General features: G+C 64.0%; 400 protein-coding genes, 1 tRNA gene and 14 pseudogenes (2 of these 415 only partly in view). 163 read left to right on the top strand and 252 right to left on the bottom strand.

The features are described from left to right. On the bottom strand, window positions 1–74 hold the beginning of the coding sequence (locus ACVILL_RS30405; RefSeq protein ID WP_456732426.1) for a hypothetical protein. Its footprint begins 919 nt before the window's first position; the window shows 74 of its 993 coding nt (coding positions 1–74); its start codon is at window positions 72–74; the stop codon falls past the left edge of the window. Between the two features lie 257 nt (window positions 75–331). On the opposite strand from ACVILL_RS30405, the gene ACVILL_RS30400 reads away from it, so the two are divergent. Next, window positions 332–1,585 carry a class I SAM-dependent methyltransferase gene (locus ACVILL_RS30400; RefSeq protein WP_456732425.1) on the top strand — a complete coding sequence of 418 codons (1,254 nt, stop codon included), beginning with the start codon at window positions 332–334 and terminating at the stop codon, window positions 1,583–1,585. A gap of 20 nt (window positions 1,586–1,605) precedes the next feature. On the opposite strand, the gene ACVILL_RS30395 is transcribed toward ACVILL_RS30400, so the two are convergent. Then, window positions 1,606–1,926: a hypothetical protein gene (locus ACVILL_RS30395; protein WP_456732424.1), complete on the bottom strand. Its 321-nt coding sequence runs from the start codon at window positions 1,924–1,926 to the stop codon at window positions 1,606–1,608. Window positions 1,927–1,960: 34 nt separating this feature from the next. Between ACVILL_RS30395 and ACVILL_RS30390 the strand changes: the two genes are divergently transcribed. The 4 genes from ACVILL_RS30390 to ACVILL_RS30375 all read left to right on the top strand — a co-directional run bounded on the left by ACVILL_RS30390 (window position 1,961) and on the right by ACVILL_RS30375 (window position 6,010). Continuing rightward, window positions 1,961–2,083 (top strand): hypothetical protein, encoded by a 123-nt coding sequence (locus tag ACVILL_RS30390; RefSeq protein WP_456732423.1) that lies wholly within the window; start codon window positions 1,961–1,963, stop codon window positions 2,081–2,083. A 291-nt stretch (window positions 2,084–2,374) separates the two neighbouring features. After that, complete coding sequence (locus ACVILL_RS30385) at window positions 2,375–3,877, top strand: replicative DNA helicase (protein WP_456732422.1); 1,503 nt, start codon at window positions 2,375–2,377, stop codon at window positions 3,875–3,877. 48 nt (window positions 3,878–3,925) lie between these two features. Then, window positions 3,926–5,209, top strand: a complete 1,284-nt coding sequence (gene alr, locus ACVILL_RS30380; RefSeq protein ID WP_456732421.1) for an alanine racemase — start codon at window positions 3,926–3,928, stop codon at window positions 5,207–5,209. 30 nt (window positions 5,210–5,239) lie between these two features. Next, complete coding sequence (locus ACVILL_RS30375; RefSeq protein ID WP_456734402.1) at window positions 5,240–6,010, top strand: exodeoxyribonuclease III; 771 nt, start codon at window positions 5,240–5,242, stop codon at window positions 6,008–6,010. A 315-nt stretch (window positions 6,011–6,325) separates the two neighbouring features. Here the strand turns inward: ACVILL_RS30375 and ACVILL_RS30370 are convergent, their stop codons facing one another. Next, the gene (locus ACVILL_RS30370) at window positions 6,326–7,366 is read right to left on the bottom strand and encodes an IS110 family RNA-guided transposase (protein WP_456729119.1); all 1,041 of its coding nucleotides are present in this window, start codon (window positions 7,364–7,366) and stop codon (window positions 6,326–6,328) included. Between the two features lie 242 nt (window positions 7,367–7,608). Between ACVILL_RS30370 and ACVILL_RS30365 the strand changes: the two genes are divergently transcribed. From ACVILL_RS30365 to ACVILL_RS30325, 9 genes are all read left to right on the top strand, one after another. Next, window positions 7,609–8,334, top strand: coding sequence for a sulfite exporter TauE/SafE family protein (locus ACVILL_RS30365; RefSeq protein WP_456732420.1), 726 nt, complete (start codon window positions 7,609–7,611; stop codon window positions 8,332–8,334). 259 nt (window positions 8,335–8,593) lie between these two features. Beyond that, complete coding sequence (locus ACVILL_RS30360; protein ID WP_456732419.1) at window positions 8,594–9,055, top strand: hypothetical protein; 462 nt, start codon at window positions 8,594–8,596, stop codon at window positions 9,053–9,055. Window positions 9,056–9,214: 159 nt separating this feature from the next. After that, window positions 9,215–9,829, top strand: coding sequence for a hypothetical protein (locus ACVILL_RS30355; RefSeq protein WP_456732418.1), 615 nt, complete (start codon window positions 9,215–9,217; stop codon window positions 9,827–9,829). 97 nt (window positions 9,830–9,926) lie between these two features. Then, window positions 9,927–11,429 (top strand): DNA repair protein RadA, encoded by a 1,503-nt coding sequence (gene radA, locus ACVILL_RS30350; protein WP_456732417.1) that lies wholly within the window; start codon window positions 9,927–9,929, stop codon window positions 11,427–11,429. A gap of 171 nt (window positions 11,430–11,600) precedes the next feature. Continuing rightward, window positions 11,601–12,236 carry a CvpA family protein gene (locus ACVILL_RS30345; RefSeq protein ID WP_021079832.1) on the top strand — a complete coding sequence of 212 codons (636 nt, stop codon included), beginning with the start codon at window positions 11,601–11,603 and terminating at the stop codon, window positions 12,234–12,236. Window positions 12,237–12,333: 97 nt separating this feature from the next. Then, entirely contained in the window at window positions 12,334–13,833 is a 1,500-nt protein-coding gene (purF, locus tag ACVILL_RS30340; RefSeq protein WP_456734401.1) for an amidophosphoribosyltransferase, read from the top strand. Between the two features lie 216 nt (window positions 13,834–14,049). Beyond that, window positions 14,050–14,790: an SDR family NAD(P)-dependent oxidoreductase gene (locus tag ACVILL_RS30335; RefSeq protein ID WP_456732416.1), complete on the top strand. Its 741-nt coding sequence runs from the start codon at window positions 14,050–14,052 to the stop codon at window positions 14,788–14,790. 180 nt (window positions 14,791–14,970) lie between these two features. Then, window positions 14,971–16,107, top strand: a complete 1,137-nt coding sequence (locus ACVILL_RS30330; protein ID WP_456732415.1) for a hypothetical protein — start codon at window positions 14,971–14,973, stop codon at window positions 16,105–16,107. 150 nt (window positions 16,108–16,257) lie between these two features. Further along, entirely contained in the window at window positions 16,258–17,484 is a 1,227-nt protein-coding gene (locus ACVILL_RS30325; RefSeq protein WP_456732414.1) for an ABC transporter substrate-binding protein, read from the top strand. A 143-nt stretch (window positions 17,485–17,627) separates the two neighbouring features. Here the strand turns inward: ACVILL_RS30325 and ACVILL_RS30320 are convergent, their stop codons facing one another. From ACVILL_RS30320 to ACVILL_RS30305, 4 genes are all read right to left on the bottom strand, one after another. Then, window positions 17,628–18,194, bottom strand: a complete 567-nt coding sequence (locus ACVILL_RS30320; protein ID WP_456732413.1) for a DUF2147 domain-containing protein — start codon at window positions 18,192–18,194, stop codon at window positions 17,628–17,630. A gap of 51 nt (window positions 18,195–18,245) precedes the next feature. Continuing rightward, window positions 18,246–18,908 (bottom strand): DUF3313 domain-containing protein, encoded by a 663-nt coding sequence (locus ACVILL_RS30315; RefSeq protein WP_456732412.1) that lies wholly within the window; start codon window positions 18,906–18,908, stop codon window positions 18,246–18,248. A gap of 392 nt (window positions 18,909–19,300) precedes the next feature. Then, window positions 19,301–19,945: a TetR/AcrR family transcriptional regulator gene (locus ACVILL_RS30310; RefSeq protein ID WP_456732411.1), complete on the bottom strand. Its 645-nt coding sequence runs from the start codon at window positions 19,943–19,945 to the stop codon at window positions 19,301–19,303. Window positions 19,946–20,115: 170 nt separating this feature from the next. Then, entirely contained in the window at window positions 20,116–20,376 is a 261-nt protein-coding gene (locus ACVILL_RS30305) for a hypothetical protein (RefSeq protein ID WP_456732410.1), read from the bottom strand. A 191-nt stretch (window positions 20,377–20,567) separates the two neighbouring features. Between ACVILL_RS30305 and ACVILL_RS30300 the strand changes: the two genes are divergently transcribed. Next, window positions 20,568–20,960, top strand: coding sequence for a YybH family protein (locus ACVILL_RS30300; RefSeq protein WP_456732409.1), 393 nt, complete (start codon window positions 20,568–20,570; stop codon window positions 20,958–20,960). A gap of 129 nt (window positions 20,961–21,089) precedes the next feature. On the opposite strand, the gene ACVILL_RS30295 is transcribed toward ACVILL_RS30300, so the two are convergent. From ACVILL_RS30295 to ACVILL_RS30255, 9 genes are all read right to left on the bottom strand, one after another. Further along, window positions 21,090–22,343: an MFS transporter gene (locus ACVILL_RS30295; RefSeq protein ID WP_456732408.1), complete on the bottom strand. Its 1,254-nt coding sequence runs from the start codon at window positions 22,341–22,343 to the stop codon at window positions 21,090–21,092. Between the two features lie 40 nt (window positions 22,344–22,383). After that, window positions 22,384–23,766, bottom strand: a complete 1,383-nt coding sequence (der, locus tag ACVILL_RS30290; protein WP_456732407.1) for a ribosome biogenesis GTPase Der — start codon at window positions 23,764–23,766, stop codon at window positions 22,384–22,386. 154 nt (window positions 23,767–23,920) lie between these two features. Further along, window positions 23,921–24,478, bottom strand: a complete 558-nt coding sequence (locus ACVILL_RS30285) for a hypothetical protein (RefSeq protein ID WP_456732406.1) — start codon at window positions 24,476–24,478, stop codon at window positions 23,921–23,923. Between the two features lie 37 nt (window positions 24,479–24,515). Next, window positions 24,516–25,172 carry a tetratricopeptide repeat protein gene (locus ACVILL_RS30280; protein WP_456732405.1) on the bottom strand — a complete coding sequence of 219 codons (657 nt, stop codon included), beginning with the start codon at window positions 25,170–25,172 and terminating at the stop codon, window positions 24,516–24,518. 156 nt (window positions 25,173–25,328) lie between these two features. After that, on the bottom strand, window positions 25,329–26,924 hold the full coding sequence (locus ACVILL_RS30275) for a class I adenylate-forming enzyme family protein (RefSeq protein ID WP_456732404.1): 1,596 nt from the start codon (window positions 26,922–26,924) through the stop codon (window positions 25,329–25,331). A gap of 3 nt (window positions 26,925–26,927) precedes the next feature. Then, the gene (gene panB, locus ACVILL_RS30270; protein ID WP_456732403.1) at window positions 26,928–27,749 is read right to left on the bottom strand and encodes a 3-methyl-2-oxobutanoate hydroxymethyltransferase; all 822 of its coding nucleotides are present in this window, start codon (window positions 27,747–27,749) and stop codon (window positions 26,928–26,930) included. Between the two features lie 2 nt (window positions 27,750–27,751). Then, entirely contained in the window at window positions 27,752–28,336 is a 585-nt protein-coding gene (locus tag ACVILL_RS30265; RefSeq protein WP_456732402.1) for an NnrU family protein, read from the bottom strand. Window positions 28,337–28,415: 79 nt separating this feature from the next. Then, a complete protein-coding gene (locus ACVILL_RS30260; RefSeq protein ID WP_456732401.1) occupies window positions 28,416–29,048 on the bottom strand; it encodes a hypothetical protein in 633 nt (210 codons plus the stop codon). A 280-nt stretch (window positions 29,049–29,328) separates the two neighbouring features. Next, the gene (locus tag ACVILL_RS30255; RefSeq protein ID WP_456732400.1) at window positions 29,329–30,012 is read right to left on the bottom strand and encodes a TetR/AcrR family transcriptional regulator; all 684 of its coding nucleotides are present in this window, start codon (window positions 30,010–30,012) and stop codon (window positions 29,329–29,331) included. A gap of 80 nt (window positions 30,013–30,092) precedes the next feature. Between ACVILL_RS30255 and ACVILL_RS30250 the strand changes: the two genes are divergently transcribed. Beyond that, complete coding sequence (locus ACVILL_RS30250) at window positions 30,093–31,238, top strand: FAD-dependent oxidoreductase (RefSeq protein WP_456732399.1); 1,146 nt, start codon at window positions 30,093–30,095, stop codon at window positions 31,236–31,238. 175 nt (window positions 31,239–31,413) lie between these two features. On the opposite strand, the gene ACVILL_RS30245 is transcribed toward ACVILL_RS30250, so the two are convergent. Further along, window positions 31,414–33,033, bottom strand: coding sequence for a peptide chain release factor 3 (locus ACVILL_RS30245; protein WP_456732398.1), 1,620 nt, complete (start codon window positions 33,031–33,033; stop codon window positions 31,414–31,416). Between the two features lie 152 nt (window positions 33,034–33,185). Between ACVILL_RS30245 and sugE the strand changes: the two genes are divergently transcribed. After that, window positions 33,186–33,500: a quaternary ammonium compound efflux SMR transporter SugE gene (sugE, locus tag ACVILL_RS30240; protein WP_456732397.1), complete on the top strand. Its 315-nt coding sequence runs from the start codon at window positions 33,186–33,188 to the stop codon at window positions 33,498–33,500. On the opposite strand, the gene ACVILL_RS30235 is transcribed toward sugE, so the two are convergent. The 7 genes from ACVILL_RS30235 to ACVILL_RS30205 all read right to left on the bottom strand — a co-directional run bounded on the left by ACVILL_RS30235 (window position 33,501) and on the right by ACVILL_RS30205 (window position 39,957). Continuing rightward, window positions 33,501–34,505, bottom strand: coding sequence for an anion permease (locus tag ACVILL_RS30235; RefSeq protein WP_456732396.1), 1,005 nt, complete (start codon window positions 34,503–34,505; stop codon window positions 33,501–33,503). Between the two features lie 13 nt (window positions 34,506–34,518). After that, on the bottom strand, window positions 34,519–35,163 hold the full coding sequence (locus ACVILL_RS30230) for a DUF47 domain-containing protein (RefSeq protein WP_456732395.1): 645 nt from the start codon (window positions 35,161–35,163) through the stop codon (window positions 34,519–34,521). A 142-nt stretch (window positions 35,164–35,305) separates the two neighbouring features. After that, window positions 35,306–36,274, bottom strand: coding sequence for a branched-chain amino acid ABC transporter permease (locus ACVILL_RS30225; RefSeq protein ID WP_456732394.1), 969 nt, complete (start codon window positions 36,272–36,274; stop codon window positions 35,306–35,308). A gap of 1 nt (window position 36,275) precedes the next feature. Then, complete coding sequence (locus ACVILL_RS30220; protein ID WP_028335126.1) at window positions 36,276–37,139, bottom strand: branched-chain amino acid ABC transporter permease; 864 nt, start codon at window positions 37,137–37,139, stop codon at window positions 36,276–36,278. A 64-nt stretch (window positions 37,140–37,203) separates the two neighbouring features. After that, window positions 37,204–38,424 carry an ABC transporter substrate-binding protein gene (locus tag ACVILL_RS30215; protein ID WP_456732393.1) on the bottom strand — a complete coding sequence of 407 codons (1,221 nt, stop codon included), beginning with the start codon at window positions 38,422–38,424 and terminating at the stop codon, window positions 37,204–37,206. Between the two features lie 41 nt (window positions 38,425–38,465). Then, window positions 38,466–39,209: an ABC transporter ATP-binding protein gene (locus tag ACVILL_RS30210; RefSeq protein ID WP_456732392.1), complete on the bottom strand. Its 744-nt coding sequence runs from the start codon at window positions 39,207–39,209 to the stop codon at window positions 38,466–38,468. Next, window positions 39,202–39,957 (bottom strand): ABC transporter ATP-binding protein, encoded by a 756-nt coding sequence (locus tag ACVILL_RS30205; RefSeq protein WP_050419084.1) that lies wholly within the window; start codon window positions 39,955–39,957, stop codon window positions 39,202–39,204. Before ACVILL_RS30205 ends, ACVILL_RS30210 begins: the two co-directional genes overlap by 8 nt. 456 nt (window positions 39,958–40,413) lie before the next feature. Between ACVILL_RS30205 and ACVILL_RS30200 the strand changes: the two genes are divergently transcribed. Then, window positions 40,414–41,031 (top strand): hypothetical protein, encoded by a 618-nt coding sequence (locus tag ACVILL_RS30200; protein ID WP_456732391.1) that lies wholly within the window; start codon window positions 40,414–40,416, stop codon window positions 41,029–41,031. 15 nt (window positions 41,032–41,046) lie between these two features. On the opposite strand, the gene ACVILL_RS30195 is transcribed toward ACVILL_RS30200, so the two are convergent. From ACVILL_RS30195 to ACVILL_RS30185, 3 genes are all read right to left on the bottom strand, one after another. Next, on the bottom strand, window positions 41,047–41,415 hold the full coding sequence (locus ACVILL_RS30195) for an ArsC family reductase (protein ID WP_456732390.1): 369 nt from the start codon (window positions 41,413–41,415) through the stop codon (window positions 41,047–41,049). 99 nt (window positions 41,416–41,514) lie between these two features. Beyond that, the gene (locus ACVILL_RS30190) at window positions 41,515–42,024 is read right to left on the bottom strand and encodes a cytochrome P460 family protein (protein WP_456732389.1); all 510 of its coding nucleotides are present in this window, start codon (window positions 42,022–42,024) and stop codon (window positions 41,515–41,517) included. Window positions 42,025–42,120: 96 nt separating this feature from the next. After that, window positions 42,121–43,161, bottom strand: coding sequence for an alpha/beta fold hydrolase (locus tag ACVILL_RS30185; RefSeq protein ID WP_456732388.1), 1,041 nt, complete (start codon window positions 43,159–43,161; stop codon window positions 42,121–42,123). A gap of 163 nt (window positions 43,162–43,324) precedes the next feature. Between ACVILL_RS30185 and ACVILL_RS30180 the strand changes: the two genes are divergently transcribed. The 3 genes and pseudogenes from ACVILL_RS30180 (at window position 43,325) to ACVILL_RS30170 (ending at window position 48,309) form a co-directional block, all read left to right on the top strand. Next, window positions 43,325–44,878 (top strand): winged helix-turn-helix domain-containing tetratricopeptide repeat protein, encoded by a 1,554-nt coding sequence (locus ACVILL_RS30180; RefSeq protein WP_456732387.1) that lies wholly within the window; start codon window positions 43,325–43,327, stop codon window positions 44,876–44,878. A gap of 339 nt (window positions 44,879–45,217) precedes the next feature. After that, window positions 45,218–47,692, top strand: a complete 2,475-nt coding sequence (locus ACVILL_RS30175; RefSeq protein ID WP_456732386.1) for an arylsulfatase — start codon at window positions 45,218–45,220, stop codon at window positions 47,690–47,692. Between the two features lie 128 nt (window positions 47,693–47,820). Then, window positions 47,821–48,309 (top strand): annotated as a pseudogene (locus tag ACVILL_RS30170) (transposase). A 199-nt stretch (window positions 48,310–48,508) separates the two neighbouring features. On the opposite strand, the gene ACVILL_RS30165 reads toward ACVILL_RS30170, so the two are convergent. The 3 genes from ACVILL_RS30165 to ACVILL_RS30155 form a co-directional block, all read right to left on the bottom strand. Beyond that, the gene (locus ACVILL_RS30165; RefSeq protein WP_456732385.1) at window positions 48,509–49,837 is read right to left on the bottom strand and encodes a dicarboxylate/amino acid:cation symporter; all 1,329 of its coding nucleotides are present in this window, start codon (window positions 49,835–49,837) and stop codon (window positions 48,509–48,511) included. 237 nt (window positions 49,838–50,074) lie between these two features. Continuing rightward, on the bottom strand, window positions 50,075–50,785 hold the full coding sequence (locus ACVILL_RS30160) for a glutathione S-transferase family protein (protein ID WP_456732384.1): 711 nt from the start codon (window positions 50,783–50,785) through the stop codon (window positions 50,075–50,077). 156 nt (window positions 50,786–50,941) lie between these two features. Then, the gene (locus ACVILL_RS30155) at window positions 50,942–53,077 is read right to left on the bottom strand and encodes a phospholipase D-like domain-containing protein (protein ID WP_456732383.1); all 2,136 of its coding nucleotides are present in this window, start codon (window positions 53,075–53,077) and stop codon (window positions 50,942–50,944) included. Window positions 53,078–53,361: 284 nt separating this feature from the next. On the opposite strand from ACVILL_RS30155, the gene ACVILL_RS30150 reads away from it, so the two are divergent. Continuing rightward, entirely contained in the window at window positions 53,362–54,210 is an 849-nt protein-coding gene (locus tag ACVILL_RS30150) for an SDR family oxidoreductase (RefSeq protein WP_456732382.1), read from the top strand. A 61-nt stretch (window positions 54,211–54,271) separates the two neighbouring features. Here the strand turns inward: ACVILL_RS30150 and ACVILL_RS30145 are convergent, their stop codons facing one another. Continuing rightward, window positions 54,272–54,616 carry a Lin0512 family protein gene (locus ACVILL_RS30145; protein ID WP_106322899.1) on the bottom strand — a complete coding sequence of 115 codons (345 nt, stop codon included), beginning with the start codon at window positions 54,614–54,616 and terminating at the stop codon, window positions 54,272–54,274. 63 nt (window positions 54,617–54,679) lie between these two features. Continuing rightward, window positions 54,680–55,903 (bottom strand): MFS transporter, encoded by a 1,224-nt coding sequence (locus ACVILL_RS30140; RefSeq protein ID WP_456732381.1) that lies wholly within the window; start codon window positions 55,901–55,903, stop codon window positions 54,680–54,682. A 97-nt stretch (window positions 55,904–56,000) separates the two neighbouring features. Here ACVILL_RS30140 and ACVILL_RS30135 point away from each other — a divergent pair, with 97 nt between their 5' ends. Then, a complete protein-coding gene (locus ACVILL_RS30135; RefSeq protein WP_456732380.1) occupies window positions 56,001–56,942 on the top strand; it encodes a LysR family transcriptional regulator in 942 nt (313 codons plus the stop codon). Window positions 56,943–56,967: 25 nt separating this feature from the next. Here ACVILL_RS30135 and ACVILL_RS30130 read toward each other — a convergent pair whose 3' ends face one another. The 12 genes from ACVILL_RS30130 to ACVILL_RS30075 all read right to left on the bottom strand — a co-directional run bounded on the left by ACVILL_RS30130 (window position 56,968) and on the right by ACVILL_RS30075 (window position 68,103). Continuing rightward, window positions 56,968–57,672 carry a PA1136 family autoinducer-binding transcriptional regulator gene (locus tag ACVILL_RS30130; RefSeq protein ID WP_456732379.1) on the bottom strand — a complete coding sequence of 235 codons (705 nt, stop codon included), beginning with the start codon at window positions 57,670–57,672 and terminating at the stop codon, window positions 56,968–56,970. Between the two features lie 158 nt (window positions 57,673–57,830). Further along, a complete protein-coding gene (gene hchA / locus ACVILL_RS30125) occupies window positions 57,831–58,706 on the bottom strand; it encodes a glyoxalase III HchA (protein WP_456732378.1) in 876 nt (291 codons plus the stop codon). A gap of 99 nt (window positions 58,707–58,805) precedes the next feature. Continuing rightward, window positions 58,806–59,501 carry a GNAT family N-acetyltransferase gene (locus tag ACVILL_RS30120; RefSeq protein ID WP_456732377.1) on the bottom strand — a complete coding sequence of 232 codons (696 nt, stop codon included), beginning with the start codon at window positions 59,499–59,501 and terminating at the stop codon, window positions 58,806–58,808. A gap of 120 nt (window positions 59,502–59,621) precedes the next feature. Continuing rightward, window positions 59,622–60,266, bottom strand: a complete 645-nt coding sequence (locus ACVILL_RS30115) for an O-methyltransferase (protein WP_456732376.1) — start codon at window positions 60,264–60,266, stop codon at window positions 59,622–59,624. A 26-nt stretch (window positions 60,267–60,292) separates the two neighbouring features. Beyond that, window positions 60,293–60,913, bottom strand: a complete 621-nt coding sequence (locus ACVILL_RS30110; protein WP_456732375.1) for a PadR family transcriptional regulator — start codon at window positions 60,911–60,913, stop codon at window positions 60,293–60,295. Window positions 60,914–61,201: 288 nt separating this feature from the next. Further along, window positions 61,202–61,714 (bottom strand): Zn-ribbon domain-containing OB-fold protein, encoded by a 513-nt coding sequence (locus ACVILL_RS30105; RefSeq protein WP_456732374.1) that lies wholly within the window; start codon window positions 61,712–61,714, stop codon window positions 61,202–61,204. After that, complete coding sequence (locus ACVILL_RS30100) at window positions 61,711–62,907, bottom strand: thiolase C-terminal domain-containing protein (RefSeq protein WP_456732373.1); 1,197 nt, start codon at window positions 62,905–62,907, stop codon at window positions 61,711–61,713. The genes ACVILL_RS30105 and ACVILL_RS30100 overlap by 4 nt, the downstream gene beginning before the upstream one ends. Next, a complete protein-coding gene (locus ACVILL_RS30095; RefSeq protein WP_456732372.1) occupies window positions 62,904–64,187 on the bottom strand; it encodes a CaiB/BaiF CoA transferase family protein in 1,284 nt (427 codons plus the stop codon). The genes ACVILL_RS30100 and ACVILL_RS30095 overlap by 4 nt, the downstream gene beginning before the upstream one ends. 50 nt (window positions 64,188–64,237) lie before the next feature. Continuing rightward, the gene (locus ACVILL_RS30090; RefSeq protein WP_456732371.1) at window positions 64,238–65,461 is read right to left on the bottom strand and encodes an ABC transporter substrate-binding protein; all 1,224 of its coding nucleotides are present in this window, start codon (window positions 65,459–65,461) and stop codon (window positions 64,238–64,240) included. Between the two features lie 27 nt (window positions 65,462–65,488). Next, a complete protein-coding gene (locus tag ACVILL_RS30085) occupies window positions 65,489–66,448 on the bottom strand; it encodes a PDR/VanB family oxidoreductase (protein WP_456732370.1) in 960 nt (319 codons plus the stop codon). Beyond that, a complete protein-coding gene (locus ACVILL_RS30080) occupies window positions 66,445–67,764 on the bottom strand; it encodes a Rieske 2Fe-2S domain-containing protein (RefSeq protein WP_456732369.1) in 1,320 nt (439 codons plus the stop codon). The genes ACVILL_RS30085 and ACVILL_RS30080 overlap by 4 nt, the downstream gene beginning before the upstream one ends. Window positions 67,765–67,776: 12 nt before the next feature. Further along, window positions 67,777–68,103 (bottom strand): hypothetical protein, encoded by a 327-nt coding sequence (locus ACVILL_RS30075; RefSeq protein WP_456732368.1) that lies wholly within the window; start codon window positions 68,101–68,103, stop codon window positions 67,777–67,779. A gap of 208 nt (window positions 68,104–68,311) precedes the next feature. Between ACVILL_RS30075 and ACVILL_RS30070 the strand changes: the two genes are divergently transcribed. Continuing rightward, window positions 68,312–68,806 carry a MarR family winged helix-turn-helix transcriptional regulator gene (locus ACVILL_RS30070; protein WP_456732367.1) on the top strand — a complete coding sequence of 165 codons (495 nt, stop codon included), beginning with the start codon at window positions 68,312–68,314 and terminating at the stop codon, window positions 68,804–68,806. A 21-nt stretch (window positions 68,807–68,827) separates the two neighbouring features. Here ACVILL_RS30070 and ACVILL_RS30065 read toward each other — a convergent pair whose 3' ends face one another. Genes ACVILL_RS30065 through ACVILL_RS30050 form a run of 4 tightly spaced genes read right to left on the bottom strand, consistent with a single transcriptional unit; the run spans window position 68,828 to window position 74,009 of the window. Continuing rightward, entirely contained in the window at window positions 68,828–70,021 is a 1,194-nt protein-coding gene (locus ACVILL_RS30065; protein WP_456732366.1) for a CaiB/BaiF CoA transferase family protein, read from the bottom strand. Window positions 70,022–70,031: 10 nt separating this feature from the next. Continuing rightward, window positions 70,032–72,269: an acyl-CoA dehydrogenase family protein gene (locus ACVILL_RS30060; protein WP_456732365.1), complete on the bottom strand. Its 2,238-nt coding sequence runs from the start codon at window positions 72,267–72,269 to the stop codon at window positions 70,032–70,034. A 9-nt stretch (window positions 72,270–72,278) separates the two neighbouring features. After that, entirely contained in the window at window positions 72,279–73,088 is an 810-nt protein-coding gene (locus ACVILL_RS30055) for an enoyl-CoA hydratase/isomerase family protein (RefSeq protein WP_456732364.1), read from the bottom strand. Window positions 73,089–73,142: 54 nt separating this feature from the next. Continuing rightward, window positions 73,143–74,009: a FadR/GntR family transcriptional regulator gene (locus ACVILL_RS30050; RefSeq protein ID WP_456732363.1), complete on the bottom strand. Its 867-nt coding sequence runs from the start codon at window positions 74,007–74,009 to the stop codon at window positions 73,143–73,145. An 82-nt stretch (window positions 74,010–74,091) separates the two neighbouring features. On the opposite strand from ACVILL_RS30050, the gene ACVILL_RS30045 reads away from it, so the two are divergent. Beyond that, a complete protein-coding gene (locus ACVILL_RS30045) occupies window positions 74,092–75,231 on the top strand; it encodes an acyl-CoA dehydrogenase family protein (protein ID WP_456732362.1) in 1,140 nt (379 codons plus the stop codon). Window positions 75,232–75,285: 54 nt separating this feature from the next. Further along, a complete protein-coding gene (locus ACVILL_RS30040) occupies window positions 75,286–76,488 on the top strand; it encodes an ABC transporter substrate-binding protein (protein WP_456734400.1) in 1,203 nt (400 codons plus the stop codon). A gap of 295 nt (window positions 76,489–76,783) precedes the next feature. On the opposite strand, the pseudogene ACVILL_RS30035 reads toward ACVILL_RS30040, so the two are convergent. Beyond that, window positions 76,784–77,751, bottom strand: a pseudogene (locus ACVILL_RS30035) (GlxA family transcriptional regulator). A gap of 206 nt (window positions 77,752–77,957) precedes the next feature. Between ACVILL_RS30035 and ACVILL_RS30030 the strand changes: the two are divergent. Further along, window positions 77,958–78,599 carry an HD domain-containing protein gene (locus ACVILL_RS30030; RefSeq protein WP_456732361.1) on the top strand — a complete coding sequence of 214 codons (642 nt, stop codon included), beginning with the start codon at window positions 77,958–77,960 and terminating at the stop codon, window positions 78,597–78,599. Window positions 78,600–78,645: 46 nt separating this feature from the next. Here ACVILL_RS30030 and ACVILL_RS30025 read toward each other — a convergent pair whose 3' ends face one another. Next, window positions 78,646–81,984 carry a DEAD/DEAH box helicase gene (locus ACVILL_RS30025; RefSeq protein ID WP_456732360.1) on the bottom strand — a complete coding sequence of 1,113 codons (3,339 nt, stop codon included), beginning with the start codon at window positions 81,982–81,984 and terminating at the stop codon, window positions 78,646–78,648. A gap of 150 nt (window positions 81,985–82,134) precedes the next feature. Beyond that, entirely contained in the window at window positions 82,135–82,593 is a 459-nt protein-coding gene (locus tag ACVILL_RS30020; protein ID WP_456732359.1) for an SRPBCC family protein, read from the bottom strand. 77 nt (window positions 82,594–82,670) lie between these two features. Here ACVILL_RS30020 and ACVILL_RS30015 point away from each other — a divergent pair, with 77 nt between their 5' ends. Further along, entirely contained in the window at window positions 82,671–83,762 is a 1,092-nt protein-coding gene (locus ACVILL_RS30015; protein WP_456732358.1) for an adenylate/guanylate cyclase domain-containing protein, read from the top strand. 5 nt (window positions 83,763–83,767) lie between these two features. Here the strand turns inward: ACVILL_RS30015 and ACVILL_RS30010 are convergent, their stop codons facing one another. Beyond that, window positions 83,768–84,016, bottom strand: coding sequence for a hypothetical protein (locus ACVILL_RS30010; protein ID WP_456732357.1), 249 nt, complete (start codon window positions 84,014–84,016; stop codon window positions 83,768–83,770). Window positions 84,017–84,108: 92 nt separating this feature from the next. Between ACVILL_RS30010 and ACVILL_RS30005 the strand changes: the two genes are divergently transcribed. Together ACVILL_RS30005 and ACVILL_RS30000 are read left to right on the top strand one after the other, a co-directional pair. Then, window positions 84,109–85,329, top strand: a complete 1,221-nt coding sequence (locus tag ACVILL_RS30005) for a helix-turn-helix domain-containing protein (protein WP_456732356.1) — start codon at window positions 84,109–84,111, stop codon at window positions 85,327–85,329. A 30-nt stretch (window positions 85,330–85,359) separates the two neighbouring features. Continuing rightward, window positions 85,360–86,004: a Vgb family protein gene (locus ACVILL_RS30000; protein WP_456732355.1), complete on the top strand. Its 645-nt coding sequence runs from the start codon at window positions 85,360–85,362 to the stop codon at window positions 86,002–86,004. A gap of 42 nt (window positions 86,005–86,046) precedes the next feature. Here the strand turns inward: ACVILL_RS30000 and ACVILL_RS29995 are convergent, their stop codons facing one another. Both ACVILL_RS29995 and ACVILL_RS29990 read right to left on the bottom strand, forming a co-directional pair. After that, a complete protein-coding gene (locus ACVILL_RS29995) occupies window positions 86,047–87,264 on the bottom strand; it encodes an MFS transporter (protein ID WP_456732354.1) in 1,218 nt (405 codons plus the stop codon). A 121-nt stretch (window positions 87,265–87,385) separates the two neighbouring features. Then, on the bottom strand, window positions 87,386–88,552 hold the full coding sequence (locus ACVILL_RS29990; protein WP_456732353.1) for a substrate-binding protein: 1,167 nt from the start codon (window positions 88,550–88,552) through the stop codon (window positions 87,386–87,388). A gap of 231 nt (window positions 88,553–88,783) precedes the next feature. Here ACVILL_RS29990 and ACVILL_RS29985 point away from each other — a divergent pair, with 231 nt between their 5' ends. Next, complete coding sequence (locus ACVILL_RS29985; protein ID WP_456732352.1) at window positions 88,784–89,335, top strand: AAA family ATPase; 552 nt, start codon at window positions 88,784–88,786, stop codon at window positions 89,333–89,335. A gap of 8 nt (window positions 89,336–89,343) precedes the next feature. Here ACVILL_RS29985 and ACVILL_RS29980 read toward each other — a convergent pair whose 3' ends face one another. Both ACVILL_RS29980 and bamA read right to left on the bottom strand, forming a co-directional pair. Continuing rightward, on the bottom strand, window positions 89,344–89,895 hold the full coding sequence (locus ACVILL_RS29980; RefSeq protein ID WP_456732351.1) for a carboxymuconolactone decarboxylase family protein: 552 nt from the start codon (window positions 89,893–89,895) through the stop codon (window positions 89,344–89,346). A 142-nt stretch (window positions 89,896–90,037) separates the two neighbouring features. Next, the gene (gene bamA / locus ACVILL_RS29975; RefSeq protein ID WP_456732350.1) at window positions 90,038–92,548 is read right to left on the bottom strand and encodes an outer membrane protein assembly factor BamA; all 2,511 of its coding nucleotides are present in this window, start codon (window positions 92,546–92,548) and stop codon (window positions 90,038–90,040) included. 286 nt (window positions 92,549–92,834) lie between these two features. Here bamA and ACVILL_RS29970 point away from each other — a divergent pair, with 286 nt between their 5' ends. Both ACVILL_RS29970 and ACVILL_RS29965 read left to right on the top strand, forming a co-directional pair. Next, window positions 92,835–93,557 carry a response regulator gene (locus ACVILL_RS29970; protein WP_456734399.1) on the top strand — a complete coding sequence of 241 codons (723 nt, stop codon included), beginning with the start codon at window positions 92,835–92,837 and terminating at the stop codon, window positions 93,555–93,557. Beyond that, a complete protein-coding gene (locus ACVILL_RS29965) occupies window positions 93,554–94,900 on the top strand; it encodes an ATP-binding protein (RefSeq protein WP_456732349.1) in 1,347 nt (448 codons plus the stop codon). Before ACVILL_RS29970 ends, ACVILL_RS29965 begins: the two co-directional genes overlap by 4 nt. Here the strand turns inward: ACVILL_RS29965 and ACVILL_RS29960 are convergent. Together ACVILL_RS29960 and ACVILL_RS29955 are read right to left on the bottom strand one after the other, a co-directional pair. Further along, window positions 94,897–95,364, bottom strand: a complete 468-nt coding sequence (locus ACVILL_RS29960; protein ID WP_456732348.1) for an EF-hand domain-containing protein — start codon at window positions 95,362–95,364, stop codon at window positions 94,897–94,899. The two genes, ACVILL_RS29965 and ACVILL_RS29960, sit on opposite strands and share 4 nt — an antisense overlap. A 123-nt stretch (window positions 95,365–95,487) precedes the next feature. After that, entirely contained in the window at window positions 95,488–95,955 is a 468-nt protein-coding gene (locus tag ACVILL_RS29955; protein ID WP_456732347.1) for a MarR family winged helix-turn-helix transcriptional regulator, read from the bottom strand. A gap of 148 nt (window positions 95,956–96,103) precedes the next feature. Here ACVILL_RS29955 and ACVILL_RS29950 point away from each other — a divergent pair, with 148 nt between their 5' ends. Continuing rightward, the gene (locus tag ACVILL_RS29950) at window positions 96,104–96,505 is read left to right on the top strand and encodes an Ohr family peroxiredoxin (RefSeq protein ID WP_456732346.1); all 402 of its coding nucleotides are present in this window, start codon (window positions 96,104–96,106) and stop codon (window positions 96,503–96,505) included. Window positions 96,506–96,608: 103 nt separating this feature from the next. Continuing rightward, a complete protein-coding gene (locus ACVILL_RS29945; RefSeq protein ID WP_456734398.1) occupies window positions 96,609–97,013 on the top strand; it encodes a cupin domain-containing protein in 405 nt (134 codons plus the stop codon). 51 nt (window positions 97,014–97,064) lie between these two features. On the opposite strand, the gene ACVILL_RS29940 is transcribed toward ACVILL_RS29945, so the two are convergent. Beyond that, window positions 97,065–98,579, bottom strand: coding sequence for an MFS transporter (locus ACVILL_RS29940; protein WP_456732345.1), 1,515 nt, complete (start codon window positions 98,577–98,579; stop codon window positions 97,065–97,067). A 214-nt stretch (window positions 98,580–98,793) separates the two neighbouring features. On the opposite strand from ACVILL_RS29940, the gene ACVILL_RS29935 reads away from it, so the two are divergent. Further along, on the top strand, window positions 98,794–99,696 hold the full coding sequence (locus ACVILL_RS29935) for a LysR family transcriptional regulator (RefSeq protein WP_456732344.1): 903 nt from the start codon (window positions 98,794–98,796) through the stop codon (window positions 99,694–99,696). Window positions 99,697–99,716: 20 nt separating this feature from the next. Here the strand turns inward: ACVILL_RS29935 and ACVILL_RS29930 are convergent, their stop codons facing one another. After that, entirely contained in the window at window positions 99,717–100,628 is a 912-nt protein-coding gene (locus ACVILL_RS29930; protein WP_456732343.1) for a LysR family transcriptional regulator, read from the bottom strand. A 127-nt stretch (window positions 100,629–100,755) separates the two neighbouring features. Between ACVILL_RS29930 and ACVILL_RS29925 the strand changes: the two genes are divergently transcribed. Beyond that, window positions 100,756–102,192, top strand: coding sequence for an MFS transporter (locus tag ACVILL_RS29925; RefSeq protein WP_456732342.1), 1,437 nt, complete (start codon window positions 100,756–100,758; stop codon window positions 102,190–102,192). Window positions 102,193–102,212: 20 nt separating this feature from the next. Here the strand turns inward: ACVILL_RS29925 and ACVILL_RS29920 are convergent, their stop codons facing one another. Next, the gene (locus tag ACVILL_RS29920) at window positions 102,213–103,406 is read right to left on the bottom strand and encodes an MFS transporter (protein WP_456732341.1); all 1,194 of its coding nucleotides are present in this window, start codon (window positions 103,404–103,406) and stop codon (window positions 102,213–102,215) included. Then, window positions 103,403–104,170 carry a GNAT family N-acetyltransferase gene (locus ACVILL_RS29915; protein ID WP_456732340.1) on the bottom strand — a complete coding sequence of 256 codons (768 nt, stop codon included), beginning with the start codon at window positions 104,168–104,170 and terminating at the stop codon, window positions 103,403–103,405. The genes ACVILL_RS29920 and ACVILL_RS29915 overlap by 4 nt, the downstream gene beginning before the upstream one ends. A 123-nt stretch (window positions 104,171–104,293) precedes the next feature. Here ACVILL_RS29915 and ACVILL_RS29910 point away from each other — a divergent pair, with 123 nt between their 5' ends. After that, entirely contained in the window at window positions 104,294–105,181 is an 888-nt protein-coding gene (locus ACVILL_RS29910) for a LysR family transcriptional regulator (protein WP_456732339.1), read from the top strand. Between the two features lie 34 nt (window positions 105,182–105,215). On the opposite strand, the gene ACVILL_RS29905 is transcribed toward ACVILL_RS29910, so the two are convergent. After that, entirely contained in the window at window positions 105,216–106,004 is a 789-nt protein-coding gene (locus ACVILL_RS29905) for a DUF899 domain-containing protein (protein ID WP_456732338.1), read from the bottom strand. 207 nt (window positions 106,005–106,211) lie between these two features. On the opposite strand from ACVILL_RS29905, the gene ACVILL_RS29900 reads away from it, so the two are divergent. The 4 genes from ACVILL_RS29900 to ACVILL_RS29885 all read left to right on the top strand — a co-directional run bounded on the left by ACVILL_RS29900 (window position 106,212) and on the right by ACVILL_RS29885 (window position 109,072). After that, window positions 106,212–106,718, top strand: a complete 507-nt coding sequence (locus tag ACVILL_RS29900; RefSeq protein ID WP_456732337.1) for a MarR family winged helix-turn-helix transcriptional regulator — start codon at window positions 106,212–106,214, stop codon at window positions 106,716–106,718. Then, window positions 106,715–107,575: a DMT family transporter gene (locus ACVILL_RS29895; RefSeq protein ID WP_456732336.1), complete on the top strand. Its 861-nt coding sequence runs from the start codon at window positions 106,715–106,717 to the stop codon at window positions 107,573–107,575. The genes ACVILL_RS29900 and ACVILL_RS29895 overlap by 4 nt, the downstream gene beginning before the upstream one ends. Window positions 107,576–107,647: 72 nt before the next feature. After that, entirely contained in the window at window positions 107,648–108,520 is an 873-nt protein-coding gene (locus tag ACVILL_RS29890; protein ID WP_456732335.1) for a bifunctional helix-turn-helix transcriptional regulator/GNAT family N-acetyltransferase, read from the top strand. Window positions 108,521–108,574: 54 nt separating this feature from the next. Continuing rightward, window positions 108,575–109,072: a peptide deformylase gene (locus ACVILL_RS29885; protein ID WP_456732334.1), complete on the top strand. Its 498-nt coding sequence runs from the start codon at window positions 108,575–108,577 to the stop codon at window positions 109,070–109,072. Between the two features lie 7 nt (window positions 109,073–109,079). On the opposite strand, the gene ACVILL_RS29880 is transcribed toward ACVILL_RS29885, so the two are convergent. The 3 genes from ACVILL_RS29880 to ACVILL_RS29870 all read right to left on the bottom strand — a co-directional run bounded on the left by ACVILL_RS29880 (window position 109,080) and on the right by ACVILL_RS29870 (window position 111,811). Further along, window positions 109,080–110,342 carry a serine hydrolase domain-containing protein gene (locus tag ACVILL_RS29880; RefSeq protein WP_456732333.1) on the bottom strand — a complete coding sequence of 421 codons (1,263 nt, stop codon included), beginning with the start codon at window positions 110,340–110,342 and terminating at the stop codon, window positions 109,080–109,082. Window positions 110,343–110,468: 126 nt separating this feature from the next. Continuing rightward, entirely contained in the window at window positions 110,469–110,942 is a 474-nt protein-coding gene (locus tag ACVILL_RS29875) for a VOC family protein (RefSeq protein ID WP_456732332.1), read from the bottom strand. 212 nt (window positions 110,943–111,154) lie between these two features. Beyond that, window positions 111,155–111,811 (bottom strand): glutathione S-transferase, encoded by a 657-nt coding sequence (locus ACVILL_RS29870; RefSeq protein WP_456732331.1) that lies wholly within the window; start codon window positions 111,809–111,811, stop codon window positions 111,155–111,157. A 113-nt stretch (window positions 111,812–111,924) separates the two neighbouring features. Here ACVILL_RS29870 and ACVILL_RS29865 point away from each other — a divergent pair, with 113 nt between their 5' ends. Further along, entirely contained in the window at window positions 111,925–112,488 is a 564-nt protein-coding gene (locus tag ACVILL_RS29865) for a TetR/AcrR family transcriptional regulator (RefSeq protein ID WP_456732330.1), read from the top strand. Between the two features lie 48 nt (window positions 112,489–112,536). Here ACVILL_RS29865 and ACVILL_RS29860 read toward each other — a convergent pair whose 3' ends face one another. Then, window positions 112,537–113,433: a LysR family transcriptional regulator gene (locus tag ACVILL_RS29860; RefSeq protein WP_456732329.1), complete on the bottom strand. Its 897-nt coding sequence runs from the start codon at window positions 113,431–113,433 to the stop codon at window positions 112,537–112,539. Between the two features lie 275 nt (window positions 113,434–113,708). On the opposite strand from ACVILL_RS29860, the gene ACVILL_RS29855 reads away from it, so the two are divergent. From ACVILL_RS29855 to ACVILL_RS29830, 6 genes and pseudogenes are all read left to right on the top strand, one after another. Further along, entirely contained in the window at window positions 113,709–114,443 is a 735-nt protein-coding gene (locus ACVILL_RS29855; RefSeq protein WP_456734397.1) for an SDR family NAD(P)-dependent oxidoreductase, read from the top strand. Between the two features lie 39 nt (window positions 114,444–114,482). Beyond that, window positions 114,483–115,082: an NADPH-dependent F420 reductase gene (locus ACVILL_RS29850; protein ID WP_456732328.1), complete on the top strand. Its 600-nt coding sequence runs from the start codon at window positions 114,483–114,485 to the stop codon at window positions 115,080–115,082. Window positions 115,083–115,321: 239 nt separating this feature from the next. Then, complete coding sequence (locus tag ACVILL_RS29845; protein WP_456732327.1) at window positions 115,322–115,558, top strand: hypothetical protein; 237 nt, start codon at window positions 115,322–115,324, stop codon at window positions 115,556–115,558. 699 nt (window positions 115,559–116,257) lie between these two features. Beyond that, a complete protein-coding gene (locus tag ACVILL_RS29840) occupies window positions 116,258–116,761 on the top strand; it encodes an AAA family ATPase (protein WP_456732326.1) in 504 nt (167 codons plus the stop codon). A gap of 32 nt (window positions 116,762–116,793) precedes the next feature. Beyond that, a pseudogene (locus ACVILL_RS29835) lies at window positions 116,794–117,981 on the top strand (IS3 family transposase). Further along, the gene (locus tag ACVILL_RS29830; protein ID WP_456732325.1) at window positions 117,978–119,057 is read left to right on the top strand and encodes an AAA family ATPase; all 1,080 of its coding nucleotides are present in this window, start codon (window positions 117,978–117,980) and stop codon (window positions 119,055–119,057) included. The pseudogene ACVILL_RS29835 and the gene ACVILL_RS29830 overlap by 4 nt, the downstream one beginning before the upstream one ends. A gap of 120 nt (window positions 119,058–119,177) precedes the next feature. On the opposite strand, the pseudogene ACVILL_RS29825 reads toward ACVILL_RS29830, so the two are convergent. After that, a pseudogene (locus tag ACVILL_RS29825) lies at window positions 119,178–119,573 on the bottom strand (restriction endonuclease); the annotation flags it as partial. Here ACVILL_RS29825 and tnpA point away from each other — a divergent pair. Genes tnpA through tnpC form a run of 3 tightly spaced genes read left to right on the top strand, consistent with a single transcriptional unit; the run spans window position 119,545 to window position 121,990 of the window. Next, window positions 119,545–119,946, top strand: a complete 402-nt coding sequence (gene tnpA, locus ACVILL_RS29820) for an IS66-like element accessory protein TnpA (protein ID WP_166205105.1) — start codon at window positions 119,545–119,547, stop codon at window positions 119,944–119,946. The pseudogene ACVILL_RS29825 and the gene tnpA overlap by 29 nt on opposite strands. Further along, window positions 119,943–120,290 (top strand): IS66 family insertion sequence element accessory protein TnpB, encoded by a 348-nt coding sequence (tnpB, locus tag ACVILL_RS29815; RefSeq protein ID WP_165124204.1) that lies wholly within the window; start codon window positions 119,943–119,945, stop codon window positions 120,288–120,290. The genes tnpA and tnpB overlap by 4 nt, the downstream gene beginning before the upstream one ends. Window positions 120,291–120,337: 47 nt before the next feature. Next, window positions 120,338–121,990 carry an IS66 family transposase gene (tnpC, locus tag ACVILL_RS29810; RefSeq protein ID WP_456728131.1) on the top strand — a complete coding sequence of 551 codons (1,653 nt, stop codon included), beginning with the start codon at window positions 120,338–120,340 and terminating at the stop codon, window positions 121,988–121,990. 51 nt (window positions 121,991–122,041) lie between these two features. Here tnpC and ACVILL_RS29805 read toward each other — a convergent pair whose 3' ends face one another. The 17 genes from ACVILL_RS29805 to ACVILL_RS29725 form a co-directional block, all read right to left on the bottom strand. Beyond that, window positions 122,042–122,632, bottom strand: coding sequence for a hypothetical protein (locus ACVILL_RS29805; protein ID WP_456732324.1), 591 nt, complete (start codon window positions 122,630–122,632; stop codon window positions 122,042–122,044). A 115-nt stretch (window positions 122,633–122,747) separates the two neighbouring features. Continuing rightward, window positions 122,748–123,518 carry a DUF6602 domain-containing protein gene (locus ACVILL_RS29800; RefSeq protein WP_456732323.1) on the bottom strand — a complete coding sequence of 257 codons (771 nt, stop codon included), beginning with the start codon at window positions 123,516–123,518 and terminating at the stop codon, window positions 122,748–122,750. A 356-nt stretch (window positions 123,519–123,874) separates the two neighbouring features. After that, a complete protein-coding gene (locus ACVILL_RS29795) occupies window positions 123,875–124,564 on the bottom strand; it encodes a hypothetical protein (protein WP_456732322.1) in 690 nt (229 codons plus the stop codon). Window positions 124,565–124,696: 132 nt separating this feature from the next. Further along, window positions 124,697–125,164: a hypothetical protein gene (locus tag ACVILL_RS29790; protein ID WP_456732321.1), complete on the bottom strand. Its 468-nt coding sequence runs from the start codon at window positions 125,162–125,164 to the stop codon at window positions 124,697–124,699. A 2-nt stretch (window positions 125,165–125,166) separates the two neighbouring features. Then, a complete protein-coding gene (locus ACVILL_RS29785) occupies window positions 125,167–125,550 on the bottom strand; it encodes a hypothetical protein (protein WP_456732320.1) in 384 nt (127 codons plus the stop codon). Between the two features lie 33 nt (window positions 125,551–125,583). Then, the gene (locus ACVILL_RS29780) at window positions 125,584–125,868 is read right to left on the bottom strand and encodes a hypothetical protein (protein WP_456732319.1); all 285 of its coding nucleotides are present in this window, start codon (window positions 125,866–125,868) and stop codon (window positions 125,584–125,586) included. After that, complete coding sequence (locus ACVILL_RS29775; protein ID WP_456732318.1) at window positions 125,865–126,677, bottom strand: hypothetical protein; 813 nt, start codon at window positions 126,675–126,677, stop codon at window positions 125,865–125,867. Before ACVILL_RS29775 ends, ACVILL_RS29780 begins: the two co-directional genes overlap by 4 nt. Then, entirely contained in the window at window positions 126,655–126,957 is a 303-nt protein-coding gene (locus ACVILL_RS29770) for a hypothetical protein (protein WP_456732317.1), read from the bottom strand. The genes ACVILL_RS29775 and ACVILL_RS29770 overlap by 23 nt, the downstream gene beginning before the upstream one ends. A 59-nt stretch (window positions 126,958–127,016) precedes the next feature. Beyond that, the gene (locus ACVILL_RS29765) at window positions 127,017–127,622 is read right to left on the bottom strand and encodes a phage tail tip lysozyme (RefSeq protein WP_456734396.1); all 606 of its coding nucleotides are present in this window, start codon (window positions 127,620–127,622) and stop codon (window positions 127,017–127,019) included. A gap of 1,192 nt (window positions 127,623–128,814) precedes the next feature. Then, entirely contained in the window at window positions 128,815–129,870 is a 1,056-nt protein-coding gene (locus tag ACVILL_RS29760; RefSeq protein ID WP_456732316.1) for a hypothetical protein, read from the bottom strand. After that, the gene (locus tag ACVILL_RS29755) at window positions 129,867–130,202 is read right to left on the bottom strand and encodes a hypothetical protein (protein ID WP_456732315.1); all 336 of its coding nucleotides are present in this window, start codon (window positions 130,200–130,202) and stop codon (window positions 129,867–129,869) included. Before ACVILL_RS29755 ends, ACVILL_RS29760 begins: the two co-directional genes overlap by 4 nt. Window positions 130,203–130,343: 141 nt before the next feature. After that, a complete protein-coding gene (locus ACVILL_RS29750; RefSeq protein WP_456732314.1) occupies window positions 130,344–131,153 on the bottom strand; it encodes a hypothetical protein in 810 nt (269 codons plus the stop codon). A gap of 124 nt (window positions 131,154–131,277) precedes the next feature. After that, entirely contained in the window at window positions 131,278–132,021 is a 744-nt protein-coding gene (locus ACVILL_RS29745) for a hypothetical protein (RefSeq protein ID WP_456732313.1), read from the bottom strand. A gap of 18 nt (window positions 132,022–132,039) precedes the next feature. Beyond that, on the bottom strand, window positions 132,040–135,564 hold the full coding sequence (locus tag ACVILL_RS29740; protein WP_456732312.1) for a TM0106 family RecB-like putative nuclease: 3,525 nt from the start codon (window positions 135,562–135,564) through the stop codon (window positions 132,040–132,042). A 59-nt stretch (window positions 135,565–135,623) separates the two neighbouring features. Continuing rightward, a complete protein-coding gene (locus ACVILL_RS29735) occupies window positions 135,624–138,806 on the bottom strand; it encodes a type I restriction endonuclease subunit R (RefSeq protein ID WP_456732311.1) in 3,183 nt (1,060 codons plus the stop codon). Then, window positions 138,803–140,050 carry a restriction endonuclease subunit S gene (locus tag ACVILL_RS29730; protein ID WP_456732310.1) on the bottom strand — a complete coding sequence of 416 codons (1,248 nt, stop codon included), beginning with the start codon at window positions 140,048–140,050 and terminating at the stop codon, window positions 138,803–138,805. Before ACVILL_RS29730 ends, ACVILL_RS29735 begins: the two co-directional genes overlap by 4 nt. After that, entirely contained in the window at window positions 140,040–141,626 is a 1,587-nt protein-coding gene (locus tag ACVILL_RS29725; protein ID WP_456732309.1) for an N-6 DNA methylase, read from the bottom strand. The genes ACVILL_RS29730 and ACVILL_RS29725 overlap by 11 nt, the downstream gene beginning before the upstream one ends. A gap of 818 nt (window positions 141,627–142,444) precedes the next feature. Between ACVILL_RS29725 and ACVILL_RS29720 the strand changes: the two genes are divergently transcribed. Together ACVILL_RS29720 and ACVILL_RS29715 are read left to right on the top strand one after the other, a co-directional pair. Beyond that, window positions 142,445–147,439, top strand: coding sequence for a hypothetical protein (locus ACVILL_RS29720; RefSeq protein WP_456732308.1), 4,995 nt, complete (start codon window positions 142,445–142,447; stop codon window positions 147,437–147,439). A 49-nt stretch (window positions 147,440–147,488) separates the two neighbouring features. After that, entirely contained in the window at window positions 147,489–148,436 is a 948-nt protein-coding gene (locus ACVILL_RS29715) for a hypothetical protein (RefSeq protein WP_456732307.1), read from the top strand. Between the two features lie 20 nt (window positions 148,437–148,456). Here ACVILL_RS29715 and ACVILL_RS29710 read toward each other — a convergent pair whose 3' ends face one another. From ACVILL_RS29710 to ACVILL_RS29695, 4 genes are read right to left on the bottom strand one after another with little or no spacing between them, the layout of a single operon-like run. Further along, a complete protein-coding gene (locus tag ACVILL_RS29710; protein WP_456732306.1) occupies window positions 148,457–148,798 on the bottom strand; it encodes a hypothetical protein in 342 nt (113 codons plus the stop codon). Further along, window positions 148,795–149,613: a thermonuclease family protein gene (locus ACVILL_RS29705; RefSeq protein WP_456732305.1), complete on the bottom strand. Its 819-nt coding sequence runs from the start codon at window positions 149,611–149,613 to the stop codon at window positions 148,795–148,797. The genes ACVILL_RS29710 and ACVILL_RS29705 overlap by 4 nt, the downstream gene beginning before the upstream one ends. A gap of 7 nt (window positions 149,614–149,620) precedes the next feature. Next, window positions 149,621–149,830 (bottom strand): hypothetical protein, encoded by a 210-nt coding sequence (locus ACVILL_RS29700; protein ID WP_456732304.1) that lies wholly within the window; start codon window positions 149,828–149,830, stop codon window positions 149,621–149,623. Window positions 149,831–149,882: 52 nt separating this feature from the next. Next, a complete protein-coding gene (locus ACVILL_RS29695) occupies window positions 149,883–150,497 on the bottom strand; it encodes a recombinase family protein (protein ID WP_456732303.1) in 615 nt (204 codons plus the stop codon). A 315-nt stretch (window positions 150,498–150,812) separates the two neighbouring features. On the opposite strand from ACVILL_RS29695, the gene ACVILL_RS29690 reads away from it, so the two are divergent. Continuing rightward, a complete protein-coding gene (locus tag ACVILL_RS29690; protein ID WP_456732302.1) occupies window positions 150,813–151,034 on the top strand; it encodes a helix-turn-helix transcriptional regulator in 222 nt (73 codons plus the stop codon). 594 nt (window positions 151,035–151,628) lie between these two features. Here ACVILL_RS29690 and ACVILL_RS29685 read toward each other — a convergent pair. The 10 genes from ACVILL_RS29685 to ACVILL_RS29640 all read right to left on the bottom strand — a co-directional run bounded on the left by ACVILL_RS29685 (window position 151,629) and on the right by ACVILL_RS29640 (window position 158,632). Continuing rightward, window positions 151,629–152,141 carry a hypothetical protein gene (locus ACVILL_RS29685; protein WP_456732301.1) on the bottom strand — a complete coding sequence of 171 codons (513 nt, stop codon included), beginning with the start codon at window positions 152,139–152,141 and terminating at the stop codon, window positions 151,629–151,631. Then, window positions 152,138–154,849, bottom strand: coding sequence for a DUF3987 domain-containing protein (locus tag ACVILL_RS29680; protein ID WP_456732300.1), 2,712 nt, complete (start codon window positions 154,847–154,849; stop codon window positions 152,138–152,140). Before ACVILL_RS29680 ends, ACVILL_RS29685 begins: the two co-directional genes overlap by 4 nt. Further along, a complete protein-coding gene (locus ACVILL_RS29675; protein ID WP_456732299.1) occupies window positions 154,846–155,037 on the bottom strand; it encodes a hypothetical protein in 192 nt (63 codons plus the stop codon). Before ACVILL_RS29675 ends, ACVILL_RS29680 begins: the two co-directional genes overlap by 4 nt. Then, on the bottom strand, window positions 155,034–155,447 hold the full coding sequence (locus tag ACVILL_RS29670) for a hypothetical protein (RefSeq protein ID WP_456732298.1): 414 nt from the start codon (window positions 155,445–155,447) through the stop codon (window positions 155,034–155,036). The genes ACVILL_RS29675 and ACVILL_RS29670 overlap by 4 nt, the downstream gene beginning before the upstream one ends. Before the next feature lie 133 nt (window positions 155,448–155,580). Continuing rightward, complete coding sequence (locus ACVILL_RS29665; RefSeq protein ID WP_456732297.1) at window positions 155,581–155,799, bottom strand: hypothetical protein; 219 nt, start codon at window positions 155,797–155,799, stop codon at window positions 155,581–155,583. 602 nt (window positions 155,800–156,401) lie between these two features. Next, window positions 156,402–156,647 carry a hypothetical protein gene (locus tag ACVILL_RS29660; protein ID WP_456732296.1) on the bottom strand — a complete coding sequence of 82 codons (246 nt, stop codon included), beginning with the start codon at window positions 156,645–156,647 and terminating at the stop codon, window positions 156,402–156,404. A 223-nt stretch (window positions 156,648–156,870) separates the two neighbouring features. After that, a complete protein-coding gene (locus ACVILL_RS29655) occupies window positions 156,871–157,473 on the bottom strand; it encodes a hypothetical protein (RefSeq protein WP_456732295.1) in 603 nt (200 codons plus the stop codon). After that, window positions 157,470–158,075, bottom strand: a complete 606-nt coding sequence (locus ACVILL_RS29650) for a hypothetical protein (protein WP_456732294.1) — start codon at window positions 158,073–158,075, stop codon at window positions 157,470–157,472. Before ACVILL_RS29650 ends, ACVILL_RS29655 begins: the two co-directional genes overlap by 4 nt. Then, window positions 158,059–158,316 carry a hypothetical protein gene (locus ACVILL_RS29645; protein ID WP_456732293.1) on the bottom strand — a complete coding sequence of 86 codons (258 nt, stop codon included), beginning with the start codon at window positions 158,314–158,316 and terminating at the stop codon, window positions 158,059–158,061. Before ACVILL_RS29645 ends, ACVILL_RS29650 begins: the two co-directional genes overlap by 17 nt. Before the next feature lie 55 nt (window positions 158,317–158,371). Next, window positions 158,372–158,632 carry a hypothetical protein gene (locus ACVILL_RS29640; protein ID WP_456732292.1) on the bottom strand — a complete coding sequence of 87 codons (261 nt, stop codon included), beginning with the start codon at window positions 158,630–158,632 and terminating at the stop codon, window positions 158,372–158,374. A gap of 217 nt (window positions 158,633–158,849) precedes the next feature. On the opposite strand from ACVILL_RS29640, the gene ACVILL_RS29635 reads away from it, so the two are divergent. Then, window positions 158,850–159,332: a helix-turn-helix domain-containing protein gene (locus ACVILL_RS29635; RefSeq protein WP_456732291.1), complete on the top strand. Its 483-nt coding sequence runs from the start codon at window positions 158,850–158,852 to the stop codon at window positions 159,330–159,332. Between the two features lie 83 nt (window positions 159,333–159,415). Here the strand turns inward: ACVILL_RS29635 and ACVILL_RS29630 are convergent, their stop codons facing one another. The 4 genes from ACVILL_RS29630 to guaA all read right to left on the bottom strand — a co-directional run bounded on the left by ACVILL_RS29630 (window position 159,416) and on the right by guaA (window position 164,219). Then, on the bottom strand, window positions 159,416–160,234 hold the full coding sequence (locus ACVILL_RS29630) for a hypothetical protein (protein ID WP_456732290.1): 819 nt from the start codon (window positions 160,232–160,234) through the stop codon (window positions 159,416–159,418). A gap of 36 nt (window positions 160,235–160,270) precedes the next feature. Continuing rightward, complete coding sequence (locus ACVILL_RS29625) at window positions 160,271–160,846, bottom strand: GIY-YIG nuclease family protein (protein WP_456732289.1); 576 nt, start codon at window positions 160,844–160,846, stop codon at window positions 160,271–160,273. Between the two features lie 206 nt (window positions 160,847–161,052). Then, window positions 161,053–162,390 carry a tyrosine-type recombinase/integrase gene (locus tag ACVILL_RS29620; RefSeq protein ID WP_456732288.1) on the bottom strand — a complete coding sequence of 446 codons (1,338 nt, stop codon included), beginning with the start codon at window positions 162,388–162,390 and terminating at the stop codon, window positions 161,053–161,055. 218 nt (window positions 162,391–162,608) lie between these two features. After that, on the bottom strand, window positions 162,609–164,219 hold the full coding sequence (gene guaA / locus ACVILL_RS29615) for a glutamine-hydrolyzing GMP synthase (RefSeq protein ID WP_456732287.1): 1,611 nt from the start codon (window positions 164,217–164,219) through the stop codon (window positions 162,609–162,611). 137 nt (window positions 164,220–164,356) lie between these two features. Here guaA and ACVILL_RS29610 point away from each other — a divergent pair, with 137 nt between their 5' ends. Further along, complete coding sequence (locus ACVILL_RS29610; RefSeq protein WP_456732286.1) at window positions 164,357–164,728, top strand: nuclear transport factor 2 family protein; 372 nt, start codon at window positions 164,357–164,359, stop codon at window positions 164,726–164,728. Window positions 164,729–164,854: 126 nt separating this feature from the next. Then, on the top strand, window positions 164,855–165,187 hold the full coding sequence (locus ACVILL_RS29605; protein ID WP_456732285.1) for a DHCW motif cupin fold protein: 333 nt from the start codon (window positions 164,855–164,857) through the stop codon (window positions 165,185–165,187). A 166-nt stretch (window positions 165,188–165,353) separates the two neighbouring features. Here ACVILL_RS29605 and ACVILL_RS29600 read toward each other — a convergent pair whose 3' ends face one another. Continuing rightward, window positions 165,354–165,806: a winged helix-turn-helix transcriptional regulator gene (locus ACVILL_RS29600; protein WP_456732284.1), complete on the bottom strand. Its 453-nt coding sequence runs from the start codon at window positions 165,804–165,806 to the stop codon at window positions 165,354–165,356. Window positions 165,807–165,918: 112 nt separating this feature from the next. On the opposite strand from ACVILL_RS29600, the gene ACVILL_RS29595 reads away from it, so the two are divergent. After that, window positions 165,919–167,193 carry an MFS transporter gene (locus tag ACVILL_RS29595; protein WP_456732283.1) on the top strand — a complete coding sequence of 425 codons (1,275 nt, stop codon included), beginning with the start codon at window positions 165,919–165,921 and terminating at the stop codon, window positions 167,191–167,193. 109 nt (window positions 167,194–167,302) lie between these two features. On the opposite strand, the gene ACVILL_RS29590 is transcribed toward ACVILL_RS29595, so the two are convergent. Together ACVILL_RS29590 and ACVILL_RS29585 are read right to left on the bottom strand one after the other, a co-directional pair. Further along, the gene (locus ACVILL_RS29590) at window positions 167,303–168,601 is read right to left on the bottom strand and encodes an RsmB/NOP family class I SAM-dependent RNA methyltransferase (protein WP_456732282.1); all 1,299 of its coding nucleotides are present in this window, start codon (window positions 168,599–168,601) and stop codon (window positions 167,303–167,305) included. Window positions 168,602–168,623: 22 nt separating this feature from the next. After that, window positions 168,624–169,046, bottom strand: coding sequence for an MAPEG family protein (locus ACVILL_RS29585; protein ID WP_456732281.1), 423 nt, complete (start codon window positions 169,044–169,046; stop codon window positions 168,624–168,626). Window positions 169,047–169,218: 172 nt separating this feature from the next. Between ACVILL_RS29585 and ACVILL_RS29580 the strand changes: the two genes are divergently transcribed. Together ACVILL_RS29580 and ACVILL_RS29575 are read left to right on the top strand one after the other, a co-directional pair. Further along, window positions 169,219–169,650: a hypothetical protein gene (locus tag ACVILL_RS29580; RefSeq protein WP_456732280.1), complete on the top strand. Its 432-nt coding sequence runs from the start codon at window positions 169,219–169,221 to the stop codon at window positions 169,648–169,650. A gap of 128 nt (window positions 169,651–169,778) precedes the next feature. Then, window positions 169,779–170,618, top strand: coding sequence for a metallophosphoesterase family protein (locus ACVILL_RS29575; RefSeq protein WP_456732279.1), 840 nt, complete (start codon window positions 169,779–169,781; stop codon window positions 170,616–170,618). A 63-nt stretch (window positions 170,619–170,681) separates the two neighbouring features. Here ACVILL_RS29575 and ACVILL_RS29570 read toward each other — a convergent pair whose 3' ends face one another. The 6 genes and pseudogenes from ACVILL_RS29570 to ACVILL_RS29545 form a co-directional block, all read right to left on the bottom strand. Beyond that, window positions 170,682–171,032, bottom strand: coding sequence for a hypothetical protein (locus ACVILL_RS29570; protein ID WP_456732278.1), 351 nt, complete (start codon window positions 171,030–171,032; stop codon window positions 170,682–170,684). Then, window positions 171,029–172,052 (bottom strand): annotated as a pseudogene (locus tag ACVILL_RS29565) (NADP-dependent oxidoreductase). Before ACVILL_RS29565 ends, ACVILL_RS29570 begins: the two are co-directional and overlap by 4 nt. Before the next feature lie 212 nt (window positions 172,053–172,264). After that, complete coding sequence (locus ACVILL_RS29560) at window positions 172,265–173,128, bottom strand: heterodisulfide reductase-related iron-sulfur binding cluster (RefSeq protein ID WP_456732277.1); 864 nt, start codon at window positions 173,126–173,128, stop codon at window positions 172,265–172,267. After that, window positions 173,119–173,550 (bottom strand): 4Fe-4S dicluster domain-containing protein, encoded by a 432-nt coding sequence (locus tag ACVILL_RS29555; RefSeq protein WP_456732276.1) that lies wholly within the window; start codon window positions 173,548–173,550, stop codon window positions 173,119–173,121. The genes ACVILL_RS29560 and ACVILL_RS29555 overlap by 10 nt, the downstream gene beginning before the upstream one ends. Before the next feature lie 167 nt (window positions 173,551–173,717). Beyond that, window positions 173,718–175,208, bottom strand: coding sequence for an IMP dehydrogenase (gene guaB, locus ACVILL_RS29550; RefSeq protein ID WP_456732275.1), 1,491 nt, complete (start codon window positions 175,206–175,208; stop codon window positions 173,718–173,720). Window positions 175,209–175,397: 189 nt separating this feature from the next. Then, window positions 175,398–175,643 carry a hypothetical protein gene (locus ACVILL_RS29545; protein ID WP_456732274.1) on the bottom strand — a complete coding sequence of 82 codons (246 nt, stop codon included), beginning with the start codon at window positions 175,641–175,643 and terminating at the stop codon, window positions 175,398–175,400. A gap of 238 nt (window positions 175,644–175,881) precedes the next feature. Here ACVILL_RS29545 and ACVILL_RS29540 point away from each other — a divergent pair, with 238 nt between their 5' ends. Both ACVILL_RS29540 and ACVILL_RS29535 read left to right on the top strand, forming a co-directional pair. Next, window positions 175,882–177,369 (top strand): DHA2 family efflux MFS transporter permease subunit, encoded by a 1,488-nt coding sequence (locus ACVILL_RS29540; protein WP_456732273.1) that lies wholly within the window; start codon window positions 175,882–175,884, stop codon window positions 177,367–177,369. 627 nt (window positions 177,370–177,996) lie between these two features. Next, window positions 177,997–178,768 (top strand): annotated as a pseudogene (locus ACVILL_RS29535) (COG4705 family protein). Window positions 178,769–178,867: 99 nt separating this feature from the next. Here the strand turns inward: ACVILL_RS29535 and ACVILL_RS29530 are convergent. Beyond that, on the bottom strand, window positions 178,868–179,566 hold the full coding sequence (locus ACVILL_RS29530) for an RlmE family RNA methyltransferase (RefSeq protein WP_456732272.1): 699 nt from the start codon (window positions 179,564–179,566) through the stop codon (window positions 178,868–178,870). 149 nt (window positions 179,567–179,715) lie between these two features. Then, on the bottom strand, window positions 179,716–180,759 hold the full coding sequence (locus ACVILL_RS29525; protein WP_456732271.1) for a Ppx/GppA phosphatase family protein: 1,044 nt from the start codon (window positions 180,757–180,759) through the stop codon (window positions 179,716–179,718). Between the two features lie 208 nt (window positions 180,760–180,967). Here ACVILL_RS29525 and ACVILL_RS29520 point away from each other — a divergent pair, with 208 nt between their 5' ends. Then, window positions 180,968–183,340: a xanthine dehydrogenase family protein molybdopterin-binding subunit gene (locus tag ACVILL_RS29520; protein WP_456732270.1), complete on the top strand. Its 2,373-nt coding sequence runs from the start codon at window positions 180,968–180,970 to the stop codon at window positions 183,338–183,340. Between the two features lie 187 nt (window positions 183,341–183,527). On the opposite strand, the gene ACVILL_RS29515 is transcribed toward ACVILL_RS29520, so the two are convergent. Beyond that, a complete protein-coding gene (locus ACVILL_RS29515) occupies window positions 183,528–184,136 on the bottom strand; it encodes a DsbA family protein (protein ID WP_456732269.1) in 609 nt (202 codons plus the stop codon). After that, window positions 184,137–184,940, bottom strand: a complete 804-nt coding sequence (locus tag ACVILL_RS29510) for a hypothetical protein (RefSeq protein WP_456732268.1) — start codon at window positions 184,938–184,940, stop codon at window positions 184,137–184,139. 134 nt (window positions 184,941–185,074) lie between these two features. Here ACVILL_RS29510 and ACVILL_RS29505 point away from each other — a divergent pair, with 134 nt between their 5' ends. The 3 genes and pseudogenes from ACVILL_RS29505 (at window position 185,075) to ACVILL_RS29495 (ending at window position 188,602) form a co-directional block, all read left to right on the top strand. After that, window positions 185,075–185,572 (top strand): YaiI/YqxD family protein, encoded by a 498-nt coding sequence (locus ACVILL_RS29505; protein WP_456732267.1) that lies wholly within the window; start codon window positions 185,075–185,077, stop codon window positions 185,570–185,572. Between the two features lie 4 nt (window positions 185,573–185,576). Next, a pseudogene (locus tag ACVILL_RS29500) lies at window positions 185,577–187,395 on the top strand (ABC-F family ATP-binding cassette domain-containing protein). A gap of 127 nt (window positions 187,396–187,522) precedes the next feature. Next, window positions 187,523–188,602, top strand: coding sequence for a D-TA family PLP-dependent enzyme (locus tag ACVILL_RS29495; protein ID WP_456732266.1), 1,080 nt, complete (start codon window positions 187,523–187,525; stop codon window positions 188,600–188,602). Between the two features lie 48 nt (window positions 188,603–188,650). On the opposite strand, the gene ACVILL_RS29490 is transcribed toward ACVILL_RS29495, so the two are convergent. After that, window positions 188,651–189,553, bottom strand: a complete 903-nt coding sequence (locus ACVILL_RS29490; protein WP_456732265.1) for a LysR family transcriptional regulator — start codon at window positions 189,551–189,553, stop codon at window positions 188,651–188,653. 93 nt (window positions 189,554–189,646) lie between these two features. Here ACVILL_RS29490 and ACVILL_RS29485 point away from each other — a divergent pair, with 93 nt between their 5' ends. Then, the gene (locus tag ACVILL_RS29485; RefSeq protein WP_456732264.1) at window positions 189,647–190,864 is read left to right on the top strand and encodes an MFS transporter; all 1,218 of its coding nucleotides are present in this window, start codon (window positions 189,647–189,649) and stop codon (window positions 190,862–190,864) included. Between the two features lie 98 nt (window positions 190,865–190,962). Here ACVILL_RS29485 and ACVILL_RS29480 read toward each other — a convergent pair whose 3' ends face one another. The 9 genes from ACVILL_RS29480 to ACVILL_RS29440 all read right to left on the bottom strand — a co-directional run bounded on the left by ACVILL_RS29480 (window position 190,963) and on the right by ACVILL_RS29440 (window position 200,917). After that, entirely contained in the window at window positions 190,963–192,138 is a 1,176-nt protein-coding gene (locus tag ACVILL_RS29480; protein WP_456734395.1) for a TIGR03862 family flavoprotein, read from the bottom strand. A gap of 201 nt (window positions 192,139–192,339) precedes the next feature. Continuing rightward, window positions 192,340–193,257, bottom strand: coding sequence for an SDR family NAD(P)-dependent oxidoreductase (locus ACVILL_RS29475; RefSeq protein WP_456732263.1), 918 nt, complete (start codon window positions 193,255–193,257; stop codon window positions 192,340–192,342). Window positions 193,258–193,511: 254 nt separating this feature from the next. Further along, window positions 193,512–193,658 (bottom strand): hypothetical protein, encoded by a 147-nt coding sequence (locus ACVILL_RS29470; RefSeq protein ID WP_456732262.1) that lies wholly within the window; start codon window positions 193,656–193,658, stop codon window positions 193,512–193,514. Between the two features lie 140 nt (window positions 193,659–193,798). Further along, on the bottom strand, window positions 193,799–194,278 hold the full coding sequence (locus ACVILL_RS29465; RefSeq protein ID WP_029078684.1) for a MaoC family dehydratase: 480 nt from the start codon (window positions 194,276–194,278) through the stop codon (window positions 193,799–193,801). 12 nt (window positions 194,279–194,290) lie between these two features. Further along, window positions 194,291–196,015: an AMP-binding protein gene (locus ACVILL_RS29460; RefSeq protein WP_456732261.1), complete on the bottom strand. Its 1,725-nt coding sequence runs from the start codon at window positions 196,013–196,015 to the stop codon at window positions 194,291–194,293. Window positions 196,016–196,158: 143 nt separating this feature from the next. Continuing rightward, entirely contained in the window at window positions 196,159–197,046 is an 888-nt protein-coding gene (gene mmsB, locus ACVILL_RS29455) for a 3-hydroxyisobutyrate dehydrogenase (protein ID WP_456732260.1), read from the bottom strand. A 25-nt stretch (window positions 197,047–197,071) separates the two neighbouring features. Further along, window positions 197,072–198,154 carry an enoyl-CoA hydratase/isomerase family protein gene (locus tag ACVILL_RS29450; RefSeq protein WP_456732259.1) on the bottom strand — a complete coding sequence of 361 codons (1,083 nt, stop codon included), beginning with the start codon at window positions 198,152–198,154 and terminating at the stop codon, window positions 197,072–197,074. Then, window positions 198,151–199,296: an isobutyryl-CoA dehydrogenase gene (locus tag ACVILL_RS29445; RefSeq protein ID WP_456732258.1), complete on the bottom strand. Its 1,146-nt coding sequence runs from the start codon at window positions 199,294–199,296 to the stop codon at window positions 198,151–198,153. The genes ACVILL_RS29450 and ACVILL_RS29445 overlap by 4 nt, the downstream gene beginning before the upstream one ends. A 124-nt stretch (window positions 199,297–199,420) precedes the next feature. After that, window positions 199,421–200,917 carry a CoA-acylating methylmalonate-semialdehyde dehydrogenase gene (locus ACVILL_RS29440; RefSeq protein ID WP_456732257.1) on the bottom strand — a complete coding sequence of 499 codons (1,497 nt, stop codon included), beginning with the start codon at window positions 200,915–200,917 and terminating at the stop codon, window positions 199,421–199,423. Between the two features lie 119 nt (window positions 200,918–201,036). Here ACVILL_RS29440 and ACVILL_RS29435 point away from each other — a divergent pair, with 119 nt between their 5' ends. Next, complete coding sequence (locus ACVILL_RS29435) at window positions 201,037–201,951, top strand: LysR family transcriptional regulator (protein ID WP_456732256.1); 915 nt, start codon at window positions 201,037–201,039, stop codon at window positions 201,949–201,951. Between the two features lie 146 nt (window positions 201,952–202,097). Here the strand turns inward: ACVILL_RS29435 and ACVILL_RS29430 are convergent, their stop codons facing one another. Continuing rightward, window positions 202,098–202,706 carry a TetR/AcrR family transcriptional regulator gene (locus tag ACVILL_RS29430; protein WP_456732255.1) on the bottom strand — a complete coding sequence of 203 codons (609 nt, stop codon included), beginning with the start codon at window positions 202,704–202,706 and terminating at the stop codon, window positions 202,098–202,100. A 60-nt stretch (window positions 202,707–202,766) separates the two neighbouring features. Next, window positions 202,767–203,306 carry a PaaI family thioesterase gene (locus ACVILL_RS29425; protein ID WP_456732254.1) on the bottom strand — a complete coding sequence of 180 codons (540 nt, stop codon included), beginning with the start codon at window positions 203,304–203,306 and terminating at the stop codon, window positions 202,767–202,769. Between the two features lie 132 nt (window positions 203,307–203,438). Between ACVILL_RS29425 and ACVILL_RS29420 the strand changes: the two genes are divergently transcribed. Next, on the top strand, window positions 203,439–204,209 hold the full coding sequence (locus tag ACVILL_RS29420) for an enoyl-CoA hydratase (protein ID WP_456732253.1): 771 nt from the start codon (window positions 203,439–203,441) through the stop codon (window positions 204,207–204,209). Between the two features lie 291 nt (window positions 204,210–204,500). After that, window positions 204,501–206,780 (top strand): FdhF/YdeP family oxidoreductase, encoded by a 2,280-nt coding sequence (locus ACVILL_RS29415; RefSeq protein ID WP_456732252.1) that lies wholly within the window; start codon window positions 204,501–204,503, stop codon window positions 206,778–206,780. A gap of 473 nt (window positions 206,781–207,253) precedes the next feature. Here the strand turns inward: ACVILL_RS29415 and ACVILL_RS29410 are convergent, their stop codons facing one another. Beyond that, window positions 207,254–208,513 carry an MFS transporter gene (locus tag ACVILL_RS29410; protein ID WP_456732251.1) on the bottom strand — a complete coding sequence of 420 codons (1,260 nt, stop codon included), beginning with the start codon at window positions 208,511–208,513 and terminating at the stop codon, window positions 207,254–207,256. Between the two features lie 278 nt (window positions 208,514–208,791). On the opposite strand from ACVILL_RS29410, the gene ACVILL_RS29405 reads away from it, so the two are divergent. The 4 genes from ACVILL_RS29405 (at window position 208,792) to ACVILL_RS29390 (ending at window position 212,612) form a co-directional block, all read left to right on the top strand. Then, entirely contained in the window at window positions 208,792–208,959 is a 168-nt protein-coding gene (locus ACVILL_RS29405) for a hypothetical protein (protein ID WP_456732250.1), read from the top strand. A gap of 113 nt (window positions 208,960–209,072) precedes the next feature. Further along, window positions 209,073–209,585 carry a chromosome partitioning protein ParB gene (locus ACVILL_RS29400; RefSeq protein WP_456732249.1) on the top strand — a complete coding sequence of 171 codons (513 nt, stop codon included), beginning with the start codon at window positions 209,073–209,075 and terminating at the stop codon, window positions 209,583–209,585. A 271-nt stretch (window positions 209,586–209,856) separates the two neighbouring features. Beyond that, window positions 209,857–211,053, top strand: coding sequence for an acetyl-CoA C-acyltransferase (locus tag ACVILL_RS29395; protein ID WP_456732248.1), 1,197 nt, complete (start codon window positions 209,857–209,859; stop codon window positions 211,051–211,053). 254 nt (window positions 211,054–211,307) lie between these two features. Continuing rightward, a complete protein-coding gene (locus tag ACVILL_RS29390; protein ID WP_456732247.1) occupies window positions 211,308–212,612 on the top strand; it encodes an MFS transporter in 1,305 nt (434 codons plus the stop codon). Between the two features lie 29 nt (window positions 212,613–212,641). Here ACVILL_RS29390 and ACVILL_RS29385 read toward each other — a convergent pair whose 3' ends face one another. The 3 genes from ACVILL_RS29385 to ACVILL_RS29375 form a co-directional block, all read right to left on the bottom strand. Then, on the bottom strand, window positions 212,642–213,961 hold the full coding sequence (locus ACVILL_RS29385) for a carbohydrate porin (protein WP_456732246.1): 1,320 nt from the start codon (window positions 213,959–213,961) through the stop codon (window positions 212,642–212,644). Between the two features lie 54 nt (window positions 213,962–214,015). Next, entirely contained in the window at window positions 214,016–215,032 is a 1,017-nt protein-coding gene (locus tag ACVILL_RS29380) for a transporter (protein WP_456732245.1), read from the bottom strand. 128 nt (window positions 215,033–215,160) lie between these two features. Next, window positions 215,161–215,946, bottom strand: a complete 786-nt coding sequence (locus ACVILL_RS29375; RefSeq protein WP_353700324.1) for an acetoacetate decarboxylase — start codon at window positions 215,944–215,946, stop codon at window positions 215,161–215,163. A 320-nt stretch (window positions 215,947–216,266) separates the two neighbouring features. On the opposite strand from ACVILL_RS29375, the gene ACVILL_RS29370 reads away from it, so the two are divergent. Next, a complete protein-coding gene (locus ACVILL_RS29370) occupies window positions 216,267–217,430 on the top strand; it encodes a patatin-like phospholipase family protein (RefSeq protein ID WP_456732244.1) in 1,164 nt (387 codons plus the stop codon). A gap of 114 nt (window positions 217,431–217,544) precedes the next feature. On the opposite strand, the gene ACVILL_RS29365 is transcribed toward ACVILL_RS29370, so the two are convergent. Together ACVILL_RS29365 and ACVILL_RS29360 are read right to left on the bottom strand one after the other, a co-directional pair. Next, window positions 217,545–219,104 (bottom strand): acyl-CoA carboxylase subunit beta, encoded by a 1,560-nt coding sequence (locus tag ACVILL_RS29365; protein ID WP_456732243.1) that lies wholly within the window; start codon window positions 219,102–219,104, stop codon window positions 217,545–217,547. Beyond that, window positions 219,034–220,008 carry an IclR family transcriptional regulator gene (locus tag ACVILL_RS29360; RefSeq protein ID WP_456732242.1) on the bottom strand — a complete coding sequence of 325 codons (975 nt, stop codon included), beginning with the start codon at window positions 220,006–220,008 and terminating at the stop codon, window positions 219,034–219,036. The genes ACVILL_RS29365 and ACVILL_RS29360 overlap by 71 nt, the downstream gene beginning before the upstream one ends. Before the next feature lie 130 nt (window positions 220,009–220,138). Between ACVILL_RS29360 and ACVILL_RS29355 the strand changes: the two genes are divergently transcribed. The 4 genes from ACVILL_RS29355 (at window position 220,139) to glsA (ending at window position 225,766) form a co-directional block, all read left to right on the top strand. After that, on the top strand, window positions 220,139–220,360 hold the full coding sequence (locus ACVILL_RS29355; RefSeq protein ID WP_456732241.1) for an acetyl-CoA carboxylase biotin carboxyl carrier protein subunit: 222 nt from the start codon (window positions 220,139–220,141) through the stop codon (window positions 220,358–220,360). A 153-nt stretch (window positions 220,361–220,513) separates the two neighbouring features. Continuing rightward, window positions 220,514–221,677 (top strand): TAXI family TRAP transporter solute-binding subunit, encoded by a 1,164-nt coding sequence (locus ACVILL_RS29350; RefSeq protein WP_456732240.1) that lies wholly within the window; start codon window positions 220,514–220,516, stop codon window positions 221,675–221,677. Between the two features lie 143 nt (window positions 221,678–221,820). Next, the gene (locus ACVILL_RS29345; protein WP_456732239.1) at window positions 221,821–223,884 is read left to right on the top strand and encodes a TRAP transporter permease; all 2,064 of its coding nucleotides are present in this window, start codon (window positions 221,821–221,823) and stop codon (window positions 223,882–223,884) included. A gap of 22 nt (window positions 223,885–223,906) precedes the next feature. After that, entirely contained in the window at window positions 223,907–225,766 is a 1,860-nt protein-coding gene (gene glsA, locus ACVILL_RS29340) for a glutaminase A (RefSeq protein WP_456732238.1), read from the top strand. 260 nt (window positions 225,767–226,026) lie between these two features. Here glsA and ACVILL_RS29335 read toward each other — a convergent pair whose 3' ends face one another. From ACVILL_RS29335 to ACVILL_RS29265, 15 genes are all read right to left on the bottom strand, one after another. After that, entirely contained in the window at window positions 226,027–226,554 is a 528-nt protein-coding gene (locus ACVILL_RS29335) for a carboxymuconolactone decarboxylase family protein (RefSeq protein WP_456732237.1), read from the bottom strand. 475 nt (window positions 226,555–227,029) lie between these two features. Beyond that, the gene (locus tag ACVILL_RS29330; protein ID WP_456732236.1) at window positions 227,030–227,389 is read right to left on the bottom strand and encodes a Zn-ribbon domain-containing OB-fold protein; all 360 of its coding nucleotides are present in this window, start codon (window positions 227,387–227,389) and stop codon (window positions 227,030–227,032) included. Then, window positions 227,386–228,522 (bottom strand): thiolase family protein, encoded by a 1,137-nt coding sequence (locus ACVILL_RS29325; RefSeq protein ID WP_456732235.1) that lies wholly within the window; start codon window positions 228,520–228,522, stop codon window positions 227,386–227,388. The genes ACVILL_RS29330 and ACVILL_RS29325 overlap by 4 nt, the downstream gene beginning before the upstream one ends. Window positions 228,523–228,685: 163 nt before the next feature. After that, window positions 228,686–229,852: an acyl-CoA dehydrogenase family protein gene (locus ACVILL_RS29320; RefSeq protein ID WP_456732234.1), complete on the bottom strand. Its 1,167-nt coding sequence runs from the start codon at window positions 229,850–229,852 to the stop codon at window positions 228,686–228,688. A gap of 11 nt (window positions 229,853–229,863) precedes the next feature. Continuing rightward, entirely contained in the window at window positions 229,864–231,063 is a 1,200-nt protein-coding gene (locus tag ACVILL_RS29315; RefSeq protein ID WP_456732233.1) for a CaiB/BaiF CoA transferase family protein, read from the bottom strand. A gap of 131 nt (window positions 231,064–231,194) precedes the next feature. After that, on the bottom strand, window positions 231,195–231,395 hold the full coding sequence (locus ACVILL_RS29310; protein WP_456732232.1) for a hypothetical protein: 201 nt from the start codon (window positions 231,393–231,395) through the stop codon (window positions 231,195–231,197). A gap of 82 nt (window positions 231,396–231,477) precedes the next feature. Next, window positions 231,478–233,013 carry a class I adenylate-forming enzyme family protein gene (locus ACVILL_RS29305; RefSeq protein WP_456732231.1) on the bottom strand — a complete coding sequence of 512 codons (1,536 nt, stop codon included), beginning with the start codon at window positions 233,011–233,013 and terminating at the stop codon, window positions 231,478–231,480. A gap of 1 nt (window position 233,014) precedes the next feature. Next, window positions 233,015–234,184: an acetyl-CoA acetyltransferase gene (locus tag ACVILL_RS29300; protein WP_456732230.1), complete on the bottom strand. Its 1,170-nt coding sequence runs from the start codon at window positions 234,182–234,184 to the stop codon at window positions 233,015–233,017. Window positions 234,185–234,313: 129 nt separating this feature from the next. Continuing rightward, window positions 234,314–234,961, bottom strand: coding sequence for a bifunctional 4-hydroxy-2-oxoglutarate aldolase/2-dehydro-3-deoxy-phosphogluconate aldolase (gene eda, locus ACVILL_RS29295; RefSeq protein ID WP_456732229.1), 648 nt, complete (start codon window positions 234,959–234,961; stop codon window positions 234,314–234,316). Continuing rightward, complete coding sequence (locus tag ACVILL_RS29290; RefSeq protein WP_456732228.1) at window positions 234,958–235,914, bottom strand: sugar kinase; 957 nt, start codon at window positions 235,912–235,914, stop codon at window positions 234,958–234,960. The genes eda and ACVILL_RS29290 overlap by 4 nt, the downstream gene beginning before the upstream one ends. Window positions 235,915–235,938: 24 nt before the next feature. Further along, on the bottom strand, window positions 235,939–236,925 hold the full coding sequence (gene denD / locus ACVILL_RS29285; RefSeq protein WP_456732227.1) for a D-erythronate dehydrogenase: 987 nt from the start codon (window positions 236,923–236,925) through the stop codon (window positions 235,939–235,941). A gap of 44 nt (window positions 236,926–236,969) precedes the next feature. After that, on the bottom strand, window positions 236,970–237,878 hold the full coding sequence (locus ACVILL_RS29280; RefSeq protein WP_456732226.1) for a carbohydrate ABC transporter permease: 909 nt from the start codon (window positions 237,876–237,878) through the stop codon (window positions 236,970–236,972). Further along, window positions 237,871–238,830: a carbohydrate ABC transporter permease gene (locus tag ACVILL_RS29275; protein WP_456732225.1), complete on the bottom strand. Its 960-nt coding sequence runs from the start codon at window positions 238,828–238,830 to the stop codon at window positions 237,871–237,873. The genes ACVILL_RS29280 and ACVILL_RS29275 overlap by 8 nt, the downstream gene beginning before the upstream one ends. Window positions 238,831–238,938: 108 nt before the next feature. Beyond that, complete coding sequence (locus tag ACVILL_RS29270; RefSeq protein ID WP_456732224.1) at window positions 238,939–240,261, bottom strand: ABC transporter substrate-binding protein; 1,323 nt, start codon at window positions 240,259–240,261, stop codon at window positions 238,939–238,941. 116 nt (window positions 240,262–240,377) lie between these two features. Further along, window positions 240,378–241,445, bottom strand: a complete 1,068-nt coding sequence (locus tag ACVILL_RS29265; RefSeq protein WP_456732223.1) for an ABC transporter ATP-binding protein — start codon at window positions 241,443–241,445, stop codon at window positions 240,378–240,380. Window positions 241,446–241,651: 206 nt separating this feature from the next. Between ACVILL_RS29265 and gntR the strand changes: the two genes are divergently transcribed. The 4 genes from gntR to ACVILL_RS29245 all read left to right on the top strand — a co-directional run bounded on the left by gntR (window position 241,652) and on the right by ACVILL_RS29245 (window position 246,360). Continuing rightward, window positions 241,652–242,680, top strand: a complete 1,029-nt coding sequence (gene gntR / locus ACVILL_RS29260) for an HTH-type transcriptional regulator GntR (protein WP_456732222.1) — start codon at window positions 241,652–241,654, stop codon at window positions 242,678–242,680. A gap of 212 nt (window positions 242,681–242,892) precedes the next feature. Next, complete coding sequence (locus ACVILL_RS29255; RefSeq protein WP_456732221.1) at window positions 242,893–244,731, top strand: IlvD/Edd family dehydratase; 1,839 nt, start codon at window positions 242,893–242,895, stop codon at window positions 244,729–244,731. A 125-nt stretch (window positions 244,732–244,856) separates the two neighbouring features. Next, window positions 244,857–245,588 carry an SDR family oxidoreductase gene (locus ACVILL_RS29250; protein ID WP_456732220.1) on the top strand — a complete coding sequence of 244 codons (732 nt, stop codon included), beginning with the start codon at window positions 244,857–244,859 and terminating at the stop codon, window positions 245,586–245,588. A gap of 25 nt (window positions 245,589–245,613) precedes the next feature. After that, a complete protein-coding gene (locus ACVILL_RS29245) occupies window positions 245,614–246,360 on the top strand; it encodes an SDR family NAD(P)-dependent oxidoreductase (protein ID WP_456732219.1) in 747 nt (248 codons plus the stop codon). A 502-nt stretch (window positions 246,361–246,862) separates the two neighbouring features. On the opposite strand, the gene ACVILL_RS29240 is transcribed toward ACVILL_RS29245, so the two are convergent. Beyond that, window positions 246,863–247,732, bottom strand: coding sequence for a LysR substrate-binding domain-containing protein (locus tag ACVILL_RS29240; protein WP_456732218.1), 870 nt, complete (start codon window positions 247,730–247,732; stop codon window positions 246,863–246,865). A gap of 94 nt (window positions 247,733–247,826) precedes the next feature. On the opposite strand from ACVILL_RS29240, the gene ACVILL_RS29235 reads away from it, so the two are divergent. The 4 genes from ACVILL_RS29235 (at window position 247,827) to ACVILL_RS29220 (ending at window position 251,600) form a co-directional block, all read left to right on the top strand. Then, window positions 247,827–248,741 carry a DMT family transporter gene (locus ACVILL_RS29235; protein ID WP_456732217.1) on the top strand — a complete coding sequence of 305 codons (915 nt, stop codon included), beginning with the start codon at window positions 247,827–247,829 and terminating at the stop codon, window positions 248,739–248,741. Between the two features lie 87 nt (window positions 248,742–248,828). Beyond that, a complete protein-coding gene (locus ACVILL_RS29230; RefSeq protein ID WP_456732216.1) occupies window positions 248,829–249,509 on the top strand; it encodes a site-2 protease family protein in 681 nt (226 codons plus the stop codon). A gap of 102 nt (window positions 249,510–249,611) precedes the next feature. Then, on the top strand, window positions 249,612–250,019 hold the full coding sequence (locus tag ACVILL_RS29225; RefSeq protein WP_456734394.1) for a hypothetical protein: 408 nt from the start codon (window positions 249,612–249,614) through the stop codon (window positions 250,017–250,019). A gap of 345 nt (window positions 250,020–250,364) precedes the next feature. Next, complete coding sequence (locus tag ACVILL_RS29220; RefSeq protein WP_456732215.1) at window positions 250,365–251,600, top strand: ABC transporter substrate-binding protein; 1,236 nt, start codon at window positions 250,365–250,367, stop codon at window positions 251,598–251,600. Between the two features lie 80 nt (window positions 251,601–251,680). On the opposite strand, the gene ACVILL_RS29215 is transcribed toward ACVILL_RS29220, so the two are convergent. The 7 genes from ACVILL_RS29215 to ACVILL_RS29185 all read right to left on the bottom strand — a co-directional run bounded on the left by ACVILL_RS29215 (window position 251,681) and on the right by ACVILL_RS29185 (window position 258,370). After that, window positions 251,681–252,475 (bottom strand): cell envelope integrity protein TolA, encoded by a 795-nt coding sequence (locus ACVILL_RS29215; RefSeq protein ID WP_456732214.1) that lies wholly within the window; start codon window positions 252,473–252,475, stop codon window positions 251,681–251,683. A gap of 12 nt (window positions 252,476–252,487) precedes the next feature. After that, window positions 252,488–252,952: a TonB system transport protein ExbD gene (gene exbD, locus ACVILL_RS29210; RefSeq protein WP_456732213.1), complete on the bottom strand. Its 465-nt coding sequence runs from the start codon at window positions 252,950–252,952 to the stop codon at window positions 252,488–252,490. Between the two features lie 3 nt (window positions 252,953–252,955). Further along, window positions 252,956–254,020, bottom strand: coding sequence for a tonB-system energizer ExbB (exbB, locus tag ACVILL_RS29205; protein WP_456732212.1), 1,065 nt, complete (start codon window positions 254,018–254,020; stop codon window positions 252,956–252,958). A gap of 3 nt (window positions 254,021–254,023) precedes the next feature. Continuing rightward, a complete protein-coding gene (locus tag ACVILL_RS29200) occupies window positions 254,024–254,713 on the bottom strand; it encodes a Fe2+-dependent dioxygenase (protein ID WP_456732211.1) in 690 nt (229 codons plus the stop codon). Between the two features lie 20 nt (window positions 254,714–254,733). Continuing rightward, window positions 254,734–257,286, bottom strand: a complete 2,553-nt coding sequence (locus ACVILL_RS29195; protein WP_456732210.1) for a TonB-dependent receptor — start codon at window positions 257,284–257,286, stop codon at window positions 254,734–254,736. A gap of 258 nt (window positions 257,287–257,544) precedes the next feature. Next, a complete protein-coding gene (locus ACVILL_RS29190) occupies window positions 257,545–257,784 on the bottom strand; it encodes a hypothetical protein (protein WP_028344615.1) in 240 nt (79 codons plus the stop codon). 127 nt (window positions 257,785–257,911) lie between these two features. Then, complete coding sequence (locus tag ACVILL_RS29185) at window positions 257,912–258,370, bottom strand: MarR family winged helix-turn-helix transcriptional regulator (protein WP_456732209.1); 459 nt, start codon at window positions 258,368–258,370, stop codon at window positions 257,912–257,914. Window positions 258,371–258,551: 181 nt separating this feature from the next. Between ACVILL_RS29185 and ACVILL_RS29180 the strand changes: the two genes are divergently transcribed. Genes ACVILL_RS29180 through ACVILL_RS29170 form a run of 3 tightly spaced genes read left to right on the top strand, consistent with a single transcriptional unit; the run spans window position 258,552 to window position 263,482 of the window. After that, the gene (locus ACVILL_RS29180; RefSeq protein ID WP_456732208.1) at window positions 258,552–259,721 is read left to right on the top strand and encodes an efflux RND transporter periplasmic adaptor subunit; all 1,170 of its coding nucleotides are present in this window, start codon (window positions 258,552–258,554) and stop codon (window positions 259,719–259,721) included. Further along, window positions 259,718–262,864: an efflux RND transporter permease subunit gene (locus tag ACVILL_RS29175; RefSeq protein WP_456732207.1), complete on the top strand. Its 3,147-nt coding sequence runs from the start codon at window positions 259,718–259,720 to the stop codon at window positions 262,862–262,864. Before ACVILL_RS29180 ends, ACVILL_RS29175 begins: the two co-directional genes overlap by 4 nt. Window positions 262,865–262,921: 57 nt before the next feature. After that, complete coding sequence (locus ACVILL_RS29170) at window positions 262,922–263,482, top strand: invasion associated locus B family protein (RefSeq protein WP_456732206.1); 561 nt, start codon at window positions 262,922–262,924, stop codon at window positions 263,480–263,482. 12 nt (window positions 263,483–263,494) lie between these two features. On the opposite strand, the gene ACVILL_RS29165 is transcribed toward ACVILL_RS29170, so the two are convergent. From ACVILL_RS29165 to ACVILL_RS29150, 4 genes are all read right to left on the bottom strand, one after another. After that, window positions 263,495–263,902, bottom strand: a complete 408-nt coding sequence (locus ACVILL_RS29165) for a GNAT family N-acetyltransferase (protein ID WP_456732205.1) — start codon at window positions 263,900–263,902, stop codon at window positions 263,495–263,497. 174 nt (window positions 263,903–264,076) lie between these two features. Continuing rightward, a tRNA-Gln gene (locus tag ACVILL_RS29160) sits at window positions 264,077–264,150 on the bottom strand. Between the two features lie 71 nt (window positions 264,151–264,221). Further along, window positions 264,222–264,560, bottom strand: a complete 339-nt coding sequence (locus ACVILL_RS29155) for a hypothetical protein (protein WP_456732204.1) — start codon at window positions 264,558–264,560, stop codon at window positions 264,222–264,224. 190 nt (window positions 264,561–264,750) lie between these two features. Beyond that, window positions 264,751–267,243: a penicillin-binding protein 1A gene (locus ACVILL_RS29150; RefSeq protein WP_456732203.1), complete on the bottom strand. Its 2,493-nt coding sequence runs from the start codon at window positions 267,241–267,243 to the stop codon at window positions 264,751–264,753. A gap of 547 nt (window positions 267,244–267,790) precedes the next feature. Here ACVILL_RS29150 and ACVILL_RS29145 point away from each other — a divergent pair. Next, a complete protein-coding gene (locus ACVILL_RS29145) occupies window positions 267,791–268,141 on the top strand; it encodes a hypothetical protein (RefSeq protein ID WP_092112972.1) in 351 nt (116 codons plus the stop codon). 57 nt (window positions 268,142–268,198) lie between these two features. Here ACVILL_RS29145 and ggt read toward each other — a convergent pair whose 3' ends face one another. The 7 genes from ggt to ACVILL_RS29110 all read right to left on the bottom strand — a co-directional run bounded on the left by ggt (window position 268,199) and on the right by ACVILL_RS29110 (window position 276,816). Beyond that, on the bottom strand, window positions 268,199–269,935 hold the full coding sequence (gene ggt / locus ACVILL_RS29140; protein ID WP_456732202.1) for a gamma-glutamyltransferase: 1,737 nt from the start codon (window positions 269,933–269,935) through the stop codon (window positions 268,199–268,201). 97 nt (window positions 269,936–270,032) lie between these two features. Then, complete coding sequence (locus ACVILL_RS29135; RefSeq protein WP_456734393.1) at window positions 270,033–271,520, bottom strand: amino acid permease; 1,488 nt, start codon at window positions 271,518–271,520, stop codon at window positions 270,033–270,035. A gap of 146 nt (window positions 271,521–271,666) precedes the next feature. Then, the gene (locus tag ACVILL_RS29130; protein ID WP_456732201.1) at window positions 271,667–271,975 is read right to left on the bottom strand and encodes a BA14K family protein; all 309 of its coding nucleotides are present in this window, start codon (window positions 271,973–271,975) and stop codon (window positions 271,667–271,669) included. Between the two features lie 132 nt (window positions 271,976–272,107). Further along, window positions 272,108–272,605, bottom strand: a complete 498-nt coding sequence (locus ACVILL_RS29125; RefSeq protein WP_456734392.1) for a c-type cytochrome — start codon at window positions 272,603–272,605, stop codon at window positions 272,108–272,110. 34 nt (window positions 272,606–272,639) lie between these two features. After that, window positions 272,640–273,917, bottom strand: a complete 1,278-nt coding sequence (gene soxC, locus ACVILL_RS29120; RefSeq protein ID WP_456732200.1) for a sulfite dehydrogenase — start codon at window positions 273,915–273,917, stop codon at window positions 272,640–272,642. Window positions 273,918–274,069: 152 nt separating this feature from the next. Continuing rightward, on the bottom strand, window positions 274,070–275,026 hold the full coding sequence (locus tag ACVILL_RS29115) for a catechol 2,3-dioxygenase (RefSeq protein ID WP_456732199.1): 957 nt from the start codon (window positions 275,024–275,026) through the stop codon (window positions 274,070–274,072). A 134-nt stretch (window positions 275,027–275,160) separates the two neighbouring features. Further along, window positions 275,161–276,816 carry an EAL domain-containing protein gene (locus ACVILL_RS29110; RefSeq protein ID WP_456734391.1) on the bottom strand — a complete coding sequence of 552 codons (1,656 nt, stop codon included), beginning with the start codon at window positions 276,814–276,816 and terminating at the stop codon, window positions 275,161–275,163. Window positions 276,817–277,452: 636 nt separating this feature from the next. Between ACVILL_RS29110 and ACVILL_RS29105 the strand changes: the two genes are divergently transcribed. From ACVILL_RS29105 to ACVILL_RS29095, 3 genes and pseudogenes are all read left to right on the top strand, one after another. After that, window positions 277,453–279,201, top strand: coding sequence for an ATP-binding protein (locus ACVILL_RS29105; RefSeq protein WP_456732198.1), 1,749 nt, complete (start codon window positions 277,453–277,455; stop codon window positions 279,199–279,201). 98 nt (window positions 279,202–279,299) lie between these two features. After that, window positions 279,300–279,888, top strand: a pseudogene (locus tag ACVILL_RS29100) (peroxidase-related enzyme). Between the two features lie 10 nt (window positions 279,889–279,898). Continuing rightward, the gene (locus tag ACVILL_RS29095) at window positions 279,899–280,411 is read left to right on the top strand and encodes an MgtC/SapB family protein (protein ID WP_456732197.1); all 513 of its coding nucleotides are present in this window, start codon (window positions 279,899–279,901) and stop codon (window positions 280,409–280,411) included. On the opposite strand, the gene ACVILL_RS29090 is transcribed toward ACVILL_RS29095, so the two are convergent. Next, window positions 280,372–280,998, bottom strand: coding sequence for a ParB-like protein (locus ACVILL_RS29090; RefSeq protein WP_456732196.1), 627 nt, complete (start codon window positions 280,996–280,998; stop codon window positions 280,372–280,374). The genes ACVILL_RS29095 and ACVILL_RS29090 overlap by 40 nt on opposite strands. Before the next feature lie 378 nt (window positions 280,999–281,376). Between ACVILL_RS29090 and ACVILL_RS29085 the strand changes: the two genes are divergently transcribed. The 6 genes from ACVILL_RS29085 (at window position 281,377) to ACVILL_RS29060 (ending at window position 286,126) form a co-directional block, all read left to right on the top strand. Beyond that, window positions 281,377–281,718, top strand: a complete 342-nt coding sequence (locus ACVILL_RS29085) for a hypothetical protein (RefSeq protein WP_456734390.1) — start codon at window positions 281,377–281,379, stop codon at window positions 281,716–281,718. 181 nt (window positions 281,719–281,899) lie between these two features. Further along, the gene (locus ACVILL_RS29080; RefSeq protein WP_163152729.1) at window positions 281,900–282,199 is read left to right on the top strand and encodes an acyl carrier protein; all 300 of its coding nucleotides are present in this window, start codon (window positions 281,900–281,902) and stop codon (window positions 282,197–282,199) included. A 9-nt stretch (window positions 282,200–282,208) separates the two neighbouring features. Further along, a complete protein-coding gene (locus ACVILL_RS29075; protein ID WP_456732195.1) occupies window positions 282,209–282,685 on the top strand; it encodes a 3-hydroxyacyl-ACP dehydratase FabZ family protein in 477 nt (158 codons plus the stop codon). Then, window positions 282,678–283,862, top strand: a complete 1,185-nt coding sequence (locus tag ACVILL_RS29070) for a beta-ketoacyl-ACP synthase (RefSeq protein WP_456732194.1) — start codon at window positions 282,678–282,680, stop codon at window positions 283,860–283,862. The genes ACVILL_RS29075 and ACVILL_RS29070 overlap by 8 nt, the downstream gene beginning before the upstream one ends. A gap of 29 nt (window positions 283,863–283,891) precedes the next feature. Beyond that, a complete protein-coding gene (locus tag ACVILL_RS29065; RefSeq protein ID WP_456732193.1) occupies window positions 283,892–285,169 on the top strand; it encodes a beta-ketoacyl-ACP synthase in 1,278 nt (425 codons plus the stop codon). A gap of 21 nt (window positions 285,170–285,190) precedes the next feature. Beyond that, on the top strand, window positions 285,191–286,126 hold the full coding sequence (locus ACVILL_RS29060) for a lipid A biosynthesis lauroyl acyltransferase (RefSeq protein ID WP_456732192.1): 936 nt from the start codon (window positions 285,191–285,193) through the stop codon (window positions 286,124–286,126). Window positions 286,127–286,240: 114 nt separating this feature from the next. Here ACVILL_RS29060 and ACVILL_RS29055 read toward each other — a convergent pair whose 3' ends face one another. The 7 genes from ACVILL_RS29055 to ACVILL_RS29025 form a co-directional block, all read right to left on the bottom strand. Beyond that, complete coding sequence (locus tag ACVILL_RS29055; protein WP_456732191.1) at window positions 286,241–287,350, bottom strand: polyamine ABC transporter substrate-binding protein; 1,110 nt, start codon at window positions 287,348–287,350, stop codon at window positions 286,241–286,243. 6 nt (window positions 287,351–287,356) lie between these two features. After that, entirely contained in the window at window positions 287,357–288,526 is a 1,170-nt protein-coding gene (locus tag ACVILL_RS29050) for an aminotransferase (RefSeq protein ID WP_456732190.1), read from the bottom strand. Between the two features lie 8 nt (window positions 288,527–288,534). After that, window positions 288,535–288,813, bottom strand: a complete 279-nt coding sequence (locus ACVILL_RS29045) for a rhodanese-like domain-containing protein (RefSeq protein ID WP_229168750.1) — start codon at window positions 288,811–288,813, stop codon at window positions 288,535–288,537. 188 nt (window positions 288,814–289,001) lie between these two features. Beyond that, window positions 289,002–290,927, bottom strand: a complete 1,926-nt coding sequence (locus ACVILL_RS29040; RefSeq protein ID WP_456732189.1) for a potassium transporter Kup — start codon at window positions 290,925–290,927, stop codon at window positions 289,002–289,004. Between the two features lie 154 nt (window positions 290,928–291,081). Next, entirely contained in the window at window positions 291,082–293,004 is a 1,923-nt protein-coding gene (locus ACVILL_RS29035; RefSeq protein ID WP_456732188.1) for a potassium transporter Kup, read from the bottom strand. Window positions 293,005–293,116: 112 nt separating this feature from the next. Continuing rightward, a complete protein-coding gene (locus ACVILL_RS29030) occupies window positions 293,117–293,947 on the bottom strand; it encodes a flagellar motor protein MotB (protein ID WP_456732187.1) in 831 nt (276 codons plus the stop codon). Window positions 293,948–293,989: 42 nt separating this feature from the next. Further along, window positions 293,990–294,763, bottom strand: a complete 774-nt coding sequence (locus ACVILL_RS29025) for a motility protein A (protein WP_456732186.1) — start codon at window positions 294,761–294,763, stop codon at window positions 293,990–293,992. A gap of 274 nt (window positions 294,764–295,037) precedes the next feature. Between ACVILL_RS29025 and ACVILL_RS29020 the strand changes: the two genes are divergently transcribed. The 3 genes from ACVILL_RS29020 (at window position 295,038) to ACVILL_RS29010 (ending at window position 299,424) form a co-directional block, all read left to right on the top strand. Then, window positions 295,038–296,015 (top strand): NADPH:quinone oxidoreductase family protein, encoded by a 978-nt coding sequence (locus tag ACVILL_RS29020; RefSeq protein WP_456732185.1) that lies wholly within the window; start codon window positions 295,038–295,040, stop codon window positions 296,013–296,015. A gap of 1,073 nt (window positions 296,016–297,088) precedes the next feature. Next, on the top strand, window positions 297,089–299,047 hold the full coding sequence (locus tag ACVILL_RS29015) for a PAS domain S-box protein (RefSeq protein ID WP_456732184.1): 1,959 nt from the start codon (window positions 297,089–297,091) through the stop codon (window positions 299,045–299,047). A 188-nt stretch (window positions 299,048–299,235) separates the two neighbouring features. Further along, a complete protein-coding gene (locus ACVILL_RS29010) occupies window positions 299,236–299,424 on the top strand; it encodes a hypothetical protein (protein WP_456732183.1) in 189 nt (62 codons plus the stop codon). 6 nt (window positions 299,425–299,430) lie between these two features. Here ACVILL_RS29010 and ACVILL_RS29005 read toward each other — a convergent pair whose 3' ends face one another. Then, the gene (locus tag ACVILL_RS29005; protein ID WP_456732182.1) at window positions 299,431–299,802 is read right to left on the bottom strand and encodes an avidin/streptavidin family protein; all 372 of its coding nucleotides are present in this window, start codon (window positions 299,800–299,802) and stop codon (window positions 299,431–299,433) included. A gap of 321 nt (window positions 299,803–300,123) precedes the next feature. On the opposite strand from ACVILL_RS29005, the gene ACVILL_RS29000 reads away from it, so the two are divergent. Beyond that, on the top strand, window positions 300,124–300,357 hold the full coding sequence (locus ACVILL_RS29000) for a hypothetical protein (RefSeq protein ID WP_456732181.1): 234 nt from the start codon (window positions 300,124–300,126) through the stop codon (window positions 300,355–300,357). A 13-nt stretch (window positions 300,358–300,370) separates the two neighbouring features. Here ACVILL_RS29000 and ACVILL_RS28995 read toward each other — a convergent pair whose 3' ends face one another. From ACVILL_RS28995 to ACVILL_RS28985, 3 genes are all read right to left on the bottom strand, one after another. Then, window positions 300,371–301,642 carry an NAD(P)/FAD-dependent oxidoreductase gene (locus ACVILL_RS28995; RefSeq protein ID WP_456732180.1) on the bottom strand — a complete coding sequence of 424 codons (1,272 nt, stop codon included), beginning with the start codon at window positions 301,640–301,642 and terminating at the stop codon, window positions 300,371–300,373. After that, on the bottom strand, window positions 301,642–303,306 hold the full coding sequence (locus ACVILL_RS28990; RefSeq protein WP_456732179.1) for a thiamine pyrophosphate-binding protein: 1,665 nt from the start codon (window positions 303,304–303,306) through the stop codon (window positions 301,642–301,644). Before ACVILL_RS28990 ends, ACVILL_RS28995 begins: the two co-directional genes overlap by 1 nt. 862 nt (window positions 303,307–304,168) lie before the next feature. Further along, window positions 304,169–304,420: a hypothetical protein gene (locus ACVILL_RS28985; RefSeq protein WP_456734480.1), complete on the bottom strand. Its 252-nt coding sequence runs from the start codon at window positions 304,418–304,420 to the stop codon at window positions 304,169–304,171. A gap of 90 nt (window positions 304,421–304,510) precedes the next feature. Between ACVILL_RS28985 and ACVILL_RS28980 the strand changes: the two are divergent. Continuing rightward, window positions 304,511–304,714 (top strand): annotated as a pseudogene (locus ACVILL_RS28980) (PAS domain-containing protein); the annotation flags it as partial. Window positions 304,715–305,123: 409 nt separating this feature from the next. Continuing rightward, window positions 305,124–305,684, top strand: coding sequence for a methyl-accepting chemotaxis protein (locus ACVILL_RS28975; protein WP_456732178.1), 561 nt, complete (start codon window positions 305,124–305,126; stop codon window positions 305,682–305,684). 23 nt (window positions 305,685–305,707) lie between these two features. Here the strand turns inward: ACVILL_RS28975 and ACVILL_RS28970 are convergent, their stop codons facing one another. The 5 genes from ACVILL_RS28970 to ACVILL_RS28950 form a co-directional block, all read right to left on the bottom strand. Beyond that, the gene (locus tag ACVILL_RS28970; RefSeq protein WP_456732177.1) at window positions 305,708–306,853 is read right to left on the bottom strand and encodes an acyl-CoA dehydrogenase family protein; all 1,146 of its coding nucleotides are present in this window, start codon (window positions 306,851–306,853) and stop codon (window positions 305,708–305,710) included. 196 nt (window positions 306,854–307,049) lie between these two features. After that, window positions 307,050–307,877: an SDR family NAD(P)-dependent oxidoreductase gene (locus tag ACVILL_RS28965; RefSeq protein ID WP_456732176.1), complete on the bottom strand. Its 828-nt coding sequence runs from the start codon at window positions 307,875–307,877 to the stop codon at window positions 307,050–307,052. Window positions 307,878–307,886: 9 nt separating this feature from the next. Continuing rightward, on the bottom strand, window positions 307,887–308,294 hold the full coding sequence (locus ACVILL_RS28960; RefSeq protein ID WP_456732175.1) for a MaoC family dehydratase: 408 nt from the start codon (window positions 308,292–308,294) through the stop codon (window positions 307,887–307,889). Further along, window positions 308,291–308,722, bottom strand: coding sequence for a MaoC family dehydratase N-terminal domain-containing protein (locus tag ACVILL_RS28955; RefSeq protein ID WP_456732174.1), 432 nt, complete (start codon window positions 308,720–308,722; stop codon window positions 308,291–308,293). Before ACVILL_RS28955 ends, ACVILL_RS28960 begins: the two co-directional genes overlap by 4 nt. Before the next feature lie 7 nt (window positions 308,723–308,729). Then, window positions 308,730–309,914, bottom strand: a complete 1,185-nt coding sequence (locus ACVILL_RS28950) for a lipid-transfer protein (RefSeq protein ID WP_456732173.1) — start codon at window positions 309,912–309,914, stop codon at window positions 308,730–308,732. 95 nt (window positions 309,915–310,009) lie between these two features. Here ACVILL_RS28950 and ACVILL_RS28945 point away from each other — a divergent pair, with 95 nt between their 5' ends. The 5 genes from ACVILL_RS28945 (at window position 310,010) to ACVILL_RS28925 (ending at window position 314,734) form a co-directional block, all read left to right on the top strand. Continuing rightward, on the top strand, window positions 310,010–310,795 hold the full coding sequence (locus ACVILL_RS28945) for a TetR/AcrR family transcriptional regulator (protein WP_456732172.1): 786 nt from the start codon (window positions 310,010–310,012) through the stop codon (window positions 310,793–310,795). Beyond that, window positions 310,725–312,281: a long-chain-fatty-acid--CoA ligase gene (locus ACVILL_RS28940; protein ID WP_456732171.1), complete on the top strand. Its 1,557-nt coding sequence runs from the start codon at window positions 310,725–310,727 to the stop codon at window positions 312,279–312,281. The genes ACVILL_RS28945 and ACVILL_RS28940 overlap by 71 nt, the downstream gene beginning before the upstream one ends. A 205-nt stretch (window positions 312,282–312,486) precedes the next feature. Beyond that, window positions 312,487–313,083: a DUF2889 domain-containing protein gene (locus ACVILL_RS28935; RefSeq protein WP_456732170.1), complete on the top strand. Its 597-nt coding sequence runs from the start codon at window positions 312,487–312,489 to the stop codon at window positions 313,081–313,083. 57 nt (window positions 313,084–313,140) lie between these two features. Further along, window positions 313,141–313,689: a GrpB family protein gene (locus ACVILL_RS28930; protein WP_456732169.1), complete on the top strand. Its 549-nt coding sequence runs from the start codon at window positions 313,141–313,143 to the stop codon at window positions 313,687–313,689. Between the two features lie 127 nt (window positions 313,690–313,816). Then, window positions 313,817–314,734, top strand: coding sequence for a DMT family transporter (locus ACVILL_RS28925; RefSeq protein WP_456732168.1), 918 nt, complete (start codon window positions 313,817–313,819; stop codon window positions 314,732–314,734). Between the two features lie 28 nt (window positions 314,735–314,762). Here the strand turns inward: ACVILL_RS28925 and ACVILL_RS28920 are convergent, their stop codons facing one another. Together ACVILL_RS28920 and ACVILL_RS28915 are read right to left on the bottom strand one after the other, a co-directional pair. Then, window positions 314,763–315,233, bottom strand: coding sequence for a carboxymuconolactone decarboxylase family protein (locus tag ACVILL_RS28920; protein ID WP_456732167.1), 471 nt, complete (start codon window positions 315,231–315,233; stop codon window positions 314,763–314,765). After that, on the bottom strand, window positions 315,230–315,643 hold the full coding sequence (locus tag ACVILL_RS28915) for a cupin domain-containing protein (protein WP_456732166.1): 414 nt from the start codon (window positions 315,641–315,643) through the stop codon (window positions 315,230–315,232). The genes ACVILL_RS28920 and ACVILL_RS28915 overlap by 4 nt, the downstream gene beginning before the upstream one ends. 89 nt (window positions 315,644–315,732) lie before the next feature. Here ACVILL_RS28915 and pdxR point away from each other — a divergent pair, with 89 nt between their 5' ends. Further along, window positions 315,733–317,178 (top strand): MocR-like pyridoxine biosynthesis transcription factor PdxR, encoded by a 1,446-nt coding sequence (gene pdxR / locus ACVILL_RS28910; RefSeq protein WP_456732165.1) that lies wholly within the window; start codon window positions 315,733–315,735, stop codon window positions 317,176–317,178. Here the strand turns inward: pdxR and ACVILL_RS28905 are convergent. Continuing rightward, window positions 317,156–317,983, bottom strand: a complete 828-nt coding sequence (locus tag ACVILL_RS28905) for an SDR family NAD(P)-dependent oxidoreductase (protein WP_456732164.1) — start codon at window positions 317,981–317,983, stop codon at window positions 317,156–317,158. The two genes, pdxR and ACVILL_RS28905, sit on opposite strands and share 23 nt — an antisense overlap. Before the next feature lie 257 nt (window positions 317,984–318,240). Here ACVILL_RS28905 and ACVILL_RS28900 point away from each other — a divergent pair, with 257 nt between their 5' ends. Next, window positions 318,241–318,594, top strand: coding sequence for a hypothetical protein (locus ACVILL_RS28900; protein WP_456732163.1), 354 nt, complete (start codon window positions 318,241–318,243; stop codon window positions 318,592–318,594). Window positions 318,595–318,773: 179 nt separating this feature from the next. Next, the gene (locus tag ACVILL_RS28895; protein ID WP_456732162.1) at window positions 318,774–319,394 is read left to right on the top strand and encodes a TerC family protein; all 621 of its coding nucleotides are present in this window, start codon (window positions 318,774–318,776) and stop codon (window positions 319,392–319,394) included. 59 nt (window positions 319,395–319,453) lie between these two features. Here the strand turns inward: ACVILL_RS28895 and ACVILL_RS28890 are convergent, their stop codons facing one another. The 4 genes and pseudogenes from ACVILL_RS28890 to ACVILL_RS28875 form a co-directional block, all read right to left on the bottom strand. After that, the gene (locus ACVILL_RS28890; protein ID WP_456732161.1) at window positions 319,454–320,173 is read right to left on the bottom strand and encodes an RraA family protein; all 720 of its coding nucleotides are present in this window, start codon (window positions 320,171–320,173) and stop codon (window positions 319,454–319,456) included. Window positions 320,174–320,470: 297 nt separating this feature from the next. Continuing rightward, window positions 320,471–321,346, bottom strand: a complete 876-nt coding sequence (gene pssA / locus ACVILL_RS28885) for a CDP-diacylglycerol--serine O-phosphatidyltransferase (RefSeq protein WP_456732160.1) — start codon at window positions 321,344–321,346, stop codon at window positions 320,471–320,473. A gap of 77 nt (window positions 321,347–321,423) precedes the next feature. Beyond that, window positions 321,424–322,122 (bottom strand): phosphatidylserine decarboxylase, encoded by a 699-nt coding sequence (locus ACVILL_RS28880; RefSeq protein WP_456732159.1) that lies wholly within the window; start codon window positions 322,120–322,122, stop codon window positions 321,424–321,426. Window positions 322,123–322,173: 51 nt separating this feature from the next. Continuing rightward, window positions 322,174–324,143: pseudogene (locus tag ACVILL_RS28875) on the bottom strand (ABCB family ABC transporter ATP-binding protein/permease). 234 nt (window positions 324,144–324,377) lie between these two features. Here ACVILL_RS28875 and ACVILL_RS28870 point away from each other — a divergent pair. Continuing rightward, window positions 324,378–324,983 (top strand): LOG family protein, encoded by a 606-nt coding sequence (locus ACVILL_RS28870; RefSeq protein WP_456732158.1) that lies wholly within the window; start codon window positions 324,378–324,380, stop codon window positions 324,981–324,983. A gap of 154 nt (window positions 324,984–325,137) precedes the next feature. Here ACVILL_RS28870 and ACVILL_RS28865 read toward each other — a convergent pair whose 3' ends face one another. The 4 genes from ACVILL_RS28865 to cysS form a co-directional block, all read right to left on the bottom strand. Next, a complete protein-coding gene (locus ACVILL_RS28865; RefSeq protein ID WP_456732157.1) occupies window positions 325,138–325,515 on the bottom strand; it encodes a VOC family protein in 378 nt (125 codons plus the stop codon). Window positions 325,516–325,627: 112 nt separating this feature from the next. Beyond that, window positions 325,628–327,226 carry a citramalate synthase gene (gene cimA, locus ACVILL_RS28860; protein ID WP_456732156.1) on the bottom strand — a complete coding sequence of 533 codons (1,599 nt, stop codon included), beginning with the start codon at window positions 327,224–327,226 and terminating at the stop codon, window positions 325,628–325,630. After that, the gene (locus ACVILL_RS28855; RefSeq protein WP_456732155.1) at window positions 327,223–327,729 is read right to left on the bottom strand and encodes an N-acetyltransferase family protein; all 507 of its coding nucleotides are present in this window, start codon (window positions 327,727–327,729) and stop codon (window positions 327,223–327,225) included. Before ACVILL_RS28855 ends, cimA begins: the two co-directional genes overlap by 4 nt. Then, window positions 327,726–329,126, bottom strand: coding sequence for a cysteine--tRNA ligase (gene cysS, locus ACVILL_RS28850; RefSeq protein WP_456732154.1), 1,401 nt, complete (start codon window positions 329,124–329,126; stop codon window positions 327,726–327,728). Before cysS ends, ACVILL_RS28855 begins: the two co-directional genes overlap by 4 nt. Before the next feature lie 294 nt (window positions 329,127–329,420). Here cysS and ACVILL_RS28845 point away from each other — a divergent pair, with 294 nt between their 5' ends. Together ACVILL_RS28845 and ACVILL_RS28840 are read left to right on the top strand one after the other, a co-directional pair. Continuing rightward, complete coding sequence (locus tag ACVILL_RS28845; RefSeq protein ID WP_456732153.1) at window positions 329,421–329,744, top strand: hypothetical protein; 324 nt, start codon at window positions 329,421–329,423, stop codon at window positions 329,742–329,744. 143 nt (window positions 329,745–329,887) lie between these two features. Continuing rightward, window positions 329,888–331,045 carry a DUF2865 domain-containing protein gene (locus ACVILL_RS28840; RefSeq protein WP_456732152.1) on the top strand — a complete coding sequence of 386 codons (1,158 nt, stop codon included), beginning with the start codon at window positions 329,888–329,890 and terminating at the stop codon, window positions 331,043–331,045. Between the two features lie 3 nt (window positions 331,046–331,048). Here the strand turns inward: ACVILL_RS28840 and ACVILL_RS28835 are convergent, their stop codons facing one another. From ACVILL_RS28835 to ACVILL_RS28820, 4 genes are all read right to left on the bottom strand, one after another. Next, on the bottom strand, window positions 331,049–332,800 hold the full coding sequence (locus ACVILL_RS28835; protein WP_456732151.1) for an NAD+ synthase: 1,752 nt from the start codon (window positions 332,798–332,800) through the stop codon (window positions 331,049–331,051). 90 nt (window positions 332,801–332,890) lie between these two features. Then, the gene (locus ACVILL_RS28830) at window positions 332,891–334,039 is read right to left on the bottom strand and encodes an NAD(P)/FAD-dependent oxidoreductase (protein ID WP_456732150.1); all 1,149 of its coding nucleotides are present in this window, start codon (window positions 334,037–334,039) and stop codon (window positions 332,891–332,893) included. A 157-nt stretch (window positions 334,040–334,196) separates the two neighbouring features. Beyond that, entirely contained in the window at window positions 334,197–334,550 is a 354-nt protein-coding gene (locus ACVILL_RS28825; RefSeq protein ID WP_076860555.1) for a diacylglycerol kinase, read from the bottom strand. Window positions 334,551–334,580: 30 nt separating this feature from the next. Further along, entirely contained in the window at window positions 334,581–335,969 is a 1,389-nt protein-coding gene (locus ACVILL_RS28820; protein ID WP_456732149.1) for a class II 3-deoxy-7-phosphoheptulonate synthase, read from the bottom strand. Window positions 335,970–336,120: 151 nt separating this feature from the next. On the opposite strand from ACVILL_RS28820, the gene ACVILL_RS28815 reads away from it, so the two are divergent. Continuing rightward, a complete protein-coding gene (locus ACVILL_RS28815) occupies window positions 336,121–337,047 on the top strand; it encodes an alpha/beta hydrolase family protein (protein WP_456732148.1) in 927 nt (308 codons plus the stop codon). Between the two features lie 59 nt (window positions 337,048–337,106). Here ACVILL_RS28815 and ACVILL_RS28810 read toward each other — a convergent pair whose 3' ends face one another. The 6 genes and pseudogenes from ACVILL_RS28810 to ACVILL_RS28785 form a co-directional block, all read right to left on the bottom strand. Further along, window positions 337,107–337,460, bottom strand: coding sequence for a cupin domain-containing protein (locus tag ACVILL_RS28810; RefSeq protein ID WP_456732147.1), 354 nt, complete (start codon window positions 337,458–337,460; stop codon window positions 337,107–337,109). 76 nt (window positions 337,461–337,536) lie between these two features. After that, entirely contained in the window at window positions 337,537–337,731 is a 195-nt protein-coding gene (locus ACVILL_RS28805) for a DUF2934 domain-containing protein (protein WP_456732146.1), read from the bottom strand. A gap of 692 nt (window positions 337,732–338,423) precedes the next feature. After that, window positions 338,424–339,810, bottom strand: a pseudogene (gene gor, locus ACVILL_RS28800) (glutathione-disulfide reductase). 80 nt (window positions 339,811–339,890) lie between these two features. Then, on the bottom strand, window positions 339,891–340,427 hold the full coding sequence (locus ACVILL_RS28795) for a DUF2059 domain-containing protein (protein WP_456732145.1): 537 nt from the start codon (window positions 340,425–340,427) through the stop codon (window positions 339,891–339,893). A gap of 23 nt (window positions 340,428–340,450) precedes the next feature. Beyond that, entirely contained in the window at window positions 340,451–341,149 is a 699-nt protein-coding gene (gene rpiA / locus ACVILL_RS28790; protein ID WP_456732144.1) for a ribose-5-phosphate isomerase RpiA, read from the bottom strand. A 108-nt stretch (window positions 341,150–341,257) separates the two neighbouring features. Then, window positions 341,258–342,091 carry an SDR family NAD(P)-dependent oxidoreductase gene (locus ACVILL_RS28785; protein ID WP_456732143.1) on the bottom strand — a complete coding sequence of 278 codons (834 nt, stop codon included), beginning with the start codon at window positions 342,089–342,091 and terminating at the stop codon, window positions 341,258–341,260. A gap of 76 nt (window positions 342,092–342,167) precedes the next feature. On the opposite strand from ACVILL_RS28785, the pseudogene ACVILL_RS28780 reads away from it, so the two are divergent. The 6 genes and pseudogenes from ACVILL_RS28780 (at window position 342,168) to nhaD (ending at window position 348,625) form a co-directional block, all read left to right on the top strand. Then, window positions 342,168–342,849 (top strand): annotated as a pseudogene (locus ACVILL_RS28780) (HAD hydrolase-like protein). 160 nt (window positions 342,850–343,009) lie between these two features. Further along, the gene (locus ACVILL_RS28775) at window positions 343,010–343,495 is read left to right on the top strand and encodes a hypothetical protein (protein WP_456732142.1); all 486 of its coding nucleotides are present in this window, start codon (window positions 343,010–343,012) and stop codon (window positions 343,493–343,495) included. 305 nt (window positions 343,496–343,800) lie between these two features. Beyond that, window positions 343,801–344,835, top strand: a complete 1,035-nt coding sequence (gene moaA, locus ACVILL_RS28770; protein ID WP_456732141.1) for a GTP 3',8-cyclase MoaA — start codon at window positions 343,801–343,803, stop codon at window positions 344,833–344,835. A gap of 176 nt (window positions 344,836–345,011) precedes the next feature. Further along, window positions 345,012–345,593 (top strand): TRAP transporter small permease subunit, encoded by a 582-nt coding sequence (locus ACVILL_RS28765; protein ID WP_456732140.1) that lies wholly within the window; start codon window positions 345,012–345,014, stop codon window positions 345,591–345,593. A gap of 29 nt (window positions 345,594–345,622) precedes the next feature. After that, the gene (locus ACVILL_RS28760) at window positions 345,623–347,278 is read left to right on the top strand and encodes a TRAP transporter large permease (protein WP_456732139.1); all 1,656 of its coding nucleotides are present in this window, start codon (window positions 345,623–345,625) and stop codon (window positions 347,276–347,278) included. Between the two features lie 69 nt (window positions 347,279–347,347). Then, window positions 347,348–348,625: a sodium:proton antiporter NhaD gene (gene nhaD, locus ACVILL_RS28755; RefSeq protein ID WP_456734389.1), complete on the top strand. Its 1,278-nt coding sequence runs from the start codon at window positions 347,348–347,350 to the stop codon at window positions 348,623–348,625. A 150-nt stretch (window positions 348,626–348,775) separates the two neighbouring features. On the opposite strand, the gene ACVILL_RS28750 is transcribed toward nhaD, so the two are convergent. The 7 genes from ACVILL_RS28750 to ACVILL_RS28720 form a co-directional block, all read right to left on the bottom strand. Continuing rightward, window positions 348,776–350,107: a sensor histidine kinase gene (locus ACVILL_RS28750; protein WP_456732138.1), complete on the bottom strand. Its 1,332-nt coding sequence runs from the start codon at window positions 350,105–350,107 to the stop codon at window positions 348,776–348,778. A gap of 2 nt (window positions 350,108–350,109) precedes the next feature. Then, on the bottom strand, window positions 350,110–350,784 hold the full coding sequence (locus ACVILL_RS28745; RefSeq protein ID WP_456732137.1) for a response regulator transcription factor: 675 nt from the start codon (window positions 350,782–350,784) through the stop codon (window positions 350,110–350,112). Window positions 350,785–351,167: 383 nt separating this feature from the next. Further along, entirely contained in the window at window positions 351,168–352,256 is a 1,089-nt protein-coding gene (locus ACVILL_RS28740; protein WP_456734388.1) for a TRAP transporter substrate-binding protein, read from the bottom strand. Between the two features lie 297 nt (window positions 352,257–352,553). After that, the gene (locus tag ACVILL_RS28735; protein ID WP_106325594.1) at window positions 352,554–353,642 is read right to left on the bottom strand and encodes a TRAP transporter substrate-binding protein; all 1,089 of its coding nucleotides are present in this window, start codon (window positions 353,640–353,642) and stop codon (window positions 352,554–352,556) included. Window positions 353,643–353,950: 308 nt separating this feature from the next. Then, window positions 353,951–354,223, bottom strand: coding sequence for a hypothetical protein (locus ACVILL_RS28730; protein WP_456732136.1), 273 nt, complete (start codon window positions 354,221–354,223; stop codon window positions 353,951–353,953). A 128-nt stretch (window positions 354,224–354,351) separates the two neighbouring features. Beyond that, the gene (locus tag ACVILL_RS28725) at window positions 354,352–355,482 is read right to left on the bottom strand and encodes an Mrp/NBP35 family ATP-binding protein (RefSeq protein WP_456732135.1); all 1,131 of its coding nucleotides are present in this window, start codon (window positions 355,480–355,482) and stop codon (window positions 354,352–354,354) included. 108 nt (window positions 355,483–355,590) lie between these two features. Beyond that, on the bottom strand, window positions 355,591–356,025 hold the full coding sequence (locus tag ACVILL_RS28720) for a VOC family protein (RefSeq protein ID WP_456732134.1): 435 nt from the start codon (window positions 356,023–356,025) through the stop codon (window positions 355,591–355,593). Window positions 356,026–356,155: 130 nt separating this feature from the next. On the opposite strand from ACVILL_RS28720, the gene ACVILL_RS28715 reads away from it, so the two are divergent. The 4 genes from ACVILL_RS28715 to ACVILL_RS28700 all read left to right on the top strand — a co-directional run bounded on the left by ACVILL_RS28715 (window position 356,156) and on the right by ACVILL_RS28700 (window position 359,898). Continuing rightward, window positions 356,156–357,100: an NAD(P)-dependent oxidoreductase gene (locus tag ACVILL_RS28715; RefSeq protein ID WP_456734387.1), complete on the top strand. Its 945-nt coding sequence runs from the start codon at window positions 356,156–356,158 to the stop codon at window positions 357,098–357,100. A gap of 231 nt (window positions 357,101–357,331) precedes the next feature. Then, entirely contained in the window at window positions 357,332–358,936 is a 1,605-nt protein-coding gene (locus tag ACVILL_RS28710; RefSeq protein ID WP_456732133.1) for a sensor histidine kinase, read from the top strand. A 154-nt stretch (window positions 358,937–359,090) separates the two neighbouring features. Further along, on the top strand, window positions 359,091–359,294 hold the full coding sequence (locus ACVILL_RS28705) for a DUF1289 domain-containing protein (protein ID WP_456732132.1): 204 nt from the start codon (window positions 359,091–359,093) through the stop codon (window positions 359,292–359,294). 25 nt (window positions 359,295–359,319) lie between these two features. Next, window positions 359,320–359,898, top strand: a complete 579-nt coding sequence (locus tag ACVILL_RS28700) for a TIGR02281 family clan AA aspartic protease (protein WP_456732131.1) — start codon at window positions 359,320–359,322, stop codon at window positions 359,896–359,898. A 2-nt stretch (window positions 359,899–359,900) separates the two neighbouring features. Here the strand turns inward: ACVILL_RS28700 and catC are convergent, their stop codons facing one another. Both catC and ACVILL_RS28690 read right to left on the bottom strand, forming a co-directional pair. Further along, complete coding sequence (gene catC / locus ACVILL_RS28695; RefSeq protein WP_456732130.1) at window positions 359,901–360,191, bottom strand: muconolactone Delta-isomerase; 291 nt, start codon at window positions 360,189–360,191, stop codon at window positions 359,901–359,903. A gap of 97 nt (window positions 360,192–360,288) precedes the next feature. Beyond that, entirely contained in the window at window positions 360,289–361,866 is a 1,578-nt protein-coding gene (locus tag ACVILL_RS28690; protein ID WP_456732129.1) for a 4-hydroxyphenylacetate 3-hydroxylase N-terminal domain-containing protein, read from the bottom strand. Between the two features lie 261 nt (window positions 361,867–362,127). Between ACVILL_RS28690 and ACVILL_RS28685 the strand changes: the two genes are divergently transcribed. The 5 genes from ACVILL_RS28685 (at window position 362,128) to ACVILL_RS28665 (ending at window position 366,538) form a co-directional block, all read left to right on the top strand. Then, window positions 362,128–362,745: an FAD synthetase gene (locus tag ACVILL_RS28685; RefSeq protein WP_456732128.1), complete on the top strand. Its 618-nt coding sequence runs from the start codon at window positions 362,128–362,130 to the stop codon at window positions 362,743–362,745. Then, the gene (locus ACVILL_RS28680) at window positions 362,742–363,266 is read left to right on the top strand and encodes a flavin reductase family protein (protein ID WP_456732127.1); all 525 of its coding nucleotides are present in this window, start codon (window positions 362,742–362,744) and stop codon (window positions 363,264–363,266) included. Before ACVILL_RS28685 ends, ACVILL_RS28680 begins: the two co-directional genes overlap by 4 nt. 71 nt (window positions 363,267–363,337) lie before the next feature. Continuing rightward, window positions 363,338–364,207 carry an intradiol ring-cleavage dioxygenase gene (locus ACVILL_RS28675; protein WP_456732126.1) on the top strand — a complete coding sequence of 290 codons (870 nt, stop codon included), beginning with the start codon at window positions 363,338–363,340 and terminating at the stop codon, window positions 364,205–364,207. Window positions 364,208–364,276: 69 nt separating this feature from the next. Further along, complete coding sequence (locus ACVILL_RS28670) at window positions 364,277–365,455, top strand: muconate/chloromuconate family cycloisomerase (protein ID WP_456732125.1); 1,179 nt, start codon at window positions 364,277–364,279, stop codon at window positions 365,453–365,455. Window positions 365,456–365,641: 186 nt separating this feature from the next. Further along, window positions 365,642–366,538: a LysR family transcriptional regulator gene (locus ACVILL_RS28665; RefSeq protein ID WP_456732124.1), complete on the top strand. Its 897-nt coding sequence runs from the start codon at window positions 365,642–365,644 to the stop codon at window positions 366,536–366,538. A 9-nt stretch (window positions 366,539–366,547) separates the two neighbouring features. Here ACVILL_RS28665 and dusA read toward each other — a convergent pair whose 3' ends face one another. Further along, complete coding sequence (gene dusA, locus ACVILL_RS28660) at window positions 366,548–367,543, bottom strand: tRNA dihydrouridine(20/20a) synthase DusA (RefSeq protein WP_456732123.1); 996 nt, start codon at window positions 367,541–367,543, stop codon at window positions 366,548–366,550. A 152-nt stretch (window positions 367,544–367,695) separates the two neighbouring features. Here dusA and ACVILL_RS28655 point away from each other — a divergent pair. Continuing rightward, window positions 367,696–368,334 (top strand): annotated as a pseudogene (locus ACVILL_RS28655) (pyruvate kinase); the annotation flags it as partial. A 660-nt stretch (window positions 368,335–368,994) separates the two neighbouring features. On the opposite strand, the gene ACVILL_RS28650 reads toward ACVILL_RS28655, so the two are convergent. The 6 genes from ACVILL_RS28650 to ACVILL_RS28625 form a co-directional block, all read right to left on the bottom strand. Next, a complete protein-coding gene (locus tag ACVILL_RS28650) occupies window positions 368,995–369,240 on the bottom strand; it encodes a hypothetical protein (RefSeq protein WP_456732122.1) in 246 nt (81 codons plus the stop codon). Window positions 369,241–369,535: 295 nt separating this feature from the next. Further along, the gene (locus ACVILL_RS28645; protein ID WP_456732121.1) at window positions 369,536–370,639 is read right to left on the bottom strand and encodes an acyl-CoA dehydrogenase family protein; all 1,104 of its coding nucleotides are present in this window, start codon (window positions 370,637–370,639) and stop codon (window positions 369,536–369,538) included. A gap of 153 nt (window positions 370,640–370,792) precedes the next feature. Continuing rightward, entirely contained in the window at window positions 370,793–372,802 is a 2,010-nt protein-coding gene (locus ACVILL_RS28640) for a non-ribosomal peptide synthetase (protein ID WP_456732120.1), read from the bottom strand. Between the two features lie 30 nt (window positions 372,803–372,832). Then, window positions 372,833–373,834, bottom strand: a complete 1,002-nt coding sequence (locus tag ACVILL_RS28635) for a thioesterase domain-containing protein (protein WP_456732119.1) — start codon at window positions 373,832–373,834, stop codon at window positions 372,833–372,835. A 146-nt stretch (window positions 373,835–373,980) separates the two neighbouring features. After that, window positions 373,981–374,586, bottom strand: coding sequence for a 4'-phosphopantetheinyl transferase family protein (locus ACVILL_RS28630; RefSeq protein ID WP_456732118.1), 606 nt, complete (start codon window positions 374,584–374,586; stop codon window positions 373,981–373,983). Between the two features lie 781 nt (window positions 374,587–375,367). Further along, window positions 375,368–376,015 carry a LuxR C-terminal-related transcriptional regulator gene (locus ACVILL_RS28625; RefSeq protein WP_456732117.1) on the bottom strand — a complete coding sequence of 216 codons (648 nt, stop codon included), beginning with the start codon at window positions 376,013–376,015 and terminating at the stop codon, window positions 375,368–375,370. Window positions 376,016–376,496: 481 nt separating this feature from the next. Here ACVILL_RS28625 and ACVILL_RS28620 point away from each other — a divergent pair, with 481 nt between their 5' ends. The 4 genes from ACVILL_RS28620 (at window position 376,497) to ACVILL_RS28605 (ending at window position 383,641) form a co-directional block, all read left to right on the top strand. Then, window positions 376,497–377,420 (top strand): LuxR C-terminal-related transcriptional regulator, encoded by a 924-nt coding sequence (locus ACVILL_RS28620; protein WP_456732116.1) that lies wholly within the window; start codon window positions 376,497–376,499, stop codon window positions 377,418–377,420. Between the two features lie 639 nt (window positions 377,421–378,059). Beyond that, entirely contained in the window at window positions 378,060–379,070 is a 1,011-nt protein-coding gene (gene galE / locus ACVILL_RS28615; protein ID WP_456732115.1) for a UDP-glucose 4-epimerase GalE, read from the top strand. Between the two features lie 373 nt (window positions 379,071–379,443). Further along, window positions 379,444–382,047 (top strand): AMP-binding protein, encoded by a 2,604-nt coding sequence (locus tag ACVILL_RS28610; RefSeq protein ID WP_456732114.1) that lies wholly within the window; start codon window positions 379,444–379,446, stop codon window positions 382,045–382,047. A 421-nt stretch (window positions 382,048–382,468) separates the two neighbouring features. Further along, complete coding sequence (locus ACVILL_RS28605) at window positions 382,469–383,641, top strand: GNAT family N-acetyltransferase (protein WP_456732113.1); 1,173 nt, start codon at window positions 382,469–382,471, stop codon at window positions 383,639–383,641. Here the strand turns inward: ACVILL_RS28605 and ACVILL_RS28600 are convergent. The 3 genes from ACVILL_RS28600 to ACVILL_RS28590 all read right to left on the bottom strand — a co-directional run bounded on the left by ACVILL_RS28600 (window position 383,626) and on the right by ACVILL_RS28590 (window position 388,318). Further along, complete coding sequence (locus ACVILL_RS28600; RefSeq protein ID WP_456732112.1) at window positions 383,626–384,939, bottom strand: TubC N-terminal docking domain-related protein; 1,314 nt, start codon at window positions 384,937–384,939, stop codon at window positions 383,626–383,628. The genes ACVILL_RS28605 and ACVILL_RS28600 overlap by 16 nt on opposite strands. A gap of 26 nt (window positions 384,940–384,965) precedes the next feature. Next, entirely contained in the window at window positions 384,966–386,633 is a 1,668-nt protein-coding gene (gene asnB / locus ACVILL_RS28595; RefSeq protein ID WP_456734386.1) for an asparagine synthase B, read from the bottom strand. 236 nt (window positions 386,634–386,869) lie between these two features. Further along, window positions 386,870–388,318 (bottom strand): polysaccharide biosynthesis/export family protein, encoded by a 1,449-nt coding sequence (locus ACVILL_RS28590; protein ID WP_456732111.1) that lies wholly within the window; start codon window positions 388,316–388,318, stop codon window positions 386,870–386,872. Window positions 388,319–388,424: 106 nt separating this feature from the next. On the opposite strand from ACVILL_RS28590, the gene ACVILL_RS28585 reads away from it, so the two are divergent. The 4 genes from ACVILL_RS28585 to ACVILL_RS28570 all read left to right on the top strand — a co-directional run bounded on the left by ACVILL_RS28585 (window position 388,425) and on the right by ACVILL_RS28570 (window position 393,788). Further along, window positions 388,425–389,906, top strand: a complete 1,482-nt coding sequence (locus tag ACVILL_RS28585; protein WP_456732110.1) for an undecaprenyl-phosphate glucose phosphotransferase — start codon at window positions 388,425–388,427, stop codon at window positions 389,904–389,906. A 166-nt stretch (window positions 389,907–390,072) separates the two neighbouring features. Next, window positions 390,073–391,179 (top strand): Wzz/FepE/Etk N-terminal domain-containing protein, encoded by a 1,107-nt coding sequence (locus tag ACVILL_RS28580; RefSeq protein ID WP_456732109.1) that lies wholly within the window; start codon window positions 390,073–390,075, stop codon window positions 391,177–391,179. A gap of 118 nt (window positions 391,180–391,297) precedes the next feature. Further along, window positions 391,298–392,776, top strand: a complete 1,479-nt coding sequence (locus ACVILL_RS28575) for a lipopolysaccharide biosynthesis protein (RefSeq protein ID WP_456732108.1) — start codon at window positions 391,298–391,300, stop codon at window positions 392,774–392,776. Window positions 392,777–392,780: 4 nt separating this feature from the next. Further along, the gene (locus tag ACVILL_RS28570) at window positions 392,781–393,788 is read left to right on the top strand and encodes an FkbM family methyltransferase (RefSeq protein ID WP_456732107.1); all 1,008 of its coding nucleotides are present in this window, start codon (window positions 392,781–392,783) and stop codon (window positions 393,786–393,788) included. Between the two features lie 123 nt (window positions 393,789–393,911). On the opposite strand, the gene ACVILL_RS28565 is transcribed toward ACVILL_RS28570, so the two are convergent. Continuing rightward, window positions 393,912–394,922 (bottom strand): polysaccharide deacetylase family protein, encoded by a 1,011-nt coding sequence (locus tag ACVILL_RS28565; protein ID WP_456732106.1) that lies wholly within the window; start codon window positions 394,920–394,922, stop codon window positions 393,912–393,914. Between the two features lie 361 nt (window positions 394,923–395,283). Between ACVILL_RS28565 and ACVILL_RS28560 the strand changes: the two genes are divergently transcribed. The 4 genes from ACVILL_RS28560 to ACVILL_RS28545 all read left to right on the top strand — a co-directional run bounded on the left by ACVILL_RS28560 (window position 395,284) and on the right by ACVILL_RS28545 (window position 400,000). Then, window positions 395,284–396,531 carry a glycosyltransferase family 4 protein gene (locus ACVILL_RS28560; RefSeq protein WP_456734385.1) on the top strand — a complete coding sequence of 416 codons (1,248 nt, stop codon included), beginning with the start codon at window positions 395,284–395,286 and terminating at the stop codon, window positions 396,529–396,531. A gap of 9 nt (window positions 396,532–396,540) precedes the next feature. Further along, on the top strand, window positions 396,541–397,713 hold the full coding sequence (locus ACVILL_RS28555; protein ID WP_456732105.1) for a glycosyltransferase family 4 protein: 1,173 nt from the start codon (window positions 396,541–396,543) through the stop codon (window positions 397,711–397,713). 132 nt (window positions 397,714–397,845) lie between these two features. Beyond that, window positions 397,846–399,159, top strand: coding sequence for an O-antigen ligase family protein (locus tag ACVILL_RS28550; protein WP_456732104.1), 1,314 nt, complete (start codon window positions 397,846–397,848; stop codon window positions 399,157–399,159). A 46-nt stretch (window positions 399,160–399,205) separates the two neighbouring features. After that, complete coding sequence (locus ACVILL_RS28545) at window positions 399,206–400,000, top strand: hypothetical protein (RefSeq protein WP_456732103.1); 795 nt, start codon at window positions 399,206–399,208, stop codon at window positions 399,998–400,000. A 34-nt stretch (window positions 400,001–400,034) separates the two neighbouring features. Here the strand turns inward: ACVILL_RS28545 and ACVILL_RS28540 are convergent, their stop codons facing one another. Further along, window positions 400,035–400,772, bottom strand: coding sequence for a class I SAM-dependent methyltransferase (locus ACVILL_RS28540; RefSeq protein ID WP_456732102.1), 738 nt, complete (start codon window positions 400,770–400,772; stop codon window positions 400,035–400,037). A gap of 588 nt (window positions 400,773–401,360) precedes the next feature. On the opposite strand from ACVILL_RS28540, the gene ACVILL_RS28535 reads away from it, so the two are divergent. The 3 genes from ACVILL_RS28535 (at window position 401,361) to ACVILL_RS28525 (ending at window position 407,791) form a co-directional block, all read left to right on the top strand. Then, window positions 401,361–403,064 carry a hypothetical protein gene (locus tag ACVILL_RS28535; RefSeq protein ID WP_456732101.1) on the top strand — a complete coding sequence of 568 codons (1,704 nt, stop codon included), beginning with the start codon at window positions 401,361–401,363 and terminating at the stop codon, window positions 403,062–403,064. A gap of 577 nt (window positions 403,065–403,641) precedes the next feature. Then, on the top strand, window positions 403,642–406,377 hold the full coding sequence (locus tag ACVILL_RS28530) for a type I secretion system permease/ATPase (protein WP_456732100.1): 2,736 nt from the start codon (window positions 403,642–403,644) through the stop codon (window positions 406,375–406,377). Then, the gene (locus ACVILL_RS28525; RefSeq protein ID WP_456732099.1) at window positions 406,364–407,791 is read left to right on the top strand and encodes an HlyD family type I secretion periplasmic adaptor subunit; all 1,428 of its coding nucleotides are present in this window, start codon (window positions 406,364–406,366) and stop codon (window positions 407,789–407,791) included. The genes ACVILL_RS28530 and ACVILL_RS28525 overlap by 14 nt, the downstream gene beginning before the upstream one ends. Before the next feature lie 98 nt (window positions 407,792–407,889). Here ACVILL_RS28525 and ACVILL_RS28520 read toward each other — a convergent pair whose 3' ends face one another. The 3 genes from ACVILL_RS28520 to dinB form a co-directional block, all read right to left on the bottom strand. Then, window positions 407,890–410,625 (bottom strand): hypothetical protein, encoded by a 2,736-nt coding sequence (locus ACVILL_RS28520; protein ID WP_456732098.1) that lies wholly within the window; start codon window positions 410,623–410,625, stop codon window positions 407,890–407,892. Between the two features lie 433 nt (window positions 410,626–411,058). Next, window positions 411,059–411,268, bottom strand: a complete 210-nt coding sequence (locus ACVILL_RS28515) for a hypothetical protein (RefSeq protein WP_456732097.1) — start codon at window positions 411,266–411,268, stop codon at window positions 411,059–411,061. 114 nt (window positions 411,269–411,382) lie between these two features. Beyond that, the gene (gene dinB, locus ACVILL_RS28510; RefSeq protein WP_456732096.1) at window positions 411,383–412,630 is read right to left on the bottom strand and encodes a DNA polymerase IV; all 1,248 of its coding nucleotides are present in this window, start codon (window positions 412,628–412,630) and stop codon (window positions 411,383–411,385) included. A gap of 304 nt (window positions 412,631–412,934) precedes the next feature. Here dinB and ACVILL_RS28505 point away from each other — a divergent pair, with 304 nt between their 5' ends. From ACVILL_RS28505 to ACVILL_RS28460, 10 genes and pseudogenes are all read left to right on the top strand, one after another. Beyond that, entirely contained in the window at window positions 412,935–413,201 is a 267-nt protein-coding gene (locus ACVILL_RS28505) for a hypothetical protein (protein ID WP_456732095.1), read from the top strand. 250 nt (window positions 413,202–413,451) lie between these two features. After that, window positions 413,452–414,537 (top strand): hypothetical protein, encoded by a 1,086-nt coding sequence (locus tag ACVILL_RS28500; RefSeq protein WP_456732094.1) that lies wholly within the window; start codon window positions 413,452–413,454, stop codon window positions 414,535–414,537. 541 nt (window positions 414,538–415,078) lie between these two features. Beyond that, complete coding sequence (locus ACVILL_RS28495) at window positions 415,079–415,843, top strand: DUF5681 domain-containing protein (RefSeq protein ID WP_456732093.1); 765 nt, start codon at window positions 415,079–415,081, stop codon at window positions 415,841–415,843. Next, complete coding sequence (locus ACVILL_RS28490) at window positions 415,843–417,276, top strand: site-specific DNA-methyltransferase (protein ID WP_456732092.1); 1,434 nt, start codon at window positions 415,843–415,845, stop codon at window positions 417,274–417,276. The genes ACVILL_RS28495 and ACVILL_RS28490 overlap by 1 nt, the downstream gene beginning before the upstream one ends. Before the next feature lie 726 nt (window positions 417,277–418,002). Beyond that, complete coding sequence (locus ACVILL_RS28485) at window positions 418,003–418,866, top strand: YqaJ viral recombinase family protein (RefSeq protein WP_456732091.1); 864 nt, start codon at window positions 418,003–418,005, stop codon at window positions 418,864–418,866. After that, window positions 418,850–420,040 (top strand): ERF family protein, encoded by a 1,191-nt coding sequence (locus tag ACVILL_RS28480; RefSeq protein WP_456732090.1) that lies wholly within the window; start codon window positions 418,850–418,852, stop codon window positions 420,038–420,040. Before ACVILL_RS28485 ends, ACVILL_RS28480 begins: the two co-directional genes overlap by 17 nt. Further along, the gene (locus ACVILL_RS28475; RefSeq protein WP_456732089.1) at window positions 420,037–420,591 is read left to right on the top strand and encodes a hypothetical protein; all 555 of its coding nucleotides are present in this window, start codon (window positions 420,037–420,039) and stop codon (window positions 420,589–420,591) included. The genes ACVILL_RS28480 and ACVILL_RS28475 overlap by 4 nt, the downstream gene beginning before the upstream one ends. A 162-nt stretch (window positions 420,592–420,753) precedes the next feature. After that, window positions 420,754–421,074 (top strand): annotated as a pseudogene (locus ACVILL_RS28470) (DUF968 domain-containing protein); the annotation flags it as partial. 26 nt (window positions 421,075–421,100) lie between these two features. Beyond that, window positions 421,101–421,547 (top strand): hypothetical protein, encoded by a 447-nt coding sequence (locus ACVILL_RS28465; RefSeq protein WP_456732088.1) that lies wholly within the window; start codon window positions 421,101–421,103, stop codon window positions 421,545–421,547. Window positions 421,548–421,811: 264 nt separating this feature from the next. Beyond that, complete coding sequence (locus tag ACVILL_RS28460; protein WP_456732087.1) at window positions 421,812–422,045, top strand: ERF family protein; 234 nt, start codon at window positions 421,812–421,814, stop codon at window positions 422,043–422,045. 177 nt (window positions 422,046–422,222) lie between these two features. Here the strand turns inward: ACVILL_RS28460 and ACVILL_RS28455 are convergent, their stop codons facing one another. Then, window positions 422,223–422,468, bottom strand: coding sequence for a hypothetical protein (locus ACVILL_RS28455; protein WP_456732086.1), 246 nt, complete (start codon window positions 422,466–422,468; stop codon window positions 422,223–422,225). A gap of 453 nt (window positions 422,469–422,921) precedes the next feature. Between ACVILL_RS28455 and ACVILL_RS28450 the strand changes: the two genes are divergently transcribed. Further along, a complete protein-coding gene (locus ACVILL_RS28450; RefSeq protein WP_456732085.1) occupies window positions 422,922–425,147 on the top strand; it encodes a fused MFS/spermidine synthase in 2,226 nt (741 codons plus the stop codon). Window positions 425,148–425,201: 54 nt separating this feature from the next. On the opposite strand, the gene ACVILL_RS28445 is transcribed toward ACVILL_RS28450, so the two are convergent. The 15 genes from ACVILL_RS28445 to ACVILL_RS28375 all read right to left on the bottom strand — a co-directional run bounded on the left by ACVILL_RS28445 (window position 425,202) and on the right by ACVILL_RS28375 (window position 437,842). Next, the gene (locus ACVILL_RS28445; RefSeq protein ID WP_456732084.1) at window positions 425,202–425,720 is read right to left on the bottom strand and encodes a hypothetical protein; all 519 of its coding nucleotides are present in this window, start codon (window positions 425,718–425,720) and stop codon (window positions 425,202–425,204) included. A 138-nt stretch (window positions 425,721–425,858) separates the two neighbouring features. After that, on the bottom strand, window positions 425,859–426,395 hold the full coding sequence (locus ACVILL_RS28440; protein WP_456734384.1) for a tetratricopeptide repeat protein: 537 nt from the start codon (window positions 426,393–426,395) through the stop codon (window positions 425,859–425,861). Window positions 426,396–426,554: 159 nt separating this feature from the next. Continuing rightward, window positions 426,555–426,956, bottom strand: coding sequence for a hypothetical protein (locus ACVILL_RS28435; RefSeq protein WP_456732083.1), 402 nt, complete (start codon window positions 426,954–426,956; stop codon window positions 426,555–426,557). A gap of 12 nt (window positions 426,957–426,968) precedes the next feature. Next, complete coding sequence (locus ACVILL_RS28430) at window positions 426,969–428,597, bottom strand: type II and III secretion system protein family protein (RefSeq protein WP_456732082.1); 1,629 nt, start codon at window positions 428,595–428,597, stop codon at window positions 426,969–426,971. 467 nt (window positions 428,598–429,064) lie between these two features. After that, a complete protein-coding gene (locus ACVILL_RS28425) occupies window positions 429,065–429,481 on the bottom strand; it encodes a TadE/TadG family type IV pilus assembly protein (RefSeq protein ID WP_456732081.1) in 417 nt (138 codons plus the stop codon). Then, window positions 429,478–430,797 (bottom strand): pilus assembly protein TadG-related protein, encoded by a 1,320-nt coding sequence (locus ACVILL_RS28420; protein WP_456732080.1) that lies wholly within the window; start codon window positions 430,795–430,797, stop codon window positions 429,478–429,480. The genes ACVILL_RS28425 and ACVILL_RS28420 overlap by 4 nt, the downstream gene beginning before the upstream one ends. Window positions 430,798–430,806: 9 nt before the next feature. Further along, a complete protein-coding gene (locus ACVILL_RS28415) occupies window positions 430,807–431,286 on the bottom strand; it encodes a hypothetical protein (protein ID WP_456732079.1) in 480 nt (159 codons plus the stop codon). Window positions 431,287–431,307: 21 nt separating this feature from the next. Further along, entirely contained in the window at window positions 431,308–432,204 is an 897-nt protein-coding gene (locus ACVILL_RS28410; RefSeq protein WP_456732078.1) for a type II secretion system F family protein, read from the bottom strand. Next, a complete protein-coding gene (locus ACVILL_RS28405; protein WP_456732077.1) occupies window positions 432,201–433,043 on the bottom strand; it encodes a type II secretion system F family protein in 843 nt (280 codons plus the stop codon). The genes ACVILL_RS28410 and ACVILL_RS28405 overlap by 4 nt, the downstream gene beginning before the upstream one ends. 86 nt (window positions 433,044–433,129) lie before the next feature. Continuing rightward, window positions 433,130–434,572, bottom strand: a complete 1,443-nt coding sequence (locus tag ACVILL_RS28400; RefSeq protein WP_456732076.1) for a CpaF family protein — start codon at window positions 434,570–434,572, stop codon at window positions 433,130–433,132. Continuing rightward, complete coding sequence (locus tag ACVILL_RS28395) at window positions 434,569–435,765, bottom strand: AAA family ATPase (RefSeq protein WP_456732075.1); 1,197 nt, start codon at window positions 435,763–435,765, stop codon at window positions 434,569–434,571. The genes ACVILL_RS28400 and ACVILL_RS28395 overlap by 4 nt, the downstream gene beginning before the upstream one ends. After that, on the bottom strand, window positions 435,765–436,724 hold the full coding sequence (cpaB, locus tag ACVILL_RS28390; RefSeq protein WP_456732074.1) for a Flp pilus assembly protein CpaB: 960 nt from the start codon (window positions 436,722–436,724) through the stop codon (window positions 435,765–435,767). Before cpaB ends, ACVILL_RS28395 begins: the two co-directional genes overlap by 1 nt. A gap of 1 nt (window position 436,725) precedes the next feature. Then, window positions 436,726–437,232, bottom strand: coding sequence for an A24 family peptidase (locus tag ACVILL_RS28385; RefSeq protein ID WP_456732073.1), 507 nt, complete (start codon window positions 437,230–437,232; stop codon window positions 436,726–436,728). A 63-nt stretch (window positions 437,233–437,295) separates the two neighbouring features. After that, window positions 437,296–437,481, bottom strand: coding sequence for a hypothetical protein (locus ACVILL_RS28380; RefSeq protein WP_456732072.1), 186 nt, complete (start codon window positions 437,479–437,481; stop codon window positions 437,296–437,298). Between the two features lie 157 nt (window positions 437,482–437,638). Beyond that, window positions 437,639–437,842 (bottom strand): hypothetical protein, encoded by a 204-nt coding sequence (locus ACVILL_RS28375; protein WP_456732071.1) that lies wholly within the window; start codon window positions 437,840–437,842, stop codon window positions 437,639–437,641. A gap of 743 nt (window positions 437,843–438,585) precedes the next feature. On the opposite strand from ACVILL_RS28375, the gene ACVILL_RS28370 reads away from it, so the two are divergent. Continuing rightward, window positions 438,586–439,695, top strand: coding sequence for an acyltransferase family protein (locus ACVILL_RS28370; RefSeq protein WP_456732070.1), 1,110 nt, complete (start codon window positions 438,586–438,588; stop codon window positions 439,693–439,695). A gap of 142 nt (window positions 439,696–439,837) precedes the next feature. Here ACVILL_RS28370 and ACVILL_RS28365 read toward each other — a convergent pair whose 3' ends face one another. From ACVILL_RS28365 to ACVILL_RS28340, 6 genes are all read right to left on the bottom strand, one after another. After that, complete coding sequence (locus ACVILL_RS28365) at window positions 439,838–441,337, bottom strand: hypothetical protein (RefSeq protein ID WP_456732069.1); 1,500 nt, start codon at window positions 441,335–441,337, stop codon at window positions 439,838–439,840. 561 nt (window positions 441,338–441,898) lie between these two features. Beyond that, the gene (locus ACVILL_RS28360) at window positions 441,899–442,381 is read right to left on the bottom strand and encodes a pilus assembly protein N-terminal domain-containing protein (protein WP_456732068.1); all 483 of its coding nucleotides are present in this window, start codon (window positions 442,379–442,381) and stop codon (window positions 441,899–441,901) included. Between the two features lie 393 nt (window positions 442,382–442,774). Continuing rightward, window positions 442,775–444,145, bottom strand: a complete 1,371-nt coding sequence (locus tag ACVILL_RS28355) for an HlyD family type I secretion periplasmic adaptor subunit (protein WP_456732067.1) — start codon at window positions 444,143–444,145, stop codon at window positions 442,775–442,777. Between the two features lie 8 nt (window positions 444,146–444,153). Beyond that, window positions 444,154–445,866 carry a type I secretion system permease/ATPase gene (locus ACVILL_RS28350; RefSeq protein WP_456734383.1) on the bottom strand — a complete coding sequence of 571 codons (1,713 nt, stop codon included), beginning with the start codon at window positions 445,864–445,866 and terminating at the stop codon, window positions 444,154–444,156. 218 nt (window positions 445,867–446,084) lie between these two features. After that, window positions 446,085–456,272, bottom strand: coding sequence for an Ig-like domain-containing protein (locus ACVILL_RS28345; protein WP_456732066.1), 10,188 nt, complete (start codon window positions 456,270–456,272; stop codon window positions 446,085–446,087). 905 nt (window positions 456,273–457,177) lie between these two features. Continuing rightward, window positions 457,178–457,474 carry a hypothetical protein gene (locus tag ACVILL_RS28340; RefSeq protein WP_456732065.1) on the bottom strand — a complete coding sequence of 99 codons (297 nt, stop codon included), beginning with the start codon at window positions 457,472–457,474 and terminating at the stop codon, window positions 457,178–457,180. A gap of 835 nt (window positions 457,475–458,309) precedes the next feature. On the opposite strand from ACVILL_RS28340, the gene ACVILL_RS28335 reads away from it, so the two are divergent. Then, window positions 458,310–458,726, top strand: the 5' portion of a protein-coding gene (locus tag ACVILL_RS28335; RefSeq protein ID WP_456732064.1) for a LabA-like NYN domain-containing protein. 120 nt of this gene lie beyond the right edge of the window; only the first 417 of its 537 coding nucleotides appear in the window; it begins with the start codon at window positions 458,310–458,312; its stop codon lies off the right edge, out of view.

Here is a 458,726-nt window from a genome sequence, read left to right as displayed (position 1 = left end):
GCCTGTGCTGATACGGCCGACAGGCAGCCAATCAGAAGCGTCACCGTCGCCAGACTGAGGGCTCGGCTCAACATTCCTTAAGTCTCCAGATTCCGGAAAAATCGCCGCCTGCGCCTCATGGATCGGCCGCGGCGGTCACCTTTTATCCGATTATCGCGCGAATGGAAGCGCGCGCGTGACGCATCCACGCAATTGTCACATTTTGGAATATCGGCTTTGACCACAACGCAATAGCGCGATCCAATTCCCTGCCTATGTTTGATTTGGGGACACATTGGAGTGATCAGCTCCGGTGGTGTCGGGTGCAGCTTCCCGTTCCGTTGGTGTTTCGATGGACCGACTGTTGCGATACGTCTTGGGGCGGTTCATCCGCCGCGGCTCGATCACGTTCACGACCGCGAGCGGCGCTCAATTCACCTGCGGCGACGGCACCGGTATCCCGGTTGCCGCGCGCTTCATGACCAGGGCGGCCGAATTCCGCATCCTGATTGATCCCGAACTTTATCTCGGCGAAGCCTTCATGGACGGCACGTTCGTGGTGGAGCAAGGCACCATCGCCGACGTGCTGGCGGTCCTGATGGGCCAGGCCGCCATGTTGCCGAACTTTGCCAGGATCCAGGCCTGGCTCCGATTCCTCGGACGGCGCGCCCAGCAGATCAACGTGCGCGGGCGCTCGAAGAGCAACGTCGCCCGGCATTACGACCTCGATGGCCGCCTCTACTCCCTCTTCCTCGATGCGGACAAGCAGTACAGCTGCGCCTATTTCGAGACCCCGGACACGGCGCTGGACGACGCCCAGCTCGCCAAGAAGCGCCATCTCGCCGCCAAACTCCTGATCGAGCCCGGCCACCGCATCCTCGACATCGGATCCGGCTGGGGCGGGCTCGGGCTCTATCTCGCCGAGATGAGCGGCGCCGACGTCACCGGCGTCACGCTGTCGACCGAACAATTGCAGGTTTCCAACGCCCGGGCGGCGGAGCGGAGCCTGACGCAATCGGCACGTTTCCTGATGCAGGACTACCGCGACATCCCCGGCCCGTTCGACCGCATCGTCTCGGTCGGCATGTTCGAGCATGTCGGCGTCGCCTACTACGAAACCTTCTTCAAGCACTGCGCCGAGCTGCTCAGCGATGACGGCGTCATGGTGCTGCACTCGATCGGGCGTTCGACCGGTCCCGACGTCACCAGTCCCTGGATCCGGAAGTACATCTTCCCCGGCGGCTACATCCCGGCGCTTTCCGAGGTCATGCCGGCGATCGAGAAGGCCGGCCTCTTGATCTGCGACATGGAAATCCTGCGCCTGCACTATGCCGAGACGCTGAAGGCGTGGCGCGAGCGCTTCATGGCGCGGCGCGAGGAGGCTGTGCGGCTCTACGACGAGGCCTTTGCCCGGATGTGGGAGTTCTATCTGGGCGCCTCGGAGATGTCGTTCCGCGTGCAGAACATGATGAACTTCCAGGTGCAGCTCACCAAGCGCCAGGGCATCGTCCCGATGACCCGCGACTACATCGTCCGCGAAGAGGCCCGCCTGCGGCTGAAGGAAGCCGACGCGGCCAAACCGCGGCTGCAACTCGCCGGCGAATAGATCTGAAGGAGTGGGTACCGCTAATTGCGCAGGCTGAAGGCCGAGCCGCAATGGGCAAAGGTCGGCGCCGGACGGGCCAAATGGGCCGCGGCGGCAGAGATCAGCCTGATATCGCAGGGAACATTCCGGACCTCCGGACGCGCCGCCTGCTCCATGGCGTCGACAAGCGCCGTCAGCCAGCGGCGGTCGATGCCGCCTGCCCGGGCCGACTGAAGTCGCGTTGTCTGAAACTCTCGAGCCATCGACGCCGTATCTTCCCTGAGCGGAGACAACCCGGAATCCGCCGGGTCGTTCCCGCGAATCTGCCGCAAAAAAAGTGCGGCAGATGTGATCTGCTTCACAGAGGTCCGTTCCGGGCTGTCGTAGTGGTCCGGAATGAGCCGAGAACCGCACCAGACGATGTTGGACCCGCAGCGCGATATCGCGACCGACTACGCCCTGATCGCCACCGGCGTCGTGGCCGCCTTGATCGCGCTGGCTTTCCTCATCCTGGTCTGAGGACCAGACGCCAACAGCCGCCTCGCCTTTCCATGGGTCCGCTGGCCCCGGAAAAGGTTCAGCCTGCGTCCGACTTTTGCCAACGACATTGCTGATCGGCCGGGACTCGCCCGGATTCGGGCAAAACGCCGTCAAGCGGAATGCGGCCGGCCGTTACGGATTCGCACAGCGCGTTGTGTGAATCGTGCATAAGAAACATCCGTCCTTTCGCTTCGTGCCGGGCTGGCGCTTGATCGCCGCCCCGCACCCGAAAATCTCAGTAACGACGAAATCAGAAGAATAAGCTCGTCCATGGCCTTGATTGATTCGAACATCCACAAGCTCGCGCCCGACGCCGCCTCGCCGACCTATCGGAGTGCGCCGCACAACATCGAAGCGGAACAGAGCCTTCTGGGTGCGATCCTGGTCAACAACGACGCGTTCTATCGCGTCTCCGATTTTCTTGAGCCGAAGCATTTCTTCGAGCCGCTGCACCAGACGATCTACGAGACCGCAAGCTCCCTGATCCGGATGGGCAAGGTCGCGACCCCCGTGACCCTGAAGACGTTCCTGCCGGCGGATACCGACATCGGCGGCATGACGGTCAGCCAATACCTCGCCCGGCTTGCCGCCGAAGCGACCACCATCATCAACGCGCAGGACTACGGCCGTACCGTTTATGACCTGAGCCTTCGCCGCAATCTGATCCAGATCGGCGAGGACATCGTCAACGTCGCCTACGACGCACCGGTCGACTTCGCGCCCCGCGCACAGATCGAGGACGCCGAGCGGCAGCTCTACAGCCTCGCCGAAACCGGCCGCTACGATGGCGGCTTCCAGCGCTTCGCGCAGGCGTTGACGATTGCCGTCGACATGGCGGCGAAGGCGTTCCAGCGCGACGGCAAGCTGTCGGGCATCTCGACCGGCCTGCGCGATCTCGATGCCCGGATGGGCGGCTTGCAGCCGTCCGACCTCATCATCCTCGCCGGCCGCCCCGGCATGGGCAAGACCTCGCTTGCCACCAACATCGCCTACAACATCGCCAAGGCCTATGAAGGCGAGGTCCAGCCGGACGGCACCACAAAGGCGATCCACGGTGGCTCGGTCGGCTTCTTCTCCTGCGAAATGAGCGGCGAACAGCTCGCCACCCGTATTCTCGCCGAACGCACCGGCATCCCCTCGAGCTCGATCCGCCGCGGCGGCATCTCCGAGCTCGATTTCGAGAAGATCCGCGACTGCTCGATCGAGCTGCAATCGCTGCCGTTCTATGTCGACGAAACCGGCGGCCTCTCGATCTCGCAGCTGACCGCGCGGGCGCGGCGGCTGAAGCGCCAGAAGGGTCTCGACCTGATCGTGATCGACTACATCCAGCTGCTGCAGGGCTCGGGCAAGAAGGGTAACGACAACCGCGTGCAGGAAATCACCGAGATCACCACCAATCTGAAGGCGCTGGCGAAGGAACTGAACGTTCCGATCATCGCGCTGTCGCAGCTCTCGCGTCAGGTCGAAAACCGCGACGACAAGCGGCCGCAGCTTTCCGACTTGCGTGAATCCGGTTCGATCGAGCAGGACGCCGACGTCGTGATGTTCGTGTATCGCGAGGAATACTACCTCGCCAACAAGGAGCCGCGCCCCGGCACCCCCGAGCACGAGAAGTGGCAGATGGAAATGGGCCTCGCCCACGGCAAGGCCGAAGTCATCATCGGCAAGCAGCGCCACGGCCCGACCGGCACGGTCGACCTGCACTTCGAGGCCAGCGTGACGCGCTTCGGCGACCTCGCGCCCGATGGCCAGGTTCCGGATCGCGCCTATTGACGTTTGGCCGCGGTTGAACGGCGCAAGGCGCCCGCGTACAACTGCGCCATGAACATCATGACCGACGCGAAAGCGCAGCTGACGCCCGAAGCCAATCTGCTGGCGGCCCATCCGACCGCCAGCGGCATCCTCACCGTCGACCTCGACGCCATCATCGCCAACTGGCGCAAGCTGGAGAAGACCGCGGTACCGGCCGAATGCGCCGCCGTGGTCAAGGCCAACGCCTACGGGTGCGGCGCCGAGCAAGTCTCCCGCGCGCTCGCCAAGGCCGGCTGCAAGACTTTCTTCGTCGCGACCGTCGAGGAGGCCGCCGCGGTGCGCGCGGCCGCTCCGGAAGCAACGGTGTATTCGCTCGGCGGCTTCTTCCAGAACACCGGCGACGCCTACGCCAGGATCGACTGCAAGCCTGTGATCGGCGATCTCAACGAGCTTGCCGAATGGGACGTGTTCTGCCGCCGCTCCGGCTGGTCCGGCGGCGCCGCCATCCATATCGATACCGGCATGAACCGGCTCGGGCTCACGGTGAACGAGGCGCAAGGCATCATCCCGCGGATCAATGCCGGCGACCACGGCATCACGCTTGTGATGAGCCACCTGGCCTCCGCCGAACTGCTCAACAATCCCGCCAACGCCAAGCAGCTTGCGAGCTTCCGCGAGATCGCGAGCCTGTTCACCGGCGTGCCGGCCTCGCTGGCGAATTCCTCCGGCGTGTTCCTCGGCGCCCAGTTCCAGTTCGAGATGGTGCGGCCGGGCTGCGCGCTCTATGGCGTCAATCCGACGCCGGAGGCCGACAACCCGATGCAGCAGGTGGTCGACCTCAAGGCGCGCATCGTGCAGATCCGCAACATCGATCGCGGCGAGACCGTCGGCTATGGCGGCACCTGGACCGCGCGCCGGCCGACCCGGCTCGCAATCGTCTCCGCCGGCTATGCCGACGGCTATTTCCGCGCCGCCAGCGCCAATGACGGTACCCGCGGCGCCGAGGTCGTGGTGGCCGGCAAGCGCTGCCCGATCGCCGGCCGTGTCTCGATGGATCTGATCGCGGTCGATATCACCGACCTCGACAAGAATGCCGTGCGCCGCGGCCACATGGTGACGCTGATCGGCGAAGGCATCACGGTCGACGAGGTCGCGCATCATTTCGGCACCATCGGCTACGAGGTGCTGACCAGCCTCGGCCGCCGCTTCGTGCGCATCTACAAGGGCGGCGATGCGGTCGCAGCGACAAGCGACGCGGCCGCCGAGAACAGCGAGCCGGCCGCCGCGCAAGCGGCACCTCCGACGTTGCCGACGACAGCGCCTGCCGCGCCTCCGCCGCTGCCGTCCGCCTGATGACATGCCTCGTCGCGACTGCACGTGCGCATGAAGATCGCGACCTTCAACATCAACAACGTCAATCGCCGGCTGCCGAACCTGCTGCACTGGCTGCAATCGGCCAGGCCCGACGTCGTCAGCCTGCAGGAGCTCAAGGCGAGCGACGCCGAGTTTCCCGCGGCCGCGATCGAGAAGGCCGGCTACGGCGCGGTGTGGCAGGGACAGAAGACCTGGAACGGGGTCGCCATCCTGGCGCGCAAGGCCGAGCCGGTGCTGATCCGCACCGCCCTGCCCGGCGACGCCGGCGATCATGAGGCGCGCTACATCGAGGCCGCGGTGCGCGGCATCGTCGTGACCAGCCTCTATCTGCCGAACGGCAATCCGCAGCCCGGGCCGAAATTCGATTACAAGCTCGCCTGGTTCAAGCGGCTGCGGGCGCATGCCGGCAAGCTGCTCAAGCAGGACGTGCCCGTCGTGCTCGCCGGCGACTACAATGTCGCGCCGACGCCGTTCGACATCTATCCGACCCGCTCCTGGGACAAGGACGCGCTGATCCAACCGAAGAGCCGCGCCGCGTTCAAGGCGCTGGTGGACCAGGGCTGGTGCGATGCGATCCGCAGGCTGCATCCGGATGATCAGATGTTCACGTTCTGGGACTACAAGCGCCAGCGCTGGCCGCGCGATGCAGGCCTCCGGCTCGATCACCTCTTGCTCAGCCCGCAAGTGGCGCCGCGACTGTTGAAAGCCGGCGTCGACCGCAACATCCGCGGCGAGGAAGGCGCGAGCGATCATGCGCCGGCGTGGGTCGTGTTGAAGTGATGGGTGGCACCCTGCGCCCCCAACGGCGCTGTCGTCCCGGCGAAGGCCGGGACCCATATGTGGACGGCCCCCGTGGCACAAGAGGTTTCTGGAACTGGTCGGATCGCTGTCATCCATATGTCCGGCCTGTTTGATGCGGTCGGATTGACCGCTGGGCCAAGATGGTTTCCGCGACGCGAGTGCCAAACAACCTGGCGACCTTCTGAAGGCCAATGGGTCCCGCGGCTTGTCTCGCGTGCTGGATCGATCGATCATTCCATCTGCTCTTGCAGCTCCGGTTCGGCCGGCGAGTGCAGCGTCCGGCCGGCCAAACTCTTAGGTGACGATTGCCGGCGCGGCATTGATCCGTGCGGCGTCGTAGTTCTCGCCCGTGACCATCAGCTTCCAGGCGATGCGGGCAACCTTGTTGGCGAGCGCCACCGCCGCCAGCTTCGGCGGCTTACGCTTGAGCAGCGCAACGAGCCAGCGCGAGGGCTGGCCGCGTCCGAGCCTTGCTTGCCGGATCACCGCAGTGGCTCCTGCCACGAGCAGCCGACGCAGGGTCTCGTCGCCGGCGCGGGTGATCTTGCCGAGCCTGGTCTTGCCGGCGGTGGAATGGTCTTTGGGTGTCAGGCCGAGCCAGGCCGCGAACCACCGGCCGGAGCGGAACGCGTGCGGGTCGGGGGTCTTCATCACCAACGCCGTCGCAATGATCGGACCGACCGAGGGGATCTGGGCCAGACGGCGGCTCGTGGCGTTGGCCCGGTGCCAGGCCAAAAGCTTGGCCTCGATCGTCTTCAGTTCGCCCTGCAGCTGCGTGTAGTCGCGGCCCTGCATGGCGAACAGCTCACGCGCCAGCGCCGGAAGGCTCTCGTCCTGCGCAATCCGTGCCAGCAGCGGCTCGATCTTGTCCAGTCCCTTGGCGGCGACCAGGCCAAACTCCGCCGCATAGCCGCGGATCGCATTGCTGAGCTGGGTGCGGCGGGCGATTAGCCCGTCGCGGACGCCCGTCAGCATCAGCGCGGCCTGCTGCTCGGCGCTCTTCACCGGCACAAACCGCATCCGCGGCCGGCTCATCGCTTCGCACAGCCCGTCCGCGTCTCGCCCGTCATTCTTGTTGCGTTCCACATACGGCTTCACCAGCTGCGGCGCCATCAGCTTCACCTCATGGCCGAGCTTGCCAAGCTCCCGAGCCCAGTAATGGGCCGCACCGCACGCCTCCATCCCGACCACGGTCGGCGGCAGTTTGGCAAAGAACTCCAGCACCTGCTTGCGCGACAGCTTCTTGCGCAACACCGCCTGCTCCGCCGCATCAACCCCATGCAGCACAAAAATATGCTTCGACGTATCCATTCCAATGCGGATAATCTCTCTCACGGACGGCTCCCTTGTCTGAGATTTGCAACAACCTCATTCTGGCACACTGATGCCGTAGGGGGCCGTCCACCCCATCAACCACAGGGTAGCGTCGTTGAAACACGCTGTGGCCTCAGCATCGCGCAACAATTTGCATTCGTGCTAATGGGTCCCGGCCTTCGCCGGGACGACGCTGAAATTGTTGAGAGGCTTGCGCCGTCGGGCAAATCAGTGGCATGGGCGATCTCCATCGGAGCGCGCAGATGGGCTTTCTCTTCGTCCTCATCGTCGGCCTGGTCGCCGGCACCATATCGGGCATCGTCGGCACCGGCTCGTCGATCATGCTGATGCCGGTGCTGGTCTATCAGTACGGGCCGAAGCAGGCGGTGCCGATCATGGCGGTCGCCGCGGTGATGGCCAATCTGTCGCGCATCCTGGCGTGGTGGCGCGAGGTCGACTGGCGCGCCTGCGTCGCCTACTCGATCACGGGCATTCCGGCCGCGGCGCTCGGCGCGCGCACCCTGCTCGCGCTGCCCTCGCGCGCGGTCGACATTGCGATCGGCGTCTTCCTGATCGCAATGGTGCCGGTGCGGCACTGGCTGGCGCAGCACAGGCTCGAAGCCAATCTGTGGCATCTGATGATCGGCGGCGCGCTGATCGGCTATCTCACCGGCATCGTGGCCTCGACCGGCCCGCTCAGCGTGCCGCTATTCCTGTTCTACGGCCTCACCCGTGGCGCCTTCCTCGCCACCGAAGCGGCAAGCTCGCTCGGGCTCTATGTCAGCAAGTCGGTGACCTTCGAGCGCTTCGGCGCGCTGACGCCCGACATCGCACTGAAGGGCCTGATCGCCGGCGCCTCGCTGATGGCCGGCGCCTTCATCGCCAAGCGCTTCGTGCTGCAGCTGAAGCCGGAGTCATTCCGCCTGATCATGGACGGCATCATGCTGGCGGCGGGCACGGCGTTGCTGTGGTCGGCGATGGCGCAGTAAAATTCCGACATCGACTGCGTGAGACCATGCCTTGGGCAAACGGATTTCACCGTGACGAACACCAACATCCTCCCGATGATGTCGTAATTCTACGGGGCTTTGCGCATCGGGTGGCGTGTACCCCGAAAGAGTTTTGTTGAGCGCTCACCTTCCGTTGTTATCCGGATTGCCACCGTCCGGCCACTGCGTTTATGACAACTTCATTACTTGCACCTGATCGTTTGCGGAAAAGAACTTTGCTCCAGCAGGCATCACAGGGTTGATCGACGACCCGGATGCGAACCCCGAGAGTCAGGCGACACATGGTGCGCAGATGAAGCGCACACCTCAACGGTCGTTGTCATCGACACCTGATGCGTTCGGGTATCGCAAGTCGAAGCATTGGGAGTCGCGGGTCGTCAAATCCGCGACAGGCAGGAAAGGCAGGCGTGCGATGCGCAAGATGACGATGACGATTGCGGCGATCGTGACGCTCGCACTTGCCGGCGCTGCCCTGTGGCCGACGGCAGGGCCCGATATCGAACAGTTCGGAGACAGCGTTTACGAAACGATCTGGGTCTGGCGAATTCCGGCCTACGCGAGCAATCCATCCTGGCGCGTGCGCTGGAGCTGGAGCGATCCCCTGCGCGCGCAGGCACGATGCTGCCGGGCTTTGCCGACGGGTTCCGTGCTGCGCGAGACTCCGCCGCTGCTGCTGTCGGGGCGAGACATCCGCGTTTGAATCCGGCCGCCGATCGGGCGTCCGCGCATTTGATTCAAATTCGCGCTGTAGTTGAACTTACTTTTTATCCTTAACCAGAAACCCGATCTTTAATTTACATCTGCACGATGCGGTTTACCTTGTCTCCGCGGACACAGCGGATTCAGGGACAACAACAAAATGCGTCGGTTAAGCTTCACGCTGTCATTGGCCTTGTTTCTCGCAGCACGAAGTCTGGGCGCCGCCGCCGACGACACGAAATCGGGCCAATCGGGTTCGGCTGTCGCCGCCGACCGCGTCGCATGTTCCCTGCAACCGAAAGCTGAGGAACCGTTCGATCCGTCGTCGACCTCGGCGATACCTCACGCCGAAAAATTCATCGGGCGGGAACATTTCAAGGAGGACATCGCGTCCAGCGCTGCGGTTAAGATCTCCTGGCTGGGCGCGACATTCGCACAACGTTTCGCGAACAAAGTCGAGGACGATGCCGGCGGCGCGTCGCTGCAGACCTTCGTCCTTAGCGCGACCTCGAGCGACAAGGAGATCCTGGCCAGACTGGGTCCAAGCCAGGAGAGCCGACTGGCGGATGTCTGGTGCACGTTGAAGCAGCAGGCCAATGGCAATGGCGGCCCGCTGGAGATCAACGCCAAGCCGAACGTGTTCTACGTCCGTGATAGCGCGGGCGAGCTCGGCGCCGTCGATGTGCTCTGGGGCGGCGTCGGATGGGAGATCGGTGCCAGCCCGGTCGGCGACAAGCCGCGATGGCCGGCCGGAACGCGGGTCTTCTCCCGCTGATTCCGATCTGCCTGTCGCGCGTTCCGTCGTCGATGGATCGTGCTCGCCGGCCGAACCGTGCTATGCATCGTGCGCAATAGCGCGACTCACCTGCTCCATGGCCAAATCGACCCTCTCCTTCGTCTGCCAGAATTGCGGCGCTGCGTATAATCGCTGGCAGGGCAAATGCGACTCCTGCGGCGACTGGAACACGCTGGCCGAGGAAGACACCACGGGCTCGGTGCCGGTCTCGATCCGCTCCAAGCGCAAGGGCCGCACGTTTGCCCTGGAGTCGCTCTCCGGCAAGACCCAGGACGCGCCGCGGCTGTCGTCGGGCATGGCCGAGCTCGACCGCGTCACCGGCGGCGGCTTCGTCCGCGGCTCGGTGCTTCTGGTCGGCGGCGATCCCGGCATCGGCAAATCCACGCTGCTGACCCAGGCGACCTCCATGATGGCGCGCGCCGGCCACCGCGCGGTCTATATCTCTGGCGAAGAGGCGGTCGCCCAGGTGCGGCTGCGCGCCGAGCGGCTCGGGCTCGCCGACGCGCCGGTGCAGCTCGCGTCCGAGACCTCGGTCGAGGACATCGTCTCGACGCTGTCGGAAGGCGCGGTGCCGCGGCTGATCGTGATCGACTCGATCCAGACCATGTGGACCGACACGGTGGAATCCGCGCCCGGCACGGTGACCCAGGTCCGCGCCTCGGCGCAGGCGCTGATTCGTTTTGCCAAAAAGACCGGCGCGGCGATCATCCTGGTCGGTCATGTCACAAAGGACGGCCAGATCGCGGGTCCCCGCGTGGTCGAGCACATGGTCGATGCGGTGCTGTCGTTCGAGGGCGAAGGCTCGCAACAGTTCCGCATCCTGCGCTCGGTGAAGAACCGCTTTGGCGCGACCGACGAGATCGGCGTGTTCGAGATGACCGGGCTTGGCCTGCGCGAGGTCACCAACCCCTCGGAATTGTTCCTCTCGGAGCGCGAGCTCGGCAGTCCCGGCACGGCGGTGTTTGCCGGCATCGAGGGCACCCGCCCGGTGCTGGTCGAATTGCAGGCGCTGGTGGCGCCGACCTCGCTGGGCACGCCGCGCCGCGCCGTGGTCGGCTGGGACCCGAGCCGGCTGTCGATGGTGCTGGCGGTGCTGGAAGCGCATTGCGGGGTCAAATTGTCCGGACATGACGTCTATCTCAATGTCGCGGGCGGCCTGCGCATCCAGGAGCCGGCCGCGGACCTCGCCGCGGCCGCCGCGCTGGTGTCCTCGCTGGTGAATGCGCCGCTGCCGACGGATGCGGTGTATTTCGGCGAGATTTCGCTGTCGGGCGCGATCCGCCCGGTGGCGCAGACCCCGGCCCGGCTGAAAGAGGCCCTCAAGCTCGGCTTCGGCCGCGCCATCCTGCCCGAATCGGCCCGCGGCGAGAGCGGCGGCGATGCGGGGCTTGCCCTCAACAGCGTCGGCAATCTGACCACGCTGGTCGCCGAAATCGCGGCCCGCGGAACGCCCAGAGGTGGCCGCGGTACGCCAAGTGGCGACCGGGCTGCGCCACGGGGCGACGAAAGCAGCTCAGGGGGCACTGATGCGGCTGAGAAAAATGCCACACCGGCCCGATTCCGTCGCGAGACCAGCTAAAGCGGGCGTGACGTATCAGCCCCCCGCCGCTATACATCCGGCGCGCGGGAAAGGAGGCTGTCCGGCCTTGCCGGATGCCCCCGATGCGCCTCAGTTAGGACGGCACCGACACGCCGATTCGCGAGAGCCCTTAACAGCGTACCGAAACGCACCAGCGGACCTGACCAGCCGATGCCCATAACGATACTCGATCTCGTCCTGCTCGGCGTGATGCTGATCTCGGGCCTGCTTGCCATGGTGCGCGGCTTCATGCGCGAGATCCTGTCGATCGCGGCCTGGGGCGCCGCCGCGCTGGTCACGCTGTATGCTTTCTCGAAGCTGCTGCCGACCGCCAAGACCTACTTCAACAACGACACGGTCGCCGCCGTGGTCGTGGTCGCCGGCGTCTTCATCGGGACGCTGATCGTGGTCTCGATCATCACGGTGCGGATCTCCGACATGATCCTGGATTCCCGGATTGGCGCGCTCGACCGCACCCTCGGCTTCCTGTTCGGGCTCGCCCGCGGCCTCTTGATCGTGGTCGTGGCGTTCATGTTCTTCACCTGGCTGGTTCCGGACAAGCAGCGGCCCGACTGGGTGACCGGAGCGAAGTCCCGGGTGGTGCTGCAGGGAACCGGGGATTGGCTGATGTCGCTCTTGCCTGACGACCCCGAGAACACCATCTTAAAGAAGTTCAAGAAGAATAAGCCAGACGACGATTCTGCGGCCGATACCAACGATCAGGCGACGCCGGCGTCGGGCGATGGCTATAGCAAACCTGCGCGTGACAGCTTGAAAAAGCTGATCGAGAAACCCGCGGGCCGATAAACTATTTGGTTTGGGCCCCTTACGAGAGGCGATGAACGAGATGCAGACCCCTTCCGATCACGCCGACCAGATGGATCTCGACCTCGGCCCGATCGAAATGCAGGAACATCCTCGACAAGACCATCTCCGGGAAGACGATCTTCGCTACCATCCTGACCTGGATGGCGACTCGCTCCGCGAGGAATGCGGCGTGTTCGGCGTCTTCGGCCACTCCGAGGCCGCCGCGATCACCGCGCTCGGCCTGCACGCCCTGCAACACCGCGGCCAGGAGGCCGCCGGCATCGTCTCGTTCGACGGCGCCCGCTTCCACAGCGAACGCCGCCTCGGCCTGGTCGGCGACGCCTTCTCCCGCCGCGAGGTGATCGAGCGGCTGCCCGGCAACGCCGCGGTCGGCCATGTCCGCTACTCCACCACCGGCGGCACCATCCTGCGCAACGTGCAGCCGCTGTTCGCCGAGCTCAGCGCCGGCGGCTTTGCGGTCGGCCACAACGGCAACCTGACCAACGGCCTGACCTTGCGCCGCGAGCTGGTCAAGGGCGGCGCCATGATGCAGTCGACCACCGACACCGAGGTGATCCTGCATCTCGTCGCGCAGTCGAAGCGCACCCGCTTCATCGACCGTTTCATCGAGGCGCTGCGCACCATCGAGGGCGCCTATGCGCTGGTCGCGCTCACCAACAAGAAGCTGGTCGGCGCGCGCGACCCGCTCGGCATCCGGCCCCTGGTGCTCGGCGATCTCGACGGCCGTCCGATCCTGACCTCGGAGACCTGCGCGCTCGACATGATCGGTGCGAAGTATGTCCGCGACATCGAGCCCGGCGAGATCATCGTGTTCGACGAGAAGGGCGCACACAGCCACAAGCCGTTCCCGCCGAAGCCGGCCCGGCCCTGCATCTTCGAATACATCTATTTCGCGCGGCCGGATTCCATCGTCGGCGGCCGCTCGGTCTATGATGTGCGCAAGGCGTTCGGCGCCCAGCTCGCGCGAGAGAGCCATCCCGATGTCGACGTCGTGGTGCCGGTGCCGGATTCCGGCGTGCCCGCCGCGGTCGGTTACAGCCAGTATTCCGGCGTGCCGTTCGAGCTCGGCATTATCCGCAACCACTATGTCGGCCGCACCTTCATCCAGCCGACCCAGACCGTGCGCGAGCTCGGCGTGCGCATGAAGCATTCGGCCAACCGCGCCGCGATCGAAGGCAAGCGCATCATCCTGATCGATGACTCGCTGGTGCGCGGCACGACTTCGAAGAAGATCGTGCGCATGATGCGCGACGCCGGCGCCCGCGAGGTACATTTCCGCCTCGCCTCGCCGCCGATCCTCTATCCCGACTATTACGGCATCGACCTGCCGGACCGCGGCGGTCTCCTGGCGGCGACCCATTCGCTGGAGGAGATGCGCGACATCATCGGCGCCGACTCGCTCGCCTTCCTGTCGATCGACGGCATGTACCGCGCGATGGGCTATGAGGGGCGCGACCCGGCAAATCCGAGATTCGCCGACCATTGCTTTACCGGCGCCTATCCGACCCACCTCACCGACCAGAGCGAAACCGAGCCCGCGCCGCGCCAGCTCTCGCTGCTGGCGGAGGCCAGCTGACGCGAAGCGTCATCCCGGGGCGCGCGCAGCGCGAACCTCAGATGCGCAATTGCGCATCAGGGGATCTCGACGTTGTTTTGCTGTCATGCCTCAAATCTCCAGATTCCGGGTCTGGCCCTTCGGGCCATCCCGGAATGACAGCACTTTCGCTGATGGCCGGGCTTGTCCCGGCCCTTTCTGTCTGTAATACCCGCCGCGAGACACGGACGGACAGCCATGACAAAACCCCTCGCCTCCCGAATTGCCCTCGTGACCGGCGCCTCGCGCGGTATCGGCTATGCGACATCGGTCGCGCTGGCCAAAGCCGGCGCGCATGTCGTGGCGGTGGCGCGCACGCAAGGCGGGCTGGAAGAGCTCGACGACGAGATCCGCAAGGACGGCGGCAGCGCCACGCTGGTGCCGCTCCCGCTCACCGATTACGACGGCATCGCCCGGCTCGGGCTCGCGCTGCATGAGCGCCACGGCAAGCTCGACATCCTCGTCGGCAATGCCGGCACCGCGGGCCCGTCCTCGCCGCTCGGCCATATCGAGCTGAAACCGTGGAACGACGTGATGGCGATCAACGTCACCGCCAACTTCCAGCTGATCCGCTGCATGGATCCGCTGCTGCGCCAGTCCGACGCCGGCCGCGCCGTGTTCGTGACCTCGGGCGTGGCCCACAAGGCCAGCGCCTATCTCGGTCCCTATGCGGCCTCGAAGGCCGCGCTGGACGCGCTGGTGCGCTCCTGGGCCAACGAGACCGCCAATACAGCGCTGCGCGTCAATCTGTTCAGCCCCGGCCCGATCCGCACCCGGATGCGCGCGCAGGTGTTTCCCGGCGAAGATCCGATGACGCTGGATACGCCCGACATGGCCGCCGAATTCATCGTGCCGATGTGTTCGCCGGAGTGGACCGAGACCGGCAGACTCTACGACTACAAGGCGCGCACGCTGCGGACGTTTCAGCCGCCCGCGTAGGCCTTCTGCCGTCATTGCGAGAAGCGCAAGCGACGAAGCAATCCATGCCTCCGTGCGAGCGGAAAGATGGATTGCTTCGCTGCGCTCGCAATGACGACTGCCGGTTGACACTCCCCCCGCCCCGCGATTGACTGCCCTCCCCAGCGGGACCACCCGCCAAGAAAAATCTCGGGAGGCATCATGACGCCGACGTTCAATCGCGCGCGCTCCATTCTGTCCGGATTGTTTCTCTCCGCCGGCATCGCCTCATCAGCCCTTCTTGCGCCGATCGCGCCCGCCAAGGCCGGTGACGTCCCGACCTTCGCGGTCGATGCCTCCTGGCCGAAACAGCTGCCCAATAACTGGATCATCGGCCAGGTCGGCGGCATCACCGTCGACTGGCAGGGGCATATCTGGGTAATCCACCGGCCGCGCTCGCTGACCGACGGCGAGAAGGCAGCAAGCCTCACCCCGCCGCGCGCCAAATGCTGCGTGGCGGCGCCGCCGGTGCTGGAGTTCGACGCCGACGGCAATCTGCTGCGCGCCTGGGGCGGCCCCGGCGACGGCTATCAATGGGTCGGCCGCGAGCACGGCATCGAGGTCGACGAGCGCGGCTTCGTCTGGGTCGGCGGCAATGCCGACGACGACAGCGCGATCCTGAAGTTTTCGCTCGACGGCAAATATCTCGGCCAGATCGGCAAGATCGCAGCTCGCACCAACAGCAACGACACCACGCAGCTCGGCCGCCCCGCCGAGATGGCGATCGACAAGGATGCCAACGAGCTCTACATCGCCGACGGCTACGGCAACCGCCGCGTCATCGTGTTCGACGCGACGACGCTGGCCTACAAGCGGCACTGGGGCGGCCACGGCAAGACACCGAGCGATGACAAGCAACCACCCTACGATCCGAGCGCCGCGGTGCAGGAGCAGTTCGGTAACCCCGTGCATTGCATCAAGATCGCCAATGACGGGCTGGTCTATGTCTGCGACCGCAGCCAGGACCGCATCCAGGTGTTCCAGAAGGACGGCACCTTCGTCAGCGAATGGTTCTACGAGAAGAACACCCGCGGCGACGGCGCGGTGTTCGATCTCGCGCTATGGCCCGATCCGAAGCAGACCTATCTGCTCAACGCCGACGGCGCCAACAACGAGATCCGTGTGCTCAAGCGCGACGATGGCTCCGTGGTCGGCACCTTCGGCCATAGCGGCCGCAATGCCGGGCAATTCGCCCTGCTGCACGTCATGGCCGTCGACCAGAAGGGCAATGTCTACACCGGCGAAGTCGAGGGCAAGCGGATCCAGAAGTTCAAGCTGACCTCCGACGCGCTGAAGTAGAGACGACCAAAGGATGACGCTTCGACGCAGCTCATCCGGCTTTATGCGGATTGCCGCCCCCACCCGGACAGGGTAAGCGGGAACCCGAACGACCGGCACAAGGCTCCACAAGAGGGCCATCCGGAAAAATCACAGTGGAGGGAATGTCTGATGACGACGACGCTCGCACGGCGCCACGCCGTGCTTCTTGCTTGCGCTGCACTCGGTCTTGCAACCCCTGCCCTTGCGCAGGACAAGAACGTCAAGATCGGCGTGCTGAACGACATGTCGGGCCTCTATGCCGACATCGGCGGCCCCAATTCGGTGGCTGCGGCCAACATGGCGGTGGAGGATTCCGGCCTGCGCGCCAAGGGCTGGAAGATCGAGGTGGTCAGCGGCGATCACCAGAACAAGCCCGACGTCGGCGTCAACATCGCGCGCAACTGGATCGACAACGAGAAGGTCGACATCATCACCGACACGCCGAACTCCGGCGTCGCACTCGCGGTGAGCAACCTCGCCAAGGAGAAGAACTCGATCGTGCTCAATTCGGGGGCGGCGACCGCCGACCTCACCGGCAAGGCCTGCAACGCCAACACGATCTCCTACACGTTCGATACCTACATGCTCGCCAACGGCACCGGCAAGGCGCTGACGAAAGCCGGCGGCGACAGCTGGTTCTTCCTCACCGCCGACTACGCCTTCGGCCATGCGCTGGAGCGCGACACCTCGGCGGTCGTCACCGCCAACGGCGGCAAGGTGCTCGGCGGCGTCAAGCACCCGCTCAACACCGCCGACTTCTCCTCGTTCCTGCTGCAGGCGCAGGCCTCCAAGGCCAAGATCATCGGCCTCGCCAATGCCGGCGGCGACACCACCAACGCGATCAAGCAGGCGTCCGAATTCGGCATCACCGCGGGCGGACAGAAGCTCGCGGCGCTGCTGCTGTTCGTGAACGACGTGCACGCGCTGGGCCTGAAGATCGCGCAGGGCCTCACCTTCACCGAGTCGTTCTACTGGGACATGAACGACCAGACCCGCGCCTGGTCGAAGCGCTTCCAGAAGGTCTCGCCGAAAGGCTCGATGCCCTCGATGACGGTGGCCGGCGTCTATGCCGGCGTGCTGCATTATTTGAAGGCGTTGGACGCGATGGGAAGCAATCCCCACGACGGCGCCAAGGTCGTCGCCAAGATGAAGGAGATCCCGACCGACGATCCCTTGTTCGGCAAGGGTCCGCTGCGGATCGACGGCCGTCGCATCATCCCGGCCTATCTGTTCGAGGTGAAGAAGCCGGAGGAGTCGAAATATCCGTGGGACTATTACAAGCTGATCGCGACCATCTCGCCGGAAGACGCCGCCAAGCCGCTCGAGGCCAGCGATTGTCCGCTCGTGAAGAAGTAAGCGAGCACACCATTCCTTCGTCATTGCGAGCGAAGCGAAGCAATCCATAGCACCGCAAATGCGGCACGATGGATTGCTTCGTCGCTTCGCTCCTCGCAATGACGTCCACAGCGGGCCAACCCACTAACCCACCCTACGCTTCATCACTTCGCGGCGGCCTTCCGCGCCTGTGCGGGCAACGACGCCCATTCCCTGTCGGCGCGCGGGCCGCCGACGTCGCCGGTCAGACCGACGAGCTGTCCCGACTGCACGTCGAGCGTCTGCGTCCAGGTCTGGGTCTGGCACAAGAACTTCATCAGACATCCCTTGAGCTTCAGCCGGCCGGACGCGTCGCGCCACAGCGAGACCGAGTAGGACTTGCCGTCCTCGGCATTGTAGATGTCGCCGTCGAACCGGCCCTCCGGCGTCAGCTTCAATCCGAGGATCAGCTGGTGGCCGAGCAGCGCGCGCGTGCGCTTGTCGGGATCGGGATTGAAGCTGTCGCGAAACGGCTGGCCGTGCGGATCGAGTGGCTCCTTCATCCACACGATGAAGCCGCAGATGCGGTCGCGCGCGGTGCCGCAGCGCTCGAGGCGGATGCGCGCGCGTCCGTCCTCGGTCAGCCAGGTGCCGCTGGGATCGGCCGGCGCGATCGTGGCGGCGCGGCCGGTCGAGCTCATCAGCAAGGCGGCGACGAGGCCGCGCAGAAATATGCGAACCAGAAAGTTCATCGGTCAGGACCTTTCATTGTCGGGATGATTTGCGGACGCGCGAGGCGCGCCTCACTTCAGTTGCGCCACGAAGGCATCGGCACCCTTGTCGATGCCGGTGGTGGCGGCGGCGAGATCGCCGACGCTGGCCTTGATGTCGTAGGCGTTGGGATATTGCTTGCTGACGTAGGCGCCGAGCAGACGCGAGGTCGCGCTGTCGAACATCTCGACCGCGTAGATCACCGAGCCCGTCATCGTGCCCTCGCCGTCGCGCGCCGCCTGCACGCCGTTGTAGACAGCGCCGGCCAGGTCGAAGCGCGACAGCGTGCCGAGCACCGGCGTGTTGGCAACCGCGCCGGTCAGCGTCAGCCGCACGCGAAACGTGTTCGGCCCGCGCGCATTGACCAGCGTGAAGCGGCCGCGCAATTTGTCGGCGAAGCGGGTCTGCATGTAGGCGGCGAGCGTCTGCTTGTCCTTCTCGGACATCTCGCCGAACTGGTGATCAGCGCCGCGATAGATCACGACCGGGTCGAGCATCACCTTGTTGTAGCTCCGCCAGTCGACCGGCGGCGCATAGCGATACGGCACCCGCCCGGAGGAATCCGACGTGTCAGGCGTCATGTAGGCCGTTGATGCGACCTCCGAATAGGCCACCGGCGTGACGGCGGCACATCCTCCCGCGATGACGCAAAGCGCCATCGCTCCCAGACCGCGCGCGGCGATCGAGCTCTCCATTCCAATCTCCTCATCCGATCCTAAAGCGGAAGAGCAGCTCGGCCGCAGCCGCGTCCGGGGCTGAAGTGCGGCTGCGGCCGTCACTGACGACCTGGCTCGCCGTGAGCGCGCCGCCAGACCTTGCCTCAGTGCGAGGAACTATAAAACCGACCAGTTGGTTTGTAAAGTTGCAATCGCGGGAAACGGGTGAGAAAAATGCGGTGGTCGAAACCGCAGTGAAGTTGGTGAGGCCGCTTCGCGAATGGCGGTGGTGCGTTGTCACAAACCTGCGACATCTCCTGTGCTACCGCACAGCCTGCCGGGGGATTTCAGGGGCCCGGTGCCGATCCAACGCCGCCAAGCGATCCATATTCCGCTTGGGCGGCGTTGTGTTTTCGGGCAACGCCGGACGTTCAACGGCTCTTGCGAACCGAGACCTTCTTTGCAGCGCGTGTCGCGGTCGCCCTGGACAGCTTTGCCTCGATTGTGCCGTGCTCGATCGCAGTCCACTTGCTGTCGTCGAGCAAACGCTCGAACAGGCGATCGCGCTCGGCGTCGGTCAGCGACGACAGGCCGAACAACGAACTCAGCAGCAGTCCCCTCGCCGCTGTCCAGCGCAGCGGCAGCGCAAGATCGGGATCGCGCGCTTCGGCCTTCATGCGCGCGACCTTCTCGATGTCGACATCGCGCGGCATCGCCATCAATTCGGGATTCTCGTTCATCGCCGCCAACAGTGCGAAGGCCCCCGACCGCGGCGTGGAGATCGCCTCCCGCAGCGTCGCGATCTGCGCCGCCAGTTCCGGCTGGTCCGTGGTCTCGCGCGCCTTTGCGATGTAGCGGTTCGAGAAATCCTCGAAATACGCCATCTGCTGCTCGAGCAAGGCCCGCAGCACCGCTTCCTTGGTGCGGAACTGATGCATCACGCCACCCTTGCTGAGACCGCTCTCGCGCGCGATCGCATCCAGCGTCAGGCGTCCCGGTCCATCGCGCGTCAGGATGGTGGTCGCGGCGTCGAGGGCGGCGTTGCGGGAGCGTTCCGAACGGGAGGGATTATCCATGGTGTACTCAGCAGAGAGTCGCTTGAAATGGCAGTATCTCAGCGGCTTCGGTCAATCTCAAGCGCTGCATCGAAGTCCGCAGGCAGCGCGAACGACGTCCCCGAAATGCCGGTGCCGGCCATAAGGGAACGCATCAGTTTCAGCAATCGATCATCGCGCGATCCGATCGCTCACGCGCACAAGCGAACCTTCTGCAGCAAGCCATGAAGGAAACCGTGGGCCATCCGGCCGATCACCCTTTCGCCTCGACCGCGCGCGTGGGCGACAGACTGGGCGTCGGCATAACTGGCGGCGACGATCGTCCCGCGCCTGCCGCCAGCGAGTTTCAGGTCGGTCAGATAGACAAGGCTGCGCGACGTCAACAGCGCCGCCTGCGCGTCGTTGAAGCGGGCCAATTCATCGCAAACGTCAACCGCCTCGTCGTTCACCATGCGCCTCCTGCCGGAACGGCCCCGGGGCGAGGCACGCATCTGCATCCGGCATCAACCCTTATACAAACCAACCAGATGGTTTGTAAATAGTCAAAATGACGCAATCGGTCCGGCAAAGCGGCATGTCGGATCGGCGCCGTCGCATTCGTCCTCGACACATCGACTGGCCGGCAACTTGGAGCACGCGAGCGATGACACAGCCAAAACAGACCGCGGAAACCGACATCAGGGCGCTGATCGACGCCTGGGCGCATGCCGTCCGCAGCCGCGACTATCCCGGCATTGTCGCCCATCACGATCAGGACATCGTGATGTTCGACGTCCCGCCGCCATTGCAGTCGCGCGGACTGGATGAGTACCGCAAGACGTGGGATCTGTTCTTCAGGTACCACCGCCCCTCCTACGCCTTCGATATCGATGAGATCGCCATCACGGCCGGCGACGACGTCGCCTTCGCGGTCGCGGTGATGCGTTGCGGCCCGCCCGATGCCACGTTCCAGTTCAGGCTGACGGTGGGATTGCGCAAGGTCGATGGTGAATGGCGGATCACGCATGAGCACCATTCGGTGCCGGCGACGGATTAGAATCGTAGGGCGGGTTAGGCGAAGCCGTAACCCGCCATTGCCTCCGCAATAAGCAAGTCGGTGGGTTACGCGGAGTTTGTCATCGGGCCGCGCGTTGCGCGGACCCGTTGGCTAACCCACCCTACGAAGCTACGAAGCTTTTTGCGCCGTCGCGCGCGCAGCGATGGCGAGCGCGAGCAGCAGCAGTGCGGCGGCCAGATAGAACGGCGCGCCGGGCAGTCTGAGCGGCACATTGTCGCCGATGAAATACGCAAAGGTCAGCGTGAACAGGAACGGGCCGATCAGTTCCGACATGCTCTGCACGCTCGACGTCGCGCCCTGCAGCTGGCCCTGCTGGTCGGCGGCGACGAGCTGCGTGGTCAGCGCCTGCGTTGCGGCGCCCGAGATGCCCCACAACGCCAACACGGGAATGCCGATCCAGAACAGCTGGCCCGATGGCGCGGCGCCGAAGATCACGAAGCCTAAGGCGCCGCAAACGAGGCCGAGGAACAGCGCGTTGCGCTCGCCGAGCCGCTGCACGATCGGGCCGATCGCCGCGCCCTGCACGATCATGCCGCAGAGGCCGACAAGCGCGAGCGTCGCGCCGACGGTGCCGGTGTCCCAGCCGTAGCGATAGGTGGCGTAGAGCACGAACACCGACGGCAGCACCACATGCGCGAGCTGGCCGAAGAACGTCGCCAGCGACAGGCCGGCGAGCGTCGGGTTCGAGCGCAGGAAGTGCAGCGCGCCGATCGGATTGGCGCTCTTCCATTTGAACGGCGCGCGCCGTTCAACCGGCAGCGATTCCGGCAGGATGAACAGGCCATAGAGTCCGTTGACGAAGCTCAAGGCTGCCGCCGCCCAGAACGGCAGCCGCGGATCGATCTCGCCGAGCAGGCCGCCCAGCGCCGGTCCGAGGATGAAGCCCGCGCCGAAGGCGACGCCGATCTTGCCGAACATCGCGGCGCGCTGCTCCGGCGCGGTGACGTCGGCGATGTAGGCGAACACGGTCGAGATGCTCGACGAGGTGATGCCCGAGATCGCCCGCCCGATGAACAGCCAGATCAGGTTCGGCGCCAGCGCCATCAGCACATAGTCGGCGGCAAGGCCGAAATTCGACAGCAGCACCACCGGCCGGCGGCCGAAGCGATCGGACAATGCGCCCAGGATCGGCGAGCAGACGAACTGCATCAGCGCCCAGATCGAGCCGAACACGCCGAAGATGCGCGCCGCGTTCGCGGTGTCGTTGTTGACGAAGCCTTCGATCAGCTTGGGCAGGATCGGAATGATGATCCCGAGCGCGAGCATGTCGAGCAGCAAGGTGATGAAGATGAAGACCACCGCGCCGCTGCGCGCCGGCGCTGCGGCAGCGTTAGGATTCTCATTTTGACGCGTTTTCTTCACGCGAACCGGGATCCACTTCGCTCGAAAACGCGATGTCCGCTCACGACGGCCGCTTGCGCTTGTGGGCGAACGGATTGGCCTTCTCGCGCAGCGTGATCCGGATCGGCGTGCCCGGCAGATCGAAGGTCTCGCGCAGCGAGTTGATGAGGTAGCGCAGATAGGAACGCGGGATCGCGTCGGCGCGCGAGCAGAACAGCACGAAGCTCGGCGGGCGCGCCTTCACCTGCGTGATGTAGTTCAGCTTCAGCCGGCGGCCCGAGACCGCCGGCGGCGGGCTGGCCTGGATCGCCTGCTCGAACCAGCGATTGAGCGCCGAGGTCGGCAAGCGCCGGTTCCAGACCGCATAGGCCTCCTGGATCGCGGTCATCAGGCGGTCGATGCCCTCGCCCATCAGACCCGAGACGGCGACGATCGGCGCGCCCGTGACCTGCGGCAGCCAGTGATCGGCGTCGGTGCGCAGTTGGGAGATCTGGTTGGGCTTGCGCTCGACGAGGTCCCATTTGTTGACCGCGAGCACGATCGCGCGGCCCTCGCGCTCGATCAGGTCGGCGATGCGCAGGTCCTGCTCCTCGAACTTGCTCTGGGCATCCATCATCATGACGACGACCTCGGCGAAGCGCACCGCGCGCAGCGCGTCGGCGACCGAGAGCTTTTCCAGCTTCTCCTCGATCCGCGAGCGGCGGCGCAGGCCGGCGGTGTCGAACACCCGGAACTGGCGGCCCTGCCAGGTGATCTCGACCGCGATCGAATCGCGCGTGGTGCCGGCCTCCGGGCTGGTCAGCAGGCGCTCCTCGCCGAGCAGGTGGTTGATCAACGTCGACTTGCCGGCGTTGGGGCGGCCGACGATGGCAACGCGGATCGGGCGCTGCGCGGCCTCTTCCTCCGAGATGTCCTCGTCGTCCCCGACCTCGTCGTCTTCCTCCGCGGTCTCGGGCACCAGCGCGCTCAGCGCCTCGTGGAGGTCGCCCATGCCCTCGCCGTGCTCGGCCGAGATCTGGACGGGATCGCCAAGGCCCAGCGCGTAGGATTCCATCGCCCCTAACTCGCCATGCTTGCCCTCGGCCTTGTTGGCGACCAGCACCACCGGCTTGTTGGCCTTGCGGGCGAAATCGGCGAAGGCGCGGTCGGTCGGCGTCAGGCCGACGCGGGCGTCGATCACGAACATCAGGGCGTCTGCGAGCTCGATCGCGGTCTCGGTCTGCTCCTGCATCCGCGCCGTCAGCGAGCCCTTGGCGCCCTCGTCGAGCCCCGCGGTGTCGATGATGGTGAAGTCGAGATCGTAGAGCCGGGCCTGCCCCTCGCGGCGGTCACGCGTGACGCCGGGTTCGTCGTCGACCAGCGCGAGCTTCTGGCCGACCAGCCGGTTGAACAGCGTCGACTTCCCGACATTGGGCCGGCCGATAATGGCGATGGTGAAAGACATGGATCATCCAGGCGCCGCGTCTGCGGCGCGCGTCAATGAATAGAATCGGGAGCCTAACGCGCGATGAGATTGGGTTGAACCGTCATCGCGCTCTAGATTCTTGTTTTAGCATGATCTCTTCGGAAAACCGCTTCGCACTTTTCCGGATCATGCTTTAGCGGCTAAATCCACCGCTCGGTAGCGGTGCGGGGAACGCGCCGCCGGATTGTTGCGTGGTCTGGGTCTGCTGGGCCGGTGCCGCGGGCTGCTGCGCCTGCTGGTCGTCGGCGGGCGGCGCGGTGGTGCGGCGGCGGACGATCTTCTTCGGCTTCGGATCCGGCGGCACCGCGGCGGGCGCGCCTTCCTCGGTGGCGGCGTCGGGCGCAGCCGCCTGATCCGCTGCCGGCGCGGCCCGCTTGGCGTGCTTCTTGGCGCCCTTCGGCGGCTCTGGCGGTGGAGCCGGCTGGGCGGCGGCGGCCGCCGCGGCGTTCTGCTGGTCGAGCTGCTCCTGCTGCGAGCCCTTGTACAATTCCTTCGGCACGCCCTGCTCGAGGCCGGGCACGCCTTCGGGGAAGACCGGCTTGCGGTCGCCCTGCAGCTTCTTCTTGGTGTCGAGGAAGTCGAGCAGATCGCTCGGATCGAAATTGGCCATGCCGCCACCGCCGCACCCCGCCAGCGCGCTGCAAAGCGCTGTCAGAACTGCGGCTGCGATCAGGCGTTGCGAGCGGCGCATGGTCGATCTCTCACTCAAACTCGGGTTTCGCGCCAGATCAGCTCTTGGCGACCGGCGGCAACAAAGCCTGCAGCGCTTCGGCGCGCGAGCGCATGCTCGGCGGCGTCTCGCCGTCATTGGCAATCTGGTCGAGCCACTGCCGCGCGCCGGTGGCATCGTTTGCGCGCCAGGCCGACAGCGCCAGCAGCTCGCGCGCGGAGTGGCGGAACGTCGAATCCTTCGATGTCGCGGTCGCCTCGAGCCGTTGCAGCATGTTCGGATAGGTCGTGGTTTCCATCAGGATCTGCGCGGCGCGGATCCGCGCCACGTCCTGCTCGGCGCCGCCGACGCTGCGGTCGGCTGCGATCTCGTCATAGAGTTTCGCGGCGGCCGGCTGATCGCGGGTCGCGACCTCGGCGGCCATGCGCAGCCGCGCCAGGGTGCGGTAACCGGACGGCGCCTTGGTGATCAGGGCTGCAAAGGCAGCCTCAGCCTCGGCGTGCTTGTTCTGGTCCGCCAGTTCGACGGCGCGGTCGAACGCCGCACCGGCCTCGGCGGCCTTGTTGGCCTCGAGATATTGGTAGCCGCGCCAGCCACCGACGCCCGCGACCACCAGGATCGCCAGCGCAATGAAAAAGAGCGAGTACTTGTCCCACAGCTTCTTGAGCTGCTCGCGACGGACTTCCTCGTCGACTTCGTCAAATAATTCAGACACTTAAGGCTATCCCATCCCTCGGGACCGCTGCTATCGGTGGGGCCCAGCCCCTACCCGATCCCCACATCGCGGCGGCGTTACCCTAATGGTGTGGCGGAGGCAAGGCAAAGCGAGGCGGATCAAAGCGTTAACAGGGGACGTTTGGTACGCCCCGGCTCACGCCCCCGCCGTCAGGCTTTCCCGCAGCTGGCGCTTGATCACCTTGCCGTTGGCGTTGCGCGGCAGCGGCTCCGCGGTCAGCGCCACGGTCTCCGGCACCTTGTAGTCCGAGAGACGCTCGGCGCACCAGGCGCGCAAGCTCTCCGCATTGACCTCGGTGCGGGTCACGATCACGGCGTGCACGCGCTCGCCGAGCACCGGGCACGGTTTCGCGATGATCGCGCTCTCGACCACGGCCGGATGGCCGGCCAGCACCGACTCGACCTCGGCGGAATAGATCTTCAGGCCGCCGCGGTTGATCATGTCCTTCTGGCGATCGAACACGCGGACGAAATTGTCGGCGTCGACCGAGCCGAGATCGCCGGAATGCCAGAAGCCTGCGGTGAAGCTCTCCGCGGTCGCCTTCGGATTATTCCAGTAGCCCTTGATGACCGAGGCGCTGCGGATCCAGAGCTCGCCGATCTCGCCGCGCGGCACTTCGCGCCCATCGGCCCCCATGACAACGATCTCGGCGCCGGGACACGGCAGGCCGACGCTGTCGATATGGGCGGCGGTGAGTTCGCCCGGCATCAACGTCGAGGGCGACGTGGTCTCGGTTGCGCCGTAGCAGTTGGCGAGCTTGAGCCCGGGAATCTTGGCGTCGAGCTTCTCGATGGTCGCGACCGGCATCGGCGCGCCGCCGAAGCCGCCGATCCGCCAGCTCGACAGATCGTAGCTGTCGAAATCCGGCTGCATCAGGCAGAGATTGTACATCGCCGGCACCATCACCGTGTAGGTGACGCGCTCCCGCGCGGCGACCTTCAGATACTCGGACGCCTTGAACTCCGGCATGATGATCAGCGCGCCGGCGCAGCGGACCATGGTGGTGACGTTGGCGACCGCACCGGTGACATGGGCGAGCGGCACCGCGGCAATCGAGCGATCGGCCCTGGTCAGCTTCAGGCAGGAGGTGAACACGTCAGAGGAATGGATGATGTTGCAATGGGCGAGCATCGCGCCCTTCGGCCGGCCCGTGGTGCCCGAGGTGTAGAGGATCATCGCGGTGTCCTCTTCCCTCACCTCCGCCGGCGCCCGCGCCGGAGCATTGTCGCGCAGGCGGGCGAATTGCGACGCGCTGTCGTCGCTGACCGGGATGCGATGCGCAAGACCCGGAATATCGGCGGCGTCGGGGATGCGATCGGCGAGCGTGGTCTCGTGCACCAGACACCTGGCGCCGCAATCGTTCAGCACATAGGCGATCTCGGGCTTCTGCTGCCGCGTCGAGAGCAGCACCGTGACCAGCCCGGCATGGGCGGCGGCGAACATCGTCAGCACGAACTCGATGCGGTTGCCGAGCAGGATCGCGACGCGGTCACCGGGCACGAGGCCGAGCCGGGCGAAGCCCGCCGCGACCCTGGCGGACTGCTCGGCGACCTCGCGCCAGCTCAGGCGCGTCGCGCCGCAGACCAGCGCCTCGCCGTCGCCGTTTTGCGCGACGGCGTCCGCGATCATCGCCCACAGGCTGGCCGGCCGCTCCGGGAACGCTGGCACGACGCGGTCGCCGAACCTGGGCTCGAGCCGCATCGGCGGAAGTGCGTGCTGCGACCAGTCCATGCGTCAGCTCTTCTTCATGCCGTAGACATGTTCCGGCCCCGGGAAGGCGCGGCTCTTCACGTCGCGCGCATAGCCCGCGACCGCTTCCTCGATCATGGGTCCGAGATTGCCGTAGCGGCGCACGAATTTCGGCGCCCGCGGCGACAGGCCGAGCATGTCCTCCAGCACCAGCACCTGGCCGTCGCAGGCCGCGCTCGCGCCGATGCCGATGGTGGGCACAGCGATCGATTGCGTGATCTTGCGCGCCAGCGGCTCGGCAATCGCCTCGACCACGATCGAGAAGGCGCCCGCCTCCGCGATCGCCTTGGCGTCGTTCTCGATCGGCGCCCAGTTCTCTTCCTCGCGGCCCTGCGCGCGGAACGAGCCGAGCGTGTTGATCGACTGCGGCGTCAGGCCGATATGGCCCATCACGGGAATGCCGCGCTCGGACAGGAACGCCACCGTCTCCGCCATCCGCGCGCCGCCCTCGAGCTTGACCGCGCCGCACAGCGTTTCCTTCATGATCCGCACCGCGGACTGGAACGCCTGCTCCTTCGAGCCTTCATAGGAACCGAACGGCATGTCGACCACGACGAGCGCCGCCTGCGAGCCGCGCATCACGGCGCGGCCCTGCAGGATCATCATGTCGAGGGTGACCGGCACCGTGGTCTCGAAGCCGTGCATGACGTTGCCGAGGGAATCGCCGACCAGGATGGCGTCGCAGTGCTTGTCGACGAGCGCGGCGGTGTGTGCGTGGTACGACGTCAGCATCACGATCGGCTCGCCGTTCTTGCGGGCGCGCAGATCGGGCGCGGTCTTGCGCTTGATGGCGGATTGAACAGACATAGTCAGGCTCCCATGACAGGCACGCCGATCACGACCGGGTGGAACGCAAACGCCAGCGCCAGATATGCGATGACACCGACCGCGATCGCGATCAGGTCGTTGGTCGGGCCGCCCACCGGGATCGGCGGCGCACCGGCATCCGCGCGGCGCTTCAGCGAGATGCGGTCATAGACCGCCCACGCGAGAAACGAGCCGAACAGGATGATCGAGCCGAGGTCGCCATTGGCGAGCAGATGTGCCAACGCCCACAGCTTCACGCCCGCCAGCATCGGGTGCTTCAGCTTGGTGTAGATGCGGCCGCGGATATAGGAGGCGACGACGAGGATCACTGCGGGCAGCATCAGCGCCACCGCGATGTGCTTGAACACAGTCGGCGGCGCCCAGACGTCGATCCATCCGGTCGCGCGATAATGCGCAAAGCCCCAGACGATCAAACCGAGGCCGGCGAACGACACCAGCGAATAGACGCCCTTGTAGGCGCCCTCGCCCATCGCATTCACCAGGCCGGCGCGCAGCTCGCGCAGGCTGGTCAGCACGTGGATGCCGAGGAACAGCACGAGACCCAAGATCATGACGAGCAGTCCCACGATGTTCCTCCCTGATCGATTGATGCCTTCGCGTAACATCTTCGCCGGGCGGTATGCAATGCGTCACGCGGGTCGCGGATCACGGGTTGCCGGCAGGCTTGGACGTATCGTCGGCCGGCTTGGCCAGCTCGCGATTGTCGACATAGCGGATCATGATCGGGCGGCCGGCCAGCGCCCCGCCGAGCCCGCCGGTGAATTTCAGCGGCAGGCAGGAATCGAGCGAGGCATTGATCGCGTTGAGGTAGGTCGTGCGGGTGTCCGCCGGGATGCCCCGCGTTGAAAACGTCAGGCGCGGCGTGCCGATCATCTCGCCGGTCCGCTTGAAGCTGAACTTGACCGACATCTGCATGCCCTTGCGCGCGTCGTCCGGTGGCGGCGGCGCCCAGCAGGAGCGCAGCGCGGCGAAGAGATCGCCGATGGTATTGAGATCATGATCCGGCTTGCGGTACTTCTCGGCCTGCCCCTCCGGCGGCACGGTCAGGATCGTGAGCTGGAGATTTTCGCCGTACGGATAATCCATCTCGGGAAAGCACGGCCCGTTATTGAACACGCCGCAATAGGACGGGATGCAAGGCCCTTCGTCGAGCACGCTGCAGGGCGTGTGCGCGAACGGTGCTGGGTTGGTCTGTTGCCGCTGCTGCGCAGAGGCAGCGCTCGCGAGCGCAACGGCCAGCACGGCAAGAGCGAGACAGATGGCGACGCGTCGGAGCATGCAGACGGACCCGGATTGCGCTCCGGGGAACATGGTACCGCGGCCGGACCGCATCAAGCGGGCCAGCGTTCAATTCCTCGCGCGCGCTCAACCGTCACGCGCGGCACCGCAACCTCCGCTGTCGTCGCCCGGCTCGACCGGCGATCCAGCATTCCAGAGACGACGGTGATTGATCGGATAAGCCGCGGCATACTGGGTCCCCCGGTTGAGCCGGGGGACGACACTGCCTCTGAGGCACTATGCCCGCTTCTTCTCGTCCATGCGCTTGTTGTATTGAAACCTAGTCGCGGCTGGTTCGTACCCCTTTGATCCCGGCGAGGATGAGGTCGATGCCGGCGAGATAATCGACGCGGTCGTCGTGGTCCCGCATCGCGCCGGCAACGCTGCGTGCAAACGGATAGTCGTTTGCATCGAGCGCTGACCAGTCGGTCGCCACCGCATCCAGGAAGCTCGATCGGTCGAGGTCGTGCGTCCGCGCGAACTGCGCGTTGGCTGCGTTCTGTCCGCCGACGCCGAGGATGTAGTTCAGCAGGACCGAGACGATCGTCCACTGCGCATCGGCAGGTACGCCAAGCGCGCGAACCTGCTGGCCGATGCACTCCAGAACCCGCACGGTCGGCAACTGTCCGGCGGCACGGATCAGCGCGGTCCCGACCCACGGATGCGCCTCCATCGCGTCGAACATGCCTAGCGCAAGGGCGCGAATGGTAGCCTTCGGCGATCCGCCGACCACATGTGCATCCACCATGCGCGCAATAATCGAGTCGCAGGCGGCGACCAGCAGGTCGCTCTTGTTGGCGATATGCCAGTAGATCGCGCCAGGCCCGGTGGCGAGCCGTTCGGACAGGGCGCGGAACGTCAGCCCGTCCTCCCCGCTCTCGTCCAGGAGATCGATCGAAGCTTCGATGATGCGATCCCGCGACAGCGAGTCCTCTCGTCTTCTGCTGCGCGCATTCTTGACCATGCCGCATCTTGACATACCTGGAACGGCATTCCAAGCACATGGAACGACGTTCCATTACTTTCGGCGAGAAGGAAATCTGCATGAAATCTCCCATCACGATCGTCGGTGCCGGCCTCGGCGGGCTGACTCTTGCGCGCGTCCTCCACGTCCATGGCATCGCAGCGACCGTCTACGAAGCGGAAGCGTCCGCGGAGGCGCGAACGCAGGGCGGCATGCTCGATATCCACGATCATAACGGGCAAAGCGCGCTCAAGGCCGCAGGACTGTTCGACGAATTCCTCGCGCTCATCCACCCTGGCGGCCAGGAGATGCGCGCGCTCGACACCCAGGGCAACGTCCTGCTGCATCATCCCGACGACGGCACCGGCGGGCGCCCCGAGGTGCCACGCGGAGAGCTGCGTCGGATCCTGCTCGACTCGCTTCCGGCAGGCACGGTGCGCTGGGGGAGCAAGGTCACCGCGGCCGCTCCGCTCGGCGGCGGCTGCCACCTCTTAACCTTTGCCGACGGCACAACGGTGACGACCGATCTTCTCGTCGGGGCCGACGGCGCCTGGTCACGGATTCGTCCACTTCTATCGAGCGCGAAGCCGGCCTATGTCGGCACCACATTCATCGAAACCTATCTGTTCGACGCCGATACCAGTCACAAGCCGAGCGCCGAAGCGGTCGGCGGCGGCGCGATGTTCGCACTGGCGCCGGGTAAAGGCATCGCCGCACATCGCGAACCCGACGGAGTGCTGCACACCTATGTGGTGCTGAACAAGCCCGAGGATTGGGCGTCCCGCCTCGACTTCTCCACCCCCGCGACGGCGCTGGCCCGCGTCGCCGCGGAATTCGACGGCTGGGCTCCGGCGCTGACCGCGCTGATCACCGACGGCAAGACCGCCCCCGTGCTTCGTCCCATCCATGCGCTTCCGGTCGATCACCGGTGGGATCGCATGCCCGGTGTAACGCTGCTCGGCGATGCCGCGCACCTGATGGCACCATCGGGCGAAGGGGCCAATCTGGCATTGTATGACGGTGCCGAACTCGCAGCCGCGATCGCCGCCAAGCCGGACGACGTCGAGGCCGCGCTCGCTGCCTATGAGAAGGATCTGTTTCGCCGCAGCTCGGCCGAGGCGGCTGCGGCGGAGGAATTGCTTGAGGTGTGCTACGGCGACAACGCGCCGCAGAGCCTGATCGATTTTTTCGGCAGACACCTGCCCGTCGAGAACCACGCAGAGTAGCGGAGAAGCCGCGGCTGCCACCAAGCATTCGCTTTCGTCCCCCGGCTCGACCCGGGGGACCCAGTACGCCGCGGCCACTCCGCTTCTCACTGCTGCCTCCGGAATACTGGGCGGTTTCGCCCGGTCGAGCCGGGCGATGACGGCGGAGGGTGAGACGCGAGCGGCGAGGGTGGCACTACGCCTTCTTCTTCACGTCCTTGACGTTGGAGAAGGTGATGCCCTCGGCCCGTTCCCTTGTGTAGCCCAGATAGAACTCGTTCTTGGCCATGAACACGGGATCGCCGTCGACGTCGTCGGCGATGCCGGAATTGTTGGCGGCGATGAAGGTCTCGAGCTTCTTGCGGTCGTCGGACGAAATCCAGCGCGCCAGCGAGAATTCGGAGACCTCGAACTCGACCGGCAGTGAATATTCCGCATCGAGCCGCGCCTTCAGCACGTCGAGCTGCAGCGGACCGACCACGCCGACCAGCGCCGGCGCGCCGTCGCGCGGGCGGAACACCTGCACGACGCCCTCCTCCGACATCTGCTGCAAGGCTTCCTTCAGCTTCTTGGCCTTCATCGCATCGGTCAGGCGAACGCGGCGGACGATTTCAGGCGCGAAGCTCGGCACGCCGACGAAAGTCAGATCCTCACCCTCGGTCAGGGTGTCGCCGATCCGCAGCGTACCGTGGTTGGGAATGCCGACGACATCGCCGGCAAACGCCTCATCCGCCACCGAGCGGTCCTGCGCGAAGAAGAATTGCGGGCTCGACAGGCTCATGTTCTTGCCGGTGCGGACCAGCTTGGCCTTCATGCCGCGGCTGAGCTTGCCCGAGCACAGCCGGGCGAAGGCGATGCGGTCGCGGTGGTTCGGGTCCATGTTGGCCTGGATCTTGAACACGAACGCGCTCATGCGCGGCTCGGCCGCCTCGACCTTGCGTAGATCGGAATCCTGCGCGCGCGGCGCGGGCGCGAACTTGCCGAGGCCTTCCAACAAGTCGCCGACGCCGAAATTGCGCAGCGCGCTGCCGAAATAGACCGGCGTCAGATGGCCCTCGCGAAACGCCGCGAGCTCGAACGGCTTGCAGGCCTCCGAGGCCAGCGCGAGCTCGTCCTTGACCTCGGCGACGTCGAGATTGGGGTTGCGCTTGCCGAGATCGGCGATGTCGATCTGCTCGGTGGCGCCGGTCTTGGCGCCGCCGCCCTCGAGCAGCCGCACGCCGCCATTGACGACGTCATAGGTGCCGAGGAAATCGCGGCCGCGGCCGACCGGCCAGGTCATCGGCGTGGTGTCGAGCGCCAGCGTCTTCTCGATCTCATCCAGCAGCTCGAACGTGTCGCGGCTCTCGCGGTCCATCTTGTTGATGAAGGTGATGATCGGGATGTCGCGCAGCCGGCACACCTCGAACAGTTTTCGCGTGCGCGCCTCGATGCCCTTGGCGGCGTCGATCACCATGACAGCGGAATCGACCGCGGTCAGCGTGCGATAGGTATCTTCCGAAAAGTCCTCGTGGCCCGGCGTGTCCAGCAGGTTGAAGACGAGGTCGTTGAACTCGAAGGTCATCACCGAGGTGACCACCGAGATGCCGCGCTCGCGCTCGATCTTCATCCAGTCCGAGCGCGTGTTGCGCCGCTCGCCCTTGGCCTTGACCTGACCCGCGAGGTTGATGGCGCCGCCGAACAGCAGCAGCTTTTCCGTCAGCGTGGTCTTGCCGGCGTCCGGATGCGAGATGATCGCAAACGTGCGCCGTCGCGCCACTTCCTCTGAGAGCGGCGAGCGAGACGGCGATTCGGCGGAAACTGAAATGTCGGACATGGCGGGCATTTGGCAGGGAAAACGGGCGCAATCAAGGGCGTTTTGTCGCAATGCGGAACGGTCGCCCCACCCCCATATGGTCACGGGAGGGACGACCTTCTCTTCACCATACCACCTGCGGGGACGACCCTGCCTTATCCGGAGGGTTCGCGATGGCTTGGGCCATTCTGTTCACCGCAGGCCTGCTCGAGATCGGCTGGGCGATCGGGCTGAAATATACCGACGGGTTCTCGCGGCTGGTGCCGTCGGTGCTGACGCTGGCGGCAATGGCCGGCAGCGTGATCCTGCTCGGCATCGCCCTGAAGACGCTGCCGATTGGAACCGCCTACGCGGTCTGGACCGGCATCGGCGCGGTCGGCACCGCGGCGCTCGGCATCATCCTGCTCGGCGAACCCGCGACCGCGATGCGGCTTGCCAGCATCGGGTTGATCGTGTCCGGCATCGTCGGGCTGAAGCTCGTCGGTTAGTTACTTCAATATCTGCACAACCCAGTAGGTCGCGGCCGCGACCGCGGCGGACGCCGGGATCGTGATCACCCAGGCGTAGACGATCGAGCTCGCCACGCTCCAGCGCACGGCGGAGAGTCGCCGTGCGGCGCCGACGCCGACGATGGCGCCGGTGATGGTGTGGGTGGTCGACACGGGAACCCCGAGATAGGTCGCCATGAACAGCGTTACGGCGCCGCCGGTCTCGGCGCAAAAGCCCTGCATCGGCGTCAGCTTGGTGATCCGCAGCCCCATGGTGCGGACGATCCGCCAGCCCCCCATCAGGGTGCCCAGCGCCATCGCGCTCTGGCAGGCCAGCACGACCCAGAACGGGATCTCGAAGGTGTCGCCGAGATGGCCCTGCGAGTAGAGCAGCACGGCGATGATGCCCATGGTCTTCTGCGCGTCGTTGCCGCCGTGGCCGAGCGAATAGAGCGACGCCGAGGCGAATTGCAGGATCCGGAACGCGCGATCGACCGCGAACGGCGTCGAGCGCACCGAGAGCCAGGACACGATCGCAACCAGCACCAGCGCGAGCAGGAAGCCGACCAGCGGCGACAGCACGATCGCGAGCAGGGTCTTGCTGAGCCCGCTCCACACCGCCGCCGAAATCCCCGCCTTCGCCATGCCGCCGCCGACCAGGCCACCGATCAGCGCGTGCGAGCTCGACGAGGGAATCCCGAGCGCCCAGGTGATCACGTTCCAGACGATCGCGCCGACCAGCGCGGCGAAGATCACGGTCGCGTCCACCACCGACGGCTCGATGATCCCGGTGCCGATGGTGTTGGCGACGTGCAGGCCGAACACCGCGAAAGCGACGAAGTTGAAGAAGGCCGCCCAGAACACCGCATATTGCGGCCGCAGCACGCGGGTCGACACGATGGTCGCGATCGAGTTCGCGGCGTCGTGCAGGCCGTTCAGGAAGTCGAACAGCAGCGCGACCGCGATCAGGATGGTCAGGACCGGAAGACCCAGCGTGGCGTCCACGTGATGCCCCGCCTTACACTTGCTCGATGACGATGGAGTTGATCTCGTTGGCGACGTCGTCGAAACGGTCGGCCACCTTCTCGAGATGGTCGTAGATCTCTGCGCCGACGATGTAGTCCATCGTGTTGGCATCGCGGTGCTTGAGGAACAATTCCTTCAGCCCGATGTCCTGGAGATCGTCGACGCGGCCCTCGAGCTTGGTCAGTTCCTCGGTGATCTGGGTCAGCATCGAGACGTTGTGGCCGATCGATTGCAGCAAAGGCAACGCGCGGCCGACCAAATTTGCGCATTCGACGATCAAGGTGCCCATCTCGCGCATCGGCGGCTCGAACTCGCGCACCTCGAACAGCATCACCGCCTTGGCGGTCGCCTGCATCTGGTCGACCGCGTCGTCCATCGAGGTGATCAGGTTCTTGATGTCGCCACGGTCGAACGGGGTGATGAAGGTGCGGCGAACCGCGGTCAGCACCTCGCGGGTGACGCTATCGGCGTCGTTCTCGAACTGATTGACGCGCTGGCAGAAGACCGGGGTCTCCTCCCCGCCCTTCAGCATGTCCTGCAGCGCCAGTGCGCACTGCACGGAGGTCTGGGCGTGGCGGGCGAACAGGTCGAAAAACCGCTCTTCCTTGGGCAGAAAGGCGCGAAACCAGCGCAGCATGTCTCAGTTCCATCATTCCGGGGCAGCCCTTTTAGCGGCTGTCACAGAACTGTCATAGAGCATCTGGCCGGGAAAATACCTGACGCGACCGCCCGAATGGGCGGTCGTCCACCGCTAAGTCGGCTGAAATCGCGTACCCGCCCTACAGCGACCGCCGCAGCAGATGGGCCAGCTCGCCGACCAGGCCGCGCCGGAACAGCAGCACGCAGGCGACGAAGATCACGCCCTGGATCACCGTCACCCACTGGCCGAAACCGGCGAGATATTGCTGCATGGCGATGATCACGAATGCGCCGACCACCGGTCCGAAGATGGTGCCGAGGCCGCCGACCAGCGTCATCAGCACGATTTCACCGGACATCGACCAGTGCACGTCGGTCAGCGAGGCGTTCTGCGCCACGAACACCTTCAGCGAGCCGGCGAAGCCCGCCAGCGTGCCGGACAGGATGAAGGCGAGCAGCTTGTACTGGTCGGTCTTGTAGCCGAGCGACACCGCACGCGGCTCGTTCTCGCGGATCGACTTCAGCACCTCGCCGAATGGCGAGTTGATGGTCCGGTAGATCAGGAGGAAGCCGGCAAGGAAGCCGACCAGCACGACGTAATAGAGCACGATCGGCTTCGACAGGTCGAAGATCCCGAGCAGGTGGCCCTGCGGGATGCCCTGGATGCCGTCTTCACCATGGGTGAACGGCGCCTGCAAATAGAGGAAGTAGAGCAGCTGCGACAGCGCCAGCGTGATCATCGAGAAGTAGATGCCCTGCCGCTTGATCGAGATGTAGCCGGTGACGAGGCCGAGCAAGGCCGCGGCCGCGGTGCCGATCACGATGCCGAGCTCCGGCGTCAGTCCCCACACCTTCAGCGCATGCGCCGAGACGTAGCCGGCGGTGCCGAGGAACATCGCGTGGCCGAACGACAGCAGGCCGCCATAGCCGATCAGCAGGTTGAAGGCGCAGGCGAGCAGCGCAAAGCACAGCGCCTGCATGACGAAGAACGGATAGATCCCCGTGAACGGCACGATCGCCAGCAGCACCGCCATCACGGCGCATACGATCATCTCGTCGCGCATCGCGCGCGGCGTCACCGGAAGTGTATCGTCGGTCAATGCTGACATATCAGGCCGCCCGTCCCGTCAGTCCCGTTGGCTTCACCAGCAACACCACCACCATCAGGACAAACACCACGGTGTTGGAGGCCTCGGGATAAAAATACTTGGTCAGTCCCTCGATCACGCCGAGCGCGAAGCCGGTGATGATCGATCCCATGATCGAGCCCATGCCGCCGATCACGACCACCGCGAACACCACGATGATGAGATCGGCGCCCATCAGCGGACGGACCTGGTTGATCGGCGCCGACAGGACGCCGGCGAGCGCGGCCAGACCGACGCCGAGCCCGTAGGTCAGCGTGATCATGCGCGGCACGTTGATGCCGAAGGCTCGCACCAGCGTCGGGTTCTCAGTGGCGGCGCGCAGATAGGCGCCGAGCTGCGTCTTCTCGATCAGGAACCAGGTGGCAAGGCACACCACCAGCGAGAAGACGACCACCCAGCCGCGATAGATCGGCAGGAACATGAAGCCGAGATTGACGCCGCCCTTGAGCTGATCCGGGATCGAGTACGGCAGGCCGGAGGAGCCGAAATAGTTCTGGAACACGCCCTGCACGATCAGCGCGATGCCGAAGGTCAGCAGCAGTCCGTAGAGATGGTCGAGGCCGGTCAGCCATTGCAGCATGGTGCGCTCGAGGATCATGCCGAAGATGCCGACCACCACGGGCGCGATGATCAGCGCCCACCAGTAGTTGATGCCGCCCAGGTTGAGCAGGAAGTACGCCACGAAGGCGCCCATCATGTAGAGCGCGCCATGCGCGAAATTGATGATGTTGAGCATGCCGAAGATGACGGCGAGCCCCAGACTGAGCAGCGCGTAGAACGAGCCGTTGATCAGTCCCACCAGAAGCTGTGCGTAGAGAGCCTGCATCGAATGAGCTTTCACTGGATAGATGAAGCCCGCCGGCCACGCGCATGGCCGGCGGGCATGATCGTCACTTCTTCAGGAGCGCGCAGGTGCTCTTGTCGAGCGGCGTGAAGGCCTGGTTGCCCGGCACGGTGCCGACCAGCTTGTAGAAGTCCCACGGCCCCTTGGACTCCGAGGGCTTCTTCACCTCGAACAGATAGGCGTCGTGGGTGACGCGGCCGTTGGCCTCGATCTCGCCCTTGCCGAACAGCGGATCGTCGGTCGGGATCGTCTTCATCTTCGCGACCACCTTGGCGCCGTCATGCGGATTGCCGCCGAGCGCTTCCAGCGCCTTGAAGTAATGCATCAGCCCCGCATAGACGCCGGCCTGCACCATGGTCGGCGGAGCGCTGTTCTTCATCCGCGCCGAGAAGCGCTTCGAGAACGCACGGGTGTTGTCGTTGAGGTCCCAGTAGAAGGTCTCGGTGAAGTTGAGGCCCTGCGCGGTCTCCAGCCCGATCGCCTTGACGTCGGTGAGGAACAGCAGGAGCGCGGCGAGCTTCTGGCCGCCCTTGACGATGCCGAACTCGGCGGCCTGCTTGATCGAATTGGTGGTGTCGCCGCCGGCGTTGGCGAGACCGATGATCTTGGCTTTGGAGGCCTGCGCCTGCAGCAGGAAGGAAGAGAAGTCGGCGGTGTTGAGCGGATGCTTGACGCCGCCGACCACCTTGCCGCCGTTCGCGGTGACGACCGCGGTGGTATCCCGCTCGAGCGCCGCGCCGAACGCGTAGTCCGCGGTCAGGAAGAACCAGGTGTCCCCGCCCGCCTTCACCAGCGCCTGGCCGGTGGCGTGTGCGAGCATGTAGGTGTCGTAGGTCCAGTGCACGGTGTTCGGCGAGCACTGCGCGTTGGTGAGGTCCGAGGTCGCGGCGCCCGAATTGATATAGACGCCGTTCTTCTCCTTGACGACGTTGTTGACCGCGAGCGCGACACCGGAATTCGGCACGTCGACGACGGTGTCGACCTTGTCGACGTCGAACCACTGGCGGGCGATGGTGGTGCCGATATCGGGCTTGTTCTGGTGATCGCCGGAGATCAGGTCGATGGTCCAGCCCTTGGCCTTGAGGCCGGAATCCTCGATCGCCATCTGCGCCGCCAGCGTCGAGCCGGGGCCGGCGAGGTCGGCGTAGAGGCCGGACTGATCCGACAACACGCCGATCTTGACGACCTTGTCGTCGGCGGAGGCAATGCTCGCGACGCTGAGCGCCATCGCGGTGCCGAGCAGAAGCGCAGAAATCGTGTTTTTCATGGGGATTCCCTCAGGTCTCAAATTTTCTGGCTCGGACGACGTCAGACGCCGAGATAGGTATGCAGCTTGTCCATGTTGGCGGACAGTTCGGAATTCGCGAAGCCGTCGATCACCTTGCCGTGCTCGACGACGTAGTAGCGGTCGGCAACGGTCGAGGCGAAACGGAAATTCTGCTCGACCAGCAGGATCGTGAAGCCCTGCGACTTCAGGCGCGCAATGGTGTGCCCGATCTGCTGAATGATGACCGGCGCCAACCCTTCGGTCGGCTCGTCCAGCATCAGGAAGCGTGCGCCGGTGCGCAGGATGCGCGCGATCGCCAGCATCTGCTGCTCGCCGCCGGAGAGCTTGGTGCCCTGGCTGGCGAGACGCTCCTTCAGGTTCGGAAACAGCGTGAAGATCTGGTCGAGCGGCAGGCCGCCCGGGCGCACCACCGGCGGCAGCATCAGATTCTCGCGCACATCGAGGGTCGAGAAGATGCCGCGCTCCTCGGGGCAGAACGCGATGCCGAGCCGCGCGATGCGGTCGGAGGTGGCGCGGATGATCTCCTTGTCGTCGAAGCGGATCGAGCCGGAGCGCCTGCCGATCACGCCCATGATCGACTTCAGCGTGGTGGTCTTGCCGGCGCCGTTGCGGCCGAGCAGCGTCACGACCTCGCCCGCCTTCACGTTGAAATTGATGCCGTGAAGGATGTGGGACTCGCCGTACCAGGCCTGCAGATCCTTGACCGCCAGCACCTCGGCGCCGGCCGCAGCCACGGGCTTCTCCGCCAGTTTTGCCTCAGCCATGACCCGCTCCCAGATAGGCTTCCTTCACGCGCTCGTCCTTGGAGAGGTCAGCGTAGTTGCCCTCCGCCAGCACCTGCCCGCGCGTCAGCACGGTGATGATGTCGGAGAGGTTGGCCACGACCGAGAGGTTATGTTCGACCATCAGGATGGTGTATTTGGCGGAGATCCGCTTGATCAGCGCCGCGATCTTGTCGATGTCCTCGTGGCCCATGCCGGCCATCGGCTCGTCGAGCAACATCATCTCGGGGTCGAGCGCGAGCGTCGTTGCAATTTCAAGTGCGCGCTTGCGGCCATACGGCATCTCGACCGCCGGCGTGTTGGCGAATTCGCTCAGGCCGACGTCGTTCAAAAGCTCATGGGCGCGCGGATTGAAGCGGTCGAGCACGCTCTTGGAGCGCCAGAAATCGAACGACGAACCGTGCTGGCGCTGCAGCGCCACGCGCACGTTTTCGAGCGCGGTGAGATGCGGAAATACCGCTGAAATCTGGAACGAGCGGACCAGCCCGAGCCGCGCCACGTCGGCCGGCGGCATCGCGGTGATGTCCTGGCCCTTGTAGCGAATCTGCCCGCCCGTCGGCTTCAGGAACTTGGTCAGCAGATTGAAACAGGTCGTCTTGCCGGCGCCGTTCGGCCCGATCAACGCATGGATACTGCCGCGACGCACCTTCAGCGCGACGTCGCGAACGGCGAAGAAACCCGCGAATTCCTTGGTCAATCCGCTGGTTTCGAGGATGAACTCATCGGCCAAATAGATTCCCCCATAAGCCATCGCCGCGAAGCCCCTCGCCCGCGTGGCCAGCTTTTTTCGTGTCCGACAGGTTGTCCGTACGTCTTGGAAACCGTTCGGGGGCCTGTCGCCTCCGGGCCGGAATATGCCGTCATCTGCGGCGGTTACGCAAGGTGGAAAGCTGTGCAGTGCGGCATCGTTGCGACCGGTTCCGGTTGATCCTTAGTCGAATGGCCTTTGAGCGCGCTTTGCGCTTCGGAAAGTCGCCATTAAGGCTGTTTTGCTCCGGTCATTCCCTTTCATAGAATATTTCCGCCTCTCGCCGAAGCTCCGGCCATTGCATGATGAACGGCTAGCGCCTTGCATTTCCGGAACGCCAATTCCCCGGTCGTCATATCGATCCGGCGACGTGACTTTCTGAACACGTGGCTGCGGCTTTATGCCCGCGGCCAAACCATCCCGCACTTCGGCTAGCCGATGCCCTTCAAGAGTGCCGATCCATCGGTGGTCAGATCGATCACGCAGCGGGTGCTGCTGAACGCCTGGCTGCGCGCGCTGCGTATGCCGGACGCGCTTCCCTTGCTCCGCGACTTCCACACCGAGGGCTCGGCCGACGAGCGCGCCGACATGATGGCTTTTGACGTGGTCGGCAGCGGCGATGCCGCACGCTTCCTGATCACGCAGGAAGGCGCGCGGCTGACGACCGCCTATGGCAACGAGCATGTCGAACCGCGGCTGCGCACCAACCGCTATCTCGATGATGCGATCGGCCCGGAGCGCTACGCCGGGATCGTCCTGTCCTATCGCACGTGCCTCGTGCGCAAGCGCCCGACCTACACGGTTGCGACGGTTGCCGACGCCGACGGCAAGGACGTTTCTTATGAGCGGCTGCTGCTGCCGTTCGGGCGCGGCGACAACGTCGAACACATCATCGGCTCCTACAAGGCGATCAGCATCGAGGGCGGCTTCCGGCTGCACAATCTGATGGGCGTGAGGGCAAAGGCCGTCCCTGTCGTCACCGTGCGGGCCGTGATCGACCGCAGGTTCGTACCGGCGGATCACCGGGCGAGCCAGGATTCGGTCGAGCTGATCTAGCTCGCGCCGAACGCGTCAGCCCTTCTTGCGCGCCTTTGCCGGCACTTCCTTGGCATAGATATCCGGCTTGAATCCGACGACGCGCTTCGGCCCGAGATCGAGCATCGGACGCTTGATCATCGAGGGCTGCTCGGCCATCAGCGCCAGCGCCTTGCGCTCGTTCAGCCCTTCCTTGTCGGCATCGGGCAGCTTCTTGAAGGTGGTGCCGGCGCGGTTGAGCAATGTCTCCCAGCCGACCTCGTCGCTCCACTGCTTGAGCTTGTCCTTGGCGATCCCGGCCGTCTTGTAGTCATGGAAGTCATAGGCGACGCCGTGCTCGTCGAGCCAGGCGCGCGCCTTCTTCATGGTGTCGCAGTTCTTGATGCCGTAGATGGTGATGGTCAAGGCCGTTCCCCGCATGCGATTGCAGCGGGGAAACTAGCCCTGCTGCAAGCACAGCGCCAGATCGGAGCCATCAGGTCTCCACACCGATATTGCCGGCGTTCAACGTGCGTAGTGGGTGAAGACGAAATCGTGATCGCTGGCGTGGGCCTCGTGGCAGGCGAAACACGTCTCGTGCTGGGCGGCATCGACCGGCTTGCCGTCGATGAAGCGGCCAAATCCCCAGCCGCCGGTCGAAGCATACTTGCCGGAATCCTTGACCATGACCTGGACGGTTGTCGCCGGCCCCGTGATGAACGCGCCGTTGAGGCCCGCAACCGGTTTGCGCTTCCAGGCGAGCTTGACCAGCACGGTGCCGTCGGGGAATCGCGCGGCGCCGTCCTGATAGGCCTGCACGGCGGTCGCGTTGCCGAGCACGCTGCGGAGTTCGTCGAACCCGGTCTCCTCGCCGACCGCGATCAGCTTCCAATCGCGATAGCCGTCGGGGATTTTCACGCCGAAGATCGGCGATGCCAGTGCCGCGTCATCGCCATGCCCGACGGCGAACGGCAACGCCGCGCTGGCGCAGGCTGCCGCGATCGCGGCAGCTGCCCATTTCACAACCTGATTCATGATCCGAGGTTCGCTCTCGCTATTTGCGCATGATCTCCGCGCAAACGCTTCGCGTTTGTCGCAGGGAAAATCGCTTGGCACTTTTCCGGATCGTGCTCAGACCTTGTCGACGTCGACAATGGCCTGCACGAACGCCTGCGGCGCTTCCTGCGGCAGGTTGTGGCCGATGCCGCCCGGAAGCTGGCGATGCTCGTAATGCCCGGAAAACTTCTTGGCATAGGCCGCGGGCTCCGGATGCGGCGCGCCATTGGCGTCGCCCTCCATCGTGATGGTCGGGACCGCGATGGCGGGCGCCTGGGCCAGCGTCTTCTCGAACGCATCGTACTTCGCCTCGCCCTCGGCAACGCCGAGCCGCCAGCGGTAGTTATGGATCACGATATCAACATGATCGGGGTTCTCGAAGGCAACAGCGCTGCGGTCATAGGTGGCGTCGTCGAACTTCCACTGCGGCGAGGCGAGCTGCCAGATCAGCTTGTTGAAGTCGTGCCGGTTCTTGGCATAGCCCTCGCGGCCGCGCTCGGTCGCGAAATAGAACTGGTACCACCATTGCAGTTCGGCCTTCGGCGGCAGCGGCATCTTGCCGGCCGCCTGGCTGCCGATCAGATAGCCGCTCACCGAGACCATGGCCTTGCAACGCTCGGGCCAGAGCACCGCCATGATGTTGGCGGTGCGCGCGCCCCAATCGTAGCCGCCGAGCACCGCCTTCTCGATCTTCAGCGCGTCCATCAGCGCGATGATGTCGGCGGCGACCGCGACCGGCTGGCCGCTGCGCTTGGTGTCGCTGGAAAGGAAACGCGTGGTGCCGTAGCCGCGCAGATGCGGCACGATCACCCGGTAGCCGGCCTCCGCCAGCGCCGGCGCGACGTCGGCATAGCTGTGGATGTCGTAGGGCCAGCCGTGCAGCAGGATGACGGCGGGACCGGAAGCCGGACCCATCTCGACATAACCCGTATCGAGCACGCCGGCATTGATCTGCTTGACCGGACCGATCGTGGTGTGGGCGCCGACCTTGACCGTGGGCAGTGCCGGCTTGGATTGAGCCTGAGCCGATCCAATGAAGCCGAGCCTGGAAGCGGCGAGGATCCCGCCGGCGATGCCAAGGAAGCGGCGGCGTTGCTGATTGAAGGTCTCGGACATGGCGATCTCCTTACGTCTGGTGTCGAAATGAATATTGCAGAGACCGAACCCGTCCGCTTTGAGAGGACGTGGATTTATCCTTCAGACCGTCGTGATTTTGGCTCCGCCCGGCCTGTGCTAGGTTCCGCCGCGGACTCAGCCGCCGGCCGCCGGACTCTTCGATTTGACCTACTATTTCAACGACTTGACCCTCGATTCCGAGCGCCGGGAGCTGCGCCGTGGCGATGCCCTGGTGGCCGTCGAGCCGCAGGTCTTCGACCTCCTGGAATTCCTGATCCGCGCCCGCGACCGCGTGGTGAGCCGCGACGAGGTGCTGGCCGCCGTCTGGCACGGCCGGATCGTCTCGGAGGCGACCCTGAGCAGCCGGGTCAACGCCGCGCGGACCGCGATCGGCGACAATGGCGAGGAGCAGCGGTTGATCCGCACCCTGCCCCGAAAAGGCCTCCGCTTTGTCGGCGATGTCAGGGAGGACACCGCGCCCGCTCGTCCGGTTGCCGATAGCGCCACCCCGCCGCGGCCGAGCGAGGGCCCGTCGATCGCGGTATTGCCCTTCACCAATATGAGCGGCGATCCAGAGCAGGACTATTTCGCCGACGGGATCGCCGAGGACATCACCACTGCGCTCGCCCGGTGCAGCCGCCTCACCGTGATCGCGCGCAACTCCGCCTTCACCTACAAGGGCAAGGCGGTCGATATCCGCCAGGTCGGGCGCGATCTCGGCGTCGGCTACGTGCTCGAGGGCAGCGTCCGCCGCGGCGGCGACCGGCTGCGCATCACCGGACAGTTGATCGACGCCGTCTCCGGCGCACATCTGTGGGCCGACCGCTTCGATGGCGCGGCGACCGACGTGTTCGACCTGCAGGACCGCATCACCGAGAGCGTGGTCGGCGCGATCGAACCGACGATGCTGGTCGCCGAAGCCGAGCGGGTGCGGGCCGCGCCGCCCGACAAGCTCGACGCCTACGACCTGCTGCTGCGCGCCTACAGTCTGCGCTACGAGTTCACGCCCGAGAGCATGGAAGCCGCGCTCGGTTGCCTCGACCGGGCGCTGACGCTCGATCCGAATTACGCGCCCGCCCTTGCTGCGTCGTCCTATTGCCAAGCGATGCGCCATGTCCAGGGCTGGCTGAAGCCGAACGATGCCTACCGGGAGCGCGCGGTCGCGCAGGCCTGGCGCGCGGTGGAGCTTACGCCCGGTGATCCGCAGGTACTGTGGATGGCCGCGTTCGCGATCTGGAACATGGCCGACGAGATCGAGCCCGCGTGCGAATTGTTCGAGCGCTCGCTTTCGATCAATCCGAACTCGGCGATGGCGCTGGTGCTCGGCGGCTGGGTCGAGGCGATGCGCGGCAACCAGCAGGCCGGCCGCGCCATGATCGAGCGCGCGCAGCGGCTGAACCCGCGTGACCCACGCGGCTGGTTCGCCTCCGCGGCGCTCGCGATCTGCGCGGTGCTCGACCAGAACTTTGCCGAGGCGGTGACGTGGGCCGACAAGGCGCTGGCGCAGAACCGCCGCTTCGCAGTCGCCCTGCGCGTGTTGATCGTGGCGCTGGTCAAGACCGGCGAGACCGCGCGCGCGACCCAGATCGCGCGCGAACTGCTCAAGGTGGATCCGGCGTTCACGATCTCCGGCTTCCTGTCACGGATTCCATTTCCGGTGGATGCGATGTCTGCGGCCTATCGCGAAACGCTCAAGGCGGCCGGCGTCCCCGATTGAGGACGCCCTGACGTCGCGACGTCATTCACCCGCGGTACGCCACGCGGCCTGCCTGGCAGCATCGGCCTCATGGACCGTCCCTCGTCGGAGAGTTCCTAGCGCATGATTCGGCCCTTCGGTTCAGGATTTGAATCATGGCTCGGCAGTGAGGTTCAATGAGCCCATGCCGATGGGAGCGACTGGAATATTCCAGAACGCGGACCTATTGCGCTCACGTTGAGCTTTGTCGAGTTTGACCCGAAGCTGACATTCGTTGATCCAAATCAACACCAAGCTGCCGGCAGTTTATTTCAGTCAGGATGTGCGCCCCGCGCGTCGAGTCCGTCTGGAGGATCAATAATGAAATTGTCCGCACTGATGTTGTCGACTGCTACGTTGACCTTGCTCACAACGCTGCCCTCTATGGCGCAGCAGACGACCGGAGCAGCGGGTTCACCCAGCGCTACGATCACAATCGACGGCAAGCAGCTTCCCCCCGAACCTCCGAAGTTCGGCGGCGTGATCAACGAAACCGCCAAGGACTCAAAGCCCTACTGGCCACCGTCCGTCGTGCCGCCCAAGGGCGCGCCAAACGTGTTGCTGATCATGACTGACGACCAAGGTTATGGTGTGTCGGGTACGTTCGGTGGAGTCGTTCCGACCCCAGCGATGGATCGTGTCGCCAAGGCCGGCCTGCGCTATACGCAGTTTCACTCGACGGCGCTTTGCTCGCCGACGCGGGCGGCGCTGATCACCGGCCGTAACCACCATTCGGTCGGGTTTGGCGTGATCGGCGAAATGTCGACCGGCTATCCGGGCTATGATTCCGTCATCGGACCAGAGAGCGCGACAATCGGGACGATTCTGCGGGACAATGGCTTTGCGACCTCATGGTTCGGTAAGAACCACAACACGCCCACCTATACATACAGTTCGGCGGGGCCGTTCGATCAATGGCCGATCGGCATGGGATTTGAATATTTTTACGGGTTCATGGGCGGCGAGACGGACCAATGGACACCCTATCTGTTTCGTAACACGACCCAAGTATTTCCGTGGATAGGCAAGCAAAACTACAACCTCATCACCGATATGGCGGACGACGCCATCAATTACATGAACGGATTGAACGCTGCTGCTCCCGACAAGCCGTTCTTCGTCTATTACGTGCCCGGAGGAACGCATTCGCCGCATCAGCCGAAAAAGGAATGGATAGACAAGTTCAAGGGCAAGTTCGACATGGGTTGGGAGAAGCTGCGCGAGCAGATTTTCTCGAACCAGAAAAAGCTCGGCGTGATCCCGGCTAACACCCAGCTCACCCCATGGCCCGACACGTTGCCGAAGTGGGACTCGCTGTCATTGATCCAGAAAAAGCTGTATGCGCGCGAGGCAGAGGTATTTGCCGGCTACGCGGCCTATACCGACCATGAGATCGGCCGCGTCATCCAGGCCGTCCAGGACATGGGCAAGCTCGACAACACGCTGATCGTCTACATCAGTGGTGACAACGGTACCAGCGCCGAAGGCACTCTGGAAGGCACTCCGAACCAGATGACCGCCTACAATGGTGTGTTGAAACTGCCCGAAGCCGAGCTGATGCTGCACTACGAGAACTGGGGCTCCGACAAGACTTACCCGCATATGTCGGTGGCATGGTCGTGGGCCTTCGATACTCCGTTCAAATGGACCAAGCAGGTAGCATCGCACTTCGGCGGTACCCGGCAGGGCATGGCCATCTCATGGCCTGGACACATCAAGGATGTCGGCGGCATCCGCTCCCAGTTCCATCACATCATCGACATCGTGCCGACCATTCTCGAAGCCACGGGCATCCAGGCTCCGACGACGGTGAACGGAATTGCGCAAAAGCCCATCGAGGGCGTGAGCATGGCCTACACATTCGACCAGACCAACGCCAACGCGCCGTCGAAGCGCGACACCCAGTATTTCGAGATGTTCGCCAACCGCGGAATCTATCACGATGGCTGGTACGCATGCACGACACCACCCGTGCCGCCGTGGCTTCTGGGCACGGCCAAGCTGCCTGAGATCAGCGACTACAAATGGGAACTCTACAACATCGCTGACGATTATTCGCAAAACAACGACCTCGCCGGCCAGAATCCCGATAAGTTGAAGGAGATGCAGACGTTGTTCCTGGCGGAGGCAGCCAAATTTCAGGTCCTGCCTTTGGATAATTCAGTTCTGCCGCGCCTCATCACACCGCGGCCGAGCGCCACCGCAGGACGGACCGTCTTTACGTACACAGGGTTCAATTCCGGTATTCCGGTCGATAATGCGCCAAGCCTCTTGAATAAAGACTACAAGATCACTGCCGAGATCACGGTCCCACCGGGCGGGGCCGAGGGCATGATCGCAACACTGGGCGGCCGCTTCGCCGGGTATGGCCTCTACCTGCTGAAAGGCAAGCCCGTCTTTGTCTACAACATGCTGGATTTGAAACGATATCGCTGGGAAGCCGGCGTGGGAGCGCGCGACTGGCTGGGCTCTGCGCTCAAGGCGGGCAAGCACACGATCGTGTTCGATTTCAAATATGATGGGCCCGGCTTCGGCAAAGGCGGCACCGGTGTGCTCTCGGTAGACGGCAAAGAGATTTCTCGCCAGTCGATGCCGCACTCGATTGCGTTCCTGATGGCCATCGATGAGTCCTTCGACATCGGCTCCGATACCCGGACCGGCATAGATGACAGCTACAAGCTGCCATTCCAGTTCACAGGGAAGATCGACAAGCTGACCTTCAACCTCGGGGCAACGCAACTAACGAGCGATGAGCAGAAGGTTATGCGGCACGCGCTTGAAAAAGCCAGGGATTGAACGGGACCTTTTGCTGACAACAAGCGCGGGATTTGACACAAGGCGGACACAACTAGCCGCGAGCGGACGTCTGCCACAACCTGACCTATAAGTCTGCTTACGTCCTTCTACATTAGCTGCGCGAGGCAATGGCGGATGAGTTGAAGGGGCGCGTCACTGGTGGCGAGGGCAAGACGGCCGAAGTGGATGGCGGCAATTTTGGCGGATACGTAAAGCCAGCAAGCCAGAAAGAATATCGCCGCGAGCGCCGATATGCCCGCAATCAGAATGGGAAACGGAAGGTCGTCGTCGTCAGAGAGCGCGGCGGCAATTCTGTGCCAGCAGTGTTTGGCTCTGAAAGCCAAGCCGCCACCTTCATCCGTGCCCGCATTGCGAAGGGGACTGTCGTTCATGCCGACGAAGCCGCTTCTTGAGATAGATTACACGCACGTTTTAAAATGAAACGAATCAACCACCGAGAAGCTTACTACTTTGACGGTGCCTGCACCAATCAGGCAGGGGAGTATTTCAGCCGTTTGCGCCGCGCGGAGATCGGTATCCACCATCATGTTGCCGGCGCGTACTTACATCGCTACGCGCAGCCGCCTCATGGCGTGAGGACAACCGCCGCGTCTTGAATGGCGATCAAGTGAACCGGGGCGAAGGGACATTTGCACAATTTCGGAATATTAGAAGAATATCCCTGAGTTGCCCGACGTGTCAAGGCGGCCGGTCGGACAGCCGCCCGGTCGGACGCAGCCGCCGGCTCCTTTGCATGGGGTTGTTTTCGATTTTTTGCCAACGCCCCCTGCGACGGCCCCACGTCGTCATATTGCTTTACCCGGTCCCGCCCGGCTCCAGCGCCTCGCCGATCTGGAGCGGATGCGCCATAGTCTCGTGCAGCGCGTCCTTGTCGAGCTCGCCTTCGGAGAGGCTGATCACGACGCAGGCGACGCCGTTGCCGATCAGGTTGGTCAGCGCGCGGCACTCGCTCATGAACTTGTCGATGCCGACCAGGATCGCGATCGACTGGATCGGAATATCGGGCACGATCGACAGCGTCGCCGCCAGCGTGATGAAGCCCGCGCCGGTGACGCCGGAGGCGCCCTTCGAGGTGATCATGGCGATGCCGAGGATGCCGAGCTCCTGCCAGATCGTCAGATGCGTGTTGGTGGCCTGCGCCAGGAACAGCGTCGCCAGCGTCATGTAGATGTTGGTGCCGTCGAGATTGAAGCTGTAGCCGGTCGGCACCACCAGGCCGACCACCGAGCGCGAGGCGCCGAGATGCTCCATCTTCTGGATCATCTGCGGCAGCACCGTTTCCGACGACGAGGTGCCGAGCACGATCAGGAGTTCGTCCTTGATGTAGGCGATAAAGCGGATGATTGAGAAGCCCGCCAGCCGCGCGATCGCGCCGAGCACGATCAGCACGAACAGGATGCTGGTCAGATAGAAAGTCGCGATCAATGCGGCCAGATTGACCAGCGAGCCGAGACCATAGGCGCCGACGGTGAAGGCCATCGCGCCGAACGCGCCGAGCGGCGCGACGCGGACGATGATGCGGATGATGCCGAAGAACATCTTGGCGGCCATGTCGATCGCCGCGGCGATCGGCTCGCCGACCTTGCCCATCAGGGCGATGGCGAAGCCGGAGAGGATCGAGATCAGCAGCACCTGCAACAGGTCGCCGCGCGCGATCGCGCCGAGATAGCTGTCCGGGATGATCGCCATCAGATGGGCGACGATGCCCTGCTCTTTCGCCTGCGTCACGTAGTTGGAGACCGACTTCGGATCGATCGTGGACGGATCGATGTTGAAGCCACGGCCCGGCTGCAGCAGCTCACCGACCAAAAGGCCGACCGCGAGCGCCACGGTCGACACCGCCTCGAAATAGATCAGGGTCTTCAGGCCCACCCGGCCGACGCGCTTGAGATCGCCCATCGAGGAGATGCCGTGCACCACGGTGCAGAAGATCACCGGCGCGATCATCATCTTGATCAGCGCGATGAAGCCGTCGCCGAGCGGCTTCAACTGCTTTCCGAGGTTCGGATAGAAGTACCCGATCAGGACACCCGCCACGATCGCGATCAGCACCTGGACGTAGAGGATCTTGTACCAGGGCTGATGATGGGGATGGGCAACGGGCTTGATCGCGTCTGTGGTCATGAGATGTCCCGGGGGCTAGGAATTTACTCAACTGGTGGTGCCATCTTGGCCGAGCGGCGCGCAAGCGACAATGCCGATTCGCGCCGCCGCGAGCGCACACGAATCTGTCATAGACTATGGCCGGCGCGCATCCGGAGGCTGAGGATGGGGACTGAACGTGCTGTCCACCCTGCTCGAATGCGGCTTTGGCGCCTGCGCCGACAATCCGATCGTCTACGAGCTGTTGAAACGGATGAGCTAGGGCCGCTTCGGGATGTTCAACCCGCGTTCCACGGCCGGCCGCTTCAGGCCGCGCTCGAGCCAGGCCGCGACATGCGTGAACCGGTCGAACTCGACGAGCTCGCGCGCACCGTAGAAGCCGATCAGATTGCGCACCCAGCCGAGCATCGAGATGTCGGCGATGCTGTATTCATCGTCCATGAACCATTGGCGGCCGGCGAGATGCAGATGCGTCTCCATCACGCCGAGCAGGCGCGCGGACTCCGCGACGTAGCGCTGCAACGGCCGCTTGTCCTCATAATCCTTGCCGGCGAATTTGTGGAAGAAGCCGACCTGGCCGAACATCGGCCCGATGCCGCCGATCTGGAAATGCACCCACTGGATGGCCTGGTAGCGGCGCGCCGCATCCGCCGGCAACAGCTTGCCGGTCTTCTCGGCGAGATATTGCAGGATGGCGCCGGATTCGAACAGCGGCAGCGGCTTGCCGCCGGGACCGTTCGGATCGAGGATCGCCGGGATCTTGCCGTTCGGGTTCAGCGACAGGAACTCTGGCGTCTTCTGGTCGTCCTTGTTGAAGTCGACGAGATGGACCTCGTAGGGCAGCCCGATCTCCTCGAGCATGATCGAGACCTTCACGCCGTTCGGTGTCGGCAGCGAATAGAGCTGCAGGCGGTCCGGATGCTGCGCAGGCCAGCGTTTTGTGATCGGAAAGGCGGACAGATCGTGCATGGATGAACTCGTCGGAAGGCGGGCGATGGCGTCCGGACCAATCTAGGTGATCCGACACGCCGATTGAAGCCCGCCCCTTCGCAATACAGTTCAGCGTTCCGCACGCGACCAGCGCCGCTGGTCCGGCAGCTCAGTCCGACGGTTCATCCTGACGATTCATCTCGTCGCTTTCTTCGCGCGTTTCGTCTTCGCGCGCTTGGCGGGACGAGCCGTCACCCGCCGCTTCCCGGCCTTCGACGCCTTCGTCGTCTTCGCCTTGGCCGACTTGGCCCTTGCTGACTTGGCCCTTGCTGATTTGGCCTTTGCCGATTTGGATATCGACTTCCGGGTCTTCGTGGCCTTGCGCGCGGCCGCGGCCGCCCTCGGCTGGCCGGCCGTCGTCCCTCGCTTGGCCGAATCCCCTTTCCGGCCCGGCGCGCGTGCATGCGGACCGATCGCCGGCGCGACCCCGCCCACCGCAGCCTGAATGCCCGGGCGTGCACGCGTGCTGGTCTGATCGACCGGCGTCGGCAGCGCCTCGGACGCCGGTGACGCCGCCAGCCAGAACGACAGCTCGGCGGATTTGACCTGATTGTCGGCCGAGAAGTAGCCGTTCTGCCAACTGTCGTCGGTTGCGAGGAAATGCCAGGCCGTGTTCGGGCTGGTCTGCAGCCAGTAGCGCCAGGCGTAATGATCGTAGACGTCGAGGCAATGCGCGGCATAGGCCTCCGCGACCGCACGGTGGCCGCGGATGATCGCCATGTTCTCGTCGTTGTTGTAGGAGGCCTTGTAACCGAGATTGTGGCTGCCGGTGATCACGACGCAATCATCGGCGAACGGATCGACCACGACGATCTTGTCATGGATCACGGCGTGGCCCGCCTGGTTCAGTTCGGCTTCCCACTGCCCGAAGGCGTCGGACTTGGTCACGCCGCGGGTATGGATCACCCTGTAATCCTCGGGCAGCGGCGGATCGCCCTTCTGGCGCTTCGCCGGCTTGGTACCGGCGCCGCCGGTGATGCCGACGGCGAAATCGCCCGACGCCGCGAGTGCGGTGACCGCGCCGCGCACGAACAGCGACGGCTTTGCCTTCAACGCATCGGCAATCGCGCCGACGATGCTCGGCGAGCCCGGCTCGAACGCCAGAAACACGATCGCCTGCTTGGCGCCGGCGATCGCGTCGAACACCATCTGCATGTCGGGCGGCGTGGCCTCGTTTGGTCCGGGCTTGCTGGCACGGCGGTGCGGGGTGTTCGGCGAGAACCAGAGATCGACCGTGCCGCTGTTGTCTTCCAGCGTGATGGTCGACAGCTTGGTGCCGTCAGCGCTGCGCAGCGGCGTGCCCTGCTGCGCCTTGCCGTTGTTGCCCGGCGGCACGGTGTCCTGCTTCAGCCGCTGCCAATAGTCGGCATAGGCCTGAGCCATCGCCGGCGAGCGCGCGATGATCGTGTTGTTGGTCTGCGCGCACAGCGCATTCGACGTGCAATTGGTCGATCCGAGCAGGACCGCCTGCGGCGTCCCTTTGATCAGCACCTGGAACTTGTTGTGGCCGATGCTGTTGCTCGGCATGAAGCGGTCGATGACGCTCAACCCGGCTGCCTTGATCTGCTGGCGCTGTTCGGAATAGGTGTCGTTGGTCAGATTGCCGGCTTTCTTGGTGCCACCAGGCATGTTGGAGAGGATCAGGCTGCCGCGGCCGCGCAACGCCGCGAAGTGCTGGATCAGCTCGGGATCCTGAAACTCGTAGAGCGCGAGCAGCAGTTCACCGTTTGAGCTCAAGGCTTCATCGGGAAGCGTGGTCAGCGCCTTGATCATGTCTCCGGCAAGGTCGACGCGGAGCTGATCGCCGATCCTGACGATCCGCTGCTTCAACACATCGAGCGCCGAGCCCGCGGGCGATCCGTCGCTCAGCGTGTGAGCCGTCGCCTGGGTCGCGAGGATGCCGCGATTGAAATAGGCCGACAGCGTGCCGTAGTTCGGGCTGAGCTGCACCTGGTTCGAGACCAGCGGACCGAACGGCATCGGCGTCAGCTTGCCGGGTGTCCCTGTCATCGGCACGATCTTGTATTTGTAGGTGCCGCCGCGGGCAGCATAGACGTCCTTCCAGAAGAACTTCTGGACGGGATCGTCGGCGGTGGTCCGCCCCACGGTCGCCTGCTCGCCCTTGAACGTTGCCATCGCCGGGAGCACGGTTTCCGTGCCCGCCTTGACGTCGATCCGGTGCACGGCGAAGCCGAGACAACCCGTGAGCTTGCCGCCGAAGGTCCATGCGACCACGGCCATGTCATTGTTGGAGAACGCAACGGCTTTCATGACGCCTCCTCAAATCTGAAATGTGAAAACAAGCGCATCCAAAGCCCGCGGCAGATCTGCCGGGGCCGCAACAATCAATGTTCAAGTCAAATCGCGCAGCGATTACGCTACGGGACGCTCGCAAGCCGCACAATCGCAGCCGCCGCGCTCCACGAGATATTGAACGAGACTACTACCTCAAGCTGTGAACTGACTCACAGATCCCGCGAATGTCTTGCGCCCTTGCCGCTCGGCGACCGATGGGACAGATTGGCTCGAGATGCTCGAGCCGACACGGACGATCAATGACGCTAGGCCTCTCCGATGACGAACTCGCGACACATCCGACCGTGTTTGCGGCGGATGCGTTGGCTGGTCAGGTGGTCGTCGTGTCCGGCGGCGCCGGCGGCATCGGCCGCGCGATCGCCTGGCTGTTCGCTCGGCTCGGCGCCGACGTCGTCGTGGTCGGCCGCAATGCGGACAGGCTCGACGCGCTGGTCGAGCATCTCGGCCATCGCGGCCTGAAGGCATCCGCCCATGTCGCCGATATCAGGGATCCCGACGCGGTCAGCGCGATGTTCGACACGCTGTGGGCCGCGCATGGCCGCGTCGACCATCTCGTCAACAGCGCCGGCGGCCAGTTTCCGCAAGCCGCGATCGATGTCTCGATCAAGGGCTGGAACGCGGTCATCAACACCAACCTCAACGGCACCTGGTACATGATGCAGGCCGCGGCGCAGCGCTGGCGCGATCGCAAGCACCCCGGCAGCATCGTCAATATCGTCGTGGTCACGACCCACGGCCTTTACGGCATCGCGCACTCGATCGCGGCGCGCTCCGGCGTCATCGGACTGTCACGCGCGCTCGCGGTCGAATGGGCGCCGCTGAACATCCGCATCAACTGCATCGCGCCCGGCGCGATCGAGACCGAGGGCTGGAACGTCTACAGCGAGACGGCGCGCGCCGCCTATCCGCGCTCCAACCCGATGATGCGCCCGGGCACGCCGTGGGACATCGCGGAAGCGGCCGTCTACCTCGCCGCGCCCTCGGGCAAATTCATCACCGGCGAGATGCTGACCGTCGACGGCGGCGGCCAGCATTGGGGCGAGACCTGGACGACCGGCAAGCCGGACTATTTCAGGGGCGGCGATTGATTACCTCCGTCGACCTGGCGCAAGCTAGGACGACGCGGGGTAATGGCCCGGTCGACCATGATCACTTCCCGTCGTCGAAGCTGACGATGACGGCGGCGTTCGCGATCAGGATCGGGTCGTTGCCCAGATCGGACGGAATCTCGAGCCCGCCGGCGATCGCCTTCACGGTCTTGGTGCCATAGGGCAGTTCCTTGGCGACCGCTGCGGTATCGACCTCCTCGGGATTCGGCACGGCGATCGTGACGTCGACGAACATGTCGTTGGCGGTCTTGCCGAGCATGCGGAAGAAGCCGAGGCTGGAATGGCGGATCGCGTCCGAGACCGCGCGCTTGGCGGCCTTGGTGGCATCGCGGCCGTGGACGTCAACGCCCATGCCCATTTCGGTGATACAGCGCACGCGTGTCATGAAGGGTTCCTGTTGTCGTTGGCGTGAGAGACCCTCATTCCTTCGACCCCCGCGCACGCGGCGTCAAGCCGGGTCCCTCGCCTCGCTTACGCTGTTGTGATCGCCGCGCGCCAGCATCCACGCCGCGAGACCGGCAAGGATCGCCGCCGCAACCACCAGGACGCAGGCCGCGCCCCAGCCCCACGCCGAGACCACCGCACCGACCGCGATCGGCCCGGTCACCTGGCCGAAATTGCTGCCGGTCATCAACAGCCCCATCATGACCGGCACCATCGCCGCCGATCGCGCCGCTGCGGGTGCGGCCGCAAGCAATGTCGCCGGGATCAGGCCGCCGGTCGCTGAGAACAGCAAGCACAGCCAGAATGCGCCCCACCCGCCGAGCAGGGGCAGGAAGATACCCAGCGCGGAGGCGCCCATCACCAATGCCGCCACGGCGATCAGCAAGGTGCGGCTCACGCCGCGCGCGAGCAGATTGCCGGCGGCGAGATTGCCGACGACGTTGCCGGCCGCGGCCAATGCGCTGAGCCCGCCGGCGCTCTGGCTGGAGACGCCGAGCCGCTCGGTGAGCAGGATCGGCAGGAAGCTGAACAGCGCAAAGAACATCAGGCTGTAGAGCGCAAACAGCACCATAAGAAGCGCCGGGGTGCGGCGCCGGGCCAGTGCCATGGCCTCACGCATCAGCCCGGTCCGCGCCGGGCCGCTCCGTGATGCCACCTCGGGCACGAAGATGCCGGCGAGGACGAGCAGCAGCGCGGCAAAAGCCGCACTGGCCCACCAGATCGTGCGCCAGCCATCGAAGATCGAGCCCGCGACCAGCGCCAGCGCGATCCCGAACGGCATCACGCAGCTCCACACCGCCATCGTGACGTCGCGCGCGCTGACCTCGACGACACGGTCTAGCAATGCGGGTGCGGCGACCATCACCAGCAGGAAGCCGAGCCCTTCCAGCAGGCGCGACGCCAGCAGCACCGCAAGCTGCGGCGCCAGCGCACCAGAGGCCGCGCCGAGCGTGATGGCCGCAAGGCCGCACAGCAGCACCCTGCGCGTCCCGACCGCGGCGATCACGACACCCGCCGGGACGCTGCCGACGAGCCCGAGCACCGCAAAGATGCCGGCGACCGAGCCGACCGCCGCGAGGTCGATGCCGAGGCTTTGTTGCAGCATCGACGCGGTGATCGGCACCTTGCCGACCTGCAAGGCGGCACCGATACCGCAACCGATCACGACGGCGACCGTCGCCCAACGCTTCGCCTCGCTCTGCTGTACCACGGCCGTTTCGATCGTCATGCGTCCACCAGCCCCAGTTCAGGCCACCACAAATAGCGTTTCCCGGCCATCGACAGGAGTGATATGTTTTGCATCCAGTCGATCGATTTCATAGATCATGCTCGACAACCTCACGCTCGATCAGATCCGCGTCTTTGTCGCCATCGCCGAGAGCGGCAGCTTTCGCGCCGCCGCGACCAGGTTGGCGCGGGTGCAGTCCGCGGTCAGCCATGCCATCGCCAATCTCGAGGCCGAACTCGGCCTCATGCTGTTCGACCGCACCAGCCATCGCCCGGCGCTGACGGCCGAAGGCAAGGCGCTGCTCGGCAATGCGCGCGACCTCCTGCTCCGGGTCGACGCGATGCGGGCGCGGGCGCAGGGCCTTGGCGACGGCGTGGAATCGGAGCTTTCGCTCGTCGTCGATACGCTGTTTCCGATCGCCGCCGTTGGCGCGGCGCTGACGGAGATGCGGGCAGCCTACCCATCCGTCAGCGTACGGCTCGCGGTCGAACCGATGGGTGGGCCGATCGCCGCCCTGACCGAGCGGCGCAGCGCGCTCGCGGTGACCGTCGGCGAGGACTTTCGCGATCCGCGCCTCGCGCTCGATGCGATCTGCGCGGTGCAGATGGTCGCCGTCGCCTCCGCCAGGCATCCGCTCGCACGCCGCGGCCGCAAGACCGTGGCCGACCTTGCCGATCATTTGCAGATCGTGCTGTCGGATCCGACGCCGCTGTCGGAAGGCCGCAGCTTCGGCGTGCTCTCGCCGCAGATCTGCCGGGTCAGCAATCAGGACACCAAGCACGCCATGATCCTGGCCGGACTCGGCTGGGGCCGGCTGCCGCTCTGGCAGGTGGCGCGCGATCTGAAGGAGCGCCGCCTGGTGCGGGTTGAAACCGGCGCCCTCGGCCGCAATGCCGCGCTTGCGATGGAAGCCTATCTCGCCCACCGCCTCGACGAGCCGCTCGGCCCCGCCGCAAGCGCGTTTGCGCATGCGCTGACGCGGATCGCCGCGCACACGCGTGCGCCGAAGATCAGGGTGAAGCGTGCGAAGAAGAGCTGAGGCGCTGCCGGGGTAACTCCCTCTGTTAATCCTCGATCTCGCCGCTGCGGATCGCGAGCCGGATGGCCTGCGCCGTCGTCGCGACGCCGAGCCGGAGCCGCGCACGACGCAGATGGTTTTCGACCGTGCGTTCCGAGAGCCCGAGCGCCGCCGCGATGTCGGCCTGACGCCGTCCGGCGGCGATCCAGCGCAGCACCTCGCGTTCGCGCGGCGACAGGCTGGACGCACCGTTCGGCTCGCGTGCCTCGATCAGGCGCCGGGCGGTACGGAAGGCTGCGGCGCCGATCATGGTCAGCGCCGCGCGTGCCCGTGCCGACGCATCGATCCGCGTCCCGGCGAAACTCATCGCACCTTCGAGGCCGGTCCGCCCGAACACCGGGACCTGCAATCCATGGAAACCGGGTCCGCGCGGCGTACGCACCACGCTGTATTTCTCGCCGCGCGCCGACAGCACCTTGGTCCAAAAGAAGGGCTCGTCGACATTGAGAAAATTGCGCGTCACCGGGCAATGCCGGACATAGGTCTCCGCGTCGACGGTCACGCCCTTGCCGAACCAGTCGCCTTCGACCCAGTAGATGCTGTCAACCAAATCCTCGCGCGCCGGTGACGCCGAGAACATCACGAACCGGTCATATCCGAGGGGCACACTAGCAGACCGCACCGCCGCCTGGATCACGGGCAGGCTCTCGCTGCCCTCGATCGCAACCACGGCTTCGATGTAGCGATCCATGTCGATGCCATCGTATCCCGCGAAAACCCATCGCGCGGGCCCCCGCGCGTTGAGGACTTTCCCTCAAGCCAGCTGGACCTGCAAGCCGCGCAAAGTCACCCGGCCGCGGGCGGCGTGGCGGGATCGCTTCGCCACCTCGCGCCTTGGGCCCGATGGCTTCAGCGCCCGGCGAGCGTATCGAGCAAAGCCCTTGCGGCAGCCTTGCCGACATTGTTGGCGGCGAACGGACTGTCACCGGTGATCAGCTTGCGATCCTGATACGTCTTGCCGGTGATGTCCTTGTTCAGGATCTCGACCCCGAGCGCCTGCAAGCGTTCGCCGAAAGCCCAGGTCAGTGGGCCCGGCATATAGCCGATATCGGGCGTGGTCCGATCGATGGCGTCGGGAAAGGCGCAGATCTTGTAGCCCTTGAAGGGATAGTCGCCCTTGGCCTCGCCGATCGCGGACGCCAGCAGTGCCGCCGGCCCATGGCAAAGCGAGACGATGTGCTTGTCGTTGTCGAGCGCCCATTTCAGGGCGGCCCTCACGTCGGTGCTCTGGGGAAGGCCGATCAGCGCACCATGGCCGCCCGGAATGAAAACCGCGATATAATCGGAGTCCTTGCCGAGCTTGTTCTCGATCAAGTCGGAAAGCTTGAGCGGCTGCTTCAGCCTGCCGAGATATTTCTGGTAGATGCTCTTCACCGCGTCGTCTTGTTTCGGAAACGCCCAGAGCTCGAACTTGACCGGGTTGCCGGACACGGTCGCGATGTCGAACTCGAAGCCGGCCTTGTCGAGATGATACATCGGCAGCAAGGTCTCGACGGGATGGTTGCCGGTCGAGAACATCGTGCCATTCTGCAACAGCAGATAGCGCTCATCCGCGGCGATCATCAGAATTTTCCAGCGGCCACCCCTGTAGGCATTGGGGTAGTCCGCGCCGGACAGATCCGACTTGGCCGAGGTGAACTGCCCAAGCGAGTAAGGCGACGGAAAGAAGGCGTTGTTCTCCGCCGGATCGGCTACGGGACGCTTGTCCTGGGATTGCTCGGACATCGAGATATCCTCTCTCATCGTGTTGCGGTCCGGCAGAGGTAAGCACGGGCCGCGAAATCACGAATGAGGGATTTCCCTCAAATGGCCCGCCGGGCCGCCCTAGCCCTGCTTCTGAAACACCGTGATGTGCAGACGGCGGCGGATCTCCATGCCCTGGCGGCGATAGAGCGCGATCGCCGAGACGTTGCTGGTGAAGACATGCAGGAACGGAATCTCGCCCCGCGCCACGATCTGGCGGGCGACCGCCGACAGCAGCGCCTGCGCGTAGCCGCGGCCGCGATGGTCCGGATGCACGCAGACGGCGGTCATCTCGGTATAGTTGCCCGGCTTCATCCGCTCCCCGGTCATGGCGACCAATTCGCCTTTGACGCGAATGCCGAAAAAGTTACCGAGTTCATGCGTGCGCGCGCTGAACGGTCCGGGCTTGGTCAGTTCGGTCAGCGCCATCATCGCGGGAACGTCGGCGGCGCCGAGCGTGACGATCTCGACGCCGGGCGCAGAATAGTCCGCGGGCGTCCCGATCATCTGCTCGCCGGTCTCGGCCAGCAGCACCTTGAACGCCGGCGGCACAGCGACAGGATCCGGCGTGAACAGCACCGCGATGTCAGGTCCCGACAACAGCGCGCCGAGCGCCGCAAAGCTCTGCGGCGACATGTCGACCATGTCGGCGAACGGTGCGATTGCGAGCGGAAAGCGCCGGGCAACGGCGCCGCCTTCAGCCAGCTCGCGCTGTCTTGTGGTCAGCGCGCTCCAGATCGGACGATCAAGTGGATGAATGGGCGGGGCTTCGGACATGCGGCGCTTCGCTCCTGATTTTTTCGGAGCAGAGCAAGAAGCGCCGGCAAAATCCAGCTTGGCGTGATGCGTTGCGGCTCACGATCACGCCAGCCGGAATTCTTTGCGCCTGACCAGCCCCTACGCCACCTTCAGGCAGAGCTCGGTGCCGCCCTTGAGCGGCAGCGTGATCGACACGAAACCATTTTTGGGATCGCGCACAAACTCCAGGAAATCCGCCTCGGCGTTGTCGTTCATGACATAGCCGCCGACCCGAAGCTGCGGGGCGACGATCTCGATCACCTGGCGCGCCAGCGTCGGTCCCTTGTCGCCCGGCCAGCCGTCGATCAGGATGAAGTCCACGGGACCGCCGAGATCGCGCAGCGTCTTGCGCGCGTCGCCCTCGCGGATCTCGGCGTAATCGGCCAGGCCTGCGTCCGCGAGATTGCGCTTGGCGGTCGTGACCTTGGCCGGCACGATCTCCGAGCCGATCACGGTGCCGCCGCCATTGTCGCGCATCGCGGCGGCGAAATACAGCGTCGACATGCCGACCGATGTCGCGAACTCGGCGACGCGTTTGGCGCGCAGGCCGCGGCACAAAAGATAGATCAGTTCGCCCTGCTCCGGGTGGATCGAAAAGCCCTGCTCGGCATAATCGTGTGGATCGCGGCTGCCGCTCTGCATCGGATTGCCTCTCGCCGGCGCCCGGCGCGTGGCCCGCAGGCGCTCGATGACGGCAGTCACGCGCGCATCGGCAATCGCGCTGTGTGGTTCAGCATTGTACATGAAAGGTCTCCCTCGGCCCGATTGCGTCATTGCTGGAGGATTTCAGCGGCGGCGCGGTCCAGGATCTTCGCGATACGCCGCGCTTCGGCGGCGTCGCAGCCGCGCTTCTGGCGCAACGCGCTCTTCAGCGCGTGGCGGGCACGGTGCACGTCGTCCGAGGCTTCGCCATCGAGATCGCTGACGCCGGCGAAGGCTTCGCGCACCTCCTCCATGCGGCGGCCGATCCGCGACAGCGCTTCCAGAATGGTATCCGCGGTGGCGCGGTTCTCGGCGAGATATGCCTTGCCCTGCTCGGTGATGCTGTAGAGCTTACGCGCCGCATCCTGGGTGACGCTGGCATGGCCGATCTCTTCGAGGAAGGTCAGCGCCGGATAGATCACGCCCGGGCTCGGGCTGTAGAAGCCGTCCGACCGCTCCTCGATCTTCTTGATCAGCTCGTAACCGTGGGCCGGCTGCTCGCCGAGCAGCGCCAGGATCACGAGTTGCAGATCCTGCGACGACAGCCGCCGCGATCCCGGAAAGTCGCCGCCGCCACCCCGCCCGAAGAAGCCATGGCCACCGCGGCCAAAGCGATGGCCGCCCCTTCCGTGCCGGCCCATGGCGAAGAATCCAAACCGGAAGCCGTCGTCGTCCCGGTCGCGAAACATCGATCGTCTCATTTGTTCATCCCTTACTGAAAACATATCTTACGATATATCTACAGATGGAACGGCGGCAACCCACGATTTCGTGAGTGTCGTATTTATTGGATTCCTGCATTCGAATTACAGGGTTCCAGCATTGGGGTGTGCTTCGGCATGGGGTCCAGGTGCCGACCGGCGCGCTAACGCGTTGACGGACCATCACATCGATGGGGTCAAGGTTGTTGGCCGATTCACATCTAATGACGCCAAGCCATTATCGCACCAACACCAAGCGCGAGCAGCCTATCAACCTTACCTCGCAGAACACCAGCTCTGTTGGTGCCGTGCGGCCCCGGCGCCCTGCACTGGTGGCGAGTCTTGCAGGCGCCACTGCAGGAGCGAATAAGCTGGATCAGAATCAACGTGATGTTCGAATACTCCTTCGACTTCTGCTCCGATCACCACGGTTTGCATATGGTCGCCGAGCAGGTTACCAACCATGCGCACGTCACCAGCGTGCGGCAACGTAACGAGCACCGCGAGATAGGGTCCATGCCCATCAAGTGCAGCATGGGAGGGATGCCACACGCGCTCCCAGCTGAAGATCCGGCCGCGCGGCTCGACCTCGGTCCAAGCCGGATCGAATGCGCGACAGTGGTGGCAGAGCCATTCGGGTCCGAATTGCCATGAGTTGCAGCGGCTGCAGCGTTGCACCAGCAGCTTGCCACGACGCAGCCCGTCCCAATAAGGCGCAGACAGGCCGTCAGCTTCCGCGACCGGGATCGGCAAGCCTGCCGGGAGATAGCGCGCGGTTGGGTCGCTCATAAGGTGGCCTCCGAACCCAGAATGAGATTGCTCGCGGGAGAGACCATCGGACCTCCGATAACCAATGCGACGTCGCTACGCCGAGCCTGGCTCGTCGAAATGCCGCGCACCTGACGAACCGCTTCCAGGACGAGTTCAAAGCCGTGCATGTAGCACTCGGCGAGATTGCCGCCGCTGGTGTTGAGCGGTAGCCGCCCGGATGGCGCGATCAGGTTCTCGAAGGTCAGGAAGTCGTTGGCCTCCTCCGGCTTGAAGAAGCCGTGCTCTGCCAGCGCCATCACGACACCACCGGTGAAGTTCTCGTAGGCCTGGACCACGCCGACATCGGACGGTCCTACCCCGGCCATGCGGTAAAGATCGGGGGCCACGGTGTCGAAGCTTGCAGTGGCGTAGAGCGGCGCGTTGTGCGCCGTCGCCGCCGCCCGGTGCCCCGCACCGAACGCCGCGCCAAGCAGATAGGCGGGCCTCTGCCGGAAGTCATTGGCGCGCTCCGCCGATACCAGCACCAAGGCCGCCGCGCCGTCATTTTCCATGCAGCAATCGTAGAGATGGAAGGGCTCGACGATCCAGCGCGAGGCATCGTATTTCTCGGCGTCGAGCGGCTTGCCTTGCATCACCGCGCGCGGGTTGGCCTGGGCATGATGGTAGGAGGCGAGTGCAATCGCCCGCAAAGCTTCCTGCCGCACGCCATGTTCGTGCATGTAGCGCTGCACCCGCATGGCAAAGCGCTGCGGCGGCGCCAGCACGCCGTAAGGCATCAGGTAGGACCGCTCGCCGGAAACTGTACTGATCCCGGCCGCCTGTCCGAAGCGGCCATATTGGCCCTGCGCCAACGAGCGGAGCACCACGACACAATCGGCGAGGCCCGCGACGATCGAGGCCGCCGCATTCGCAACAGCCGCGCAACAACCGCCGCCGCCTCCGCCCCACTGCATGGTCGCAGCGCGCAATCGATGCGTGCCCAACGCCGCGGCCAGCCGTGAGGCCTCGCTGCGATCGTCGCTGTAGGAGGAGAACCCGTCGATCTCGCGAGGATCGAGCCCGGCATCCTCGCAAGCCGCCAGAATGGCTTTCAGCGCGAGCTTGAATTCCGGGTCGGGCGACGCGCCGTGGCGATAATACTCCGTTTCGCCGATCCCGATCACCGCCACACGGCCGCGCAGCGTTCGCTCGTCTCGCGCGCGCCCGTTCACGGCTTGGCATCCTGTCGCGAAGACCGGCTGCCGAAGGCTCCGCCCGCGGCAAGCCGCGCGATCTCGGCCACGTCGTAGCCGAGCAACTCCTGCAGCACATTTTCGGTGTGCTGCCCAACGGCCGGCGCCGCAACGGGATCGACGATCGGCGTCTTCGAATAGCGGATCGGCAGGTTCACGTTCGGCACCCAGCCGACCGTCTCGTGCGGAATCCGGGTAACGATCCCGCGCTCCCTTGCCTCCGGCGAGCGGATCGCCTCGCCGACCGTGCGCACCTGACCGCAGGGCACCCCGGCCGCGCGCATCCGCGACTGCCAGTGCGACCAGGGTTGCCGCGCAAAGGCATCGCCGAGGATCGCGAACAATTCCTCGCGCCGACGGATCCGATCAGGGCCTGTCGCATAGATCTCGGCCGCGGCAAGGTCTTCGCGCTCGAGAACCTGCGCCATCAGGCGCTGAAAGATCTTGTCGTTGCCGCAGTTGATATAGAACGAGCAATCGCTCGCCAGGAACACGCCCGACGGGCAGGTGTCCGGGCTGGTGTTGCCGCTTCGCTTTGGATCCGCATTGTTGAAGAGCGACTGCATGGTCGCGTAGCCCGTCATCAGGACGGCATTCTCGAACAACGATACCTCGATGACCTGGCCCTGCCCGCTGCGCTCGCGCGCCAGCAGGGCGCCGAGGATCGCATTGCTCGCCATCATCGCGGTGCTGATGTCCATTACCGGCGACAAGGCCCGCACCCCCTCCCGGTCGGCATAGCCATTCATCGAAACGAATCCGCTTTCGACCTGCGCGATCGGATCGAACCCAAGCCGGTCCGAGAACGCTCCGTCGCGGCCGTAGGCCGACACCGAGCAGTAGACGATCTCGGGCTTGATCTTGCGGCAGCTCTCGTAGTCGAGCCCCAGCCGCGCCATCACGCTCGCCGAGAAATTCTCGACCAGGACGTCCGCCGTCCCGATCAACTCACGCGCGACCTTCAGGCCCTCAGCGGATTTGAGATCGAGCGCGACGCTGCGCTTGTTGCGGTTGGTCCAGAGGAACGGCGCACCGTGCCTGAGATCTGGATGCACCGGGGGATAGCGGCGCAGATCGTCGCCACGGCCCGGTGCCTCGATCTTGATCACCTCGGCGCCCATGTCGGCCAGGATCATGGTCGCAAACGGTCCCGCGATGAAATGCGAGAAATCGATCACCCGGACCCCCTCGAGCGCCCTGGGCGCATCGGGAGGACGAGGCGTGTGCTCAGGGAAATCGGCTTCGAGCTGGTCCAGCATCGGGATATCCGTTGGTTTGAGAACTGTTGATCCGAGGACCGCGACCTTCGTCAGTTGCCCTTCGGTGGCTCGACGAGCGAGCAACCGCCCTGGTCGAGCGGCCGGAAGGCTTCCGGCCCTGTGAGCACGCCGACCTGCTCCAGCAGATCCCACTTGCTCTTGGATGCAGCCGGGCTCTTCACTTTCAGGATGTACATGTTGTGGATGGCACGGCCGTCGGCGCGCACCACGACCGGCCCGAACAAGGCGTCGTCGATCGGCGTCTCCTTCAGCTTCTGGATCACGGCCGGCGCGTCATTGGTCCCCGCCGCCAAGGCCGCATTCAGATAGGCCAGCACCGAGGAATAGACGCCGGCGTGGAATGCGGTCGGCGATTGCCCGTGCTGCCGCTCGCTGAACCTGGCCGACCAGGCGCGGCTGGCATCGTTGAGGTCCCAGTAGAACGGCTGGGTGATGATCAGCCCTTCGCCGACCGCAAGTCCGCTCGACTCGACATCATTGGTGGTGGTCAACAGCGCCGCGAAGGTGCGTCCGCTCTGCTTCAGCCCGAACTCGGCGGATTGCTTGATCAGGCTGACGGTGTCGCCGCCGGCAGTCGCGAACGCGATCACGTCGGCGCCGGATCCTTCGGCCTGCAGAATGAAGGAGGCATAGTCCGCATTGTTGATCGGGACGTTGACCGATCCGAGAACAGTCCCGCCACCGGCGCCGATCACCGCCGTCCCGTCGCGCACCATCGACTTGCCGAGCGCATTGTCGGTCGCGATGAAGTACCATTTCTTGCCGCCGTGACGCACGAGATAGGCGCCGATGGTGTGCGAGGCCGCCCAGGTGTCGAAGGTCCACTGAATCGTATTGGGCGAGCAGTATTTCCCGGTCAGGTCCGAAGACGCCGCACTCGATGCGATCAGCGCCGCTTTGCTGCCGCGCACGACCTCGTTGACGGCAAGCCCGACGGCCGAGTTCGGCACGTCGGCGACCGCATCGACCTTCTCCTGATCGATCCAGCGGCGCGCGATGGCAGCACCGACGTCGGCCTTGTTCTGGTGATCGGCCGAGACGATCTCGACTTTGAAATCCGGATGAAGCCGCATGAAGTCCTCGGCCGCCATTTTGGCGGCCGTCACCGAGCCTTCGCCGGCATTGTCGGAGTAAGGACCGGACGCGTCATTGAGCACGCCGATCTTCAAGCTGCGCGCAGCGTCCGCCGACGCGGGCGCACTGGCGCAAACAGCCAGCAGCGATATTCCCACAATGTGCGAAAGATACTTCATTGGTTCCACCCGCCTTATGTTGTTCTCTTAGAGATCGAGCACGAGCGTGCGTGACTTGGCGCCTGAGCAGCAGATCATGACGCTCTTGTTCGCCGCTTGGTCTTCTTCGCTCAGAAACTGGTCGCGATGATCGGGTACGCCCTCGAGCACACGTGTCTCACAGGTGCCGCAGACCCCTTCGGTGCAGGCGTAGTTCGCGGCAATGCCGGCATCCAGCAGCGCATCGAGGATGGTCTTGCCCGCCTCGACCGCGATCGTTCGATTGCTTCGCGCCAGCTTGACGTCGAAGCCCCCCTCGGTGGCCGGAGCTTCCCGCGCCTTGAAATATTCGACATGCACATGATCGGCCGGGCGGCCGGCCGACGCCGCCTCGAATGCCGCGAGCATGGGCACCGGACCGCAGCAGTAGAGGTGGGCGTGAGCCGGCGCGCTCGTGATGATCGCCCGGAGATCGAAAACACGTCCCGATCGCTCGTCGTCGAAATCGAGATGAACCCGCGAATGATCGGATCGAAACGCGCCGAGCTCGTCGAGAAATGCAGCGGCGGCGCGCGTCCTCGCGGCGTAGAACAGCTCCCAGCGGCGTCCGAGCGCTTCCAGGCGCCGGATCATCGACAGCAGCGGCGTGATGCCGATGCCGCCGGCGATCAGGACCGAGTGCTCGGCTTCTTCGTGAAGCGCGAAGTTGTTGCGCGGCCCGGCGATCGTGATGACGTCCCCGACCCTGACGGTGTCGTGGACGAAGCTGGAGCCGCCCCGGCTCTCTGCATCCTTGTTGACGGCGATGACATACCGGTGCCGTTCCCGCTGATCGTTCACCAGCGAGTAGCTGCGGGTCATGCCGTTCGGCAGATGCAGGTCGATATGGCTGCCGGCGGTGAACGGGGCCAATTCGCTGCCCGTCCGCGCGATCAGCTCGTAGGAATGGATCCGCTCGGCCTCGTGGCCGATGCGCTTGACCAGGACCTCCTGGCTAGCCGCGTTCACAGCTCATACCCGAAATCGGCACCGAGCTTCGCCCGCATGAACGGCCCGCCGACGTCGACCCAGGAATCCTCCGGCGGCAGCCGCAGCGACACCGCGCGCACCATGAACACGTCGGGGTCCGACACGCCCTTGGGCCTGATCGCATGATCGCGATAGGCGCCGAGCGCCTCCAGGATAAAGCGCCGTGTCATCGCGATGCCGGTATCGCTCGAGCAGAGCGTCTCCTTGGTGCGATCGAAGATCGGCGAGACGCCGCTCTGACACGCACCGTCCTGCACCCAGAGCCCCGGCAGGCCGGAGAACCAGGTGGTCCGCTGCGCCTCGTAGTCGAACTGGAAGCCGTTCTGCGGATTGTATTTGGTCCAGTAGCCGGCATAAGGGACCGTCACCGGATGCTGAACGAGCGCGTGTCGGCTGGCATGCCCACTCTCGCGGCCCTTGTATCCTTCGGCGAAGACCTGCCGCGTTTTCTCCAGCAGCGGTTCCGACGGGTGATAGGAGAACATGATGCAGAGCGTGTTCTCGTCATCGATCGGCACCCAGGCATGCCCGCTCAGATCGGGGAACGGAGACAGCGGAGGCACCAGCGTATAGAACGGCAGCATGAACTGGTTGACCCGCCAGTACAGCGTGTTGGCATCGTAGTTGCGCCGCGCTGCGATGCTCATGCCGAAATCCTGCTTGATGCATTCGAAGGTCGGACGCAGGTCGCGCTTCTGGATCCAGGCGCTCGTCGTACCCTGGGCGTCCAGCCGCCCGTGCAGCAGCGGCGCGTGTGCCGAGTCGATCTCGCCCTCGACGGCCTGCAGCCAGTTGCACTCCTGAACGCGAACCGAGATGTGCACCTGCTCGGCCGGCACCAGATTCCATTCGAGGTTCGGCAGCGGCGGAAGCTCGGCCTGGTCGGGACCCATATAGGTCCAGATCATCCCGTTGCGCTCCTTGCAGGGATAGGCCTTGATCCGCACCCGCTCCTTGAGGCGGCTGCGCACCGGCTCCGCCGGCATGTCCGTCACCGCGCCGGTGACGTCGAATTTCCAGCCGTGATAGACGCAGCGCAGCCCGCAATCCTCATTTCGTGCGAAGACCAGCGGCGCGCCGCGATGCGGGCACGCTTGATCGACCAATCCGACGCGGCCCTCGGTGTCGCGGAAGGCGACCAGATCCTCGCCAAGCAAACGGATGCGCTTCGGCAGCCCGTCCGTGGCGAGATCCGCCGACGGCAGGAACGGAATCCAGTACAGCCGAAACAGATCGCCGAGCGGCGTGCCCTTGCCGACCCTCACCAGGCGTTCATTGTCTTCGCGCGAGAGCATGGATTGCCTCCTTCAGTTGCGTGTGGCCGGGCCCGCCGCACCGCCGAGAAGCGCGGCGACACGGTCAGACAGTCCGAGATCTTGAGCGGTCCAAAGCGGATCGGATGCGGTGAGCGGCTTGCGCGGAACGGGAGGCTGCTTGCCCTCCTCCACCAGCTTGACGATCAATTCGATGCGCCGCCGCTCGAGCTCCCGCAATGCGTCCTCAACGACGGCGGCTTCCGCCGTGCATCCCGGAAGTTCCGGGTAGGCAACGCGGACTCGCCACTGCCCCGGCTTGGTCTCCACCGCCTCGGCCTCGAGCAGATAAGGGATCGACAGCAGCTCACGCAGGTCCAAGCTCAACCTCCCTGAACGACGTCTATGCATCGTCATTTGATACGTATACGTACTACATAGCCGGGAGGCTGGCAAGGGTCGAGCACACGATTGCATCGTGCGCGGAACAGGCTTGGACAGCGGTTCGCCACATGGGTTGAGGACGTCAGGCCAAGCTGCTAACGGCTAAGGCGAATTCGAAACATCGCAGCTGGGGTTCAACGACGGCATGGCAGCCGACAAGGGTACGAAAGCAAGCTCGGCCGCGGACGTTGCGCGCGACTGGCAACTCGAAGGCGGCGTCGGATTTCTGCTGCGGCTGCTGGAGGCCCGCTACGACGGTCTCTACCAGAGCATGACGCGCCAGAGCGACATCACGCCGCGACAGTTCGGCGTGCTGATGGCGCTGTACCAGTTGGGTCCCCTCACCCCGTCCGTGTTGGCTGAGCGGATCAGTTGCGACCGCAACACGCTGAGCGAGATGCTGAAACGGATGGTCGGGCGCCGGCTGGTCTCGAAGAAGGACAATCCGGACGATCGCCGCTCGCTCCGGGTGCAGATCACCGCCAAAGGAGAGGAAGCGCTGCTGGCCGTCATTCCGGCCGCCGCCGAGCTGCAAAACATCATGCTGGCTCCCCTGCGCAAGGAAGACCGCGCGTACTTCCTGAAATGCCTGCTGGCGATCGCGAAGGCGCCGCCGCCCGAGGGTCCGACCGATACCTGAGTTCGCCGGCGCGCGACCCGCCTAGGCCGGCGCCTTTCCGAACGTGCCCGCAGCGGCAAGCGCCGCGATTGCGTCCGGCGACAATCCCAGGATCCGCGACAGCACATCGTCCCGCTGCGCGCCGATCCCGGGAACGTGACTTCCGATCGGCGTATCGGCCCCCGACATCTGCCACGGCGCATTCACGCCGACGAAGTCGCCGGCGCCATCCGAGACGGTCCCGAACACGCCGCGCTGGCGCAGATGAGCATCCGTCAATGCGGCGCCCGGCGTCCGGTATTCGGCGCAGGGAACACCGGCGCGGTCGAGCGCCGCAATGCATTCAGCGACAGTGTGCCGCTCGGTCCATTGCTCGATCACCTGCATCATGGCGGTCCAATTGGCGCCGCGCGCCGGGATGGTCGTGAAGCGCGGATCGTTCGCCAGCACTTCCTGCCCAGTCACCTCGCACAGCGCGGCAAAATTGCGCGGCGTGACCGGGGCGATCAGGATATCGCCGTCACGCGTGCGGACCGGCCCATAGGTCGGCCGCGGCGCGCGGATCGGGAATTGTGCTTCCTGAAGCTCATAGACCAACAGGTTCAGCATGCAGTCCATCAAGGCGACATCGACGCGCTGCCCCGCCCCGGTGCGTTCACGCTGGACCATCGCGGTCTGGATCGCGGAATAGCCGAAGATGCCGCCAAGGATATCTGCAACAAAAATGGCTCCTGCCGCGGGACGCTCCCGGTCACCCGCATAGCGCATCAAAGACTGATCGAAGCCGCTCTCGGCGTGCACGATCATCGCGTAAGCGGCTCGCTCGGCGGCGGGGCCCGACTGTCCATAGCCCGAGATCGAGCAATAGATCAGGCGCGGATTGATCGCGCGAAGCGCCTCATAGCCAAGGCCGAGCCGATCCATGACACCGGGGCGGAAATTCTCGACGAGAATGTCCGCTTCCGCGACCATGCGATGCACGAGCTTGATGGCGTCCGCGTTCTTCAGGTCCAATGCCAGGCTGCGCTTGCCGGCATTGAGCTGGCCGAAATAGGTGCTGTGGCCGTCGCGCAGCGGCGTCCGCAACCGCATGTCATCGCCTTCGGGCGGCTCGATCTTGATGACCTCGGCGCCGACGTCGGCGAGCAACCGTGCGCAATACGGCCCCGCCACCATGATGGAAAAATCCAGCACGCGCACACCGGCGAGCGGCGCCCTGTCGCCATCCTTCTGCATTCGATCTCTCCTATCTCGGCAGCCCGAGCGCGCGTTGCGCGATCAGGTTGCGCTGAATCTCGTTGGTCCCGATGCTGATGACCCACATCAGCGAATGCCGCAGGTTTTGCTCGAAGCGGCCATTGTCGATCGCGCTGGGCATCTGCTCAGACAACGCGGCGCGCATCCCGAGGATGTCGAGCGCAGCCTCACCAAAGCGCTCCATCAGCTCGCCGGAGAACACCTTGCTGATCGCGCCATACTCCGGCGGCGTCACGCCATCGGCGGCAAGCTCGGTACAATGCATCATCAAGAGACGGCCGATCTCGATCTCCGATGCCAGGGTCGCCATTCTGTCGCGGACGATCGGATCGTCGGCGAGGGAGCGATCACCTTGCTTCGCCATCACATGCGAACGCAGCTGCTCGAAGGCGTGCGCGACCTTCAGGACGATCCCGCCACCGACCAGCCCGCGCTCGAAGGCCAGCGCGCCGGTCAGCACCTTCCAGCCGCCATTGACTTCGCCGACAATGTTTTCGGCCGGAATGCGGACGTTGTCGTAGAAGATATTGGCAAAGGTGCCGTCATACATCGTGCTGGATGGACGGATCGTGATGCCCGGCGCGTCCATCGGCACGATGAACATGCTGATGCCGGCATGCGGCGGCCTCGCATCCTTGTCGGTCCGTGCAGCGAGGAACATGTACTTGCCCCACCAGGTGGTGGTCCAGATCTTCTGGCCGTTGATCACCCAGTGATCGCCGTCCCTGACGGCACTGGTATGCAGCGCCGCGAGATCCGACCCTGCCTGCGGCTCGCTGTAACCCATGCCGTGCATGGCTTCGCCGCGCAGGATTTCCGGCAAGTATTCTTGCTGCTGCTCGGGTGTGCCGAACATCATCAACGCATTGGCCTGGATCGCCGCGCCGATCCGCGGCGCCTCGCCCCGCTCCATCGTCTCCATGAAAGCGACCTGTTCCAGCGGAGAGCGTGCCTGGCCGCCGAATTGCTCCGGCCATCCGAGGCCTATCCATCCGGTCTCCCCCATGCTTCGAGCAAAGCCGGCATCGAATTCGCGCTTGGCGAATGGCCTCTGGTCGAACGCGCGCTTCGTGTTTCCGATCCAGTTTTGCTCGAGCCACAGCCGGACCTGCTCACGAAATTCGTTACCAGCAGGCCCGAGGTCGTATTGCGGCAGCCCGGCGCCACCCGCATCGAGCAGCCGCGCGGCCAGTCTGCGCCTTGCATCCGAGGCGCCGCCGAGCGCGATCGTATCGAGATGCACGCGCTTGAAATGGATTGGCGCCTCGTGCTCGTCGGCATAGCCGATCGCACCGAACGTGTGCTGGGTCTCCAGTGAAACCTGCCGCAGCGCATGACCTGAAAATGCCGATGCGCATTCGGCGAAATGCCGCCAGTCCCCGTCGCCGCCATCATGCAGTCTTGCGGTATGATCGAGGATCAGCCTGACGCCTTCGAGCGCGATCAGGCTGTTGGCGAGCTTGTGCTGGATGGCCTGGAACTTGCCGATCGGGTGCCCGAACTGGTGCCGTTCCTTGGCGTAGTCCACCGCCAGCTCAAACGCACGCCGCGCCGCACCATAGGCGCGCGCGGTCAACGCCGCCTTGCCCTTGATGCGGAGATCCTCCAGATCGACCGTCCCAACGGGAAGGCGTATGAGCGGCGCGGTGCTCAGCCTGATCTCGTAGAGGCCCCACGCCCCCATCGCGCGGGTCGCGACACATTCGACACCGGGCCCGCGCAGATCGATCAGCGCAAGATGAGCCTGATCGAGCGCGACCAGGAGATGCGTAGCGCCTCCCGCAGCTTCGACAAAACGAAGCACGCCCGTTGCCTTGAGGTCCGCGACCTCAGCCGACCCCGTGCCGGCATCCGGATCCAGCGCACCGAACGAGAAGGCGACGGTCGCCTCCCCCGAATGCAGCCGCTCCAGCAGATCCACCGCGGCGTCGACCTGCGAGCCGGAGATCGCCAGGTTGGCGAGCGCCGCCGACCACATCGGCGCCGGACATCCGGCCCGGCCAAGCTCCGCCATGACGACGAGAATCTCGGCAAGGCCGCCTTCGCCGCCCTCCGCACCGAGCGCCGCCACGCCCTGCCCGACCAGCTTGCGCCAGATCGCCGACACCTCGGCCGGCGAGGAGGACGCCGTTACACCCAGCGGACGCCAATGCTCGTCAAGGAAACCGCGCAAGGAGTCGCGCAGCATTCCCAAGACATCGTCGTCCGACGCTTCGATCGCCGCCATCGGTCCGGCCTATCCCTGGCCGAACCTTGGCTTGCGCTTCTCCTTGAACGACATGGTCGCTTCCTTGTGGTCCGCGGTCTCGAACGTCACCTGCTCCAGCGCCATCGAGGCCTCCAGCAGCATGTTGACGCGCTCCTTGACGATCTGGTTGATCGACAGCTTGGTCCAGCGAATGGCCCAGGTCGGCCCGTTCGCGAGCTCGACCGCGATCGCACGGGCCTTGGCCAGCACTTCCGCGCGCGGCGCGACATGATTGACCAGCCCGATCCGCTCCGCCTCGTTGCCCTTCAGGAGCGTGCCGCGGATCAGGAACTCCTTGGCCTTGTTGATGCCGATCAAGAGCGGCCAGACCACCGTGCCGCCATCGCCCGCGACCAAGCCAACGCGCGAGACATGGGTGTCGCCGATCCGCGCATCTTCAGCCATCACGGTGATGTCGCAGAGCAGCGCGTGGGTCGCCGCGAGGCCGATGGCGTCACCATTGATCGCGGCGATGATCGGCTTGTCGAGCTCGAGCTGGCGGGTGACGCCCCGCCGGCTGATCATGGGATCGTGCACCTCGCCCTCTTCCAGCACGTCGCCGCCCGGCCGCTCCGACATCGCCTTGACGTCACCGCCGACGCTGAAGAAGTCGCCGGCGCCGGTCAGCACCACGGCATTGACGGCGTGGTCGTCGGCGAGATCGTCCCAGATCGTCCGCAGTTCGCGGATCAGCTTCTGATTGATGGCATTGCGGGCCCGCGGGCGATTCAAGGTCACAGTCGCGACTTTGTCCGCGACCTCGACCGTTAGACACTCATATTTGGCGTAACTGGACACGTTTGCCTCCATTGTTATTGCTGCTTGAGTTGTTGATTGACTGGCGGGTTGGTGCTAGCGGCGCATCCCGGGCTGCACGTCGGCCAATGCGACGTGCAATGACATGGCGCCCGGATCCTGCTCCAGCATGCGCTGCACGGACTCGAGGTGCGACCGCAGCAGCCGGCTTGCCAGCTCCACGTTTCGCTCGCTCAGCGCCGCCAGGAATTGCCGCCGCTTCTCCGCCAGCCGCGCCATCGCAACCCCGCTGGAGGCCACCTTGGCATAGACGAATCGCATGTGGATCTCGGTGACGGAGTCCACGATCATCGCGATCACCTTGTTGCCGGTCGACGCCGCCAGCAGCTTGTAGAACTCACGCGAGCATTCGACCCGGTCGAGCAACCGCCCCTCCTTGGTCGCAAGCTCCGTCCGCTCGATATTGGCTTCCAGCGCGTCGAGGTCGGCGCGGCGTGCATTCGCACAGGCGAGCTGCACCACGAGGTCCAGCACGTGGACCCGCGCCTCCGACAATTCCCGCACGGAGATCGTCCCGAGGCTCAGCATGTCGCGCATGACCTCGTTCATGCGGCGGGTGTCGCCCTGCTGGATGAAGGCGCCGCCCTTGACGCCCTTCTGCAATCGAAGCACGCCGGCCATCTCCAGGCTGCGCAGCGCTTCCCGCAATACATTGCGGCTGACGCCGAGCTGCTGCGCCAGCTCGCGCTCGGCCGGCAATTTGTCGCCGGGCTTCAGCACGCCGAGCGCGAGCTGCTCGCGAATCCGCTCGCAGATCTCCTCGAACGTCCGCCTGGTGTGGATCGGCTTGAATGTCGGCGCGGCGGCGGAGCCGGCCGCACGATGGTCGACGGCCCGCTCCCGCCGGTTCGGCGAGGCGGTGCGGGAGCGCTGCGGCGCGCGAGGGCTTGACTTGGTGCTCATGCGGTGAATTATTAAATGGATCACCCATTCAATGGAAGCCCTTTTTTTGGCTTCCAGCAAAGAAAGCCAAACGGGAGTCCGCATGAGTTTTTCCGAGGAGCAAGTCGCGTTCCGCGACAACGTGCGCCGGATGGTCGCCAGGCATGTGGCGCCGATCGCCGCCGAAATCGACGAGACCGACCGCTTCCCGACCGAGTTGGTCAAGCTGTTCGGCGAGATGGGGCTGATGCAGCTCTGGGTGCCAGAGCGCTATGGCGGACCGAACGGCAACCTGACCATGGCCTGCATCGCGCGCGAGGAGATCTCGAAGGTCTCGCCCGCCTGCGCATCGATCGCGGCGCTCAACACCATGTTCATCATGCCACTGCTGCATTTCGGCTCGGAAGAGCAGCGCAAGAAGTATCTGCCGATCATCGCCCAGGGCGGCGTGGTCACCGCGATCGCGATCTCGGAGCCGCAGGCCGGCTCCGACGTCGCCGCGCTCAACACCCGCGCCCGCAAGGACGGCGACAGCTATGTCCTGAACGGCCGCAAGCAATGGTGCAGCTACGGCGTCGTCGCCGACTACATCGTCGTAATGGCGCGCACCAGTGACGGCGCCGGCGCCGACGGCATCAGCGCCTTCATCGTCGAGCCGAAGAAGATGCCGGGCATCACGTTCGGCCGCCACGAGCGCAAGATGGGCTTTCGCGGCGCTCCCAACACGCCGATCTTCTTCGACAATGTCCGGGTTCCGGCCGAAAACCTCGTCGGCGAGGAGGGCAAGGGCTTTCGCGCGTCGATGCGCGCGCTCGATCTCAACCGCCCGACCATCGGCGCCCAGTCGGTCGGCCTTGCGCAAGGCGCGCTCGATGCCTGCATCGCCTATGCAAAGGAGCGCAAGCAGTTCAAGCAACCGATCGCCGAGTTCCAGGGCGTCCAGTTCATGCTCGCCGACATGGCGATGCAGATCGAGGCGGCCCGCGCGCTGGTCTATGAATGCGCCCGCGCCGGCGATGGCGGCGACTGGAAGCGTCTCAACGTGCTTGCCAGCATGGCGAAGTGCGTCGGCAGCGACATGGCCATGAAGGTCACGACCGACGCGGTCCAGATCTTCGGCGGCTACGGGTACACTATGGACTACCCGGTCGAACGCATGATGCGCGACGCCAAGCTGACCCAGATTTTCGAAGGCACCAACCAGATCCAGCGCGTGGTGATCGCCCGTGAGCTGCTGCGCTAGCCCAGACCCATTTCAACAAGAAACGAATTAAAGGGAGGAACGACCTTGAACCACATCATCGACCGGGCGTTGGCGGCCATCGCGCTGTCCGCCCTATTGGCGGCACCTGCCTACGCGCAGAAGGCCTACGGTCCCGGCGCGAGCGACACCGAGATCAAGCTCGGCCAGTCGACGCCGCTGAGCGGCCCGGCCTCCGCCTTCGGGGCGGGCGCCGGGCGCGCCGTGGTCGGCTATTTCGAGATGCTGAACGCGAAAGGCGGCATCAACGGCCGCAAGATCAACTTCACCCAGCTCGACAACGCCTACAGCGCACCGAAGGCCGTCGAGCAATCGCGCAAGCTGATCGAGGACGTCGGTGTCCTGGCCGAGGTCGGCACCATCGGCACCGCGCCCAACGTCGCAATCCAGAAATACCTCAACGCCAAGCAGGTGCCGCAACTCTTCATCACTGCCGGCGGACGCCGCTTCAACGATCCCAAGACGTTCCCTTGGACGATCCCGCTCTATCCGGACTTCGAGACCGAAGGCCGCGTCGTCGCCAGGTACATCCTGACCGCAAAGCCTGACGTCAAGATCGGCGTGCTCTACCAGAATGACGACTACGGCAAGGATTATCTCAAGGGTCTCCGCGCCGGTCTCGGTCCGAAGGCCGAGCTGATCGTCGCGCAGGCCTCCTACGAACTCGCCGACCCGACGATCGACTCGCAGATCGTCCAGCTGAAGGCCGCCGGCGTCGACACGTTGATCGAGCAGTCGTCGTCGAAGGCCGCGGCCCAGTCAATCCGCAAGGTCTACGAGCTCGGCTGGAAGCCGCTGCACGTGATTGGCGGCTCGACGGCGTCGGTCGAAACCATCCTGAAGCCGGCAGGCCTGGAAGCATCGAAGGGGCTGGTCACCACGCAGTTCCTCAAGCAGCCGGGTGATCCTGCTTGGGCGAATGATGAGGAAGTCAAGGCGTACAAGGATTTCCTCAAGACATACGCCCCGTCAGCCAATCCTGACGACTATTCCGTGCTCGTCGCCTATATGAACGTTCACGCGGTCGAGCTCGCCTTGCGCAAGTGTCGGGACCAGTTGACCCGCGAAAATCTGATCAAACAAGCCACCTCGATGGACGGCGAACGATTGCCGATGATGCTCCCGGGCGTGTCGATCAGCACCAGGCCGCAGGACTATACGCCCTTCAGAACCCTGCGGATTGCGACATTCGACGGATCAAGTTGGTCCTTGACCGGCGAGCCTCTGTCCGCCGATTAGACGGAGGCACTGAAAGAGCCTGACGGTCCCAACCACGTCGCTATTCCGCGGCCGCGCGCAACTGACTGCTGAAATAGCGCGCGCTGCCAGCCGCGGAGCACCAGCGAATCGGTATCGGACACACCATCTTCGGTGAAGCCGGGGCCCCGGCCACGACTCGCCCGGCTTCTCGGCATGACAGATGATGAAGAGCGTGAGCGCGTCCATGACAGCCTCGCGAGAAAGTTGCATGATGGGAAATGAATTCGGGCAGGTTGATGCTGTCCCCGATCAAGCCCCCGCTTCATGAACGGCGTCACACCTTGCGAAAACTCGACCGGTACTGCGCCGGCGACACGCCGAGCCGTTCGCTGAACACGATGCGCATCCGGTCCGCCGAGCCGAAGCCGCAGTCGAAGGCGACCGCCTTCAGCGGCCGGTCCGAGCCCTCGAGCAGCCGGCGCGCGGCGTCGACGCGGGCGCGCTCGACGAATTCGTGCGGCGTGATGCCGGTCTCCTGCGCGAAGGCGCGGCCGAAATTGCGCACGCTCATGCCGACGGCCTCGGCCAGCGACTGCAACGTGTGGCGCTCGCCGACATGCTGCATGACATGGGCCTGCGCGCGCGCAATCGGCGAATCCTCGTCGACCGGCGCGGTGAGATAGGGACTGAACTGCGACTGCCCGCCCTGCCGCTGCGCCACCACGACCAGCCGCTTGGCCACCGCGACCGCAACCTGCGGCCCATGACGCTCGGCCACCAGCGCGAGCCCGAGATCGATCCCCGCGGTCACGCCGGCCGAGGTCATCAGCTTGCCGTCGCGGATGTAGATCCGGTCAGGGATCACCTCGGCGCCGGGAAAGCGCGCCGCGAGCCGCTGCGCATTCTGCCAATGCGTCGTCACCTTGTGGCCGTCGAGCAGGCCGGCATGGCCCAGCGCAAACGCGCCGGTGCAGATCGAACCGTAGAGTTCTGCGCGCTCGGGCGCCGCGCGCAGCCACCGCGTGAGATCGGGATCAGGCTCGGCGTCGGGCAAAGCGGGCCACCACCGGCAACAAGCAGAATGTCGAACTTCTCTGTTGCCTCGCTGAAGCTGAGATCGGCCGATATCTTCATGCCGCTCGATGCGCGCAGCGGTTCGCGTCTGGCGCCGACCAGCACGGTCTCATAGCCATCACCCGCGGGCACGAAGCCGTTCGTTTCCGCGAACACGTCGACGGGGCCGGCGACATCGAGCGCCTGAACCCCTTCGTGAATCGCGATCGCGACCTTCTGAATCGCCATACCATCTCCCTGCCCGCTGGCGCGAAACGACGTCACCTTGGCCCGATCTGGCGGCGCGCGAGCGTTGCGGGAACGGGCCCGGACAGGCGAGAAAGTCACCACGGATCGCACCACCAGGCGATCCGAACACATCGCAGAGACCAGCGCTGCCGCGTGCTAGTTGGCACGCCACGGCATCGTCTTGCCACATCGAGGAGCGTCTTGAAATGACCGAGATCATCGCCGGCATCCGCGTACCGGACAGCGCCATGGCCCGCGCCGCGACCCAGTTGGTGCGCGATACCGAGGACGATTTGCTCTACAATCACAGCCGCCGTGTGTTCTTCTGGGGCGCGCTGACCGGCAACCGCCGCAAGCTGAAATTCGATCCCGAGCTGCTGTATATCGGCGCCATGTTCCACGACATGGGCCTGACCGCGGCCCATGCCAGTCCCGATCTGCGCTTCGAGGTCGACGGCGCCAACGCCGCGCGCGACTTCCTGAAGGGCTATGGCGTGCCGGAACGCGACATCGAGGACGTCTGGACCTCGATCGCCCTGCACACCACGCCCGGCGTCCCCGAGCATATGCGTCCGACCATTGCGCTGGTCACCGCCGGCGTCGAGATGGACGTGCTCGGCATCGCCTATGACGATTTCTCGCACGAGCATCGCGCCCACGTCTGCGCGCACCATCCGCGCGAGGCGAACTTCAAGGAAAACATCATCGATCATTTCGCCAGCGGCACCATTAAGAAGCCGCTAACCACCTTCGGCAACGTCAAGGCCGACGTGCTGGCGCTGAAGGACATGAACTACACTAGGTTGAACTTCTGCTCGATCATCCTCGGCTCGAAATGGCCGACCTGAGGTAACGCCCGTTCGACTTCCTGCACCGGGTCCGGAGGAAGTGCGCTCAATCGGAAAAAAGGGCCTGGACGTCCTCTTCCGTGAGTCCAACGCCAAGGCGTCCTTCGGAATCGAAAATGCTGTCGGCCAGCGCGCGCTTGCGGGCCTTCAGTTCGTCCATTTTCTCTTCAATCGTACCGGCAGTGACCAATCGATATACAAAAACAGCCTTGTCCTGACCGATGCGATGAGCACGATCGATGGCCTGTTCCTCAACCGCGGGATTCCACCAGGGATCGAAGATGATCACGGTGTCCGCGGCCGTCAGGTTGAGCCCGACACCACCGGCCTTCAGGCTGATCAGGAACAGGTCGGCGTCCCCGTCCTGAAACCCCTCGATGGCGCTCCTGCGGTCCTTCGTTTCTCCGGTCAGCACGCTGTACCTGATCGCGAGCGCGTCGCAGCGCTTGCGGATCAGTGCCAGCATGGAGGTAAACTGCGAGAATACGATGATCTTGCGCTTCTCGCTCAGGAGTTCCTCGACCATCTCCATCAGCCGATCGAGTTTTGCGGACGGACGCTTGATGCCGTCGTCCAGGTTCAAGAGTGCGGGATCGCAGCAGGCCTGACGCATCCTGAGAAGCGCTTCAAGCACGACGATATGGCTCTTGGCCAGCCCGCGCTCCCGGATCGCCTTGCGGACCTTCTCCGACATCGACAGACGGATGGCATCGTACAGTTCCCGCTGGCTGCCTTCGAGGACGATGCTTTCGGCGAATTCGCTCTTCGGCGGCAACTCGACGGCCACCTCCTGCTTGGTCCGCCGCAGCAGAAACGGCCGGATGCGTTGCGTCAGCACCCGCGCGCGTCCGACGTCGGCGCGCTTCTCGATCGGCGTCCGCCAGTTGCGCACGAACGCCGCCCGCTCGCCGAGATATCCCGGGTTGGCAAAGTTCATGATCGACCAGAGTTCGCCGAGATGATTTTCCATCGGCGTGCCGGTCAGGCAAAAGCGATGCCGCGCACGGATGTCCTGGAGCCGCCGCGTCGTCGCTGCGTTGGAGTTCTTGACAGTCTGAGCCTCGTCCAGCACCGCGATGTGCCATTCACGCGCAAGCAGCACCTCGTGATCGCGCACGATCAGCGGATAGGTTGTAAGAACGAGATCGTGATCGGCAATCGCTTCGAAGCTTTTCCTGCGGTCAGGGCCGTGCAGGACGAGAACCCTCAAGCCTGGCGTGAACTTGCGCGCCTCGTTCAACCAGTTGGTCATCAGGCTTGTGGGAGCGACGACGATCGCAGGATCCGTCAGATGACCGCGCGCCTTCTCTAGCGCCAGCAACGCCAAGACCTGAACGGTCTTGCCCAATCCCATGTCGTCGGCCAGCACGCCGCCCAAGCCGCTCTCCCTGAGCAGGTCGAGCCAAGCCACGCCCTGGGTCTGGTAGCCTCTCAAGGCCGCGTTGAAATCGGATGGCAGGACAGGATCGGGCAATCCGCGGGCGCCGAGCAATCCTGCCATGCGACGAAGATTTTCTGCGCCTCTGAAGACGAAGTGATCGGCTTCGAGACCGAGCAGAGGCACGATCTGTGCGCGAGAAAGCCGGAACTTTCCCGACGTATCGACGAACGTTTCGCCCAGAGTCAGGCTATGGAGCGCCAGTACGAGCGGAAGGAAGCGATCGGCCGCGATCGCCAGATAGCGGCCGTCAGCCAGTGGCAGGTAGACACTATCGCCATCGTCCGCGAGTTGTTTGACTGTCTCGAGCGCAAATCCGGGTTGCGATAACAGCGCCGCCAGAAGCGGGGCGAGATCGCGGCGTTCGCCATCGATCTCGATCCCGAGCGCAAGCTCGAACCAGTCGATACCGCTGCTCTCGAAGTCGGCATCGAACACCCCGGATGACGTCGCGAGCCGGTACGGGAAATCGTCGTCGATACGGATCTCGAGACCACCCGCCTGCAAGCCGGCCACATCAACATTGAGGAAGCCAAGCCAATCCATCGGCTGCGCGAAGGTCAGATCGTACGCATGTACGGCCTCGAGCAGCGGGAAGGCCGATCTCGCTTCGACCAGGCCGAGACTGATCAGTCGTGCAGTCATCTCCTTCTCTTTGGCCTTGCGTCGCGTGACGACGTAGAGGCATCCGTCCTCGAAGGACTCCACGCGATGGGCGCTTTCCGACCGTCCGATTTCGACCGGGCCGTAGCCGAAACTGAGGCGGGCGACCGGTACGCTGTCCGGCGTGCGGTCGCCGTAGTAATAGGCATGAGCCGCCTTGCGCCCCGACATCAAGCGAAGCACCGGCTTTGGATCCGTATTGACCTTGGTGGCGGCAGCCGGGGGCGCCGGCAACCAGCCGGGATCGAGGCTCGGCAACTTCTGGCCAAGGCGCTGCACGACTTGCGCGACATGGGTGTGCGGGATCGCAGGAGCGAGCAGGAGCCGACTTGCCAACCGCTCCGGCAGATTCAACCTGATCGGCCCGATCAATCCGGCGGCTTCGTCGACGTAGACCGGCGGCTCCGCATTCAGTGCCGTCGCGCCCTCAACGATCAGCAGCGGACCAATCCCGTCCCTGGTGACCTGACGCCATGTGACGCGACCGTCCCGAGCCTCGCCCCATCGCAGCGGCACTCCGCTGTGATCGCCCCAGAACGCCCGCCCCGTCGCAACAATCCGTTTCAGGACATCGGCCGAATAAGCGTGTCGGCCCGTCATGTAGCCGGCCCGAAACTCGCTGGACAGCTTTGCGAGGATGTCGATGTCGGAACCGAGATAATATTTCGGAGCACGATCAACGGAAAAATTGTCAAAGGACGGCTGCGACACCTTGCTGCCGAACTCGCCGGTCTTCAGGACTTTCACGGATGCCAGCGACACGTCCATGCAGGGAACGCCGACGCCCGATAACCCGGGCTGCAGGCAATAGAGCAATCGCTGCGTGACATCGGGCGGATAGTTTGCGTCCCGCACCGAGCGGCCGATTGTCTCGATCCATTCCGCGATCTGGTAGGGCAGCACCGCTTCAGGTCGTGCCTGGCCATTCCCCGCGGCGCCTCGCAGTTCCTGCGGTGCCACACCGGTTGACTGTGCGGGCGAACGCAAAGCCTCGAAAAGCGTCGCGGCAACATGCTTGCAATTCACGGCCATTGGACAGGTGCAGTCGCCGTCGAGGTCGACCAGTCGATCGCCGTCGAATTCCAGCTCGATATCGACCCGGTAGGACTTGCGTTCCGTGCCGCTCACGCGCGCCTGCACGCGCGTGAGATCCTCACTGATCTCCAACCCCGAGACACGGCCCTGAGCACGGTAAACGAGGGCCTTGTCCACGGCCGACCGGCTGAAGAAGCCGAGGACGTCCTTCTGTCTCACGCGCTCGGAAAGGTTCGGAACGTCAGGCATCAAGGATTGCGGTTTCAACGAGGACGGCAATCCTCCATTAACAGACCAAATATGTCGGCCAAACGGCATCGATCATAGCCTGTCCTGCTTCCACACCTTTGTCGTAGATTGCGACACACCGTGGCCGACGGACGCCCGAGTGATGAAGGCCTAAGTGGCGCGCGCCGGACCGTGGTCCGGTCCGGGATCGCGGCCGGCAGCCGCGAGCGAGAGCCGGCCCATATAGTGCGCCCAACCCTTGTCATGGCTGGCGCACTGCTCGGCATTCGGCAGACCGCTATGGGTCATGCGCAGCAGCGTGCCGCTGTCCTTGTCGATCAGGTCGATCTCGATCAGGCTCGATCCCGGCGGCACTTCCGCGCCGCCTTCCCAGCCGAAGCTGTAGGCAAGACGATGCACCGGCACGACCTCGCGGAACGCACCGCGCGCGGCGCGGCCGCGATCACTGCCGAGGCCCTTGAGCAGATAGAGCCCGCCGGGATGCAGCTCGGTCTCGGCCTCGAGCCCCATCCAGCTCACGATCTTCTGTGGATCGGTCAGGAACGCGAACACGGTTGCGGGTGGGGCTGCGATCTGGATCTCGCGTTGAACGATGAAGGCTTCAGTCATCGATCCATTCTCCATTGCCGGTGGGTCTTCAGGGATATTTCGTGACAAGGGTGGCGCATCACCCCCATGATGGGGTGATGCAATTGTCCACGACATTGAGCTGGCTGGTCGACGCCGCGGCCGAGAGCGCGAGCGCCAACCGGTTGCTGGCGGACCTCGGCAGCCACCTTATCACGGATCGCCTGCGGCTTGCCGGCGGCTCCCTGACGCTCGAAGTTCCGCACCCGCTGATTGCAAGACGTACCTGGCTGTGGCGAGCCGACAATGGCGAGGTCATCGAGGCGCTCGGATTCGCACCGGAACAGCCCTTTGCGATGCCCGACATGGTGGGCTCCGGCGATGCCGGCCGGCGCTGGCTCGCCACGCTGGCGCCCGGCCCGATCCACGAGGACACGATCGGAACGCGACCCGATGGCCCGACCCTCGCATGGATCGGGACCCGCCCCTTCACGCCTGCCGAGGCGGATCAACTGCGCGAGGCGGCGCGCTTCATGACCGCACCGCTCGCCGCGCTCGCGGCGCGCGCGACATTGACCGCGGCGCTGGAGGCCTATCTCGGCCGCCGCAGCGCGGCGCGCGTCCTGGCATCGCCGTTGCGGCGCAACACCGGAGAAACCATCCGGGCGGCGCTGCTGTTCGCCGACCTGCGCGGCTTCACTGCGCTCTCCGAAAGCCACCCGCCCGCCGAGGTGATCGCAGCGCTCGACGCCTGGTTCGACCGCATCGCCGGCGCCATCCACGCGTTCGGCGGCGAGGTGCTGAAATTCATCGGCGACGGACTGCTCGCGATCTTTCCGGTCACAACCAGCGCGCGGAGCGCATGCGAGGCGGCGTTGCGCGCGGTGGCGGCGGCGCGCGTCGGCATGGCGCATCTTGATATTGAGCGGCGCAAGCAGGGCCTGCCGCCGCTGCCGTTCGGCGCGGCGCTGCATCTCGGCGAGGTGCATTGGGGCAATATCGGCGCCGCCGACCGCCTCGACTTCACCGCGATCGGCGCCGCGGTCAATCTGGTCAGCCGGCTGGAAGGCCTTTGCAAGCCGCTGGAGCAGACCGTGCTGGTCTCGGGCGTGCTCGCCGCCGAGGTCGAGACGCCGCTGATCGCACTCGGCAGCCATGAGTTGCGCGGCATCGCACGGCCCTGCGCGGTCTTTACCCTGCCGGAGGAATGAGCCGGTCATCGGAACAGGCGCAACCACGGCGCCAGATGGAATGCGCTCATCAGTGCGTACATCGGGACCATCCCCTGCAATGAGAACGATCCCTGCATCTCACCGCAGATCATGTCGGCCGGCGCCGTCGCGGCAACCAGCGCCATCAGCGCGAAGGTCGGCGCCGCGGCGAGCGTCAGCCAGCGCGCCGCGACGGCACCGCGGCCGCCAAGCCGGCTCTTCAACCAATCCTCATGTGTCTCGATTCTGCTCATAGTTCGATCTCTCTGGAGCTGATCCATGTCGTCATGTGCTAGGCTAGGACCGGGCCTCGGAGGGCGAGAGTGACAAGTGTGTCGGGATTTGAATGGACTCGCTGATATCTGCTGCGGCGCGCGCGCTCGCGGCGGGTGATCCCCTCGGCGCACTGAAACGGGTGGCCCTGCGCGACGATGCGCCGGCGCTGGCGCTGCGCGGCATCGCGATGGCCCGGCTCGGCGACTTCACCCGCGCCAAGGAGCTGTTGCGGCGCGCCGGCCGCGCCTTCGGGCCGCGGGAAGCGATCGCGCGGGCGCGCTGCGTGGTGGCCGAGGCCGAGATCGCGCTGGTGTCGCGCGACCTCTCCTTTCCCTCGAAGAGCCTCGCCGCAGCGCGCGCGACGCTCGCGGCGCGTGGCGATGCACTCAACGCCGCGCATGCCGGCTATCTCGAAATCCGCCGCCTGCTCTTGATCGGGAGCCTCGATGCAGCCGAACGCATGCTTGACGACCTCGATCCGGCGCCGTTCCCGCCGGCGCTGCGGGTCGGCCATGAACTTGTCGTCGCCGGGATCTCGATGCGGCGGCTGCGGACCAAGCCGGCGCGCCAAGCGCTGGCACGGGCCAAGGATGCCGCACACCGCGCCGGGATCGCCGGGCTTGCCGCCGAGGTCGAGAGCACCGCGCGCCTGCTCGCCACACCAGCGGCGCGCCTGATCGCGCGCGGTCACGAGCGACCATTGCTGCTGGAGGAAGTCGAGGCCCTGATGGCATCGAAGGCGCTCGTCGTCGATGCCTGCCGCTACGCGGTGCGCGATATCAGCACCACGGTCTCGCTGACACGACGGCCGGTGCTGTTCTCTCTTGCAAGGACGCTGGCCGAATCCTGGCCGCACGACGTGTCGCGCGCCACGCTGATCGCACGCGCGTTTCGCGGCAAACATGCCGATGAATCGCACCGGGCGCGGCTGCGGGTCGAGATCGGGCGCCTGCGCCGGGCGCTGCGGCCGCTCGCCGACCTCAGCGCCACGCCTGACGGCTTCGTGCTGGAGCCGCGCGGCCGCCGCGAGGTGGCCGTGCTGGCGCTGCCGGTCGAGGAGGAGCATGCCGCGGTGCTGGCCTTCCTTGCCGACGGTGAGGCCTGGTCGAGCTCGGCGCTGTCGGTGGCGCTCGGGGCGAGCCAGCGCACCGTGCAGCGGGCGCTCGACGCACTGGCCGCTACCGGCAAGGTGCAGTCGGTCGGCCGCGCCCGGGCCCGGCGCTGGATGACGCCGCCGGTGCCGGGATTCACGACGACGTTGTTACTCCCTGCCCCGCTGCCGAACGGCTAGCATCTGGCCGCGATCACAAAGGAGCACAGCATGAAGAAGTCCGAAGCCGAGATCATCCGGGAATATGCCTTCGAAGGCGTCGAGAGCGTGGGCGGCGTCAGCTTCGACGGCGAGCAGGTCTGGTTCGCGGCCGGCGGCCAGCTGGTCGCGTTCGATCCCGACAGCGGCAAGACCACCCGCACCCTCGACATCGCGGCCCATGCCGGCACCGCCTTCGACGGCAAGCACCTCTATCAGATCGCCGAGGACCGCATCCTCAAAATCGAGCCGGACAGCGGACGCGTGCTGTCGACGATCCCCTCGCCCGGCGGCGGCCGCGATTCCGGCCTTGCCTGGGCGGAAGGCTCGCTATGGGTCGGCCAGTATCGCGACCGCAGCATCATCCAGGTTGATCCGGAGACCGGCAAGGTCCTGCGGACCATCGAAAGCAACCGCTTCGTCACCGGGGTGAGTTGGGTTGATGGCGAACTCTGGCATGGTACCTGGGAAGAGGACGAAAGCGACGTACGGCGCATCGATCCGCAGACCGGCGAAGTGCTCGAGCGGATCGAGATGCCGCAGGGCGTGAACGTCTCCGGACTCGAATCCGACGGCAAGGACCGGTTCTTCTGCGGCAGCGGCTCGACCAACAACAAGGTGCGCTCCATCCGGCGACCGAAGCGCAGCCGCGCGTGAAGCAATCTGCGCTGAACGGACCGCTTCACGCGAGCACGACGTCTATGCCGGCGCGGGCACCGCATTGGGCCGCGCTGCCGGCATCGGCCGGAAGGTCATCATGATCAGGAACGCGCCGAGGCCGACGGCCCAGGAGCCGACATAGAGCCACGTATAGCTCGCAAAGGTGTCGTAGATCAGGCCGCCGGCCAAGGGGCCGGTCGCCATGCCGAGGCTGCCGGCCATCGCGGTGCCGCCGATCACGGTGCCCATCATGCGCAGCGGGAAGTTCTCGCGGATCAGCACGGAATACAACGGCATGGTGCCGGCATAGATGAAGCCGAAGATCGCCGCGACCGCGTAGAACGCCGCAAGCTCACGGACGAAGACATACCCGAGCGCCCCGAATGCCTGCGCCAATAGCCCGAGCACCAGCACCCGCTTGGCACCGAAGCGGTCGCCGAGCAGGCCGAAGGCGATGCGGCCACCCATGCCGGCGAGCCCTTCCACGCTGTAGATCGTCACCGCGGCAATCATCGGAATGCCGCAGGTGACGGCGTAACTCACCGTGTGGATGATCGGGCCCGAATGGGTGGCGCAGCAGAAGAAATTGGTCGCGATCAGGATGATGAATTGCGGCGAGCGCAGCGCCTGCCCCAGCGACATTGGCGGCTCCCCGTTCTCGGAAGCCGCGGCGGCATGGTCGCCTTGCAGCGCCGGCGGGCGGCGCACCAGGAATGAGACCGGGATCATGATCGCGCCGACGACGGCTGACACGATCAGCATCGCGGTGCGCCAGTCATGGTGGGAGATCAGCCAGGCCGCGAACGGCGACATCGTCATCGGCGCCATGCCCATGCCCGCTGAAACCAGCGAGACGGCGAGACTGCGATGGGTGTCGAACCAGCCGGTGACGCAGGCCATCATCGGGGCGAAGATCGCCGCGGTCGCCGCACCGACCAGGCCGCCGAAGAGGCATTGAAACGCCAGCAGCGACGGCGCCAGGCTTGCGAGCGCAAGGCTCGCCGCCAGCACGACCGATCCGGTCAGCACCACCGGAAGCGGCCCGAACCGGTCGGACAGCGTGCCCCAGATCATGCTGGTGAAGGCCATCGCGAGGAAGCCGATGGTCATCGCGCTGGAGATGCCGGTCACCGACCAGCCGGTCTCGCGCGCCATGGGCTGGAGGAACACCGGCAACGAAAACATGCCGCCGATCGCGACGCAGCCGAGCAGGCCGCCGGCCGCGACGATCACCCAGCGATAGGTCGAATTACTCATTCCGGAACTCCCATGCAGTTCGTTCTGGGTGGAAGACGAACGGAACGGCGTGGAACCGACAGCCGATAAGCGCCACAGCTCACTTTTTTGCGAGCCCCTCCGGCGACTGCTGCCGAAATGGTCAGCGTCCGGCCAGACTGCATCCGGGCTGCGGCGCGATCTTGCCGAGCGCACGGACCTGCACGAGATCCGTCCCTTGCGTCCTGGCGATGAACATGTTCATCGCCGCGTGGTGATCCTGACCAAGCGTCACCGGGCCGGTCGGCGACGGAACGGCGAGGCCCGCCATCGCGTCGATGATCGCCTCCTTGTCGAGCCTGCCGGCCTTCTCGGCCGCCGCCTTGAGCGCGATCAAGGTGTTGTAGTGCGTCATCACATAGTTCGACACCGCGACGCCCGGCTCCGCGGCGGCGCGGCCCTTCGCGACGAATGCCTTGACGGGAGGATCGTCGCTCGCCGCAACCGCCGGCACCACCGTCACCATGTTCTGGCCCTTGCCGCGGAAGATGCCGAGATCGACCTCCGACAATCCGAGGAACGCGACCGTGACGTCCTTCAGCAACCCGGCCTCGTCGGCCTGCCGAATGAAATCCATGCCGTCACCCTTCAGCGCGAACAACAGCACCTTGGCCTTGCTCGCCGCGACTTCCTTGATCAGCGGCGAGAAGTCGGTCTCAGTCCCCGGCGTGTACTTCGTCCCGACCACCTTGCCGCCGAGCTTTTCGATCAAGGGCTGCGCGATGTCGAACATCTGATGCGGCCAGACCCGGTCCGCGCCGAGCAGGAAATAGGTGTTGCCGTAGGTCTGCGTCATGTAGGGCAGCAGCTGGCCGAGCTCCTGGTTCGGCACCGCGCCGAACGAGAACAGATAGCGGCTGCATTTACCGCCCTCGTAATTGGTGGCGTAAAGCAGCGGCGTCTTCGAACTCTCGGCAAGCGGCACCAGCGCATTCAGATTGCGCGAGGTGATCGGGCCGACCACGGCAACGACGCCGTCTTTTTCGACCAGCGCGCGCATCGCGTCGGCGGCCGCCTCCGGCCGCGTCTTGTCGTCGGCATAGACGATCTCGACCGGCCGCCCGAGGATGCCGCCCGCGGCGTTGATATCCTTGGCGGCAAGATCGAGCCCGAGCTTGGCCTGCTGGCCGTAGAGCTCGACGCCGCCGGAGAACGGCAACACGGCGCCGATCCGGATCGGTCCGCCGGCTTCCGCCGCGTGCGATGGTTGAAGCATCGCACCGCAGATCAGCAGCGCGAACGTGATGCAGGTGATCGAGCGTGATGCCATGTGCGTCTTTCCTGCGAGGCCGGATGCGACCATGCTTTGATCGACATTATCGGCGCGGCACTGAAGAATTCGTCAAGCGCACCCTCATTTGCGTCACATTCGAGGCTATCCTTACCCCGCGCGCGTCGAGACATCTCCGCGCCCTTCTCCCCCAGATTTCCGGCCGGTCCGGCAGCCCGCATCCGCGGAATGCCGGCTCACGCCTCATCATGATCAACGAAAGGAGACCTCTTGCAAAACCGCTTCGTGCTGATCTCCGGCTGCTCCGGCGGCGGAAAATCGACCTTGCTGGCCGAGCTGCGCACCCGCGGCTACCCGGTCGTGGAGGAGCCCGGCCGCCGCATCGTCGCCGATGAGCTCGCCTCCGGCGGCAAGGCGTTGCCCTGGCTCGATACCGCGGCCTTCCTGCGTCGTGCCATCGACGTCGCGCTGAACGATATGACGCTGGCCGAAGCCCATTCCGGATGGGTATTCTTCGATCGCGGCCTGGTCGACGCGGCGTCGGCGCTGGAAGACCTGACGGGCGAGCCGGTGCTGCGCCCGGTCTGCTCAGTCTATCGCTACCACCGGCGCGTGTTCATGACACCGCCATGGCTGGAGATCTACGTCACCGACACCGAGCGGCGGCACGGGTTCGAGACGGCGACGGCGGAGTATCAACGGCTGATGGAGACGCTGCCCTCGCTCGGCTACGACGTCATCATCCTGCCGAAAGTATCGCCATCCGCGCGCGCCGATTTCGTGCTGGCAACGCTCGGCGGCTGCGCTGCACCTGTGGCCTGATCAGGCCGTCACTCGGCGGCCTCGCGATGCGGGACGCCCTGCTCGACATCGAGCTGCAGGATGTCGTTGAAGCGATTGAAGGCGCCGCACAGCGCGATCCGCCAGGTCAGCTCGACGATCTGGGCTTCCGAGAAATGCTCGCGCAGCCGCGCAAAAATCTCGTCGCGGGTCCTGTTCCAGTTGTTGGTGACGGCGATCGCATATTCGACCACGAGCTTGTCGACCGCGTCGAGCTCGGGATGATCCTGATAGTCGAGCAAGCGCTCGGCGCCCGCCTCTGAGACGCCCTGGATCGCGAGCTTCGGCGCATGGTGCGACACGCAATAGTCGCACTTGTTCAACAGCGACACCGTCACCAGCGCCAGTTCGAGATGCCGCTTCGAGATCACCGCCTCGTCCGCGAGATCGACCAGCAGCGACCACATGTGCTTGAAGATCGGCGGACGCTGCGCCATGACACCGGCCTGGTTCTCGAATGCACCATAGGTTGTCATGTTGTCCCACAGCGGCTTGAGCTCGGCCGGCAGGTCGTTCTTCGTCTTGATGGACACGCGCGACATGGATCTTGCCTCGGATCGGAGTTGAACGGATCCAGCCTGCCCCGCTTCGCCTGACACCGCAAGCCGCAGAGCCGCATGGCAAGTATCGCGTCAGGTCGGCGCCCCCAGAGGCGGTGACCCGCGCTGCAAAACCATCGCGTTACTAGAACGACGTCCCGCCGCCGAACCTGAACTCCTGCACGATGTCGTATTTGCCCTTCGTGATCGGCACGGCGTAATCGAAGCGCAGCGGCCCGAACGGCGACGCCCAGATCAGGCCGACGCCGACCGAGGTCCGCACCACGTTCTCATCGTCATATTGCAGGCCGCATTTGCAGGCGGCCGTATTCACCTCGCCCGTCGCGGCCCACGACGTCGGGCCTTGATAACCCCAGAGCGAGCCGGCGTCCGCATAGACCGCGCCCTTCAGCCCGACCTCCGACGGCAGGAACCAGAACGGCATCTGCAGCTCCATCGACGCGCCCCAATATTTGGTGCCGCCGAGCGCGTCCCCGACCGCCCCGAAGCTCGCATAGGTGATGTCACGCGGCCCGATGCCGTTGGTGGCGAAGCCGCGCACGAGGTTCGGCCCCATCTGGAAATGATCCAGCATGCGCAGATCGTTGTCGCCGACCTTGGTGAGCAGGCCGCCCTGCAGGTGGATCAGTCCGATCAGGTCGGACACCAGCGGCGTATAATATTTCGCGTCGACCGCGCTCTTCAGATACGTCACGTCGCCGCCGACGCCGGCGAAATCCTGCTTGAAATCGACCAGCAGGCCGTCGGTCGGGTTCTTGTTGTTGTCGAGGGTATTGTAGGTCAGGGTGTAGCCGAGCATCGAGGTCCAGGTCGGCCCCTCCGCCAGTTCCTTGCGGACGGGCAAGGTGGATTCGCCGTCGCCATAGCAACCATATCCATACAGCCCTGATGAGGCCGAGTTCGTCGGATCGACGCCGCCGAGTACACTCTGGATGTAGGCGGGCGTCGGATTGAACGCGAGCGAGGCGTTGGACGAATTGTTGTTGCAGTTCGCGTAGGCGCTATCGAGCGAGATTTCCTGCTGATAGAGCGAATACCGCAACTGCAGGGTCAGGTCCTCGCGCAAGGCGAGCCCAAGCCGCGGCGAAAATCCGATCGTCTTCACGCCATAGGTCGTGTAGTCGGTTGGCAACTGCTCCTTGTAATACGCATCGAGCCCGAGCGCGACGCGATAGTCGAGCAGATACGGTTCGACAAAGGACAGCGACAGACCGCGCGAGTATTGGCCGTAGCTGACCGTTGCCTTGGCAAACAGGCCACGGCCGAGCAGGTTGCGTTCGGAGATGCTGACCTCGGCGAGCGCGCCGTCGGTCGTGGAGTAACCGCCCGAGACGGAGAAGTCGCCGGTCGACTTTTCCTCCAGATTGACGATCAGAACAACGCGGTCGCTCGATGAACCGGGTTCGGTGGTGATCTTGACCGTCTTGAAGTAGTCCAGATTCTTCAGCCGCCGCTCGGCACGATCGACCAGCGCGCGGTTATACGCATCACCCTCGGAGAGATCGAACTCACGCCGGATCACGTAGTCGCGCGTGCGGCCGTTGCCGCGAATATCGATGCGTTCGATATAGGTATGCGGCCCCTCCTCGACACGAAACACGATCCCCACAGTGTGGGCCTCAAAATTCCGGTCACCATCCGGGCGGACCACCGCGAAGGCATAGCCGCGCCGTGACGCTTCGATCTGCATCTCCTCGACCGACTTCTCGACCGCTTCGGCATTGTAGAGCGAGCCTTCCCCGACCCGCGACAGTGACCTCAGGGTATTCGGATCGAAGCCCGCAATGGTCGAGCGGAAGCTCACGGTCGCAACGCGGTACTGCTGCCCCTCCTCCATCTTGAACGTCACCTGAAAACCCTTGTGCTCAGGGTCATACTCGGCGAGCGCGGCGACGACCTGCACGTCGGCGTAGCCGTGCTTCAAATAGAACCGGCGAATCAGGTCGCGGTCGGCCTCGACGCGATCGGGGTCGTAGATGTTGGCGTTGCCGAGGAAGCTCAGGAAGTTCGTCTCATGAGTCTTGATCACGTCCTTCAGGCGTGACGTCGAGAAGCTGTTATTCCCGATGAACTCGATGGTCTTGATGCCGGTCTTTGCGCCCTCGTCGACGGTGAAGACGAGATCGACGCGGTTGCTCGAGCGTTCGATGATCTGCGGCGTGACGTGCACGTCGTAGCGACCCGAGCGCCGATAGATCTCGGCAATCCTCAACGTGTCCGACTGCACCGTCGCCCGCGACAGCGTGCCCCGCGGCTTCGACTGCACCTCGGCCGAGAGCTGCTCGTCCTTGATCTTCTTGTTGCCCTCGAACGCGACACGGTCGATCACCGGATTCTCGGTCACCGAGACGACGATCCGTCCGCCCACGTGATTGATCTTGACGTCCTGGAACAACCCGGTCCCGACCAGCTCCTTGAGCCCGTCGTCGATCGCGGCCTGATCGAGGTGGCCGCCGGGCCCCGGCCGGAAATAGGAGCGGATGGTCTCCGCCTCGATCCTCCGGTTGCCTTCAACCGTGATCGCATCAACGGATTGGGCCGCAACCGGCGCCAACGCCAGCCATGTCACCGGCGTCCCCGGGACCGAAGAGCCCAGCAGCACGATCGCCGCGACAAAACTCCGCCACGTCTTCATTCCACACCTCGCGAACAAGCCGCCCGTTGTGACGGGACGGTGATGGCTGCGGTGTGGCTGCAGGATTGCGGGATTATTTCCAGTGATTTGGGACTGTGAGCGCCGCGCGACGCAGCCGCCGTCACGGTTTGTTTCCGGCCGCTGGCGACGCTCACAATTCAGAAACACTATGCTCACGAAAAGGCGCAATGCCGCCCACAAGCGACGCGTATGCTGGTTAATGGGTGGCTGAGCGCGTGCTGGAATGCGCGCGAAACGTTCCTATGACGAGGCCCAGTCGCGGACCATGCTTGCACACGCGCCAAAGATCCTGGTCGTCGAAGACGATCTGCAAACCAGAGACTTGATTGCCCGCTACCTCCGCGACCAGTCCTGCCTGGTGGCCACCGCCTCGAACGGCAGGGAAATGGATCGTTACCTTGCTGGCCATTCGCTTGATCTCGTCGTGCTCGATCTGATGCTGCCGGGAGAAGATGGATTGACCCTGTGCCGGCGCCTGCGCGGCGACTCGACGATTCCGATCATCATGCTGACGGCGAAAGGCGAAGACCTCGACCGGATCATCGGGCTCGAGATGGGCGCGGATGACTATCTCGCCAAGCCCTTCAATCCGCGCGAGCTGCTGGCGCGGATCAACGCCGTGCTGCGCCGCCAGGCCCAGGCCGGCCTTGCCGGCCGCTCCGAGCCGAGCGCCGCCCGCTTGCGCTTTCAGGATTGGATCATCGATCTTCGCCTGCGCGAACTGCGCGATCCCGACGGTGCCCAGGTTCCGCTGACGAGCGCGGAGTTCGACCTGCTGCAGGTGTTCTGCGAACGGCCCGGCCGGATCCTGACGCGCGATGGCCTGTTGACCATGACGCGCAGCCGGCCGGCGAGCCCGTTCGGGCGCAGCATCGACGTGCTGGTTAGCCGGCTGCGCCGCAAGCTCGACACGACCGAAGGATCGTCGATGATCCGGACGGTGCGCACCGGTGGGTACATCTTCACGCCGCATGTGGAGGAGGCATGAGCTGGACCCGCAGGATCGCCGCGCTGTTCAGCTTCCGGCGGATCAGCGGCCAGATCGCCGCGCTGATCCTGCTGTCGCTCGTGCTGATTCACGCGCTGATCGGGCTCTACATCGTCGGCCAGAAACCGAGAACGTTCCCGGACCGGCCCGTCCATCAGTTCAAAATGATCGCAAAGCTTCTGGCCGAGAGCTTCGGTGCCGACCGGGCAATGGTGCTGCAAGCTGCAAGGCGAGCCTTCCCCGCCCTCCACATCGCGCTGCACGAAGCAAGCCCAGGCCTGTCCGGTGATGGTTCATCCGGGACCACAGGCACGAGCACCGTCGATCCGGCTTCGTCCACGAAAGCCGTGCCGACGACGATTCGATTGCCCGACGGGGCCGTGGTCGTAGCGACGATCGGCCCGACAAAAATCCCGCCCTTCTTCGGAGGCTTCTGGGTCAGCACGATCCTGTTCCTGTTCGTAAGCGTCACGCTGCTCGGGGTGTGGGCCGGCCGCGCGCTCAGTGCTCCGCTCTCCGCGTTTGCCCGCGCCGCCGAGAATTTCAGCATCAGCCAGGCGGCTGCGCCGCTTCCTGAGACCGGTCCGGAGGAAATCCGCGCCGCAGCGGTCGCGCTCAATCGCATGCGCGAACGCATCACCACCCTGATGAATGACCGCACGCGGATGCTCGCTGCCATCAGTCACGATTTGCGCACGCCGATCACCCGGCTGCGGCTCCGGTCCGAATATATCGAGAACGATGCCCAGCGCGCAGAGACCCTGCACGACCTCGACCAGATGCAGGCCATGCTGGAATCCGTGCTGTCATTCCTGAGCGGCGGCAGCGCGGCGAAGCCGACCCTCGTGAACGTGGCCGCCCTGCTGCAGACGATCTGCGAGCAATTCTCCGATTGCGGACATGTCGTGCGCTACCAGGGCCCGCTCAGGGCTTCGCTCTCGATCCGCCCGAGCGAGATCAGCCGCACCGTGACCAACCTCGTCGAAAACGCCCTGCGGTTCGGAAGCGAGGTCGATATCCGGCTGACCGCTACCGCCGATCGGGCCACCATCGACGTCTCGGACGACGGCCCAGGGATTCCCGAGCACCGCCGGGCCGAGATGTTGAAGCCCTTCGTCCGCGGCGACGAGGCGCGCACCATGGACGAGAAAAGCGGCTTCGGACTTGGCCTTTCGATCGCTCATGCCATGGTATGCGGGCATGGCGGAGAGCTTTCCCTGCACGACAATGTGCCGCACGGCCTGCTTGTCCGCATCGCATTGCCGGGAGCCGTGCATCTCGGATCGGATCGAAGCGGGGCAAGCCCGTCTCGGCCCGCGCTTCGCGAGCTCGTGTCCGGCTAGGATCGCTTGCCCCTGCCGCCTGGCCGCTTCTGGTCAGTCCCGGTGCCCTTCAGTTCGTCCGGCGTGACACGGCAGTCGCCGTTCTTGTCGAATTGCAGAATGAACTCGCTCCGCTTCTCGACGAACTCGCGGCGGGCGATCTTGCCGTCCTGGTTCTCGTCGAAATAGCCGAAATCGGCATCGGCGAGTGCGCTGCCGGCGCGACGAACGCCTTCGAACTCCGCAGGCGTGAGCTGTCCGTCGTGATTGCGGTCGGCGCGATCGAACAACCTGCCGAGGTAGTCCTTCCACTCGTCGCAGGTGTAGACGCCGTCATGATTGCCGTCCCAGATCTCGGCCGCGTTCGCGGGCGAGCGGTCGGCATCCGCGCGCGGCGAAGGCTGCGCCTGGTCCGGCGACACCGGCTGCGCCGCTGCAAGCTGCAGGCTCATCGCGGCGATCATCCCGCAGATGGATCGTAACATTGCGCGCAATTCGATCTCTCCTCCGCGTCGTCGCCAAGCGAAATCGAGTTGCCGGTCGCGCCGTGGCGAAAATGCGGAAGGCTGCGACGTGGACACAGCACGTTACAATTTGCTGCCTCAGCATCAGCTCCTCTTCAGATCACCGCGAGTGTTCTGCAGCAGATTGTCGCGCAGCCTGACCACGCTCTTCTGGACGATCGGAAATTCGTCGCCGAGCCCGGTCGCTTCGACCAGGGACGCGTTGATCTCCTTGTCGAGCAGGCGCCGGCCAGCCGGCGTCAGGCTCACCCGCACCTGCCGCTCATCGGCGGGATCGCGGGTGCGGCTGATGTAGCCGCTCTGCTCCAGCTTCTTGAGGATCGGCGTCAGCGTGTTGGATTCCAGGAACAGCTTTTCGCCGAGCGCGCTGACGGTCTGATCGTCGGCCTCCGAGAGGGCGATCATGGCGATGTACTGGGTGTAGGTCAGGCCGACCGCATCCAGGATCGGCTTGTAGGCGCGGCCGAAGGCCAGATTGGCCGAATAGACCGCAAAGCACAGAAAATTCGACAGTTTTCGGCCCTTGGTCTCGGCCTTCGAGGTGCGGGTCACGGGCGTCTCCGGAGTTCGTGAAGTCCGGCCCAATATAAATCGCATCCGATTAAATCGGAAGTGCTTGACATCGCCGGATCACGGGTTTATTTCACATCGTATTCGATTAGATCGGATACGATGTAACTTCATCCAACAGGAGTTCGCCATGACCGCCAATGCCAAGGTTCTCTTCACCGGAAAGACCCACGTCACCGCCGGCGCGAACGGCGCCGCGCGCTCGCGCGACGGCTTCCTCGACATCAGGCTGGCGCAGCCGCACCCGGCCGCCGAAAACCTGTTCGCCGCCGCCTGGTCGGCCTGCTACATCGGCGCGATCCAGCTCGCCGCCGGACAGCGCAAGATCAAGCTCGCGAGCGAGCCCGAGGTCGACGCCGAGATCGATCTGAACCAGGCCGGCGGCGCGTTCTTCCTGAGCGCGCGCCTCAACGTCCACGTTCCCGGCGTCGAGCGCGAGGTTGCGCAGGAGCTGATCGAGGCCGCGCACGGCATCTGCCCCTACTCCAAGGCGGTCCACGGCAACATCGCCGTCACCACCACCCTTGTCTGAAACGAGCCCATGACGACCTCCGACGCGGGCCGGCAAATGCCGGTTCGCGGTCGAAAGAAGCCCAGAGAGACCAATCGAGGAATTCGAGATGACCAGCAAGCTGATGAAGGCGACGCGCCTGCTCGCAAGGGCGGCTCTGATCGCCGGAAGTTTCCTGACGATCCCGAGCGCGCAGGCGCAGCAACCGGCTGGCTTCACGCGAACCGACTTGCAGCGCCATGACCTCAGCGCCCCCGGGCGTGAAGCCGTTCAGGTGCGGGTCGACATCGAGCCAGGCAAGGCGTTCGGCCGGCACACCCATCCGGGCGAAGAGATCATCTATGTGCTATCAGGCACGCTCGAATACGACGTCGACGGCAGACCGCCGGCGACGCTGAAGGCCGGCGACGTGCTGTTCATTCCCGCGGGCACGGTCCATGCGGCGAAGAACGTCGGCAACGTGACGGCCAGCGAGCTTGCGACCTACATCGTCGAGAAGGACAAGCCGCTGCTGACCCTCGTGAAGTGACCGAACCCGCCTGCCCGCCCCACGCTTGGGGCGAGCGCGGCAAGATCAGGTTCACTTCGTGCAGGGAACCTCGGCCTGCACCGGCCGCGCGTTGAAGATCAGGAAGCTGATCGCGGCCAGGATCCACACACCGATGCCGCCATAGAGCATCACCCAGCCGAAACCGCTCGCAAGTGCCTGATGCATGATCGGGCCCGTCAGCTCCGGCGCGGATGCGGCATCGCCGGACGCGATCCGCTCGGCGATGACGCGGAGCTGTGCGCCGTCTAGTGCCGGCAGTACCGCCCTCAGATGCGCGAGCACGCCGCTTGCCAGAATGAAGCCCATCAGCGCGATGTTGACCGACAGCGACACCATCCGCGCGCTCATGTCGATGCCCGAGGCCATGCCGGCGCGGTCGTTCGAGACCGAGCCGGTGGTCGTGTTGGTGACCGGCGTGTTGGTGATGCCGAGGCCGATTCCGGCAAGCAGGCAGCCCGGCAGCATCGTCAGCCAGTCCGGCCGCGCGGCGGCGCTGCCGAACTTCATCAGCATGAAGCCGGCGCCGATGGCGAATAGCCCCGCCGGAATGATCACGCCCGGCTGATAGCGCAGCGACAGCCGTTCGGCGAAGGGCGGCATCACCAGTGTCGGCAGCGTGTAGGCAAGCAAGGCAAGTCCGGCGGATACACTGTCATAGCCGAGACCGGCGTGAAACCAGATCGGCAGATAGATCATGAAGGGCCAGTAGCTGATGTTCATCGCGGCAGAGCCGATGATCGAACCGGAGAAAGCCGGAATCCGAAACACTGAAAAGTCGAACATCGGCCGTCGGCTGACTTTCTCGGCAACGAGGAATGCGACGAAGCTCACGGCGGAGACGCCGAGAATTGCGAGCCCCTTCGGGCCGGCGAAGCCGAGATCCGGTCCCTGCGTGATGTAGAAGGCGAGACAGAACACCGCGAGCGACATCGTCACGATGCCGGCGACGTCGAGGCTGCTCGCCTTCGGATCCTTCGACTCATGCACGCCACCGATCGTGAGCACGAACGCAACGGCTGCGAACAGCACGTGGACGAGGAACACCCACTCCCAGCTCAGCACTGCGGCGACAGCGCCACCGATGATCGGCCCGAAGCCGAGGCCGAGGCCGAAAATAACGCCCCACCAGCCCCAGGCAACGGCGCGCACCCGGCCGCCCTGGAATTCGTGCGACAACACGGCGATCTGACAGATCAAGAGCGCGCCGCCGCTCAAGCCCTGCAGGAACCGGGCGATGATCAGCATTTCGACGCTTTGAGACATGCCGCAGATCAGCGACGTGATGCCGAACGCCGCGATCGCGACCAGGAAGATGCGCTTGCGCCCGTAGCGGTCCGCCACCGTCCCGATCGCCATCAGCACCGTGGTCACCGCGATGGTGTAGGCGTTCATGATCCATTGCAGCGCCTTGAAGTCGGCATGCAGCACCCGCTCAAGCGTCGGCAGGATGGCGGGAATGCTGGATATCTCCAATCCAAACATCAGGCAGGCTAGGCATACGGCGGACAGCACGACGGCACCGCGGCGGCTCAATTCAGTGGACATGATCAGGCCTTTTGTTGTGGCGAGCCAACGGCATACCGCACGCTGTTGCCAGGGTGCTGGCAGCAGCGTCGATCGATCGACTCACGATGTATTGAGGCGGCAGCGGCAGGAATCGGGTGGCCGCGGCGCTTCACGACGCAAAGCTAGTCATGGCTTGAGCATTGGTGAATTGGATGACTAGATATTTCAGAGACAACAAATCCGGATGACTGACATGACCACGCTCGACGTCGACGCCGTGAAGACATTCGTGACCATCGCCGACCTCAAGAGCTTTACCCGCGCTGCCGAAGCGCTCGGCACGACGCAGGGCGCGATCAGCGTCAAGCTGAAGCGGCTGGAGCGCCAGGTCGGCCATCGACTGATCGAGCGGACGCCGCGGCTGGTGCGCCTGTCGACACAGGGTGCTGCGTTCCTCGCGCCCGCACGCGACCTGCTCGCCGCGCATGATCGCGCCGTCGCTGGGCTGTCGTCCGTGCCGCAAGGTCGCTTCTCGCTCGGCATCGCCACGCATGTCGGCGGTGCCGAGGTGCCGACCCTGCTGGCGCGCCTCCATGCGCATGACCCGGCGCTCACCATCGAGGTACGGCTCGATGATTCCCGCGACCTGCTCACGGCCTTCGATCGCGGCGACATCGACGCCGTCATCATCCGCCGCGAGGACGATCGCCGCGACGGCGAGATGCTGGCAACGGATCATTATGGCTGGTTCGCCACGCCGGACTTTGTCCATCGCGCCGGTGAGCCGCTGCGCCTCGCCGCCTCCTCGCCATCCTGCGGCGTGCTCAACATCGCGACACGCGCGCTCGCGGCGGCCGGCATCCGGTGGACGGAAAGCTTTCTCGGCTGCGGATCCTTTGCCGTCGCCGACGCGGTTGCCGCCGGCCTTGCCACATCCGTGTTCTCCTGCCGCCTTGCACCGGCCGGGACGATCGAGGTCGGCCGGCGATTCGGCCTGCCCGCGCTTCCGCCGTCGGAGATCGTGCTGCTGTCGGCGCTCACGGATGCAAAATCGCGTGTAGCGCTGAAAACGATCGTCAGCGCCTTTCGTGAACACCACCGGCTACCCGCGGATCACGCGGCAAGGACCGTCCCGACGGAAGTTCTCGAGATGTGAACGATCCGCGCGCCGGCCGACTAGCGCCGGACGCGGCCGGCGCGTTTTCCCTCGAACAGCGCACGCTCCGACGCGAGCGCCTTGGCGAGGAAATCGAGCGTCGCGCGGATGCGCGCGGTGCGCTTGAGGTCGTCATGCGTCAATAGCCACAGCGCCGAGCGCGGCTCGGCCAGTGCCTTCGGTGTCACGCGGTGCAGCGCGGGCGCAAGGTCGCCGACATAACAGGGAAGCAGAGCAAGGCCCATTCCTGCCACGGCAGCATCGCGGAGCGCGGGAAGCGCGTCGACGCGACAGGCGATGTGCGCCGCACGCAGCTTCTCGCGCATCCAGCCGGCTATGACGGTCCCCGCCAGCGCGTCGTCGAGCCCGACCCAGTCATGCGCCGACAGGTCCTTGTCGCCGCGCCGGGCGAGATAGGCGCGCGATCCGTAGACCGCATGGGCAATGTCGGCGATGCGGCGTCCGACCAGCAGTTCGGACGGGGCCGGCGTCGGCCGGATCGCGATTTCGGCCTCGCGGCGCGTCAGGTTCGCCATCGCATTGGAGATGATAATCTCCGGCTGGATCTCCGGATGCGCGGCGCGCATCGCGGGCAGATGCCGCACCAGCACCGCGCCGAGCGTATCCGTTGTCGTGATCCGCACCGTGCCTGACGGCCGTAGGTCCTGTCCCGCCAGCCGGCGCTCGAGCGCAAGCACCTCGTCCTCCAGCCGCGCCGCCGATGCCGCCGCGGTCTCGCCGGCCGGCGTCGGCGCATAGCCGTCGCGGAAACGTTCGAACAGCCGCGTTCCGATCGCGGTTTCGATCGTGCCAAGGCGACGAAACACCGTCGAATGCGTGACGCCGAGCTTGCGCGCCGCCCCCGACAGGCTGCCCTCCCGCGCGATTGCAAGCACGAGACGGAGGTCATTCCAGTCGAGAGGGCCGCGCATTTTTGCAAACTCACTTCGCATATCTGGAGAATATCTTATCATGGACGGACAGGCCATCTTCTCGATGTTTCGATCGACATCGCGTGCCTTAGGCGACCCGCCGTCGATCGCCGGGAGGAGCTGCCAGGTGACAAGCGAGACCACCGAGACATTCCGATTGCACGACAGCCGGCCGGCAACGGTCGACCCGCGGCGATGGCTGGCGCTGCCCGTGCTGCTCACGGGCGCCTTCCTGCCGATCCTCGATTTCAACGTCGTCAACCTCGCACTGCCCGCCATCCGCGACAATCTCGGCGCGACGGCGAGCGAAGTGCAGTTCGTGATCGCGGCCTATGCGGCGACCTACGCGGTCTTCCTGATTACGGGCGGCCGGCTCGGCGACCTCCTGGGGCGGCGGCGCATGTTCCTCGTCGGCGTCGCCGGCTTCACGATCGCGTCCGTACTGTGCGGCATCGCGTGGTCGCCGCCGGTTCTGGTCGCCGGGCGCATCCTGCAAGGCCTCACCGCCACCGTGATGGCGCCGCAGGTGCTGGCCTCGATCCGCGTGCTGTTCCCAGCGGCTGAACAGGGCCGCGCGCTCGGCTTCTATGGCGCGACGTTTGGCCTGGCAAACATCTGCGGCCAGGTGCTGGGCGGCGTCCTGGTCTCGGCCCATCCGTTCGGGCTGGCCTGGCAGGCGATCTTCCTGATCAACGTGCCGATCGGCCTCGCCGCGTTCATCGGCGGCCTGCTTTACCTGACCGACTCGCGCGCCGAGCACGCGCAGCGGCTCGACATCGGCGGCGTCATCCTGCTGTCGCTCACGCTCGGCCTCCTGGTCTACCCGCTGATCGAGGGCCGGGAATCCGGCTGGCCTGCCTGGATCATTGCGATGCTGCTCGCCTCTCCACTGATGCTTGCGGCCTTCATCCGCTTCGAGGCGCACCTCTCTGCGCGCGGCGGCGATCCGCTGGTCGCCCTGCATCTGCTGCGCAACAGTGATTTCGTCATCGGGCTGCTGATGGCGCTCGTCTTCTACATGCTGTCGTCGTTCTATCTGACCTTTGCGGTCTACCTGCAAAGCGGACGACATCAATCGCCGCTGGCGGCCGGCCTCGCCACCCTGCCGTTCGCCACCGGCTTCTTCGTGAGTTCGCTCGTCTCATCGCTTGTCATGCGATGGCTCGGCACGCGCGCGCTGACGCTGGGCTTCGCGCTCCAGGTCATCGGCTTCGGGATCGTGATTCTGTCGGTCAGCGGCACGCTGTCGCAAAGCCTTGAATTCGGCCTGATTTGCGGCGGGCTCGGCTTCGGCACCGTGATGCCCTCGGTCATCAGGGCCGTGATCGGGAGCATCGATCCGCGCCATGCCGGGCTTGCGTCCGGCATGATGATCTCGACCTTCCAGATCGGCGCCGCACTCGGCGTCGCCGTGATCGGCGGCGTGTTCTACAGCCTGCTCGGGCCGCATCCGCAAGCCGATGATTACGCGCACGCCTTCACGATCGCGCTCGGCTGCAACGTCGCGCTGCTGGCGCTCGGCGGCTGGCTATCGCTGTGGCTGCCGCGCGAGCCGGCGATTTGAAATCGATATCGCCGCTGCCGCTATGTCTTCGCGGTCTGGCGCGGCGGCGAAAACAGCAGCTTGAGCAGGCCGGCAGCCATGAACGTCATCAGGGCAAGGCCGACCGAGAGATAGAGCGCGTATGCGTCGCCCAGCCGGTCGATCACGATCGCATAGAGCAACGGCGCCGCCGCCGGCAGGATGAAGCTCGGAACAATGAGCCGGCCAACCAGCGTGCCATAGCTGCGATGATCGAACAGAATCAGCGGCAGCGTTCCCCTGGTGATGGTCAGAATGCCGTTGCAGGCGCCGTAGAGCAGCGCGAATGCGATACCCATCTCCTTCGACGATCCGCTGAACAGGCCGGCGATGAACGACAGCGGCATGATCGCGCAGGCCATCAAGTTAAGCGCGAGCGGATCGAACCTGGCGCCGAACAGGACCTCACAGAGACGGGCAGCCGATTGCCCAATGCCGCGGAGCGTCGCAATCCATACGGCCACCGTGACGGTGAGCCCGAGGCCGCTAAGCACTGCAATCATATGCGCGGACATGCCGGCATTCAGGAAGTTGGCCCCGGTCATGATCACAGCATAGAGCCCGCCCGCCGCGGCAAGCCGCCCGGGTCCGACGGCGCGCGGTTGCTTCGGCACCAACGCAGCAGAACCAGGCACGCCGGCAAACCGCTTATCCGGAATCATCAGGTGCAGCGGGATCGTCAGCAGCGCAAAGCCGCCATATGCCAGCACCGCCATGCGCCAGCCGAAATATTCCGAGAGCGTATGGCCGAGCGGCCAGAACACGGTTGCCGCCAGGCCACCGAGCAAGGTGATCCCGGACATCGCGCGGCGCGCCTCCGGTCCGCCGATCCGGGCCAGCGCCGCGAAGGCGGCATCGTACAGCGTCAGCCGCATGCCGAGGCCGAGAACGAGCCACGACGCGAAATAGGTATCGATCTGATGGGAGACCGCGAGACCGGCGCAGCCGAGCGCGTTGATCACGGCGCCGGCGACCATCACCTGCCGGCCACCGCTGCTATCCACCCACCGGCCCACGAGCGGCGACGCCACACCCATCACCAGGAGCGCAGCGGCGAATCCACCGTAGACGATGTCGCGGCTCCAGCCGAGATCCGCTGATATCTGCTCGCCGAAGCCGCCGATCAGATAGTAGGTCGCGCCCCACGAGATCAGCTGCGCCAATCCGAGGGCGACCACGACCCGGCGTGCGATCACCGGGCTATTTCCGTGTCCGAAGGAAGCGCGGAAGCGCCCAACCCGAGCGGCCGCTGCATCAGGACGGTGTCGACCCATTGCCCAAGCTTGAAGCCGACCGATCGCAGCGTTCCGACCATCTCGAAGCCCATGCGACGGTGCAGCGCGATCGATCCGGCGTTGCCACTGTTGCCGATCACGGCGATCATCTGCCGCCAGGGCCCCGCCTCCGACCGTGCGATCAGCGCCTGCAGCAGCGCCGCGCCGACGCGGCGGCCGCGCAAGGCTTCCGACACATAGACCGAGTCTTCAATGGTGTTGCGATAGGCAGGCCGCGGCCGGTACGCGGTCGCGTAGGAGTAGCCGGCCACGCGGCCGTCGATATCGGCCACGAGATACGGCAGCCCCGCGGCCAGCACGGCGGCGCGGCGCGTCAGCATCTCGTGGAGCGTCGGCGGCACCTCCTCGAAGGTCGCGAGCCCATGGAGCACGTGGTGCGCATAGATGCGCTGCACCTCCGCCATGTCGACCTCGGTGGCGTCGCGGATCACGGTGTCTTCGCTGTCTCTCATCATTCCACTCTCGTCTCGCGGCATCATGCCTGCGCTTCGGCGGCGCGTCGGTGCGGGCTGCAGGCTCCACGGGCTCATCTCGACGTCGCTGCGCGACAGCCCGACATCCGCCAGCAGGCGATCGTCGAGTTCGCGCAGCGCCTGCCGGCGGCGAGTGCGCGAATGCGGCGAGACCGCAAGATAGCGCCCCCAGCTCGACGATGACGCCGCCAATGGATTTGAGGCCGGACAATGCCTGCCCCCGATCTGGCCGAGGCCGTCGCTTGCCGGACTATGCGCCCTGGCCCTATATAAGGGAAGCTTTGACATCTTATGCGCAGCATAAGAGATGCTTTGATGAAGAACCTCAACCTCGACTATCTCGAAAGCTTCGCCGCGGTGATCGATTGCGGCAGCTTCTCTGCCGCGGCCGAGCGGCTTCAGCTCACCCAGCCCGCGGTGAGCCTGCAGGTGCGCCAGCTCGAGCGCAGTCTGAATGCAACCCTGATCGAGCGGGTCGGACGCAAGGCCAGACCGACCGCCGCCGGAGCCGCGCTGCTGTCGCACGCGCACCAGATCAACGCCGCCGTGACGTCGGCAATCGACGCCGTCGCGCAGCGGACCGCGGGAACGGCCGGCCGCGTGCGGCTCGGCACCGGCGCCACCGCCTGCATCTTCCTGCTGCCGCCGATCCTGAAGGAGCTGCGCGCCGCATTGCCCTCGCTCGAGATCAGCGTCACCACCGGAAACACGGCGGAGATCGCGCGGGCCGTCGAGGACAACACGATCGACATCGCGCTCGTCACGCTGCCGGTGTCGGGCCGAAGCTTCGAGATCATGCCTGTCATGAGCGACGAGTTCGTGCTGATCGCGCCCCGCGACATGAAGCTGCCGGCGCGGATCACGCCGGAGGTGCTGGCGACCAGGCCGGTCCTGCTGTTCGAGCCCGGCGGCAATACGAGGCGCACCACCGACGAGTGGCTGGCCCGTGGCGGCGTGTCGCTCAAGCCGTTGATGTCGCTCGGCAGCGTCGAGGCGATCAAGGAGATGGTGCGCGCCGGTCTCGGCTGCGCGGTGCTGCCGGGCATGGCCGTCCCCGCCAAGACCAGGCCGCGCGACCTGATCGTCCGCTCGCTGTCGCCAAGACTGCATCGCCGGCTCGCGGTCGTGATCCGCCGCGACAAGCGCCTCGACCGCGGGCTCCGGCAGACCCTGTCCGCCCTGAAGGGACTTGCGGCGACATAGGGAGGACGCCGCGCGTCCTCCCTGCTCAACCCCGTCAAGTGGCCTTGCGCTCCTGCTCCGCGATCTTGCGGAACGCGGCCTCGCCGGCATCAGTCACCGCTGCCCACTTTGCGTTCGGTGCGGCTTCGGCCTCGTAGTTGTCGTGCCAGTTCCACCATTTGTAGGTCGGGCCCTGCGGATAGCCTTTCGGCGAATTCTCCCAGAACTCCTGGCGGCCGAACGGCGTGATGTCGAGATAGCTCCACACCGTGCCCATCGATTCATCGCCGCGGCTGTTGACGAAATAGGTGCGGAATATCCGCTCGCCGTCGCGGATGAACACGTTGTGGCCGTGCCACTCGGCGACGCCGAAGTCCGCGTCGAAGCTGTCGGTGATCGTGTACCACGGCATCTCCCACTCCATCCGCGCCTTCAGCCGCGCGATGTCGGCCTGCGGCGCGCGCGAGGCGTAAGCGAGCGTGGTGTCGCGCTGGTTCAGATGCGAGAGATGGCTGACCTGGTCGGCGCCGAGCGAGCAGCCGCGGCAACCGTGATCCGGCCAGCCGAACACGCCCGGTTCGAAGAAGGCACGGTAGATGATCAACTGCCGGCGGCCCTCGAACAGGTCGAGCAGGCTCGCCTTGCCGTTCGGTCCTTCGAAGACATAGGCCTTCTCGACCGCCATCCAGGGCATCCGCCGCCGCTCCGCCGCTAGCGCGTCGCGCGCACGCACATGCGCCTTTTCCTTCACCAGCATCTGCAGCCGCGCCGCCTCCCAGGCCTCCTGCGACACCACCGGCGGTGTCTCCATGGCAGCCAGTCCGTTCTCCGCTGATTTGGTCATGATGATCTCCATCTCCGATTTGGGACGAACTCCGGGACTACTGCGCAGTTCCAACGCTGGCGGCCGTTCGTCATTGGCCATGCCGCAATCTGGCGCGGCGGCGGCGGATGGTGGGAGTGACAAGTGTGTCGGGATTTGCACGCATGCAATCCGCATCACTTGCGATCTACTTGCAGTCTGCAAGTATCTGTGCGAGCCTGCTGACCCATGAAACAGACCGCTCCCGCATCCGATGATGGCCTGAAGCTCAGCGCCTGGCTGCCTTACCGCCTGTTCCTGGTCGCAGCCCAGGTCGCCCGCCCGCTCGAGAGCTTTTACAGCGAGACGTTCGGATTGAGCCAAGCCGGCTGGCGCATCCTCGCCGTCATCGCCGAGCGCGACGCTGCCAATGCCGCCGAGATCGGCCGGGCCTGCGCGCTCGATCCATTCGCGGTCAGCCGCGGCATCGGCCAGCTCACGGAGCTCGGCTTCGCGGTGCGACGCCCCGGCAAGACCGATCGCCGCTTTGCGGCGGTCAGCATCACCCGCAGCGGCCGGGCTGCCTTCAACCGGATCGCCGCACTCGGCAGCACGATCGAGGCGCGGCTGCTTGCGCGCCTTTCGGAAAGCGAGCGAACAATGCTCGATTCCGCCCTCACCCGGTTTGAGGACGAAAGCGCGCGGATCGATGCCTGCGGCTGGCGCGCGCTGCTCGATGGTGCCGCAACGCCATGACGGCCGCACTGTTCGCGCTGACCGCACTGCTGTGGGGCGGCGGCGCGCTGGCCACCGCGATGCAGGCCGGCGTGACGCCTGCGCCGTGGTCGGTCGCACTGCGCATGGTGCTCGCGGGCCTCATCCTGCTCGGCTACGGCCGGCTGCGTGGCGTGCCGCTCGCGATCCCGAGCAAGGACCGACCGGCCGTCGCCTTGCAGGGTCTGCTGTTCTTCGCCATCGCCTTCATCGCCTTTTATGAGGCGACCGCGCGCATGCCGAGCGGCCTTGCGGCGTTGGTGCTGTCGACGTCGTCGCTGTTCGCAGCCGTAATCGCGCGCGCGACACTCGGCGTCCCGATCTCCTCCGGCTTCGTATCGGGCGCACTGTGCGGCATCGTCGGACTGGCCATCATCATTCTGCCCGGCGCCAGCGCGCATGGAACCGTGCCGCTTGCCGGTTTCGCCTGGGCGCTCACGGCGGCCATCGCGACCGGTGCCGGCACGACGGTCGGTGCGCGCAACCAGCGTGCCGGATTGCCGATCGTCTCGGTGCTCGCCTGGGGCGCCTTCGTCGGCGCCGCAGCGAGCGCGCTTTGGGCCGTCGCGACAGGCACGCACTTCGCGGCCGATCTCTCGCCCTCCTACTTCGCGAGCTTCCTCTATCTCGCCGTCGCCGCCTCCTGCATCACCTTCATGCTCTATTTCGAGCTGGTGCGCCGGCTCGGCCCTGGCCGCGCCGCCTACACGCTCGCGCTGGTGCCGCTCGTTGCCCTCGTGCTGTCGGCGCTGTTCGAGCACCTCGCGCTGGGCTGGCCGGTGCTCGCCGGCGCTGGCGCGATCCTCGCCGGCAACATGCTGGTGCTGGCGCGCGCCTAGACCAAGATTACCTGCCCGGCCGCGCAGTCATTGCAATTGACGCGCGGCCGATATCTGACTAAAGTCAGATATATGCTCGACCCGGTTTCCCGCGTCCGTCGTTTCAACCGTGCCGTGACGAGTGCCGTCGGCGCGCTCGACACCTCGTTCCTGGGGCGCGGCCGGCCGCTCGGGGCGGCGCGGGTGTTGAACGCGATCGGGCACGGCCGCGCCGATGTCGGCGACATCAGGGACTATCTCGGGCTCGATTCCGGCTTGATGAGCCGACTGTTGCGCAGCCTCGAGGACGAAGGGCTGATCGAGACCACGGCGCACGACGAGGACGCGCGCCGCCGCATCGCTCGCCTGACGCCGGCGGGCAAGCGCGAGTTCAACGCCTATGAGGCGATCTCCAACCGGCAGGCCAAGGATTTTCTTAGCCATCACACGCAACGCGACGCGCTGCTGGCGGCGATGGACCTGATCGCCTCCGCACTCGGGCGCGACGGCACTGCCCTGCACGAGATCGACCCCCGCAGCGACGCGGCGCGCTACTGCCTCGGCGAGTATTACGCCGAGCTGGCGCGGCGGTTCAAACAGGGCTTTGACGTCAAGCTGTCGCGCGACCCTGATGCCAAGGACATGGTGCGGCCGCGCGGCAGCTTCGTCGTGGCGGTGTCGGACGGCCTGCCGCTTGGCTGCGTCGGGCTGAAGGGCACGAGCGGAGGGTTCGCGGAGATCAAGCGGCTCTGGGTCGCACCGAGCGCACGCGGCCTCGGCCTCGGCCGCCGCTTAATGGATGCGGCTGAAAGCGCTGCGCGCGAGCTCGGCATCGCGCTGCTGCGGCTCGACACCAACAGCGCGCTGGCCGAAGCCGGTCAGCTCTACCGCCGCAGCGGCTGGACCGAGATCCCGCGCTTCAACGACGACCCCTACCCCGACCTGTTCTTCGAAAAGCGCCTCTGAGCGGTGCGCCGCGCGCGGGTTGTCCAACGTCCGACGCTGGCCTAAGACGCTACTATGACCATTCGCTCCATCGTCCGCTATCCCGATCCGCGGCTTGCGCTGCCGGCCGAGGCGGTGACCGTGTTTGACGATGCGCTGCGCGAGCTGGCGCAGGACCTGCTCGAGACGATGCGTGCCGCGCCGGGCATCGGGATCACCGCGCCGCATGTCGGCGTGTCCTTGCGCGTCGTGGTGCTCGAGCTCGACGCCAGCGAGGGCCCGCGGATCTATGTCAATCCGGAGATCATCCGCACCTCGGACGAGATGATCCTGCACAAGGAAGGCAGCGTCTCGATGCCCGGCGTCACCGACGAGGTCGAGCGCCATGCGCGGGTCCGCATCCGCTACCAGGATCTCGACGGCAACATGCAGACCGAGGAATCGGACGGCCTGCGTGCGGTCTGTCATCAGCACGAGATCGATCAGCTCGACGGCGTGTTCTGGATCAGGCGGCTGTCCCGCTTGAAGCGGGAGCGCCTGATCAAGCGGTTCGAGAAGATCTCGCGCGGCTAGCTGGACTTCACCCTCCCGCCATCAAATCCTTGGCCAGCGCCATGTACGCCGGCAGCGTCACGGGGTCGTTGGCGGCGTTGCCCGCCATGGGGTGCGAGGCGTAGCGTGCGATCACCATCTCGGCCTTCGGATCAATGTAGATGCCCTGGCCGTGCACGCCGCGCGCCATGTAGGCGCCATGCGCATTGTGCGTCACCCACCATTGATTGCGGTAGGAGGCGCCGGGCAGCGTGGTGTAGCCGGCCGGCTTGAATTTCTCGGGATCGCCTCCGCGTGCGATGTCCTCGACCACATGAGACGGCACGATCTGGCGGCCGTTGAAGCGGCCGTGATTGCGGATCGTCTCGCCGAAACGGGCAAGATCGCGCAGCGTGGTCGACAGCCCGCCGGCGCCGCTTTCGGTGCCGATGCGGTCGACGTGATAATGCGCATCCTCCTCCGCGCCCATCGGCGCCCAGATCCGCTCGGATAGCAAATCCGACAAGGTCATGCCGCTGGCGCGGCGGCAGATGAAGGCCAGCACGTCGGAATTGACGGTCTTGTAGGCGAAGGCCTTGCCGTGCTCGCCCTGCTTCTGCTGCGCGCAGAGGAAATCGAAGATGTTGGTCGCGCCCTCATAGCCCTCCAGGATCGGCGCCATGCCGTTGGCGCGCCGCAGCCCCCACACATCTGAGTTTTTGTCGGTATAGACCTCGGTGTATTTGAGGCCCGTCGTCATATCCATCGCCTCGTGCACGCGCGCGTCGCCGAATGCGCTTCGCTCCAGCTCCGGCACGTAGTCGGTGATCGGCGCCTGCGGATCGATCTTGCCCTCGGCGATCAAGATGCCGGCGAGCGTGCCGGTGAACGATTTCGTCACCGACATCGCGATATGCGGCTTGTGCGGCCTCAAGGCGCCGAAATAGCGCTCGTAGATCAGTTTGCCCCGGCGCAGCACGGCGATGCCATCTGCGTAGCTGTCCTCGAGCATGCGCGCGAAGGTCTGCGGCCGGCCGTCCATCGTGACCGACGCGGACGCGCCGATGTCGTGGTCCTCGCGCGGCAGCACCGAGGCCGGTCCTGTCCCGCGCCAGACATTCACCGTCGGCACCAGCTGGCGGATGTTGCTCCACGCCCAGCGCAGTTCCGGAAAGCTGCGGAACGAGCCGTTCTGGAATGTGATCGTCTTGTCCTGCGGCGGCGGAAAGCCCTGCATCCAACCGAGCTCTTTCGGATCGCTCTCGGCGGCGGTGGGAGTGTGTCGTTGATTGGGCGCGGTCGCGACGGACATCAGGGCTGGCTCCAGAGCTGCGATACCAATTTCGTATCACGCGATCGCAGAGCGCACATCCCGCGTTTGCGCCGGGGAGACCGTCGCCGCGAGCGCATGGCGGAGCCAATATTTCCGGCGGGCGGATTACCCCGCGGCCGCCCGCTCGATCGCGGCGATGTCGATCTTCGTCATCGTCATCATCGCCTCCATCGCACGCCTGCCGGTCGCGCGATCGGCGGCGTTGACGAGCTCGAGCAACCGCCTCGGCGTGATCTGCCAGGCAAAACCCCAGCGATCCCGGCACCAGCCGCACGGCAATTCCTTGCCGCCATTGCCGGTGACCGCGTTCCAGTAGCGATCGGTCTCCGCCTGGCTGTCGGTCAGCACCATGAAGCTGACCGCCTCGTTCGGCACGTAGTTGGAACCGCCATTGAGCCCGACGAAGCGGCGGCCGAGCACGGTGAATTCGACCGTCAGTTCGTCACCCTGCCCGATGCCCGGGATCGGCGAAACATGGCCCGCATCGACATGGCTGTCCGGAAATGTCGCGGCGTAGAACTCCGCCGCCTCACGCGCTTTGCCCTGATCGAACCACAGGCACGTCACCAGATCGGTCATCGCAATCTCCTTGTTTGCACGGAGGACGTTTGGCGGACGCGCGAACCGACATCAGCGGGAAAAAATTTGCGACGGTGCTCCGCTCCCTCTTGATAGCGCCGGCAGGCGGAACGCCGGAGTTCCCGGCGTCCCGCGGATCTAAAGTGCTGGTCGGATGCCTGGTTCGGTGAAAGGCTTTACTGGTTCAGCGTCAATGTTGTTCGCACACGATTTCAGGCAGATGCCGCGGCCGGTTCGGACATCGTGATCCGGTTCCTGACGCTCGCACGCTCCTGCATCCTTGCGTACCATGCCGCGAGAGCCTCGCACTCGGCCGGCACCGGCACCTTCACGAGTCCCGCGAAAATCAGGCCGCCTATGACGGTAATATCGGCCATCGTGAACGCCTCGCCGGCGACGAACGGCTGGCTTTTCAGAATGCCGTCAAAATAGTGCATTCCCTTGAAGGCCTTGTCGCGCTGGCGGAAGCCCCACTCGGGGTTCTGATAGATCTCGACATGCGGCCCAAGACCCGGCGTGGCGTGGTGGAAATAGACGCTGATGGGGTCGAGCAGCTCCAGCTCGGCGCGCTTGCTCATCATGTGGATCACGCCCTTTTCGCGCGGCGTCCGACCGGTCAGCGTCGGTGCGCCGTCCAGCGCGTCGAGATACTCGGTAATGGCGGTGCATTCGGCAATCAAAGTCCCGTCGTCGAGCTCGAGCACCGGCAGCGTGCCCGAGTAGTTCTTGGCGAGGAATTCGGGCGTCTTGTGCTCGCCCTTGTAGAGATCGACCACGACGAACTGCACGCGCGACCGCAGGCTCTTCTCGGCCAGCGCGATGCGAACGCGGGCCGGGTATGGGCCGGTTGGCCAATCATAGATCTTCATCACGACTCCGTTTTGTCTACCTGTCACTTGGTAGGGAGTATAAAAGCGCTTCAAATCCAGCGCGTCAACGCCTATCTATCACTTGGTAGGTAACGAGGCAGTGAGGCGATGACATGAGTTCGAGCTCTCGGGAGGCCATCCTGGCGGCCGCGAAGCGGACCGCGCAGGCGCGTGGCTATGGCGGCTTGAATTTCCGCGATCTCGCCGACGACGTCGGCATCAAGGCCGCCAGCATCTACCACCATTTCCCGAGCAAGGCCGATCTCGGCGCGGCCGTCGCGCGGCGCTACTGGGAGGACACCGCCGCCCAGCTCGAGTCGATGCTGGCGGAAACGCCGGATCCGGTCCGCTGCCTGCGTCGGTATCCCGAGGTGTTTCGCAAGGCGCTCGAGAACAACAATCGCATGTGCCTGTGCAGCTTCATGTCCGCGGAAGTCGATGACCTGCCGGACGCAGTGAGGCAGGAGGTGCAGAGCTTTGCCGACGTCAACGTGGCGTGGCTGGGCAAGCTGCTGGTCGCCGCGCGCCTGGTCAATGCGAGGAAGAGCGAACAACGGGCCCGCGCCATCTTCGCCGCCGTCGCAGGCGCGCAGCTGATGGCCAGGAGCCGCGGCGATATCTCACTCTACGACTCCTTGATCGACAGCTATCGCGCCGCGGGCCTGCTGCCGGCGTAGATCGGCCGCGGCAGCGCGAGGGAAGCATCGCGGGCGACCTGCCGCGCGTCAGTCGCGCGATACGGACAATCCCGCGAGAAGCGGCGCGTACGCGGCGAGCCTGCGCGATACGAACTCGGTGAAGAGCCGCACGCGCTTCGTCTTGCGTGTCTCCCCCTGGGTGAGCAGCCAGAGCGTTCCATGCATGTGCAGGCCGGTGCCCGGCAGCCTCACCAGCAGGGGGTCGGCATCTCCGACAAAGCACGGCAATGTCGTCATCCCGAGCCCTTGCCGAACCGCAACGAGTTGCGCCTCGCCGTCCGTGGTCCTGAACGGAACCCCCGTGGTACGAACCTCACCCTCGCCGGCCCAGTCCGGGACGCCGTGCATGCTGATGACGATCCACCTGACGGGATCAGGCGTGCCCGCACGCCACGCGGCCAGTCGATCGCGAGATATGTAGACGCCGCCGAACAGCTCCGGCCCCTTCAGGCCGTGAAGATTGAGCGGCAGGGTCTTGCGGTCGTAGACCACACGGATCGCGACGTCGGCCTCTCGATTGGTCAGATTTGCCAGCTCGCCGGACGACAGGATTTCCATCTCGATGTCCGGATGCAGACGCGCGAAATCGGCGAAGTCCGGCATCAGCAGGTGTGTCGCGAGGGTCGGTGCCAGCGTGACCCGCAGCAGCCCGCGCACGCCCTGGTCGCGCCCGAAGACACGCGTCTCCAGCTGGTGCGACGATGCATGCATCTGGTCGGCGAACTCGAGGACCTCCTCGCCCGCAGCCGTCAGGCGGTAGCCCGAAGGCAGCCTTTCGAACATGCGCGCCCCGAGGCGTTCCTCGAGCTGGGCAATGCGCCGGAGCACGGTCGAGTGATTGACCCCGAGGCGCTCGGCGGCAGCCCGCACCGAGCCTCCGCGTGCGACGGCAAGAAAGTAGCGAACGTCATCCCAGTCGATCATGGTGCATTCCGGCACCGCGTGGTGCGCCTTCCGAAGCCCGCATCTAACACATCGAACCGCAGTACGGGCGGTCATCATAGCCTGTGCCGACGAGCGCGGCCCAATTCCGAACGGCGGATACCAACCGTCGCGGCTGGCGTCAGTCTTCCAGCCGGATCGATTTCGCACCACCGGTGTGCGCGGTTCCGCACTCAACCCCTGACTCGGGCGGACCCATGTTGGCGTTCTCGGGGGCCTCCCCGAACGACCAAAGGCGGAGCCTGGAAGGAGAAGTCATGGGAAAGCTTGAGGGTAAGGTTGCAGTCATCACGGGTGGATCGAGCGGCATGGCGCTGGCGAGCGCCAAGCGGTTCGTTGAAGAAGGCGCCCATGTTTTCATCACGGGCCGGAGGCAGGGGGCGCTCGACGCGGCCGTCAGGCTGATCGGGCGGAACGTGACCGGCGTGCGCGGCGACGCGGCCAATCTCGACGACCTCGACCGCCTGTTCGATACGGTGAAGCGGGACAAGGGCAGCATCGACGTCCTGTATGCGAGCGCCGGCATCGGCGAATCCGTCCCGCTGGGCGAGATTACCGAGCAGCATTTCGATGCGGCCTTCGGCCTGAATACGCGCGGCACGCTGTTCACGGTTCAGAAGGCGTTGCCGCTGTTCAACGATGGCGGATCGATCTTCATGACCGGGTCGGTTGCTTCAGTGAAAGGCTTTCCTGGTTACGGCGTGTATGCGGCGAGCAAGGCGGCGTTGCGGTCATTCGCACGCACCTGGCTCAACGAACTGAAGGGCCGGAATATCCGGGTGAACGTGCTGAGCCCGGGGCCGATCGCCACACCGATGCAGGACCAGGTCCTCACCGAGGAGGCGAAGCGGATGTTCGAATCCCTGATCCCGCGGGGAAAGATGGGGCGGCCTGAGGAAATTGCGGCGGCCGCGGTGTTCCTGGCGTCCGACGAGTCCAGCTTCGTGAATGGCGTGGAGCTGTCCGTCGACGGCGGCTTCTCGGCCATCTGAAGGCGCGCAATCAAGACCAACACGGATCGGAGAAACATCATGAGCTACGCAATTATCGGCTTCGGCAAGATTGGCCAGGCCCTCGCCCACGCCTTCGCCCGCAAGAACATCGACGTGACCGTCGCAAGCCGCCGGCCGCCCGAAGCATTGGCGCCGCAGGCCCGGGCGATCGGACCCAGCGTCGTCGCCAAGTCGCTGCGGGACGCGCTCGCGGCCGACACAATCATCCTGGCGGTCCCGTTCGCCGAGCATCGCGAGGTCGCGAAAGCCCTGCCGAGCTGGGGCGGCAAGACGGTCATCGACACGATGAACTCGTTGGCTCCGCCGGCGGAGCTCGACGGCCTCCCCTCCTCCGCCTTCGTCGCCAAGGCGTTTACCGGCGCCAGGCTCGTGAAAGGCTTCAATCACCTGATTGCAGCTAAGCTCGCTGCCGATCCGGTCGTCGAGGGCGGCCACCGGGTCGTCTTCCTGTCTGGTGACGACGAGGACGCAATCGCTCCCGTAGCGGCCCTGGCCAAACAGCTCGGGTTCGCACCCGTCAAGCTCGGCAAGCTCAACGAGGGTGGCGCGCTGGTGCAGGGTCGCCGAGGCACCTGGGGCCCGCTCATCTTCCAGGATTTGTTCAGGAAGGAGCAGTGATCGATCCACGATCGTGTGATCGGCCCGAAAAGCGAGTAGCCCGCATGAGCACAGCGACATGCGGGACACCACGCGACACGCCGACAGGAAGTGCCCCAGCGCTGCGCTTGATTGCGGGCCACGCTTGCTCACGCAGCGTTGAGCCGGCGTGAGCGAGGATTGCATTTAAGTCCACCGTTGCCGCGCACACTTATCTGGCGAGGCCGGACTCGTTGGCCACACAAGAACGGAGAAACTCAATGACGAACGTCAAACTTCTGTCGGCTGCTTTGATCGCGGTTGCCATGATCGCGTCGCCGGCAATGGCGCGCGAAACCCACGCCGTGTCCCGCCATGTCGCGGAGGGCAACGCCGCCGCGCCGTCCGAGCCCGCCTACGTTGACGGGCGCGCGTGCATTCCTGCACCGCGCGTCGGTTCATTCGCCACGGCGCCCTGGACCGGCGACAATGTCCCCTGCGAGCCGCGTCCGTATTGATCGAGCTTACCGCTGAGCTGACGCGGCCGCCCCGCCGCCAGGCTGCAGCATTTTACGATTCAAACAGCGCAGGCATTCGCGATCTCGCGACATGATCTGTCCGAGCTTTGTGCATCGTTCCGCCCTCTCGAAACAGAGGGCGCAGGGAAAGCCGGGTGCCGATCGCACCCATGGGCCCCGAGCAATGGAGATAAGCTCGGGGGTAGGACCACAGGTGTAACCGGAAACAACCCGGCTTTCCCTGCGCGATGGCTTACGGCTTATACGTGCTCTCCCCGGCGAGACTTGGCTTTGTTGTCACCGTCTCCGCAACGCGCACCGCGCAATTCGAGAGACACCTACCACTAGGGCGTCAGGCCTGCACGACTTCGCCGTCCGCCTCATGCGCACTCGTCAGTCGCGCATTCGGCGTCCACCGCATCTCGACCCGCGTTCGTGACGATCGCGATCCGCCCCTCGTGTCGGGTGAGACGCGCATATTGAACATCTGAGTTGGGTCAAACGCCAAGCGGAATATTTTCTTATTCGCGGATTGACAGGTTTTAGTGAGTTGCCCGTCGGGGTGATTTGTCGCAGGGCGCGCGGCGGGATTTGATTAGCACGTGGGCAACTCAAGCGCGGCTAAAACATAGACGAAGCGATACTTGCGACGAAACTTGTTTGTTTGGCATAACGAAAAATGGAATGGGGAGGCAAGCAATGTTCAAGAGCGAAGTACGCGATAGCACAATCAATGGCTTGTTAGAGAAGGCAAGAGAGAGAAAATATGGCCAATACTTGGCCAGATTAGTTTTGAAGAAGGTCCGAGGATTCAACGACGAACCCATATCCTTTGATTTTCCGGTTACTGCCATCATTGGCCCAAATGGTGGAGGCAAAACCACGGTTTTGGGAGCAGCGGGGATAATCTACAAGGACGTTGCACCTCGTACGTTCTTCTCGAAGAGTGGCAAGTACGACGCCGGAATGCAGGACTGGTCGATAGAGTACGAACTCGTCGATCAAAAATTCTCCAAAGATCACATCCGACGAACTGCCAGTTTCAAAAGCCTCAAATGGAATCGCGATGCTATGGACAGGCAAGTTCTTGTCTTCGGCGTATCAAGAACTGTGCCTGCAAGCGAGCGGAAAGAGCTCTTGAGCTGCACTTCCCGAAAATTCTCCGTTCCCGATGACCTGCCACTGAGTATTTCCTCCAGATGAAGTTAGAGTCCGGCCTGAAGAGGGACGGACAGATGAAGCGAGCAAGGTTCACGGAAGAACAGATTATCGGCGTGTTGAAGGAGCATGAGGCTGGAGCGAAGACGGCCGATCTGGCTCGCAAGCACGGGGTCTCCGAGGCGACAATCTACAACTGGAAGGCCAGATTCGGCGGCATGGATGTCTCCGAGGCCAAGCGGTTGAAGGCGCTGGAGGAGGAGAACGCGAAGCTGAAGAAGCTCTTGGCCGAGCAGATGCTCGATGCGGCTGCGCTGCGCGAGCTTCTTTCAAAAAAATGGTAGGGCCCGCTGCCAAACGCGCCGCGGTGGCGCATCTGGAGGCCAAGTTGGGCCTGTCGGAGCGGCGGGCCTGTTCGATCGTGGGCGCGGACCGGAAGATGATCCGCTACCGCTCTCGTCGGCCGCCAGACACCGAGCTTCGCGCCCGGCTGCGCGAACTGGCCAATCAACGCCGCCGGTTCGGCTATCGGCGGCTGTTTATCCTGCTGCGGCGGGAGGGCGAGTGTTCCGGGATAAACCGAATCCACCGGCTCTATCGGGAGGAAGGGCTCACTGTCCGTAAGCGTCGAGCCCGCCGAAAGGCCACAGGCACCCGGGCGCCGATCCTGGTGGAAGCGAAGCCGAACGCACGCTGGTCGCTGGACTTCGTCTACGACCAGTTCGCCAACGGACGGCGCTTCCGCGTCCTCAACATCGTCGACGACGTCACCAAGGAATGCCTGGGCGCGATCCCCGGACACCTCGATCTCCGGTCGGCGGGTGGCTCGGGAACTGACGACGATCGTCGAGCGGCGCGGCAAGCCGGGCTCGATCGTCACCGACAACGGCACCGAGTTCACCTGCAATGCCATGCTGGCCTGGTGCAAGGAAACCGGTATCGACTGGCACTTCATCGCACCGGGAAAGCCGATCCAGAATGCCTTCGTCGAGAGCTTCAACGGGCGCATGCGCGACGAACTGCTCAACGAGACCCTGTTCTTCGAACTCGAAGACGCCAGAACAAAGATCGCGGCGTGGGTTGCTGACTACAACGGTGACCGCCCGCACTCTTCGCTGAAATACCTCACCCCGGCGGCCTATGCTGCCACATTCACCGCAACGGGCGATCGGCTGCGCAACCCCGACCAGCTCCGCCGATCGCCCGTTGCTCCACCTGCGCCAATCGGCGTACAAAACCCCGAGACTCTAATTGCCACCGGATGAAAGCTCAGTGGCAGGTCACCGAAAGTCAGGTAGTCGGATTTTCGCAAGAGCTCAATGAAGCCATTTCTCGAATACTGGACAAGGATGTAAGCGGATTCAAACAACTAAAGATTCATGCTTCTGGCGATGTGACGCTACTAACCGGGCAGACACAAAGCGGCGTGCAATACTCTGAATTCCATTTCGGAGCGGGGGAATCGAGCATCATTCGCATGGTTGCGGCTATTGAGGCGGCAAAGGATCAAACACTAGTCCTGATCGAAGAGATAGAAAACGGATTGCACCCGGTCGCCACGATTCGACTCGTCGAATATTTGATATGGGCCGCTGAACGCAAGAAGATCCAAGTCATATTCACAACTCACTCGAACGAGGCGCTCCAACCACTGCCCAGCAAAGCAATATGGGCGGCAACAAAGGACAAGCTATTCCAGGGCAAACTCGACATTGCGTCTTTGCGTGCGATCACTGGACAGATAGAAACGTCATCGGTGATCTTTGTTGAAGACGATTTCGCCAAGACATGGGTTGAATCCATCCTTCGACAGGGCAGTGCCTATCCCATCGAACATTTCCAAGTACATGCAATGGCTGGCGATGGCGCAGCTGTGTCAATGAACACGTACCACAACTCGAATCCATCGATTTCAGTCCCTTCAACGTGCGTTATCGACGGAGATTCAAGGCAGGAAGACGATCCGGCGAAAGGCATCTTCCGTCTTCCGGGCAATGCGCCCGAGGCATTTGTGTTCGATAGCTGCATTGAGGCATGGCCTGAGATTGGAGGCAAGCTGTCAGTCGCGCTTCTTCAAGAATTTACCGAGAATGATCGGGTCCTTGAAGCATGTCGACACATTCGAATATCGAACAAAGATACCCACCTACTCTTCTCGCAGCTTGGTGCCAAGCTGGGCCTCATCCCAGCGCAAACGGTGAGCTTGGCGTTCACCACTATTTGGGCTCAGCTTAACAAGCAGGCCGTCGGAGATTTGGCCGGAAAGATCATCGCGTTCAGCAAGAGAGAAAAGCAGCCAACCCACGCGAGCGGAAACAACGGATCGAGAGAGATACAGTGACCGGATTCCTTTTGGCCCGGGGCATACATCAGGCTCCCGGCAAGATTTTTTTGACTCCGCTACCAATCGCTCAATCCTGTAAAACCAGTTCGGACCGAGATATTCGTTCATCAACCGAACGAGTTCGGCGCCCGAAACGAAGTGAAGCCGAGGATTTCCCGCGACGAATATCTTTGCCGTTTCGGTGAGATCGCTCGTCATCACGCAAACCCCACCGGTGGCCTTCCTATCCGAAACGACCCCAAGCAGCTGGCGGACTATCTTCACTCCTACATTCGTCTCCCACTTCTTGCACTCGATGTAGGTTTTCGATCGTTGGCCAAGATCCTCTTTCACTGCAAGCAAATCATATCCGCCGTCTTTCTGACGTGGAGTTAGGCTAGTCGAATATCCCGTGGCTGAGTATAGGGTATCCCTCCATTGAGGGCCGCCTTGTTTGACGGACGCGAGCGCTGCAGGTCCTAGGGGTAATCCTAGGAGAAGCGCTATGACGATTTCGCGGGCAGAGGTGATCACATCGGTCGAGCGGCGGCGTCGGTGGTCACAGGATGAGAAGGAACGGCTAGTTGCAGCATCGTTCGAGCCCGGAGCCACTGTTTCCGAGGTGGCTCGCATGGCCGGCCTTCATGTGAGCCAGCTGTTCAGGTGGCGCAAAGAGCTTTGCAAGCACGGTGAAACGAGTGTAGCGCCGTTGGTGCCGGTCGAGATTGGGCCGTCTGTGCCGCCGCGGGATGTGGCCGAAGCGCCATTGACGACGGCGCCGGCGCGTCGACGGAGGAGCCAGGGCATCATCGAGATTGATCTCGGTAGCGGACACCGCATCCGGGTCGACGGTGACGTTGATGGAGACGCGCTGCGGCGAGTTCTCGATGCCCTGGTGCGCCGATGATCCCGGTTCCGACAGGCGCGCGAGTGTGGCTCGCGACAGGCTACACGGATATGCGCAGAGGCTTTCCGTCGTTGGCACTCCAAGTGCAGGAGGTGTTGCGCAAAGACCCGCTCAGCGGTCATCTGTTCGTCTTCCGCGGTCGCCGCAGCGATCTTGTGAAGATGATCTGGCACGATGGCCAGGGAGCATGCTTGTTTACCAAAAGACTCGAGAGAGGAAGGTTCATCTGGCCATCGGTTGCCGGTGAATCGGTAACGATCTCTCCGGCGCAATTGAGCTATCTGTTGTCCGGGATCGATTGGCGCAACCCTCAAGAAACCCAGCGTCCGACGCGGGTCGGTTAGTCGTTTTGCAGGTTTGAATCTGCTGCTTGATCTGATTCAATGGCTTCGTGATATCAAAGCCGGACGATCTTCCATCGGACCTTGTCAGTGCCCTGGCGGCGCTGCAGGCCGAGCGTGAGGCGCGGCTGCGAGCTGAGGCGATGGCTGCCAGCGCGCAGGCGGAGCTGTCGAACAACGAGGCGCTGGTCGCGCATCTCGAGCTGCGGATCGAGAAGCTCAAACGCGAACTGTACGGGCAGCGCTCCGAGCGCACGGCGCGGCTGCTCGAGCAGTTGGAACTGGAGCTCGAAGACCTCGTCGCCACGGCGAGCGAGGATGAGCTTGCGGCGCAGGCCGCAGCGGCGAAGACGCAGAACGTCCGCCCCTTCACGCGCAAGCGGCCGGTGCGCAAGCCTTGGCCGGACGACATCGAACACGAGCGCGTCGTCATTGACGCTCCGACGAGCTGCGCCTGCTGCGGCGGATCGCGGCTGGCGAAGGTCGGCGAGGATGTGACCAAGACGCTGGAGGAGATCCCGCGTCGCTTCAAGGTCATCGAGACAGTGCGCGAGAAGTTCACCTGCCGCGATTGCGAGAAGATCAGCCAGCCGCCTGCGCCGTTCCATGCCACGCCGCGCGGCTTCATCGGCCCACAATTGCTGGCGACGATCCTGTTCGACAAGTTCGGCATGCATATCCCGCTCAACCGCCAGAGTGCGCGCTTTAAGGCCGAGAGGATCGATTTGCCGCTGTCGACGCTGGCCGACCAGGTCGGCCACGGGACCTTCGCCGTCATGCCACTCTTCCACTTGATCGAACGCCATGTGCTCGCTGCTGAGCGCCTTCATGGCGATGACACCACCATCCGTATCCTGGCGAAGGGCAAGTGCACGACCGGGCGGATCTGGACTTATGTGCGGGATGACCGGCCCTTTGCCGGGCCTGCGCCGCCGGCGGCGGTCTATTACGCCTCGAGCGACCGACGAGGCGAGCATCCGCAGAAGCATCTGGCCGCCTTCGCCGGCATCCTGCAAGCCGATTGCTACAACGGCTTCGAGCCGCTGTTCGACCCGCAGAAGAAGGTGCTGCCGATTACGCCGGCGTTTTGCTTCGCCCATGCGCGGCGGGGCTTCTTCGAGCTGGCTGACATCGAGAAGAATGCCCGGGAAGGCAAGAGAGGTAAACCGGTCTCTCCGATCGCGCTGGAGGCGGTCAGGCGCCTGGATGTGTTGTTCGAGATCGAGCGCGCCATTAACGGCTGCGGCGCCGAAGAGCGGCGCGCCGTGCGCCAGGAAAAGAGCAAGCCGCTCCTCGGGGACATGCACGCCTGGTTGCTGCGTGAGCGCGAAACCCTCTCTCGCTCCTCCGAGGTCCTGAAGCCTATGAATTACATGCTCAGGCGCTGGGACGACTTCGCCCGCTTCCTCGACGATGGCAGGATCTGCTTGACCAACAATTGTGCTGAGCGCGCATTGAGAGGCATCGCCTTGGGAAGGCGCAACTGGACCTTCGCCGGCAGCCAGCGTGGTGCCGACCGTGCCGCCATCATGCTGACGATGATCACGACCTGTCGTCTCAACGACGTCGATCCGAAAGCCTGGCTCGCCAACGTCCTCGCCCGTATCGCCGATCTTCCCGCATCGCGTCTGCACGAATTGCTGCCCTGGGAATGGAAGCTCCTGCGCCAAGCCGACAAGCCCGCCGATCAGCAGGCCGCCTGACCTTCACGCAACGCCATCATAGAGCTCGCCGTACCCGCGCGCATGCGTCCATCACGCGGTCCTCGTCGTATGCGTACAGTATAGGCGTTCAACCAAGTGTTCGAACACACGCGGCGATTCCCCCTGTAGGAGGCGTATAGCGTCTTTGTACGACCGCGGGTTCAGGATGTACTTTGCTCGAATAACCTCCATTGCATCAAACAATCCATGGATTCGGCCATCGGGTAGCAAAAGACCATGAGCTTCAAAATATGCCTCGAGCGCATTGATCGCCGCGCGCGGATTGTCTGGCAATAAGTCAAGTACCCAAGTGATACCTTCCCATGGTGGCGGAGCCTCAAACCCTTGCTTCTTGGCCCCCACATAAACCATGAGACGACTACGAAACTGAGACTTGCCGACCTGCTCTCCTTTACTCTCGAGGAAGCTCCATCCTGCTAAGATTATCGCATCACAACCTAACGAGCAGGAGGGGATCAAAAATCTGTGAAGCAACTCCAGAACGTCGTCGTCCGTGCGGACCGAGAGAGACGCGATATAGTCGTCTCGTAAGCGGTTCGATGGAAAAGAAAAGTTGATTACACCCGGATCGTCATCAGCGACGCTGTCCAGCCATAGCTCAAGGCTTATCTCATTTTCCATCTTAGGTAGCGCCTGGCATCAACAGACGAGCGCATAGCCCGCATGAGCATAGCGATATGCGAGAGACCGCGCTATGTGCGGATAGTAGCCCCCCGTATCGCTATGCTCATCCGGGCTATGAATGCTGCACCGGGTCTCCAACTTCTTGCATCTTCACTGGAATTCCGACAGGAATAATATAGTGGCCGAACTTCGTGCCAAATCTTTGCAAGCGACGATCAACGAGCGAATTTGCAATACCACCCAGAAAGTTTACGACTTCCTGAATGCCGTCGGATACGCCCACGCTGTACCAGGCACACTTCCCGTCACCTGAAGTGATGGCATAACAATAGCCTTTGCCAACGACACATAAGATGGTTGCAGCTGGGTCGCTCAGCGCCTTTTCATCGACAGCAATATATCTTTCGAGCTCGGCCTGTATGCCTTCTTCCTTTAGGTCAGAACTCCACGCGAATATGAACCGCGGCGGCAAAAAGAGTTGGTTCTGTGCATTTGGCAAAGGCTGAAGCGCGGCCACGCTCTGAAATTTTCGGACACAGTCGCGTAGTGTCACCTTCGTCAGTCGCGACTTAACTTCTCCGTAATAGGTCACCCCCTCGATTGGAAACAACCCTTCGTTCTCAGCATAGAGAACGGCCGGGACATGAAATGGGTCAAAGATGATAACGTCGGCTTCCGGAGAATTCTTACCCGTGTGATCGACAGCCAACCCCGATCCGATAATGTACTCCTTGTTTGTGACTAACTTCAGGAGATCGCCAACGAAAGCTTCCCTAAATCTCCCTTTTAGACCTGCATGATCTATCGCTACTGTCTCTCCAACCTTAGCGATCGCCGAGACAACCGCATTTCGAAACCGTTCGCGAATTTGATCGTGCGCCATCGCCCCCTACTCCCACTCGATAATCAACTGGCTTCTGAAACCCTTATGGGCAAAGGCTTCCCGCGTGTCGGGTTTTTGCGATACCGTCACCGATACCGCAGCCCAAAATGCCGCATCATCAACTATGACGTCGCGGATAGATTGAGGGTCGAGAAATCAACTCACGCCATAGCGGCGTGGCGCGCGCCCAACCCCATGATGATGCTGGCTAGGAAAGAAGGCTATGGGCGCACGGCGACTTCTGGGGCTTCCGCGCGAGGCCAGCAGTCGTCTTGTCGATCGCTGGACCCCTACCCCTAACCCGCGCGCCCGAGTCTGCAGCCGCTTGGGCCTGGGCCTATCAATCAAGCCAGCACTTAGGATTTTGGATTGCAGTACGGGAGATCGTTCTCACTGGGAGCGAAACGGTATCGCTGTTTTCCGCGCTGTGCATCAGCAATGATGACCGCCTGGCCGCGATGCAGATCGCGCTCTCGGCAAGCGGGAACGGCAGTTGAATCCAGTTCGGTGATGGCCGCCGTTAGCGACGTCCATCTAGCGTTCTCAGCGCCCGTCTCGCCGGCAATGCAGAGCAGCCCAAGTCCTGCCGATACGAGCATGCCAATGGCCTGAGGTTCTTTCGTGCTACATGAGAAAAGCAAATAACCTGAAGCCACCAGTCCGACAGCTGCCGTCGAATAATCGAGCCAGGTCCACGGCACAAAACGGTGCCCCAGCACGACGAGAGAGAGTAGTGCCGCGCTGACACACGAGCCCGCAACGATGGACCAACGTCGGACAGACGGATTCCGCCGGACGATCCAGAACACGACGGCGCCAGCGATCAGGCCATTTAGCAACAGTGCAGGTAACCACTCCAGAAGGCTTAGCAGGTAGTCGCTCACGTGCATTTTCGCGATGACGACCTTGGATGACGAATCCAAGGTGCGGGCAAACATGAACATGTAAGCGAAGCCCAGGGCGATGGCGAAGTTACTCGCGGCAAGCGAACACACTGCAACTTGTCGGAGGGCGCGCGCCGTTTTTCTGCTGGTCATCGACATCATCCCCGCTCCCTTTCGCTCTTCAAATATGCAGAGAATGGGGCGAATCGAAGGATGAAAATCAGCGAACCTGGTGAGCGAATCCAGGCTTTCGAACCAGGCCGCGCGCTGCCCTATGCGGCGTAGACGCTGCCCTCAGCCCTTCGCGCGGATGCGTTCCAGCAGCGCCACAGCCTCGGTGCCACTGATCTTGCCGGCGACCACCGCCGCATCCACGGCAGTTGCAAGCTGCTCGGGGCTCAGGCTCGCAAGCGCTGCCTGGCGCACCTTTGCGTCGTCGGGCTTCTTCGCCACGTGCGCCGCCCCGGCAACTGCTCGCAGCTTGGCGTCGTCTGACGCTTGGCGCTGTTCGGCCGACTGCGACTTCACCAGAAGCGTTGTGGGCGCTTTTGGGGACTTCACGCTGCTGCGCCCTTGGCGAGGCGCCGATCGCGCGGCCTGCGAGGCGCTGTCGGGCCGCGCAGGCGGCATCTCGCCACGCGCGCGCCGGCCGATGACGTCGAGCATCTCGCACACGACTGCGTCGCCCCGGTGCTCCGTCCCGTGGGCAGCATCGAGCACCATGGCCTTGGCAAGACGTTCCCCGTAGGTAGTTCGCGCCATGGTCACTGCTCCAAGCCCAGCTTGCGCAGGCAGGCGACCGCATCCGCTCCGCTGATCTTGCCGAGCCGCACCATGTGGTCGACGGCCGCGCGCTGCTGGTCGGGGCTCATGCCTGCCAGCGTCGCCGACATCGCATCGCCCGCGACCGGCGTCTTGCCGTCATCGTCAAGCCCGAGTGCCTTCAGTCCGGCCACGGCTGCCGTGCCGCTCAGCCGGCCGCTGCGAACGGCGTCGTCGATGGCGCCCTTGAGCAGCAGTCCAAGCGCCGGCCCGGCGATCTGCTTCGGTTTCTTGGCGCCGGCGCCGGACTTCACCAGCAGCGGCGGCTTGGGCTCGTCCAGCGCCTTCAGCTCGGCGAGCAGTTGGCTAAAAGTCTTGTCGGCCATGTTGGCTCCTTCGAAGAAAAAAACCGGCACAGATCACTGGGCCGGCGAAGCCTCGGCGTGGGTGGGTACCGAGGACGGAGTGTTCTGTTCATGCCGCAGGCTCACCGCCGCAGCCATCACCGCGATCGCCGCGGCCGCTTGCAGGGGATCGCCTGCTGCGCGCACCAAGCTCTGGATCTCCTCCGGCGTGGCGCCGGCGTCCCTCAGCATGCGCTCGACCACCAAATGCATGCGGCGCTCGGTAGAAGGCCGGCCAGCCGGGTTGGCCCGGTTGCCAGGCGCGAACTTGCCGCGGGCGGTATGGTTGGCAGACTTCACGCCAGCGTCCCCAGGGTCACCTTGCGCAGGTCTTCACCGGCGACGTAGTACGACGGAAGGTTCTTGTTCCCCACCGTGAAGACGCCGCGGCGCAGTTCGCGCACAGCATCCACAAGGTGTTGCTCCAGCAGGCGAGCGCGGTCGGCAATGGCGTGCAGCGCGGCTTCGACCTGCGCGGCCTTGAGCTTCTGCTCGGCGGCTGCCAGGCGTTGGCGCAGCGCGGAAACGGGCTGCTCAAGCGCATGCACGCGTTGGCGCGCCGCTGCTGCCAAGCTGTCGAGGTCATCGGCGTCGGCCGTCAGGAGGGTCAGCGTGGCGGCGTCGTCGGGCTGCTCATGGCCGGCAAGGCGACGACTGCGGATGGCTGCGGCCTCATGGCGCTTCGAGTCGGCACGCTTCACCAGCGCGTCGACCTCGTTGCGGACCTTCTGACGCTGCGGTGCGCCGCGTTCGATCTCGAGGCGCAGGCGCGCGCAATCGGCGGCCGCTTCGGCAACAAGCGGATGTTGCGATGGTTCAGGCGCCTCGACACCGGCGGGCAGCTGCACACGCGCCACGGCGGCGGCCACCGCGCTCGTGGCCTGCTCGGCGGCCACATTGGCGGCCTGATCCGCTTCGGCAGTCTCAGCAGACTGGCGATCGCGCTCCACAGCAGCGACGGCATCCTGATGCGCCTGGCGCTGGCGGCGAACCTCGTCGAGAGCTTGGCGCGCGGCAGTGGTGTCCTCGCCAGCGGCGAGCGCGTCGGCGAGACGGTCGGAAGCGGCCTGCTCGCGGGCCTGAAGTTCAATGAGTACGGCTTGCGTCACGGTGGATGTCCTCGCTGGGTCCGGTCAGGTAGAAAAAAATGGTCGCCAGATAGCCGCCGTCGAAATCGATCAGCGCTTGGAGCGCGACCTTGAGCTCAGCCAGCGTCTGGGTCGTGTCCAGGCCAGCGTTTGCAGCCATGGCGTTGCGCTCGGCAGCCTCGTTGGCCTCGGCTTGGAGCTTCATGCCCATGGACAGGGCTTGGCGCGCGCCGTCGTTGCGGGTGATGGCCTCGCGCAGTGGCGCGAAGGCGGCGTGGTGGTGATCCAGTGGAGTGCTCATGGCCGCCAGTCTGTTGTCACGACCGACGGTTTGAGCCGTTTAATCGTGCGCCGCGCTCATCACATTCCCGCAGGCTGCGGCTTCGCTACGCGCCCTGCGGCCTGCACCTGCGTTTGTGCGAGCTGCTGGCCGCGCTGATCTTTCAGCACGAACTCACCAGGGGCCATCTCGACGACGACGCGCTGCTCACCAGGGCGACCTTCAGCGCCCGTGTCGGGAAGCGGCGTGCGGTAGTAGTTCTCGGCCATGGCGCCACGCAACGCCGCTTCGCGGTCGGCGTTCGCGGGAATCTCGTAACGCCTGCTGACGAGGGCCGCAGCCTCCCGCGCAGACGTCGTTTGCTTCAGGAGCGCACCAACTTTCCCTTTCTTCCCCTTTGTCAGCTCGTAATCGACGAAGCCCAGCTGTTCCTGGAAAGAGGCGACGCCGATGTCCTTACCAGACCAAGCTTTGAAGTCGGCTTGGCGATCCGGATGCCACTGCGCGATGCCGCGGGCTTTGCCGCTGTCGCCGACCGCGCGCGGGTCGAAGGTGCTGCTCTCGCGTGCGAGATTTGCGACGAGGCCCGCCGCCTGTTCGCGTGAGTAGCCTTTGGACATGAAGAACTGCATGGCCTCTTGAGCGCGCGCATTGACAGCCCCCGCAGGTGAGCCGCCGCCGACCATCTGCTCCAGCTGCTGGGCTGTTGGCTTCGAACCGGCGCCGGAAGCAACCTGGCCGAGGCTCTTTACCTCCTCGGTACCCTTGCGACGCGCAGCTTCCTGCTCGTTCATGGCCTTGATGTTCTTCTGCAGGGCCGCAGTCTCTTCGCCGATCGCCTTCTCCCGCTCGTCCTGGAGTTGCAGTACGCGTTTGCGAGAGGCCTCTTCTTGGCGCGCCAGCTGGTCGGACAGGGCCTGCACCTTCGCTTGACCCGCCGCGCGCTTCTCCGGATCGGCATAGTCGCGCTTCAATTCCGCGAGCGCCGCATCGCGCTGCGCACGGATAGCGGAGGGCCTGCTTGCCTCGTCTTTGATCTGCTGCTCGAAGTCGGCCTTGATGCCGCGCTTCCGGTCATCGGAGTCGGCGGTCATCATGGCTTCCTGGATCTGCCGGCTGCTCATCGCGCCCTTGCCGCCGGCGAGGTACATGATGCCGGCCCGCGCACCCTCCATCGCGGGCACCAGCCGGTCGGCCAGCGTGCTCTTGATGTTTTCGAGAGCGGCCTTGCTGTCCCGCGCAATTGATCCCTGCGTCTGCTCCTGGCCTTCCGTGGCCGCCTGGCGCATGCGCTTGTCCTTGTCGGACTCACTCAGCGACGAGTCGCCCTCGATCTGCGCCATGCGCGAGATACCTGTGGCGTTCACGTCCTTCACATCGATTCCCAGGCGGTCGAGCCGGCGGCCCATGCCGCCCAGCTGCGCCGGGTTCACGGTGGCGATCGCCATGGCCTGGCTGTTGTTGATGCCATAGAGGTTCGCCATGGCGTTCGCCATGAGCTTGCGGGCCTGCGGGCCGCCGCCGTAGGCCTTCTCGAACTGCCGCTGGATGCGCTCGAAGTTGGTGCTGTCGTCATTGGCTGCATCGGGCGTGCCGAGGCCGTATTTGCTGGCGTAGCGCGAATAGGCCGAGCCGGCGCCGAACGTGCGGCGGCCGGTGCCGAACAGGCCTTGCTCGCGCAGCACAGTGACATCCATGGGATCCATGCCGCGCCCGCCGAGCGCCGAGTACAGGAAATTCTGGCCGGCCTCGCCGGCGGACCCGCCGCCGGAGATCGAGGCGTTCATGCGCGCGAGCAGCGCGGCCGAGCTCGCCACGTCCATGCCAGGCAGCTTAGTGCCCACCATGCCGGTCAGCATCGACGTGTAGGCTTCGACGTTAGCGGTGTTCATGCCCGCGCGCGTCTGCGATGCGGTGTGGCCGGCGATCGCCTCGAGCACCTCGTCGGCCTTGGTGAACGCGTCGGACTTCGCGATCCCCTCGCCGATCAGCATCGCCAGGCGCCGCGCCTGCTGATCGTTGTTGGTGGCGCCCATCATGCGCAGCGTGCCGAACGCGCCGACTGCCTGGGACGGGGTCCACGCCGAAGCTGCGGCCGAAGCCGCCCGCGGTCGTGACTTCGTCGCCGACGCCGCGCCAGTTCTTGTTCGAGATGCCGGCATTGCGGATGTACTCGCTCACGAGGCCCTGGCCTTCTTCGAAGGTGGTACCCATCCGCCCAGACGCTCCACGGATCGCCGCCTTCAGCGCGCCGAAGCCGACACCCGCATCACCGAGCAGCCGCTTGATCCGATCGTGCCGGATGTTCTCGTCCTCAACCTTGCCGACTTGGTCGACGACTGCGCCAACCACCTTCGAGATCGCCAGCGCAGCCAGACCGCCGCCAAGGCCAGCAAGGCCCGCACCGATGCCTCCGCCCATGCCGGCCGACAGCGCGTTGTTGGCGACCCGGCCGGCCGGGCCCAGCGCATTGAGGCCGGCACCGACTGCCTGGCGCGCGACGCCGCCGAGGGCACCGCCCGTACCAGACGCACCGCCGCCGGGATGGGCACCGGCGCCACTGCTACCGCCGCCAGATGGCATTGCGCCAAAGCGCGCGCCGCCGACGTGCTCGAAGGCCTGTTGCATGCGGTAGCCGCGCTGCAGCTCACCGGGGTACAACTTCGACCAATCGAGCTGGAAGAAGCCCGCCCCCTGCTGGCCGGTCGCGTTGACGCGCGAGCGCAGATCACCCGAAACTTTCAGCAGGGACCGATAGGTCGCCTCAAGCTTCTTCATGTCCTCCAGAGTGGACTTGCTGATCGGGGTGAACTTGACCCGGTTGGCCTGCGCGATCGTGGCGCCCAGGCGGTTGAACTCCTGCGTGAACTGCTGGAGCGCCTGGGTGACGTCGCCCTTGTCGAACTGGGCCTCGACTGGAATCTTGATGGTCATGACGCAGTCCCCAGCCGGCGAGCACTGCGGCGACGCTGGCGAGCGTCACCGCTACCGATGTGACGCTCCCCGGCCTGGACCACGGCGAGCGCCTCGTCGACGAGGCGTTCCAGGCGGGCATGCTTGCGCGCACTCAGGGGGGCCGGTGCGGCGACATCGAGCACGTGCTCCAGCGTGCGGCCGGGCGACTCGTCGCGCTCAGCAGCAAGCGTGCGCAGCTTGGTGGCGGCCTCCTTCGTGGTGGTGATCTGCAGACTCGTGCGCCCCGTTTCGTCCAGGCGCTCGCGATAGCGGGCCTGGCGCTCAGGGCTGGACTTGGTGACGGTGGGCATGCGGCCTCCGGGTGCGTAACGGGTTACGCAATCGTCGTGTCACGACACAACCAGCGGCGCATGAATCGTTTGATTGCCAGGACCGGATGATCAACCTTGGCCGGTGGTCGACGCGGCGCCTCTGCAATTGCGAGACCGCAGTCACCCGCGACCCTTTCCGTGAGTCAGATCGTGCGTCTGAAAGCGGTTAGATAAATCCCATCCTTTGGGGATACGGGTGCGATCGCAAAGCATACAGCGGCAGGGCCGGATGCTTTTCGTCCTGTTCTTGGACAAGAAATCGCGCACCGCCCCAGTCGCGCTGCCTGACGGGTGAGGAAGTGCCACAACCCGTGCTTGGTCGATGCCCGCAGCTTTGGCTGCGTGGCGGACAATCCTTGGGCCTTTTTGACCGAGCGCCACGATGTCGGCATCGGCTGGTACGCTGGCAAGCTCCTCGGCGAGAGAGGTTTCCACGTACTTCCTAAGTTCCGGGTGTTCGAGAGAGTCGATTTGGTTGTTGAACAGCTCGCCCTTGATGAAGGTTGGATATCGGATGGTTGACGTGAAGTGCACCTTAGACGCCTCTTTGGTCCAAAGATCGTCGATGTCCTCGATGCCAGCGCGTTCGGCCAAGCCACCATGTTCCAATATCGACTTCAAATTCGGTTCGATTACGTCGCCGCGGAACGATGCCTCGACCTTTATTCTTTCAAGGTCTGTCTGCGGATTTTCTCCTTTGGCGACGGCAATCCGCACTGCTTTGTAGCTGCGCCGCGCTTGGTTGGGTCCCGGTGTTACTCCAACGATAACGATCCGGGCGTCCCGGTTTACGAAGTCAAACGGAGCCCAAAGAATCTCGATGCCATGAGCATCGCGGACCCCACGCGACGGATAGAGACGGAGCTCATTGGGCTTGTTCAGCTCTCTTTCCAAATCATCGTCGGAGAGTGCCAGCAAGGTGTTCATCATCTCATTGTTCCAAGATCGGATCACACACAGAACGGCCCAGCTTAGAACCCTTTCTCTGTGGCTAAATGCACCGGCAAGTCGGACGAAATGAAACTCGGAGTTGCTTCTGCCCGGATCTAATTCTTCAGGTTTGAGAGTATGCCTTCAGCTCTTCTATCGTCTGCGGCAGCCTCGGCTTGGCGATTTTGCTTTTGATAGAGACTGCATAGTAGCGAGTGGCGTGTCCATGCTGTCCGTAAACGAAGCCGCCATTGCCATCCGGTTCAAGCTCCTGAGGGGTGTAGCCTTCGTTTTCCGCCTGCAGGCTATGAAGACGGAAACTGTAATTGGGGTGGGCCTTGCCGTGATCTGCAAGCCCTTCATCAATGACTTTCATCGTTTCAGCAATTGCCGTTTTGAAGTGCGCTTCTTCGTAACGGCCCTTAGAGCCTGCGATATGCACCTGGAACACGGCTGCTCCCCACACACGGCTTGCGTACTCTGGCTTAAGCGCGTCAATCGTATCAGTGATTTTGAAGAGGTCTGCAGCAATCCCTCGCACGGTCTTTACGCCAATTTTGACCTCTATCATCGCAAGCGGCACGAAATGGCTGAACAGCACAGCGACGTCGGTACGCTTCGAGCCGAACCTTTTGACTGGCTGCCCCGACCTTCGGACGGTCATACCATTCGCAAAATGGCGGTTCAGGTATTCAACCTCGACCTGATAATTTTGCTCGATCAGCTCTCTCGCAATATCAGACGTCAGCATGTACTCGGTAGTGACTGGCCCCCCATGATAGTCGGTGATATGAGCAATCAGATCGATGGATCGTTTCACCCCGCTCTTTAGCAAGGAAAGCAACTCGGCTTCAGCAAATTCCTGCATTAAGGACCAGGCTCCGCTTTATCGCTCATGAATTGCATAAGTAACCTTCACTGCCATCTCCTCAAATCGGCAGAACCCACTCGCCCACCCCATCTGTTCCGGCGTGCGGCAATCAGGTTCGAAGAGTCGTGGGCTCGCAACGACAATCACTGTGCTGCACGCCCGGCTGGTGGCCACATTGAATCTGTGCGGGTCATATAGGAACGCCATGCCGCGCGGCGCGTCTTCGGGTGAGGAACTGGTGCACGAATAGATCACCACGGGCGCTTCCTGACCCTGGAACTTGTCGACGGTGCCGACGCGGACCACGTCGACGTCGGCCAGAGCACGCCTTAGCGCGCTAACCTGGGAGTTGTAGGGCGCGACGACGAGGATGTCCTTCGGCTCCAACGGGCGGGTCTCTCCGTCGGCGTTTGTCCACGTGGTGCCGGGCTGCAACAACGAACGAGCAATAGCGACGACGGCATCAACCTCTTCGAGGGCCCGGGCTTGGTTGCCCTGGTGGTCCACTTCCACCAGGAAGAGCCCAGCACCGACGAACGGCGTGGCGCCCTCGATGCGCTGGCGCTCCAAGCCAGGATTCGACTGCAACCGACCCTCATAGTACGCCTCGGATGTGAACGTGCAAACTTCGGGGTGCAGCCGATACGTCCGGTCGAGGAACAGGCCTTGCTCAGCGCGCAGCGTCGCCTGCGCCGGACCCAGCAGGTGCACGAGCGCGGCAACGTTGGCGCCATCCTCGTGCGCGCCACGCGTGGGCTGTTCAAGCTGCTGCGGGTCGCCGAGCAGCACCAAGTTGCGGGCCGCGCGTGCGGCGGCCAGCGCCTGTGCTAGAGCCATCTGTCCAGCCTCGTCGATGACGAGCACGTCGAGGCGGCCGATGGCATCAGGATGGGCCCAGAGCCACGCGGTGCCACCTACGATGGTGCCAGGGGCAATGCGGTCGAGCGCCTCGCCTGGCGACTTGGCGAATTCAATGCCGTCCACGCCATCATGCTCATCATCCTTGTGCACCAGGTGCAGATGCTGGGGGCGGCTCGACGCGTTGTCGGCCTTGCGCACAGCGACCAGCAGGTTGTCGATGACCTTGTGGCTGACTGCTGTGATGCCAATCTTCTTGCCTGCCGCGGCGAGCGCCAAGATGGCCTTGGCACCTTGCGTCGTCTTGCCGGCTCCGGGCGGGCCTTGTACGGGCAGCACGCCGCCGTCAAGTTCGGTACACAGGCGCACAAGGGCTTGGCCGGCGTCCTCATCGGCACGGCGCAGCGCTTCGCAGACGCCGGTGGCACGGCGCGGCGGAAGCGCACGCAGGAGCTCACTCGGCGCGGCGTAGGGACTGTCGTGGTCAAACCCGTTGTCGCGGACATGTTCGGCGAAGGCGAGCAATGCTTCCTCGAGCGACTTGGCGCCGACCACGGGATCTTTGAAGACCGCGGTGGGAAGGGATTGCATGGCCTTCTCGCTGATGCTCAACACGACGGTTCGGTCATCGAGATCGAGCGCTTCCACTGCGGCCTTAATCGTGCCCGGTTCCTGGCCCGGATCTGCGGAGACCGGCCACACGGCGCTGTCACCGACGTCGACAGCCGTTTCTTGGGTCGGAAAACGAAATCGGCATCGCGCGTTCCGCTCGCGTCCCTGCTTGGGAAGCCGTTCGACGAACTCGAGCCCGGCGAGCATCTGGCGTTCGTCGAGGTGCTCGTCGCCCGGCAAATCGCGGAGGCGGAAAAACTCCCACCAGGCGTTCTTTTCCTCCTGCCGGTAGTAGCCGAGCATCGCAGCGAGCAGTGCCCGAGCCCTTTCGTCCGCCGTCCACGTCTCGGGGTCCGCAGGCAGGCCTTGCCGCAGCGCCTCCCGAAGCGCCTCGATGCGCTGATCGCGCGCGCTGACCTCCTCACTTGGCGCCAGCACGCCGGGCACCGGGCGGGCGATGCTTTGGCCGCGCGCGACGATTTCGTCGCGCTGGCGCTCGAGCCAGCCGCGCAGCGATTCAGTTGAGAGGCAGTCGTCGCCGTTGTACACGGCGACACGCTCACGGATCTCCTCAGCAATGGCATGGACGTCGCCCAGTTCGAGTGCCAGTTCGAGGTCGCGCCGCGCAAGGGCGGCGTCGCGCAGGTCGAGCCGTCGCTGGAACCCATGCAAAGCTTCTAGCTCCTTGAGACCATAGCACTCCACGCCGATGCGAAACGCCTCGCGCACCACGGCATGCAAGTCCACGAAGCGCCGACCGCGCAGCAGTTGGTCTAGCTCAGGGCCGCGCGTGGCATGACGTGCCGACAGCCGTTTGAGGGCAGCAGGCTCGTAGGCGCCGAAGTGGTAGACATGGGCACCCGGGTGCTGCTGCACGCGAGCCAGCGCAAAGTCGATGAAGGCCTCCAAGGCGGCCTTCTCCTCACCAGCATCCAGCGCCCAGCGTTGGTTGAACTCGACCTCTCCGCTCTCGCTCTTGATGCTCACGCCGGTGAGGTACTCCAGCCCGTGCGGGGCAACGAATGGGTCGCCCTCGAAGTCGAGGAAGATGTCGCCGGCCGAAGGCTCCGGCAGACGTGCAAGCCCGCGGCCGGGTTCAAGCGCGAGTGCCTCGATCTGCGGCATGTCGGCACCACGGCTCGCCACCTGCAGTCGCGCCTGCTGTCCCAGCCGCCGGTAGGTGTCCTCAGCGCCTCGCTTAGGCTTGTCGGGGAGTCGGCCTTCGCGTTGGCCGATGGCCGCAACCGTAGGAAGTCCTTGCTGCTGAAACTCGCGCACGTGAGCTCCGCTGATGGCGGCGATCAGCGAAGGGTGATCGTCCGCCCTCCTCTGTCGGTCGCAATGGCGCCAGTAGATGCAGATGTCGCAGTGCGCCACGGGATGCGGATAGGTGCTCGGTGGCGGCGTCGCGGTGACTGCGGCTAGCAAGCGGGCACGCACGAGCCGGTAGTACGCAGCGAACTTCCCCGTGCGATAGGTTTCCTGCTCGAGCGGCGTGATGACGTGGATGTGATCAGGCGCCACGCCCTGCATCGGCTGCAGCAATTCGGCATAGGTGCACAGTTGCAGGATCGTGCCGGGCTTGGTCTCGAGCGAAAGCTTGGTGTCGCCGGGCTCGTAGGCGTAGCCGGGCAGCGACGAAGTCGTGGTATCGACGCGCAGCAGCACGTCGGCGATGCCGCTGAACACGTCGTTGCCCAACGTAGCTTGCACGATGGCGTCGAAGCCGGCCTCCATCGCTCGGCGGGTCGCGGCGGGGTCACGCTGATCACGCAAGTCGCAGATCGAGCGGCCCGCGCGCCGCAGCGTCTCGACGTAGGCCGCTTCGTGCTGGCGGCCACGCTCGCGCAACGCGTCGAGCCGGGAGTCAGGGCTGAAGTCGATCTGCAGCAGCCCTTCACGCCGCTGGCGCTCGAGTTGCGTGAGGTGAGGACAAGCGAGATGGGCCGCGAGCTGAGTCGGAGTGAGGTGCCCTGGTGGGCCGAGAATCGACCTATCGCGGGTGACGAAGTCGCCGTCTTGCGAGTGTTGTCCCTCTGCTGACTCCTGAACATCCCGCGTCTCTGCCATAGGTCCCCCAGTCTTGTTTCACGGCGGGCGGCGGGCCAAACCAAGCCCAGTTGCTGGAATCACGCCGCAACCCACGCCGCCGACAGCGCCTCCGCCTGCTTCAGCACCGTCTCCGTTGCCTCTTCCTGCCGGTCCGGTGGGTACTTGTAGCGGCGCAGCAGGGTCTTCACCATCACGCGCAGCTTCGCGCGCACGGTGTCGCGCTTGGCCCAGTCGACCGTGACTGACTTACGTAGGCTCAGCGTCAGCTCTACCGCAATCTTCTTCAGCGTGGCGTCACCAAGTTCGCGCACGGCCGCCTCGTTCGTGGTCAGCGCGTCGTAAAAAGCCATCTCGTCGCCATTGAGACCAAGTTGCTCGCCGCGCTGGGTGGCCGCTTGAAACTTCTTGGCCATCTCGATCAGCTCTTCGATGACCTGCGCTGTTTCGACGGCGCGGTTGCGGTAACGCGTCAGGCTCTGCTGCAGCAATTCGGAGAACTTCGCGCTCTGCACGACGTTGGTCTTGAAGCGCGACTTGATTTCACCTTTCAGCAACCGCTCCAGCAACTCGACGGCAAGGTTGCGCTCCTTCATATGGCGGACGTCCTCCAGGAACTCGTCCGACAGCACACCGATGTCCGGGCGCTTCAGGCCGGCGGCAGAGAAGATGTCCACGACCTCATCGCTGACCACCGCGCGACTGATGATTTGCCGCAGCGCGTGTTCCTTCTGTTCGTCGGTCAGCTTTTTGTCCGTGCCTCCATGCTTGGTCAGTGCCGCCTTTACCGCCTGCAGAAAAGCCAGTTCGTCGCGGTAGTCCAAGGCTTCGTCCAGCGTGCAACAGAGCGCGAATGCCTTGCTCGCAGCAAGCACCGCATCGGCGAAGCGCTTCTTGCCGTCCTCTAGGCCGAGCACGTGGTTGGCAACCGCCGGAAGAAGCTGCCAGGCCTTGCTGCGGAAGTCGCCATAGTCCACGCCGTGCAGCATGTCGTGCAGCACATCCATCTGCTCCTGCAGCACGGTCAGGGCCTCGTGCGCATCGATGGTAGGCCTGCCGCGCCCATGGGCCTGGGTGTAGTCGGCAAGTGCCGCCTTCAACTCGTTGGCGATCCCAATGTAGTCCACCACCAGACCGCCCGGCTTGTCCTTGAAGACGCGATTCACCCGCGCGATGGCCTGCATCAGGTTGTGGCCGCGCATGGGCTTGTCGGCGTACATCGTATGCAGGCAGGGAGCGTCGAAGCCGGTGAGCCACATGTCGCGCACGATGACCAGCTTGAACGGGTCGGCCGGGTTCTTGAAGCGCGTCTCCAGCTGCTTGCGCACCTCTTTGGGATAGATGTGCGGCTTGAGCAGGGCCTTGTCGGAGGCCGAGCCGGTCATGACTACCTTGATGGCGCCTTGCATGGGGTCATCGCTGTGCCAGGCCGGCCTCAGCGCGACGATGGCATTGTAGAGGTGCACGCAGACGTCGCGGCTCATCGCTACCACCATTGCCTTGCCGTCCATGGCCGAGAGCCGGCTCTCGAAGTGAGCCACGATATCAGCTGCCACCTTTTGGATCCGCGGGGGTGCGCCAACCAATTGCTCCAAGGCTGCCCAGCGACGCAGCTTTGCCACCTTGGCCGCGTCGCCCTCTTCGTCTTCGGTCAGCTCGTCCACCTCGTTGTCGAGTTGGCTGACGTCGGCCGCTTTCAGATCCAGCTTGGCCAGGCGGCCTTCGTAGTAGATGGGAACGGTGGCCCCATCCTTCACAGCCTGCTCGATGTCATAGATGTGGACGTAGTCGCCGAACACGGCGCGCGTGTCGCGATCGTCCAGCGACACGGGCGTGCCGGTGAAGGCAACGAAGGTTGCACCAGGCAGCGCGTCGCGCAGATATTGGGCATAGCCGTATCGCACCGCGCTGGCCGTGCCAGCAGGCGGTGCGGTGGTTGAGGTCTTGCCCTTCACCGCCATCCGCATCGAGGCACCGCTCGAGGAGGGGCCGCCAGCCAGCCGCGCGTCGAAGCCATATTGGCTGCGGTGAGCCTCATCGCAGATGACGACGATGTTGCTGCGGTCGGAGAGCACGGGGAACGTGTCTTCGTCCTCGCCCGGCGTGAACTTCTGGATCGTGGTGAAAATGATGCCGCCTGAGGGGCGATTGGTCAGCAGCCGACGCAGCTCGGGCCGTGTATCGGCCTGCACCGGGTTCTCGCGCAACATCTCGCTTGCGCCGGCGAAGACACCGAAGAGCTGGTTGTCGAGATCGTTGCGATCGGTCACCACCACCAGAGTCGGATTGCCCATGTCTGGGTGCGCCATCAGGGCACCGGCCAGACAGGTCATCTCGATGCTCTTCCCGGCGCCCTGCGTGTGCCATACCACCCCACCCTTGCGCGAGCCGCCAGGGACTGAGGCCCTGAGCACGCTCTGCACAACGGCGCGCACGGCGTGAAACTGATGATAGCCCGCAACCTTCTTGACCAGCAGCCCATCGTCCTCGAAGAGGATGAAGTGGCGCAGGTACTCCAGCAGCAACTCGCGCTGGCACAGGCCCAGCACCAACGTCTCCAGCTCGCGCATCGCGCCCAGCGGGTCGGTGGCTAAGCCGTCAATGGTGCGCCAGGCGATGAAGCGCTCGCGGTCGCTGGTGAGCGAGCCCATGCGCGCCTGGATGCCGTCGCTGATGACCTGCAGCGCGTTGGCGTTGAATAGATCGGGGATGTCTTGCTGGTAGGCCTGGAGCTGATTCCACGCCGCCCAGATGTCGGCATCCTCGTCACCGGGGTTCTTCAGCTCGACGACGACCAACGGTAGCCCATTAACGAACAGCACCACGTCGGGTCGGCGCGTCAGCTTCGGGCCCTGCACGCTGAACTGGTTGACGGCCAGCCAATCGTTGGCGGCCACATCAGTGAAGTCGACGAGGCGCACGCGGTCGCCGCGCGTCTCGCCATCCTTCTGAAACTCGACTGGCACTCCGTCGACCAGCCAGCGGTAGAGATGACGGTTGGCGTTGACCAGACCGGGGACGTTTAGATTCAGGACGCGACGCAGCGCGTCGTCTCGGGCACCAGCGGGGATGTGAGGGTTGAGACGAGCGATGGCATCTTGCAGCCGCGGGGCCAGCACCACCTCGCGGTAGGTGGCGCGTTCGGTGCCCGGGGTCTTGGCGTCAGGTGGGGAGATGTCGGGACCGTGTGCAGTGGACCAGCCCAAGTCAGCCAGCCACTCGAGCATCGCCCGTTCGACATCGTCCTCGCTGATGCCGCTCATTCAGCCGCCTCTTCAAGTCGGGCTTCGGCCTTAGGCAGGCGAAGCTTGCCGGAGATGAGGCGGGGGAGCAGGGTGTCGCGCAATTCAGAGAGCCCGCCGACATGTTGTTCGTTGGCTCGCACACGCATGAGTAGAGTGGATGCCACCTGGGTATAGGACGATACGACTGCCGACGGAGGTATCACTGCAGGCTGAGCATGCACGTGGTTGCGGTTGAGTGTCGGAACTGCCGAACCTGCGTTAAGGCGCTTCAAGTTCAGCGTCTTCAAGAACTGGTAAGCAAATGCAGGCGTAGCAACTTTGAACTGCTTAACCCAAAGCGACGTATTGAGCGGCCAGAAGTTCTCGTGGACGAAGTAGACATTGCCGATGACACCACTACGTCCCGTGGTCACGCCAGGCCCTTCGACCATCGCCTCGTGATGGCTGCCATTTGGCCCGCTAGCAGCGAGGACTGGAAATGACCCCTCAGTTCGTTGCAAGGCGGGTAGGTCAAATCCACGCTGCAAGACCAGGAGGTCATCAACCTTCCCAACTCTCCACCCCTTGGGAATCAACCCCAACGCCGATTCCTCGAATTCGTTAGGGAACAGCGCCGCCGTGGTGGCGGTCATGCCCTCGGGCTCGCGGCCCTCAGCCTTGGCGCGCACCGGGTCGAAGTCGATGAACCAGCTCTTGAACAGGGCCTGGGCGATGGATTCGAGGGTGGCGTTGGTTTGGCGCAGGAGGTCGATGCGGCGGTCTAGCGCATCGAGCGTGTCGCAGATTTGGTCCTGTTCATCAAGCGGCGGAACGAGAACTTCAAAATTCGGAATGTCGCGACACTTCAAGCTGTCGAAGACTGCGCCGACGTTTATGTATTTGCGGACTTGCTCCCACCACTCATCGCCGCGCACCAGCCACCGAAGAAACCGTGGGCGAATACGCTTGCCGTCTGCTCTAAGGACGACGAGGTTTTGGCCAATAGCGCATTGAAGGTATTGTGGGACAACCGCGCTGACGCCCGAGTTACATCGACGGACCACGATAACGTCGTGTTCCTGGGGGAGGAGCTTCTTTGTCCAGTCGATAAAGTGCTCTGGCGAAATGCGACGCACACCGGACAGGTCGATGTGCCCGTCTTTTAGTTGTGGAATGGCGATGTATGGATAGCCGCTTTCCACTGCGGGTGGCGTTCTGTGGTCACAGTCGATGAGCCGAATACCGGCCTGGACGAGCGTCAACGTCTCCCATTCAGACGGCATATCCCATCCCCCCGAGCCTCTCTCGAATCAACGCATCGAGTTCCGCCCCCTTAGCCATCTGTTCTGCGAGTTGCACAGCCAGCCGCTCCATCTTTTCGCTGAACGCCTCCTCATCGTCCTCGCCGGCCTCCGCGCCCACATAGCGCCCTGGCGTCAGCACGTGGCTATGCTCGGCAATCTCGGCCAACGTCACGGCGCGGCAGAAGCCGGGTACGTCGACGTAGGGTTCGTCAGCGCCGTCCTCGCCATCGGCGCGCCAGCGATGCACGGTGGCTGAGATGCGCGCCACGTCCTCGTCGTCGAATACCCGGTTAACACGCGTCGCCAAGCGACCGAGTTTGCGCGCATCGATGAACAGCACCTCGCCGCGCCGGTCGCGCCCCTTCTTGCCGCCGGGCACCGCGGCGCCGCTCTTGTCCTTGGACAAGAACCACAGGCAGGCCGGAATCTGCGTGTTGAAGAAGAGTTGAGGCGGCAGCGCCACCATCACGTCCACCACGTCGGCATCGACCATGGCCTTGCGGATGGCGCCTTCGTTGTTCTGGTTGGAACTCATGCTGCCGTTGGCCAGCACCACGCCGGCTTGGCCGCGCGGGCTGAGGTGGTGCAGGATGTGCTGCAGCCAGCCATAGTTAGCATTGCCAGCCGGCGGCGCGCCGTGGACCCAACGCCTGTCATCCGCCAGCCGCTCGCCGCCCCAGTCGCTGATGTTGAAGGGTGGATTGGCCATCACGTAGTCGGCGCGCAGGTCGGGATGCTGGTTGCGGTGGAAAGTATCGGCCGGCTCCTTGCCCAGATCGGCCGCGAAGCCTCGGATAGCAAGGTTCATCGCCACCAGCCGCCAGGTTGTCGGGTTCGCCTCCTGGCCGTAGATGCTGATGTCATCAGCCTTGCCGCCGTGCGCCTCGATGAACTTCTCGCTCTGCACGAACATGCCGCCCGACCCGCAGCAGGGGTCGTAGACGCGGCCCTGGTGCGGTGCGAGCACCTCGACCAGCACCTTGACCACCGACGCCGGTGTGTAGAACTGGCCGCCCTTCTTGCCCTCGGCGCTGGCGAATTGGCCAAGAAAGTATTCATAGACCTCACCGAGCAGGTCCTTGGCGTGGTGCCCCTCGCCGAAGCCGATGGTGGAGATCAGGTCCACCAACTCGCCAAGCCTGCCCGGCTCCAGCTGCGTGCGGCCGAAGCGCTTGTCGAGGATGCCTTTGAGCCGCGGGTTGTCAGCCTCAATCGCCTCGAGTGCCGCGTCGATGCGCACGCCGATGTCGGCCTGTTTGGCTTGGTCGCGAATCGCCTCCCAGCGCGCCTGAGCTGGCACCCAGAAAACGTTGGCCATCGTGTAGTAGTCGCGCTCCTCCAACGCGTCAGCGTGGTCCGCCGCGTCGGGCAGGTAGAGGTCACTGCCCTCTTCCGCGAATGCAGCCTGAAGCTGGGCTCGGCGCTCGTCGAAGGCGTCGCTGATGTACTTGAGGAAGATGAGGCCGAGTACGATGTGCTTGTACTCGGCGGCGTCCATGCTGGAGCGCAGCTTGTCAGCGGCCGCCCATAGGGTTTTCTTGAGATCTTGGTTCATTTACACATTTGCCACAGCTATCCCCAGGGCGATCCCCCGTACCTTCGTAGCCGTGGAAGCTCCTCCGCACTACCCCAAATAAAGTCTACTTTATCGCGAGCCTGCGTCTGCGAAAGCCTGTTAGTTGTGGAGCAGCACAGCAATTTTTCAGCAGCAGCCGCGCTCTTCTAGCGCGTCGAGCACCCCTTGGACCGGGTGTGTGAGCATTGCTTGCAGGATGAGCGCGCTGGCCTAGGCGTCTTACTCATTCCGCAGGTTCGCCGCGCTGGCCCTGCACGCGCTCGGGTTCGCCTGCGCATGATGCTGGTGAAGGGGCACGCGGAGCGCCGCGCCGCAGCATCAACACCGGCACGCGCGAGACCCGATGCACCACACCGTCGACCGAGAGCTGTTGGAAGGGCCGGATAAACCCGGCCCGCCACCCTGCGTTGTGCTGGCGCCCCGCACTTCCCCTGCCCCACGATAATCCGTATATGCACTTGTCGAGCGCCAAGAGAATCCAACGTGGACGGCGGGCGCCGCGGTAACGACAGACGCACATGGCGCGAATGCCTAAGACCCCATCCCAGCCCAAGGGAAAGAAAGCCAGCACCAAAGAGCCCGTAGCGCGGGGGACCAGGCGCGCACGCAAGCCTCGCCGTGTAGATGACCCGCCCGCCGTCGCCAGTCCGGCCGCAGCTGGGCCCGCCGGCGCTCTGCTGGAGGGTCACGTCGGCGCGCAATACCTTCTACCACTGCTGTCGGGTGGTGAGGCGCGCGGACTTCCAGGCGTCATCGTCACACGCGTGGCATTCCAGCGGGCAGGCCTCGGCCACCCCATGGACGACGTCATCGTCACCGGCCATGACCACCGAGGAGCCCCGGCCACGCTCGAACTGCAGGCGAAGCGCACGATTGCCTTCACGGCGAGCGACACGGTTTTCGCCGACGTGGTCGCGCTGGCCTGCCAGACAGCGACCAAGTCGGAGTTCAACACGACGCGTTATGAGCTCGCGGTGGCAATCGGCCGCACGTCCACCAAGATCGAGCAGCACATCCAGAATGTGCTGAAGTGGGCACGCGAGTACCAGGACGCCGAAGGATTTTTCGCTCGACTGACGCAGCCCGGTGCCGCGCACCAGGAGATGCGCGATTTCGTCGAAGCATTTCGCGATCACATGCGCAAGGCCGGCGCGGCGCATGCCGACGCATCCGTGTGGCGATTGCTATCTCGCTTCCAGGTGCTGGCGTTCGACTTCGAGCAGCCCGGTTCGGTATGCGCGCAGCTGGCCCGCGAGCGCTGCACGCTGATCCTCGCGCCCCAGGAAGTGGGGCGAGCAGGCGAACTGTGGGATTCGCTCCAGCAGATCGCGTTGCACGTCGATGCCGCTGGCGGAGACCTAGACGCCCGCGCATTGCGCGATCGACTCTCCGCCGAGCGGGCCTACCAGATGGTTGGCGACCGCCGCCTGCATCTCGCGCGTGAGCGGCTTGCAGAAGCCGCGGAGAACACGCTCGCCACCATCAGCTCGCACGTCCACGGCGTGGCTATCGATCGTAGCGGCCGTGTTGCCGCAGCACTCGCTGCGCTTGAGCAGGCGCGGTACCTCGAAATCCGCGGCGCCGGCGGCGTCGGCAAGTCGGGGGTGCTGAAGGATCTTGCGCAGCGCATCGGCGTCGAGTCCCGTCTTTTGGCCGTCGCCCCACATCGTGTCCCAGCGGGCGGATGGGCGGCGCTGCAAGCGCAGCTCGGTTGCGACGCGAACGCGCGCGAGTTCCTGACCGACCTGGCAGGCGATGGCGGCGGCACGCTGTTCATCGACGGCCTCGACCGCTTCGACGACCCGGGGCAGCGGGCCACCGTCGCCGACCTGATTCGTGCCGCAGCTCAGGTGCGCGGGTTCCGCGTCGTGGTCACAGCGCGACTGGACTTCGACGCCGATGCGCGCGCGTGGCTGCCGGCGCAGGCTCTGCAGGATCTCGGCGAAGCGCCACCGTTGGTCATCGAGGAGCTCGACGACGACGAGGTGACTTGGCTTCGGGGCGCCAACCCTGCGCTCGCCGCGCTGCTACGGCCCGGACATCCAGCCGAGAAGCTCGTGCGCAACCTGTATCGCCTGAATCGACTGGCGCGCAGCGTGCCAGCAGGGGCTGCCGCGCCGTTCAGCGAAGCACAGATGGCATGGCAGTGGTGGACGACGGGCGATGGCGCGGATGCCACTGGTCGCCTGGAGCGGCGGCGCGTGCTTCGATCGCTGGCGGTGCATTCGCTGGCCTCGTCGGCCCCCATGGATACCAGCACGTCACCGGCGGAGGCGGTCACCTCGCTGACCGAGAGCGGATCACTCCGTGCGCTCAGCTCGGTTCGCGTCGAGCCCGAGCACGATGTGCTGCGCGACTGGGCGATCGGTTGCCTGCTGTATGAGGAGCCGGAGCACTTCGCCGCTATCGCGCTAGACAGCCACGCGTCAGCGCGTCTGGTGCGCGGCGTGGAGCTCGCTGCCCGGTTGCACGCAGAGTTAGGCAGCGATGCGACGGCATGGCGCGCCCTGCTCGATCGGGTGAGCGTGCCCGGCGCGCACGGCTCATGGAAGCGCGCTGTCCTGCTCGCCCTTGCTCGTTCGGAACGCGCGGACGAAGTGCTGAATCGCTGCTTGCCGGCTCTGGCCGCGAACAACGCCGAGCTGCTTGCCGATTTGGTCCGTGCGGCCGTAACCGTCGACTCACAGCCGGCCGCGCCACTCTGGGCAGCACTTGGTGCGGACACGAGCAAACTCACCGATGACTTCGTCGCGCCTCGTGGTCCGGCGTGGCCCAACTTGATCATGTGGTCGCTCGCTATCGGAGACCGCCTTCCCCACGCAGTCGTGCCGCAGTTCGTCGACCTCTACGGTCGCTGGTGCAGCGCATTCGGGGGGCAGGACAACTTGTCGCCTCTGCTGGTAGCGCGCCTGTATGCGTGGTTGGTCGAGGTCGAGGCGAAGAACCACCCGACCGGGTCCGACTTCAACACGTGGATGGCTACCAGGAACGCACCTGGATTGTCGATGACGGAGGCGCAGGAGAGCGACCTTCGGACGAGCTTTCTCCTGTGGTGCAAGCTGCGCCCGAGCGACGCCGAGTCGTATCTCCAGGGCGTGGCCGCCCATCCGCATCGGCACGTTCTATTCCGGAAGCTGCTGCCGTTTATGGGCACTGCGCCCCAAGCAGCGCCGCGAGCCGTAGCCGACCTATTCCTGGAGGCCTTGCCCGAAGGGGACGCCGACGAAGACCATCAAGGGTCGCGGCTGCGGGACGTTTTCGCGGCATGGGATTTGGAGTATTTTCCCGCGTCGCCGGCGCGCGCGCCATTCTATGATTTGCTTCAGGCGAACAAGGAGGAAGGGCTGCGGCTGGTGCGCGGTGTTATCGCGCACGCTGTACGGCGGCGCTCTCGCGGCAGAGAGCCAGGCGACAACCGCATCGAGATTCCACTTCCTAGCGGCCGGCGCTCGTTCCTCTGGCGCCAATCCTACATGTGGTCCCGATCGCAGGACGCCTATATCGCCGCGTCGGCGCTGATGGCCTTGGAAGCGTGGGCGCACCTGCTCGTCGAACGCGGGGAGCCCGTGCAGACCGTGATCGATGACGTACTTGGCCCCGAAGGATCCCCGGCGGCCTACCTACTCGTTGCGGTCGATGTGCTGCTGTCGCATTGGCCTAAGACGCGGGAGTGCCTGTGGCCATTCGCGGCATCGGCCGAGTTGCTGGCGATGGATCGCCAGCGGTACGGCTACGACGTCGTCAATGCCGACGGCAGCTCCATCGGCTGGGTGCATCCTGAACCCGCCAGCGCCGTTCGGTTGGACAACTTGCGGCACCGCCCCTCACGCCGCAGGCCACTCGACTTCTTGCTCAGCCAGTACGGGGTATATGGCCCCGCGGAGGTGCGCGAAGCGATGGAGAAGGCGCTGCGGGACGAGGCGGCACGAATCGGGGCGCCGGATAGTGAAAGCCGTGCAATGGCCGATCCGAAGTTCGCCGCCATGAGCGCGCTGAATCAGCTCAATCCGGCGAACTACGTGCAGGGAGGTACGGACGACAACGGCCGCTCAATCATCGAGTACGTGGCGCCAACCGACGAAGCACGGTTAGCCCGCGAATTCGCGGAGCAGGCACAACTCGGAGGCGGTGAGGCTGCGATTCAATGGCAGATCATGCGAGCCCTCACCGAACCACCCTGTTCCCCTGAACTTCTTGAGCGGGGTGTACGCTGGGCGACACGCGACACGTCAGCGTCGCAGGACGATCCGGACAAGGATGAGCAGGAGCGGATCGAGCGCACGCGGTTCATCGTCGCCGCACTGGTAATGCGCGATGGATCGCTGGAGCTGAAGGCCGCGCATGGTGATTGGGCGCGCGCCCAGTTAGCGCAAGCGGTGAAGCGCGAGCCGAACGACCGCGGGTCCCCGCAGCAGCTGCAGTTCAACCCGGCCGCGATCGCGGCCGTAGGTATCCTGTCCGCATACCGTGACGATCTTGATCCCGCGGACCTTTCTCGCCTGCTTCACCTGGCAGCCAGACCAGATACGGGCATGGCAGCGGTGCTCCGCGCCGAGGTGGCAGCGCAGCGCCCCTTGCGCCTGGAACTCACACGATCACTAGTTCGCCTTGGTTTGGCATCTGCCATCCATGCCCTCCCACAACGAGACGACAGCGACTTCCGCAACATCGACGACTATCGTGCGCGCCATGAAGCGCAAGAGACGGCGCGCAAGGAGGCCGAGCAGACGAGGCTGCAGAGTGCGGTTGACGCAGAACTGCGCTGGCTCGCTAACGAGGGGCCAGAGCCCGGATGGCCTGACCTACCCGATCCGTACCCGCCCAAGGAGCGGCGCAGAATCTCGCGGCGGCGACAGAAGCGATCCCCTCCTCCACCACGCGTTTTCGCGCTGCACGCGCCAGCAGCGGCTCAATGGTTGTCGCTCGCGGACCAACTCTGGCGCACGGCCAATCCCGAAGTGCTATGCGCGTTGGTGCGGCATTGCTGGCCTTGGACCGCCGGCGCGAATGGTGTGGGTTGTGAGCAAGATGAAGAGCCTGGCGAGCGACCATTCGAGTGGAACGACGCCTATTTCGCCGCCGCACTCGCATGCGCGGTCTCGAGCGGAGACGCGGGCATCAAGGAATTCGTGCTCGATCCCCTCGCCCAGTTGCCGGACGAGCGATTCTTCGATGCGGCGGAGGCCGTGCTGCATGCATTGGATCACCTGTGGCTGAACGTCGGCGCGGTATCGGACAACATGGCCGTATCGATCCGCGAGGAGCTGGCGCAGCGGCTTGTGGCGACCTCGTCATGGCGCCACCTCGCATCCGAGCGCTCCGTGGGCACCGGCATGCACATTGCTGGAGCGATTGCCGCAATGTTCATGGGGCAGCACGAGATGGGACGCGGGCCACGCTGCTACGTCCTTCCCCCTGGAGCCGCCCGCGCTGACTTGCTCCTGCCCATGCTCACGCAATTGGCCGAGCAGGCAGCCGGGTCCACCTTTGTCGCTATCGCGTTCCTCGGACTGCTGGAGGTCGAGCCGCACGCGGATCGGCTGACGTTCATCGCCCGTGCGGTGGCGGCGTGGTGGCGGGTTCAGGGCGCACGTTCCGAGTTCTGGATCGATCACGGGATCGGGCGGCGCCTATGCGACTGGATCGACAAGGCAGTGCTTGGCGCGTCCGCCTCGCCGACGGTGCTCGACAGCGCGGAAGTCACCGCGGTCGTCGACATCCTGGTGCAATGCGGCACGCCGTTGGCGAGCGCGCTCGAGCAGCGCCTCGCGGCCCGCCGAAAAACGGACTGACTCAAATCAACAAGCCTCCGCAAAAGCTGGGGCGGCTCATGAGCTACCAATGAACGCTTCTGATTTCTGGAAGAACTTTCGTCTCGGCGAGGAAGTACACATCGCAGGGGCCTTCATCTACAACGGACTTCGTCGGTTCCACGAACTGCGACTGCTTGATCACGACGACGAACTGTTCGAGTTCCTCTACAACCTGTCGGTTGGACTCGAACGGATCTTGAAGATCGCCGTCGTGCTGCATGAGCACACCGACACGACCGATCAGGAAGCGCTGGAGCAGTCCCTCATCACGCACAGCCACTTGGACCTGGTGGCACGGCTGCGAAAGCACGTCACAATCAACTTCGGCAAGCCGCAGAATGACCTGCTTCAGCTCTTGAGCACGTTCTACAAGACACTTCGGTACGACCGGTTCTCTCTCAATTCGGTCTACGAGGGAAAGAAGGAAGCCGAGGCGATCCGCAGACTGCTGGGCAAGCACCTGAACGTCGAGTTTCCCGATAGCTCCTTCGCGTTCGGCACGCGCAACGAGGACCGCTACCGCGCCTTCATCCGGCGCACGGTCCTGAAGATCTCACAGACGATCTATAAGGTTGTCCACGACCGCTCCAGCGCGCTTGGGCTGTACACGTATGAGATGCGGCACGGTTCGAAGGCACAGAGCGTATTCCTGCGCGAGGTCGACATTGGCGACGAGGACGTGCTCTGGAAGGAGCTGCTCATCTTCTTCATGAACGTGGGCGCGAGCACGGGCTACCTGAAGTTCCTCAAGGGGATCGAGCCATTGGACTTCGATCCTGCCCTGGTTGGCGACTACCTCGATTGCTTCAAATCGGATGCATCGAAGGCCGAAACCATGGATGAGCTCGAGTCCCACTACGAAGAAATGGATTCCAAGGAGCGGAAGGAGCGGCTCGAAATGATGGGCTTCATCGGCGCGCCTGGCGTCTACTTCGACGATCCGGAGGATGAGCTTCCCGAAGAAGACACCAACTGACCGCCAAGCGAACTGACCGCCTAGTGGTCCGGCCCGGCGCCTGGTTCAGTTGGGACGGCATCTCTGCGCCGCAGTTCTTCAACGGCGCTTCTGATCAGCCCTTCGTCCTCAGCGTCCTCGGCCTCGGCGTTCCAGCGCAGTCGGCGCCAGAAGAAGTAGATGCCCGCCAACAGGTCGTCGGTGCTGGCCGCGGCCATGTCCGATTGCACGAGGCGCGCGATCGCCGCGAGCTCGTCGACGGGCCGCGCGTCGCCACGTGGGCCGGCGATGCTCGCGCACCAGGACTCGATCACGCTCCAGGATGCGCCCGGCAACGGCAGAGCGGCGCGCTCGGGCGATTCGAGTTCGCGTGAATCCCTCATTGCAGCTCCCTCGGCCCACCGGCCGCCAGCACCCACACCGCACCATCCCGCCGATACCTCTGGCCCCTGCCCCAGCCGATTCGCACGCCCTCGGCCTTGGCGCACTCCTTGCAGATCCAGCCCCACACATGCCCCCGTCCAGATAGCTCGGCATCGATCATGCAGTCGTTGAACGGCCGGCCGCATAGGTCGCAGCATGCCGGCGCACCACTTGCGCACGTGGTCATGGCACGCAGCGACTCCAGCTGCATCGACCGGCCGCCCCCATTCGCACCCTCACGCTTGGCCTTGCGCCAGTCCCATGGCGGCGTCGGCCCCGGATCAACCCACAGCCCCGCGCGCTTGGCCTTGGCCTCCTGCTCTGCAAACTCGTACTGCCCACGCGCCTGGGGCGTCTGTTCGCCGGCATATGCCCGGTACCACCAGGCCATGCCCACGGTGATCATGGCGAGGCCAGCATCGAGCGTCTGCGGCCCGTTTGAGGCGGATGCCGGCGCCACCCACGCGTTGCACACGCTGCGGCCGTAGCGGTCGATCTTGATGCACTCCAGGCGCGCTGGCTTGTCGAACACGAGATCCGACATCGCCTCCTTCGCGCGCTGGCCGAATGGCTGGCCCTTCTCGGGCGCGTCGATGCCGGCGAGGCGCACGCGCAGCTGCTCGTAGGCGCCTGGCGCGCCGCAACGCGCGGTGATGGTGTCGCCATCGCTGACGCCGACCACGAGACATGTGCGCGGCTCGGCGGCGTGGGCGGTGAGGCTTGCCAGCAGGATGGCGGCGAATGCAAGGCCGGCGGAGGTGAGGATCGATTGCATTGGTGGCCTACCGCCGCACTTCGGCCAAACACGCCGCGCGCACATCCGAGCTCTTGATGGAGTAGCACATGCCTGGCTCCTTGCGGGCCTTGGCGATGCAGTGCGCACGGGCGTCCGAGTCGCTGATGGTATAGCAGGCACCGGCATCAGCGGCGCGCGCCGATGTCGCGAGATGCAGCATCGCGGTCGCGGCCAGGAGAGTGAGAAGGTGCTTCATGTTCAATTTCGTCTTCGTGGCGAGATGGATGGGGATCAGGCGTCGGCGCACTTCATGCGGAGGCTCCGGCAGTGGTGCGAGCGGCAGCAGCGCAAGCGCGCTTCACAGTTGCTGCGCTCGCACTGAAGTGCCGGGCCGTCGCCGTAATGCTGGCCCCGTTCTCGCGGCGCCACTTGGCGACCTCAGCGGCGTCATGCTCAACCGGTCGGCCGAGACTGGTCTTGCCGCGATGGGTCTTGCCTGTCAGCGCCAGCGCTTCGCGGGCGGCAGCACGACCAGCGTCGGCACGTGCGCGGATGCGGTTGCGCTCCATCTGGGCGATCTGCGCGAGCAGCGCTAGCAGCAGCTCACCAGTGTCCCCCTCGATAGGCCCGAGGCCGTGGACGTTCACGCGGACTCCCAAGGCACGCAGATCGCGCACTGTGCACTGCACGTCGATGCTGTCTCGGCCCAGCCGATCCACGGCGTAGACGCACAGCTCCGGCTTCTTCTTCATGGCGCGGATCGCCGCCAGCATCGCGGAGAAGCCAGGCCGTTCGGCCGCAAGGGTAGCGCCACTCACTCCGTTATCTTGGAATTCCATCGCGAAGTCGCCGCCCATGGCGTGGCGCTGGGCTTCGATGCTCTGGTCGGTGGTGCTGACGCGGTAGTAGGCAATGCGGATCATGGCGCCTCGGCTCAAAAGAAGACGACTAATTATGAGCCGGATCAAATATCTCGTCAATAACTTATGAGCCTAGGTGTTTGGGGCCACTTCTACATGGCGCAAAAGGAGTAAGTTTTGGTCCGGGTCGCGCCGCGCTGGTGAGCAGCGCCGGCATCGACACCGGCCGCGAGCGCACCAGGCAAGCAAGCTCCAACGGCAACCAGGCGGCGCGTCTGGCAATACCGCGTCTGTGCACGTCTGTTCCCGGGGTGCCGGATGCACTTGCATGCAGCAAAACGTCGTGCCACGTCGTCCGCCCTCCACAGGGGCGCACCAATGACGGACGATCCGCAAGAAACTTTTCTCACAGTCAACGAGCTCTCCGCCCGCTATGGCGGCAAGGTGAAAGTGCGCACGCTCAACAACCTGCGCTTCGTCGGCGGTGGCCCGCCCTTCGTAAAGATCGGCGGCAGGGTGCTCTACAAACTGTCGCAGGTCGTGGAGTGGGAGGAGCAACGCAACGTGAGGACCACCAGCGAGTACACGCACGACCTTTGATCTGCCCTGCTCCACCGCGCCAGGCCGGGCGGCGAGCAGGATAGCCCGAGCAGGAATCGCCATCGGGCCTGTGAGCGACTTTTCCGAAGGGTCGCTACCACCCCACCACCTACCACGCCCACGCCTCACCAGCGAGGCGGCAGGCGGCACGTCGGCGGCCAAATAGGTCGGAGGCTGGGGTTGCGCGCGCACGCGCGCGCGCGAGGGCCTTCAATAGCGCCAACCGTGGCGTGCTCCAGCAACCACCATCGCCCCCGCCCCGCGCTCCCACAGGCCAATAGCCCTGTTGACCTTGTAGTACGCGTGCGCGCGATGCGCGTTTAGAGAGAGAGAGAGAGAGAGAGAGAAAAAAGCATTTTCTATTCGCGTGCGCGTACAACAAAGTCAACAAATCAGACCGCGGCAGGACTGCGGGACCGCGTTGATAGTGGTCGCGTTGACTTTGTTGTACGGGATTCACGCCTGTTGACTCTGTTGTATGGCGACAGCGCATGTTGACTTTGTTGTACGGGACTCGCTGTCGGGCTTGCCACTGCCACCCGGACAGAAAAACGCCAGGTCGATGCCTGGCGTGAACGTGAGCGCGGGGTGCAGTTATGCAGACGGCTGCACGGTAGTCAGCGTGGCGGGCCCTAGCAGCCCCGTGAAGGCCGCGGACGCGCGGGGCTCGATGAAGCGGCAGGCGAACAGGCGATCACCCCAGTTGGTGAACCCGCTCTCAACGACCGACCTCCCCCAGCCGCGCGGGTCTCCTAGCCCGTGGTTCTTCCCGCCGCAGCCGCACACGCACTCAAGGCCGCGAGCATTCATGCAACGGTCATCACAGGCATGTGGGTCCTTCACCTCCTGGAACACCCAGAGCCGGCCATGACGACGGATGACGTGCATTGCTAGGGCTTCGAACCACGCCCTGGGCGTCTCCCAATGCCGCCGCTCCTTGTCCCAGCGCAGGCGCCAGGACGCGCGGCCCGCCTGCTCGATCCAGGCGCGGTTGCCGGGATCGAACGGAAGGCGCAGCAACAGCGGCTTGCCGCTCTCGGCCAGCTTGACCAGCACTGGCGCACCTGAGTGGCTCGCCTCGCGCCAGAGGAGCGCCGCGTCGGTCATGATGCCTGCTCGGCCATCCCGTACGCCGCCTGTAGCTCGCGCAGCTTCTCCGCCGCGATTCTGCGGCGCTCGCGCTCCTCGTCAGCGTGCTGGGTGAATGCCTTGTGCACCGCTGGATTGACGTCCCAGGCCCGCGGCTTGCCGTCAGCGCCCAGGTCTTCGACATCCGGCTCCAGCCACGCCATGGTGGCGAGCCCCTCAACAGCATTGCGCACCTCCCACGGCTGCAGCTTGCGCGCGGCCTTCCAGTGCTGGGCGATGTCTCGGCTCGTCACGCGCGTCCATCCCCTCGCGAGGATCAGGCGCGCCAGCTGACGCATGTGTTCCTGGCGGTCGTGCGCGTCGATCACGTTCGTGTAGAAGTGGATCGCGTGGTGCAGCAGCACGCCGCACAGCAGCCTCTCCACCTTCTCGGCCGTCTCAGCTGTCACCTGCCGCGCGCACGGGTGCACAGAGGCCACGGCGCACTCGATGACGTGGTAGGTCAGGACCAGCCGGGCAAACAGGCCGGCCCACTTTCCTAGCCAGGCCTTCATGTGATCGTTGTCGAAGGCCATCATCATCTGCTTGGCGTGGAGCTCGACGCGCTCACGGATCTCGTAGGCGGCCTCGGTCATGATGACCGCCTTGTTCCCGGGCATGATGCGGGCCAGCTGGTCGAACAGGTCGCTAAAGCGTGTCATCGCCTCATGATCGGGCGCCCGGTCTTCGCCAATCTCATACCTCGGGGTGGCGACGATCGGCATGAAGCGCTGAAGCAGACCGTCGCCACCCAGGGTGCTCGCGATCCGGCGCATCGTGTCGGGTTGGATGCCGCCGATAATGCAGACCGACCAATTCGGCACGTGGACGGCGCCGCGCACCACGCGATCAATGCTACGCGGACCGCCGTTATACGTCTCGAGCCACGAGGCGCGGTCGCTGCCACCCTTACCCGCCGCCTTGTAGCTGTCCATGCTGCCGATCCAGCCGGCCAGCTCGTCGCGCAGGCACAGCACGCCCCGATCGTTGTCGCGCAGCACCTCCGACAGCGCCTCGACGGTGATGTCTTCGACCACCATCCGCTTGCGCGGCGGTTCCTTCGGCTCTCGCGCGTCGCGATCTTTCTTCTTTGTGTCCTTCCACTCGTCGTGCTGCTCGCGGTACTGCGCGTAAGCGGTATCGTTCTGTTCACGCAGGGCAGCGTCTAGCCGGCGCATGTGGCGCGTGGCCTTGCTGACCGCCGGAGATTTGCCCGTCGAAGGGTCGCCCACGAGAGCCACCCACAGGCGCGGAGATTCGAGCCAAAGCGGATCCTTGCTCTTGACCTGAAGCTTGATGCCGTCGTGGATCGCCGACGCGGCTGCGACCAGCGCGGACATGCTGATGAACGACGGGTCGCAGCCGAGCAGCCCGGCTTGGTCGTGGGCATATGCGGCGATCGCGGCCGGCAGGACGTCCATCGGCACCTGCGGCGGTTTGTGCACGCCGAAGGGGTCGACCGGCGGCCCGAAAGGCGTTGCGTCCTTCTTGCTGGCCGCAGCCGGCTTCGAGGGAACGGGGACGCCAGCGTCACCCACTGCCGGCAGTGCGGCCTGCAGGGCGAGATCCTCAGTATCGAGGCCGCACTCGCGCAGCAGCTCCATGAACGCCGGCGAGCGGAACGGCGTGGCGAACTTCACGCAGTTGCGCAGGATGTCGGCGCCGGGGAAGTTCTCGCCGCGCCACGTGAGCCCGAGGCGGTCGATGTCATTGGCATCGCGGCCATCGAGCCCGCACCACTCCGGCACCACGATGCGTGCACCAATCGCCAGCGCAGCCTTGAGTGCCATCTTTGTGCCGACAGACTCGGCCAGCGCCTCCGCATCGCGGTCCGAGAAAACGACGATGTCGGCCTCAGGCACTCCCTCACGGATCGCCCGGGCGACGGGTTCCAGGTTGCCGGCGGCGAAAGCAATGACGACCGCGCTCCCGGTGCACTTGTGGATGCTGGCGCCAGTCGCATAGCCTTCGGCGATCACGATGGTTTTCTTGCCATCGATGGTCTTGGGCTGCCCGATGGGGAAGAAGTGTCCCTTCGTTGTGCCACCGGCCAGGTAGACGCGGTCCTTGCCCAGCACGTTGTCGCCGTCGGGAAAGATGAACTGGACAGAATGGGTCTTCTTCCCCATGTCGCGCATCTGGACCAGAAGCGCGTCCTCGATGGTGTGCACCTCGCCGGTGTCGCGGTCAGTCCGCTCCCAGCGGCCGATCTTGAGCCCATAGGCGGGCACCCGCTTGCGCATCAGGTATGGGTGCTCGTCGTTCGCCGGCTCGGCCTCGACCCACATCTTCGTCGCGCGAATAGCAGCTGCAGCTTCACGTTCGGCCCGCTTCGCCGCCTCATGCTCGCGGCGCTGAGCGCGCTCGGCGTCACGCTGGGCACGCTCTGCCTGCGTCAGCTTCTTGGCTTCTGCCGGCGCATTCCAGCCGGCGTCCAGCGCGGACTTGAACAGGGTACGCCGGGTGACCGGGCCGGGCTTGATGGAGCGCCAGGTTGCGCGGAAGTCAGAGGCGTCGAAGTTCTCGCCGCGCTCGCTCCAAGCGCGTGCCTCGTCTTCCGGCACGCCGGCGTCGTGCGCAGCCATCAGCAGCTTCACCCAAGGCTCGCGCTCCAGAGGAGGCTCAATGTGATCCAGCGCGCTGAGGGCGCGATCGAGGTCGTCGTTGTATTGGGGCAGCGCGCTCATGCGCTCTCCTTGGTGGTGTGGTTGATGGCGTGCGCGGTAGTGCACTGGGAGACCTGGCGCGCGACGGCGGCGATGGCGCTGGCGGCGCTAGGCCCGGCCAGCGCGCCAACCAGGACGGCGACGAGCACCAGGCGGTCGATGCCGCGGCGGCGGCAGGTGGCGAGGAGCGAGACGAGTGCGGTGCTCATGGGCGGCTCCCTTCGAGCAGCACGCGGCGCTCAGCCACCAGGTCGATCAGTGCACTGACGCCAGGGATTGCGAAGCGAGGGCCCCAGCCGCTCTGCGATTCGTGCCAGACGACGGGTGCGTCGTCCCAGCTGATCGAACTGCCCCGCCGGGACCGCCCTTCCCAGTACGCGCGAGCCCGAGGGAGGCCGGCGCGCAGTTGCGTGGGCAGCCGACCGCCACGGATGATCTCGATGCGCTCGTGCGCGGTGCCAACACCGTAGACGGCGACGCCCAGCCCGTGGTCCGGCCCCGCAAACAGATCCAGAAGACTGCGCACGAAGTGCAGCGTGGCGATGCGCGCACCGGCTGCGGTTACGAAATCTGTCGCGATGAAGCAAGGGACGAACCCTTGAGTGTTGTCGTTGGGCATGTGGCCTCCATGAGAAAAAACTGGGAGGCCGTTGCAGAGCTGGTAGTCGTGCTGTCAAAATCGCACATCGTCATGTGCCGCTCGCAACGGCGTTTTTGGGAAGCCCCGGCCTCGGAAAAGGTCGGGGCTTTTTTCATTCGGCAGTCTCCGACTTGCTCGAGGCCAGTCCCTCGAGTGCATCGAGCGCCTTCACGAGGACAGCGGACTGCCGACTGACGTCGCCGCGTGCCATCCGGCGAAGGCGTGCGGCGTCTTCCTTCCGGACGACCAGGCGGACGATCGTTTTGCCAACTGCGTCCAGCCGGGCGCGATATGACTCTTGGCGTTCCGCGTCGCTGTGAGCTTGCTGCATGCATTTCTCCTTCGTGGTGCTTGTGCTGATCATGTGCATCACGACGGCGCTAAAAACCTCCCATCGGGAGCTTGTTTTGCGCAGTCATGAGCAACGCATGGAGCCAATTTCATCGTCGAACCCGATTCCTGTACATGCCGCAAAAATTTCGATGCAGCTCGTCGCGTGCGTCAAGAAAATCGTCGATGCACGTAGAGTGCTTTGCAGCTACTCAGGAATACCTTGCACTACCTCTTGCGACCCTATCGGGTTCGAGATGCGCGATTAAGAAAATCAACAGCTGCTCAGACGTGCGTCACCTGGCGATCCAGTGACGGACGTGATCGAGAGCAGCGAATACCGCGAAGGACGAGCTGCTCGTGCTGCTGGCGCATCAAGACGAACATGCCGGCGCAGAGCTCCTGATGAGCGGCTTGCAGCAGCTGAAGGAGCTCACGAAACGCCACTCCGCGCCACGGTAGATGGCCAAGCCTCTCGATCGAGCGAACGCCTGATCCCACTTTTCCGGATTGGTGTCGCGCTTGATCATGATCGTGCGTGCCGCCATCGGCTACCAGTTGGCTCGGGGATTGCGTCGAGGCGTGCCTGCGCGGCGCCCGCGCTCACGCAGACTCGCCAGCAGCAGCCTTTGCAAGATGCGCCAGCACCTGCCCGCCGTGCCAGCGACCAGGGCTTATTGCAGCCGGAAACTCGGCCGACTTGCAGCGGCGGTACAACGTCGGCGTGCTCCAGCCAGTCAGCAGCAGCACCGCATCCGTCGAGAGCTGCGTATCCGGAAAGGTCCGCGCCATCGCGACCTGTGCGATCGCGCGATCAGTCCGTGTTTTAGTGATTTCGGCTCTTGCCATTACAGACTCCAAATGAGCGCCACCGAAGCGGCTTGAAGTCGATTACAGCGTCACGACGAACCTTGAACGACTCCGCCCCTGCGCTGCTATTGAGTACTAACTGCGCCCTGCCCGTTTTCGTGAAACGCAGACTTCATGTGCTGCAAAGGAACCCAGCGGTTAGGACAAGTGACTACGAGTCATTTGCTCTTTTCGTCGTCGTCGCATCCTCGCTACATTGGCGCTACTCGCCGCCCTGGCCTGCACCGTCCACGCGCTCGACGACCACCAAAGCTGCTTCGCCGCCGGGGCCGAATGCGACGGCGTCGAGACCCCACGCGCGGCGCTCATTCTTTTGCATCAGGTCCATTGCCTCGGCCGAGTCTCTGGCGAGCCGGATCTGGGCTAGGTCGCCGCTCCGGATGGCTTCGTAGAGCTTCCTGCGCACTAGCTGCCACTCGAGGCGGTGGCGGGTGATGACCTCGGCTCGAGCCTCGCTCGCAACCATGTCGGCGGTCTCCCGCTCGGCCTTCTGCTTCTGCTCCTCGGTGGGGTCCGCGCCCATTTGCTCCAGGCGCACCTGGTGCTGATCGGCGATTGCCGCTGCGCGCCCCGACAGCTCAGGCAACGCGCGCCGCTGTACGCGCCACGGATGCCCGGCCTTGTCTGCGTCCCTCTTCCAGTGGCGAATCGTGCTCTCCGCCAGGCCCATCTGCGCGGCGACCTCAGCACACGTCGTGCCCGCCTTGCCTTCAAACAAAGCCCTCGCCGTGGCGCGATGCGTTGCGCTGTCCACGTAGCCGGCGAACTTTCCACCGCGCACCTGGGGCCGTTTCTCGCCACTCATCTAGTTGTGCCCTCCTCACTGCTGGCGTCGCACGCATCGCACTTCACCCGCCACTTGCCGCCAGGCGCGGTCAACAGGCCTTGCAGTTGCCCTCGTCGACATGCCGCGCACCACGCAGGCAGCGGCGTCCACACTTCGGGGGTTTCATCCTCGAGTTCGAAGTCCCCATCCATGAGCGCGGCCTGCGCCTCGGGATGAAGCCCCAGCAGCGGCTGGCGCGGTTGAGCTATCTGCCAGCCGTCTCCGTGCGGATCACCTTGGCAGCACCACGAGTGACGCTCGAGCAAGCCTTTACGTGCACGCTCAAGCACAAGGCCAGCCACGCCGCAGCGCCCACACTTGTACTCGTGGGTTTCGGCCTTGGCATTCCATGTTGAAGGCCAAGGCCGTGGCCGTGGCGCGTCCGCGAACTTCGCGCCATCGGGCAGTCCACGCGCGACCCGAGCGATCGCCTCGGCACCGTGCAGCGCAGTGACTAGCCGGATCTCGATCGTGCCGTCTGCGAGCTCGACGCCAACTTCGAAGGGGCGCGGTGGCCTGTACTCGACGGGTGGCTTGCCCTTGGCATTGCGGCCCTTGATGAATTCATACTCGCGGTTCATGCAGCTCACGCAACAACCGCTGGAAACGATGATCCGCTGCCCAGTCTGCCCGCACCGTACGCATGCTCCAGACTTGGCCGAGGCCGGCCTCCGCCGCGGTGGTGCTGTCGTCGACGCTGAACCGGCACTGGACGCATGCAAGCGGCCGGTGTGGCACGTGGCGCAGCTGCTGCCGGCCTCCGCCGCCTGCCAGCGGGTGGCGCACGTTTCGATCGTCATATTCGCCGACAGCCTTGTGCACGCGAACATCTTCCGACCCGGCATGAGCTCGTGCTCGAAGTAGGTGGGCTGCACGCTCACTGCGCCTGCTCCGCCGCTGCCTTGGCCGCGCGCTGGGCGGCGGCCCAGGCCATGATGTCCGCCAGCAGCTTCTTGTCGTCGAACAGGGCCAACGCCGCCGCGACGACGGTTGCCTGCGGACTGCCATCGCGCTTCGTCAGCCGGCGGAGGCGAGCGGCAGTCTCCGCGTCGAAACGAAGCGTGATGCGCGTGAAGCCGGCGGCCTTCTTGCGTGCGCGGCTGGCGGCTTGGCGCTGGGCCGGTGAAGTAGTGCTCATTGACGGCAATCATGGTTTCACGACGCTGTCCTGTGACCACCGGCCGTGACCATGTTGGCCGGCGCCGTGGTCACACAGGATGGTCACAGCCGCCACATAGGCCGCGTCTGGTTGTCGCACATTGCGAGTCAGGCTGCCCAGGATCTTCTGACTCGCGCTGCACTTGTTGCCCGGCACTACCGCGTTGTGCCACGCATTACCCAGGAGCACTGGGTAGATGACAACGAGCAACAGCACCCACGACGCGGTGACCAGCGCGCTACTGCAGGCGCGCTTGGCGCTGGGGCATGCCGAGGATCCACACCTCGCCGACCTCATCGATGCAGCGCTCCAACGCCGCTCATCAGCCGTTGCGCCGCCGATCGACAAGCGCATCGCCCGCGCCATCGAGTTCGTCGGAGTGCACCTCGCTGATGGCCGGCTCACGATCGAGCGGCTTGCCGGCGTCGCCGCCATGAGCCAGTTCCACTTCGCGCGCAAGTTCAAGAAGGCCACCGGGCACTCACCGGGCGTCTACGTACTGCAGAAGCGGCTCGTGCTGGCGCGGGAGATGCTGGCGCACCGGCAGCACATGAGCATCGTCAACATCGCGCTCACAAGCGGTTTCGCGAGCCAGTCCCACATGAGCACCGCCTTCATGAAGGAGTTCAGCGTCTCTCCCGGCCAGTTTCGCAAGGCCGCGGCGGCAAAAAGGCGGTGAGCAGTCGGACACGCGCGACAAAAACCCGGCATGACGCTGGCCGCCCTGGCGCCGGCGTGTGGGTTCGCCGGCCAGCCGCATCATCACCGGTCGCTATCCACGATTCCGTCAAGCACAGCACGCATGTGCGCGCTCGGAAAGACCGCGAAACGATCATCGCGCGCGTTCGTCACAATCCCTTCGAACCGCAGGTGACGGTCTTTTAGCTCGTCGTGAACGATCGAGAAGACTGGTGAGCCGCTCAGGCCGTCAGGATTTACACTCTGCCGCGTCGATTGCTCGTGCTTCACGAATATCAACCGATTCTCTGTATCCATCGGGGCGCCGTCCGATCTCTGAAGGTCCTGTCGTATCCAGCGCATGGTGAATTCGGAAAGCTGCGCCTCATCCTGAAGATCGAGTTCGATCTTGTGGGAACTTGTCGGATAGCCGATCACGAATGAATAGTCGGCAACGACCTCATTCGCGTCCGACCAATAGATGTTGGTGATATCCAGATGGGAGGGCTTATGGCCATCAGTCACCTTGGCGTAGTCGAAGAAGACCAAGTCGCCGAGCGAACGAAACTCCTCCCCGTTGACTCGCGGCAGATGGACGGACGAGGGCGGGACCGCGAGCCGCCTACCGTCCCGCTCTATCACCACGACGAAAGAAGCGGCGGAAGGAGCTCCACGGGTCGTGTCGACTTGATGGGCCGTTGCGAGAGCAAAATCCCAGCCGCGGTACTTCGCCATGAGTGCTGTACCAAAGACCCGAAGCTCGAACACCGCGTCTCCTGTGGAGAACAGGGCGGGTCGAACGAACCGCTGCATCAGGTCCGGAGCTGTCTTGAACGGAACATAGGTCCCATTGACACTCACACTCATCTTATTCTGTACCGTGGTCCAAGATGGGATCTTCATACTTAGCGCTCTGCGGTACAGACGGGGCGATAGGCGTCACTCTTGGAAGCTGTATGAGATCGCCGCCCATTTGCGCTCCCATTCGTCCTCGCCAAGGTAGCCTTGAGTGGCCTCCATCAGAGCTTTCCGCGCCGTCTCGTAGTTGCAGCGAAATATCTCTTTCGCGCCGCGGCGATGGCCGAAGAGCTGCCCGTGCGCGGCGAACTCGATCTTGCCCGCTTCCTCGTACTTGGCGTGGTAGAGCATCACCCAGTCAGTAATGCCGCCGTAGTAGCGAGTGTTGAGCGCGGCGACGCGGCGCTCAGGCCAGATGGCGTTACCGACCTTCACCACCTTCGATTCGAGCGAGCCGGCTATGTAGATGTATGCCGTGTCGTGATGGCGTTTGACGAAGGCGATGCGTGCCGTATCGCACTGAATGCAGTGACCCGCGCGGCTGCGGAGCCTGTGACCGGCGTAGCAGGACTTCGGCGCTATGCACCACAGGTATCCCTCCTGCTCCATGTGCCATTTGTAGCCGTGCGACCGCATCCACGAGCAGTCCATGACCGCGCTCTCGTCGATGCGCTGGGCATACAAAAAGTGCAGCTCGTGTTCGGTCAGCTCCGCCATCCCCGCTCCCAGGGCCATCATATTGCTATCGGCAATTGTGGTGCAATGGGACGGCGACGCGCCAACCACCCTGTCTGCTATGAGTCAAAATCGGCTCGGCCGCCTCCTGCATCACCAAGTCGGTCGGCTCGGCACCCCAGATCCAGGCCATGTGACCAAAATGGACGGCCGCCGGGCCGCACTAGGCCCGGCCGGCCCTCTAGGCCTCAGAGGTCGTCATCGAGTTCTTCGGCGGGCACCTCAGCCGCTCGCCGCTTGGCATCCGTGAGTAGGTCGCGCGCCGACTCTCCGCGGACCCAGGCGTCGACCGCGTCGGCCCATGCCTGCAGCATGATCCTTCTTTCGGCCAAGTACCTGTTCACGTTGTAAATCGCGGCGATGCGGTTTCGAGGAGCATGGGCCAGAGCTAGTTCGACCCACCTTTCATCGAACTTCGCGCGGCCCAGCCCCGTTGAAAAAGTTCGCCGCAGGTCGTGCACCCCGAAAGTCTCAAACTCGAGATCGTCCTTCTGGATGCGCTCCACGGCGGCGTCGATGACGCGATTGAGGGTCGCGTTGGAGATCGGTACATCGCTGTCGTATCGGCCGGGATGCAGGTATCGGCTGGCACCAAAGCAAGACCGGAGTGCAGTTAGGATGTCCAGCGCCTGCTCGCACAGCGGCACAACGTGCGCCTTCCTAGCCTTCATCCGCTGGGCGGGTATGGTCCAGAGGCGTTTGTCGAAATCGACCTCGCTCCAGGTCGCGTCGATGAACTCACTCTTGCGCACGCCGGTTAGCAGCACGAACTTCAGCGCCAACCGCAGCGTGGGCGTAGTTGCCACCTGCTCCAATGCGACAAGGAATTTGCGAATCTCGTCCGGTGCCAGAGCCCGATCACGCGGCTCGAACGTGGCGATGGCTTTGGCGAGCACAGCGTCGGCCGGGTTGGCGATAGACACGCCGTTGCCCTGTGCGTGCCGGAACACCGACTGCACCACCTCTCGCACGTGAACCCCAACAGCAGGACCGCGCTTCTCCTTCGCATCAAGGCACAAGCGCATCAGGCGCTTCGGGGTCACCTCCTCCAGCTTGAGCCGGCCCAGCTCGGGCTCGATGACTCGGCGATACGTGGAGCGCCGAAGCTCCAGCGTGCTACCTGCCAACTGCTCGGCACCGGACTTCGGGTCGGCCTTGTGCTTGAAGTAATGCTCGGCCCAGCCCCCGAACGTCAGCGCCTTGGCCGCCTCGGTGCGCTTCTCCACCTTGGCGCGGGACGGCGAGATACCTCGCTCCACTTCCCGGCGAGCCCGGTCCAGCAGCGAGCGCGCCTCGCGCAGCGAGAGGCTCATGCCGTACTCAAGCTCATCAGGATTCCGTTCGGGCTTGGACGCCGGGTCGTACTTCCCGATCGCTAGCGTTTCGCGCCGGCCGTTGATGCGGTAGTCAAACCGGAATGCTCGCGTACCGGTTGGCAGCACTGCCACGTACAGGCCGTCGCGGTCGGCCACCTTGAACAATTTTTCCTTCGGCGCCAGCGCGCCCAGCTCACGATCAGTCAGCAAATCAGCCTCACTTTTGATGTGCCGCTGATACCGTCAGACCCCCTGTCGGTATCGGAAGCGGCGTTTTCGACCGCTTCAAACCGTACCGTCACGACTACCGACAAATGCGCGAGCTTGGGTGAAGCAGGCTGAAGCAGCCTGAATCACCTAAGTCACTGTCTCGCTTTTGTTTTTCGGAGTTCTTGAAGTCGTTTGAAGCAGCGTGAGACGATGCTAATTCACTCCCACTCGATCGTCCCCGGCGGCTTGCTGGTCACGTCGTACACCACCCTATTCACGCCCTTCACCTCGTTGATGATGCGCGTCGCGGTCTCGCCTAAGAACTTCATGTCGAACTGATAGAAGTCGGCGGTCATGCCGTCGGTCGAGGTGACGGCGCGGAGGCCGACGACGTATTCGTAGGTGCGGCCGTCGCCCATCACGCCGACGGTCTTGACCGGCAGCAGCACCGCGAAGGCCTGCCAGATCGCGTCGTAGAGGCCGTGCTTGCGGATCTGGTCGATATAGACGGCATCCGCGTTGCGCAGGATGTCGAGCTTCTCCCTTGTGATGTCGCCGGGGCAGCGGATCGCAAGGCCCGGGCCCGGGAACGGGTGGCGGCCGACGAAGACTTCGGGCAGGCCGAGCTCGCGGCCGAGCACGCGCACCTCGTCCTTGAACAGCTCGCGCAAGGGTTCGACCAGCTTCATGTTCATGCGATCAGGCAGGCCGCCGACATTGTGGTGCGACTTGATGGTCACCGACGGTCCGCCGGTGAAGGAGACGCTCTCGATCACGTCGGGGTAGAGCGTGCCCTGCGCCAGGAACTGCGCGCCGCCGATCTTCTTCGCCTCCGCCTCGAACACGTCGATGAACAGGCGCCCGATGGTCTTGCGCTTCACCTCGGGGTCGGTGACGCCTGCAAGCTCGCCCAGAAACTCCTTCGACGCGTCCACATGGACCAGCGGGATGTTGTAGTGGTTGCGGAACAGGTCGACGACGGTCCTGGCCTCGTCGAGCCGCAGCAGGCCGTGATCGACGAACACGCAGGTGAGCTGGTCGCCGATCGCCTCGTGGATCAAGACCGCGGCGACCGCGGAATCGACGCCGCCGGAGAGCCCGCAGATCACCTTGCCCTTGCCGACCTGGGCACGGATCTTCTCGATCGCCTCCTCGCGGAAGGCGCGCATGGTCCAGTCGCCGGTGAGACCTGCGACCTTGCGCACGAAGTTGCGCAGCAGCTTGGCGCCGTCGGGCGTGTGCACCACCTCGGGGTGGAACATCAGGCCGTAATACTTCCGCTTCTCGTCCTGGATGATCGCGAACGGCGCATTCGGCGAGGTGCCGGCGACGGAGAAGCCGGGCGGCATTTTGGTGATGCGGTCGCCATGGCTCATCCACACCTGGTGCTTCTCGCCATGGTTCCAGATGCCGTCGAACAGCTGGCTGTCGGTCTTCACCTCGACATCGGCGCGGCCGAATTCGCGGTGATGCCCGCCCTCGACCTCGCCGCCGAGCTGGGCCGCCAGGGTCATCTGGCCATAGCAGATGCCGAGCACGGGAACGCCGGATTCGAAGATCAGCTGCGGCGCGCGCGGCGAGCCGGTCTCGTGCACGGACTCGGGGCCGCCGGACAGGATCACCGCCTTCGGCTTCATCTCCTTGAAGGCGGCCTCCGCCTTCTGGAACGGCACGATCTCGGAATAAACGCCCATCTCGCGGACGCGGCGGGCGATCAGTTGCGTCACCTGGCTGCCGAAATCGACAATCAGAATCTTGTCATGCGCCGAGGCCACGGATGGCGTCGACGGTGCTTGAACTGTGTCTTGGGCTGTGTGCTGGGCTGTCATGGCAAGCAAATACGCGACGGCGCCCGCCCCCGCAACCGCGGCCAGCGTTGCGCCCACATTCTTCTTTGGGCATGGACAAATCCATATAGGTCAGTATTATTGACCTAATTTGGCCATAAGCGACAAGGAGGAAACCAATGCCGGATTTTCACGACCCATCGCGCCTCTTAGCCCTCGGCAACGAGTGGATCGCCGCCTGGAACGCGCGCGATCTCGAGCGGGTGCTGGCGATGTATGCCGAGGATACCGAGATGACCTCGGACCGGATCCCGGCGTTCGGCTTCGGCGCGTCCGGCACCGTGCGCGGCAAGGCGCAACTGCGGGCCTATTGGAGCGCGGCGCTCGCCAAACTGCCCGAGCTGCATTTCGAGCTGATCGACCTCTATGTCTCGCCCGACAGCGTCGTGGTGTTCTACCAGAACGAACGCGGCAAGAAGATCTGCGAGTATCTGCGGCTCGATGATCGGGGCAAGATCAGGCAGGGTTCGGCGAACCATCCGGTGCATTGAATCCTTCACGCCGTCATTGCGAGGAGCGCCAGCGACGAAGCAATCCATAGCGCCGCGCATGCGGATACATGGATTGCTTCGCTTCGCTCGCAATGACGGGGCAACAAAGATATCAGGACGCAGCCCATGAAAATACCCACCCTGCCCTTCACCGTGACCGACTGGAGCAACGTCGAACCGACCACGCATCCCGGCGAGACCGGGCAGGCGCTGTGGCGCACGCTCAACATCGGCGATCTCCGCGTGCGGATGGTCGAGTATTCGCCCGGCTATCTCGCCGACCACTGGTGCGATCGCGGCCACGTGCTCTATGTCGTCGCGGGCGAGCTCGACACCGAGTTGCGCGACGGCCGCAGATTCACGCTGAAACCCGGCATGAGCTACCAGGTCTCGGATTTCGGCGACGCCGCGCACCGCTCGTCGACGGCGACCGGCGCGACGCTGTTTATTGTGGATTGAGAAGCCCCCTACCTATCCCGTCACCCCCGCGCAACGGCTTCGCCGTTGTCGCTGGAGGAGGTCGCGCAGCGACCGTCTCGAAGGGCGACGGCCCGGCTCCATCCCCATCCTTCGAGGCTCGCAAGTGCTCGCACCTCAGGATGACGTCTGTGCGTGGGGCACACACTCACCGCCGCTTCGCCGCCACCTTCCTCACCTTCGTCTCCGCCCAGCCCAGCGGCTTGCCGCTCTTCGACGGCAGCACGAGTTGGCCGACCGCCTGCCCGGCCCGGTCGAGCAGCACCGAATGCGGCTCGCCGCGGGCAAAGAGATGCGCCTCGCCCCATTGCCGCAAGGAAACCACGACCGGGAACAGGTCGCGCCCCCGCTTCGTCAGCACATAGTCGTGATAGGCGCTGCCGTCGGACGCTGCGACCTGCTCGAGCACGCCCAGTTCGACCAGGGTGCGCAGCCGCGTCGTCAGCATGCCCTTGGCGATGCCGAGATTCTTCTGGAAGTCGCCGAACCGGCGCAGGCCGTCGAACGCGTCGCGCACGATCAGGAGCGACCACCAGTCGCCGATCGCATCCAGTGCGCGCGCCACCGGGCATTCCGCCTTAGCGAAACCGGTCCGCTTCATTCGCAGTCTCCGCCTCGATCACGATTCCGAACTGGTCTTAAAATAGGACTAGACAGCCTCTCGCGCAACTGGTCTCATCATAAGACTAGATTGTGAATGCAGCGGAGGCGTAATGACGAACCAGACCACGACGAAGGCCCGGCCGGCCAAGGACGACGGCAACGCGGACGACAGGCACGGCGCCACGACGGCGGACGCGCTGTCACCCGCTGTGGTGCTGCTGTTCGCCGTCGCCTGCGGGCTCAGCGTCGCCAACATCTATTTCGCGCAGCCGCTGCTCGACACCATGGCGCAGGATCTCGCCATCGCGCCCGCTGTGATCGGCGCTGTCGTGACGCTCACGCAAATCGGCTACGCCTTCGGCCTTGTGCTGATCGTGCCGCTCGGCGATCTCTGGGACCGTCGCAGGCTGATCGTCGGCCAGACCGTGCTGTCGGCGATCGCGCTCACCATCGTCGGCACCGCGCCGAATGCCGCGGTGCTGCTCGCCGGCATGGTGTTGGTCGGGCTGCTTGCGGTCGTGATCCAGGTGCTGGTCGCCTATGCCGCGACGCTGGCTGCACCAGCCGACCGCGGCCGCACCATCGGCACCGTCACCAGCGGCGTGGTGTCGGGCATCCTGCTGGCACGCTTTGCCGCCGGCGCGCTCGCCGATCTCGGCGGCTGGCGCGTGGTCTACCTCACGTCGGCCGCGCTGACATTGGTGCTGGCGGCGCTGCTCGCACGCGCGCTGCCGCGGCATGCGCCGCAGCCGATGGCCGGATCATCCTACGCAAAGCTGCTGCGCTCGACGGTCGCGCTGTTCGTCGAGGAACAGGTGTTGCGCGAGCGCGCGGTGTTCGCGCTCCTGATCTTCGCAAGCTTCAGCGTGTTCTGGAGCTCGGTGGTGCTGCCGCTCGCCGCACCGCCGCTGTCGCTGTCGCACACCACGATCGGCATGCTCGGGATCGCGGGCCTTGCCGGCGCGCTGGCCGCGCGCAATTCCGGCCAGCTCGCCGATCGCGGCTGGGGCCAGCGCACCACCGGATTGTCGCTGCTCTTGATGCTCGCCGGCTGGGTGCCGATCGCGTGCCTCAATACGTCTCTGTGGCTGGTGCTGGCCGGCGTGCTGATGATCGACTTCGCGGTGCAGGCGATCCACGTCACCAACCAGAGCCTGATCGTCGCCGCGCGCCCCGAGGCCGCGAGCCGGCTGGTCGGCGGCTACATGGTGTTCTATTCGATCGGCAGCGGGTTCGGCGCGATCGCTTCGACGATGGCCTATGCGGCGGCCGGCTGGTTCGGCGTCTGCGTGCTGGGAGCCGCGATCAGCGCCGTCGCCCTGCTGTTCTGGGTGATCGCGGTGAGCAGGACGCCGATGCCTGTGGGAGCGTGCTCCCAAGCGTAGGATACTCACCCCGTCATTGCGAGCGAAGCGAAGCAATCCATCGCACCGCATATGCGGAACCATGGATTGCTTCGTCGCTTCGCTCCTCGCAATGACGGCGGAGAAAGCGTCACGCCTTCTTCAGCACCGCGACGTAAAACCCGTCCGTGCCGGTGCGGCGCGGCGTCATCAGCAGGCCCTCCGCTGACAGCAGCGCGGCCTCGGCAAATTGCTCTGCCTTGTCCCACAGCACCGATGCGGTCTGTTCCGGCGGCTGCACCGAAAATTCCGGATGCCGCGCGATGAAGGCCCTGACCTGCTCGCCGTTCTCCTCGGGCAGCACCGAGCAGGTGATGTAGGCGATGCGGCCGCCGCCCTTCACCATCGGCGCCGCGCGCTCCAGCACCTCGGCCTGGTCTTTCAGCCGCACCTCGAGCGCGCCGGGGCGCATCCGCCATTTGGCGTCGGGATTGCGCCGCCAGGTGCCGGTGCCGGTGCACGGCGCGTCGATCAGCACGAGGTCGGCGGACGCCTTGATGTCGGACAGCACCTCCTCCTCGCCGCGCGGCGTGCGCACGTCGCAATTGTGCACGCCGGCGCGCGACAGCCGCTCATGGATCGGCGCAAGCTGGCGCTTGTCGCTGTCGGTCGCGATCAGCCGACCCTTGCCTTGCATCATCGCGGCGATCGCCAGCGTCTTGCCGCCAGCGCCGGCGCAGAGGTCGATCACCTGCTCGCCCGGCTTGGCCGCCGAGAACAGCGCGGCGAGCTGCGAGCCCTCGTCCTGAACCTCGATCGCGCCCTTGATGAAGTCCTCCTCGGCATGGATGCCGGGATTGCGCGCGTCGGCGCCGAGCTCGATACGCAGGCCGAGCGGCGACCACGGCGTCTCCCTGGCGCCGAGATGCGACAGTCGCGGCAGCACCTTCTCGCGCTTGCCGCGCAGCGTGTTGACGCGCAGATCGAGCGGCGCGCGGCTCGCCATCGCGGTCGCTTCCGCCGCGCGGTCGTCGCCGAACACTTTTGCCAGATACGGGTCGAGCCAATCCGGATAGTCGCCCGCGACATGCGCCGGCGCATCCTCGAGCGTGCGCGAGGCCAGCGCGGCCTCCTCGGCCGCGGTCAGCGGCTCCGGCGCGAACCGGCCGCCGTCGCACATCGCCGAGATGGTCGGGATATCCATGCCGCGTTCGAGCTTGAGCATGCCGAGCACGCGCGCGCGGGCGCTGGAATCGTCCATCAAATAGGCCGCGGAGGATTGCCGGCGCAGCACGTCCCAGATCAGGCCGGAGATCGCGGCGCGATCGCCGGAACCGGCATAGCGGTGCGCAGTGCCCCATTCCTTCAGCGCTTTCGCCGCGGGAATGCGCTGTGCGTCGATGGTGGCGATCAGCTCGATCGCGGCGGAGAGCCGGGCAGCGGGGGTCATAGATCTCTTTCGGTTGGGCGCATCAGATCAAAAGCAGCAGTCTGAGCGCGAAATACAGCCACATCGCCGCCAGCACCAGCACGCCGGCGAACCAGGCGAGCGAGCGCGGCCGCACGTCGTTGGAGGTGACGAACACGCCGGCATGGGCAAACCGCGTGACCACGAACACCCAGGACATCAGCACGATGAACAGATCGGCACGGCGCAGCGGCAGCGCAATGGCGATCAGGACATAGAACAGCACCGGCAGTTCGAACTGGTTGGCAAAGCAATTGCCGAGCTTGGTGGCGCCGGCCGGCCAGTTCGGCTCGCGCAGCGCGATATCGGCCATCCTGGTCTCACCGCTCGTCAGCGTCTTCGTACGTGCCGTCGCCATCGCGAACAACAGCGCGAAGGTGAGCCCAATCTGGATGAAGACCGGCAACAGAACCATTTGAACCGACACAAAAAATCTCCCTCAGCCGCGGGCGCGATTTTGTACAGGCGGACTGCCGCCCTCTTAGCCGCCGCGGCCGCCCAACACAATGAAGCTCCGCGATAGCCCGTTGAACCACCATACGAGCCCGGATGACCAACTCCCAGGACCAATGGCGGTTTCCGCCCTCATGGATGACGCGATGAGCTTCATCACCCCGATCCTCGACGGCGCGGCCCAGGCGGCCGGGGCTTTCGGCGATCTCCTCGCGCCCCTGCTGAATGCGATCGATCCCGGCACCGGGTGGTTCGACGATTCGGCGGATGGCGGGCTCGCGCTGGTGATGTCGGGGCTCGCCGGCGTCGCCGCGGCGCTGCTGGTCGCGATCCTGCTTTCGGCCTATTTCCGCAGCGGCTATCGCTCGACGCGCGACATCGTCAAGCACGGGCTTGCGACGACGCTGGTGCTCGGCCTGCTCGGCTTTGCCATCTACGACGTCAGGCACGACGCGCTCGCCTATCTGGGCCTCAATGCGCCGCCAGCCGCAACGGGAATCGAGCTGCCCAACACGGGGCTGCTCGGCCGGCGTCCGCCTGCCCGGCTGTCACCCTGGATGAAGCAACTGTCGATCTAGCGCTCGCCAGCGCGCCAACCCAAACAAGACTTCAAACAACGCATCAAACAGAGCAGCGAATAAGACATCGAGATCGTCATCGTTCCGACTTCGCGGCGACCTATGCTCCGGTCGAAAGGATCGATGCAATGCCCCAGTTTCGCCTGACGCAAATCTCCGACACGCATCTCGCGCGCCGCTTCAAGCCGCTGATCGACAATTTTCATCGTGTCAGCGAGCACGTCGACGCGACGCGTCCCGATCTCGTGCTCAATTCCGGCGACGTCTCGTTCGACGGCCCGACCAGCCGTGAGGACATGGTGTTTGCCAAAGAGCTGCACAACGCGCTGCCGGTCGATTGCCTCTGTCTGCCCGGCAATCACGACATCGGCGACAATCCGACCGCGGTCGGCCCCGCGCCTTCACAACTGCCGACCGAAGAGACGCGTAGCGCCTTCACCTCGGTGCTCGGCGAGGACCGCTGGCATTTCGACGCCGCGGGCTGGTGCTTCATCGGGCTGAATTCGCTGATCATGAACACCGGCCTCGACAGCGAGGCCGAGCAGTTCGACTGGCTGGCCGGCGCGCTCGACAAGGCCGTCGGCAGACCGGTCGCGCTGTTCCTGCACAAGCCGCTCTATCTCGACGTGCCCTATGATGCCGAGCGCGTCGAGACCGCGATCCGCTTCGTGCCGCAACCGGCGCGGCGCCGCCTGATCGAGATGTTCGGCAAGGTCGATTGGCGCCTGGTCGGCAGCGGCCATGTGCACCAGCGCCGCGACTACACGTTCGAGAATGTCCGGCACATCTGGGCGCCATCGGCCGGCTTCGTCATCTCGGACGCGCGGCAGGACGTGATCGGCATCAAGGAAGTTGGTCTCGTCGAGTACCGCTTCCAGCCCGACAGTTTCGAGGTCCGCCACGTCAGGGCGAAGGGCCAGGTCGATGTCGACCTGGACATGCTGCTCGGCACGCAGCCCGCGGCCTGAGCGACGTCAGCTCCGCGCCGCGTCGTGCAGGTCCCGCTTGATGACGGTGAGCAGCGCCTGCAACTAGTCCTTGTTCGGCTGCGGCGCTGCCGGCGCGGGCCGCCGGACACGAGGCACATGCGGCATGAAGCGCACCGGCTTTGTCTCCGGCTGCTCCTCGACGAACCTTCCATGCAAGACGTCGTCACGGCGGCCCATGACGAACATCGTGGCCCAATAGCCGACGGCGAGGATAATGACCCCGACAACAATAGCTTCAAAAATCATGGCTACACCTGAAATATAGCCATATTGAATCAAGTACTCCGGGTCCCCGTCAAGCAAATGGGGGCCGAAAAGCCCCCAAAAGCCCACCATTGTGGCGTTTTTGATACTTTGTTGCGCGGAATGGGAGCTGGAAAGCCCCTTCGTCAAACCTTGTCCGGCCCGACCCGGACCAGTTGCTTGCCGAAATTGGCGCCCTTGAGCAGGCCCATGAAGGCCTCCGGCGCGCTGTCCAGCCCCTCGGTCACGAACTCCTTGTACTTGACCTTGCCCTCACGCACCCACTGCGACATGTCGCGGAGGAAGTCGCCATGCATCGCGGCGAAGTCGCTGACGATGAAGCCGCGGAAGGTCAGCCGCTTGGTCAGGATGTTGCGCATCATCGCGCCGGCCCATTTCGGCGCGTGCGCTTCGGTGTCGTTGTAGTGCGCGATCAGGCCGCAGACCGGGATGCGCGCGAACGCGTTGAGCAGCGGAAACACCGCATCGAACACCGCCCCGCCGACATTCTCGAAATAGACGTCGATCCCCTTCGGGCAGGCCTCCTTCAGCTTGGCGGCAAGATTGGGATCACGATGGTCGAGGCACTCGTCGAAGCCGAGCTCGTTCTTGACGTAGGCGCACTTGTCCTTGCCGCCGGCGATGCCGATCGCGCGTGCGCCCTTGATCTTGGCGATCTGGCCGACCGCCGAGCCGACCGCGCCGGACGCGGCCGCGACCACCACGGTCTCACCCGCCTGCGGCTTGCCGATCTCGAGCAGACCGGTATAGGCGGTCATGCCGGGCATGCCGAGCACGCCGACCGCGGTCGAGATCGGCGCGATCTTCGGATCGATCTTGGCGAGCCCCTTGCCGTCCGACAGCACATGCGTCTGCCAGCCCGCCCGCGACAGCACGATATCGCCCTTGGCAAAGCCGGGATTGTTGGAAGCGATCACCTCGCTCACCGTGCCGCCTTCCATCACGCCGCCGACCGGCACCGGCGCGGCGTAGGACGGACCGTCGGCCATGCGGCCGCGCATATAGGGATCGAGCGACAGCCAGATGGTGCGGAGCAGCACCTCGCCCGCGCCCGGTGTCGGCGGCGTGTAATCCTCGAGCCTGAAATTGGCCGGCGTGGGCTCGCCGTGCCGGGCGTGAAGCAAGAACGATGCGCTTTCCTTGGGACATGGGGCTTCCTCAGCTCGTTGGTTTCGTGGCGCACACGTAGTCATGCAATCCGCCTCCCCGCAAGGGAGATGGATTTGCTCTTTCGCGTCGCGCTTGTTTGAAATTTTGTTTGAAATGATGTCCGTCATGCCGACACGGCCGCGTCCCCGGAATGCCGTCATTCCGGTGCGGATGATGACATCAGCCAGTTCGCACGCTGACGGGCCGGCGCATCACTCCGCCACGCCCGCGGAGGCCACAGGCACCGGCGGGGCGCGCAGTTCAGGTTCAATCAGCGCCTGATAGCGCGACGGCTCGGCACGTTCGATGGCCGCGATATCGGGCGCGGCGCCATTGCGCCAGCCAACATAGGCGTCGCTGGCTTCGATCCCCATTGCTTCGGCAACGAGCTGAACCCAGTTCCTGACCCTGATGTTGTCGCGACCGTCGAGCGCTGCGAATTCGCGATGGCATGGATGAAAGATCGTGCACACGATGTCGGCACGATTTGCGATCGCCGCCGACCAGGTCTCGCCCATCACCACCTTCAGCGCGCCTGGCACGGCAGCAATGCCGCTGCACATGTGGCCGGGAACTGCGGGTCCTTCGATCAGTTCGAGCCCCGGTATTCGCGACAAGATGCCGGCAATGCGATCGTTGATCGGCACATGGGTCGAGAAACCGAGATGCCGGTGCAGCAGCACGCGGCGCGGCACCGGCATGGTCAAAAGCGGCGCCAGCCGATCGATCGATGCGGCCAGCAATTCGGAAATGTGCGTAATATCGAACGCAACCGCGTTGCCCGGCGCCATGATGTCGGACATGTGCATGTGGCACGAGGGACACCAGGTCACCACAGTGCCGCGACCATCCTTTGCGGCGGCGTCATTGAAGCGGCCGACGGTCCGTCCCGCCATGTTGCTCGCCGCATGCGGTTGATGGTCGTGGGCGGTGCCGCAGCAGTAGGCCGGGCCTCCGGCGGCGCTGACATCGTACCCTGCACGCTCCAGCAGCATGATGGACAGGCGGATCATTTCGGCGTGGCGCAGCATGTTGCAGCCGAACCAGAACGTGACGCGATTGTCGCTTACAGCCATTTCTCGAGCTCCTCGTCGCTGAGCTGGAGGCGTGCGAAGGTCTTGATACGCGGGAAATACGAGGGATCCTGCTTGGCCCGCAGCTGTCGCGTTTCGTTGATCGCGCGTTGCTTGGCGATCCGGATCAGCAGCATGGCATCAAGCCCCGCAGCCTTTTGCGGGCAGGCATCGACGCACTGGCCGCTCTTGGTGCAGGCCCCGACCCAGGCCACCGTTTCGTCGGGAGCTGCCTCACCGCTCGCCAGCCGGCGCAATCCACCGGTGACGATGTTGGGATCAGCGCCGCGCAAATCGATGTAGTCGACCATCGGGCAGGCGTTGAAGCAGGCGCCGCATTCCGTGCAGAGCGCAGCAAGCTCCGGGCCGGATTGCAACAGGAAAGCTTCGGTGGTTTCGGCGCGCGCCGGGGGAAGCCTGACCATATCGAGCGCAAAATGCGCTCCCGAGGCTTTCCGGTCAAGGTTGTCATGTCCGCAGACAACCCGTCAGCTTCAGCTTGGGGCCAAGCGGCAAGGCGCGGGCAGCGCGCGGAGCCGCGAGATTCCGGGTCCAGTGCTGCGCACCATCCCGGAACGACAACGTTCGGTGCTTATCCCCCGCCCGGATAGTTCGGTGCTTCGCGCGTGATCGTGACGTCGTGGACGTGGCTCTCGCGCAGGCCGGCGCCGGTGATGCGGACGAACTCGGCCTTGTCGTGGAAATCCTTGATGTCCTTCGCGCCGACATAGCCCATCGCGGCGCGGAGGCCGCCGGCGAGCTGGTGCATGACGTTGCCGACCGGGCCCTTGTAGGGCACCTGGCCCTCGATGCCTTCTGGCACGAGCTTCAGCGTATCCTTGATGTCCTGCTGGAAGTAGCGGTCGGCCGAGCCGCGCGCCATTGCGCCGACCGAGCCCATGCCGCGATAGGCCTTGTAGGAGCGGCCCTGCCACAGGAAGACTTCGCCGGGCGTCTCGTCGGTGCCGGCAAGCAACGAGCCGACCATCGCGATGTCGGCGCCGGCGGCGAGCGCCTTGGCGAGGTCACCGGAATATTTGATGCCGCCGTCGGCGATCACGGGCACGTCGGCCTTCTTCGCGGCCGCGACCGCATCCATGATCGCGGTGAGCTGCGGCACGCCGACGCCCGCCACGATGCGCGTGGTGCAGATCGAGCCCGGGCCGATGCCGACCTTGATGCAATCGGCGCCGGCATCGATCAGGGCCTTCGCGCCACCTTCGGTCGCGATATTGCCGGCCACGACCTGCACGGCGTTGGAGAGCCGCTTGATGCGGTTGACGGCATTGAGCACATGGCGCGAGTGACCGTGCGCGGTATCGACCACGACGACGTCGACGCCGGCGTCGATCAGCCGCTCGGTGCGCTCGTAGCCGGTTTCGCCGACCGTGGTGGCGGCGGCGACTCGGAGCCGGCCGTGCTCGTCCTTGCAGGCGAGCGGATGCGCCACCGCCTTCTCGATGTCCTTTACGGTGATCAGGCCGACGCAGCGATACTGGTCGTCGACGACCAAGAGCTTCTCGATGCGATGCTTGTGCAGCATCCGCTTCGCCTCGTCCTGGCTGACGCCCTCGCGCACCGTGACGAGGTTCTCGTGTGTCATCAGCTCCGAGACCTTCTGCCGGGGATCGCTGGCGAAGCGCACGTCGCGGTTGGTCAGGATGCCGACCAGCTTGCCCGGCACGTTCTTGGCGCTACCGGTGACGACCGGAATGCCGGAGATGCCGTTTTCCTTCATCAAGGTCAGCGCATCGGCCAGCGTGGCGTCAGGGCCGATGGTCAGCGGATTGACCACCATGCCGGATTCGAACTTCTTCACCTGCCGCACCTGCGCGGCCTGGCCGTCGGGATCGAAGTTGCGGTGGATGACGCCAAGGCCGCCGGCCTGCGCCATCGCGATCGCCATGCGCGCCTCGGTGACGGTGTCCATCGCGGACGCCATGATCGGGATATTGAGCGAGATCGCGCGGGTGACACGCGACCGGATATCGACTTCCGAGGGAAGGACGTCAGACAGACCGGGCTTCAGAAGCACATCGTCGAACGTGAAGGCTTCGCGGATAGCCGGAATTCCCGTGGCCATTGCCAACTCCTTATCTGCGGTCCAGCCGCGATGGTCTTACGGATGAACGCCGCCTGCGGCGACGCTCGCTGCGTCACCGTCGAATCGGCGCCCATCGGTGGGGTTGACGCTGGTCGATAGCATGGCGGCATGACGAATCAAAGTGTTTGCCAGCCATGCACAGGCTTTTTAAGGGGCCCGGTAGCCCGTCTACCGATACCCCTGCGGCGGCCCGTAGCGGCGGATCGCCTCGACCATTTCGCGGTGGCGCCGGTCCTCTCGCTTCATGTGGACGGCGATGACCGCATGGGCCGACGGCACCAAGAGCAACACATGGAAAAACAGGCCCAAAATCGCGCAGAACACGATCAGGACCAGATTGAAGATGGCCGAAAACGGCTGTCCGTTCAGGAGCAGCCCGATCGGCGGCAGCAGAGCGGCAAGAACGTAGATCACGGCGCGCCTTCCAAAGTGTTTTCGAGCGAAGTGGTTACCGGTTCGCGTGAAGAAAAACGCATCAAAACATGAATCCAGAGCCCCATTCCGACCCTGTCGGAACAGGGCTCAAGCGCTGGCGGATGCATACCAGCGTCACGCAGGATTTAGGGCGTTTGGCCGGTTCCGCAATAGCGTGGCCGAGGGCAGAATGATATGGCCCCCTCGCCCGCCTTTTCAGCACAGCCGTCCCATTTTGATGAACAAACAACGCCTGATCCCGCTCATCGTGGCCACCGCCCTGTTCATGGAAAACATGGATTCCACGGTGATCGCGACCTCGCTGCCGGCGATCGCTGCCGATATCGGCACCAGTCCCCTGACGCTGAAGCTCGCGATCACCTCGTACCTGCTGTCGCTGGCGGTGTTCATCCCGGCCAGTGGCTGGACCGCGGACCGCTTCGGCGCCCGCATCGTGTTTGCCGGCGCGGTTGCCGTATTCATGCTGGGCTCGATCGGCTGCGCGCTGTCGGGCTCGGTGACCGATTTCGTGTTCGCCCGCATCCTGCAGGGCCTAGGCGGGGCGATGATGACGCCGGTCGGGCGGCTGGTGCTGCTGCGCTCGGTCGACAAGAGCGCGCTGGTCAACGCGATGGCCTGGGTGACGGTCCCTGCGCTGATAGGCCCGGTGATCGGGCCGCCGCTCGGCGGCTTCATCACCACCTATTTCTCCTGGCACTGGATCTTCCTGATCAACATCCCGATCGGACTGCTCGGCATCTTCCTGGCGCTGAAGTACATCGATCCGATCAAGAGCGAAGACCCTGAACGGTTCGATCTGATGGGGCTGGTGCTGGCCGGCATCGGCCTCGCCGGCATCGCCTTCGGGCTGTCGGTCGCGGGCCTCAATCTGCTGCCATGGCCGATCGTCGCCGCCCTGGTCGGGGTCGGCTCGATCTCGATGACGCTCTACGTGCTGCATGCGCGGCGCACCGGATCACCAGTGCTGGATTTTACGCTGCTGCGGCTGCCGACCATGCGCGCCTCGATCGTCGGCGGCTTCATGTTCCGACTCGGCATCGGCGCGCTGCCGTTCCTGCTACCGCTGTTGATGCAGGTCGGCTTCGGCCTGTCGCCGTTCCAGTCCGGTCTCGTCACCTTTGCGTCGGCGGTCGGCGCCATGGGCATGAAGACGCTGGCGGCGCGCATCATCAAGGCGTTCGGCTTCCGCAACATGATGACCGTCAACGCGGTGGTCAGCTCGGCCTTCCTCGCCGCCTGCGCCCTGTTCACGATCTCGACGCCGCTGATGCTGATTTTCACCATCCTGGTGGTCGGCGGCTTCTTCCGCTCGCTGCAATTCACCGCGATCAATACGGTCGCTTATGCGGAGGTCGAGCCGCCGCAGATGAGTCGCGCCACCACCCTCGTCAGCGTCAACCAGCAGCTCGCGGTGTCCGCGGGCGTCGCGGTCGGCGCGTTCTCCGTCGAGACCACGCTGGCGCTGCATCACCAGACCGAGCTCTCCGCCGACGTGTTCGCGCCCGCCTTCATCGTGGTCTCGCTGATCTCGGCGGCGTCGGCCTGGTTCTTCTGGCAGATGCCGGCCGACGCCGGCAACGAGATCGCCGGCCGCAAGGCGATCGACATCTCGAGCCGCAAGGGCGCCGAGAAACGCCGCGCTGCCGAAGCCGTCAAGGTCGCAACCGAGGACACCCAGAACGCGAGGGATCAGCGGCTGGGGTAGCCGATCGAACGAGCTGTTCGCGAGGCACGATATAAGCGCGCCGTCCGGTCACGGCCAAGCCCCTAAGGGTGCCTGGTCATTCCGGTTGTCTGTCCTCGATCCGGACGTTCAACAAGTTCGTATGTGGGAACGTGGGTCGCTTCCAGCCAGGATTCCAGCGCAGCTCCGCACACCGTGCAGATCGCGTCACCCGTATGCGGCACCAAGAACTTCTCTTCGGTGCGTCTGTACTCGGCGCCGCAATTGCATTGAACAATGGTCGCCATTGCCGAAATATGCGCCTGGAAGCCTCGGTTTGCCAGCCCTTACTCCAACAAACGGCCCCAGTGCGCAAAACGCTGCTGCACCAAGGCCGCCAACCCAGTGGGGGTTTTCTCCCGGTGGGGCTTGGGGGGCTCGGGCGCCGGGAGCAGGGATTCGACTCCGGCCCCCCTGCGAGGTTCCTACCGATCGCGTTGAAATGTGCGCCTTGCGCCGCTTGTTACGCAAATTCTGCTATCGCGTCAGGCTGAGATCCGCAACGAACAGACTGCGCCGGGCGGCTCAAGCATTGTTGACTGCAGCGCCGAAACCGCGCCCGCTTTGCGGGGTAGAGCGGCATGTCCCTCCCCCGCAGAGAGCCGCCCGATGAACTCCATCGAATACACCAGGAGCAAGGTTCCCGAGGTCACGCTTGGTGTTCTGGACCATCAAGATCGCCGCGACCACGCTCGGCGAGACCGGCGGCGACACCGTCACGATGACGCTAAACTGGGGTTACCTGGCCGGGACCATGCTGTTCCTGTTCGTGCTGGTGGCACTCGTCGCGGCGCAGATCGCCGCAAAGGCGTTTCAGCCGGTGCTGTATTGGGCGACGATCGTCGCGTCGACGACGTTCGGCACCACCATGGCCGATTTCGCCGATCGCTCGCTCGGCATCGGCTACGCCGGTGGATCGACGCTGCTGCTTGGCCTGCTGCTGCTCACGCTCGGGCTCTGGTCCTGGTCGCTCGGCTCGATCTCCGTCAACACCGTGAGCAGCCCCAAAGTCGAGGCGTTCTATTGGACCGCGATCACGTTCTCGCAGACGCTCGGCACCGCGCTCGGCGACTGGATCGCCGACTCCGGGCTCGGCTACGAGGGGGGCGCGCTGGTGTTCGGCGCCGCGCTGGCCGCGATCGCGGCGGCGTATTACTGGACCTCGATGTCGCGCGTGACGCTGTTCTGGCTGGCCTTCATCCTGTCGCGGCCGCTGGGCGCGACCGTCGGCGACTTCCTCGACAAGCCGGTCAGCGATGGCGGTCTCGCGCTGAGCCGCCCGATCGCGTCGGCGGTTCTCGCGATCTTCATCATCGCCTGCGTGCTGGTCCTGCCGCAGCGCGCCGGATCGCACCCGAGAGCGTCGGAAACAGCGGCATAGGAACTTACAAGGGGCGTTACTCGGCTCTTTCCCCGTCATTGCGAGCGGAGCGAAGCAATCCATCCAGCCGCATATGCGGAGCGATGGATTGCTTCGTCGCTACGCTCCTCGCAATGACGGCTGCTGCCCGCGAAACCCCGTCGCCAGCACGTACCGCTCCGACGAGTCCTGCCGGCTCGCGGCCGGCTTGACGTGGCGAACGGTGGCGAAATCGCGCTTCAGCTGCCCGACCAGCTCGGCGTCGGCGCCGCTCTGGAACACTTTTGCCAGAAACGTGCCACCGGGATTGAGCACCTCGCCGGCAAAATGCGCGGCGGTCTCGACCAGGCCGATGATGCGCAGTTGATCGGTCTTGCGATGGCCGGTGGTGTTGGCTGCCATGTCGGACATCACGATGTCGGCGCGGCCACCCATCATCGCGATCAGCTTCTCGGGCGCGTCATGGTCGAGGAAGTCGAGCTGCGCGAAGGTGACGCCGGGGATCTCGCCCATTTCAAGGAGGTCGATCGCGACCACCTTGCCCTTGCCGTCGGCGGCACCGGTGCGCTTGGCCGCGATCTGGCTCCAGCCGCCGGGCGCGGCGCCGAGATCGACCACCGTCATGCCCGGCTTGAGCAAGCGATATTTGTCGTCGATCTCGAGCAGCTTGAAGGCCGCGCGCGAGCGGTAGCCCATCGCCTTGGCCTTGGCGACATAGGGATCGTTAAGCTGGCGCTCGAGCCAGAGTTTGGACGACAGTTTTCGCTTGCCGCCGCTCTTGACCGTGACGTGCAGCCGCCCGGTGGTGTCTTTCGCCATATCAACACTTGCCAGATTGGAACATCTCGGCCCCATGGTTCGAGACGCGCGGCCTTGCCGCGCTCCTCACCATGAGGGTCTGGCAAACCTCATCCTGAGGAGCGGCGCAAGCCGCGTCTCGAAGGATGCAGCCCCGGACCGGGGAAGCTCTAGCACGCCCGCAGCGCGCCGTCCTCGCGCATCATCTCGACCAGCATGCCCTCGCGCAGGCCGCGATCGGCCACCCGCAGCCGCGGCATCGGGAACGCGTTGCGGATCGCGTCGAGGATCGCGCAGCCGGCGAGCACCAGGTCGGCGCGCTCGACGCTGATGCAGTTGTTGCTGACGCGCGCCTCATAGCTCATGCCGAGCAGCTTCTGGATCGTCGCGGTGACGTCGCAATCGTTCATCCAGATGCCGTCGATGCGGCGGCGGTCGTAGCGCGAAAGATTGAGGAACACGCCGGCGAGCGTGGTGACGGTGCCGGACGTGCCGAGCATGTGCATGTCGCGCAGATCCCTGCCATGCTCGGCCGCGAACGGCGCGACGTGCCGCGCGACCTCGTCGATCATCTGCGCATACATGTCCCTGGTGACGTTCCTGCCGCCGAAATGTTCGGCCAGCGTCACGACGCCGAGCGGAATCGACATCCACGCCTTGATGCGCGGCGATGCATCGGGCGCGTTGGGATCGCGCTCGATCCGCACCAGCTCGGTCGAGCCGCCGCCGATGTCGAACAGGATGGCGCCCCGCCCCTTCGGATCGAGCAGCGGCGAGCAGCCGATCACGGCGAGCGTCGCCTCGGTCTCGCGATCGATCACCTCGAGCTCGATGCCGGTCTCCGCCGCGACGCGCGCGCGAAAGCTTTCGGCGTTGCCGGCGGCGCGGCAGGCCTCGGTGGCGATCAGCCGCAGCCGGCGGGCCTTGCGATAGCGGATCTTGTCGCTGCAAATGGCAAGCGCGGCAATCGCCCGCTCGATCGCCGCCTCGCTGATCGAGCCGGTCGCGGCGATGCCCTCGCCGAGCCGGATGATCCGCGAGAAGGAATCGACAACACGGAACCCATCGCCGGTGGGACAGGCGATCAACAGCCGGCAATTGTTGGTGCCAAGATCGAGCGCGGCGTAGACGCCACTTTCCGCGGCTACCGCTGCCAATCCTGACGAGGCTTCGCCGGCCGGAAGGCCGTCGCAAAGCCGCACTTCGTCATTCATCAAAACTGTCTTTCCGCAGAACCCAGGGCGATCCTTGGGGCCCGCCGAATAATTGTCGTTCACGGAAACTTTAGCAGCGTCAAAGCGCTGCGCAAACTCCGTTCACATTGGGTCCATGTCCAATCGGGCGTTGTCGTTAAGGAGGGTGTGCGTTATCTCCTCAGCGCCCCAAACGCCAACAAATCCGGGCATTTCAGGTCATTTTCCAATGCAAGATCACACGCCGCCCGCCTCCCTCGAAAACGCTATCGCACTGCAAAAATACGGTGTCGGACAGCCTGTTCGACGAAAGGAGGACGACACCCTGGTGCGCGGCAAGGGCAAATACACCGACGACTTCTCCCTGCCCGGCCAGGCCGTGTGCTGGATGGTCCGCTCCTCCCATGCCCACGGAATCATCAAGGGGATCGATACAGCGGCAGCCCGGGCGATGCCGGGCGTGCTCGGGGTCTGGACCGGCGCCGACCTCGCCGCCGCGGGCTACAAGCCCTTCACCTGCGGCCTGCCGCTGAAGAACCGCGACGGCTCGCCGCTGCTGCAGACCAACCGCCCGGCGCTCGTCACCGACAAGGTGCGGTTCGTCGGCGATCCCGTGGCCTTCGTGGTCGCGGAGACCGCGGCGCAGGCGCGCGACGCGGCCGAGGCCGTCGAGGTCGACATCGAGCCGCTGCCCGCCGTGACCGACGCGGCCGAAGCCGCCAAGCCCGGCGCGCCGCAGCTCTATGACAACATCCCGAACAACGTCGCGCTCGACTACCACTATGGCGACACCGACAAGATCGAGGCGGCGTTCGCCGCGGCGGCGCACGTCACAAAACTCGACATCGTCAACACCCGCGTTGCCGTGGTCTCGATGGAGCCGCGCGTCGCGCTCGCACACTACGACAAGAAGACCGAACGCTTCACACTGCAGGTGCCGACCCAGGGCGTCTCCGGCAACAAGGCGATCCTGGCGCGCCTGCTCAACGTGCCCGCCGACAAGGTCCGCATCCTCACCGGCAATGTCGGCGGCTCGTTCGGGATGAAGAACCTCAACTACCCCGAATACACCTGCATCGCGCATGCGGCGCGCGAGCTCGGCCGTCCCGTGAAGTGGCTGGACGAGCGCTCGACCAGCTTCCTGTCCGACAGCCAGGGCCGTGCCCAGTTGATCCATGCCGAGCTCGCGCTCGACGCCGACGGCAAGTTCCTCGCGGTACGGCTGTCCGGCTACGGCAATCTCGGCGCCTACATCACCGGCGTCGCGCCGGGCCCGCTGTCGCTCAACACCGGCAAGAACCTCGCCAGCGTCTACCGCACGCCGCTGCTCGGCGTCGACATCAAGACGGTTCTGACCAACACCACGCTGATGGGCGCCTATCGCGGCGCCGGCCGCCCCGAGGCCAATTACTACATGGAGCGGCTGATCGATGCCGCCGCCGACGAGATGGACATCAACCGCTTCAGCTTACGCAAGCGCAATTTCATCAAGCCGTCGCAGCTGCCGTTCCCGGCCGCCTCCGGCGTGACCTATGACAGCGGCGATTTCGCCGGCGTGTTCCAGAAGGCGCTGGAGATCTCCGACTACGACAACTTCGCCAGGCGCAAGAAGGAGAGCAAAAAGAGCGGCAAGCTGCGCGGCATCGCCGTCGGCTCCTATCTCGAGGTCACCGCGCCGCCGTCTGGCGAGCTCGGCAAGATCAGCTTCGAGCCCGACGGATCGGTGAAGCTCACCACCGGCACGCTGGATTACGGCCAGGGCCACGCCACGCCTTTCGCGCAGGTGCTGTCCGACCAGCTCGGCGTGCCCTTCGAGAAGATCACGCTCGAACAGGGCGACAGCGATCTGGTGCGGTTCGGCAACGGCACCGGCGGCTCGCGCTCGATCACCGCGACCGGACAGGCGATCGTCGAGGCCTCCGCGCTCGTCGTCGAGAAGGGCAAGAAGGCCGCCGCGCACATGCTGGAGGCCTCCGAGGCCGACATCGAATTCGGCCAGGGCCGCTTCACCATCGCCGGCACCGACCGCTCGATCGGCATCATGGAGCTCGCCGAGCGGATGCGCGACAGCAAGATGCCGGAAGGCACGCCTGAAACGCTCGACGTCGATCACGCCACCAAGGAGACGGCGTCGACCTTCCCGAACGGCTGCCACGTCGCCGAAGTCGAGATCGATCCCGACACCGGCGTGACGCGGATCGTGCGCTATTCCGCGGTCAATGATTTCGGCGTCGTGGTCAATCCGATGATCGTGGCCGGCCAACTGCATGGCGGCGTCGCGCAGGGCATCGGCCAGGCGCTGATGGAGGAAGTCAGTTATGACGCCTCCGGCCAGCCGATCACCGGCTCGTTCATGGACTACGCACTGCCGCGCGCCGGCGACGTGCCGTCGATGCAGGTCGGCGATCACCCCTCGCCGGCGAAATCCAACCCGCTCGGCACCAAGGGCTGCGGCGAAGCCGGCTGCGCCGGCAGCCTCGTCTGCATCGTCAACGCGGTGGTGGATGCGCTGTCGGAGTACGGCATCAAGCACATCAACATGCCGCTGACGCCGGAACGCGTCTGGCGCGCGATCCAGGACGCCAAGGCGAACGCGGCGTAAGGGCGCGCTGCTCCAGCGTCACCCGCCACTGGATCACCCGCGAAAGCGGGTGATCCAGTATTCCAGAGACATTAGTTGTTGAGCCGAGAGGCCGCAGCGTACTGGATACCCGCATGCGCGGGGTATCACACCTGTTGATGCGGGGCGGTCTTGCCCCTTCCCTACGCCGTCGCCCGCTCGGGTCTAATCACGCCAACGTCTTCAGCGCGCGTTCCAGAAACTCCAGCCGGTCCTGCCCCCAAAAAATCTCGCCGGACGGCAGCACGTAGCTCGGCGCGCCGAACACGCCGGCTTTCAGCGCGTCCTGCGTGTTCTGCTCGTAGAGCCGGTCAAGCTCGGCATCCGACGGGGCGCCCGCGCGCAGGCCCGCGGCGTCCAGGCCGGCGCGTTGCGCGGCGGCCGACATCACGTCGGCGTCGGCGAGCGCCTCCTCGCGTTCCCAGATCGCGCGGCCGAACTCCAGCGACAGGCGGTGCGCATCCTTGCCCTGCAGGGCGGCCGCAATGACGAGGCGCACCGCCGCAAGGTCATCGCTGGGAAAATGCCTGGGCTCGACGTTGAGCGGAATGCCCCTCACCTCGCGCCAGCGCCTCAGCTCCACCAGCCGATAGGCCTGCCGTTGCGGCGAGCGTTTCGGCAGCGGCAGGCCACCGGTCTGCTCGAAGATCGGACCGAACTTGCAGGGCTTGACGTTGACGCTTGCGCCATGGCGCCGCGCGATCTCGGCAAACGGCGCGCTGCCCATGAAGGTCCAGGGCGAGTTCAGCGACAGATAATAGTCGATGGTGATGGACATCTACGCCGCCGCCTGTTCGCGCGGTTGAACAATCGCGATGTGCCAGCAATGCGCGAGCGGCTTGCCGTTGCCGAGCACCAGCGCATCGAGCTCGACGAAGCGGTGGCCCTTCTTGTCGTAATTGCCGGTCACCTTGGCACGCGCGGTCAGTTCGTCGCCGATCTTGCCCGCCGACAGCAGCTGCATGCGGGTGCCGACATGGATCCAGGGGCCGAGGATCGCATTGTCGACCAGGACCTTGTTCATCACCCGCGGCAGCAGGCCGGGATGGCCGAGACCTTCGCGCAGGTAGATCGGGTCGGTCTCCCGGATATCGGCGAGATAGTCCTTCGCGGCGTCGCCGGACCAGTCGCGCGGGATGGTGCCGAGCCACTTGCCCTCTTCATAGGACGACGCGCTGACCGGCTTGCGCTCGGCAACCGCTGCGACCTGCTTGTAGTCGTCGAGCGCGAATGTCGGCACGGACGTCGGCAGCGACGCGGTGCCGGTGGCGCAGAGCTCGCCGCGGCTGTGGAGCTCAATCGTGAGCCCATCGCCGGTCTCCCGGCCGGTCAATTCCGCGATCTCGCCGTCATAGACCGGCTTGACGAAGCGTGCCTCGATCAGGCCGCGCGCGACGAAATCGCGGCCCCATTTCTCGACCGGCAGATGCATCATGTAGGCCATCACATCGACGCCGGGCACGAGACCGCCGGAAAAGCCGAACTTCCGCGCCACCGTGTCGTCGTGGATCTTGTTCTCTGACAGTTTCGAGGTGTTGTAGGCCGAGACGCGGTAGGTCTGCGCAGGCGGCTTCGAATCCATGGGTTTCCCCTTATTTCGGTTGTTTTTCTCAGGCAATCGTAGTCGAACCGGGCAGCGTGACAAGCCTCTCGTTTTGCTCGCAATTTTCCGCCCGATGGAGTACACGCAGGCCGCGCCTGCCAACCCTTGAATCGATGACTGAAACCCCTGCCTTGACCCGCATCTATGTCGACGCCGACGCCTGTCCGGTGAAGGACGAGATCTACCGCGTCGCGATCCGGCTCGGCGTGCCCGTCAGCGTGGTCGCGGGCAATTTCATCCGCGTGCCGCAGGATCCCTTGATCGAGCGCATCGCCGCGGGTTCCGGCATGGACGCGGCCGACGACTGGATCGCGGAACGCGCGCATGCGGGCGACGTCGTGATAACAGCGGACATTCCGCTGGCGAGCCGCTGCGTCAAGGCCGGCGCCGACGTGATCGCGCCGAACGGCAAGCCGTTCACGGAACAATCGATCGGCATGACGCTGGCGGTGCGCAACCTGATGACCGATCTGCGCTCATCGGGCGAAATCACCGGCGGGCCGAAGTCATATTCACCGCGCGACCGCTCGACCTTCCTGTCGACGCTCGACCAGACCATCCGCCGCATCCAGCGCCGCCGCGCCGAACAGGCCGCGGCGAACGGGGATTAGCGCGATGGCTCCGCCTCCTCTGATCCAGCTCAAGGACATCAGCCTTACCTTCGGCGGCACGCCGCTGCTGTCAGGCGTCGAGCTCTCGGTCTCCGCGGCCGAGCGCGTCTGCCTGATCGGCCGCAACGGCTCCGGCAAATCGACGCTGCTGCGGATCGCGGCCGGCCTGGTCGAGCCTGACGCCGGCAGCCGCTTCGTGCAGCCCGGCGCGACCATCCGCTATCTGCCGCAGGAACCTGATTTCGGCGAGCACAAGACGACGCTGGCCTATGTCGAGGCCGGGCTCGGCCCCGGCGACGACCATTACCAGGTCCGCTATCTGCTCGAACAGCTTGGGCTGACCGGCGAGGAAGACCCAGCGCACATCTCCGGCGGCGAAGCGCGGCGCGCGGCGCTGGCCCGCGTGCTGGCGCCCTCGCCCGACATCCTGCTGCTGGACGAGCCGACCAACCATCTCGACCTGCCGACCATCGAATGGCTCGAAGGCGAGCTGGAGAGCCGGCGCTGCGCGCTCGTCCTGATCAGCCACGACCGCCGTTTCCTCACCAACCTGTCGCGCAGCACCGCCTGGCTCGACCGCGGCCAGATCCGGCAGATCGAGCGCGGCTTCGGCGCGTTCGAGGCGTGGCGCGACGAGGTGCTGGCGGAAGAAGAGCGCGAGCAGCACAAGCTCGACCGCAAGATCGTCAACGAGGAGCACTGGCTGCGCTACGGCGTCTCCGGCCGCCGCAAGCGCAACGTCAAGCGCCTCGGCAATCTGCATGCCCTGCGCGACCAGCGCCGCAACTATCGCGGCGCCACCGGCAATGCCACGCTCGCCGCCGCCGAGGCAGAGAAATCCGGCCGCCTGGTGATCGAGGCGAAGAGCATCGCGAAGGCCTTCGGCGAGCGCAGGATCGTCGACGCTTTCTCGACCCGGATCCAGCGCGGCGACCGCGTCGGCATCGTCGGCCCGAACGGCGCCGGCAAGACCACGCTGGTGCATCTGCTGATCGGCAACGATCCGCCCGACTCCGGTTCGGTGCGGCTGGGCGCCAACATCGAGATGGCGACGCTCGACCAGCATCGCGAGAGCCTCGATCCGAAGCTGACGCTGGCCGAGGCTTTGACCGGCGGCCGCGGCGATCACGTCATGGTCGGCGACAAGTCGAAGCACGTGATCGGCTACATGAAGGACTTCCTGTTCGCACAGGAGCAGCGCGGCACGCCGCTGGAGGCGCTTTCCGGCGGCGAGCGCGGCCGCCTGATGCTGGCGCGCGCATTGGCAAAACCGTCGAACCTCTTGATCCTGGACGAGCCGACCAACGACCTCGATCTCGAAACCCTCGACGTGCTCGAGGACATGCTCGGCGATTACGAGGGCACCGTGATCCTGATCAGCCACGACCGCGACTTCCTCGATCGCGTGGTGACGTCGGTGATCGTGCCCGAAGGCCAGGGACCGCTGGATCGAATATGCCGGCGGCTACTCCGACATGCTGGCGCAGCGCGGCGCCGACGTGAAGCGCGAGACGGTGAAGGCGGAAGCGCCAGCCGAGGAAAAGAAAGAAGCCAGGGCCGCAGCACCCGAAACGGCACCGCGGCGCCGGTTGAGCTTCAACGAGAAGCACGCGCTGGAAACATTGCCAAAGACCATCGACAAATTGCACGCCGAAATTGCCAACCAGCAGAAGCTGCTCGACGATCCCGACCTCTATGCGAAGGATCGCAAGAAATTCGACGCAGCCTCTGCCGCGATCGCCAAGGCACAGGACGAACTCGCCGCCGCCGAGGACCGCTGGCTCGAGCTCGAAGTACTGCGCGAAGAGATCGAACAGGCCTGACGCGCATGGAAATAATCGTCATTGCGAGGAGCGAAGCGACGAAGCAATCCATGGCTCCGCAGATGCGGTTGGATGGATTGCTTCGCTCCGCTCGCAATGACGGAAGCTGTGAAATGGAGCCAATCCGATGACCACGCCCCTCGCCGCCAAGATCGCTAGGGAATACGGCACGCCCTGCGCCGTGATCGACATGGACCGGGTCGAGCGCAACATCGCGCGGATCCAGAAGGCCTGCGACGAGGCCGGCGTCGCCAACCGGCCGCACATCAAGACCCACAAGAACCCGATGCTGGCGCAGCTGCAGATCAAGGCCGGCGCCAAGGGCATCACCTGCCAGAAGCTCGGCGAGGCCGAGATCATGGCGGACAGCGGCATCGACGACATCCTGATCAGCTACAATCTGCTCGGCGACGAGAAGATGGCGCGGCTCGGCGCGCTGCAAGGCAAGGCCAACGTCACCGTCGCCGCGGATAATTCGGTCGTGGTCGGCGACCTGCCGAAGGCGGCGGCCGCCTCGGGCCGCCCCCTCTCGGTCGTGGTCGAATGCGATACCGGGCGCAAGCGCGCCGGCGTCGAGACCCCGGCCGAGGCGATCGCGCTGGCGCGCGAGATCGCGGGCTCGAAGGACCTGAGCTTCGCGGGCTTCATGCTGTACCCGACCGAGACCGGCTGGGCCGACGCGCAGAAATTCTATGACGAGGCGCTGGCCGGCGTGCGCGCCCATGGCCTCGACGCGACCATCGTCTCCACCGGCGGTACGCCGAACCTGGTCAATCTCGGCAGACTGAAGGGCGGCACCGAGCACCGCTTCGGCACCTACATCTACAACGACCGCATGCAGGTCGCCGCCGGAGTCGCGACCTGGGATGATTGCGCGTTGCACATCTACTCCACCGTGGTCAGCCGCGCCGGTCCCGAGCGCGGCATCCTCGATGCCGGCTCCAAGACGCTGACCTCGGATACCGGCGGCCTCGAAGGCCACGGCCTGATCCTCGAACATCCGGAGGCCAAGATCGCGCGCTTCGCCGAAGAGCACGGCTTCCTCGATCTCTCGCGCAGCAACACCCGCCCGAATGTCGGCGACGTCGTGCGGATCGTGCCCAATCACGTCTGCGTCGTCGTCAACATGATGGACGAGGTCGTGATGGTGCGCGGCGACGAGATCATCGGTGCATTGCCGGTGACGGCACGCGGCAAGTTACGCTAACCGCGTTCTGTAGGATGAGTATCGCTGCGCTCCACCCGTCCTGCAAATCTACGCCCGGATCAGCGCCTGCAACTCGCGATCCAGCGCCGAGCGAAACACCTCGATCGGCCGCGCCAGGCGGCCGGCGGGCGGGCGATGCACGATCCAGGCGCGCACCGCCGGATTGAAATCCGCGATCTTCACGGTCTTGAGCCTGGTGCGGATCGGGCTTCGTTTCAGCGCCACCGGCGTGACGAGGCCGATGCCGAGCCCGCGCGCCACCAGCGACAGCCGCAGTTCGCTGTCCAGCGCCTCGACCGCGATGTTGAACGGCAGATGCGCCGCGTCGAAATGCCGCTTCAGCGTCTGGCGAAAACCGCAGCCATCCTGGTTGATCACCCACCCGGTGCGCGACAGCCATTCGAGGTCGACGAATTTCGGTGTCTTCATCTCGCGCGCGACGACGAACACCACCGGCTGCGCGCCGAGATCGTCGGCCACGAGATCGTCAGGCGGCGCGGTGCCGTCCGGCAGGCAGATCGCCGCGGCGTCGAGCTCGTTGCGGCTGACCCGCTCCATGTGATTGGGCGACCAGCCCGAGACGACGCGCACCGCGAGCGCGGGAAATTCGCCGCGCACGGCGTCGAGCGGTCCGGTGAGCCCGGCCTCCGACAGAAACGGCGTCAGCCCGAGCCTGAACTCGCCGCGCACCAGGCCATCATTGGCGACGCCTGACTTGAGCTCGTCGAGCATGCGCAGCACGCGGCGGCCCTGCTCATAGGCCTCGATACCCGCCGCCGTCGGCTTCAGCGGCTTCGACAGCCGGTCGAGCAACTGCGCGCCGAGCATCTCCTCCAGATTCTGGATCCGACGCGTCACGGCGGGCTGGGTCAGGTTCAGCCGTGCCGAGGCCGCGACGATCGATCCGGTCTCGACCACGGCGACGAACGCCACGAGGTCATGCGTGTTCATAACAATCTCGCATATTCTTCATCATCTTATTTGAATTGTAGCATATTAGCCCGATCCCCTAAAGGGGGCCTCGCCACTCCATCGCGAGGTCCCATGACCATCTCCGAAGCCACCAAACTCTCCCCGGCGGGCACCGTCTCGGTGCGTCCCCTGATCTGGATCGGCGCCATCACGACCGGCACCGTCGTCACCAACCTGTTTGCCCCGCAGATCCTGGTGGGCCTGATGGGCCGCTCGCTCGGGATGACCGAGCTGCAGGCCGGGCTGATCTCGACGCTGACCCTGCTCGGCTACGCGCTGGGGCTATTGCTGCTGGTGCCGCTGGTCGACCTCGTCGAGAACAAGCGGCTGATCCTGCGCACGCTGGCCTGCGCCATCGTCGCGGCGATCGGCACCGCGCTGGCGCCGACACCGCTGATCTTGCTGGCCGTCACCTTCATCCTCGGCGCGTCCTGTGCCGCGATCCAGATGGTCGTGCCGCTGGTCGCATCGATGGTGCCGCCGGAGCGCCGGGGACAGGCGATCGGCGACGTCATGAGCGGGCTGATGATCGGCATCCTGCTGTCGCGGCCGGCGGCGAGCCTGATCGCGGACCAGTGGAACTGGCGCGGTTACTACGTCACATCAGCCGTTCTGATGATCGCGCTCACCGCGGCGCTCGCCCGCGCCCTGCCGACGCTGAAGCCGGCGGCCGCCACGAGCTACGGCGCATTGCTGGGTTCGTTTCCACGGCTGCTGCGGGAGGAACCGGTGCTGCGCGTGCGTGCCTGGACCTCGGCGCTGGTGATGGCCTCGTTCACCTCATTCTGGTCCGCCGTCGCGCTGCGCCTGCCGGAAGCGCCGTTCAATCTCGACGCCAGGGGAATAGCGCTGTTCGCGCTGATCGGCGTGGCCGGAGCCGCCGCGACCTCGATCGCCGGCCGCTGGGGCGACAAGGGTTTTGCGCGGCCGCTCCTCATCGGCTCGCATCTGCTGATCATCATCGCCGCTGCGCTGTGCGTGTGGGCCGCCGTGCTGGAGTCCCGGATCGCGGCGCTCCTGCTCATGAGCGTGGGCGCGATCCTGCTGGATCTCGGCATCACGACCGATCAGACGCTCGGCCGCCGCGCGGTCAACCTGCTGCGGCCCGAGGCGCGCGGCCGGATCAACGGCCTGTTCGTGGCGCTGTTCTTCATCGGCGGCTCGGTTGGTGCCGCAGCCGCATCCGCGGCATGGAGCTTTGCCGGATGGACGGCGGTGTGCTCGGTGGCCGCGGCGTTCGGTGCGCTCGGCCTGATCACCGATCTCGCGACAAGGACCGGTTCGGAATGAGCCGTATCGCGTAGGACGGGTGGAGCGAAGCGATACCCATCAACTTCTCCCCGCGCCGCACCATGATGGGTATCGCTTCGCTCCCCCCATCTACGAAGCTACGACTTCAACCATTGCAATACGCCCTTCCCGGCGGCCACACCGGTCGCAAACGACGCTTGCAGCAGATAACCGCCGGTCGGCGCCTCCCAATCGAGCATCTCGCCCGCGGCGAAAACACCGGGCAGCCGGCGCAGCATGAAATGCGCGTCGAGTTCGTCGAACCCGATGCCGCCGGCACTCGAGATCGCGCGCGCGATCGGCGCCACGCCTGAAATCTCGATCGGCACCGCATTGATCAGCGCGGCCAGTTCGGCCAGCGGCAACGCGGCCAGCGATCGTCCGGAGGCGACCGCCGCCTCCTGCAACAGCCCGATGCCGACCGGCGAGAGCTGCGCGGCCTTGCGCAGGAAGTTGGAGAAGGACTGCTTGCCCCTCGGCGCCAACAGCCGCGCAACCAGTTCGTCGCGCGCCGCATCAGGCCGCAGCGCTACGCTGAGCACAGCCGTCCCCCTTGCGAGCACCGCCTCGCGTATTTCCGCTGAGAGCGCATAGACGGCGCCGCCTTCGATGCCGGCGCGGGTGACGATGGCCTCGCCGCGCACCGTGTGCGGGCCGATCGTCATTGCGACACCCTTGAGCGGCCGCCCTTCAAAGCGGTCGCGGAAGATTTCCGACCATTTGACAGTGAAGCCGGAATTGGCGGCCTTCAACGCGGCCACAGCGATGCCCTTCGCTGCAAGGATCTCAGCCCAGGCGCCATCCGAGCCGAGCCGCGGCCAGCTCGCACCGCCGAGCGCGAGGACGGTCGCATCGGCATTGACCGCGCGTAGGCCGTCGGGCGTCTCAAACAGCAGTGCGCCGTTCGCGTCCCATCCGGTCCAGCGATGCCGGAATGCGAACGCAACGCCCTCGGCATCGAGCCGCCGCAGCCAGGCCCGCAGCAGCGGCGATGCCTTGAAGGCCTCGGGAAACACGCGGCCGCTGCTGCCGACGAAGGTCGGCTGGCCCAGCGCCTCGCTCCAGGCGCGCAGCGCTTCGGGCGGAAACGTCTCGACTGCGGCCTGCAGGTGCGGCATCGCCTCGCGATAGCGTCTAAGGAAATCCGGCAACGGCTCGCTGTGGGTGAGATTGAGCCCGCCACGGCCGGCCATCAGGAACTTGCGGCCGGCCGACGGCATCGCGTCGTAGACGGTGACCTGCGCACCGCCAGCCGCAAGCACCTCCGCCGCCATCAGGCCGGCAGGGCCGGCTCCGACGACGGCGACGTTGGCTTGCAGGCTCTTCGAGGCCGACACCGCGCACTCTCCCCGCGCAAAGACCTCATCCAGAGGAGGCCGCAACGCGGCCGTCTCGAAGGATGGGCCACATCGGGGCCTCATGGTTCGAGACGCGCGAAGACGCGCTCCTCACCATGAGGGCGCTACCTCTGCTCTCTACAGCTTGATCCCGGCCCGCGCGGCGGCCTGGCCAACATACTTCTGCGTCTGCTCGAACGCGCCCTGCAGCGCCTTCGCGGTCGACATGTCGCTGATAGCGTTGAAGTGCGCGGCAACGCCGTCGGGCGTCCATTCGGACTGCGGCAGGTTGACGCCTTCGGTCTCCAGCACCTTGATCACGGCGAACGAGCCGGCACCGGCGCCCATGATGGTGCGGGTCGGCGCGTCCTCCGAGAGCAGGAATTCGACCGCCGGCGTGATCGCCTCCGGCTTCATCAGTTGCAACGCCTGCGGCGGCAGCAGTTCCTCGGTCATCCGGGTCGCCGCCGTCGGCGAAATCGTGTTGACCTTGATGTTGTTCTTGCGGCCCTCTTCGGCGAGCACGTTCATCAGCCCGACCATGCCGGCCTTCGCTGCGCCGTAATTGGCCTGGCCGAAATTGCCGAACAGGCCGGACGACGAGGTGGTCAGCACGATGCGGCCGTAGTCGCGCTCGCGCATGCCGGCCCACACCGCCTTGCAGCAATAGAAGGTGCCGGTGAGATGCACGTCGAGCACCTTGGCCCAGTCGGCGACCTCGAGCTTGGTGAACGACTTGTCGCGCAGAATGCCGGCATTGGCGCAGAGCAGATCGACGCTGCCCCACTCCTTGGTGGCGCGCTCGACCATCGCGGTGACCTGCTCGAAGTTCGAGACATCGGCGCCGTCGGCCATCGCGGTGCCGCCCGCTTTGCGAATCTCCTCGACCACGGTCTCGGCCGGCGACAGCGAACCGCCGGTGCCGTCGCGCGCGCCGCCGAAATCGTTGACCACGACCTTGGCGCCACGGCTCGCGAGCCCCAGCGCATGCGCCCGCCCAAGACCATTGCCCGCGCCGGTGACGATAGCGACGCGTCCGTCAAACCTGATTGCCATGCCGTTATTCCTGCTCTTACTTCCCTTCTCCCCTTGTGGGAGAAGGTGGCGCGCGCATGCGCGCCGGATGAGGGGTCTGTCTCCGCGAGCGCACGTGAGAGTCTTTGCGTGGAGACAGACCCCTCACCCGGCTTCGCGTTCCGCGAAGCCACCCTCTCCCACAGGGGGAGAGGGTGGAAACGCTCGCGATTGGCAGCTTTTGAGCAGCGATGGATGGCCGGGTCAAGCCCGGCTAGGCACGAGCACCGGGCGCGCTAGACGTCAGGGGTCATCGACCCGCAGGGCTTCAAACTTTTGAGCAGGTGCCCGCTCCAGCACTCGTGGTGCTCCTGAGCGTAGCTGATCGAGCCGATCACGATCAATGCGATGACAACAAGTCCGGCGACGATGTTCTGCACCATGGCTGCCACTCCCGGGACCGCACCGCCTAAAGGAGGCATGATGGACACCGGGGATCAAAGCCGTCAATGCGCTTCTTGGACGAGGCGGGCTCGCTCCACCTCTCCTGCTTGCGGGAAAGGTGGAGCTACTCAACCATCCGTTAGCTGAAATAGATCAGGCCGAGCCAGTCGGCGACCAGCGCGGGCTTCTCCTCGCCCTCGATCTCGACCGTGACGTTGGTGCGCGACAGCAATTCCTTCGGCTTGCGCAACGTGGCTTCCGCCAGCACGAAACGGCCGCGAACGCGTTTTCCCGAGCGCACCGGCGAGATGAAGCGCAGCTTGTCGAAGCCGTAGTTGACGCCCATCGCGGTGCCCTCGAGCACCGGCATCACCTCGTAGGACATGATGCTCATGAGCGACATCGTGAGGAAGCCGTGGGCGATCGTGGTGCCGAAGGCGGTCTCCTTCTTGGCACGCTCGGGATCGACATGGATGAACTGGTGATCCTCGATGACGTCGGCATAGGTGTCGATGCGGCCCTGATCGAGCAGGTGCCACGAGGACACGCCGATCTCCTTGCCGACCATGCCCTGGTAGGTTTCCAGCGACACCGGCGGCTTCTTCCAGACTTCGTTCATTTGGCTAACCTCCTAACCGGAGGTCCGCACCCTCTGCAGCTCCGGAAATTCTTCCTCGCGGAACTCGGCTCCGCGCAACGCATCTGTGCGATTATCGTCATGTTCGAGCCGGCGCAACTGCACGCGACGGATTTTTCCGGAGATCGTCTTCGGCAGTTCGGTCACGAGCTCGATCTTGCGGATGCGCTTGAATGGCGCCAGCCTTGTGTGCAGGTGCTGGAAGATCGACAGCGCCGTCTCCGGCGAGCGCTCGACACCGGAGACCAGCAGCACATAGGCCTTCGGGACCGCGAGCCGAATCGGATCCGGGCTCGGCACCACGGCGGCCTCGGCCACCGCATCATGCTCCAGCAGCACGCTCTCCAACTCGAACGGCGAGATGCGGTAGTCGGAGGATTTGAACACGTCGTCGGTACGGCCGACGAAGGTCAGATAGCCCTCGTCATCGGTGAACACGACGTCGCCGCTGCGGTAGATCGCGCCGTCAGTTCCGATCAACCTGCCGTCGTCGCCCTGGTAGCCCTGCATCAAGCCCGCCGGCCTGTCGGCGCCGAGCAGCAACGTTACCTCGCCTTCCTTCGCGGCATGGCCGTCATTGTCGGTCACCTGGACGCGATAGCCCGGCAGCGGCCGGCCCATCGAGCCGACCTTCACCTTCTGGCCCGGCGAATTGCCAGCCAGGGCCGTGGTCTCGGTCTGGCCGTAGCCGTCGCGGATGGTCAGGCCCCAGGCCGATTTGACCTGGTCGATGATTTCAGGGTTGAGCGGTTCGCCGGCGCCGCAGACTTCCCGCAGCGAGACCTTGAAGCTTGCGAGATCCTCCTGGATGAACATCCGCCACACCGTCGGCGGCGCGCACAGCGTGGTGACGCCGCAGCGGCCGATGATCGAGAGCAGTCCTTTCGCCTCGAAGCGTGGCTGGTTGGCGATGAAGATCGTGGCGCCGGCATTCCACGGCGCGAAGAAGCAGCTCCAGGCATGCTTGGCCCAGCCGGGCGAGGAGATGTTGAGGTGAACGTCGCCGGGCTGCAGGCCGATCCAGTACATGGTCGAGAGATGGCCGACCGGGTAGCTGCGCTGGCTGTGCCGCACCAGCTTCGGCTTTGCCGTGGTGCCGGAGGTGAAATAGAGCAGCATCGGGTCGTCGGCGTTGGTCGGGCCGTCGGGCGTGAAGGCATCGGACGCCTTCGCGGCATCCTCGAACGGCAGCCAGCCGTCCTGCGGCTGCGGCGCGCCGACCACGATGCGCACCAGTTGGTCGCTGCCAAGGCCCGCGAACTTCGCGACCTGATCCTGGGTGGCAACCACCGCCCTCGCCTTGCCGCGATCGAGCCGGTCGCGCAATTCATCCGCGGTCAACAGCGTGGTCGCGGGGATCACGACGACGCCGAGCTTCATCGCCGCCAGCATGGTCTCCCACAGCGGCACGACATTGCCGAGCAGCAGCAACAGATGATCGCCGCGCTTCAGCCCCTGCGCGCGCAGGAAATTGGCAACTTGGTTCGAGCGGCGCGACAGCTCGCCGAATGACAGCTTGGTCTCGTTGCCGCTCGCGGCATCGACGATCCACAGCGCCGGCAGGTCGCGGCTGTCAGGAGCCCGCGCCAACTCCGCATCGAACCAGTCGAGCGCCCAGTTGAACGGCACCGGATCCGGCCAGCGAAATCCCTTCACCGCGGCATCGTAGTCGGTGCGGTGCTCGAGCAGAAAGGCGCGTGCGTCCTGAAATGTGGTCATCTTCTTCCGAGCCCGTCGATTGGCAACCGGCGTCACCGTCAACCGTAGCCCGGATGGAGCGAAGCGCAATCCGGGGGCGGTCGCGCCGGTCGATAAAGCAGTACCGGATTTCGCTGCGCTCCATCCGGGCTACGAGTGGTCGGCTACTTTCCAGCGAGGCTGCGAACGTGCTGGATAATTCCGGAAAAGTCGACCCCGCCATGACCCGACGCGTCGAAGGTCTTATAGATCTCCTGCGCGTGCTTGCCGAGCGGCGTCACCGCGCCGGCGGCATTGGCGGCATCCTGCGCCAGCGTCAGGTCCTTGACCATCAGGTTGGAGGCGAAACCGGGCTTGTAGTCGTTGTTGGCCGGCGAAGTCGGCACCGGGCCGGGAACCGGGCAATAGGTCGTCAGCGACCAGCACTGCCCCGACGAGGTCGAGGCGACGTCGAACAGCGCTTGGTGCGACAGGCCGAGCTTTTCCGCGAGCACAAAGGCCTCGCCGACCGCGATCATGGAAATGCCGAGGATCATGTTGTTGCAGATCTTGGCCGCCTGCCCTGCGCCGCCGGCGCCGCAATGCACGATCTTCTTGCCCATGTTGGCCAACATCGGCTCGGCCGCCGCGAAGGCGTTCGCCTCGCCACCGCACATGAAGGTCAGCGTCGCGCCCTTGGCGCCGCCGGTGCCGCCGGAGACCGGCGCATCGACCGAGGCCATGCCGTGCTTGGCGGCGAGCGCATGCGCCTGCTTGGCGCTTTCGACGTCGATGGTCGAGCAGTCGATGATCAGCGTGCCCTTGGCCATCGCCGGAAGCACTTCGTTCCAGACGCCGAGCACATGCTTACCGGCCGGCAGCATTGTGATGACGACATCGGCGCCCTTCACTGCGGCAACGCCGCTCTCGGCGATCGCGGCGCCGTCGCTCTTGGCCTGATCGCGGGATGCTGCGACCAGATCGAACGCGGTCACCTTGTGGCCGGCCTTGACCAGATTGGCCGCCATCGGCCCGCCCATATTGCCGAGCCCGATGAATGCGACGTTTGCCATGGAAAATCCTCCGCTTGCGACGTTTCTATTTGGTGTCTGGGAATTTCAGTTCGTCGACGCCGATCTCGGCGAAATAAGGCGCGACCATCTCAGGCGTCACGTCCTCGATCCGGGTGGGCGACCATTTCGGATTGCGGTCCTTGTCGATCACGGCGGCGCGCACGCCCTCGCGGAAATCGTCGCTGGCGAACACTTCGAGCGCGGCGCGATATTCGCGCACCAGGCACTGCTCCAGCGTCTCGGTCGCCCGCGCCAGCCGCAGCAGTTTCAGCGTCACCACCATGCCGCGCGGCGACTTCTCACCGAGCGTTTTCAGCGTGGCTTGCGCTAGGTCCGATCCGTCGGCCCCGAGCGCAGCGACGATGTCCTCCATCCGGCCGCGCGCGAACCAGCCATCGATCCTGGCCTGCATCGCCGCCACGGGACCCGACTTTTCGTCGGTCGCGAAGCCGGCGATCAGCCGGTCGATCGCGGCCGAATTCGTGCCAGGCGCAATCTTGGTCAGCGCCTCGCGCAGCGCCGGCAGCCTTGCGCTCGGCACCACCGCGTCGGCGAATTTGGCGTAGATCGCATCGGGACCGTTCATCGTCGTGCCGGTCAGCCCGAAATAGGTGCCGACCTCACCTGGCGAACGCGACAGCAGAAAGGTGCCGCCGACGTCGGGGAAGAAGCCGAGCCCGACCTCGGGCATCGCCAGTTTCGTCCGCTCCGTCACCACGCGGTGGCGGCTGTGCGCCGACAGCCCGACGCCGCCGCCCATCACGATGCCGTCCATGAAGGCGACATAGGGTTTCGGGAATTGCTTGATCCGCGCGTTGAGGATGTACTCGTCCCGCCACAGGATCCTGCCGAGGTCGCCCTTGACCTTCGAGCTCTCCCAGAGCGCGCGGATGTCGCCGCCGGCGCACAGGCCGCGCTCGCCGGCTCCCTCCAGCAAGATGACTGCAACGTCGGGATCGGCTTCGAACGCATCGAGCGCCCTGTCGATGTCGTGGAACATCTCCAGCGTCACCGCATTGATCGCCTTCGGCCGGTTGAGCCGGATGATGCCGGCAGAACCTTCCTTGCGCGCGATCAGATCGCCTTCTGCCGCTGCCGCATCATTCATCGCGCGCCCTCAATCAATTTGCGCGACACGATCAGCCGCATGATTTCGTTGGTGCCTTCGAGGATCTGGTGCACGCGCAGATCGCGTACGATCTTCTCGACGCCGTATTCGCTCAGGTAACCGTAGCCGCCGTGCAATTGCAGCGCCTGGTTGGCGACCTCGAAGCCGACATCGGTGCCGAACCGTTTTGCCATTGCGCACAGCATCGAGGCGTCCGGGTCCTTGCGGTCGAGTGCGGCCGCCGCGCGCCACAGGAAGGTGCGTGCGGCCTCGAGCTCGGTTGCCATGTCGGCGATCTTGAACTGCAGTGCCTGGAATTCGTCGAGCCGCTTCCCAAACGCCTTGCGGTCCTTCATGTAGACCAGCGCCTTATCGAGCGCCGCCTGCGCGCCGCCGAGCGAGCACGCCGCGATGTTGAGGCGACCGCCGTCGAGGCCGGCCATCGCGATCTTGAAGCCGATACCCTCCTCGCCGAGCCGGTTTTCGACCGGCACGCGCGCGTTCTCGAACATCACGGCGCGGGTCGGTTGCGCGTTCCAGCCCATTTTGCGTTCGTTATTGCCAAAGGAGACGCCGGGCGCCTTGCCGTCGATGACGATCGTCGACACGCCGCCGGGACCATCGCCGCCGGTGCGCACCATCGCGACCAGCAGATCGGTGCTGCCGGCGCCGGAGATGAACTGCTTCTGGCCGTTGAGCACGTAATGGTCGCCGTCGCGCACCGCGCGGGTTCGCAGCGCGGCAGCGTCGGAGCCGGCGCCCGGCTCGGTCAGGCAGTAGCTCGCGATCAGCTCCATGGTACAGAGCCTCGGCAGCCATTTGTGGCGCTGGGTGTCGTTGCCATAGGCATCGATCATCCAGGACGCCATGTTGTGGATCGAGATGAAGGCCGACGTGGTCGGACATCCCGTCGCCAAGGCCTCGAAGATCAGCGCGGCGTCGAACCGCGTCATCGCCGAGCCGCCGACATCGTCCTTGATGTAGATGCCGCCCATGCCGAGGTTTGCGGCCTCGCGCATCACATCCACCGGAAAGTGCTTGGTCTCGTCCCACTCGAGCGCGTGCGGCGCGATCCTCGAAGCCGCAAACGCCCGCGCCATGTCGCGAACCGCGATCTGATCCTCGTTGAGAGCGAACTGCATCGCGCCGACTACCCTTGAAGAGTGGTTGTCGTCATTGCGAGGAGCGAAGCGACGAAGCAATCCATTCTTCCACGCGGAGGATAGATGGATTGCTTCGCTGCGCTCGCAATGACGGCTCTGGAAATCACTTCATCGTCGGGATCGAGAACTCCGCACCGTCCTTGACGCCGGACGGCCAGCGCGAGGTCACCGTCTTGGTCTTGGTGTAGAAGCGGACCGAGTCCGGACCGTGCTGGTTGAGATCGCCGAAGCCGGACTTCTTCCAGCCGCCGAAGGTGTAGTAGGCGATCGGCACCGGGATCGGCACGTTGACGCCGACCATGCCGACATTGACCTTGGCCGCGAAGTCGCGCGCGGCGTCGCCGTCGCGGGTGAAGATCGCAACGCCGTTGCCGTAGTCATGGTCGGACGGCAGCGCCAGCGCCTCGTGATAGTCCTTGGCACGCACCACCGACAGCACCGGGCCGAAAATCTCTTCCTTGTAGATCCGCATGTCCTTGGTGACGTTGTCGAACAGCGAACCGCCGAGATAGAAGCCCTTCTCGTAGCCCTGCATCTTGAAGCCGCGGCCGTCGACGGCGAGCGTCGCGCCTTCCTTGACGCCGATATCAATGTAGCTCTTGACCTTCTCGACCGCCTCGCGGGTCACCAGCGGGCCGTAATCGGCCGACGGATCGACCGAGGTGCCGATCTTGAGCGACTCGACGCGCGGAATCAGCTTGTCCATCAGCCGGTCGGCCGTGGTCTTGCCGACGGGAACCGCGACCGACACCGCCATGCAGCGCTCGCCGGCCGAGCCGTAGCCGGCGCCGATCAGCGCATCGACCGCCTGGTCCATGTCGGCATCGGGCATGATGATGGCGTGGTTCTTGGCGCCGCCGAAGCACTGGCAGCGCTTGCCGGTCTGCGCCGCGCGCTCATAGATGTACTGCGCGATCGGGGTCGAGCCGACGAAGCCGATCGCCTTGACGTCGGGATCGTCGAGGATGGCGTCGACCGCCTCCTTGTCGCCGTTGACGACGTTGAGGATGCCGGCCGGCAGGCCCGCCTCGATCATCAGCTCGGCGAGCTTCATCGGCACGCCGGGATCGCGCTCGGAAGGCTTCAGGATGAAGGCGTTGCCGCAGGCGATTGCCGGCGCGAACTTCCACATCGGGATCATCGCCGGGAAGTTGAACGGCGTGATGCCGGCGACGACTCCCAAGGGTTGCCGCATCGAATAGATGTCGATGCCGGGGCCGGCGCCCTCGGTGTACTCGCCCTTCATGAGATGCGGGATGCCGCAGGCGAACTCGGCGACCTCGAGGCCGCGCTGGATGTCGCCCTTGGCGTCGGGAACGGTCTTGCCGTGCTCGCGCGCGAGCAGCTCGGCGAGCTTGTCGTAGTCGCGCTGCACCAGCTCGACGAACCGCATCATGACGCGGGCGCGGCGCTGCGGGTTGGTCGCGGCCCATTCGCCCTGCGCGGCCCTGGCGTTCTCGACCGCCGCGCGGACTTCGGCCTTCGAGGCCAGCGCGACCTTGGCTTGGACGTCGCCGGTCATCGGCTCAAAGACGTCTGCCGTACGGCCCGAGGTGCCCTTGACCTCCTTGCCACCGATGAAATGTCCGATTGAGCGCATGGATAACCTCCCTGAAGGACCTGAATCGCCAGCCGGCCGGCGGGATCACTTTACAAACCCTATTGACCCTGCATTTTATAGGATTCAAGTCCGATAAATTGCACCATAGATGTGCGGAAATGCTGGATCAAGGCGGCGGCACAATCGACTGGGACGACTTCCGTTTCGTGCTTGCCATCGTGCGCGGCGGGTCGGTTTCGGCTGCCGCCAAGCAGCTCGGCGTCGATCATGCCACAGTGATCCGCCGTGTCGACCGGCTGGAGCGCCACCTCTCCGCAAAACTGTTTGATCGGCGGAAGACCGGCTACCTGCTGACCGAGGCCGGCCAGCGCGTCGCCGACAGCGCGGAGGCGATGGAATCCACCATCGTCGCCAACCAGGAGGCGGTCGGCGGCTCGCGCGCCCATCTCACTGGCACGGTGCGGATCGGCGCGCCCGATGGCTTCGGCAGTCACTTTTTGGCCTCGCGGCTGGTCAAGTTCACCGAGCGGTATCCCGATCTCGATCTGCAACTCGTCGCCACCGCGCGGCTGTTCTCGCTGTCCAAGCGCGAGGCCGACATCGCGATCAGCCTGACCATGCCGAAGGAAGGCCGCATCGTCGGCCGCAAGCTTTTGGACTACACGCTCGGGCTTTATGCCGCACCCGCCTATCTGGCGCAGGCGCCGGCCATTGCAGCGCGCGCCGACCTGCCGCGGCATCGTTTTGTCGGCTACATTGAGGAGCTGCTGTTCACGCCGGAATTGGACTACCTGCCGCAGGTCTCGCCGAAAATCTCCGCGAAATTCCGCAGCGCCAACCTGATCGCCCAGCTCAACGCCACCATCGCCGGCTTCGGCATCGCCGTGCTGCCGCACTTCATGGCGACGGCCCACCCCGAGTTGCAGCCGGTGCTGCGCGACGAGGTCCGGATATCCCGCACCTTCTGGCTCCTGATGCACGCCGACAGCAAGGACCTCGCCCGTATCCGCGCGGTGGCGGACTACATCTACGAGACCGTGGAAGCCGAGCGCGCGCTGTTCAGCGGGATGTGATCTCTCCGTCGTCCCGGCGAAAGCCGGACCCGTAACCACGACTGCGCATCGTGGTCGAGATGACGGCCCCAGCGCAATCAACCAACCAACATTTGGGGTAATGGGTCCCGGCCTTCGCCGGGACGACGATGGGGAGATAGCTCGCCCTAATTCACCTTCTTCTTCGCCGGCGCCTTCGCGGCGGCGCGGCCGAGCACTGCCTCGCGGCCCGCGCTCAAGATCTCGTCGGACATCTCGCCGCTGCCCGCGATCCGCGACATCACGATGGTGCCCAGCATGGTCGCGAGCGTGGCCATCGCCTGCTTGCGCGCGGCCTTGCGCGGCACGTCCTGGATCTGGTCGGTGATCATGTCGATCATCTGGTCGAGCTTGAGCGCAAAGGCCTTGCGGGTCTTCGGGCTCTCGCGGGCGATTTCGGCGCCCAGCGCCGGCACCGCGCAGCCCTGGCCGGGATCGTCGCGATGGACCGCCGAAAGGTAGCCGTCGACGATGGTCGCAAGCCGCTTCTCCGGCGGCACATCCGCCGTGACCTTGCGCCAGCGCTCGTTGGCGCGGTCCATGGCGTAGTTGAAGGCCTCGATCACCAGCGCCTCGCGCGAATCGAAATGCGCGTAGAAGCCGCCATGGGTCAGGCCGGCGTCCTTCATCAGGTCAGCGACGCCGATGCCATGCGCGCCCCGCTCGCGCAGCCGCGTCGCCGCCCTCTTCACGATCCGCGCGTGGGTCTCCTGCTTGTGTTCTTTCGAATAGCGCATGCCGATCTCATGGAATGTTTCTAATCATATAATAGCAGATTTGCGCGGGGAATGCTGCAGTTATTTCGCCTTTGGCTCCTCGCCGAGCATGGAAAAAATCGCGGTCGCGTGCACCGCAAGATTGCCCCTGCCGTCGCGGACGAAGCCCTCGGTGTAGCTGGTCTGCCGGCCGAGCTTGATCACCCTGCCCTCGGCCGAGATTGTTCCCGAACGCGCCGACAGCGGGCGCAGATAGGTCAGCTTAAGGTCGAGGGTCACCGACGTCTGCCCCGCCGGCAGCACCGTCGAGATCGCGCAGCCCATCGCGGTGTCGAGCAGCGCGGCGGCGGTTGCGCCGTGCAGCAGGCCGATCGTGTTCTCCAGGCTTTCATGCGGTTCGAGTTCCATCACGATCCGCCCCTCGTCGACCACGGCCATGCGGAAGCCGATCAGCCTGGCCATCGGCGGCGGCGGCAACCTCCCGTCGCGGATCGCGCGCATCGCCTCGATGCCGGACATCGCCATCGCCGCCTTCGCCACCGGTCCGGGTGCTTGCCATTCCACCACGCGCGTGCGCGTCAGTTCGGGCGAATGAAGATCTGACGTCTCGGCGACGGTCATGACGGCTCCTTTTATATGATATATATAATTCTATACATCCGCGTCCACCGGCGCAACCGCTGCGCCCGCGCTTGACAGGGACCGGGTTTGTCCGGGACATGGCGCGATCAATTCCTGCGCCGGAACCATTCCATGGACATGCTCAATCCCCACTGCGGCATCGACCGCGACGCGAGAGGCGTCGTCCGCCTCACGATCTGCAACGCCGGCAAGCTGAACATCGTCAACTCGGCCGTGACCAACGGCGTGCGCGAGGGCTTTGAGCATCTGGCCGCCGATCCGACCATCCGCGCGGTGATCCTGGCCGGCGAAAGCGAGCGCAGCATGATCGGCGGCGCCGACATCAAGGAGATGGCGACGCTCGACCAGAAATCGGCCGAAGCGTTCATCAGCCGCCTGCGCGACCTCTGCGAGGCGGTGCGCAAATTCCCGGCACCCGTGATCGCCCGCCTGCCCGGCTGGTGCCTCGGCGGCGGCCTCGAGGTCGCGGCCGCCTGCGACGTCCGCATCGCCGCGCATGACGCGATGTTCGGCATGCCCGAGGTCAAGGTCGGCATCCCCTCGGTGATCCACGCCGCGCTCTTGCCGCGCCTGATCGGCTGGGGCCGCGCGCGCTGGCTGATGATGACCGCCGAGAACATCGACGCGCCGACCGCGCTCGCCTGGGGCCTGATCGACACCGTGGCAAAGCCCAATGGCCTCGACGACGCCGTCGAGCACACCGTGAAGGCGCTCTTGGAATGCGGCCCCGAGGCGCTGCGTATCCAGAAGGACCTGCTGCGGCAATGGGAGGAGCTGCCGCTGACCGAGTCCGTGAACCTCAGCGTCGGGGTGTTCGGGAAGTCGTTCCAAACCGGCGAGCCGCAGCGGCTGCTGCAGGGGTTTTTGGATCGGAAGCGGTAATAGTGACACCTTGTAGCCCGGATGGAGCGCAGCGAAATCCGGGACGTGCCATCCGCGGATCAAACTGCCCCGGATTGCGCTTCGCTCCATCCGGGCTACGTGCCGGTCTTACGGACTGTTGACCGCAAACCCAAGCCGATTAGGCTAGTCTCCATGACGAGCAGGTGCCCCAGATCGAGAACGTCGATCGGAACGCGCTGATCTCGCGGATCGCCGCACTCGCGGCCAACAAGACAAATCAATTTCGGGACAAACGCACGGGGTCAGAACTCAACAGCAGCAGGAGGACATATGGTCCAAAAGCGCGACGTTCCCGGTATCCGCCCCTATGATGCTCCGGCCGGCGGCTGGGGCGCCCTCAAGGCCACCGCGGAGGCGGTTCGCACCCAGATGGATCTGGTCGAGGCGCCGATCACGCTGCTGCGCACCAACAAGCCCGACGGCTTCGATTGTCCGGGCTGCGCCTGGCCCGACAAGGAGCACACCTCCACCTTCCAGTTCTGCGAGAACGGCGCCAAGGCCGTCACCTGGGAAGCGACCAGCAAGCGCGTTACGGGCGAATTCTTCGCCGCCCACACCGTCACCGAGCTGCTCGGCTGGAGCGATTACCATCTCGAGAACGAGGGCCGCCTGACCGAGCCGCTTGCCTATGACGCCGCGAGCGACACCTACCGGCCGATCACCTGGGATGACGCCTTCGCGCGGATCGGCGCGACGTTGCGCGCGCTGCCGGATCCCAACATGGCCGAGTTCTACACTTCCGGCCGCGCCTCGAACGAGGCCGCCTTCCTGTTCCAGATCTTCGCGCGTGAATACGGCAGCAACAATTTCCCCGACTGCTCCAACATGTGCCACGAGGCCACCAGCGTCGGGCTGCCGCAATCGATCGGCATCGGCAAGGGCACGGTGTCGCTGGACGATTTCGACCATTGCGAGCTGATCATCGCGATGGGCCACAACCCCGGTACCAACCATCCGCGCATGATGGGCACGCTGTGGGAGGTGTCGCGCCGCGGCGTGCCGATCATCGTGTTCAATCCCTTGCGCGAGCGCGCACTGGAGCGCTTTGCTGATCCGCAGGACCCGATCGAGATGGCGACGCTGGGTTCGACCCGGATAGCCTCGACCTATTATCAACCCAAGGTCGGCGCCGACGCCGCGGTGCTGAAGGGGGTGATGAAGGCGCTGATCGAGAAGGATGATACGAGCCACGACGTGCTCGATCACGCCTTCATCGCCGAGCACACCAACGGCTTTGACGCGTTCGCGGCCGACCTCCGCGCAACGCCGTGGGATAAGATCGAGACCGTGTCTGGCTTCAGCCGCGCCCAGCTCGGCGAGGTTACCGTCGCGTATGCAAAATCCAACGCCACCATCGTCACCTACGGCATGGGCATCACCCAGCACATGCGCGGCACCGACAATGTCCAGCAGATCGCAAACCTGCTGCTGCTGAAGGGCAATTACGGCAAGCCGGGCGCCGGCATCTGCCCGCTGCGCGGCCATTCCAACGTGCAGGGCAATCGCACCGTCGGCATCACCGAGAAGCCGAATATCCCGATGTTCGAGGGCATCGAGCGCACTTTCGGCTTCAAGCCGCCGCGCCATCACGGCCATGACGCGGTCGCCGCGATGGAGGCGATCGACGACGGAAGGTCCAAGGTGCTGATCTGCCTCGGCGGCAATTTTGCCATCGCCCTGCCCGACCCCGAACGCTGCGCGGCCGCGATGCGCAAGCTCGAGCTTGCCGTCCATCTCGGCACCAAACTCAACCGCTCGCATCTGCTCATCGGCAAGCAGTCGATCATCCTGCCGGTGCTGGGGCGCACCGAGCGCGACATCCAGGCCTCGGGCCCGCAGGTCGTCACCGTCGAGGATTCGATGTCGATGGTGCACGCCTCGCGCGGCAAGCTCACCCCGGCCTCCGAGTTCCTGCTGTCGGAATCGGCGATCATTGCCGGCGTGGCGATGGCGACGCTGCCTTCGAGCAAGGTGCCGTGGGCCGAGCTGGTCGCCGATTACGACCGCATCCGCGACGCCATCGAGGGCGTCTTCCCCGACTTCAAAGACTACAACGCACGGATCCGGATTCCCGGCGGCTTCCGCCTGCCGCTGCCGCCGACCGAGCGCAAATGGACCACGCCGTCAGGCAAGGCCGAATTCCTGATCTTCGACGGCCTCGAGGAGGACCCGGTGCTGTCGGACAAGTCCGTCCTCAAGCTCACCACCATCCGCAGCCACGATCAGTACAACACCACGATCTACGGGCTGAACGACCGCTATCGCGGCGTGTTCGGACGGCGCGACGTGCTGTTCGCCAATGAGGCGGACTTGACTGCGCGCGGTCTCGCCCATGGCGATCTCGTCGAGATCGAGACCGCGCTGCCCTCAGGCGAGCCACGCCGTCTCGCGCTGACCGCGATCGTCTACGACATCGCCCGCGGCTCGGTCGCCGCTTACTATCCCGAAGCCAACGGCCTGGTGCCGCTCGACTACCAGGACAAGGAAAGCGGCACGCCGTCCTACAAGTCGGTGCCGGTCCACATCCGCCGCGCAGCGCAGGCGGCGTAACGTGGGCGCGTAGCCCGGATTGCGCTCCGCTCCATCTGGGCTACGCTAGCTGTTGACGATCTAGTCGACCACGGCGCGTTGAGACGGTGGATGCAATGGTGAATGAAGTAATTGCGGCGGCAGGCAACACGGCTGTCCCAGCATACCTCACGCTACTCAAGCTTGGATACACAGTTGACCGTGCTGGCAAGGGCGATCAGGAGCACTGGATCGCTAAGAAGGAAACGCTCCACCTTGTCGCCGATTGCCCACTGGAACTCCTGGGCCTCTGTTTGTTGCGGAGTGAGCAAGGTCCACACTGGCAGGCGACGGACCTCCAGATTGACGAATTCATGAGACAGTTCTACCCGACTGCGAGTTCAACCTAATCGTCGCGCAGCAAGCGGTAGTGCCGTAGCCCGCATGAGCGCAGCGACATGCGGGGCCAGACCGTCCCGGATATCGCTTCGCTCATCCGGGCTACAGAAGTCCTCTCACCTCGCATTCGCCGGCGCGTGGGTCGGCCACAGATCGGCGCGCCAACGCAGCGCGATTGCGAGCATCGCGATGAAGCCGGCGGCGGCAAGCAGCGTGCCGGTCGCGGTATAGCCGATCAGGTCGATCAGGCTGCCGGCGGCGAGCAGACCGAGCGGCAGGCCGTAGATCACCATCATGCGCACGCCCATCACGCGGCCGCGCAGATGCGCGCTGGCGTTGCGCATCAGCATCACCGCTGCCGAGATCATCGACATGCTCTGCGCGATGCCGGCCAGCAGCAGGCAGGCCATCGCCACCGGCATAGTCCTGATCTCGACGAACACCATCAGCATCGCGTACCAGGCGAGCGTCGCGCCGATCAGGAGCCGCGCGATGCGCACGCCGCCGGCCATGCTGAGCGTGATCGAGCCGATCAGCGAGCCGACCGCAAAGCTCGCGGAGAGATAGCCGAGCCCGGTCTGGTCGGTATGGAAGATATCGCGCGCGACATAGGGCAGCAGACCGTTGGTGAGCGGGAATGCCGTGAGATTGGCGAGGAACGCGACGCAGAGCGCGGCACGCATGCCTGGGCCGCTCCAGGCATAGACGATGCCCTCCTTGAGGTCGCGCAGCAGTTTTGAGCCCGGTAAGTCGATGTCCGACTGATCGGCTGCGGCATGGGGCTTCGGCCGGCTCATGCACAGCATCAGGATCGCGGCGATGAAGTAGAAGCCGGCGATCCCGACATAGACGTAGCCGATGCCGAGCGCGGCGAACAATCCCGCCCCGGTCAGCGCGCCGGCGATGCGGGCGCTATCTTGCGTGGTGCGCGCCAGGCTGATGGCGCCGACCAGCTGCTCCGGCGGCATGATGTCGGCGAGCAGCGCGCCGCGCACGCCGAGGTCGGACGGGCGGATCACCCCCATGATCGCGACGATGATCATGACGTTGAGCGGCGCCAGGTGCCCGGTCAGCGCCAGCGTCATGATGGTCCCGGCGAGCGCCGTATAGGCGAAGCGCATCACGGCCAGCAGATCGCGATGCCCCATGCGATCGCCGATCATGCCGACGACGGGCGCGACCAGCGTGCCGACATATTGCAGCGAAGCGAGCACGGTGAGCAGCAAGACCGAGCCGGTCTCGACCATGATGTACCAGCCGAGCACCAGCGTCTCGACCTCGAACGCCCAGGAGGTGAGCAGGTCGGACGGCCATTGAAAGCGATAGCTGCGGATGCGGAATGGCGCGAGCGCGGAGGTCCGCGTGCTCCCGCTCACGACGCGATGACGCGTGTCACGGCGTGTCCTGCCCTTTTTCTTGGTTCTTCTGGGTCTTGATGGCGGATGTTGATTCTCTTGGGAAAAACGTCCCATCCCGGAGCGTAGCGCCGAGGCAGTCGGTGTCAATTGAAGCCGCCGCATGCGGCCATGCGCGGGGTGTCGACGGCAGCGTGCCGCACTGCCCACCCAGAGCGCGCTGCCGCCGGCTCGGCTATCTTCCTCCGCCCCACGAGATGATTGTGCTACGATGCCTGTCCGAAACCGCGGAGGGCCACATGACAGCCTTCGAAGTTTTGGCGATCTACGTGACGCCGTTTGTGATCATCGGGATCGCAATCAAGCTCGTGATGAAGCGTTACGCCGTCGATCTGCCCGATGTACAGAAGCAGGCCGGCTCCGCACCGAAGCGACGGTTCCTGCTCGGCGCCTGGCGGACAGACTAGGCCTTGAAGCCGCGCCCTTGAGGCCCCCGCCCGGGTTTACAAGGTTTCAGCTACAGCGTAGCGCTTCATCCTTGAACCGCGTTTTGGACCGCCCCTGAGGAGGGACTAATACTGTGCCCGGCCCGGAAAGCCTTCCAATCGACCATATCTACGTTCCCCTGAAGAAGAGGAAAACCCTCAGGCTTGAGGTCGTTCAAGAGATCGCGGCCAGCATTCTGGAAATTGGACAACAAGTCCCGATTCTGGTTCGGCCGGATGAGGGCCGGCTCGTCTTGCTCGAGGGATTACATCGGCTCGAGGCCTGCAAAGCGCTAGGCGAGACCACGATTATCGGAGTGCTGGGTTCGGCGGAGACTGCTCACCACAAGGCGCTGCTGTCCGACACTGCTGAAACCGAGGCCGAGCGGGACAAGATGGCGCGATTGAAAAAGCTGCGCCTCGAAAAGGAAGCTGCGGATAGATCGACCGCATCCGTGGCTTCAACCATGGAAACTGAATCGACCGAGCTCCGGTCAACGCGTTCCGGCAAGACCATCCGGCGAGAGCCCTCCCGCGATCCAGCACCGAAAACGAAAACCTTGTCGGAATGGCTCACGCAGCAAAAGCGCGATGGTGGCCGCTATTGATTGCCGGCTCGGCTGCCCTGGCGAAGGCCAGGACCCATTACCCCATATCTCAATCGCTGCGCGACGCTGGGCCGCGATCCCTCATCACAGAATGCGGTGATTATGGGTCCCTGGATTTCGCCAGGACGACAGCCGAGATCGGGGTGAAACGTCCCGCATCAATTCATGCGAACACGACATTTTGTCATGGGACGCGCAGTTGCATTTTTTGCACCGCATCATATGATGCATATAATCCAATTAGATTCCCGGCATTGAACGGAGTTCCGCCATGGCATCCAGCGCCGATCCCGTCGTCATCCTCTCCGCCGCCCGCACCCCGCTCGGCCGCTTCATGGGCGAGCTCACGCCGCTTGCGGCGCACAAGCTCGGCTCGCATGTGATCGGCGCGGCGCTCGAACGCGCTAAACTCGCGCCTGAGCGCATCGACGAGGTGTTCATGGGGAACGTGCTGCCGGCCGGCCAGGGCCAGGCCCCTGCCCGCCAGGCCGCGCGCGGCGCCAAGCTGCCGGATGCCACCGGCGCCACCACCGTCAACAAGGTCTGCGGTTCCGGCATGAAGGCGACGATGCTCGCCCACGACATTATCAAGGCCGGCTCGGCCGAGATCGTGCTGTCGGGCGGCATGGAGAGCATGAGCAACGCGCCGTATCTCTTGCAGAAGGCGCGCGGCGGCTATCGCGCCGGCCACGACCGCGTCATCGACCACATGATGATGGACGGGCTCGAGGACGCCTATGAGACCGGCCGCTCGATGGGCGATTTCGGCGAAGCGACCGCGGAGGCTTATCAGTTCACCCGCGCCGACCAGGACGCGTTCGCGATGGAGACGCTGAGCCGGGCGCGCAAAGCGGTCGAGAGCGGCGCCTTCAAGGCCGAGATCGCGCCGATCACGCTTGCCGAGAAGGCCGGTCCGCGCATCATCGCCAATGACGAGCACCCGATGAAGGTCGATCCGGCAAAGATCCCCGGCCTGAAGCCCGCGTTCCGCGCCAACGGCACCATCACGCCGGCCGCCTCCTCGGCCAATGCCGACGGCGCCGCGGCGCTGATCCTGGCGAAACGCTCGCTCGCCGACCGCGACGGCCTGCCGGTCCTGGCCGAGGTCAAGGGCCACGCCACCCACAGCCAGGAGCCGCAGTGGTTCACCACCGCACCGATCCCGGCGATCAGAAAGCTGCTCGACAAGGTCGGCTGGAGCGTCGGCGATGTCGACCTGTTCGAGATCAACGAGGCGTTTGCCGTGGTCGCGATGGCGGCGCAGCGCGACCTCGGCATTCCGCGCGACCGGCTGAACATCAATGGCGGCGCCTGCGCGCTCGGCCATCCGATCGGCGCCACCGGCGCACGGCTGATCGTGACGCTGCTGCACGCGCTGGAAGCGCAGAACCTGAAGCGCGGCGTCGCCGCTTTGTGCATCGGCGGCGGCGAAGCCACCGCGATCGCGATCGAGCGGGTGGCGCACTGAGCGATAGCGTTCCCGTCATTGCGAGCGAAGCGACTCGTCCGCCGAAGCCTTGGCGAAGGCGGAAGCAATCCATCGTCCCGCATATGCGGAGCTATGGATTGCTTCGTCACTTCGCCCCTCGCAATGACGACCTTGCGGAAAACCATTACCCAGCCGATGTCCGAAAACGAGGGAACTACGCCATTTTAGACATAGCCACGCCATGGCATATTGCGCATCACGAATAGAACCTCATTGCATCAATCTGGAACCCAATGATCTCGAACTGGCTTGCCTCCACCCTCGCCCGCCGCAACATTCATTACGGCTGGGTGATGGTCGCCGTGACCTTCCTGGCCGCGCTGATCTCGGCCGGAACCGTCGGCGCGCCCGGCGTCTTCATCGTTCCCCTGCAGAAGGAATTCGGCTGGTCCACCGCCGAGATCTCCTCGGCGCTGTCGATCCGCTTCATCCTGTTCGGGCTGATGGCGCCGTTCGCCGCCGCGCTGATGAACCGCTACGGCCTGCGCAACGTGACGCTGGCGGCGCAGCTGATCGTGGTCTCCGGACTGCTGGCCTCGCTCGCCATGACGCAGGTCTGGCAGCTCATCCTGCTGTGGGGCGTCGTGATCGGGATCGGCACCGGCATGACCGCGCTGGTGCTCGGCGCGACCATTGCCGCGCGCTGGTTCGTAGCGCGGCGCGGCCTGGTGATCGGCATGCTCACCGCGAGCGTCGCGACCGGGCAGCTCGCGTTCCTGCCGCTGCTCGCGACCATCACCGAGCGCTACGGCTGGCGCATCGCGCTCGGGCTGGTCTGCGTCCTGCTCGGCGTCGCCGCCTTTGCCGTGCTCCTGCTGCTGCGCGACCGGCCGAGCGACGTCGGCTTGCGCCCGTTCGGCGATGAGGGCACCGCGCCCCTGCCCGCGCCGCCGCCGGCCAATGCGCCGATCATGGCGGCCGCGCTCGGCACGCTGCGCGACTCCTCGAAATCGTCGGTGTTCTGGATCCTGTTCGCGACCTTCTTCGTCTGCGGCGCCTCGACCAACGGCCTGGTCCAGGTCCATCTGATCCCGATGTGTCTCGATTTCGGCATCCCGCAGGTGCAGGCCGCGAGCCTGCTTGCCGCGATGGGCATCTTCGACTTCTTCGGCACGATCATTTCGGGCTGGCTGTCCGACCGCTACGACAACCGCTATCTGCTGTTCTGGTATTACGGCCTGCGCGGCCTGTCGCTGCTGTACTTGCCGTTCTCCGATTTCACGTTCTACGGGCTGTCGCTGTTTGCGATGTTCTACGGACTCGACTGGATCGCGACCGTGCCGCCGACCGTGCGCCTCACCGCGCAGCGCTTCGGCGCCGAGCGCGCCAACCTAGTGTTCGGCTGGATCTTCGCCGGCCATCAGATCGGCGCCGGCGCCGCCGCCTTCGGTGCGGGCGTGTCACGCACGCTCTATGCGAGCTATCTGCCGGCCTTCTTCATCGCCGGCGCGCTCTGTGTGGGCGCCGCGCTGATCACGCTGGCGATCACGCGGCCGCAACCGAAGCCGGTGGCCGAGCCGAACCCGGCCGCGGCCTGAGCGGTCGCGCCCGCGCGACGGTGCGGCGGTCAGTACGAGAGGATGGTGCGCATCCCGAACACGATGCTGTCCTTGATCCGATGCGTCTGCGTCGGATCGTTGGGGTCGACGGCGCCGCCGCCGGGATGGGCGATGTACTGAAACATCGGCTGCAGCGTGAAGTTCTGATTCACGACGTGCTGATAAGTGATCTCCAGGATCGCCTCATAGTCGCGGATCGGATACGGGGTGCCGGTGAAGATCTGGGTGTCACGGTCGAGCGCGCGTGCAGCGTCGGAAATCCTGGTATAGATCGCGGCGATGCCGAGCCGGTCGTCCGGATATGTCTCGCTGAAGCCGGAGAACAGGAAGCCACCGTCGACATAGGTGCTGATGAGGTTGCGGTCCGACGGGCTGACCGATGCGCGCATGAAGAACGCGACGCCCTTGTCGGAGTCCGGCTTGGCGCGCGCCAGCATCTGCTCGTAGACCATGAAGATGCCGTTGTCCCGGCGCAGCCAGCGCGTATCGCCGGAGCTGTTGGGATCGGCAAACGACAGCCCGTCCGCCGAGAAGCGCTGATCCGCGAAAGAACCGATGTGGTACCAGGCCCCACCGGTGATGGTCGCCGGCAGCTTGCTCTCGCCGATCTCGAACTTGTATTTGAGCTGGCCGATCCACCACGGCGGATCGTTGACGCGGAAATTGAGCCCGTGGGCGTTCAGCACCTGCGGATCGTCGGTCCCTTGCGGCGGCGAAGCCGAACCGTCGAACACCGCCAGATAGGCGGTGATACGGTCGGACAGACTGGCCTTGATGCGGATGCCGGGCACGGCGAGCGGCGGCGACGGTCCGCCGGCCGGCAGAATGGTGCCGACAATGCCGGGCCAGCCCAGCGCCGAGTTGATGAATATGTCGTCGTACTGGCTGTCGATGAACTCGACGTCCGAGCCCTGCTGGCCGACGCGCACCGAGAGCTTGCCGCCGAGCAGCTTCTGCTCGATCCAGAACTCGTAGAGCCGCGTCGCCGGCAGCGACTCGACGCCCGACACCAGGAACAAATTGCCGACATAACTCCGCGACAGCCCGTCGCCGTGGATCTGGTACATGTTGGCGTGGAAGGTCGCACCGGTCCAGCCCGTCACCTTCTCGAGGTCGATGGTGGTGCCGAGATCGAGACGGCCGGTATAGGCCGCGCCGTTGCTCACGCCGCCGGAGACGTTCGCGAACCCCTCGCCGATATAGGTCAGGCTGAACTGGTAGCCGGCATCCTCGAGCGCAGCGCGCGTGTCGGCGATCCGGTCCGCGACCGGCTTGTCCTCGGCGCGCGCCGGCGGCGCGGACGCGCAGAGCACGAAGACCGCGGCCATCAACGTCGCACGGGAAAGAACTCCGCCCATGTGAAATACCGCGGTGCGATCGCGTTACCTAACGATGCCGAGCCGCCGCATCAGTAGATAGGCCAGCGCCGCCGATCCGATCAACAGGCCAGCCGCCACCAGGAAGCCGTTGTCGGTGTCGGTCAGCGGCAATCCCTTGGTGTTCATACCGAAGATGCCGGTGACCAGCGTCGGCGGCAGCAGCATCATGGTGACGACGGCAAGCGCGTGCAGATGCCGGTTGCCCTCCTCTTCCAGCTTGAAGCGCAGCTCTTCCTCAAGCAGGCGGCTGCGTTCGTGCAGTTCGACGACATTGTGGTCGAGACCGTCGAGCCGCTGCGCGAGCTTGCCGGCCTGCAACCGCAGCGCCGGGCTGAGATCGTCGGTGTTCTTCTGCTCGAGCCGGTGAAACAGCACGCGCAGCCCGGTGAGCTGGCGATGCAGGCGCACGCAGGTGCGGCGCATCTTGCTGAGATTCCTGCGCAGCTCGGATCCGGTGTCCTCGGCGAGCACCCGTTCCTCGATCGCATCGATATCGGTGCCGATCTTGTCGGCCAGGCGGTCCATGGTGTCGGCGATCTCCTCGACGATCTTCTCGAGCAGCGCCGCGACGCTGCCGACGCGATGGCCGCCCTCGAGCACGCGGCGCGTCGCATCCGCCGAGCACAACGCCTGATGGCGACCGCTGATCAACAGACGCTCGGTCATTGCAAAGCGGAGATAGCCGGTCTCCCGGGTCGCGGCCTCGACATCCCGTACCAGGTCGGAAAATACGCCGTAGACGCAATTGTCGATGATGTGGATCTGCTGGAAATTATCGTTCGACAGCAGCAGGTCCCGCGCGAGTTGCGGGACATGCATGTTGGCGACCCACGCCCGGGTACGGACGTCGGTGAGGTTGAAGTGCAGCCACAGCCGTCCGTCATGGCTCGGCTCGATCGGCGCATCGATCGGAAGCGGCTCGGCGCGGCCGTCGTGATGCAGGCGGAACGCCCAGACCAGGCCGGGAACCGCCTCGCGCGTCAGCAGTGCACCGACAGGAGCAGGAGGATCAGCCAGCATGGCCGTTCTCCACGGCGACCGCGCGAATTGACATGTTCAAAACCTCGCCTACGCGCAAACCGGGCAAGCGCGTCCCTTGCCGACATTGGAGGACGCGCCTGTTACAGTTTTATGTCAGCCGCCGAGCCCTACTCCGCAGCGAGGCCGGTCGGCGCCGCCGCCTCTGCGGCTTCCTTGTTGTAGTCGTGCACGACGCGGCCGAACGGCAGCGTCAGATCGGCGATGTAGTGATGCGCGCCGACGACGCGCTTCACCGGGAAATCGGCGACCGGTGCGTTGACATGCGGCACGAGATGCAGGCGGCCCGGCCCGATCCACGATCCCTTGACGACGATGTCGGTCAGGTTGATCGCGACGAGCTGGCAGACCTCGAGATGGCCGTCGACGCCGGGGATCATCTTCAGATTGACCTGGGTCTTCGAGAGCGTGGCGCGGGTGACGTCGCCATTGCCCGCCATGCTCTCGTGCTTGTAGCCCATCGTACCCATCGCAACGAGCTGGCCGGCATATTCCAGCGTGCCGGTCAGCGTGTCCTTGACGATCTCGAGCTTGGGGTGGGCGTACTTCTTCGGAAAGCCCCAGATCTCGCGACCGGCCGCGATCGGCGGATCATCGTCGAGATACATCTGGCAGACGAAGTTGACCTCTTCACCGCGCAGCCGCGCGGGGATGACGAGGCCGGATTCGGTGTAGCTGCCGAAGCCGGAGCTGTCCGGCATCTTGATCCATTCGTAATGCACGATCGCCTGCTCGATCGGCTCCAGCGGCTCAGGCAGGCCGGCGCGGATCAACTCCGGATCGGTCTCATAGGTAATGACAAGGAATTCGCGATCGATGAAGCGGTAGGGACCGGCGGGATAGCTCGGACCGGCGGCCGGCATGGACGGAAGCTTGAGCAGATCTTCCCTGCGCATCGCAATAACCCCTGTTGGCAAATATTGCGCGGAAGCTAACGGCCGAGATTGACAGCGATATGAGGGATTTCCGTCAGGTGCGTGACCCCAGGCACGCCTGCGTGACCCCAGGCACGCCTGCGTGACCCCCGGGTACGCCTGCGTGACCTCGGGCACGCCTGCGTGACCTCGGTTGCGCTTGCGTGACCTGCGTTTCGCCGATGAGGCCGATGCTAACCATGCAGGCAGGCATGCCGGATGCGCCATGCGCGCCCACCGCCATTGTCATCACCGCGTCATCGGCGCCCTGAATTCTCGCCGCAGATTTTGGAGTGTCTGATATGGACGCGCGAGCCCCTCAATTTGACGACATCGAGCACGCAACACCCGGCTGGCGACCCGCAGGATGCGATCGCGTGGCGCTGGTGCTGCAAGGCGGCGGCGCGCTCGGCGCCTATCAGGCCGGCGTCTATCAGGCGCTGCACGAATCCAACATCGAACCCGACTGGGTCTGCGGCGTCTCGATCGGCGCGATCAACTCGGCGATCATCGCCGGCAATCCGCCATCGAAGCGGCTGGAGCGGCTGCACACGTTCTGGGATCGCATCACCAGCCGCAAGATCTGGCACTACACGCCGGATGGCGACATCTTCCGCAAGGCGCGCAACTTCACGAGCTCATGGCTGACGACGACGCTGGGGCAACCCGGCTTCTTCACCCCGCACCAGACCAATCCGTGGCTCAGCCCGGCCGGCGCGCGCACCGCCACCAGCTATTACGACACCACACCGTTGCGTGAATCGCTGCTCGAGCTGGTCGATTTCGACCGCATCAATTCCAAGAAAATGCGCTTTGCGGTCGGCGCGGTGAACGTGCTCTCCGGCAACTTCATCTATTTCGACAACGCCCATGACGAGATCGTCCCCGAGCACATCATGGCGAGCGGCGCGCTGCCGCCGGCGCTGCCGATGGTGAAGGTCGGCACCGATCATTTCTGGGACGGCGGCATCGTCTCCAACACGCCGCTGCAGCATCTGCTCGACCAGGAAGACAACGCCAACTCGCTGGTGTTCCAGGTCGACCTGTTCTCGGCGCGCGGCGTGCTGCCGCGCGATATCCAGGACGTGATGGCCCGCCACAAGGACATCATGTATTCGTCGCGCACCCGCTACAACACCGACGTCTACCGCAAGACCTACAATCTGCGCACCGCCCTGCATAACGCGCTGGGAAAGATTCCGGACGAACAGCTCACGGACGAAGAGCGCCAGCTCAAGAAGGCGAACAGCCGCCTGCCCGGCATCACGCTGCTGCAGCTGATCTATCAGCAGAAGGCCTATGAGGGCGACGCCAAGGACCACGAATTCTCCGGCACCTCGATGCGCGAGCACTGGGTGAGCGGACACGAGGACACCAAGCGTTCGCTGAAGCATCGCGAATGGATCAAGATGCCCGAGAACGGCATGGGCATCGTGATCCACGACGTGCATCGCGAGGCGGAGTAGCCGCGCGACTGCTCCCTCACCGTCATTGCGAGCGAAGCGAAGCAATCCATATCACCGCTTGCGGAGGCGTGGATTGCTTCGTCGCCACGCTCCTCGCAATGACGGCGTGAAAGCCTACGGCCGCGTCGACATGTTGCGCGGCGGTCCCGCTGTGCGGATCGGCTCGGCGAGACGCGCGAATTCGCAGAGCAGCGAGCGCGTCCTGCGCGGATCGATCACCTCCTCGACCCAGAACTTCTCGGCCGAGCGGAACGGCGAGCGCAGCTTGTTGAGCCGATCTTCGATCTCGCGCAGCTTGGCGGCGGGATCTTCGGCCGCATCGATCTCGGCGCGATAGGCGGCTTCGATGCCGCCCTCGAGCGGCAGCGATCCCCAATAGGCCGACGGCCAGGCATAGCGCATCGAGAAGCGGTTGGCCGGCTGATGCACCACGCCGGCGACACCGAAGGCGTTGCGGATGATGATGGTGCACCAAGGCACCGTGCTCTGGTTGACCGCCGCCATCGCCCGCACGCCGTGGCGGATGGTCGCCGACTTCTCCGCCTCGAGCCCGATCATGAAGCCGGGGCAATCCATCAGATAGACCACCGGCAGATGGAAGGTCTCGGCGAAGTCGACCCAGCGCACCACCTTCTGGCAGGCGTCCGCGGTCCACGAGCCGCCATAGTGAAAGGGATCGCTGGCGAGCACCAGCACCGCCCTGCCCTCGATCCGCGCAAGGCCCGTGATGATCGGGCGGCCGAAATTGGCGGCGACCTCGAAGAACGAGCCCTTGTCGACGACGGCCTCGATGATCGGCCGCATCTTGTAGACTTGCCGGCGGTTGCGCGGCACGGCCTTCATCAGCGATTCCTCGGCGCGTTCGGGATCGTCGGTGCAGGGAATGGTCGGCGGCAAATCGTAGACCGACGACGGCAGGTAGGAAAGGAAACGCCGCGCGTAATCGAACGCCTCCTCCTCGGTGTCGACGGCCTGGTCGATCCCGCCGGCACGGGTCTGGATGTCGGCGCCGCCGAGCTCCTGCTTGGTCAGATCCTGGCCGAGCCGCTTCACCACCGGCGGGCCGGCGACGAACATCGCGGAGCTCTTGGTCATGACCGAGTAATGCGTGGCCGCCAGCCGCGCGGCACCGAGACCCGCGACCGAGCCGAGCCCGAGCCCGACCACCGGCACCTGCGCCAGATTGGCAAGCGTGAACCAGTACGAACGGGTGCCGCCGACGCCGCCGGGCAGATTGGCGGCGCCCCTGGTCTCGATCGTCTTCACCGAGCCGCCGCCGCCCGAACCTTCGATCACGCGGATGATCGGCAGGCGGAAGTCGTGCGCCATCTCCTCCGCCATCAGCGGCTTGGCGGAAATCGATGCATCCGCCGAGCCGCCGCGCACGGTGAAATCGTCGCCGACCACGACCACGGTGCGGCCGTCGACCCTGGCGCGGCCGAACACGCAGTTCGCCGGCGTCAGATGCTTGAGTTCGTTGCTCTCGTCGTATTCGGCGATGCCGGAGATGGCACCGACCTCGTGAAAGCTGTTCTGGTCGACGAGCTTGTCGATGCGCTCACGAACCGTGAGCCGGCCCTGGTCGCGTTGCCGCTTGACCTTGTCAACGCCTCCCATCTCCCGCGCGAACGCTTCGCGCCGGGCGAGGTCGTCGAGTTCCGGCTTCCAGTTCATTCATTGCCTCCGTCTTGATGATTTTGTTGTTGTTATGGGCGGTCACCGGAAGCGACTTGCGCTCGATCCGATTGCTGAAGATGTCGCCGTCGGCGCCTTCGAGCAGGCTGCCGAGCGCGGCGGCGAGTTCGACCATTTGCGGCGCGACCTCGCGATGCAGCCGCGCCTCGTCATACATCGCCGAGAGCAGGCCGATCGTGGTGACCACATAGGTCTGGTACTGCGGCGACCACAGCGGCACCGCGACGCCGTTGATGTGCGGGCTCCACAGGCCGCAGGCGACGACGTAGCCGTGCTCCTGCAGATGCCGGCGGTTGGCCTCGATGCGCGGCGTCAGCATCTTGGCGCTGTCGGGCAACTCGCCTTCCATCTCCGCGATCAGCGCGTCGCCGATCGCGGGATCGAGCGCGGCAGTGTAGGCGTGGCCGGCGGCGGTGGTCGCCATCGCGATGCGGCTGCCGGTCGCCTCATGCAGGCCGAGCGCGTTCGCGGCGCGGGCGAACTCCAGATAGACCAGGTGAAAGCGGTCGGGGATGACGAAGCCCACGGTGCCCGGCAACTGATCGGCGACATCCTGCAGGCGCAGCCGGATCAAATTGCGAAGCTGCAACCCCTTCATCATCGTGGTGCTCATCGCGACCGCGCTTGGGCCGATCCGATACTTCTGGTCGCGCGGCAGATAGACGAGCTGCCCCATCCGCGTCAGCGTGTGCGTCAGTCGCGACACGGTCGAACGCGGCAGGCCGCAACGGTTCGAGATTTCGAGATTGCCGAGCCGGGCCTCGTGTCCCTCGAAGCACCGCAGCACGTCGAAGGCGCGCGACACCACCTGGATGACATCGCCATCGCCTGTCTCGCTGGCGAGCATTCCCTGCCTGCTAAGCCGTTCCGAGCGCCGTCCCATTTGTTTTGGCTCCATTCCGTCATGCGGAATAAAATTCCACTTGCAGAAGAAGCTACCTCAGGCAATCTGCCGCCACAACAAAAAGCCGTTCGCCGGATGAAATTTCCGCAAGACGGTATCGGAGAGTGGAATGCCTGAGATCAAGGTTGTGACCGAAGTTGCCGGGCGCGTTTGCGCGCTTCCTGTTGAGGCCGGCAACAGCATCGGCAATGGCGACGAGATTGCGTTCGTCGAAGCGATGAAGATGGAGATACCGGTCACATCGACGGCAACAGGCAAAATCAAGTCGATTCTGGTCAGGATCGACGATGTCATCGCCGAAGGCCAGGCGATCGCGATCGTCGAGACCTGAGATCCCGCCCCTCAGCGACAGCCGCGACAATGTGTCCGGTGATGCAGCGCCCGAAATCGCCGCGTTACGGCTGAGGTAGCGTTGCCATCGCCGGATCGCGATGCAATCATCCCGCCCATAAAAGTTTCGCAGAGCGAAACAATGGGAGGAGTTATGATCCATCGGCTGAAGGCGCTCGCGCCTGCCGCGCTTGCCGGCTTTTCGATTATCGTTGCCCTGCCCGCCTCGGCCGAGGACATCAAGCTGCCGCCGAACATGGCGGTGACCGCCTATGACACCGGCACCGCCGGCTTCAACATCGCGGTCGGCGTCGGCAAGATGATGAAGGACAAATACGGCACCGACGTCCGCGTGCTGCCGGCCGGCAACGACGTCGCGCGTCTCGCACCGCTGCGCGCCAAGCGCGCGGTCGCCTCCGCCATGGGATCAGGCACCTATTTCGCGCAGGAAGGCGTGTTCGAGTTCGGCGCCAAGGAATGGGGCCCGCAGCCGCTGCAACTCATGCTGTCGTCGGTCGACTGCAATTGCGGCGCGCTCGGCGTGGCGGCGGACGCCGGCGTCAAGGAGATGAAGGATCTGCGCGGCAAGCGCGTCGGCTTCGTGGTCGGCTCGCCGGCGCTGAACCAGAACTCGCTCGCGATGCTCGCCTTCGGCGGCCTCACCCAGAACGACGTCAAGGTGGTCGAGTTCGCAAGCTACGGCGCGATGTGGAAGGGCCTGGTCAACAACGACACCGATGCCGCCTTCGGCACCACGATCACCGGCCCCGCCAAGGAAGCCGAGACTTCGCCGCGCGGCCTGATGTGGCCGCCGCTCCCCGCCGACGACAAGGAAGGCTGGGCGCGGGTGAAGAAGGTCGGCTCGTTCTTCTTCCCGCAAACCGCAACCTGCGGCGCCGGCATCTCGCCGGACAAGCCGATCCAGCTCGGCAACTACCCGTACCCGATCTTCGTCGCCTACGCCGCGCAGCCGGTCGAGCAGATCTATGCGATCACCAAGGCGATGATCGTCAACTACGACGCCTACAAGGATTCGGCGCCCGGAGCCGCCGGCCTCGGCGCTGACCGGCAGACCAAGAACTGGGTGGTTCCCGTGCATCCCGGCGCGGTGAAGGCGCTCAAGGAAGCCGGCCACTGGAGCGAGGAGCAGGAGGCGCACAACAATACGCTGTACAAGCGCCAGGCGGTACTCGCCGCCGCCTGGACCGACTACGGCAAGTCGAACCCGCCATCAGACGACAAGGCCTTCCTCGATGGCTGGATGAAGGCACGCGCGGCCGCGCTTGCGAAAGCCAATATGCCGAATGGCTTTGAGTGAGACCCGCCAACGCGCGATGAGATCGAGTTAGTCGTCATCGCGCTTCCGCCCGTTTGAGCATGGTGCTTCCGGAAAACCGCTTCGCACTTTTCCGGATCATGCTCTAGGCTACGGGCAAAACGGACAACATTGGGGGATGCGTAATGCCCGAGAACGCCGCGGCTGCGCCTGCGAAAGGAATCGAGTTTGAAGATCCGCATGCCGGTCTCGACAATCTGCAGGAGGCCGAGGTCACGCGTGTGCGCACGTTGCGCGGGCTGTGGCGCTGGGCGCTGGTGGTTGCGACCGCCGCCACCATCCTGCTCTGCATCAACCAGCAATTCTCGCTGCGCTTCTTCATCGACTACACCCAGCTCAACACCGAGTACTTCTATCTCCTGATCGCGCTGATGCTGCCCTTCACGTTCCTGATCTTCCCGGGAACCGAGCGTGCGCCGCTGAACCGGATTCCCTGGTACGACCTCGTGCTGGCGGTCGCGACGTTCGCCGCCTCGATCTGGCTGATGCTGAACGTCCGCAAGGCCGCGCAGTATGGCTGGGAATCCGACGGCGCGCCGCAGAACGTCATCATCGCCGGGCTCGTAATGTGGGTGATGCTGATGGAGGCGCTGCGCCGCACCGGCGGCTGGAGCCTGCTGCTCAGCGTGCTCCCCTTCACCGTCTATCCGCTGTTTGCCGAGGCGAGCTGGCTCGGCCCGTTCAGGGGTTCGCAGCTCACGCTCGACCAGACCACGGCCTATCACGTGCTGTCGGGCGAAAGCCTGCTCGGCATTCCGATCCAGGCCTTTGCCGACACCGTGATCGGCTTTCTGGTGTTCGGCACCGCGCTGATGATGACCGGGGCCGGAAAGTTCTTCATTAACCTCGCTTTCGCGTTGTGCGGCACGTTCCGCGGCGGCGCCGCCAAGGTCTGCATCTTCGCCTCCGGCCTGCTCGGCATGATGTCGGGCTCGATCGTCTCAAACGTGCTGACCGCCGGAACCATGACGATCCCGGTCATGAAGAAGAGCGGCTTCCGCGCCTCCTATGCCGGAGCGATCGAGGCCTGCGCCTCGACCGGCGCGGTGCTGGCGCCGCCGGTGATGGGCGCAACCGCGTTCGTGATCGCCCAGTTCCTCAATGTCAGCTACGCCGAGGTCGCGGTCGCCGCGATCGTCCCGGCCGCGCTGTACTATGTCGGCCTGTTCATGCAGGTCGATTCCTACGCCGCGCGCCACGGGCTGAAGGGCATTCCGCGCGCCGAGCTGCCGCGGGTGATGGATACGATCAAGAACGGCTGGTACTACGTCTTCGTGATCGCGCTGTTGATCGTGATGCTGCTCTACTTCAAGCGCGAGAGCCACGCGCCGTTCTATGCCACCGCGCTGCTCCTGGTGCTGAACCAGATATTCTCCAAGGATACACGCTGGACGCTTGCGACCATCGCAAAATTCCTCGAGGTCAACGGCCGTACCTTCGTCGAGCTGGTCGGCATTCTCGCCGGCTGCGGTCTTTTGATCGGCGCGTTCTCGATGACCGGCGTGGTCTCGAGCCTCGCCAACGACCTCCTGACCCTCGCGGGCGACAACGCGTTTCTGCTGCTCGTGATGTGCGCCTTCACCAGCCTGATCCTCGGCCTCGGGCTGACCACCACCGCCTGCTACATCTTCCTCGCCATCCTGGTGGCGCCGGCGCTCGAGAAGCTCGGGCTGAACCGGATGGCGGTGCACATGTTCATCTTCTACTGGGGCATGCTGTCGTCGATCACGCCGCCGGTCGCGATCGCCTCTTTCGCCGCCGCCGGCATTGCCGGCTCGCCCGCGATGAAGACCGGATGGGAATCGATGTGGGTCGGCAGCATCATCTACTTCATCCCGTTCTTCTTCGTCCTGAACCCGGCGCTTGTGATGCAGGGACCGAGCCCCTATCTCGCCGGCCTCGGCCTGATGGCGCTCGCGGGTTGCGGCACGCTGTTCATCTGCGGCGGCATTCAGGGTTATCAGGCCTTCGTCGGCGACCTCCGCGGCGCCGGCGCCCTGGAATGGCCGCTGCGGGTGCTGCTCGTGATCGGCGGCTTCGTGCTCGCGACACCGGGCGGCGGGATCAACCCGCTGTCGCAGTTGCAGGTGACGCTGCTCGGGCTTGCCATCCTCGCCCCGACGGTCCTGATCGCGCTGCTGCTGGTCCGCCGCCAGGCGCTGGTTTCGAACCAGTTGCGCGCGCCCTGATTGCGTTGCACAACAGGAGGCGATGAAACGATCGCCTCCTCCCGTGACCGCCTCTACCGTCAACTGGGCCCGCTCGCAGCCGCCGCTGCTGCGGTTTCTGCACACGTGTTACGCAGACTTCCTGCCGGAGGACGCCGGCGCGGTCGCCGGCTACATTCCCGAGCTCGGCAAGGCCGATCCTGCCCATTTTGGCATCAGCCTGGCCACGCTGGACGGCCATGTCTACGAGGTCGGCGACACCAGGGTGCCCTTCACCATCCAGTCGATGTCGAAGCCGTTCGTGTTCGCCTTGGCGCTGGATACGCTGGGTGCCGAGCGGGTGGAGAGCGTGATCGGCGTCGAACCGTCCGGCGACCCCTTCAATTCGATCCGGCTCAACGCCGAGAACCATCCGTTCAACGCAATGGTCAATGCCGGCGCGATCGCCTGCTCCGGCCTGCTCCATGCCGACAAGGGCGACGGCGCGTTCGACTATATCCGCCAGGCGCTCGGCCGCTTCGCCGGCCGCGAGCTCGACGTCGACGAGGCGGTCTACGCCTCCGAGAGCGCCACCGGCGACCGCAACCGGGCGATCGGCTATCTCCTGCGCACCAACAGCGTGATCACCGAGAATGTGCCCGCGGTGCTCGACGTCTATTTCCGGCAATGCTCGATCCTGGTCACCGCGCGCGACACCGCGGTCATGGCGGCGACGCTCGCCAACCGCGGCATCAATCCGCTGACCGAGGAGCAAGTCGTGACGCCCTACGCGATCGCGCGCACGCTCTCGGTGATGACCTCGTCGGGCATGTACGACTACGCCGGCGAATGGATCTACCGCGTCGGTATCCCCGCCAAGAGCGGCGTCGGCGGCGGCATCCTGGCGGCGCTGCCGGCGCGGCTCGGGCTCGGCAGCTATTCGCCGAAGCTCGACAAGCATGGCAACAGCGTGCGCGGCATCAAGGTCTGCGAGACGCTGTCGGCGCATTACGACCTGCACATGCTGAACCGCAGCGACGACGCCCGCCACAGCATCATCGCCGACTACAATATCGGCAAGAACCCGTCACGCCGGGTGCGCCGGCCGCAGGAGCAGGAGATCCTGGCCAAGCACTTCCAGGAGGTGCGCGTGATCGAACTGGTCGGCACGCTGTCGCTCTCCAATGTCGACTATGTCTCGCGCCGCCTCGCCGGCAGCCCGCGACCGGAGTTCGTGATCTTCGAGCTGCGCCGCGTCACCGCGACGACCCGCGCGGGCGCCCGGCTGGTCGCGGAAGCCTTCCAGGAGCTGGCCGAGCTCGGCGTCACCGTGATCCTCTCCGGCATCAAGCGAACCTCGCGCGAATGGAGCACGATCAGCGAGTGGACCAAGCGGCTCGGCAATATCAGGGACTTCTACCTGCTCGACACCGCGATCGAGTGGGCGGAGGACCAGATCGTCTACCGCTACGGCGGCTCGATCGACTTCCTGGAGACGACGGAGCTTTCCGAGCAGCCGCTGCTCGCCGGATTGAGCGAAGCTGACATCGCCGACCTCGCCTCGCTCTGCATGGTCAGGATCTACCAGCCGAATGAAAAGATCATCGCGGCGGGCAGCGAAGCAACCTCACTGTTCTTCCTGCGCAGCGGCGTGGTCCACGTCACCCTGCCCGACGGCATCCGGCTTGCGACGCTGACCGCCGGCATGGCGTTCGGCGAGATGGCGCTGTTGGAGCCAAAGCGCTCGGCGGACGTGGTCGCGGACATGTCCGCCACCGCCTATGAGGTCACGATCCCGGATTTCGAGCGCTTCCGCGAGCAGCACCCGCGCGCAGGCGAGCGGATCATGCGCAACCTCGCGCAGATCCTCGCCGAGCGGCTGATCGTGGCCAATGCGAAGGTGGATCTGCTGACGTCGGGGTAGGTGCTTGTTACACTCGAGGATGAGGCGGGCACCATCCTTGCGGCCATCCTTCGAGACGCTCGCCTGCGGTGAGCTCCTCCAGCGACAAAGGCGAAGCCTTTGCGCGGGGATGAGGGCTTGTAGTGCGGCGCAATCCTAAACCCTCATGGTGAGGAGCGCCGCTTGCGGCGCGTCTCGAACCACGAGGCCCGTTGCCCTGCAATCGCAGCAATCTCTTCATGCGATCCAGCCTCTCCCCGCGTGCGGGGAGAGGCAAGACGTCAGCTCACCACTTCCGTCACCGGCTGCATGTCGATCTCGAAGGTCTCGAGAAATTTCGACGTCATAATGTAGAAGCCGACCGAGAGCTGCAGCTCGATCAGCGCGGCGGGTGTCAACAACGCCGCGATCGGCTTGAAGGTCGCGTCGGTCGGCTTCTTCAGCTTGACGATCTCGTCGGTGAAAGCGAGCGCGGCGCGCTGCACCTCGTTGAAGCAGGTCGCCGACTGCCAACTCTCCAGCGCGGCGTTCTGCTCGTCGGTGACGCCGACATTCTTGCCGATGCGCTTGTGCGCGACGATCTCGTAAGGCGCCTCGCAGAGAATGCCGGTGCGCGTGATCGCGAGTTCGCGCACGACGGGATCAAGCTCACCCTTGTGGCGGATCGCGCCGCCGAGCCGGCAGTACTGTTCGAAGTAGCTCGGCGAATGCGCCATCATGCGAAAGATGTTGGCGTTGCGGTTCTTGTCGAGGATCTCGCGGGTGCGCGGGCTTGCCTTCGCGGGATCGGAGTAGTCGATACGGGCCATTTCCTAACCTTGATCTTGCTGTCGTTCTGTCGGGTTCCAGAACACTATCGGGCAGCTGTCGCAGGAGCAACACGCGCGAGTCAAATTGCCGCCGCATTCCCATACAACCCTGACACAGTCGATATTCGCTGAGTGGGGACTCGTCAAAAGCGAATACTCGACGCGGGGTGTTCCGAGTACACAATCTGGCCGTCTTGCGTTCTCTGAGCGCAACGATGAGTCACGCCCAGGTCTTAGGGGAAACGCATGAAGGAAGCCACCAGGAGGGCGGCCTCGGAAGCGCTTGCGCAAGTGCTGGCGGTGACGGCAATGCTCGTCATCGCCAGCTTTGTCTTTTACTGGCACTAAGGCATGATCCCGAAAAGTGTGTAGCGGTTTTCGGAAAGATGATGCCTAAACAAGTTATCCTCGACTAGAGGGGCAGGAGCGAACCAGTTCGGCTAGGTCTCGCGTTCTGACCGGATCGTTCAGCCCCTCATTTCGCCTTTGCGAAATACGGAACCAGCCGTTCCGCGAATTTGGTGAAGCGCGCGGAGACCTTGTCGCCGATCGCAAGATCGTTGTCGCCATGGGCCATCATGCGAAAGCCCTCGTCGGCATCGACCAGCACGATGTTGTAAGGCACATGCGCCCGCGTTTCGGGCGTCGCGGCGCGGCAGACCAGCGAGGTCGCATACACCGTCCCTGCCCCGCTCGCGCGATGCTCCGTGAGATCGGACGAGCCACAAGCCGTGCAAAAACTGCGGCGGAAATATTGCCGCGCGCCGCAGGCATTGCAGGTCTGGTAGACGATGGCCTCAGTGCCCCTGGTCCAGTCGGCGATCGGTCCACTCATCGTACGCGCTCCAGGAACATGCTGACATGCGACGACAGCACGCCGCCGTCGCCGTGCAGCAGCGCGACCGAGGCGTCGCGGACCTGACGGTTCTCGGCGCGGCCAGTCATCTGCAGATGCGTCTCGACCAGATGCGCCATCGCGCCGCCGACGCCGCAATGGCCATAGCTGAGCAGACCGCCATGGGTGTTGAGCGGCATCTCGCCATCCCCGTTGAAATAGCCGGCGCGCACCCGCGCCGCCGCCTCGCCGCGCTTGGCAAGGCCGAGATCTTCCAGCAGCATCGCGAGCGTGATGGTGAAGCTGTCATAGACGGCGGCGTAGCGCACGTCCGAGATCGCGACGCCCGACGCCTGCTTTGCTTTCGCGATCGAGATCTCCGCGCCCAGTTCGCTCAGTGCCGGTGCGGCGGTGACATGCTGATGGGTGTGCGCCTGAGCGCAGCCGCGGATGCGCACCCGCCGCTCGCCGGTCGGCTCGCGGCTGATCACGCAGGCCGCGCCGCCGTCGGACACCGGACAGCAGTCGAGCAGCTTGAGCGGCATCGCGACCGGCTTGGAGGCCATCACGTCGGCGACCGTGATCGGCTCGTGGAATTGCGCGCCGGGATGCGTCAGCGCGTGCTTGCGCATCAGCACCGCGAACTCGGCGAGGTCCTCCTGCGTCAGGCCGTATTCATGCATGTAGCGCGTCGCGACCAGGCCGTAATAGGCCGGGATCGTCGGCCCCAGCGAGACCTCGTAGTCGGGATGCCCGACCTGGGCCAGCGCCTGGATCGAGGCATCGCGGCTCTGCCCGGTCAGCCGGTTCTCGCCGCCGACCACAAGCACGTGCTTTGCCACGCCGGCATCGACGAGGTGATGCGCCAGCATGGTCATGGCAAGCCCGGTGGCGCCGCCGACCTGCACGGCATGGGCGTAGGACGGGCGGATGCCGAAATGCTCGGCGAACACGGTCGCCAGCATGATGTGCGGCGAGACCGTGGAGTAACCGCACAGGATGCCGTCGATGTCGGCGCGCTTCAGCCCGGCATCTGCGATCGCAAGCTCGGCCGCCTTGCTCATCAAGTCGAGCGAGGACAGGCCTTCATGCTTGCCGTAGGATGTGAGGCCGACGCCGGTGACGAAGCTCATCTGTTCACCTCCCCTTGCAAAGGGGAGGTCGGCTTGCGCGAGCAAGCCGGGTGGGGATCTGTCTCCGCACCCTGCGATCTCGCCTGTGGCCGACCTCCACCCTGCCCTCCCCCTTTCAGGGGGAGGGAAAAGACAACGATGTGTCTGCGCGAGCCTGTTCTCATCAATACGACTTCGGAAGGCCGAGTACCTTCTCGCCGATGAAGCTGAGGATCAGTTGCGGGCTGATCGGCGCGATGCGCGGGATCAGCGATTCCCGCAAATAGCGTTCGACGTGATACTCCTTGGCGTAGCCGAAGCCGCCATGGGTCATCACCGCCTGCTCGCAGGCACGGAAGCCGGCTTCCGCGGCGAGATATTTCGCCGAATTCGCGGCCGGGCCGCACGGCAGGTTCTGGTCATATTGCCAGCCGGCGCGCAACACCATCAGCCAGGCGGCCTCGAGCTCCATCCAGCACTTCGCCAGCGGATGCTGGATCGCCTGGTTCATGCCGATCGGCCGGTTGAACACGATGCGGCCCTTGGCATATTCCGACGCCCGCTTCAGCGCGATCTGGCCGAGGCCGACGGCTTCGGCCGCAATCAGGATGCGCTCGGGGTTCATGCCGTGCAGGATGTATTCGAAGCCGCGGCCTTCCTCGCCGATGCGGTCTTCGACCGGAATCTCGAAGTTCTCGAAGAACAATTCGTTGGAGTCGACGGGCTTGCGGCCCATCTTCTCGATCTCGTGGACGGTGACGCGCTTGCGGTCGAAGTCGGTGTAGAACAGGCTGAGACCGTGGGTCGGGCTGCGCACCTCCTCCAGCGGCGTGGTGCGCGCGAGCAACAGGATCTTGTTGGCGACCTGCGCGGTCGAGATCCACACCTTCTGGCCGTTGACGATGTATTTGTCGCCCTGCCGCACCGCGCGGGTCTTGAGCTGCGTGGTGTTGAGGCCGGTGTTCGGCTCGGTCACCGCGAAGCAGGACTTGTCGCGGCCGTCGATGATCGGCGGCAGCATTCGCTGGCACTGCTCCTTGGTGCCGAACACGACAACCGGATTGAGTCCGAACACGTTCATGTGCACCGCGGACGCGCCGGACATGCCTGCGCCGGATTCCGAGATCGTGCGCATCATGATCGCGGCATCGGTAATGCCGAGGCCGGAGCCGCCATATTCCTCGGGAATGCAGATGCCGAGCCAGCCGGCGTCGGCCAGCGCGCGGTGGAAGTCGGAGGGAAAGCCGCCCTCCTTGTCCTTCTTCAGCCAGTAGGCCTCGTCGAAGCGCGAGCAGATTTTTGCCACCGCGTCGCGGATCGATTCCTGGTTGGCGGAGAATGCGAAATCCATCGGTCGTGCTCCTATGCCTGCACCGCTTTGGCCGCGCCGTCGCGTAGCATCGCCGCGATCTCCTCTGCGGAGAAACCGGCGTCGCGCAGAATTTCCTCGCTGTGCTCGCCGAGCCGCGGCGCCAGCCGGCTCGGCTCAACCCTGGTCTCCGACCAGCGCGCCGACGGCGTCATGCTGCGGATGCGGCCTTCGGTCGGATGATCGACCACCGGGAAGACGCCGGTCGCGACCATGTGCGGGTCGTCCAGCAGGCTCTCCAGATCGTGCATCGGCATCACGGGGACGTCGGCCTTCTCAAGGATCTTGTTCCACTCGGCCGTCGTCTTGGTCAACAGGATGCGCGCCAGCTCGGCGTAGACCACGTCGATATTGGTGGCGCGGCCGGCGAAGGTCGCGAATTTCGGATCGCTGCGCAGATCGTCGCGTCCGGTCGCCTTGAAGAAATTCTCCCACTGCTTGTCGTTGTAGACGATCACGCAGATGTAGCCGTCCCGGGTCTTGTACGGCCGCCGGTCCGGCGACAGATGGCGCGCATAGCCGCCCTTGTCGAGCGGCGGATCGTAGGTCAGGCCGCCCATGTGGTCGCCCATCACGAAGCCGGCCATGGTCTCGAACATCGGAATGTCGACGCGCTGGCCCTGCCCGGTGCGGTCGCGATGCACGAGGCTCGCGCAGATCGCACCGACCGCGGTGAGCCCGACGATGCGATCGACCAGCGCATTCGGCACGTAGCGCGGCACGCCGTCCGAGGTCTGCGCCATCAGCGCCGGCAGCGCGGTGGCGCCCTGGATCAGGTCGTCATAGGCGGGCTTCGCGGCATACGGTCCGTCCTGGCCGAAGCCGAACACGCCGGCATAGATCAGCCGCGGATTGACCTTGGCGACGACGTCGTAACCGAGCTGCAACCGCGCCATCGCCTGCGGACGTACATTGTAGACCAGCACATCGGCCTTCGCGATCAGCCGCAGCACGGCCTCGCGCCCCGCCGGCTTCTTCAGGTCGAGGCAGACCGAACGCTTGCTGCGGTTGGTGTTGAGGAACACCGGGCCCATGCCGGGATGCCGCGTCGGACCGATCTGCCGCGTCACGTCGCCATCGGGCGATTCCACCTTGATGACGTCGGCGCCGTAGTCGCCAAGCATCTGCGTGGCGTAGGGTCCCATCAGCACGGTCGTCATGTCGACGACCTTGATACCCTGCAATGGTCCCATCGTGCTGCTCGCTCCCGGAAATTCTGGTTACCGAGCTAGTAACGGGAGCTTTCCGCAGAGATCAAGCTGCGCCGGGCGTATGGGCGTATGCGCCGCGGCGGCGATGGTATGCCAGGCGAGACGCGACCGAATTAGTGCCCCGGCAGCGCATCGCGCGCCTTCAGGAGCCTCTCCAGCTCCGCATTCTGCTGCTCGAGGCGCTCGGAAATGCGCTCCTCGACTTCGGCGCCGGCCGCACCGGCCGCTTGTTCGATCAATTGCCTGATATTGTCGCGCAGGATCGCGATCCGGTCGTTCAGTTCCGACAGCGACAGATAGCTCTCATTTCCCATGGATGCAGTCTCCGCAAGCTGTTCCAAGCTTAGCGCGACTGGACGTTTCAGCCTATCCCCTTCGCGACGCGCGGCGGCCCGTCTAGGCCTGCTTGGCCATCATTTCCCGCAGCGCGGTTTTCAGCACCTTGCCATAATTGTTCTTCGGCAGGGCATCGAGATAGACATAGCGCTTCGGCCGCTTGAAGCGGGCGATCGAGGCCAGGCAATGCGCGTCGAGCTTGCCGTCATCGGCGGTGGCGCCGTCCTCCAGCACGACGCAGGCGACGACGATCTCGCCCCATTCCTGATCCGGCACACCGATGGCCGAAACCTCGCGAATGTCGGGATGGGTCAACAGCGCTTCCTCGACCTCGCGCGGATAGATGTTGGTGCCTCCGGAGATGATCACGTCCTTGGAACGATCCGACAGGGTCAGGAAGCCGTCGGCGTCGAGCCGGCCGACATCGCCGGTGCGCAGCCAGCCGTCCTTCAGCGTCTCGGCATTGGCGTTCGGATTGTTCCAGTAGCCGAGCATCACGGTTGCGCCCTTGACCTCGATCTCGCCGGTCTCGCCCGCGGGCAGCGGCTTGCCGTCCTTGCCGGTGATGCGCACGGTGACGACGCTCTGCGCGGTGCCGACCGAAGCCAGCCGCTCGAGATAGCGCGGATGGCCGCTCGAGCGGTGGCAGTCACGCGACAGCGCCGTGATCGTCATCGGGGACTCGCCCTGGCCGTAGATCTGCACGAAGCGCTGCCCCATCGTCGCCATCGCGTCGACGATGTCGGCGGTGTACATCGGCCCGCCGCCATAGATGATGGTGCGCAGGCCCTCGCCGTTCTCGCCGCGCTTCTTCGCGGCGTCGACCAGCCGGCGCACCATGGTGGGCGCTGCGAACATCACGACATTGTCGAGCTGGCGGCCGAGATTGAGCACCTCGTCCGGATCGAAGCCGCCGGTTTCAGGGACGACGTGGCGGCCGCCCATGCGGACATGCGGGAAATTGTAGAGGCCGGCGCCGTGCGAGATTGGCGCGGCGTAGAGCGAGGCATCGTTCGGCGTCGCCGGATCGACGTCGGCGAGATAGCACAGCGACATCGCAAGCAGATTGCCGTGGCTCAGCATCACGCCCTTGGGACGGCCCGTCGTGCCCGACGTATAGAACAGCCAGGCAAGGTCGTTGCTCTCGCGCGGCAGCGGCGCCGGCGCGCCCTCGCCGCTTCGCATCGCCCTGTACGCGTCGCCGTCGACCGACAGCATGGTCATGCCGGCGGGGCAATCGTGCTTTGCCTCGCTCAACGCACCGATCGTGTCATCGGACACGAAAGCCAATTTGGCGCCGCCATTGCCGCAGATCCACGCCGCCTCGCGGCCGTGCAGTTTTGCATTGATCGGGATCGCGGCGGCGCCGATCCACCAGATGCCGTAGAGGCATTCGAGATATTGCGTGCAGTTGGTCGCAAACAGCGCGATGCGGTCGCCGGCGGCGACGCCGTGATCGCGCGCCAGCGCCGCCCCGATCGAGGCGGCGCGGCGGGCAAACGTCGCGTAATCGGCGTCGAGGTCGAATCCGGTCAGCAGCGCCGGCGCATCGGGACGTGCCCGCGCCGTCGCCGCCAGCCATTCGGCAATGTTCAAGCTACTTCGCCGGCTCGAGGATCGAGACGTAGTTGGCGACCGCAGCACCACCCATGTTGAAGATGCCGCCGAGCTGCGGGTTCCTGAGCTGCATGCCCTCGGGCGCCTGGCCGGTGAGCTGCATCGCGCTCATCACGTGCATCGAGACGCCGGTGGCGCCGATCGGATGGCCCTTGGCCTTGAGGCCGCCGGACGGATTGACCGGCAGCTTGCCGTCCTTCTGGGTCCAGCCTTCCATGATCGCGCGCGCACCCTGGCCCTTCGGCGTCAGGCCCATCGCTTCATATTCGATCAGCTCGGCGACCGTGAAGCAGTCGTGGGTCTCGACGAAGGAGAGATCGGAGAGTTGCAGGCCGGCCTTGTCGAGCGCGCGCTGCCAGGCGGTGGTGCAGCCTTCGAACTGCAGGATGTCGCGCTTCGACATCGGCAGGAAGTCCTGCGCATGCGCGGTCGCGCGGATGTTGACCGCCTTGCCCATGGACTTCGCGGTCTCGGCATCGGTCAGCACCAGCGCGGCGGCGCCATCGGACACCAGCGAGCAATCGGTGCGCTTCAGGGGACCGGCGACGAACGGGTTCTTCTCGCTCTCGGCGCGGCAGAACTCGAAGCCGAAATCCTTGCGCATCTGCGCATAGGGGTTGGCGACGCCGTTCTTGTGGTTCTTGGCGGCGATCATCGCCAGCGCGTCCGACTGGTCACCGTATTTCTGGAAATAGGCCTGCGCGATCTTGCCGAACACGCCGGCGAAGCCGCCGACCGTGTCGCCGTCCTCCGGCAAATACGACGCCTTCAGCAGGTTCTTGCCGATCTCCGGCCCCGGCGTCTTCGTCATCTGCTCGACGCCCACCACCAGCACGATCTTCGCGGCTCCCGCTTCGATGGCGCGGATGCCCTGGTGCACCGCGGCGGAACCGGTGGCGCAGGCATTCTCGACGCGGGTGGTCGGCTTGAAGCGCAGTGCCGGGTTGGCCTGCAGCACCAGCGAGGCGGTGAAATCCTGCGGCGAGAAACCGGCGTTGAAATGGCCGAGCATGATCTCGTCGACATCGGACGCAGCAATGCCGGCGTCAGCCAGCGCCTCGTTGGCGACCTTGACCACGAGACCCTCGACGGTCTCCGCGTCGAACTTTCCGAATGGCGTGTGCGCCCAACCCACGATGCTGGCGGTCATGGCCGTATCTCCCTGTTCCTGTTCAGGGAGTTATGTAGCGTATCTTCGCAGCGTTTTCGAGCGAAGTGGATACCGGTTCGCGTCAAGAAAACGCGTCAAAATCAGAATCTAGAACCCCGGTACGGGGATCTAGGCGGCTTTCAGCGTTTTCATCGCCTTCGCGCACATGGCGGTTATGCCGGCCCAGTTGCCGGCGCGGATGTCGGCCGCCGGGCATAGCCAGGAGCCGCCGACCGCCAGCACATTGGGCTCGGCCAGCCAGGTCGCCGCATTGGCCTCGCCGATCCCGCCGGTCGGGCACACCCTGACATGCGGGAATGGACCGGCCAGAGCGCGCAGTGCCTTGATACCGCCGGCCTGCTCCGCGGGGAAGAATTTGACGACGTCGAAGCCATGGGCCAGCGCCTGCATCAGCTCGGATGCGGTCGCGATTCCCGGCGCGAAGGGCAGCCGGCTGGCGGCGACCGCCTTCAGCAGTTCTGGCGTCGCGCCCGGGCTGATGCCGAACTTGGCGCCGAGCGCCTCGGCGCGCGTCAGATCGTCGGCATTGAGGATCGTACCGATCCCGACCACCGCATCAGGCACCTCGGCAATGATCGCCTTGGCCGCGTCGACCGCGACCGGCGTGCGCAGGGTCACCTCGAGCGTCCGCACGCCGCCGGCGACCAGCGCCCTGGCGAGCGGTACCGCATCCGCGAGCCGCTCGATGGTCAGCACCGGGATCACGGTGGCCTGGCGGATCAGCTCGGCAATCTGGTCCTGCTTTGATGTCGTCATTGCGAAACCTTGCGGGATGGTGGGGGACGAGGCGCCTTCTTCGGCGGCATGGCGTAGCGTGGAATGATCGCGCCGGGATAGCACACGACGACACCGGCCAGACGGTGGCCGGCGCGCGCCGCCTCCTCGGGCTCGGCACCGCCGAGCCGCGCGGCAAGATATGCCGCGGCAAAGCTGTCGCCGGCCGCCGTGGTATCGACCACCGGCTTGGGCAGCGGCTCCGCCCTCACCTCGCGCGTTCCGCCGGCGGAGCGCACGATGCAGGCGGGCTCGGCGAGCTTCAGCACCACTTCGGGGCTCGAGATGCCGGCGAGCAGCGCCATGTTGCCCTCGCCGGGATAGAGCGGCGCCAGATCCTCGGTCGAGGCCAGCACGATATCAGCGGTCTCGAACGCACTGCTGAAGGCCTTGCGCGCGATCGTCAGGTCCGGCCAGCCGCGGGCGCGGAAATTGGTGTCGAACGCAAACCGTGTCCCGAGCAGCCGCGCGCGCTTCAGCGCCGCCATCAGCCGCGCCCGCCCGTCCTCGCGCAGGATCGAGAGCGTGATCGCAGAAAGATAGACGAGGTCGTACGTCGCGAGCGAGTTCAGGAGATCTTCCGCATCGGGCAGGTCCATCAACTCGCGGGCGGCCGCACTGTCGCGCCAGTGGAAGAAGCGCCGCTCGCCCTTGTCGTCGGTCTGGATCATGTAGAGGCCGGGCAGCTTGCCGGCCAATCGCGCGACATGCTTGGTCCCGATTCCTTCCGCCGCCCAGCCGGCGATCATCTCATCGCTGAGCGCATCGTCACCGAGCGCCGTGATGTAGTCGATGTGGACACCGAGCCGGGACAAATAGACCGCGGTGTTGAGCGTGTCGCCGCCATAGAAGCGCGAATACAATCCACCGATCTGCCCGCCAGGCGCCTGGCGCAGCTCGATCATGCATTCGCCGATGCTGGCAACCCTGGTCATGGCAAGACCCGCGCGCCTGCGGAGCTAAGCAGCGAACTTGCCGCCGAGCTCGTCCTCGATGTGGATGCGGATGATGTCGTCGAACGTCTTCTCGGCGGTGGTGAAGCCGAGCTTCAGCGCACGGTCAGTGGCGAAATCGCGCGGCCAGCCCGAGACGATGCCGATAATGGTCGGATCGGGCACCCGCTTGATCCGCGCAGTGACATTCTTGCCGGCGACGCGCTCCAGCGAGGCGATCTGCTCGCCGACGGTGACCGACATCCCGGGCATGCTGAGATTGCGCCGCGGTCCCATCGCGTTCAGGTCCATGGTGCCGGCGTGGACCAGGAAGCCGACCGCCGATTTCGGCGAGGCGTGCCAGTGCCGCACGTCCTCGGAGACCGGCAGCACCGCCTCCTCGCCCGCCAGCGGCTCGCGGATGATGTTGGAGAAGAAGCCAGACGCCGCCTTGTTCGGCTTGCCCGGACGCACGCAGATCGTCGGCAGGCGGATCGATATTCCGTCGAGCAGACCCTTGCGGGTGTAGTCGTTGATCAGGAGCTCGCAGATCGACTTCTGCGTGCCGTAGCTCGTCAGCGGCGTGTGGAAGAACTCGTCGCCGATCTTCTCTGGGAACGGCGCGCCGAACACCGCGATCGACGACGTGAACACCAGCCGCGGCTTGTAGCCGCCGCCGACGGCGCGGATTGCGTCGATCAGATAGCGGGTGCCGTCAAGATTGATGCGGTAGCCCTTGTCGAACTCGGCCTCCGCCTCGCCCGAGACGATCGCGGCGAGATGGAAGATCACATCCGGACGCTCGGCGATCAGCGGCGCGGCGGCGCCGGCATCGGCGAAATCGGACGCCACGACATTGACCGGGATCGAGGCGTTCGCGGGCTTGGCCGGCGCAACCACGTCCTGCAAGGTCATCCGGGTGATGTCCTGCTTGCCGAGACGGCCCTCGCGCAGCAGACGCTCGGTCAGCTTGCGGCCGACCATGCCGGCGGCGCCCAGAATCAGAATGTGCACGACCCTGCTCCTTTTCTTGTTCTTCCACGGCCCAAGGCGGACGCCTATTCCTTCACGGCGCCCGTCATGGCCGACACATAATGCTCAACGAAGAACGCGTAAAGGATAACCAGCGGCAGCGAGCCGACCAGCGCGCCGGCCATCAACGAGCCCCATTTGTAGATGTCGCCGTCGACGAATTCGTTGACGATCGCAACCGGAACCGTCTTGTTCGGCGTCGATTGCAGGAATGTCAGCGCATAGATGAACTCGTTCCAGCACAGGGTGAACGAGAAAATAAAGGCGGAGATCAGGCCGGGGATCGCCAGCGGCACGATGATCCTGGTCAGGATCTGCCAGCGCGACGCACCGTCGATCAGCGCGCACTCCTCGAGCTCATAGGGGATGGTCTTGAAGTACCCCATCAGGAGCCAGGTCGAGAACGGGATCAGCAGCGTCGGGTAGACGAGGATCAGCGACAGCGGCGAGTCGAACAGCCCGTAAGCCTGGATCACCGACGCCAGCGGAATGAACAGGATCGACGGCGGCACCAGATAGGCGAAGAAGATCAGGACGCCGACCGCCTCCGCGCCCTTGAAGCGCAGCCGCGTGATCGCATAGGCCGACAGCACGCTGGCGGCGATCGACAGGAACGTCGCGCCGACCGCGACATACATCGTGTTCCAGAGCCAGCGCGGATACTGGGTCTCGAACAACAGCTTGCTGATGTGCTTGAAGGTCGGATGGATCACCCAGAACGGGTTGAACTTCTCCATATCGATGAGCTGCTCGTCCGGCTTGATGGCCGTCAGGACCATCCAGTAGAACGGGAACAGCAACACCACGAGGATGATGAACAGCGGCAGATAGAGCGTGACCACGCGCCGCGGCAGCGACTCCAGATAGCTCATGCCCTCGGTGTCGTCGCTCGCGCTCGCAGCCGCGGCTTTCGATTGCAAAGCTGAATCAGTCATTGTTCGATCCTTGCTGCCACTTGCGGCGCTGCATGCCGAACCAGGAAATGGCGATGGCCGCGAGCAGGAACGGGATCATCGCGGTCGCGATTGCCGCTCCCTCGCCCAGTCGCCCGCTGATGATGCCGCGCTGATAGCTCAGCGTCGCCATCAGATGCGTGGCGTTGACCGGGCCGCCGCGGGTCAGCGCCCAGATCAGCTGGAAGTCGGTGAAGGTGAACAGCACCGAGAACGTCATCACCACCGCGATGATCGGGGTCAGCAGCGGATAGGTGATGAAGCGGAAGCGCTGCCAGTTGGTGGCGCCGTCGAGCGTGGCGGCTTCATAGAGCGACGGCGAGACCGTCTGCAGGCCGGCCAGGAGCGTGATCGCGACGAACGGAACGCCGCGCCAGACATTGGCGAAGATCACGCTCGCCCGCGCCCACTCGGTGTCGCCGAGGAAGTTGATGTTGCTGTGGATCACACCGAGCTTGATCAGCGACCACGAGATGATCGAGAACTGGGAATCGTAGATCCACCAGAACGCGATGGCCGACAGCACGGTGGGGACGATGAACGGGATCAGCACGATCGCGCGGATCATCGCCTTGAACGGCATGTGCCGGTTCAGCAGCAGCGCGAGATAAAGGCCGATCGCGAATTTGATGGCGCTGGCGACCAGGGTGTACAGCAGCGTGTTGAACACCGAGAGCCAGAAGATCGCGTCGTCCCAAAGCCACTGGTAGTTCTCCAGGCCGACGAAGATGCCGGCGCGCCCGATGCGCTCGTCGGTGAAGCTCATCCAGATGCCGAGACCGAGCGGATAGGCAAGGAACAGGATCAGGAACGCTGCTGTCGGCAGCATGAACCAGAACGCCGCGAAATTGCGGTTTCCCGTCAGCCGCGACCAGGCCGACGGCTCACCTGCCGCCGCGGCTTGCACCGGCATCGATGTCTGGACAGTGCTCATTCGCTCTCAACTCCGAATCAGATGGTGACGCGCGACCGGTTCGGATCGTGCGTCACCTCAGATCGCTCATGGACCGGAGCCGGCACGGCTTCCCGCGCCGGCCGTCACCTAGCGGAAGATGCGCTTGGCCGCGCGTTCGGCCGAAGCCATCGCGGTCTTCACATCTTCACGCCCGGTGCAATAGTTCGCAAACATGTCGACGACGACGAAGTCGGCAATCGCGGCCGCCGCGTTTTCGCTCATCTGCGCTTCGCCGGCCGGGGTCGACGCCGTCTGGGCCACGCTCCGATAGGGCGTCGTCTTCGGGTCAGCGGTCCAGACCGGGTTCTTGTCGTAGCCGAGCAGGAAGTGCGACAGGTAGCCCTGCGCCGCTTCGATCCACGGATTGAACTGATCCGGCTCCAGCATGAACGCCGTGAACGCTTTGCAGGTCTGCGGATATTTCGAGAAGCTGAAGATCAGGATCGGGAAGCCGAGGTGCAGTTCCCGCGTCTTGCCGTCGAGCCCGGCCGGCAGATGGGCGTGATTCATATCCTCGGCGATCTGCGGATTTTCCTTCTTCGCCGTGACATAGATCGAAATGCCGTTGACGGTGAGATGCAGCTGACCGGCCAGGAACGCCTTGTTGTTGGAGCTGTCGTTCCACGACGCGGTGCCCGGCACGAAATTGTCGTACAGGCCCTTGACGTATTCGAGCGACTTCGCCGTCTCCGGCGAATTGACGACGACCTTGTTGTCCTTGTCGATCAGCTTGCCGCCATGCGCCCACAGCGCCCAATGCAGCCAGCCGTTGGCGTCGCCCGAGGCGTGGCCGAGCGCCATGCCGCCCGGGGTGCCGTTCTTGTTCATGCCCTTCACCAGATCGGCGAAGCCGGCGAGATCCTTCGGAAACTCCTTGTGGCCGGCCTTTTCCATGGCCGCGACGCGATAGTTGACGAGGCCGCCGGTGGCCGCGACCGGAATTCCGATCCACTTGCCGTTCAGCATGCCGTACGCCTTGCCGGAATCGGCCCAGCCGCCGCACTTCTTGCCGAGATAATCGGCGACGTCGGTGACGTCGACGCACTTGCTCGGGAACAGGAAGGGCAGCGAATAGAGGCCCCAGACCATGTCGAGGCCCTGCCCCGTGTTGGCGGCGACCGACGCCTTCGGCTGGATGTCGTCGTAGGATTCGTTGGAGACGTTGATCGTGACGTTGTTGGCCTTCTGGAAGGCGTCGACGATCTTCATGAAGGCCACGTCCTCGGCCTCCACGAAGCGCTTCCAGCGCAGCAGATTGATCTTGGCGCCCGGCTCCGGCTTCCATTGCGACGTCTGGGCCCAGGCCTTGGCATAGCCGAGCAGTTGATCGCTCGACATCGTTGCCGCGGCGGCCAGCATCGTGGCGCCGCCCTTGAGCAGCGAACGGCGGTCAGTGTTGAAGATGGACATTGGCAATTCTCTCCCGATTTTTGGTTGTTGTTAAGAAATGATCCCTGCCGCCCGGAACGCTGCGGCCGAAATCCCGGTCGAAATGATGCACTGACGAGACGTGCGGGCGGCGATGGTCAGCTATCCAATCGCTTCCCCGTCGAATCGTCGAACAGATGGACCAGGGCGGGGTCCGGCTTGAGCCGAACCTTGTCGCCCGGGTTGAACAGATGGCGCTCGCGGAACACGGCGACGACCTGCTCGCCGCCGAGCTTGGCGAACACCTGGGTCTCCGAGCCGGTCGGCTCGACCACCACGATCTCGGCCTCGGCGCCGTCATCGGCGATGGTGAAATGCTCGGGCCGCACGCCGTAGACGGCGGGCTTGCCGTCGGAATTGGCGGGCGCCGATTTCAACGGCAGCTTGACGCCGTTCGGCCCTTCGAAATAGGCCGCGCCGTTCACCTTCACATTGCCCTTGAGGAAATTCATCGCGGGCGAGCCGATGAAGCCGGCGACGAACTGGTTGGCCGGCGTGTCGTAGAGCTCAAGCGGCGAGCCCATCTGCTCGACGATGCCGTCATGCATCACCACGATCTTGTCGGCCATGGTCATGGCCTCGATCTGGTCGTGGGTGACGTAGACGGTGGTGGTGCGCAGCCGCTGGTGCAGCTCCTTGATCTCGGTGCGCATCGCCACGCGCAGCTTGGCGTCGAGGTTCGACAGCGGCTCGTCGAACAGGAACACCTGCGGATCGCGCACGATGGCGCGGCCCATCGCGACGCGCTGGCGCTGGCCGCCGGAGAGCTGGCGCGGATAGCGATCGAGCAGCGGCGTCAGCGCCAGGATTTCCGCGGCGCGCTTGACGCCGGTCGAGATTTCCTCGGGCTTGGCGCCGCGCAGCTTGAGCGAGAAGCCCATGTTGTCGGCGACCGTCATGTGCGGATAGAGCGCGTAGTTCTGGAACACCATCGCAATGTCGCGCTCTTTGGGCTGGACATTGTTGACGACGCGCTCGCCGATCGAGATCGTGCCCGAGGTGATGTTCTCGAGCCCCGCCAGCATGCGCAGCAGGGTCGACTTGCCGCAGCCGGAGGGGCCGACGAGTACGACGAACTCGCCGTCCTCGATCGGGATCGACACGCCGTGCAGGACCTCAAAATTGCCGAACGATTTCCGCACGTCGCGAATCTGGACCGACGACATCCACTTCCCTCCTCAAGTTCCCGACGACGTACGACGAGTGCCGTCACCGCTCTGTTTTGTTCTGGCCGCGCTGGGTGCACGGCACAATTTGGACTGACGTTATTGTCCGCAGTTTATCCGGTTTTGGCAATCGTTCGATTAGCAATCGCTTGGTAGCGCTGTCAATATTGGTTTGTCTGCGACGAACGTCGTGGTATGTGCGGTAAATGGCCCGAAAGCGCATCACGCCAGGCAAGATACGGCTCGCCGAAGTCGCGAAACTCGCCGGTGTCAGCCCGATTACGGCCTCACGCTTCTTCAGGAATCCGGAAGCCCTCTCGGCCGGCAAGCGCGCGCGGGTCGAGAGTGCGGCAAAAGAACTCGGTTACGTGCCCAATCTGGCGGCACGCGCGCTTGCGTCGCAGCGCACCGAGGTGATCGGTGTCCTGATCCCGTCGCTGACCAACAACGTGTTCTCCGATGTGCTGCGCGGCATTTATGACGCGCTCGACGGCAGCCGCTACAGCATCCAGCTCGCCAACACCCGCTACAGCATCCTGCAGGAAGAGCGGTTGCTGCGTCTTTTTCTGGCACAGAAGCCGGCTGGCCTGATCGTCACCGGGATCAACCAGACGCCGGATTCACGGACCATCATGGAGACGGTCGATTGCCCGATCGTCCAGATCATGGAGGTCGGTCCCTCCCCGATCGACATGATGATCGGATTCTCGCATTTTGACGCTGCAAAAGCCGCAATCGGCCATCTGCTTGCACAGGGCTACCGGCGGATCGGCTTCCTCGGCGCGCGGATGGATCCGCGGGTGCAGCGCCGGCTCGACGGTTACCGCGCCGCGATGACGGACGCGGCGCTGTTCGATCCGCAACTCATCGTCACGACGGCGATTCCCACCTCGGTAACGCTGGGCGGGACATTGTTTGCCGACCTGCTCGCCAAGGCGCCCGATATCGACGCCGTGTTCTGCGTCAATGACGACCTCGCGCTCGGCGCCTTGTTCGAATGCAAGCGGCGGCACATGGCGGTGCCGGGCCAGATGGCGATCGTCGGCTTCAACGACCTCGAATTCATGGCGTCGAGCGAGCCGACACTGAGCAGCGTGCGCACCAACCGCTACGAAATGGGCAAAAACGCTGCCACGATGGTGATCGAGACGCTGGAGGGGCACAGGCCCAGCGCGCCCGTCGTCGATCTCGGCTTCAGCATCATGGAACGGCAAAGCTCGGCGCGACGCGGCTGACATCCGCCCGACACGAGCTCGTCACAAGGGAAACGAAAATGACAAAATGATAGCGCAACCAAGTGCCTTCAACTAAGGTCCAATCCATCCACCGAAACACCTGTGCGTGATCGCTTGGGTTTGTAATGCGCAACGATTTGCGCAAGGTAGAACAACGTTGAACCAGAGCCCTTGAATGGGCCCAGCAAGAATTTGCATTGCGGGAGAAACCAATGACAAAACCCCACACCAACGGGCACGGCGCCGCAGGCGAGACCAGCAAGGGCAAGGGCCGCAGGCTCCGCTCCCAGGAATGGTTCGACAACCCGCACAATCCGGGCATGACCGCGCTCTATCTCGAGCGCTACCTCAACTACGGCCTGACGCGTGAGGAATTGCAGTCGGGCAAGCCGATCATCGGCATCGCCCAGACCGGCAACGATTTGTCGCCCTGCAATCGGCATCACCTCGAGCTCGCGCACCGCGTCCGCGAGGGCATCCGCGCCGCCGGCGGCATCGCGATGGAGTTTCCGACCCATCCGATCCAGGAAACCGGCAAGCGCCCGACCGCGGCGCTCGACCGCAACCTCGCCTATCTCGGCCTCGTCGAGGTGCTGTTCGGCTATCCGCTCGATGGCGTGGTGCTGACCACCGGCTGCGACAAGACCACGCCGGCCTGCATGATGGCGGCGGCGACCGTCAACCTGCCGGCCATCGTGCTGTCGGGCGGGCCGATGCTGAACGGCTGGCACGAGGGCCAGCGCACCGGCTCCGGCACCGTGGTGTGGAAGGCGCGCGAGCGGCTTGCCGCGGGCGAGATCGACTATGAGCAGTTCATCGAGATCGTGGCCTCCTCGGCCCCCTCGGTCGGCCATTGCAACACGATGGGCACCGCCTCGACGATGAATTCGCTCGCCGAAGCGCTCGGCTTCTCGCTGCCGGGCTGCGCGGCGATCCCGGCGCCCTATCGCGAGCGCGGCCAGATCGCCTACGAGACTGGAAAACGCATCGTCGACATGGTCTGGGAAGACCTCAAGCCGTCGGACTTCCTGACCCGCGAGGCGTTCGAGAACTGCATCGTGGTCAACTCCGCGATCGGCGGCTCGACCAATGCGCCGATCCACATCAATGCGCTGGCGCGCCATGTCGGCGTCGAACTGTCGATCGACGATTGGCAGAAGTACGGCCACGACGTGCCGCTCTTGGTGAATATGCAGCCGGCCGGCTTCTATCTCGGCGAGGAATACCACCGCGCCGGCGGCGTGCCCTCGGTGGTGCGCGAGCTGATCAAGCACAAGCGCATCCATGAAGGCGCCATGACCGTCAACGGCCGCACCATGGGCGAGAATTGCAAGGAAGCGCCGCAGCCCGACAACGACGTGATCTGGGGCTACGACAAGCCGCTGGTGAAGGACGCGGGATTCATCGTGCTGCGCGGCAATCTGTTTGATTCCGCGATCATGAAGACCAGCGTGATCTCGAAGGAATTCCGCGACCGCTATCTGTCCAACCCGAAGGACCTCAATGCCTTCGAGGGCCGCGCCGTCGTGTTCGAGGGCCCGGAGGACTATCACGACCGGATCGAGGACCCCGCGCTCGACATCGACGAGCACTGCATCCTGTTCATCCGCGGCACCGGCCCGATCGGCTATCCCGGCGGCGCCGAGGTCGTGAACATGCAGCCGCCGGCGGCGTTGATCAAACGCGGCATCCTGTCCCTTCCCTGCATCGGCGACGGACGGCAGTCCGGCACCTCGGGCTCGCCCTCGATCCTCAACGCCTCGCCGGAGGCCGCCGCCGACGGCGGGCTCGCGATCCTCAGGAGCGGCGACAAGGTGCGCATCGACCTCAACAAGGGCAGCGCCAACATCATGATCTCCGAGGACGAGCTGCGCACCCGTCGTGCCGAGCTGAAGGCCAAGGGCGGCTTCCCGCACCCGGCCAACCAGACGCCGTGGCAGGAGCTCTACCGCCAGACCGTCGGCCAGCACGCCACCGGCGCCTGCCTCGAGCTCGCGACGCGCTACCACGACATTGCCGGCAAGGTCGGCGTGGCGCGGGACAATCACTAACGCTTCGACGTCATTGCGAGGAGCGCAGCGACGAAGCAATCCATAGCGCCGCAGCGGAGGAATGGATTGCTTCGCTTCGCTCGCAATGACCAAACAAAAATCAAGACGAACTCCGGGAGATATGAATGTCCAATCGACTGAAGGGAAAGCGCGCCGTTGTCACCGCCGCGGCGGCCGGCATCGGGCGCGCATGCGCGATCGCATTCGCCCGTGAAGGCGCGACCGTGATCGCCACTGACATCAACGAGAGCGGCATCGCCACGCAGGGCAAGGAAGGCATCGCCGAGACCGCCCGGCTCGACGTTCGCAGCACCGCCGACGTCAACAGCTTCGCCAAGCGCGTCGGCAAGATCGACATCCTGCTCAACGCGGCGGGCTTCGTGCATCACGGCACCATTCTGGAGTGCTCCGACGAGGACTTCGACTTCTCGTTCGATCTCAACGTCAAATCCATGCACCGGACCATCAAGGCATTTCTGCCTGCGATGCTGAAAGGCGGAGGCGGCAGCATCGTCAACATTTCGTCCTGCGCGGCGCTGCGGCCGCCGGCCAATCGTTACGTCTACAGTGCGTCGAAGGCGGCGGTTTCGCTGCTCACGCGCGCGGTCGCGCTCGACTTCATCACCCAGGGCATCCGCTGCAACGCGATCTGCCCCGGCACCGTCGAGACGCCTTCGATGCTGGAGCGCGCAGCTGCCGCGGGTCCGGATGGGCGCGAGAAGTTCGTCGCCCGCCAGAAGATGGGCCGGCTTGGCACCGCCGAGGAGATTGCGGCCATGGCTGTGTATCTTGCGAGCGACGAAGCCGCTTTCACCACCGGCGTCGACATGGTCGTCGACGGCGGCTTCATGCTCTGACGTTCCCGATCAAAAGGCATCCAGCATGAACAAGATTGATCTCAACGGCCGCTGCGCCGTCGTCACCGGCGGCGCGCAGGGGTTCGGCCGCGCCATTACCGAGCGCTTCGTCGCATCCGGGGCCAAGGTCGCGATCTGGGATTTCGACCAGCCGCTGGCGGAAAAGACCGCGCGGGCGGTCGGCGAGAACGTGATCGCGATCAAGACCGATGTCACGGACCCAGATGCCGTCGACGCTGCGCGCGATCAGACGCTCAGGACATTCGGCAGGATCGATATTCTGGTCAACAATGCCGGCATCACGGGGGCCAACAAGCCGGTCTGGGAAACCGATCTCGACGACTGGCGCCGGGTGATGCGCATCAATCTCGAAGGTCCGTTCATCTGTTGCAGGGCAATCGTGCCGACCATGATCGGCCGGAAATACGGTCGCATCGTCAACATCGCCTCGATCGCCGGCAAGGAAGGCAATCCGAACGCCGCGCATTACTCCTCGTCGAAGGCCGGCCTCATCGCATTGACCAAATCGCTCGGCAAGGAGCTCGCGCAGCACGACGTCCTGGTCAACGCGGTGACGCCGGCTGCGGCGAAGACCGCGATCTTCGACCAGATGACGCAAGCGCACATCGACTTCATGCTGTCGAAGATTCCGAAAGCCCGCTTCGTGCAGGTCGAGGAGCTGGCTTCGATGGTGGCCTGGCTGGCGTCCGAGGACTGCGCCTTCTCGACCGGCGCGGTGTTCGACATCTCCGGCGGCCGCGCGACGTACTAGGCACGGATGGATTTAGGGCCGATCGGTCGCAAGTCCGGTCATGACGATACGCGATTGCCTTATCGCCACAGGCGCGCGTAACAAAAATGGCGAAAACAACCCCATGCAAAGGAGCTGGCGGTTGCCGGCTTCGACAAGGCAACTTGACCCGTCGGGCAAATCAGGGATAGATTTCCAATATTCCGAAATTATGCAAGCGCCTCGCCCTGCCCGCAGGTGGAGGGCAATCGCATATGACGATTGTCGGCTATGAACCTGCTCGGCCTCATGGTTCGAGACACGCCGCAGGCGGCGCTCCTCACCATGGGTTTGAGATTTCGCCGCGAAACAAGACCTCATCCCCGCGCAAAGGCTTCGCCTTTGTCGCTGGAGGAGCCCGCCAAAGGCGGGCGTCTCGGAGGATGGGCCACAACGAAGCAGCCTGCCGCGGTCCTTTCATATACGATTGCCCGGCCCCGCAAGCGGCAGATGGGACGCAGTTCCAGCGCGGCAGATCCCTCTTCTAACTCCCCCGCCTCACCGGCTGCCGAAGTGCTGCGACGAGATGATCGGCCAGCAGTGATGCCGCGCGCGACAGGTTTGGCGCGCGGTGCAGTCGGATCTCCGCACGTGGCAGCGGCGGCATGCCGTCGCGCGCGGTCAGGCGCCGCAGCGTCGGCGGAAAGGTGCCCGACTTGACCACGGTCACGGCGAGCCCCTGCGCCGCGATCGCCTCGACCGCGGACAGGCTGTGGCTGACGAAGGCAAGCCGCCACGGCCGGTCGGCTTCGTCGAGCGCCTGCATCGCCCAGGCCCTGAACAGGCAGCCCTGCGGATAGAGCGCGACCGGCAGCGGATCGAGCTCCTCGATGCGATGTGATGCGCTTGCGGCCCACACCGCCTGCTCGGTGCGCAGCAGTTCGCCCTCGCCGCGCCCCTCGGGATGCATCGCGATCACGAGGTCATAGGCTTCGCCGAGCCGGTCGGTCATCGACGACGTCAGTCCCGTCTCCATCTCGACATGGATCAGCGGGTAATTGGCGACAAAGTCCTTGAGCAGCGGCGGCACGATCAACGTGCCGTAGTCGTCCATCACGCCCAGGCGAACCCGCCCGTCGGTGCCGTGCGCGCGCACCCGGCCGACCGCCTCCACGTTGAGGCTCAGTATGCGGCGGGCATAACCGAGCAGCCCCTCTCCGGCCGCGCTCAGGTCGACGCTGGTCGTGCTGCGGTGAAACAGCTCCGCCTGCAGCCGCTCCTCCAGCCGCTTCACCTGCATGCTGACGGCGGACTGGGTCCGGTTCAGCGCCGATGCGGCGCGGGTGAAGGAGCGATGGTCCGCCACCGCGACGAAGGCCTGCAGCAGATCCGGGTCCAGGACGGGCGCGCTCATAACGATCCGTGATTTGTTTGATCAAATCTATTCCATTCCCTGATTATGCCCCCTTCCCTAGATTGCGCAAGCAAACCAGCGGGATGGAAACGGGATGGGCGAGATCTGGGGGGTGTTGGCGGCGGTCGCGTCGAGCGCGCTCGGCGGAACCTCGATCGGGGCAACGCGGTATCTCGCCGGCACCATCGATCCGCTGGCGATCGGCGCGTTCCGCTTCGGCATCGGCGTCCTGCTGCTGCTGCCGCTGGCGCTGTTGCAGCGCCGGAGCTGGCCGCCGCAGCGCGACTGGCCCGGCGTCGCCGGTCTCGGCCTGCTGTTCTTTGCGGCGTTTCCGATCCTGTTCAACGCCTCACTCATCTTCACCACCGCCGCGCGCGGCGCGCTCGCGCTCTCGACGCTGCCGCTGCTGACCATGCTGGTCGGCGCTGCGCTCGGCACCGAGCCGCTGACCGCGCGCAAGACCAGCGGCGTGCTGGTCACGATCCTGGGCGTCTCGATGGCGCTGCTCTCGGGCCTCGCCACGGCGCCGGCGGGCGCCTGGCGCGGCGACCTCCTGATGATCGCGGCCGCGCTCTGCATGGCGCTGTACAGCATCTGGTCGAAGCCACTCATCCGGCGCTTAGGCCCGATCCCCTTCACCACGCTCGCGATGGCAGCCGGGGCTTTGGTCCTCATCACGGCCTCGCTGTTGCGCGGCAGCTTTGCACCGGTTGCCGATTTCGGCGCGCCGCAATGGTTCGGCGCGATCTATCTCGGCGCCTTCGGCGCGGCACTCACCTTCTATCTCTGGGCGTTCGCGCTGGAGCGGACCACGCCGACCCGGGTCGCTATCTCGGTCACCGTCAATCCGATCGCGGCGTCGCTGGTCGGCGCAGCCCTGCTCGGCGAGCCGCTGAGCTGGAATCTGATGGCCGGGATCATCACCGTGTTCGCCGGCATCTGGATCGCGACCACCCAGCCGCAACAGGCGCACGCGGCCAAGCCCGCCGTCGCCCCCGACATGCGCTGACCTGCGGCGACGGGTCGCCAGCGAAGTCTTTCGCGAATCCGTGCTAGCCTGACGCCCGGTCCCGAGCGAACCCGAGGCGGTACGCAGTTGAACATTTCCCTCTACGACGTCTCCGTCTGGGTGTTGCCGCTGGTCATCGCGATCACGTTTCACGAAGCCGCGCACGGCTTCGTCGCGCACCGGCTCGGCGATGACACCGCCTGGCAGGTCGGCCGCGTCAGCTTCAACCCGTTGAAGCACATCGATCCATTCGGCACGCTGATCCTGCCCGCGATGCTGCTGTTCGCGCAATCGCCGTTCCTGTTCGGCTACGCCAAGCCGGTGCCGGTGAACTTCCGCAAGCTCAACCATCCCAAGCTCGACATGGTCTGGGTGGCGCTGGCAGGCCCGGTCACCAACATCATCCTGGCGATCGCGGCCGCGCTGGCATTCCACGCGCTGCCATTGGTTCCGGCGGATGCGGCGAAATGGACCGCGGACAACCTGAAAAACGCGTTCCTGATCAACATCGTGCTTGCGATCTTCAACATGATGCCGATCCCGCCGCTGGACGGCGGCCGGGTCGCGGTCGGGCTGCTGCCCAAGCCGCTGGCGATCCCGCTCGCCCGGCTCGAGCCCTACGGCATGCTGATCCTGATCGGGCTGTTGATCCTGCTGCCGGTGATCGGCAGGCAAGTCGGCCTAAATCTTGATGTTATTTCAACGATACTGCGAACTCTGACCGGCTATGTAATCAACGCCCTTCTCCTCATTACCGGAAACACATAGCCTTGATTTGCGCATGACCCGATCGGAAAACCGGAACCAACTTTTCGGGGTCATGCGTGGGCACAGGAACGCTTCGAGGCCATGGTGATCAAAGCTGCCGATATGCTGATTGCACGACGCGCCGACACCCGCGCGCGGGCCGACCTTGCAACCTGGAAGATGATGGCGAAGCTGAACGGCGCCTCCGCGCTGCCGCCCGAGGCGCAGAATTTCCTGGCCATCTACAAGCGACTGCTGGAGCAGATGAACGACGCCGAGGCCAGCGAGGCGACGATCCAGGAGATGTATCGCACCTACTATGCGGAGATGGGCGGCGCCGGCAAGGCACCGGAGGTTCCGGCGCGCTCGCGCGAACCGGTCGCCGACACCGGCAACGTCACCGCGTTCCGCCGCCTGCCGGCCAAGAAAGCGACCACCTCCGACCCGAACGCCAGGCGTCCGATGCCGGTGGCGCTGATCTTCGCCTGCCTCGTCGTGGTCTACGTCGCGATCCGCTACTACTGGAAATAGCGCACGGTCGGCGCGTCGTGTCATCCCCGCCTCTCATGGTCGACGCGCGGATGCCGCGGCATCCCGTCGCCTGCCACGACACTTAGCTCTACTGCGTCAGAACGCCCTGCCCCCTCATCCTGAGGAGCCCGCAGAGCGGGCGTCTCGAAGGATGTAGGCCACAGAACGGGCCTCATGGTTCGAGACGCGCTTCGCGCTCCTCACCATGAGGGGCTTGTGACGCAGTAGCATTAATCGCCGCAGCGTGGAATATCGCGCGCGATCGATCGCGCCGGTGCCCTAGGCGATGCGCCCGATGCCGGGCATAATGCGGAACTCAAAAAACAAAATCATATTGGAGGGAAGATGAAGCGTTCCATTGCAGCCTCAGTCACGACAGCCCTGGTCATGACCACGAGCCTTGTGTTCGCCGGCTGCGCGTCGGCGCAGGCGGTGGACAAGGTCGCCAAGGTTGGCGCGCTCGGCGACCAGTCCGGTCTCTATCAGGATATCGGCGGTCCCGGCTCGACGGTGGCGGCGCAGATGGCGATCGAGGATTCCGGGCTGCTGGCCAAGGGCTGGAAGATCGACCTGATCTCGGCCGATCACCAGAACAAGCCGGATGTCGCGGTCAACATCGGCAAGCAGTGGATCGACGTCGAGAAGGTCGACGTGTTCGTCGATCTCGCGGCCTCGAATGTCGGGCTCGCGATTGCCAACCTCGCCAAGGAGAAGAACGTCGTCAACCTGAACTCGGGCTCCGCCTCGTCCGACCTCACCGGCGCGCAGTGCTCGCCGAACACGGTGCACTGGGTCTACGACACCTACATGCTCGCCAACGGCACCGGCAAGGCGCTGGTGAAATCCGGCGGCGACACCTGGTTCTTCCTCACCGCGGACTATGCGTTCGGCCAGGCGCTCGAGCGCGACACCTCCGCGGTCGTCACCGCGAATGGCGGCAAGGTGCTCGGCAGCGTCAAGCATCCGCTCAACAACGCCGACTTCTCGTCCTTCCTGCTGCAGGCGCAAAGCTCGAAGGCCAAGATCGTCGGTCTTGCCAATGCCGGCGGCGACACCACCAACGCGATCAAGCAGGCCGCCGAATTCGGCATCGTCTCCGGCGGCCAGCGGCTCGCGGGCATGCTGCTGTTCATCACCGACATCAACGCGCTCGGCCTCAACGTCGCGCAGGGCCTGAACTTCACCGAGACGTTCTACTGGGACATGAACGACCAGACCCGCGCCTTCACCAAGCGCTTCATGGAGCGCTTCAAGAAGAACCCGCCGACCATGGTGCAGGCCGGCGTCTATTCGTCACTGATCCACTATTTCAAGGCGCTGGAGGCGCTCGGCGGCAATCCGCATGACGGCCGCGCGGTGGTCGCCAAGATGAAGGAGATGCCGACCGACGATCCGCTGTTCGGCAAGGGATCGATCCGTGTCGACGGCCGCAAGATCCATCCGGCCTATCTGTTCGAGGTCAAGAAGCCGTCGGAGTCGAAATATCCGTGGGACTATTACAAGCTGGTCGCCACCATCCCCGCGGATGAAGCCTGGCTCCCGCTCGAGAAGAGCGTCTGCCCGCTGGTGAAGAAGAGCTGAGCGCTCGCCATTCCGGGGCGCGACGAAGTCGCGAGCCCCGGAATGACGGCGATGTCTGATCCTAGCGAGCCGCCGGCTCGCTACTTCTTCGGCTTGTTGTAGTTGACGTCGAGGCTGAAGGAGAACTGATCCTGGGTCAGGTCGGCGGGCGGCGCCGGGACCGGATCGGAACGGTGGACCATCGAGACCGCCGCGTCGTCGAAAGCGGCATCGCCCGACGATTCCATCACGGCGACCGACAACACCTTGCCGACACGGTTGAGTACGAGCGCGATCTTCACCCTGGCCGTCTTGGCCTTGCCGTTGTCAGGATATTTCTTGTGCAGGTCGAGATAGGCGCTGATCTTCTTGCCCCATTTGGCCGTCAGCGCGAGCTTGTCCTTGCCGATACCGGGATTGGGTGCCTTGGTGGTCTCCGACTGACGCGCGTCGTCCAGCTTGGTCGGCGCGGCCGCCTCCGAGGCCTGCTGCGCTTCCTGGGCATTGGTCTCGACCTTGGCGACCTTGGCCTCCTCCTCCTTCTGCTTCTTGGCGGTGTCTTCCGTCACGATGCGGTCGGGGTCGTCGGCCTCCATCGGCTTTTCCTGAGGCAGGTCGGTGTCCTTCACCTCGGCCTTCTGCTGCGCCATTTCCTGCACGGCCTGCTGCTCGTCGGCCGGCGCGCCGGGCGGAGCTGAATCGTCGGGCACATCCGCGGAGGCAAGCTCGACGGCATACTCCGCGCCGGCGGCGCCAAGCCCCTCGTCACCGTCATCGCCGCGCAAATTCGTCAGCGCCAGCGCCGCACCGCCCAGATGCAGCCCGACCGCCGTCACCGCAGCGATCACCCAGAGCCGCTTGGACGCCCGCAGATCGAGATCGGGGTTGCTGGACATCGTTGTTCGCCGTCAGGGTTTGGCCGGCTCGGCCTGCGGGGCCGCGGGCGCTCCCGGAACGCCCTCGAGCGCGACCAGCTTCACGTGCGTGTAGCCGCCGGCGCGCAAGAGCTCCATCACGCCCATCAATTCGCCATAGGGGACCATCCGATCGGCCCGCAGGAACACGTATTTGTCCCGGCTCATGTCTGGCACGGCATCCAGCGAATTGACCAGGTCGACGCGCTTCACCGCGTTCTCCCCGATCGCCAGCGTGAGATCCGGCTTGATGCTGATATAGGTCGGCTTGTCCGGCTTCTTCTGCGGCGTCGCGCTGGAGGTCGGCAGGTCGATCGGCAGGTCGACGGTCGACAGCGGCGCCGCCACCATGAAGATGATCAGCAGCACCAGCATGACGTCGATGAACGGCGTGACGTTGATCTCGTGGGATTCCGCGAAATCGTCGTCGTCGTCGTTCTCGGAAATCGAGACTGCCATCGCCTACTCCGCCGCCGCCGCGCGCGGATGCGCGCTGCGCGGAACGTCGCCGGGAATGCCGCCATGGGTGCGATCGAGATCGCGCGACAGCAGCCGTCCGGCCGCGCCCGAGGCGCGGTTGACGAGCTCGAGATACACCTTCGTGACGCGCGAGAAGTGGTTGTAGATGATGACCGCGGGGATCGCCGCGACGAGACCGATCGCGGTTGCGAGCAGCGCTTCGGCGATGCCCGGCGCCACCACGGCGAGGTTCGTCGTCTGCGACTTCGAAATGCCGATGAAGCTGTTCATGATGCCCCAGACGGTGCCGAACAGGCCGACGAAGGGCGACGTCGCGCCGATCGTCGCAAGCAGGCCCGTGCCGACGCGGATCTTGCGGGCTTCGGCGCGCACGATCTCGGCGAAGCTCGACGCGGCGCGTTCCTTGATGCCGCTGTCGCTCGAGATGCCCGCCGACAGACGTCCCTCGCGCATCGCGGCTGCGATGAACGACGACAGCACGGTGCCCTTGGCGCCGAGCGCGAACTGCGCTTCCGCAAGCGACCGCGATTCAGCGATCTTGGCGAGCGCGCCACGCAGCTTGCTCTGCGCGACCGTCAGCTCGACCATCTTGGCGATGAACACCGTCCAGGTCACGAGCGAAGCGAAGGCCAGACCGAGCATCACCGCCTTTACGATGATGTCGGCGTTCAGGAACATATTCCACGGCGACAATTCATGCAGGCCGGTGGCGGACGACTTCAGCGACTTGCCGTCGCCGCTCCCGGGCGCCGCCGGCGACGCATCGACTGCCGTCAGTGCCGGAGCCGCCGCTGATGGCGCCGGCGCGGCCTGCGCTTGCGGCGCGGCGGGTGCCGGCTGGGCCACCGGCGCGGCCTGGGCTGCGGCCGCAGGCTGCTGGGGCTGGGCAGCCGGCGCCTGAGCCGCGGGTGCGGGCTGAGGCCGGGTCACGGGCGCAGGCTGCGCGGCAGGTGCCGTTTGCTGCTGCGCCGAAGACGGCGCGGCCAGCATCAGCATCGCCAGCGAGGCGATCATGGCGGACGCAGCGGGGAACTTGAATGTCATCATCAGTTACACTTCAGCCCAGTGACGGATCAGGTTGTGATAAATCCCGGTCAATTTGACCGTTTCAGGGTCATCGCGTCCCAGCCGCTCCACCAGAGCCTGGATCGCAGTATCGAGATCGAAGATCAGACTGCGCGCGTGCGCATCCCGTACCATGCTCTGCAGCCAGAAAAAAGACGCTACGCGTGCCCCCCGCGTAACCGGCGTTACCAGATGCAAGCTGGAAGCAGGATAAAGTACGAGATCGCCAGCCGGCAGCTTGATTTCATGCGATCCGTAGAGGTCTTCGATGACGAGCTCGCCGCCATCGTAGTCCTCCGGCTCCGATAAAAACAGCGTGACCGACAGGTCGGTGCGGATCCGCAAGCCCGTCAGCCTGTCGCCGCGCACCGCATTGTCGACGTGCAGACCGAAATGATGCCCGTCGCTTGCAGCATAGCGGTTGAACAAGGGTGGAAAGATTCTAAGTGGGATCGCCGCCGAGATGAAGCGCGGGCTCGCCGACAGCGCCGACAGGATGCGGTTGCCGAGCTGCCGGGCGACCTCGCTGTCGGGCGGCAGTTGCTCGTTGCGCTTGACCATCGCGGACGCAGCACCGGCGGTCGAGCGGCCGTCCTCCCAGTCGCTGGCATCCATGATGCGGCGGAAGTCCGCCACATCAGCCTTGCTCAATACCTTGGGAACACAGACCAGCATCTCCTGCCGCGAAGCCTCCGTCAGTAACGCGCAGAAACAACCAGATACGCAGCGCGTCCCGGTGCTTCGAGCACGAACGGTGCCGCGCTCTGGTACAGCGCGTCGTAGTAGCGCTTGTCGAAGATGTTGTTGACGAACAGCTTCATGGTCCAGTGCTTGTCGATCTTGGCCTCGGCAAAGGCGTCGAAGCGCCAGTAGCTCGGGATCGAGGTGCCCTGGTTGGCGGCAAGGAAGGTGCCGCCATAGACCTTGGAGCGATACACCGCCTGCCCGCCAAGCTCCCACATGTCGGTGAGCTGATACTTCGTCAGCATGCTGAACGACTGATGTGCCACGTTGGCGAGCGGCAAGCCGACGTTCGAGGTGTACAAAAGCGTGTTCGCCGGCGGAATATTCGATTTGGTCACTGCCGACTGCATCAGCACGAGGCCGCCGAACACGCTCCACTTGTCGGTGATCTTGCCGCCGACGCCGAGATCGATGCCGCGGATGCGATAGGCCGCACCGGCGCTGATGCAGGAGACGGTTCCGGTCGTGCCAGCCGGATAAGGACATGCGGCGGTTGCGGTCGCCGCGGTGACGTTCATGGATTCGCGCGCGTTCTCCTTTTCGGTCTGGAACAGCGCGGCCGTCACCAGCAAATGGCGATCGAACAGCTCCCACTTGGTGCCGACTTCAATCGCCTTGTTCTTTTCCGGCCCGAAGATCTGGCTTGGATTGCCGTTGAGAACCGGCGCGAGGCCACCATACTGAATGCTCGTGCCGTCAAACTCTGCGCCGACCGGGTTGGATGACGTGGCATAGGCGGCATAGACGCTCCCGTTCGGCAACGGCTTGAGCGTCACGCCGAGGTTGAAGTTCGGCATGCCGTAGTCTTGCTGCTGCTGACCGAAGACGTTGGCAACACCATTGACCGTGCCGTAGCCGCTGGTCTTGATGTTATAGTCGTCATAGCGGACACCGCCGTTGAGGATCACGAGATCGTTGTAGTTGGCGCTGTCCAAGACGTAGACACTCTTGGTGTCGACGGTGAGTTTGGTCGGCAGCCCGGTCAGCCCCGACGGCACCGGGAACGGAATGTTGGTGTATTGCGGATTGAACACGCTGACGCCGGTGAGCGATCCGCCGCCGTTGAATCCGCCGGGCAGCGCTTCCGAGCTCAGACCAAGATACTTGTCGATCGAGGACCTTTCGTTGTCATACTCGAATCCGGCAAGCGCCGTGTGCTTGAAGCCGACGCCGTCGTTGAACTTGTAGGTCGCTTCGGTCTGGTTGGCGAACACGTCGGTGACCTGGTAGCGGCTCTGCGGATTTGCGCTCAGTGTCGAGGCCGAGAGCGGATTGGCGAGCACCGGCGATTCCGGCAGCGTGCCGATGTAGTTCTGGGTCGAACGCGATTCCCGGGTCTTGTTAGTGATCACGAGGTCCGGCGTGACCTGCACCTCCGCATTGAGCGTGCCGATGTCCTGCCCGGTCCTGTAGAAGTCGCGGTTGACGAAGCCGTAGAAATTGTTGCGGTTGACGCCGAAGTCCGGGAACGGGCCGCCGGCCGTGCTCGCGGTGCTCGGCCGGTAGTAAGGCACGCCGAAATCCGGGATGCCGGTGAGTTCGGTGTGGATGTAGTTGCCGGTGATCTTCACCGCATCGACCGGCTTCCACGTGCCGGCGACGAACGCGCCGTCGCGGTTATCGGTGACATAGCTGCGGCCGGCGACGCCGGCATCCTGGAACAAGCCACCGGCGCGGATCGCCAGCGTCGGGCTGATCACCTGGTTGACATCGAGCGTCACCCGCTTGGTGCGATCGGTGCCGAACGAGGTGTCCATGTTGTAGAAGCTGTTCTGCGTCGTCGCCTGCTTGGTGACGATGTTGATCGCGCCGCCGGTGGTGCCGCGGCCGGCAAAGGACGAGCCGGGGCCGCGCAGGATCTCGACCTGCTCGGTGAAGAAGTTTTCGCGGACGCTGACGCCGGGGTCGCGCACGCCGTCAATGAAGATGTCGTTGCGCGCGTCGAAGCCGCGGATGAAGAAGCGGTCGCCGAACGCGTTGCCGCCCTCGCCCGTGCCGAGCGTGACGCCGGCGGTCGACAGGATCGCGGACTTCAGCGAGGTGGCATTCTTGTCTTCGAGCACGTCCTTGGTCAGCACCGTGACCGATTTCGGCGTGTTCAGGATCGGCTCGGGAAACTTTCCGGACGATTGCAAACGGTCGCCCTTGTAGGGCGCGGCCGGGTCGGCATAGGGGTCGCGGTCAGCGGGAAGACCGCCGGCGTTGGGAAACGGCACCGGCGCCTGCTGGGCCTGCTGGTTGGTGCGGCGCGCAGCGCGGCGCAGTGCGTTGCGGGCGCGGACCTGGTCCGACGTGGGCTTCGACGTGACGGGCCGCGGGCGAGCGACCGGGGCGTCGATGTTCACCGGCGGCAGGTTGGACTGCTGCGCTTCGGCCCCCGAAAACGACGCCACCGCGATCAGGCTCGCAACCGCGGAGACCTTCGTCGCGGAATACCCCGTATCATCAGCCGAACCGATCGCTGCATCGAAGCGCAGCGATCTCGGCGCCTTCATATTGCTCATTTCTCACGCCCCCAGAAAAGCAAGTGCGCACACGAAATCACGGTGCGACGAACTGTCTCTTTCGGTTATCGAGCGTGACTTTTTTTATCAATGCGATCAGCGCAACAGTTTGCTTGAATCGCCCCAATTCAAAGGGATTCTAATCTACTGTTTGAAATCGTTCTAAACTCTAGTTTTTAAGCGTTCTAATAATCGTTCTAAACTACTTCGCACGCGGCGTCGGCTGCTTCGGCAAGCGTTGGTCCGCGTATCCCTTGATCACTCGGCGCTGGGCGGCTTCATCAGGGAAAACAGCTCGTCGATGGTCCGCTGCGCGACCTGCCGGACGCGGTCGCTGTTCTCGAGGCCGGCGATATTGACGCCGTTGACGACCGCTTTGATCTCGTCGCGGAAGTCGGTGAGAAAACGCAGCGGGTCACGCTGCTCGTTGGCGACGCGCGCGATCAATCCTGTGACCAGGATCTGGCATGCCATCATGCGCCCGTTCAATTCATCCATCGCGGCCCTCATCCTCTCGCATCGTCGCCGCGCGATATGAACGACATCCCGCGGCGTTTCAACCGCGACGCGCGCACTGCGACAGGTGACCGGATGGAGGGCAGGTCTACGCGCAACGCGACGCGTGCTATTTCGCGGCGATGTGCTCCGCCTCGCCGAGCGCCTTGATGCGATCCTTGACCTCGCGAAGCGTGGCGAGGCCACTCTCGACATGCTTGTCCGATACATCGCGCAGCACGTCGCCGGCGATCGCATCGCGCAGACTGTCGAGATCGTCGACGAGACGGCGCCCGGTCCTGGTCAGAAACAGGCGATTGGCGCGGCGATCCCTGGGATCGGGACGGCGCTCGAGCAGGCCATGCTCGACCAGACGGTCAAGCAGCCGCACCAGCGAGATCGGCTGCAATTCGAGCACGTCGGCGAGATCGACCTGGGACAGCCCTTCCTGCTCGCGCAGGCGGAAGAGCACGATCCACTGGGCGCGCGTCGTCCCTCGCGCCTTGGCACGATGATCGATATAATTGCGGAGCAGTCGGGAACTCTCGACGAGCTGCGCAATGAACTGGCGTTTGAGATCGGCCGACATAGGGTCCTCGGTGCGTTTCCCAGACGGAATGTTTCTGCTCGTTTCTGACCTAAACCTTTCCAAATGTTTAGGATTCTCAAGCCTTGGTGTGTTTACACATTAAGTGCACGCATATTATATCCGCAAGCTCTGTGAACCGTTTCGATCACCCTTTATTGTTACGTCGAGCCCAAGAGTCCGCATGTCAAAGTCACGCACCATCGGTTGGGTTTTAGTGATCGCTGCGGTCGGCGCCGCCGGTTATTTCGGCTGGCAGAAATACTCGGACAACAAGCTGGCGGCCGAGGCCGCGCAAAAGCGCTCCGCCCAGCGCCCGGCCGTTCCGGTCAAGATCTCGCCGGTCGAGAAGGCCGACTTCCCGGTCTATCTCACCGGCCTCGGCACGGTGCAGGCGTTCAACACCGTTCAGGTCCGCACCCGGGTCGACGGCCAGATCACCAAGATCGCCTTCAAGGAAGGCCAATTCGTCAAGGCGGGCGACACGCTGGTCGAGATCGATCCGCGGCCCTATCAGGCGACGCTCGACCAGGTCAAGGCCAAGAAGGCCCAGGACGAGGCCAACCTCGCCAACGCCAATCTCGACCTGCAGCGCTACACCAAGCTCGGCGAGTTCGCGACGCGCCAGCAGCTCGACACCCAGCGCTCCACCGTGGCCCAGCTCACGGCCCAGATCGCGGCCGATGAAGCCGCCATCTTCAACGCGCAGACCCAGGTCGACTACACCACCGTGAAGTCGCCGATCGACGGGATCGTTGGCCTGCGACTGGTCGATATCGGCAACATCGTCAACGCCTCGGCCCAGACCGGCATCGTGACGATCACCCAGATCGAGCCGATCACGGTGATTTTCACGGCGCCGGAAGACCAGTTGCCCGACATCAAGACGGCGCTGGCGGTGGCGCCGCCCAAGACCATTGCGCTGACCACCGACGGCAAGCGGGTGCTGTCCACCGGAACCCTGGCGCTGATCAACAATCAGGTCGACACGACAAGCGGGACTGTCCGGCTGAAGGCGGTGTTTGATAACAAGGACCACGCGCTGTGGCCCGGCCAGTCGGTCGCGACCCGGCTCCTGGTCAAGACCTTGAAGGATGCCACCGTCGTGCCGGATGACGCGGTGCAGCATGGCACCGACGGGCTCTACGCGTATTCAGTCAATCAGGAGAACAAGGCCGAGCTTCGCAAGATCAAGGTCAGCCAGTCGATCGACGGCAGGTCGGTGATCGACGAAGGCCTGTCGCCGGGACAGCAGGTGATCACCGCGGGCCAGTACAAGGTCTCGCCGGGAACCCTGGTGACGACGGCGGTGGCGAGCTCGGATCCGTCCCAGTCGAAGGTTACGCAGGAATGAGCGACGGAATTTCCGCACCATTCATTCGCTTCCCCATCGGCACCTCGCTGCTGATGGCAGGCATTCTGTTCGTCGGCCTCGTCGCCTATCCGCTGCTGCCGGTCGCGCCGCTGCCCCAGGTCGACTTCCCCACCATCCAGATCACCGCGACGCTGCCGGGCGGCAGCCCGGAGACGATGGCGACCTCGGTGGCCCAGCCGCTGGAGCGGCAGTTCGCGCAGATTCCCGGCATCGCGCAGATGACCTCGACGAGCTATCTCGGCACCGCGTCGGTCACCATCCAGTTCGACCTCAATCGCTCGATCGACGGCGCCGCCAACGACGTGCAGGCCGCCATCAACGCCGCCAGCGGCCAGTTGCCGAAGAGCCTTCCCTCGCCGCCGACCTATCGCAAGGTCAATCCGGCCGACGCGCCGATCATGCTGCTGTCGGCGACCTCGGACACGCTGCCGCTGACGACGGTGAGCGACTCCGTCGACGCCCAGCTGGCCCAGCAGATCAGCCAGATCTCCGGCGTCGCGCAGGTCATCATCGGCGGCCAGCAGAAGCCGTCGGTCCGCGTCCAGATCGACCCGGCCAAGCTCGTCGCCAAGGGCCTGTCGCTGGAAGACGTCCGCACCGCGATCAACATCGCAACCGTCGACAGTCCGAAGGGCAATATCGACGGCGCCACGCGCGCCTACACCATCTATGCCAACGATCAGCTGCTGACGGCGGATCCGTGGAACGACGTCATCATCGCCTACCGCAATGGCGGTCCGCTGCGGATCCGCGACATCGGCAAGGCCGTGACCGGGCCGGAGGATGCCAAGCAGGCCGCCTGGGCCAACGGCAAGCGCGGCGTGTTCCTCGTCATCTTCAAGCAGCCCGGCGCCAACGTCATCGACACCGTCGACAAGATCAAGGCGGCGCTGCCCCGGCTGGTCGCGGCCATTCCGCCGGCGGTCAAGATCGAGGTCATCTCCGACCGCACCACCACGATCCGCGCCGCGGTCGAGGACGTCCAGTTCACCCTGCTGCTGACCATCTTCCTGGTCGTGATGGTGATCTTTGCCTTCCTGCGCAGCTTCTGGGCCACCGTCATCCCCGCCGTGACGGTGCCGCTGGCGTTGCTCGGCGCCTGCGCGCTGATGTGGATCTTCGGCTACACGCTCGACAATCTGTCGCTGATGGCGCTCACGATCGCGGTCGGCTTCGTGGTCGACGACGCCATCGTGATGCTGGAGAACATCAGCCGCTACATCGAGGAGGGCGAGCGGCCGATGTCCGCCGCCTTCAAGGGCTCCAAGGAAATCGGCTTCACGATCGTCTCGATCAGCATCTCGCTGGTCGCGGTGCTGATCCCGCTATTGCTGATGGGCGGCATCATCGGACGCCTGTTCCGCGAGTTCGCGGTCGTGCTGGCAATGACGATCTTCGTCTCGATGTTCGTGTCGCTGACGCTGACCCCGATGATGGCCTCGCGCTTCCTGCGCGCCCATAATGAGGAGAAGCACGGCCGCTTCTACCAGCTCAGCGAACGCGGCTTCGACGCGATGCTGCGCGGCTATCAGCGCGCGCTCGACCTCGCGCTGCGCTGGAAGTTCACGACATTGATGATCTTCTTCGCGACGCTGGCGCTGTCGGTCTACATGTTCGTCATCATCCCGAAGGGCTTCTTCCCGCAGCAGGACGTCGGCCTGATCACCGCGACCTCGGAAGCCAACCAGGACATTTCGTTCGCCGAGATGAAAGGCAAGCAGGAGGAGCTCAGCAGGATCGTCATGCAGGATCCCGGCGTGGCGACGGTGGCGATGGCGATCGGCGGCAGCGGCCGGGCCGGCAACAACGGCAACATGTTCATCACGCTCAAGCCGCTGAGCCAGCGCGATGCCAACGCGCAGCAGATCATCGCCCGCCTGCGGCCGAAGCTGGAGAAGGTGCTCGGCGCCCGGCTGTTCATGCAGGCCGCGCAGGACGTGCGCCTCGGCGGCCGTCCGACCCGGACCCAGTTCGAGTTCACGCTGCAGGACGCCAACCTGGCCGAGCTGAACGAGTGGGCGCCGAAGATTCTCGGCAAGATGCAGACGCTGCCGCAGCTGCGCGACGTCGCCACCGACCAGCAGACCAACGGCACCACGCTCGAGCTGAGGATCAACCGCGACACCGCCTCGCGCTACGGCATCCAGCCGCAGCTGATCGACGACACGCTGTATGACGCGTTCGGCCAGCGCCAGGTGACGCAGTACTTCACCCAGCTCAACAGCTACCACGTCATCCTCGAAGTGCTGCCGGAGCTGCAGGGCTCGGTCGATACGCTGAACAACATCTACATCAAGTCGCCGCTGACCGGCGAACAGGTGCCGCTGTCGACCTTTGCGAAGTGGACCACCGTGCCGGTGCGGCCGCTGTCGATCAGCCATCAGGGCCAGTTCCCGGCGATCACCATCTCGTTCAACCTGGCGCAGGGCGTGGCGCTCGGCCAGGCGACCGAGGCGGTGCAGAAGGCGATGGTCGATCTCGGCGCGCCGCCGACCCTGAGCTCGAGCTTCCAGGGCACCGCGCAGGCGTTCCAGCAGTCGCTGTCGACCGTGCCGCTGTTGATCCTGGCGGCGCTCGTGGTGGTCTATCTGATCCTCGGCATTCTCTACGAAAGCTACATCCACCCGATCACCATTCTGTCGACGCTGCCGTCGGCTGGCGTCGGCGCGCTGGCGATCCTGATGGCGGCCGGCTTCGACTTCTCACTGATCGCGCTGATCGGCATCATCCTGCTGATCGGCATCGTGAAGAAGAACGGCATCATGATGGTCGACTTCGCGATCGCCGCCGAGCGCGATCAGCACATGGAGCCGGTGGCGGCGATCCGTCAGGCCGCCCTGCTCCGCTTCCGCCCGATCATGATGACGACGATGGCCGCGCTCCTCGGCGGCGTGCCGCTGATGTTAGGCACCGGCACCGGCTCCGAAATCCGCCAGCCGCTGGGCTACGCCATGGTCGGCGGCCTGATCGTCAGCCAGGCGCTGACGCTGTTCACGACGCCGGTCGTCTACCTCTATCTCGACCGGCTCTCCAACGCGTTTGCGAATTGGGGCCGCTCGCCGCGCGCCGACCACGACGCTGACGACGGCGAGGACGGATCGGTCAAGCAGGCCGCCGAGTGACTTGACATCGTCCGCATACCGGCACATCCGGAAGATGTTCACTTCGGAGCCGGTACCGTGAAGATTGTCGCAACGTCGCTCGTCGCCCTGTTCACCGTGCTCAGCCTGGCCGGCTATGGCCACGCCCAGGCGCCCAAGGGCAAGAATGCGCCCGCGCCGGCTGCGGCCGTTGCTCCCGCCGCTCCGCAAGGCGAGGCCGCCTCCCCCAACAATTCCGGCTGGGTCGCGCGCTGCACCAGCGCGAGCCGCGAGGCGCCGCTCGAATGCGCGATGGAACAGACCGCGGTGCTCAGCAAGACCGGCCAGCTCATCGTGCTGGTCAATATCCGCGTTCCCGGCGACACCCGCACACCGGTTGCGCTGATCCAGCTTCCGCTCGGGCTCAACCTGCCGGTCGGCGCCAAGCTGCAGGTCGACGACGGCAAGGCCGTCGACGTGCCGATCCAGACCTGCGAGGCGCGCGGCTGCTACGTCAATGCGCCGATCGCCGCCGATGTGCTGGCCCAGCTGAAATCGGGCAAGCAGCTCAAGGTGTCGTTCCAGAATCTCGCCAAGGAAACCATCAGCATCCCGATGCCGCTCGCCGACTTCGCGACGGTGTACGAGAAGATCAAGTAGCGCCGCACTGCGCTATCGCTCCCGCTTGTAGAGGAACGCGTTGTCCGGCTGCGGCATGCCGATGGACTTGTAGAACCCGATCGAGTCCGGCGCGGACAGCAGCAGGCACATCGACTCGGGTCCCGCGAGCCGCCGCGTTTCCGCGATCAGGCGCTTGCCGATGCCATGCCCCTGATATTCGCGATCGACCGCGAGATCGGACAAATAGCAGCAATAGGCGAAATCGGTCAGCGCGCGCGAGACGCCGACCAGCCTGCCCGCCTTGCGCGCCGTCACGATCAGGTTGGCGTTCGCGATCATGCGCTCCATCCGGTCGGTGTCGGCGAGCGGACGCCGCTCGCCGAGGCCCGACTGGCGCAGCACCTCGATGAATTCGTCGACGCCGATCGACGCCTCGCGGGCATAGAGAATTTCGTCCATCAACTTAAGCCTCTTTCGCAACACGCAGGACCACACGCGCGAGACCATGGTGGATTACGCCGGGCTAATCCACCCTCGATGCTGCGCATGCAGCGTCGCGAACTGCATCAGAACAGGCCCGCGTCGGGCAATCTCATCGGGATTTGCTGGATGGCCGCGCCGCCGCGCGCAGATTGGCTGGGGAACCTGGATTCGAACCAAGACAAACAGAGTCAGAGTCTGTTGTGCTACCGTTACACCATTCCCCAAGAATTGCCCGTGGTATCAACAGCTTAGCTGGATGACTGGACATCTCGGTACAGCGGGTTCGCCTGCCAAATCAGCGCCCGCGCGAGAGCGATCTTCTACCTGCTTGGTCCCACGCTTGGCAAGCATTGTTGGCGGGGAATGGGCGTAAAATCACCGCCGGTGTGGGACCAGCCATTGGTGGCAGCTTTCCCCGCCGGGTCGCGGCTTCAAAGGTCTCACTGAAGGAATTCAAGAACGACGCAGGATCGGCGGCGAGGAATGCTCCGACGCTGAACCCGACGAAGCCAAGCGCGACCGCGCCGATCCAGCCGTGATGCGCCCAGCCATAGCTCGCACCAATCAGCGTTCCGAGCGCGATCGTGGAGACGGCCCACACGGTGTGAACGACGACCTTCAGCACCTTGATCATTGGCAATCCACCACGGAACGCGCCGTCGGGAGCAGATGTCTCCGCCCCTGCAATCCGGGGCCTCTCCATTAGGTCGATCCCGCAGGGGGCGCGTTCAACCGCGGTGGCCTGACAAAGCGCCGCACCGCCGTGTTGCCACGGCGGTACAGACTGAACGGCTTTGGTTGGCGAATGCCCTGCCGGTCGAGCGTCAGTACAGCCCGCCGGTCCCTGACCGCATGAACGCCCGATCGGCATCCGGCTCGATTGGCTGCTGGGTTCCGTCGATCACGTCGGTGCCGGCGACCATCCCAGAGTCATAGACCGGCGGCGCCTGGCCCGGCTTGAAGGCTTCGAGCACCACGCCCTTCTGACCCTGCGCGGCGCGCAAGCCGGTCTTGGCATCGACAAGGACCAGCCGGATGCCGACCGGCTGCTTGAAGGGGGTTGCCGGCTTGTCGGCGAGCGCCAGCTTGAGGAAGTCGCGCGCGATCGGCGCCGCGGTGTGGCCGGCCTGCGCGTTGCGGCCGAGCGAGCGCGGCTTGTCGTAGCCGACATAGAGGCCGACCACGAGATCGGGCGAGAAGCCGACGAACCAGAGGTCCTTGGCCTCGTTCGAGGTGCCGGTCTTGCCCGCGAGCGGCTTGCCGACGTCCTTCAGCGCGGTGCCGGTGCCGGCCTGAATCACACCCTCCATCAGCGAGGTGATCTGGTAGGCGGACATCGCGTCGAGCACCCGCTCGCGGCGGTCGACGAGCTGCGGCTCGGGCTGGTTCTTCCAGCCCTCCGGCGCGTCGCAGCCGCGGCATTCGCGCTGGTCGTGCCTGAAGATGGTGTGGCCGTAGCGGTCCTGGATGCGGTCGATCAGGGTCGGCTTCACGCGGATGCCGCCATTGGCGATCATCGAATAGGCCGTGGCCATCCGCATCACCGTGGTCTCGCCGGCGCCGAGCGCATAGGCGAGATAGTTCGGCAGTTCGTCATAGACGCCGAAGCGTTTTGCATACTCGCCGATCAGCGGCATGCCGATTTCCTGCGCCAGCCGCACCGTCACGGTGTTGAGCGACAGCCGCAGCGCGTTGCGCAGCGTGACCTGGCCCTGGTACTTGCCGGTCGAGAAGTTCTCCGGGCGCCAGACATTGCCCTGCCCCTGGTCGATCTCGATCGGCGCGTCGATCATGACGGTCGATCCGGTGTAGCCGTTGTCCAGCGCCGACGAATAGACGATCGGCTTGAAGGTCGAGCCGGGCTGCCGGTAGGCCTGCGTCGCACGGTTGAACTGGCTCTGGTCGAACGAGAAGCCGCCGACCATCGCGAGCACGCGGCCGGTGTGCGGATCCATCGCCACCATCGCGCCCGACAATTCGGGGATCTGGCGCAGCCGGTACTGGCCTTCGACGGCCTTGCCGTCCTTGCTGAACAGCGGGTCGGCATAGATCACGTCGCCGGGTTGCAGCACCTGCGCCACCGAGGTCGGCGTCTTGCCCTTGTAGGGGCCGGACAGCGCCCTCGCCCATCGCACGCCTTCGAGCGTGACGATACCGGTCTCGCGCTGCTTGCTGATGGCGCCGCCGAACTCGCGGCCCGGCTGGAAGCCGATCCGCGCCGACTGGTCGTTGCTCTCCAGCACCACGGCCATTCGCCACGGCGAGATGTCGGAGAGCGACTTGATCTCGGCAAGCGGCACGCCCCAGTCACCGGTGAGGTCGAGCTTCTGGATCGCGCCGCGATAGCCCTGCTGCTCGTCATAGTTCACGAGCCCCGCCACCATGGCCTTGCGCGCCATCACCTGGACCTTCGGATCCAGCGTGGTGCGCACCGACAGGCCGCCTTCGTAGAGCTTCTTTTCGCCGTAGCGCTCGAAGATGTCGCGGCGGACTTCCTCGGAGAAATATTCGCCGGCGAAGGTGTGCGCGCCGTTGCTGCGGTTGGTGACGGTCAGCGGATCCTTGCGCGCCTTGTCGGCGTCGGCCGCGGTGATCCAGCCGTTCTCCTGCAGGCGGTCGATCACGTAGTTGCGCCGCTCGATGGCGCGCGCGCGGTTGCGCACCGGATGCAGGCTGGCCGGCATCTTCGGCAACGCCGCCAGATAGGCCGCTTCCGAGACCGTCAGTTCATTGACGGACTTGTCGAAATAAACCAGCGAGGCCGCCGCGATGCCGTAGGCGCCCAGCCCGAGATAGATCTCGTTGAGATACAGTTCGAGGATCTTGTCCTTGGAGTAGGCCCGCTCGATTCGCATCGCCAGCAAGGCTTCCTTGATCTTGCGGGTGAACGACACCTCGTTGGTGAGCAGGAAGTTCTTGGCGACCTGCTGGGTGATGGTGGAGGCGCCCTGCGGACGGCGGTTGGAGCCGAAGTTCTGGATGTAGGCGACGCCGGCGCGCGCCATGCCCGTATAATCCACGCCGCCATGCTCGTAGAAATTCTTGTCCTCGGCCGCGAGGAAGGCGTTGATCACGAGCTTCGGCACCGCCTGGATCGGCAGATAGAGCCTGCGCTCCTTGGCGTATTCGCCGAGCAGCGAGCCGTCGGCCGCGTGCACGCGGGTCATCACGGGCGGCTCGTAGTTCTGGAGCTGCGAATAGTCGGGCAGGTCCTTGGAGAAATGCCAGAACAGCCCTGCGACCGCGGCCAGACCAGCCAGGAACAGGATGGTTCCTGCGGTGAACAGGAACCCGAAGAACCGCAACAGAAATTTCATCGACCAGATTTCCGTGGCGAATACGTCGCTCGTTCTGAGCGCGCTGCGTGCCACTTAGGCCGCCCGGTATATCGGTCGCTCCAGGGACCTGCAATTCAACATGGAGAATTAAACCGAGCCAGGCGTCAAACTTATGCCATAGAGGGCGGCTCGCGCGCCGAGCCAAATCAGCAGATCACCTTCGACCTGACCATGCCCCGGCTGCAGCGATCTCCGGTATCGCTCAGCGCGATTCGCGTACGCCTCGCCCGATCCTGCTGCAGTCGCAGTCGCCGCGCTTGCGCCGGGCGCGCATTGCGAAAGGAAACCGCAGGCCGGAAAGACCGCGTCCACTACCCGGCTGCCGTTTCGGGCGCAACGTCGTCAGAAACCGGTGGACAGTGCCGGCGGCCTCATCGGATTAAGGATTTGTTAACTATAACTACCGCAAGTTGTTCATATACGCGCGACTCGCGACGGGCTGATTTGCATGGCACTGCGCGGTTTCAGACGGCCATTTGCGGCCGATCCGAACGTCCTTGGATTTCCAAGACCACCCACATCTGCGATGGGCACCGAAGCTTTGGACCTGGTCTATCAGGCCGCGGATTTGTTCCGCAGCATCGAGGACAGGGCCCGCGCCGGCGAAGCGCGCGCCGAGGCCGCCGAACAGGCGCAGCTCGAAATCATCGCCGCCACCGAGCGCAAGCTGAGAGACGCATCGCGGGCGCTCGAGGAAGCCCGGCGGCGCATCGAGTCCCAGCAGGAGCAGCTCGACGCAGCCGAATTCCGCGCCCAGGCCGCCGAAGCCGAGGCCCGTGAAGCCAGGCAGTCACTGGCCCTGGTCGAAGACGCGATCCGCCGGCGCTTGCTGCTCACGAGCGGACACGACGACGGCAGGTCGACGGCCGTCGCCTGACGCGCCCGATTTCGCAAGCGGCGGGCGCTGCCCGGCCGCCATCACACACCACGACAATCAGTAGCCGGCGGCGAGCCCCGAATTGCGGCGCGGATCGTTCGCGCCATAGAAGCGGTTGTTGCCGACCGGCTCGCCGCCCAGCGACGGCGCGCCGATGATGATCACCGCGAGGTGGTTGGCCGGCTGCGGCGGGCCGAATTTGTGGCCCATGCCTTCCAGGATATTCCGCGTGTCCGGCGACAGCGTGTAGGTCTCGAGATTGGTGGCCTCGGGAAGCCATTGCTGGTGGAAGCGCGGCATGTCGACGGCTTCCTGCGCGTTCATGCCGTAGTCGATGGCGTTGATCATCGTCAGCAGCACGGCCGTGATGATGCGGCTGCCGCCCGGCGTGCCCACCACCATGACCGGCTTGCCGTCCCTGGTGACGATGGTCGGGCTCATCGAGGACAGTGGGCGCTTGCCCGGGACGATCGCATTGGCCTCGCCCTGCACCAGGCCATACAGATTCGGCACGCCGACCTTGGCCGTGAAGTCGTCCATCTCGTCGTTCAGCAGCACGCCGGTCTTGGCCGCGGTCACCTTGGCGCCGAACCAGTCGTTCAGCGTGTAGGTCACCGACACCGCGTTGCCGTCCTTGTCGGCGATCGAATAATGCGTGGTGTTGCTGCCCTCGTGCGGCGGAACGCCCGGCTTGATGTCCCTGGACACGCCGGCCCTGGCAGGGTCGACCGCGGCGCGGATTTTCGCTGCGTAGTTCTTGTCAAGCAGGCGGTCGAGCGGATTCTTCACGAAGTCGGGGTCACCGAGATAGCTGTTACGATCGACATAGGCGTGGCGCATCGCCTCGATCTGGTAGTGCACCGCCTGCGCGGAGTGGTAGCCGAGCTCCTTGAGCGGATAGCCCTCGAGGACGTTCAGCATCTCGCAGATCACCACGCCGCCCGAGCTTGGCGGCGGCGCCGACACGACGTGATAGCCGCGATAGTCGCATTCGACCGGCGCGAGCTCGCGGACTTTGTAATTGTCGAGATCCTCCTGCGTCAGCAGGCCCTTGCCGGCCTGGCTCGAGGCGACGATGGCCGCCCCCACCCAGCCCTTGTAGAAGCCGTCGGTGCCGCGCTTGCTGATCTCGCGCAGCGTCTCGGCGAGTTCATGCTGCGTCAGGCGCTCGCCAACCTGGAACGGCTTGCCGTTGTTGAGGAAGATCGCGGCCGAGGCAGGATCGTCCTGAAAATCCTTGGTCGAGGTCTGCAGCATGCTGACGTCGCCCTGGTCCAGCACGAAGCCGTCCTCGGCGAGTTGCAGTGCCGGCGCGATCACGTCCGCGCGCTTCATCGTGCCGTATTTCTCGCGCGCATATTCCATGCCGGCCACCGAGCCCGGCACGCCGACGGCGAGATGCCCCTTGGTCGACAGGCCGGCAATGACGTTGCCGTCCTTGTCGAGATACATGTTGGCGGTGGCGCCTTTCGGCGCGGTCTCGCGGAAATCCAGGAAGGTCTTGCGGCCGTCGGCGAGCTGGATGGTCATGAAGCCGCCGCCACCCAGATTGCCGGCGGCGGGATAGGCCACCGCAAGCGCGTAACTGACCGCGACCGCCGCATCGACCGCGTTGCCGCCCCGCTTCAACACGTCGACGCCGACCTGGGTCGCGAGATGCTGCGCGGATACCACCATGCCGTTCTCGGCGGCGACCGGCGCGACCGAGGCTGCGCGACCCGGAGCAATCGACATGATGCCGATCGAGACGATCGCGGCGACCATCCATCGCGCGCGTGCCGTTGAATTTTGCATGGAAGTCTCCCCGGGGAATGCCGACTTGTCGCGGCTTGCGATACTATCTCAGCGCGCAAGCTAGCAGGCCGCACGCGGGCGCACTATAGGCCCTCGCCTACGCCTCACCGCTCGCCCGCAGCCGGCTGTGGTGCCGGCCATAGGCCGCATAGATCGCAAGCCCGATCACCAGCCACACCGCAAGTCTGATCCAGGTGTCGAGCGGCAGGCCGAACATCAGGAACAGCGACGTTCCGGCGGCCGCCGGCGCCACCAGCCAGATCGCCGGCGCCTTGAACGGCCGCGGCAGCTCCGGATCGCGAACGCGCAGCACCAGCGTGCCGATCGAGACCACCGTGAATGCGAACAGCGTGCCGATCGATACGAGCTCGCCGACCAGCCCGATCGGCAGCAGGCCCGCGAGAACCGCGGCAATGGTGCCGGAAAAGATGGTCGAGACGTAAGGGGTCCGGAAGCGCGGATGGATCTTCGCGGCAAAGCCCGGCAGCAGCCCGTCATGCGCCATGGCGCGAAAGATCCGCGGCTGCGCCAGCAGCATGATGAGGATCACCGATGTCAGTCCGAACAGGATGCCGAGCTTGATGAACGGACCGAGCCAGCCGATGCCGATCGCATCGATGCCGGCTGCGATCGGATCCGGCACGCTGAGCCGATCGAAGGGCACGATCCCGGTCAGCACGAAGCCGACCGCGACATAGAGCGCGGCGCAGATCACCAGCGAGCCGAGAATGCCGATCGGCATGTCGCGCTCCGGCACCTTCGCCTCCTGCGCCGCGGTCGAGACCGCATCGAAGCCGATATAGGCGAAGAACACCACGGCGGCGCCGCGGATCACGCCGGACCAGCCGAACACGCCAGGACCCGCATTCGGCGGGATCAGCGCGCCCTCCGGATTGCTCGCCGTCACCCAGTTGGCCAGCGTCACCGAGGAAGCCGCGGTGGCGAGAAACAGCGCGATGACGACGAGCTTGACCACGACGACGAAGCTGGTGAAGCGCGCGGACTCGCGAATGCCGATCACCAGCAGCGTGGTCACGAACGCGATGATCGCCATCGCCGGGATGTTGATGACCGCACCGGTCGACGACCATGCGCCGCTGTTGACGTCGTAGGCGAGCGGCGCCGAGGTGAATTGCGGCGGCAGGTTGATGCCGAAATCGCGCATCAGACTGACGAAATAGCCGGACCATCCGACCGAGACCGCGATCGCGCCGACCGCGTATTCGAGGATCAGGTCCCAGCCGATGATCCAGGCGATCAGTTCGCCGAGCGTGGCATAGGCATAGGTGTAAGCGCTGCCGCAGATCGGCACCGTCGACGACATCTCGGCGTAGCACAGGCCGGCGAAGGCGCAGGCCACCGCACCAAGCATGAAGGAGAGCGTGACCGCGGGACCGGCATTGGCAGCGGCCGCATGGCCCGTCAGCACGAAGATGCCGGCGCCGATGATGCCGCCGATGCCGAGCGTGACCAGTTGCAACGCCGAGAGCGAGCGCCTGAAGATCGGCGTCTCCGCGTCGCCATCGGCCCGCGCCGCCTCCCGCAACAGGTCCGAGGTCGACTTTCGGTCCCAGAAACCGGCCAGAGCGTCTGTCACGCCGGGTGTCCTCCGCCGCTCGGGTCCGGCGGGACCCGACACGATCGGCGGACTATAACGCGCCTAACGTCCAGTCGTTCGAGCGCCGGGCAAGTGCCGGCGCCCTTATCCACCGCCAAGCGTGGTGCGGCGCCCTATCGGCAGGGATGGCGGCGGCCATCACGGCCAAGGAAGGTGCCGGACGCCGGATCGAATGAATGGTAACGCGCGCAAGAGGAAGATGGCTCCGCCGCAGGCATGGCGCCGTAGGCGTTCGCCGGATTGCCGCCGCGCTGCGCGGCCTCCTGGGCCTCACCCCATGGCGTCAGGGCGCCGCCGTTGATCGCGCTGCGTCCGGGATTCTGCGCGTCGAAATATGCCGGCTCCGACATCTGGGCCGCGACCGGCGTAAACGTCATTCCCACGAGCAGCAAGGCGGCTGCGACTGCCCATGACCTGGTCATGCGGCCTCTCCTATCGATCAATAAACGTGTGCCGGATGACGGCCGAGCCGCCCCCAAACGGAGATAGGGACGGCAATCCTCCGGGCACAGGGGCCATGACGTCACGATGCTGCGAGCGGCCGTGCCTGCCGCTCAGTGGTTGTGCACGTCGGGCCGCGGGTCGGAGACGAAGCCGTCGCGGTTCGGCATCTTGATGGCGGCCAGCGACTTGGCGTCGAGTACAGCATTGGCGGGCACGATGCCGTTCTGGCTGAGGATGTAGGCGGACACCGCGTAGACGTCCTCATTGCTCAGCGACTGCGGCGCGTTCTGCGGCATCGCGCGGCGGATGTAGTCGAACAGCGTCGGGGCATAGGGCCAATAGCTGCCGACGGTGCGGATCGGTTTTGGGCTCACCAGCGTGCCCTGTCCGCCGACCAGGCGGTCGCCGACGCCGCCCTGCCCGCTGTCGCCGTGGCACGCCGCGCATTGCTCGCTGAACACCGTGCGGCCGCGCTCGACGCTGCCGTTGCCCGGCGGCAGGTTGGAGCCGTCACGGCCGATATCGATGTTCCAGCCGGCGATCTCGGCAGGCGTCGCCGCACGCCCGATGCCAAAGCGATCCTCAGCCTGCCCGGCAGTGGCGAGCATCGCGATCGCACCCACAAGAAGCGCCGCCTTGAGGTTACGCCTGGGCATTGGTCACCTCGCCATTCGCGTCGATGCGCCAGGGCCAGATCGCGTTGTTGTGGTAGAACGAGTTGAGACCACGCACCTTGACCAATTCCGCCAGTGCCGGCTGCACGTAGCCGGTCTCATCGACGGCGCGGCTCTGGATCACGGCGGGGCTGCCGTCCCAGTGCCAGGGCAGGCGGAAGCGCGTGAGCGCGCGCGTCAGCACCGGCTCCTGCAATTCGGCCTGCTGCCAGCTTTTGCCCTCGTCGAGCGAGACCTCGACGCTCTTGATCTTGCCGTGACCGCTCCAGGCGAGCCCGGTGATCTCGTGGAAGCCGTGCGTGGTCAGCTTCTGCCCGCCGGACGGCCGCGTGATGATCGACTTGGCTTCCATGTAGAAGGTGAATTCGCGCGACGTGCCGTCGGGCATCGGGTCGGTGTATTTCGAGGTCTCCTCGCGCGAATAGGCCGGCTCGGCGACCACCTTGAGCCTGCGCAGCCACTTCACGTTCATGTTGCCCTCGAAGCCCGGCAACAGCAGGCGCAGCGGATAGCCCTGCTGCGGACGCAGCCGCTCGCCGTTCTGGCTGTAGACCAGCATGGCATCGTCGAGACATTTCTCGATCGGGATCGAGCGCGTCAGCGCGGCGGCATCGGCGCCTTCGGCGACGATCCATTTGGCGCCCGCCTGCAGCCCCGCTTCGTCCAGCACGGTCTTCAGCGGCACGCCGGTCCATTCCGCGCAGCTTAAGAGGCCGACGAGGTCGGAGGCCGTCTTGCCGTAGGGTTTTGTGTAGACCGGATTGCCGGAGCATTCGAGGAAGTGGATGCGCGACTGCGACGGAAAGCGGCGGATGTCCTCCATCGTGAACACCAGCGGGCGATCGACCATGCCGTGCAGCATCAGCCGGTGCTCGGCCGGGTCGATGGTCGGCACGCCGCCATGGTGGCGTTCGTAGAACAGGCCGTTCGGCGTGATGATGCCGTCGAGCTCCTGCAACGGCGTGCGACCCGAAGCGGAGATATATTGCGGCAGCGTCTTCGAGATGTTCTTGACGACGCCCTTCTCGTGGACCGACGGCGCGCCATAGGGCTGGCTTCCCATCGGGTCGCCGGGTGCTTTCATCCATTCCGGCACGCTGGGCGGAAGATTATTCCCCTGTTCGGCAAGTGCGGTAGAACCGGCAGCTCCTGCGATCGCGGAGCCGCCGGCCAGTGCTGCACCCGCCCTTAGGAATTGCCTGCGAGACGCCTCTCGCACGCGCTTGTCCGTCGTGTGTTCGCTCATCGACGTTTTCCTCTGACGTTGTGAGGTGCAGCCTAACACCAAACGTCCGAGGCGGCGCAATGCTTCCACGCGCAGAGCTGCCTCACTTGCTGCGCGCGACGACGGGTAGTTTGTCGATCGAGCGGATGCCGGGGCGGCGTATCGACGCGCGCCTAGTCGATCACCGGCGGCGTGCCGTGGGTGTGGAACGACTCGATCGTCTTCAATCCCCAGGCCTGTCCCTTCTTGCGCTCCTCCTCGGTCCACACGATCGGCCTCCAGTCCGGCGCGAGGATCAGCCGCGCGCCGGCGTTGGCGACCTCGACGCGGTTGCCGCCGGGCTCATAGACATAGAGAAAGAAAGTCTGCTGGATCGCGTGCTTGTGCGGTCCGGTCTCGATGTGCACGCCGTTCTCGAGGAAGATATCCGCGGCGCGCAGGATCTCCTCGCGGCTGTCGAGCGCGTAAGTGACGTGGTGAAACCGGCCCTGCTTGCCGTAATGGTCGCGCGTGTAGGCGAAGTCGTAGCTCTTGTTCGACATCGTCATCCACATCGCGGCTTCGGTGCCGTCGTTGAGCACGATCTGCTCGGTGGTGCGGCAGCCCAGGTAGTTCTCGAAGAACAGGCGGTTGGCCTTGATGTCGACCGCGAGGCAGTTGAGATGGTCGAGCCGGCGAACATTGACGCCGCGCGCCGGAAAGCGCTGCGCCTGGTTCTTCAACGCGGGCTTCAGCTCCGCCGGCGCCTGGTACCATTCGGTCTCGTAATAGAGCTCGATGACGTGGCCGTCGGGATCGCGGCAGCGGAACGCCGGTCCCTGCCCCATGTCATCATCGACCCAGCCGATATCGAAGCCCGAGCCCTTCAGCGCGGCGACGCGGCGTTCGAGCGCCTGCGGGCTGCGGGCGCGCAGCGCCATGTGCTCCATCCCCGAGGTCTTCGACGCCGTCAGCTTCAGCGAGTAGCGCTCATAATCGTCCCAGCCGCGCAGATAGACCGACTCGCCCTTTCGGCCACTGACGGTCATGCCCATGACATCGACGAAGAACTTCAGGCTCTCGTCCGGCTTCGGCGTCAGCAGCTCCATGTGCCCGAGATGAGCGAGATCGAAGATCGGTTCCGGCTGCATGGGACGGTCTCCTTCCGCGACGGCGCCGGATCGACATCTTTTTCGCTTGGGAGAGCGGCGGCGCGTCGATTTGTACTAGTGTACAAAGGATTAGGTCCCGTCAACAAATTGTTGAATCGTCGCCGACGGGGTGGTCAGGCGACCGAGACGGCCATCTCGCGATGCGACGACAGCAGCTTGCGGATTTCGACATCCGACACCGGCCGGCTGAACAGATAGCCCTGCATCTCGGTGCAGCCGAGGTTGCGAAGCAGGCTGCGCTGCTGCTCGGTCTCGACGCCCTCCGCCGTCGTCGTCATGTCGCTCGCGGCGGCGACGTTGACGACGGCCTGGACGATCGTGGACGATGCGCCGGTTCCGGCGAGATCCTTGATGAAGGCGCGGTCGATCTTGATCTTGTCGAACGGGAATCGCTGCAGATAGCTCAGCGACGAATAGCCGGTGCCGAAATCGTCGAGCGCGATGCGGACGCCGAGCTCGCGCAGCTGATGCAGGATGTCGAGCGCGGCCTCGTCGTCGCGGATCAGCACCGCCTCGGTGATCTCGAGCTCGAGCCGCGCCGGCGCGAGGCCCGACGCCGCCAGCGCAGCGGCAACGTTCAACGCCAGCGTCTGGCTCTTGAACTGGATCGGCGACACGTTGACCGCGACATGGATATGATCCGGCCAGTTGACGGCTTCCCGGCACGCGGTGTTGAGCACCCAGTGACCGAGATCGTTGATCAGCCCGGTGTCCTCGGCAACCGGGATGAAATCCGCCGGCGAGATGGTGCCGCGCTCGGGATGGCGCCAGCGCAGCAGCGCCTCGCAGCAGCTGACGCGGCCGTCCCCGAGGTGAAGCAGCGGCTGATAATGCAGCTCGAAGCTGCCGTCGACGACGGCCTGGCGCAGCTCCAGCTCGAGGCTGCGTCGCGCCTTGGCGCGCGCGTCCATGCCGGCCTCGAAGAAGCGGTAGGTGCGGCGGCCGTCGCTCTTGGCGCCATAGAGCGCGAGGTCGGCGTTGCGCAGCAATTGATCGAGGTCGAGACCGTCGGGGGGCGCAACGGCGATACCGATGCTGGCGTCGGTGGTGATCAGATGCCCGCTGCAGTCGATTGGCCGGCGGATCGCCTGATAGATCGCGGCAAGCAGCTGCATCGTCTCGGTCTGGTCGCGCACCGCGGTCTGGATCACGGCAAACTCGTCACCGCCTAGGCGCGCCGCGACGTCAGTTTCACCAACGCAGCCGCGCAGCCGATCGGCGACCGCCCTGAGCAGTTCGTCGCCGATCTGATGGCCGAGCGCGTCGTTGACGGCCTTGAACTCGTCGATGTCGATATACATGACCGCGAGCTGCTCGTCGGGCCCGATCGTTTTCAGCGCCTGCTCGAGGCGCTGGCGGAACAGCACACGATTGGGCAGATCGGTGAGCCCATCATAGTGCGCCATGTAGGCGATCTTGTTCTCGGCGCGCGTGCGCTCGGTGATGTCCTCGATGGTCGCGACCCATCCGCCCTCCGGCAGCGGCTTGTTGACGATCTCGATGGCGCGACCGCCCGGCGCCTCGGTCAGCTGACGCGTCGCCTTGCCGAGCTTCACATTGTGGATGATGGCATCGCAAAACGCGTCGACGTCGCCGTCGAACGAGCCGGTCTCCTGCCGGTGCGCAATCAGCCGCTGCATGGTGCAGCCCGGCTTGGCCACGTCGGGCGAGAGCCCGAACATCTCGAGATAGGGGCGGTTGCAGATGATGATGCGCGCCGACGCATCGTAGAGCACGAGCCCCTGCGGAATGTTGTTCACGGCGGTCATGAGGTTGCGGCGCTCGGTGGCGAGCCGCGCGTCGGAGACCTCATGGCGCTTCAGCAACAGGAAGACGATCACGGCCATGATCGCAAAGGCCGCCATCAGCAGGCCTTCGCGCTCGCTCCACTGCGCAGTCGCGCTTCCGAGCAGGCTGCCGGCCAGCAGGCCGGCACAGAACGCCAGCCCCTTGGTCGAGCCGGCATCGGCATTCCCTGACGATGAATTGCGTTGTTCGATGCGCACGCTGAATCTCTCCCCGGGCGCAGCATCGTTACGCAGCACAGATGGAAAGGTCGTTACAACTCGCAGTTAGCAATCGGTTACACGATACCAGGAGTGAACGGACGACAAATCACGCCGCAGCCCCCGTAAACCTACCGAGCAGCCGGTGCACTCCTCGGAGATGGTGAATGCCGCATTAACGGAAACACTGAGAAACGATCGCCGCTGTGCCGGAAAGCGACGATTTCGACGCCGATGCGCGCGACCGAGCGCAATGTCAGCGCACGACAGAAACAAATCGTCACCGGGAAGGTGTAGATTTAGCGGATGCGGAACCCCGGCGATTTAACGGTTTTTCCAATCCCGGGCGCGCATATTGGTCCGGACATTTAGATTTTGAGAACGAGCCAGGCTGGAACTGTGACATCCTTCGGACGTGTGATCTCCGTGCGCGGCTCGCAGGCCCGGATTGGCCTGCTGGCGGGCGGCCAGATGCAACTTTCAGAGATGCGGGCGACCGTCGGCCGGTTCGTCAGTATCCGGTGCGCGAGTTCGGTCATCGTCGCCATGATCACCGAAGTGACGTGCGAGAACCTGCCGGCGTCCGACGAATACATGGCGACCGCTTCGGTCGACCTGCTCGGTGAAATCCTCGGCGGCGACCGGCCGAAATTCCAGCGCGGCGTCACCCACTATCCGACCATCGGCGACAGCACCGATCTGATCACCAACCAGGAGCTGCGCACGGTCTATGCGCCGAGCGGCTCGGACCAGATCAATGTCGGCACGCTGCAGCAGGATCGATCCGTTATCGCCTATGTCGACGTCGAGGAAATGCTGTCGAAGCATTTCGCAGTGCTCGGCTCGACCGGCGTCGGCAAATCCACCGGCGTGTCGCTGCTGCTCAACGAGATCCTGAAGTCGCGGCCGAACCTTCGCATCTTCCTGCTCGACGTGCACAACGAATACGGCCGCTGCTTCGGCGAGCGCGCGCAGGTGCTCAACCCGCGTAACCTGAAGCTGCCGTTCTGGCTGTTCAACTTCGAAGAGATCGTCGACGTGCTGTTCGGCGGCCGGCCCGGCGTGCCCGAAGAGCTCGACATCCTCGCCGAAGTGATCCCGATGGCGAAGGGCATCTACACCCAGTACCAGAACTCCGACCGGGTCGGTCTCGGGCTGAAGCGCCTCGACCCCAAGCAGGTCGGCTACACCGTCGATACGCCGGTGCCCTATCGCCTCGTCGACCTGATCTCGCTGATCGACGAGCGCATGGGCAAGCTGGAGAACCGCTCCTCGCGGATCATCTATCACAAGCTGATCTCGCGCATCGACGCAGTGCGCAACGACCCGCGCTACGCCTTCATGTTCGACAACGCCAATGTCGGCGGCGACACCATGGCCGAGGTGATCAGCCATCTGTTCCGCCTGCCCGCCAACGGCAGGCCGATGACCATCATGCAGCTGGCCGGCTTCCCCGCCGAAGTCGTCGATTCCGTGGTGTCGGTCTTGTGTCGCATGGCGTTCGATTTCGGGCTGTGGAGCGACGGCGTCTCGCCGATGCTGTTCGTCTGCGAGGAAGCGCACCGCTACGCCTCCGCCGACCGCAATATCGGCTTCGGACCGACCCGCAAGGCGGTGTCGCGCATCGCCAAGGAAGGCCGCAAATACGGCGTCTATCTCGGCCTGATCACCCAGCGTCCGGCCGAACTCGACGCGACCATCATCTCCCAGTGCAACACGCTGTTCACGATGCGGCTTGCCAACGACCGCGACCAGGCGCTGCTGCGCTCGGCGGTGTCGGATGCCGCCGCCAATCTGCTGTCGTTCGTGCCCTCGCTCGGCACCCGCGAAGTGCTGGCGTTCGGCGAAGGCGTGGCGCTGCCGACGCGGCTGCGCTTCAAGGAGGTGCCGCCGCACCAGCTGCCGCGCGGCGAGGCCACCATCGCTACCGTGCCGTCGGTCACCGCCGGCCATGACATGCATTTCGTCAGCGCCGTGCTGGAGCGCTGGCGCGGCGCCACCTCGCATCGCGATAGCCCGAGCGGCGACGCCAATTTCAACAATTCGCCGCCGGCACGGACCATGGCGCCCGCCGAGGCGCCGATGCTGCAGCCGTCATTGGGCCTCGATCCGGATCGCTTCTCGCTCCTGAAAAAGCCGCTGCGCTAGCGGAATTATAGCAAGGCGCCGATGCGCCTTGCGCCCGACCCGCCATCCACTATGGTTTCGCATAGCGCCGCATCCAGGCGGCATGCCGGAACCATCTCATGACGCAGCCGACCGCAAAACGCTTCCCGACGCCCGCTCTCGACAAGCTCCCCGAGGATATCCGCAGCCGCATCCTGGCGGTGCAGGAGAAGTCCGGCTTCGTGCCGAACGTGTTCCTCACGCTGGCCTATCGCCCCGACGAGTTTCGCGCCTTCTTCGCCTATCACGACGCGCTGATGGAGAAGGATTCCGGCCTCTCCAAGGCCGAGCGCGAGAATGATCGTGGTGGCGACCAGCGCCGCCAACCAGTGCCAGTATTGCGTGATCGCCCATGGCGCGATCCTGCGCATCCGCGCCAAGAATCCGGAGATCGCCGACCAGATCGCGGTCAACTATCGCAAGGCCGACATCACGCCGCGGCAGCGCGCGATGCTCGACTTCGCCATGAAGGTGAGCCGCGCGGCCGAGGAGGTCTCGGAAGCTGACTTCGCCGCACTCGCCGAGCACGGCTTCAGTGATGACGATGTCTGGGACATTGCCGCGGTCGCGGCGTTCTTTGCGCTCTCGAACCGGCTCGCGAACGTCACCGGCATGCGGCCGAACGACGAGTTCTACATGCTCGGGCGACAGCCGAAGGATGGCTTGTAGAGAGGACATCTTGGCAGACTGGAGCGACATCATCCTGCGTCTCGGTGCGGCCATACTCGCCGGCGGCGCGATCGGGCTCGACCGCGACCTGCGCGGCAAGCCGATCGGCCTGAAGACGCTTGGCCTCGTCAGCCTCTCGACCGCCATGGTGGTGCTGCTGGCCTTGCACGCGGTCCAGCCCGGCCAGTTTACCGATGCGGTCAGCCGGGTGATCCAGGGCGTGCTGACCGGCATCGGGTTTCTCGGCGCCGGCGTGATCGTGCGCCAGGGCGACCGCACTCAGGTTCACGGCCTGACCAGCGCCGCATGCGCGTTCTTCGCCGCATGCGTCGGGATCGTCTGCGGCGCCGGACACTGGCCGATCGTTCTCACCGCGCTCGCACTGGCATTCCTGCTGCTGACCTTCGGCAAGCGCACCGAACGGTGGCTGCACCACGCGCTCGGCGGCAAGGAGAATGGGCACAAGCCGGAGGCTGCGCCGCCTCAGTCGTCGGATGCCGGCCCGCACCAACCGGGCAGATAGACCGCGTCCTTGCTGCGGCCGAGCGCCAGGCCCTTCTCCAGCGCCTTGGCGAAATTGTTCTCCACCGTCTTGCGCGGGATGTGACGGCGCAGGAAATCGGCCCACAGGAATTCGCTGAACGGCGTCGTGTCCTTGGCAAAACCGCCGGCCCGACGCATCTCGCCGGCGAGACTGCGGAACGGATCGTCCTTGAGATCCTTGATCGATTTCGGAATGTCCCGGAAGTGCCGGCGCTCGCCCTTGGAATCGTAGGGATAGACCCAGCGCTTGTTGTCCATCACACCCCAGAACACGTCACGCTCGACCATCGTGAGATCGCCGATCACCGTGACCAGGATGTCCTTGACGCCCTCTTCGTGCAGCGCCCGCGCCATGTGATGATGATCGACCACGTAGTAGCGATCGTCGGGTCCATGGACGACCGGGATCATGTGCTTGCCCAGAAGCTCGGCGCGCTTCTTGTCCGAGCTGTGCTCGCGCCAGCGTTTCCGTTTCTCCTTCACCTCTTGCATGCCGACCGTCATCTGGGTCGGCCGCAGCGACAGGATCGGTACCGGTTTGACGTAAGGCTCGCGCGTGTGGGCCATGGTTTGCACTCCCGTTTGACCGGCACTCCGGAATGAGTTCCATTATGTCATGAGGTCACGGCGGGGTGAAAGAGCCCGGTTTGCCGGAAGCGATCGGCGGAGGGCCGGAAGACCGGCTTGGAATCTGCCACCGCCGGGCGCGCGGCCTCAACCTGTCAGTCGATGACGACGCCGCAACGCACGCGCGAAGGCCGCACGACCTTTGATGCTCGTTTACTTGTCGGACCATGCCGAGCATCCCACGCGGCCCGACAAGCGGCCGCCTATTCCGCGGAGACGACGGAAGCAAGAATACCACCTCTGCGCGCACCAAGATTTTAGGTGTGAAGTGCCGCGGACGTGCTAAACATGAACGGCGACGCGACCGGACTGACATCAGTGAAGACGCAGCGGCCAATTTCCTCGGATGACGAGCACGTGGTGCTCAAATTCCGGCCGCGTACCTCGATGCAGCCGCCCGGCAAGCGCGAGGAACCGCTCCGACCGGCCCGCCCCACTTCCGTCGCCAACGACCTCTCCCGCTATGAGAAGCCGCGCGAGGAGCCGGACGATTTCCGCCAGCGCATGCTCGCCAACATCGCCGCCTTCGCCTTCACCGTGGCGCTCACCGCGATCGGCATCTGGCTCGCGATGAGCATCGCCGATTTGCGCAAGACTCAGGATTGCGTGCTGATGGGTCGCCGGGATTGCGCGAAGATTACGGTGATGCCGCGCAGCTAGGCTGGCCGGAACCCCGCCCAAAAGCCGTCCTTGCCAGCCCGGCCAAGCTCCATTGAACTAACGGCCCTGCTCCGATATACGGGCACACGACTCCGGCAGCAGCAATAGGGCATTCCGGGGCAACGCGCCCGCCTCCTCCGAGCCGACCTGGAATTACCTTCAATATATCAAAGGCTTAATGATGTCTTCCACATTCGAGCAGATCGCCAACATTATCGCGGAGACCTGCGACATCCCGCGCGATACGATCAAGCCGGAGAGCCACGCGATCGACGATCTGGGGATCGACAGCCTCGACTTCCTCGACATCGCCTTTGCCATCGACAAGGCCTTCGGGATCAAGATGCCGCTCGAAAAGTGGACCCAGGAGGTCAACGACGGCAAGGCCACGACGGAGCAGTACTTCGTGTTGCAGAATCTCGCCGACCGCATCGACGAGTTGGTTGCGGCCAAGAACGCGGGCACGGGCTCGGGCTCGTAATCGCCCACCATGCAGCTTGAAACTTTTCAGCTGATCGACCGGATCGTCGACCTCGACCTCGACGCAAGAACCATTGTCGTCGAGGCAGACGTCCCGCCGGACAGCCATTCGGTGTTCACGGGGCACTTTCCGGGCTACCCGATCATGCCCGGCGTGCTGCTCACCGAAGCGATGGCTCAAAGCTCGGGCTGGCTGATCCTAGGCGTGACCAAGTTCGCGCGCATGCCCTTCCTCGCGATGGTCAAGGAAGCCAAGATGCGCGGCTTCGTCAGCCCCGGCTCGACGCTGACGATCGAGGCCAGGATCGAGCATGAAGGCTCAGGCTTCACCGTGACCTCCGCGAAGGTTCGCGTCGGCAAGGAGCTCAAGTGCAATGCCGAGCTAACCTTCCGTCATATCCCCTTCCCCAGCCCGGACTTGCGTGTGCACATGGATGCGATGGCGTGCAAGATCGGGTTTCCACAGCAGGCAATGAGCAATGGCTGAGAAGGAAGTCTGGATCACCGGGGTAGGCCTGCTCTCCTCGCTCGGCGAGGGGCTGGATGCGCATTGGCAGGCGCTGGGCGAACGGCGCGTCAATGCCGACGACAAGCGCCTCGCGCCCTATGTGATCCATCCGATCGGCCCCGTCAGCTTCGACGCCCAGATCCCGAAGAAGGGCGATCAGCGTCAGATGGAGACGTGGCAGCGCATCGGCACCTATGCCGCCGGGCTGGCGCTCGATTCCGCCGGCGTCAAGGGCAATCAGGAAATCCTGTCGCGCATGGACATGATCATCGCAGCCGGCGGCGGCGAGCGGGATCTCAATGTCGACATGGCGATCATGAACGCCGACGCGCAGGGCAAGCTGCCGCCGGCCCTGCTCAACGAGAAGCTGATGAACGAGCTGCGCCCGACGCTGTTCCTGGCGCAGCTCTCCAACCTGCTGGCCGGCAACATCGCAATCGTTCACGGCGTGTGCGGGACGTCGCGCACCTTCATGGGCGAGGAAGCCGCGAGCATCGACGCCGCGCGGATCGCGGTTGCGCGCATCGGGGCCGGACAGAGCGACATCGCGCTGGTGGGCGCGGCCCATAACGGCGATCGCGGCGACCTGCTGATGCTCTACTCGTTCGGCGACTTCGCCCTGAAGGACCAGCACACGCCGGTCTGGGCCCGCAGGAACCACCCGGGCTTCGCCATCGGCTCCGCCGGCGCTTTCCTGGTGATGGAATCGCGCGAGCACGCCGAGGCGCGCGGCGCGAAGCCATACGCCAAGCTGACCAAGGTGGTCGCCGATCTCGCCAAGCGGAAGCAGCCCGGCGCGGTTACGCAGTCGCTGCAGGCGATGTGGCCGCAGCTCGGTGTCAGCGACGAGAAGGCCATGCTGATCACGGGCGCGACCGGCGCCGAGCCCGCGACCACCGAAGAGCGTGACTTCCTTGGCCAGCATCCCGGCCTCGCCGTGCGCGCCACCGGAACGACCTTCGGACACACCATGGAGGCGCAGTTCCCGCTCGGGCTCGCGCTGGCCGCGCTGTCGATCTCGCGCGGCGCACTCTATCCGGCCAACGACCCGACCGGGCTGGAGGTTGAAAAGACCGAAGCGCCAACCCAGATTGTTGTCCTAGGGGTCGGCCATTGGCAGGGCGAAGGCATGGCACTGGTCGAGGCCGTCAGTTAATTCCGGCGCAAGCACCGGCGGGGAAAACCATGACAGCACCACGCGATAAATTCGGCCGACCGATCGTAGTCGTGACCGGCATGGGAATCGTGACGTCGCTCGGCGGCGGCAAGACCGACAATTGGAAGCGCCTTAGCGCGGGTGAGTCCGGCATCAGGACCGTGACACGCTTCCCGCTCGACAGCATGAAGACGACGATGGCCGGCGCCGTCGATTTCGTCACCGTCGACCCCTTCTCCTCGACCAGCCTGTCGCAGCGTCTGGCGGAGATCGCGACCGAAGAGGCGCTGGAGCAATCCGGCATCGGCAGCAAGGGCGACTTTCCCGGCCCGATGTTTCTGGCGGTCGCGCCGATCGAGACCGAGTGGCCGCAGCGGCTCGAAGTCGCGCGCGAGGTTCCGACCAAGGACTTTGGCATCATCGAGTATCTGGCGACCTGCAGCGGCGGCAAGTTTGCGCACTTCCACCGTCGTTTCACCTTCGGCTCGGTCGCCCTCAGCCTCGCCGAGACCTTCGGCACCAAGGGATCGCCGATTTCGCTCTCGACCGCTTGCGCGTCCGGCGCCACCGCGATCCAGCTCGGCGTCGAGGCGATCCGCCGCGGCGAGACCGATGCGACGCTGTGCATCGCAACCGACGGCTCGGTGAATCCCGAAGCCATGGTGCGCTTCTCGCTGCTCTCAGCGCTTTCCACCCAGAACGATCCGCCCCAGGGCGCCTCGAAGCCGTTCTCGAAGAACCGCGACGGCTTCGTGATGGCCGAAGGCGCCGGCGCACTGGTGCTGGAGAGCTACGACGCCGCGGTCGCGCGCGGCGCGCGCATCCTGGGCGTCGTCGCCGGCTGCGGCGAACTCACCGACTCCTTCCACCGCACCCGCTCGGCGCCTGACGGCAAGCCGGCGATCGGCTGCGTGCGCAAGACGCTCGCCGACGCCGGCATGGAGCCGCACCAGATCGACCACATCAACGCGCACGGCACCTCGACGCCGGAAAACGACAAGATGGAATACCTGGCGACCGCGGCCGTGTTCGGCGAGCACACGCCGAACATTCCGGTGTCGTCGAACAAATCGATGGTGGGCCACACCATCTCGGCCGCCGGCGCGGTCGAGGCGATCTACTCGCTGCTCACGCTCGAGCATCAGCGGATTCCGCCGACGATCAATTACGAGGTGCCCGATCCCGCGATCCCGTTCGACGTGGTCGGCAACAAGGCGCGCGATGCCAAGGTGACCGCCGTGATGTCGAACTCGTTCGGATTCGGCGGGCAGAACGCCTCGCTGATCCTGACGCGCGAGCCGGCCTAACCCAGCGCCTCGCCTCATCAGATGAAACGCCTGCTCCTTCGCACCAGGGCGCACCTGCGTGACGCCGCGAAGCCTGTGACTGACGCGGCGATCGGCGGGCTGACGATCGGCATGCTGCGAACCACGCGCATGTTCGATCCGGAGAAGACCGCAAGGTTCTTCGGCCACGCCGCGCATTTCATCGGCCGCCGGCTGCGCGAGGATCGCATCGGCCGGGAGAACCTCAAGGCCGCCTTCCCGGAAAAGTCGCCGCAGGAGATCGAGGAGATCCTGACGGGCGTCTGGCACAATCTGGGGCGCATCGGCGCTGAATTCGCGCATATCGACCGCATCTGGGACCACGATCCCAAAAATCCCGACAAGCCGGGCCGCGTCGAATTCTCGGCGCGCAGCAAGCAGCTGTTCGACCAGTTGCGCGACGACGGCAAGCCGGCCCTGTTCTTCGCCGCGCATCTCGGCAACTGGGAGCTCTCGCCGATTGCGGCCGCAGCGCATGGGCTCGACGCCACCATCCTGTTCCGGCGGCCGAACATCGAAGCCGCCGACCGCGCCATCGAACGTATCCGCGCGGTCAATCTGGGCACGCTGGTGCCGGCCGGCCGCGACGCGCCGCTGAAGCTGGCGCAGGCGCTGAAGAGCGGCCAGCACGTCGCGATGCTGGTCGACCAGTATTTGACCAACGGCGTTCCCGTCACCTTCTTCGGCCGCAAGACCACCGCGAACCCGCTGCTGGCGCGGCTGCGCCGCCAGGTCGACTGCCCGATCCACGGCACGCGGATCATCCGCCTGCCCGACGGCCGTTTCCGCGGTGAGGTCACCGAGGAAGTGAAGCCGGTGTTCGATGCCTCCGGCCAGATCGACATTCAGGGCACGATGCAGGCGATCACCGACGTCGTCGAGGGCTGGATCCGCGAATATCCGGATCAATGGCTGTGGCTGCACCGGCGCTGGCGGTAGGTTAGCGGCAGCCTTATCCCGTCATTGCGAGGAGCGAAGCGACGAAGCAATCCATGGTTCAGCGCGAGTGGCGAGATGGATTGCTTCGTCGCGCTCGCAATGACGACCTTTACTTCACCTCCCCGTCTTCACACGGGTCCACAGCCGGTTGATGATCCGCTGCGTCGCCGGATCGCGCGCCGAGATCACGAACAGCTTCTTCTGCATCGCCTCGTCGGGATAGATGTTCCTGTCGTTGAGGATCTTCGGATCGATCAGCTTCTGGCTCGCCAGATTGCCGTTGGCGTAGGACAGGAAGTTCGAGTTCTTCGCCGCGACCTCGGGCCGGTAGAGATAGTTGATCAGCTCATAGGCCTCGGCGACATTCTTGGCATCCGCGGGGATGGCGAGATTGTCGAAGAACATCTGCGCGCCCTCCTTCGGGATCGTGTAGCCGATCTCGACGCCGGTCTTGGCTTCCGCCGCCCGGCTGCGTGCCTGCATGATGTCGCCCGACCATCCGACCACGAAGCAGATCTCGCCCGAGGCCAGCGCGCTGAGATATTCGGACGAGTGGAATTTGCGCACATAGGGCCGGATCTTGATGACGAGATCGGCGGCCTTCTCTAGATCGGCCTGCTTGGTCGAGTTCGGATCGAGGCCGAGATAACTCAGCGCCGCCGGCAGGATGTCGTCGGCGGAGTCCAGCATGTGGACGCCGCAATCCCTGAATTTGGCGAGATTCTCCGGCTTGAACACCATGTCCCAGCTGTCGATCTTCGCGTCAGGCCCCAGGATCTTCTCGGCCATCTTCACATTGTAGCCGATGCCGGTGGTGCCCCACATGTAGTTGGCGCCGTAGGTGTTGCCGGGATCGTAGGTCGCGAGCTGCGCCGTCACCACGGGCCAGGCATTGGCGAGGTTCGGCAGCTTCGACTTGTCGAGCTTCAAGAACACCTTCGCGGTGATCTGGCGTTGCAGGAAATAGCCGGTCGGCACCACGACGTCGTAGCCCGACTTGCCGGCGAGCAGCCGCGTCTCCAGCGTCTCGTTGGCGTCAAACGTGTCGTAGACGACCTTGATGCCGGTTTCCCTGGTGAAGTCCTCGAGGACATCAGGCGCCATGTAGTTCGACCAGTTGTAGAAGTTGACCGTGCGCTCCTCGGCTCTCGCGGAGGCCGAGAGCAGCAGGACCGTCGCGACCGCGCCGACGAAGCTGACGAGACGACGGTTCTGCTCTCGCATTCTGGTCTACCTCTTGCGGCGGTGAACCGCGTCCGACAATCGCTCCAGCGCGGTGTCGAGCGTTGAGTCCTTCTTGGCGAAACAGAACCGCACGACCGACGTCACCGCATCCTGCTCGTAGAACGCCGACACCGGAATCGCCGCGACCTTGTAATCCTGCACGATCCGCCAGCAGAACTCCGCGTCGGTCTCGTTGAGCCCGAGCGGCGACAGATCGACGGTGAGGAAATAGGTCCCCTGCGACTTCAGCACCGGGAATCCGATGCTCTCCAGCCCCTTGGCGAGGCGGTCGCGGCTCCGCGCCATGTCCTTGCGCATGTCGAAGAAGTAATCGTCCGGCTTGCCGAGGCCGTACGCGACCGCGGCCTGCAGATTTGGCGCCGTCGTGAAGGTCAGGAACTGATGCACCTTCGCAGCGACGCGCAAGAGCGGCGGCGCGGCGCAGACGAAGCCGATCTTCCATCCGGTCAGCGAGAATATCTTGCCGGCGCTGCCGACCTTGATGGTGCGGTCGCGCATGCCCGGGATCGTGATCAGCGGGATGTGCTCGCGGCCGTCGAACACGACGTGCTCCCAGACCTCGTCGCAGATCGCGACCACGTCGAACTCCTGGCAGAACCGCGCCAGCAGTTCGAGGTCCTCACGCGGATAGACCACCGCGGCCGGGTTGAGCGGATTGTTGAACAGCACCGCCTTGGTCTTGTGGTTGAAGACGCTGCGCAGCATCTCCTCGCTCAGCCGCCACTCCGGCGGTTCGAGCCGCAGCAGCCGCGGAATGCCGCCAGCCTGGCGGATGATCGGCAGATAGGAATCATAGACCGGCTGGAAGCACACCACCTCGTCGCCCGGCTCGACCACCGAGAGGATCGAGGACGTCAGCGCCTCGGTGCCGCCGGAGGTGACCATCACCTCGGTCATCGGATCGAGCTTGAGCCCGTGCCAGTGGCCGTAATGCGATGCGACCGCCTGCCGGAGCTCCGGAATGCCCATCATCGACGGATACTGGTTGTAGCCGTTGATAGACGCATCCGCCGCGGCGCGGCGGATGTCCTCCGGTCCGGGATCGTCGGGAAAGCCCTGTCCGAGATTGATGGCGTTGTTGTCGCGCGCGGCCTGCGACATCGCCTCGAAAATGGTGACGGGAAGGTCCGCGAAGACCTTGTTCATGGAGGTCATGTCGGGGATCAGCCGCCCGTCTTGGTGGGCAGTCCTGCCGCCTTCCAGCCGATGATGCCGCCCGCCAGATGCTTGTCGTAGGGCAGGCCCGCAGCCTGGGCGGCCAGCGAGGCCGTCACCGAGCGCTTGCCGGAGCGGCAGGCGAACACCACCTGCTTGCCCTGCGGATCGGGAATCGCCGCCGGGTCGAAGGTCGACAGCGGCACCACGACGCCATCGGGATAGGCTTCGACTGCGACCTCATTGGGCTCGCGGACGTCGACGAGGAGATAGCGGCCTTCCGCCATGCCCTTCGACACCTCGTCCGGAAACAAATCTTCCACCTTGTGGTCCGCCACGGAAATATCCTCCCGACTATCCGATTGGCGAGCGTCACGCGGCCCGCCGGTCCGGGGCGCAAAGTCGCCTCTCGCGCGGAGAAAATCAAGCGCCCGAAACGGGTTAGATACCGCGCAGAAACGCTGGATCGTGGCGCCTAGATGGTGACCTGCGTGCCGACCTCGACCACGCGCCCGGTCGGGATCTGGAAATAGTCGGTGGCATCGTTCGACGAGCGGCTCAGCGCGATGAACAGATGGTCCTGCCAGCTCGGCATGCCCGAATGCGCCGCCGGCTTCAGCGCGCGGCGGGACAGGAAGAACGAGGTCGACATGATGTCGAACTGCCAGCCGAGCTTGCGGGCGATCGCCAGCGTCTTCGGCACGTTCGGCTGTTCCATGAAGCCGAATTTCAGCGTCACCTTGGAGAAGGTCTCGCTCAGCTGCTCCATCCGCACCCGCTCGGACGGATCGATGCGCGGCGTCGGCGCGGTCTCGATGGTCAGGATGACGTTCTTCTCATGCAGCACCTTGTAGTGCTTGAGGCTGTGCATCAGCGCGGTCGGCGCGCTGACGGGATCGCTGGTCAGGAACACCGCGGTGCCGGGGACCCGCTGCGGCGGCCGTTTCTCGAGCATCGCGACGAGATCGGCGAGCGGAAATTCCAGCTTGCGCGATTTCTCGAACAGCAGCCGGCTGCCGCGCCGCCAGGTGTACATCACCAGGATCATGGCGCCGCCAAGCGCGAGCGGCACCCAGCCGCCCTCGAACACCTTGAGCAGGTTGGCGGCCAGGAACGTGATGTCGAGGAACAGGAACGGCGCAACCAGCGCGGCGGCGGCGATCGGCGACCAGCGCCAGACGCGCCAGATCACCACAAAGCCCATCATCGCCGTGACCACCATCGTGCCGGTCACCGAGATGCCGTAGGCCGACGCCAGCGCGCTCGACGAGCGGAACATCAGCACCAGCACGATGACGGCGATGAACAGCAGCCGGTTGACGCGCGGCATGTAGATCTGGCCGGAATGCGCCTCCGAGGTGTGGCGGATCTCGAAGCGCGGCAACAGGCCGAGCTGGATCGCCTGCCGCGTCAGCGAATAGGCACCGGTGATGACGGCCTGGCTCGCGATCACCGTCGCCACGGTCGCGAGCGCGACCATTGGGATCAGCGCCCAGTCCGGGAACATCAGGAAGAACGGGTTCTCGATACCCTTGGGATCACCGATCAAGAGCGCGCCCTGCCCGAGATAATTCAGCGCCAGCGACGGCAGCACGATGAACAGCCAGGCGGTCTGGATCGGGCGTTTGCCGAAATGGCCGAGGTCCGCATAAAGCGCCTCGGCGCCGGTCACGGCGAGGAACACCGCACCGAGCGTGATGAAGCCGATCACGCCGTGATGCAGCATGAACGACACCGCAAGAATCGGATTGAGCGCGTACAGCACTTCCGGATGCCGCACGATCTGCGGCAGCGCCGCGATTGCGATCACCGCGAACCAGACGCACATCACCGGGCCGAAGAAGGCCGCCACCCGGGCGGTGCCGCGCGACTGCACCGCGAACAGGAAGACGAGGATGATCACCGTGAGCGGGACGACATAGGGATCGAAAGTCGAGGTGACGAGCTTGATGCCTTCGATCGCCGACAGCACCGAGAGCGCCGGCGTGATGACGGCATCGCCATAGAACAGCGCGCCGCTGATGATGCCGAGCAGCACGATGGCAGCGCCGCCCTTAGTGGCGACGCGCTGCGCCAGCGCCATCAGCGCCAGCGTACCGCCCTCGCCATTGTTGTCGGCGCGCAGCAGGATCACGACGTATTTCAGCGTGACGACCACGATCAGCGCCCACAGGATCAGCGAAACCACGCCGAGCACCGCATGCGCGGTCACGCCGCCCTCGCCGCCCGCGGCCGCGACGACGGCTTCGCGCAGCGCGTAGAGCGGGCTGGTGCCGATGTCGCCATAGACGACACCGATGCTGCCGAGCATCAGCGCCCTGAAGGTGGCGGTGGAATGCGCCTCGCCATGGCCGTTTGCCGCGGGCGTTTCCGCCGCGGTGATCGCACTCTCGGATGACATGGAAAGTTGCGCCTCTGTCTTCTGCCGCACTGCACAATGCCGGGTTGCAGGGCTATACTCCCGGCAGGAATGCATAGGTTAGCCCGGATTCAGGTCTCCACCATGCGTATCACGCATGGATCACGGCTTTTCAACACCGGAATTTGCTGTTGGCTCAAATAGTTACCTGGGTACCCACTTCAACCACCCTCCCGGTCGGGATCTGGAAATAGTCGGTGGCGTCGTTGGCGGACCGGCTCATCGCGATGAACAGATGGTCCTGCCACTGCGGCATCCCGGACTGGGCCGACGGCTTCAGCGACCGGCGCGAGACGAAGAACGAGGTCGACATGATGTCGAACTGCCAGCCGAGCTTGCGGGCGACCGCCAGCGCCTTCGGCACGTTCGGCGATTCCATGTAGCCGAAGCGCAGCCGCACCGCCGTGAACTTGTCGCTGACCTTCTCGATGTTGACGCGCTCCGACAGATCGACGCGCGGCGTCGGTGCGGTCTCGATGGTCAGGATCACGTTGTGCTCGTGCAGCACCTTGTTGTGCTTGAGATTGTGCAATAGCGCGGTCGGCACGAAGCTCGGGTCGCTGGTCAGGAACACCGCGGTGCCCTTGACGATATGCGGCGGCCGCTTCTCGAGGCTGTGGATCAGGTCGCGCAGCGGCACCTCGATGCGGCGCGTCTTGGCGACCAGGATCGCGGCGCCGCGGAGCCAGGTCCAGATCATCGTCGTGATGACGACGCCGAACAGCAGCGGCACCCAGGCGCCCTCGAACAGCTTCAGCAGGTTGGCGCTGAAGAAGGTCATGTCGACGATCACGAACGGCAGGATCAATGCCGCGGCCGACGCCACGCGCCAGTTCCACAGCTTCCAGATCACGATGAAGCCCATGATGCCGTCGGCGACCATCGTGGTGGAGACGGCGATGCCGTAGGCCGAGGCGAGCCCGCTCGAGGTACGGAACAGCAGCACCAGCAGCAGCACGCCGATCAGCAGCAGCCGGTTGACCCGCGGCAGGTAGATCTGCCCGGCATGGGTCTCCGAGGTATAGCGGACCTCGAAGCGCGGCAAGAGGCCGAGCTGCACCGCCTGGCTGATCAGCGAATAGGCGCCGGTGATGACCGCCTGGCTCGCGATCACGGTCGCGGCGGTCGCGAGCCCGACCAGCGGCAGCAGCAGCACGTCGGGCACCATGCGGTAGAACGAGTTCTCGATCGCCGAGGGATCGGACAGCACCAGCGCGCCCTGTCCGAAATAGTTCAGCAGCAGCGAGGGCAGCACGAAGAACAGCCAGCCGGACTGGATCGGCTTGCGGCCGAAATGCCCGAGATCGGCATACAGCGCCTCGCCGCCGGTCACCGCGAGGAACACCGCGCCCAGCGTCACCAGGCCGACGGTGCCGTGGGTCAACATGAACTGAAGCGCGTAGTACGGATTGATCGCCGCCAGCACCGACGGATCGTCCATGATGTGGACGAGCCCCATCACCGCGAGCGAGGCGAACCACACCACCATGACGGGCCCGAAGGCGGAGGCGACGCGCGCGGTGCCGGAGCGTTGCACCGCGAACAGCACGACCAGGATCAGAATCGTCAGCGGCACCACATAATGCTCGAGGTGCGGCGTGGCGAGCTTGAGGCCTTCGACCGCCGACAGCACCGAGATCGCCGGCGTGATCATGGAATCGCCAATGAACATCGAGGCACCGACCACGCCGAGCACGAGCAGCGGCCAGCTGCGCCGTCCGATCGCGCGCTGACCGAGCGCCATCAGCGACAGCGTGCCGCCCTCGCCATTGTTGTCGGCGCGCAACAGCAGCAGGACGTATTTCGCGGTGACGACGATGAACAGCGCCCACAGGATCAGGCTGAGCACGCCCAGCACCATGATGCGGGTAACCGGCTGGCCGTGCGCGGCGCCGCCGACCGCCTCGCGGAATGCATAGAGCGGCGAAGTTCCGATATCGCCGAACACCACCCCGATGCTGCCCAGCGTCAGGGCCCAGAAGCCGGAGGTGGCATGGCCTGTGCCTTGACCGGCTCCTTGGCCCTCCTGGGCTTCGGTGGATGAGACGCTGACAGCCATGGCGAGGTTGGAACGCCCGATCGGTTGATTTGATCCGCGCGGCTATCGGCGCTTCCACCGCGCGTGTCAACCGCGCAACACTGCTAGCTTGACGGTAGCATGATAACCGAAGCTACGGCTTCAGATCCGGCGGCAGTGGCGGATTTTCGCGCATCAAGGTGATGGTCACGCGACGGTTCGCCGGCAGCGTCGGATCGTCGGGAAACAGCGGCTGGCCGTCCGCCTTGCCGGAAACCGCAAAAACATGCGAGGGCGGCAGCCCTTCCCGCTCCAGGATCTGCCGCACCGCGTTGGCGCGGTCGGCGGAGAGGTCGAAGGCGTCATAATCGCTGCGCGCTGGCACGAAGCCTGCGGCCGTATGCCCCACGATCGAGACCCGCAGCGGCGTCGCCTTCAAGGGCGCTGCGAGCTTCTGGATCAGCCGGCGGGTGCGCTCATACGGCTCCCTGGAACCATCAGCGAACATCGAGCGGCCGTCCTGGTCGACGATCTCGAGGTTGAGCCCCTCCTTGGTCTCCTCGAACATGATGTTCTTGGAGATCTCGGTGAGCTCCGGCATGTCCTGCAACGCCTGCCGCAGCGAGGCGGAAGCCAGCGCGAATTCGCGGTCGATCTTCAGCCGCGCGCCATTGATCTGGCTGCGCTCCTTCTCGTCTGGTGTCGGATTGGCCGAGGAGTCTTCCGGCGAGATGTGCTCGACATTCTTCAGCTTCGGCCGGGTCGGCAGGCCGTCGGATTCGACGATGCCGGAATAGCGGACATTGGTCTGCACGCCGAAAGCGTCGCGCATCGAGCCGGCGACGATCTTCAGCTTGTTGTTGTCCATGGTGGAGAACGCGACGAGCATCACGAAGAAGCTCATCATCAGGCCCATCAGGTCGGCAAAGGTCACGAACCAGCCGTGACCTCCGGTGTGGGCGTCGCCGCGCTTTTTCTTGGCCATTGTCGCGTTTTTCCGGCTGCGTTTCCCGAAAGCGCCGTCCGGTCAGGCCGGGACCGGCTCGCCCTCCTCGTGGCGATGCTTCTCCGGCAGGTAAGCCAGCAGCATCTCGCGCACCAGCGCGGGGCTCTTGGAGTCGCGGATCATCAGGATGCCGTCGATGATCAGCGTGCGGTTGGTCTCCTCGTCGAGCAGCTTGCCGTGCAGCTTGTCGGCGATCGGCAGGCAGAACAAATTGGCGACCAGCGCGCCGTACAGCGTTGCGAGCAGCGCGGTCGCCATGAACGGGCCGAGCTTCGACGGGTCGGTCATGTTGGCGAACATCTGCACCATGCCGATCAGCGTGCCGATCATGCCGAAAGCCGGCGCGCAGTCGCCGATCGCGCGATAGATCTTGCTGCCCTCGTCGAGGTGCATCAGGAAATTGTCGCGGTCGCGCTCCAGATTGTCGCGGATGAATTCGAGGTCGTAGCCGTCGGCGACGTAACGGATGCCCTTGGCGAGGAACGGCTCGTCGGTCTCGACCTTCTCCAGCCCGACCGGGCCCTGCTTGCGGGCGATCTCGGCGATGCGGGCGAGCTCGTCGACGAGGTCGCGCGCCGACAGCCGGCTCATCGTGAAGGCGTATTTGGCGCCGAGCGGCAGCCCATGCAGCATCACGCCGAGCGGAAAGCGGATCATGGTCGCCGCGATCGAACCGCCGAAGATGATGATCATGGCATGTTCGGAAATGAACATGTGCAGGTCGCCGCCCATGAACATCATCACCGCGATGACGATGATGCCAGCCAACAGCCCGGCGCCTGTCATGATATCCATGGGAGACTCCAACGCGAACGCAACACCTGCCCGTCCTGGACGGCGCGCGGCCCAAGGCGGGCCGCGTGGAAAAACCCTAACGTTAATGCGCTTAAGGACGCGTTACCGAATTTGGTAGGGATAACAACGGGTAAACGGCCGCCTTTTCGCGATGTCGTTGAAGATGTTGGCTTTCTGCTCAGACTGCGGCCGCGCGATGCGCAAAAGCCCTCCCCGTAGAACAACGGACATGAGATAGCTTCGCCAGAGGAAACCAACCAATGAGCAGGACAGGATGAAGGCGGTCGTCGTCGAGCAATATACGCCCATCGATCAGATCGGGTTGAAGGAGATCACCACCCCCGAACCGGCTGCGGGACAGATCCGCGTCCGGGTCCACGCCGCGAGCATCGGTTTCGTCGATGGGCTGAAGGTGGAGGGCCGCTACCAGACCAAGGATCCTCTGCCCTTTACGCCCGGTGCGGAATTCGCCGGCGTGGTCGACGCGGTCGCAAGCGACGTCGCCGGCATCGCGCCGGGCATGCGGGTGATGGGCGCGGCGCGCTCCGGCGCGCTGGCCGAGCAGATCGTGGTGCCGGCCGAGGCGGTCGAGATCATGCCTGACGGCCTGTCGATGGAGGCCGCCGCGGCCTTTCGCACCAACTACCTCACCGCGCTGTATGCGCTCGGCGAGCGCGGCGCGCTCAAGGCCGGCGAGCAACTGCTGGTGCTCGGCGCCGCCGGCGGCACCGGCATCGCCGCGATTCAGGTCGGCAAGCTGCTCGGCGCGCGCGTCGTCGCCGCGGCCTCGACCGAGGAGAAGCGCAACTTCGCCAAAAACTTCGGCGCCGACGCTGTCGTCGACTACACGCGGCCCGATTGGCGCGACGCGCTGAAGGAGGCGACCGGCGGCCTTGGCCCCGACGTGATCTTCGATCCGGTCGGCGGCGAGGTCTCGCTGCAGGCGTTCCGCTCGATCGCCTGGAACGGCCGCCACGTCGTGGTCGGTTTTGCCGCCGGCAGCATTCCCGCCTTGCCGTTCAACCTGCCGCTGCTGAAGGGCGGCCTGCTGATCGGCGTCGACGCGGCGCAGATCGCGCGCCGCGAGCCCGAAGCGCAGGCGCGCGTGATGACGCAATTGTCGGCATGGCTGAACGACGGCCGGTTGACGCCTGTCGTCGGCAAGGTGTTCGCGTTCGAGGATTTCCGCGCGGCGTTCACCACCGTGCAGACCCGCGCCGCGCTCGGCAAGATGGTGGTGCGGATCGGGTAGCGGGAGAAACAAATTGTTGATGTCGTCCTGGCGAAAGCCAAGACCCATAACCACCGAAATTAATGGTGAACGGGATCGTGGCCCCAGCGTCGTCGTACAACGATAATCATCCGGAGTAATGGGTCCTGGCTTTCGCCAGGACGACCACGAGGATGGTTCTCGATTCAAGGCGTCAAACATTCGGTGTCATTACCCGCGAAGGCGAAGGCGGGTGATCCAGCATTCCAGAGACGCTGGCGCTTGGGCTCGTCGTCCCGGCGTCGTTCAACAATGACCATCGGTGGTCATGGGGCCCTGCTTTCGCAGGGACGACAGCGAGCGTGTTGTGCGATTTGTGAGTCAAACGCCCGCGTTCTCGCGACATGATTTGTCCGAGTCTTGCTCTTCGTTCTGCCCTCTTGAACAGAGGGCGCAGGGAAAGCCGGGTGCCGATCGCACCCATGGGCCCCGTGCAAAAGGTAGAAAGCACGGGGGTAGGACCACAGGTGTAACCGGAGACAACCCGGCTTTCCCTGCGCGATGGGCTACGGCTTACTTCGTGCTCTCCCCGGCGAGACTGGGCTTTGTTGTCACCGTCTCCGCAACGCGCACCGCGCAATTCGAGAGACACCTACCACTAGGGCGTCAGGACCACACGACTTCACCGTCCGCGTCATACGCACTCGTCAGTTGCGCAATCGGCGTCCACCGCATCTCGACCCGCGTTCGTGACGACCGCGAAGCGCCCCTCGATCGGGTGAGACGGCCGAACCATACACTGAGTTGTCCTTCTGATAAATCGAAATATTTTTGCCGAGACGGATTGACAGATTTTGACTGAGTTGCCCGTCGTGTCGCATGGGCAACGGCGGTCCGAACAATCGAAGGATGGGTAAGCCGTCCCATTCTTGCCCAGCCTCTTCGGGCAATTCCGCGCAGTGATGAATTGCAGTTCATTCGGCTCGAGTGCAGAACCCTCCGATTGGTTCCTAATTTGCAGGCTATTGCGGCCGGGAACGAGTTCAATATGCTGACGTTACCGCCTACGTCATCCGATTGCATCGAGGGGCGGCTCATTTGGGTATTGTGCGCGAATGCATTCAAACGCAACTGGCGTCACAGACAGTCAACGGCTTCAACTGCTGATCGACACGATCGTCGACTACGCGATTTATCTGGTCGATCCTGACGGCACGATCGCGAGCTGGAATTCCGGCGCGACCCGAATGAAGGGATATACCGCCGACGAGATCATCGGGCGCCCTTTGTCGATCTTCTATACCCCCGAAGATCAAGCCGCCGGACTGCCGCTGAAGGCGTTGGCGATCGCCGCCGAGCAAGGACGATTTAGCTCGGAAGGCTGGCGCGTGCGCAAGGATGGAAGCCGCTTTTGGGCGACCGTGGTGATCGAGGCTGTACGGGATCACAAGGGGTCACTGATCGGATTCGCCAAGGTCACACGCGACATCACCGAGCGTCAGGAAGCAGGCCGGGCCCTCATAGAGAGCGAACGGCGCTACCGCCGGCTGATCGAAGCAGTGGTGGACTATGCCATCTTCCAGCTCGATGCCAAGGGCTTCATCGTCACCTGGAATCCGGGCGCTGAACGGATCAAGGGCTACCCGCCGGAGGAAATCATCGGCCGGCACTTCTCGCAGTTCTACACGGAGGAGGATCGCGCAAATCGCAAGCCTCAACTCGCGCTCGAGCAAGCCGCGCAAGGTCGGTTCGAAGCCGAGGGATGGCGTGTACGCAAAGACGGCTCGAAGTTCTGGGCGTCGGTCGTCATCGACCGGATCGTCGACGAAGGCGGCGCACTGATCGGGTTTGCCAAAATTACCCGCGACATCACCGAACGCCGCGCCGCACAGGAGGCGTTGGCCAAGGTCCAGGATCAATTGCTTGCCTCGCAAAAGCTCGAGGCTGTCGGACAGCTCAGCGGGGGCGTCGCGCACGATTTCAACAATCTGATGATGATCGTGATCGGCAATTTGGAAACGATGGAGCGGCACGCCAGGCAGCTTGCCAGCAACGCCAATTTTCAGCGAGCTCTATCCCATGCGAAACGCGGCGCCCAGCGCGCAGCCAGCCTGACCAGCCGCCTGCTCGCCTTTTCGCGGCGACAGGCTCTTGCTCCGAAACCGATCGAGCTGAACAACTTCCTCAGCGGGCTGCAGGACTTTCTGCAACGAACCCTCGGCGAGCGCGTCGAGGTTCAAACGGTCGGCAGCGCCGGGCTCTGGCAGATCGAAGCGGACCCGAACCATCTCGAATCGGCCATGCTCAACCTTGCGATCAATGCGCGCGATGCGATGCCGGACGGCGGCAAACTGACGATCGAGGCGGTCAACGTATCCGCCGATTATGAGTATTGCCTGCGAAATCCTGAACTCAATCCCGGGCAATACGTGGTGATCAGCGTGACAGACACCGGCCTCGGCATGAGCAAGGACACGCTGAGCCACGCCTTTGAGCCGTTCTTCACCACCAAGGAGACCGGCCAGGGCACCGGGCTTGGCCTAAGCCAAGTATATGGTTTCGTGAAGCAGTCCGGTGGTCATATCAAGATCTACAGCGAGCTCGATTATGGGACCAACATCAAGATGTATTTCCCCCGCCACCGTGGCCCGGCCGCGGTGCAGGAGGAAATCAACGAACCTGTCGCCGAGGCTGAATCGAGCAAGATCGAGACGATCCTGGTCGTCGAAGACGACGAGGATCTTCGCACTTATGTCAGCGAGCTGCTGCGCGAGCTGAATTACCGGGTCCTGACGGCGGGGAGCGCGCAGGCCGCGCTGACGATCCTGCTGCAGGCCCAGCCGCATATCGATCTCGTGCTGACCGACGTGGTGATGCCGGGCATGAACGGCCGCGAACTCGGGAAACGCGCTGCCGAGATGCGGCCCGGACTGAAGATTCTCTATATGACAGGCTACTCGCAGAACGCCGTCATCCACCATGGAAGGCTGGACCAGGGCGTCGATCTTCTGGAGAAACCGGTCTCACAGGCCAAGCTCGCCTCACGGGTCCGGGAGATACTTGATCGCCGCTAGACTGCATTGGTGGGGATGGCTGGGGCACAGCGATACCCATCAACTCCGCCTTGGGCGCGACGCGTAGCGCTCGCTTCCCATCTTACGATCGTATCCCGCCTGAGGTTCGGCGGCAAATTATCACAGGTTATTGTCGCATGCTTCCGTGCCACCTTACCGTTGGTGGAAAGCGCATTCGGGGACCGGAAATGCAGGACATGCTGATGCATCTCGAAAAACTTCGCACTGACGCCGCGGAGTGCGCCTTGATCCGCGATCTGGCAACGGATGTCCGAAAGCGCGAGCTGTTCAGCAAGCTTGCCGAGCATCTGAGTGCTCTCGCCGCGGAAGTCGAAAGCGCCGTTGCCGCGGCGCGCGCGGAGGGCGAAGCCACCTAGTCGATGCTACATCACCCGTTCAAAGGTATCGATGCTGGTCGTGACCGCTCGCCACCAGTTCAACGGCTTCAGCATCGCCGGTTCGCCCTCCCCGGCTGCAACCAGCGCCTTGTCAGACACGACGAACCACGCCGTTTCCATTTTTCCGTCGCGAAGCAAACCGGCATAGGAGACGACACGATCGCCCGCCGCCGAAGACCCGACCGACGAAAAGCCGATGCAATTGCCCCGGTGGGCGCCGGCGATCGGGACCGTCTGACCGTAAAAGCCGCTATCGGCAAGCGCCGTACGAAAGGTCCCCTCGATGCGGCCATCGGCGTCGCTGGTGATCTCGACGATCGATCCATACTGGTTCTGCCATTTGGCGACCCACGTCATCTCGGCCTCCCGTTACCGCATGCCCTCGCCCCCGAAAGAGCGGACAACACATCGAGGAAATCGTTGTTCCGGGTGAGATGCCAACATCTGGGAAAGGTGCAGCAATCGGCCGATTGGAACCACCGTGGCGTCGGCGTATTGTCATTCACCCGCCGGTTGAACGGTAATACACTGCTAGCTCCGATATGCGTGGCGAAGCGCGCCTGCCCGCCGGTACATTAGCCGGCATCTGTTGACCTTCAGGATCTTTCATTTGGCACAAATTGCATACCCGGCATCGAGCACGACGTGGCGGCGGACCACTGCCGCCAGAGACGCGCAATGAAGATGGACAAGGCCATCTGGTACGTCTCGTTCGCGCTGAGCAATCCTGACGCCGGACACCACCGCTTCGCGCGCCAGACCCGCACCTTCACGACCGAGCAGGATGCCAAGGCGTTCGCACGCACCCTGCTCGTTCAGACCCAAGACGTCAGCGCCGGCACGATCAATCCGCACATGCCACGGCGCGTGATCGCACCGGCGGCGATCACGGCGTGGGCCGGCGAGAGCTGAGCTCCGCGTCCCCTTACAAAAATCGTGACGGCGCGAACGGCTGAAGCGGAATCTCCGGTGTCTGGCCGCTGAGCAATTGCGCGACCAGTCGGCCGGTGCGGGCCGAGCCGACCAGCCCGACATGGCCGTGGCCGAAGGCGTAGACCACGTCGCGCGAGGCGCGGCTGTGGCCGATGCAGGGGCGTCCGTCGGGCATGCTCGGGCGATGGCCGAACCAGGTCTTGATGCGCGACGGCGGGATATCCCTCGGCAGCTTCGGGAACATGCTGAAGAGACGCTCGCGCAGGATCTCGGCGCGCTGCCAGTTCGGCTCGGCGTCGAGTCCTGCGATCTCCACCGTGCCGGCGGCGCGCAGGCCCTTGTCGGTCCAGTTGACGACCATCTTGGCGTCCGAGGCCATCATCGAATTGCGCGGTCCGGATTCCGGGTTCTCGATCATGACGTGGTAGCCGCGCTCGGTCTCCAGCGGCAGCGGGTCGCCGATCGATGCGGTCAGCTGCTTCGAGCGCGCGCCCGCGGCGACGACCGCCGCATCGCAGGCGATCTCGCCGCTCTCGGTGACCACGGCAACCAGCCTGTCACCCGCAAGCCTGAGGCCTGTGGCCTTGGCGGCGATACGCTCGGCGCCGTTCGCGATCGCATGCGCGGCGAGCGCCGCGACATAGGCGCCGGGATCGCGGCAGCGGCCGGCCTCCTCGACCACGACGCCGAACTTGTAGCGCGGATGCAGATCGGGCTCGCGCTGCCGCATCTCGTCTTCATTGAGCTCCAGCCATTCGATGCCGACGCGGTTGCGGATGCGCCAGCCGAGATCGTTGTCAAAGGGGGCGCGCGAGGGAAACACGTGCATCACCCCGCGCCGCTCGATCAGCTCGGGCACGCCGGCTTCCTCTGCGAGCTGCCGGTGCAGCAGCGGCGCGTCCTTCAGGAGATCGCGCATCGCCCGCGCGGTGGCCTCGACCTGCACCTCGGTCCAGCTCGACAGCAGATATTTGACCAGCCACGGCAGGGCCTGCGGCAGATATGACCAGCGGATCGCGAGCGGTCCGAGCGGATCCGTCAGATAGCCCGGCACCTTCTTCCAGGTGCCAGGCTCGGCCGGCGGGATCACCGAATGCGACGACAGCCAGCCGGCATTGCCATAGCTCGCCGCCTGGGTGCCGCCCGGCTCGCCCGGATCGATCAGGGTGACGCGATGGCCCGCGCGGAGCGCCTCGATGGCTGAGATCACGCCGACCGCGCCGGCGCCGATGATCGCGACGTGACGGCCGGCGGACTCGGGCATCAGCGCGCAGCCTGCTCGGGAACAAAATCCTTGCCGACCGACAGCGCGCGCTGATCGACCAGGCAGTGCAGGATCGCGGGCTTGCCGGAGGCAAGCGCCCGCTCGAAGGCCGGCGCGAAATCCTCGGTGCGTTCGACCCGCTCGCCATGGCCGCCGAATGCCTTGGCGTAAAGCGCGAAGTCCGGGTTCCTGAGCTGGGTGCCGACGACGCGGCCGGGATAGTCGCGCTCCTGATGCATGCGGATGGTGCCGTATTGCGCGTTGTCGATGACGACGACGATCAGGGCTGCGTCGTACTGCACGGCGGTGGCGAACTCCTGCCCGTTCATCAGGAAGCAACCGTCGCCGGCGAACGCGACGACGACGCGATCCGGGTGATGCCGCTTGGCCATCACGGCCGCCGGCACGCCATAGCCCATCGAGCCCGAGGTCGGCGCGAGTTGCGCGGCGAAAGCGTGGAAGCGATGGTGGCGATGAATCCAGCCGGCGTAATTGCCGGCGCCGTTGCAGACGATCGCATCCTTCGGCAGCCGGTCGCGCAGCCAGGTCACGACCTCGCCGTACTGGAAGCCGCCCGGCAGCTCGCGCGGCTTGTCGGTCCAGGCGAGATAATCGGCGTGCGCCTTGGCCGCCTCGCCCTTCCATGCAGGCGTGGCCGCGGGCTTCATGGTCTCGACCGCGGCGGCAAAGGCCGCCGGCGTCGCCTGGATCGCCAGCGCCGGCTGGTAGACGCGGCCGAGCTCCTCGGAGCCGGGATGGACGTGGATCAGCTTCTGGCTCGGTGCGGGAATGTCGAGCAAGGTGTAGGACGAGGACGGCATCTCCGACATGCGGCCGCCGATCAGCAGGATGACGTCGGCGCCGGTGATGCGGTCTTTCAGCTTCGGGCTCGGGCCGATGCCGAGATCGCCGGCATAGTGCGAATGGTCGGCGTCGAACAGCGAGGCACGGCGGAACGAGGTCGCCACCGGAAGATCAAAGCGCTCGGCAAAGCGCGCGATGCCCTTGGCCGCCTCTGCGGTCCAGGCCGAGCCGCCGAGCACCACGATCGGCGCCTTCGCGCTCGCGAGCATGGTACCGAGGCGCTCGAGATCCGCCGGCGCCGGCCAGCTCGCGGCGGGCTCGACCTTCGGCGCGTCGGCGACCGCGGCGGTCTCCGTGAGCATGTTCTCCGGCAGCGAGATCACGACCGGACCGGGGCGGCCCTGCAGCGCGACGCGGAAGGCACGCGCGACCAGCTCCGGAATGCGATCCGGGGAATCGATCTCGACCGCCCATTTCGCCATGGTGCCAAACACCGCCTTGTAGTCGAGCTCCTGGAACGCCTCGCGCTCGCGCATGCCGGTATCGACCTGGCCGACGAACAGGATCATCGGGGTGGAGTCCTGCATCGCGATGTGCACGCCGTGGGCGGCATTGGTCGAGCCGGGACCGCGGGTGACGAAGCAGATGCCGGGACGCCCGGTGAGCTTGCCATAAGCCTCCGCCATCATCGCCGCACCACCCTCGGCGCGGCAGATCACGACATCGATCGGGCTGTCATGCAGGGCGTCGAGCGCCGCCAGATAGCTCTCGCCCGGCACGCAGGTGACGCGCTCCACCCCTTGCGCGACCAGCTGGTCGATCAGGATCTGGCCTCCGGTGCGGGCATTGCTTTTGGTCATGAGGGCTCCCTGCGGCTACTGGCGCGCCTTGGCTTGGCGCGGAACGTGATCCCACGGGGGTATGATAGTCGGAAATATGGTGCAAGGCCGAAGCCGCGCCTCGCGGGCAAGGCGACGCCTAGCCATGCGATAGGCTATGGGCAAATTTGTTTCGTCATCGATTTCCGCAGAGCGGACGATCGCCGGCAGGATCGAAGCGACCGCGGCCGGCGAGCAAGCCGGTCGGCGCCAACCGATTTCATATCTCGCTGCCGGCATGCGGACGACATGTTCCGATGCCGGCCGGCGGGCTCGACAGGGTATCGCGCGCTCGGATCAACCTGCGCGTGCTCCTTCCAGTAGCGTCCCCACCGACGATACAACGGCACGCAAGCGCGAAGATGATCCGCAAGCCACATCATCGAGACGCATCGTCGACGCGCATCGTCATGACCGAACGCACGCCGGCGCCGCGCGAGACGATTGAGGCAAACGCGTTGCATCGCGCGTGACGACAGCGTGGCACACTCTGCATACACTTCGCCATCATGTGCACGCTGACAAGCATTTGCAGCGCGCGCTATCGCGCCCGTAAGACTACGGTGCGGCGCGCGGTCGCTTCGCAGCTTCTCCACGCGATCGCGCGGATTTCGCAGCAAATCGCCGTCATGCGCGTCGATTACGGCCGCGCCTCATTGCATGCATCGCACGTTGACCTTCATGCGCGCACGCGCGGTGCATTGCATGCACTTCTGGACGAAACTCGAATCGCCTACCGTTCCATGCAGTCAGAAATTGTAATTCGTGTATCGCACCTGCCCGCCGTCCCGCGGCGGAAGGCGTTCTGTCGCCGATCAGGTGCATCGTTTTTCAGTTCACCAATTCATACCAAGGCTGGAGGCAATGCATGTTGGGGATGAAGAGCATCGCAAGCGTCATCGGTTCGGACAGCTCGTACCGGCTGTTCGACGATATGCCGATCAGTGTCATGCTGTGCGAGCTGGACAATTTCAAAATCACCTACATCAACGAGTCGACGCGGCAGAATCTGAAGAAGATCGAGCACGTGCTGCCGGTGAAGGTCGACGCGCTGATCGGACAATCGATCGACATCTTTCACAAGAACCCGCAGCATCAACGCCGGCTGCTGTCGGATCCGAAGAACCTGCCGCACAAGGCGCGCATCACCATCGGCGGCGAGACGCTCGATCTCACCGTGACGGCGATGACCAATTCACGCGGCCGCTACAGCGGGCCGATGCTGACCTGGGAGCTCGCGACCGAGAAGGCGCGGCTCGAGACCCAGACCGAGCGGCTATTGCAGATGCTCGACAACATGCCGATCAACATCATGATGTGCGACACCGATTTCAACATCACCTACATCAACCAGACCAGTCTCAAGACGCTCGACACCGTGAAGCACCTGCTTCCGGTACGGCCGGACCAGATCCTCGGCAACTCGTTCGACATCTTCCACAAGAACCCCGCGCATCAACGCCGCATCGTCGGCGATCCGAAGAACCTGCCGCATGCGGCCAAGATCAAGCTCGGCCCGGAAACGCTCGACCTGCGGGTCTCCGCGCTGACCGACAAGCGCGGCGCCTACACCGGCGCAATGCTGAGCTGGTCGGTGGTCACCGGCAATGTGAAGCTGGCCGACGATTTCGAGAAGGACGTGAAGGGCCTTGCCGGGATGCTGGCGTCGGCCTCGACACAAATGCAGGGCACCCGCGCGATCGCTGACGACGACAGCCGAATTCGTCAATCAGCGCTCGGCGAGTGCTGCGTCCGCGTCCGAGGAGCTGTCCTCCTCGGTCAACGAGATCAGCCGCCAGGTGGCCGAGGCGAGTCGCATCGCCCGCATGGCGGTCGAGGAAGCCGAGAAGTCCGACAAGCTGGTCGCGGGCCTCGTCACCATGGCGCAGAAGATCGGCGACGTCGTGGCCCTGATCAGTCAGATCGCCGGGCAGACCAATCTGCTTGCGCTCAACGCCACGATCGAGTCCGCGCGTGCCGGCGAGGCCGGCCGCGGCTTCGCGGTCGTCGCATCCGAGGTGAAGGCGCTGGCCAACCAGACCGCCAAGGCCACCGAGGATATCTCGGCGCAGATCAACGAAATGCAGGCCGCGACCGGCAACACCGCCACGGCGCTGAAGGCGATCTCGCAGGTCATCGTCCAGATCAGTGAGATCTCGACCGTGATCGCGAGCGCCGTCGAGGAGCAGGCCGCGGCCACCAAGGAGGTCACCGCCAACATCAACGGAACCACCAAGGCGATCGACGATGCCAGCAAGGCCGCCGAGAACGTCCTGGCAGCCTCCGGCGAGCTCGCCAGCAACGCCTCCAAGCTGGAAGTCCAGGTCGACAAGTTCTTGAAGAACGTGCGCGCGATGTAGTGCCGCCGGGATCGCGCGCTTGCCTACAGCGAGCGCGCGATCAACACCTTCATGATCTCGTTGGTGCCGCCATAGATCTTCTGGATGCGGGAATCGATGAACATCCGCGAGATCGGGTATTCCTGCATGTAGCCGTAGCCGCCGTGCAGCTGCAGGCATTCGTCCGCGGTCTCGACCTGCTTCTGGGAGCACCACCATTTCGCCATCGACGCCGTCACGGTGTCGAGGTCGCCGGCGACCAGCCGCTCGACGCACCAGTCGACGAAGACGCGGGCGATCATCGCCTCGGTCTTCCGCTCGGCCAGCGTGAACGCGGTGTTCTGGAATTCGATCAGCGGCTTGCCGAACGCGGTGCGCTCCTTGGTGTATTCGGCTGTGATCTTGACCGCGCGCTCCATCGAGGCGACCGCGCCGATTGCAAGCGACAGCCGCTCCTGCGGCAATTGCTGCATCAGCTGCACGAAGCCGTTGCCCTCCTCATTGCCGAGCAGGTTCTCCGGCGGCACCGTGACATTGTCGAAGAACAGCTCGGAGGTGTCCGAGGCGTGCAGGCCGACCTTGTCGAGGTTGCGCCCGCGCCGGTAGCCTTCGGCGCCGGCGGTCTCGACCACGATCAGCGAGATGCCCTTGGCGCCCGGCGCCCCGGTGCGCGCCACCACGATCACGAGATCGGCAGCCTGGCCGTTGGTGATGAAGGTCTTCTGGCCGTTGATGACGTAGGCATTGCCCTGCTTCTTCGCCGTGGTCTTGACGGCCTGCAGGTCGGAGCCGGTGCCCGGCTCGGTCATCGCGATGGCGCCGACCATCTCGCCCGACGCCATCTTCGGCAGCCAGCGCCGCTTCTGCTCCTCCGAGCCGTAATTGAGGATGTAATGCGCGACGATCGCGCTGTGCACGGAAACGCCGGTGGTCAATTCGGGGACGGTGCTCTCGAGGTCGTCGAGCACCGCGGCGTCATAGGCAAAGGTGGTCCCGAGGCCGCCATAGGCCTCCGGCACGCTCGGCAGCAACGCGCCCATCTCGCCGAGCGCGCGCCAGGCCGAGCGGTCGACCATCTTCTGCGCGCGCCATGTCTCGGCGTGCGGCGCCAGGTCCTTGGCGAGGAATTTGCGGAACTGGTCGCGGAACGTGTCCAGCTCCTCGGTCATCCAGGACGATCGGTAGTGCATCATTCCCTCTGTGCTATTTTCACCACGTCACTGCCGGCCCATGCGGACATCTCGCACCGCTATCCCCGTCATTGCGAGCGGAGCGAAGCAATCCATCGCACCATACACGCGGAGCGATGGATTGCTTCGTCGCTATCGCTCCTCGCAATGACGGAAGCATGCGCCAGCAAGGCCGCGACGAGGCTTTGTGACGAGACTAGACGATCAGACCGCCGCCGGCGACGATCACCTGACCGCTGATGTAGTTCGATTCCGGCGCGCAGAACAGATAGACCGCGTCCGCCGCCTCTTCCGGCGTGCCGCCGCGGCCGAGCGGGATCATGCGGCCCATCGCCTCCAGCATCTGCGGCTGCACGCCGACCTTGATGTCGCGGCCGGCGACGTCGATGGACTTCTGCTGGGTCTCGATCGGCTGGGTCAGGCGGGTGTTGATCAGGCCGAAGGCGACGCAATTGACGTTGACCTTGTAGCGGCCCCACTCCTTGCACATCGTGCGCGTCAGCCCGATCAGCGAGGCTTTTGCGGAAGAATAGCTCGCCTGCCCGGCATTGCCGTAGAGGCCCGCGATCGAGGAGATGTTGACCACCTTGCGGAACACCTCGCGCCCCGCCTCGGCCTCCTTCTTCGCCATCACCCGGATCGGCTCCGAGGCCGCGCGCATGATGCGGAACGGCGCGACCAGATGCACGTCGAGCATCGCCTGGAACTGCTCGTCGGTCATCTTCTGGATCGTCGAGTCCCAGGTGTAGCCGGCATTGTTGACGATGATGTCGAGGCCGCCGAACTGCTCGATGGCGGTGCCCACGAAGCGATCGGCAAAGCCGGCCTCGGTCACGCTGCCATTGACCGCGATGGCTTCGCCGCCGATGGCCTTGATCTCGGCGACGACGGCATTGCCCGGCTCGGCATCGAGGTCGTTGACCACGACGCGCGCGCCCTCGCTCGCAAGCTTCAGCGCAATCGCACGCCCGATGCCGCGGCCCGATCCGGAGACGAGCGCGACTTTGCCTTGCAGTTTGGACATGGTTTCTCCCTAGAGCGCGATGATGGCTTCGCCGGCGAGCTTGATCTCGCCGTTCTGATCCGTGGTCGTCAGCGCGACCTTCGCCCGCTTCTCGCCGCCCTGCTCGATCAGCTCGGTCACCGTGCCCTCGCAGGTCAATTTGGCCCCGAGTTGGGTGATCGCGGCGAAGCGGGTCGAGAACGAGCGGATGCGCGACGGCGCCACCGCATCCGTCAGCGCCTGGCCGAGATAGCCCATGACCAGCATGCCGTGCGCGAACACGTCGGGGAAGCCGGCCGCCTTCGCGAAGTCGATATCGACATGGATCGGATTGTGATCGCCCGAGGCGCCGCAATACAGCGCCAGCCGATGCCGGGTGATCGGCGGAAACTCCTTGTGGACGATGCGGTCGCCGACCGCCGGATGTGTTGCGCTCATGACGGCCTCGCATTGCGCACCACGATGGTGCGCGAGACGTCGGCGACATGGACGCCGGCCTGGTTGGTGACGGGCGTGTCGACCACGATCAGCGTCATCGCCCCGCCCTTCTTGTCGGTCACGCTGGCGACGCGCGGCCGGAACGTCAGGGTGTCGCCGACCACCACGGGCGCGTGATAGTCGAAGCGCTGCTCGCCATGCAGCACGCGGGCGAGATCGATGCCAAGCGCGGTCAGGAACTCGAACGGGACCGTCGCGTCCATCATCTCGAGGCAGAACAGATAGGTCGGCGGCACCGGCGCCGTCTCCCCCTCACGATAGACCGGGTTGGTCTCACCGAGCGTATCGAGGAAGAAGCGCAGGCGCGCCGGCTCGACGCGCGCGGTCACCGGCGTGAATTCGCGCCCGACGGCGGATTGATCGACCATGGCGGCCTCAGGCCCGTTCGTAGAGCGTCACGACGCAGGCGCCGCCGAGACCGAGATTGTGCTGCAGCCCGATCCGCGCACCCTCCACTTGCGTCGCCGCGGCGGTGCCGCGCAGCTGCCGCGTCAGCTCGTAGCACTGCGCAAGGCCGGTGGCACCGAGCGGATGGCCCTTCGACAGCAGACCGCCGGACGGATTGGTGACGATCCGGCCGCCATAGCTGTTGTCGCCGTCGTCGATGAATTTCGCGGCCTCGCCCTCGCCGCACAGGCCGAGCCCTTCATAGGTGATCAGCTCGTTGTGGGCGAAGCAGTCGTGCAGCTCGACGACGTCGAGATCTTTCGGACCAATGCCGGCGGCCTCATAGACCTTGTTGGCGGCGTCGCGCGCCATGTCGTAGCCGACCACCTGCATCATGTCCGACGCACCGAACGTCGACGGCGTATCCGTCGTCATCGCCTGCGCCGCGATGCGGACGCTCTTGTTGAGGCCGTGCTGGTCGGCGAACTTCTCCGAGACCAGGATCGCGGCCGCGCCGCCGCAGGTCGGCGGGCACGCCATCAGCCGCGTCATCACGCCGGGCCAGATCACCTGGTCGTTCATCACGTCGTCGGCGGTGACCTCCTTGCGGAACAGCGCCAGCGGATTGTTCTTGGCATGGCGGCTCGCCTTGGCGCGGACCTTGGCGAAGGCCGACAGCGGCGTGCCGTATTTCTTCATGTGGCTGAGGCCGGCGCCGCCGAAGTACCGCAGGGCCAGCGGCACGCCGGGGGCGTCGACGAGCTTGTCGGCCGCGGCATCGAAATCGTCGAACGCGCTGGGACGGTCGGTGAACACGGCCCCTAACGCGCCGGGCTTCATCTGCTCGAAGCCGAGCGCCATCACGCAATCGGCCGCGCCCGACTCGATCGCCTGCCGCGCCAGGAACAGCGCGGTCGAGCCGGTCGAGCAGTTGTTGTTGACGTTGACGATCGGGATGCCGGTCATGCCGACCGGATAGAGCGCGCGCTGGCCGCAGGTGGAGTCGCCATAGACATAGCCGACATAGGCCTGCTGGACACGGCCGTAGTCGAGCCCGGCATCGGCGAGTGCGAGCTTCGCGGCCTCGGCGCCCATCACATGATACGGCGCATTGGCGCCCGGCTTGACGAACGGGATCATGCCGACCCCGGCAACATAGGTGCGTGACGTCATCGCGTGCCCTCCCGGAAATTACCCACTGGACTATTTATTACCCATGGGTAATATACGGGCGATCTTCCGGAGTCAATGCGACAACAGCCGACGCGATGGACGCCCGCTCCCCCTCTTCCAGCAACGAGTCCCCCTGGCTGCCGTTCGAGAGCCGGCGCCGCGCCCGCGACGAGAAGCGCGAGGCGGTGCTGCGCACGGCCGTCGCCCTGTTCCTCGAGCAGGGCTATCACCGCGCGACGCTGAACGAGGTCGCCAGGCGGCTCAACATCACCAAGCCGGCGCTCTACAATTACTTCCGCGGCAAGGACGAGATCCTCTACGAGTGCTGGTCGATCGGCAATGAACTGGTCGACGATTGCATCGCCGAGACCACCGCCGGCGGCGGCACCGGCCTGGCCAAGCTGCGCAAGCTGATCGTCCGCTATGCCGAGCTGATGACCGCGGATTACGGCAAGAGCCTGGTCCGTTTCGACATCCGCGACCTCAGCGAGGACAACCGCAAGATCGTGCAGACCGCGAAGCGGCGCATCGATCGCGCCTTCCGCGACTATATCGCGGATGGCGTCAAGGACGGTTCGGTGAGACAGTGCGACCCCAAGCTCGCGGCCTTCGCCATTGCAGGCTCGCTGAACTGGATCGGCCACTGGTTCCAGCCCGGCGGCGAGCTGACCGGCCGCGCAGTGGCCGAGGAATTCGCGATCCGCCTCACCGAGGGGATTGCAACGACAGCAATGCGCAAAGCAGCCGTTCCGGCTGCAGAGAAGGCGGACAAACCGCCTCGCAAGGGAAACGCATCAAGGGAGGATAAGGGTGAACATCACACACGGGCTGCGGCGCGCGCTGCAGGTCAATCCAAGTGGGCTCGCAGTCGTCTGCGGTGATCGGCGGCGCAACTGGCGCGAGGTCGGCACCCGCGTCGCCCGCCTCGCCTCCGCGATCCGCTCCCTCGGCGCTGAGGATGGCGACCGCGTCGCGATCCTGTCGCTGAACTCGGACCGCTATCTCGAGCTCTACCTCGCCGTCGGCTGGGCCGGCGCCGTGATCGTGCCGCTCAACATCCGCTGGTCTCCGCTGGAGAACGAGGATGCGCTGCGCGACTGCCGCGCAACGATCCTGTTCGTCGACAGGGCGTTTGCGCCGGTCGGTGCGACGCTGGCAGGTGCCATCCCCGGCCTGAAGCTGATCTATGCCGACGAAGGCGAGACGCCTGAAGGCATGGAGAATTACGAGACGCTGATCGCCCGCAGCGAGCCCATTCCGGATGCGATGCGCACGCGCGACGATCTCGCCGGCATCTTCTACACCGGCGGCACCACCGGCCGCTCCAAGGGCGTGATGCTGAGCCACGGCAATCTGATGGCCAATGCGCTGAACGCGCTCGGCGAAGGCTTGTGGCCCAGCAGCACGATCTACCTGCACGCGGCGCCGATGTTCCACCTCGCCAACGGCGCGGCGATGTATTCGGTGCTGCTGTCAGGCGGATCCAACGTCGTGATCCAGGGCTTCACGCCTGACGGCGTTGCGGCCGCCGTGCAGAAGGAGCGCGTCACCGACGTGCTGCTGGTGCCGACCATGATCCAGATGTTCGTCGACCACCCGACGCTCGGCAATTACGACCTGTCGTCGCTGAAGCGGATCGCCTATGGCGCATCTGTCATCAGCGACGCCGTGCTGATGCGCGGAATGAAAGCGCTGCCGCATATCGAGTTCACGCAGGCCTACGGCATGACCGAACTGTCGCCGATCGCGACGCTGCTGCACTGGAAGGAGCATATCGGCGACGGCCGCGCCAAGGGCCGGCATCGCGGCGCCGGCCGCGCCACGCTCGGCGCCGAAGTGAAGATCGTCGATGCCTTGGATCAGGTCGTGCCGCTTGGCACCGTGGGGGAGATCGCGGTGCGCGGCGACATGGTGATGATGGGCTATTGGGAGCGGCCGGAAGAGACCGCGCGCGCCGTGATCGACGGCTGGATGCACACCGGCGACGGCGGCTACATGGACGAGGACGGTTTCGTCTACGTCGTCGACCGCGTCAAGGACATGATCATCTCCGGCGGCGAGAACGTCTATTCGGCCGAGGTCGAGAACGCCCTCGCCCAGCATCCGGCCGTGGCGCAATGCGCCGTGATCGGCATCCCGAGCGAGCGCTGGGGCGAGCAGGTCCACGCCGTCGTGGTGATGAAGAGCGGCGCCGCCGCCACGCAGGAAGAGCTGATGCAGCACTGCCATACGCTGATCGCCGGCTATAAATGCCCGCGCAGCGTCGACATCACCTCGACGCCGCTGCCGCTCTCCGGCGCCGGCAAGATCCTGAAGCGCGAGCTGCGCAAACCGTATTGGGAGAACCGGGAGCGGCGGGTCAGCTGAGGCGCCGCACTCCCGTCATTCCGGGGCGATGCGAAGCATCGAGCCCGGAATCTCGAGATTCTCGGTGCGCAATTGCGCACCTGAGGGTTCGGTCCTGCGGACCGCCCTGGAATGACGGATGTTCATGACACCATTCTGCCGCAAGCGTTGACATCGGCGCACGCGGCCGATTGGATCGGCGTTAGATTCAATCCAGCGAGTTCCGATGTCCGCACCCGATACCAATGCCGACGGCAAGCCCCGCCGCCTGATGCACCGCCGCTCCGTCGAATGCCTCGGCTACCTCCGCGACGACGGGCTGTGGGAAGTTGAGGCGCGGCTGGTCGACACCAAGCCCTATGCACGGCAGGACAAGCATCGCGGCCTGCAGCAGCCCGAGGATCCCGTGCACGACATCCGGCTGCGGCTCGCGGTCGACGACAGTTTTACGATCCGCGAGACCGGCACCACGATGGCCTCGACACCCTACCCATCCTGCCTCGACGTCGAAGGCATCTTGCAGCGCCTGGTCGGCGAGCGCATTGGCAAGGGCTGGCGTGAGCTGGTCCGCCGCAAGATCGGCAAACTCGAGACCTGTACCCATCTTGCCGAACTCCTCGGTCCGGCGGTGACGACACTGTTCCAGACCGCGACCTCCGGCAAGGATCCGCAGGGCCGCGGCGCGCTCGATCACCAGCGCGACGTCACCGAGCCGCCGTTCTTCGTCGGCGGCTGCTATTCGTGGCGGCTGGACGGCCCGGTCGTGGCCGAGACATTTCCGCAGTTCGCGAAGCAGCCCGTCGAGGCCAAGCAGGGTTCGTGAGTGACGCCCCGGCGGCTGGCCGCGTGACGCTCCGTGAAAGGCAATCAGGAGGCGAGCGTGGAGAAGTACGGCGCCGGGTCGATTGTCGTCTCCGACTACGACCCCAAATGGCCCACATTGTTCGCGCAGGAGCGCGCACGGATCGCGCAAGCTCTCGGCACGTTCGCCCTGGCCATCGAGCATATCGGCAGCACCGCCGTTCCGGGTCTGCCGTCGAAGCCGATCATCGACCTGCTGATCGGCGTACCCAGCCTCGAAGAAGCCAGGCGGCGATGCATCAAACCGATCGAAGCACTTGGCTATGTCTACGTTCCGGAATATGCGTCGTGGATCCCCGGCGAGCTGTTCTTCCGCAAGGGGCCACCTGGTCCGTGGACCCACCATGTGCATGTGATGGAGCCGTCGCATCCGCGCTGGGAGGCATTGGTGGTGTTTCGCGACTATCTTCGCGCTCACCCCGAAGCAGCCCGCGCCTACGCCGACATCAAGCGGGACCTTGCGGCTTCATCAAAGGACAATATCGGGGCCTATCGAAACGGCAAAAGTGCTTTCGTCGAGCAGACGACGGCCAAGGCGCGGGCATGGCGCGCAGCTGCGGGAGATTGAAGCACAAGCGGCCTCCGGCAAGCGGACACCTTCGTCGTCCGAAATGATCTCGCAGTCGGCAACCGCGCCACACAGCCCTGCACCGCAATGGGTTGATCCGCGTCGCGAGCTCACGTAGTCGTCCGGCATGAGCGAACATACGGCCGCGGCCAAGACTGCAACTCTTCCAGATGCGAAGGCCATACTGTTCGGGGTCGCAAGTGGTCTCGGTGCAGCGCTTTGCTGGGCGCTCGGCTTCGTGGCGACCCGGCACGGCCTCAAGGTCGGGTTCACGCCGGTGGACCTCTTGATGCATCGCTTCCTGTGGTCAGGCATCGTGTTCATCCCGCTCGTTCTCCGCGCCGGCCTGCGAAATCTCTGCGGCATCGGATGGGGGCGCGGCATGGTGCTGATGCTGCTGGGCGGACCGGTGATGTCGCTGATCAGCTATACCGGCTTCATGTTCGTGCCTCTGGGGCACGGCAGCGTGATCCAGCCTTCCTGCGCGACCCTGGGCGGACTGTTTCTCGCGGCCGTCCTGCTGAAGGAATCGATCTCGCTCTCTCGGGTCGCCGGTGCGGTCGCCATCGTTGTCGGGCTTGCCGTGATCGGCAGCGAGTCGATCGGCCATATGGGATCGAGCGCCGTGATGGGCGATCTGATCTTTGTCACGACCGGATTGATGTTCGCAGGCTTCGCCACGCTGGTGCGCTATTGGCGTGTGTCTGCATTCTCCGTGGCCACCGTCATCAGCGTGCTGTCGCTCTCGCTGTTTCCACTCTATGTCGCCTCGGGCGGCCTTGCTCGCGATGCGGCCATCGGGCTGAACGAAAATGCGCTGCAAGCGGCCGCCCAAGGTATCCTGGCCGGCCCCGCGGCCATGTATTTGTTCGCCCTGTCGATCCAGCATCTCGGCGTTGCCCGCGCAGCCGTCTTTCCCGCGACCGTCCCGGTGTTGACCTTGCTGTTGGGCTGGCTCCTGATCGGCGAGCCGCCGACCACGGTGCAGGCGGCGGGACTGGTCACCGTATTGGCGGGATTCTATCTCGCGCAACGTCAGAGTTAGACGATAGCGGCCCCCCCTCCCTTTCCGATCACGCCGCCGCGGCGGCGTGCTCGGCTACGGCCTGCGGCGGATTGCGGAAGCCGATCGCGATCCGGTTGTAGGTATTCATCAGACCGATCGCGATGGTCAGGTCGACCAGCTGCTTCTCGCTGAACACGGTTCGCGCCGCCTCATATTCGCGGTCCGGGATCGCGGTCTCTGCCACGCGCGTGACGGTCTCGGCCCAGGCCAGCGCCGCGCGCTCCTCGGCGTCGAACAGCGCGTCCGCCTCGCGCCAGACCTGCAGCACCGCCAGCTTCTCGATCTTGACGCCCATCTTCAAAAGCGAGCGCGTGTGCATATCGAGGCAATAGGCGCAGCCGTTGATCTGCGAGATGCGCAGATAGACCAGCTCGATCAGTCGCGCGGACAGCCCGCATTGCGTGAGATAGCCATAGACCCCGCCGAGTGCCTTGATGCCCGCGGGCGCGGCCTTGTTGTAGTCGATCCGTACGCTCATTGCTTGGGTCCTTCCTTGTCATAGACGGTCAGCGCCTTGTCGTTGCTGTCGACGACAAAGACTGCGAGCAGCTTGGCCGGCTCGGTCGCGCTGGCATTTCGCCCGAGTACGTGATGCGCACCGGGCGCCTCGAAAAAGCTGTCGCCGGCGCGATAGACATGCGGCGCGGCCTCGCCCTCGACCTGGCTCTCGATCGCGCCCTCGAGGACATAGACATAGAGAAAGCCCGACTTGGCGTGATGGTGCGGCGCCGAGGGCTCGCCCGGCGCGAAGTCGACCTCGGCCGCGACCAGCGACTTGCCGGGAATGTTCGGGATCACATGCTCGAATTTCGGCGTCACCGATTCCATTGCCATAGCGGGGGTCGCAAGCACCGCGCAGGCCATGACGACTGGCAGTAAAAGCTTCATCTGATTGCCTCCATTGCTATCGGATAGATGCGGCTGGAGGGGCCTGAAAAGAAGCACCAAGAATGAACCGAATTGGTGTACCACGAGCCATGCCAAAGCCGCTTCCCATCGCGCTCGACCGCTCGGCCAAAACGCCGCTCTCGGAGCAGATCCGCAAGGCGATCGTGGCGGCGATCGACAATGGCGTGCTGCTGCCGGGCGCCCGGCTGCCGTCCTGGCTCGACCTCGCCGCGCAGCTCGGCGTCGCGCGCGGCACGGTGCGGGCGGCCTACGACAAGCTGTCGGACGCCCAGCACATCGTGTCGTCGAAGGCCAACGGCACTACCGTCGCCAGCCGACCAAGGAAAGCCGCAAAGCCGGACACGCCGGTTGCGCCCGGATCGGTCGTGGAGATGTTTCAAGACCTCAGCGGTCAGGGACATTTCCGGATGGGTGTCCCCGCGCAGGATAGCCTCCCCGCAAAGCTGCTGGCGCGAGTCCGTGCCCGCGCCGTGCGGGCGGAATTGAGCGCAGTGGCCCGCACCGCCGATCCGCGCGGCGAGCTCGAATTGCGGCGCGAGATCGCGGCGCACCTTGCGATCGCGCGCGGGCTCGAATGCTCGCCCGCGCAGATCGTCATCACCTCGGGCTTCAGCGGCGGCCTCGGCCTCGCGCTGCGGGTGCTCGGCCTCGAAGGCCGCCGCGCATGGATGGAAGACCCGGGATTTCCTTTGACCCGAAAGGGGCTCGAGCTCGGCCGGCTTGATGTCGTCCCGGTTCCGGTCGATGCCCATGGCGTCGATGTCGACCATGGTCTCAAGCACGCACCCGACGCCGCGCTGGCGGTGGTGACGCCGGGGCAGCAGGCACCGCTCGGTCCGCCATTGTCGCCGACGCGCCGCGCGCAGCTGCTCGACTGGGCCGCGCAAGCCGGCGCCTGGATCATCGAGGATGACTACCTCGGCGAGTTGCAGCTCGACGGCCGCGCGGCGCCCGCGCTCGCCTCGCTTGATCGCGCCGGCCGCGTGGTCCATCTCGGCTCGTTCAGCAAGACCATCTCGCCGACGCTCCGGCTCGGCTTCCTGGTTGCGCCCGAGCAACTGGCGGCGCGGTTCGCCGATGTCGCGACGTGCCTGGCCCCCGCTCCCGGACCAGCCGTGCAGCTTTCCACCGCAGAGTTCATGCGCAACGGCCACTACATCCGCCACCTCCGGCGAACCAAGCGGGTTTATTGCGACAGCCGCGACGCGCTGACATCGGCGCTGCGCACGTGGAGCAACGACGTGCAGGTCGCCGGCCTCGCGGTGATGCTGCCGTTACCGGACAAGGCCAACGATATCGAAATCGCAAGGCAGGTGCTTGCGCACGGCCTCGCGCCCGCTCCGCTTTCGCCCTGGTACTCCTCACCGAAGCGTGCGCAGCCCGGCCTGTTGCTCGGCATCGCCACCGTGCCCGATCGCGGCGTTCAGGCCGCCTGCAAGCGCCTGTTCGAGGCGATCCGCGCGCAAGGCGCGCCGCCGGGGTCGCGCCGCGTCAGGAAGCCCGCAGGCCCGTAAGCGCAAGGCTCAGCGCCCGCAGCCGCTTGCGCGCCTCGGCGTCATAGGCCTGCGCATGGGCGCGTGCCTCGCGCTTGCCGTCGAAGAACAGCCCGCTCCGGCCGGCGACATCGTCGTCCTGGACCAGGCGCAGGATGGCGTCGCCGCCCTGCTCGACGGTCGAGATCGGCGTCGCGCCGCTGGCACGCACCATCGTGGTGTTCATGTAGGTCGCCGGGTGCAGCGAGTTGACGGTGACGCCCGTGCCTTCGAGCTCCGCGGCAAGATCGATGGTGAACATGATCTGCGACAGCTTGCTCTGGGAATAGGCGCGGGCGCCGCTGTAGTTCTTCGTGATCATCACGTCGCCGAAATCGATCGGGTGCTGGCCGAGCGAAGCGACATTGACAATGCGCGCAGGCGAGCTCGCCTTCAGCCGCGGCAGCAAGAGATGTGCGAGCAAGAAGCCGGCGAGATAGTTGACGGCAAAGCGCAGCTCGTGGCCGTCCTTGCTGGTCTGCCGCGCCGGTCCCTCGTTCTGCGAGCCGATGCCGGCATTGCTGACCAACACGTCGAGGCGCTCCTGGTCGTCGAGCACCAGCTGGGCGAGTTCGCGGACCTCGGCGAGCGAGGACAGGTCGGCCTGGTAGAACATCGGCTCGCGGCCACTGACCCGCTTGATCTCGTCGGCAAGGGCCTGCGCGCGCTTGGTATCGCGGCCGTGGATCAGGACCCGGGCGCCGGCCGACGCCAGCTTCATCGCGACGTAGCGGCCGACGCCATCGGTGGAACCGGTGATCAGCACCGTCTTGCCTGCCATATCCATCGAAATTGCCTTTCGATCGTTCGCCCAGCGCTGCCAGCAAAGATAAAGGCGCCGCATGAACTTTGCCATGGCATGCCACAGCGCCTTTCAGGGCCAAAACGGGGCCGAATTGGCCGGCACGCCCCCTCTTCCATGACCATGAGGCGTACAATCTGCCGCGCGGCGAGCGGTCGCGCGGCGCCGCGCCGCGCGTCAAGGCAAGCGCATTCTGATAACGTCGCGATGAACGGCTAAGCCAGGATCGGCAAGGATTTGGAATGTTCTCGATCATTCCAGACAGGTTCTCGCAGAAGGCTCCCTCGCTGGAGCCATACGGCATGCTCCTGCTCTTCGCAGTGCTATCGGCGCTGCCGATCGTCCTGACGCTTCGCCTGGTTGAGCCCGCACTCGTGCTGCCCGTGCTCAGCCTGTTGTTGTTCACGGAGGCAGCCATTGCCGCGCTCGCGGCGCGCGTGATCCACGTGCGCGCGGGTGTGGCGAACCTCACGCTGTGGGATTTTGCCGGCGCATTCACCTTCATGGGGTGCGCGGCGGCGATCCTCGGCGAGCCGGATCAGGCGGCGCTGTTCTTCGAGGAAGAAGCCGCAATGCGTCCGGTGTCACGACCGTAATCCCAGGCCGGGCCCCTCTGGCAGCCACAAGCTGCGATGTCGGACTGGAACTCAGTTGGAGTGGCCCTGCTTCGACCCATGGCGCAGCTTCGCGCCGTGGCGGATACGCCGCCGGCACGACGGCAACAGCCGGTTTCGTCGAAACGGTCCACTCCCCGATCTCAAGGGGAACATGACCCATGTCCGAACTGCTTTCACTCGACGCGCTCAGCGCATTGCTGCAAGTCGTCGTCATCGACCTCGTGCTGGCCGGCGACAACGCGGTCGTGATCGGCCTTGCCGCGGCGGGTCTGCCGGCGAAGCAACGCGGCAAGGCGATCCTGATCGGCATCGGCGCCGCGACGCTGCTGCGCATCCTGTTCGCGCTTGTCACTACGCAACTGATGCAGATCGTCGGCCTGCTGCTGGCCGGCGGCATCCTTCTGTTGTGGGTGTGCTGGAAGATGTGGCGGGAGCTGCGCGCCACCGCGCACGAGACCGCGGCCGAATATGCCGCCGATGGCGCGGAAGGCCAGCGCAAGACGCTGTGGCAGGCCACGACGCAGATCATCGTCGCCGACGTCTCGATGTCGCTCGACAACGTGCTGGCGGTCGCGGGCGCCGCCCGCGAGCAGCCGATCGTGCTGGTGTTCGGCCTGGCGCTCTCGATCGCGATGATGGGCGCGGCCGCGACCTTCATCGCGCGGCTCTTACAGAACCACCGCTGGATCGCCTATGTCGGCCTCGCCGTGATCCTCTATGTCGCCGTCGACATGACCATCCGCGGCGCATCCGAGATCGCCAAGGTCGCCCCGGTCTGACAAAGCAAAACGGCGGGTCTTTCGGCCCGCCGTTCCGCATATCGAAGACGCGCGTCGCGTCAGTGGATTTCGGCCGAACGCTTCAGCGCGTCCTTCAGCTTCTCGAGCGAGAAGTCCTTGGACCGCGCGATGTCCAGGATCGGGGTCTCGCGGCGGCCGCAGAGTTCGGCAGCCTCCGGCAGCTTCGCCGCGACCTCATAGGGGATCACGATCGCACCGTGGCTGTCGGCATGGATCAGGTCGTCGGAGCGCACCGTCATGCCGGCGACACGGACCTCACCGCCGAAGCTCTCGGCATGCACCCAGGCATGCGACGGGCCGATCGAGCCGGCCAGCGCCTGGAAGCCGGGCGCCCATTGCGGGATGTCGCGGATCGAGCCGTCGGTGATGACGCCGAGGCAGCCGAGGGCCTTGTGGACGTTGCTCTGCACCTCGCCCCAGAACGCGCCGTAGCCGACGTCGGGACCGTCGATGTCCTGGATGACAGAGATGCGCGGGCCGAAGCCGGTGCCGACATATTCGTAATATTCGATGCGGCGCTTCGACTGCTCCTCGGCCGAGAGGCCGGATTTCAGCACCGAGCGGATCGTCGTGGTGCGGGCGTAGCCGACGATCGGCGGCAAGGTCGGGAACGGGCAGACCAGCGGCTTCACGGTGTAGCCGATCAGACGGCGCTCGGGCGCCACGATCTCCATCGCGTTGCAGATCGTCGGCGTGTCGTAGCGCGCCAACGCCTCAAGGACGGAAGCAGGAAGCGGGGCGGAAGCGGATGTCGTCACGGCGTTTCTCTCCTGATTTTTGGCGTCAGATTTCTTTGTTTGAGCATGATCTCATCGGAAAACCGGTTTCCACTTTTCCGGATCATGCACGAGCGGGCCGTCTGAGCCTATAGCCGAGATCGGAGACGAACCCAACCGAGCCACGCTCATGGCAGATATTTGGGAAGACAGACCGCCCGCGCCCCCAACCGTCATTGCGAGGAGCGATAGCGACGAAGCAATCCATCTCTCCGCATACGCCGCGGCATGGATTGCTTCGCTTCGCTCGCAATGACGTGGAAGAGACTCGGACCTGCCTCAATGCAGATGCGTCGGGCGGTCGTCGTGGTCACTCTCCGCGACCGGCGCCGTGTAGGGCGTGGCGGCCGGCGGCGGCGCGCTCGCAGCTTGCGTCTGCGCGGCAAGGTTGCGTTCCTGGTCGCGATAGGACTTCCAGCCCCAGGGCAGGCTGATCAGATACGCTACCGAGCCCGCCGACAGGATGTGCCAGGGATAGCCGATCAGCAGCGCGACGAAGAACACCACCGAGACGAACACCGGCAGCACCATCTCCGGCGGCACGCGCATCTTCACGGTCTTGCCGGAGAACACCGGCAGCCGCGACACCATCAGGAACGCGATCAACAGCGTATAGAACGCGGTCAGCGTCGCCGGCGGCATCGGCACGCCGAGGAAGGCGAGATAGATCGGCAGCAGTACGGTGATCGCACCTAGCGGCGCCGGCACGCCGGTGAAATAATTGGCGGCGAAGGCCGGCTTGTTCGGATCGTCGATCGAGGCGTTGAAGCGCGCAAGCCGCAGGCCGCCGGAGATCGCGAACACCATCGCGGCAATCCAGCCGCCATTGTTCAGCTCATGGAGCTGCCAGAAATACAGGATCAGGCCGGGCGCGACGCCGAAATTGACGAAGTCGGCCAGGCTGTCGAGCTCGGCGCCGAATTTCGACTGGCCCTTGATCATGCGCGCGACGCGGCCGTCGATGCCGTCGAGGATCGCCGCGAACACGATGGCGGCGACCGCAAGCTCCATCCGCCCTTCCGTCGACAGCCGGATCGCGGTGAGGCCGGCGCAGATCGCCAGCAACGTGATCATGTTCGGCACCAGCATCCGCACCGGGATCGGGCGGAACCGGCGGCGGCGCAGCTCGCTGGAATTGTTATCGAATGGCGTCATGGTCCGATAAATATAGCAAGCATGGCCCCGCTCCGCCATTGCGGCGGGAACCGGCTCATTGACCTGAAGAAACAGAGTTAATCGGCGCGGTAGGTGCGGCCCGGATCGGCGCCGCGGAAATCCGCCAAAATGGTCTCGCCGGCGACCGCGGTCTGGCCCTCGGAGACCAGCGCCTTGGTGCCTTCCGGCAGATAGACGTCGAGCCGCGAGCCGAAGCGGATCAGGCCGAAACGCTCGCCGGCGCCGATCGACTGGCCTTCCTTGACGAAGCAGACGATGCGGCGCGCCACCAGGCCCGCGATCTGGACCACGCCGACGCGGCCATTGGCGGTCGAGATCACCAGCGAGTTGCGCTCATTGTCCTCGCTCGCCTTGTCGAGCTCGGCATTGATGAAGGCGCCCGGCCGGTAGGCGATGCGGTCGATGCGGCCCGGCACCGGGCTGCGATTCACGTGGCAGTTGAACACGCTCATGAACACCGAGATGCGCGGCAGCGGCTTGTCGCCGAGCCCGAGTTCGGCCGGCGGCAGCGCCTGCACCACCATGGAGACGCGGCCATCGGCCGGCGACACCACGATGCCGTCGCGCAGCGGCGTCACCCGCACTGGATCGCGGAAGAACAGCGCGCACCAGACGGTCAGCAGCGTGCCGATCCAGCCCAGCGGGGTCCAGATCCAGAACAGGATCAGGCTCGCCAGAGCGAAGCCGCCGATGAAGGGATAGCCCTCCGGGTGGATCGGCGGGATCTGCGCGCGGATGGAATTGGCGATCGACATCAGAACTCGCTGTGATACCCCGCCCCTGCGGCGGGAGACGCCCTAAATCGACTATTCCGCGGCGGTCGGCAAGGGCTTCTCACCCGCGTCAGGGGTGGAATCATCGGAGGATTCGGCCACTGCCGGCGGTCGGCGATTCGGCGCCAAGCCGTCGTCGTCGACCTGGGCGAGCCGTTCGCGGGCCTCCTCGGCCTCGCGCTGCCGGTTCCACATGCTGGCGTAGAGGCCGCCGGCGGCCAAAAGCCGCGCGTGGGTGCCGCGCTCGGCGATCCGGCCCTGGTCCAGCACGATGATCTCGTCGGCGCCGACGATGGTCGACAGCCGGTGCGCGATGACGAGCGAGGTGCGGTTGCGCGAGACCCGCTCCAGCGCGCCCTGGATCTCGTGCTCGGTGTGTGGCTGTCGAGCGCGGAGGTCGCCTCGTCCAGCAACAGGATTGGCGGCGCCTTCAAGACCGTGCGCGCAATCGCGACGCGCTGCTTCTCGCCGCCGGAGAGTTTCAGGCCGCGCTCGCCGACCTGTGTTTCGTAGCCCTGCGGCGACATCCGGATGAAGCCGTCGATCTGCGCCAGCCGCGCCGCCTCCTCGACCTCGTCGTTGCTGGCGTCCCAGCGGCCATAGCGGATGTTGTAGCGGATGGTGTCGTTGAACAGCACGGTGTCCTGCGGCACCATGCCGATCGCCGACCGCAGCGAGGCCTGCGTCACGGTCTTGATGTCCTGGCCGTCGATCAGGATGCGGCCGCTCGAGACGTCGTAGAGCCGGAACAGCAGCCGCGAGATCGTCGACTTGCCGGCGCCGGAGGGACCGACGATCGCGACCGTCTTGCCGGCCGGCACCTCGAAGCTCAGGCCTTTCAGGATCGGCCGGTCGGGCTCATAGGCGAAGCGGACATCCTCGAACCGGACGCTGCCGGCGGACACCGCAAGCGGTTTTGCGCCAGGCATGTCCTTCACCTCGGGATCGCGCGCCAGCACGTCGAACATCTTCTCGATGTCGATGATCGCCTGCTTGATCTCTCGATAGACCATGCCCATGAAGTTCAGCGGCACGTAGAGCTGGATCATCATCGAATTGATCAGCACGAAATCGCCGACGGTGTGGGTGCCGTTGCGGATGCCGAACGCGCACATCAGCATGGTCGCGGTCAGCCCCGCCGTGAAGATGATCGCCTGCCCGGTGTTGAGCACCGCAAGCGAAGTATAGGTCTTCACGCTGGCCTGCTCGTAGCGCTCCATCGAGCGGTCGTAGCGGCTCGCCTCGCGCTCCTCGGCGCCGAAATATTTCACCGTCTCATAGTTCAAGAGCGAGTCGATCGCCTTGGTATTCGCCTCGGTGTCGGAATCGTTCATCTTGCGGCGGATCTCGATCCGCCACTCGGTCGCAATGTAGGTGAAGTACATGAACACGACGACGGTGAGCAGCACCGCGAGCACATAGCGCCAGTCGAACTGCCAGAGCAGCACGCCAGCCAGCAGCATGACCTCGACGATGGTCGGGATCAGTTGCAGGATCACCATCCGCACGATGGTCTCGATGCCGGTGCGACCGCGTTCCAGCACGCGGGTCAGGCCGCCGGTCTTGCGCTCGAGATGGAAGCGCAGCGACAGCTCGTGCATGTGCACGAAGGTGATGTAGGCGAGCCGCCGCACCGCGTGCATGGCGACGCGGGCGAAGATGCCGTCGCGCCACTGCGTCAGCACCGCCATGATGATGCGCACCGCGCCGTAGCTGATCGTCATCAGCACCGGCGAGGCGATCAGCCACACCATCCAGTTCGAGGCCGCGACCGGGGCCGAGCCTGCGCCGTTCAACGCATCGATCGCCCATTTGAAGGTGAAGGGCACCGACAGCGTGGCGAACTTGGCGAACAGCAGCAGCACCACCGACCAGACGACGCGCATCTTCAGATCGGCGCGATCGCCCGGCCAGATGTAGGGCCAGAGATGAACGAGGGTGCCGAGCAGCGTCCCCTTCTCGGCGGCCGGCGTCGTGGCCGTGGGCTCGCCGGCGGCGGTCATATTCTGTTGCGGCGGCGCCATCAGGAGCCGGCCTGCACGGTCATGGCGCGGCGGTCCGCTGCCACATCTTTTCCACGATTTGCCATTGTGCCCGTCATATAGATCGTTTGAACGCGGCGTACAGGCTTATGACGAAAATTGTTCGCGATTCGCGGGAATTTACGGGATTTTTTGGTCCTCAATCCCCATATGCTGATCTTGACCCTGTTTACGCTGCAGTGCCACAAGGATCGTATGAACCAAATCAAGACTGTCTGTGTTTATTGCGGCTCCGGCCCCGGTAACAATCCCCGCTTCGTTGAAGCTGCCATCGCGCTGGGCAAGAGCTTTGCCGAAAACAACGTGCGCCTGGTCTATGGCGGCGGCTCGATCGGCCTGATGGGCGCGGTCGCCAAATCCACGCTCGATCATGGCGGCTCCGTCACCGGCATCATTCCGGAATTCCTGCGGGCGCGCGAGAACGCGCTGACCTCGGTTCAGGAGATGATCGTCACGCCCGACATGCATGAGCGCAAGCGCCTGATGTTCGAGCGTTCAGATGCGTTCGTGGCGCTGCCCGGCGGCATCGGCACGCTGGAGGAGCTGGTCGAGCAACTGACCTGGCAGCAGCTCGGCCGTCACCACAAGCCGATCCTGCTCGCCAACATCGACAATTTCTGGGAGCCCCTGCTCTCGCTGCTGAACCACATGCGCATGACCGAGTTCATCCGCCCGACGCTGCCGATCAACGTCCTGATGGCCGACCGCGTCGATGAGATCCTGCCGCGGCTGCGCTCGGCGGTGGCCCGCACGCCCGAGGCCGCGAAGGAACTCGCGCCCGAAGTGGCGCGGCGGCTCTGATCGCTCGAATGCGCTAAACTATCGCCGTCATGCTGAGGAGGCCGCGCAGCGGCCGTCTCGAAGCATCGACGGCCCGGCCGGTGGCCGTGCATCCTTCGAGACGCGCTACGCGCTCCTCAGGATGACGGATTACGATCGGCACCCCGCGCCAACCTCACTCGCTCGGAAACGTCACCGCCTCGATACGGTTGCCTTCGGGGTCGAGGACGAACGCCGCATAATAGCGCACGCGATCGTGCGGGCGCAGGCCGGGCGGGCCATCGGAGAGGCCACCCGACGCTAGTGCTGCGGCATGGAAGGCGTCGACCTCGGCGGTGGTCTTCGCGCGCAGGCAGATGTGGATGCCGCTCTCATGCGCGACCTGTGCCATCGCGGCGCGCACATTGATCCAGAATTCGGGATAGGCCTTGCCGAAGCCGATCGTTGCCGGCCGCGTGACGAGACGGCCCAGGCCGAGCGCGGCCAGCGTCGGTTCATAGAACCGCGCCGCGCGTTCGAGATCGCGGACACCGACGGAGACGTGGTCGATCATGGGTTCCTCCTCCCGTCATTGCGAGCGAAGCGAAGCAATCCATGCATCGTTACGCGCGGAAAGATGGATTGCTTCGCTCGCAATGACGACGCCTTTTTTCCTTCGCAGCCGGCTACGCTTGCGCGCCCGACTTCACCAGCTTGTAGAATACCGAATCCATCAGCGCCTGGAACGAAGCGTCGATGATGTTGGGCGAGACGCCGACCGTGGTCCAACTCTCGCCGGTCTCGTCCTCGCTTTCGATCAGCACGCGCGTGACTGCCTCGGTGCCGCCATTGAGGATACGCACGCGAAAATCGATCAGCTTCAAGCCGTCGATGTATTTCTGATACTTGCCGAGATCCTTGCGCAGCGCCACGTCGAGCGCGTTGACCGGACCGTTGCCTTCGGCGGCCGAGATCAGCCGCTCGCCGTCGACATCGACCTTCACCACGGCAAGCGCCACGGTGACGCGCTGGCCGTTGGCGTTGTAGCGCTGCTCGACATTGACGTCGAACTGCTCGACCTTGAAATATTCCGGCACCTTGCCGAGCGTACGGCGCGCCAGCAGATCGAAAGATGCGTTGGCGGATTCATAGGCGAAGCCCGCCGCCTCGCGCTCCTTCAGCTCCTCGACCAGCCGCGTCAGCCGCGGGTCGCTCCTGTCATAGGCGATGCCTGCACGGTCGAGCTCGGCCATGACGTTGGAGCGGCCGGCCTGGTCGGAGACCAGTACCTTGCGGAGGTTGCCGACCGAATCCGGCAGCACGTGCTCATAGGTCTGCGGATCCTTCAGTACCGCGGAGGCATGGATGCCGGTCTTGGTGACGAAGGCGCTCTCGCCGACATAGGCCGCATGGCGGTTGGGCGCGCGGTTCAGCATGTTGTCGAGCGTGCGCGACACCTTCATCAGCGTCGCCAGCTTCTCGGTGGTGACGCCGAGCTCGAACTTCTCGGCAAACTCCTGCTTCAGCTTCAGGGTCGGGATCAACGAGCAGAGATTGGCGTTGCCGCAGCGTTCGCCGAGACCGTTGAGCGTGCCCTGGATCTGCCGCGCGCCGGCGCGTACCGCGGCGAGCGAATTGGCGACCGCCTGCTCGGTGTCGTTATGGGCGTGGATGCCGAGATGGGCGCCGGGCACGTGCTTGACGACATCGACGACGATGGTCTCGATCTCATGCGGCATGGAGCCGCCATTGGTGTCGCACAGCACCACCCAGCGCGCGCCGGCCTCATAGGCGGCCTTGGCGCAGGCAAGCGCGTAGTCGCGGTTCTCCTTGTAGCCGTCGAAGAAATGCTCGCAGTCGACCATCACCTCGCGGCCCAGCGCCTTGGCGGCGGCGACGCTGTCGCGGATCGAGGCGAGATTTTCCTCGTTGGTGGTCTCGAGCGCGACCCGCACTTGGTAGGCGGAGGATTTGGCGACGAAGCAGATCGCGTCGGCCTTGGCCTCGAGGATGGCGGCGAGGCCCGGATCGTTCGACGCCGAACGGCCCGGCCGCCGCGTCATGCCGAAGGCGGTGAAGCGCGCGTGGTCGAAGGCGGGCTTCCTGCTGAAGAACTCGGTGTCGGTCGGATTGGCGCCGGGATAGCCGCCCTCGACATAGTCGATGCCGAGCGCGTCGAGCATCCCTGCGATCACCTGCTTGTCCTGCAGGGTGAAGTCGACGCCATTGGTCTGCGCGCCGTCGCGCAGTGTGGTGTCGAACAGATAGAGGCGCTCGCGGCTCATGCATGGCCTCCCGGCGCGGCAACGCCGTCGAGCGTCTTCTGCATCGTGGTGTTGGCGAGCCATTCGTCGCCGATGGTGACCGAATTGCGCTGCTGCGCGACGTAGCCGCGCTTGCGGAAGAACTCGAGCGCGGTGTCGCTGGCATCGACCTTCAGCGTCTTGGTGCCGCGGGCGCTTGCGATCTTCTCCAGCGCGTCGCACAGCGCGGCACCGACGCCCTGCCCGACCGCGCTCGGATGCACATAGAGCATGTCGATGTGATCGGCGCCCTTCAGCGAAGCGAAGCCGACCGGGGCGCCCTGCAACGTCGCGATCAGCGTGAGCTGGCCGGCGAGCTTCTTGCCGAACGCCTGCTCGTCGTCGGCGGCAGCCGCCCAGGCTTCCTGCTGCGCCTCGCTGTAATCGTCGCCGGTCAGGTCCATGATCGACGCCGCGAAGATCGCCGCCAGCAGCGGCGCATCGTCGGGCAGATACGGGCGCAACGCGGGTGCGGAACGACTCATCGCGCGATCTCCCAGGTGGTGCCTTCCTTGGAATCCTTGATCACGACGCCCATCGCGGCGAGCTGATCGCGGATCCGGTCGGACTCCTTGAAGTCCTTGCGCGCACGCGCCGCGGTGCGCTCGGCGATCAGCGCCTCGACCGCAGCGGCATCGACGCCGCTCGCCTGCTGCTTGCGTCCCTGCCAGGCGGCCGCGCTCTCCGACAGGAAGCCGAGCATCCGGAGCGAGCCGGCGAACTCCTTGCGGCTCTGTTCGCTGCTCGATGCAGCGCTGCGCAACCCGTGCAGCACGGCCATCGCCTGCGCGGTGTTGAGGTCGTCGTAGAGCGCCTCGACCATCGCCGGCGACGGCGCGCCCGGCTCGGCGTCGGCCGTGACCGCGTACCAATCGTCGAGCGTCTTCGCGCTCTCTTCCGCGCTCCTCAGCGTCCAGTCGAGCGGCGAACGGTAGTGCGTCTTGAGCATGCTCAGCCGCAGCACCTCGCCGGGCCAGTCGGCCAGGAGATCGCGGATCGTGAAGAAGTTGCCGAGCGACTTCGACATCTTCTCGCTTTCGATCTGCAGGAAGCCGTTGTGCATCCAGACATTGGCCATGCGGTCGGTGTGGAACGCGCAGCAGGTCTGTGCGAGCTCGTTCTCATGGTGCGGGAAAACCAGGTCGATGCCGCCGCCATGGATGTCGAACTTCTCGCCGAGATGCTTCCAGGCCATCGCCGAGCACTCGATGTGCCAGCCGGGGCGTCCCTCGACCGCGATACCTGCCGGCGACGGCCAGGACGGCTCGCCCGGCTTGGACGGCTTCCACAGCACGAAGTCGGTGTTGTCGCGCTTGTAGGGTGCGACATCGACCCGGGCGCCGGCGATCATCTCGTCGAGCGAGCGCTTCGACAGCGAACCGTACCGCGGCAGCACCGAATTGGCCGCGTTCATCGCCTGCGGCGAGAACAGCACGTGATCCTCGGCGACATAGGCAAAGCCGCCGGCGACCAGCTTCTCGATGATCGCACGCATCTCCGGGATGTGCTCGGTCGCGCGCGGCTGCACGGTGGGCGGCAAGCAGCCCAGCGCCGTGACGTCGTCCTGATACTGCTGATAGGTCTGCTCGGTGACCATGCGGATCGCCTCGTTCAACGGCACGCCGGCATAGTCCCGCGCGGCGCGGACGTTGATCTTGTCGTCGACGTCGGTGATGTTGCGGACATAGGTCACATGATCGGCGCCATAGCGATGGCGCAGCACGCGAAACAGCACGTCGAAGACAATGGCTGCGCGGCCGTTGCCGATATGGGCGAAGTCGTAGACCGTCGGTCCGCAGGCATACATGCGGACGTTGTCGGCATCGAGCGGAACGAACGGCCGCTTCTCCCGGGTCAACGTATCGTAGAGGCGCAAATCCATGGGTACCCATCCCTTGCGGCCGGGCGTCCAGTGATTCTCAGGCGATTGAGAAAAGACGGCCTCAGCCAGCGAATCGCTAGCTCATAATCTCGCGGCAAATGCTGCAGATGGCGAGGTGGCCGTTCATGGTTCCACCATCTCTCACGGCCCCATTATCGCGTCAAGGGGCTGTTTTCGGGCGTTTCGCAACGTGCCCGGCAGCGAAATCGCACCAACGCCCTCATGGTTAATCATTATTAAGCATTTGGGCGTATCGGGTTGGCTGCGGATTCCCCGCCATTTTACCGGTGCACCATGCGGCCGATTTCAGCATTGATTGCCTGCACGCTTGTCCTTGTCCCGCCCGTCCTTCTCCCCTCGGCCGCTCTGGCCGACAGCCGCGTCTTCATCATCGCGAACCAGGCCGACGGCTACGGCATCGACCAATGCCTCGCCCGCGGCGACCGCTGCGGCGCGTCCGCCGCCCACGCCTACTGCCGGTCACGCGATTTTGCGCAGGCCACCAATTTCCGCCGCGTCGACCCCGACGAGATCACCGGCGCGGTTCCGCACGCCGCGAACGCGAAATGCTCCGGCAATAGCTGCGGCGAATACGTCGCCATTACCTGCCAGCGCTAAGCCAAGCCGCTGGCCGGGCGGGGTTATTGCCACACCGTCGCCCCGGAAACGACGTGACGGTGCCCCGAGAAAAGGCTATGGCAGCAGCCTTGTCCGTGCGCTTTGACGTTGATCGCCGCGCGGCGTCGCTTTAATGGCCGGATATGCCCAATAGCCCCCGTTCTCGTTTCTCTCGCTGGTTTCTGACTTGCGCCGTGCTGGCCGGCATTGCCCTGCCCGCCGCGGACGCCCTGGCGCAGGTTCCTCCGGGACCGCCCGGCCCGGCTCCGCAAGGCGCGCCGCAGGCCAATCCGATGTGCGGCCGGCTCGAAGGCCAGCTGGCGGCGATCGATCGCGGCGGCGCCAGCGGCGATCCGGCCAAGGACGAGCAGATCCGCCGCTATCAGGACGCGGCCACCCGGCAGCAGGGCGAGCTCGATCGCGTGACGGCTCAGGCGCGGCGCATGGGCTGCGACAGCTCCGGTTTCTTTTCGCTCTTCAACAACAATTCGGCGCAGTGCGGACCGGTCAACAACCAGATCCAGCAGATGCGCGCCAATCTCGACCAGATCACGGCCAATCTCGAGCGGCTGCGCTCCGGCGGGCTCGGCGGCGCCGACCGCGAGAACCAGCGCCGCTCGGTCCTGACCGCGCTGGCGCAGAACAATTGCGGCCCGCAATATGCCGCAGCCGCGCGCGGTCCCGGCAACTTCCTCGAGAACCTGTTCGGCGGCGGCGGTGGCGGCAATCCCAACAGCCCGCTGCCCCCGCCCGACCCGCAATATGGCGCACAGTCCGGTACCTTCCGCACCGTCTGCGTCCGCACCTGCGACGGCGCCTATTTCCCGATCTCGTTCGCGACCGTGCAGGCGCGCTTCGCCGCCGACGAACAGATCTGCAAGGCGCAGTGCCCGGCCGCGGAGGCCAGCCTGTTCGCCTACCGAAATCCCGGCGAGGACATCAACCAGGCGGTCTCGATCAGCGGCCAGCCCTACTCATCGCTGCCGAACGCCTTCAAGTACCGCACCGAGTTCAACCCGTCCTGCTCCTGCAAGGCGGCGGGCCAGAGCTGGGCGGAGGCGCTGAAGGCGGTCGACGACCAGGCCTCCGCCGCGCAGCAGGGCGACATCATCGTCACCGAGGAGAGCGCGCGGAAGATGCAGCAGCGGGCTCAGGGCAAGGCTGCCGCCGGCAAGAAGGGCGCGCCGGCAGCGGCCGCTCAGCAGCCGGCCGCCGCTGACGCCACGGCACCGGTGGCGCCGTCGAGCGACGGCCAGATCCGCACCGTCGGCCCGACCTTCATTCCGCAGAAGAAGCAGTAAGGGTTACCCCTCAAACGCTTCCGCCGACGCGCGCGAGCCGCGCGTCACCAGCGTCTCGTCGGGCTTGGGCAACGCCTTGCCGAAATCGCGGAACCGGTTGGTGATGGGATAGCGGCGGTCGCGGCCGAAATTCTTGCGCGTCACCTTCACGCCAGGCGCCGCCTGCCGACGCTTGTATTCGGCGATGTTGAGCAGGCGATCGACGCGGGTCACCACGTCGCGGTCGAAGCCGGCTGCGACGATGGTCGCGAGCGGCTCCTCGCGCTCCACCAGCCGCTCGAGGATCGCGTCCAGCACCTCGTAGGGCGGCAGCGAATCCTGGTCGGTCTGGTTCTCGCGCAACTCCGCGGTCGGCGGCCGGATGATGATGTTGACCGGGATCACCTCGCCCGACGGGCCGAGCGCGCCGTCCGGCTTCCAGCTATTGCGCAGGCTCGACAGGCGGAACACCTCGGTCTTGTAGATGTCCTTGATCGGGTTGAAGCCGCCGTTCATGTCGCCGTACAGCGTGGCGTAGCCGACCGACATTTCCGACTTGTTGCCTGTCGTCACCACCATGGCGCCGGTCTTGTTGGAGATCGCCATCAAAAGCGTGCCGCGGGCGCGCGCCTGCAAATTCTCCTCGGTGATGTCGCGCTCCATGCCGGCGAACACCGGCGCCAGGATCTTCTCGAACCCGTTCACGGCGTCCGCAATCGGCAAGATCTCGTAGCGGATGCCGAGTGCCGCCGCGAGCTTGGCGGCATCGTCGAGCGACACCTGCGCGGTGTAGCGGAACGGCAGCATCACACCGCGCACTTTTTCCGCGCCGAGCGCATCAACCGCGATCGCGGCGCACAGCGCGGAATCGATACCGCCGGAGACGCCGAGCAGCACGCCGGGAAAACCGTTCTTGCGGACGTAGTCGCGCAGGCCGAGCACGCAGGCCGCGTAATCGGCCTTGTCGCCCTCGAGCTGCGGCGTGATCGGCCCGTTGCAGCGCCAGCCATCCGCGGTCTTGCGCCAGGTCAGCGTCGTGATGTTCTCCTCGAACGCCGGGAGTTGCGCGGCGACCGAAAGATCGGCGTTCAGCGCGAACGAGGCGCCGTCGAAGATCAGCTCGTCCTGGCCGCCGACTTCATTCAAATAGAGCAGCGGCAACCCGCTCTCGGTGACGCGCGCCACCACGATCGACAGGCGGAGATCGGCCTTGTCGCGGGCATAGGGCGAGCCGTTCGGCACAATGAGAATCTCGGCACCGGTCTCGGCGAGACACTCGACGACGTTCTCGTATTCCTCCGACTCCTCGAGCCAGATGTCCTCGCAGATCGGCACGCCGATCCGCACGCCGCGCACCGTCACCGGGCCCGCCGCCGGGCCGCGCGCGAACAGCCGCTTCTCGTCGAACACGCCGTAATTCGGCAGATTGGCCTTGAAGCGCAGTGCGGCGATGCGTCCGCCGTCGAGCAGCGCGCAGGCATTGTAGAGCTTGTCGTCCTCGACCCAGGGCGTGCCGATCAGAACAGCCGGGCCGCCATCGGCGGTCTCGCGCGCCAGTTCCTCGACCGCGGCGCGGCAGGCCGCCTGGAATGCCGGCTTGAGCACCAGATCCTCCGGCGGATAGCCGGCGAGGAACAGCTCCGACAGCACCACGAGGTCGGCGCCGTCGGCCTTCGCCTTGTCGCGCGCGGCGCGCGCCATGGCGGCGTTGCCGGTGACGTCACCGACCGCCGGATTGAGTTGCGCCAGGGTGATCTTGATCTGTTGTTCGCTCATATCTTTATGTTGTCCCGCACAACGGCAAACTTCAATGGTCGTCCAATCATGGTGCGATTGCAGAAATCGCACCGGGATCGGTGGCGCCGGTCAGGGCGCAAGCTCCGCCCTCACCTCGCCGAGCAGCGCCATGCCGCCTAACCTGCCCAATTCGTCCGAACATTTCGCGCTCTTGCCATAGCAGCCGAATGCGACCGTGACCCGCTCGGACAGCGGTCCGATGCTGGGCAGGCCGGTGTCGCCAAAGGTGGTCATACACGGCACGACGCGGCGTTCTTCGAATTTGAGGTCGCTGATACGGTCGAGGATCTGCGTTTGCAGCCGATCGGCCACGTCAATCGAGCCGCCCGACCGGAACCAGGCCTTGACGTCGACCTCGCTTTCGAGCGGACGATCGACCGGATCGCCGCCGAGCTTCAACCAGGTCTGGCCGTCCGGATAGGGAATCGGCGGCAGGATATAGGGATTGTCGCCCTTCGGCCCCAGACAGCGCATCGACGGCATGCCCGACAGGCGCTCAACTTCCGCCGCGCCAAGCCGGAACAGCGCCGCGGTGCGCGCATAGACCGTGAACCCCAGCGATCGGCCGAGCAGCGATCGGGTGTGCCCGCCGGCCGCGACCAGTACGCGCTCGGCCTCGACGCTGCCCGATCGCGTCCGGATCGTCACGCCGGAGCCGCTTTCCGAAATCCCGAGCGCAGGCTCGGCGATGACGCGGGCGCCTGCGCGCTCGGCTGCGATGGTCTGCGCGCGGACCAGGCGGCGCGGGCTGATATATCCGGCGTTGTGCGGCTCGAAATAGCCCAGCATGCCCGCGGTCGATTTCAGAAATGGAAACCGCTCCGCGAGTGCCGCATCCTGATAGGCTTCACAGGAGATCGCCTCGTCGGCGCAGACCTTGCCGACCGAGGCGACATCGGTGGTTTCGCTATGGCCGATGTGGAGCGCACCGACTTCCCGGTAGAACTCGACACCGCTTTCCGCCGAAATCTCGCCGTAGCGCGACAGCGCCGCACGGTTCATCTGCCGCCAGAACGCTTGCGGATCGTAGATCCGCGTGATGCGGCCTTCATCGTAGTGGCTGCCGAACACGCCGCCATGGCTGGAGAAGTCGGCCGGCTCATCCGGCCCGATCAACGCAACCTCATGGCCCATCTTGCTTAGATGTCGCGCGGCCGCCGACCCGATCAGACCCCGTCCGATCACCGCAAGCTTGATCGCTCTATTCGCGGCGCTCACGGCTGGCTCCCGCTCATGCCAACGAACATTGGCCTCTCCATCGTCATCACGAGGAGCGCAGCGACGCGGCGATCCATCCGTCCGCGCATGTGGACCGATGGATTGCTTCGCTGCGCTCGCAATGACGAAGGTGAGTCCATCTCTTGATTGCCTGGGATCAGAACGCGCCCAAGCGCTCAGCGAGGGCGAACAGCCAGAACAGCCCGGCCATGACGAGCGCAACGCCGACCGCAGCCGAGCCCATGTCCTTGACCCGGCCGATCTGCGGATCGTGATCCATGGTCAGGCGGTCGGCGAGTTTTTCGATCGCGGTGTTGAGCAGCTCGATCACGAGCACCAGCACCACGGTCGCGACCAGTTCGACCCGACGCATCACGGTGGCGCCGACCAGCCAGGCCAGCGGCAGCGACAGCACGAGCGCCACCACCTCCTCGCGTATCGCCTGCTCCGAGCGAATGGCGAAGGCCAGCCCGTTGCGCGAGTTGATGGTGGCCCGCCAGAACCTCAGCAAGTCACAGTCCCCAAAGTCACCTGCCCCAAATCACAAGCCCGCGGCGGCCGGCATCGGCTTCACCTTGCCGGCGCGCTCCTGCTTCAAGAGCTCGGCGATCAGGAAGGCCATGTCGATCGACTGTTCGGCGTTGAGGCGGGGATCGCAGACCGTGTGGTAGCGGTCGTTGAGATCCTCGTCGGTGATGGCGCGCGCGCCGCCGATGCATTCGGTGACATCCTGGCCGGTCATCTCCAGGTGCACGCCGCCGGCATGGGTGCCCTCGGCGGCATGGATCTGGAAGAACGACTTCACCTCCGACAGCACGCGGTCGAACGGCCGCGTCTTGTAGCCCGAGGTCGAGGTGATGGTGTTGCCGTGCATCGGATCGCACGACCACACCACCGTGCGCCCTTCGCGCTGCACGGCGCGGATCAGGCCCGGCAGATGGTCGCCGACCTTGTCGGCGCCGAAGCGGTTGATCAGCGTCAGGCGTCCCGGCTCGTTGTCGGGGCTGAGTACGTCGATCAGCTTCAACAGCTCGTCCGGCTTCAACGACGGGCCGCATTTCAGGCCGATCGGGTTCCTGATGCCGCGGAAATATTCGACATGGCCGTGGTCGAGCTGGCGGGTGCGGTCGCCGATCCAGATCATGTGGCCGGAGGTCGCATACCAGTCGCCGGTGGTGGAATCGACCCGCGTCATCGCCTGCTCGTAGCCGAGCAGCAGCGCCTCGTGGCTGGTGTAGAAATCGGTGGCGCGCAGCTCGGGATGGCTCTCGAGGTCGAGGCCGCAGGCGCGCATGAAGTTCAGCGCGTCCGAGATGCGGTCGGCCAGCTCCTTGTAGCGGCGGGACTGCGGCGAATCCTTCAGGAAGCCGAGCATCCATTGATGCACGCTGCCGAGATTGGCGAAGCCGCCGGTCGCGAACGCGCGCAGCAAGTTCAGCGTCGCCGCCGACTGCCGGTAGGCCATCAGCTGGCGCTGCGGATCGGGAACGCGGGCTTCCGGCGTGAAGGCGATGTCGTTGACGATGTCGCCGCGATAGCTCGGCAGTTCGACGTCGCCCTGCTTCTCGGTCGGCGACGAACGCGGTTTTGCGAATTGCCCGGCGATGCGGCCGACCTTCACCACCGGCAGCGCGCCGGCATAGGTCATGACCACCGCCATCTGCAGCAGGACGCGGAAGAAGTCGCGGATGTTGTTGGCGCCGTGCTCGGCGAAGCTCTCGGCGCAGTCGCCGCCCTGCAGCAGGAAGGCCTCGCCGGCGGCGACCCGCCCGAGCGCCTTCTTCAGGCTGCGCGCCTCGCCCGCGAACACCAGCGGCGGAAAGGTCGCGAGCTGGGCCTCGACATCGGCCAATGCCTTGGCATCGGGATAATCGGGCACCTGCAGCACCTTCTTGGCGCGCCAGCTATCGGGGGTCCACCGCTCGGACATAAGGTCAACTCCTGAGCAAAAACCGCGACTTAATCGCGGGCAACGGAAAGCCCGGCTTATACACAGCCGACCGCTTCCCGGCTAGAAGGATTCCCGCAATTCCGTCAAGCCCTTGCGGGAAAATCCGAATTCGCATTTGGTAGAGCATAGCATGAATGCCGGGGAAATCGCCGTGGCCGAGGCCGCGCTGGACGACGTTTTTAGCGACGACATCGTCGTGCCCGCCGCAGACGGCTTTCCGCTCGCCGCGACGCTGTTCCTGCCGCGCGGCAAGAAGCGCCACGCCGTCCTGATCAACTCGGCCACTGCCGTTCCCCGAAAAGTCTATCGCGGCTTCGCCGGCTACCTCGCCCGCCGCGGCGCGGCGGTACTGACCTATGACTACCGCGGCACCGGCGACTCGAGGCCGATGGCGGCGACCGGCCTGAGCAAGCCGAAATCGCTCGCCGGCTTCAAGGCCACGATGGCGGACTGGGCCGCGCTCGACGCGACCGCCGCCCTGAACTGGATGCGCCAGCGCTACCGCGACCTGCCCTTCGCCTATGTCGGCCATTCCTTCGGCGGCCAGGCGCTCGGCCTCCTGCCCAACAATACCGAGATCCCCCGCGCGCTGCTGATCGCCTCGCAGGCGGCCTACTGGAAGCTGATGGCCTCGCCGGAGCGCTACCGCGTCATGGCCTTCATGAACGGCGTCGGCCTGCCGCTGACTCGCATGCTCGGCTATCTGCCGGCCTGGGCCGGTCTCGGTATGGAGCTGCCCAAAGGCGTGTTCGAGCAATGGCGGAGCTGGGTGATGCGGGAACGTTACCTGCTCGACGATCCCGCGCTCGCCGCACGCGAGAATTTTCCGAAGTTCAGGGGCAAGCTCCGCGCCTTCAGCGTCACCGACGACACCTGGGCGACGCGGCCTGCGGTCGAGCTCTTGTGCTCCGCATTCACGTCGATCACGCCGGAGATCGTCTCGATCCGTCCCGCGGATGCTGGTGTAACCAAGATCGGCCATTTCGGCTTCTTCCGCAGCGAGCACCGCGACACGCTGTGGCGCGGTGCTGCGGAATGGCTCGAGGCGGAGGGGTAGATTTCCGCTGGTGTCGTCCTGGCTTTCGCGTTCTAGCGACACGATTGTCCGAGCCGGCCTCACACCACCTTCCGCACCGCCGCCGTCGCGGCATCACCCGTGTTCGGCGTTCCCGTCGGCTCGATCAGCAACAGATGCACCTCTTCCCGCGCGACGGGGCGATGCTCGACGCCCTTCGGCACGATGTACATCTGGCCTTGCTTCAGCGTGACGGTGCGGTCGCGCAGCTCGATATCGAGCACGCCTTTCAGCACAAGGAAGAAGTCATCGGTGTCGTCGTGCTTGTGCCAGACGAATTCGCCCTGCACCTTCACCACCATGACGTCGCACGCGTTGAATTGCGCCACCGTGCGCGGCGACCAATGATCGGTGAATGTCGACAGTTTTGCTGCGAGATCGATCGCATCACTCATGGGTGCCTCCGGATTCAGCCGGGGCACGTTAGCGCAATCACCTGTGCGATGCTTCGCCCGGTTTGCCCACGCACTCCTACTGATACGTGGTGGGCTTGTCGTGCCCGTTCAATCCGCAGGGCTTTTCGCCGTTGCCGTTGGCAGCCTTGCGCGCCAGCAGCTCCCTTTCGGCCTGGTACCAGAGCCGATCCATCTGGCCCGCCGGCTCGCCGGCATCCTTCCATAACTCGTAAGCGCGGGTCCGGATCTCCTGCTCGGTCGGGCCTGTCATGGGCGGCTCCCTCAATTTGAGATGTCAAACTGTTTGAGAGTGGAACATCCAGCATAGCGCAAGGTTCCGATCTGCGCGAGATGGCCGTTTCGTCCATCGCGCCATCTGTGCACAAGCGCCGCTGCAGGCCGTTCGCCGGAAACCGGATTTGATTTGAGCGCAGGCAAGGAGTGGCCGCAAAGAAAAAGGCCCCAGCGAAGGGGGCACCAGCTGAGGCCCAGTCATTCACCAATGAGGTAGACGTGTCACCCGGCCAGCAGCCAGGCGACGCTGACGATGAGTGCGATGAACGACGCCCCGGCAATGCCGAGGAAGCCGTAGTCCACGCGGTCCAGTCGGTGCGATTTGAACATGCCTCAGTGTAGGACCGGCAACGGGCCTGCGCATTAAGATATGCAAGTCAGTGAGGGTGCCCTAATTTGCCCGACAACCAAGGAACGGCCGGCGGTCGCCCTCGAAATGCGGCGTAGTCTTACGGCAGCAAGCTCTACCTCTTCCGGGGTATGAAACCTTTTGCGCTCTCACGCAGACTCATCCTCATCAGGATTTTGCCACGACCCTCCTGGGGCTAGAGACAGCGCCGCCCGCATGTATTTTAAGCGAGCGGCGTTGGGCTATCAGGCAGGGCTCATTCCTGGTTCCAACACCAGCAGAGCACCAAGACGGCCGGGGCCAGCCCGCGGAGTGCCCGTCTATTCCGCCGCCTGGCGGACGTGGCGCGCGGTCGGGGTGCGCATCGTCACCAGCTCTTCCGAGGCGGTCGGGTGCAGCGCGATGGTGGCGTCGAAATCGGCCTTGGTCGCCTTCATCTTCACCGCGATCGCGATCGCCTGGGTGATCTCGGCGGCGCAGTCGCCGACGATATGGCAGCCGAGCACGCGGTCGCTTGAGCCGTCGACCACGAGCTTCATCAGCACGCGGGTGTCGCGGCCGGACATCGTCGCCTTGATCGGACGGAAATCGGCCTTGTAGATGTCGACGTGGGAAAACTGCGCCCGCGCCTCTTCCTCCGTGAGGCCGACGGTACCGACCTCGGGCTGCGAGAACACCGCGGTCGGAATCGTCGCGTGGTCGACCTGCACCGGGCGCTTGCCGAACACGGTGTCGGCGAAGGCATGGCCCTCGCGGATCGCGACCGGGGTCAGATTGGTGCGGTGGGTGACGTCGCCGACCGCGTAGATGTTGTCGACCGAGGTCTTCGACCAGCCATCGACCTGAATGCCGCCATTGGCGGGGTTGATGGCGACGCCGGCGGCTTCGAGCCCGAGACCCCTGACGTTGGGATGCCGGGCCGATCGCGAACATCACCTGGTCGGCGGCGATGCTCGATCCGCCGGACAGATGCGCAGTGAAATCGCGGCCGTGCTTGTCGACCTTCGTCACTGTGCTGCCGGTGATGATGGTGATGCCACGCTTCTCCATCTCGGCGCGGACATGCTTGCGGACGTCCTCGTCGAAACCGCGCAGGATGTTGTCGCCGCGGTAGACCACCGTGACGTCGGAGCCGTAGCCCGCGAAGATGCCGGCGAATTCCAGCGCGATGTATCCGCCGCCCTGGATCACGATCCGCTTCGGCAGCTCCTTGAGATGAAACGCCTCGTTGGAGGAGATCACGTGCTCGATGCCGGGAACGGCGGGGCCGTGATTGGGCGCGCCGCCGGTCGCGATCAGGATGTATTTCGCCGTCACCTTCTCGCCGGTGGCGAGGCGGATGGTGTGGGCATCTTCCAGCACCGCGCGGGTCTTTGCGATCCTGGCGCCGGACTTTTCGACATTCGTCGTGTAGGCGGCCTCGAGCCGGGCGATCTCCTTGTCCTTGTTGGCGACCAGCGTCGCCCAGTCGAACGAGACCTGACCGATGCTCCAGCCGAAGCCGGCTGCGTCCTCGATCTCCTGGTGGACGTGGCTGCCGATCACGAACAGCTTCTTCGGCACGCAGCCGCGGATGACGCAGGTGCCGCCCATCCGGTACTCTTCGGCGACCATGACCTTGGCGCCATAATTGGCGGCGATGCGGGCGGCACGAACGCCGCCCGAACCACCACCGATGACAAACAGGTCGACGTCATACTCGGCCATGGCAACCTCTCTCTTCCCCCTCGCCCCGCAAGCGGGGCGAGGTCACACGGAGCGCGTTTCGAGCGGTCGAAAACGCTCTGTTAGATATCCTTGCCGCGCTTCTTCATCTCGGTCTTGAACTGGCCGTTGACGATCACGCCGAACTGCTGCGCCCATTGCTGCATATATTGCAGCGACCCGTTGATTGCCTGGGGTTCCGCGGTCAAAAGTTTCTGACCGAGCGGCGTCTTGTAGAACGTCACCAGATCCTTCAGCTCCTGCTCGGTGAACTCGGAGGCGTAGATCTGCGCCATGCCCTCGCCGATTTCCTTCTCGCTGCCGGCGAACTGCTTGGCGACGACCACCGCCACCTCATCGAGATCCTTCTGGTAGTTCAGGTACTGCTGGAGGAGACCGGTCTTGGTCTTCTCGATGATGCCCGGAATGGCGCCGTTGTACATCACTGCCACGTTCTTCATCGCCAGGATTTCCTTGGCGGCCGCAATCGCCGCCGGGGTCGACTGCTTGACCTTGGGCATGGGCGGCAGCTGCGGCTGCTGCGCCATCGCCGGTGCAGTCGCGAGCGCGAGGCCTGCCGCCAGGGCCGCCGCCGACAAAAATCCCGAAAAACGCTTCATTCCAAGTCTCCTTGCTTGCGGCGTCATCGCCGTTCAACAACCCGAATTCCCTGCGCGCCGGCCAGAACGGCGACGCTGCCAAGCCCGATGAACAGGCCGTGTTCAACCACGCCCGGTATAGCGCTGAGCAAACCGGCGAGACGCGGCGGGTCGCCGATCCGGCCGAGATGCGCATCGACGATCCAGTGGCCGCCATCGGTGACAAAAACGTGACCGTCCTTGCCCTTGCGGATGATCATTTCACCGGACACGCCGGCCGCAGCGAACGCCCGCGCCATCGCGGCCTGCGTCGCGCCAAGCCCGAACGGGATCACCTCGACCGGCAGCGGGAAGCGGCCGAGCGTCTCGACCCATTTGCTGTCGTCGGCAATCACGATCATGCGATCGCTGGCGGCCGCCACGATCTTCTCGCGCAGCAGTGCGCCGCCGCCGCCCTTGATCAGATTGAGCGCCGGGTCGATCTCGTCGGCGCCATCGATGGTGAGGTCGAGATGGTCGATCTCGTCCAGCGTGGTCAGCGGGACGCCGCAGCGGATCGCATCCGCCCGGGTCGCCTCCGAGGTCGGGACGCCGATCACCTTCATGCCTGCGCGGACCTTCTCGCCGAGCAGCTCGACGAAATGCTTGGCGGTCGAGCCGGTGCCAAGCCCGAGTTTCATGCCGTCGCGCACCTCTTCGAGCGCGCGCGCCGCCGCCTGGCGTTTCAGTGCGTCCATGTCCACGTGCCGACTGCCCCCTGGTTGTCCGTTCCGGGCACGCCATCTGCGGCCCGGCGGGCGCATATCTAGCGTCGTTTTGCGGACAGGAATAGCGCCAACAGGGGTCCGTCCTTAGTCGGAAATGGCGTCCATCGCGGCCAAAATCGCCGAAAAACGGGCCTCGACCTCGGCCCGCCTCCCGGGATGGGTGAAAATATAGAGCTGGTTTTCGCGGATTGCGGTCAGCACCCGGGCCGCGACCGAAGCCGGATCGAGGCCGGCTTCGATCAGGCGCGCGATCTCGGCGATGATCGCGGCCGCGGGGCTGTCAGGGGCGTACTGACGGGTCGGGCCGTAATGCTCGGGGCGGTTGCGCCCACTCTCGCCGATCCGGGTCCGCACGAAGCTCGGACAGAGCACGCTGACGCCGATGCCGAGCGGCTTGAGCTGCTGATTGAGTCCCTCCGACATGGCGACGACGGCGAACTTGGTTGCCGCATAGGGACTGAGCCCGAGCCCGGCATTCATTCCGGCCATCGACGCCGTGTTGACAAAATGACCGCCCTCATTGTGCCGGCGGATGTGCGGCAGAAAACTCCTGATCCCATGCACGACGCCCATCAGATTGACGTCGATCACCCAGCGCCAATCGTCGACCGAGATCTGGTCGATGCCGCCGCCGGCGGCGACGCCGGCATTGTTGCAGACGACATGGACCTTGCCGAAGGCGCGGAACGAGGCCTCGGCCGCGCGGTCGACGCTGGCGGGATCGGCGACGTCGCAGACCACGCCATCGATATCGGCGCCGGTGGCACGCAGCGCATCGACGGCCTTGTCCAGCGCGCCGGCTTCGATGTCGGCGAGCATCACCTTCATGCCCTCGCGGGCGAAGGCTGTTGCCATCGCCAGACCGATTCCGCTGGCGGCGCCGGTGACAAAAGCGGCTTTTCCGGCAAGTTCCCGCATCTCAGCCTCCCGTATTTCATAACGTACTCACATCTACTCTTGCATCGCGGCGCCGGGCCCGATAGCCAAAAGCATCATGTCCGCCTTCTCTCCCCCCATCGTTGTATTCGATCTCGACGGCACGCTGGTGGACACCGCGCCTGATCTGATCAGCGCGCTCAATTACGTGCTCGACCGCGAGGGTCTGCAGCCGGTGCCGCTGTCGGCGGCACGCAACATGATCGGCGCCGGCGCGCGCAAGCTGCTCGAGCGCGGGCTCGAGGTGGATGGCCGCTCGGTCAGCGTCGCTGACCTCGACCGCCTGACCAAGGATTTCGTCGACTATTACGCCGAGCATATCGCCGACGGCTCGCGCCCGTTCGACGGGCTGGAGGCCACGCTCGACCGGCTTGCGGCCAAGGGCCACCGCTTCGCGGTCTGCACCAACAAAGCTGGAATGGCTGTCCAAGCTGCTGCTCGACCGGCTCGGCCTGACGCCGCGCTTTGCTGCGATCTGCGGCCAAGACACGTTCGGCGTCGCCAAGCCCGACCCGGCGTTCCTGCGCGAGACTGTCGCCCGCGCCGGCGGCCGGCTGCCCGGCGCCATCATGGTCGGCGATGCCGGTCCCGACGTCGGGGTCGCCCGCCGCGCCAGCGTCCCCGTGATCGGGGTCGATTTCGGCTATACCGACGTCCCGATGGCCGAGCTGAAGCCGGACCGGCTGATCAGCCATATGCGCGATCTGCCGGACGCCGTCGCCAGCCTAAGCGCGGCATAAATTTTCCGCAACAATTTGATATCGCTTGGCAATATCTCGCCATGCGTTTCTGCCATTAACCATCCCTTAACGAACAGGCCTCGCGCTGTTGCGCCTCTGTTCCGACGCCCCTATGGTCCGCGCGGGGATTGTGGCTGACTGCCGCAGTAGAGTGTGGATCATGCGTCGTATCATCGTCATCGCGGCCGCCGGGCTGAGCCTGGCCGGCTGCTCCTCCTTCTCATGGGATTCGTTCAAGTCAGCTCCGCCGCCAATGCAGGTGCAGCTGGATTCAAACCCGCAGGGCGCGGACGCCGTGACCTCGATCGGGCCGGGCTGCAAGACGCCCTGCTCGGTCTCCGTTCCGGCGCCGGAGAGCAACTTCTCGGTCACCTTCAACATGCCGAAGTTCCAGCCGGCGACCGTGCCGGTGACGGTGACGCGCACGCCGGGCGACTTCACCAGCCCGGCTACGACCACGCTCGATCCGAGCCCGGTGTTCGCCGAGCTGCAGCCCGCCGGCCCGCCGCCGCGCGCGCACAAGCCGCGGCCGAAAAAGCGGAAGCCGGCGGCCACGGCCGCGGCTCCTGCCGCCGCCGCGCCGGACTCTGCGTTCCCCGCCCCGGCTGCTGCGCCGGCACCGACTGCGGCAGCTCCGACGCGCTAGTGGCTTTGGACGCGCGCTTTCTTCACGCAAGCCGGCGTCCACTTCGCTCGAAAACGCTGTAGTGCGCAGCAGATTGCACTGCACAAGAGCCCGGCCGAAAGCCGGGTTTCTGGTTTTGGTGGAAGCACATCGGCGATTGCGATCATGCATCGCGCGATCTGTCTCACCTATCGCTTTGCATGTCGCGGATCATCCCACGGATCCTCCCTTGGAACGCATTGTGACAACGCGCCAACATGCATAGATTGCGGTTGCCGGTGCCAGCCACGGCGCGCGGTACGCAGGGAACAGGTTGCAGGGCCCGAATGAACGTCTCAACGCAAGCCGCTTCTGACACGCTGTTTCGTCCGATGACCGATCCGTTCGGCCGGACGATCCGTTACCTGCGCGTCTCCGTTACCGACCGCTGCGACCTGCGCTGCTTCTACTGCATGTCGGAAGACATGACCTTCCTGCCGAAGGCCGATCTGTTGACGCTGGAAGAGCTCGACCGGCTCTGCTCGGCATTCGTCGCCAAGGGCGTGCGCAAGATCCGCCTCACCGGCGGCGAGCCGCTGGTCCGGCGCAACGTGATGGGCCTGGTGCGCTCGCTGTCGCGCCACCTTTCGACCGGCGCACTCGACGAGTTGACGCTGACCACCAACGGTTCGCAGCTCGCCCGCTTCGCCCAGGAACTCGCCGATTGCGGCGTGCGCCGCGTCAACGTCTCGCTCGACACGCTCGACCCCGTAAAATTCCGGGCCATCACCCGCTGGGGTGACATCGACAAGGTGTTGTCGGGCATCGAGGCGGCGCGCTCCGCCGGACTCGCGGTCAAGATCAACGCGGTCGCGCTGAAGAACATGAACGAGGACGAGATCCCCGCCCTTATGGAATGGGCGCATGGCAAAGGCATGGGCCTGACGCTGATCGAGGTGATGCCGATGGGCGACATCGGCGAAGGCCGGATCGATCAGTACGTGCCGCTGTCCTTGATGCGCGCGCGGCTCGAGAAGCACTACACGCTGACCGACCTCGCCGACGACACCGGCGGCCCCGCCCGCTACGTCCGGGTCGCCGAGACCGGCGGCAAGCTCGGCTTCATCACGCCGATGACCCACAATTTCTGCGAATCCTGCAACCGGGTACGGATCACCTGCACCGGCACGCTGCATACCTGCCTCGGCCATGAGGACGCCTCCGACCTGCGCCGGCCGCTGCGCGCCTCCGACGACAACGAGCTGCTGTCGGCGACGATCGACCGGGCCATCGGACTTAAGCCGAAGGGCCACGACTTCATCATCGACCGACGCCACAATCGGCCGAGCGTCAGCCGCCATATGAGCGTGACCGGCGGCTAGGATATCTACCCGGCTGCGGCTAGGCCGAAATCTCCTTCAATATCAACAAACTTCCAATTGACGGCGGGACTTCCCGCTGGTTTGTTGCGTTCGCTTCATGCTAGCTCGGCTGGATAGGCCGCTGCGCCTCACAGGCGTGGTCAAGACTGCTGGGGCCCACGTGGGGAGGACCATCGTTGCAATCGCTCTTGAAGTTGAGCCGCGGAATCGACGCGTTTACATGCTGGACGGGAAAACGTCTGGCCTGGCTGATCCTTGTTGCCGTGATCATCTCCGCGATCAACGCGATCGTCCGCAAGACCTTCGACATGTCGTCCAATTCCTGGCTCGAGCTGCAATGGGTGCTGTTCAGCATCGTCTTCCTGCTGTGTTCCCCCTGGACCTTGCTCGACAACGAGCACATTCGAATCGATATCGTGAACAACCTTCTGCCGAAGCGTGTTCGCGACGTGATCGACGTGATCGGTCATCTGTTCTTTCTGCTGCCGCTGTGCGTCGTCATGATCATAACGGGCGGCCCATTCTTCTGGCGGTCGTACCAGATCAACGAGCAGTCCGGCAACGCGGGCGGGCTGCCGCAATGGCCGGCCAAGTCGCTGATCATCATCGCATTCGCATTTCTTTTCGTTCAGGGCATTTCTGAATTGATCAAACGCATCGCGGTCATGCGCGGGCTCATTCCCGATCCGCACGCATCCCAGGTGACGGCGATCGAGGCCGAAGTCGAGCACCTCGTCGAAGCGATCGAAAAGCGCTGATCGTCGGTCGCGATCGCAAGGGGGACTGGATGACTGCTTTTCTAATCGAGAACATGGCGCCGATTATGTTCGCGTCGCTGGTGGTCATGCTGCTGCTTGGCTACCCTGCGGCGTTTTCGCTCGGTGCGGTCGGCCTGATCTATGCCGTCGTCGGCATTCAGCTCGGCGAATTCCGGCCGGACTTCCTGCAGGCACTGCCCGAGCGCGTCTACGGCGTGATGAACAACGACACGCTGCTGGCGATTCCGTTCTTCACTTTCATGGGGCTTGTGCTCGAGCGGTCCGGGATGGCGGAAGATCTGCTCGACACGATCGGGCAGTTGTTCGGCACCATCCGCGGCGGCCTGGCCTATGCGGTCGTGTTCGTCGGCGCCCTGCTGGCGGCGACCACCGGCGTGGTCGCGGCCTCGGTGATCTCGATGGGCCTGATCTCGCTCCCGATCATGCTCCGCTACGGCTACGACCGCCGCATGGCGACCGGCATCATCGCCGCGTCCGGCACGCTGGCGCAGATCATCCCGCCGTCGCTGGTGCTGATCGTGATGGCCGACCAGCTCGGCAAGTCGGTCGGCGACATGTATGAGGGCGCGTTCATTCCCGGACTGGTGCTGGCCGGGCTTTATGCCGGCTACGCCTTCCTCGTGACGATGATATTTCCCAAGGCGGCTCCCGGCCTGCCCGCCGAGGCGATCGGCTTTCGCGAGAAGGACGGCAGCCGCGGCCTTTGGTCGCTCGGCGGGTTGTTCCTGGTCAGCTGCGCGTTCGGCTGGTTCATGATGCGGAACTCGGATGCGCATGGCGCCGACTTCGTGGTGCTCAGCATGTTCTTCGGCATCCTGTTCGCGTTCTTCGTCGCGGTCGTGAACTGGGTCGTCGACAGGCTGACCGGCTTCCGCTTCCTCTCTGCCATGGCGCAGCAGACCACCTTCGTGATGGTGCCGCCGCTGTTCCTGATCTTCCTCGTGCTCGGTACGATCTTCATCGGCATCGCCACTCCGACCGAGGGCGGGGCGATGGGTGCCGCGGGTGCCCTGATCCTCGGCGCATTCAAGCGCCGCCTGACCTGGGACCTGATCCGCCAGGCCACGGAATCGACGGCCAAGCTTTCCGCCTTCGTCGTCTTCATCCTGGTCGGCGCGCGCGTCTTCTCGCTGACGTTCTACGGCGTGAACGGCCACGTCTGGGTCGAGCATCTCTTGACCTCGCTGCCCGGCGGACAAGTCGGCTTCCTCATCTTCGTCAACGCCTTCGTGTTCGTGCTGGCCTTCTTCCTCGATTTCTTCGAGCTGGCCTTCATCGTGATCCCGCTGCTCGGGCCGGCCGCGGAAAAGCTCGGCATCGACCTGATCTGGTTCGGCGTGATCCTCGGCGTCAACATGCAGACCTCCTTCATGCATCCGCCGTTCGGCTTCGCGCTGTTCTACCTGCGCTCGGTCGCCCCCAAGGACTCCTATCTCGATCGCCTCACCGGCAAGCGCATGGAGGCGGTGACGACCGGGCAGATCTACTGGGGCGCGGTGCCGTTCGTCGTCATCCAGGTCATCATGGTGGGGCTCGTCATTCTGTTCCCGTCGATGGTGATGCACTACAAGGGGTCCGCATCCACTATCGATCCGAACTCGGTCAAGATCGAGGTGCCGCAGATCGACCTCCCGCCGCTGGACTTTGGACAGCCGAAGAACTGAGCGGTCAAGCCCGGCCGGTGTCTCGCCAGACGACCGCCGGGCTGCCCGCAAGTCCAGGGGAGTTCAATGCTGGCCGCCGCAGTTGTCGCAATTTTCGTGATCGCCTACGCCGCGATCGCGCTCGAGCATCCGATCGGGATCAACAAATCGGCGTCGGCCCTGCTCGGCGCAGGGCTGATCTGGGCCGTCTACGCGATGTGGAGCGGCGATCCCGCCCTGATCGACAAGCAGCTTAGCGAGTCGGTTTCCTCCACTGCCCAGATCGTGTTCTTCCTGATCGGCGCCATGACGATCGTCGAAGTCATCGACGCCCACAATGGCTTCGAGGTCATCACCTCGATGATCAACACGAGGAAGCAGGCCACGTTGATGTGGCTCGTCGGGTTCGTGACGTTCTTTCTCAGCTCCGTGCTGGATAATCTGACCACCACGATCGTCATGATCTCACTGATGCGCAAGCTGCTCGACCGCCAAAGCGACCGCCTTTTCTTTGCTGCGATGATCGTCATCGCTGCCAATGCGGGCGGTGCGTGGTCGGCCATCGGCGACGTCACGACCACGATGCTGTGGATCGGTGGCCAGATCACCCCGATTGCGATCGTCAAGGGTGTGTTCCTCGCCTCCCTCATCAATCTCGTCGTGCCGCTGCTTGTCATCAGCGCCACGCTACGGGGAAAAATCGTGGAGGCACCGCAGAGACAAACCCGGGCCGTCTTGACCAGCGTGTTAGAGCGCAACGTGACCTTCTGTCTCGGTCTCGGCATCCTGATCATGGTCCCGGCCTTCAAGGCCGTCACCCATCTGCCTCCCTTCATGGGAATTCTGTTTGGTCTCGGTGTGCTCTGGACGGTCGGCGAACTGATCCATCGCGACAAGGAAGAGGACGAAAAGAAACGCCTGACGCTGGTTCACGCCTTGACCCGGATCGACATGAGTTCAATCGTGTTCTTCATCGGGATCTTGCTGGCGGTGGCCGCGCTTGAGCACACCCATGTTCTCGAAATGCTGGCCAAATGGCTGGACAGCACCTTCGGGCGACTGGACGTCATCGTTATCTTGCTCGGCCTGCTCAGCGCGGTCATCGATAATGTTCCGCTGGTGGCGGCTTCGATGGGCATGTACGGTTTGAACCAGCATCCTCCGGACAGCTTCCTATGGGAGTTCGTCGCCTATTGCGCGGGTACCGGCGGCTCGATCCTGATCATCGGCTCGGCTTCCGGCGTCGCCGCGATGGGTCTCGAGAAGATCGAGTTCTTCTGGTATGTTCGCCGCGTCAGCGGCCTCGCGCTTTTGGGCTATTTCGGAGGTGTCGCCGCCTACATTGTCCAATACTGGCTGCTTCACTGACTAGTGGCGTCGGCTTCCACGGCGCCGGTATGCTGTGGTCCCTATGCGCGATGGGAACGGGTTGAATCATCATCGCGCTTTGGCTCGCGGTTTGAGCATGATGGTTCCAAAGCCTCGTTGCTGAGCCATGCGAGCGCCGCCACCTCGCGGTCAGCGGGCGGCCGCCGGCTCCTGCCTTGCAAGGCGGAAGCTCAACGTGAACTGGGCACCGCCGGACGGCAGGTTCTCCACCCGCACCGTCGCATCGTGATCGTCGACGACGCCGCGCACGATCGAGAGGCCGAGCCCCGCGCCGTCGGTGCGCTGGCGATCGCGACGCCAGAACCGCTGGAAGATCAGCGCCTGCTCGGCGGGCGCAATCCCCGGCCCGCAGTCGCGTACCTGCACAGAACCGTTGTCGTGCACCTCGACGTCAACTGAGGTCTTATCGGCGGTGTACTTGATGGCGTTCTCCGCCAGATTGAAGATCGCGCGCTGCAGCATCTCGGCATTGCCCCGGACCTGCACCGGATTGTCGGTGCCGCGCAGCGCGATGTCCTTCTCCTGTGCCAGCGCATAGGGCGCGATCGAGCCGACCACCTCGGCGCACACCGCGCGCAAATCCGCGGTGTCGCCGGGATCCAGTACCAGCGTGTCGAGCTCGGCAATCTCGAGCAACTGGCTGACGATACGGCCCATGCTCTCGATGTCGGCGTGCAGCTCCCTGGTCCCCTTGGCCGCATCGAGCGTCTCGATCCGGGTCCTGAGGATGGCAAGCGGGGTGCGAAGCTGATGCGCGGCATCGGCCGTGAATTGGCGCTGCACGTGAAAGCCTTCCTCGAGGCGATCGAACGCCTGGTTGACGGCCGTCACCAGCGGCAGGATCTCGCTCGGAATCCCCTCGGTCGGAAGGCGGATGTCCGTCCTCGCCGGTCCTATGCTTCTCGCCTCGTCCGAGGCCCGCAACAGCGGAATCACCGCGCGCCGGAAGATCAGGATGTCGGTGGCAAGCAGGATCAGAAGGATCGGGATGGTGATCCAGCCGACGCGCCGGAAGAAGTTGGAGACGATGTCATCGATGATAACGTCGCGATGCGACAGGTCCTCGGCGACCAGGATGCGCAGCGTCTGGCCGCCGAGCAGCCTGGTGACGCTGGCACCGGAAATCCGGTTAGCGGAGGCTTGCAGCCGCGGCGCGTCGCGATGCGATGAGAACAGCAGATGGCCGTCCGCATCGTAGATGTCGTAGCGATAGCGGCCGTAGGCGTCGGAATAGAGCCCTCTGAGGCTGTCCGGCAGGTTGAGCTGCACCTTGCCTGCGGCATCGACCGAGAGGTTCTGGCCGAGATCGGCGGCCTGGTCGCGCATCGCTTCGCGATGCAGATGGTTGATCTCCGAATTCAATAACCACAGCAGCAGCAGCGGCAGGAAGATCGCAGCGACCGCGACCGCCACGATGTGCAGGAACACGATCCGCGAGGTCAGCGACTTGAAGCGGAACACCGCTACTTCTCCTCCGCCATCAGATAGCCGACGCCGCGAATGGTGTGGATGACGACCTTGGCGCGGTGCTCGCTGAGCAGCTTGCGTAGCCGCGACACATAGACCTCGACCGCATTCGATGCGACCTCGCCCGACAGACCGAAGATGTGGTCCTCGACGTTTTTCTTCGGGACCACCCGCCCCTGCCGCCGCAGCAGGATCTCCAGCACCGACGTTTCGCGCGCGGAAAACACGTGCGGCGCGCCGTCGACGAACACCTGCTTGCTCTCGGTGTCGTAGACGAGATTGGCGAGCTTCAGCGAGGAGCCGAGCAGCTGGCCGGGCCGGCGCAGGATGGCTTCGAGCCGCGCCACCAACTCTTCCAGTGCGAACGGCTTCGCCAGATAGTCGTCCGCGCCGCTGCGCAGGCCGCTGACCCGATCCTGCAGGCTGCCCCGTGCGGTCAGCATCAGCACCGGCAGCGGGTCGTTCTTGCGGCGAAGTTCCGCCAACACCGACAAGCCGTCGCCGTCGGGCAGACCAAGGTCGAGGATCATGGCAGCATAGCTGACGCTGCGCAGCGCGTCGCGTGCCTCGGCAACGCTGTGGACGACATCGGATTCGTATCCCGCCGCCATCAGCCCGCCGGCGAGAAGTCGCGACAGTTCGGCGTTGTCCTCGACGATCAGAAGGCGCATCGCGGCAATCCTGTCTTCATCCGATCGCTCCTCCCATCTGCTGTCGCCAAAACAAGGCACATGCGAAGGTGACGTCTCGATGGCGACACAAGCGCCATATTGCTCGCTCCTGGCTGGAGCTACCGCTTCGAAAATAGATAGCCTCCTGCCCGGTGCAATCAAAATCAGCGTCAGGTGGACCATTGATCGCGCCCTGTAAGGCCGACGTCAGCTAGCCCTGATAGCAGGTTGCTCGTTCGGGACTGGAGATCGACAACTGGCCCTCCGCCGCGACCAGCGATCCTGCGCGTTCGCAATCCGGGGCGCGTCGAAGTGGTGATCGCGGCATGAAAAACCCCCGGAGCTTTCGCTCCGAGGCCGATGTCCTGTCCAACTCGCAGCGCTCAGCTCTGTGCGTGACGCGCCATGAAGTTGTCGTAGCCGACTTCTGCGACCTGAAACCACTGATAGCCGTTGCTCGAGAAGCTGTTGAGAGACTCATACACCTTCTTGAAGTCCGCGTTGCTCGCGGAGACCTCATTGTGCAGCTCCTTTGCCGCTTTGAACGATGCCTCCATCACCGGGGCCGGGAAGGCGTGCAGTTTGGCGCCGGCCGCGAGTAACCGCTTGAGGGCCGGTGGATTGGTCTGGTCGTACTTCGCCATCATCCAGTTGTTGGCGTAGTGACCGGCCTGTTCGAGAATGGCCTGATAATGTTTTGGCAGTGCGTTCCACTTATCGAGGTTGACGAACGATAGCAGCATGGGGCCGCCTTCCCACCAGCCCGGATAGTAGTAATGCGGCGCGACCTTGACGAATCCAAGCCGCTCGTCGTCGTATGGGCCGACCCATTCGGCCGCATCGATGGTGCCTTTCTCAAGCGCTGGATAGATGTCGCCGCCCGCGATCTGCTGCGGCACCGCGCCCATCTTCTGCATCACACGTCCGGCGAAACCACCGATACGGAATTTAAGGCCCTTCAAATCGTCGACACTGGCGATCTCCTTGCGGAACCAGCCGCCCATCTGACAGCCGGTGTTGCCGGCGAGCAGCGATGTGACGTTGTACTTCTTGTAGAATTGATTGAGCGCATCCTTGCCGCCTCCAAGCATGTACCATGCCTGGTTGATGCGCATGTTCGGGCCGAACGGCACTGCCGAGCCGAAGGTGAAGGTCGGATCCTTGCCAAAGTAATAGTAGGACGCCGTATGACCGATCTCGACCGTGCCGCTCTGCACGGCGTCAAGCACTTGCAGTCCGGGGACGATCTCGCCAGCTGCAAATGTCTGAATCTGGAATTTGTTGTCGGTAGCTTCGCCGACTACCTTGGCCATCATCTCGGCACCACCGTAGAGCGTATCGAGCGATTTGGGCCAACTCGTCGGCATTCGCCATTTGAGCTCCGGCATCGACTGTGCAATCGCCGGCGCCGCGATGGTTACCGCACCGGCGACGCCTAGACCGGTGACCTTGATGAATTCTCTGCGCTTCATTTTTGAATCCTGCCCTTGGTTGTGTTTTCGCTTGTGCTGCCGGAGCGCCGCCGGGATTTTCCGATCGTCGCGCTCATTCTTCTTGGCCGTCGCAATCGACGAGAGATCACGCGCCGCCTTCGTGCCGAGGCTTGGGGCGAGCATGGAACATCCCCTCGGCGAACGCCAGACGCAAAAAGCCCGGCCTTCTCGTGAAGGCCGGGCTACTTAAGTCGAATTTTTCGAAGGGCTCCGATCCCGGGACCGAAGCCTCAATTCTCGTTCTGACGCGTTCTCCTCACGCGAACGCTGCGCTGATCAGCCGCGGGTGCGCGAGCGGATCATGAAGCTGTCGAAGGTGTACTCGGCGACCTGCCACCACAGATACTGGTCGGAGCGGTACGCCTGCATGGCGTCGATCGACTTCTTGAAGTCGGCGTTCTTGGCCGAGATTTCACCCCACAGCTCGTTGGTCGCCTTGAGGCAAGCCTCGAGCACCTCGTTGGTGAAAGGCCGCAGCTGCGTGCCGCCGGCAACCAGCCGCTTCAGCGCCGTTGGGTTCTGCATGTCATAGCGCGCGGCCATCCAGCTGTTGGCGTTAGCACACGCGTTGGTCAGAATAGCCTGATAGCCCTTCGGCAGCGCGTTCCACTTCTCGAGATTGGCGAAAGCGTGCACCGTGGGGCCGCCCTCCCAGAAACCCGGATAGTAGTAATATTTGGCGACCTTGGCGAACCCGAGCTTCTCGTCGTCATAGGGGCCGACCCACTCGGCCGCGTCGATGGTACCCTTTTCGAGCGCCGGATAGATATCGCCGCCGGCGAGCTGCTGCGGCACCACGCCAACCTTCTGCAGCACCTGGCCGGCAATGCCGCCGATGCGCATCTTGAGGCCAGACATGTCGGCGACGGTCTTGATCTCCTTCCGGAACCAGCCGCCCATCTGAGTGCCAGTGTTGCCGGTTGGAAAGCCGATCACGCCGAACTTCTTGAAGAACTCGTTGCCGAGCGCCTCACCACCGCCCTGGTACCACCAGGAGTTCTGCATGCGCGCATTGAGCCCGAACGGCACCGACGCGTAGATCGCAAACGTCGGATCCTTGCCGACATAGTAGTACGAGACCGTGTGGCACATCTCGACCGTGCCGTTCGACGTCGCATCCAGGGCCTGCAGGCCAGGCGCGAGCTCGCCGGCGGCGAACACCTGGATCTGGAACTTGTTGTCGGTCATCTCGGCGACGTACTTCGACACCTGCTCGGCGCCGCCATAGATGGTGTCCAGCGACTTCGGGAAGCTCGAGGTCAGGCGCCACTTGATTTCAGGCGAGGACTGCGCGATCGCCGGCGCAGCAACCGCCGTCGCGGCAGCACCGGCCGCAGAAACTTTCAAAAAATCACGACGCTTCATCGTAAGGCTTCTCCTTGAGGGGGCGTTTCCCGGTGACCGCAAGCAATTCTTCGGCAGACGCTTGCACAGGCCCGCCGAGGCGCTCTGGGTCGGCCTTTAACACGGAAGCCGGCCTCACGGAAACGCGACGATGGCATGACCGCGCCAATTAAACGAAAGTCTGATGACGCGGGAAATCTGCGGAAAATACCGCCTCAGGCTGCGGCCATGACGCCTCGCGGCAGCCCACGGACCTTGCTGTCCGTCGCGCGGTAAATCGCCGCGTCGGGACCATCCGGCCCGCGCTCAGCCGCCGGGCGACCCGGCGATCAGCGCCGCGTGGTCTCCCGCGCCTTCTTGGCTTGATTGGCGAGATGCCGCCCGCGCCGGATCCAGCCCTGCGCGGTGGTTTTGCTGACGCCGTACATCTTCGAGATCGTCGCGGCCGCTTCTCCGATCGAGTCGGATTTCTTCGCAACGTTGAACGCCACCCGCGAGGCCTCTGCGCGCTTCTCCCGGGTCAGATGCTTGCGTTCTTTGTTTGGTTCGCGTGATGCTGCCATGTCGAGGGTCGCCCCACCGTTCCCGCAGTTCGGCTTCACCCGTGGCCGATTCGACCAGTCCCGCACAAACATACAGGCCGGCATTGATTCAGCAATCGTCCCGGGCGACGGGCCTGTGAAGAAAAGTGGCTCAGGCCGCGGCCTATCAAGACCTGCCGGCGCGCCGCTCAGGCTGCGGCGATGGCGCCCTGCAGCTGCTCGCGGATCTTGCCGCCGATCGCGCGGTAGATTGCGGCGTGCGGGCCGTCCGGCTCGCTCTCGACCACCGGGTTGCCTGAATCGGAGGCGGCGCGGATCGCGATGTGCAGCGGGATTTCGCCGAGGAACGGCACCCCGAGCTGCTCGGCCTCGTGGCGGGCGCCGCCATGGCCGAAGATGTCCGAACGGGTGCCGCAATGCGGGCACTGGAAATAGCTCATGTTCTCGACGATGCCGAGCACGGGCACGTTGACCTTCTTGAACATCGCTAATCCCCGCCGTGCGTCGATCAGCGAGAGGTCCTGCGGCGTCGAGATGATGACGGCGCCCTTGAGCGGGACGTTCTGCGCCAGCGTGAGCTGGGCGTCGCCGGTGCCGGGCGGCATATCGACGACGAGCACGTCGAGCGTACCCCAGGCCACGTCGCGCAGCATCTGGGTGATCGCCGACATCACCATCGGCCCGCGCCAGATCATCGCGGTGTCTTCCTCGACGAGGAAACCGATCGACATGATCGAGAGGCCAAAGCGCTGCAGCGGGATCATCTTCTTGTCGTCGTTGAGCTGCGGCTTCTCGCGGATGCCGGTCAGCCGCGGCACCGACGGGCCGTAGATGTCGGCGTCGAGCAGCCCGACACGCAGGCCGAGGTCGCGCAGGCCGAGCGCGAGGTTGAGCGCCGTGGTCGACTTGCCTACCCCGCCCTTGCCGGAGGCAACCGCGATGACGGCGGAGATGCCGGGGATCTCGGCTTGCCGGGCCATCGGCGACTGCGCGCCGGGCGGGTGCGGATGACGGTGCGCGGATGCGGGCTGCACGCCGCCGGCCGGCCGCGGCGCAGGCGCCGCAGCGCCCGCCTTGCGTTCCGCGGTCAGCGCGATCATGGCGACGCTGACGCCGGGAATGGCGCGCACGGCGTTCTCGGCCTGCGCACGCACGCTCTCCCAGGCGCGGGCTTCCGCGGCATCGACGTTGATCGAGAAGAACACCTTGCCGTCGGTGACCGTGATCGCCGACAGCACATTGGCGTTGGTCAAGGCGACGCCGCGTGGCGACATCACCTTGGCAAGGCAATCGAGAACCTGTTGCTGCGTCACGCTCACCGCGCATCTCCTGGGCTTTTCTTAAGTAGGCATGATCCGGAAAACCGCTTCGCACTTTTCCGGATCATGCCCCAAGAGACCTCCCATAGAGCGTTGCAGCGCAAAAGGCTACCTCGCTCCGACGTCGTCCCGCCGCTCGGCCGGCGCCGCGCCGCCTTCCTTGGCGGCCTCGTAGTTCAGCTCGATCATGACCCCGTTGGGGTCGTTGACGAAGATCTGCCAGAGATCACCGCCGGGAACCTGGCGCGAGTCGAATTCCATGCCCTTGGACTGCAGCCGCTGCCGCATCCCGTCAAACCCCCGGCTGGCAAAGGCGACGTGATGGACGACGCCCGAGTCAGGCTTTTGTGCCTCGTCGGTCGCGGAAATATCGACCAGATGCACGACAGCCTTGCCCTCGCTGTACATCCACGCTCCGGGGAACGCGAAGTTCGGCCGCGCGCCCTTTTCCAGGCCCAGAATGTCCTCATAGAACCGCACCGTGGCGGCGAGATTCCGGGTCCGGATGTTGAAATGATCGAGCACACCGACGCTCATGCCCATGCGATACACTCCCTTTTTTGTGAAGTTCTTTGGTGCGGCGATCCTAGCACAAAACCGGGCTCTGCCATCCAACCAAGGCCGTTGCCCTCCGCTGCACAGGGGGTATGGTGCGGCTCCTTCCATGGACGGAATGCCCCTGCCCGCCGCGACATTGCCGGTGGGCCAAAGGGCGATCACCACGGCAAATCACAAGGTATCAGACATGGCTAAAGTCGCTTTTCTCGGTCTCGGCGTAATGGGTTTCCCGATGGCGGGACACCTCGTGAAAAAAGGCGGCCATGAGGTCACCGTGTACAACCGGACCGCGGCGAAGGCGAAGGAATGGGCCGACAAGTTCGGCGGCAAGACGGCGCCGACCCCGAAGGCCGCGGCCGAAGGTCAGGACTTCGTGATGTGCTGCGTCGGCAACGACAACGACCTGCGCGCGGTCACGATCGGCCCCGACGGCGCCTTCGCCGGGATCAGGAAGGGCGCGACCTTCGTCGATCACACCACCGCCTCCGCCGAGGTCGCCCGCGAGCTCGATGCCGCCGCCACCAAGGCCGGCTTCAAGTTCGTCGACGCGCCGGTGTCCGGCGGCCAGGCCGGCGCCGAGAACGGCGTGCTGACCGTGATGTGCGGCGGCACCGAAGATGCCTATGCGGGCGCGGAGCCGATCATCACCGGCGCCTATGCGCGGATGTGCAAGCTGCTCGGGCCGGCAGGCGCCGGCCAGCTGACCAAGATGGTCAACCAGATCTGCATCGCGGGCCTGGTACAGGGCCTGTCCGAGGGCATCCACTTCGCCAAGAAGAGTGGCCTCGACGTCGCCGCCGTGATCGAAACCATCTCCAAGGGCGCGGCGCAGTCTTGGCAGATGGAAAACCGCTACAAGACCATGAACGAGGGCAAGTACGATTTCGGCTTCGCGGTCGAGTGGATGCGCAAGGACCTCTCGATTGCACTGGCGGAAGCCCGCCGCAACGGCGCCACCCTGCCCGCGACTGCCCTGGTCGACCAGTTCTATGCCGAGGTCGAGAAGATGGGCGGCAAGCGCTGGGATACGTCGAGCCTGCTGGCGAGGCTGCAGCGCTGAGATTCGGCATCGCAGCGAACAGCAAGGGCGCGGCTCAGCCGCGCCCTTTTTGCAGGCGATCGAACACCCCTGCACAACGCTGTCGGCGGTTCGTCGGGCGTGCCGTCAAAGTTAATTTAACCTCCGGTTAACGAGTTTCTTTAGCTTCTTAAGTCATCGCTTAATGATTTGGCGTCACAGATAGACAATGCAAAAGGCCCGCGCGGTTCGCTGGCAGGATTTGTGTTGTTTATGGGTAATCCCGCAGAAAAGCCTGAAGTTGTAGCGCTTCCGGCAGGACCTCAGGTGACGGCGCCGGTGAACAGCCGGCGTGTCGCCGCACAGCGGGTACGCGAGGCGCGGGATCGGTTAACGTCAACCAGTGGAACCCGCCCGGCGTTCGACGCCGAACTGCTCCGCCAATACGCCCAGACCCGGATCTCGGCGTCCTACGTCGTGATGCTGCTGGTGGTGGCAACCGGCGTGCTGTTCGGCCTCTGGATGAAGCCGATCGTGGCCGGCGCCTGGACGGTCGGCATCCTCTGCGTCCATCTTCTGATCATCCGCAGCTGCTCACGCTTTCTTGCCGAGCCGACCTCGGTCGCGGTGACCCGCAAATGGCGGACCCGCTTCGTGCTGCTCGACCTGCTCTACGGCCTGTGCTGGACCGCGATCCTGATCCACCCCGCCGGCCGCGATCTCGCCTCCAACACTCTGATGATGTTTTTGATGCTGCTGGTGATCGCGGTCTCCAGCATGCTGGCGGCAAGCCTGCCGATCGCAGCACTCGCGGCAACCGTGCCGGTCACGGTCGGGATCGCGCTCGACCTCGTGCTCAACGGCGCGTTCGACAATTACGTGCTGGCGCTGCTCGCGCTTGCCGCCGAGGGCTATTTCGCGCTGCTGGCGCACCGCCTGCATTCGACCACGCTGGCGACGCTGGAAGCCCGAGCCGAAAAGGACGCGCTGATCGGCGAACTGGAACAGGCCAAGGCGATCTCCGACGAGGCACGGCATCGCGCCGAGTCCGCCAACGTCGCCAAGTCGCGCTTTCTGGCCCAGATGAGCCACGAACTGCGCACCCCGCTCAACGCCATCCTCGGCTTCTCCGAGGTGATGAAGAGCGAGATTTTCGGCGGGCATACCGTACCGGTGTACAAGGAATATTCCGCCGACATCCATAATTCCGGCGTGCACCTGCTCAATCTCATCAACGAGATCCTCGACCTGTCGCGCATCGAGGCCGGCCGCTACGAGCTGAACGAAGAGGCTGTCGCGCTGGTGCATGTCGTCGCCGACTGCCACCATCTCCTGAAGCTGCGCGCTTCCAGCCGCGGCATCACCATCCACGAGGTGTTCGAGCACGGCATGCCCAGGATCTGGGGCGACGAGCGCGCCATCCGCCAGGTCGTGCTCAACCTGCTCTCCAACTCGATCAAGTTCACTCCGCAGGGCGGCGAAATCTGGCTGAAGGTGGGCTGGACTGCGTCAGGCGGCCAGTATCTGAGCGTCAAGGACACCGGCAGCGGCATCGCCGAGGACGAGATCCCGGTCGTGCTGGCCTCGTTCGGCCAGGGCTCCAACTCGATCAAGTCGGCGGAACAGGGCGCGGGCCTCGGCCTGCCGATCGCGAAGAGCCTGATCGACATGCATGGCGGCACCTTCACGCTGAAATCGAAACTGCGCATCGGCACCGAGGTGATCGTGACCTTGCCGCCGGAGCGGGTGATGAGCGCGCTGGCGCCGATGTCGGAAGAAGCGCCGCCCATGCAGCCGGAGCCCGTCGAGCCCGCGATGAGCGGCGATCGGAAACGCGTGCGCCGCAAGTCGATCATGAGTGCCGGCACCGGATTGTAGAGCATGTCGCGGAAAATCGTGACGCAGGTCGCGCTGCCAACAAACGCCGGGCGTTCGCGCGAAGAGCATGCTTGCGGCAAAAAGCCGGGGCGTGATGCAGCCTCCTGCGTCGGCCGGCTTGCACTGGCGGCTGAAACGGTTCAACAGTTGAAGTATGAGCTCAGAAACGCCGTGTATCGCAGTCTGCATGATGGACCCCAAGACGAAGCTCTGCTTCGGGTGTGGTCGCACGCTTCCGGAGATCGCGCGCTGGCACAGGATGGACCGCGCGGAGCGGCTGTCCGTCATGGCGAACTTGCCGGCGCGCATGGCCGAGGCCGGGCTCGAGCGCATGGAGCCGCGCCCGAAGCGCGCGTGACCACCGCTGCGACCGGAGGTGCAGCGTGACCCGCATCCTCCTCGTCATCCTGCTCCTGATGGCCACCGCCGGCGCCGTCGTCGCCTATGGCGATCCCGAGCAGATCGCCCGCGCCCGGCAGAATCTGACCCAGATCTTCGGCCGCAGCATCGCCGCGTCGGCCTCCACCCCCGCGGTGCAGATCGCGCGCAGCCAAGGTGGCGAGTTCGCATTCCGCGCCAAGATCAACGGCGTCAGCGCGCCGATGGTCATCGACACCGGCGCGACCTCGGTGGTGCTGACCTGGGAAACCGCCAAGGCGATCGGGCTGCCGATCGAAATGCTGGAATACAACGTCGATCTCGAAACCGCCGGCGGTCACACCAAGGCGGCACGGCTGACGCTCGACCGTCTCGCGGTCGGCAAGCTGGTCGAGAAATCGGTGCCGGCGCTGGTGGTGCAGCGCGGGCAGATGAAGACCAATTTGCTCGGCATGAGCTTCCTCGACCGGCTTGAAAGCTGGGGCGTGCGTGCCGACACGCTGTCGCTGACCGGCTACCCCGACGTCACCGGCAGCATCAGCACCTCGAGCCGCCACCGGCGCCCGCGCACGGTGGTTGACTAGCGCTAGCGATCGTCGTCGTGGATCGACGACGGATGCCGGCACAGCGGCGTGACCTTTATCTCCATGAACGGAAACAGCGGCAGGCTGGACAGGATATCGTGCAATTCCTGCGGGCCTGACACGTCGAAGATGCTGACATTGGCGTAGCGCCCGGCCACCCGCCACAGATGGCGCCAGGCGCCACTGCGCTGCAGCTCCATGGCGCGGACGCGTTCCGCCTGCTTCAGCGCGTCGGTCTTCTCAGTCGGGAGATCGTGCGGAATCCGCACCTCCATTTCGACGTGGAACAGCATGGTGATCAACTCTTTCAGCGATGGGGAAATGGCAAGGAGCCGCCGTGCGATCGCGGCGGCTCCATCTGATCTCTCTACCAGATCGTTAGCGATGTCGTCAGCCTTGCACCAGACCGCGGCTGACGAGGTTAATGTCATCGGGATTGACGAGGTCCTTCGCCGTCCAGCCCGAGACGTCGTAATCGCTCATGCAGTTGCGCACGAAATCCTGCATCGCGCCGAGGTCGCCCGTGGCGCTCGCCGCCATCAGCGTCTCGACACGCAGGTTCTCGTAATTGCCCGCATAGTTGCGCTCGTAGAGCTCGTGCCGGCCGCCGAATTCGGAGCCGACCGCGTCCCACAGCAGCTTGAGCAGCTTGATCCGGTCGATCGCGGCATAGCCGTTGGAGCCGCGCACGAAGCGGTCGAGATAGGGCCGGATGGCCTCGCTCTCCAGATCGGCCGAGCTCGAGGGCAGATAGATCAGGCCGCTCGCGACGTGGCGCTCGATCAATTCCTTGATCCGCGGATAGGCCATCGGCGCGAACACGCGATAGGCCAGCCCGTAATTCAGGTTGGGCAGATTGTAGCCGTCGGTGCCCTGCCAAGCGATCGGCGACTTCACCATCGCATCGGCAATGCCGTGGAACAGGTTGCGCCAGGCAATCACCTCGCCCACCGCCGTCTGCACGCCGCGGAAATCCTTCGATCCGGTCGCCTCCACCGCCATCGAGAACAGACCGGCGATGAAGTCGAGCTTGACGGCAAGCCGGGTCACGCCGTGCAGCGTGAAGCGCGGGATGAAACCCGACGCCGGGAAGAACTGGTTGATCTTGTCGACGTCGCCATAGATGAAGACGTTCTCCCAGGGCACCAGCACCTTGTCGAACACGAGGATGGAGTCGTTCTCGTCGAAACGGCTCGACAGCGGATAGTCGAACGGCGATCCGGTCGCAGCCGCGGTGAATTCGTAGGACGAGCGGGCAATCAGCTTGATGCCCTTGGCGTCCATCGGCGCGGTGAAGATCAGCGCGAACGACTTGTCCTTGATCGGAATGCCGTAGTGGGCGATGAAATTGTAGTGCGTCAGCGCCGAGCCGGTCGCGACTACCTTCGCACCTGAAACTATCAGGCCGGCATCGGTCTCCTTCTCGACATGCATGAAGACGTCGCGCACCTCCTCGATGGCACGATCGCGATCGATCGGCGGATTGACGATGGCATGATTCCAGAAGTCGAGCCGCTCCTGGGTCCGGGCATACCACTTCTTGGCATTGCCGGCGTATTCGCCATAGAAGCCCGAATTCGCGCCCAGCGTGCCGAGGAACGACGCCTTGTAGTCCGGTGAGCGGCCCATCCAGCCGAATGCAACCTTCTGCAACTCGGCGATCGCATCGCGACCCTTGACCAGGTCCTCGGCCGTCTTCGAGCCGAGGAAAAACGGATGAGTGAGCTGCCCCGTGCCGGTGTCGGTCGGGACGCCGATCTGATCCTTCTTCTCGTGGAAGCGATCGTACCAGCGCGCCACCATGCGCGCCGAATTGCGAAACGCGGGATGCTGGGTGACGTTCTTGACGCGCTCGCCGTAGATGTAGATTTCGCGACCGTCCTGGATGCTGTCCAGGAATTCCGCGCCGGTATAGACGCTGGTGGTTGACGCAGGCACGTCGGCCCGCAGGGCTGTTGCTGTAGTCATGGGTTCTCCTCCGCTGTGTCGTTGAACCGGCGGCGTTGCCGCACCGGCCTGGACCATTCCGTCACGCTCTTGGTCGGCGTGACATCGGAGGAAAAGCTATGCGCTCACCCTGAGCCGGCGAAAGGTATCACACCATACCGCGCGGCCCGCCGCGGCTCGGGCTATGACTTAGGTGGCACGGACCGGACGGCAGCGATCGTCCAGCCGATGCAGCGCCGCAGCTGACGCAGCAATCGCACAGCACGGCAAAGGGAGCGAACCATGGGCAAGGGTCTTGACAGCAGCGCTGTCGCTTTCCATCGCGATGGGGAATTGGCGCTTGCGGCCAGCGTCGTCACCATCGGCGCGTTCGACGGCGTTCACCGCGGCCACCAGGAACTGCTCCGGCAGACCATTGCGGCAGCGCAACGCCGCGGCATTCCTGCCGTGGTCTACACCTTCGATCCGCCGCCAAAGGCGTATTTCGGCCAAGCCGAGCCGCTGATCTCGCTCCGTGAGAAGCTTGCGCGCATCGCAACATTCGCGCCCGACCATATCGTGGTCGCCGGTTTCAACCAGATCTACGTCCGGCGCACTGCGGCCGATTTCATCGGCGAGCTGCAGCTTCTGTATCCGCGTGAAGTGATCGTCGGCGAAGATTTCCGCTTCGGGTCCTGCAAGGGCGGCACGGCGGCGCTGCTGAGGCAACATTTCAACACGCGCATCCTGCCGCCGGTGCGCTGCGGCGATGGCGAGATCGTCTCCAGCAGCCGGATCCGCGCGCTTCGGCGATCCGGTCTTGCTGCCGCCGCCTCCGCGCTGGAAAACTGGCGGAACATCGTGACCGCGCCACCGGCCAATCGATCCGGCTCGGCCCAGTTGGAGGTCGTACACCCATGACCCCCATCGATCCGCGCGAGCTGCGCAACGCCTGCGGCCAGTTCGGCACCGGCGTCACCATTATCACCACGCATTGCGAGGGTCGCGATCACGGCATGACGGCCAACGCCTTCATGTCAGTCTCGCTCGATCCGCCGCTGGTCGCGATCTCGATCGCGAAAAGCGCGAAGATGCTGTGCAACATCCAGAACACCGGCCGGTTTGCGGTCAGCGTCCTCGCCGAAGGGATGGAGGATCTCGCCTGGCATTTCGCAGGCAAACCAAAACTCGATCTCTGCGACGTGTTCGAACGCCGCAACGAGCTGCCTGTCATCGTCAACGCGGCAGCATATTTCGTGACCGATCTTGCTGATGAGATCATCGCGGGCGATCACACCATCTTCCTCGGCCATGTGCGCGAGATGGCGCTGGAACCCGGCAAGAAGCCGCTTCTGTTCTTTCGCGGCCGCTTCGGCGGCCTTGCCGATCCGCATCCTGCGCCCGCGACGCTGGAAAATGCGGCTTACGAATTCGTCTGGTGAGGTCACCAGCAGATATTCCCGAAAACGGGGATGCAGGTTTGAGCAAACTGCAAGAAAAGGAGGAAACGACCATGCTGAACGTCAACAAGGACACCATCACCGACCACGTGATCGCCGCGCTCTCGAAGGATATTCCGGATCGCAACCGCCAGATCATGACGAGCCTGATCCGCCACATGCACGCCTTCTGCAAGGAGGTTGATCTGACCTTCGCCGAATGGTTCGCGGCTTGCGAATTCCTGCGCCGCGCCGGCGACATCTCGGACGAGAAACGCAACGAGTTCATCCTGATCGCAGATATTCTCGGCGTCGAGGTGCTGGTGGACATGCTCGATCACCGGGTCACCGACGGCGAGAGCGAGTCCACCGTGCTCGGTCCGTTCTACCGGGAAAACCCACCGGTGCTGCCCAAGGGCGCCTCGATCATCAAGAAGACGTTCGACAACGCGCAGACCGTCAAGGTCAGCGGGCGCATCGTCGACACCGCGGGACGGCCGATCGAGGGCGTCACCATCGATGTCTGGGAAGACGCGCCGAACGGCCTCTACGATCTGCAGGATCCGGAGCAGCCGGCCTACAATCTGCGCGGACGGTTCACGACCGACACCAATGGCGAATATGCCTTCGTAGCGCTTCGCCCGGAGCCCTACCCGATCCCCTATGACGGCGCCGGCGGCGAGCTGTTGAAGTACATGGGTCACCATCCCTGGCGTCCGGGCCACATCCACTTCATGCTCTCCAAGGACGGCTATCAATCGCTGATCTCGCAGATCTACGATTCCGAGACAAAGTATCTCGACAACGACTCGGTATTCGCCGTGAAGCAGAGCCTGATCGGCAAGTTCGCCAAGGCCCCGGCCGGCGCCGACACCGATCTCGTCCTCGCGTTCGACTTCAAGCTCAAGAAGGCGGCGGTCGAGCGGCTCGTCGCGGCCGAGTGATAAGCGTTACGCCCTGCCAGGCCCCAACAGCTTGGCAGGGCTCAATTCTGAACTGACCTGTGAGGACATATGAGCCGTGCCGTGATCGACATCGCCGAGCCCGTGGAGCACGTGCGGAGCCTCGCAAAGGACGCTGCGATCCGCAGCATCCGCGCCACCATCGTGGAAGCGCCGACCCGCCGGCGGCACAAGCTTTCGAACACGGAGGTCACGCATCAGGGCTACGTGCTGGTGCGCGTCCTGCTCGACAACGGCGTGACGGGCATCGGCGAGGCCTCGACGCTCGGCGGGCCGCGCTGGGCCGAAGAGAGCGTGGAATCGATCAAGGCTGCGGTCACGAACTACCTGGCGCCGGCGCTGCTCGGGCAGCCTGCCCTCGCCTTCGAGGCCAATGCCTTGCGCATGAGCAAGGCCGCCACCCGCAACTTCGCGGCCAAGGCCGCGATCGAATCCGCGCTGCTCGACGCCGCCGGCAAGACGCTCGGCCTCCCCGCCAGCGCGCTGCTCGGCGGCGCGGTGCGCGAGCGCATGGAGGTGATCTGGGGGCTGGCCTCGGGCGACAGCGGCCAGGAGCTGGAGGAAGCAAAAGAGAAGCTGCGTCGCCGCGAGCATCGCCAGTTCAAGATCAAGTTCGGCTTCAACCGGCCGCAGGCCGATCTGAAACGGCTGCAGGCGCTGCGCGCCGGGCTCGGCGACGAGGTGCGCCTGATCGTCGACGTCAACCAGGGCTGGACCGAGGCCGAGTGCATCCGCTTCATGCCGGCGCTCGAGGAGCTGGACGTCGCGCTGATCGAGCAACCGGTATCGGCGCTGCAACTGGAAGCCATGGCACGGGTCGCGGGGCGCACCTCGATCCCGTTGCTGGTCGACGAAGCGGCCTTCACCAAGGAGGACATCGCCCGCGTCGCCGCGATGGGTTGCGGCAGCGTCTATTCGCTGAAGCTCGTGAAGAGCGGCGGCCTGTTCGAGATGAAGCGTGCCGCCGCCGTCGCGGCCGCGCACGGCCTCGAGCTCTATGGCGGCTGCCTGCTGGAGAGCAGCATCGGCGCGGCCGCGCATCTCGCCGCGTTCGCGACCCTGCCCAGGCTCGAATGGGGCACCGAGCATTTCGGCCCGCGCATCCTCGTCGAGGACCTTGTCGTCAACCCGATCAGGTTCGACGAATTCGAGATCTCTGTCCCCGATGGCCCCGGTCTCGGCGTGGAGGTCGACGAGGACAAGATCCGCGCCTTCGCCCGGAAGGACTAGCCGGATGGCGCCGTTCCCTCAGGCAATTGACAATCCAGGGACCGACGCCCAGTCTTCGCGCTGGCACCATCGTCTCAATCCTGCGCTGATGACCACGCGGTATCAAACCCGGCCAGCCGTCCCGGCCGCTTCCCTGGAAGCGCGCGAACGCACGTCCGGCTGACCGTGACCGAGCGCGACGATGTCATGGATCTCAGGCGACTGGTCTATTTCGTCGCCGTCGCTGAGGAATTGCATTTCGGCCGCGCCGCATCGCGGCTTGCGATCGCGCAGCCGCCGCTGAGCCGGCAGATCGCGCAGCTCGAGAGCGATCTCGGCGTCATGCTGATCGACCGGAGCCGAAGCCAGATCCGGTTGACCCAGGCCGGCAGCGTTCTGCTCGAACGTGCGCGTGATGTGCTGGAGCGGCTCGACCGGACGCATCGCGAGATCAAGCGGATCGGAGAGGGGTTTTCGGGTCACCTGCGCGTCGCCTTCGTCGGATCGGCGACCTATGGCGTGCTGCCCAACGTGATCAAGGCATTTCGTTCGGCCTATCCCGACGTGGAGCTCGCGCTGTCGGCGATGAACAACGCCGAGCAGAAGCGCGCGGTGATCCAGCGCGAGATCGATATCGCGGTCGCCCGCCCCTCGCTCGACGACGAGGAGTTGAAATCGGAGCCGCTGCTGCAGGAGCCGCTGATCCTCGCACTATCAGATACCTCGCCCTTGCTCGAACAGCAGGTCACGCGGCTGGCAGCGCTGAAGGCCGAGACGTTCGTGCTCTACCCGCGCAAGCCGCGCCCGAGCTTCGCCGACCACATCCTCAACATCTGCCTCGAAGAGGGCTTCATTCCGAAATCGCAGGTGCTGGCGCAGGATTATCAGACCGCGATCAGCCTGGTGTCGGTCGGCGTCGGCATCGCGCTGGTACCGAAATCGGTCTCGCAGGCGGAGCGTCCCGGCGTCGCCTACCGCGCCTATGAGGGACATAATCCGGGAACCGCGCTGTCGCTGAACTACCGGCGCGACAATCGGATGCCGCACCTCTTCAACTTCCTGAAGGTCGCGCAGGACGTCATGCGACGGCAGCGCAAGCCATAGAGCGCGCCGTCAGGCCGCGACCGCTGCAAGCGCGCGGTCGTCGACGCGCGCGATCGCGTCGCACAGCACGTCGATCCCTGCGCCCGGCCGCACGCCATTCTCCGCGAGGTGCCTGCGGAACGCCCGCGCGCCGGGCACACCATGGAAGGCGCCGACGAAATGGCGCGTGATCGAATGCAACCGCGTGCCTTCAGCCAGTTGCCGCTCGATATAGGGCAGCATTGCCGCGAACACGTCCTTCATCGTCGCGTGCGGCGGCGTTTCACCGAACAGCTCGGAATCGACCGTGAGCAGCCGCCACGGCTCCTGATACGCCGTCCGCCCCAGCATGACGCCGTCGACATGGGTCAGATGCTGCTTCGCTTCGTCAAGGCTCGCGATGCCACCATTGATGATGACGGGCACGTCAGGCAGCGCCGCCTTGAGGCGATAGACGCGATCGTAGTCGAGCGGCGGGATGTCGCGGTTCTCCTTCGGCGACAATCCGTTGAGCCAGGCCTTGCGCGCGTGCACGACCAGCACGTCGGCGCCCGCGGCAATCACCCCGCGAGCGAGCGTATCGAGCGCGACTTCGGGATCCTGGTCGTCGATGCCGATCCGGCACTTCACCGTGACGGGAATTTTCACCGCGCGCTTCATCGCCGCGACGCCTTCGGCGACCAGCACGGGCTCAGCCATCAGGCAGGCGCCGAAGCGGCCGTCCTTCACCCGATCGGAGGGACAGCCGACATTGAGGTTGATCTCGTCGTAACCGAACTCCTCACCGATCGCGGCCGCGGTCGCGAGATCGCGCGGATCGGAACCGCCGAGTTGCAGCGCCACCGGATGCTCGCTGGCATCGAAGCCGAGCAGCCGCGCCCGGTCGCCGTGGATCACGGCGCCGGTCGTCAGCATCTCCGTATAAAGCCGCGCCTGCCGCGACATCAGGCGATGGAAGACCCGGCAATGCCGATCAGTCCAATCCATCATCGGGGCTACGGAAAATTTCCAGTGCAAGCTGTTCATATTGCTAATGTTTTCTAGCCTTGATTGATCCTATATGTTATTGGAGCGACTGAGAAATTTGGCTCGACCGCGCTTCCGCAGATTGCTCCTTCTAGGATGATGTATGCATCAATTGGAAGCGAAAATCGCGCTTTCGGATTCTCAGTGCGTCGCTGGTGCGGGCCTGCCGTCTCGCGGTGAAGCCCGTGATCGTCGCCACGCAAATGCCGGACTCGATGGTCGCCGCGCCCACGCCGACACGTGCGGAAGTCTCCGACGTTGCGACCGCCATCTATGACGGGGCGGACGCCGTGATGCTGTCGGCGGAATCGGCGACGGGCCGCTATCCGCGCGAGGCCGTCCAGATGATGGACCGCATCATCCGCAGCACCGAACAGCACAAGATGTACCGCTCGATCGTCGAGGCGACCCAGCCCGGCGAAGAGCAAACGCCGCCGCACGCCGTTGCGACGGCCGCTGCCGACCTCGCCTCCGTCATACACGCCGCAGCCATCGTGGCCTACACGTCGAGCGGCACCACGGCCGCACGCGTCGCGCGCAAGCGGCCGAGCCTCCCGATCCTCGCCATCACCCCGAGCCGCGAAGTGTCGCGCCGCCTGTGCCTGCTCTGGGGCGCTCACAGTGTCCTTTCCGACGACGTCCAGAGCTATGAGGAGATGGTCGAGCGTGCGACAACTCTCGCGCACGCGGAGCAATTTGCCTCGAGCCGCGACCTGCTGGTCGTCGTCGCCGGCATTCCCTTTGCGCAGGCAGGAAGCACGAACAATCTGCGCGTCGTTTCGCTCCCCTGATCGACCGATCGGGTCGGCGCTGACCGAGGCCCTACCGACGCTTCGGGCAAGGCTCAATCCTGCTGGCACTAACCACCTTGGGTGTACAACGCGGGTAACAGACCGCGAACAGATGACACCCGTGTTACCTAATAAGGGATATGAACAGAATTGGGCATAGCGAACGCGGCGCGGCGAAAAGGCGGCGCATCGGTGGAACAAGTTGGGCGCTACTGCAAATTGACATCAACCACTGAGCATTGCGGCGATCCACGGCCGTAGCGACGGAACGATCCGGGAACAAGTGCTCGCTAGAGCTGGGTCGTCCGTCAGCAACACAATGACTGCACCAATTGTGGCGAGTGTAGCACCTGGCTTGCGATGCTTTCCTGAACCCACTCACACCACGAACGCCGATCGGGGTTCACTATCTGAGCCTTCATGGGCCTGCCGTCTCTCATCGCATCGAATTGAATTGGCGGCCATTGCCGGAAATTGCCAAGCCGCTACATTGCCGGCGATTGAAAATTCCTGCCAAGTCGTTTCCTGCCAAGTCGTCGGCGATTTAGCGCGGCGCCTGCGGCAACAAGCCATCGTTGGACTGCAGCAAAGACGGCGCCACCGTTTCGGAAGAGCATTTGCAGCTCCAGACGCTGAGTTGATGAATCCAGTGCCACATTTTCAAGGTAACCATTTAGAATGACGCAAACCGTGTCGCGATACTTGGCGTGGGGTTTCCTTCTGGGCCTCTTCATTGTCACCGATACGACGCTGGCATTGCGCCCGCACACGTTGATTTCGCCGAACGTCGATCGTTTTGCGGCTTTGTTCATCATAGGCGCCACGTTTTCGTTCGCTTATCCGAAACATGTGCTGCCAATACTGCTCGTTCTCCTTGTCGTAGTCGTCGGCTTCGAACTCATTCAAAGGCTGATCCCTCATAGACATGGATACGTCATGGACATGCTCGTCAAGGGCACCGGCTGCTGTGCAGGGGTTATCGTCGTAGACGCCTTGAGGCGCGCGCTTTCGGCGAAGTCCGATCGGACACATCGAGGCACGCCCTTGATCTAGCCGGGGCAGATCGCTCCGTACGTGATCAAGACGCTCCCATTATCGGATAGCCAGCCGAAGCACCGTCTTCACCCCGCTTGGCTCGTCTTGCAGCGAGCGCTTCGCGCAGCCTTCTCGGATCAATGCCAGCGCGAGCGCCACTGCGCCTTCAGGACATCGACGCGACCACCTCCAGCATCACCTCGGTCGCGCCTCCAGCGATCGAGAGGATGCGCGCATCGCGCGCTATGCGCTCGATTGCACTCTCGCGCATAACGCCCATCGCGCCGTGAAACTGGACGCACGCATATGCGACCTCGTTGACGAGCTCACCGCAAATGGCTTTCAACATCGATATCTCGCGCAGGCAATCGTCGTCCGCCGCCATGCGCCAAGCCGTGGCGTAGAGAAACTCACGGCTTGCCTCCACCTTCGCAGATAGCATTGCGAGACGTTGACGGATGGATTGCATGTCCCACAGGACACCGCCGAACGCGCGGCGCGTTTTCACGTAGGTCAGCGTCATATCGATCGCCGCCTCGGCAATTCCTATCGCCAAAGCGGCGAGAACGAGGCGCTCGTTCTGCAGGTTGCGCATCATCGAGTAGAAGCCCTCTCCCTCTCCACCGAGCGCATTGTCGGCAGGAATACGGCAACCGTCGAAGACCAGCTCCGCGGTGTCGGAAGAGCGCCAGCCGAGCTTGTCCAGCTCTCGGGCAACATGGAATCCCGGAGTCCCCTTTTCCACGAGAAACATCGTGATCCCGTTGCTTCCCGCGGAGGGATCGGTCTTGGCCGCGACGCAGTAAAGGTCTGCGTGCACGCCATTCGTGATGTAGAGCTTCGAGCCATCGAGCACGTAGGATTCGCCCTCTCGCCGCGCGCGCGTTCGAATGGCCTTCACGTCCGAGCCAGCATCCGGCTCAGTGATGGCAATCGCAGTGATTGTCTCGCCTCTGACAATGCCCGGCATCCAGCGAGCCCGCTGGGCGTCGGTCCCATCGTGAAAGACATACGAGGAAGCCATTTCGGCGTGGACCAGCATCGCATCCGCAGCGCCGCCATAAGTCGAGCGCCCGAGTTCCTCGGCGAAGACCGTTGATGCGACCGCGTCCATTTCGGCGCCACCATATTCGGCCGGATAGCGGATGCCGAAGAAGCCGAGTTCGCCCATGCGACGCCAGGTCGGACGGGGAATGAACCCGTCCTCCTCCCAACGATCTGCATGAGGCTTTATCTCCTCCTCGACGAACCTGCGGACTTGGTCCCGCAAGAGCTCATACTCCCCTGCAGCCCAAGGCAGCGCTGGTCCTGGCGGCGGTATCAAACCTTTGTGCATCATCTTCGTCCGCTATCGTTATCAATCCGACGCGAATGGTTCCGCTTGGGTCGGTACACCTAATGCAATTCGAGAGCTTCGGATCGGCTAGAGCTCGATTTCCTCTCTTGTCCCCTCCGAGGATGAGGCAGCTTTGGACTCCGCAACCCAGCGCAGTCCGTCGATCACCCCCGCCAGTTCCGCCAATGTCGGGCGTTCGAAGAGGTTACGAAGCTGCACGCTGACGCCGAATGTCTTTCGCATGCGCGTCACCGCACGCACGACCAGGAGCGAATCCCCGCCCAGTTCGAAAAAGTTGTCGCGACGTCCAATCGCCCCGACTTTCAACAGCTCGCACCACAGCCCCGCCAACTTCTTTTCGGTCTCCGTCGACGGGGCGACGAATTCTTGTGCAGGCTGGATGTTCTCCGCCGTCGGCTGGGGAAGCAAGGACCGGTCGATCTTACCGTTGGACGTAAGCGGCATCTGCGCCAGGCAAACATAGTAGGTTGGAAGCATCGCCTCCAGGAGTTCCTCGGCGAGGTGGGCGCGGAGCTCCGCCACGGTCAAAGGTTTTGACGAGACATAGTAGGCCACAAGTCGTGCCATGCCGCCTTCGGCCGCTGGCGGTTCGATCTCGCCGGCTTGTGTTGCTGGTCTCGCCGCTGTGGTGGCACTGGCGACGACCGCGCATTCCTGGATATGCGGATGCTTGAGAAGCCGCGCTTCGATCTCACCCAGTTCGATCCGCGTGCCTCCGACCTTCACCTGATGATCAGCGCGGCCGAGGAATTCGAGGCGCCCCCCCGAGGTCCAGCGGGCTAGATCGCCCGTCTTGTACAGCCTCAGCTTCGAAAACCCGTCCCGGGGATCGATAACCGTACGGAAGCGCTCGCTGGTCAGATCGGGACGATTGAAATAGCCCCGCGCGAGACCATCGCCAGCGATGAACATCTCACCGATGACGCCGGGCCCGGTGGGTTGATATGCCTTGTCCAGAACATAGATGCCGGCGTTGGCGGCCGGAACGCCAATCGGCACCGATGCGGATTGATCCCGATCGATGTCGAAACGATGAATCATGCAGCCCACTGTTGCTTCGGTTGGTCCGTACTCGTTGTAGATCTCGATCGGATGAGGGATGGCTTTCGTGATATCGCGGGCCAGTCCGGTCTTGAAGTCTTCTCCGCCCACGATGAACTTGCGCAGCCTTGTGATCGCCAGATTGCGGTCGCGGATCATCGCGAGATGCGCGGGCGTCAGCTTCATGATATCGACTGCATTGCCGTCGATCACCTTGAGCACGACCATGCTCTGCACTCCGGGATCACCGAGATAGACCACGATGCGGCCTCCAGTGATCAGCGGAGTAAAGATCGTCGTCACGGTTAGGTCGAAGGCGAGAGACGAGAAAAGCGGCCAGGCGAGACGCTCGCCGGAGCTGTACACGCGCGCCGCCCACCAGATGTAGTTCACCAGGCTACGATGCTCGATCTCGACGCCTTTTGGCGTTCCGGTCGACCCGGAAGTGAAGATGATATAGGCGACACCGTCCGACGCGGCCGCCGACGGTCGTGTCGAACTCGGCTGGTGCAAAATCGAACCGAAATCGGCGTCGAGCAGGAAAACGTCGGCAAGTTTCGCCGGAACGATGGATTGCAGGGGCGACTGAGTGATGACCATCGGAATCCGCCCGCCGGTCCCGTTGGAAATGTCCTTCAGAATTGTAGCAATACGCCCCTGCGGCGTTGACGCATCAACCGGCACGTAAGCCGCGCCGGACTTCAGAACACCCAGGATCGCCACTACGACTTCAATAGAGTGCTCCATGAACACAACGGCAACCTGCCCCGGCCCTACGCCGGCTGAACCCAAGTGCGCGGCCATCTGGTTGGAGCGTTCGTCGAGCTCCTGGTAAGTCAGCGTTGCATCGCCAAAGCGGATCGCTTCAGCGTCGGGACTAAGCGTCACCTGGTCACGGAAGAGATCGATGATCGTCCTGTCCGATGGGTAGCGCGACGCCGTGGCGTTGTACTCGACAACCAGCGCCTGATGATCGGCATCTTTGAGAGCAGGAAGCGCTAGGCTCTCCGCCACGATTGGCAGGACTTCGTTCATGAAACAAGCTCCATCCGGCAAATATAGAAATCAGTCACGTCGATCGCTCGGATGCTGGATCGCCTGGCGAAAAAGCTCTGCGATGACAGGTGCGTCAGGTTCTTCCAGCATGGAAATTTCGTCGCAGCTCTCCGGTCCAAAAAAGAATTCAGCGTGCGGCGCCGCCAGACGCCATCGATGCGGCGCTGCACCCGATCGCAGCCAGGCCTTGTTCGGAAGAAAGATACATACCCGCCCCGAATACGGACCAGGTTCGTACCGCCGACAAGCCACGATCGCGGTGGATTTGAGTCGCTCTCTACTCGCCAGCACGGGATCTGTCGTAACAGGCTCCTTGCGGACGACGGTTGCGATAGAGCGGACATGCTCGCGGAGCCGGCTGCCGAAATATCGGAGACGAGCGCCGAACGTCGGCAGCTTCGCGATCGCTCGGGCAAACGACACCGCCTTGCTCCTGGCGTGGAAATACAGCAGACGCGGAAGTTCTTGATGGGTCGTGGGGTGGATAGGGCCAAAGAGCATGGTGCATGAGACCTCAGCACCGCGTTGTCTCAGAATTTTCGCCAGTTCGAAGGCCGTTGAGGCCCCAGAGCAGTAACCGGCGATGATGTAGGGACCGGTTGGTTGATACTCGACGATCTGGCGGGCGAAGTACTCGGCGATATCTTCGACGCGGTCCATCGGATTGCTCTGCCCGTCGAAGCCCGGGGGCTGAAGGGCGTAAAACGGCTGATCGTCACCCAGGTGCTTCGACAGGTCCGAGAACGTGGAGGGGGCGCCGACATGCCCGGGCACGGCGAAAATCGGCGTGCCTGTTCCGCGAGACCGCAGGGGAATGATTGCAGGCTGTTGCAATGCCACCGCGGTGGCCATGTTCAGAAATGCAATGATCTCGGCCTTACGGTCCCGCAGCTGGTCGCGAAGCTCCACGCTCAGCGCCCCGGCCGGGGCGCTGCACTTCAGCCGGCCTTCCTCGACCCAGACCTTGATGTCCTTGACCGCGAGATCCGCAAGAAGGTCCGAAAACTGCATCAAGTGTACTGACATAGGGCTGGCCCGTGCTCTCGCCTGCGACCGCGAGCTGTGTGAAACGCGCGCACTTCGAGTGAACTTGCGTGAGCTTCTCGTCTATCCGCAGCGAATAGTGACATCGCCGAAACTCCAATTCACGACAGCCATCATTTCCGAACAACCACGCTCCCGATATACCCATGTTTAGGTACGAAGCTTCCGACATCCCAATCGTTCTCATCCCACGCCATGGGTCGTCCCAAGCCGCACCCCAGGGCCTTGGAGATGGCCTCGAGCCGGGTCCAGCGCCTGAGGAAGCCCTCCAGCCTGTCTTTCGGACCAAGGGCGGTGTAGGACTCGTGCTCAAAAGCGGAAAAGCAAAGCGCTGCGATTTCGTCCGCTTCGGGCACGGGTAGAACTGCCTCTATATCCACTCCAACCTCTTGCCCAATCGAAAGCGCGATCACCGCCACATCTGCGGATCGTGAAACGCTGAAGTGCAAATCGCAGGCAGGCATGCGGTGCGAAAGGTGGGGTTTGCCTAGCCGTCCATATTCCAGCTCGACATCTGACGGCGGGATTCCAAGTTTTGAAGCCAGAATCCGGCGTAGCTGTCCACGACAGGCAACAAAGCGACGGCGATCCCGCTCCAGCAGCATCTGCTCGGCGCGCCTGCGTTCCTCCTGGTTCAGGCACACACCCACGTCCTGCTCGGTATCGAGCGTGAATGCCAACACCTCCAAGCCACCGCTTTCGAGAACCCGGGTGATCATGCCGGCTTCTTTTGGCTCGACTGTCCTACTCTGAGAAGATGCTGATGGCGCGACGAAAGATTGACTGACGTCGAGTCTGACTGGCCGCAACGCAGCAGCTCGAAATTTCAGACCCGCATCCGACGCCTCATGGCAATTGTTTCCGCCCGCGCCAGAAGATTGGATCGCGTCGAGTCCAGGGTAGCAATCCAACCTCATACGCGGATTCCGATCGCAGTAACGCTCATGTGCACCGCAGCACCCTGATGGAGCGGCAACGCCATTGACGCGGATTTCCCTGATTAAGCAATCGTGTAGGTGCGAAAACAAGGAGCGGCCGATGGAAATTTAGATGTATGGAAGGGCTACATCGAAAGACCTAGAGCTGCATCCAGCTAGCGAGGAACCGCTCCGGCCAGTCCGGGCCCGACGAGAGTTTTCTTGCACTGTGGGCCGCTGGATAGACCTAGCCAGGGGAGAGAAGCCCATCGAGCGCGGCATAACCCATTTGGGGCATGTCCTGGCACGATGCGCACAGGATTGGGATTTCGAGGCTACGGTCTTGCCTCAATCCGGCGGCCCTCTTTGACAAGGAGCGGCTTGTCCAAACCGCTGAGCATTTCGCTCGATTGAGGGATCGAAGTAACCGGCCCCTCGGACCTTGGAAGCTCACTCGCTCATCCCGATACCAAAGCCCGGGACGCAATTCGGCATCGATGCAAGCACAGTCCTCGCCTGCGCACATTGAGAAGTTACTACAAGCGTCACGCTGTCGCGGTTGAGACCGGACGCGCCCCAGAATTTAGGGGGCTTCCGTGTAGGGGCGGCCCGTTGAGACGGCGAGCGTAGCAAGAGTCGTCCTGTTGCTGATCTCGAGCTTGCGGAAGATGTGGTTGAGGTGAACCTTGATGGTGCCGTTGGTTACGTTCAAGCGGCGGCCAATCTCCTTGTTTGACAAGCCCTCCGATACCAAACGCATAATCTGACGCTCGCGATCCGTCAGCACGGCAAGGTCCTTCTCCGCCGCCATTGACGGCGCAGAAGCGCCGGCTTCCTCAGTCGATGGAGGCGGAAACATTCTCTGGCCCCCAGCGACTTGCCGAATTGTCTGCAAGAGCCTTTCCGGCCCGTCCTCGCCCAAGATGACGCCGTGGGCTCCCGCTGCTGCCAGCATAGCGAGATCGCGATCCTCAATGGAGGTGACAAACCACACGAGGCGCACAGCGGGCGTCCCGGATGCAATCTCAAGCATTGCCTGTCCAAGAAGGTCAGGCATCGACATGTCCAAGATGACGATGTCGGGCGCAAGATCCCGTATTTGCCTGAAGCAGCTCGCACTATCCGTGCAACGCGCAACAACTTTGAATTCACGCTCTGCTTCGAGCAGGCAATTCAGACCCAATAAAAAAACGGGATATCTGCTAGCAATAAGCACACGACTGAAATGCATTTACAATCAACCCTCGGTCCCCTCCAGTTGCAGCAAAGCGCCCAATTTCAGTAATAAGCTACCCTAATACGCAGCTTTTGCGTAAGGTCTTGTTAGCACGCCCAGACACCCGTGCATCTACGGCCTGAACGCACCGCCAGCGCATAAACACACAATGCAAGATCAGCATCACGTCCGCAGCACACCCTGAGCGAGCACCTGAGGAGCACCAAGGATCGCCATAAGCGTTCACATTACGACCAGCATTCCAAATATGTCTATAACCAAAGACATATTTGGATATTGGGGATTAGCATCTAAGTTTATTAAACGTTTTGACGCAAGCTCAGGGCTTTTTTCGCCCCAGATTTGTCCGGCGGGCCAAATCTGAAGAAGCGATTTGAATGCGTCATTGTTTGGGCTTGGCGAGCTCGAAAGCAAGAGGGTCGGATTACAACCGATACGCCGTTTCGTTTATTTTTGTAGCGTCCAGGAGAGTTCCATGAGACGACATTATTCTTTTTCTATTTTGCTTAGTGGCGAGAATAGTCTGCGGAAAGAAGGCCTTGCTAGAATCCTAAACTCAGAAAACTTCCAAATTTCAGCTTCAATAACCAGCGTCGACGATCTGCTTGCTACTGATGTGCTTGGCGACATCCCGTCGTGCCAGGCCTTGTTCCTGATTGTTCACAACGGCGACGACATCAGCCACACAGTCGAGCAAATCGCCTCCTTCAGGCACCATTATGCGGACGGACGCGTCGCAGTTGTCGCGGATCACTATCGTCCGAGCGATCTGGCTGCTGCGTTTCGGGCTGGCGCCACGGGCTACTTCATTGATGTGATGAACTGCGATGCGTTCATCAAGTCCATCGAGCTCGTCATGATGGGAGGAACAGTGTTCCCACCGGCCTTCTTGACGTCTGCCCTTGATGCTGAGAGTCACGACATCGACGGCGCTCCCCCATCCAATGACGATAATCGTGGCATAGCGAACGTGGACGAAGGACCCGCGCAGCAGCTTTCGCCGCGAGAGATCTCAATTCTGCAGTGTCTGATCGAGGGCGATTCCAACAAGTGCATCGCACGCAAGATCAACATTGCCGAAGCCACCGTGAAGGTTCACATCAAGGCAATCCTGCGCAAGATCCGCGTTCAAAACAGAACACAGGCAGCGATCTGGGGGCTGAACCATCGACCCATGGCCTCGCTGCCAAACAGACCGGCGCATTCGGCTGCTGACACCACCGAGCGCGTGCTCCCGCCCAAGAGAGAAGTCCCCAAGATCACCAGGGCGGCTGGCCGGCTCACGCCGCTTGGCACCATCGCCCCTGCGGCGAGCTATTTTGAAGTGCCCCTCAAAAACGGGCACGGCCGCAAGGAAATGAATCCAACGGTCGGCGGTGCGATCCAAATGCGAAAATAGCAGAGGTGTCGGGTCCGGCATCCTGTTGTTGGCGCGACGCTTCCTCGAGCGTCGCGCCTGCGGGTAGAGCAGATGGCTCATGATCCCCTGCATGGACACGTATTGACCCTCGACCGTCGCCGCCACGCAACGGCAAACGTAAGGGGCGATCCGCTCCAAGCATCTGCGCGGTGGTCGCGAGAAGCCTGCGGCATGTTCCAGCTCTCGGGTCAGAGATTGATGATACGGATGCGGATCGATATCCGCGGAGCTCCGCGTCCCTCGAAAGGTCGCTGCAACCGCTGACGCATCGAAGTCATCGGGTTGCTCAAGTGAGCCGATCAGATCTTGGTCATGCGTCGCAACTGTGCGCAAGGACTGTGGATCATCGCGATCCAAATGGACGGTTGATCCGTACGACGGCCGACGGCAAGCCTGCGGTACCCCAACCTGATACAAGGTGGCGTACACCTATCGTCGATGTCGTCACGATATCGAAGTCAGCTCGACTCGGTAAGCACTTTGAAGGGCCTCCAAGCCAGCTGGCAGGCTTGACTACGCCTAGTCACGAGCACAACCTGAGAGCGTCGTGAAATTTTATGGCGGGATTGATTTTCGCCGTGGCGAGAATTGGCGTCCAGGCGCAGAACGGAAGCTGAAATGATCCTGTTGACCGGAGGCGCCGGATATATCGGGTCTCATATCGCAGTCTCGCTACTTGATGCGGGTCTGGATGTCGTTGCCGTCGACAATCTCTGCAACAGCAATCGCGCCTCTCTCGAACGGGTGCAGGCAATCTGTGGGCGATCGCTCGTCTTCCGGCATGCCGATATCTGTGATGAAGAGACGATCTACGAGATCCTGCGTACGCACGACGTGAGTGCAGTGATTCACCTCGCCGGCCTCAAGGCGGTCGGTGAGTCCAGCGCTCACCCCATGAGTTACTACGAGAACAACGTCGTGGGAACCATGCGGCTTGTGTCAGCCATGACGAGAGCAGACGTCAAGACGCTCGTCTTTAGTTCGTCCGCAACGGTCTATGGGGCGCCTGCATATCTGCCACTGGACGAGAAGCATCCCATCGGACCGATAAATCCGTATGGCCGCACAAAATACTTCATCGAAGAGATATTGCGGGATCTCGGTGGGTCCGACAATGATTGGCGGATTGCCATCCTGCGCTACTTTAATCCAGTCGGCGCACACGAAAGCGGGCTCATCGGCGAAGACCCTCTTGGTACTCCCAACAATTTGTTGCCGTTCGTAGCACAAGTCGCAATTGGACGACGTGAACGGCTTCATATCTGGGGAAATGACTACGATACGCCGGATGGGACGGGTATCCGCGACTTCATTCATGTCGTCGATCTTGCATCCGGACATCTGAGCGCCTTGAGCAAGCTGAGCCGGCCCGGCATTCTGACCGCCAACCTCGGAACGGGAAGCGGCAGCAGCGTGATGGAGGTGGTCAAGACATTCGAGGCCGTGAGTGGCCGGTCAGTGCCATATGTGATCGATCAACGCAGGGTCGGTGATGTCGCAGCCTGTTACGCGGATCCGACGCTCGCAAAGAACCTGTTGGATTGGACCTCAAGACGGTCGCTGACGGAGATGTGTGCCGATCATTGGCGTTGGCAAATGCAGAATCCAACCGGCTATCGCAGCAGCTAGATGGCGAGGCTTATGCATTGATCACTGCCACGCGATGCGGCGAATGATCTTGACCGATCTCGTGCCAAGATCAGCTCGAATGATCGTCGGCGATCGATGTCGCCAAATCGTCGAAGGACATACAGCACGATCGCATTTGGCACCGCCGGCTGATCGCAACCTATCGCCCAAAGACGTTTGGGCTCCCCACCGCCGCATCGACGTGGCAGAGATCACGCCAAGTCCGGAAGGCGCATTGTCAAAATGCCGCACCGGATGGTGGCCAGTCCTCAATTGTCGCTTTTCCCGATGACCGCTAGCTTATGGCGGGGCATCTCGGGAGTTTGCAACTACGGCTACGGCGACCGGGCTCGCGAGGTCCGGAAAGGAAAATATGCTTCTGGACAACGAAAGGCCAGCTTCGGTGACGAGCTTCGAGGGTGCCGCAGCCCGCGGGACAGAGACCGAGGTCGGACTTACGCTGGGCCAGACGATCGTTCGAAATGCCCGTCTCTCTCCGCATCAACCTGCGATCGTTTCGAGCACGTTTGCGCCTCTGACATACCAGGATCTTGAACACCAACTGGAAGCTTTCCGCCTACGGCTGCGTTCGGCTGGGTTCGATTGCAAAGCACGCATCGGAGTGCTTATGCCAAGTGGCCCGGAGGCAGTTCTCGCCATCGCGGCCATCGCCTGCTGCAGTATCGCAGTTCCCCTTGATCCGAGGCTGTCGCCGGCTGAAATCGAGCAACGCCTCGATATGCTGCGCCTAAGCGCTCTCCTCGTGCCGCAAGGCTGCGCTTCGGAAGCTCGGAAGGTCGCTGAGCGGATAGGGCTTACAGTGATCGAGGCCTTGCCGATTGGACACGATCGGCTTGGATTCGATATCGCCGCCCAACACCGAAGCTCCCCCGCGCTCGACGACGAACCCGATCCGGATTCACCCGCCTTCATCCTGCAGACGTCGGGCACGACCGCACAGCCGAAACTCATTCCGTTCAGTCACAGCAATATGCGAGCGGCGGCCTCGCGTCTTCAGGCCTGGTTCGGCCTCACACCTCGGGACCGTTGCCTGAGCGTGTCGCCCCCGTTCTATTCTCATGGGCTCAAAGTAACGGTGTTCACGCCGTTGCTGACTGGCGGCAGCATCGCGGTCCCGGCGAACGGTTCCGTCATCGCGCTGGACGAGTGGTTCGATGCGCTACGGCCAACTTGGTACTCGGCGAGTCCCACGCTTCACACTGCAGTGCTGAGCAAGGCAGAAAGCAGCGAAAATGCACAGGTGGCGCACACGCTGCGATTTGTGGTATCGGGCGGCGCGCCGCTACCAAGCGACGTGCAGACGGGCTTGGAATGTGTTTTGGGCGTACCTGTGCTCGAGCATTACGGCTCGAGCGAGGCCGCACAGATTGCTGCCAACCTGGCGCCACCCGGTGCGAACAGACCGGGGACTTGCGGAAGGCCCTGGCCAGATACTGTCGTCATTGCTGCTGAGGACGGGTCTTCGGTACAGGCTGGCGAGCGCGGCGAGATTTGGGTTCGCGGCCCGACGGTCATAGCCGGCTATCTCGGTGCGCCGGAGCTCAATCAAGCTGCTTTCACGGAGGGATGGTTTCGCACCGGTGACATCGGCAGCTTCGACGAGGATGGCTTTCTGCGCCTCCACGGCCGCCTGGGCGAGTTGATCAATCGCGGTGGTGATAAAATTTCTCCCGCCGAGATCGAAGCCGCGCTGCTACGACACCCGGCATTGGCCGAGGCTGCGATTTTCGCAATCCCCCATCCACGCCTTGGGGAGGATATCGCAGCCGCCATCGTCCTTCGCCCTGGTGCACAGACGACACCTGCGGCACTTCGCCAGTTCCTGCAACGTGAGCTGGCATGGTTCAAGATTCCCCGGCTAATCGTGATCCTCGACAAGCTGCCCAAAGGCATAACGGGGAAAATCCAGCGACGACGACTTCGCGAATTGCTCGACGTGCCGTCGGGTCAGGAGGCGCCGGCGCGTTTGCTCGCCTCGGGAAGCAGTTCGCCGGATCTCGAAGCCGAATTGTTGACCGTATGTCGACGACTACTGAAATCCGACACGATGACGGTTGACGACGACTTTTTCGCCAGCGGTGGCGACTCCCTTCTGGCGATGGAAATGCTCATCGAGCTCGAACTGCTCCTCGGCCGTCGTGTCCCGGAAACGATCCTGCTGGAAGCAGGGACCATTCGATGCCTCGTCCGAAAGCTTGCCGTGCAGAGTAGCGAGCCACCGACGCCATTTTTTCAGTTCCATGCCGGCAGCAATCGACCTCCGCTGTACTTCTTCAACGGGGACCTCGTCCGCGGCCACACCTGCATGTGGCGCGTCGCAGAGCTCTTGGGGCCCGATTATCCGATCATCTCGATCGATCCCCACGGACTTCACGGGGACGCGATTCCGGGTTCGATCAGGGAGATGGCTGCCGACCGTCTCTCCTTGCTCCTGGAACGGCAGGCGAGCGGTCCCTTTCTCTTGGGCGGCAAATGCAACGGCGCGATGGTGGCGTTCGAAGTAGCCCACTTGCTGGTAGCAACCGGCCATAAGGTTGATCTGGTTGCGATGGTCGACCCGCCAACCATCAAGGCCCGCCCTGCCCCGCGGGCGATCATCGAGCTTATGAAGCCTGTCGTCTCCCCATATCAGCTGCGCTGGATGTATGAGAAAATGGCGCAGCTGGAGCGGTACTCCAAGGCTTCGACAAGGAGGCAAAAGACGATCGACGGTCCCGAAGTTCCTCCGGTGCTGTGGGACGCTTACTCGATTGCCATGGCTCGATATCTTCCGGCACCGCTCGACGTCCCCGTGGCATTTTACGCCGCCGAACACGACGGCCGGGCATGGCGGCACCTCAGCTCTCAACTCGAAGTGATCGAGGTGCCCGGCGGGCACCCCGGCTGTCTGACGATCGGCGCGGATCTGCTCGTGGATCATTTGCGGCAGCGGCTCGAAAGGCTTTCCTTCGAATAAGCCTGGGACCACCGGTGCGTATCAGGCCGCGTGACTGATCCCCGTCGACATGACGCCCAGGGTGGGCCGCGGGCAGCTGGTTGGGGACAGGCGACAGCAACGGCAATACCCATCCCTTCGTCTCATGCCGCACGGTTTCCGGCAGAATGAGCGAGCCTCCAAGCGCAACGACCGACGGCGTTCTCATGAAGCTGCCGTGGGTAATCAGAAAGGGTCGACACCATCGGTCGAATTTCAGATACAATTTCGATACCTGGCTCCGACGAAGCAACGGCCAGATTTGGCCTAACGACATGTCTGCCAGAGGGATACTTGCGTTTGACCGGCCAATCCCCTCGAATTTTGCGTGCAATCCTTGCAGCGGGCACCGCGCTCGTCGGACGCGTCGCTGCGGACTTCTGGTGTTGGACGAGAAATCAGCATGCTTGAGACAGATACCGAAGTCAGCCTTGAAATCCTGAAAGATAGCGAGTGGCTCGAAACTTCCTGGAAGCAGCTCGAAGCGAAGGTACCTCACTCGTTCTTCTTGTCATGGCTCTGGATCGGAACCTGGCTACGACATATACCCAAGGGCACGCAACCACACGTCCTCGTAGCCCGGTCGTCAGACAAGATCGTTGGCTTGGCTATTATTTGTCGGCGGGGCACGTGGCGTCTCGGTCCCCATGCGCGGACACGTTGGCTGCTCAATGAATCAGGCGACAAACGTTTCGATCGATTGTTCATCGAGTGCAATCATATTCTTGCAGAGCAACCAGCGACTATCATTCCGGCAGGTCTCGATGTATTGACGTCACGCTTGCGCCGCTCAGATCAATTGGTCCTTTCCGGAATTGATCCGGACCTTGAGTTGGCTGCTTGTCGCGCCGCGGGCCGGGCCGGGCTCGTTACCGACGTGAAACAGGCCGACTCCGCGTTGTGGGTTGATTTCGCCAAAGTCCGTCAGCAAGGCCAGAGCTATCGCGCCACGTTGGGCCGCAGTACCCGTCAAGCCGTAAGCCGAGCGATGCGGCTGTACGCCGACCGCGGGCCCCTTGAGCTTCGGATCATGGAAACGACAACGGAAGCCCTCGCCGCGTTCCATCTGCTGAGCGACTTTCATCGGTCGCGGTGGGGCCATAAGGGGGCTTTCGCCAATCCGGGATTCCGTCCATTTCACGAAGAGTTAATTTCGCGCGGAGTTCCCACGGGGGCCGTCCGCATCTCGCGGACGTTAGTTGGCGACCAGACAGTTGGGGTCCTGTACAATTTCGTGCATGACGGCCGTGTCCTCAATTACCAAAGCGGCTTTCTTTATGAGAGCGATAGCCGGATCAAGCCCGGGCTTGTGAGCCATGTCCTGGCTATTGAGGAGAGCATCGCACGCGGGGAAAATGGCTACGACTTCCTGGCAGGTGGCGCTGGGCACAAGTCCCATCTGGCGAATACGGAATATGCCATGACGTGGATCTCAATCGGCCGCGACGGTCCCGAGCGCCACATCGAGGCCAAGATCCGCACTGCCAAGCGAATGCTGCGAACCATCGCGACGAACCTTCCAAAAAAGAAGCTTCGGCTGTTCACCCCGAAAGCGACAAGTCAGCTGCCGTCGTGATCGGCGACGAGGTTGCAGCTACCATCTGCTGCGAAAAACAGTCCTCTGCCGGCAACCTCTTTCCACCAGCCATTTCCGGACGCAGAGCGACGCAAGCTGACGACACCGAAGCGCCACGCGCTCTTGTCGCCCTGGTAGGGCCGCACGGAGAACAAATCCTCGTAGTTCGGCACCGGCCAGGTATGATCCAGCACATCCCAATCGGCCACCTTGCCACTAAGCCACATATCAAAGTGATCCCTGATTCCTGTGCCGGGCGGATTTGGATAAAGGGCAATTAGATGGGCTGTTCCGTCACGATCGAGCCTGGCAGGCAGCGATTCGACAATTTGTCGCAGCAGGTCGGTACCCTGCAGTCCGCCACTCCAGAAATTGTCTCCCGGCTGGGCCGCGCTGTCAGGAGCATAGGGAGGATTGGCTAAAAGCAGATCACAGGTCCCATCGATTGATTTGAAGAGGTCGCTCAAAATAAACCGGGTGTTGCTCTTGCCGTTAAGCATTGCATTGAAGCTGGCAAATGCGAGAGCCCGCGGATTGATGTCTGCGCCGACCACAGACGTACAGTGCTCTGCAGCCAGGATCGCGTGAATGCCCGAGCCAGTCCCCAAGTCGATCGCCCTCCGCCGGGGCACCCGCTTCACCAATCCGCCGAGGATGTAGCTCTCTCCCCATAGCCACATGACCTGATTGATTGCGGCGTTCTTGGCCGCCTGGTCCGTTGCAATGTAGTTGCCGTAGCAAGGAAACAGACAGACGTTTGCTTGCAGGGCGCCGCCGGCAAGTTGGACGAGCCCCATGTCAAGCGCGACGTCGACGAAGTTCGCAGAAGCCCGGTTCGCGATGAGGTCCACGCTGACTCGATCGCCATCGATAAAGAGCGAAATAAGATTGTCGATGAGATCGTCTGGACGAACTACCCAATCAGGCCTCATCGAGGCCCAAAAATTCACCCCAAGACGCGGGAACACTCCTAGCCGCTTTGCGCAGCTTGCCAGGTCAAAACTTGCATTGCGCAATGCCTCGACGAAGCGGGCCATGCGTTCAGGGCCGACAGGAACCGGTGCGGCGACCTCGCGGCGGATCGTCCGCAGGCTCCCGCTTGCCGACTGTTCCGAGCCACGATCCGTCGATCCGGCCGCTTGTAGAAGCGCAATTATCTTGTCCTTCTGATCGACAAGCTCCGACTTCAATTCCGCATCTATCGCACCGACAGGCGCGTCCAATTTGAGCCGGGAGCCTTCAACCCACAGGTTCACCTTCCGACTACGTAGAACCGCCAGAAGCGTGTCGCTGTCCATCACAAGCTTCCCTTGATTTCAACCGATCAAACGTTGCCCATGGCCTCGTTATGTATTCCCTTCACCGCCCGTCCGGATGGATCATTCATGCTCGCAAACTGCCGCGACCAGCGAAATGCGGTCGGCGTGGAGCAGGCGATCGAGGGACCGACCGGGACAGTTAGGCAGGCCGTCGGATTCTTGAAATGGCTATCAAAGATGGCCCTGTAGAAGTATCCTTCCTTTGAAGTCGGCGTTTGCTGCGGAAATCTCTTGCCGGCCTCGGCGAACATCGCATCCGAGACGTTATTCTCGGCATACTGCCTCAAGCTATCGATCCAGCCGTACCCTACTCCATCGGAAAACTGCTCTTTCTGACGCCACAGGACATTCTCCGGCAACAGGTCGGCAAATGCTTCCCGCAATATGCCTTTCTCGATCTTCTCGCCGGGACACATCTTCTCAGTGGGATCTATCGACATCGCGCAATCCAGAAATTCCTTGTCCAGGAACGGCACGCGGGCCTCGACTCCCCATGCGGCTGTCGCCTTGTTCGCACGACAACAGTCATACTTGCTGAGTGCAAAGAGCTTTCGAACGGTTTCGTCGTGAAACTCTTCCGCCGATGGAGCCATGTGGAAATAGAGATACCCGCCAAACACCTCGTCGGCGCCTTCTCCGGACAATACCATCTTGATGCCCATTGCCTTGATTTTGCGCGCCATGAGATACATCGGCGTGCCGGCACGAATGGTGGTGACATCAAAGGTCTCGAGGTGCCGGATCACGTCTGGCAATGCATCCAACCCTTCCTGCACAGTAAAAACCAGCTCGTGATGCACCGTCCCGATGTGAGCCGCCACGGTTCGCGCATACTTCATGTCAGGTGAATCTTGCAGACCGACGGAGAACGAGTGCAGCCTTGGCCACCACGCCTCCTCGGTCTCTCCAGACTCAACCCGCTTGAAGCGGTGTCTTGCCGCGAGCGCTGCTATGAGGGACGAATCAAGTCCACCGGAAATGAGAACCCCGTAGGGCACATCGCACATCATCTGCTGCTTGACCGCAGTTTCCAGCGATGTTCGGAGCTCGCCCAGGGACACTTTCCTTGTCGGGAGTGTACGGGCCCATTCCGGATCATACCACTTGACGAACTCCCCGGTATGGCCGCTGTAATGATGCCCCGGCGGAAACTCCCGGATTATCTCGCATACGGTGTCGAGAGCTTTCATTTCGCTCGCAACGTAAGTGGCGCCGTCGTTCCCCCATCCGATGTAAAGCGGAACTATGCCCATGTGATCTCGGGCAACAAAGAACTCGCCGGTGCGTTCGTCGACGAGGGCAAATGCGAAGATGCCGCTCAACATGCTGCACAGGGCTGGTCCGTACTCATCGTACAGATACAGGATGATTTCGCAATCGGACTTCGTTTTCCAGGCATGCGGCAGCTTCAGTGCGTCGCGCAAAGCGACATGATTGTAGATCTCTCCGTTCACAGCCAAGGCGCGGCCCGCCGCAACGTCGAGGAGTGGTTGGGCACCGTGCTCTACATCAACGATGGAAAGGCGTTCGTGCGCGAGTATTGCGGCTTCACTGGAGTAAATGCCGCTCCAGTCTGGCCCGCGATGTCTGACCATCTTGGCCAACTCGAGAGCCCGGCTGCGAGCCAATTGGAGCGGTTCGGTAAATCCAAAAATGCCAACGAAGCCACACAACGTGGTCAAACCTTCCTATGGGCCCGATCGCGGACAAAGCAGAACAGAGGACCGGGAACGAAAATGATCTAACAATTCAACGCTGTCGAAATCAGTGGCCGGCCAGCTTTGCGTCAAAACGTCTTGGTTGCCACCGGTCTTTCAATTCCAAACTACCCAACGGGTCCTGCCCGCTGTCGTGCGCAATCGAAGCGGGCCCTAACCCCGTCGTACCTACGATGCCGCCTCCGGGTTCGTCACTTTTTGTCGCGTAGCGAGGCTGCCGCAGTCACGTCGTTCCGGCCGCTTACCACCGGAGCCGTTGAACTGCTCAGCTTTCGGGGAGACGCATCAGGACCATCCTGGTATCGCAGGCTGACCTCGATGGTGTCACCCGGCTGCAATTCGGTATCCTCGTTCGCAACAATCCGTTGCGGGCCCTTGTCGCTGCTTCTGATAATCGCAATATCGGGCTTGCTGCCGGATCCTCGTGCGAGCTGCGACCGAACCATCGAGGTGTACTGAAGCTTCTCGCCGACGCTCTGCAATTTCTCGCGAATCTGATTGAGCCTCACGCTCGTGTCTTGCAGCTCCCGAAGCAGGTCAAGCCTCCGCTGATCGTCGAGCTTTACCAACCGTCTGGCAAAATCGTCCTGCTGCTTCTTGACTTGCAGCAACTGCGCGGAAGTCTGCAGCCTCCGGGTTGCCGACAAGAGCACCGCGCGGCGCGCGTCCGTCACGCGAGGGCTGATCAAGGATCCCTTTCCGAACAGATCTGTCGCTTTCTGAAGGTCATCCACGTCGGACTGAAATCCCTCCTCATCCTTCTTTTGCTGCTCTGACAGGACGCGGACCTCGTCATCCCCCTGTTTGACACCACGCTGCAAGAACGCCTTTTCCTGTTGATAGTCGTTCTGCCTCGTCTTCAGATACTCCGCTTCCGCATTGACGATTTCCGAGATTGCGGACCGAGCTATCGGCGTATCGCTCAGAGCAGCCGGGCTCATCTGCGCCGTCTCTCCGAGCTCAGTCTTGATCCGCCACATCCGCGCCTGTTCCTTGGCGAGGTCTGTCCACAGCGATCCATACTCGCTTCGCAGGTCGGCTGACTCGAGATACGGGTTGTTCATTCTGATGTGCATGACATCGTAGCCGCCCGCCACAGCGATGATCTGGCGTGCGGTGCTCGCCGGGCGATAGGTATACTCGCCCGGCTTCGAGACATCCCCGTTGACGTAAACAGGCCTGTACTCCGCAACGGACGCCGTGACCTGGTCCGCATCGATCACGATGACAACCTCGCGGCCGTCGACAGTCCTCTGCCGAAAGACCTTGCTCGTCAGTGCCGCGCCAATCTTGGCTCGAATCTCCGGCAACGGGAGACCGGCGACCGGAACCATCCCAACAAGCGGTAACGAGATGTTGCCGTCGACCTGGACCGGAGCACGTTGCCGCAGGTCCGCTACGCCTGCCACCGCGACCTCCAGAACATCTCCGACATTCACTCGATATTCGGCTCTAGCCTGAGCGGAAATCGTCAGGCCGACAACCACAAGTCCCCATCTCATGCAACGGATGCAACGAACGGGTTGACCGGCGCGCATGACAGGCCAGGAACGATTGCGCAGCTTGAAATAGGGCATGGCGTGTTCGGTCGATTTGATCTCAACTGGTTGACCGATAATCTCATCCCGCAGCGCTTCCACTCAACTGACCATCGTAGTTACTCCACGCTACCCATTTATTGCCAGTCCGCCTTGTGACCTGAATGGTATTGTTCTTGGTGGAAGATGGACCGCCTGGGAGTAATCGGTGACCTATGCGTCGTTCAGCAATTCGCCGACCTCTACGGGGCGTCCGGCGCGTTCGGTCGCAGTCGGTAACGTCGGCAAGAATCGATTGGTCGGCGTACTGGTATTGGCGGCAGGCGCCGAGTTCCTCCTGGTAGCTGTTGGGGCTTATTCTGCCGCCGTTGCCTATTATGGCCTGGCGTTTTTCAACTATCCGGACAGCCCGAAATACGTTCTGGAATCGGTCCTGCTTGCCACGTTGCAGCTGCTTGTATCCGTCGGGCTCCGGCAGTATTCGCGAATCCAGACGCAGCCGCGGCATATCTTCCTATGGAGCGGTGTCAGCGCCGTCTTCCTTGTATTCTCCTTCTTCATCTCGGCGATATTTGTCCTCAAGGTCTCGGACGGATACTCGCGGGCGACCGTCATAGCCCAGGCTGCAAGCGTCCTCGTTATGGTACTCTGCGCGCGCGCAATATGTTTCTCATTGCTACAGCCTGCCATCGCATCCGGACTGATCGACGCCAGGCGCGTTATTCTCATAGGGGACCCGCGCCACTGCCTGCACTTTTCCGCGCGGGTGCTCGCCACAGGAATCCGAACCATCCGCTCGTTCGACTTCCCGACCTTTCGCGCTGGCTCTTCAGCACCGGAGCGCTCGAACGCGGCGGACGCATCGTCCTATGCCCGCGCACTGATCGCGGAATGCCGCCCCCTCCGAGCCGATGACATCGTCATTCTGAGCTCGGAGTCGGATGTTCCGGCCGCCCTCTCGCTCGCCGGCGCCCTGTCAGAGCTTCCCGTTGACGTTCACGTCGTCCCTGTCGGAGCCATCGATCTCATGGCTGTGTCGCGCATCACGCAGTTCGGCAACGTGGTGACGATGCGCATCTTCCAGTCTCCCCTGACGCTATTCCACCGGGCCATCAAGCGAACATTCGACATCGTGGCGGCGATCGTCGGGCTTGTCATCATCAGCCCACTCTTCGTCATCATTCCACTGGCGATCAAGCTCGACTCCCGCGGGCCGGTGCTATTTCGTCAGACACGGCATGGTTACAACAACGAAACCATTCGCGTGCTGAAGTTCCGATCGATGACCGTGACCGAGGACGGCGACAATTTCAAGCAAGTGACCAGACATGATCCGCGCGTGACCCGGCTGGGGCGCTTCATGCGCCATACCAATATCGATGAGCTTCCACAGCTCTTCAACGTACTGATCGGCGATATGTCACTCGTCGGCCCTCGTCCGCACGCGACCTCGCAGAACGAGACCTTCTCCCAGCTGATCTCGTCGTTCTCACGTCGTCACAACGTCAAGCCCGGCATTACCGGGTGGGCGCAGGTCAACGGGCATCGCGGCGAAACCGATACCTTGGAAAAGATGCAACGTCGTATCGAGCACGATCTGTATTACATCGACAACTGGTCATTCCTGCTCGATCTCAAGATCATCATCATGACCCTCTTCTCCAGAAGGGCCTATTTGAATGCCCATTAACGCGCAGTCGCCCCGCCGCCGCCTATTCCGCACGGCGCACTCTTAACGGCATTGCGGTCAATGCCACTCTCGCGTGATCAACGGAGTCTTCGGACGTGCTACCAGTAAGTGCAGGTTAGAGAACATGCTGCAAACGAGACCAGACAGTTTGGCACCCCAGGACCCGATGCCGCCTGAATTCGGTTCTCCGGCCGAATTCCTGGCAGGCGCACTCGCATTTTTGCGCCGCCGGCTTTCGACCATACTGAAGACCTGGCTTTTGGCATTTGCCGTTGCCTTGCTCTATCTCGTTGTCGCTGTCCCCACGTTTACCTCCACCGCGCAACTTATCGTCGACGCCAAGACGACTTCAAGCGACGCGGCGTCGGTGACGACGGCTGTAGACAGTCAGATCGCCATCCTGAAATCGGACGGCGTCGCCCGCGCGGTGATAGCCAAACTCGGTCTAGCGCGAGATCCGGAGTTTTCGGCAGGCGCCCTGCACCGCCTCAGCCAATCGGCATCCCGGCTGCTCGGCTGGAGCCGGCCGGAAACCGACCCCAGCTTGACGCGCGATGCATTAGAGGCATTCCATCGCAAGCTTTCGGTCAGGCGGGCCGGCGTCACCTACATCGTTGACTTGGCCTTCAATTCCGCCTCTCCCGATCGGGCATCGAAGATCCTGAGCACGGTCGTAGAAAGCTACATTGCGTCGCAGATGGACGCGAAATACAAGTGGGGTCTGCAGAACGAGCAATGGGTCAAGGATCGTCTCAGCGATCTGAGTGGCCAAGCAGCTGCCGCCAAGCGGGCTATCGCAGATTATAACAGCGCTAGAAATAATAACCCGGTTTCCGCGGGCACCGCAGAACCGAACGGGAGCGTCCCCGACGAACTCCACCAACTGCAAGCCACCGCGGACGCCGCGGCCAAGGCCTATGACAATTTCCTTCGAATGTTGCGCTATACGGACGCCGTGCAGCAACAAGCGCCGCCGGTGTTCGAAGCGCGCCTCCTCACGGGGGTCTCCGAGCCCTACACGGCAAGCTCACCAAACGCTCGATTGGTTCTTGCGGTATCGATCCTTGGCGGCTTGCTGCTTGGGATCGGCATTGGATTGCTGCGCGACTGGTCCGCGGGACGATTCCCGGTTGCCCGCAGGTCCGCAGGGGGCGCGTACGGGGTCGCTGCAGTCGTCCAGGCATTCAAGGCGAGCAGCGCCAAGGCTCATTTGGATGGACCGTTCAGAGCCGAAAAACATCCAGCGTACAAGGACGCCAATCCCGACTTCTAGCCGCAGGGATGGCTCATTCAGAAGGGTGTGCTCCTCCTTGCCGAACCGCAATTTCCGGGCAAGACCTTGACCGCAACCAAACGGCTTCGCGTAGCGTCCACCAGCGTTGGAATCAGGAATGACGAGCTTTATTCGAGCGCCCGACGGACCGGCGTCCATGTTCGGCAAGGTCCTTCGGCAGTCGTCGCTGGCCTTGATCTATCGCTGTTCGGGTGCCGCGGTCTCGCTCCTCTTCGGCGTGAGTTTTGCGCGGATGATGAGCATAGAGGAATACGGAGCGCTTATGTCGCTGATGACATTCGCGGTCGTCACCTCCACGGTCGGCCTCTTTGGCCAGCAGTTTCGCGTGCTACGGGAAATACCAAGCATCGCCGTCAGGAAATGTTACCCAGAGATCAGCTCGATCGTCGCGAAGCAGGTTCGTCTGGCGTGTCTAGGCAGCATTGCCGTGACGCTGGTCTGCCTCCTCGTGTTCGTCGTCGCTCACGGCCGCGATGGGATATTCGGCCGGTGGCAAAACTGCACGAGCGTGCTTCTAATCTTGCCATTGGCGTTGATCGAAATGCAGAGCTCGTTAGGGCGCGCACTCGGCTCCGTCAACCTCGCGCTGCTGACCAAGGATGTGTTGTGGCGGCTGCTGATCATACTTCTGGGCGGCGTTCTTTTCTCGACGCATGGCCGTCCGCTGCAGGCCGGAGACGTTCTGATGATTGCGACCGGCGTCCTGGTCGTGCTGATCCCGACTCAGAACGCTTACCTACGACGTCTCGCGGAGGGCTATAACGTATTCACCATCGCGGTGAGGCGATCGAACGACCGGGTTGCTGACATCCTATCCACTACGGTACCGTTCTGGGTAACCAGTATCACCAGCGTGATGGGCGGCACAGTCGATGTCATCATCGTCTCAATCATGGTCGGTCCAGAAGCCGGCGGATATTATTACGCTGCCACGCGTATTGCATTCCTTCTTGATTTCTTTCTGGCAACCTTCTGCGTTCCCGCAGCGCCTCTTATGGCGCGTCTGTTCGATGAAGGGCGCCATGCGGAAATCACGCGCATCACGTCTGGAGCGTCAACGGCTGCGTTCGCCGCCGTCCTCTGCTGCGTCGTAACATTGGCATTCGCCGGCGACCTCGCGCTGATGACGTTCGGAGCCGCTTTCACCCGCGCCTACAGCGTCCTGATGGTATTGGCAATCGGCCTGTTGATCTCGACCTACTTCGGCATCGGCCCTATCGCACTGAATATGACCGGACACCAGCGTGCCGCGATGCAAATCGTGGTAACAACTTGGGCGGCGGGACTTCTGGCCATGATCGGCGCGACCTGGGCCTTTGGGGCTCTAGGAGCGGCAGTTGCCGGCTCCTGCGCGGGCGTGGCAACCAGGGCATGGACAGCGGCCTACCTGTACGCTGCGGAAGGAATCGATATTACTGCCACCAGGACGCTCATTGCGTTAGCAAGGCGCACATCGCGGCGAGGCCCATCCGAACCGCGCACGGACGCTGTTCGGCCGGAAGCCGGCGCCACCGTTCTCGACTTGCGGCCGAGCTTGCGGCGGTCGGAACACAACGTACGTGAATCGGGGAGATAGCTGAATGCGCTCGTTGTCATACGAGGACGCCGCTGCTGCAATCGGCACTGTGCGCGAAAGACGGCCCATCATGGACCAGGGTGAATTCAATTTCGAGGTGTCGGGAAACCCGCTTTCGCTCGGGCTGGTGAAGCTTCTGCACACGATTGTTGAGCGGAGTACGGGGCGCGGAATGGGCATCGCAATGCGAGCGGTCCGGCCCCTCCTCCATTCCCAGACGCCTTGCGTCCATTTCGCGGACGGTAGCCGGTTGTACTTTGAGCTGGACGACGTCTACTGGAATGCGTTCTTCGTCGGTCAGTCGCATCGCACCTACGAATCGGACATAGGGATGCTTCTGCTGCGGCTGAAGGATATCGATTACACGTTCTTCGATTGCGGTGCCAACATCGGATACTGGTCCGTTCTCGTCACGTCGGAGATGCTGGGTCGCAAGCGCGCAATAGCTGTCGAGGCTTCACGGAAAACGCTCGCGATTCTCGAGCAGAATCGCGACGCCAACAACCGGCGCTTCGAGATCTGCCACAAGGCCTTGTTCGAGACTGACGGACAGATGTTGTCCTTCTCCGATGACGGATCTCATGACGCCCGACACATCGTTGCGTCGCAGGGCATGCATTTAGAGCGCGTCGAGCCGGTTCTATCGATAACGCTTGATTCGTTGGCACGGCAGCTGCAGATGAACGACCGTGATCGGCTCGTCGTCAAGCTCGACGTCGAGGGCGCGGAAATATCGGCCTTCAAGGGCGCGCGCGAGGTGCTCAAGCGCGATACGCTGATCATCTACGAGGATCACGGCAACGACCGGAGTCACACGACAACAAGGTACATGCTCGACACTCAAGGATTTCCGGTCTTTTCCATCGCTCCGGACGGGACAATTGCGAAGGTCGAGGAACTCGCTTTTCTGGACAGGGTCAAGACGAACCCGAGAATTGGCTACAATTTCGTAACCTGCCCTCCAGGAAGCGGCTTCCACCAATGGATGGAACGGGCAGCCAGTCGCGCATAAACGCGCCGGCGAAGCTGTAGATGATCCTGGCGGAGCGCCTCATAGATTGATGACCTGAGCGCATCTGATTTCCATTCGAAGCGCCTCGCGCACGAGCCGCTCGCCGTCATCACTATCAGATTGTTAGCTAATGCCCAGCAGTCCGTGCATCGCCGACTGGATGCCATTCATTCGGGCCTCGAACGCAACCTTTGTGTCGAATTGCCCGCCCACGCCGATGCGAGGCAGTGCGTGTTGATTTGGCTTGCGATCGGACAATTGCCCATGCCGCGTGGTCACCGCGGTCGAAAAGCCAACTTCCTCCGCAAGAAGTTCCTCCCGAGTGTCACACGCTCCCGGGGTGCCGTAAGGATAGGCGAAATGCCGGATGGGCATCTGAAGCAAATTCTCCAGATAGCTGCGGTTGCCCGCCATTTCGGCGCGCGCGGAAGCCGTGTCCAGGCACGCCAGTGCCGGGTGGGATTCCGTGTGCCCGCCAATTGAAGCGAGAGGATGCTGCGCCAGGACCTGAAGCTCGCGTTCATCCAGAAAATAAACATCGTTCAAGGCCGATAGAGATACGCCGGCATTGCGGAACGTTGGAACGAGCATTTCGGCCCGGTTGTAATCTTCGTGAATCCACCTCGCTACCTTGTCCATGGCAGACGCCTTGCTGTTCAGATCTGGACAGGAAAACCGAATGCCCATCGCGTCAACGGTAACGGTGTCTCGCGAGCGAAGAACTTCGCGCAAACCGAGCCACCACGCCTGCAGCGTTCGCGTCGGAGCGCCCGTAGGAACGTATACGGTGAATGGCGCGTTGTGTCGCTCGAGGATCGGAAGCGCCGTCGAAACGTTGTCTCGATAGCCGTCATCGAAGGTAAGCACCGCGTAGCGGCGCGACTGCGGACCATTTGCCAACCGCTCAAGACATGTTTCGAGGCTGACGATCTCCCACCCCTCGCGGCGCAGCCATTCAAGCGAATGCTCAAAGAAGTCCTCCGATGTTCCGGTCATCAACTCCGAGCGGAAATCCCGCTGAATCTCGTGGAACATTAGAATAGCGGCCCTGCCTGCAAAAAGCTTTCGGAGAGCTGGCGTCAGTCCGGACCAACGGATCGCCTGGAATAGGGCTGCTTTGAAACTCTGCTTCACGGCGTCCGCTCGTCGAGTAGACCGCTGGTCAGAGAATTCGTCACACGACTCTGAGGTCGGGTTGATTCCACGCGCGGCGCGCTGCCGATGTTCATATTCAAATTGTCCGTCGTGAGAACAGTGGGCGTCTCTTGCTCACTGGCAGGCATTGGCCCTCCATTTATCGAGGAACCGCGGCATCTCCGCAACTGCGACACTGCGACACTGGTACTCACTCATAGGTACCCCTCAATTCGCCCATCCCACCCTGAATGCACCTCCGGCATCGGAGAGCTTTCAAGGTAGCTTTTTTCTGTCGGGCACGAAAAACACCAAGCGCAGTGGCCGTTGTGACCTGCGTTGTCGATGGAACGGCTCCTTGATGAAGGTACTCCTCGCTAACAAATACCTCTTCAATAACGGTGGCGCAGAGACCGTTCTGTTTCAGGAGCGAGATTTCCTGACACGCAGCGGGATAGAAGTCATTGACTTCGCGATGCAGCATGAACGGAATATCGAGTCGCGCTACTCCACTCATTTTGTGAGACGCCAGGATTATCGGAACGGCGGCTACCTCTCCAAGATAAAAGGTGCTCTCGCGCTGATCCACTCACGCGAGGCCGTGAGCAAGCTCGCATCACTGATCGATGAAACGCGACCAGACTTGATGCACTGTCACAACATCTATCATCAGTTGACGCCATCGATTGTCGGCGTCGCCAAGTCGCGCGGAATTCCGGTTGTCCTGACGCTGCACGATACCAAGCCTGTCTGTCCGGTACACACGCGGGCGCTCGGAAACCAACTATGTTCGCTGTGCCTCTCCGGTGGATTCCATCACGTATTGATGCATCGTTGTTCCGACGGCTCGTTGGCACAGAGTGCCACGCTTTACCTCGAAGCGGTCACGCAACAATGGCTCGGAAGCTACGAGAAGGTGGATCGCTTTATCGCACCGAGCCGCTTCATGCAGGATTCGGTGTCACGCCGCTTCTCCCCGGACAGGACCGTGCTGCTCTACAACGGGGTGGATGTCAGGGGCATTTCGCCGCGCGGCCAGGACAAGGGATACGTTCTTTACTGTGGCCGGCTCGCGCCGGGCAAGGGTGCGGAGACACTGTTGCGCGCCCATCAGGCGGCAGGATCTCCGTGGCCACTTGTCATTGCAGGCACGGGCCCGCTGACCGATGACTTAAAGTCGCAATTTGCACGAAACGTACAGTTTGCGGGTCATCTCTCCGGAGAGACGCTGAGCACAACAATAGCCGAAGCATCCGTCGTGGTTGTGCCTTCCGAGTGGTGCGAGAATTGCCCGATGTCCGTGCTGGAGGCGATGGCGCAGGGCAAGGCTGTCATTGCGACCCGCATCGGCGGCATTCCGGAGCTCGTAAACGACGGCGAGACCGGGTTTCTGTTCGAGCCCGGCAATGTCGACGATCTTCGAACCCATCTCGAGTGCCTCATGGGCGACGGCGAGCGCCGCGCACAAATGGGAGCCGCCGGACGACTTCATGTGGAGCGGCACTTTTCCCTCGAAAAGCACAATGCCGAGCTGATGGCCGTCTACCGATCACTGCTGCCGGGACGATCCATGGCGGCGGCGGTACATGGTGCAAGCGTTCATGAATAGGAGGATGTAGTGAGTGCGGATCATCTCGTACTGCGGGTGATCATGCTTGGTCTGCGTGGATTCCCCAATGTGCAGGGAGGAGTTGAAACCCACGCGGAGCATCTGTGTCCCCATCTCAAGAAGTTGGGGTGCGACGTCAAAGTGATCGTCCGCTCCTCCTATATGCCGCCCAGCCGCGGCGACGAGTGGCACGGAGTACGCTACCAGCGGGTATGGTGCCCGAAGGCGTCCGGTCTCGAGACGATCGTGCATTCGTTTCTCGGCGTGCTGGTCGCCGCATGGCAGCGACCGGACATATTGCACATCCAGGCGATCGGACCGGCCTTGATGGCGCCGCTCGCGCGATTGCTCGGACTGCATGTTGTCGTGACGCATCACGGCCCGGATTACGACCGGGAGAAGTGGGGCCGACTGGCCAGGACGGTTCTGCAGGTAGGCGAAGCCTGGGGCATGCGGTTCTCCAACGGCCGCATCGTGATTTCGCAAACCATTCGGAAGCTGGTGCGGGACAAGTACGGCTTGAACTCGGACCTTATTCCCAACGGGATTATCTTACCTGACGTGCCAAGCAGCATTTCGGCGCTCGAGAAATTCGGGCTCACGCCGGGACGATATGTGCTGATGGTGGGTCGGCTGGTTCCGGAGAAACGGCACCTCGACCTGATTCTGGCCTTTGCCGCTGCCAGGCTCGACGGATGGAAGCTCGTGCTGGTCGGGACGTCCGAACATCCCAACGCCTATACCGCAGCGGTGACAGCGCGCGCCGAGGCGACTTCCGGGGTAGTCGTGGCAGGCTTTCAGTGCGGCGTCGCGCTTCACGAGCTGTACGCCCATGCCGGCATTTTCGTTCTGCCTTCTTCGCACGAGGGCCTGCCGATCTCGCTGCTGGAGGCCCTGAGCTTCGGTCTGCCGGTGATCGCCAGTGACATTCCTGCTCATCTGGAGCTCGGATTGGACGACTCGCACTATTTCCATTTGGGAGACGTATCGGCGCTCGCCCGTCGCCTGGCGTCCTTTGCAAGCAGCACCTGGTCGCCCGAGTTGCGCGAGAAAACGCGCCGCTGGTTGGCAGAACGCGAGGACTGGCACTCTGTCGCCGAACGGACCCTCGGATGCTATCGCAGAGCCATTGGGCCACCCCAGGACGTGCGGCGCCGGACCGCCCCTCCCCGTGCAGCCTAGCGCGTTGCTCGCGTGGCGCGGCGGCAAGAACGTCCTGACCGCCTTGCGTTGGGATCGTACCCGGCCGGCGCGAAACCGCGCCACTCGTCGGGTTGCCTTCCGCCCCTTGATTGAGCGGGAGCTTCGCTCAAGATGAATGCGCTCCTGACATTCCTTCTTTCCTTTGTTTTTGTGAGATCCTTCTCCAACGGGATCGATCGTCTGTATGGCACCGGCATTTCGTCGGCTCTTTCCATGATCGTCATCGCGGTCGGCCTCGTGGCAGCCTGGAACATGCGGCATGTCAGGATACACCGGAGACTTTTCACGCTGTTGATATGCTTGTCGGTCTTTACAACCACTGCTGTACTGTCGCTTGTCGTCAATACGAGGAGCATCATCGACCAATATGTGGCGTGGTACGAGATCATCAGGTACGTCTATCTGTTCATGTTTGTGATATTGGTTTCTTCTGTTTATCAGCATCCTGATTTTTGCCCGAACATTCATCGTGTTTTCATTCTTCTGCTTTTTCTGATGTCGGCAATCGCCTTGTTCCAATACCTGGCCGGATATACCGAGCTCGCGTCGCCATACGACAAGCATGCACGGGCGGCAGGCCCATCGGCGCACCCGGTATCCTTCAGCCTCGAATTGGTTCTGGTCTTCTTCCTTTGCGAGCTGTCGCGTCGGAAACTGCGCGCCTCCGTCGGATACTTTGACATTGTCGTGTATCTGCTCTTTCTCGTCGCCCTGGCCCTCGCTGCGTCAAGAACGGGGGTGGCGCTACTGGGGGTGACCTTCGCTATATATATCTTTGCCCAGAGGCCGGCCCTCCTGCCCGCGTTCGCCGCGGCATTCGTTATCGTCATATGGACGTCTCCATTTGGAGCGTCGTTTTCGGAGCTGAGCTCTGTTCCGGACTATATCTGGAGCGGCAACTACACGGTTTGGGATTGGCGCACGGCTCCGAGTTCCGTCCATTGGCGCATTTTCCACTGGTACTATCTGTCGACGCAAGCACTCGAACAACCGTTGATCGGATATGGTCCCGGTCAAACGCCGCTCTACAGCCCATTCGCTCTTCTTGCGCATAGTGCGTTCGTGGAAATGTTCTTCGAAACCGGCGTGGTCGGCCTGATCTCCTTTACCGTGTTCTGGTTCAGCCTTCCGCTGGCTGCAATGTCGGACCGGCAGAAGCTAGTTGCCTGCTATGGAAGCAGGTCCGCGGAAATCCGACCTTTGAATCTCTGGATTGCGATGTTCATTGGCGTAACGCTGGTGGCGTTGTTCGATGACAGCTTCAACAGGGAAACGGTGGCGTTGTCGTACGTGATCCTCGGTATTTTCCTGGTGCTGGCCGAACCTGAAGCTGCTGTCGAACGCGTCCCCGGGTCGCGTGAATCGCCGATCCCAATGAGCGGCGATTCGCGGACTGAAGCATTGAGGAGCCCCGGAACCATCTGAGCCCAACTTCGCTACTGTCATACTGGCCCCGCTAGGGATTCTTTGCGTGAAGACGAATCTGGCCATTTCCCTCACAGCGCTCTTGGTCCTACAAGCCGTCGTCCCGCTGCCGAGTGCCGGCGGCGAGCGTGCTCTCCACCCCATTTGCGTGTCCCTATCTATCGAATGCGTCGTATCCCAAAATTCCGGGTATGACGCCGGCATCTATCCACACGGGGTCAGGACCTCCTACTCGTGGTATGCCGGAGGCGCTGCCGCCACAGGACGCGGCGCTCCGCCTCCTGATTTCTCTTCGCTGACGGGTTGGGGACAGATCTATCCGCAAGCCGGAGCTCCGAACATTGCTGCCAATGTTTATCTGAAGGACTATCGCGTCTATGTGCACTTGACGAGCGGTGGCTGGCTGCTCGTGCAGGATCAGGCCGCGAATTCGGTCGATGGCGGGCACTACGTGGCAGATTTCTCCAACAACTCCTCCACGGCGATGGAGCTTATCGTTGAATCGGACCAAAGCATCAGGATGAGTTCGCCGTCGCCCGGCTACAATGATCATTTCTGGATGGAACCGAGGGGCTCGTACGCTCCCGAAACGATCGACGGAGTATTCTCGCTGGCACAACTGCGCACCGATAGTGCGAACGCAAATCTGATTGCAAACTTCGGCGGAGACTGGTGGAGAGACACCTCGGCTCCGTACCTCTACCGCAATGGAGTGTTCGTGAACAATCCTGGCATCGGCATGGGTGCGTGGGTCAGATTGACGACGGCCTACCAGTACTTCTTCTTCACAACCATGACCAGGGCACAGCTGCAAACCGACCCACCACCACCCTTGCGGTAGTCGATCTGAGCTCTGGTTCTCGACGGAATTCTGACTAGCTGGTGAGGACCATCAACGAGGCTCCGCCAAGCACCCGCACCGACAGATCCTCTCCGGCGATGCTTCGAACCATTTGCCGCCCCGCTTTGGCGAGGGTTGATTTCGCGGTTCGCCATTCAGGATGGATGTGGAGGAAATCCTCCATCCGGGTGTATTGGTTGTCGATAATCTCGAAGCCGGTGTCGCGCAGCGTCGCCAAAGCGGTCGTCTGGTCGAAGTAGTGCAGGTGACCGACCTCTTTGCGCCGCTGGAGGGGCAGACCGCGCAGCACGCCGAGGATGGTCATGTCGAGGGGGATATGAAACACGTAGTATTTCGAACGCCCTCTGAGCCTTCGCAGAAAGCCCATATAGTCATCGATGTGCTCGAACACATCGATGCACAATAGAAGATCGTAATTTTCGCTGGTATCCGCGAAGTCTCCGCAGTGGAAGCGCAAATTGTCCCGCTCGCGTGGTTTGGCGGCGGTGATGGCATAGGGGGCGATATCGTACCCAACGGCGGTCGAGTCACGGAAGATGTCGTGCTCAAGCAGGGCATTCAGAACGCCTCCCACCCCGCAACCGATGTCGACGATCGTCCGGCAGGTGACCTTGTTGTCGCGCACGATCTTGGCGATCTTCGCAGCCTTCGTGCCAGCGTCTTCGTCATGCCAGCCTGGATGGGCCTCGGCATAACCTTTCCCGGTATAGAGATCGTTGGACCCGAACTCTGCCCCTGTGCTGACAGCCATCGTTCTCTCCCTCAATGAATTGCGCTTGCCTCAGCCTGCGAATTGCAGCCGCGCCGAGGGCGTGCGTTCGAGTTCATAGTGCGCGATCAGGCGACCGGGCGGCCGCGTGTCCTTTCGGTGCCGTCGGATCGCCAAATCGCCGGGCTTCAAATTCGTCAATCCACGACCCGCCATTCAAAGAGAAACGATCCATCTCTGCCGGCAAGTGTGTTCTTGATCTTGAGGTCGTCGCAATAATCCATGCGGGCTACCCCGGAGCGCAGAACTCAATCCGCGCTTTCATCAACAAGCATTCGTCGCCGCAACATATGTGCGTCGAGAACAAGGGTTTGCGCCCAATATACGTGTGTATAAATCACGATTTGAGAGTTTTTTCGCCATTTTTGCTTATTAACCAACCCGCTCAGCAGCCGGGGGGGCGAATCCATTGAACCCGCTGCATTGAAATCTCCTCGCGGTTCGAGGCTGAAGTTGCATTGAAATCTGTTCGCGGCCGCAAGGCCTTGCGAGCATGCAGTATGTCGCGCGTGCCTAACGCGCGGCAGCGGAATGTCTCGTCCTCAATTTGGTCTGCAATGGAGAATTAGAGTGACCGTTCTCGACGACGTCATCAATCAAAACACGACAGGAAAAAGCGAAGGATTCCCGCTGGGCGTTCCTTCATCCTATTCTTGGTATTCCGGCCGAAACGGTGGAGGAGGCACTCCTCCTGCGGACTTCTCGGCCATTACAGGATGGGGTCAGATCTATCCCGAGGTCGGGCAGGCGGTTAATCCGGGTAGCGTCGACATAGCAAATTTCCAGACCTGGGTGCATCTCAAGACCGGCGGCTGGGTCAAGGTGCAGGACCAGGCAACGAGCTCCATCGGAGGCGCCCACTTCACCGCCGACTTCGTCGGGAACGCCAACATTTCGTGGAATGAAACGAAAAACGCGGACGGCAGTGTGTCGGTGGATGCACCGGCCAGTGGATACAACGACCATTTCTGGCCGGGCGGGTCCCGCGGAACCTACACACCCGGATCGATCGACGGCGTTTTCGTCACGGCGAGCATGAAAGTCGACAATCCGAACGAGCATTACGTTGCCAATATCGGTGCCGACTGGTGGAGAAGCGCCACCGCCGGATACGTCTACCAGAACGGCGTATTCGTGAACAATCCCGGCGTCGGGATGAGCAACTGGGTTGAGCTGACCACCAACTATAAGACACTCTACTTCACGACGATGAATCAGACGCAGTTGCAGGCCGATCTGCCGCCTCCGCTGCAGGGCACTTCTGCCCCCACGACTCCGACACAACCGGTCACGACGCCAACGACGCCAACGACCCCGAACGTCGCACCATCAGTTACGCAAGCCTCCGCTTCACCGGGGACCGGAACGGAGCATGTCGGTGACGTCATCACGTTGACTCTCGGTTTCAGCGAGGCTGTAACCGTGACGGGCACGCCGACGCTGACGCTCAATGACGGCGCTAGTGCCTCCTACGTAGGCGGCTCAGGGTCGAACACGCTCACCTTTAAAACGACGGTCTCGGCCACGGACACCAATACGTCGGCACTCGCCATCACCGGTGTCAAGACCCCGAACGGCGCGAGCATCAAGGATTCCGGCGGCCTCGCTGCGGATCTCTCGGGCGCGGTCAAGACATTCTCCGGTCTCCAGGTCTCGACGGCAGCTCCCACGACTCCGCCTACGCAACCGACCACGCCGACATCTCCGTCAACTCCGACTTCTCCCTCGACTCCGACCGTGACCACGCCTTCGCTCGCTATCGCGGACAACTCGCTCTGGGTAGCCGGCCGAGGCGGTCAGGTCGATCTGGGGGCAAAGGTGTCGACGACCGACTCCGACGATCACGTCAGCCTGAACATCAAGGGATTGCCGAGATATGAGACGATCACGACCGGCGATGGTACCACGTTCAGGGGCGACGACATCACTCTGAGCTCCGCACAGGTCGCCAGCGGACTGACGCTGACATCGTACTACAGGGGCAATGCTCATCCCGAGGCCACTCTCACGCTTACCGCCAGTGCGAAGGACCCGGTCACCGGCGATGTGAAGTCAGCGGCGTCGCAGAGGATCACTGTGACAGATCCTCGGCCGTCCACTTCGTGGCCGAGCTCACCGATCACGCCACATCGCAACTTTGCAGACCTCGTTGGGTCGAACACCGGCACGCTGGCAACCACCGGGTCGACGACGACCTCATCGGATCACGGCACGACGGCAGCGTCCCATGGCAAGCCACAGCTTCGCGCTGCTCAACCAGTGTATGGCAAGTAGTTCCGGTCGGGTCGACGGCGGTCACATCGCAGCGGCCATGTCGAACGGTGCTACCTGGACACAGAACTCATTCCTCACCAGACCTCAAGGTTAGTCCAATTGCTGCACCGAGGCGTTCTGCGCCTCGGTGCAGCAGCCTCAATGCCTGGCTAGAAGTCGAACACCGATCCTCGACGTGGCAGCGAAGAGATTGTCTGGCGCGCGCATTGATTCGATTGGCTTCGCCGCTCGCGACGGCCTTTCGTACCGATCAAGCGCGGCGCAAGAAACGCCGTATGCGGCAAGTATCAGGCGCAAAATACCTGTGAAAAAACCATGGATTGAAACTTTTTTCGCCATGTTTGTTCATTAACCAGCCTGCCCAGCAGTCGGGGGGCAATTTCCAAAATGTCCGACTGCTTCTGAAATCTCCTCGCGGTTCGAGGCCTTCGTGCTTTGATTTCTGCTTGCGGCAATTGGCTGCGAGCAGGCGGTGCGTTGCGTGCATTGGCGATACGCGACGTTGGAATTCCCTGTACTTGGAAATGCATGAGAAGGAAGTAACAGCGGCCGTAACCGCGAAGGGTAGACGAAAGAAATGGCAATCCAGAATGGAAATGCCCACGCCAGAGATTTGGGGCTTCGCGCGCTAGCTCTCTTCATGCGCCTCCATGGCGTCAATACTACCCCGGACCAGCTCCGCGATCGCTGCGCGAGCGATGAGATCGGCATCGGCGCCATGCTTCGCTGTGCCCGCGAACTTGGCGTCAAGGTCCGATCACGAACGACGGACTGGACCCGCCTTGCCGGCATCGAACTGCCCGGAATCGCTTCGTTGCGTGACGGCGGATTTATGCTTCTTGGAAAAATCGAGGACCAGGTGGCTCTCGTCCTGCACCCGGCCTCGTCGCATCCAATCCGGATGCCACGCGCGGAGTTCGAGGCGATCTGGGACGGCCGTCTGATTTTGGCGGGATCCAAGAGCCACCCGCTTCACGCTCTTCCCGGCCTCAGCGCGCAATTCGTCGAGTTGGGCATCCGCCTGGCGCGGCGCGCGAGCGACGCCCTGACAGGCGCGCGCGATACTCTGACCGCGGCCGGCAAAAGCGTCCTTGTGATGGCGCGCGGCACTTTAATGAGCCGGGCCCTCGCCGCCACCGATGTCGCAGACCATCCGCCGGCTCCCGAAGCCTCGGCCGCGGGTTCTGATTCCCAAGATCACGATGAATCCGGGCTCATTGCGCTGGCGATCCTCCTGCGTTGCCACGGCATCGCGGCCGATCCGGGCCAAATCCGCCATCGGGTAGGTGCGATACGCCTCGGCGTGACTGAAATCCTGCGCTGTGCCAAGGAATTCGGGCTCAAGGCGAAGATCCAAAGGACGAGCTGGAATCGGCTCGCGATCACTCCGATTCCGGGAATTGCGGTACTGCGCGACGGCGGCTTCCTGGTCCTCGGCAAGGTCGTCGACGACAAGCTTCTCGTTCAATGGCCGCTGTCTCCACGACCCGAGGCAATCACGCAAGCCCAGCTCGAGGCGATCTGGGACGGTGCCATCATCCTAATGGCTCGGCGGGCGAGCCTGACCGATCTCGCACGACGCTTCGATATCGGCTGGTTCGTCGGCGCCATGCAAAAGTATCGCCGGCTCCTGAGCGAGGTGCTGGTCGCCTCGTTCTTTCTTCAGATCTTTGCCGTTATCTCACCGCTGTTTTTCCAGGTAGTCATCGACAAGGTGCTCGTGCATCGAAGCATGAGCACGCTGGATGTGCTGGTGATCGGTCTTGTTGTCCTGACCGTGTTCGAGACAGTTCTGGAGATTCTGCGCGTCTATTTGTTCGCGCATACGACAAACCGTATCGACGTCGAGCTCGGCGCCAGGCTGTTTCGCCACCTGATGGCGCTGCCGATCGCCTATTTCCAGGCTCGCCGCGTCGGCGATTCGGTGGCACGCGTACGCGAGCTCGAGAACATCCGCCAGTTCCTGACCAGTTCGGCGCTCACGCTGGTGATCGATCTGGTATTTACCGTCGTCTTCCTTGCCGTGATGTTCTACTACTCGACGACGTTGACGTGGATCGTGCTGGCATCCTTCCCGTTCTACATCGGTATCTCCGCCGGCGCCGCGCCGCTGTTCCGCGCGCGCCTCGATGAGAAGTTCAATCGCGGCTCCGAAAACCAGGCCTTCCTGGTCGAGAGCGTCACCGGTGTCGAGACGCTGAAGGCCATGGCGGTCGAACCGCAGATGCAACGCCGTTGGGAGGAGCAGCTTGCCGGCTATGTGTCCGCAAGTTTCCGCGTCCTCAGCCTGAACAACACGGCAAGCCAGACGGTCCAGATGATCAACAAGCTGGTCGTCGCCGCGACGCTCTACTTCGGTGCCCGCCTGGTGATCGGCGGAGATCTGACCGTGGGCGAGCTCGTCGCGTTCAACATGCTGGCGGCGCGCGTCAGCACGCCGGTGCTGAGGCTCGCGCAGATCTGGCAGGACTTCCATCAGGCCCGCCTGTCGATTGATCGTCTCGGCGATATCCTCAACACCATCCCTGAGCCGAGCTTTACGCCCGCCCGGGCGGCCCTGCCGCCGATCCGCGGCCAGGTCACATTCGAGCACGCGACTTTCCGCTATCGCATCGACGGTCCCGAGGTGCTGCACAACGTATCATTCAGTGTCGAGCCGGGTCAGGTCATCGGCATTGTGGGCTCATCGGGCTCGGGCAAGAGCACCATCACCAAGCTGATCCAGCGTCTCTACGTACCGGAGAGCGGGCGCGTGCTGGTCGACGGCGTCGATCTTGCGATGGTCGATCTGAGCTGGCTGCGGCGCCAGATCGGCGTTGTGCTGCAGGAGAACGTGCTGTTCAACCGCACGATCCGCGACAACATCGCGCTGGTCGATCCGGCGATGCCGATGGAGCGCGTCATCGAGGCGGCAATGCTCGCGGGCGCGCATGATTTCATCCTGGAGCTGCCGGAGGGTTACGACACCGTTGTGGGGGAGCGCGGCAGCAGCCTGTCCGGCGGCCAGCGCCAGCGCATCGCCATCGCCCGTGCGCTCATCACCGATCCACGCATCCTGATCCTCGACGAGGCGACCAGCGCACTGGACTACGAGAGCGAGCGCGCGATCCAACAGAACATGAAGCGGATTTCCGCCGGGCGGACCGTGTTCGTGATCGCGCACCGGCTATCGACCGTACGCAACGCAAACCGGATCATCACCCTTGAGCATGGCCGCATCGTTGAAGATGGCAACCATGACGAGCTGATCCGCACCAACGGCCGTTACGCCAATCTTCACTATCTTCAGGCGGGGATCCATGACGTCCGCTAGCCGCAACATCGTCGCGTTTCCGAAACGCGAACTTCGCCGCCGCGAACACGAAATCGCCTTTCTGCCGGCGGCGCTCGAGATTGCCGAGTCGCCGCCATCGCCGATCGGGCGCGCGATCGGGGCGAGCATCATCGCTGCGTTCTGCGTCGCGCTGGCATGGGCAACGCTCGGCAGCGTCGATATCGTCGCCAGCGCCTCCGGTAAGATCGTGCCGGGCGGACGCACCAAGCTGATCCAGCCGTTCGAAACCGGCGTCGTCCGCGCCATTCACGTTCGCGACGGCCAGAGCGTCAAGGCCGGCGACGTCCTGATCGAGCTCGACCCGACAATGACGGAAGCGGATCAGGAGCGCCAGAAGAGCGACCTACTTGCGGCCGAGCTCGACGTCGCGCGGCTACGGGCGGCGCTGACCGCGGATCCGCTCGCGGCCTTCAAGCCGCCGCAGAACGCAAGCGCCGCCGAGATTGAGATGCATCGCCAGTTCCTGATCAGCCAGCGCGCCGAACAAACGGCAAAGCTTTCCGAAATCGAGCGCCAGCAGGGTCAGAAGGAAGCTGAGCGGGCAACGACATCGGCGAGCGTCGCCAAGCTGGAGGCGACGATCCCGGTGCTCCAGGAGCGCGTCGATATCCGCAAGGGTCTCGTCGAAAAGGCACTGGCGTCGAGGGTCGTCTATCTCTCCGAATATCAGGAGCTGGTCGCTATGCAGCAGGACCTCGTGCTGCAGCAGAGTAGGCTGCGCGAAGCCGATGCGGCGATAGCGCTATTGAAGGAGACCAAGGACAGGACCGGCGCCGAATACCGCCGCGCGACCTATGATGCGCTTGCGAAGGCCGAACAGAAGGCTGCGAGTGCCGCGCAGGAGGTGGTCAAGGCCGATCGGCGAACGAAGCTGCAGCGCTTGACCGCACCTGTCGACGGCGTGGTGCAGCAGCTTGCCGTCCATACGGTGGGCGGCGTGGTGACGCCGGCTCAGGCGCTGGCCGTTGTGGTCCCGAGCGAGAGCCATCTCGAGATTGAGGCCATGCTCTCCAACCGCGATATCGGCTTCGTTCATCCCGGACAGAAAGCGGAGATCAAGGTCGATACGTTCAACTTCACCCGCTACGGGCTGCTTCATGGCGATGTGCTCAGCGTATCGACGGATGCCATTACGCGCGATCGGCCGCAGGGCGGTGCCAATGACCGGACATTGGGCGCAGCGCAGGGCAGCAGTGAGCCGAAAGGTCAGGAGCTGGAATATGCCGCACGCGTTTCGCTCGACCGAACGCAGATGCAGATCGAGGACAAGCTCGTCAAACTCGGACCGGGCATGGCGGTGACGGTCGAAATCAAGACCGGCACGCGCAGGATCATCAGCTACCTCCTTTCACCGCTGGCACGTTACCGACAGGAGGCCCTGCGCGAGCGCTGAACGGAGGCAGTCAGGCACCTCCACTCTGGACCGAAAAGCGCGGGTGACGTAGGTCGTCAACAGGATTGCGGTGAGATCGCCGGTTGATGGCGGATGCGCTATCGACGCAGCGCGTCAAACCGCGATTTTGCCTCCTTCACTCCCGCAGCGTGGGCATTGGCATAGAGGTCTTGTGCCTTTTTGGCGTCACCGCGCGTACCGTAAGTCCCCCATTTCGCAAGGATCAGGGGATCGTAGGTTTCCGCCAGCGCGAATTTCGCCTGGGCACTGCCCATTTCGATGGCGCGCTCGAGTACAAGCCGCGCCCCGCCTATATCGCCCTGCCCGAGTAGCGAACTCGCTCGCGCGACCAACCCTGCAGCTTCTGCGGCTTGCCCTGGCGCCGGCTCGACAACGGCGGCAGGCGCTGCCCGCCCCCGCTCGGCCACTGGAATGGGTGCCATCTCGATAGACTTGCCCCACGCGGTCGAGCCGGTCGTTACGGGCTGTGATGCGACGCCGTGCGAGCCGCGAGCCTGGGCCTCATAGGCATGGATCGCACTCACCCCGAGCGAGAGGTTCTGTGCTTGCAGGTTTAGCTTGGCGCGCAACTGTTGCAATTCGGCAGCAGCGGCTTCCGCCGCTTTCTTCTGCAGCAAGAGCTCCTCGCTTGCCTTCGCCGCGCGCTCCGTCTCGGCCTCACGATCGCGACGTGCAGCCGCCAGATCCTGCTCGAACCGCGCGGACCGCTCGCTCTCTTTTTGCAGATCCGCTGCAACGTTCTTCCCCGTCGCTTGCAGTCGGGACGTCTCCTCGGCTGCCTTGGTTACCAGCGCCGTCTTGGATTCGACGTCACGCCGCGACGCCGCAAGATCCTGCTCCAGTCGTGCGGAGCGCTCACGCTCCTTCTGCAGGTCCACTGCGACGCTCTTCCCCGTCGCTTGCAGCCGGGACGTCTCCTCGGCTGCCTTGGTTACCAGCGCCGTCTTGGATTCGATGTCACGCCGCGACGCCGCAAGATCCTGCTCCAGCCGCGCGGACCGCTCACGCTCCTTTTGCAGATCCGCTGCGGCACTCTTCCCCGCCGCCTGCAGCCGGGACGTCTCCTCGGCTCCCTTGGTTGCGAGCGCAGTCTTGGACTCGACGTCACGCCGCGCCGCCGCAAGATCCTGCTCCAGTCGTGCGGAGCGCTCACGCTCCTTTTGCAGGTCTTCGGCGGCGCTCTTCCCCGCCGCTTGCACCCGCGACGTTTCGTCGGCTCCCTTGGTCACCAGCGCAGCCTTGGACTCGACGTCGCGCCGCGCGCCCGCGAGATCCTGCTCCAGCCTGTCAGCGCGCTGCCGTGCCGCTTGCAGCAAGTTCTGCAGCTCGCCCGCGCTGCCTTCCCTCTCCCGTTTCAGCCGGGCGGCTTCCTCGGTTGCTTTCGCCGCCAGCGCGGCCTGGGTCTCGACATCACTGCGGGCAGCCGCAAGGTCCTGCTCCAGCCGGGCCAATCGCCCTGGCTCGTCGGGCACGGCTTTTTGAGTCGAGGCTGCGCCGGTTTCAGCCGCCTGCCTGAGTTTCGCCGCCTCTTCCCCGGCTTTGAGGGCCTGCGCCTCATGGGCGTAGATCGAGCTGCGTGCCTGGGAAAGCTCTTGTGTCAGCGCGTCAGTCTTCGCGCGCGATTGCTTTAGATCGGCGGCCGCGGCTTCCACCGCCAATTTCTGCCGCAAGACCTCCTCGCCTGCCTTCGCCGCCAACGCGGTCTGAGCCCCGACATCAAGCCGTGCCGCCGCGAGATCCCGATCAAGCTGCGCAGACCGCTCGCGCTCCTGCTGCAGAGATGCCTGTAACGTCGCTGCGTCGCCCTTGCCAGCCTCCTTCAATCGGGACGCTTCCTCGCCTGCCTTCGTTGCCAGCGCGGTCTGGGTCTCCACGTCACGCCGCGCCGCCGCAAGGTCCCGCTCCAGCCGCGCGGATTGCTCTCGCTCCTGTTGCAGCGCTGCCTGCAAGTTCGCCGCGCCGCTCTCTTCCGCTTTCCTCAGTCGGGACGCTTCTTCGCTTGTCTTCGTCGCCAGCGCGGTCTGGGTCTCCACATCACGCCGGGCCGTGGCAAGATCCTGCTCAAGTCGCGCGGACCGCTCGCGCTCCTGCTGCAAGGATGCCTGCAACTTCGTCGCGTCGCCCCGTTCTGTCTTCAGTCGGGAGGTTTCCTCAACCGCCCGCGCTGTCAGCGCGGTCTGGGCCTCGATATCGCGCCGGGCCGCAGCAAGATCCTGTTCCAGCTTTCCTGCCCGCTCACGCTCCTGTTGGAGGACGTTCTGGAGCTCCGTACCGCCTGGCACGACGGCTTGCTTCAACCTGGCAACGTCTTCGCGCGCCTTGGTCGCCAGTGAGGCCTGGATTTCGACGTCGCGTCGGGCCGCGGCAAGGTCTTGCTCCAGGCCTTCCGCCCGCTCACGCTCGTGCTCGAAACGCTGCAGCAGGCCTATATCAAGCCGGGCACTGGAGAGTTCGCAGGACAGTCTCTCCCCCCAGTTTGGCTCCTGTTCCGAAGGTCGTCCGGTCCCGGGGACTTCTCCCTGCGCAAGCACCACCGCTTCGCCGCTACGACCTTGGCCCGGCGGCACGGCTCCGGAATTGCCGCTCGCCGGCGCTCCGGCGGAATCGAGATCGCAGGCAACCATCACACGCAGCCCGTCCGGCGAGAGGCACGCCGGATTGGGTGACGCCCGAGTTTCGGACGCCCCAGCCATTGCAAGCATTGCGACGGTGGTCAAAAACAGCGCGGGTTGCCTCACTTTCAGCAGATGCCCAAGGGCCGAGCCTATGGTTTCGCAGGCTGCTTCGTCACTGAGGAGAGCCGTGCGCTCCATCGCAGTCACCCTCCCGCAGGGACCCGTGCTGTCAAAGTGCGGCATTATGCGCCTAACATTCGCGGCATGCCTATAATCCGGATCGAGGACCCGCCCACCCCTTTCGGGGTAACCGCAGATCACGCCTTCACATCGCCGCAGCCCTTCTCCTGCAGTTCCGTCACGGGCACGACGCAGACTTGGCCACTTGTGCCCGACGAATGATCGGAATGCCTGGCTCTCAGCCTTGAGTATCTTTTCCTAGACGGGACTGCAGGCCTTGAACGAGACGCCCAGCGTATCTCGTGCCACGGCAACGTGTCATCGCGCAGCTAAATGCAGGCGAAAGGTAGCGACTTGGATGAGTTCAGGTCGAGCCGTCATGGCGCCTCGGCTTCTCATTCGAGCATGATCTTTTCGGAAAACCGCTTCGCACCTTTTTCCGGATCATGCTCTAGGTCAGCATCGAGATGATCGATTGAAGCTGATCGGAAGCCGACGTCACCAGTCCATCGAACGATGTCTGGCCGTGCGCCGCGGCCCGCAAGATGCATTCGGCGACGGCTGCCTTGAGACCGAACACGGATTGATCCGGCGGTACGCTTGCCATGACCGCGTCCAACGCATCGCGCATCGTCTGGATCAGTTCGGAGCTGTACTGCATGGTTTGTCCTCCGCGTCCGCAGAATAGGCCGAGTGCGCGAGGTCACCACTCACAAGGGCGCGATTCCGAATTGCCATTTCTTAATGAAATGACAGCTGCGTGAACCGGCGAGCGCTAGAGCTCTTTCTCGGCAAGCTTGCGAAACGCGTCCGGGACCGAACGGACCGCCTCCAGCGCGGCCGAACCGTATCCGATCGCCTCCCAGCCGAAGCGATCGCGGATCTTGTCGATCGCGCAGTCTGCCGCCCAGCGGGCCATCCCGATCGAGCTCCCCGGCCGAAGCGCTTCATCCTCCAGTCCGAGCGGAAGCTCCAGCGCAAGATCCCAATGCGCCTCGAGATGCGACACCGAGATCGCCAGCAGCGAAATGATCTTCTCGCGCGGATGGTCCGCAAGCGTGGCGCGCACCAGATTCCCGGCGAGCCGGGCGAGCGTCGTCGTCGTGCACACCGGCGCATCGAGCGTGATCGAGCGCGTCACCGACTTCAGATCGGCGAAACGCACGCGTACCGTCACGGTTCGTCCGGGCCGGGATTTCGCCCGCAGCCGCGTGGCGACGCGGTCGGCCAGATGAAGCAATGTCGGCCGGATGACCTGCTCGATCGCGGGCTTGCGGCCAAGCGCCGATTGTGCGCCCGCCGATCGCGCGCGCCGGTGCGGCGTGAGTTGTCGCGGATCGCGATTCCAGGAGAGGGCCGCGAGCTTCTCGCCCGCCGCCGGACCCAGCAACCGCGTCAGCGATCGTTCCGACAGCCTGGCGAGCTGCCCGATCGTTGCGACGCCGATCGCATCCAGCCGCGCCCTGGTGACCGGCCCTACTCCCCACATCAACTCAACCGGCAATTCGTGCAGGAAAGCCAGCTCGGCGTCGGGATCGACGACGACAAGCCCATCAGGCTTCGCGACTTGTGAGGCGATCTTCGCCAGATGCTTGGTGCGCGCGACGCCGACCGAGATCGGAAGACCAAGCTCGCTGCGCACGCGCCGCCGGATCGTCGCGGCGATTTCGGCTGGTGTTCCGAACAAATGCGTGCAGCCGGCCACGTCGGCGAACGCCTCGTCGATCGAGATGCGCTCGACCAGCGGCGTGAAGTCGCCGATCACCTTGATGGCCGCGTCACCCAACCGCTGGTAGTCGCTGAAATGGCCGCCGACGAAAATGAGTTGCGGGCGCAGCCGGCGCGCGTCCCGTCCCGACATGCCGCCGCGCACCCCGAAGGCCTTGGCCTCGTAGGACGCAGCAAGCACGACCCCGCCGCCGACGGCGATCGGCTTGCCGCGCAGCGACGGCTCGAGCAGCTGCTCGACCGACGCGTAAAACGCGTCCAGGTCCGCGTGAAGGATGGTGGCTGCGGCTGCCATCTCAACCCGTTCATCCTTGGCCTGAGCGAGACCGCCGTCCTTGGGCGCACCAATTGACTTTAGAACAAAACAAGAACACAATCAACCGACATTCGTCGTCGCGGCCGCGCGCCAAGAGCCGAGCCGTCGACGAGCGTCGCCGATCCTTCGCGCGCGCTTGCTGCGCGGAAGGCACGTTGGCGGATCACGCGGCATGCAAGATTGCATGCTCTGCGCATGGGCGCGGCGACACGCCGCTCTCGCATCAGCCCACTCGTTGGCCGGGTGACTTTGACGAACAGGCTTTTTCGGATAGATATCGGGAATGACCGACCACTCTCATCAGGTGGACTTCCAAGCTGCGGCCTACCTTTACAAATGGCCTTCGCTCAACAACTCCAGGCGAGAGGACCGTGCGCCCTACATGGTCGTCAACGGCACACTCGACCAATGCATTCGGGACTTCATGGGCAAGCCCGAGAGGACGCGACATCTCTACGAGATCAGGACCGCGCCGCAGCCTCCCCTCGTTTCAGACGTGCTGTCGCCCGAGCATGTGATCGAGCTCTCCCGGCTTCGCGAGTTTCTCTGAGAGGTCTTTCGGCGTAGCTGATTCCATCGCCTCCCGTTCGCCCGCGGACTTATCCTTCGGTTACGCACGCCGCGCCGGATTGTTTGCCCGGACGCGACTCGCTACAATTGCCCGGCGCTCTGGCTGACGGACGTCCATTCCGGCATCATGCATCCGCCTCGATCTCCGGTGCGACCCGCGAAATCGCCAGCGCGATCGTTGATGGGGCATCGAGAGGCGCCGCATGAGATTCAATCTGGCGATCCTGAGTGTGCTGGCCGCAAGGCCTGAACAGAGGATCGCGATTGACGAGGTGAGCCGCGAGGTCAAGCGCATGATCGCGGCGGGCGATGAAGCCACCCGGTTGAAGCGGTCATCCAAGCTCGGCGATGCCGATGTCTTCCAATCCGGATGGGTATCCATCAACGATGCAGGCCTGCAGATCACCGACTCCGGTCTGTCGCTATGGCGCGAGCTCGAAGCGTCCGAACAAGGACACGATCAGGAGGAAGCAGAACGGCTGGAGGGCATTGCTGCCGACACGCGCCCTGCGGTCACGGACGGCAGGATCGACCAATCCGACCACATCGATCTCGAGCTCCCCGGCATGACGAGCCAAGACCACGACGATCGCGCGCCACCCGGCGCGGGCCGATCAACCGCACCCGAAATACACCTGGGGGACTCTCCGATCCTGCTCGAGCCTGCATTCGGCTCGATGCAGCCCGCAAACCGTAAGGCTGCCTGGCTGTCTGGTCCGCTCAGCCTCCTCGGCACCGTCATGCCCAAATTCGCGGGCGCGCGGCAAAGGCGATCTGCGGACGACGTCCCGGATCGCAGCGCCGAAAATCGCGGCGGACTGACGGGGCTGGCGGTTGGATGCCTCAGCCTGGTCTCGGTCGTTGCCTGCGTTGCCGCGGCGATTGCACTCGGTCAGGTCTCTTCGCTGAAGTCGGACAACGCCGCACTGCACCGCGAGCTCGTGCCGCTCAGGGACCGCCTTGCACGGCTCGAACAAGACGCCGCGAAACGCGATGCCGCCCAGCAGCAAGACGCGCAAGAGAAGGCCGAGGCGAAGAAAGCATCGGACGCCGGCAGTGAACAGCCCGCGCTCACCCTTTCGCGAGAGGAGATTCAATTGGTCAGGGAGTACATCAAGGCCGCGCCCTCGCCCGGCGCAGCTGCACCGCCGATCAATGTCGGCGATCCCGTCGCCGGCGGAATGATTCCGCTGCCCTCACCGCTGACCGAAAGAATTCCAAGACTGCTCGGCGCGCGATTTGCCACCCGCAACGGCGCCATCATCATCAGCACACGAAACAGCCGCCGCATCGATGCCGTGCTGATGCCGAACTAGTGTGCTGAATGCGAAGTTCGTGCGATTTCGCGGCAGCCACTTTCACGAACTTCGCATTCATAAAGCACACTAGAATCATAAGCTTGCTAGTGTCCTTATCGAATCCGAAGTTCGCTCCGAAGGTGCGGCAAATGATGCGAACTTCGGATTCGGGACACTAGATCTGCGCGGGCCGCGCGAGCGAAGCAATCCATTTCACCCCACCGATGGAATTTGCTTCGTCGCTTCGCAGCAATGACAGATACCAGATCTATTTGGGTTTCGAGAAGTGGCTCGCGGCCAAAGGCCCGCCTTCGCCCTTTGGGCTTGGCGGATGCAGTCCAGCGAAACCGGTCTCCGCGCGCTCCCCTGTTATTCCCTGTTATTTGAAATTTTTCAGGGGCAAGCAATCCCCCGTTTTGCCGCTTCGGGCTACCGCCTCCAATTTATCCTATTGATTTGCAACGATAACACCCTAAATCTGCCTGACCGTCAAATCAGGCAATCCCGACTCAATAACAGGGTGAATACGGTTCCATAACAGGGGTAAGCGAGCTTGGCCATGTCGTCCAAAGACTCCCGGTCCGACAACTATCGCAAGCCACCCATCGAGCACCAATTCAAGAAGGGGGCATCCGGCAACCGTAGCGGGCGGCCAAAGAAAAAAGCCCAAGCTGGACTTGGAGCTGTAGGCGGCGGGATTACTGACCGCTTGGCAGCCATGGCCCTCAATGAAGCGACGCGGCCGGTCACGGTTCGCGAAGGCGAAACGACCTCGAAGATGCCTGCGATGCAGGCTCTGCTTCGAACCATGTTCAGAGCCGCTGCGAAGGGAGATATCAAAGCTGCACGTCAACTGATGGACTTGATTGCGCGCGCGGAAGGCCAGCGGACTGCCGCTGCGGTGGAGATGTTACAGTATGCGGCCCAATACAAAGAAAAGTACGGGCCAATTTTCGAACAACACGAACGTGAGGGGCTTGATCCTCCGGATATTTACCCCCACCCAGATGACATCATCACCGATGAGACCACCGGTGAAGTCACAATTGACGGGCCGACCAGCAAGGACCAGGCTCGCGCGCGCGAAGCTGTTCGGCCGCACGTACTTGAGTCAGTGCAGCGGTATTTCGAAATCGAGAAGGCCCTCGAGGACGACCCAACAAACAAATTGCTGAGGCGAGAGCTCAAAGAACTGAAAAAATACTACGTCTTTCTCCAGAGAGACGCCGCGAGAAACATAAGGCACAGGGCGCTTCAAATATCCCGGCGTACCCTTCAGCCAAAGCCGCCCGAACCAAAAGATGACACCCTGGACGATGCCTGATGACTGACGACGGTTTGAGCCGAGACAGTTTACGTGAGGGGTTGAAAGCCAAGGGGCGTTCGCGCCGAAAGGCCGCGGCAAGGAATGCCGAGGCGGAAAAAGCCGGCCTGCGGCCCAGCCGAAACGACATGCTTCCTGCGCTTCGCATCGAGCTCTGCCCCGTCGACGGACTAAAATTGCACGCACGCAAACTCCGCAAGAGCGATCCCGCGCACGTTCGTGAAATTGCGAATTCGATCCGCACGCTGGGATTCAATGTGCCTCTCCTGGTCGGCAAAAATAACGTAGTGGTCGATGGGGATTCGAGGTTAGAGGCCGCTAAAGTGCTCGGCCTATCATCTGTGCCGTGCATTCGCGTCGATCACCTGGACGAGACCGAGCAGCGCTTGCTCCGATTAGCCGTCAATCGATTGGGCGAAAAAGGCACCTGGGACCTTGGCGAACTGGAAGCTGAGTTCAGGGAACTCATTATCGCCGACGCGCCAATTGAAATTTCCGGCTTTGGTTCCGACGAAATTGACCAAGTCATCATCGGCGCCGACCTGGATGGATACGAAGCCGCTGACCTTGCGCCATCCGAGGACTCTGCGATCGCTCAGGTCGGCGACCTGTTTCTGCTCGGGTCTCATCGCCTGATCTGCGGGGATGCCACCGATCCGGCCGTTCTCAGTCGGTTGATGCGGACCGATGTCGCCCGCTTGGTCTTTACAGATGAACCGTTCAATGTCGCGATCGGAGGCCATGTGACCGGAGGCGAGCATCGGGAATTCGTGATGGCCTCCGGAGAAATGACTGATGCACAGTTCCGCGACTTTAATCAGAAATGGATGGATGCCATCCTTCCCTATCTAGTGGACGGAGGACTCCTCGGTACGTTCATCGATTGGCGTGGCCTGCCCATCGCGCACTCCGCCGCAACCGCCTTGGGATTGATCCCTCTCAATCTCATCGTCTGGGCGAAAACCAACGCCGGCATGGGGAGCCTCTACCGATCTCAGCACGAACTGCTGCCGCTCTTCAAGAAAGGAAGCGCCCCGCACGTAAACAACATCGCTCTTGGCAAGCGAGGCCGCCACCGCTCGAACTTATGGACCTATCCCGGCGCATCCTCAGTTGGATCCGACGCCCGGAAAGGTCTTCAGGATCATCCGACCGTGAAGCCAACCGCAATGTTGCAGGATGCGCTGATCGATCTAACCAACCGCGGCGAGATTGTCCTCGACTCCTTCCTCGGCTCCGGGTCAACCCTTATGGCCGCCGAGAATACCGGACGGCTGTGCTGCGGCGTCGAGCTTGATCCACGCTACGTGGATATCATCATCCGACGCTATGAAACGGCAACGCGCACGACCGCGATCCTCGCCGACACCGGGGAACCCTTCGCAACGGTTGCGGCGCGCAGACGTAATGACGAACGCGACGGACGCCAGTAAGTTTTTGGGAAGCGCTCAAGAATGATTCAGAGTTCCGGTTGCGGTGACTATTGATACTGCAAGGATTCCAGCTTGGCTTTTTTTATCAGCTGTCAGCTCGGCTTCGCTCCCCTGCGCCCTCGCATCATCCGCTTCTGCCGTGCAAACGCCGCACGTTCATAACGCGCAAGGCCCCATAGCCGCTTTGCCAATGTTGCATCGGGCGCCGCTAGGTAGGCCGCAAGCAATGCGTGACGCACGGCGCGAACGCGGGCTAGCTCCAACTGGGCGCTCGCGATATCGGTTGGTTCGATCGAGGGCGACTCTTGCGCCAACTGATCCAGAAGAACCCGTCTCGACGCCTCGTACACTGCACCGTCATGCGCGTCCGGCCGCGACAGGCCGTGACGCAGCGCATTCCGACTTGATCGGGCCTTGCCCTGGCCGGTCTTCGGGCCTGTACTGCGCCTAGCGTTGTTGCGATTGGCTTCGATTTGTCGCTCTGACGCCATGCTATATTCTCCCGTTATCGGTCACGTCCACCAGCTCGCTCCGATCCGCTCTCCGCATCAAGCTTTGGCGCGCAAAAGAGCAAGATTGTTGCTGCAGAAAGGACTGGCATTCCCACGCCACTGGAGCGTTACTGAGTCGGCCGGGCAAAAAACGGCCTCGGTCTCTCACCTCGCATCCCGCGGGGTTTGGGCAGTGCGGCAACCATCGCCGCGCTGTTCACATCAGGAGAGACCGATGCGTGCTGTTCAGACCGGTGGCGTCACAGAGCCACAATTCCAACTCGTCAAGTTCAATCCGGCCGATCGCCGTCATTTCATCGGCGGCTCGGATGCGCGCGTCATCATGGGCCAGGATGCCGCGGACCTCGCGCGGCTGTGGCGGGAGAAGCGCGGCGAAATCGCGCCGGAAGACCTCTCCAACAATCTTGTTGTGCAGCTCGGCAGCATCACCGAAGAGTTGAACCGCTCTTGGTACCAGCGCCACAGCGGGCACACCATTGCGGACGTCCAGAAGCGGGTCCGGCATCCCGTCCATCGCTGGATGGCCGCAACCCTGGACGGCATCGTCGAGCCGACCGGCGCGGTGTTCGAGGCCAAGTTCATGCTGCCCTGGGCCTTCACCGAAGAGACAGCTGCTGCAAAGCACATGGCGCAGCTGCAGCACAACATGTGGGTGATCGCGGCGCGCTCGGCCGCGCTGTCGGTGATCACCGGTGGCGGCAAATGGGTCGAGATCAAGGTTCACGCCGATCCGCTCTACCAGCATCTCCTGCTCACCGCCGAGAAGAAGTTCTGGCGCTGCGTTCAGACAGGCGAGCCGCCGGCCCTGTTCGACGTGGAGCCGCCGCGGCCGCGGCTGGAGGCGGTCAAGGTGGTTGACATGAGCGGGTCCAATCTCTGGGCGGAGCTTGCCGCGACCTATCTGCGCACCCGGGTCGCCCATGGCGACCACGAGGTGGCGAAAGCGGACCTGAAGACGCTCGTCCCCGAGGATGCCAAAGAGGCGACCGGCCACGGCGTGCGCGCCAAACGGTCCAAATCCGGCGCCATCAGCTTCGATGCCATCGAGATGGAGAACGCCGATGCTGCAGTCCAGTGAGCAGATCGGCGCCATCGCCGCGGCCCTGGCCAGGGCCCAGGCCGACCTCGTCAACCCCGAAAAGACGCTCACCGCCACCATCCGCTCGCCTTTCCCCAGGGAGGATGATCGGACCTTCCGCTACGCCTCGCTCGCAAGCGGCCTCGACATCGTCCGCAAAACCTTGAGCCAGCAGGAGATCGCCACCGTCCAGACCACCCGTCTGGAGGCGGCCAGCGGGCAGATTCATCTAACCACCCTGCTCGCGCATTCCTCCGGGGAGTGGATCTCCTCCGATCTGCCGGTCTGCGCCGCCAAGGACACCGAGGCGCCGCACCGCATGGGCGCGGCCTTAACCTATGCCCGTCGCTACGCGCTGTTCGCCCTGGTCGGGATTGCCGGCGAGGATGATCTGGACGCGCCCGACGCGATGGCCGGCCCACCACCGGCCGTCGAGCCCCAAAGTGTCCCCGGATCGAAGGCAAAGCCCGCCAAGGGCGTCCTCAACCGTCCGGCGGTGCTTGGCGGCGAGCAATCCGCCGTGCTCTGCGTGCGGCTGCTGACCCAGCTCGAGACCTCTCGCTCGACCGAGGACCTGCTCACCTGGGCCAAGGCGAACCTGCCGCACAAGAACACCCTCATCGAGGATGACGCCCGGCGCGTTGAGGCCGCCTACCAGCGGCGGCTTGAGACGGTGTCTCCCGCGACCGACGAGCCAAAGGGCGAGCCGTCCGCATCAGCGTCGCCGGCCTCCGCCCCACGGCCGCGGCCGGAAGCCGCGGCGGGCGCCGAGGCCGGACAAGATCACGCTCTTCACGATGCTGGCGACGCCGGGCTCGCTTTACCCAAGGAGAGCCCTCGCAAGCGCAGCAAGGCGCATCTGCTCTTCGTCCGGGGACAGCCTTGTCTCGTCTGCAAACAGACCCCGACCGACGCCCACCACCTCAAGTTCGCCCAGCCGCGAGCGCTCGGCCGCAAGGTCAGCGACGAGTTCACCGTGCCTCTCTGCCGCACCCACCACCAGGATCTGCACCGCCATGGCAACGAAAAGGCCTGGTGGGCCAACCTGCAGATCACACCCCTGCCGATCGCTCAGGGGCTGTGGACGGCAAGCCCCGTCCAGGAACCCCGCACGGAGCCTATTGACAACGGCGCGCGCGCCGCCAGCGTCGGTCGGGAGGCCGCCGCGTCATGAACGGGGCCGTCCCCGCCGCCCGTCAACTGGCGATCACCGCGCTGCCGCTAGAGCTTGAGGCCTTAATACCCGCGCCGCTGTTGCTGCCCGGCGAGAGTCTCGAAGCCTATCATCTGCTGCAGCAGGCCGTCTTCGCCGACCTCGCGCCGCGATCGGCCCTCGAATGGCTGCGCGCCATCGATATCGCGGAGCTCTCATGGGAAATCCGCCGCTACCGACTGCTGCGCCACGCGCTCCTGGGGGACCACCGCCAGCAAGCGATCGAGGCCGCGCTGCGCCGCATCGACCTCGCGGGCATCGCACCGGAATTCGCCGACGACGCCAGCACCCACCTCCGTCAAAATGCCCTAAGCTGGCGGTCGGATCGCGCCGCCGCGCACGAAATCGAGGCTCGCCTGGCGGCTTACGGATTTGACCAGCAATCGTTGAACCTGGAGGTCTTTGTCGAAACCAGGGAAACCTTCTTGATGTTCGAGGGACTGTTGATTGCGGCCCAGAAGCGCCGAACGCTCTTGCTCAAGGAAATCGATCACTGTCGTAACGGTCGATAGGTTATCGCAGTAGGACGCCCACGTTGGAGGGAGTTCAATCGATGTCGTGACCCGCGCCTCGCAATCTGCTCCAGGAGTGGCAGAATTCGTCACCTGAAAGGAGACGGAAATGAAGCAGTCGAGGTTCGAGAACACCCCAAGCGATGCGACGATCAATCTTGCTTTCCCAAAGAGCCCGTGCGCAAGCGCAGCAAGGCGCACTTGCTGCTTGTCCGGGAACAGCCTTGCCTCGTTTGCCGGCAAAGCCCGTGCGATGCCCACCATCTGAAGTTCGCTCAACCCAAGGCTCTCGGCCGCAAGGTCAGCGACGAGTACAATGTCCCGTTGTGCCGCGCCCATCACCACGAACTGCATCGACAGGGCAATGAAAGGGCTTGGTGGGCGAACCTGAAGATCGAGCCATTGCGGGTGGCGCATGACTTGTGGACGGCAAGTCCGGTCCACCGCCCGCTCACGGCGACGGTGGGCCCGGCCGCTCCCTGACGCCTGGGGTCGGAGGCTTCCCCACGATGAACGGGCCGTTCCAAACCGCGCATGGGCTGACCGCAACAACGCCGCCGGTCGCGTTTGAGGTGTTGGCGCCGGCTCCCCTGCTGCTCCCCGGTGAGAGCCTTGACCACTACCACGCGCTGCGGCGGGTGATCTTCGTCGATTTGGCGCCGCGATCGACCATCGAATGGCTGCTTGCCATCGACGTCGCTGAACTGTCCTGGGAGATCCAGCGCTACCGCCTCTTGCGTCACCGGCTGCTTGCGACCTACCGGCAAAACGCGATCGAGGCCGCCTTACGCCGCATCGATATGGCCGGGGTCGCGCCTGGGTTCGAAGGCGAGGCCGACTACTACACACGTCATAACGCGCTGAGTTGGCGGCTCGATCCTGTTGCGACGACCGAAATCGAGGCGCGACTGGCGTGGTACGGTTTCGATCAGCACTCCATCAACACCGATGTCTAGGTCCAGGCGCGCGAGATCTTCGTCTTGTTCGAGGGCCTGCTCAGTGCCGCGCAGTCCAAACGGCTCATGCTCGTCAGGGAGATCGAGAGACATCGCCTCCTAGGCTAGCGTGTTTGGCGTCTCGGTTCCGGCGAAACCGGTGAGCCTGGCCGCGATGAGCTCTCTTGAAGACGATGATCGGCTTATTGAGTCATTTTGCCAGCATGAATCGCCCGCGAGCTCGCGCATATCGCAGGGGTGTGCGTCGTAGGGCTATCGCCTTGAATGACAGGTATCGACCAAGCGACGGGCCTTGTTCGTTTGACAACGCTCTTAGCGCATTCGTCCGGAGAACGGATATCCTTGGAGTGGCTGGTGTGTGCGGTCAGCGAAATCAATGCTGCACACCAGATGGGAATCGCCCTCACTTATGCCCGGCGCTACGCTCTCTTTGCCCTTGTGGGTATAGGGCGAGGACGACTTGGATGCGCCGGACGCCACAGCGGCCCGCTGCCCTGAGAGTTTCGAGCCGGCAATCAGCCCGAAGTCAAAGGAAACAGAGGTGATACGCAGCGGCTTCGCCTACTCAGGCTGGATCAATCAGGCCAACTGAGGGAACAAATACTGGCAGGGAGGCTTACCCACGATGATCGGACCATTCCAAACCGTGCGATGGACGGTCCGCGCGGGATTAGCCTAACGCGGTTCCGACTTCTTGCCGACGACCCACCGCACGATTGGCCAGCCTACCAGGAAGGCTAACGCGACGACTCCAGCCATTCTTGCGAGTGTGGTGGCGAAATCCTGGTCGAAATAAAATGTACGTCGGTCATAGAAGATGAACACGAGTATGACACTGAGCGCGCAGCAAAGGGCCGTTAGTAATCGAGAGACTTGTCCCTCCAGATAGCTGAGGCGCTCGTCGAGCTTGTCGTTATCCACCATTCACCCCCGTTGGTTCGCGCTTCATCGGCTTCTGAGCCGAGCCGCTCCGGACGTCCGCCATTTTGGTTCGTCGATGAGATGGTCTGCCAGTGGAAAATCACTGCATTTTCGCAACCCCGTGATCATACGGATTAACCGTGCCCTCACAAGCTAAGACCATCGATCGATTTGCAAGTTAAAGGCGGCCACCCTATCGTTGACTCACGGCGATTGCGCCAGAACCATTGAAAACGGCAAGTTTCGCAGGAACGTGGTGGTGAATTTTTCCGGTTCCCAGGTGAGTTGTCTTCGCGGTGTTATCCTTAAGGGGTGAACCCTTCTGTTTCGAGGATGCCTTGACGCATCCATAAGCATATACTTTTCCGATTTCAGCGACCGATTTCTGGCGTCGATTTTAGCGCCAGCTACCGCGGGCAGGCATAGTAGCGACTTATGCATTTCGATGGTCAGATGGATTCTCAGACGGCGTTGGCGCGAACCGTGCGTTTGGCGCCTGTCGTTTACCCCGCGGCGCTGTTCCTCTCGGCGCTTTTGCTTTTTGCAATCCAGCCGATGTTCGCAAAGATGGTACTGCCACGGCTCGGCGGCGCCGCGGCCATCTGGTCAGTCGCAATGGTCTTCTTCCAGTCGGCATTATTGCTGGGTTATGCTTACGCACACCTGCTCAGCCGCATGCTGTCGCCGCCCCGCTCGGCCCTCGTCCATCTTGCCTTCCTGGCAATTGCCGCCGCCATGCTGCCAATCGGAATCGCTCACGGATTCGAGGCCGCGCCGCAGGACGGGCTCGAGCTCTGGCTGCTGACATTGTTTGCCGCATCGATCGGGTTGCCGTTCGTCGCGCTCGCCGCTACCGCCCCCTTGTTGCAAAACTGGTTCGCGGCGAGCGGCCACCCGCACGCTGCAAATCCCTACCTTCTATATGCGGCGTCCAATCTTGGATCGTTTGTAGCGCTCATGACGTATCCTTTCATCGTCGAGCCGCTGTCTACGCTTCACGCGCAGACCCAGATGTGGTCGTTCGGCTATTTCTTTCTTGTATTGCTCATTGCGACGGCGGCGATCACGCTCGGTCGCGCATCGAAACCTTCGATCAACCGGCCGGGCGAGGTCGCCGCTCCCACGATCGCCGAACGTGCGATGTGGACGGCGCTCGCCGCGATTCCGGCGGGTCTTGTGGTCGCCGTCACGGCTGCGATCTCGGTCGACCTGGCGGCGGCGCCCTTCCTCTGGGTTCTGCCGTTATCGCTCTACCTTCTGACCTTCGTGGCGATCTTCCGCGACCGTGCCTGGGTGGCGCACGAACGCGTGCTGAAGCTGATGCCATTCGCTGCAGTGGCTATCGTCGCAACCGCGTCTACCGTGGTTCGGCCGTATTTGAGCGCCGTGCTGGTGACGCATCTTGCGAGTTTTCTAGTGATCGCCCTCGCCTGCCATGGCGAACTCTATCGTCGCCGGCCGGTGCCGGCACGCCTGACGGAATTCTATCTGTGGACCTCATTCGGCGGCATGCTTGGCGGGATCTTCGCGGGGTTGATCGCACCACACATATTCAATGGTGTCGTCGAGTATCCCATCCTGGTGCTGGCCGGACTGCTGGCAATGCCCGGCGCGTTTGACGGCGGGCCGGGACGGTTTTTGTGGAAGAGTGGTCCCGCTCTCGCATTGGCCGCGGCGGCTCTCGGTATTGTCTGGCTGCACGTCCGCATTCCAGCCAGCACCGCGCTGGCCATTGATATCGCGCTCATTGTGCTGGCCGGTGTCATGGTTTTGGTGCGGCGGCAACCGGCAATGTTCTTCGGCCTTGCGGTGCTGGCCTTCGTGATCGCCAAGCTCGATCCCCTGTTCGCACCGGTCGAGCAAATCCGCAGCTTCTTCGGCGTGCATCGCGTGGTCGAAGACCGCTCCGGGCACTTCCGACTGCTGCTGCACGGTACGACCCTGCATGGCGCCGAACGCATCCGCAATGCGGATGGAACGCCGGTCAGCGGCCGCCCCGAACCGACCACATATTATTATTTCGGCGGGCCGATCAGCGATGCGATTGCAGCAGCCCGCCGCGCGCAAGGACGGCTGGCGCGAGTTGCGGTAGTCGGGCTCGGCGCCGGCAGCCTTGCTTGCCATCGCCGAGATGGCGAGGACTGGACATTCTTCGAGCTCGACCCGCATGTGGTCCGGATCGCACGCGACCCGGCGCTGTTCCACTTCCTGGCGGAATGCGCACCAGACATCCGCATTGTGCTCGGAGATGCACGGCTGACCCTGACCGCATCGGCTGAGCGCTATGATCTGATCGTGCTCGACGCGTTCTCCTCCGATGCCATCCCTGTGCATCTGCTGACGCGCGAGGCATTCGCCGCATATTTATCGCACCTCACCGCCCACGGCGTCATAGTTCTGCATATCTCGAACCGGCACATGGCGCTGCGGGGGCCGGCGGCCGCGGTCGGCGCCGCAGAACGTCTCGCTGTTTTTGTCAAAGCGCAGGTCCCGCCGGCCATGACCAACGACGATATACGTGCTCCAGCTGATGTCGTCGTGTTTGCTCGAAGTGTAGCGGACCTTGGCGATTTGCCGGCGCAGGGATGGACGCACCTCGATTCCAGTTCGAGAGATGCGTGGACCGATGACTACGCCAACATTCTTGGTGCGGTTCTCGACGCGAAGCTTCACCGTTGATCCGGCTTGCTTCGCAGCGAGCCGTCCGGTGCGCTCAAGCAAGCAAGACAGCCGTTACGCCGAGACAGGCCACAGCCAGCGCATCAGGGACCCGATCTCGTTCCGCACGGCCTGCAGATAAAGCACGTGCGTGATCGCAAATGACAGCAAGCAGGCGCCCAGGATCGTCATCATCACGTACAGGCCAGCACCGGACGGGATCGCGATCGATCCGAGCGACGCTTGTGCCGTGGTAGGCACACCGGCTTGCCAGGAGTAAACCAGGAAACCCGCATAGCCCGCGCTCAAATGGGTTGCGATGGTGAAGGCGGGTCTCGCCTTGGCCACGAGCCCGAGGCAGGCCAGCAGGAAGAGCGGCAGCGCTATCCCGAAGAGCTGAAAGCCGTCGACCGCGACGTACTCGCTCAACAAGGCGTGGCTGCGCTGAAAGATGCCGAAGATCTTGAGATTGATCAGCCAGAGCAGTTCGGAGCTGGGCGAATATTGCAATGCTTGCGCAGCCAGTTCAGCGCCAAGCGTGGCGGCGAAGAGCACGGATGGGCCGAGAAATTGCAGCTTGAAAAGTCGATCCATGGAGTAAGCCATACGTCAAAAAAACGTCTGGCCTATCTTGGTTCCAAAGCCTTTAACTTGTCTTAACGCGCGCCCTTTCGCCGCGTCGGCTAGGCGCAGAAACATTATTAAAATCAAGATGTTATAGCGCGATCGAGCTTAAGGCTGATTGTTCGGCGGCCGCTCAATGAACTTCCGGCTGCCGTTGAGAAGCTCGAGGTTGTTGGCGATGACCGGGTTACCCGGATCGAGCGAATACGCCTTCTCGAACTTCCGCCGTGCGCCGGACAGATTGCCGCGCAGCATGAGGGAGTAGCCCTGGTCGTTGAGGATCTGGACGGTCTCGCCGCCAAGTCGGATCGCCTGCGCGTAGGCCTGATCGGCGAGATCGAAGCGGCGAATCCTGTCATAGCTCGCCGCGAGGCCGACCCAGGCGGTCACGTCCTTCGGCGATTTCTCGACCGCATCCTTGAAATAGCGCTGCGCCATTCCGTAATTGCCGCGGTTGTAATGCTCCAAGCCCAGCCGCACCGGCTCGTCGGAAGGATAATATTTGACGTCGGTCGGCTCCTGCACGGGGTCGCCGCCCGGCGGATCCACGGGCGCGACGATCGCGGCTTCCCGCGTCGTGTAGTCACAGGCCCCAAGGCCGGTCGCCAAGCCGCAACAGATCAACGCTGGCGCAAGACGATGCAATCCTCGCCCCACTCCCCAGTCCCAGCGCATTTCCTGCACCAATCGAAACATCATCGCGAAACTACCTACGAAAAACAGACGGCATGACCGAAACAGCTGGTCAGTGCCAGAAGCCAACGTCGCATCTTCCCCTTCGAGCCGAGACCCTTCAGGTCACTGTTACCTGCCTCCGCCTCCTACCCCGATTGCCACCGATCCACCGGTCCCCGCTCCCAATCCGGTTGTGTTGACATTCTGAATTGTGGTGACGGGCGGCGCCTGGCCCATTGCCCTCGTCGGATCGCCCATGTCGGGCAGTTGATCCAGTGGGCGTTGCTGATTGCCATAGCGTGTCACTGCACCGCCCGTGCGCCGCGCGTCGTACGCGATCCTGCGATCGCCGACATAAGCCGGCCATGGATGGATCGTATGGGTGGCCGCGTTGACCTCCTTGGCGTTACCGGCACTCATCGTGATGGTGTCGGAACGCTGGACGTAGCGGTCCATCTCGTCATGACCGTAAACGCCGTAGCAGCCGCCGAGCAGGAACGGTGCGAGCAGGGCCAGATACCTGATGGTCATCCTCGCCTCCTCTCAGTTCAGCGCCTTCACGACCGGCTGGTTTGCACCAACGGCCGGAGGCGGAACGGGCACGATTGCATTGGGCGCAATGATGTGGCCGTAAGGCCCCTTCACGTCGCCGCCGGAGTTGACGTAGTCGTCATAGCGCTTGCGCACTTCCATCTGGCCGTTGAGGAAGAAGTCGACATCGTTGGCCGGCAGGCGGGAGTCGAGCGGCGATGCCAGCTGCTGGCCGGGCGCCGCCGGCGCGACCAGGCGCGGCGTCACGATGATGACCAGATCGGTTTCTTCCTGCTGGTACGACTTGCTGCCAAACAGGCTTCCAAGCACCGGCACCGAGCCAATCCAGGGCAATTGCGAAACGTCCTGCCGGTTGCGGGTCTGCAAGAGACCTGCGATTGCAAAGCTCTGGCCGTCGCGCAGTTCGACCGTGGTGCGCGCGTCGCGGCGTGTCAAAGATGGCACCGTCGTGCCCTGGATCGTCACCGCATTGGAAAAATCGAGCTCGCTGACCGAGGGTTCGACCCGTAGGTTGATGACCCCGCGCGAGAGCACGGTGGGTACGAAGGCCAGCTCGACGCCGAACTTCTTGTAGTCGATCGTTACGGTCGGAAAGCCGTTCGTCGTCGTGTTCGGGATCGGCACCGGAAATTCACCGCCGGCCAGGAAGCGCGCGGCGTCGCCAGATAGCGTAGTCAGATTCGGCTCGGCCAGCCGGCGCGCGAGTCCTTTCGTTTCCAGCGCAGTGATCAGAAGGTCCACGGAGCTGCCGTTGCTGGTCCTCAAGATACTGGTCAGCAGGCTTCCAAACGGAGCAGGAGATATGCCGCCGGCAGAACCGACAAGCGTTCCAGCCGTCGCGAGCAGTGGAAGGCTCCCGGTAGGAGGTGCGCCGACATTGCCGTTAGTATTGATGCCACCAATAGGCGCACGGCCCGCCGTGGCGCTGCCGAACCCAGTGTTGGCAACATTGGTGCCATTCGCGTTCGCCGCAAAAAGATTGACGCCGAGGTCACGCCCTGCCTGCCTGGAGACCTCGAGGAAGCGCACCTCGAGCATCACCTGCTGCGGCGCCGCAACGCTCATGGCATTGACGACGATGCCGCCCTCGGGGACGCTGCCCTTGGCAATCGTCAGCGCCTTCTCCGCGGCGACCGCATCGGCCGCCATTCCGCTCAGCACCACCTGGCCTTCGGACGCAGACACGCGAATGCCGCGCGTACCCGTGCCGGCCGAGATGTTCTGCTGCAGATTGCCGATGTCGACGGTCACCTCAACATCGAGAATGCCGATCTGCTTCATCGAGCTGTCGAACAGGATGACGTTGGTGGTGCCGGTCTTCTTGCCCTGGACGTAGATGAGGTGGTCGCTCAGCGACTTCACGTCGACGATCTCGGGCGAGCCGGCCACGATGGTCGAGAATGCCTGATCGACCCTGAAGGTGCGCGACTTGTTGACGGTCAACCTGACCCGCTGGACGTCGGTCATCTCGCTGACGAAGACGCCGCCGCTGGAGGTCCGCCGGTCCGCAGCCGCCGCGCGGTCTGCCGAGCCAAACGAGGCGAGCGCTGCGCCAAGCGCTATCGCACTTACGGCGACAAGCTTCCTACTTCCCATGCCCGAAACGCGACCGCCACACATTCGCTTCCCCTCGCCGCGATCCAATTTCATCCCCGTAAATTTACGGCCTCGGCACCCTGGCAACTCTCCCCTGCACGCACCACGCCATCCGAGATTACTCTTGGTCTCACTATAAATTCGTTACTTTGCAATTCCATATCCCGGCGTGCGCTGATCGATCGCACCAAATCAGTTCAGGCTCCGCTGGGGACACCTCTCCCGCCGGCCGCAAACGCGGCATGAGGATCATCATCCGTCATTCGCCTCGTTGGCAAGGCGAGAGCCGCACCGGGACGTCGCGCCCCCAGAGAAAACTCACCGATGTTGCCAGCGAGCACCACTTTTTCCCGCCCTGCCCGGGCCGATCCGCACTTCGTTTTTGCAGCAGTTTGCCGCGTCCGGACCTGCGAGCCACCGGCCCCGTTTGGGTTGGCCCGTGGATCGTCTGCCGGCGCCGGTTGCCACATCAACAGCCGGACGAACTTGCCCTAGACCGGAGAGGGTATTTGGGTGGACACGCTGGGCGCCTGGAATTTTGCGCCCCAGATCGGCATGATCATGGTGAAACCCGGTTGAGATGCCGTAACGACGATTGGGGAGCTTCCGGTCGCACTCAGCGTCGGCGTGAGACCGCCGAGAAACAGAAACGGGGCAGCGTCACGCTTGTCTGCTGTGGACGAGAGGGGATCACCGCTGCAACTCGGTGCCTTTTTTGCGATTGCAGCGTCCGTGTAGCAGTTGATCATGATCGCGCGGGCACCGGCGTCTGCAAGCCGCCGCAACGATTGCACGGTCATGGCATAACGCCCGAGATCGAAGACGGCGAACATGACGGCGAACAGGGCCGCTGCGACAAGAGAGAACTCCAACGCCGCGACACCGCGCTGATCGAGCTTTCTCATCATTGCACCAATCGAACGTATTGACTGACGATCTTGGAGCTTGCGGGACATCCCGAATTGTCAAAATTGGAGTTACCTGACAACGTGACGCCTTTTGCTATGACTTCCACGCACGTCGAACTCGCTGTGCTGCCCTGGTAGACGATGTCGGCATTCGGCGCATATGTAATGCCAGTGAAGAAGCTGTCAGAACTTCCCGTTATCTTGACACTCTGGTTGCCTGTAGTTTTTTCTGGATCATAAATCAGCAAGTTGCTCATCAAGCCGACAAGCGAGGCCAATGCGGCTGGGACCTGCGCGGTCGTTACCGTGCTTAGCGCCGTAAGCTGGATGACTGGATTGCCATTGATCGTCAACGACGATCCGGGCATCAATATGAGAGTGGCCGTTCCTTTGATGATGGTGCTGCCACCGATTGTGACACTCCCATTCAAAAAGTAGACTCCATTCAGAGTGTACGCCATGTTGCCAAAATTGAACTTGTTGGCACCATTACCCATATTATTGTAGCACTTGTGGGTGGCATCGTATGCCGTCAGCAGCGCAGTTGTATTGCACGAGCCGGTGAAATTGCTCGTTTTCAGCGCTGACATCAATGTATTGAGCCCACCGAGGGGATCGGGCACGGGTGGTGCAAAGGTGATTGCCTTGCTGCACTGACCGCCACCATTGTCTTTACAATCCCCCTGCCCCGAAATTGCTCCAGCCTTGCTGACGTCAAGACCGTTGCCGGTGAAATTGAGGGAGTTGGACTGCGTGCTGTTCGATGACAGGCCGCACTTCTGGGCCTGTACAGTTGTACTCCCCTGAAAGGCGAGCGGGTCCTGGAGACTGAGGACGCATGGGTTCGCCAAAGTCTTCACCTGAGCAACAGCTGTTGCGCCGATAGTTATCGTTGACAAACCAAGCACTTTTGCCAGGTATCCTGGTTGTGTCTGGGTGACGCGAGCCTGAACGGAATCCGATCCCACGGGTGTTATCGTTACGGTTTGAGACGTACCGCTCGGAAGGGTGACGCACCGGCTACCTGGGTAGGCAGTTCCGTCGCCGGTGTTGCAGAATGCGTTCTGGGCTGCGAATTGCTTGCCGCGATAGTCCATCGATTGGGTATCGGCGGTGCAGGTAGACGGAGCGAGAGAGCACGCCAACCACAAGCCGCTCGAATAGGCCGCTGTATCAGCGGCGTTCTGAGCGCGTTGCTTCGTGACGTACCATGATCCCCCCTCGGCTCCGAGTGCAACGAATCCGATCAGCGGGACCAGGGCGACGACGGTTGCGAATGCGGCCGAACCTCGACGGCAACGGAGCATGTTGCGCATGGAAATGTCCTATTGAAACCGTTGTGAGTAAGACAGCGTGAACGTACAACCATCGCCAGTGCCACTCGTGCACAACACGGATTTCAGCAAGATTGGTGTTAGGGTGACGGTCGTCGTGTACGAATAGAACTTAGGGGACGCCGTGTTGCCGGCGGAGCATTGCGCTTGGCCGTCTCCGCAAAGGAGATTGATGCTCGGGATGGGATACGAGGGATCAGCCTTGGCGATCGCGTTTGATGCCCAGTTTGATGTGTTCGTGAAATCAGGTGGCGGCGAATACTGAATGGATTGCCCAAAGGCGCGCAACGCCTCCCACGCCGATATGTACCGGAAGCCTGCAAAGGCAAGGTCGGCGAGCGGCAGGAGCATGGTGAAAATCACCACCCCGTACACAAAAGGCATCTCAAACGCGACCGCGCCGCGCTGATCCGCCAGCAGACCCTCCTTACGGCTCCGAAGCCCACCTCGCCAGTTACGAACCGTGCTCATGGGTCAAATCCGCACCTGAATTTATTTGAACGTACGAATGAGGTGCAGGAACGGACTTGCACCCAAAACGATAAACATGGCCGGAAGCAGAAACAACACCATCGGAATAATCAGCTTGGCACCCAGCTTGTGTGCTTTTTCTTCCAGCTTGGTAATGCGTTCTCTCCGCAAGTCGGCGGCAATCGTGCGCAAAGCCTGACCCAATGGCGTTCCATATTGCAGGCTTTGGCTGATCACGGTACCGAACCGGCGGAGCCCATCTGACATCGACCCCAATTTCTCGAAGGCGTCGCTGCGATTTGGCAGAATCCGGAGATCGTCGAGAAGACCGTTCAAGACCCGCGCCATGGCGGGATTGGTCTGGCCCATCTCAGCCGCCACACGTTCCAGCCCGCTTTCCAGGCCCATTCCCGCTTCGCTGCACACGACCAGCAAATCGATCGTATCTGGCGTGCCCAGCCGAATGGCGGCATCAAAACGCCGACGCAGCAGCAACAATACCAACCGCGGTCCCATGATTCCGATCACCAGGCCGATGAGCGTCAGGATCAGCACACTGGTGGACGACTTCCCCATGAGCTGCGCAGCAACGAAGGCGAAGATGGGACACAAGGCCATGCAGACAATCTTGACGCCGATCCAGATCGGCAGCGTCCGATGGTGATTCAAGCCCGCGGATTGAAGGATCGCTCGCAGCTGGTCCAGATTGTCGTCAGCATAGAAACGGCGATAGCGCATGCCGATCGACGAAAACCAGCCGATCAGGTCTGCGGAGCCTACTGATGGATCAGCGATACCCAACACAGCATTCGACACGCGCGTGTTCAGCGCCCGCGTGTGAATCTCGCGGATGATCAGCACCAGAGTTGCGGCCGCGGCTACAATGGCGACGGCTACAAGACTGAGACCAGCAGTCATATTGCTGTCTCCCTTCTAATCATCCAACGTATAACGAAGTGACCCAGAACCACCGACCCAATTGCATAAGCCAGAAGCTTGTTTCCGAGGGGGTCATAGAACAGCATGTCAAGCGATTGCGGCGAGGCCAGGTATAGCAACCCCCCTACGATAAAAGGCGCACACGTCAGCGCACGGGACGAAAAGATCACCTCTCCTGCGAGCGCCTTCGCGCGAGCAGCCAGCGCAACCCTCTGCGTCACCGTGTCTCCGAGCGTCTGCAAGGTTTCGGCCAGACTGCCACCCGACTTCAACTGGACTGCCAGCGTCACCGCAAACATCGCAAACTCGGGCACTTGTGTTCGCTGATAGACGGCTTCGACCGCCTCGTCGGCAGGTTTTCCCAGGCTCACTTCGCTGCATACGATCGCGAAATGCCCCTGTATCGGTTGCGGCATTTCGCGGGCGACCACCCTCAATGCCTCGTTCACCGGCAATCCGGATCGTACGGTGCTCGTCACCAACTGGATTGCGTCCGGCAGCTGGCTAAAAAGCTGGTTGGTCAGACGACGTTGCTGCCATCCGAACAAACCTCTCACGACCATCAAGCCGACAAGCCCAGCCGCGATCGACACGGTAGGGGTGGAAAATCCAAACAGCTGATTGGCATAGATAACTGCTGCTGCTGCCAGGAAGCCGGCGATCAGCACATAGACCGGACGCCAGGGGTAAGCCATTCCGGCGTTGTAATTTGCCAGGCGATGGAGAAACGCCACGCGCGACCGGGCCTCGAGGCGACGTATGGAGATCAGGCTGGCGGGATGAGAGGCCGGCAGAGCTGTCGTCAGCTGACGATCCATGCGCCGCTCTCGAGCGTCCAGCCATAGCGACACGCCTATTGCGCAAAGCAACAGCGTCAGAACGGTCAGAATGACGGACTGTGGTATCATATTTGCTTCATCGCCTCCGCCCACGCCCGATCGAGCCCGTAATAGACAAGGCGGCTCTTGAACTTCGGGATCGCGTACGTGGATCTGTACGTGCCCGATATCCTGCCGTGAATATCCTCGTCCTTGTATTCGAACGCCGCGATGTCGTTGGTGGTGATGACATCGCCTTCCAGGCCGATCACTTCGCTGACCTGGACGATGCGACGCTGTCCATCGCGCATTCGTTCGACTTGCACGATGATATCCAGCGCAGCGACGATCTGAGACCGTATGGCTCGCGACGGCAGGTTCACCTGGCCCATCTGCACCATGTTTTCGATGCGGGTCAGGGCATCACGGCTGCTATTCGCATGCACCGTCGAGATCGAACCATCGTGTCCGGTATTCATCGCCTGCAGCATGTCAAATGCTTCGGCGCTGCGTACCTCGCCCACGACGATTCGGTCAGGACGCATGCGCAGGGCATTCCACAGCAGATCGCGTTGCGTCACCTGCCCCGTGCCTTCCAGGCTGGGAGGCCGCGTCTCGAGGCTGATCACGTGCGGCTGCTGCAACTGCAACTCTGCCGCATCCTCGATGGTGACAATCCGCTCGCTGTGATCGATGAACTGGCTCAGGGCATTCAATAGCGTGGTCTTGCCCGAGCCCGTGCCGCCGGAAACCAGCACGTTGAGCCGAGATCGGGCCGCGATCTCGAGCAACTGTCCGATGGCCGGGGTCATCGAACCGTTTTCGATCAAGCCTGCCATATCCAAACGGCGGCTTGGAAATTTTCGAATGGAAATACAGGGGCTATGGATCGCCAGAGGCGGAAAGATGATGTTAACACGGCTTCCGTCCGGCAAGCGGCAATCCACCATGGGACTGGATTCGTCGATGCGTCGCCCGACCTGTGCGGCAATCTTCTGCGCGACCGACGCGATGTGATCGTTGTCCCGGAATCGCACCGCAACCCGTTCCAGCTTGCCGCCTCGCTCAACGTAGACGTTGCTCGGACCGTTGATCATGATGTCGTTGATCGTCTCATCCAGCAGAAGCGGACGCAGTGGACCGTAGCCGGTCATGTCATCTGCGATCTCGTCCGCGAGCAGAAGCTGCTCCCGACCGGACAGTTCAAGCCGCTCCTCGTTGGCGATTTGATGGATGATCTCCTCAATCTGTCGCCTGAGAACTTCTCGCGGAACCGTTGCCGCCGCGGCCGGCTCGATCTGCTCGATGACCCGTTCGCGCAACGAAGCCGAGAGCGCGGGCGCCTCTTGACTCGAACGCTCGTCGCGCCTTGGGGACGGTGCCGCAGGCGGGCTTGGGGAGGACGCAGGCGACCTTGGCACGGATGGAGGCAAGGTGGATGTGGTGCTTGCCGTCGACGAAGGCGAGCTTGGCATCAATGCCGGCAATCGAGCTGGCGTATCGTCGTCACGCCGACCAAATTTCTTCATAGCCCAAGCAGCCTCCTCCACCGTCCCGTCTGCACGGCGCCGACACCGGAGATCTCCCGCACGATCGGCGCAAGGTGGCGTCGCAGCCCCGATACGTGCTTCAGGGCCGGAATTCCGAGATTGACCGCCTCGGTCATCTTCTTCCCAAGGTCGGGAATCACCATGTCCGGTTCTGCACCCAGGGCCTTGACGACCGTAGCCCTGGGAAGACCGCCCGGACGATTGGCACGATTGAGCAACGTAAAGACCCGATCCTTGCCGGCGATATTGGTCACGGCAGCGCGAAGCGCATGAGCATTGCGAAGTCCGGTAACCTCCGCTTCCAGCAACACGAGCACATGCCGGGAAAGAGTGATTACCGGATGGAGGGATGGCGGAAACGGGACCGGAATATCGACGACGATGTAATTGAACCGTTGCCGAAGTAGCCCCAGCACGTGTCTCACCCCCCCTTCGGTGATATCCAGCTGCGCATCCAGATCTTCATCGCCGGAGATCAGCGAAACCCGCTCGTTGACCTCGATGGCGGCGCGCTCGAGGAACAAGGTGTCCGCGCGCATGGGGTTTTCCAGAGCGATGCGAAGCCCGGGTCCGGGCCGAACACCCAGCATCACCGCCGTCTCGCCCCCCTGTAGATGGAGATCGAGCAGTGCGACCTTGGCCTTGGTGGTCTCGGCCAATTGCAGCGCTAGATTGATGGCGATGCTCGTTGCTCCGGCGCCCCCTTGCGCGCCGCAGATCGAGATCACATGCCCGCCACGATCGGCCTGACCGGCCACCACGTCGCCAAGGAGCTTCGGGCGCAGCTGGTCCAGTACCATGTCCCGCGTGAGCGGCTTGGGAAGGTACTCGGTCAACCCAAGTTCCATCAGCTCGCGGTAGAAGGTGATCTCCCTGCTCTCACCCACCAGAGCCACCCGGACATCGGGAGGGCAGACGCTCGCCAACCTTTCCAGCTCGGCGAACGGGTCCTCGATGCCGCTGATGTCGGTCACGAGTGCGAACAGATCGGTGTCGGTTTCAAGCATCCGGACGGCGTGGCGGATCGTGCCGCGCCTGATCACCAGATTGCTGCCGTCGAGACCCTTGCGCAACGCCGCAGCACTCAGCTCGTCGTTCACAAAACAGACGACTCGATTGCGCGCTACAACAGATGTGACTTCTTCACGCTGATCTACCACTGCCATGCTCATCAACGTTTCTCCACCGCTTTGCCAACGTAGCCGATGGCCGTTGCGGTCTGGCGAGTTGCGTCCTGCGACCCATCGCAGCTGACGCTGATTTCGTTGTCTTCCGAGTCCTGCTTCCTCACCGAGTATTGCTTGACCTCACCGCCGGAATGAACCACCACCGCTGTGCTCTGGCCGGCAAGCGCATTCTGCCGAGCAAGTTCCGGCGACACATCGCAACTGGACACAGCGCCGTTGTCTGCTTTTTCCCACTGATCGACTGCTGCTCGTACCGCCAACGAAAGCGTTCCGAGTTGCTTTGCAACCGTGATCCTCTTCACCTGCTCCGGCGAGAGCTCCATCGACACCGTTTGCGCAATCTTGCCAAGCGTAGCAGCGACGGGGCGTCCGCCCTGTGCAATCTCCTGGTCAATCGCAATAATCCGAACGTTGCGCAAAACAGTCTCGCTCAAGGCGCGACGGGTGGGATCTGCCTTCTCGAATACCTGGGTCAACACCACATCCACATGATCTCCCGGCCTGATGAGGCCGGCCACGCCGGTTTCCTCGTCAACCTTGATGGTGATGGCACGACTATCGGGGGCCAAGACACTGGCGAGAAAACCGCGATCCCGCGGGCGCAGAATGTCGTGCAAAGTGACGGGGCTCCCAGCGTCGACGAATTTGCGAACCAGCGAGCCGGGAAGCCCAACCTTGGTTTCGGCTGTTTCAAGGATCGCGCCCGGGGGAACACGCTCCGCCGGTACCGAGCGAACCGTGAAATCTTCCTCGCGCGCCAATGTGCCTCTTGGAAGAGGACGTGCTGCGACAAAATAGCTGACTGTGGCGGGCTTCGTCGGCTCCGGCTCAGCGATCTGCACCGGCGTCTGCTTCGGCAGACTCATGTTGTACCCGATGAGCCCAAGTGCCGTGGTTGCCAGGAACAGCACGGCGATAATCGAGAGACGCAAAGCAGATGACATGTCAAAATCCTCGGCTGAAAATGGCCCAAATGCCGCCGCACGCTATGGCGACGCCATAAGGAAGAGGCGCGTGTCGCAAATGTCGCCAACGCTCCACTGCATAGACACGGCGTACCAGTGACGATCCTGCGGGTGCTAGCCTGGGATATGGCAGGAGGCGCATCATAAGATGAACGAGCGCAAGGACGCCGCCAGCTAGCGCTGTAATCGTCAACAGCTGAACCACACCTGTGAGCGGCAGACCAACTACCAAAGCAACCAGCAACTTGACGTCGCCGCCGCCCATCCATCCACGCGTATGGACGATCAACAGCACCAGCAACAAGATCGCAGCGGTTACCAGCGATTGGAGAACCTGCATTGGGCTGGCAAGTTGGCTCACGATCCCGAGCAACGCCAGCGCCAGACAAATCTCGTTCCGGATCAATCGCAACGCGATATCAAACGTTGCCACATAGAGTAGCAACAAGATTTCCAGAACCGAGGTTATGGCAACAATCCAACTCATAAAATACGCGCCTTAAAAAAGTCGATTGCCGGTCAAAACCCCAAATAGGCGACCGTATAAAAACTAAGCTCCCACTGTAGCCTTGAAATTGTTGATGACCGTGTTCAACGCGCTTGCCAACGCGTCGCCGATCGGCCCGTTACCAGCCGCACTACCGAATGTGGCCACGACCGCGCCAATGATAGCAGCCGCAACCAGGACGTATTCGAACGAGACCACACCGCCCTTGTCTATGATCAGACGGTTCAACGCGCGCGTGGCTCTAAAAACAATATCTCCACACACCAGAAATCCCTTCGAGTCGAACGCAAATTTGAAATCAACTTTGGGAGCAAATCATTCGTCAATTGCATTTTCGTCAAAGATGCCAGGGGGCACAAATCCCATGCCCCCTAGCATAGAAATATCAGGTGATCTTCGCGGTGACGGCATCGATTCCCTTTTTCAGCGCATCGCTGATGGGACCAGCACCGCCAGCGGCGCCGAACGCGAGAACAACTGCGCCGACGACAGCCGCTGCCACGATCACGTACTCGAACGACACAACGCCGTTCTCATTGTTGCGCAGGCGCTTCAGAGCTTCGGTGACCTGAATATAATACTTCAACATAGGATGAAATTCCTTCTTGAAAGAGATGAATTCGCAATTCGTCAGCAGCAGCTAAAGCCGATACCAACTGCAAAAATTCTACAATACTTGATCTAAAATTGTCGACCGCTAATCCTTCCTTAACCTTACTTTCGCCGGATTCTCCGTAATCTCCCGGGGCAACGAGACCCGATTCGATCCGAAAATGAGCGGCAAACGCGCTCTGAAGCACGCCGATGCTGGCTGCTGGCCAGAACCGATAGGTGCATCCGAGAAGGCCCGGCAGGAGGGCGCGACGCGAGAGACGACAGGCTCGCCAGTAGAATTGCAGTTTGAACAGGTTCAAACGACAGCTTCCTGACATAGCCTGCAGATTTAGGGAGCAGATCTTCGGAAGGGCCTCCTTCTGCATCTTCGCACGCGGCCACCCGGCGACGGTCCGCCGCATTCGTCTCTGCGAAATTGCGACTGCAGATTGATCCGTGGTCCCATCGCCCCACGCAATCCCCGCTCACCGACGCGCGATCCAACCGACTGGCCGCGGAAACGCGATGCTCCGAACACAAGACCGTCGATCGTAACCTGCGTGCTCAGCATTCGCAGGCGCAGGTCGCAACCGGGTGGCGGCCCACAAAATGCAAGCTCCATTTCAGAAGCTCAACGAGCGATTACGGACATCAAACGGTACGCAATCCTGGCAAGGCAGTTGGTGGAGCGGCCACTTCCGAGTATCATCGATCGTCAGGGAAGACCGCGGAGCAATGATGGACCGACAGTCCAATCAGGACGTTCTTGATGCTCATTCGCGACCCGAGCTAAGAGCTCTGACAGGGCTTCGCGGCTTGGCCGCAACGACCATTGCCCTTGCACACCTTCAGCAGGCGCTCCCCAACGACGATGGCGTTTTGATGTGGCACAACGCTGTTGATTTGTTCTTTTGTCTCAGCGGATTCACGCTGTCCTACGTCTACAGTCAAGGGACGTTTCGGTTTTCAAGTTATCTGACGGCGCGTATTGCGCGGATTTATCCGTTGTATTTCCTCACGCTCACCATTGCCGGAGCAGCGTGGGTTCTACCGGGAATAGTCAATCCGGCAACCTATCCTGCCAGATCGGCGTCGGTCGATTTCCTGCTCCAAGCCGCCATGCTCAACTGCTGGCCTGTCATCGGCTCAGGCGTGCATTGGAATCCGGCGGCATGGTCCATCTCAATCGAATGGTTTTGCTATGTCCTGCTGTTTCCTTTGCTATTGTTCCAGAAGGCGCCGCAGTCTGCGCCAATCAGACTGGCCTGCATGATCGTGCTGCAAGCCGGCTCCTACTATCTTTTCGTGAGTTATTTTGACCCCAGCCTATTCAACGCGGAGCTCCATACTCCAAGAAGTCAATTGAGTTACTGGGTCAACTTTTGCCGCGGAGTCTTTGGCTTCACCGCCGGCTGGATCGCTTTCGCAAGTTTTGAGAGGCGCGACCGGACCCACGCGTTCTGCATGAGGTTTTCCATGCTGATTTGGTCGGGCATGTTCTTGGCGATCGTCCTGCGATACTGCGGACTGCTCAACCAGCAGGCGCTCGTGTTCTTCTTTCCGTTCGTGGTGCTTGCTTCGACCTATCCGGATTCAGCCACGTCGCGCTTGCTGGGCTCAAAGCCGCTGCACTTTCTCGGTACTATTTCGTACTCGATCTATATGATTCATATTGTCCTTATTGTTCTATTCGTCGGCTCGTTTCACACCGTCGACAGCTGGCAAAGGCTTATTCTCGTTCCTGGGATTTTTCTTGTCTCGATCGGCACGTATTGTCTGATTGAGGTTCCCGCGCGCAACGCCATACGAGGCGTTCGGCGCATGCGTCCGGCCCCCATCATTCCCTAACGGCGCATGTCGTCCGTCATCGCGCCGTCACTTCCTGCACTCATCTGCAGGCATGCGCGCGGCCTCCAGCGTGGAATTTAGCGCGAGTGCGTCGCCCCGCACAGGCCGAGACAACGCAATGACCTGAAATCAGATTGCCCGCTCACTTCGTGGTATTCCCGTTCATAGACGGCACACGCCGAATGTGGATGACGGCCACGTCATCGGCAAAGACCCGCTCCCACTCTGGCAGTCGATCCAGCAGACCTACAGCCGGAGTCGACGGCAATAGCATCGTCGACTCGACTTTGTATTCGTCCAGCAATCTCACAAGATCCGGCAAATCCTCTAATGTGATGGCGCGAAGATAGCGCTTGAGGAAGGCCGCCCCATAGAGCTCGGCACGTGAGTCGATGAAGGTCGGGATACCCTGCAAGATCAGGTATCCGCCGAAAGGATAGTCATTGAATACGCGATTTGCCTTCAGCTCTTTGAGCTTTTCCACCGCGGCGCTCGGAACACGAGGTGGCGCGGGATTGGTCAAGGCCAGAACCAGTGCGGTCGCGATACCGAGAGCCGCGATAGCAACGATCGATTTCCGTGCGGGAGGAGCCATCATCCGGTCGTGCTGCAGCTGGGTCCACGAAAGATGCGCTCCTAGCGGACTAGCAATGAAGAACGGCACAACCAGTGCAGCGACGTCGACATAGCGTATATGGGCGAACGTCTCATAAATCAGAGCCAGAAGGCCAGCAATCCTGAGCGGGGACAGTTTGAACCCGGTGTAGAGGATGTAAGCGGCGCCCGCGAGAAAGCATACGGTGACCGGATTTAGGGTGCCGAATTCTATCGGCGCCCACTCGCCGATGTTTGAAAGGGTTTCTCCAAGTTTCAAGATTCGTATCGTAACCAGAACCGACTCAAGCCCATATGGAGTGATGCAGGCTGCACCTAACGCCAACAACCCAAATCGAAGCCATTGCCACGCAATAGTTGAGCGAGCGGACTTCTCTGCGGTCCAATATGCCTCGAAGGCAAACGGCACAATCAACGCCAAGCCCAGAGTAAAGCTCCCATGAAGGTTCGCCCAAAGCGTGACGATTGGGAGATATGCGATCGAAGGCGCTCGTCTTTCTTCGCTCGCCTGACACAGGGCGTTAGCCCAAAGCACCATCAAGGGAAAAATCAAGACATGCGGCCGGGCGAGTACGTGCTGCGTCGCCATGCCAATTCCGGCACTGACCAAGATCGCAACAGGCACGCTCGGCAACCTTTTCAGCAGCAAGAGCGTAAGCAGGAAGAACGCGACAGACGCCGACAGTGCAGCAAGAATTGCGGGTCCTGCCCATCCTGCCAATTTAAACGCGACGAAGTAAATGACTTCAGACAACCATGCGCTGGTTATCCAAGGAGCGCCGTACATCGTAAAGGAGAACGAATCAACGTGCGGTACGGCACGATGATTGACAATCCACTGGCCGACCACGATATGCCAATAGGCATCAGAGTCCCTTAAAAGGCTGCTCATCCTGCTGATGAGCATCAGGTAAACCGTGCCCCCGATGATGAATGGCAACCACAGCCGAAGGCTCTCGCTGCGCGTATGCGGCACGCTCGGTTCGGCCTCTGTAACCGCCTGACTCGAACTACTGCTGGAGTCCATGCTCACTGTCCTGGCAAGTCGATCATTGCCAGCATCGATCTATGGGCGCAATTCGAAGTTCCGAAACTGCTTAATGCCCACGCCAGCGTTAGCGATAACTGCAGTGAGTCGCGCGAGCTCGTCTTTTGCATCGTACGCGCCAGATCTGCGGCAATCCCGCCATATCCGAGCCGCATAGCGCTGGACTCCTGATTTTCGGTCGTTTCCGCGAGCGCCGGCCCCTGGTCATCAAACCTGTTCGCCGCCCCGCCATCGCGCACCGTGCGCAAGGGGCGACGCTCCGCTGCTGTTCAGCCTTTCATCGCAGGCTCCAACAATGCCACGGCATCGACCGGGAACTGATTTGGGACAACTAGCTCAACGGAGATTTCTGCGTGACGCCCATGCCGCGTCCGCGATGGCGGAATGCAAGCTGAACATCGATCTCTTCCGCCTCGAATGTCCACCCGCGCGGCCGGCTGGACAGACAGGCACAGCGCTTCAAGGTCGGTGATAGTCAGACAGAGCAAACGAACCGAGCGGGGGACCGGCATTCCAGGGCAAGGGCAAAGCGAGTCCCCCTCACCGATCCTCGTCTCTGGTCGGATCGTTGTCACTTCTGTTCCTCTGCCGCGTCTGCTGCAATGATGCCGTGTACGGTACTTTATCCGGATCAGCGCGCGCGCAGCCATTGTTTGAACAGTAGAATCCGACGAAGTCCTTGCCTTTTGAATCGCCATAGATTTTCACAAAGCCTTCCGTTGGCCCGACCACAATATTCGATCGATGGACAATGCGGCCGTCCGGAGCGTAGGCCGTCATCAAGACTCGACCTTGGGTTAGCGCTCGAACGGTAAATGTCCGATCAGTCTCAGGAATGACTTGCGCGACACCCTCCGAGGAAAGGGTGAATTTGGTCACCGGCTCATCAAAGGCAAATGTGCGCGCCTGTTCGGCCCGCAGCTCAATCGTGTCATTCGCAACAACCTCACGCGGTGCTTGGGCGCTGGCGTATCCGGCGAGAATGGCGGCGCTCATCGCGCAGCTGATCAATAAACCACGCATGTTCGATCCTATATTTACAACCGCAATTTCAAGATGTTACTCGCGGTCGCTCACCAATTCAATCACCAAGGGAAGCGAAGGAGCCTCCATCCACCGTTCCGTTGATCCTGACTGCACGCACCTGTCATCCGCCGCTGGTGGTCAAGGAGGCCGATGTGACTCACTTGAGATCACCCATTTTCCACTGCGAGGGCCGATGGCGGGGCCCAATGGTACGCATCGCCCCGCTCCCTTTGAGCCGTCAGGTATCAATCGTCTCTCGCCCCCTTCGTCCGGGCCAAGACGTCACGCCGCTACATCGAGCCGCGCAGCCGTCACCCTAAGAGAAAGCAATTTGCGGCTACCGCCACGCGCCGTTTCCGCAGGCCGTATGCGGAGAGTCAGTTGAGGCGATCACTTCTGCCGAAACGCGTGATTGAACGACATCACGAGGGGCCCGACGATGTAATCAAACGCGGTTCGCTGGATCGTCGGGATCATCACGGTTGCCGGCATTCCCGGATAAAGATGGATGTTGGGCATGGTTGCCAACTCGTCCTGGTCGATCCGAACGTAGGCCGTGTAGAAGGGATTGTTGGTCTTGGGATCGGTCAAGCGGTCCGCCGAGACCTGAATGACGTCGCCATGGATGATCGGGACGATCCGCTGCTTGTAGGCGGTTAGGTGAACCTCCGCGCGCGTGTTCGGGTGCACGTCGCTGATATCCTCGACGGCCACTTGGGCTTCGATCGTCAGCGAATCCTCGTCAGGCACGATGTCCAGGATTTTGTCGCCGCGCTGGATGACGCCTCCCATCGAAAACACGCTGAGGCCAACCACGCGTCCTGTATAGGGAGCGCGAATTTCCATCCGGCCCAGCACTGCCTTGGCGTTCATCGCCTTCGGGATGACCTCCAGCAGTCTGGCTTGGGTGTCGCGCAAGTCCTTGGTGACGTCGGTCATCCGGTCGTTGTCGAACTGGGCGATCTGCTGCTCCTGCTCCGCGATCGCCTGGCGCGCCTTGGCGATATTGGCGTTTGCATCGGCGATCTGGCCTTCGAGACCGTAGGCGGTCCGCTCCAGCTGCAGGATGCGGGGACGGGCGATCAACCCGCGTTCGACGAGCGGAGCGACGTCCCTGGCCTCCTTGCGCACCGAGTCGATCTGATTGGTGAACGATTTCACCTGCGCTTCTGCGCCAACGATCTGGGACCCTAGCTGATTGATCTTCTCGCGGACGACGCTTCTTTGCCCTTCGAGCGAGGCCCGGCGGGTGTCAAACTGGCTGACCTGCCCGTTCCAGACGCTCTTGAAGTAGGGATCGTCGGAGCGCGCCTTCAGATCCGGCGGCATGACAAGCTGGGAGCCATGGTCAAGCTCGGTCAGCAGCCGGACTTCCGTTGCGCGCAGCACGGCATATTGCTGCGTCAGCACCTCATGTTCTGCGCGCGCCTGGGTCTCGTCCAGGACGATCAGCAGATCGCCCGCGAGCACCTTGTCGCCTTCCCTGACATGCAATTCCTTGACGATGCCGCCATCGAGGTGCTGGAGGCTCTTGCGGTTGCCGTCGACCTTCACGACCGCATTGGCGACCACCGCCCCGTTGAGCGGCGCGGTCACCGCCCAGGTGCCGATGCCGCCGAAGAAGATCGCAATAATCAGCCACCCCGCCACAGAGACATTGCGAATGGAGTCGTTTGGCATGCCAGCCTTGTTCGCGCCCTTTGTCCCGCGCGGGGCGGCGCCAGGGCGCATCGACAGCTCTGCGACATTAAGCAATGTCATGATTTCTCCTAACCGGTCGCTCCCCGAACTGCAGGAACCGGCACAGGCCGCGTGAGGCGCGCCAGGATTTCGCTCCGCGGTCCGAACATCTCGGCCACGCCTTCGCGCAGCACCAATATCTTGTCGACCACGCCGATTGTGGCCGGCCGATGGGAAATGATCACCACCGTGGTCCCGCGCTTCTTCAGCTGCGTGATGCAGTCGGCCAGCGCTGCATCGCCCTCGGCATCAAGGTTCGAGCTCGGCTCGTCGAGCACGACCAAGCTCGGATTGCCGTAGACCGCGCGTGCGAGTCCGATGCGCTGGCGGTAGCCTCCGGACAGGATCGCGCCACCCTCCCCGACCTGGGTGTCATAGCCATCGGCGAGCCGCAGGATCATCTCGTGCACGTCGGACATTCGCGCCGCCAGAATGATGTCCTTGTCGTCTCCGTCCTTGAACCGACAAATATTGGCGGCCACCGTATCGGCAAACAGCTCGATATCCTGGGGTAGATAGCCAAGATGCTCGCCGAGCGACGACCTGATCCAGCTCGAAACGTCAGACCCGTCGAGGCGAACGGCCCCTGCAGATGGCGCCTGAACGCCGACAATATGACGCGCCAGCGTGGATTTGCCGGCGCCAGAGGGGCCGATAATCCCCAATACCTCACCCGGTTCGATCTGGAAGGTGACACCGCGCAGAATGGGCTTTGATGTTCCAGGCGCGGCAAAGGACAGCGCTTCGACGGAAAGACGACCCTCGGGCCGTGGCAGCGTCAGTCCTGATTGGCGCGGCGGATTGGCTCCCAACAGCTCGCGCACCCGCAGGAATGCGCCGCGGGCCGAGACGAGACTGCGCCAGGATCCAACGATCTGTTCAATCGGCTGCAACGCGCGGCCAAGCAGGATGCTGGCGGCAAACATGGCACCGGCGGTGGTCATGCGCTCGATCACCAGATAGGCACCAAGACCAAGGATCAAGGATTGCATCGACAGCCGCAGGAAACGGATCATGCTCTGCATCGTCGCCGCGCGATCGCTCGCGGCGACCTGGCGCTCCAGCATTCGGTTGCGGTCCCTACTCCAGCGATTCAGGAGGCCCGCGGTCATCCCCATGGCGCGCACCACTTCGGTGTTGCGCAGGCTCATCTCCGTAAAACTGTAATTTCGATTTGCCGCCTCGCTGGATTCGGAGAGCGGAGGCTTAACGATCCATTCATTGAGAAAGGCCATCAGGACCAGAATAATCGAGCACCCGAGTGCAAAAGCGCCCAGGAACGGGTGCAGGCAAAAGATCACCGCGATGTAGATCGGCGACCACGGCAGATCGAAGACAGCGTGAATTCCGGACCCGGTGATGAATTGGCGGAACGTATCAAAATCGCGCAAGAGCTGGCTGCGCGCGCCGCCGATTTTTGCCGAATGGTCGATGATGGCGGTCATCACCCGCGGCGCGATCTTCCGATCGAGGCGGATGCTGGTGCGTGTCAGCACGCGTGCCCGTACCGCATCGAGACCCGCAAGCGCCATGAACGCTAGCAACAGCGCGAGAGTCAACATCAGCAAAGTGACCTCGCTGGCGCTTGAGATCACGCGGTCATAGACCTGCAGCATGTACAGCGGGCCAGCCAGGTAGAGAAGGTTAATGGCCAGGCTGAATATGGCCGCAGTGACAAAATAGCTCTGGCAGGCTTGCAGCGACTGCCGGAATTCATCCGCTTTCTTACGGGGAATACTCACGCGGAAATTGGCCGGAGCCACCTTCTAAACATGATCGCTGGCTGCACCTGGGCAGCAGTCGAAAGATTCAAATAAATCAATCATCCAATCCCCCCATTTAGCATGGGTGGCAGCCGCGTTGATAGTTGCCGCCGCCGCAAAACAGGCAGGAGGGTAAACATACGGGGTTCGCCTTCTCCTCGCGTGGTTCTCTCCCATGGTAGATGCGTTCACGCCGCTCAAGCGATGTGATGCGGATCATAGGTGATCAACGTGCCGTTCGTGGTGCCAGCTTTCTCGGCAAAGCCATTCGGATCGTATTGACCGAGCAGAACGATGTTGGCCGTGTGAGCGCCGTCCGATACCGTCAGAGTGCCCCCGGTCCCCGCCTGGTTCTCTGTGAAGCTATGCGTCGTGCCAGCACCGAAGCTGATGCCCTTGATGTCGATGTCGTCATTGCCATCCAGGCCGCTCACCGTGCCGGAGAAGTGGAACGCATCATCCAGGATCAGGTGGCCAGCGGCGGTCGTGTCGAAGGTAACGCCCGCCGCCGAGGCTGACCCGAACTCGATGGTGCCGGCCCCGCTAATCAAGGCGCTGCCGTTGCCGGTCACCTCGCCCTCTGCTGTGACCGTGCCGCCATTGGCCCAGATCAGGCCGCTGTTGGCCACCACGCTGGCGAGCACCAGTCCACCCGCGCCGGTCGCCTCTAGCGTGCCGGCGTTAGCGATCACGTTGGCGCCAGTATCGATGACCAGCGCGTGGGTGCCAGTGGCATCGATGGTGCCCTCATTGCTCAGGGTCAGACTGCCCTGCCCGATCTGGCCCGCGCCGGAGATCAAGTTGTCGACGTTGTCGAGCGTGACGTTCGAGGCCGTGCCGGCAATGACGTTGTGGTCATCGTCGGACAGGACCACATGACCGCCGCCGTTGAGCGTGATCCCTGTTTGGATCAGCTGCAGCAGCGTGTCGTCGCCGGAGGCCTGCAGGTCGATCTCGCCGGTGTTGTGGATGACGCCCGACAGCGGCAGCATCGCACCATCGCCGATGGTCATCGAGCCCGGGTTTTCCGTGGTCGGCGTCACGTCGAACTCGAAGTTCGCCGCGGTCAGGTCCGCCGCATGCACGTGGTCGAGAGTGATCGTCTGGCCATCGGCGAGCGTGATCACGGCGTTTCCGTTGGCGTCATCGGCGGTATGGGCCTGAACGTCCGCGAAGCTCTGCCAGCCGTAGCTAATCAGGTCGATCACATCCGATGACACCTCGAAGCTATGCACGACGTCGTCGCCGATCGGCTGCGAGAACACGAACGTATCGTGGCCGCTCGAGCCGGTCAGATGATCGTTGCCGGACCAGGCGAAGATTGGGGTGCCGGGCGCGTAGGCTTCGACGTTGTTGGCGACGATTGCGTTTCCGATGCTGCCGTCCGCATTGGTCCAGGTTTCTGTCACATTGAGAAGTAGCGCACCAGTGTAGGTGCTTGGCGACGTGATCGTGAGCGCTCTGATATCGTTGGTCTGCACACTCCAAGTTCCATCACCGTTGTTAACGCCCTCACTCAGACTCCATCCAGACAGCATACCGGAAACCAGAAGCGAGATCGCACCAACGTGCTCATTCGGTTCCGATAGGCCCAGGTTGACCAATTCTCCAGCCACGCCGGCTGGGGCAGTAGCCGATACGACGTTCACGTTACCAGCAAGATCCGTCAAGGTGAGCGTTAGGCTGTCATTGTTGCCCTGCTGAGTTGTGCTAGATTTTGTCCAAGTGCCGCTCGTAGCAGATCCACTTGTGAGAGCCGCATCAAAAGAAGTCGAGTTCGTATTGTCCACGACATGAACAGAAACGACTCCAGATCCGCCGGTGTCCGTCACTCCTACTGAGAAGTTGTTGTTGCCATTGTTGACGAGATTAGTCGTGCTTGTTGGGATCGGCGCCGTCGTATCTACCGTGATATCGAGCGAGGCCGAGCTGGTCGCGCTCTTGTTGCCTGCCATATCGGTCTGAAATGCCCGCACATGGTGCAGGCCGGCTGCCAGCGATATGTCGGTCGAGAACGTCGTCCCGCTCGCAATCGTCGTCGTCCCAAGCGTCGCCTCGCCCCCGTCCTGGACACCATTGTTGTTGGTGTCGTCGTAGAGCGTCACTGTTGCCCCAGTCTCACCCGACCCGCTGATCGTAAGGGCGGACGTGTTCTTGGTGATGTTGTCGGCGCTGCTCGAGCCGGTGTCATCCGCCGCGTTCAGGTCGAGACCCGTCGGAGCCGCCGGCGCCGTGTTGTCGACGGTATAGGTATTATGGTTCGTTACCGTTGGGGTGGTGTTGGTTAGGGCATTGCCAGCGGTATCAGTGATGTCCTGGCCGCCGGCAAAGCTCAGCGTGACTGTGCCATTCAGACTGGCCAGATTGCCGCCCGAAATCGTCACGTCATAGGTGTTTGAGTTAACTTGTGAAACTCCGGTGATCGTGGCCGTTGTGCCGCTTACAGTGAAGTCCCCGGCAGACACGTTGGTAACTGCTTCGTTGAACGTCACCCGAAACGTCACGCTGTCCGCATTCGTGGTGGCGCTTGCCGGATTCTGATTGTCGATGGAGCTGACGTTCGGTGCAGTGGTATCTACCGTGATATCGAGCGAGGCCGAGCTGGTCGCGCTCTTGTTGCCTGCCATATCGGTCTGAAATGCCCGCACATGGTGCAGGCCGGCTGCCAGCGATATGTCGGTCGAGAACGTCGTCCCGCTCGCAATCGTCGTCGTCCCAAGCGTCGCCTCGCCCCCGTCCTGGACACCATTGTTGTTGGTGTCGTCGTAGAGCGTCACTGTTGCCCCAGTCTCACCCGACCCGCTGATCGTAAGGGCGGACGTGTTCTTGGTGATGTTGTCGGCGCTGCTCGAGCCGGTGTCATCCGCCGCGTTCAGGTCGAGACCCGTCGGAGCCGCCGGCGCCGTGTTGTCGACGGTATAGGTATTATGGTTCGTTACCGTTGGGGTGGTGTTGGTTAGGGCATTGCCAGCGGTATCAGTGATGTCCTGGCCGCCGGCAAAGCTCAGCGTGACTGTGCCATTCAGACTGGCCAGATTGCCGCCCGAAATCGTCACGTCATAGGTGTTTGAGTTAACTTGTGAAACTCCGGTGATCGTGGCCGTTGTGCCGCTTACAGTGAAGTCCCCGGCAGACACGTTGGTAACTGCTTCGTTGAACGTCACCCGAAACGTCACGCTGTCCGCATTCGTGGTGGCGCTTGCCGGATTCTGATTGTCGATGGAGCTGACGTTCGGTGCAGTGGTATCTACCGTGATATCGAGCGAGGCCGAGCTGGTCGCGCTCTTGTTGCCTGCCATATCGGTCTGAAATGCCCGCACATGGTGCAGGCCGGCTGCCAGCGATATGTCGGTCGAGAACGTCGTCCCGCTCGCAATCGTCGTCGTCCCAAGCGTCGCCTCGCCCCCGTCCTGGACACCATTGTTGTTGGTGTCGTCGTAGAGCGTCACTGTTGCCCCAGTCTCACCCGATCCGCTGATCGTAAGGGCGGACGTGTTCTTGGTGATGTTGTCGGCGCTGCTCGAGCCGGTGTCATCCGCCGCGTTCAGGTCGAGACCCGTCGGAGCCGCCGGCGCCGTGTTGTCGACGGTGACCGTGATCGCGTTGCTGGTCGAGCTGTTGCCGGCCGGGTCGGTGACGACCGCGTGGAAGCTGTAGGTGCCGTCGGCCAGCGTGCTCTGGTTCGCCGAGGTCGTGCTCCAGGTGGCGCCGCCGTCGGTGGAAACCTCATAGGACACACTGGTGCCGTTGAGGTCGGCATTGCCGCTCAGGCTGAGGTCGAAGGTGCCGTCCTTGGTGATCGGCGTCGGGTCGCTGCTGCCGGTGTCGGTCAGGTTGGCAAACGCCAGCGTGCCGGCGGCCGGCGCCGTGTTGTCGACGGTGACCGTGATCGCGTTGCTGGTCGAGCTGTTGCCGGCCGGGTCGGTGACGACCGCGTGGAAGCTGTAGGTGCCGTCGGCCAGCGTGCTCTGGTTCGCCGAGGTCGTGCTCCAGGTGGCGCCGCCGTCGGTGGAAACCTCATAGGACACACTGGTGCCGTTGAGGTCGGCATTGCCGCTCAGGCTGAGGTCGAAGGTGCCGTCCTTGGTGATCGGCGTCGGGTCGCTGCTGCCGGTGTCGGTCAGGTTGGCAAACGCCAGCGTGCCGGCGGCCGGCGCCGTGTTGTCGACGGTGACCGTGATCGCGTTGCTGGTCGAGCTGTTGCCGGCCGGGTCGGTGACGACCGCGTGGAAGCTGTAGGTGCCGTCGGCCAGCGTGCTCTGGTTCGCCGAGGTCGTGCTCCAGGTGGCGCCGCCGTCGGTGGAAACCTCATAGGACACACTGGTGCCGTTGAGGTCGGCATTGCCGCTCAGGCTGAGGTCGAAGGTGCCGTCCTTGGTGATCGGCGTCGGGTCGCTGCTGCCGGTGTCGGTCAGGTTGGCAAACGCCAGCGTGCCGGCGGCCGGCGCCGTGTTGTCGACGGTGACCGTGATCGCGTTGCTGGTCGAGCTGTTGCCGGCCGGGTCGGTGACGACCGCGTGGAAGCTGTAGGTGCCGTCGGCCAGCGTGCTCTGGTTCGCCGAGGTCGTGCTCCAGGTGGCGCCGCCGTCGGTGGAAACCTCATAGGACACACTGGTGCCGTTGAGGTCGGCATTGCCGCTCAGGCTGAGGTCGAAGGTGCCGTCCTTGGTGATCGGCGTCGGGTCGCTGCTGCCGGTGTCGGTCAGGTTGGCAAACGCCAGCGTGCCGGCGGCCGGCGCCGTGTTGTCGACGGTGACCGTGATCGCGTTGCTGGTCGAGCTGTTGCCGGCCGGGTCGGTGACGACCGCGTGGAAGCTGTAGGTGCCGTCGGCCAGCGTGCTCTGGTTCGCCGAGGTCGTGCTCCAGGTGGCGCCGCCGTCGGTGGAAACCTCATAGGACACACTGGTGCCGTTGAGGTCGGCATTGCCGCTCAGGCTGAGGTCGAAGGTGCCGTCCTTGGTGATCGGCGTCGGGTCGCTGCTGCCGGTGTCGGTCAGGTTGGCAAACGCCAGCGTGCCGGCGGCCGGCGCCGTGTTGTCGACGGTGACCGTGATCGCGTTGCTGGTCGAGCTGTTGCCGGCCGGGTCGGTGACGACCGCGTGGAAGCTGTAGGTGCCGTCGGCCAGCGTGCTCTGGTTCGCCGAGGTCGTGCTCCAGGTGGCGCCGCCGTCGGTGGAAACCTCATAGGACACACTGGTGCCGTTGAGGTCGGCATTGCCGCTCAGGCTGAGGTCGAAGGTGCCGTCCTTGGTGATCGGCGTCGGGTCGCTGCTGCCGGTGTCGGTCAGGTTGGCAAACGCCAGCGTGCCGGCGGCCGGCGCCGTGTTGTCGACGGTGACCGTGATCGCGTTGCTGGTCGAGCTGTTGCCGGCCGGGTCGGTGACGACCGCGTGGAAGCTGTAGGTGCCGTCGGCCAGCGTGCTCTGGTTCGCCGAGGTCGTGCTCCAGGTGGCGCCGCCGTCGGTGGAAACCTCATAGGACACACTGGTGCCGTTGAGGTCGGCATTGCCGCTCAGGCTGAGGTCGAAGGTGCCGTCCTTGGTGATCGGCGTCGGGTCGCTGCTGCCGGTGTCGGTCAGGTTGGCAAACGCCAGCGTGCCGGCGGCCGGCGCCGTGTTGTCGACGGTGACCGTGATCGCGTTGCTGGTCGAGCTGTTGCCGGCCGGGTCGGTGACGACCGCGTGGAAGCTGTAGGTGCCGTCGGCCAGCGTGCTCTGGTTCGCCGAGGTCGTGCTCCAGGTGGCGCCGCCGTCGGTGGAAACCTCATAGGACACACTGGTGCCGTTGAGGTCGGCATTGCCGCTCAGGCTGAGGTCGAAGGTGCCGTCCTTGGTGATCGGCGTCGGGTCGCTGCTGCCGGTGTCGGTCAGGTTGGCAAACGCCAGCGTGCCGGCGGCCGGCGCCGTGTTGTCGACGGTGACCGTGATCGCGTTGCTGGTCGAGCTGTTGCCGGCCGGGTCGGTGACGACCGCGTGGAAGCTGTAGGTGCCGTCGGCCAGCGTGCTCTGGTTCGCCGAGGTCGTGCTCCAGGTGGCGCCGCCGTCGGTGGAAACCTCATAGGACACACTGGTGCCGTTGAGGTCGGCATTGCCGCTCAGGCTGAGGTCGAAGGTGCCGTCCTTGGTGATCGGCGTCGGGTCGCTGCTGCCGGTGTCGGTCAGGTTGGCAAACGCCAGCGTGCCGGCGGCCGGCGCCGTGTTGTCGACGGTGACCGTGATCGCGTTGCTGGTCGAGCTGTTGCCGGCCGGGTCGGTGACGACCGCGTGGAAGCTGTAGGTGCCGTCGGCCAGCGTGCTCTGGTTCGCCGAGGTCGTGCTCCAGGTGGCGCCGCCGTCGGTGGAAACCTCATAGGACACACTGGTGCCGTTGAGGTCGGCATTGCCGCTCAGGCTGAGGTCGAAGGTGCCGTCCTTGGTGATCGGCGTCGGGTCGCTGCTGCCGGTGTCGGTCAGGTTGGCAAACGCCAGCGTGCCGGCGGCCGGCGCCGTGTTGTCGACGGTGACCGTGATCGCGTTGCTGGTCGAGCTGTTGCCGGCCGGGTCGGTGACGACCGCGTGGAAGCTGTAGGTGCCGTCGGCCAGCGTGCTCTGGTTCGCCGAGGTCGTGCTCCAGGTGGCGCCGCCGTCGGTGGAAACCTCATAGGACACACTGGTGCCGTTGAGGTCGGCATTGCCGCTCAGGCTGAGGTCGAAGGTGCCGTCCTTGGTGATCGGCGTCGGGTCGCTGCTGCCGGTGTCGGTCAGGTTGGCAAACGCCAGCGTGCCGGCGGCCGGCGCCGTGTTGTCGACGGTGACCGTGATCGCGTTGCTGGTCGAGCTGTTGCCGGCCGGGTCGGTGACGACCGCGTGGAAGCTGTAGGTGCCGTCGGCCAGCGTGCTCTGGTTCGCCGAGGTCGTGCTCCAGGTGGCGCCGCCGTCGGTGGAAACCTCATAGGACACACTGGTGCCGTTGAGGTCGGCATTGCCGCTCAGGCTGAGGTCGAAGGTGCCGTCCTTGGTGATCGGCGTCGGGTCGCTGCTGCCGGTGTCGGTCAGGTTGGCAAACGCCAGCGTGCCGGCGGCCGGCGCCGTGTTGTCGACGGTGACCGTGATCGCGTTGCTGGTCGAGCTGTTGCCGGCCGGGTCGGTGACGACCGCGTGGAAGCTGTAGGTGCCGTCGGCCAGCGTGCTCTGGTTCGCCGAGGTCGTGCTCCAGGTGGCGCCGCCGTCGGTGGAAACCTCATAGGACACACTGGTGCCGTTGAGGTCGGCATTGCCGCTCAGGCTGAGGTCGAAGGTGCCGTCCTTGGTGATCGGCGTCGGGTCGCTGCTGCCGGTGTCGGTCAGGTTGGCAAACGCCAGCGTGCCGGCGGCCGGCGCCGTGTTGTCGACGGTGACCGTGATCGCGTTGCTGGTCGAGCTGTTGCCGGCCGGGTCGGTGACGACCGCGTGGAAGCTGTAGGTGCCGTCGGCCAGCGTGCTCTGGTTCGCCGAGGTCGTGCTCCAGGTGGCGCCGCCGTCGGTGGAAACCTCATAGGACACACTGGTGCCGTTGAGGTCGGCATTGCCGCTCAGGCTGAGGTCGAAGGTGCCGTCCTTGGTGATCGGCGTCGGGTCGCTGCTGCCGGTGTCGGTCAGGTTGGCAAACGCCAGCGTGCCGGCGGCCGGCGCCGTGTTGTCGACCTTTACCTCAATGGCGCTCGTGGTCGACGAGTTGCCGGCGTTGTCAGTTACCACCGCATGGAACAGATAGTCGCCATCAGCCAAGCCGCTCTGGTTGGCCGCCGTGGTCGTCCATGTGGCGCCACCGTTGATCGACTTCTCGTACACCACACCGCCGATGCCGTTGGTGTCGCCCTGACCCGAAAGCGTCAGGTTAAAGTTGTTGTCCGTCGTCACCGGCGGCGTGTTGGCGCTGCCCGTATCGGTCAGGTTGCTGAAGGTCAGCGTGCCTGCGGTCGGCGCCGTGTTGTCGACCTTTACCTCAATGGCGCTCGTGGTCGACGAGTTGCCGGCGTTGTCAGTTACCACCGCATGGAACAGATAGTCGCCATCAGCCAAGCCGCTCTGGTTGGCCGCCGTGGTCGTCCATGTGGCGCCACCGTTGATCGACTTCTCGTACACCACACCGCCGATGCCGTTGGTGTCGCCCTGACCCGAAAGCGTCAGGTCAAAGCTGTTGTCGGTGGTCACCGGTGGCGTGTTGGCCGTGCCGGTGTCGGTCAGGTTGCTGAACGACAGCATCCCGGCCGCAGGGTTGGTGGTGTCGAGCGTGATCTGCAGTGCACCCGTCGTCGACGAATTGCTCGCCCTGTCTGTGAAGTGCGCCGAAATCGACTTGACGCCATCCGCGCCAAGATCGCCCGACGTGACAGTCAGATCGACGTAGTGATTTGCCAGATCGGTCGCGTTGATGATGTGCACGACCGGATGAGCCAGCGACGAGCCACCAAGCCACAGTTCAACCTTGTCGCCGAGTGCCACGCTTCCATCTAGGGATACTCTGAATGTCGGGCTCGTGACGTTGGTGATGTTATCGGTGTGCAAAGCACCTGAATCCGACGAATCGACCAGGTCGGGCGCCCCCCCGGTCGGAGTCATGTCAAAGGTAAGCGTCGTCGACGTAACGAAGCCGTTCTGATCGAGCGTCGTAAGAGTGAAAGTGTCAGTCGCTGTAGTGTGAGACGTCACCGTGTAGCTGTAGGTCCCGTCCGCATTGACCGTCAGCGTTCCGTCTTGACCCACAATATTGCTGTAGGAGGCCGGTAGTGTCGCCGTGCCCTTAAGATATTCGGCCACTTGGATCGATGGGTCGAGCGACGTCGCTGCAGGACCGGTCGTGCCGGCCGTCACTCCAACGATCTTGTAGGTATCCGTGAAGTGAACCGAACTGGTGCCGACAGTGTCGTTGAACAGCGGGAGACTGTTGAGCGAACCCGTGGCGGTAGTACCGGCCAAACCGACATTGATCAAACCGGTGTTGACAACTTGGACCTGGAGCGCCTCGAAGCCGTTGAGGGACAGACTGCCGCTATTGCCAAAACTAAACGAATAGGTCGAACTGTTCCCCTGATTGGCCACCAACCAACCGGCGTAGCTCGCAAGATTGGTGCTTATCAGCGCATATTCGGCCGCGGTCACCACGATACGAATGGTGTCGTTGCCGCCGCCAGCACTGTATTTGTCAACATCGCCGGCTGGCGACAACGACTGCAACGAGCTGCCGACGATTTGATAGTGGTCGGATAGCGCATAAATGAAGAGATCGCTTCCGTTGCCGGCGGTGACCGTGTCGCTGCCGGCGCCCGCCATGATGATATTGCTGCCGTTCCCAACTTTGATCGTGTCGCTTCCGGCCCCACCATAGATGATATTGCTGCCGTTGCCCGCATTGATGGTATCGGTCCCGCTGCCACCAACGATGACGTTGCTGCCATTGCCATCGCTGATCGTGTTGGTGCCGGTGGTATTGGCGGCATAGATCAGGTTGCCGCCGTTGCCATCGCTAATCGTCGCGTTGCTGCCGCTGACGATGATGGTGTTGGAGCCGTTACCGTCGCTGATGGTGTTGTTGTTGCCCGAGACCGTGATGGTATTGGCGCCGTTGCCGTCGCTAACGGTATTGTTGTTTCCTGTTACCGTGACCGTGTTGGTGCCGTTGCCATCAGAGATGGTATTGTTGTTTCCGGTGACCGTGACCGAATTGGTCCCGTTGCCATCGCTGACCTTGTCGTTGCTTCCGGTCACAGTCAGCGTGTTGGTGCTGTTGTTGCCGGAGATCGTGGTGTTGTTGGTGTCCAACACGCCGGCATAGGCCCTCTGCCCGGCGGCCGTAATCGGCGGCTCTGCAAAAACTGGATTGTCGAGCGACGAAAGGTCCCAGTTGCCGCCGCGTATGGCGGCACCGAGGCGTTGGGCTGAAGCTACCACCTTGGCGCCGGTTGCGGCCGCGATCGCGTCGATGAACGCCGCGCCGTGCTCGCCCTGCGCGACCGCGCAGCTCCACAGCCGTAGTTCGCCTCCCCGGGTGATCGCGCTGCCGAGATGTGCCAGATCACCCGCGACGCGATCCAAGGTGTCAAGCGACAGCAGCCCAGCCGAAAAGGCCATCGTTCCAGGTTGTCCGTGAACGACAATGTGGATTGCTTTCAGCCCGCTCCTAGCCTGGACCGCCCGCGCCATCTGGCGGACAGCCGGCTCGTCATCAGAGAGCAGGATCGCTTCAACATCCGGCCGGATGCCGGCTCGTAGCGTTTCGAGGTCATCGATGCCGCGATCGATGAAGGCGATCTCGCGTTTAGAGGTTATCCCCTTGGGCACCCCCAACTGGCAATGATCGAGCCGGATCCCCGCGATGGCAGCCGATGTGCTCGGAATGACTGAAACAACGTTAGATTGAGCGGTCATGATGCTATCCTGCAATCGGCTGGTGCTAAAAAGCGTCTATGTGGATGAAATTGCTGCCGGCAACGACAGCCTTTGAAACGCGGCCGCGTGTGGCGATTGGCGGTGTCTCACTTGGCGCCGGCTGATCAATCAGCACTGGCGGATCGTTCGCAATGGAAAGCAAGGACCCAATCGAAAGATCGATTGACGTCGAGGAGGCAGAACTCAAAAGCTCGTGGAGACGCGCTTCGACCTCGGCCCAGTTGATCGGTGGCTCGGCCTTCCGGATGAAATGAACGCGACGCAATACACACTCCTAAAAAGCTCGGCCGACGCAGAGCAGGTGTGAATGCAGTCGAAAATCAATTCAGCAAACTACCCAGACGCTCGTCTAAAAAATCTGCGAACGTTTCGACCGACAAGCAATTGCCTTTTGTGTTATTTGCATGTCCGCCGCGCTGTAAAAGACCTCGAACGCACTACCCTGCCCGCTTCGGTGCGGCTCTGAACTCCGCACGCATTAAAATTCTTTGACCTAAAAGTATTTTTGTCGAGGGAAGGCTCGCACTTTGTGTCCGCAAGAAATGCGAGCAAGTATTCCCAAAAACGTAATTTAGATGCAATTTGCCGCAAATTTGCGCGGCCGTCTAGCGCCGCACGAGATCCCCGTCTTTAAGATTAACGTCGATACGCCAAGGGGTTCCTCTACACCACATGGGGTATCCGTGACTTTACGGGGACGCCCCGACAAGCGGTAGTCCCACGCGCCCTGAAGTCACGGTCAGTGCCCTCCGGCCGCCAGAACAATGCCCCGACACCGCTGCTTGCACAGAATGAGCTACCTCTTCCAGCGTCCTACCGGCATGGGGCTAGTAAGACGATTGGCGATCCAGATCCGACCGTTTCCTTGGCGGACCTCGCTCGTCTCAGAAGCAGGCCCCAGAATCCCGCCGAGCCGGCCGCAGCCCTCCGGGTTTGATTGTCGCCCACTGCGTGACCGCCAGCGGCGGCTTGCTCGCTTCGGCCGGCGCGGCCGTCAGCCCGCCGCGCTCCTCTTCGAGGAGCTGCGAATGAAGCTTCTGGATCTGGATGTTGCGAGCGAGCAGGGACATCGTTCTCGTCTGAACCTGCTCGGCCAGCGTCTTGCGCAGCGCGTTCTCGCGATCGAGCAGTTCAGGAACAGCAGCAGCGGCCGTACGAGCTCGGTCGCCTTGATCACGCATGACGCCCGCGCCACCGCCTGTGCGATCTGATCCGGAAAGGCGTTACGGCATTCTACGAGCGCGCCGCCAAGATTGACCGTTGCCGTTACCGGCTATGTTGCTGCTGCCGCTGGCGTCTCGGTCGGCTCTGCCGTCGCCGGTCCCGTCTCCTTTTCGATGGCCTGGCGAGGGGCCCCGCAACAGGACAAGAAGATGCAGAGCAACACAACGACCGGGCATCGCGCGCATTTTGAGTCTTCACAACAGAGTCTGCCCCTGCATAGCTTGTATCGGCGAAAAACCTCGTCTGCAAAAAAGTGGTATCTCGAAATATCGTACCAGTCCGACGCGGTGCCAGCACGGCAGATCGATTTTCGATGTAGTCTTGTTCACTAAGCCGGACGGTGTGTGGCGGCTCGTCAGAACCGTTGCGCCGCATTATTGCTTGGCGATCGCAGCAACGTTCGCCCAGGGATGCTGCCGTCCGATCGTTCTGAAGGTCCAACTGTCTTGATAGGAGATAAACGCACGGCCGCTGCGGCCGGTGCCATCAAAGCGCCATAGCGCACTGTTCACCTACTGGCTGGGAGTGTGTACGTCGGGGACCGGCCAGCATCATTGTTCAACGTCGACCGGCTCGTGCGCACACGAGAGCCGGCCGCATCGCTTCGGCTGCTATCTTTATCAATAAGCGCACGATCCGCGCGGTGATCGTGACACTCAAACTTCTACTTTTTCGCGACCAAGTCGTTGCTCTAGAATTAAGTGATTAAGCGAAGACGCCGCACGATGCGCTCGAGGAATTTCTAGAACCAGAAACAGAAAGCGAATGATCCCGGCGTCATGGGGATTTGGGATGACCAATCGCATAGCACTTTTCATCGATGGCGCGAATCTGCACACCACGGTCAAGAACCTTGGCTTTGAGATCGACTTCCGGCGATTGCTCGCAGAGTTCAGCAAGCATGGGCAGATGGTCCGTGCATACTTCTACACGGTCGTAAGAGATGACGACGAGTTCAGCAGCCTTCGGCCGCTGGTGGATTGGCTCGACTACAACGGGTATACGGTCAGGAGAAAGTCAGCCAAACAGCATGACGACGGCGAAGGACGGCGCCGAATGAAGCGGAGCGTCGGCATCGACCTCGCCGTCGATGCCATGGAAATCGCTCACCGCATCGACCACGCTTACGTGTTCTCTGGCGATGGTGATTTGCGAGCGGTCGTCGACGCCGTCAGGCGGATGGGCGTCCGCGTCACTGTCGTTTCCAGC

Source organism: Bradyrhizobium sp. USDA 3364, from assembly GCF_054056355.1.
The sequence above is the reverse complement of the archived record's forward strand: the minus strand, read 5'-3'. Positions and strand labels throughout refer to the sequence as shown.

What these genes read in the sequence shown, in the direction of transcription:
- ACVILL_RS30400 (WP_456732425.1), top strand. Translation starts at nt 332, where the DNA reads ATGGACCGACTGTTGCGATACGTCTTGGGGCGGTTCATCCGCCGCGGC.
- ACVILL_RS30390 (WP_456732423.1), top strand. Translation starts at nt 1,961, where the DNA reads ATGAGCCGAGAACCGCACCAGACGATGTTGGACCCGCAGCGCGATATC.
- ACVILL_RS30385 (WP_456732422.1), top strand. Translation starts at nt 2,375, where the DNA reads ATGGCCTTGATTGATTCGAACATCCACAAGCTCGCGCCCGACGCCGCC.
- alr (WP_456732421.1), top strand. Translation starts at nt 3,926, where the DNA reads ATGAACATCATGACCGACGCGAAAGCGCAGCTGACGCCCGAAGCCAAT.
- ACVILL_RS30375 (WP_456734402.1), top strand. Translation starts at nt 5,240, where the DNA reads ATGAAGATCGCGACCTTCAACATCAACAACGTCAATCGCCGGCTGCCG.
- ACVILL_RS30365 (WP_456732420.1), top strand. Translation starts at nt 7,609, where the DNA reads ATGGGCTTTCTCTTCGTCCTCATCGTCGGCCTGGTCGCCGGCACCATA.
- ACVILL_RS30355 (WP_456732418.1), top strand. Translation starts at nt 9,215, where the DNA reads ATGCGTCGGTTAAGCTTCACGCTGTCATTGGCCTTGTTTCTCGCAGCA.
- radA (WP_456732417.1), top strand. Translation starts at nt 9,927, where the DNA reads ATGGCCAAATCGACCCTCTCCTTCGTCTGCCAGAATTGCGGCGCTGCG.
- ACVILL_RS30345 (WP_021079832.1), top strand. Translation starts at nt 11,601, where the DNA reads ATGCCCATAACGATACTCGATCTCGTCCTGCTCGGCGTGATGCTGATC.
- purF (WP_456734401.1), top strand. Translation starts at nt 12,334, where the DNA reads ATGCAGGAACATCCTCGACAAGACCATCTCCGGGAAGACGATCTTCGC.
- ACVILL_RS30335 (WP_456732416.1), top strand. Translation starts at nt 14,050, where the DNA reads ATGACAAAACCCCTCGCCTCCCGAATTGCCCTCGTGACCGGCGCCTCG.
- ACVILL_RS30330 (WP_456732415.1), top strand. Translation starts at nt 14,971, where the DNA reads ATGACGCCGACGTTCAATCGCGCGCGCTCCATTCTGTCCGGATTGTTT.
- ACVILL_RS30325 (WP_456732414.1), top strand. Translation starts at nt 16,258, where the DNA reads ATGACGACGACGCTCGCACGGCGCCACGCCGTGCTTCTTGCTTGCGCT.
- ACVILL_RS30320 (WP_456732413.1), bottom strand. Translation starts at nt 18,194, where the DNA reads ATGAACTTTCTGGTTCGCATATTTCTGCGCGGCCTCGTCGCCGCCTTG.
- ACVILL_RS30315 (WP_456732412.1), bottom strand. Translation starts at nt 18,908, where the DNA reads ATGGAGAGCTCGATCGCCGCGCGCGGTCTGGGAGCGATGGCGCTTTGC.
- ACVILL_RS30310 (WP_456732411.1), bottom strand. Translation starts at nt 19,945, where the DNA reads ATGGATAATCCCTCCCGTTCGGAACGCTCCCGCAACGCCGCCCTCGAC.
- ACVILL_RS30305 (WP_456732410.1), bottom strand. Translation starts at nt 20,376, where the DNA reads ATGGTGAACGACGAGGCGGTTGACGTTTGCGATGAATTGGCCCGCTTC.
- ACVILL_RS30300 (WP_456732409.1), top strand. Translation starts at nt 20,568, where the DNA reads ATGACACAGCCAAAACAGACCGCGGAAACCGACATCAGGGCGCTGATC.
- der (WP_456732407.1), bottom strand. Translation starts at nt 23,766, where the DNA reads ATGTCTTTCACCATCGCCATTATCGGCCGGCCCAATGTCGGGAAGTCG.
- ACVILL_RS30285 (WP_456732406.1), bottom strand. Translation starts at nt 24,478, where the DNA reads ATGCGCCGCTCGCAACGCCTGATCGCAGCCGCAGTTCTGACAGCGCTT.
- ACVILL_RS30275 (WP_456732404.1), bottom strand. Translation starts at nt 26,924, where the DNA reads ATGGACTGGTCGCAGCACGCACTTCCGCCGATGCGGCTCGAGCCCAGG.
- panB (WP_456732403.1), bottom strand. Translation starts at nt 27,749, where the DNA reads ATGTCTGTTCAATCCGCCATCAAGCGCAAGACCGCGCCCGATCTGCGC.
- ACVILL_RS30260 (WP_456732401.1), bottom strand. Translation starts at nt 29,048, where the DNA reads ATGCTCCGACGCGTCGCCATCTGTCTCGCTCTTGCCGTGCTGGCCGTT.
- ACVILL_RS30255 (WP_456732400.1), bottom strand. Translation starts at nt 30,012, where the DNA reads ATGGTCAAGAATGCGCGCAGCAGAAGACGAGAGGACTCGCTGTCGCGG.
- ACVILL_RS30250 (WP_456732399.1), top strand. Translation starts at nt 30,093, where the DNA reads ATGAAATCTCCCATCACGATCGTCGGTGCCGGCCTCGGCGGGCTGACT.
- ACVILL_RS30245 (WP_456732398.1), bottom strand. Translation starts at nt 33,033, where the DNA reads ATGTCCGACATTTCAGTTTCCGCCGAATCGCCGTCTCGCTCGCCGCTC.
- sugE (WP_456732397.1), top strand. Translation starts at nt 33,186, where the DNA reads ATGGCTTGGGCCATTCTGTTCACCGCAGGCCTGCTCGAGATCGGCTGG.
- ACVILL_RS30230 (WP_456732395.1), bottom strand. Translation starts at nt 35,163, where the DNA reads ATGCTGCGCTGGTTTCGCGCCTTTCTGCCCAAGGAAGAGCGGTTTTTC.
- ACVILL_RS30225 (WP_456732394.1), bottom strand. Translation starts at nt 36,274, where the DNA reads ATGTCAGCATTGACCGACGATACACTTCCGGTGACGCCGCGCGCGATG.
- ACVILL_RS30220 (WP_028335126.1), bottom strand. Translation starts at nt 37,139, where the DNA reads ATGCAGGCTCTCTACGCACAGCTTCTGGTGGGACTGATCAACGGCTCG.
- ACVILL_RS30215 (WP_456732393.1), bottom strand. Translation starts at nt 38,424, where the DNA reads ATGAAAAACACGATTTCTGCGCTTCTGCTCGGCACCGCGATGGCGCTC.
- ACVILL_RS30210 (WP_456732392.1), bottom strand. Translation starts at nt 39,209, where the DNA reads ATGGCTGAGGCAAAACTGGCGGAGAAGCCCGTGGCTGCGGCCGGCGCC.
- ACVILL_RS30200 (WP_456732391.1), top strand. Translation starts at nt 40,414, where the DNA reads ATGCCCTTCAAGAGTGCCGATCCATCGGTGGTCAGATCGATCACGCAG.
- ACVILL_RS30190 (WP_456732389.1), bottom strand. Translation starts at nt 42,024, where the DNA reads ATGAATCAGGTTGTGAAATGGGCAGCTGCCGCGATCGCGGCAGCCTGC.
- ACVILL_RS30185 (WP_456732388.1), bottom strand. Translation starts at nt 43,161, where the DNA reads ATGTCCGAGACCTTCAATCAGCAACGCCGCCGCTTCCTTGGCATCGCC.
- ACVILL_RS30175 (WP_456732386.1), top strand. Translation starts at nt 45,218, where the DNA reads ATGAAATTGTCCGCACTGATGTTGTCGACTGCTACGTTGACCTTGCTC.
- ACVILL_RS30165 (WP_456732385.1), bottom strand. Translation starts at nt 49,837, where the DNA reads ATGACCACAGACGCGATCAAGCCCGTTGCCCATCCCCATCATCAGCCC.
- ACVILL_RS30160 (WP_456732384.1), bottom strand. Translation starts at nt 50,785, where the DNA reads ATGCACGATCTGTCCGCCTTTCCGATCACAAAACGCTGGCCTGCGCAG.
- ACVILL_RS30155 (WP_456732383.1), bottom strand. Translation starts at nt 53,077, where the DNA reads ATGAAAGCCGTTGCGTTCTCCAACAATGACATGGCCGTGGTCGCATGG.
- ACVILL_RS30150 (WP_456732382.1), top strand. Translation starts at nt 53,362, where the DNA reads ATGACGCTAGGCCTCTCCGATGACGAACTCGCGACACATCCGACCGTG.
- ACVILL_RS30145 (WP_106322899.1), bottom strand. Translation starts at nt 54,616, where the DNA reads ATGACACGCGTGCGCTGTATCACCGAAATGGGCATGGGCGTTGACGTC.
- ACVILL_RS30140 (WP_456732381.1), bottom strand. Translation starts at nt 55,903, where the DNA reads ATGACGATCGAAACGGCCGTGGTACAGCAGAGCGAGGCGAAGCGTTGG.
- ACVILL_RS30135 (WP_456732380.1), top strand. Translation starts at nt 56,001, where the DNA reads ATGCTCGACAACCTCACGCTCGATCAGATCCGCGTCTTTGTCGCCATC.
- ACVILL_RS30130 (WP_456732379.1), bottom strand. Translation starts at nt 57,672, where the DNA reads ATGGATCGCTACATCGAAGCCGTGGTTGCGATCGAGGGCAGCGAGAGC.
- hchA (WP_456732378.1), bottom strand. Translation starts at nt 58,706, where the DNA reads ATGTCCGAGCAATCCCAGGACAAGCGTCCCGTAGCCGATCCGGCGGAG.
- ACVILL_RS30120 (WP_456732377.1), bottom strand. Translation starts at nt 59,501, where the DNA reads ATGTCCGAAGCCCCGCCCATTCATCCACTTGATCGTCCGATCTGGAGC.
- ACVILL_RS30115 (WP_456732376.1), bottom strand. Translation starts at nt 60,266, where the DNA reads ATGTACAATGCTGAACCACACAGCGCGATTGCCGATGCGCGCGTGACT.
- ACVILL_RS30110 (WP_456732375.1), bottom strand. Translation starts at nt 60,913, where the DNA reads ATGTTTCGCGACCGGGACGACGACGGCTTCCGGTTTGGATTCTTCGCC.
- ACVILL_RS30105 (WP_456732374.1), bottom strand. Translation starts at nt 61,714, where the DNA reads ATGAGCGACCCAACCGCGCGCTATCTCCCGGCAGGCTTGCCGATCCCG.
- ACVILL_RS30095 (WP_456732372.1), bottom strand. Translation starts at nt 64,187, where the DNA reads ATGCTGGACCAGCTCGAAGCCGATTTCCCTGAGCACACGCCTCGTCCT.
- ACVILL_RS30090 (WP_456732371.1), bottom strand. Translation starts at nt 65,461, where the DNA reads ATGAAGTATCTTTCGCACATTGTGGGAATATCGCTGCTGGCTGTTTGC.
- ACVILL_RS30080 (WP_456732369.1), bottom strand. Translation starts at nt 67,764, where the DNA reads ATGCTCTCGCGCGAAGACAATGAACGCCTGGTGAGGGTCGGCAAGGGC.
- ACVILL_RS30070 (WP_456732367.1), top strand. Translation starts at nt 68,312, where the DNA reads ATGGCAGCCGACAAGGGTACGAAAGCAAGCTCGGCCGCGGACGTTGCG.
- ACVILL_RS30065 (WP_456732366.1), bottom strand. Translation starts at nt 70,021, where the DNA reads ATGCAGAAGGATGGCGACAGGGCGCCGCTCGCCGGTGTGCGCGTGCTG.
- ACVILL_RS30060 (WP_456732365.1), bottom strand. Translation starts at nt 72,269, where the DNA reads ATGGCGGCGATCGAAGCGTCGGACGACGATGTCTTGGGAATGCTGCGC.
- ACVILL_RS30050 (WP_456732363.1), bottom strand. Translation starts at nt 74,009, where the DNA reads ATGAGCACCAAGTCAAGCCCTCGCGCGCCGCAGCGCTCCCGCACCGCC.
- ACVILL_RS30045 (WP_456732362.1), top strand. Translation starts at nt 74,092, where the DNA reads ATGAGTTTTTCCGAGGAGCAAGTCGCGTTCCGCGACAACGTGCGCCGG.
- ACVILL_RS30030 (WP_456732361.1), top strand. Translation starts at nt 77,958, where the DNA reads ATGACCGAGATCATCGCCGGCATCCGCGTACCGGACAGCGCCATGGCC.
- ACVILL_RS30025 (WP_456732360.1), bottom strand. Translation starts at nt 81,984, where the DNA reads ATGCCTGACGTTCCGAACCTTTCCGAGCGCGTGAGACAGAAGGACGTC.
- ACVILL_RS30020 (WP_456732359.1), bottom strand. Translation starts at nt 82,593, where the DNA reads ATGACTGAAGCCTTCATCGTTCAACGCGAGATCCAGATCGCAGCCCCA.
- ACVILL_RS30015 (WP_456732358.1), top strand. Translation starts at nt 82,671, where the DNA reads ATGCAATTGTCCACGACATTGAGCTGGCTGGTCGACGCCGCGGCCGAG.
- ACVILL_RS30010 (WP_456732357.1), bottom strand. Translation starts at nt 84,016, where the DNA reads ATGAGCAGAATCGAGACACATGAGGATTGGTTGAAGAGCCGGCTTGGC.
- ACVILL_RS30005 (WP_456732356.1), top strand. Translation starts at nt 84,109, where the DNA reads ATGGACTCGCTGATATCTGCTGCGGCGCGCGCGCTCGCGGCGGGTGAT.
- ACVILL_RS30000 (WP_456732355.1), top strand. Translation starts at nt 85,360, where the DNA reads ATGAAGAAGTCCGAAGCCGAGATCATCCGGGAATATGCCTTCGAAGGC.
- ACVILL_RS29995 (WP_456732354.1), bottom strand. Translation starts at nt 87,264, where the DNA reads ATGAGTAATTCGACCTATCGCTGGGTGATCGTCGCGGCCGGCGGCCTG.
- ACVILL_RS29990 (WP_456732353.1), bottom strand. Translation starts at nt 88,552, where the DNA reads ATGGCATCACGCTCGATCACCTGCATCACGTTCGCGCTGCTGATCTGC.
- ACVILL_RS29980 (WP_456732351.1), bottom strand. Translation starts at nt 89,895, where the DNA reads ATGTCGCGCGTGTCCATCAAGACGAAGAACGACCTGCCGGCCGAGCTC.
- bamA (WP_456732350.1), bottom strand. Translation starts at nt 92,548, where the DNA reads ATGAAGACGTGGCGGAGTTTTGTCGCGGCGATCGTGCTGCTGGGCTCT.
- ACVILL_RS29970 (WP_456734399.1), top strand. Translation starts at nt 92,835, where the DNA reads ATGCTTGCACACGCGCCAAAGATCCTGGTCGTCGAAGACGATCTGCAA.
- ACVILL_RS29965 (WP_456732349.1), top strand. Translation starts at nt 93,554, where the DNA reads ATGAGCTGGACCCGCAGGATCGCCGCGCTGTTCAGCTTCCGGCGGATC.
- ACVILL_RS29960 (WP_456732348.1), bottom strand. Translation starts at nt 95,364, where the DNA reads ATGTTACGATCCATCTGCGGGATGATCGCCGCGATGAGCCTGCAGCTT.
- ACVILL_RS29950 (WP_456732346.1), top strand. Translation starts at nt 96,104, where the DNA reads ATGACCGCCAATGCCAAGGTTCTCTTCACCGGAAAGACCCACGTCACC.
- ACVILL_RS29945 (WP_456734398.1), top strand. Translation starts at nt 96,609, where the DNA reads ATGAAGGCGACGCGCCTGCTCGCAAGGGCGGCTCTGATCGCCGGAAGT.
- ACVILL_RS29940 (WP_456732345.1), bottom strand. Translation starts at nt 98,579, where the DNA reads ATGTCCACTGAATTGAGCCGCCGCGGTGCCGTCGTGCTGTCCGCCGTA.
- ACVILL_RS29935 (WP_456732344.1), top strand. Translation starts at nt 98,794, where the DNA reads ATGACCACGCTCGACGTCGACGCCGTGAAGACATTCGTGACCATCGCC.
- ACVILL_RS29930 (WP_456732343.1), bottom strand. Translation starts at nt 100,628, where the DNA reads ATGCGCGGCCCTCTCGACTGGAATGACCTCCGTCTCGTGCTTGCAATC.
- ACVILL_RS29910 (WP_456732339.1), top strand. Translation starts at nt 104,294, where the DNA reads ATGAAGAACCTCAACCTCGACTATCTCGAAAGCTTCGCCGCGGTGATC.
- ACVILL_RS29905 (WP_456732338.1), bottom strand. Translation starts at nt 106,004, where the DNA reads ATGACCAAATCAGCGGAGAACGGACTGGCTGCCATGGAGACACCGCCG.
- ACVILL_RS29900 (WP_456732337.1), top strand. Translation starts at nt 106,212, where the DNA reads ATGAAACAGACCGCTCCCGCATCCGATGATGGCCTGAAGCTCAGCGCC.
- ACVILL_RS29895 (WP_456732336.1), top strand. Translation starts at nt 106,715, where the DNA reads ATGACGGCCGCACTGTTCGCGCTGACCGCACTGCTGTGGGGCGGCGGC.
- ACVILL_RS29890 (WP_456732335.1), top strand. Translation starts at nt 107,648, where the DNA reads ATGCTCGACCCGGTTTCCCGCGTCCGTCGTTTCAACCGTGCCGTGACG.
- ACVILL_RS29885 (WP_456732334.1), top strand. Translation starts at nt 108,575, where the DNA reads ATGACCATTCGCTCCATCGTCCGCTATCCCGATCCGCGGCTTGCGCTG.
- ACVILL_RS29880 (WP_456732333.1), bottom strand. Translation starts at nt 110,342, where the DNA reads ATGTCCGTCGCGACCGCGCCCAATCAACGACACACTCCCACCGCCGCC.
- ACVILL_RS29875 (WP_456732332.1), bottom strand. Translation starts at nt 110,942, where the DNA reads ATGACCGATCTGGTGACGTGCCTGTGGTTCGATCAGGGCAAAGCGCGT.
- ACVILL_RS29870 (WP_456732331.1), bottom strand. Translation starts at nt 111,811, where the DNA reads ATGAAGATCTATGATTGGCCAACCGGCCCATACCCGGCCCGCGTTCGC.
- ACVILL_RS29865 (WP_456732330.1), top strand. Translation starts at nt 111,925, where the DNA reads ATGAGTTCGAGCTCTCGGGAGGCCATCCTGGCGGCCGCGAAGCGGACC.
- ACVILL_RS29860 (WP_456732329.1), bottom strand. Translation starts at nt 113,433, where the DNA reads ATGATCGACTGGGATGACGTTCGCTACTTTCTTGCCGTCGCACGCGGA.
- ACVILL_RS29855 (WP_456734397.1), top strand. Translation starts at nt 113,709, where the DNA reads ATGGGAAAGCTTGAGGGTAAGGTTGCAGTCATCACGGGTGGATCGAGC.
- ACVILL_RS29850 (WP_456732328.1), top strand. Translation starts at nt 114,483, where the DNA reads ATGAGCTACGCAATTATCGGCTTCGGCAAGATTGGCCAGGCCCTCGCC.
- ACVILL_RS29845 (WP_456732327.1), top strand. Translation starts at nt 115,322, where the DNA reads ATGACGAACGTCAAACTTCTGTCGGCTGCTTTGATCGCGGTTGCCATG.
- ACVILL_RS29840 (WP_456732326.1), top strand. Translation starts at nt 116,258, where the DNA reads ATGTTCAAGAGCGAAGTACGCGATAGCACAATCAATGGCTTGTTAGAG.
- ACVILL_RS29830 (WP_456732325.1), top strand. Translation starts at nt 117,978, where the DNA reads ATGAAAGCTCAGTGGCAGGTCACCGAAAGTCAGGTAGTCGGATTTTCG.
- tnpA (WP_166205105.1), top strand. Translation starts at nt 119,545, where the DNA reads ATGACGATTTCGCGGGCAGAGGTGATCACATCGGTCGAGCGGCGGCGT.
- tnpB (WP_165124204.1), top strand. Translation starts at nt 119,943, where the DNA reads ATGATCCCGGTTCCGACAGGCGCGCGAGTGTGGCTCGCGACAGGCTAC.
- ACVILL_RS29805 (WP_456732324.1), bottom strand. Translation starts at nt 122,632, where the DNA reads ATGGAAAATGAGATAAGCCTTGAGCTATGGCTGGACAGCGTCGCTGAT.
- ACVILL_RS29800 (WP_456732323.1), bottom strand. Translation starts at nt 123,518, where the DNA reads ATGGCGCACGATCAAATTCGCGAACGGTTTCGAAATGCGGTTGTCTCG.
- ACVILL_RS29795 (WP_456732322.1), bottom strand. Translation starts at nt 124,564, where the DNA reads ATGATGTCGATGACCAGCAGAAAAACGGCGCGCGCCCTCCGACAAGTT.
- ACVILL_RS29790 (WP_456732321.1), bottom strand. Translation starts at nt 125,164, where the DNA reads ATGGCGCGAACTACCTACGGGGAACGTCTTGCCAAGGCCATGGTGCTC.
- ACVILL_RS29785 (WP_456732320.1), bottom strand. Translation starts at nt 125,550, where the DNA reads ATGGCCGACAAGACTTTTAGCCAACTGCTCGCCGAGCTGAAGGCGCTG.
- ACVILL_RS29770 (WP_456732317.1), bottom strand. Translation starts at nt 126,957, where the DNA reads ATGAGCACTCCACTGGATCACCACCACGCCGCCTTCGCGCCACTGCGC.
- ACVILL_RS29765 (WP_456734396.1), bottom strand. Translation starts at nt 127,622, where the DNA reads ATGGTCGGCGGCGGCTCACCTGCGGGGGCTGTCAATGCGCGCGCTCAA.
- ACVILL_RS29760 (WP_456732316.1), bottom strand. Translation starts at nt 129,870, where the DNA reads ATGACCATCAAGATTCCAGTCGAGGCCCAGTTCGACAAGGGCGACGTC.
- ACVILL_RS29755 (WP_456732315.1), bottom strand. Translation starts at nt 130,202, where the DNA reads ATGCCCACCGTCACCAAGTCCAGCCCTGAGCGCCAGGCCCGCTATCGC.
- ACVILL_RS29750 (WP_456732314.1), bottom strand. Translation starts at nt 131,153, where the DNA reads ATGATGAACACCTTGCTGGCACTCTCCGACGATGATTTGGAAAGAGAG.
- ACVILL_RS29745 (WP_456732313.1), bottom strand. Translation starts at nt 132,021, where the DNA reads ATGCAGGAATTTGCTGAAGCCGAGTTGCTTTCCTTGCTAAAGAGCGGG.
- ACVILL_RS29740 (WP_456732312.1), bottom strand. Translation starts at nt 135,564, where the DNA reads ATGGCAGAGACGCGGGATGTTCAGGAGTCAGCAGAGGGACAACACTCG.
- ACVILL_RS29735 (WP_456732311.1), bottom strand. Translation starts at nt 138,806, where the DNA reads ATGAGCGGCATCAGCGAGGACGATGTCGAACGGGCGATGCTCGAGTGG.
- ACVILL_RS29730 (WP_456732310.1), bottom strand. Translation starts at nt 140,050, where the DNA reads ATGCCGTCTGAATGGGAGACGTTGACGCTCGTCCAGGCCGGTATTCGG.
- ACVILL_RS29725 (WP_456732309.1), bottom strand. Translation starts at nt 141,626, where the DNA reads ATGAACCAAGATCTCAAGAAAACCCTATGGGCGGCCGCTGACAAGCTG.
- ACVILL_RS29720 (WP_456732308.1), top strand. Translation starts at nt 142,445, where the DNA reads ATGGACGACGTCATCGTCACCGGCCATGACCACCGAGGAGCCCCGGCC.
- ACVILL_RS29715 (WP_456732307.1), top strand. Translation starts at nt 147,489, where the DNA reads ATGAACGCTTCTGATTTCTGGAAGAACTTTCGTCTCGGCGAGGAAGTA.
- ACVILL_RS29710 (WP_456732306.1), bottom strand. Translation starts at nt 148,798, where the DNA reads ATGAGGGATTCACGCGAACTCGAATCGCCCGAGCGCGCCGCTCTGCCG.
- ACVILL_RS29705 (WP_456732305.1), bottom strand. Translation starts at nt 149,613, where the DNA reads ATGCAATCGATCCTCACCTCCGCCGGCCTTGCATTCGCCGCCATCCTG.
- ACVILL_RS29700 (WP_456732304.1), bottom strand. Translation starts at nt 149,830, where the DNA reads ATGAAGCACCTTCTCACTCTCCTGGCCGCGACCGCGATGCTGCATCTC.
- ACVILL_RS29695 (WP_456732303.1), bottom strand. Translation starts at nt 150,497, where the DNA reads ATGATCCGCATTGCCTACTACCGCGTCAGCACCACCGACCAGAGCATC.
- ACVILL_RS29690 (WP_456732302.1), top strand. Translation starts at nt 150,813, where the DNA reads ATGACGGACGATCCGCAAGAAACTTTTCTCACAGTCAACGAGCTCTCC.
- ACVILL_RS29685 (WP_456732301.1), bottom strand. Translation starts at nt 152,141, where the DNA reads ATGACCGACGCGGCGCTCCTCTGGCGCGAGGCGAGCCACTCAGGTGCG.
- ACVILL_RS29680 (WP_456732300.1), bottom strand. Translation starts at nt 154,849, where the DNA reads ATGAGCGCGCTGCCCCAATACAACGACGACCTCGATCGCGCCCTCAGC.
- ACVILL_RS29675 (WP_456732299.1), bottom strand. Translation starts at nt 155,037, where the DNA reads ATGAGCACCGCACTCGTCTCGCTCCTCGCCACCTGCCGCCGCCGCGGC.
- ACVILL_RS29670 (WP_456732298.1), bottom strand. Translation starts at nt 155,447, where the DNA reads ATGCCCAACGACAACACTCAAGGGTTCGTCCCTTGCTTCATCGCGACA.
- ACVILL_RS29665 (WP_456732297.1), bottom strand. Translation starts at nt 155,799, where the DNA reads ATGCAGCAAGCTCACAGCGACGCGGAACGCCAAGAGTCATATCGCGCC.
- ACVILL_RS29660 (WP_456732296.1), bottom strand. Translation starts at nt 156,647, where the DNA reads ATGGCAAGAGCCGAAATCACTAAAACACGGACTGATCGCGCGATCGCA.
- ACVILL_RS29655 (WP_456732295.1), bottom strand. Translation starts at nt 157,473, where the DNA reads ATGAGTGGCGAGAAACGGCCCCAGGTGCGCGGTGGAAAGTTCGCCGGC.
- ACVILL_RS29650 (WP_456732294.1), bottom strand. Translation starts at nt 158,075, where the DNA reads ATGAACCGCGAGTATGAATTCATCAAGGGCCGCAATGCCAAGGGCAAG.
- ACVILL_RS29640 (WP_456732292.1), bottom strand. Translation starts at nt 158,632, where the DNA reads ATGAGCACTACTTCACCGGCCCAGCGCCAAGCCGCCAGCCGCGCACGC.
- ACVILL_RS29635 (WP_456732291.1), top strand. Translation starts at nt 158,850, where the DNA reads ATGACAACGAGCAACAGCACCCACGACGCGGTGACCAGCGCGCTACTG.
- ACVILL_RS29630 (WP_456732290.1), bottom strand. Translation starts at nt 160,234, where the DNA reads ATGAAGATCCCATCTTGGACCACGGTACAGAATAAGATGAGTGTGAGT.
- ACVILL_RS29625 (WP_456732289.1), bottom strand. Translation starts at nt 160,846, where the DNA reads ATGGCGGAGCTGACCGAACACGAGCTGCACTTTTTGTATGCCCAGCGC.
- guaA (WP_456732287.1), bottom strand. Translation starts at nt 164,219, where the DNA reads ATGACAGCCCAGCACACAGCCCAAGACACAGTTCAAGCACCGTCGACG.
- ACVILL_RS29610 (WP_456732286.1), top strand. Translation starts at nt 164,357, where the DNA reads ATGCCGGATTTTCACGACCCATCGCGCCTCTTAGCCCTCGGCAACGAG.
- ACVILL_RS29605 (WP_456732285.1), top strand. Translation starts at nt 164,855, where the DNA reads ATGAAAATACCCACCCTGCCCTTCACCGTGACCGACTGGAGCAACGTC.
- ACVILL_RS29600 (WP_456732284.1), bottom strand. Translation starts at nt 165,806, where the DNA reads ATGAAGCGGACCGGTTTCGCTAAGGCGGAATGCCCGGTGGCGCGCGCA.
- ACVILL_RS29595 (WP_456732283.1), top strand. Translation starts at nt 165,919, where the DNA reads ATGACGAACCAGACCACGACGAAGGCCCGGCCGGCCAAGGACGACGGC.
- ACVILL_RS29590 (WP_456732282.1), bottom strand. Translation starts at nt 168,601, where the DNA reads ATGACCCCCGCTGCCCGGCTCTCCGCCGCGATCGAGCTGATCGCCACC.
- ACVILL_RS29580 (WP_456732280.1), top strand. Translation starts at nt 169,219, where the DNA reads ATGAGCTTCATCACCCCGATCCTCGACGGCGCGGCCCAGGCGGCCGGG.
- ACVILL_RS29575 (WP_456732279.1), top strand. Translation starts at nt 169,779, where the DNA reads ATGCCCCAGTTTCGCCTGACGCAAATCTCCGACACGCATCTCGCGCGC.
- ACVILL_RS29560 (WP_456732277.1), bottom strand. Translation starts at nt 173,128, where the DNA reads ATGGCTGTAAGCGACAATCGCGTCACGTTCTGGTTCGGCTGCAACATG.
- ACVILL_RS29555 (WP_456732276.1), bottom strand. Translation starts at nt 173,550, where the DNA reads ATGGTCAGGCTTCCCCCGGCGCGCGCCGAAACCACCGAAGCTTTCCTG.
- guaB (WP_456732275.1), bottom strand. Translation starts at nt 175,208, where the DNA reads ATGGCCACGGGAATTCCGGCTATCCGCGAAGCCTTCACGTTCGACGAT.
- ACVILL_RS29540 (WP_456732273.1), top strand. Translation starts at nt 175,882, where the DNA reads ATGAACAAACAACGCCTGATCCCGCTCATCGTGGCCACCGCCCTGTTC.
- ACVILL_RS29530 (WP_456732272.1), bottom strand. Translation starts at nt 179,566, where the DNA reads ATGGCGAAAGACACCACCGGGCGGCTGCACGTCACGGTCAAGAGCGGC.
- ACVILL_RS29525 (WP_456732271.1), bottom strand. Translation starts at nt 180,759, where the DNA reads ATGAATGACGAAGTGCGGCTTTGCGACGGCCTTCCGGCCGGCGAAGCC.
- ACVILL_RS29520 (WP_456732270.1), top strand. Translation starts at nt 180,968, where the DNA reads ATGCAAGATCACACGCCGCCCGCCTCCCTCGAAAACGCTATCGCACTG.
- ACVILL_RS29515 (WP_456732269.1), bottom strand. Translation starts at nt 184,136, where the DNA reads ATGTCCATCACCATCGACTATTATCTGTCGCTGAACTCGCCCTGGACC.
- ACVILL_RS29510 (WP_456732268.1), bottom strand. Translation starts at nt 184,940, where the DNA reads ATGGATTCGAAGCCGCCTGCGCAGACCTACCGCGTCTCGGCCTACAAC.
- ACVILL_RS29505 (WP_456732267.1), top strand. Translation starts at nt 185,075, where the DNA reads ATGACTGAAACCCCTGCCTTGACCCGCATCTATGTCGACGCCGACGCC.
- ACVILL_RS29495 (WP_456732266.1), top strand. Translation starts at nt 187,523, where the DNA reads ATGACCACGCCCCTCGCCGCCAAGATCGCTAGGGAATACGGCACGCCC.
- ACVILL_RS29490 (WP_456732265.1), bottom strand. Translation starts at nt 189,553, where the DNA reads ATGAACACGCATGACCTCGTGGCGTTCGTCGCCGTGGTCGAGACCGGA.
- ACVILL_RS29485 (WP_456732264.1), top strand. Translation starts at nt 189,647, where the DNA reads ATGACCATCTCCGAAGCCACCAAACTCTCCCCGGCGGGCACCGTCTCG.
- ACVILL_RS29480 (WP_456734395.1), bottom strand. Translation starts at nt 192,138, where the DNA reads ATGGCGGCGGAGGTGCTTGCGGCTGGCGGTGCGCAGGTCACCGTCTAC.
- ACVILL_RS29475 (WP_456732263.1), bottom strand. Translation starts at nt 193,257, where the DNA reads ATGGCAATCAGGTTTGACGGACGCGTCGCTATCGTCACCGGCGCGGGC.
- ACVILL_RS29470 (WP_456732262.1), bottom strand. Translation starts at nt 193,658, where the DNA reads ATGGTGCAGAACATCGTCGCCGGACTTGTTGTCATCGCATTGATCGTG.
- ACVILL_RS29465 (WP_029078684.1), bottom strand. Translation starts at nt 194,278, where the DNA reads ATGAACGAAGTCTGGAAGAAGCCGCCGGTGTCGCTGGAAACCTACCAG.
- ACVILL_RS29460 (WP_456732261.1), bottom strand. Translation starts at nt 196,015, where the DNA reads ATGACCACATTTCAGGACGCACGCGCCTTTCTGCTCGAGCACCGCACC.
- mmsB (WP_456732260.1), bottom strand. Translation starts at nt 197,046, where the DNA reads ATGGCAAACGTCGCATTCATCGGGCTCGGCAATATGGGCGGGCCGATG.
- ACVILL_RS29450 (WP_456732259.1), bottom strand. Translation starts at nt 198,154, where the DNA reads ATGAATGATGCGGCAGCGGCAGAAGGCGATCTGATCGCGCGCAAGGAA.
- ACVILL_RS29445 (WP_456732258.1), bottom strand. Translation starts at nt 199,296, where the DNA reads ATGCAGTTCGCTCTCAACGAGGATCAGATCGCGGTTCGCGACATGGCG.
- ACVILL_RS29440 (WP_456732257.1), bottom strand. Translation starts at nt 200,917, where the DNA reads ATGCGCTCAATCGGACATTTCATCGGTGGCAAGGAGGTCAAGGGCACC.
- ACVILL_RS29435 (WP_456732256.1), top strand. Translation starts at nt 201,037, where the DNA reads ATGCTGGATCAAGGCGGCGGCACAATCGACTGGGACGACTTCCGTTTC.
- ACVILL_RS29430 (WP_456732255.1), bottom strand. Translation starts at nt 202,706, where the DNA reads ATGCGCTATTCGAAAGAACACAAGCAGGAGACCCACGCGCGGATCGTG.
- ACVILL_RS29425 (WP_456732254.1), bottom strand. Translation starts at nt 203,306, where the DNA reads ATGACCGTCGCCGAGACGTCAGATCTTCATTCGCCCGAACTGACGCGC.
- ACVILL_RS29420 (WP_456732253.1), top strand. Translation starts at nt 203,439, where the DNA reads ATGGACATGCTCAATCCCCACTGCGGCATCGACCGCGACGCGAGAGGC.
- ACVILL_RS29415 (WP_456732252.1), top strand. Translation starts at nt 204,501, where the DNA reads ATGGTCCAAAAGCGCGACGTTCCCGGTATCCGCCCCTATGATGCTCCG.
- ACVILL_RS29405 (WP_456732250.1), top strand. Translation starts at nt 208,792, where the DNA reads ATGACAGCCTTCGAAGTTTTGGCGATCTACGTGACGCCGTTTGTGATC.
- ACVILL_RS29395 (WP_456732248.1), top strand. Translation starts at nt 209,857, where the DNA reads ATGGCATCCAGCGCCGATCCCGTCGTCATCCTCTCCGCCGCCCGCACC.
- ACVILL_RS29390 (WP_456732247.1), top strand. Translation starts at nt 211,308, where the DNA reads ATGATCTCGAACTGGCTTGCCTCCACCCTCGCCCGCCGCAACATTCAT.
- ACVILL_RS29385 (WP_456732246.1), bottom strand. Translation starts at nt 213,961, where the DNA reads ATGGCCGCGGTCTTCGTGCTCTGCGCGTCCGCGCCGCCGGCGCGCGCC.
- ACVILL_RS29380 (WP_456732245.1), bottom strand. Translation starts at nt 215,032, where the DNA reads ATGCTGGCTGATCCTCCTGCTCCTGTCGGTGCACTGCTGACGCGCGAG.
- ACVILL_RS29375 (WP_353700324.1), bottom strand. Translation starts at nt 215,946, where the DNA reads ATGCGCAGGGAAGATCTGCTCAAGCTTCCGTCCATGCCGGCCGCCGGT.
- ACVILL_RS29370 (WP_456732244.1), top strand. Translation starts at nt 216,267, where the DNA reads ATGGACGCGCGAGCCCCTCAATTTGACGACATCGAGCACGCAACACCC.
- ACVILL_RS29365 (WP_456732243.1), bottom strand. Translation starts at nt 219,104, where the DNA reads ATGAACTGGAAGCCGGAACTCGACGACCTCGCCCGGCGCGAAGCGTTC.
- ACVILL_RS29360 (WP_456732242.1), bottom strand. Translation starts at nt 220,008, where the DNA reads ATGGGACGGCGCTCGGAACGGCTTAGCAGGCAGGGAATGCTCGCCAGC.
- ACVILL_RS29355 (WP_456732241.1), top strand. Translation starts at nt 220,139, where the DNA reads ATGCCTGAGATCAAGGTTGTGACCGAAGTTGCCGGGCGCGTTTGCGCG.
- ACVILL_RS29350 (WP_456732240.1), top strand. Translation starts at nt 220,514, where the DNA reads ATGATCCATCGGCTGAAGGCGCTCGCGCCTGCCGCGCTTGCCGGCTTT.
- ACVILL_RS29345 (WP_456732239.1), top strand. Translation starts at nt 221,821, where the DNA reads ATGCCCGAGAACGCCGCGGCTGCGCCTGCGAAAGGAATCGAGTTTGAA.
- glsA (WP_456732238.1), top strand. Translation starts at nt 223,907, where the DNA reads ATGAAACGATCGCCTCCTCCCGTGACCGCCTCTACCGTCAACTGGGCC.
- ACVILL_RS29335 (WP_456732237.1), bottom strand. Translation starts at nt 226,554, where the DNA reads ATGGCCCGTATCGACTACTCCGATCCCGCGAAGGCAAGCCCGCGCACC.
- ACVILL_RS29330 (WP_456732236.1), bottom strand. Translation starts at nt 227,389, where the DNA reads ATGAGTGGACCGATCGCCGACTGGACCAGGGGCACTGAGGCCATCGTC.
- ACVILL_RS29325 (WP_456732235.1), bottom strand. Translation starts at nt 228,522, where the DNA reads ATGAGCTTCGTCACCGGCGTCGGCCTCACATCCTACGGCAAGCATGAA.
- ACVILL_RS29320 (WP_456732234.1), bottom strand. Translation starts at nt 229,852, where the DNA reads ATGGATTTCGCATTCTCCGCCAACCAGGAATCGATCCGCGACGCGGTG.
- ACVILL_RS29315 (WP_456732233.1), bottom strand. Translation starts at nt 231,063, where the DNA reads ATGGGACCATTGCAGGGTATCAAGGTCGTCGACATGACGACCGTGCTG.
- ACVILL_RS29310 (WP_456732232.1), bottom strand. Translation starts at nt 231,395, where the DNA reads ATGGGAAATGAGAGCTATCTGTCGCTGTCGGAACTGAACGACCGGATC.
- ACVILL_RS29300 (WP_456732230.1), bottom strand. Translation starts at nt 234,184, where the DNA reads ATGACCGCCAGCATCGTGGGTTGGGCGCACACGCCATTCGGAAAGTTC.
- eda (WP_456732229.1), bottom strand. Translation starts at nt 234,961, where the DNA reads ATGACGACATCAAAGCAGGACCAGATTGCCGAGCTGATCCGCCAGGCC.
- ACVILL_RS29290 (WP_456732228.1), bottom strand. Translation starts at nt 235,914, where the DNA reads ATGACCAGGGTTGCCAGCATCGGCGAATGCATGATCGAGCTGCGCCAG.
- ACVILL_RS29280 (WP_456732226.1), bottom strand. Translation starts at nt 237,878, where the DNA reads ATGACTGATTCAGCTTTGCAATCGAAAGCCGCGGCTGCGAGCGCGAGC.
- ACVILL_RS29275 (WP_456732225.1), bottom strand. Translation starts at nt 238,830, where the DNA reads ATGAGCACTGTCCAGACATCGATGCCGGTGCAAGCCGCGGCGGCAGGT.
- ACVILL_RS29270 (WP_456732224.1), bottom strand. Translation starts at nt 240,261, where the DNA reads ATGTCCATCTTCAACACTGACCGCCGTTCGCTGCTCAAGGGCGGCGCC.
- ACVILL_RS29265 (WP_456732223.1), bottom strand. Translation starts at nt 241,445, where the DNA reads ATGTCGTCGGTCCAGATTCGCGACGTGCGGAAATCGTTCGGCAATTTT.
- gntR (WP_456732222.1), top strand. Translation starts at nt 241,652, where the DNA reads ATGGCCCGAAAGCGCATCACGCCAGGCAAGATACGGCTCGCCGAAGTC.
- ACVILL_RS29255 (WP_456732221.1), top strand. Translation starts at nt 242,893, where the DNA reads ATGACAAAACCCCACACCAACGGGCACGGCGCCGCAGGCGAGACCAGC.
- ACVILL_RS29250 (WP_456732220.1), top strand. Translation starts at nt 244,857, where the DNA reads ATGTCCAATCGACTGAAGGGAAAGCGCGCCGTTGTCACCGCCGCGGCG.
- ACVILL_RS29245 (WP_456732219.1), top strand. Translation starts at nt 245,614, where the DNA reads ATGAACAAGATTGATCTCAACGGCCGCTGCGCCGTCGTCACCGGCGGC.
- ACVILL_RS29240 (WP_456732218.1), bottom strand. Translation starts at nt 247,732, where the DNA reads ATGAGCGCGCCCGTCCTGGACCCGGATCTGCTGCAGGCCTTCGTCGCG.
- ACVILL_RS29235 (WP_456732217.1), top strand. Translation starts at nt 247,827, where the DNA reads ATGGGCGAGATCTGGGGGGTGTTGGCGGCGGTCGCGTCGAGCGCGCTC.
- ACVILL_RS29225 (WP_456734394.1), top strand. Translation starts at nt 249,612, where the DNA reads ATGCTGATTGCACGACGCGCCGACACCCGCGCGCGGGCCGACCTTGCA.
- ACVILL_RS29220 (WP_456732215.1), top strand. Translation starts at nt 250,365, where the DNA reads ATGAAGCGTTCCATTGCAGCCTCAGTCACGACAGCCCTGGTCATGACC.
- ACVILL_RS29215 (WP_456732214.1), bottom strand. Translation starts at nt 252,475, where the DNA reads ATGTCCAGCAACCCCGATCTCGATCTGCGGGCGTCCAAGCGGCTCTGG.
- exbD (WP_456732213.1), bottom strand. Translation starts at nt 252,952, where the DNA reads ATGGCAGTCTCGATTTCCGAGAACGACGACGACGACGATTTCGCGGAA.
- exbB (WP_456732212.1), bottom strand. Translation starts at nt 254,020, where the DNA reads ATGATGACATTCAAGTTCCCCGCTGCGTCCGCCATGATCGCCTCGCTG.
- ACVILL_RS29200 (WP_456732211.1), bottom strand. Translation starts at nt 254,713, where the DNA reads ATGCTGGTCTGTGTTCCCAAGGTATTGAGCAAGGCTGATGTGGCGGAC.
- ACVILL_RS29195 (WP_456732210.1), bottom strand. Translation starts at nt 257,286, where the DNA reads ATGAGCAATATGAAGGCGCCGAGATCGCTGCGCTTCGATGCAGCGATC.
- ACVILL_RS29190 (WP_028344615.1), bottom strand. Translation starts at nt 257,784, where the DNA reads ATGGATGAATTGAACGGGCGCATGATGGCATGCCAGATCCTGGTCACA.
- ACVILL_RS29185 (WP_456732209.1), bottom strand. Translation starts at nt 258,370, where the DNA reads ATGTCGGCCGATCTCAAACGCCAGTTCATTGCGCAGCTCGTCGAGAGT.
- ACVILL_RS29180 (WP_456732208.1), top strand. Translation starts at nt 258,552, where the DNA reads ATGTCAAAGTCACGCACCATCGGTTGGGTTTTAGTGATCGCTGCGGTC.
- ACVILL_RS29175 (WP_456732207.1), top strand. Translation starts at nt 259,718, where the DNA reads ATGAGCGACGGAATTTCCGCACCATTCATTCGCTTCCCCATCGGCACC.
- ACVILL_RS29165 (WP_456732205.1), bottom strand. Translation starts at nt 263,902, where the DNA reads ATGGACGAAATTCTCTATGCCCGCGAGGCGTCGATCGGCGTCGACGAA.
- ACVILL_RS29155 (WP_456732204.1), bottom strand. Translation starts at nt 264,560, where the DNA reads ATGATCAAGGTGCTGAAGGTCGTCGTTCACACCGTGTGGGCCGTCTCC.
- ACVILL_RS29150 (WP_456732203.1), bottom strand. Translation starts at nt 267,243, where the DNA reads ATGAAATTTCTGTTGCGGTTCTTCGGGTTCCTGTTCACCGCAGGAACC.
- ACVILL_RS29145 (WP_092112972.1), top strand. Translation starts at nt 267,791, where the DNA reads ATGGGCACCGAAGCTTTGGACCTGGTCTATCAGGCCGCGGATTTGTTC.
- ggt (WP_456732202.1), bottom strand. Translation starts at nt 269,935, where the DNA reads ATGCAAAATTCAACGGCACGCGCGCGATGGATGGTCGCCGCGATCGTC.
- ACVILL_RS29130 (WP_456732201.1), bottom strand. Translation starts at nt 271,975, where the DNA reads ATGACCAGGTCATGGGCAGTCGCAGCCGCCTTGCTGCTCGTGGGAATG.
- ACVILL_RS29125 (WP_456734392.1), bottom strand. Translation starts at nt 272,605, where the DNA reads ATGCTCGCCACTGCCGGGCAGGCTGAGGATCGCTTTGGCATCGGGCGT.
- soxC (WP_456732200.1), bottom strand. Translation starts at nt 273,917, where the DNA reads ATGAGCGAACACACGACGGACAAGCGCGTGCGAGAGGCGTCTCGCAGG.
- ACVILL_RS29115 (WP_456732199.1), bottom strand. Translation starts at nt 275,026, where the DNA reads ATGCAGCCGGAACCGATCTTCGATCTCGCTCATCTCGGGCACATGGAG.
- ACVILL_RS29110 (WP_456734391.1), bottom strand. Translation starts at nt 276,816, where the DNA reads ATGACCGCCGTGAACAACATTCCGCAGGGGCTCGTGCTCTACGATGCG.
- ACVILL_RS29090 (WP_456732196.1), bottom strand. Translation starts at nt 280,998, where the DNA reads ATGGCCCACACGCGCGAGCCTTACGTCAAACCGGTACCGATCCTGTCG.
- ACVILL_RS29080 (WP_163152729.1), top strand. Translation starts at nt 281,900, where the DNA reads ATGTCTTCCACATTCGAGCAGATCGCCAACATTATCGCGGAGACCTGC.
- ACVILL_RS29075 (WP_456732195.1), top strand. Translation starts at nt 282,209, where the DNA reads ATGCAGCTTGAAACTTTTCAGCTGATCGACCGGATCGTCGACCTCGAC.
- ACVILL_RS29070 (WP_456732194.1), top strand. Translation starts at nt 282,678, where the DNA reads ATGGCTGAGAAGGAAGTCTGGATCACCGGGGTAGGCCTGCTCTCCTCG.
- ACVILL_RS29065 (WP_456732193.1), top strand. Translation starts at nt 283,892, where the DNA reads ATGACAGCACCACGCGATAAATTCGGCCGACCGATCGTAGTCGTGACC.
- ACVILL_RS29060 (WP_456732192.1), top strand. Translation starts at nt 285,191, where the DNA reads ATGAAACGCCTGCTCCTTCGCACCAGGGCGCACCTGCGTGACGCCGCG.
- ACVILL_RS29055 (WP_456732191.1), bottom strand. Translation starts at nt 287,350, where the DNA reads ATGCGAGAGCAGAACCGTCGTCTCGTCAGCTTCGTCGGCGCGGTCGCG.
- ACVILL_RS29050 (WP_456732190.1), bottom strand. Translation starts at nt 288,526, where the DNA reads ATGACCTCCATGAACAAGGTCTTCGCGGACCTTCCCGTCACCATTTTC.
- ACVILL_RS29045 (WP_229168750.1), bottom strand. Translation starts at nt 288,813, where the DNA reads ATGGCGGAAGGCCGCTATCTCCTCGTCGACGTCCGCGAGCCCAATGAG.
- ACVILL_RS29040 (WP_456732189.1), bottom strand. Translation starts at nt 290,927, where the DNA reads ATGTCATCCGAGAGTGCGATCACCGCGGCGGAAACGCCCGCGGCAAAC.
- ACVILL_RS29035 (WP_456732188.1), bottom strand. Translation starts at nt 293,004, where the DNA reads ATGGCTGTCAGCGTCTCATCCACCGAAGCCCAGGAGGGCCAAGGAGCC.
- ACVILL_RS29030 (WP_456732187.1), bottom strand. Translation starts at nt 293,947, where the DNA reads ATGGCCAAGAAAAAGCGCGGCGACGCCCACACCGGAGGTCACGGCTGG.
- ACVILL_RS29025 (WP_456732186.1), bottom strand. Translation starts at nt 294,763, where the DNA reads ATGGATATCATGACAGGCGCCGGGCTGTTGGCTGGCATCATCGTCATC.
- ACVILL_RS29020 (WP_456732185.1), top strand. Translation starts at nt 295,038, where the DNA reads ATGAAGGCGGTCGTCGTCGAGCAATATACGCCCATCGATCAGATCGGG.
- ACVILL_RS29015 (WP_456732184.1), top strand. Translation starts at nt 297,089, where the DNA reads ATGCATTCAAACGCAACTGGCGTCACAGACAGTCAACGGCTTCAACTG.
- ACVILL_RS29010 (WP_456732183.1), top strand. Translation starts at nt 299,236, where the DNA reads ATGCAGGACATGCTGATGCATCTCGAAAAACTTCGCACTGACGCCGCG.
- ACVILL_RS29005 (WP_456732182.1), bottom strand. Translation starts at nt 299,802, where the DNA reads ATGACGTGGGTCGCCAAATGGCAGAACCAGTATGGATCGATCGTCGAG.
- ACVILL_RS29000 (WP_456732181.1), top strand. Translation starts at nt 300,124, where the DNA reads ATGAAGATGGACAAGGCCATCTGGTACGTCTCGTTCGCGCTGAGCAAT.
- ACVILL_RS28995 (WP_456732180.1), bottom strand. Translation starts at nt 301,642, where the DNA reads ATGCCCGAGTCCGCCGGCCGTCACGTCGCGATCATCGGCGCCGGCGCG.
- ACVILL_RS28990 (WP_456732179.1), bottom strand. Translation starts at nt 303,306, where the DNA reads ATGACCAAAAGCAATGCCCGCACCGGAGGCCAGATCCTGATCGACCAG.
- ACVILL_RS28985 (WP_456734480.1), bottom strand. Translation starts at nt 304,420, where the DNA reads ATGCTGCGGGTTCTTGTGAAAGATGTCGATCGATTGTCCGATCAGCGC.
- ACVILL_RS28970 (WP_456732177.1), bottom strand. Translation starts at nt 306,853, where the DNA reads ATGCACTACCGATCGTCCTGGATGACCGAGGAGCTGGACACGTTCCGC.
- ACVILL_RS28965 (WP_456732176.1), bottom strand. Translation starts at nt 307,877, where the DNA reads ATGTCCAAACTGCAAGGCAAAGTCGCGCTCGTCTCCGGATCGGGCCGC.
- ACVILL_RS28960 (WP_456732175.1), bottom strand. Translation starts at nt 308,294, where the DNA reads ATGAGCGCAACACATCCGGCGGTCGGCGACCGCATCGTCCACAAGGAG.
- ACVILL_RS28955 (WP_456732174.1), bottom strand. Translation starts at nt 308,722, where the DNA reads ATGGTCGATCAATCCGCCGTCGGGCGCGAATTCACGCCGGTGACCGCG.
- ACVILL_RS28950 (WP_456732173.1), bottom strand. Translation starts at nt 309,914, where the DNA reads ATGACGTCACGCACCTATGTTGCCGGGGTCGGCATGATCCCGTTCGTC.
- ACVILL_RS28945 (WP_456732172.1), top strand. Translation starts at nt 310,010, where the DNA reads ATGGACGCCCGCTCCCCCTCTTCCAGCAACGAGTCCCCCTGGCTGCCG.
- ACVILL_RS28935 (WP_456732170.1), top strand. Translation starts at nt 312,487, where the DNA reads ATGTCCGCACCCGATACCAATGCCGACGGCAAGCCCCGCCGCCTGATG.
- ACVILL_RS28925 (WP_456732168.1), top strand. Translation starts at nt 313,817, where the DNA reads ATGAGCGAACATACGGCCGCGGCCAAGACTGCAACTCTTCCAGATGCG.
- ACVILL_RS28920 (WP_456732167.1), bottom strand. Translation starts at nt 315,233, where the DNA reads ATGAGCGTACGGATCGACTACAACAAGGCCGCGCCCGCGGGCATCAAG.
- ACVILL_RS28915 (WP_456732166.1), bottom strand. Translation starts at nt 315,643, where the DNA reads ATGAAGCTTTTACTGCCAGTCGTCATGGCCTGCGCGGTGCTTGCGACC.
- pdxR (WP_456732165.1), top strand. Translation starts at nt 315,733, where the DNA reads ATGCCAAAGCCGCTTCCCATCGCGCTCGACCGCTCGGCCAAAACGCCG.
- ACVILL_RS28905 (WP_456732164.1), bottom strand. Translation starts at nt 317,983, where the DNA reads ATGGATATGGCAGGCAAGACGGTGCTGATCACCGGTTCCACCGATGGC.
- ACVILL_RS28900 (WP_456732163.1), top strand. Translation starts at nt 318,241, where the DNA reads ATGTTCTCGATCATTCCAGACAGGTTCTCGCAGAAGGCTCCCTCGCTG.
- ACVILL_RS28895 (WP_456732162.1), top strand. Translation starts at nt 318,774, where the DNA reads ATGTCCGAACTGCTTTCACTCGACGCGCTCAGCGCATTGCTGCAAGTC.
- pssA (WP_456732160.1), bottom strand. Translation starts at nt 321,346, where the DNA reads ATGACGCCATTCGATAACAATTCCAGCGAGCTGCGCCGCCGCCGGTTC.
- ACVILL_RS28880 (WP_456732159.1), bottom strand. Translation starts at nt 322,122, where the DNA reads ATGTCGATCGCCAATTCCATCCGCGCGCAGATCCCGCCGATCCACCCG.
- ACVILL_RS28870 (WP_456732158.1), top strand. Translation starts at nt 324,378, where the DNA reads ATGAACCAAATCAAGACTGTCTGTGTTTATTGCGGCTCCGGCCCCGGT.
- ACVILL_RS28865 (WP_456732157.1), bottom strand. Translation starts at nt 325,515, where the DNA reads ATGATCGACCACGTCTCCGTCGGTGTCCGCGATCTCGAACGCGCGGCG.
- cimA (WP_456732156.1), bottom strand. Translation starts at nt 327,226, where the DNA reads ATGAGCCGCGAGCGCCTCTATCTGTTCGACACCACACTGCGCGACGGC.
- ACVILL_RS28855 (WP_456732155.1), bottom strand. Translation starts at nt 327,729, where the DNA reads ATGAGTCGTTCCGCACCCGCGTTGCGCCCGTATCTGCCCGACGATGCG.
- cysS (WP_456732154.1), bottom strand. Translation starts at nt 329,126, where the DNA reads ATGGATTTGCGCCTCTACGATACGTTGACCCGGGAGAAGCGGCCGTTC.
- ACVILL_RS28845 (WP_456732153.1), top strand. Translation starts at nt 329,421, where the DNA reads ATGCGGCCGATTTCAGCATTGATTGCCTGCACGCTTGTCCTTGTCCCG.
- ACVILL_RS28840 (WP_456732152.1), top strand. Translation starts at nt 329,888, where the DNA reads ATGCCCAATAGCCCCCGTTCTCGTTTCTCTCGCTGGTTTCTGACTTGC.
- ACVILL_RS28835 (WP_456732151.1), bottom strand. Translation starts at nt 332,800, where the DNA reads ATGAGCGAACAACAGATCAAGATCACCCTGGCGCAACTCAATCCGGCG.
- ACVILL_RS28820 (WP_456732149.1), bottom strand. Translation starts at nt 335,969, where the DNA reads ATGTCCGAGCGGTGGACCCCCGATAGCTGGCGCGCCAAGAAGGTGCTG.
- ACVILL_RS28815 (WP_456732148.1), top strand. Translation starts at nt 336,121, where the DNA reads ATGAATGCCGGGGAAATCGCCGTGGCCGAGGCCGCGCTGGACGACGTT.
- ACVILL_RS28810 (WP_456732147.1), bottom strand. Translation starts at nt 337,460, where the DNA reads ATGAGTGATGCGATCGATCTCGCAGCAAAACTGTCGACATTCACCGAT.
- ACVILL_RS28805 (WP_456732146.1), bottom strand. Translation starts at nt 337,731, where the DNA reads ATGACAGGCCCGACCGAGCAGGAGATCCGGACCCGCGCTTACGAGTTA.
- ACVILL_RS28795 (WP_456732145.1), bottom strand. Translation starts at nt 340,427, where the DNA reads ATGAAGCGTTTTTCGGGATTTTTGTCGGCGGCGGCCCTGGCGGCAGGC.
- ACVILL_RS28785 (WP_456732143.1), bottom strand. Translation starts at nt 342,091, where the DNA reads ATGCGGGAACTTGCCGGAAAAGCCGCTTTTGTCACCGGCGCCGCCAGC.
- ACVILL_RS28775 (WP_456732142.1), top strand. Translation starts at nt 343,010, where the DNA reads ATGCGTCGTATCATCGTCATCGCGGCCGCCGGGCTGAGCCTGGCCGGC.
- moaA (WP_456732141.1), top strand. Translation starts at nt 343,801, where the DNA reads ATGAACGTCTCAACGCAAGCCGCTTCTGACACGCTGTTTCGTCCGATG.
- ACVILL_RS28760 (WP_456732139.1), top strand. Translation starts at nt 345,623, where the DNA reads ATGACTGCTTTTCTAATCGAGAACATGGCGCCGATTATGTTCGCGTCG.
- ACVILL_RS28745 (WP_456732137.1), bottom strand. Translation starts at nt 350,784, where the DNA reads ATGCGCCTTCTGATCGTCGAGGACAACGCCGAACTGTCGCGACTTCTC.
- ACVILL_RS28740 (WP_456734388.1), bottom strand. Translation starts at nt 352,256, where the DNA reads ATGAAGCGCAGAGAATTCATCAAGGTCACCGGTCTAGGCGTCGCCGGT.
- ACVILL_RS28735 (WP_106325594.1), bottom strand. Translation starts at nt 353,642, where the DNA reads ATGAAGCGTCGTGATTTTTTGAAAGTTTCTGCGGCCGGTGCTGCCGCG.
- ACVILL_RS28720 (WP_456732134.1), bottom strand. Translation starts at nt 356,025, where the DNA reads ATGGGCATGAGCGTCGGTGTGCTCGATCATTTCAACATCCGGACCCGG.
- ACVILL_RS28715 (WP_456734387.1), top strand. Translation starts at nt 356,156, where the DNA reads ATGCCCCTGCCCGCCGCGACATTGCCGGTGGGCCAAAGGGCGATCACC.
- ACVILL_RS28710 (WP_456732133.1), top strand. Translation starts at nt 357,332, where the DNA reads ATGGGTAATCCCGCAGAAAAGCCTGAAGTTGTAGCGCTTCCGGCAGGA.
- ACVILL_RS28705 (WP_456732132.1), top strand. Translation starts at nt 359,091, where the DNA reads ATGAGCTCAGAAACGCCGTGTATCGCAGTCTGCATGATGGACCCCAAG.
- catC (WP_456732130.1), bottom strand. Translation starts at nt 360,191, where the DNA reads ATGCTGTTCCACGTCGAAATGGAGGTGCGGATTCCGCACGATCTCCCG.
- ACVILL_RS28690 (WP_456732129.1), bottom strand. Translation starts at nt 361,866, where the DNA reads ATGACTACAGCAACAGCCCTGCGGGCCGACGTGCCTGCGTCAACCACC.
- ACVILL_RS28685 (WP_456732128.1), top strand. Translation starts at nt 362,128, where the DNA reads ATGGGCAAGGGTCTTGACAGCAGCGCTGTCGCTTTCCATCGCGATGGG.
- ACVILL_RS28680 (WP_456732127.1), top strand. Translation starts at nt 362,742, where the DNA reads ATGACCCCCATCGATCCGCGCGAGCTGCGCAACGCCTGCGGCCAGTTC.
- ACVILL_RS28675 (WP_456732126.1), top strand. Translation starts at nt 363,338, where the DNA reads ATGCTGAACGTCAACAAGGACACCATCACCGACCACGTGATCGCCGCG.
- ACVILL_RS28670 (WP_456732125.1), top strand. Translation starts at nt 364,277, where the DNA reads ATGAGCCGTGCCGTGATCGACATCGCCGAGCCCGTGGAGCACGTGCGG.
- ACVILL_RS28665 (WP_456732124.1), top strand. Translation starts at nt 365,642, where the DNA reads ATGGATCTCAGGCGACTGGTCTATTTCGTCGCCGTCGCTGAGGAATTG.
- dusA (WP_456732123.1), bottom strand. Translation starts at nt 367,543, where the DNA reads ATGAACAGCTTGCACTGGAAATTTTCCGTAGCCCCGATGATGGATTGG.
- ACVILL_RS28640 (WP_456732120.1), bottom strand. Translation starts at nt 372,802, where the DNA reads ATGAACGAAGTCCTGCCAATCGTGGCGGAGAGCCTAGCGCTTCCTGCT.
- ACVILL_RS28635 (WP_456732119.1), bottom strand. Translation starts at nt 373,834, where the DNA reads ATGCAGTTTTCGGACCTTCTTGCGGATCTCGCGGTCAAGGACATCAAG.
- ACVILL_RS28630 (WP_456732118.1), bottom strand. Translation starts at nt 374,586, where the DNA reads ATGATCACCCGGGTTCTCGAAAGCGGTGGCTTGGAGGTGTTGGCATTC.
- ACVILL_RS28625 (WP_456732117.1), bottom strand. Translation starts at nt 376,015, where the DNA reads ATGCATTTCAGTCGTGTGCTTATTGCTAGCAGATATCCCGTTTTTTTA.
- ACVILL_RS28620 (WP_456732116.1), top strand. Translation starts at nt 376,497, where the DNA reads ATGAGACGACATTATTCTTTTTCTATTTTGCTTAGTGGCGAGAATAGT.
- galE (WP_456732115.1), top strand. Translation starts at nt 378,060, where the DNA reads ATGATCCTGTTGACCGGAGGCGCCGGATATATCGGGTCTCATATCGCA.
- ACVILL_RS28610 (WP_456732114.1), top strand. Translation starts at nt 379,444, where the DNA reads ATGCTTCTGGACAACGAAAGGCCAGCTTCGGTGACGAGCTTCGAGGGT.
- ACVILL_RS28605 (WP_456732113.1), top strand. Translation starts at nt 382,469, where the DNA reads ATGCTTGAGACAGATACCGAAGTCAGCCTTGAAATCCTGAAAGATAGC.
- ACVILL_RS28600 (WP_456732112.1), bottom strand. Translation starts at nt 384,939, where the DNA reads ATGGACAGCGACACGCTTCTGGCGGTTCTACGTAGTCGGAAGGTGAAC.
- ACVILL_RS28580 (WP_456732109.1), top strand. Translation starts at nt 390,073, where the DNA reads ATGCCGCCTGAATTCGGTTCTCCGGCCGAATTCCTGGCAGGCGCACTC.
- ACVILL_RS28575 (WP_456732108.1), top strand. Translation starts at nt 391,298, where the DNA reads ATGACGAGCTTTATTCGAGCGCCCGACGGACCGGCGTCCATGTTCGGC.
- ACVILL_RS28570 (WP_456732107.1), top strand. Translation starts at nt 392,781, where the DNA reads ATGCGCTCGTTGTCATACGAGGACGCCGCTGCTGCAATCGGCACTGTG.
- ACVILL_RS28560 (WP_456734385.1), top strand. Translation starts at nt 395,284, where the DNA reads ATGAAGGTACTCCTCGCTAACAAATACCTCTTCAATAACGGTGGCGCA.
- ACVILL_RS28550 (WP_456732104.1), top strand. Translation starts at nt 397,846, where the DNA reads ATGAATGCGCTCCTGACATTCCTTCTTTCCTTTGTTTTTGTGAGATCC.
- ACVILL_RS28540 (WP_456732102.1), bottom strand. Translation starts at nt 400,772, where the DNA reads ATGGCTGTCAGCACAGGGGCAGAGTTCGGGTCCAACGATCTCTATACC.
- ACVILL_RS28530 (WP_456732100.1), top strand. Translation starts at nt 403,642, where the DNA reads ATGGCAATCCAGAATGGAAATGCCCACGCCAGAGATTTGGGGCTTCGC.
- ACVILL_RS28525 (WP_456732099.1), top strand. Translation starts at nt 406,364, where the DNA reads ATGACGTCCGCTAGCCGCAACATCGTCGCGTTTCCGAAACGCGAACTT.
- ACVILL_RS28520 (WP_456732098.1), bottom strand. Translation starts at nt 410,625, where the DNA reads ATGGAGCGCACGGCTCTCCTCAGTGACGAAGCAGCCTGCGAAACCATA.
- ACVILL_RS28515 (WP_456732097.1), bottom strand. Translation starts at nt 411,268, where the DNA reads ATGCAGTACAGCTCCGAACTGATCCAGACGATGCGCGATGCGTTGGAC.
- dinB (WP_456732096.1), bottom strand. Translation starts at nt 412,630, where the DNA reads ATGGCAGCCGCAGCCACCATCCTTCACGCGGACCTGGACGCGTTTTAC.
- ACVILL_RS28505 (WP_456732095.1), top strand. Translation starts at nt 412,935, where the DNA reads ATGACCGACCACTCTCATCAGGTGGACTTCCAAGCTGCGGCCTACCTT.
- ACVILL_RS28495 (WP_456732093.1), top strand. Translation starts at nt 415,079, where the DNA reads ATGTCGTCCAAAGACTCCCGGTCCGACAACTATCGCAAGCCACCCATC.
- ACVILL_RS28490 (WP_456732092.1), top strand. Translation starts at nt 415,843, where the DNA reads ATGACTGACGACGGTTTGAGCCGAGACAGTTTACGTGAGGGGTTGAAA.
- ACVILL_RS28485 (WP_456732091.1), top strand. Translation starts at nt 418,003, where the DNA reads ATGCGTGCTGTTCAGACCGGTGGCGTCACAGAGCCACAATTCCAACTC.
- ACVILL_RS28480 (WP_456732090.1), top strand. Translation starts at nt 418,850, where the DNA reads ATGCTGCAGTCCAGTGAGCAGATCGGCGCCATCGCCGCGGCCCTGGCC.
- ACVILL_RS28475 (WP_456732089.1), top strand. Translation starts at nt 420,037, where the DNA reads ATGAACGGGGCCGTCCCCGCCGCCCGTCAACTGGCGATCACCGCGCTG.
- ACVILL_RS28465 (WP_456732088.1), top strand. Translation starts at nt 421,101, where the DNA reads ATGAACGGGCCGTTCCAAACCGCGCATGGGCTGACCGCAACAACGCCG.
- ACVILL_RS28460 (WP_456732087.1), top strand. Translation starts at nt 421,812, where the DNA reads ATGACAGGTATCGACCAAGCGACGGGCCTTGTTCGTTTGACAACGCTC.
- ACVILL_RS28450 (WP_456732085.1), top strand. Translation starts at nt 422,922, where the DNA reads ATGGATTCTCAGACGGCGTTGGCGCGAACCGTGCGTTTGGCGCCTGTC.
- ACVILL_RS28445 (WP_456732084.1), bottom strand. Translation starts at nt 425,720, where the DNA reads ATGGATCGACTTTTCAAGCTGCAATTTCTCGGCCCATCCGTGCTCTTC.
- ACVILL_RS28435 (WP_456732083.1), bottom strand. Translation starts at nt 426,956, where the DNA reads ATGACCATCAGGTATCTGGCCCTGCTCGCACCGTTCCTGCTCGGCGGC.
- ACVILL_RS28430 (WP_456732082.1), bottom strand. Translation starts at nt 428,597, where the DNA reads ATGTGTGGCGGTCGCGTTTCGGGCATGGGAAGTAGGAAGCTTGTCGCC.
- ACVILL_RS28425 (WP_456732081.1), bottom strand. Translation starts at nt 429,481, where the DNA reads ATGATGAGAAAGCTCGATCAGCGCGGTGTCGCGGCGTTGGAGTTCTCT.
- ACVILL_RS28420 (WP_456732080.1), bottom strand. Translation starts at nt 430,797, where the DNA reads ATGCGCAACATGCTCCGTTGCCGTCGAGGTTCGGCCGCATTCGCAACC.
- ACVILL_RS28415 (WP_456732079.1), bottom strand. Translation starts at nt 431,286, where the DNA reads ATGAGCACGGTTCGTAACTGGCGAGGTGGGCTTCGGAGCCGTAAGGAG.
- ACVILL_RS28410 (WP_456732078.1), bottom strand. Translation starts at nt 432,204, where the DNA reads ATGACTGCTGGTCTCAGTCTTGTAGCCGTCGCCATTGTAGCCGCGGCC.
- ACVILL_RS28405 (WP_456732077.1), bottom strand. Translation starts at nt 433,043, where the DNA reads ATGGATCGTCAGCTGACGACAGCTCTGCCGGCCTCTCATCCCGCCAGC.
- ACVILL_RS28400 (WP_456732076.1), bottom strand. Translation starts at nt 434,572, where the DNA reads ATGAAGAAATTTGGTCGGCGTGACGACGATACGCCAGCTCGATTGCCG.
- ACVILL_RS28395 (WP_456732075.1), bottom strand. Translation starts at nt 435,765, where the DNA reads ATGAGCATGGCAGTGGTAGATCAGCGTGAAGAAGTCACATCTGTTGTA.
- cpaB (WP_456732074.1), bottom strand. Translation starts at nt 436,724, where the DNA reads ATGTCATCTGCTTTGCGTCTCTCGATTATCGCCGTGCTGTTCCTGGCA.
- ACVILL_RS28385 (WP_456732073.1), bottom strand. Translation starts at nt 437,232, where the DNA reads ATGAGTTGGATTGTTGCCATAACCTCGGTTCTGGAAATCTTGTTGCTA.
- ACVILL_RS28375 (WP_456732071.1), bottom strand. Translation starts at nt 437,842, where the DNA reads ATGTTGAAGTATTATATTCAGGTCACCGAAGCTCTGAAGCGCCTGCGC.
- ACVILL_RS28370 (WP_456732070.1), top strand. Translation starts at nt 438,586, where the DNA reads ATGGACCGACAGTCCAATCAGGACGTTCTTGATGCTCATTCGCGACCC.
- ACVILL_RS28365 (WP_456732069.1), bottom strand. Translation starts at nt 441,337, where the DNA reads ATGGACTCCAGCAGTAGTTCGAGTCAGGCGGTTACAGAGGCCGAACCG.
- ACVILL_RS28360 (WP_456732068.1), bottom strand. Translation starts at nt 442,381, where the DNA reads ATGCGTGGTTTATTGATCAGCTGCGCGATGAGCGCCGCCATTCTCGCC.
- ACVILL_RS28355 (WP_456732067.1), bottom strand. Translation starts at nt 444,145, where the DNA reads ATGACATTGCTTAATGTCGCAGAGCTGTCGATGCGCCCTGGCGCCGCC.
- ACVILL_RS28345 (WP_456732066.1), bottom strand. Translation starts at nt 456,272, where the DNA reads ATGACCGCTCAATCTAACGTTGTTTCAGTCATTCCGAGCACATCGGCT.
- ACVILL_RS28340 (WP_456732065.1), bottom strand. Translation starts at nt 457,474, where the DNA reads ATGCGTGATCAAGGCGACCGAGCTCGTACGGCCGCTGCTGCTGTTCCT.